We start from the raw sequence: 461,373 nt of genomic DNA on the forward strand, positions 1-461,373 counted from the left end.
CTAGAGCAGGACAATGATACCAACAAGGACACCAACGAGTTAGAAAATTCACCAGCGCCGTTTTTGGAGGCATCTCCGATTTATCGTGCGGGCACCCAGATTCCCTACTCGGTCGAGCAGTTACCTACGACGCAAGCGCTTAGAGGCGTGGCGGCTGCGGCAGATGATTTGGAGATTCGTTGGGGCGATCGCACGATTTTTCTAGAAGTGCAGGCCACGCCTATTTTCGACGCGCAGGGCAACGTCACCTATGCGATTGCTACGCTGCAAGATATCGGCCCCCAAAAGCGGCGCAACATCCACGAGCAGCAAATCATTGAAAACACGCGGCTGCAAAGTGATCGACAAAGTGATCAACGCTATCGCCAGGTGATTCAGGCGCAGACCGATCTGATTCTACGCTCTACGCCAGACACCCGTATTACTTTTGCCAACGACTCCCTCTGTGCAACGCTGGGTCTGCCGCTGGAGGAGGTTATTGGTCAGCGCTGGAGTAGCTTTGTTCCCGCCGAAGATTTGGATGAAATCTATCGAAAAATTGCTGCTCTGACACCTACACATCCAACCTTTGAAAACATTAACCGAGACCAACGACCCAATCATCAGATTGGCTGGACCCAGTGGGTTAACGTTGGCATTTTCGATGAACAGGGCGTGCTAGTCGAAATTCAATCCGTTGGAAGAGACATCACAGAGCTACAGAAGCAAATTCAGCGAGAACAGGCGCTGAACCGCGTCTTCCAAGCAATTCGCAACTCCCTTGACCTCGACACTATCTTTGCAACAGCAACGGCAGAAACTGCTCGCCTGCTTCAGGATTTGGACTGTTACGTCGTGCAGTATCTACCGAAGCAGGGTGTTTGGAAACACGTCGCAGCCTATCGTCACGATGCTGCTCAGCCCTCAACGCTGGGTTTAGAAATTTCTGATGCAGGCAATCCCTTTGCATCCAGACTGAAACAGTTTCAGGTGGTACAGATCAACGATGCCAGCGCTATAGAAGACACGATTAATCGAGATCTGGCCCAAATCGTGCTTGGGGCGTGGCTGCTGATTCCGCTGTCAGTGGACGGTAAGCTGTGGGGTAGCTTTACGATTGTGGCGGATGGGCGATCGCTCGTTTGGTCCGAAGACCAAGTGCAACTGGCCCAAGCCGTTGCCCATCAGCTTGAAATTGCCATTCAGCAAGCCAATCTTTACCAACAGGCGCAAATAGAACTAACAGAACGCCGCCGCATTGAGGCTGCTCTGCGAGAGAGCGAAGCAAGATTTCAAAACATGGCGGCCAATGTGCCGGGCGCTATCTTTCAGTATCTCCTTCGTCCTGACGGGTCTGATGCAGTGGTTTACATGAGTCCGGGCTGTCTCAGGTTGTGGGAGGTGGATGCACAAGCAGTTGTTGAAGATGCCACCGTGCTGTGGCAGATGATTGATCCAGAGGATCTGCCAGCGATGCAGGCTTCGGTGATGGAATCGGCGCGGACGCTGCAACCTTGGTCTTGGGCATGGCGAATCACGACTCCTTCTGGACGTAAAAAGTGGCTCGAAGCAGCAGGCAGACCCACGCGCTATGCCAACGGTGACATTATTTGGGACACGCTGATTTTAGACGTGACAGAGCGGCAGACAGCGCTGGCGCAACTCCAGCAGTCAGAACTGGCCCTGCGAGACAGCGAAGCCCGCTATCGACTTTTGGCCGAAAACACTAGCGACCTTGTTTGTCTGCATCAGCCGTCAGGCCATTACAGCTACGTCAGCCCGTCCTGTGAGGGGCTGCTGGGCTATCGCTATGATCAAATGCTGGGTCGTTTACCGCAGCAGTTTGTGCATCCTGAGGAGGGCGATCGCCTCGCCCAAGCGTTGGAAATCGCTGCCAGCAGCGGCAAGGCTGGACCCGTTACCTATCGGATGCGCCATCGGGCAGGGCACTACGTTTGGTTTGAAACCTTGCTTAAATCAATCGTTGATGGGACGGGCACGGTCGTGCAACTCCAGACCACCTCCCGCGACGTGACCGAGCGCGTGCGGATTCAACGCCAGCTAGAGTATGCGGCGGTTCATGATGCGCTGACGGGGTTGCCCAATCGCAAGCTGCTGATGGAACGGCTAGAAGCGGCGATCGCCCGTGCCAAATCCGCTGGGAACTATCAGTTTGCGGTGATTTTTCTCGACCTTGATCGGTTTAAAGTGATCAACGACAGCCTGGGGCATCTAGCGGGGGATCAACTGCTAGTTGCGATCGCCCAAATCCTGCAATCGACCCTAAAACCGTCAGACTTGGCGGCGCGGCTCGGCGGGGATGAGTTCATTATTTTGCTAGAAGAGATACCCCAAATTCAAGCAGCGATTGATGCCACGGCACGACTTTTCTCGGCGCTGCAAACGCCGCTGCTGTTGGAAGGACGCGAAATCTACACAACTGCTAGTGCGGGCATTGTGCTGGGCACTTCTGTCTATGACCAGGCTTCGCATTTGCTGCGGGATGCTGACATTGCAATGTATCGCGCCAAGCAAAAAGGCAAAGCTTGCTACGAAATTTTTGACATCCAGATGCACGCCCAGGCGCTCCGACGGCTGCATTTGGAAAATGACCTGCGACAGGCGATCGCTGCTGAAGAATTTGTCCTCCACTATCAGCCCACCGTCGATCTCAACACTAGGGCACTGGTCGGGTTCGAGTCCCTTATCCGCTGGCAGCACCCAACCCAAGGCTTGAAGTTTCCTGCCGATTTCATTACTACTGCTGAAGAAATCGGGCTAATTACAGCGATTGATCTGTGGGCGCTGCAAACGGCCTGTCAGCAGTTGGCAAGCTGGCAACAGGTCTTTCCCCAATGCAGCCAGATGAAAGTTGGGGTAAATCTCTCGGCACAGGACTTGAAGTACGGCGGGTTAGTCAATGAAATTGACCAAGCACTGGCGCAAAGTGGTCTCAATCCAACCTGTCTGATGTTGGAAATTACCGAGAGTATGCTGGTCGAAGATGCCGAGGCCGCAATTCGCCTGCTAGAACAAATTAAGGCACGCGGCATTCACATCAGCATTGATGATTTTGGCACAGGCTATTCTTCCCTCAGCTATCTGCATCGGCTACCTGTCGATAGCCTAAAGGTAGACCGATCCTTCGTCAGCCAAATTGAAGCAGATCCGCGCAACTATCAGATTGTTGAAACCATCGCAGCCCTGAGCCAACAGCTTGGGTTGGGGGCGATCGCCGAAGGCATTGAAACGCACACTCAGCTTCAGCGACTCCAGCGCCTTGGCTATCAGTTAGGACAAGGCTATCTCTTCTCTCGTGCGCTCACGTCAGAGGCAGCCGCAGCGCTCCTTGCTCAAGAGGGGAGTCTTCTGGGCAATCAGCCCGGCGATGCTTAGGGCAACAGTCCGTGTGGGCACTGGGTCTGCGCTGGGAGGGATTGCTTCTGAGCCAAGGGCCGACGACTACTCCGGGATGCCGCTTGACCAGGGAATGAGATTTGGGGCGATCGCTCGTCGGGCGATAGAGCCAGGCCATGTCTATTGACAAGCAATATCCGTAAAGCGATGCGAGAGGCAGTGGGTTCGGTAGACTGAGAGAACCAACGCAAATGTTAGTAGGAAGGACGACCCAGCGATGCGCCTGTCTCAGATGCTATTTGTCACCCTGCGCGAAGATCCGGCAGAGGCAGAGATTCCCAGCCACAAGCTGCTGCTGCGGGCGGGCTATATTCGGCGCATCGGCAGCGGGGTCTACGCGTATCTGCCGCTGATGTGGCGAGTGCTGCAAAAGGTGTCGCAGATTGTGCGCGAGGAGATGAATGCGACCGGCGCGCAGGAAGTGCTGCTGCCCGCCATGCAGCCGTCGGAACTGTGGAAAGAGTCGGGCCGCTGGGACACCTACACCCAGGCGGAAGGCATCATGTTCACCCTCACGGATCGGCAAAACCGCGAGGTGGCGCTGGGCCCGACTCATGAAGAAGTGATTACGGCGATCGCCCGCGACATGATCCGCTCCTACCGCCAACTCCCGCTGCACCTGTATCAGATTCAGACGAAATTCCGCGACGAGATTCGTCCCCGCTTTGGGCTAATGCGTGGACGCGAGTTCATCATGAAGGACGGCTATTCCTTCCATACGAGTGAAGAAAGCCTGAAGCAGACCTACGCCGACATGGATCGCGCCTATCGCAATATGTTTACCCGCACGGGGCTGAAGTTCCGCCCGGTGGAGGCAGACTCCGGGGCGATCGGCGGATCGGGATCTCAGGAATTCATGGTGCTGGCAGACGCTGGGGAGGACGAAATCCTTTACACCGAAGATGGCAAATATTCGGCCAATACTGAGAAAGCCGTGTCGCTGCCGCCCGATGCCGTGCCCTCCACCTTTACGAAATTTGAAAAACTGGACACGCCCAACACGCCCACCATTGAAACACTCGCCCAGTTTCTCAAATGCTCTCCCACGCAGATTGTCAAAAACGTGCTGTATCAGGCCGTTTACGACAACGGCGTGACGGTGCTGGTGCTGGCTAGCATTCGCGGTGACCAAGACGTAAACGAGGTAAAGCTGACGAATGAACTGGTGAAACTGGGCGATCGCTTTGGGGGCAAGACGCTGCTGGCACTGACCGTGCCCGATGCCGAGGCACAGGCGAAGTGGGCCGCCAAGCCCCTGCCCTTGGGCTACATTTCCCCCGGCTTGGAAGACAGCTACATCGGCAAGCAGGAAAAGCTGCATCCCAAATTCTTGCGGCTGGTGGACAAAACGGCGGTGGACTTGCAGAACTTCGTCACCGGGTCGAACGAGTCTGGCTATCACGTCGTCGGCGCAAACTGGGGCAAGCAGTATCCGCTGCCTGCGGACGTGGTGGACATTCGCAAGGCCCGGCCGGGCGATCGCGCGATGCATGACCCCAGCCAAATCCTGCAAACCGCCCGTGGCATCGAGGTGGGGCACATTTTCCAGTTGGGCACGAAATATTCCAAAGCAATGGGCGCGACCTACACTAGCGAAACGGGCGAAGAACTGCCGCTGGTGATGGGCTGCTATGGCGTGGGCGTGTCTCGGCTGGCGCAGGCCGCCGTGGAGCAAAACCACGACAAAGACGGCATTATCTGGCCCGTGGCGATCGCCCCCTATCATGCCATCGTCGTCATCCCCAACATCACCGATGCCGCTCAAGTAGAAGCTGCTGAGAAACTCTACGCCGACCTCAACGCCGCTGGCGTAGAAACCCTGCTGGACGACCGCGACGAGCGAGCCGGCGTGAAGTTCAAAGACTCTGAACTAGTGGGCATTCCCTTCCGCGTAGTGACGGGGCGATCGCTCCAGCAGGGCAAGGTCGAAGTCGTGCAACGCGCCACCAAGCAATCGCAGGAAATCGCGCTGGATCAGATCGTGTCCACCCTCAAACAGTGGATACAGGAGGCGATCGCTCCCTAGCTCTCTGTCCTTTCATTCCCAGAAACGCCAATGGTTCAACTCACCCCCGCTCAAGTCACCAATGCCTGGGTTCCGGCATCCTGGGAGGAGTTTGTGCGTCTGACGGATGATCCCGCTTACGCCAAGGCGAAGGGCTACTATTTCAACCAGCAAATGAGGATTGAAACCGTGGGAGTTGGGCCAGATCACGCCGGAGACAACGGCATCATTCACGTTGCGATCACGCTTTTTTGCGCTCTGCGGGGGATTCCAGTTCGCGGATTGATAAACGCCAGCTATCGAAAGGCAGGCGTGCAAGAAGCGCAGCCAGATATCTCCTATTACGTCGGTAGCCGTGCTGCACTGGCTCCTCAGGGGCGGGCGATCGCCAACCTAGACGAGGTTCCTCCCTCAGATTTGGCGATCGAAATTGCCGACTCCTCGCTGGCAGACGACCTGGGCACTAAGCGACTGCTGTATGAAGAACTGGATGTGGCGGAATATTGGGTCGTGGATGTGTCCCAGAGCCAAATCATTGCCTTTCAAATTGCCAACCAAGGCAGCCGCCGCATCCCGGTTTCCCAGGTTTTGCCGGGGCTGGAATTGTCGGTGCTGCAAGCTGCACTGGAGCAGTCCAAACAGGCAGAGAATAGCCAGGTGGTGGCGCAGTTGATGGCCCAATTTCAGCGCTCCCGAGAAGCCTGATTCGCGCAGAAGCACACCGACAGAATCGCAGCACGGCGCAGTTTTCAGCGAATCATCCCGGATCAGAGCAAGATTTCTAGAATAAAAGAGATGGGGTGTTGTGCTGGAGCTATTCCAGGCTGCTCCAGGCTGCTCCAATCTGCCAGCAGCGGAACAAAAATCCAGTCTGTCCGTCTGAAAACCTAGGCCAGAATTGCGTTGCGTTATTAGACTGGGTATTTGCATCAAGGCCGCGATCGCAGCAGATGAGGCAATCGCCCCGCCCTTGGACTGATGTCGATTCTCGATTAGGACTTACGCAGTTGGACAATTTCTCGCGGGCGCAGCCCGCGAGAAATTGTCCAAAACCCAAAGAATATATCGCAAGTGCGTAAGTTCTGTCGATTTTGGATTTGCGATTTTGGGTTGCCCAATCAGCCTTTGCGGGGCTTTCAGCAACTCTGTTCGCAGCGCCTCTGAGGAAGATTGACATTCCCCTCCACTGGTTTTCCAAACTTTTTTCAAACCCAACCCCTTACCCCTATAGCGTGGGGACGCTTCTATGGATAATCACTCGTTTCAAGACCAGCCCCTGCCGTCCAACACGACCGAACAGCCCGGTCTGGCGGAATCGTCTACCTCCTCATCCCGGTTGCCTGTGGGCGTAGTTGCCGCGCTGGCAGGCGTTGTGCTGGCGGCGGGCAGCGCCACGGCCTGGTTCACTTGGCAAACGGTCACCTCCAGAGCGCCCCAGCCGGAGCCAACCGTCGCCGTGTCGCCCTCGCCCCTAGCAGTCCCCATCGAAAATCCACCCATCGCGCAGGAACCCGCAGTGGATGCGCCCTCCAACGCAGAGCCGACGGGTGAGCCGATCGCTGTGGTGCAACAGCGGACGGTGCAGGTTTACTGGCTGAAGGACGACGGTCAAAAGACGACGCTGGTTCCGGCTTCGGTGTCTGTTGAGTCGGGCGATCGCCCTGAAGAAATCCTCAAAGCCACCTTCGAGGCACTGCTGCTCGGCCCCAGCGACAACACAGTAGGATCTACAATTCCCCGCGACACGACCCTCCGCAGTGTCGAGGTAGAAGACGATGGCGTGCATGTCGATTTATCCAACAGCTTTACCCAGGGCGGCGGCAGCACCTCCATGACTGGACGGCTGGCGCAGGTGGTTTACACCGCAACCACCCTAGACCCCAACGCAAAGGTGTGGATCACCATCGAAGGCAAGCCGCTGGAGGTGCTGGGCGGCGAGGGAATTCTGGTCAACCAGCCCACCTCGCGGGCGGACATTGCCGAAGATTTCTCGCTGTAGCACCTTGCTGTAGAACTGGAATGGCCTGATGAGCAGGTGAAGGGCGCTACTGGGAGCCAGTCTGGCCGCTGCGAGGTCCAGAAATTTGCGCTAGGATCGGGGGGCAAGCGGGAATCTGCCCCGGATTTGCCGAGGGCGATCGCCACTAGATTGCTGACTCAGGCTAAAATTCTGCCTAGACTAGAATCCGCAGCGGAGAAACCCATGTTTTTGGATGAGCTAACGCCTGTCGTTCGAGAAATCACCAGCCACCCGGTCGCCTTTTTGGGGGGCTTTTTCTCAGGATTATTCCGGCTAAATCTCAACGACGACCCCGTGAAAAGCTGGCTAGATCAGCAAGCAGGCAGCAGTGTTTCTGCTAGTGATGCGCCGCCCAGCAGCAGCAATGGCAGCGGGCCGCAGTCCATCTCGATTGATTAGCCTTTGATTATGATTAGCCTGATTAGCCTTTGATTAACGCGATGGATTAACGCGATGTGCAACGTTCAGTTTGCCCTCATCCCCCAACCCCCTCTCCCAGATCAGGAGAAGGGGAGCAAGAGAGGCTTGAAGTCTCTCCCGCTCTGGGAGAGGCATTCAGAGTGAGGGAGATCGGTAAAGTTGCATATTGCGTTTTGATTAACTTTTAATTAGCCCTTCAAGTTAATTAGCCCTTTGAGTAGCCGTTAGACTCGGTTGCGGGCGAGCCGCTTGCGTGCATGAGGCGTTTGATCACCTGAGCAACGGTGTAAAGCTGATTGTCTCGTCGAGTCGTTAGGGTGAACTTGTCTGACAAGTCATACTGGCGCGATCGCCCATCTAGCTTGACAAACAGATAGTCTTCGCCTGTGGTGATTAGCCCATAGACGGGGCGATCGCTTTGAGGAGCCGCCGATAGGTAAGCAAGGGTCTGCGGGAGTGCCTGCAAGACGCTAAATCCAAACCGCTTGCTTTCAATCAGCACTAGCCAAAGCTGGTCTTGAACCACCAACACATCAATTAGCCCCTGAAGCCGCCGATCGCCATCTTCAATTTCGATCTGCACATATTTTTCTGCCCGGATTTTGTAGGGCGGATCGCACAGACCCAGCAATTCCAGCAGCGGTGACACTAGAATGACATCGACTGTTCCTTCGGTGATTGAACCATCGGCCGCGTAGTATTGATAGCGCTGCTTCAAGCGGTCTAGAGCCGCTGTTTCCGCATGGGTCAGCCCTGGCAACTCCGTGAACCACTCGATGAAGAAATCTGCACTCTCAGCCAGTTGCAGATTAAAGCGCTCCTGAGCTTCCTTCAGGTTGGTGATGGCTGTTGTGATGGCAGTGGGTTGCGTCATGCTTCCAGTTTACTGCTGCTCTGCTGAGGGTCTACGCAAGCCCACTTAGGCTTACAAGCCGGACGACAGGCGATCGCGGTACAGGCAAATAATCTTTTCCACGACCGCCTCGATCGTCAGGTCATCCGTCACCAGTTCGATAGCATCGTCGGCTTTGCGAAGCGGCGAAATTTTGCGGCTGCTGTCCTTTTGGTCGCGTTCAAAGATGGCTCGTTCCAGGGTTTCCAAAGACACCTCTGGCTGACCCTGCTCCTTCAAGTCAAGCTGGCGGCGGCGGGCCCGCTCCTGCACCGAAGCCGTCAGAAAAATCTTGAGTTCGGCATCGGGAAAGACCTGCGTGCCAATGTCGCGCCCGTCCATCACCACGCCGCCGCGCCGACCGTATTCTTTCTGCTGCTTTACCAGCGCTCTGCGGACTTCGCCCTGGGCGGCGATCGCCGACACCTGCGCCGAGACCTGGGGTGTGCGAATCTCGCGGGTCACATCCTGCCCGTTGATCAAAACCGTCAGCGGAGCGGGCGTACTGGAGTGAAGGCGTGAAGGCATAAGGGCATGAGGCGCTGTTCCTCCAGCATCAACGTCCCCCTGGACTAGCTCAATCTCGCTCTGGCTCACCAGTTCGGCGATCGCCGCTTCGTCCGAAATCTCCACGCCTGACTGCTGCACCAGCCAAGTCACCGCACGATACATGGCTCCCGTGTCGAGATACAGCAGACCCAGTTCGGCCGCGACGCGGCGGGCAACGGTAGATTTTCCGGCTCCGGCAGGGCCGTCGATGGCAATAATCGGCTTGCGGGCGCTCAGCACGATGTTGTCGATCAGGCGCGTGCTGCCCAAATGAGCAGCGATCGCCACTAGCCCGCGCTCCTCCACTTCGGCCAGCGGCACCATCGTTTCTGGATGCACCAGTTCCACATACTGCGGCCGCACCGCCGCGACGGTTGATAACTCTTCCTTCACAATTGAAATTAGCTCCTGACTCTTGCGAATGCCCTGGTGAAACGCCTGCTCAGCCCGATGCAGGCTGCGATAAAGGGCAGCAGCGTGCGATCGCTCCTCTGGCGAAAGGTATTGGTTGCGCGAACTCAGGGCCAGCCCGCTAGCTTCGCGCACCGTAGGACAGGCAACCAGCTCTACGTGCAGGTTCAAATCCGCCACAACCCGCCGCAAAATGGCAAGCTGCTGAGCGTCTTTTTGCCCAAAATAGGCGCGATCGGGCTGCACGATGTTGAGCAACTTTGCCACCACCGTCGCCACGCCTTCAAAGTGCCCCGGCCGATGCGGCCCACACAGCACCGCCATCATCGCCTGCGGCGGAATCACCTGCGTCAGTATATCCTTTCTGGAGCCGCTGCGTCCGCCATACAGTTCCTCGGCGCTGGGGGCAAAAATTACATCTACCCCTGCTGTTTCGCAGAACTGGCTGTCTTGCTCCAGCATTTTGGGATACTTGTGAAAATCTTCTTGCGGGCCAAATTGCAGCGGGTTGACGAAAATGCTGACAGCAACCACGGCGTTTTCCTGGCGGGCGCGGCGAATCAGGCTGAGGTGTCCCTCGTGCAGTGCGCCCATCGTGGGCACTAGACCGAGCGATCGCCCGGCCTGCGTGGTTGCTGCACCGTCTGCCCCCTGACGACACGACGCAAGATAGGAGCGCAGTCCTGCAATGGTCTTAAACAGCCGCACTCCGTCCCCCTGCAAGGCTCTTGCATAGCATGTCTGGTTTCGATGATTCTGTCCTATTCATGGGGAATGTTCCGCAAAATTTAATCCGTGCCTAATAAGTGTTTGGGATAAGTGTTTGGGAGTTTTTGGGGCGATCGCGCCCGATCCCCACACTCAAGATTCTAATCAGAGTTTCCCGATGGGCAAATCTGGAGGCTGCCAAGTCGCGCCTCGATCCAGCCCCGATCGAACGATTTCTCGCGAGTACAGCCTGCGAAAAATTCTGCATCGGCGCTGTTTTCAATCCACAGCACGCCAATCACAGCCCTTCCGGGGCTGAATCTCTGGCTCTAGGGTGCTGAGTCTGCCTCGTATTCGATGAGCGGCTGCGTCAGTTGAGTAATAGACTCGAACTGGAAGTTTGTTGCCCAGTGGGTTAAAGCGCTAGCCAAGCGGGAATAATCTGGCGGAATTTGCCGCACCAGTTGCAAAACGCGATCGTCAAATCCTTCTGTTGCAGCCTGATGCAATTCGGCGATCCATTCCACAGGCATGAACGATAGATCGTTGTCTAAATTTTTGTCTAAATTTTCCGCAGATTCATTCGCTTCCGGTTGCCGCGTTTCAGCCATTTCATAGACATATTGAACGCCCAAATGTTCAGCAATCTTGGTCAGCAGCAGGCTCTCTTGTACGGGCTTGCGAATAAAATCGTCGCAACCGGCCGCCAGCGCTGTGACCTTGGTTTCTTCAAACGCATCCGCCGTCAGCGCAATAATTTTAGCGGTCTTAATTGGGGGATAATCTGTGTTGCTTCGCGTTTGAATTTGAGATCTGAGTGTCTGTTCATCCTGGCGGATTTGTCGAACCGCGTCGAACCCATTCATTCCTGGCATTCGCAAATCCATCAGGATTAGATCGGGTTGCCAGGTAGACCAGCAGGCGATCGCCTCATAGCCATTGGTTGCTTCCTTTAGCTCAAACCCAATGGACGCAAGCATCTCCACCAAAAACTGCCGATTCTGCCATTGGTCTTCGACAATCAGAATCCGGCAGGGGCCCTGATCTTGCGCCAGCGTCAGCACGCGGCGAGTTTCGACAGGCAGCAACACAGCCGCAGCGTCTTTCACCTGCACCTGAATTTCAAAGGCGAAAGTGCTGCCCTGCCCCAAGACGCTTTGAACGCGGATATCGCCACCCATCAAGTTTACAAAGTGACGGCTAATCGTCAGCCCCAACCCTGTGCCCTCACTGGCTTGTTGACTATGCTTCGCCTGGACAAAGGCATTAAACAAGTCTTCAATTTCCTCCGCCGCAATGCCACAGCCCGTGTCGATGACTTCAAACTGGAGTCGCTGGGTTTGGGGGGTGTTCGGCTGCGAAGAGTCATTGGGCAAGTGGTCAGGTGCTTCGGCAACCAAAGCCCGCAAAGTCACGCTACCCGCCTTGGTAAACTTGATGGCATTGCTGAGTAAGTTGAGTAAGATTTGTCGCAGCTTGCCTTCATCCGTCACGATATACTGCGGCAGGTTTGGGGCGCGATCTAGCACCAGTGAAATACTTTTCTCGGATGCCTTGAAGCGCAACAGTTGCATCAGTCCATCCAGCAGTTGATACAAGTCAAAGCTACTAGTGTTGAGCTTAATTCGACCGGCTTCGATCTTCGAGACTTCTAAAATGTCGTTGATCAAACTCAGCAAATGTTCGCCGCTGTGGTTAATAATTTCTAACTGCTCTCGCTGGCTGTCGTTGAGCAGGGGATCGTAGGCTAGAAGCTGGCTAAATCCAAGGATGGCGTTGAGCGGGGTGCGGAGTTCGTGGCTCATGTTGGCCAGGAATGTACTCTTGGCAGAATTGGCAGCCTCAGCGGTTTCTTTGGCCTGCTTTAGCTCTAGCTCGGTGCGTTTGCGATCGCTCACATCCCGACAAATACAAAGCTGCACCGTTTGCCCATCCCAATTGACCGGATTGGCGCTAATTTCAACTTCGTAGATCGAGCCATCTTTGCGGCGATGGCGCGTTTCAAACCGATGGCTCCGGTCTTTAAACTCGGCCTTGATTTGCACCAGTTCCTCTGCGGTCCACTTCGCTTCCCAATCGGCGACCGTCAGGGACTGGACTTCCTCTAGCGAATAGCCCAGCATCCGGGCAAAGCTGGGATTGGCTTCTATCACTCGCCCCTGGGACATCACCACGATGCCATCTACGGATGCCTCAAACAGGGCTTTGCTGCGGGCTAATTCTCTGGCGAGGGCGGCTTCTGCCTGTTTGCGATCGCTGATATCTCTCATAAAACAGTGATGTCCGGTGAACTGCCCTTCCTGGTTGTAGGCAGCCACCATAATGGCCTGCTTATAGAAGATAGAGCCATCCTTGCGGAGTCCCCGCAGTTCTAGCTCGGCCTTGCCATGTTGCAGCATAGACTCATAGCCTGCGATCGCCGTCGCCAGTTCTTCGGGGTGAACGGTTTGCCGCCAATTCATCCCGATCATGTCTGCTGGCTCATAGCCCATGATCCGAGCGTAGGCTCGGTTGACAGACAGATATTGTCCCTGTGGGTCGAGCCGCGCAATGCCCTCGATAGCGTTGCTCATGGCGGCGCTCATTTCCTGAAGCGCCAATTCTGCCTGCCGCCGCTCGGTGATGTCTTCGTGGACGGCGACATAGACCATGCCATAGTCGGGATGGTCGAACCGAACGGTGGTAGCTCGGCACCAAAAGGGTGTGCCGTCTTTTTTGCGGTTGCAGATGGTGTAGGTATATTCGCCGTAGGTATCAAGGTGATAGGTGATGTTGCGATGGACTTCCTGGGCATCCAGTGTGTCGTCTTCGTAGTTCACGACGGAGGCGTGTTTGCCGTTGAGTCCGCCACTTTCGTAGCCAAACATGGCCTCGAATTTGGGGTTGGCGTAGACGATGATGCCGTCGCTCGCCCGCACCAAGCACACGCCTTCGGCCATGTTCTGCACGATCAGGCTGTGCATTTCCAGAGATTTCTCAGTTTTGATGCGGTCGGTGATCTCCCAGCAGAGTCCTTGAATTTCTACGATTTGCCCGTCAGCGTCAAACACCGGGCTTTTCATGCTTTGGAAGTATTGGCGATCGCCCGTGGCTTCCGACATTTCAACACGGCTGACAGGTTCTCCGGTTTGCAGGATTTGCTCATCTGCCGCAAGGCAATGCGTGGCCAAATCATGCGGCACAATGTCGGGGGTGGTCTTGCCTAGGCACTCTTCTAGGGTCATGCCTAAGAAATTAAGATAGGCGGGGTTGGCGAACGTAATGCGATCGTGCCGATCTTTGCGATAGAGATACAGCGGCAGCACATCAGTCAGAGATTTGTATAGCTTCTGGCTGGCGACCAATTCTTCTTCGGCCTGTTTGCGCCCAGTAATATCGACAGTAATCACGGTCGCAATCCAGCAGTCGGCGATCGCATCTCGGCGGGCCGTGAGCGTGGCCAGGTGCCAGCGCAGCGATCCGTCTTTGCAGTAGAACCGATATTCGTAGGTGCAGGTGCCCTCCTGAAAAATCACGTCGTAAAGCGGCAGGATGACGGGTTCTAGGTCATCAGGGTGGACTCGCGACATCCACAGATGCTTGTCGGCCATGAGTTCTTCGGGTTCATAGCCATAGACGGCTCGGCTCCCTGCGGAATAGTAGTCATACACCCAGTCGTGATCACCAAAGACGCGGAAGCTGCACACGGCGGCGATCGCATTGTTTAGCACGTCCTTCAGGCTGGCCTCTGACTCTTGCAACCGCTGGTAGAGGGCGGACTGCTGAATGGCGATCGCCAGTTGATCCACCAGCGCCTGAATTAAGCTAAATTGCTCCTCAGTCCAAACAGTCCTTGGATTCTTGGTTACGGCGAGACAGCCCCAAACCCGGCCGTCTATTGCCATTGGGGCGATCAGCCAAGAGCCTGGAAAAAGCTCTGCAAGTTGGCGATTTACGTCGTCTTCAAGCAGGCTAGCATCATCAATTTTGACAATTTCCATACGCCGGAGCCGGGCCGCGATGAGATTGTCGGCATCCGGAACTTGCAGCCCTTTCACATCCGGCAAATCGGGGTGGGCGCAGTAGCTCGCTACAATCTGCCAATAGCCGCGCTCGGAGAAAAGCTGTATAACGTTGGTCTGATCTGCGCCCAGCAGTTGTGTAATTTCCTGGGTTGCAGTGTTGAAGATCGCATCCAGGTCTAGAGATTGACGAATTGCCTGAATCACTCGGTTAAGTGCCCGTTCCCGCTGTACCTTCCGCTTGAGGGCAAGTTTTGCCGCTTTGCGATCGCTGATGTCTATCATTACGCCCGTCATGCGGAGGGGCTGTCCGCGCTCGTCATAAATCCCCTGGCCCTTGGTCAGCACCCAGTGCTCGGTGCCGTCGGGATGCACCACGCGATACTCGACTTCTAGCAGCGTGTGCTGTTCGAGCGCCTGCTGAAATGCCTGCTCTACCCGCTCTAGATCTTCTGGATGGACGCGATCGCGCCAGGTATAGTAGTTGCTGGGATACTCTCCCGGCCGCAGCCCCATTAGGCGGAAGTGGCTCTCGCTCCAGACTGCCTCGCCCGTGGCCACGTCAAACGCCCAACTGCCCGTCTGGCTTAGCTCTAGCGCCTGCCGTCGGTGTTGCTCGCTGGCTTGCAGCGCGGCTTCGGCTTGCTTGCGGTCAGTAATATCCACACCAACTGTCATCAGATACTCGTAGCCGTCGATTTCATAGCGCTCCGCCGTCATCAAGACCGTGCGAATCTCGCCATCTTTGCGGCGCAGTTGAAACTCAATGTCCGTCGCGCCGCCCTTGGTTTGCACCTGTTGCAGCAGTTGTTCTCGCTGGGGCAGATTTACCCACAGGTCAAGTTCGGCGGCAGTGCGTCCGATGACTTCATCACGGGTATAGCCTGTGTATTGCTCGAAGGCGGGATTGACCTCGATATACTGCCCCGTCGGCAGGCAGGAGACGACGATCGCCGCTGGGCTACAGCGGAAAAAGGACGCATAGCGCTTCTCTGAGTCTCGCAGGGCGGCTTCGGCCAGGTCGCGGGCTAGTTCGGCCCGTTTGCGCTCGGTGAAATCTTCTGCAAAGCCCACGAAGCGAATGATGCTGCCTGCCTCATCCCGAACAGGGAAGACATCTGCCCGCACCCAGCGAATGCTTCCATCGGGGCGAACGATGCGATATTCCCGATGCGCGGCTTCACCCTGATGTTGGTTGGCAATGGAAGCGAGAACCGTGGGGCGATCGCCCGGATGCACTGCCTCTAGCCAAGACTGGGGATTGCGGTACAAGCTTTCGCAACTGCGGCCCCAGATTCGCTCGTAGGCCGGGCTAACGTAAAGGGATTCACCCGTTTTGGCATCGCACACCAGAAAAAGCTGGTTGACATGGTTGGCGATTTGCTGGAATCTCTCTTCGCTCTGGCGCAGCGATTCCTCAGCGGTCCGCCGCTCGGCTTCTAGCTGTTTGCGCTCGGTAATGTCTTCGATAATGCCTGCACAGCGAGTAAATGCGCCCGTTTCGTCTAGGACGGGAAAAAACTCGGCCTGCACCCAGCGGAGCGTGCCGTCGGGTCGGAAGATTCGGTATTCGTGATGGATGCGATCGCCCTGAAACTGGCGCTCTACGACTTCTTCTACCTCTAGACGATCCTCTGGATGCACCGACTCTATCCAAGAGTCACGGTCTTGATACAGGCTTTCGCAACTGCGGCCCCAGATTGCTTCATAGCCCGGACTGGCATACAAACACTGCCTCGACTGGGCATCGCGGATTAGGATAAATTGCTTGATGCTGTTGGCAATTTGGTGAAACCGTTCCTCACTCTGGCGCAGGGCTGTCGCAGTGTTTCGCAGTTCCGCTTCTAGCCGCTTTTGCTCGGTGATGTCTGTATCCACAAAAACAACTCGCCAGCAGTTTTCTGCGGCATCCCAGCGGGGCGACAGGTGGCTGGAAATCCACCGCAGATTGCCATCTTTGTGCAGAAATTGGTACTCTCTCCATTGCGATCGCCCAGCCAAAAGCGTGTCCACTTCCTGAGAAGGCATCGTTTCTCGATCTTCCGGCAGCACCCGCTCCAGCCATGCGCCGTCCATCAGTTCTGCATTTGTAAAGCCAAACACCCGCTCGCAGCCTGCGGAGCAATAGTCATACTGCCAGCGGCGATCGGGATACAGGCGAATCTGCCCGATCGATGCCGCCGCCTGATCGAGAATCTGGCTGGCAAGGTGCGGAGGCGCGGGCTGAGAAGATTCGACGGGTTCAGTGGGCTGGGCGATCGCCGTAATCCAGAGGCTCGGCTCGTCGCCAAACGACATAGCACGGGCCGACAGCAGCACCGGCCGGCGACTGCCAGCGCGGGTGCAAAAAACATCGGCGATCGCGCTCACTTTCCCCTCTGCCTGGATCTGCTGAACAAGCCGTGTGTAGCTGCCCTTCTCTGCCCAGATGCCCGTCTTAGCAATCTGCCGTCCCGCCATTTCGCTGGCGCTCCATCCCACCAGTTCACAAAACGCCTCGTTGATTTCCAGAATCCGCCCTTCGGGAAAAGACAGCAGCAGACTCGCCGCCGGAGTTGCCTGAAAAACCTCGCGGAATACTGACTTACAGCAAGCCTGCATTTCCGCTTGCTGATCCGAAGCGCGATTTTTGAAAAGATGCATAAACATGAACTGTGGAGCGTTTAGCAGCGAGGGCAACAGGAATTTATTAAGAAATGGTTTTTTGCTTCTAGTGTTCCAGAATACCCGACAAATCTACGCAAATCTTCATTTCGCTTTTAGCAAAATGAAATCCTTAAGAATTGAAAGATATTGACCTATTCGCCTGACGTAAAACGACTCAGGCTGATTTGTAATGGAAGGATTTGATGGGGCTGTATCTACGAAAAATCAATGGATGGAGCCGATTCCTATGCGTCCTGAATACAGGGCGATTATTACTTGTTTTATCGTTACGTATTTTGGTGATGCTGTGGCTCGGCAACATTGCGATTAGCCATACTTCATCTCATTAAACTTATCGAATGTTCATTGTCGAGAATTTTCTATGCCGAATGGCAGTCTTGCTTCAGTAGAGTTGCTGGCGCGAATATCGCTGCACTCTTCCGCAAAGGTTTTAAATCCAGCCATTGCGCGTGGCCTGATAAATCGCCTGATAGCGAGTCTGCACCTGAAGCTTGGACAGGACGTTGTTGAGGTGAAACTTGATCGTGCTTTCGCTGAGGATCAGCCGATCGGCAATGTCGCGATCGCGCAATCCCTGCACCAGCAGCCCCAAAATTTCGCGCTCTCGCTCCGATAGCCCCTTCAGTTCTTCGCCCAGCGTCGGCGGCCAGGGCCGGTCTTGCAGCACGGTTTCAACAGCCTGACGCAACTGCGTTGGGGTAATGTCTAGGTCAATCCGTCCCAAAACGGCGGCTGGCAGCGTGGGCAACGGCTGAGCCTGGGTTTGCAGCCACAGCACCCGACGGGCTTGGGCTGCGGCGGCTAGGTCGTCAGTGAGGAGCGGCAGATCTGCGCCATCTGCCAGACTTGTAGATGGAACGACGGAGAGTCCAGCCAGGACAGCCAGTTGCGTCAGGGCAAGCTGCACGATAGCACGGGTGCAAACGACGCGCACGGCGGGCCCTGCTGCTGCCCCTGCGTCGGGCAGTTGCAACACCACTTGCAGCACGTTCTGCGATAGGTTGGGCAAGAGTTGCAGCGTGCCCCGCAAACAGGCCGCCGCCAGCGGAAACTCGCCAAACGCTTCTTCACTCCAGTCTTGCAGGCGATGGGCTGCAAAGCTGGGCGGCGCAATCATCGCTTCTAGAATGACCTGGTGCGGCTCGTAGCTGAGGCGGCAGTAGGTGCAAGACAGCCCGTGCAGCACCTCCGCCAGCCGCAAAAACAGACAGGCGATCGCCGGAGACAGCACCCGCTCTGTCCCCACCAAGCTGAGGCGCGTCGGCGGCAGCCACTGGGCAATTTGTTCCGAAAGCAGCGGCGTGGGAGAGCCAGAACGCAGAGCGGCGATCGCCCTTTCTTCCTGCCGCTGCCGCTGCCCCGCATTGATCATCACGGCCAGCGTGGTGCAGAGGCTTTGCAGCACCTCCAAAAACTCTGGCGACAGTGGGCGATGGCTGAAGACCGCCAGCACGCCAATCACGCGATCGCCAATCGCCAGCGGGTAGCCCGCAAAGCCCGTAATCTGGTTGGCGATCGCCCAGTCGCGATCCTTGACCCAGGCTTCATTGGCGAGATTATTGCTCAAAAACGGAATGCGATTTTGGGCGATTTTACCCACCTTAAACGCCCCCAGGGGCACTCGCGCAAAGGAGCCATCCAGCCGGGTATATAATCCCGACGAAGCCACCAGCCGCAAAAACTGCCCGTCCGGTTCCATCAGCCAGATGCGGGCAAACGCACAATCAAACGCCTCCACCAGTCCGTCTGTGGCCCGGCGCACCATTTCTTCTGGCTCTCGACAGTCCCCAAACTGCTGCACCAGCGAACTGACCTGCTGCAAGCCCATCAGCAGGCGCGTTGCATCGACAAAATTGGCAGACGATTCGGACACCGACGTTTCGCAATCGCTCCAAAAAAGGGGGGTACGACCTGAACAGGCTGCTCACCTTCTTCCTATATCAATTATCTATATCATTAGCAATTCTCTATACCATTGAGCCTGCGATCGCCCCGGATGCTCTGTATCACTGGCTACCGTATCCTACTCCTCACCCAAAGGCTGTCGCGCCCCCGATCGAGCCGCCCTTGAACAAAAAAAGAAGGTGGCGATCGCCCTTACTGACTCACCGGAATCTGAATCACCGGAATCTGAATCATAAACTCAGTGCCCTGGCCCACTTCTGAGCAGCAACGTAGCGTACCCTGATGCCGCTCTGTGATGATTTGGTAGCTAATCGAGAGGCCCATGCCCGTCCCCTTGCCGACGGGTTTGGTGGTAAAGAACGGATCGAATAGGCGCTGTTGGACGGCAGCAGACATGCCGATGCCGTTGTCGACAATGCGAATCGCAATCGAACTGGGGCTAACCTGCTCAGTCTGGATCGTGATCATCGGCCCACTGGGAGAGTCTATGGGGCGATCGCCCAAGCTTGGCAGCATGTTTGGGTTCCAGCGGCCGAGCGCGTAGGATTCCTCTAGCGCATCGATGGCATTCGCCAGAATGTTCATAAACACCTGATTCAGTTGACCGGCGTAGCATTCCACCAAAGGTAAGATGCCATAGTGCTTATTGACCTGAATTTCTGGGCGATCGCCCTTGGCCTTCAGGCAATTTTGCAGAATCATCAGCGTGCTGTCGATGCCTTCGTGAATATCCACCGCCTTGCACTCTGCCTCGTCCATGCGGGAAAACGTCCGCAGCGAAGCCACAATCTTCTGAATCCGCTCGGCCCCCACCCGCATCGACGACAGCAGCTTGGGCAAATCTGCGAGTAAGAAATCTAAATCGACGTGCTGAATCTCTTGCTGAACCGCAGGCACCGGGTTGGGATAGTGTTGCTGATAGAGCCAAACCAAGTTCAGCAAATCCTGTATATAGGCGTTGGCATGGGCCAGGTTGCCGTAGATAAAATTCACGGGGTTATTAATCTCATGGGCCACGCCTGCCACCAGTTGCCCCAGGGAAGACATTTTTTCGCTCTGCACCAGTTGCGATTGGGTCCGCTGTAGCTCTTTCAGCGCTGCTTCTAGCTCCTGGGTTCGCTGTCTCAGTTGGGCTTCCGACTGGCGCAGCGCGGCTTCTGACTTCCGACGCTCCGTGATGTCATGCATCGCCACCACTGCGCCAATTTTTTGCCCTGCCGCGTCAAACAGCGGATCGCCGCTGGCTAGAATGTAGCGGGTTTCCTGACCCTGAGCGGCGATCGCCATGCCCGCCTGCCGCACAGACTCGCCCTGAAACGCCCGCAGCAGCGGAATCCGTTCGGTCGCCAGCGGCGTAATGCCATCTGCTTCGTACAGGTCATACAGCGTCGCCCACAGTTCCGGCGGCACCTCTCGCGGGTCGCAGCCATGCCACTCGCGGGCCGCTCGGTTAAACAACTTCAGCCGTCCCTCCGCATCGCAGGCCACCACGCCATCCGATACATTTTCCACGACTACCTGAGTAAATTCCTGCTCTCGCCGGAGTTGCAGCACCGTCGCCTGAAGTTCCAGTGTGCGTTCCCTGACGACTGATTCCAGCGCAGCTTTTGCCTTCCGCAACTGCACCTCAGACTGTTTGCGATCGCGGATATCCACACTCGTAGAGCGGCTCATCACGTAGTTGCCGTCTGCGTCATAGATTGCAGTGCTATTCAATAGCACAGGTAAGATAGAGCCATCGGCACACACCAGGTCAAACTCCACATCTTTCGCTTCGCCCCGCTGCTTAAACTCCTCAAACCCCGCCTTAAAATGGGCAATCCCCTCTGGCGTTAGCAACTGGGTGACATGCATCTTACCCACAACCTGCTCGCGGCGATAGCCCAGCCACGCCAGTTCTGTGTCGTTGATCTGGATAATCATGCCGTCTGGATCGATCGAGTGATAGCCGCAGGGCACTTGATTGTACAAATCGGCAATTTCATTGGCGTATTGCTGGAGGGACGCTTCGACCTGCCGATGGCGTACTTCCGCCTGCCTGAGTTGCTCAACCTCCTGGATGAGGGCACGATTGGCTTGCGTCAGGTGTTGCAGCTTCTGCTCTAGCTCTTGATTCCGCTGCTGCAAGGTTTCCCACTCCGAGGCTTGATAAATTTGTTCAGGCATATTTACCGGTAGATTCACGATCAACGCTAACCAGAACAGGACTTACGCACTTGCGATGAGTTTTTTGAGTTTTGGACGATTTCTCATGGGCTGCACCCGCGAGAAATCGTCCAACTACGTAAGTCCTACAGAAATTGAAATTGGCTTTTAAGTAGATAGACCAGATTAAAAAACAGATCCTGAACCCTGCGCCGCCCGCGCAGCGGGCGGCGCAGGGTCTTTGGGTTTTATATTTATTAATGTCCACCTACTTATGACTGGTTTAAAAATTCCCTATTCGAGGGAATTCTGAACACTGAGGACAGCCCCGGAGTTGCAATTTATACAATCTAAATTTCTCTATACGCTCTCTATATCTCTATAAGCGTCCTTTACTCAAGTGGCGTTGTCCTTGCGCAGTCAGAGATTCTCATTCGCTGCTGCTGGGTTGGCAGTGAATCCTTCCGTCGCGCTAAGAGAGGCGGCTAACCCAAGTTGCTTTGCTAAAATGACCGTAACGTGACTGTAAGATGCTTAAAATGAACGCAAGTTGCGAAGAACCGTAAATTGCAGAGATAGCCTAACCTCTCCAGCATGACGGCGGAACGACTCATCAAAATTCCTCCTTTAGAGAGCGGCGATCGCCTGACCCGTGATGAGTTCGAGCGGCGCTATCGGGCCATGCCCAACCTCAAAAAAGCTGAACTGATTGAAGGAGTGGTTTACGTGGCATCCCCGTTGCGTGCCGAAGCTCACGGCAAGCCGCACGGCGACATCATGGGCTGGCTGTGGACGTATAAAGCTGCTACTCCGGGCATTGAGCTTTACGATAATCCCACGGTGCGCCTAGATGCAGACAACGAACCTCAGCCTGATGCGATATTGCGGCTCAAGGAAGGGGGAGGCTCCTGGATTAATGAAGAGGACTATATCGAAGGTTCCCCCGAATTAGTTGTTGAAGTTGCCGCCAGTAGCGCATCCTACGACTTACACGACAAGCTTCGAGTCTATCGCCGCAATGGGATTCGAGAGTACATGGTCTGGCGCACCTACAGCCAGCAGATTGATTGGTTCTGCCTGGAGGCTGGAGAATATCGATCGCTCGCCGCGAATGCGTCGGGTATTCTGTGCAGTCAGGAGTTTCCGGGCCTGTGGTTAGCAAGCGAAGCCCTGCTCTCTGGCGATCTCAGCTTGGTGCTGCAGGTTCTTCAAGCTGGCATTAGCAGCCCAGAACACCAGGCGTTTTTGAGTGCGCTTCGTTAACACTCAGAACTGACGCAATTGAACTGACGTGACGCAATTGGCGGATGGTTTGCGGGCTGCGTTTGCAGGCGGGTTTAGCTGCTAGGCAGGTTGACGATCGCCATTGAGACGGCGCGATATTGGCGGGCGATCGCCTCTGGAGTCACGCCCAGCGTCGGCTGGCCGAAGGCGTAGGGGGCGTAGGACCGCGTTTCGTGCAGCAGTATCAGCAAATCGTTTGGGTCGAGGATATACGACAGGCTGCGAACGATGTCGCCGTGCAGCGGATAGACCGAATCCTTCAGTTCGCTTTTGAGGGAATCGAGTTGATTAGTGGCGATCGCCTCATCCGACATCGCCAGTCCCAGCACAAAGGTCGCCTTTAGCCCCGTCGCCAGCCCCTTCACCAGCGCCAGCGCGTCGGCAAACTGGGGCGAGGCAAAGTCTTCCGCCGTCACCACCAGCAGCACCCGCTTTACCGTGTTCATCGGCTGCATCAGCCGCGTCACCAAGACAGGAATGCCCGCCCGCCGCACCACGTTGTCGATCACGCTGCCAAACAGGTGGTCGCGGTAGGTGGAAAAGCCCTTCCAGCCGCAGACGATCAGGTTTGCCTCCCGCTCCTGCGCCGTCCGCAAGATGCCCCGATCGATAGAGTCGTCGATCCGTCCAATCGGTTCCACCTCTGCGGCGGCGGCGTTGGCCAGGGTTTCGGCCGCGCCCAATAGCATGGCTTGCTGGCTGCGATCTGCCGCTGTCAGCCAGTCTTGCGAATCGGGCAGGACGTGCAGTGGCAGCAGCGTCCCCTCCGTCGAGCAGACCAAAATCAGCGCCAGTTGCAGCAGGTTTGCTTCGGTATCGGGATTTGCCACAGGCACTAGCACTCGGAGCGGCACAGTTTTCAGTTCTTTTTGCGAATCGGCAACCAGCGTCGAGGCGGGTTCGGTCGCGGTGTCGGAGGCAAGGGGGATGCGATCGCCCCAGCGCGAGGTAATCCACGGCGACGCGATGCAGGTCACCAAAATCATCATGATCGTGCCATTCACGGTCGGCTGATCCACGAGTTCGATATTGTAGGCAACAGTGATCGCCGCCAGGGTGGAAGCCGCCTGCGCCACCGACAGCCCAAACATGACCATCATGCTGGGGGTGCTGAGGCGAAACCACTTGCTCGTCATCCAGGCGGGCAGATACTTCGCCACAATTGCCACGCCCACCATCACCGCCGCCACCGCAATCGACTTGGGTTCCTGAAGTAGAATCAGCGGGTTCACCAACATCCCCACCGAAATCAGAAAAAACGGCACAAACAGGCTGTTGCCGATGAACTGAATCCGATTCATCAGCGGGCTGAACTGGGGGATCAGGGGGGCGATCGCCACGCCCGCCAAAAACGCGCCAATAATCGGCTCAATCTCGATCAGCCGCGCCACGTAGGACACTAAAAACAGCGCCGCCACCACAAAGGTAAATTCGGCCCCTTCGTCGTGTCCAAACCGCTGAAAAAACCAGCGCCCGATGCGCGGCACTCCCCACAGGGTTGCGAAGGTATAGATTGCCAGCGACGGAATCAGAAACAGCCAAAAGCTCAGCGTCAAATCGCCCTGGTGCGCCTTCACCACCACCGCCAGCACCAGCAGCGCCAGCACGTTGGTAATCAGCGTGCCGCCCAGCGTAATGGTGACCGTCTGCGTCCGCATGATGCCTAGCTTGCTAGCAATGGGCAGAGACAGCAGCGTGTGCGACGCGAAGCACGATGCAACCAGGATCGCCGCCAAAAACGAGTAGCCCAACAGCAGCATAGCCACTGTGCCCATCAGCATGGGAATCAGAAACGTGGCCAGTCCGAAGGAAATTGCGCCCCTGGCATTGGTTTTCAAATCATCCAGGCTGGTTTCCAGCCCCGCCATAAACATGAGAAACAGCAGCCCCACCGTGCCCAGCAGGACAATCGTGCTGTCGCGCTCCAAAATGTTCAGCCCGTAGGGCCCCACAATCAGCCCAGCCAAAATCAGCCCCACAATCCCCGGCAGTCGAATCCGCTCAAACACCAGCGGCGACACCAGCATGATGGCGATGATCACCAAAAACACTGCCACTGGGTCGGTAATCGGCCGGAAAATGAACGCCACGAGGGCAGGTTGAAGAACCACAGGCAACCCTTGGATGTGCAAACGTGTCAGCATCATCCTAATCTGCCTGTTGGAATTCTTCACCCTGCTCTTAGGAGGAAATTCCTCTCGTGAGCCAGAGCGCCAGCACGATGCCCAGTTCTACGCACAGAAACCCCGCCAGCGGGCTGCCCAGCCAAAAGAGCAGCGCTGGGGCGATCGCCTTTCGTCGGAACAGGGAATACACATCCAGCGCATATGTGGAAAAGGTCGTATAGGAGCCGAAAAAACCAACCATAAACAGGTGATCCAGATTGGGCAGCGAAAAGCGAATGCGAAACAGCCCCGCTGCCATGCCCATCAGCAGCGACCCAGACAGGTTCACCAGCAGCGTCCCCACCGGAAAGTCCAGCCCAAACCGCCGGGAGCAAAACCGGGTGACGTAGTAGCGGCTCCATGCGCCCAGCACCGCACCCAGAGAAATGAGCAGCACAGTTAGCGGTAGCGAATCTGATCCAGCAGACATGATGAGGGAGGGGTAGTTTGGATCAATCCAGGGTGACAGGCGGGGCGATCGCCCTAGCAACCCACACCCCCAGCAGCAGGCTGCCAAACCCCAGCAAGGTACTCGCGCCCCAATACAGCCCATCGGCTGCCAGTTCTCGCTGATAAGCCAGCCGTGCCAAGTCTAGCTCGTAGCTGGAAAAGGTAGTGTAGGAGCCGAGAAACCCCGTCGTTAGCATGAGCTGGAGTTCGGGCGCATGACCCAGCACCCGCTGGCCAAACAGCGTCGCCAATAGCCCCATGCCAAAACAGCCCGTCAGGTTTATCAGCAGCGTGCCGATGGGCAAGTCAGAGCCGACCCAGTGGGAAATCCAACTGCTGAGGAAATGGCGGCTGAGGGCACCCAGGATAGCACCCAGGGCGATCGCCATTGGGGTTCGGAAAGCGGGATTTTGCAGCATGGGTTTGCAGAAGGAGAGAGGGGCGATCGCCCTAGCGCGAGTCACTCACGAGTCACTCACAAGCCACTCACAAGCCACTGAGTACCAGTCGCAGTACAAATCGCCTGGCAAAAGCAATCACGAAGCATCATAGATCTTTGCCACTCGTTTGTGCTGTTTGGACTCGCCGCTTACCCTCACGGATGCCTTGCGGCCGAGTTTATCGAGCGCCCTTCGAGGACATTGGCTCTGTAGCTGACTCCGCATCCGGCTCTCCCAGATTAAACAAAAAGGGCACACTCCCAGCATCCTTGCCCATCACCAGCACGCGAGGCATCTGAGCGCCTCCCTCGCGCCACGCCTCGATCGCCTCCTTTTGCAGCACCAGTTGCCCGCCTGCGCTTTTCAGCGTTTCTGCCAATAGCCGCTGGGCCTCTGCCTTGCCCTTGGCGCGGTTGATTTCTGCCTGGGCCTCTTGCTGTGCCTGTTGGGCAATGTAAACCGCCCGCTGGGCCTGCTGTTCGGCAATTTGCTTGTCTTCCACTGCATGGGCAAATTCATCGGAAAACTTCACATCCACCACGCTGGTATCCAGCAGCACAATGCCATATTTCTCTAGCCGCTGGCTGAGGGCGATGTCAAAATCCTGCCTCAACTCCTCTCGCTGGGTAATGGACTCTTCGGCCGTGCGGCGGGCAGCGGCGATTTTGAAGGCTTCCTGGGTTTGGGGCGCAATCACCTTGGACACAATGTTGGCCAGCGTGCCCTGCTTGCGGCGAATCTCTACAATTCGCATGGGGTCAAGCCGGAAGTTAATCGCAAAACTGGCGGAAAGGTACTGCAAATCCTTGGTGGAACTTTGGGCAGGCACCTCAAACTTTTGCACCGTGACATCGTAAATATCCACCTGGGACACGAACGGCGGCTTTAGGTGAATGCCCTCTAGCAGTGTGCCGTCCTGGGCCTTGCCGAGAATGCTTAGCACGCCGGCCTGACCGGGATTAATCACCACAAAGGAATTGAATGCCAAAAAGAGGGCGATCGCCCCCATAATCAGCAGTCCCCGAAACGCATTGTCTGTTATCGATTTCATGAGTCCCTATACGCTCCAAAACGCTCTTATACTCTGCTTTCAATATGCGCCAGACAGATTCCAGATTTTGCAGAGGTCAAAGGCGGCGAGCCAAGACAAGTGACAGAGTGTTCTAATGTCACCCTACTTAAATCGTCTTGCATCCAGAGCAAAGGACAGCTAGCTAGTTTGGGTACTCTGGAAGAGATGCAGCAAACCGTCCGAGACGGCTGATCTTGCATCCCCCATCATTCCCTCGTCCAAAACTCCCATCACTCTCCATGCCCACCCCCGAAGAAGCCCTCAAATTCTACTTCGGTTATGATGCCTTTCGCCCCGGACAGCGGGAGATCGTCGAAGCGGCGATCGCCCAGCGGGATCAGCTTGTAATCATGCCCACAGGCGGCGGCAAGTCGATTTGCTACCAGCTTCCGGCGCTGCTGATGGACGGGGTGACGATCGTCGTGTCGCCGCTGATTGCGCTGATGCAGGATCAGGTGCAGGCATTGCAGGACAACGGCATTGGGGCGGCGTTTTTGAATAGCAGCCTGGGGCCGACGGAGCTGCGATCGACGGAACAGGCCGTGCTGGCGGGCCAGATCAAGCTGCTGTATGTCGCGCCAGAGCGACTGATGGGCGATCGCTTTTTGCCGTTTTTGGAACGCATCGATGCCGAAGTGGGCATTGCCGCCTTTGCCATCGACGAAGCCCACTGCCTGTCGGAATGGGGGCATGACTTTCGTCCTGAATATCGCCAGCTCAAAACCCTGCGCCAGCGCTATCCCGCCGTGCCCATGACAGCGCTGACGGCCACCGCCACCCACCGCGTCCAGGAAGATATCGTTGCTCAGCTTGCCCTGCGCGACCCGCGCATCCACATCGCCAGCTTCAACCGCACGAACCTGTATTACGAAGTGCGTCCCAAGCAGCGCGATGTGTATCGCCACCTGCTGCAACTAATTCGCCAAGCCCCCGGCGCTGGCATTGTCTATTGCCTCAGCCGCAAAAAAGTAGACGAACTCGCCTTCCGACTCCAGCAAGACGGCATTGAGGCGCTGCCCTATCATGCGGGACTGGAGGACGAAACCCGCGCTGTGAATCAAACGCGCTTTATTCGCGACGACGTGCGCGTGATGGTGGCGACGGTCGCCTTTGGCATGGGCATCAACAAGCCCGACGTGCGGTTTGTGATTCACTATGACCTGCCGCGCAGCCTGGAAAACTACTATCAGGAGGCAGGGCGGGCCGGGCGCGATGGCGATCCGGCAAAATGCACGCTGTTCTTCGGCTATGGCGATTTGAACACGGTCGAGTTTCTGATTGCCCAGAAGGTCGATCCAACGACCGGAGCGCCGCTAGAAGACGAGCAGCGCATCGCCCGCCAGCAGTTGCGCCGCGTGGTGGACTATGCCGAAGGGACAGAGTGCCGCCGCAAGATTCAGTTGGCCTACTTTGGCGAAAGCTTTGCAGGGCAGTGCGGCAACTGCGACAACTGCCTGCATCCGCGCCCCGTGGAAGACTGGACCATCGACGCGCAAAAGTTGCTGTCCTGTATTGCCCGCTGCAAAGAGCGTTTTGGCATGAACCACATCATCGACGTGCTGCGCGGCTCTCGCAGCCCAAAAGTGCTACAACATGGGCACGATCAGCTTTCCACCTACGGCATTGGCAAAGACCGCAGCGCCGAAGCCTGGAAACATCTGGGGCGATCGCTCTTGCACCAAGGCTTGATGGACGAAACCACCGATGGCTATTCCATCCCCAAGCTGAATGCCCAAAGTTGGGAGGTGATGCGGGGTCAGCGGACGGTGATGATTGCCCTGCCTGCGCGATCGCTCGATGAACCTGCCCCCGTGGGCGATCGCTTCTTGAAACAAACCGGGCCCAAAGCCGACAGCCTGTTTGAGCGCCTGCGCCAGTTGCGAAAGCGCCTCGCCGACGCGCAAAACGTTCCGCCCTACGTGGTCTTTTCTGATGTCAGCCTGCGGCAAATGGCGGAGAAACAGCCGCACACGCTGCGTGAGTTTGCGCGGATCTCTGGCGTGGGCAGCCGCAAGCTAGAGCAATACGGTGAAACGTTCGTTACCGAAATCCGCGACTTTTGCACAGAGAATGACATTCCCCTGCGATCGCCCAGTCTGGGAACCATCCCCAGCAATTCCGATGATGATTCATTTGATCCTACACTCGCCTATGCCAAACCACCGCGCGATCGTAGTGAATCTCGTTCGGCGCTGCGTCTTAAATCTGTGTCTCGCACTGTGTTCTATACGCTAGAACTGCATCAGCAGGGCTTGTCACCCGCAGAGATTGCCGAAAAGCGCGGCTGCGGCATCCATACGATTTACAACCACCTGGATAAGTTATTAGAAGCGGGGCAGGCGGTGGATCTGGGAAAGCTGGTAGAGGGCGATCGCCAGGCAAAAATTGAACGGGCGATCGAAGCGGTAGGCACTGCGTCGCTCAAGGCGATCTACGAACACATCCAAAACACGCTGGGCGAAACGATTGACTACGACTCTATTCGCCTCGTCCGTGCCAAATGGCGACATACCAATCGCCCAGATAGCTAGAAAACAGCGAACATTTAGCCTCTATTTAACTTTCAGAAAACTCAATATTTTCGTAGAGATCTGCAATTTGAATTTGCAAGTCCAATGTGCGAAGTGAAAGGTTAAATTCTGGATCTTTATATTCAGAAAAAAGCCACTGATTTTCTGCAACTTTTACATGATGCTCAACGTGGATTTCATCCTGATCAATGAGCAGGTATTCCTGAAAGCTAGAGATAGTACGATAAGCCGCAAACTTATCACTCCGGTCATAGCTGCGGGTTGATTTGGACAACACCTCAGCAATAAAACAGGGGTTCATCACCGTGTCTTTTCGCCCAGCTTGCAACTCTAGCGGCTTTGGCAACACCATCACATCAGGATACGTGTAGAGACTTGCACCAGGAATCCAGAGCTGCTGATCAGCATAGAAGATCCGATAGTCTTTTCCTTTGAGGGCAGATTTAAGCAGAATATATAAGTTTCCTGCGATGTCATTGTGGTTTGGGGTGCCGCCCATCATCGGAACAATTTCTCCATCGCGATATTCGTTGCGGGTTTCCGACGCAACTTCAAGCTCCAAATATTCTTCAGCGGTATAGCGTTTTGTCTCAGTTTGAGCCATCATGACAGGCTTACCTCCAAGATTTGAAATGGTTAGTTACCAGAAGCATCTGATAGACAATGCCAAATGGTACGAGACGGTGCGCCAGATGGGCTGAAAATTGGGTGTTGGCTGCCCTAAGTGTAGGTATTGGCTGCCCCAAGTGTAACAGTGAGAGCGTGATCAAATGGAGCAAAGGGCGATCGCCCAGGTGCGGGTGCTTGCAGAAAAGGGCGATCGCCTTAATGGATGGCGATCGCCCGACACTCGTTTCCCAGAAATCACGGCTCACCTGGCCGATCTGCTGGGTCAAGGGCAATTTCGCAGATCGGCAGCAGCAGGGAAGAGACAGGCGGGAGATCGAGAATCGATGCGACCTCCCGCTTCTCTGGATCTACGCCAAGTCAAACAGCAGCACTTCCGCATCGCTGATGGCTTGCACCTCCAGCAGCGTTTCGTCGCTGATGGCCGCGCCGTCGCCCGCTTCCAGCGACACCCCGTTGAGGCTGATCTTGCCCTGCGCCACCTGCACCCAGGCATAGCGGCCAGGACGCAATTCGAGCGATCGCCCTTCACCGGCCTTCAGCACCGTGGCATACAGTTCCACATCCTGATTAATTTGCACCGCGCCATCGGCCCCCGTGCGGCTGGCAATACGTCGCCACTGCCCCTGCTTGGCCTCAGTGGGAAACACCTTCTCTTCGTAATTGGGCGTTAATCCTGCTTCCTCTGGCAAAATCCAGATTTGCAGAAAATGCACGCCCTCCGTTTGCGACGGGTTGAATTCGCTGTGGGCAATGCCCGTACCCGCCGTAATTTTTTGCACTTCGCCCGCGCCAATCGTGGCGGCGTTGCCCATGCTGTCTTTGTGCGCCAGCGACCCCGACAACACGTAGGAAATAATTTCCATGTCGCGGTGCGGATGCGTGCCAAAGCCGCGACCCGGCGCAACCCGGTCTTCATTGATCACGCGCAGGGCGCGAAAGCCCATGTGGTCAGGGTCATAGTAGTTGGCAAAGGAAAACGTATGGTAGCTATCCAGCCAGCCGTGGTTGGCGTGACCGCGCTCTTGAGACGGACGGACAGTAATCATGGAGAGTCTCCTTGAGTGAAAACTAGTGAAAACTTGAGTACAAAATGTGGATAAGCAGTCGAGTAAGAAAGACGAAATGGCGGGGTATCGGCGCGATAGGTTGGTAGCGCGGCTCTGCTCCAAAGCCCCATCACGCCAGCCCTCATCACTTCAACCCGGCGTGCGACCCATCGCAGAAGGGTTCATTACCCGTGCTTGCAGAGGCAGAACGCCACTTTCTGGGTTTCGGTGATTTCAAAGGCAAGGGGCGTAAAGTCCGTGCCCTGGTGGGAACCGTCGCAAAACGGCTGCCCCTGCGATCGCCCACAGCGACACCAGTAGTAGGTGCCCGGTTCTAGCTCCATTACCACGGGTTTCGTATCTGCAATTACGGGTTCGCTCATTGGTGTTCTCCCTATGTACGAGCTATGTACGAGCTATGTACGAGTTGACCTGTGTATGTTGACCTGACCCATGTACGGATCAACTGGCGTGCTAGTCGGCGCTCGTGTGTTCTCAAAGTGCTTGCGAAACGTTCGAGCAGACTTGAATCAAGGTGTTGAGCGGTTTAAACTCAAAGTCGTACTCGGAACTACTTTGAGTTTATAGTAGATACAATAGGTTTGGGAAGTATGCACTTTTTGGTAAGGTACTTCCCAAAAGGAAACTATGAGAGACTGAAGGTATGGCTATAGAAGGTATGGCCATAGAAAATATGGCTATAGAAAATATCCCTGCATTGGAACCTCGTTAGGCAATGTCACTCCAAAACGCCGATCCCAAAACCCTGCAACCTGCCCCTTCGCCCAGCGGACTGGAGCGCCCAAGCTGCGCGGTAGAAACCACCATCGCCATCATCGGCGGTCGTTGGAAGGTGCTGATCTTGCGGGAACTGCTGGGCGGCGTGAAGCGGTTTAATGAACTGCATCGATCGCTCACGGGCATTACCCAAAAGATGCTGACGCAGCAACTCCGCGAAATGGAAGACGACGGCATCGTGCATCGCGAGGTCTATCAGCAGGTGCCGCCCAAGGTGGAATATTCCCTTACGCCGCTGGGACAAAGCCTGGAGCCGATCCTGGCGATCATGCACGAATGGGGAGAGCGATATTTGGCAGAGCAGGGAGAGCGATAGAGTTGGGGATTTTGGATTTTGGATTGGGGAGTTTGGATTTGGAAGGCTACCGTTTGCCTACAAGAATTTGAGTGGCGGTGACGCGAAGCTCTGGAAAGGGAGGCGATTGAATCAAATCATTTCCTTGATATTCCGCCACGTCGTAGAGTTGCTCCAGCGCATCCGCCAACTATTTTGGGTCAAATTTGGGTCAAAAATCGCTGAACCCGGAGCCTCATTAGGGGCGATCGCACTGCTTGCTCAGACACCTACCCAACCCACCCAGCCCCATTGACGCTTCTCCCTCCTCCCTCTTCGTTCTTCCCTCTTCCCTCCTCCCTCTTCGTTCTTCCCTCTTCCCTCTTCGTTCTTCGTTCTTCCCTCTTCCCTCTTCCCCTATCCCTCTCCCCCCGCCTCGTCTTCCAAAATATCGCCCAGATAAAGCTGCACAAAAGCCCGCGCCGCGTCTGGGTTCAACTGCTTCAGCGCTTTGGTAATTTCAACAATCGTCTCGGAGCTAGGTTCTCGCTGGTCACGCACCCACTTAAACACCGCAGAGCGATCGATTTCCAGCATCACAGCAAGCCGATTTTGGCTGATGCGATAGGTTTCTAAAACTTCCTTGAGTGCTTGGTTTGCCCGTCCCATGCCCCAATCCTGTCAGAGGATGGGTGAGCCGTAAATGTTGTCTCTATAGACTACATCTGATAAATTTGATGTTGTCTCTGTAGACCACATTTGGCAAAAAATATGGCAAAAGAATGTTTCTCCAATAGCGCTGAGTCCCAGGTTCCCGCCGCGCCGCCGGAGAATCCTGAGCGGGAACCCGTGAAGATTATGGTGGTGGGTTCGCGCTGGGCGGTGCTGCTGATCATCCACACGCTGCATCGGCTGGGGTTCGCGCCAGCGGGCGAGTGGAGCAAGCTGCAAGTGGAACCCGCCACGCGCCAGTGGATGAGCGTGTTGACCAAGTGGCTACGGCGCTAGCCGAGTTTGGATTTTGGCTTGGCGAGTTTGGATTTTGGCTTGCGGAGCGAAACCCCATTCCTGCTGGGCTAGAAAAGCTGACTCACCAGACAGCGAAAACCGGGCAAGACCGGGCTGGTCAATTCATCCTGCGGATACAGCGTTGCCACCAGCTTCAGCACCGCATTCTCCCGGCGATACACTTCGACCCGTTGGGTCTGAACATTCACAATCCAGTATTCCAGCACCCCCCGCACTGAATACAACTTCAGCTTGGCTTCCCGGTCACGCTGTTCATTCGTCTTCCCCGGCGACAGCACCTCCACCACCAGTTCGGGAGCCGCCGTCAGATGCCCTGCCTCATCCAGCAATTGCGCCAGCCGCTCATGGCTCGCCCATACCACATCGGGAATCACCGCGTCCGATTCCGAAAACACAATCCCAGGGTTAATTGCGGCTTGCCCCAGCCCGCTCTGATCCGACCAGAGCTTTAGTACCGTCCCAATGTTGACACAAACCGCTTGATGTTTCCAATCGGGCGCTTGGGTCACAAACAACTCCCCATCAATGATTTCGTAGCGATTGGCCCGATCGCCCTCAAAGAGTGCCAGATCAGCCGTTGTCCAGCGGACGGAATGGGTGGTGGACTGCATAAAACCCTCGCTATGCGTGTTTTGATTCTACGGTATCCGCCCAAGTCCCTTGAGTCGGCCCAAGCAGCCGGGTCAGCCCGCGTTACGCTCAGCTTGCACCTGAGTCAGTAGCGCCTGGGTGAGGGGATGATCGGACAACTCGCCCGCCCGCCCCGCCTGCACTGCCGCGAGCAAAAACCCTACAAAATTTTGCCAAACCGTTTGCGATCTGGGATGCTCTTGCCCCAACTGGCTGACCAAAATCAACAGCGCCCTCAAATACAAGGGTTCTGCCTCGCTGTAGCGTCCCATTGATTCATACAACGCCGCCAAATTGTTCAAGCTGGTGGCGGTGGCGGGATGGTCTTTGCCCAACTGCGCTTCTCGGATGGCGAGCGATCGCCCATACAACGGTTCCGCCTCACTGTAGCGTCCCATTGATTCATACAACGCCGCCAAATTGTTCAAACTCGTCGCCGTGTCGGGATGGTCTGCGCCGAGCTGCGCTTCGCGGATGGCGAGCGATCGCCCATACAACGGTTCCGCCTCACTGTAGCGTCCCATTGATTCATACAACGCCGCCAAATTGTTCAAACTCGTCGCCGTGTCGGGATGGTCTGCGCCGAGCTGCGCTTCTCGGATTTCGAGCGATCGCCCATACAACGGTTCCGCCTCACTGTAGCGTCCCATTGCACGATACAACCCCGCCAAATTGTTCAAACTCGTCGCCGTGTCGGGATGGTCTGCGCCGAGCTGCGCTTCTCGGATTTCGAGCGATCGCCCATACAACGGTTCCGCCTCACTGTAGCGTCCCATTGATTCATACAACGCCGCCAAATTGTTCAAACTCGTCGCCGTGGAGGGATGGTCTGCGCCCAGGCGCTCTTCCACCTGTTTCTTACATCGCTCCGCCCAGCGAACGCCTTCAGAATACAAGCCCTGTCCGTAGTAGAACGCTGCCAACCCGTTGGCAGGGAAAAGCACCGCCTCATCGCTGACTGCCGCCATCTGGTGATGCACCACTTCCACCAGATGCGGTATTACTGGCGCAAAGCCCAAATAGGTTGCCTGTGAGTCCATCCAGGGAATCTGCTGAGCAACTTGCACCAGCACCGCGCAGTGGGCACGGGTCAGGTCGTCGGCATCGGTCGCCTGCTCTCGCTTTGCCGCAAAAAACTCGCGGATTAGGCTGTGCAGTTGATAGCTGCCGTCGCCCACGCGGTTCAGCAGGTTGCGGTTTATCAGCGTATCGCGGTCGTCTTCCAGGTCTTCAGCATCCGCTTCGGGCTGCCCGGCTTTCACCAGTGCCCAAGGAATCGGGGCCAGCGCAAACAGGCTCAGTCGTTCTCCCAGTTGCCGCTGTGTTTCCGTTAGGTCGTTCCAGCTTAGTTCAAAGGCGGCGGCCACGCTCTCGTGGGTGGCAGTCATCGCCTCTTGGCGAGACAGCGCTCGCGCCGCCAGCTTCTGCTGCTCCAGCCGCCGCAACAGTTCCGCCAGCGTTAGGTCTGGCTTGCTGGCCAAATATCGCCCCACCAGTTCCAGCCCCAGGGGCAAATAGCCCAGCCATTCACAGAGCAGTTTTGCGTCTGCGATCTGGCTGTCGATGCGGCTGGCTCCCGCCAAGTCGCGCAACACCTCCAGCGCCGCCGCTGCCGCCAACACCCCCAGCGGCACGGTGCAAAAGCTGGCTCCCAGGTTTTGGCGCGTCGTCACCAGCACCCGAAAGCGTGGGTCGGTGGGCAGGTAGGGTTTTGGCCTCGTAGTCCTCCACCCGCTGATAGGCCACATCATCCACCACCACCAGCACCTCGCCCTCGCGCCAGTGCCGCCAGCAATAGCCCACCTGTGCGGCCAGGTCGTCTAGACCGTCAGGCAGACTCAGCCCCAGTTGTGCCTGAAAGTATTGCGTAATCTGAATGCCAAGCTCCTGCTCTCGCGCCCCCAGCCAGCACACGCCGCCCGGATACGCGCCCTCCCGCAGCTTCGCCGTGGCATATTGCAGCGCTAGCTCCGTCTTGCCAACGCCGCCCATGCCGTGCAGCGCGGTGATGGCGACTCGCTCTGTCTGCTGCAAGGCGGCGTGCAGCCTGGCCCAGTCGTCTTCCCGGCCCCGAAAGCTTTGGCTGGGATGCTGCGGCAGGTTGCTGGGAATTCCAGTCGGCGAGGGCGGTGGCAGCGGTGGATAGATTTCGATATCACCAATGTAGACCGTGCCGCCCTTGACCTCGACTTGAAAGCCCTTGCCCTGGTCGTGAATGTGCTGGTCGCTCATAGAGACTTGGTTGAGTCGGGGTTGAGTCAGGAGTTTGCGGGCGGTTGGCTTTGGTGAATGGTGATGTCGCCGATGTAGGCCGTGCCGCCTTCGACTTTGGTTTGCCAGCCCTTGGCATGGTCGCCGATGATGTTTTGGGTCATGTGGCTCTGGTCAAGCAGCTTGCCGGCGTTGATTTCCTGGGCCAAAAGCCGAATCTCGTTGGCAAACTGCGGGTCGTCGTCCATCGCCACCTGAAGATAGGCCGCAATTTGATTCACCTGCTCCGCTGTGATGTTGCGGGTCTTTTCAACGGCGGCTTTGATCTCCTCCACGCGGGGTCGTCCGCGCAGTTTGGCCCAAATGCGCTTTAACAGATCATCCATGCGGGCGATCGCCATTTCGGAAAACTTCTCCGCCAGTTTTCCCGCACTCGTTTCCATAAACTTTTGGAAAGCAAGAGAGGCGATCGCACTGGCTGTCAGTGTTGCCGGGTCAACCATTTTTTCTATCCAGACTGAATGCGCTAACTCCGTTCTAACCCAAAAGTTTCGGAGATTCGAGCATTTCTTTTCCGCCGCCCTAAACCTGCGACGGGTCAATCCCCAATTCCCACAGCTTTGCTGCCAGACGCTCTGCCCGCTGGCGTTCCTGCTCCTCTGCCTCTTCTGCCGACAGGATCAGCGCTCCGTCGGGCGTGAAAAAGCGCAGCCGCTGGTGAGCAATGCCCAGGTATAGCCCCAGTTGCTCACTCCAGAGCTTGCCGTCTGTAGGTTCGATGGGCTGGTAGGTTCCGCCGATCAGCCGAAAGCCGGACAGTTCAAGCGTGTTGGGGTCGAGCCAAAAGTATTCGGGCGTGCGGAATGTGTTTTGGTAAAGCTCCTTTTTTGCGCCCTTATCGACGGCGGCGGTGCTTTTGGAGAGGATTTCTACAATCACGTTGGGGTATTTGCCGTCCTCCGCCCACACCACCCAGCTTTTGCGCTCTTTTAGCTCCGTGTCCAGCACCACAAAAAAGTCGGGCCCTCGAAAGTCGCGGGTGATGATCTTGTCCTCGCTGTAGTAGATAGTCAGGTTGCCCGTGACGTAGAAATCGGTGCGGTCGGCCCAATAGCGCTTCAGCAGGCGAATCAGCAGGTCAATCTGGTCGCGATGAAAGTCAGATTCCAAAGGGGGTTCGTCGCTCCATAAATCGGTGGGGGGCAGGCTGATATCTAGCTCTTCTGCCAGGGCTGCCAAGTCTTCTGGAGGAATGGCGGATTGGGGCGAGGCAGAGATAGTCATTGCAAAGTCCACCGAATCGATTGGGTCATCCAACGTCTTGGATTCAAAGTCCTGTATCCAAAGTCCCAAACCTTGAAGCCGCTTGGGGTGTATCCCACTTTTGTAACCCTCACCCTAAATGCCTCTCCCAAAGCGGGAGAGGGACTTCCAATCCGGCTCCCCTTCTCCCTTTTTGGGAGAAGGGGCTGGGGGATGAGGGCAAACTTGCATACTTGCATAATTGAGATGCGCCCAGCCGCTTGTGAATACCTTTATTTATGCTTAGTGTATACCCTCAGCTTTTCGGAGCAGAGGACGACTCCCCTTCTCCTGACTGGTCTTCTCTTGACTGGATAGCAGTTCCATCACCATGAAAGTCCTCCTCCTCGGACTCATCCACTCCTACCGCATCCTGATCTCGCCGCTGTTTCCGCCAAGCTGCCGCTTTCAGCCCACCTGCTCGCAATATGGACTGGAGGCGATCGCCCGCTACGGCTCCATCAAAGGCGGCTGGCTAACGGCAAAGCGCATCGCCCGCTGCCACCCCTGGAGCGAAGGCGGCTATGATCCGGTGCCGACGGAGGAAAAGTGACAAATGGAAAAAAGAAGAACGAAGAACGAAAAACGAAAATTCTTAAGCATCTCTCAAACCTGTCCTAAACCCTCTTCCCTCTTCCTTTTTTCGTTCTTCCCTCTTCCCTCTTCGTTCTTCCCTCTTCCCTCTCCCCCTCACTCTGCTGGCGACGGGCTGGGTGAAGCAGCAGGAGTTGGCTGGAGCCATGCATGGGGCGATCGCCCCACGGCGGTTTCAAAGTCGAGCGAGACGAGGGAAACGGTGAGGTTCTGCGGATTTTCTGGGGCATCGATCAGGGCGTAGATAGCGCTCTGGTTAAAGTTTTTGTTGCCGAGGGCGAGGGTGTGGGGTTTGCCGTTGGCAGTGAATTCGATGGTGGTGGAGGGCTGGTCGAGTCCGTAGGTGGCGAGGTCAGTCGGGGGAATGGAAAAAGTGCGATCGCTCATCCCGGTCGCAAGTAAGTTTGCCAAAAACGCAACGGCGGCATCGTTGGCTACGCCTTGCTGGGGCTGTTTCATTTGCCACACGCCATTTTCGTCTTTTTCAAAGAGCAGCGTTTCATTGGGCTTTTTCACGGTCAGCGACTGGATCTGGCTTTCCTCTATTGCAAACAGCTTTTGCGGAGTGGTTTGTCCTGCCTCTTCGGTGCGTGGAGGCTGCTGCAACGACCACAGGCTGACGCTGCCCAAGATCAGCGCGGCAAAGAGGAGCCAGAAAGTAGCGGGCTTGAGTTTCATAGCGCAGAGTAACGATAGCGAGGGATTGGGGGGCTAGAGGGTGGGGAAATTGGTGCAAAGTCTAGTGCAAGTTTCTGGTGCAAGTTTCCGGTGCAAAGGTCTGATGCAAGTTTCTGGTGCAAGGGTCTGATGCAAGTTTCTCAGGTATCCGCCGAACCCTGATTAGCGTCGTCGCCACCACACGCCCACCGCCAGCGCCAGCCCCGCCAGCGGCAAAAAGACCAGCGAGGCAAGAATCAGCGCAATTTGCTGGGAGGGCGAGAACAGTACGCGGCGATTGGTGGGTTCGGCAGCGCGGACGGAGAAGGTGGGGTCGGCTTCTTGACTGAGCCAGCCAATGGCGTTGAGGAAGAGGTCGCGGTTCAACTGCTGGTCAATCAGTCCGTTGGTGGCAAACGTGGAGTTGCCGATCGCCACCATTCGCGCTTCGTCCTGAACAGGCGGCTCCTCTGCGTCGGGCGAGGGGCTGGGGGTGGGCGCGTTTGACAGGCGACGGCTGAAGGCAGCGCCCAGAACGAGATTGCCCTCCGGCGCTTCGGGGTCAAGCTGGAGCTGGCCGTCTTCGCCGATTTGCTGGGCCTGGGTGCGGGCATTGGTAAACAGCAGCGGAGTCATCTCTACGCCCTCGACTTCGCCTAGTTCGAGCGGCCGCGCCAGGGGAAAGAAGGTGATGCCGTTGTTGAGTCCGTCGGTGATGGGGTGCGGGCCATATTCCGTGATGATGGTGACTGCGCCATCGCGGCCGGCGGCGGGGTCTACCAGGATGCGATCGCTAAAGGCAACGCCCCAGCCTTCTAGCAAATCGTCCAGTTCAGGATTCGCCTGAGGATCGACCAGCAGCAACAGTCCGCCCTTGCGGGTCTGAAAGTCTTTGAGGCGAGTGATTTCTTCTGCCAAAAGCGGCCGCTGGGGGCCAGCCACCACAATTACCGCAGCGTCGGCGGGAATTTCGGCAGTGTTTGCCAGGTTCAGCGGTTCTGCCTGAAAGGTTTCGTCCGTTAGGCTAGTGAGGGCCTGGGCCAGCCCGCCTTGACCGGGGTTCAGTTCTCGTTCGCCGTGCCCTTGCAGGAAGTAGACTTTGGTCTGGCGATCGCTCGTGATCTTCACCAGCGCAGTGGTCAGCCGTCGCTCCGAGAGGCGCTGGGAGGGGCTGATGGTCTGCACCAACTGGCGGCGATTCCCAGAGGAATCGCTTCGCGAATCGCCCTTCTCTACATACACTTCGCCAAAGTTCTGCACGCCAAAGCGCTCGGCAAGTCCGGGCTGCACCTGCGGATCGACATATTCATAGGCGAACCCGTCAGGATTTTGGCGGCGATAGTTTTCCAGCAGATCGCGATCGGCAGGATTCGGTGCCAGGTCAAAGATCCACACTTTGACGGGATCTTCCAGCGACTTCACCACCTCCTGCGACTGGGGCGCAAGGGTGAACAGGCGATTCTCCGTCAGGTCTAGGCGCGTGTTGTAGCGCGTCGCCAAAAAGTTTGTGAGCAGGAAAATAGCCAGCACCGCCAGCGTTGCCAGCACCGCATTCGTGCCCGCCTGGGTCGAGCGTTTGCCCCATAGTCCCTGAAATCCGCTGGCCTGCGACCCCAGCCACACCACCAATAGCCCAATGCCCGCGCTCAGCAGCCCAGCAGGTATGGGGCCCCAGGTTCCTGCCACCAAACCTGCCGTTAGCCCCATGAGAATCAGGAACAGGCCGGGCCAGATTAGGTGTTTGAGTTTGAGGTAGGAACGGAGGGGTTTCATGGGGAAGAGAAAAGAACGAAGAGGAAAAAGGGAAGAACGAAGAGCGAAGAGGGGTGTTTTTAGGAACGCGGGTTAGGAACGCTGGAATCGGAGGGCTTCGATGGATTGGGCGGTGAGGAAGATGCCCAGCAGGATGTAGCTGAGGTAGAGGACGAGGCTGCTGGTGTTGAAGATGCCTCGGCTGAGGTCGTTGTAGTGTTTGATTAGCGAGAGGTGGGCGATCGCCTCTCCGGTGGGGCCGCCGACCCCGTTGGCGATTAGGTCGGTGACCCAGAGCAGCAGCATCAGCCCAAAGGTCAGCACGGCGGCGAGGATGGTGCTGTCGGTGAGGGAGGAGATGAACATGCCCAGGGACAGCACGGCGGCGGCCATCAGAATCAGACCCAGATGCCCCATCAGCAGCACGTTCAGGTTGGCGGCGGGGTTCGATGCGGCAAACAGGGTGCTTTCATACAGCAGGATAGGCAGCAGCATGGTGATGAAGAAAGTCAGCACGCCCAGCAGTTTGCCGACGGCGACGGCCCAGTTGGTAATGGGCGAGGTGGCCAGCAGTTCCAGCGTGCCGCGCTTGCGCTCTTCGGAATAGAGTCCCATCGACAGCATCGGCAGCAAGAACAGCGCCAGGGAACCCAGCAGCCCTAGAAACACGTTCAGGAACTGGTAGGGCACGTCTACGGGTGGGTCGGTGATGCCGGCTTGGTCGCGCTGGGCAACGGCGGCGAACAATCCCTCTGGGACAAACAGAATGACCACGAAGAAGAAGCCGCTCAGCAGCCAAAACACGGCGGCGATCGCATAGGCAAAGGGCGAGGCAAAGTAGCTCTGGAGTTCTCGCCGATAAATTGCCAGAATGTTGCTCAAAATGACGCGCATCTAGGCTGCTTCCTCCTGGGATGGGGACTGGTTTTGGGGTTCATTGGAAAGACTGGGGTCGGGGTCGGCGGGCGCGTCGGCCATGGTGAGTTCCAGAAACACCTGCTCTAGGTCGGCCTGCACCCGCCGCATTTCATACAGCCCTAGCCCTGCACCGATGACCGTGGCGGCAATGTCGCGGCCGGGGTCGGTTCCTGGATTGGAGATGACGCGCAGTTTGTAGCGGTGGGGCGGCAGCCCTTCGACGGTTAGTGCGGTGACGGACTTTACGCCTGCGAGGTATTGCAGCCGCTCCTGAGCCACCAGCAGTTCGCCCTCCACTTCTAGCTCATAGCCCGCACCGCCCGACAGGTCTTCCATCAGGCGATCGGGCGTGTTGGTGGCGACGACGCGGCCGCGGTTGATGATAGCGACGCGGCTACAGGTCATGCTGACTTCCGGCAGAATGTGGGTCGAAAGAATGATGGTGTGGTCGCCGGCCAGACTTTTAATCAGGTTCCGCACGTCGATGATTTGGCGCGGGTCGAGGCCGACAGTCGGTTCGTCCAGCACGATGACGGGCGGGTCGTGGACGATCGCCTGGGCAATGCCGACCCGCTGCCGAAAGCCCTTAGACAGCTTGCGAATCAGGGTGTCTCGCCGTTCCACTAGGTTGCAGCGTTCTAGGGAAGACTGGACGCGCTGGGGGCGATCGCCCGCTGCCACGCCCTTCAGCCGCGCCACAAAATGCAGAAACCCTTCCACCGTCATGTCGGGATAGAGGGGCGGCGTTTCTGGCAAATAGCCAATCCGCTGCCGCACGGCCATCGAGTCCTCATGCACGTCGAACCCGGCTACGGTAGCGGTGCCGCTGGTGGCGGGCAAATACCCGGTCAAAATCCGCATCGTCGTTGTCTTGCCTGCCCCATTTGGCCCCAAAAAGCCCAAAATTTCTCCCGGCTCCACCGAAAACGTCACATCGGTAATCGCAGGGGTGGAACCATAGACTTTGCTGAGGTGTTCGACGGTAATCATGAGGGGCAGGCAGGATGAAGGGTTAGGTCGTGTTGGCGAAAGGGAACAAGCAGGGTTTGAGAAATTCTGAGGTTTAGGGAAGATCTAATTCCTGAGTGACTTCCTGAGTGGTGCTACGAATGCAATTGCTGGAGTCCATGAAAACGCTTGGCGAGCAATCCAAAATCGCAAGTCCAAAATCCAAAATCGAGAATCGACCTTGGAGGATCGAAAGCGATCCGGACCAACATTCCCAATCTTGGCTCTCTCCACTCCCAACAACGGCAAATTGTAGCCAACATTGCGAATTTTCGATCTGACGGAGATGTGTCAAGCGTGTGACAGCACCTCGAATTCTTGTCTTGCGACTGATTCACTGCGGCTGATTCACTGCGGCTGATTCACTACGGCTCATACCTTGCGGCTTATGCTTTGCGACTCATGCTTTGCGACTCAGGTTCCAATATCTGACCCCTAGCTCGGCCCCTAGCTCGACCCTTGGCTCGACCCTCAGCGCCATTCTTGGTTCAGTGTTGACTGACCACGCTCCACCAGACGAGGAGGGCGATCGCCCCTAGACCGACGTGCTGCGGCAGCAGATTTTGCAAGGGCTGGCGGGCAATTTTTTGCGTTAGGAAAATGCTGAGGGCGAGGGTGCTGAGCAGCGTCACGCCCTGTAGAAACGCAATCACGGCGGGATGGGCGACGACGACGGGCATCCCTGCGCCGCTCAGTCCAAAGGTGGCGAGGGTGACGGGCACGATGCGGCCGGCTTCGGTCAGTCCCAGATGCAGATAGTGCGCCAGGTTGCAGCCCAGCACCAGGGGCAGATAGCCGTAGGCCAGTTCGATGAAGGGCTTGGGCTTGGGGGTGATGCGCTCGATCAGGCTGTGGCAGAGGAGGGCGATCGCCCCTGGCAACACCAGCGCGATCGCCGCCAGTCCGGCATGAAGCGCAAAGGGGCCGAGCGGAGCCGCGTCGTATTGCAGCAGCGTGGCCAGCAGATCGCTGTCGCCAAACCCCAGCAGCGTCAAAATTGTCGGCAGCCGATGCAGCACCACCGCCCCCGCCAGCAAAAACAGCAGGCACACCTCCGGTCGCGTGGGCTTGTGGGTGGTCCAAAGTTCAATGCCGGGGGGCCGCAGGTTGAGTTCTACCGAGCGGTGCGGACAGGCCTTCAGGCAGGTCATACACAGCACGCAGTCGCGGTTGTCCTGGAGCTGCGCCGGGTGCGAATAAATTGGACAGCCGCCGGTTTCCTGTCCTTCGCCCTTTTGCGGCCCGCCCTTATAGCACTGGTAGGTCGTGCAGTTGGCGGAACAGATCCCCTGCTGCGCCCGCAGTTCAATCATCGACAGCTTGGCAAACAGGCCGTTCATGCCGCCGATGGGGCAGAGATAGCGACACCAGAAGCGCCGCTCAAACAGGAACGAGAAAATCACGGCTCCGGCGGTAATCAGCAGCAGCAGGCAGGCCGAGAGGTACGCCGTGTTTCCCAAATGCCACAGTTCTTCCCAGAGCAAAATCAGCGCAAATAGCCCAAACAGAAACCAGCCGCCCCATTTTTCTGCCTCTGGGCGCGACCAGGGCAGCAGCTTGCGCCCCAGCACGCGGGTCGAGAGTTTTTGCGAAATTTCGCCGTAGATCATAAACGGGCACACCGCGCACCACAGCCGCCCCACAAACGGGAAGCCAACCAGCACCAGCGGCCACCACCAGGCCCAAAAGAAATTCAGCGCAAAGTTTTGGTCGCGGGTCTGCGGGCCCAGCCAGAGAACTGCAATCACCAGCGGAAAAAACCAGACCGTGAAGCCGTAGTTTATCCGGTCGGGCCACCACGGGCTGCGAAGAAACTGGCGCAGTTTGGGATAGGCGTTGAGCAGGTTGACCCGAAAGCGGCGGGTCTTGCTGCCCGTTGCCCAAAACACCTCTTCCGTTAGCACAGGCGCACCGCTGGACTGGATGATGGCGCGGCCGACCATGCCCTCTAGCTCCGTCAGGTTGCCGGGAAAGTCGTAGCCCTGGAGCCGCCGCAGCGCCTCTGGGGCAAGGGTGGGACGGGCCAGGCCGCGCGAGGAACAGTAGAGGCTGATGTAGTAATTCACCTGGGTTTCGAGGTCGGCCTTTCGCACGCGCAGGGGCGGCACTTTGATGGCGTGGCCAACGTGGCGATCGAGTTCGGGGAGCGATCGCTCTGAGGTGAAGATAATTCGCGCACCCGACTGACGCGGTTCTGGTTCTGGATCACCTTCGCGGGCGACGGGACGGTAGGTTCCCGTTTCCAGCAGTTCCGCCAGCCTGGGCTGGAGCGCCTTGGGCACGTCCTGCACGTTGTTGATTAGCAGCGTGCCGTTGCCCAACCAGCTCAGTAAACCGGGCTTGCCATTCACCCGGCCAAACAGGTCTGCGCCGCTGGGTTGCAGCATATCGCCGTTGAGCTTGATCATGGGCTGCTTGCGATCGCCACTGCCAAAGTGGATCAGCGCGGCCGCGTTGTCCTTGCCTAGCCCCGGCTCGCCAAAGATGAGAACCGGACGGCGATCGCCCGCTGCTTTTTTGATCTCCTGCCGCAGCCGCACCGCATAGCGACTCGCGCCCACAATGCCCCGCCGCACCTTGGGCACCAGGTAGGGACGCAGGGCCGCCTGTCGCTCTTGCTCAAAGACAAGCTGGGAACTGAGTTCCGTCACCTCGTCTGCCAACTGCCGCGACACGGTGCGGTTTAGCTCCGGAAACTGCGCCACTAGGTCGCGGAATGCCCCGCGGGGCACTGTCCAAATTTCGCAATCGCTGAGGGTGATGACGGTATGTTCCGCAGGCGTTTCGAGCAGCAGTTCTTTCAAATACAGCACCGAACCGGGCAGCAGGCTAACGGTGTCTGCCATGCTGTCGGGTCGGGTGCGATAGCGCTCCAGCCGCCCCGATTTCAGAATGTAAAGCGCTTTGGGTTCGGTGTCTTCCAGCGCCAGCCGATGGTTTTCGGGAAGACGGATCTCGCGAACCTGCTGGGCGATCGCCCTCACCGCCGCCTCCGATAGCTCCCCAAACTGGGTCTGCTGCTGTATCCACTGCACCCGCTCGGAAATTTGCATGGGGCAACCTCATCGCGTGGCTATCCAGGGTCAATCATTCTTGCTTTTGGGCGTTCCTGCTTTTGGGCGTGGGGGCAATTTCGGAGAGGCCGGCCTTGTAAATTTTAAAGTTCTGATGTGTAATCTACTACTCTATTTTCAATTCTGAATAGATTGTTAATATTTTGGGATTAAGCCTTTTTGAAACGACCCGCATGAAAACGGTAGATCCGGTCTCAGTTGAGATTATGCAGCAGGTGGCGGAGTATTTCAGCGTCCTCAGTGAGCCGACCCGCCTCCGCATTCTCAGCGTCCTCCGCAACGGCGAACGGTGTGTGCAAGATCTGGTCGAAGCGACCGCCACCAGCCAGGCCAACGTCTCCAAGCACCTGAAAGTGATGCTGCAAGCAGGCATCCTCTCGCGCCGCACCGAGGGCACCTCTGCATACTACAGCGTGCAGGATGACCTGACGTTTGAACTGTGTAATCTGGTGTGCGATCGCCTCGCCAGCCGCATCGAACTCCAGGCACGCCGATTTCGAGCCTTTGGGCTGACCAGTGGGCAAGTCTTGAAGCGGTCGGTATGACGGGATCTTGAGGGGCACAGAAGCCCAGCGAGTCCCTGTTTCTGAAAAGAAAGCCCTTAATACGGGTAAACTCCCGGCGAGAGGAGCAGCCGCCGTTGAGCTTCGGTGAGGCTGGGGAACTCGTCGGGATTGTAGAGCGATCGCGCCCAGGCATTCGACCGCGGCGAGTATTTATAAAACAGGGTGCGCCGCTCTCCCTGGCCGCGCCAAGGCAGCGTGCCGTGGGTCAGCGCTTCAGTAAACAGAATGGCGCTGCCTGCGGACACGGCCACGGGCTGCATACAGGCGGGCGGGTTTTCCACTTTAGTTTGGACTAATGGTGAAGAGGAAGGCAGTCAATGAGAAGCACCGACTGCCGTAAGGTCAATGAAGTACAACCAACATTGACCCCATGATTTTCAACGAACTTCAGCAATTTCGCCAAACGTTGTATGCCAGCTTGGGAAACGCCAGAGATGCCCTGTTTGATCTGATGGATGCCGTGTTAGTGAGTGCGTGCATCGTGTCGTTTGTGAGGCTATCGCAGAGTCCTGTCTTTCGTCGCCAGTGGTCGAGCCCCTATGAAGCGTTGCGCGATAGCCGCCTACCCCGCTCAAAGGTGCTGAAGCTGTTGGTGCAGCAGATACCGACTCAGCAGCAACCGTTGTTGGCAGGTGATGCGAGTCGGTGGAACCGTCCTGCTGCCAGGCGTTTGAAAGACCGCACCTTATCAGGCAGAACAGGACATGCCCCGATAGCCGGACAAAACTACAGTACCTTAGCCTGGATTGCTGAAGACAGGGGCAGTTGGGCATTACCATTGCGGCATGAGCGCATCACCAGCTTTGAAACACCCGCCAGTAAAGCGGCATTCCAACTCAAACAAGTGACTCGGCAGTTAGCGGTGCGTCCGTTGGCGATCTACGACCGAGGGTACGGCAATGCCAGTTTTGTCAACCAAACGGCAGGGATTGAGGCAGACTTGCTGCTGCGGGTTACATCCAATCGATGTGTCTATGGCGCGCCCCCAGCGTATCGAGGGCGAGGCGCACCTGCCAAGCATGGACATAAGATGAAACTCAATGACCCTGACACTTGGAGTGTCCCGGTCGAAACCGTTGAAGTCGATGATCCCAACTGGGGACGAGTGCGGGTCAGTCGTTGGAGTGCATACCATTTCCGCAAATCCCCAAAACGGGCAATGGAAGTGTTGCGCGTGGAGGTGCTGGAGACACAGAGCAGCACGCGACGCTTGGCTCCTTTGTGGTTAGTTTGGCTGGGTGAGCAGATGCCTCCGTTAGAAACCCTGTGGTTGCACTACCTCCGTCGCTTTGCCATTGAACACTGGTATCGCTTTGCCAAGCAGAGGCTATATTGGACACATCCCCAGTTCAGTTCTGTATCGGCAACCGAACAGTGGAGCAGCCTGATGCCGTTGCTCAGTTGGCAGTTGTGGTTAGCGCGAAAGGACTGTACTGACCACCCCTTGCCCTGGCAGGCACCGCAAGAAACGTTGACTCCGGGTCGGGTCGCACAAGCGTTTGCAGGCATTTTGGCAGCGATTGGCACCCCTGCTCCTGCGCCTAAACCTCGTGGTAAATCGCCAGGACGAGGCAAGGGGCACAAGCCAACTCCTCGTCCCTGCTATCCGATGGTCAAAAAACGAGCCTCGAAACGCAAGACATCCGAACAATCCCTGAACAGTCCGGTTGCAACAGCAGCTTAACTGCGAGCAGGATTGTATCCAATTCCTTAAGTTCAACTGTTATGAACGGTTGAGCAGATTCTTTATGGCATCCTGTTGAGCATTATTGTGATGCCAGTTAGTCCAAACTAAAGTTTTGAGCAGGCTTAACCTTGAACCGTCAACGCAGAATCTTCGCTCTCAGATTCCGGTAAACGTTGATCCTCTGGGCGCTGTGGGGTAAGCCGCTACCGTTGAACGGCAGTTTCTCGGACATCAACGCAGGCTGCATCGATCAGGCGCGATCGCCCAGCGCGGACGGCGGTGCAGCGGTCGAGCAAAGGAACAATGGCCGGAGTTTCGCCCTGTTCTAGCGTGGCGATCGCCTCGTCTACCGCAGATTTGAAGGAGCTATGCACCAGCCAATCTTTCTGGCGCAGGTATTCGGGTTGGAAGGCGGCATCTTCAATCCAGATCCAGTCAATGCCGTAGTTTTGAATAACTTGCTGAACGGTTTGTAGATTGGGGCTGTATTGCAACTGCAACAGGGCGATCGCTCTATTTTGAATCTCTTGGTAATAGTCGGGGTGATAGGCCAGCGCAAACTCCCGACCCACCAGCGTAGACCGCAGCGCGAACGCGGGCACATTGTCGGCCTCGTCGGCCAAAGAGGCCACCAGCGCAGACTTGGGCTGCTCTGCCAAAAACTGATGGATGGCGGGCGTTTGGGCGATTTGCCAGTTTTGCAGGATATAGATCAACGGCGGTACGAGCGGCACGAGCGTCACCACGGCGGCAAGACAGCCAAGCAGACCAATCAGCGTGCGATCGCCCTTTGCCAGGGGCACTTTGCCGCGCAGCTTGGGGCCAAATGTTTGCCAAAACTGGCTGATCAGCACGGTGAACACGATCGCCGCACTCAGCGGCAGCACAATCCGAAAGCTGTGGTAGTTATAGCGGCTGGGCAGGTAGAGGCGCGGCAAGAACAGGTGCGCCAGCACAAACCAGCCCATCGAGGCCAGCACCACGTCCACCAGCACCCGCACCTTGGGCGTGAGGTGCTGCATGGCGGCAAAGCGCGATTCGCGAAGCGATCCCCGCGGGAATCGCCCCAGCAGCGGCAGCGCCAGCCCCACCAAGCTGAGGGAGGGAAACAACTGGAGCCGGATGCCGCTGCGCCCGTTAAACCAAAAGTTGAGCGGCGGCACGCCAAAGTATTCGTTGCGTCCCATTAGCCCGTGTTCGGGCATGGAGCGCATCAGGTCATAGGTGAGGGGATTGCCCAGCGAATCCATCGCCCGACTGAAGGGCAAAATGACCAGCAGCGCCACGCCCAGCCCCGCGGCCCAAAACAGGTAATCGCGGCGGTCTTGGGACAGGCGGAACCGGTTGCCGCACCATTTCACCAGCGCCACGGTCAATACACCCACGCCCACCAGCATCAGATGCGGAAAAAAGAGTCCCTGTAACCCTAGCGCCAAAACGCACAGCAGGAGCGATCGCCGCAGCAGGTAATACAAAAACGCGGTGAAAATTGGATATACAAAGGCTCTAGGCGTACCAGAAATGAGGTCGTCGTTGAGCCAGAGCAGTTGGTCGGTGATCAGCGTACTGAGGAATGCGCCGAAGGGTGAGGGAAACAGTTCCAGGAAAATTAAGAACAGATAGATTGTCGTGCCCAAACTGAGCAGCAGCGGCAGGATTTTAACAAAGGTGAGGGCAGGAAGACCGAGCTTGGCGGCTGCGGCAAAGACGGCTTTGAAGCCCAGGGGCGCAACGGATTGGAAGTAGTTGGCGATCCAGTCGTTGGGGAATAGCTCTGGATCGGTGAAGCGCTGCATCCAGACGACATGCTGACGAACGTCATCCTGCACAATGTAGGGATAGCTAAAGGCATGGGCAATTGTCACCAGGCCGTAGTACAGCGTGAACAGCAGGCTGATGCCCAACCAGAATGCAAGGGGCGATCGCACGGACACGCGAGACGCTGACGAGCCGGAGGATGAGTTGGATGCAGGCTGGAATAGAATCATTGCAAGTTTCTGACCTTGGCAGTGATTTTGTCAAAGGATTGATTGAGCATGGGCAGCAACACGCTGTGCAGGCGGTTCAATACGCCCATTTCAAAGCCGGGAGTGATAGCAAAGGCGCGGCGCTGCACACCCGCCAGGATCACCTCGGCAACGCCATCAGCGCTCCAGGTCTTGGCGGTGGCAGTAATTTTTTGAGTGACAAGGGGCTTGGTTTTGTTTTCCTCGGCGAGTTGCGGCGTGTCGGTGTCGGGCGGATAGACAATGGACACGCCGATGCCTTTGGGTTTGAGTTCGCCCCGCAGAGACTCGGCCAGGCCGCGCAGGGCAAACTTGCTAGGACTGTAGGCGGTGTAGCCGTAGAGGCCGATCAGCCCTGCCCCAGAGGACACGCAGACAATCTGCCCGTGCCGCTGTTGCTCCATTGCGGGCAGGGCCGCGCGGATGCAGTACAGCGTGCCAAAGTAATTCACCGCCATGGTTCGCTCAAATACCTCGACGGGAATTTCTAGAAACTCGCCCGGCCGCGCAATTCCGGCGCAGGTGACGAGCCAATCCGGTGGGCCCAAATGGGCGATCGCCCGCTGCACGGCCTGGTCTGCCTGCGCTCGATCGGCCACGTCGGCGGCAACGGTGAAGACCTGCTGGTCGGGCAAGCGCCGCTTGGCTTCAAGCTGCGCCCGCGCCGCCTCTAGCTTTTCGGGGGTGCGGGCAATCAGCGAGAGGGAGGCTCCCTGGGCGGCCAATCGGTGGGCGATCGCCAGCCCAATGCCGCTAGAGCCGCCTGTGATGATGGCGTGTTTGGGTGGGTTCATCGGCTACGGCGCTCAATTTCTCGACGCAGGGAGACTAGAGTCGTCTCCAGTTCGCCGCGATAAACCCGCGAATAGACATCGCGCATCAGGTCAGATCTGGGGGAAATAACCACCTGATGGGTTAACACCAACTGGCGGGCCGAGGCTTGCTGAAGCTGCCAAACGCCCTGCATGATCGGCTCGTTGCCGTCCATCACCACAAACTGAATCTGCGAAGGTCGCTGCTCGGACGAAGCGATAGTGACGCGGTTTCGCACGGGAACTGAGGCCACCCGCAGCACGTTCACCTGCTCGAACGTAACCTGATTACCATTGCGGCTCAGCAGGCGGCTGGATTCAACATTGGGCAAAAACGATGCAAAGTTGTTGTAGTCAGTCAACACGGCCCAGGCGGCCGCAGCGGAGCCGTTGATCACCACCTGCCCTACAAACCGCCCGTTTTCGCCTGAAATCGTGACACCGGGAGCCGTCGCCACCGCACCGGGCAGTCGCAGCAACTCCGTTGGGGCGGTGCTTGAGAATTCCGTCGAGGGCAAGCTTCGTTGGGGGGCAGCGGTTGGTGCAGCGGCCAGCCCTGTCCCCAGCGCTGAGGTCAAGACAGCAGACGCGCTCAGCAGCGCTGTCAACCGAGTCCAACCGAATTGAAGTGAAATTTTCATAGGCAACCAGAGTTCAGAAAAACCAACTCCCCCGCATTGTATAGCAGGTGCCAGTTCCAGGGGAGACGGATTAGGGGGCAGGAATCGGGCCACAGGGCTGGCGCTGGAAGGGGTAGGTGGGCAGGGCGACGGTTTGCTGAAAATAGCGGCGATCGCCATCGTGCCAGGTCAATTCGCTGCCTTGCACAAAGGCGGTGGCAATGTCGGGAAGTTGGCCAGCGGCGGTGTCGGGCGACAGGTAGCGGGTGGATGCCGTGGGCGGCTGGGACGCGGCGGTGTAGTGAATCTGGAGGGCGGGCGCGGTGGGCTGGGCGCGGCCCTGGAGAATGCCCGGTGCAGGTGTGCCTTGTAGGACGGAATGCAGTTTTTGCAGCAGGTCTGGCAGGGAATCGGTGAGGATGGCAAGGCGCTGGGGCAGGGGCGATCGCCCCGTGTTGGCCGTCCAGCAGAGGTCGGCGATGGGGAAATTGGGATGCCGCTGCAAATGCTGCACATAGCGCTCGACCAGTTGGCGCAGGGCAGGTTCGGTGCGGGCAGAGAGGGTCAGCAGGTGCAGCGGATAGGGGAGCAGGGGGGCGGATTCAGGCGCGGGCGCTTCCGTCAGAACCACATGGGCATTGGCTCCGCTAAAGCCGAAGGCATTCACCCCGGCAATGCGGCGCGGCGCGTCCCAGGGGGTGGGGGCAGTGGGCACCTTCAGCGGCAGTTGGGCCCAGTTGATTTTCGGGTTAGGCTGGCGCAGGTGCAGATGGGGCGGCAGGGTTTGATGCTGGAGTGCGAGCACCACTTTGATCAGCCCAGCCATGCCAGAGGCGGCTTCCAGATGCCCGATGTTGGGTTTGACGGAGCCAATCCAGAGCGGTTCAGGGCGATTTACAGCGCGATCTGTCCCAGAAGCACCAAACACCTGCCCCAGGGCCTCTAGCTCGATGGAGTCACCCAGCACTGTGCCCGTGCCGTGGGCTTCCAGATAGCTGACTTGCTGCGGCTCTAGGCGGCTCTGCTTCAGGGCTTGGCGGATCACGGCCTGCTGCGCCAGTCCGTTGGGCACGGTCAGCCCGCTGGAGCGGCCGTCGTGATTGGTGGCGGAACCCAGGATCACCGCTTGCACAAAGTTGCGATCGCCCAAGGCCTCGTCCAGCCGCTTTAGCACCACCACGCCGCAGCCTTCGGAGCGGACAAAGCCGTCGGCGCTGGCATCAAAGCTGTGGCAGCGTCCGGTTGCAGACAGCATCTTCGCCTTGCAAAAGTTCACCATCATCTCCGGCGACAAAATCCGGTTCACCCCGCCGACGATCGCCAGGTCGCATTCCCGCTGGCGCAAGCTTTGGTAGGCCAGATGCACGGCGACGAGGGAAGAGGCACAGGCTGCGTCGATCGCCATGCTCGGTCCGGTGCTGCCCAGCAGATAAGATAAGCGGCCAGCAGCGGTGCTGTGGGTGTTTCCCGTGGTCAAGTAAGCATCGATCGTGCTGGGGTCTTGCTGCAAAAGCTGATGCCAGTAGTCGATGCCGCAGATGCCAACAAACACGCCGACCGATTGCCCCAACAGGCGGTGGGGCGAAATGCCGGCCTGCTCCAGCGCTTCCCAACTCACTTCCAGCAGGAGGCGCTGCTGCGGGTCGAGGCTGGCGGCTTCGCGGGGCGCAATGCGAAAAAAAGCCGCGTCAAAGTCGTGCAGATGGGGCACAAAGCCGCCGTGCCGCGTGTACATCTTACCCGCTGCGCTGGGGTCTGGACTGTAGTATTGGTCAAGGTTCCAGCGATCGCCCGGAATTTCGGTGATCGCGTCTTTGCCCGCGTGCAGCAGCGCCCAAAAGTCGTCCAGCGTCTCCGCACCGGGAAAGCGACAGCCCATGCCCACAATGGCGATCGGCGGGTGCTTTTCTGCCTCCAGCGCCTCTAGCTTTGCCTGGAGTTGCTGAATTGCTAGGAGGGCGCGTTTGGTGGGGGAGGCTTCGGTCATGGGGGATTTTAGATTTTGGATTTTAGATTTTAGATTTCGGATTTTGGATTTTTGGGTTAGGGGTTGAGGTTGAGGCGGTCGAGTTCGCTGAGCAGGAGGGCTTCGGCTTCGGCTTCGGTGAGCTGGGCAATTACTGCTTCGGTGTCGTTCCTGGAGTCGTTCAAGATGTTGTTCTCAGAGTCATTCGCGGCTGTGTCCTGCTCTAGTGAGAAGTGATGGGATTCTGCCGGGTCGGAAGCGGGTTCCAGCAGATGCAGCAGGTATTCCGTAAGGGTGGCGATCGTGGGATAGCTGTAGAGCAGTGCGTTGGGCAACGGCTGGGGCACTTGCTGTTGCAACTGGTGGGTTAGCTCAATGGTGGTGAGGGAGTCGAGGCCGAGGTCGGTGAAGCCCTGATGCGGGTCGAGACTGGAGGCGGGGCGACCCAGCAGGTTGGCGACGGCTTGCTGGAGGCGGGCGGTCAGGGCGGCGGGGCGATCGCCCGTTGGCAATTGGCGAATTTGCTCAAACCAGGAGTTGGCAATAGGTGCAGATGTGGAGGCAGGGGCTTGCGGTTTGGCATAAGGCAGCACGGCGACCTGGGGCACAGTTTCGGCCAGCAGCGCTTTGAGGAGGGTCACGCCCGTTTCAGGGGGGATTGGCTCCATGCTCTGGAGGCCCTGGGGGGCAGCGCGGTCGGCGCGGCGGGCGGCCATGCCCACGGCTGCCCAGGGGCCCCAGTTGATGCTGAGGGCGGGCAGACCGAGCGATCGCCGCAGGTGGGCCAGCGCGTCCAGTCCGGCGTTGGCGGCGGCGTAGTTGGCTTGCCCCGCCGACCCCAAGACCGATGCGGCGGAGGAAAACAGCACAAAGCAGTCCAGCGGCCAGTCCTGACTGAGGCGATGCAGCGTCCATGCGCCCTGGAGTTTGGCGGCCATGACTGACTCGAATCGTTGCGGGGTCTGGTTGGCGATCGCCCCGTCGTCCAGCACGCCGGCCGCGTGAAACACCCCGCGAATTGGCAGATCGACAAAGGGGCGCTGGGATTGGAAAAAGTTCGTCACGGCGGCTTCATCCGCCAAGTCGAGTTGGGCAGTGGCGACGGATGCACCGGATTGCTCCCAGGTTGCCAACTCTGCGGCAATTGCGGGGCTGGGAGCCGTCCGCCCAATCAGCAGCAGGTGCGTTGCGCCCCATTCAACGAGCGATCGCCCCACCTGCACGCCCAGTCCACCCAGCCCGCCCGTGATTACATACACACTCTTGGGACGCGGCGCAAAGGTGGGTTTGGCGAACTCGATCACCACTTTGCCGATGTGCTGCGCCTGCTGCATACAGCGGAATGCGTCGATCACGCCGTCGCGCTGAAACTGGGTGTGGGGGAGCGGCTGAAGCTGGCCCGCCTCAACTTGCGCCATCACCCACCGCAGCATGGTCTGAATCTGGTCAGGCTGCTGCGTGGTCACCTGCATCAGGTCAATGGCGGTGTACTGCACGTCGGGGCGGAGTTGCCGCAGTTGCCAGACCAGCGCCGGGTCGGGTTTGCCGATATCCACAAAGCGCCCGCCGGGAGCCAGCAGCGCCGCACTTTTCAGCATGAAGTCGCCCGTGAGGGAATTTAGCACTAGGTCGATGGGCTGCTCCCCTGCGTCGCGAACCATCTCGGCGGCAAAATTGAGCGATCGCGAATTGTAGAGCCGGGTCACGCCGCACTGTTGCAGCACCGACCACTTGCTGGGGGAAGCAGTGGCGAACATCTCCGCGCTGATTTGTTGCGCCAGTTGCACCGCCGCCAGCCCCACGCCGCCCGCCGCCGCGTGAATCAGCACCCGCTCGCCCGGTTGCAGGCCGCCCACGGTTCGCAGCGCGTACTCAGCCGTAAGCATAGCCGTGGGCAGAGTGGCGGCTGCGACCGGGGTCAACGTGGCGGGTTTAGGGACTGCCAGCATTGCCGAAACCGTGACGAACTGTCCAAAGCAGCCGGGGGCGATTGCTACCATCACGTCACCCGGCGAAACGTCCCGCACTGCCGCACCCACGCGCACCACCTCGCCGACGCACTCCAGCCCCAAGGGGCCTGCCTCGCCGGGATAGCGCCCCAGCGCATTCAGCACATCGCGGAAGTTCAGCCCTGCCACCAGCACCCGCAGTTCGAGTTCGTCTGCTGCGGGCGATCGCCGCTCGACGGTTTCCCAAGCAAGGCGATCGAGGCTGCCCCGTTCTGCAATTTGGAGTTGCACCCCGCGAGAGTTCCCACCAGCCGCATTGCGATCGCCCCCCAGCAGGGCAGCCGCATAGGGTTGAACCTGAGCGACGTAGCGCTGTCCCCGGTGAATCGCCACGCCAGCATCCGCTGCGCCAGACTGCACCTCGGCCCACAGCATCGCCCCTGCGTCGGAGGCTGTACCCGGCTCTAGGTCGAGACAGCGGCACGGGAGGGCGGGATATTCCAGGGCGATCGTGCGACCCAGCCCCCAGAGGGGAGCCTGGGCCACGCCTGTGGACTGGGCTTCAGGCAAGATATTGAAGATATTGAGCGACTGGCTGCCCTGCGTCACTAGCCACAGAGGAGCCTGAACGCCCGTCTGAACCAAGGCTTGCGTCAGGTAGAGCGCTCCGGCATAGGCGGTGCGGGTGTCTGCCAGGGTCGCTGCATCCAGTCCCCAGAGGTAGATGACGCCGCCGAGCGTTGGGGTCTGCTGCAAAACCTGCTGCACCAGCGCGTGGAACTCGTCGGGGCGATCGCCCTTCACCCGCTGTGCTGCTTGTAGCGTGGGGGGGCGATCGCCTGGAACTTTGCCAGCCGGAACTGCTCCCGGAACTGCTCCCGGCACTACACCTGGAACTGCGCCCCTAACTGCGAGTGTATAAGTCTGCTGCGCCGCGTCTAGGCATTCGACCAATTGCTGCGCCACGCCCTGGGCGTCGGCAAAAATCAGCCAGTGGGCTGCGGGCTGCGAAGGCGGCGAGGCAGGGCGGGGTGCAGGCTGCCACGCGAGTTCATGGAGCCAGCGGGAAACGTCGGGCGTGCGGCCCCAAGCATGGGACGACACGGCTTTGGCGGTCAATCCGGCGATCGCCAGCACGGGCTTTCCCTGCTCATCAAACAGCCATACATCCGTCGTTAGCACGCTGGCAGACTGTTCTTTGACCGTCACATAGCTCCAGAGTTGATTGGATCGATGACCGTAATCGTGCAGGCAATCGAGACTAATCGGGACATAGGGTTGAGCAGGATTCTGTACCAAAGCCAAGACAACTTGCAGACAGGAATCGAGCAAAGCGGGATGAATGCCATAGTGTTCTGCCTGAGATTTCAGCGCGTCAGGAAGCTGCACGTATCCCAGAACGCTATTAAAAGGCTCCTGCGCCGGTCGCCAGACCTGCTTTATGCCCTGGAACCGTGGCCCATAGCCCAGTCCAGGGAAGGAAGCTAGCCACGTTGTCCAGTCGATTTCCAGCGGGTGGGTATGCTGAAGCTGGGAAAGATCGGGCGTGGAGATGGGGGCAGCCGCTGTGCTGAGGGTTCCGTGAGCGTGCAGCGTCCACTGGGCCTCGCCCTGTCTACCCTCGCCTTGGGCACTGTGAATCTCGAAGGTGTATCCAGTTTCCTTGGGTACAAGGCTGGTTTGGAGCGATCGCCCTCCACCCAGGGCTTCCTCCAGCACGAGCGCCTGCGCCAGCACCACATTTTCAAGCTGAAGCGGCTTGGACGGCAGCAGCATCGCCCCAGCTGCCAGCGCCATTTCCAGATAGGCCGCGCCAGGAAAGACGATTGCGCCGTGAATCCGGTGATCAGAGAGAAACGGCAGGGATGCCAGCCGAAGCTGCACGTCGAATAGGGTGGCGCGGGGCGTGGCAATTTTTTGGCCCAGCAGTGGATGGACAGCTTGAGGGAGTGGCTGGGCTGTGGCGCGTGCAGGTGAGACATCCAGCCAATAGCGCTGCCGCTGAAAGGGGTAGGTGGGCAGCGAGAGGCGCTGTCGGCCGTAGGGCTGATCGAATCCGCGCCAGTCGATGGTGACTCCGTTGCAGTAAAGCTGCTGGAGGCTGTGAAGTAGGGTAGCCCAGTTGTCTTGCGGCGGATGCAGGCTGGCTAGCCACTGAATTTCTGAATGGTTTTGAGAATGGGTCGGCGACGACCTCAGGATAGCTCCCGGATGATTCTGAGAAAGGGTTGAAGAACTGTTTGGAGACTGTGTTTCGGATGTCCGCTGTTCACGCTCTTGCCAGGCTTTTTGAATCGCTTTGCCCATGCCAGCTAGCACGGGTTTGGGGCCACATTCTAGCGCCACTGTGCAGCCAAACTGACGCAATTGGTCAACGCTGGCGGCAAACTGCACAGGCTGGCGCAACTGCCGACACCAGTAGTCCGGTGTCGTTATTTCCTCACCGCAGACCGTTCCCGTGAGGTTGGAGATCAGCGGCAGGCGGGGGCTGGTGAACTGAACTTGGCTGGCAAGGGCCCGGAATTCGTCCACCATCGGCTCCATCATTGGCGAGTGGAAGGCGTGGGAGACAGGCAGCGGCTTGACGGAAAACTGCGGCTGGAGGTGGGCGATCGCCCGATCGATCTGTGCAGGTTCACCGGAAATCACCGTATGCTGCGGGCCGTTGAGGGCGGCGATCGCCACGGTAATTCCGGCAGAATACAGGGTGGACTGGACGGCTTCGGCGCTGGCAAACACTGCCGCCATTGCGCCGGGGGGTTGCGCCTGCATCAGCCGTCCCCGATGCGCCACCAGCGTCAGCGCGTCCGCCAAGCTAAATACGCCCGCCACGCAGGCCGCTACATACTCGCCGATGCTGTGCCCCAGGACGATATCCGGCTGCACGCCCCAGGATCGCCACAATTCGCACAGGGCATACTCGACGGCAAACAGCGCGGGCTGGGCATAGCGGGTCTGCTGGAGGCGGTCAGCGGGTGCGTTGTCTGCGTTGTCTGCATTGTCATAGAGCAGGTCGGGCAGCGACCATCCCAGCAGCGGCCGCAGAATCTCGTCGCACTGGGCGATCGCCCCCCGAAACACGGGCTGCGCGTCGTAGAGCGATCGCCCCATCTGGGCATATTGCGCCCCCTGCCCCGTAAACAGAAACGCCACGGTGGGGCGGGTGGAGACGGTGTGAATTTCGGGCGCATTCAGCCAGCTTTGCAACTGCGCCTGGGCCTCGGCAGCGTCTGCCGCGACGATTGCCAGCCGGTGAGCAAAGGGCGATCGCCCGACATTGGCCGTAAAGCACACGTCGGCCAGGGGCGCGTCGGGATGCTCTGCGAAGAACTGGACATAACGACGGGCCAGGGCTTGCAGGGCAGCGGGCGTTTTGGCAGAAAGGGTCAGCGGGTGCAGCGGGCGATCGGGCGCAGAAGACCGCGGGGGCGGCAACGGGGGCGCTTCTTCCAGCACCACATGGGCATTCGTGCCGCCAATGCCCAGGGAGTTGACGCTGGCGCGGCGCGGGGAGCCGTCCGTGTTCCAGTCGCGCAGCGTCGTATTCACAAAAAACGGGCTGTTGGAAAAGTCGATCTGCGGGTTGGGCTGCTGGAAATGCAGGCTGGGCGGCAGTTGGCGGTGCTGCAAACAGAGGACGGTTTTGATGAAGCCGACGATGCCAGAGGCGACGTTGAGATGGCCGACGTTGGTTTTGACGGAGCCGAGGGCGCAAAACTGCGGGCGCTGGGAGCCGCTGCGAAAGGCCCGGGTGAGGGCAGCAACTTCGATGGGGTCACCCAGTTCCGTGCCTGTGCCGTGGGCTTCGACGTAGGTAATGCTGTCTGGATCAACGCCTGCCATGGACAGGCACTCGCGGATCACGGCGGCCTGTCCATCGGCACGGGGCGCGAGATAGCCCGCCTTTTGGCTGCCGTCGTTGCCAATGGCGGAACCCTTGACCACGGCGTAGATCTGATCCCCGTCGGCGATCGCCTCTTGCAGCCGCTTCAGCACCACCACGCCCGCGCCGCTACCAAAGATCGTGCCCCGCGCTTGGGCATCAAACGCGCGACAGTGACCGTCTGGCGACAGGATCATGCCGTCTTGATACAGATGCCCCGCCCGCTGCGGCGTTTCCACCGACACGCCCCCTGCCATCGCCAGGTCGCACTCGCCGCGCAGGAGCGATTGACAGGCCAGATGCACGGCGACAAGCGACGTGGAGCAGGCGGTCTGCACGTTGACGCTGGGCCCCGTCAGGTTCAGCTTGTAGGATACGCGGGTGGTGAGGTAGTCCTTGTCGTTGGCGATCGCCATCTGAAAGCCGCCCATCGCGCTCAGCGTCACTACGTCCAGCGAGTCGTTAGCATCCAGCCGATGGCGATTGGGATAGACGTGGTTCAGCAGGTAGCTGTTCATAGATGCGCCTGCATAGAGGGCGATCGCCCCGCCGTCGGCCGCGTAGGCAAAGGGGTCGTAGCCCGCGTCCTCCAAGGCTTCCCAGGCGCACTCCAGCATCAGCCGCTGCTGCGGGTCGAGCAGTTCTGCCTCGCGGGGGCTATAGCCAAAAAAGTCCGCGTCGAACTGCTCCACATCGTCTAGAATCGGGCTGGCTTTTACATAGTTGGGATGGCGCACCAGATTAGGGTCTATGCCTGTTGCCAGGATTTCTTCATCGCTAAAAAAAGTGATAGACTCCACGCCATTTTGCAGGTTTTGCCAAAATTCCGCAGGCGAAGCGGCTCCGGGAAAGCGACAGGCCAGCCCAATTACCGCGATGTCGTTTGACGGTTCTGCATTTGACTGTCCTGCATTTTCTCGGCGACGCTGTGATGCACGAAGCGCTTCCGGCGGGAATCGCCGCTGGTTCTGAGGCATCGCTTCAGCCATCGGGGGCCGCGCCAGAAACTCGGCCAGGCTGCCAATGGTGGAATGCTGAAACAAGTCCACTGCCGAAACAGTATGACCCTGCTGATGAAGCTGGTGCAACACCTGCATCAGTTGCAGCGAACTGCCCCCCAGTTCAAAAAACTGCTCGTCGAGGGCGATCGCCCCCAGCCCCAGCACCGACTGCCAGATTTTCAACAGCGATCGCTCTAGCTGGTTGCGCGGCGGCGGGGCGGGTGGAACCTGCTGAAACGCTTCGGCGATGGACTGGAGGCAATCGCCAAACGCGCCAGCCTGAAAGCGGCGGCTGAGTTCGCTGCGCTGAATTTTGCCGAGGGCGGTTTTGGGAATGTCGTCCTGCGCCACCGGGATAACATAATCGGGACTCACACCCAGCCGCATAGCCACCTGCCGCCGCACGGCTTTCACCAGTTCCCTCAGGGCTGCGGCATCCGTCAGTTCAACGGTGGGATGCAGAAAAATGGCGAGGCGATCGCTCGTTTCCTGATCCCGGCGCACAGCGCAGGCCGCGGTGTAGGACACTTCTACACCGGGCAATTCCTCGACTACGGCTTCGATTTCGTGGCTATACACATTTGCGCCGTTGAGGATAATCAGGTCTTTTTGGCGGCCCGTGATGGTGAGCCGCCCGGTGTGCAGAAAACCCAGATCGCCCGTAATGAACCAGCCGTCGGGCGTAAAGCACTCGGCATTCAGGTCGGGGCGATTGTAGTAGCCGGGAGTGAGGGTCAGCCCGCGCACTTGCAGGCTGCCGACCTGACCTGCGGGCACGACCTGCTGCTGCTCGTCCACAATCCGCAGCGACACGCCGGGAATTGGCTGGCCGACCTTGACAAAGGTATCCGCATCGCTGGTGGAGGCGAGGGAAAATTCGTGGGAATGCACAATGCCAGAGGTGGTTTCCGACATGCCATAGCCGGGGCTGACCACGCCATCCCGCAGACCGCAGGGCACCAGGAGTTGCAAAAAGCTGCGGGTGGTTTTGGCGACGACGGCCTCGGCTCCGTTGCCCATCCACTCCAGGCAGGACAAGTCCCACTGCCGCTGGGCCACCTCCTGCGGGCGATCGCAGATCAGCCCATAGGCAAAGTTGGGGGCCCAGGTGACGGTGACGCGATGGCGATCGCACAGATCCAGCCACCGCAGCGGGTCTTGCAGCACATAGTCGTTGCTGACCTGAATCTGCGGACAGCCGACAAAAACCTGCGTCAGGTGAAACATCACGAGACTGGCGACATGTTCCAGCGGCATCCAGTTGAGGCTGAGGCTGCGCTCGGTAATACGGTTCACGGTCGCCATGCCAAAGGCGCTCACCAGCAGGTTGCGCTCCGTCAGCATCACGCCCTTGGGTTGCCCCGTGCTGCCGGAGGTAAACAGGATCAGCGCCAGTCGGTCGGTCGCCAACGCGGTGTCGAAAGGCGGTTCGAGCGGCGGATCGGACTCAGCAGCGAGCAGCGCTGGCAGGGGCAGCAGACGGCTGGGGTCGCAGCGAAACTCGGCAGAGCCGTCTGTGCAAAAGGCTTGCAGGGCAGGGGCGATCGCCCCGCTAACCAACACCCACGGGTGATCCAACTGTCCCAAAATAGCGCGGAACTGGAGCGCCTTGCTCTGCGACTCGGCATAGGCTGGCGGCACGGCAATGGGCACCACCACCAGTTCCCCCAGCCACCCCGCCCAGATTGCAGCGAGAAACTCATCGGGATCGGAAACTTGCAGGACGAGGCGATCGCCCGCTTTCACGCCTGCGGCCCGCAACCCGGCTAAAATTCTTGCGGCCTGCTGAGCCAGCGCCCGATAGGGCTGATGACATTCGGCTCCGGCTGGAGAAATGTGGAGAATTGCCCCTTCGCCGACGGCTGCGCGATGTAAAACCCTTGAGAGACTAGGCAGGGAGCGGAGATCTGCAACCTCATCACCATGACACACGGACAAAAACGCGGAATGGGCATCCATCATGCTGTTGTCTGTAGACAGCGCTTGAGAAAGCGATGACTCGCCGCTCAGCCCCCTTCAATTCAGAGCTAATTATACAGCACGGGTCTGGTGGGGGATGGCGCTGGGTGTATGTTTATTATGTTGCGCCTCGCGTGTGATTCACGGTGCCCTGCGGTATAACTTGCGTACCTGCGGGTAATACGTTTGGGTTAGGTAGGCTGCTGGCAGGGGTGCATCCTTCCTGGATGCCTAGAAACCCTCTTCAGCAGGCTTTTCAGGGGCGATCGCCCTTGTTGAGGGGTGCAGTTGAGGGGTGCAATAGTCCTCTGGAACCCTGATGCACTTTGTGCGTCATGCGCTGTGTCATCCTGGTCTTGTGCTAAAAAACACTCATGACTAAATAAACACCAAACCGACCTGCATGAACCCCGAATCATAAACGCTAAATGCCACGCTGTTTCGATGAGCCTTTTCAATCAGCCGGTTCGATAAGCCTCTGATGCAGATAGGACTTACGCAGTTGGACGATTTCTCGCGGGCTGCGCCCGCGAGAAATCGTCCAAAACCCAAAGAGCTTATCGCAAGTGCGTAAGTCCTGGCAGATTTTTTGATGCAGATTTTTCTGATGCGGACTTTGTCGCCGTAGCTGTTGTTTCTTGGGACCGAGTCCGACCTGCAATCCTATGGAGACCATTCACCTGATCATCGCCGACGAAACGCTCCGCGACGGAGAGCAGCAGGTCGGAGTCTGTTTTAGCAAAGACATAAAGCGCAGGCTGGCCCACGAAATCGCCAGCACTGGGGTTCACTCGCTCGCCCTGATGCCCGCCGTTCACCCGGTCGAGGAGCAGTTGACGAAAACGCTGGTAGCCGATGGGCTGGGGGGCCAACTGGCGGCCTCCACAATGATGAGCAAAGCCTGCATTTGGCAGTCCCAAACGACGGGGGTGCAGCACATTATTTTGTTTCATGCTGTGTCGGATCGGCTGCTGCTGCTGCGCGACCCAGAGATGCAGGTGGCGGAAGGCGGCCAGGCGCGGGAGGCAGCGCTGCTCAACGGCATCAAGGCGACCCCGGCTCAGGTGCAGATGGTGCGAGCAAATATGTGCCGTCGCGTCCGCCAGCATTTGGAATACGCGGCTCAGCTTGGACTGCGAATTAGCTTTGCAGCGGAGGATGCCAGCCGCGCCGATTTTGATTTTTTGGTGGAATGCATTAACCAGTTTTCGCCCTACCTGGAGCAGTTTTTGCTGTGCGATACGGTGGGCTGCCTTACGCCAGAAAAATCCTACATCTGGATTCACGATTTACTCGCGTCGGCCCGCTGTGCGCCGCTGATTGTGCATTTTCACAACGACATGGGGCTGGCCCTGGAGAACACGATCCAGGCGGTGCGGGCCGGGGCGGCGGGGATCTCTGGCACCTTTGGCGGCATCGGGGAGCGGGCGGGCAATGTGGCCATCGAGCAGGTGCTAAACGGGCTGCGGCTGCGGTTTGGCTGGGAGGTGGCGGGGATAGACTATGAGGCGATCGCCCGCGTCGGCCAGCACCTTGACCAACTGGGCGCACGGGCCTATCCGCCCTATTCGCAGGCGGCCCAGCGTCACGAAGCCGGGATTCATGTGCATTCCCTAATGCGCGATCGCCTCTCCTACGCCATTTTTCCCTACGGGCAGCCCGAAATCTGGTTCGGCAAACACAGCGGCGTAAGCAACATTCGCTACTTGTTTGAACACTGCCTGCAAAAGCCGCTCGACCGAGAAAAGTACGAGCAGATCTGCCAGGATATTAAAAATCTTTCAATCCAGCAAAACCGCTCGTTTTCCACCGATGAAATCCTCCAGTGGCTCCAGGAACAATCCTACGATTCCGCCTAAGCCAAACCAGGGCTGATTTTAGACTGCCGATTTTGGAGCATTAAATTAATTTGTTGTCTATGCGAGATTTTCAGCTATTTTCTGTACAGAATTGAGCCGAGAAATTAACATAAAACCCAAAATCTAAAATCTAAAACCCAAAATTCTCCCTTCTCTATACTCACCTGTCCACTGACCGACTCGCGTATGCCCCCAGAACCCATCGCAATTATTGGAATTGGCTGTCGCTACCCCGGCGCTGATTCTCCCGACGCTTTTTGGCAGTTGCTTAAAAACGGTGTCGATGCCGTCACAGAAGTACCGCCCGCTCGGTGGAACAAAGACCAGTTTCAAGCAGTGGCGAATACAGAATCAGCCAGAGCCAGTCTGCGGTGGGGCGGTTTTTTAGAACAGGTCGATCAGTTCGACCCGCTGTTTTTTGGGATTGCGCCCCGCGAAGTGAACACGATGGACCCGCAGCAGCGGCTCTTGCTGGAGGTGGCGTGGGAGGCGATGGAGGATGCAGGCATTGTGCCGGAGCGCCTGCGGGGAACGGATACGGGCGTGTTTGTGGGCATCGGCACGCACGACTATTCCATCATGCTGTGGCAAGACCCCATTGATGACCCGTATCTCACCACAGGCACGGGCAACTGCATCGCCGCCAACCGGATCTCCTACCTTTTTGACCTGAAGGGGCCGAGTCTGTCGGTGGATACCGCTTGCTCTTCCTCGCTAATTGCCATTCACCTGGCCTGTCAAAGCCTGTGGACGGGTGAATCGACGATGGCGCTGGCGGGCGGCGTGAATGTGCTGCTGCTGCCGACGGTGACGCTGGGCTTTGCGCGGGGCGGGTTCATGTCCACCAGCGGGCGCTGCCGCAGCTTTGATGCCAGGGCCGATGGCTACGTCCGCAGCGAAGGGGCGGGGATGGTGCTGCTGAAGCCCCTGTCGCAGGCGCAGGCGGATGGCGACCCGATTTATGCCGTGATTCGGGGCACGGCAGCAAATCAGGATGGGTTCAGCAACGGCATGGCCGCGCCGAATGTAGACGCGCAGGAGCGGGTGCTGCGGGCGGCCTATCGGCGGGCGGGCATTTCCCCAGGGCAGGTGCAATATATCGAAGCGCACGGCACGGGTACGAAACTGGGTGACCCGATCGAAATCACGGCGCTAGGCCGAGTGCTAACGGAGGAGCGTCCGGCAGGTAACTTATGCGCGGTGGGTTCGGTGAAGTCCAACATCGGGCATACAGAAACGGCAGCGGGCGTAGCAGGGGTGATTAAAGCCGCCCTCAGCCTGAAACAGGGGCAAATTCCGCCTAGCCTCCATTGCCAAACACCCAATCCGCAAATTGGATTTGACTCACTGCCGCTGCGAGTGCAGACGGAGTTAACGCCGTGGAAATCCAGCCCTGCGATCGCCGGAGTGAATTCCTTCGGCTTTGGCGGCACGAACGCGCATATCGTCATGCAGGAAGCACCGCCGCCTGCTGAACAGAATGGGGCTAAGAATGCCCCTAAGAAGATAAATAAGAAGGTAAGCAAGAAGCTAAACAAAAACTCAAAAAAGAAGCAGATCGATGCGCTATTGGAACGTGAATCGGAAGGCGATCGCCCGCCGTATCTGCTGATCCTCTCCGCCAAAAGCGAAACTGCCCTGCGACAGCTCGCGCACCGCTATGGCGAATACCTGACGAATCACCCAGAGACGGATTTGGACAGTTTGTGCTTTACGGCAAACACCGGGCGATCGCGCTTTTCCCATCGGCTGGCGCTGGTGGCAGCGTCTCCTGTGCAGATGCAGCAGCAGCTTCGAGCCTTTGCCCAGCGCCAGGAAACGGCCAATCTCACCTACGGTGTGGCTTCTCAAGCAGCTACAGAGGTGGCGTTTCTGTTTACGGGGCAGGGGTCGCAGGCGGTGGATATGGGGCGATCGCTCTACCAAACACAGCCGCTCTTTCGCCAAACGGTAGACAAAGCCGCGAAACTGCTGGAGCCGCAGCTTAAGCGTCCCCTCCTGTCGGTGCTGTATCCCGCGCCAGACCAGGCTTCCGAAGCCGCCGACTGGATCGATCAGACCGCCTACACCCAGCCAGCCCTGTTTGTGTTGGAATATGCCCTAGCGACGCTGTGGCAGTCGTGGGGCGTACAGCCTGCGGTGGTCATGGGCCACAGCATTGGCGAGTATGTGGCGGCCTGCATTGCCGGAGTGTTTAGCCTGGAGGATGCGCTGCGGCTGGTGGCGGCGCGGGGCCGGCTGATGCAGGCTCTCCCGCAGGGCGGCGGCATGGTGGCGGTGATGGCGGATGCAGAAACAGTGGCGGCGCGGCTGGGGACGGCAGAAACGGTGGCGATCGCCGCTCTCAATGGCCCGCAGTCTACGGTCGTCTCCGGCGAGAAAACGGCCCTGGCAAAGCTCACCGCTCAACTTACTGCTGAAGGCATCAAAACCACGCCGCTGAATGTCTCCCATGCCTTCCACTCGCCGCTGATGTCGCCCATGCTGGCGGAGTTTGCCCAGGTTGCGAATACCGTTGCTTACCACAGTCCGCACATTCCGCTAATTTCCAACGTGACGGGCGATTTTATGACTACGGACATTGCCACGCCCGACTACTGGGTTCAACACATTTGCCAGCCCGTGCGATTTAGGCAGGGCATGGACACCTTGCAGCAGCAGGGCTGTGGCGTGCTGCTGGAGATCGGCGCAAAGCCGATTCTGCTGGGCATGGGACGGCTGTGCGTGCAGGCCGGCGATCCCGATTTGGCGAAAACCATGCTCTGGCTGCCGAGCCTGCGACCAGGGCAAGACGACTGGCAAACGCTGCTCAGCAGCCTGGGAGAACTGTATGTTCGCGGCGTGGATATCGATGGGCAGGCGATCGCCCCTCCCTCTGCCCGACGGATTCCCAACCTGCCGACCTACCCATTCCAGCGACAGCGCTACTGGTGGCAGCCGGATCGCCCGTCTGGATCAGTCAGCCCGCCTGTACCCAGTCGCCCGCTTTCTCTAGGGCTGCATCCCCTGCTGGGCGAACGGCTGCGGCTGGGCGGCACCAGCGACATCCGGTTTGAAGCGCAAGTCAGCGCTGATGCCCCCGCCTATCTTGCGGATCATCGGATAGCCACGCAGCCCGTCTTTCCCGCCGCCGCCTATGCAGAAATGGCGATCGCCGCGGGTCGGGCCGTGGGGCTATCCCCAGTGGAACTGACTCAGGTTCGCATTGAGCAAGCGCTGCGGCTGTCGGCGGCTGCCACCCCGCTGCAACTGGTGCTGTCGCCAGAAGCAGGCGGCTATCGGTTCCAACTCTTAAGCCTGAACGCTGAGTCGGAGGCATGGACGCGCCATGTCACGGGCTTTTTGGCAGCAGGTCAGCCGTTGAGTTCCGGCCCTGCGCTGGCAGAGATCCAGGCGCAATTTCGTCAGCAGGCGATCGCCCCGCTGGACTATTACGCCCAGTTGCGCCAGCAACACCTGAACTATGGCCCTGCGTTTCAGGTGATTCAGCAACTCTGGCAGGGCGAGGGCGCTGCCCTGGCTCGTCTGCACCTGCCGGATACGCTGGGGACTGAGGCGGCGGCGTACCATCTGCATCCCGCACTTCTGGACGGCTGTTTTCAAACGGTGGCGGCTGCCTGCGGGCTGGACAGTGCCGCCGGAACTTACTTACCTACGGGCATCGAATCGCTGCGGCTGGGGGTTCCGGCCCAGTCCACGGTCTGGAGTTGGGTACGACAGGTTCGCGCTATGGCTCCACCGGAAAACGGCGGGCATTGGCATCAGACCAGCGAAGCCGCATTGCCCCTGGCTGCGGATTTACAGATTCTCAATCCGAATAGCGAACTCGTGGCTGAGATCACAGGACTGACCCTGCATCCCGTCGGCGAAATGTCGCTTCTGCGGCTGGCCGGCAGCACAGGATCTTCGCAGGTTGTAGAACGTGATCCGGCCCACTCCACAGAACTGCAAACGGAATGGATCTATACCCTAGACTGGCAGGCGGACGGGAATGATCCTCAGCCTGCACCTGCATCGGCTCAATCCCGCCATTGGATGATTCTGAGCGATCGCCAAAAGATTGGCCAACAGCTTGCAGAACTTCTGACCCAGCAGGGCGATTCGCATAGCAATCCCTTCGGGAATCGCGCATCACTGCTGTTTGCGGATTGGGGGTCGGATGGGACTTCGGCAAACAGCATGAATCCGCTGGATGCCGAAGAGATGCAGCAACGCATTGCAGAACAGGTGGCGATCGCCCCGGTGACCGATGTGGTGTACCTGTGGGGACTGGATGCGGAACCGTCCAGCACGGGCCAAACGCTAACCCAAACCTGCACCCAGCTTTGCGGCGGTGTGCTGCATCTGGTGCAGGCGCTCAATGCCGTTCAAAAATCCCCCACGCCCCGGTTGTGGATCGTCACGGCGGGAACACAGGCAATTGCCCCATCTGACCCGCCCACCCACGTCCCTGCGGCGGCGCTGTGGGGATTGGGGCGATCGCTGCGCCAGGAACAGCCCGACCTGCGCTGCACCTGCATCGACCTGGATGTGGTAGACCCAGACCCCGCCAAGACCCTGCTAGCGGCATTGCACCAGACCGATGCGGAAGACCAAATCGCCTATCGCCAGGGCACTCGCTACGGGGCGCGGCTGAGTCCAGATCTGGCAAAGCCCGCCCTGACGATTCCCGCTGCGCCCTCATTTCGCCTGGGCTTGACGCAATACGGCGTGCTGGATCACCTGACGCTGATGCCCTGCCAGCGGCGATCGCCCGGCCCTGGTGAAGTGGAGATCTTGGTGCGGGCGGCAGGCGTAAACTTCCGCGACGTACTGAACGCCCTGGGAATGCTCCAGCCCTATCTGGAACACATGGGCTTTGCCACGGCAGATGCAGTGCCCTTTGGCGGCGAGTGTGCAGGGACGGTGGTGTCCCTGGGCGAAGGCGTAACGGCATTCCGTGTGGGCGACGAGGTGATGGCCGCGCAGGCAATTGGCAGCCTGGGGCAGCATGTCACCGTGAATGCGAAATGGGTTGCGCCGAAGCCCAGATCCCTCACCTTTGCAGAAGCAGCAACGATTCCGACGGCGTTTCTGACAGCGGTTCACGGACTCTGCCAGTTAGCAAAGCTGCAAAAGGGCGAACGCATCCTGATTCATGCCGCAGCGGGCGGGGTGGGTCTGGCCGCAGTTCAGCTTGCCCTGCGCCTTGGTGCAGAGGTCTACGCCACGGCCAGCGCACCCAAACAGGACTTCCTCAAGTCTCTCGGCGTGCAGCATGTGTTTGATTCGCGCACACTGGCGTTTGCCGACCAGATCGCCAAAGTCACGAACGGACAGGGCGTGGACGTGGTGCTGAATAGCCTCAACGAAGACTACATTCCCCGCAGCCTGGAACTGCTGTCGCCCAAGGGTCGCTTCGTCGAAATCGGCAAGCTCGGCATCTGGACATCGGAGCAGGTTCGCGCCCTGCGCCCCGATGTGGACTATTTTTCGTTTGACTTGCTGGAGGTGTCGCAGGCGCAGCCAGACTACATTGCGGCGCTGCTAAACGAACTGACCGACCAGTTCCAGCGGGAAGCGTTGCAGCCGCTCAAGCACACGGTGTTTGAGATTGCCGAAGCGCCGACTGCCTTTCGCTACATGGCCCAGGCAAAGCACATCGGCAAGGTGGTGATGACGCTGCCGCCCGTGCTGCCCCAGCAGCCTGCGGTTCGCCCCGATGGAACTTATCTGATTACGGGCGGGCTGGGGGCGCTGGGCCAACTCACGGCGCAATGGCTGCTAGAGCAGGGGGCAAAGAGCCTGCTGCTGGTGGGGCGCAAGGCTCCCTCAGCGATCGCCCAAGCCTGGATCGACGACCTGAAAGCCCAGGGAGTGGCTGTCATCCCAGCCCAGGCAGATGTGGCAGAACCGGGGGCGATCGCCCCTCTGCTAGAACGCTGTCCCCTACCGCTGCGGGGCGTGGTTCACGCGGCCGGCGTGCTGGACGACGGCATCCTGCAAAACCAGACATGGGAGCGCTTTCAGGCGGTGCTGGCTCCCAAGGTGCAGGGAGCCTGGAACCTGCATGAACTGACGCGATCGCACGATTTGGATTTCTTCGTCTGCTTCTCGTCAGCGGCGGCGCTGCTGGGTTCGGCGGGTCAGACCAACTACGCCGCTGCCAATGCAGCGCTGGACAGCCTGATGCATCATCGCCGCCAGTTGGGGCTGCCGGGCCTCAGCGTCAACTGGGGAGCCTGGGCCGTGGGCATGTCTACGCAACTGATGGAACGAGAGCGGCAGCGGCTCGAAGCTCAGGGCATGAGGCTGATTTCGTCCGCGCAGGGGATGCCACTTTTGGCTGAGCTATTGCGGCAAAACCCGGTGCAGGCGGGCGTGTTGCCCATCGATTGGGCCAGGTTTCGCGCAGCCCAGGCAGGACAGGAACTATCGCCTTTTTTTGAGCGCGTGCTACCCGCCGCCCCCGTTGCCACCCCTGCGGCCTCTCCGCTCTTGCAAAGCTTGCAGCAGGCGGGCGATTCCGGGATGGATCACGTTGCGAATCGTCTGGAGCGATTGCAGCAGTTTATCCAGCAGCAGTTGGCCAAAGTCCTGGGCTTTAGCGCACCGGAACTGATTGACATTCACGATCAGTTTTCGGACTTGGGGATGGATTCGCTGATGGCGGTGGAATTCACCAACCGACTCCAGGCAGGGCTGGGCTTCTCCATTTCGCAAGCGCTGCTGCTCGACCATTCCAGCGTGGCTGCCCTGGCGGAGCATCTGGCCACAACGCTGTTTCAAGACGATACCGCTGCGGGGAAAGGAGTAGTCACAACACGGCAGGCGATCGCCCAAACCGGGCAGTCTATTGCAATGGACATTGCCACAGCCACAGACCTTGCCATTGCCACAGCCACAGACCTTGCCGCAACGGAAACGACCGCCAGAGAAGGAGAAGACGGGCGATCGCCCTCGTCCTTGCAGCACCCTGAACAGTCAGATTCGCCACCCTCTAGGACAAATCAGGAGAACACCAACCTGAACGGACTGACGAATGCAAGTATTTCCGCCGATCGAGTCGGGAACAGCAGCCTCTATACCCCTCAGCCGGATGCGTCGGGTTCAAATCTAGGTTCAAATCTAATCGCTCATTCTGAATCAGAAAATCTTGAGGTTCCAGAATCCTATTATCACTTTCATCTCACGCCTGAGTATCAGAACCTGCGACAGGAATTGAATCGAGTAGAAGAACTCGGAAACCCCTTTTTCATGCAGCATACTGGGATTTCCCGCGACACCACTGAGATTCATGAAAAAACATTCATTAGCTACGCCAGCTATAACTACCTGGGCATGTCCGGTGATCCGATTGTGACCCAGGCGGCGATTGCTGCGGTGCAGGAATATGGCACGTCGGTTTCCGCCAGTCGCGTTCTGTCAGGCGAACGCCCTTTCCACCGAGAGCTAGAACAGGAAATTGCTCGGTTTTTGGATACTGAGGATTGTCTGCTGTTCGTTGGGGGCCACGCCACAAACGTAACGACCATCGGGCATCTGTTTGGTCGCCAAGACTTGATCCTCTACGATGCCCTCAGCCACAACAGCATCCGCGAGGGCTGCAAATTGGCAGGGGCGACGCTGATGGAATTTCCGCACAACGATTGGCGATCGCTCGAACACCTGTTGTCCCAGCATCGTCTGCGCTATGAAAAAGTGCTGATTGCCATTGAAGGCATCTACAGCGCGGATGGCGACATCGCTCCCTTGCCAGACATTGTGGCGCTGAAAAAGCGTTTCAAAACCTTCCTGCTGGTGGACGAGGCGCACTCCATTGGCGTGTTGGGGCAGAGCGGTCGCGGCATTGGAGAACATTTTGGCATTGCAGCCCGCGACGTGGATCTGTGGATGGGAACGCTGAGCAAGTCGTTTGCAAGCTGCGGCGGCTACATTGCGGGCAGCAATGCGCTGGTGGAGTACCTAAAATATACGGCTCCTGGTTTTGTGTACAGCGTGGGCATGACTCCTGCGAACACGGCAGCCGCCCTCGCCTCGCTGCGACTGCTGCAACGGGAGCCAGAGCGAGTTCAGCGGCTCAGAGCGCGATCGCAGCTATTCCTCCACCTCGCACAAGACCACGCACTGAACACGGGCAGCAGTGCAGACACGCCGATTATTCCGGTCATCATCGGCGACTCCCAGCGAGCGATTCAGCTTTGTCACCGCATAATGCAGCATAGGATTCATGTGCAGCCGATGGTCTATCCCTCGGTGCCCTACGATCGCGCTCGTTTGCGGTTCTTTTTGTCTTGTTTACATACGGAGGAGCAAATTCACCTTACTGTATCGGCGATCGCCAAGGAGATTTCGCGATTGAATTCTTAGTTAGTTAAATTTCTAACCCCACCTAATGTCAGGCTATGACCCGCACTGTTCATGCTCTTGTTCCAAAAACGTGAATTCAGAGCTTACAGCAACTCTCAAAAGCTGAGCGTGAGCAGATCCAAAACCCATCAAAAAAATGACATTTTCTATTCCTAATAACCTTGTAAGAGCCTCCTCTTTGAATCACCAGTCTGTTTCTTCTAGGATTTCCTACACCGCGCTAATTCTGACAACATCGTGGAGCGCTGTCGTGCTTTCTCCGATGTCAGCCCTTTCCCAGGAAGCATTACCCCAAGACGATATTTCCCCAGCTTCTATCCCCGCATTGGTTGAATCTTCTCCATCTGCGTTGCTGCCCGCCGCATCGACGGAATTCTTGCTTCCACCAGATTCAACTGATGCGATTGCGGAGAGTCCGATGCCGCTTACGTCTTACCAGGCGGCGGATTTGCTGAATATGGAAGCGCCGTTGCCATCCGAATTGGCCGCTACTGCCGACTACCCACCGGAGCCAGATGCAGACGGGAGGGCGATCGCCCAGGCTGAGCCAGCCGCACCATCCGCCCCAGAACGCTTTGGAGCCGTTGGGCAAAATTACTGGTACGCGCAGGCAGGGCCGTCCATTTCCTTCGATCCAGATGATGACGGCTTTGCAGCGTTTGGGCTGGCGGGCGCAGGCATTACGGACTTCTTTGCCCATGGGCACAGCATTAACCTGGAATTGAATAAGCTCAAGTTCATTCAGCCAGGAGACGATGCGGTGGGTCTCAATCTTGGGCTGATCCTGCGCTGGCACTTTGTACGAGAAGACACCTGGTCGCTATACGTGGATGGCGGCGCAGGGTTTCTGGTCACCAGTGAAGACGTGCCCGCAGAGGGTGGATCGCAGTTCAACTTCACGCCCCAGGTCGGCGGCGGTGCAACCTTCCGAATGCGAGACCAGGAACACCTCATGGTAGGGCTGCGCTGGCACCACATTTCCAACGCCGAGCTATACCCACCAAACCCCGGACGCGACAGCATTCTACTCTACGTCGGCTATATGTGGCCGCGCTGAGGATTAGGGGCTGGTAGCAACAGGCAGGCGCGAAGCCCAAAGGCTGACCAGGCGATCAACTGCCTGATCCCAACCGTAGGGCTGCACCCAGTCTCGCGCCTGCTGCCCCAGGCGTTGCCGCAGGTCTGGGTCTTCGATAAGCAACTGAAGTTTTTCGACAAAATCGGCCGTGTTGTCTGGCTTATAGAGCAGACCGTTAACTCCGGGCTGAATGCTGTCCAGAACACCGCCTGCCGCTGGAGCAACGGCGGGAATTCCAGCAGCAAAAGCTTCAAACAGCGTCAGCCCTTTGGTTTCCTTCTTGGAGGTTGTGACGTGGATATCACTATTTGCCATAAGCGCAGGAATCTGATTTGGAGACACGCGACCCAGCAGGTGAAAATCGACCACGCCCGTTAGCGATTGACGGATGGTATCCCGCAGTTCGCCATCCCCCGCAATCAGCAGCGAGATGCGATTTGAACCCAGTTTTTGGACTAACTTTAGAACTGCTTTCAGCGTGAATTTCCAGCCCTTGTCTGGGGTTAATCGCCCTAGGAAAAGAAGTTTTGTGCGATCGCCCACCTCGATTCCATAGGTCTTTTCAAAAAATAGTTCCTGCCGGAGAGTCGGGCTAAAGACAGCTAGATCAACGCCCAGCAATTCTTCGTATAGTGCATTCCTAATCCCCAGTTTTTGCAGCTTTTCATAGGTGGTTTTGCTGCCCGTTAGCGTCACATCATAGGCGTTGAATACCCGCTGAGTAATGAACACTTTGCAAAGCCACCTCACTAAGGTTTGCAGCGGGGCTGGCAGCGGAAAAAAGTCGTCAATATATTCCAAGAAATTGGTGTGATAGAAGCTGGTGCAGGGGATCTGGTGCGTCTTCGCATGGGCGATCGCCGGAATTTTGCCAAAGCCAAGAAAGAGGCGATCGGGTTCATCCACATGAATAACATCAGGCTGAAATTGCGCCAATCTTGGCAGCACAAGATCATAGGATGTTGAGGTAACATTGCGCTCAAACTCAACCCCCATAAATGAGGTGCTTGGCAAATTGATAACTTCTACACCAGGCAAAAAATGTCCTGTATAGTCTGCCCAATTTGGATAGATCGATTCCAGCAATTCATAGCTTGGACAAAACACTAAGACCTGATGACCCAACTCGCTCAGTCGCTTCAATCTGTGGAGGAGAGTGACTGTCACCCCATCGATTACGGGCAGAAAGCCAGACGTAAGAATTGCAATTTTCATATATAAATTTAGCTGTTAAGTTAATTATTAAGCCTTGTCACTCTTGTCACTGGTTTGGGTCGATTATTTCTGCCTGGCTTCCCACTCTAAAAGATTTTTGCGACCGCTCTGTACATAGGGCGACCAGGCAATCAGTTGGATCATAAACTGATTGAACCAGGATACGGGCGCACGCATTGGACGGATGAAATCAACAAACAAAATTACGCGCATGTCATCTGTATGATTCCAGGCGGAATGAGGAAACGTATCGTCAAAAATCAGGCTTTTTCCCTCCTGCCAGTGGCTCACTCCGCTGCCCACCCGAATGCCGCACCGCTCTGCCGCTGAGGGTACTTTTAGCCCCAAGTGATAGCGCAACAATCCCTTATAGGGGCCGCGATGTTCTGGGATAGCTTTATGGGGCAGCAGGATAGAAAAGAATGCCGTTTTCATGCCAGGAATCTGTTCAACTAGGCGCGTCGTTTCGGGGCAGCGCAGGCAGTTTTGCTCTGCTTTGTAGCCATAACCATAGAGAAAGTAGGTCTTCCACAGATTGTCCTGAGTGATGCTGATCTGATCCGTGGAGATGTCTTGAAAATTGGGAATGGAATACACGTCTTCCAGCAGATTGTCTAACTCTGCTCGAATCGTTTTCCAGTTTGTTTCTAGAAGTCCAACCCAGGGAAAGTGCTGAACTTCAAAAAAAGCCCCGTCACCAACAGCAGAATATTTCGCAATTAGATCCTCTAAGCTTCTGACTAGCTTTTCCCCTTGATGAACCGCAAAGGCTTTGTGCTGTTTCTGGAATTGATCGATTAAGGATTTCATAATCATGGAGAAGAGCAAGATTGGTTAACTTTCCAGAGAGACAGAGCCAGTTCATTGGGAACTAGTTTTTGGGGACGATAGGTTTCTTGAACGGGTTGGTTTGTTTCAGTTTGAATGCGGGTGATTAACGCTGCTGAAGGATTCAAAAAAAACACAGGCTGGCACGGTTCTAATAATAGGCGATCGCCCCTCCAATTCTCGCCTATCGAGGCAATCACCTGGATCTGCGTTTGGGGCTGCAAGTCGAGACTGAGGGAGACCAGATCCATCGCCTGGGCAGGTTCGGCAATCAGGCGAGGGGGAAGGGTCTGGCCAGTGGTTTGGTTAATCAACGCGGCGATCGCCCGATTGTGCAGATTGCGACTTTTCTGGTACTTGGGCGGCTGCTGAAGTTGGAAGCCGTAGGACAGAAAGCACAGGGCAACCAGGCAAAGCATCAGCCCCCGCCCAAATCGCCGCCGAGAGGGGGATTTGGCGCAGAGTGAGTCAGTGAGGTAAGAAGACAGCACCAAAATCATACCCAGGTGAAACGGCAGCAAATAGCGGGCAGCCGTGGAAAGCTGGCTATTGCGGACAACATCTAGCCCCAGCAGCAGGGCAGGAATCGTCAGGGCAAACAGCACGACAAATCCCCAGACCGGGCGTGGTCTGCGGCGGACGAGATGGCGGAGGGCGATCGCCAGCAGCAGCACCAGCAGCATGGAGGTCAGCAGTTTGGCGACGGTCGGCAGGTCGGGGGACAGCGTGGCGGGTACGTCAAACAGCAAAATGGAGGTGTTGTAGAGCCAGATTGCCAACAGCGGCAAAACGCCCATCGGCTGACGCATCCATTCAGTATTGGCTTGCAGGGTATCCCAGCGACCCAGCACGACAAACACCCACGGGAGAAATAGCCCGACTGCCAGCGTCGCTGCCTGGAGGAACCCACACCGCTGAGCGCGAGTCCGAGACGGGTCGCATCGCGAACTGCCCACTCCCAGCACATACAGCCCATGCCCCAGAAACACCAGCGCCGTCAGCAGCGACGTATACAGCCCCACCGCCATGCTGAATCCATAGGTCAACCAGCGCCGAAGCGAATGCGGCATCTCGTTCCCAACGGTGTTCTGCTTCACGTTCTGTTTCATGTCCTGTTTCATGCTCTCTTTTGCGTACCCCATCGCGTTCCATAACGCCAAACTGCTCCACAGCAGCGTGACGCTCCACAGGCTGTAGGGACGCGCTTCTTGGGCATAGGATACGAAAAAGGGCGATAGAGCGAGCAACATCGTGGCGATCGCCCCGGCAGTGGCAGAATTAAACAACTGGCTAGCCAGTCGCCCGATGAGCGCAAGTGAGATCAGGCTGAATAGAACCGAGAGCGATCGCACGGCGACTATGCTGCTGCCCCAAAGTTTTGTCCAGCCGTGGGCTAGCAAGAAATAAAGCGGGGCGTGTTCGGGGCTTTGAGCCAGGGCACGGAGGACTTGGGTCAAGGGCAAATCGGGGGCGGGATGCAAAAACTGCTGGAGGTCTGCGGGCGTGCGAGGAACGCCGTCGCTGAGTTGGGCGGTGACTTCGGCGCGGGTGTAGCCAGAAATGCGAACCGAGGTGGCGACTTCATCCACCCAATACACGCGATCGCCCAGCCCATACCCCCGAAACAGGATGCCAGCCAGAATCAGGAATACCAGCAATCGTCCCAGGATTTGACCCGGATTTTGCAGGAATTTGAGAGGCGATCGCGCTACATGAAACATCGCAACAGGAACGCAGTGAGGAGCGACATCACTCAGCTAGAAGGACAGGATCGATCGGGATTCTCAACGTGCCAGAGGGATAGATAAATGTCTGAATCTGTCAAGGTTTTTGGGCGAAAAACTTCGGTAATCTGGGGGCGATCGCGCTGCTGAATGTCCTGCTGGAGCGATGCAGATGGGTTAAGCAGAAAGAAGGGTTCACATCGCTGCGGCGGCATGGACGCAGGACTCAGAATTTGAACCCTGGTATCGGGTTTGAGGAACTGGCTGAGGGATACCAGATCGAGGGCATAGCGAGACTCGGCAACGATCTGGGGTAAAGGCTGCCGATTCACCAAGGCGGCGATTTCAGGGTTGTGGCGATTGCGAGATTTTTGATAGTCGGGAATGTGATGCAGGTTGGACAGACCCGATGAAAAGCTGACCGTGAGCAGGAAGGCTAAAACGCCGCGCTGCCAGGAACGCCCCGCAGAGAGCCAGCCTGCTGCCGAAATTAGTACGGCAAGCTGGACAGGGATGAGGTAGCGCGATGTGGCCGAGGCTTGGCCCTGACGGATGAGATCCAGCGCCACCAGAATCACAGGAACAGGCAGCAGCAGGGCGGCGACGAAGCTTCCGACATGCTGCTGCTGAAATGTCCACCGGAGCGCAAGGGCGATCGCCCCCAGGGTGAGCAGTGCAGTGAGAAATTTGACCGCCACCAGCGAAACTGGCCCCAGTTCCACAGGCGCGTCAAAAAACAGCACGACGAGACTATAGAGCCAGACCACCAGCATCGACAGCGCCCCCATTGGCTGGCGCATCCATTCAGTATTGGCTTGCAGGGTATCCCAGCGACCCAGCACGACAAACACCCACGGGAGAAATAGCCCGACTGCCAGCGTCGCTGCCTGGAGGAACCCACACCGCTGAGCGCGAGTCCGAGACGGGTCGCATCGCGAACTGGCCACTCTCAGCACATATAGCCCATGCCCCAGAAACACCAGCACCGTCAGCAGCGACGTATACAGCCCCACCGCCATGCTGAATCCATAGGTCAACCAGCGCCGAAGCGAATGCGGCATCTCGTTCCCAACGGCGTTCTGCTTCACGTTCTGTTTCATGTCCTGTTTCATGCTCTCTTTTGCGTACCCCATCGCGTTCCATAACGCCAAACTGCTCCACAGCAGCGTGACGCTCCACAGGCTGTAGGGACGCGCTTCTTGGGCATAGGATACGAAAAAGGGCGATAGAGCGAGCAACATCGTGGCGATCGCCCCGGCAGTGGCAGAATTAAACAACTGGCTAGCCAGTCGCCCGATGAGCGCAAGTGAGATCAGGCTGAATAGAACCGAGAGCGATCGCACGGCGACTATGCTGCTGCCCCAAAGTTTTGTCCAGCCGTGGGCTAGCAAGAAATAAAGCGGGGCGTGTTCGGGGCTTTGAGCCAGGGCACGGAGGACTTGGGTTAAGGGCAAATCGGGGGCGGGATGCAAAAACTGCTGGAGGTCTGCGGGCGTGCGAGGAACGCCGTCGCTGAGTTGGGCGGTGACTTCGGCGCGGGTGTAGCCAGAAATGCGAACCGAGGTGGCGACTTCATCCACCCAATACACGCGATCGCCCAGCCCATACCCCCGAAACAGGATGCCTAGCACCACCGCTAGCACCACCGCTAGCACCACAAGCCCTTGCCAGATTTGCTGTTTCGAGATCCACATTCTTTGCTTCACAGTGTTCCTTGCTTCACAGTATTCCTTGCTTGGCAGTGTCGATTTCCTGACAACAGACCTGGCAACAGATCGGTTTGGGGTTGGATGCATAGCGGCGCTACATTCCGGCAGCAGCAGGCTCAGCGTAGCGCGTAACGAAGCGCTGGAGCGTATGGAAATACAGCGTCCGGTTGATTCGTCGCAAATTGCTGTGGCCCGCCTGGGGAATCAGCAGCAGTTCCTTGGGCGGCGGCGCGGCCTCGTAGAGCGCTTGCCCCATGTGAACAGGCACGACGCGATCGCCCGTCCCGTGGATCACCAGCAGCGGCATCTGGAGCGATCGCACTTTTGCCAGGGAATCAAACCGCTGATGCAGCAAAAGATCCACAGGCAAAAGCGGCACAGGAACAAAGTAGCGGATCATGTCTCGCATGGAGGTAAACGAGCTTTCGACAACCAGGGCGGCCAGGTCGGGATTGTGGGCTGCTAGGTCGAGGGCGATCGCCCCTCCGATGGATCTTCCCATAACCACGATGCGCTGTGGCGGAATGCGGCGGGTTTGGGTGAGGTAGTCGAGGGCGGCGATCGCATCGGCATAGACCGACTGTTCGCTAGGAAAGCTGCCTTGGCTCTGCCCATAGCCGCGATAGTCGATGAAAAAGGCCGCCCAGCCTAATTCATGAATCTGCGCTGCCAGTCGAGGCAGATCCCCCAAATTGCTGCCTGTGCCGTGGAAATATAGCACCGTCGGTGCGTCGTCCCGATTCGCGCCAATCCACCAGCCGCGCACCCGCCCCGTCCCTACGGGCAAATCGACGGTTTCGTAGCGCAATCCTACCGCATCCGGCGTAGTGCGAATGTCAGCATCGGGACGAAAAATCAGCCGCGTCTGCCCCGCCCACACCAGCCCACAGGCCGCTACGTACAGCGCCGCCATGCTGATCAACAATCGATAGAGCCTCTTAGTCTTCGTAAAACGCATCCGATGTAGGTTTCAGGAGTCAGGGGTCAGGGGTCAAGGGCAGAACGACTTTCAAGTGTCCTAGCTCCCTCTCCGACCGCCGTAAGCACGGCCCGCCATCCCTAATGCTTATGCAGAACAGAGGTCGGAGGGGGTTTGGGGGACGCGCTTCGTCCCCCAAGCGGGGGTTTTGGGGGAAAGCTTCCCCCAAGGCTTGCTGGCTCGGATACTGAAACAAGCTCTTTAAGCACTGCCGCGATCGCCAACCCTAGGAAAGCTTGCTACCTCCAGGGAGCGCAGCCCTACTCACCGCGATCGCCAGCAGTAAACCGGATTTGAGATCATCCTGATCCCTAAAACCTGACCCCTGATTCCTATCTCCTGCCAGACGTATTATCATCCATAGGTTCGCTGTGGGAAGTGGGGATTGTGGGGATTCAAGAATATCGGTTGGTGGCACTGCCAGGGGAAGGGGTGGGCCCAGAGGTCGTAGAAGCGGCGCTGGCGGTGCTGGCGCATTTGGCGACGCTGCATGGCTTTTCGGTGCGGGTGACGCATGGGCTGGTGGGAGAACCCGCCGTACAGCAGTTTGGCACAGGGTTTCCGGAGGCGACGGCGCGGCTCTGCGAGGGGGCAGACGGTATTTTATTCGGGGCGGTGTCAAAGGCGGGCTTGCTGGAGTTGCGAAAGCAGTTTGACCTGTTTGCCAATTTGCGCCCGGTGCGCCCAGTCAAAAGTCTGCGGCATCGCTCGTCGATCAAGCCGGAAAAGCTAGACGGCGTGGACATTTTGTTCGTGCGAGAGCTAGTCAGCGGCATTTACTTTGGCCCGTCGGGGCGCGGGGTGGATGAGACGGCCCCCTACGGCTTTCACACAATGCAGTATGCCGATTCCGAAATTCGGCGGATTGCCCGCGTTGCGCTTCAGCAGGCCCAGCAGCGGCGCAAGAAACTGGCGATCGCCCACAAGGAAAATGCGCTGCCCTGCCTTCCCTGGACGCGGCTCGTGCAGGAAGAAGCGGCGGCGTTTCCCGATGTGGCGCTGGTGCCCATGCTGGTGGACAATCTGGCGATGCAGTTGGTGATGAATCCGCAGCAGTTTGACGTGATTTTGGCGGGCAACCTGTTTGGCGACATCCTCAGCGACATTGGCGGGGCGATCGCCGGGTCGATTGGGCTGCTGGGGTCTGCCAGCTTGAACGCAGACGGCTTTGGCCTGTACGAGGCGATTCACGGCACTGCGCCAGATATTGCAGGCAAGGGCATTGCCAATCCGATGGGGACACTGGCCAGTGTGGAGTTAATGTTGCGGCAGTGGGACGAGGGAACCGCAGCGGCCCATCTGGCGATCGCCCAAGAGCAACTGCTGGAGGCAGGCTATCGCACAGCCGACCTAGTGGACTCGCCAGAAGATCGGTTTGTGAATACGAAAGCCTTCACGGAGCAACTGATTCAACAGCTAACCAATTCAAAATCTAACCAATTCAAAAGCTAAATCATTCAAATCCCTATGAACACACCTGAGAATCATCCTGAGAATCATCCTACGAATCAATCTGAGAAGGTTTTAACTCTGGGAGATGATATCAATACGGATGATATTATTCCCGCAAAGCGAGGAACCAATCTCGACCCAGCGCATCTGAAACGGTATGCGCTGGAACACATTATCGGTATCGATCAACTCATGAATTATGACGTAATCGAAGCAGGCGCAAACTTCGGCTGTGGCTCCAGTCGAGAAATCGCAGCGATCGCCCTAAAAGCGGCGGGTATCCGCGAGGTTCGGGCGCGATCCTTTGCCGATATTTTTTATCGCAACAGCATCAATATCGGTTTGCCCTTAAAGCACTTAGGCGAAGCAGAATCTCACCCGATTGTGGCGGCGATTACGCAGGCAGGCGGACTGTTTGCCTTTAACCAGCAGCGATTGCGCGGAGACATAGCCCTGCCGCCCAGCGACACGCCGCGCCGCCCCATGACGATGGCAGAAAAGCTGCTAGCGCGGGCATCGGGCAATGCGTTTGTACAGCCCGGTGAGGTGGTGTTTGCCAGAGTGGATTTGGCGATGTCCCACGATGCGATCGCCGCTGGGGTAGCACAGCTTTTCTACCAGCATTTCGGTGAGTCGGCAAGGATTTGGGAGCGCGATCGCCTGGTGCTGGTGGCGGATCATTTTATTCAAATCAACGACATTCGGGTTGACCCCAAAGCTGACCTGCTTTATCAGCAAATGGTTCAGTTTGCCGAGGAGCAAGGCTGCCACCTGCTGGATGTGGTGTCGCCCGGAGAGGCGGCGGGCATTTGCCATGTGCTGCTGCCAGAGCGGGGGTTTGTGCGGCCGGGCATGGTGATCGCAGGGACGGATTCCCATAGCTGCACCTATGGCGCGTTTGGCTGCTTTTCCACGGGCATCGGCACGACGGACATGGCAAATTTGCTGGCAACGGGCGACCTGTGGCTGCGCGTGCCGCCGACGCTGCGAATCTGCCTGGAGGGAACGCCTGCACCAGAGATCAGCGCCAAAGATATCATGCTGTTTTTGCTGGGGCAGTTGGGCTGCGACGGGGCGATCGGGCGGGTGCTGGAGTTTTGCGGCGGGGCGATCGCCCGATTGCCGATGGACGAGCGGATGACGCTGGCGAATATGGCAGTGGAGTGTGGGGCGCTGTGCGGACTGATCGCGCCTGATGCAGTGACGTGGGAGTATCTGGCAGAACGCCAGAGGGAACGCACTGGCGAATCTTTGGAAGAACAACTGGAGGATGAGGTGATGGCAGAACTGGGGAGGGCGATCGCCAGTTCTGCGGATGCAGAATACGAACGCACCTACACGTTTGACCTGACCCATCTAGAACCCCAAGTCGCCTGTCCGCCCAAGCCCGATCAGGTCGTGGGCATTAGCCAGTTGGGGCGGGTTCCCATCACCAAGGCGTTTATCGGCTCCTGCACGGGCGGCAAATTGCATGACCTGGCCGAAGCGGCAGCAGTGCTAAACGGGAACCGAGTTGCGCCCCAGGTCAGCCTGTTTGTCGTCCCTGCGTCGCAAGCTGTGCTGCAACAGGCCGAGGTCTTGGGCTATGTGGAGATCTTGGAGGCAGCGGGTGCAACAATTCTCAAGTCGGGCTGCGGAGCCTGCATCAACGCGGGCAGGGGCGTTTTGGAGGCGGGCGAGAACGGCATCTACGCCACCAATCGCAACTTCAAGGGGCGCAGCGGCGATCCCACGGGGAATAACTATCTAGCCTCGCCGCGAGTGGTGGCCGTTTCTGCAATTCGGGGATACATCAGCAGTCAGTTGGACTAGGGGAAATAAGTTGTATCAGATCTTGCACGGCGTAAAGACGGTAGCAATACAGGTTAAAAGCTGGCTTGTTTACTGCAAACGCACTAGAAAAATGATTGCCAAGCGACATAGGTTCAATCTGCCAGTGTGAATCAGACGATGATGCATCAGTGAATACTGGGACACGAATTGAGCCGTTAGGAGCGATCGCCATCTCAGCCTGCTCCAGCCCGCTCAGCCCCAGCCCGATCGCCTTCAGATATGCTTCTTTGCATGTCCAGAGTTGAAAGAACTGAGCAAGTTGTTCGGCGGTTGAAAATTTGCTCAGGAAAGCGCGTTCTCCCTCTGAAAAAAAGGTGCGGGCGAGGGCTGATACCTCTAGCGGGCGGTGCTGCTCTAGGTCTACGCCAATTGGGTGGGTAAGGGTAAAAGCGTACAGCACCAGCCCTCCAGCATGAGATAGGTTGAATTGCAGCGGCGGAGTTTCACTAGACGGCGGGGCAAAGACCGGCTTGCCATAGGAGTCGTAGGAAAAGCGAATAGCAGCCGGAGAAAGACCTGTGTAGCGACTGAGCAGATACCGCAGGGTGCCCCGACAGATGATGAATCGCGTGCGATCGCCCTCTTGCCGAAACTTTGCGGCTCTGGCGTGTTCATCGGGTGAAAGGATTTGCTCAAACAATAACAGGCTTTCTGCACAGCTTTCGACATTCATGAGCCACAGATGAACGTCTTCGGAAGAGAGGATTGCTGACTCTGAAGATGATAGCCAAGTGGGGGCGATTGCCGCAATTTTAGGAACAGTGAAAGACATAAGTGACGGATTCAATCAGGATGCAAAATACTGTCGCAGATGTACGAACTTAAGAAGACATAACGGTACTCAAAATATCCCCCGTTTGACTCGTATCGTAACCGCCCAGCGTTTGTAGCTGCGACAGAACCCGACGATGGCCCAGCGTACTCAAAAGCTGCTGCACGGGCGCTTCTTCGAGATAGGATTGGAGCGTTACCAGATCATAGCGAGAGTGATGCAGCGGGATGAACTCTAGCCCAAACGCTGCGGCAACCGATGCAGTGCTAACGCCTGCGCTTGCCTGCCCAGTGGCGATCGCCCTGGCCACCTCCAGATGCCCCGCTGCCAGGGTGTCGAATCCTCGAACCGCTTGCGGCGGAATGCCTGCTGCCTGGAGCGATCGCTCTAACACCTGCCGACTACCCGCCCCCGCTTCCCGATTCACAATCTTTACGTCCGGTCGAGTCAGATCTTCAATCGTTTTGAGATGCAGCGGGTTTCCAGGCTGAATGAGTAACCCCTCTTCCCAACTGCCCAAATTAATCACCACAGCAGAGACATTTTGCAGGGCAGCTTGCGTTTGCAGAGCAGTTTTCACAAACGGAACGTTGTGATCTTGCGTGGCCGCATCGTAGAGATGCATTCCCGCAAGATGCACCTCTCCGCAACAGAGCCGATCCAGGGCGCACATGCTGTTATCCAGCGTCCAATGTACGCGCAGGTCGGGATGCCAGCGCTCGGCCGCCCGCGCCCACAGCGACAGTGCTGGCGTGCAGCCCGCGATGACAACTGTGCGGTGCAGCTTTTCCAGATCATCGAGCAGGTGGACGCGCAGCATTTGGGTAGTCGAATCGTAGCGACCTTCCCCGTCCGCAGGCACCATTTCTGTCCGAAAGGCGGTGCCCCCCTTCAGCGGGTGTGCAATCCACCGGCCGCCCACTCGGGCCAGGCTGAGTCGGATTGCCTGATCCGTCGGAAAGTCCCGGATCGGGATTGCATCCAACTCCACCGCATCTTGCTCCAGCCAAAACAGGTCTTCGACCTGGCAGCCCAGCGCCCCGGCTAGCCGCAGCGCCACGGTTGTAGATGGTGCGTATTGTCCTGCCTCTACGCCGCCGATGGTCTGGCGCGACACTCCGGCGATCGCCGCTAGGTCTTGCTGGCTCATGCCCAGCCGCAGCCGGATTTGCTTCAGATTATTGCAAAGGTCTGAGTCTTGCTTCACGGCTGTTAAGCTGAACGCAATTTGCTGCTTTTCACTTCAAGATAGTTTTTACTTCAAGATAGGTTTCACTTCGAGATGGTCTTCACTTCGGGATAGCATCCGATCTCAAGCTATCATGCCGGACTAGGAAACTGGCGTGAAGCCGAAGCTCTCGAATACTTCTGCAGCCTTGGGGCTAAGCAAAAATTGGACATATTCTTTCGCCTGATCGGGATGGACGCTGGCACGGATCACGGCCAGGGGATAGAGCGTCGGAGAGTGAAGATTTTCGGGGATCGCCTCCACAATGTTGACCTGATCTGTTGTTTTGGCATCCGTAACCCAAACCAGGGCTGCATCGACGTTGCCAGATTCTACATAGCCTAAAACTTGGCGCACGTTCTTGCCAAATACAAACTTAGGCTTCACCTGATCCAGCAGGTTCAGGTTCTTGAAAACTTCTTCCGAGTACCGCCCAATGGGTACGGTATCGGGGTTTCCAACTGCAATCCGCTTGACGCTTTCTTGGGTTAGATCTTGCAGGCTTTGAATTGCGGTAGAGTTTTTGGGAACCACAAGAACGATTTGATTCTTCACTAAGTCATTGCGCGTTTCTGGAAGCAGCAGACCGTCTTGCTCTAGGTCATTCATGTCTTTTTGAGCGGCTGATATAAAAATATCGACGGGCGCACCGCTCTGAATTTGCTGGCGCAGTTCGCCTGATGCACCAAAGTTGTAGGTAATCGTGATGTTGGGGTGTTCGGCCTGGTAGAGCGGCTTAAGGGCTTCTAGGGGTTCCGTGAGTGCGATCGCAGAGGAAACGGTTAGCTCGACAGGCTCCGCAAGGGGGGGCTGGGTTGCACAACTGACGCTAAGCATCAAACTCAACAATACACAAGTGATGAAAGTCAACCAGTTTGGGCGTTTCATGATCTATCCTCAGAAGTTTTTCAGTAGGAGTAGTTTCTGGGCATCGAGACAAGCGATCCAGGGCTGCGGCCGATGTTTCAGCGCGTCCCACTTTTCTTTCAAAACTTCAGCCTGGAGATGATAATCATCTGCATGGCTGGATGGCTCTCCAAGCTTGAGATATAGGGTCATGTGGTGAGGTGTTTCGCTAGCCCAAGCTAGCCAAGCCGGGAAGGTATTAGGGCGATGGGGCGTTTCTAGAAAGCAGATGTGATGGGCACGGATGCCAATGTGTGTATGTCTGCCATCAATGGGAGCATCCATTTGAAGCGTGCAGTTCCAATCCAGCGCCCGTACCGTTTGTCGATTGATTGGCTGAATGCAGGAGTAGTTTTTACATCCGGTTAGCCGGGCAACGCTCATGGTTTCAGGGCGATCGAAGATATCCTGTTTCTGTCCGCTGGCAATCACTTTTCCGGCGGAGAGAACGAGCAGTTGCTCACAAATGCGGTAGGCTTCGTTCAGATTGTGGCTAACAAACAGCGTGAGTCCCTGGTAGCCCGAGAGAGTTTTAATCAACTGCTTTTCCAGCTCGCTGCGGAGGTGAGTATCCAGGGCGGAAAAGGGTTCATCCAGCAGCAGCAGATCTGGTTCAGTGATTAGGGCGCGGGCTAAGGCAACCCGCTGCTGTTGTCCGCCGGAAAGCTGATGAGGATAGCGGTTTCCAAATCCGGCAAGCTGAACGCGCCCAAGCTGCGCTTCGACGGTTTGGACGAGTTCTCGCTTTTCTTGTTTTGACCCCTGGCGCTTACTCAGTCCGTAGGCGATGTTTTGGGCAACCGTGAGATGCGGAAACAACGCATAGTTTTGAAACAGAAACCCCACGCGGCGATCGCGGCTGGGGAGGTTAATGCCTTTGCGCGAGTCGTAGAGAATGCGATTGTTCAGCACGATGGTGCCGCTGGTAGGGGTTTCAATGCCCGCGATGCAGCGGAGGGTCATGCTTTTGCCCGATCCTGACCCGCCCAAAATGCCGAGTGGCTCTCGTTCAGCGCTGAAGGCCACGTTCAGGGTGTAGCTGGGGAGCCGCTTCTGAATATCCACCAATAGGCTCATCTGGGTTGACCTCTGAGTTGATCTCTAAGTCGATCTCTGAGTCGATCTCTGAGCAAATTGCGATTGGCAACTGCGAAGGAGATTGTTTGGACTCCAAGTGCCGCACCCACCACAACAGAGCAAAGGCGATCGCCGTCATTATCAGCACCATCGTATTTGCCAGCCCATAGCGCTGCATCTGCACGGCATCGTAAATTGCCAGGGGGAGGGTCTGGGTGCGGCCGGGGATACTGCCTGCCACCATCAGCGTTGCGCCAAATTCTCCCAATCCCCGCGCCACGCTCAGCCCAAAGCCCGCCAAAATGCCGCGATGGGCAAGCGGCAGGGTAATCCGCCACAGCACTTCTGGCTCCGTTGAACCCAGCGTGCGGGCGGCGGCCTCTAGCTCTGGGCTGACGTTGGCGATCGCCGCACGGGTCGATTCCACCATCAGCGGCAGCGCTACCACCGCCGAGGCGATCGCCGCCGCCTGCCAAGTGAAGAGCAAATCAATCTTCAGCCATTCCCTAATCGGGCTACCGCGTCCCAGAGCCAGCAGCAAAAAATAGCCCACGACGCTGGGTGGCAGCACCAGCGGCAAATTCAGCAACGTAGACACAAAAATCTGTCCCCGAAACTGCACCCGCGCCAAAAAAATTCCCAACCCTAGCCCAAACACCAGAATCAAAGCGCTGGCGACCAAGGTGACCTGGAGAGAGAGGATCGACGGCTGCAAAATCATAGGACTAGCTCCTCTCCCGGCAAAACGAAACCGTATTTTCTCATGAGGGGCCGACCCTTCTCCCCATTAATAAATGCGGCAAACTGCTGAGCCAGTTCGGGATGCGGCGCGGACTTGGGCACGGCCAGCATCTGCTCCAAGGGCTGGTGCAATTCCGCCGGAATCAGCGTCCATTTTCCGGGTTTGCCGACGCTAATCGAAAGGGCGGCGATCGCCACTTCCACGTTCCCCGTTTCGGCATACTGCTGGGTTTGCTTAATGTTTTCCCCAAAAACCAGCTTGGGCTGAATCGCATCCCAAATCCCGGCAGACTGCATCGCTTCGCGGGCGGCGACCCCGTAGGGCGCGTGGTCTGGATTGGCGATCGCAACCCGTGTCACCTCCGGCTTCGTCAAGTCTTGCAGGGTTTTCAGATCCAGGGGACTATCTGCTCTCTGCCACAGCACAATTCGCCCCACGCCATACAGCGTCTTCGTTTCGGATCGAATCAGCCCTTTCTCGTCCAAATCTTCGATAAATTTCCGGTTGGCTGCGGCAAATAAATCAACGGGTGCGCCCCGCTCAATTTGCTGTGCCAATTGTCCGGTTGAACCCAGGTTAAACGTAACCCGATGTCCGGTTTCCGCCTCCCACTGCTTGCCAATTTCGGGAAACACGTAGTTTAGGTCGGCCGCCGCTGAAACCGTCAGCGTGACTAGCTCCTGTGCAACGGGCAGTGCCGACTCAGGAGCCACATTGGAAGCCACATTGCAAGATCCCAACAATCCTACCAGTAGCCCAACCCACGCCCACCTCAAAAACCAATTCTGTCGTCTGACTCTTTTTCTGACCATTGGCTGACCCCTCTGCTATTCAAAGATAGCAGCAATGCAAGTAAGCTTAACAATATGCCAATATACTTGCTCGGCAGCCAGATGAGATTCTGTCGTCAAAACAGCAGATTTAGAAAAAATTCCATTTTGGCGGCCTCAGGGCGAGGCCAGAGCATCCATTCTGATACAGTAGCCCCGGATGATTGGGCTAAAGCGGTAGCCGCGTCAGTGGCACGAAGCTGGCAGCGGTCAGCTTGTTCGCCTGCACGCCCGACAGTTCCGCAATCACCTCATCCGAACCATTTAGCCAGATGCGGGCCCCCTGGCTCAACTGCTGAATCCGCAGTTCGCGGAAGGTCAACCCCTTCGCCAGCCCGATGACATCAACGCCCACTTTGAAATCTCGGATGACATCAGCGCCACCATGCTTGGCGAGGACAAACGTATCGCGGCCCGCGCCTCCAATCATCAGATCGCTGCGTCCACCGCCCACCAGCAGGTCGTTGCCCTTTCCGCCCTTCAAAACATTTGTGGCGATCGCCCCCCAGATTGCCGTCGCCTCCTGGAATCCGCGCAGAAAATCAGTCGTTTCGCCCGCAATCAGCACATCGTTGCCCGCGCCCCCAACTAGCACGTCCGCCCCGCGCCCGCCGACCAGCGTGTCATTTCCGCCGCCGCCCACGAGCCGATCGATGCCAGCGCCACCCAAGATATAGTCGTCGCCACCCAGACCCTCGATCACGTCGTTGCCGTCAAACCCCTCGATGCGATCGCCCCGTCGTGTTCCACGAATCCGATCCGGCCGGGGCGACCCCTTCATCCGATTCAGTTTCTTCGGGCCCTGCGGCGGCAACCCACTGTCTGACCTGACCAGCAGATCAAATTCGTCAACCGCACTCATGCCCGAACGATCTGTGGCCCGCACAACGATGCGATAGCTACCTGCGTTTCCGCCCGCAGGGGTGCCGCTAAAGGTGCGCGTCACGGGGTCAAACGTTAGCCACGCAGGCAGCGGACGACCGTCGCTCAAACTCGCCGTATAGGTCAGTACATCGCCTGCGTCTATGTCCACAAACGTATCCGACTCCAGCATCAGGCCAAAGCCCTGCCCCGCCACTGCCGTCCGATTCCCGATCGGCTTTTGCAGCACTGGCGCATCGTTAATATTCAGCACCGTCAGCGTGAATGTGCCCGTACCCTGCACCCCACTGGGATCGGTCGCTACAACCCGCAGCGCAATCGTGCCCACATCCCCATTCGCAGGCGTACCCGAAAATGTTCGAGTTGCTGCATTAAAAGTCAACCAAGCGGGCAGCGGCGCACCATTGGCCAGGGTTGCGGTGTAGGTCAAAGAATCCCCGTCTGGATCAACAAAGGCGGTGAGCGGAAGCTGGGCCACAAACGGCAGCCTTTCGGTGGCACCGCGACGCGGCAAGGGTGCAGTCAACACCGGGGCCTGGTTGGCCGCCACCAGCACAGAAATGGTGCCCGTTGCATTGAATACGTCGTCGGTGACTTGAAAAACGAAACTGTCTGGCCCGCTATAGCCAGGATTGGGCGTGTAGGTGTAGGTTCCTGTTGCCGTGTTGGTAATCACCACAGACCCGTAGCTGGGCGCAGTCACAATGCTAAAGCGGATGATGTCGCCATCGGGATCGGTGGCCACAAGCCGCCCCGATCTTTCCGCATTAACGCGGGTATTGAGGCTGCCATTGGTCGCAACGGGGGCGCTGTTGGGCGCAACCGTAATGCTGACCGTTGCGGGGGCGGAGTCATCCGTTCCATCGTTTGCCCGAAAGGTAAAGCTGTCGCTGCCCGAAAATCCGGCGTTGGGGGTGTAGGTATATTCTCCCGTCAGTGCATTGATAATCGTGACCGTGCCATTGGTCGGAGCCGAAACGATGCTGAAGCTCAGCGGATCGCCTTCCACGTCCGTTGCCGTCAGTACCCCCGCCTCGGTTTTACCCGTCCGAGTGTTTAGCGTTGCAGCATTGGCGACGGGCGCATCATTGACCGGGGTGATGGTAATGGTGATGGTTGCGGGTTCTGATTCCTCAAATCCATCGAACACGCGGAATGAGAAGCTGTCCGAGCCGTTGGCATTGGGGTTCGGCGTGTAGGTGAATGCGCCCGTGTTGGGATCAAACGCCGTGATGCTTCCCTGGCTGGGCCCAGTGGCGATCGCATAGATCAGCGGATCATTGTCGCCATCTGTGCCAGAGAGCGTCCCTAGCACTGCCGCATCTTCGTTGGTCACCAAACTGTCGCCATTGGCTACGGGGGCGTTGTTGCCAAAGTTGACCACAATGCTCACAGTCGCCACATTCGAGAGCGCATTGGCTGCCCCGCTGCCGTCATTCGCCTGGAAGGAGAAACTGTCGGGCCCAACGTGTCCCGCATTGGGCAGGTAAGTAAACGCCCCAGTCGCCGCGTCAAAGCTGGTTAGCGTGCCGCTGGCTGGCCCAGTCACAACGCTGTAGGTCAGCATGTCGCCATCCACATCGGCCGCCGCCACGGTTCCATTTTGAGGCTGATTCCTCGTTGTGGTCAGGCTGCCATCGGTGGCGACGGGCGCATCGTTAATGGGGGCGATCGCCACGGTCACCGTCGCCGTGTTGGAATACACCGTTCCGTCAAACACGCGGTAGGTAAAGCTATCTGCCCCGTTCGCATCGGCATTCGGCGTGTAGGTAAAGGCTCCGGTTGCCGCATTCGTAATCGTGACAGATCCTTTTGTTGGAGCCGTGACAATCTCATACGTCAGCATATCCCCATCTACATCTGCGCCAAGCAAAAAGCCCGACACGGCCTCATCCTCATTAGTAGTCACAATCACACCAGCGGCCGTCGGCGCATCGTTCACTGGATTGACAGTAATCGTGACAGTTGCTGTGCCAGAGTCATTCACGCCATCATTCACGCTAAACGTAAATGAGTCACCGCCATTAAAGTTTGCATTTGGTGTAAATATGTACGCTCCAGTTGCCGCATCTGTGAGGGTCACCGTGCCACTAGCGGGCTGATTCACGATGCTATAGGTCAGCGCCGCCCCCTCCGGATCTGACCCAGACAGGGTTCCCGAAAATGCTGTATCTTCATCTGTGGTTAACGTGCCATCATTCGCAACGGGTGGCTGGTTCACCACTGCGCTCGGCGAAAACGCCACCCCCCGAAAAACCTGGTTTGCCCCAGCCGTTGCCAGGACGGTTAATGTTGCATTGATATCAGCGTTAAAAGCAGCCGTGTCTACAATCCGAACCAGCGAGTTATTTGCTCCATTCCCTCGCGTGGCATACAGTTCAACCGTGCTGCCGACAACTTGACCTGTCAAACCGCTGAATTGACCGACGAGCCGCTGGCGCAGTGTCCAGGTTGTGCCATCAAAGGAATACTTCCGGATTCCGCCTCCTGATGCATCCGGACTTCGATCTGCAATATAAAGCGTGTCAACTCCTGCAACCGTTGCATCCCGGTCCAGCAGGACAAATTCAAACGGGGAGTTGCCGCTTGATGTGCCAGGAACCGCTGTAATTGGGATAGATCCGCTTTCGGGTAATCCAGTGCCAATAGTATTTAGTCCGACATGGGTGGGGCTAGTCGAACTGCCCGCTGTGGTATACAAACGCCCATCGAAGATTCCCACACTCCGGACTGCACCATCCACCGTGGTCAGCCGCGTTCCTGTGTCGCCGTAGGGTACATAGTGAATCCCGCCTGTGTTATTGCTAGATACTCCAGCGACCCAAAAGCTGCTGCCATCTACGGAAGCAACACTCCGAACACTATTCCCACTAAAACTACTGGTCAGATGTGTGGAGGTATCTACCGTCCCGTTCATATCAACGCGAGCAATCACTCGGTTGACTGCTGTGCTGGTGGTGCTGGCGATCGCCAGAGTGCCAACACTCGCGTCATAGCCTGCTAAAACCAGGTATCGACCATCTGTTGAGAGACTTAATCCCCCTTCTAAATCTGCTGTGCCACTCAGGGTCAATCGTCGGTTGCTGCCATCAACCGTAGTTGGCATGGCGATGGATTGCAGCAGGCTGCCACTCGTATCGTATACATCCAAAAAAACAGCAGTGGCTGCATTGGTCAGCAGGGCGCTGCCGTCGCCAGTTCGCAGCACGACAATGCTGCCCGTCGGAATCGCAGGCAGAATCCCTTTGTAAGAGTTGAGGGCATCCGCGTTGAAAGGATTGCTTGCTTCGATGCTGCCTGTGGTGTACTCTAGCGCCCAGTCGCCGCCGAGGGCAGCACTGCCTGTGAGGTTCGTTGAGGCTGCGAGATTGGCTCCTGTGAGGGCGGCTAGCTGCTGCACAAACGCGCTGCCCTCGCCACTGGCAATGTTGCAGCCGTAGAGCAGGATATCGGCATCTTCCGTCAGCGCCGCAGACCAGGATTGCAGGAACGTGCTGTAGTGTGCCAGGGTGCTGCGATTTAGCACGGTGGAGCCGAGATGGAGGCTGCCTGTGCTGCCGTGGGAGATAATGTGGACGCTGCTGATGTTGCTGCGCCCTGCTAGATAGTCGGTAATTTGCTGAATTCCATCTTGCCCAGGGTCGAGAATTTGAACGTCAATATCGGGATGGATGCCAGCAATTAGGGTTTGATAATCTGGCGTAGCTGCATCAACAAAAACGACGGTGGCACAGCAGGTGATAGGAGACATAGCTGGACAGAGGTAGATGGATAGATACACGAAATCGGATGTGCGAAAATCGCGGCACAAAAAACAAGGGCGATCGCCCCGAATAACCCCACTCAAATACTTTTGAAGCCTGAATCAATCAGACGCTTTGTGTCTGAATCAGCGATAAGCCTGTAAAATTAAGAAACCAAAAGGAATCCGCGAAAAGTAAGGCTTCATGAATCATTAGAAGAGCGTTAGACGTAACCTCAAACCATTTAATAGTCAAACTAATAGTCGAAGCCTAAAGTTCGTTCTTGGGACTGTCTGGCGTTTTATCCCTAAATTCGCTGCCTTAATGCATATTGCCTCTAACGATGGCTTCGCCGGATTATATGGGTCTTAAGCTTGGATTTCAAACTGGGAGTGAACTCGTTCACAGAGCAGCCTGAAACTGCCAAATTGCATTTGTAAACAAAGTATTCCCCATGTTGCGAAATATTGAACGACTCAAGCCACAAATTTTCAGTAAATTTACGTCCGAAGTCCAGAGGCTCATTGAACGCTAAAAATAGCAAAACTTTTAAGACTAAAGGCACTTCCTGTTGGCTTGGATTCCGAAATATTGCGGAATTTCTAAGCAGTTTAAGCGGCAAATCCGTAAAGTTTCGGAGCCATTTTTGCTGCCACATTCTCGGCAAACTGCCCTTGACAGACTTCCAGGCCCGCTGCCTACACGGAGATCTGAGTAGGATCTGGGAATTTTGAACTTTGGCTGACAAATGCCTGCAATATTTTGATTTGTGCGCTGGTGGGTGCTGCGATCGCCTGCACCTGCTGAACGTAGCGCAGCGCTTCCCACACCTCTAGCTGATGATAGCGGCACAAATAGGCGGCACACACCAAGGGCGATCGCTCTATTCCCCGCCGACAGTAGACGTAGACCGGGCGCTGGCGGCGGAGGTGCTGATGCAGCAGTTCTGTCGCCACCTCAAAGTGTTGAACCTGAAGCGGAACCAAGTAGGATTGATTTGGCAGAATATATCGCTGACAGTGGAATTTTTCTGCAATCGCTTGCGGCAGCGGCCCTTCTGCTTCGGCACAGAATGACAGCACCACCTCTACGTTGGCAGCAGCGAGGATGCCAGCGTAGTCTGGTTTCGGGAGCGCACCAAGGGCCAGACGGTTGGGCAAAATCCAGCAAATCTGGGTTTGGCGGATGAGCGTAGTGGAGGACTGGATAGAGCGGTAGGGCGATCGCCCTGTTTTTAGGACAAGCCCCTGTCGCGATCGCAGTGTTTTCAAGATCCCCTTGCCCATTGCGGATGCCTCTATTGGATGCCTCTATAAAATCAGCGCCGATTCTAGTTCAACCTTCAAGGCTACTGGCTCCGTATCAGGAACCGTTTTCTGCTCCCACTCAAACTCACATGGTTCACGTTTCTCACGTTTTAACCGCTTATCTTGTACTTTCGGCGATCGCCTTCACCGTTTACCTATCCATTTTCCTAAAAGACCCTTCAACCCCCAAAACAGACTCTCTATCTTGGCTAGTGCTAATTGTTGCCACGCTGCTCTCGCCCATTTCGCTGCCCATCTCGCTGCTGAAGTGGCTGAAATCGCTCCGCCGCCCAACTGAATAGACCCTTCAAAAAACGAAAGAAAGCCTATAAAAAATCTTTTCACAAAAAAATCACCTATAAGATACTAGGAGTTTCGCAATTCCAAATAGTCTCCAGCAATTCCATCTAGCTCAAGAGTTCGTCATTATTAACCCATATTTGCCGTGTCTATAGCCATGTCTACACTAAAAACCCCTTTGTCCCAAAACACGTCCTCAGAAATTGCTCAAGCTTCTCCGCTAACTTTTACAACACTGCCTGCTGTCCCAAGTCCATCCCTGCATCGCACAACCGCTCGTGCCTCAAGGCCAGATACACTAAGCCCCCAAAGCACTCGACCAGCGACTAGAAATGTTCGCCTGGTTGGGGCCTTTCTCGGCAGTGCGCCACTCAGAATCCGCAGCATTCAGGGCGTTGGTTCTGCGACTCGACTACGCCAGTCTCAAGTTGGTGGTATTTGGGAATTTTTTAGCAATCGGCTATTTCGTTTTACCCCCAGAGGAATCGGTACTATCGTCCGCGATGACCTCTTTCCTGTGGTCGGCACCTATCGACTATCCCGCAACTCTATTCGCGTCTCTGGACAACGCAGCAGCAGTATTGGACTAGGGGGTGGTGCAGCCGTCTTTATCGATGGCATTTTTGCACGCGCACAAAATGGTCAAGTTTTTGCCCGCATTATCCAATCCACCACAGCCTCCTCAGCCTTTGTAGGCATTGGCGGCCCTATTAGTGGCGGTTCCAGAAATACCTACGACTTTACAATCCGTATGGCGCGGCTTGTAGGCAATTTGTTGCGCTAAAAAATCCTGGATAAGAGCGCTTCTTACTCTTATCCAGGATTCAAAGCTGCATCAAATACTTAGCTAAACATTTAGCTCAATATAAAGTGTCAGCACCTATGCTGCGGGCTGCGTCTTAGAAGCTTTGCTGCGCTTTTTCTTGGCGCTGCGGGCCCAGCGCGTGAGGTGCCAGATATAGATAAACAAGAAGCCCGAAATTAGTGCGCTCAGATTCCACTTGGCAGAGCTTTCCATCAGGCGATTGCGGCGGCTTGCCTTCTCAATTTCAACCTGCTCCTGCATCCGCTCCTTGAATTGAGACAACTGGCTCAGCATTTGCTCCTTCGGCGCTCTGGCCGCATCGCCCTCCAGCGTTACGCCCTGGCTCTCCAAAAAGCCCTTGATTTGCTCTGCGCTGGCATCATTGATTTGCTTCTCGAAAGCAGCCACCTGCTCAAGCTGCTGGCTAAATTGGTTACTGATCAAATCCATGCTCTGGCTATTCAGCCGTAGCGTATTCGTCACGCCCAGCGGAACCAGAAGCAGCAGGAAAATACCAAACAGCATCGATACCCAAGAGAGGAACTTCAAAACGGGACGTTCCCACTTACTGCGAAACTGCATTTCCCCGAAAAAAATTAGCGCTGCTGCTAGCAGTGGAACGGGAACTCGCTCTACGATTGCACCCATTGTTTCAAACTCCCAGATGGGATTGGTGAATCGGGGCGGGAACAGAATCGTGAACAGGTCAAGCGTCGTTAGAACCAACAGTCCATACCCGGCCCAACGCAGCAGCACTGGGGAAAAGGGCTTGCTTGCGGGAGAGGGAGTGGGAGATTCGGGTTGGGCTTGAGTCATGGGATATCCTCCGAGTATGTCAATAACCGAGTGAAATGGGGTGAGAACAAGGGAGCCAAGAAGCGTCTCGCAGGCTTCAGGAAACGGGAAACTTAGGGAGTCGGAAACTTGGGTTGCCACCACGCCTGCCAGTCTGTCCAGGCGGCTTTGAGCTGCGGATAGACCTGATCCGCCGGGGTGTTTTGGAGTGGGGCAGACATCACCGTCCACAGACAGCGCCCATCTCGCAGCGTCTCTCGACCCAGCAGGACGGGCAGGGCCCGCTCTGGGCGCAAGTCGAGGACGTAGCGGTTTTGCATAAACTGCGCCTCGGTGACGGTGCTAGAGCCACGAGGATTGATGCAACTGGTGAGATGGGCGTGGGTTTCGTCGGCGTAGATGCTGTAGAATCCGCCCGATTCGTCTTGCTGAATCGTAGTGGGGAAGGCAACCGTCGGCGTTGACTTGCCGTACTTCAGCAGTAAATTGCGGACGCTGGGATCGGTGTTGACCAGGTATCGGATCTCGACGGCAAGAGCGCGATCGCCCTGCCTATAGCTATAGCGTTTGCCCGACACCATTTCCGCCTGGGCCTTTTCGGGAATTGGCAGCGCTGTTGCCGACTGGGCCTGCCAGCCAGGAAGGGGCACCTGCTCCGGGAAGTCAAATTCGGCCTTCGTCTGCCCATCAGTCGCGGGAAACAGGAGCAAGCGCCCCAGCACCAGCACCACGCCCCCTAGGGTCAGCGCCAGTAGCGGCAGCCGGACATATTTCACAACCGGACTTTCGGTTGAGTTTGCAGATAAATTTGCAGTCATGAACGTGCTATCACAAAAGGGACTATGGCTCTTGCCATTCCAGCGGATCATCAAGCGGATCATCCAGAAACAGTTCCTCTTCCGCCGGATCATCACTGACCTCTGCCAGGGCAATCCAGCGCTCTGCTACCTCCTGCCAGCGCAGCAGCAGCCAGCACACGCCGCCAAAAATCAGCACGGCAATCATGGAAAAGATGAGCGACCCGGTGCCTTCGTGCCAGTATTCAAACGCCTCCGGCTGAGAAGACGCGACCAGATACGCCATCAAAGACACCCGCACCCCGTTGACTACAAAAGCGATCAACACCGCCAGCACAACTGCCAATCCGCGACGCAGCCAGTTCAGAGGGAACATCACCACAAACAAACCCGCTAGCGACAGCAGGTAAGTGATGCCCTCAATGCCAGAACAGCCAGGATAGACCTCAACTGACCCGGTGGGCAGGTGAATATTGACTCCATCGCGAACTACTTCAAACCCGCCATACCAAAGCAATGCCGTCGAAAATTTCGCCGTCCACAGCGTCGGGTCAAACAGCGGCGGAATAAACACCTTGGGCGCACCCAGACAAAACAGCAGCAACAGTTCTTGTCGATATTGCCCCAACCCGCGAAAACCAGAGGATAGGAGGGCTAATCCTAAACCAGCCGTGAGCGGAGCTAGCAGCAAAAACGCCTCACCCGGAGTCGCCAAACTCCGCAACAGCACGAACGCAATCAGCATGGCCCCAAGCACGCTTGCGAGAATGCTGCTATCAAAGCGCAGTGTATGCTGGCGATCGCCCAACAGCGAGGTCAGCGCCGCAAAAAACAGAATGCTGCTGCCCAGCAAATCGACGTTATCAGCCCGCCAAACCAGCGTCAGGTGAATTGCAGCCAGCCCAGCGGCGATCGCCACCAGCCAGAACCGAAATTCAGTGACTGATCTGAAGTTCAAAGACGAAAACGTTTTCATACAAACTGTTAGAAGAGGTTCAAATCTGTTGTGCGAGGGTTCGCATTCAAACTTTGAACCGTACAACGCTAGTGTGCCCAGGTGCGATCGCTTCCTAACAGACGCAATATTTTGCGGCAATGCGCGCAATCCATAGGCGGGAAAAATCTCATTCAATGGGCCTAAATTTCCCTATCGGGCGATCGCAAAAGTGAGGAGGATGAGTACACAAACCGAACGGACTGGTGAAAAATACGGTCACCGGGGGCAATGAGGTCGCAGATCGGATTTGTGCTTTCGCTGCAAAAGATTATCCATTTCTATAGCCTGAAAACCCATCAGGACAGTGCTTTCAGTCCTTTTTGTTGGTTGATGAATCCCTCGCCGTGCGGGTGATTTATTCAGGCAAAGTATTTAACTCATTAAAACCACACAAAACCCATACAATATCAAGGCAAAAGAGCCGCAGTCCACCCCCTCAGAGGGCGGAAACTCGTACGTAATCTCCCTCTGTTTATCCGGGTTTTGCGAATGTTATCACCGAATATAGATGGTCATTGAGTCTGCGAATAAGCCGCCTGGTTTGAATTTCGGATGACTATCGAGCAAAAGACCTCAGGAATGGAGCGTGCTGGATGGACAGCGTTAAGATTCTGAACGTGCAAATTGACAACCTGTCAATGCAGGAACTACTAGAGAGGCTAACCAGCGGCGTTGTTTATACTCCCAATGTGGATCACTTGGTCAAACTGCAAAGAGATTCGTCCTTCTTTAAGGTCTACAATGACGCGGACTACCGGGTTTGCGATAGCAAGATCTTAATGTACGTCTCTCGCTTCCTGGGGTCACCCATTCGCGAAAAAATTTCAGGGTCTGACCTGTTTCCCGCTTTTTACGAGTATCACAAGGACAATCCAGACATTCGCATTTTCCTGCTGGGGGCCAAGGAGGGCGTTGCAGCAGCGGCTCAGCAGCGGATTAACGCAAAAGTTGGGCGGGAAATCGTCGTGGCGACCCATTCGCCGTCCTTCGGGTTTGAAAAGGACGAAGCCGAGTGCGATCGCATCCTGGAAATGATTCGAGAGTCGGGCGCAACGGTTCTGGCTGTAGGGGTTGGCGCACCGAAGCAGGAGCTATTCATTCACAAGTACAAAGACCAACTGCCCAATGTCAAAATCTTCCTGGCTATTGGGGCAACGATCGACTTTGAGGCAGGAAACGTTAAGCGATCGCCCAAGTGGATCAGTGAGGCAGGGCTGGAATGGCTCTATCGCCTCACGGCCGAACCCAAGCGGCTATGGCGGCGCTACCTGGTCGAAGATCCGCTGTTTTTTTGGCTGGTGCTGCTGCAAAAGCTGAATGTTTACACCAACCCGCTCCGGAATAGCTCCAGCGACCTCGACCGCATCGACTACGGCACGCCCCGCGAGGCTCTGGCGGCTGAATAGGTTCCAGGTTTATAGAATTGCTGAATCCAGCGAAAACGAGGAGAGGGAGTGCGGGAGCTAAGCTGCGACACTCCCTTTTTTGTGCTTTTGCGCTTTGTGCCTCTGCTGCGCTCTGCGCTGTGCTGACTTTTGCCTCTATTTCACCGGATGCTGTCCGTAAAAAGGCAGCGCGGACGACCAGTGGGGGCGATCGCCCCTTTGCCAGTCTGCATAGGCCAGGGCGAGCAAGTCAGCGGCGGTGTGGGCGCGATCGCCATTTGCGTCGATGGGCTGCCAGGGAAAGGTCCAAGAGTCGAGGAGCGATCGCCAGTCCGTTTCCGTCAGCACGGCATCAGGACACACGGGGACGAGTTGGCGGGTCTGCGGCTGGCTGCGGTAAATTGCACCAAACACTTCGCCGCGCTGGGCGGATAGCTGCACTGCCAGGTCGATTGTAGAATCTGTAGAATCGTCAGGCATCTGAGCAGCGGCGGCATGGGCGACGGCCGCCAGCGAGGAAATGGCAAATAGCGGAATCTCCAACTGCTGCGCCAGCGTTCGTGCCGTGACCATGCCGATGCGCGTCCCCGTGAAGCCACCCGGCCCCCGCGCCACCGCCAGAAAGTCCAGATCTGCCCAGGTCTGCGGCGGCAAAAACGCCATCAGGCAGTCGTGCAGATGCGTAGACAGGGCCCGCCCCAAATCCCAGGTCTGCTGGCGCTGCACATCGACAAAGTTGCTGAGCGCCAGACCCAGATTCGGACTGCTGGTGTGGAGGGCGAGGGCGGTGGGCATGGGGGTTTATAGACCAGCTAACTTTAGCTGCCAGGGTTCACGACAGTACCCATAAACAGGATGCTGCCTGTCTGATTATCCTGGATAGCGTAGAAGAAGGGGCGATCGACCACCATCTGGAAGGGTGGGTCGATGGGAGCGGAGGTAACCCCGATGCTGATGCCCGTGCTGCCTGCGGCTTCGGTGCCCTGCTCGTTGACCTCGATGAAGGTCTTGTGCTGTACGCGGTTGATGAAGGCCTGCGCGTCGATCATAGCGGAAAAGTCGGCCTGGTCTGGGTCGAAGGCGATCGCCATGCCCAGCGATTTGAGCGCGTCGTTCAGCCCCACGCTAAATTCTGTGTTGAAGCGGGGCAGCTTGACCATGCCCTCGCGGCGGCGAAACTGGGTATTCCAGGTCTGCCAGTTTTCGGCAGTGAGGGTCTGCTGGAACGCCTCCAGGCTGGTGGACTGCTTGGGCAAAAACACGACCATGCTAAAGTGGCGGTTGCCGTAGGGCAGGTTCACCGCTTGGAACTGGTCGGTTTCGGCGTAGACAAACTGCCCCGACTGCGACATCAGCGGATGATTGAGGCGATCGCCATTGGGCAGATAGAAGGGCTGCGTCTGGGTCATCGACGGATTAAAGGGCGCACTCCAAGTGCCCTTGAAGTAGATGGCATTCACCAAAAACAGCACATCCTCCGGATTGAGCCGCTCGACGATGGTGGGAATTTTGCCTTCGGTGCTGCGGCTGACCCAATCATTAATCACGCTGGGCGCATTCGGCTGGGAAAAGTCCAGACTGGTGACCTCGGCATTGTAGAACTCGCGATTCTTTGCCAAAAAGTCGGGCCGAAAATCTACTCCTTCCCGGCTCCAGAGGGAATTGGCGATCGCCAGCTTCACCTTCGGGTCGGCACTTTCCAGCAATGCCTCTAGTGCTGCATTGCCCTGATTCACGTCGTCCAGGCTCAGCCCTTCAAGCTGGAGCGCTTCGGCGATCGCCCGCTGGGTGTCGCCGCTGGCCCCGTTATAAACCATCGACAGGGCGATCGACACGCTTGACGGCGAAATCAGCACATTTTCACCCGGCGACTGGGCCGCTACTTCCGAAAACAGCTTGAAGCCAAAGCGGGTATTGGCCGCCACCAAACGCGCATCCACGGGTTGCTCCGTCACATCAGGGTTTTGGGAAATGGGGGATTCGGGCACCGACGGGATGGACGGCACGGGCGACGAATCGCCAGCGCGAGACTGATTCGCAGCACAACTCAGCAACCCAACAACGAGCAGGCTGCCCGCCAGCGCGGTGCCAATGGTCAACAGTGAGCGACGCATGTCTTGATTCTCCTTTAAATCAGCGGATGGGAACACTCCGCTGCAAAAACTTTCCACTTCTTTAGAATGGCAGCCGCCCCCTCGAAGTTTCCGCTGGTTTCGGTTTTTGCTACGCGATGTCGGGTCGCAGTTGACCAAGCGCGGGCGCAGTAGGCAGCAGTTTGGGCAAAAAAAACTGGCTTGCGAAAACAGCAATTCGCAGCCAGCCCAGTATCCCAAACTTTGCGTGTTGATATGTTCAGGACTTATATCAAATCTCCAAAGATCTGCTACATGTAAGAAGACGTTAGAGCGAGCCGCCATGAGTGGAGTCCTCAAAATCGATATCGCTGAAACAGCAGAAGAACTAAAAGCCGTCTTGGAACAACAGCAACGGTCATCACAGCGCCGTAAAGTACAGGTGTTGTGGTGGTTAAAAACCGGACAAGCGAAGAGCGTTGAGCAGTTAGCCCAACTGAGCGGTTGCCATCGCACGACCGTGTCTCGTTGGCTGAGCCAGTATCGACAGAGTGGACTCGAAGCGTTGGTGAAGGTGGCATCTCGCAGTGGACGACCGCGAGCGATTAGCGGTGAAGTCCTGGCATCTTTGGAACGGGAACTGCAAGATCCAGAAGGCTTTAGCAGTTATGGAGCAGTGCAGCAGTGGCTCGCAGCGGTGCATGGTCAACCCGTCCCCTACAAGACGGTGCATAAGACGGTGCGCTATCGGCTCAAAGCGAAGCTCAAAGTGCCCCGTCCGGTGTCAAAGAAGCAGACTCCTGGGGCGTGCGAGTCCGTTCAGCAAACCTTGCAGCCCAGATAAGCCAGTCGATTCCGCCAGCCTTGAGACAACGCTACGGGGGGCGAATCCGCTATTGGTGCAGCGATGAGAGCCGCGTCGGACTGCTGACGGTTCAACATCGCAAGTTGACGGGCTTTGGGGTGCAGCCGATTGGTTCAGTTCAATGGGACTTTGTGTATCGGTGGCTGTACGGTCTAGTGGAACCGCTGAGCGGTGCATCGTGGATAGTCGAGTTTTCTCATCTCGACAGTTCCTGTTTTGAGGCGTTTTTGCACAGCTTTGCGGCTCAGTTCCCCGATGATTTACATCTGATTCAGGTGGATAATGCCGCAGCCCATACGGCTCAGACCCTGACGATACCGGACAATGTCATCTTGGTGTTTCAGCCGCCTTATTGCCCTGAGGTCAATCCCATTGAGCGGGTCTGGCGGGAACTCAAGCGGGAGCTAGCTTGGGTTCACTTTGATGATGTTTGCCAACTCCAGCACGCCATCAGCCAGTGGGTTTGTCGCCTTTCGGCGGAGTCGCTGCGATCGCTGACTCAGTGGGATTGGATTGTCGATGCTCTATGTGTAGCGGGTATTTAGAGAATTGATATGACGTGGCATCTGGCACCTCGGAGGTAGGGCGACTTTGCAACCAAGCAAATAGCGCTGACCCCATCACCAAGTTGAGGGTGATGATAGAAACCAGTTGCAGCATCAGGATGTAGCGCATAGGGAAATGTGTCGATTCTCGACTTTGGATTTGCGATTTTGGATTTGCGATTTTGGATTTGCGATCTTCGGATTGCCTGCCAAGCTTCTTTAGGGCTTCCAGCAATGTCATGATTCTGTTCATGACTCAAAGCCATTTACACTAGGTTGAAGTGTTCCATGTGGATGTGCGTGGGCGGCACTTGGAGATGGTGGAGTCCGGCTTCGACTGCATCCATCATGCGGGGACTGGCGCAGATAAAGTATTGACGGCTGCCGCGATAGTGGGGAATGTAGCGTTCTAGCAGGGCTTTATCAACGTAGCCCGATTCCCCGGTCCAGCCCTCGTGCGGATGGCGGAGAACGAAGACGATTTGCAAATCCAGCTTGTCCCTCAGGGCTTCCAACTCCTCGCGGAAGATGAGGTCGTTCCAGCGATCGCCCGCGTAGATCAGCAGATGGGGGCGATCGTCGCCGCGTTCGGCGTGGGTGGTCAGAATGCTCATAAACGGCGTGATGCCAATGCCCCCAGCAATGAAAACAAACCCGGCGGTGTCTGGATAGCGATCGCTCGTGAACACGCCATAGGGGCCGTCTAGGTAAGCCCGCGTTCCTGGCGGTACGTGCTTAATTTCGCGGGTAAAGTCGCCCAGCGCCTTGATCGTAAACTCGATACGGTCGGACTGGCTGCCGCTGGAGGACATCGAAAAGGGATGCTCGCGCATGTGGAACGGCGATACGTCCAGCGTGATCCAGGCAAACTGGCCCGGCTGGAAGGTGAAGCCGTTATGGCCGTGGGGTCGCAGCGCCAGCGTCCAGCTATCGCCCCGCTGAGACTCGACCGCTTCCACCAGGTAGGGCTTTTTCAACATCATCCACGGCTTCACCAGACGCACATAGACCAAGAGCCAGAGGGCAGCGAGGGCGATCGCCCCCCACAGCACCGTCTTCCAAAACAGCGATAGGTAATAGCCAACCCCAATCGCGTGCGCCAGCCCCAGCCCCAGCGCCAGCACCGCCAGCAATCCGTGCAGCGTGCGCCACGCCTCGTAGGGAATTTTCAGTCGCGTGCGCCAGATCGAGGTGATAATTAGCGCCACCAGCGCCAGCGTCCCCATGACGGCAAATCGGGCCCGCCACGGCGCTTCTGGAAAATTGAGCAGAGCCACGGTTTCCGGCTGGTTAATAAACAAAATCGCCGGATGCACCAGGATAAACAGCACCGCCACGATGGAGATGTAGCGGTGAAATTGCAGAATAATGTCGATCCCGTAAGAAGCCTCGACCCGGTTGATCCGTGCCGTCAGCGCAAATTGCAGCGCCATCATCGCCAGCCCCACAAATCCCAGCGCCACCGAAAACTCAACCCAGAAGCCCCGCGCTTCAGTGGACATCGGCGGATAGAGCAGCAGCACCAGCAGCGGAACGAGCGTCAGTCCCAGATAGATGGAGATCCAAAAGATGGCGATCGCAATTGGACTATGGGTCAAGATAGTCTTCATGATTAGCGGTTCAAGAATAGAGGCTGAGTAAAGGCTGGAGTAACGGCTGAATAGAGGCCGATGCGTCAGGAGTTACGGCGCAACCATAAGATAATCTGTCTGCAAGCAGGAGTTCCTCTACCTCAGGCGGCGATCGCCCCTCTGCTGCCCTATGCCTCTAGAGAGAAATACTCTGACCCAACAAAAAACCTGTCTGGCGATCGCGCCAAACAGGTCTTTCCAAGTCCTAACTCCAACCCGCTCTCGCCTCAGCGCTGGAGAGCAATTACCCCAGGCTAGGCCTTCTTCAGCCAGCTAAACATGGCCCGCAGATCTTTGCCGACTTCCTCAATGGGATGCTCGGCCTCGCGGCGGCGCATGGCGGTGAAGCCCGGTTTGCCAGCCTGGTTTTCCAGCACAAATTCGCGAGCAAACTGTCCCGTCTGAATCTCCGTCAGGATCTTCTTCATTTCCGCACGGGTTTCGTCGGTGACGATGCGCGGGCCGCGAGTTAGGTCGCCATATTCTGCGGTGTTGGAGATGCTGTCGCGCATCTTTGCCAGACCGCCTTCCACGATCAGATCCACAATCAGCTTCACTTCATGCAGGCACTCGAAATAAGCCAACTCAGGCTGATAGCCCGCCTCCACCAGCGTCTCAAAACCCGCCTTGATCAAGGCGCTGAGACCGCCACACAGCACCACCTGTTCGCCAAACAGGTCGGTTTCGGTTTCTTCACGGAAGGTGGTTTCCAAAATGCCTGCGCGGGTGCCGCCGATGCCTTTGGCGTAGGCCATCGCGCGATCGCGTGCCCGGCCCGTTGCGTCTTGATACACCGCAAACAGCGCCGGAACGCCCTCACCCTGCTCATAGGTGCGCCGCACCAAGTGTCCCGGCCCCTTAGGAGCCACCATCACCACATCCACATCCGCAGGGGGCACAATTTGGGCAAAGTGAATATTGAAGCCGTGGGCAAATGCCAGCACCTTGCCTGCGGTCAGTTGCGCTTCGATCTCGTTCTTGTAGACCGTTTTCATCACCTCATCCGGCAGCAGGATCATGATGAAATCTGCGGCAGCAGCAGCATCGCTCACCGTCTTCACGGTCAGCCCTTCCGCCTCAGCTTTGGCAGCCGACTTGCTACCCGGATACAAGCCAACCACCACATTCAGCCCGCTGTCGCGCAGATTCAGGGCATGGGCATGGCCCTGCGAGCCGTAGCCAATAATGGCAATCGTTTTGCCAGCCAAAACGTCCAAATTCGCGTCTGCATCATAATACATCCGAGCCATAGGGAAGGAATCTCCGTGAAGCGAGGGTTATCTGTCTTGCAAATTGGTCTTTGCAAATCGGTAAATCTTGCAAATGTCAAGCATTTGATTCTACCAAACGGAGGGGAGTGGGTGAAAGGCATGGCCCGAATCAGCGCAAAAAGAAACTGGGTTACCCATCCGGCAACCCAGCCCTCAACACAAGACAGTGCTTAGATAGTGCTTGCAAACAAGTGCTGGCAAACAGCAGTTATTTACAGCTATTTATAGCTACTTACAGCTACAGCTATTAACCGCCACAGCTATTGACCGCTACTCCGCAGACTGAGGCAGCAACTCCCGCTTTTCACCCGGAAGCACCTTTACCTGTCCGTCTTCGCCTACATCCACAACGGCCACATCACCATCCTTGACTCGCCCTGAGAGGATTTCCTCTGCCAGGGAGTCTTCCAACAGGCGCATGATGGCGCGGCGCAGGGGACGAGCGCCGTAGCTGGGGTTATAGCCCTCTTCCACTAGGCGATCTTTGAACTTCTCGGTGACTTCGAGGGTAATGCCCTGCTCCAGCAAGCGACCCGATACTTCCCGCAGGAGAATGTCACCAATCCGCTTCACCTCGTCCTTCGTCAACTGACGGAAGACGATAATCTCATCCAGACGGTTGAGAAATTCAGGGCGGAAGTATTGCTTCAGTTCCTCATTTACCAGAGAACGGATGCGGTTATATTGGGACTCAGCCATGTCTTCCGAAGACAGGTCGAAGCCCAGACCGCCGCCACCCTTCTCGATCACCTTGGAACCGATATTGGAGGTCATGATCAGCAGGGTGTTCTTGAAATCCACCGTGCGACCCTTGGCATCGGTCAGGCGACCGTCCTCCAGGATTTGCAGCAGCATGTTGAACACATCGGGGTGGGCTTTTTCGATTTCGTCGAACAGCACCACGGTGTAGGGGCGACGACGAACCGCTTCGGTAAGCTGGCCCCCTTCGTTGTAGCCGACGTAGCCGGGAGGCGACCCGATTAGCTTGGAAACGGTGTGCCGCTCCATGTATTCCGACATGTCGAGGCGAATCATCGCATCTTCGGAACCGAAGAAGTAGGCCGCCAGAGCCTTGGTTAGCTCCGTCTTGCCGACCCCCGTAGGGCCAGAGAAGATAAAGCTGGCGATCGGGCGGTTGGGGTTCTTCAAGCCCACACGGGCGCGACGAATGGCGCGAGACACGGCCTTCACAGCTTCGTCCTGACCAATCAGGCGATTGTGTAGGGTGTCTTCCATGTGCAGCAGCTTCTCGGATTCGGTTTCCGTGAGCTTATTGACTGGAACGCCTGTCCAGGCTGCAACGATTTGGGCAATGTCTTCCTCCGTCACCACTGGGGAATCTTCGCCGCCCGTTGCCTCGCTCTGCTTGGATTGGACGATGGCGCGAATTTCGGCGCGTAGCTCCATCTCACGATCGCGTAATTCGCCTGCCCGCTCAAAGTCCTGATTGCGAACAGCATCGTCTTTCTCTTTTTGAACCTGGCGCAGTTCCTTATCCAGTTCCTTCGCAGCCGGGGGCATTTGCGAGTGGAACAAGCGGACGCGGGAGCCCGCTTCGTCGATCAGGTCGATGGCCTTGTCGGGCAGGAAGCGGTCTGAAATATAGCGGTCAGACAGCTTAGCAGCAGCCTCCAGTGCCGCATCAGAAATCTTCAGCTTGTGGTGCTGCTCGTAGCGATCGCGCAGACCCCGCAGGATCTCGATCGTGTCCTGCACCGACGGCTCACCCACCATCACGGGCTGGAAGCGGCGCTCCAGAGCCGCATCGCGCTCGATGTGCTTGCGGTATTCATCCAGCGTCGTTGCGCCGATACACTGGAGTTCACCCCGTGCCAGCGCGGGCTTCAGGATATTAGCCGCATCGATCGCCCCTTCTGCTGCGCCTGCGCCGATCAGCGTGTGAACTTCGTCGATCACCAGAATGACGTTCCCCGCTTGGCGGATTTCGTCCATGATCTTTTTGAGGCGTTCCTCAAACTCACCGCGATATTTGGTGCCCGCCACCAGCAAGCCGATGTCAAGAGTCACCACACGCTTCTCTTCGAGAATATCGGGCACGTCGCCGCTGGAGATGCGCTGGGCCAGCCCTTCGGCGATCGCCGTCTTGCCGACTCCCGGCTCTCCAATCAGCACCGGATTGTTCTTCGTGCGGCGACCCAGGATTTGAATCACGCGCTCAATCTCTTTCTGACGGCCGACCACGGGATCAAGCTTGCCTTCGCCCGCCATCTGAGTCAGATTCGAGCCAAACTCGTCCAGCGTGGGGGTCTTGGTGCGTCCCTGGCTGCCGCCCGGCGTGACCTCGGCAGTTTCACCCAGCATCCGAATCACCTGGGTGCGAACCTTAGAGAGATCAACGCCCAGGTTTTCGAGAACCCGGGCGGCCACACCTTCACCTTCGCGAATCAGCCCCAAAAGGAGGTGTTCTGTACCGATGTAATTGTGTCCAAGCTGGCGAGCCTCTTCGAGCGACAGTTCTAGAACTCGCTTGGCTCGTGGGGTAAAGGGAATCTCGACCGCCACAAAGCCCGACCCGCGACCGATGATCTTTTCAACTTCAATCCGAGCGTCCTTGAGGTTGACCCCCATCGACTTCAACACTTTGGCGGCGACACCGGTCCCTTCTCCAATCAGACCCAGGAGGATCTGTTCCGTTCCTACAAAGTTATGACCCAGGCGACGAGCTTCTTCCTGGGCAAGCATGATCACCTTAATGGCTTTCTCTGTGAAGCGTTCAAACATGGCAGTCTCTATCACCTGCTGCGTGCCGGTACTGCTGATTCTAGCATAGGGTAAGTGAATCCACCCGGCTGCTCAACGGAGACAACCGACCCCAGCCAAGACCCTGATCCCGAAACGAGCGCACCAAAGAATGCAAGCGAAGAATGCGATCGCACGCTTGCTGCTCCGAAGGGGATCTTGCTAGGAAAAGATACCTATGTCAAGAGGGATGGCAGAAAATCCCAGATCGCCTGCTTCTTCTTGGGTAGGGGATTGGGCGGGGATCAGGTTCCACCCATGCTGACGATGGCGATCGCCCACCCAGCCCCACCACTGCCGCAGCGTGTCTGAGAAGTCTGGCTCTTGCAGCCCCCTGCGCCAGAGAATCAGCGCGTCCTCTTCGGGGTTTTGGTAGTAGCGGGGCCGCAGGCCGACATCCGTGAAGCCAAATTTTTGATAGAGGGCGATCGCCGCTCTGTTTGATGCCCGCACTTCCAGCGTTGCCCAGTGCATCTGATGTTGCCACGCTGCCTGCATCAACGCCGTCAGCAGCAGTTGCCCCAGCCCCCGCCCCCGCTGTGCCGGATGCACTGCCAGCGTCGTGATGTGCGCCTCGTCCAGAATCATCCACAGACAGCCCAGCCCAGCGAGTGAGGTTTCCCCATCCGCTGCCGCAGCGGTCAGCGCCAGCAGCGTGCTATTTGGGCTGTCAATTTCTCTCAAATAACCGTCTTCCGTCCACAGGCCACCCAAACACTGCCGATCCAGCGCCACGGCGGCATCGACTTGATCCCGTGTCAACAGCGACAGATATAGCGTGTCCATGCCTATCTGCGATCCAGAAAATCCATCTTCAATCCCTCCAAGAAGGGTAGGTGCCAATTGTAAACTAGAAAAATTGGCATTCCCTCTAGCATTCCTCTGCAAACCCTCCTGTAAAGACAAGGACAGTTCCGCCCGATGGTTTCGACTCCTGCACCTGCTCTAGACAACTCTGGTCGTCAATACTTGCCTACGTTAGACCCTGCGACTGCTTCACCGAATCAAGTTCTAATGCCGCTGACTGCCCGCGCCAACGCACAGAACCATCTGGAAATCGGCGGCTGCGACGTGACAACGCTGGTGGAGAGATTTGGTTCGCCGCTGTACATATTAGATGAAGAAACGCTGCGAACAGCCTGTCGTCAATATCGAGAGGCCTTTCGTCAATACTATCCGGGCGAGTCGCTGGTGATCTACGCCTCCAAAGCCTGGAACTGTCTGGCCGTGTGTGCAGTGGTAGATAGCGAAGAGTTGGGGCTGGATGTCGTCTCTGGCGGAGAACTCTACACTGCGCTAAAAGCAGGCGTGTCGCCCGACAAGATTTACCTGCATGGCAACAATAAGTCGGTTGAGGAGTTGTCGCTGGCTGTCAGCGCAGGCTGCACGATTGTCGTGGACAATTGGCAGGAATTGAAAACCCTGGTGTCTCTGGCGGCTGATTCGGAAACTTCGGAAACTGCTGGCGGCCAGCCGATTCGCATTCTGCTGCGCCTGACCCCCGGCATCGAGTGCCACACCCACGAATACATCCGCACCGGACATTTGGACAGCAAGTTTGGCTTCGATCCTGAGCAGTTGGACGAAGTGTTTGCCTACGTTAGCCAGCAGCCTGCGCTGCTGTGTGTTGGACTACACGCGCATATTGGGTCGCAAATTTTTGAGCTACAGGCCCATCAAGATCTGACCAGCGTTATGGTGCAATGGCTGAGCAAAGCGGCGCAGTATGGACTGCCGATTAGTGAACTGGATATTGGCGGTGGACTGGGTATCCGCTATACCGAGTCGGACGATCCGCCCAGCATTGACGAGTGGGTGAAGGTAATTTGCGAGGGCGTTATTCGCGCCTGCCAGCGGCAGGGTGTGGCGATGCCCCGACTGATTGCGGAACCGGGGCGATCGCTCATTGGTTCAGCCTGCGTTACGGCCTATCGCGTGGGGGGACAAAAGACAGTTCCTGGCATTCGCACCTACGTCACGGTCGATGGCGGCATGTCCGACAATCCCCGCCCGATTACCTACCAGTCGGTCTACCGCGCGGTGGTGGCTAATAAGCTGTCGGCCCCGATGACAGAATCGGTGGCGATCGCCGGAAAGCACTGCGAATCGGGCGACATCGTCATCAAAGACGCAAAACTGCCCCCCACTGAGCCAGGGGACGTGCTGGTGGTGATGGGTACGGGCGCATATAACTACAGCATGGCCTCCAACTACAACCGATTGCCTCGTCCAGCGGCGGTGCTGGTCAACCAGGGCGATGCCAGCCTGATCTTGCAGCGCGAAACGGTAGAAGACTTGATCCGCCAGGATCGCCTGCCAGAGCGACTGGTGCGGCGCGAGGGCTGAGGGCTACCGGGGAAGAGAAGTTAAGTTGTGCAATGGCAACTTATAGGACTGATGCAGTTGGACGATTTTTCGTGGGCTGTGCCCGCGAAAATCGTTTAAAGCCCAGAAACCTGAACTTGATGACCCGGAGTGGTGAAGACAAGACTGGTTTTGGCGAGAGCAGCGTGAAGGGCGATCGCCCTTTCCCCGTCCAGCCGTGATCTCGTTTGTGCACTGCAAGATTTTTCCGGCTTGCTGATCTCCGGAGTCATCCGTCAGAGACGTGTATCAGGGAAAGGGCAACCCCCTAGCTTTCCGATCCCATCGGTCACTCACTGGTTCTTCTTGCCTCCCGCTCTTACAATTGGGGGGTGCGTTCTGTCCTCCGTAATACAGCTAGGACTTACGCAGTTGGATGATTTCTGGCGGGCTGCGCCCGCCAGAAATCATCCAAAACCCAGAAAACTTATCGCAAGTGCGTAAGTCCTGACAGCTTTTTAACGGATGGTTAAGACGTATCGCCTGGTTTGAAGTTTTCACGGTATCTCTTGTGGTGAAGAGACGTTTTTGGGCGGTTTGCCACGGATTTCGGGAAATACCTGTCCCTAACCCCATTCTTAAAATCTGTTTTCAGGAAATCTGTTTTCAGGTGCGATCGCGCCTGCCATAGCTGCAATTTACACGGGGCATAATGCCTAGCACCAGTTAACTGATGGGATCTTTGCTAAAGCAATGGCTGACAAACCCTGGCTGGACTCAGTCCTTGCTGCTGCATGGGATTGATGTCGTATTGGTGCTGATGCTGACCTACATGGTGCTAGTGATTATTGGCGATCGCCGCACGCTGTGGATGGTGCGCGGGTTAATCGTGCTGATGCTGGCTTCGGCGCTCAGCAAAGCCTTGAGCCTGCAACTGCTCAGCTTTGTGCTAGAAAAGCTAGTCATTGGATCTGCGGTGGCGATGGCCTTTATGCTGCAAGCAGAGTTTCGGCGGCTGTTGGAGCAGCTTGGGCGCGGCGAAATCTGGCAACTGCTGAAACCCGCCACCGAAGCAGTACCCAAATCTGACAGCGTGATTGATGAAATCGTCGATGCAGTCAAAGAACTGTCCCAAAATCGCACGGGCGCACTGCTGATCTTGGAAACCAACCGCCCCATCGACGAGCGCGATTTTTCGGTTCCCGGGGTCAAACTCAACGCCGAAGTTTCAAAGGAACTCTTGCAAACTATTTTTCAAACCTCAACGCTGCTCCACGATGGAGCCGTGCTGATTCGCGGGTCGCGGCTGGCCGCAGCAGGCGTAATTTTGCCCCTGTCAGAACGCAGCGCCTCGCGGCAACTAGGCACTCGCCACCGGGCTGCAATGGGAATTACTGAGCGAGTGGAGCAATGCCTCTGTATAGTGGTATCGGAAGAAACGGGTTCAATTTCTCTGGCAGAAGGCGGCATTTTGAACCGTCCCCTGACGAGCAGCAAGCTGCGAGAACTGCTCATTGCCCGGTTTTCTCAGTCGGTCGAGCGTGAACCCGTCGCCCCTCAGTTGCGGAGTTTGGGTCGCCAGTTTATCGATCGGCTCAAGCTCTTTTTGCCCCCTCCCTTTCGCATTTCCAAGTCGGCTTCTCGGAGAAAAAATGACAGCAAAGCCAACCGTTCTTAGAGACCTGCCCGCAGATTTGCAGCAGGAGCGCCTGCCCAAACACGTTGCTGTGATTATGGACGGCAACGGTCGCTGGGCCAAACAGCGGGGCTTGCCGCGCATCATGGGTCATCGCCGAGGTGTTGATACCCTCAAGGAACTGCTGCGCTGCTGCCGAGATTGGGGCATCGGAGCCTTGACAGCCTATGCTTTTTCGACGGAAAACTGGGGTCGTCCACTGGAAGAGGTGGACTTTTTAATGACTTTGTTTGAGCGGGTGCTGCGCCAGGAACTCCGCGAAATGATGGAAGAACAGGTGCGGATTCGGTTTGTGGGAGATCTGTCGAGGCTGCCTGCGTCGCTGCGGGCTGAGATTGAGCGGTCGATGGCAGAAACCAGCCAAAATCAAGGCATTCAGTTTTCTGTGGCTACGAACTATGGCGGGCGGCAGGAGATTGTCCAGGCTTGTCGGGCGATCGCCACTCAGGTCGAGCAGGGCAAACTGCACTCGGAAGACATTGACGAGGCGCTGTTTTCTCAGCATTTATATACCCAGGGGACGGTCGATCCTGACCTGCTGATCCGCACCAGCGGCGAAATGCGAATCAGTAACTTCTTGCTGTGGCAGATGGCCTACGCCGAGATTTATATTACCGACACGCTGTGGCCCGACTTTGACCGGGCAGAGTTTCACCGGGCGCTGGTGGACTATCAACAGCGCGATCGCCGCTTTGGTCGTCTCTCTTCGTAAACCTACAATACGCATAGTATTTAGCTGCTTAGTTTTCGATCGGTTGCTGAGTTCACCTGTCCTACTGGCTTCAATTGCGCACTCACTGATGAGACAAATTGCTAACCAAATGCCCACCATCTCTATCTCAGGGCAATTTCTCAGGGCAATTTCTCAGGGCAATTTGTCTGGATCTGCAATGCCGTAATTTTCTGGAGTGAACCATGTCAAACCTGCGCGGAATCCTTGGACGATTTTGGACAAATCTGAACTGGGAACTGGTGGATTTACTCACCAATCCAGCGAAAGTCACGCTCTTATTCGTCATCTTGCTGGCGTTGCTGTGGGTCGTTCCTAGGCTCATCCCCGGTTCAAAAAACTGGCTTCGGCAGCGAAAATCTCTAAAGCGCCTGCTGATGGGCGCGTTGGTGCTGTATTGGCTGATGGTTTCGCCGCTGGGTGCCGCCGCGCTCACCTATCCGCTGGTAACTGCCCTACCCCCTGATTCGGGACAAACTGCTGATGCCATTGTCGTGCTGACGCGCAATTCTCGCGATGAGGGGCGACGCTATGAGACGGCTGTGGATCTTTACAAGCAAGGGCGATCGCCCCGGATCTTTGTAACGATGGAGCACAATATGGAGGAGATCGCGGAACTGCTTGAGCAACAAAACATTCCGCTATCGGTTCTCGCAGCGACGCGGTGTGCCCGCACTACCAAGGACGAAGCCGAGTCAACGGCGACCATTTTGGGGCCCCAAGGCGTAAAGACGATTATCTTGATCACCGATCCGGCTCATCTGAAGCGGGCAACGCTGACCTTTGAGGGCTACGGCTTCTCGGTCATTCCCCATGCTGAAACTGCGCCCATTCCGTCTGCACGGCGATCGCTCCTAGCGCTGCGAGAATATCCCGCCCTGGTCAGCTACCTGTTGCTGGGACGGTTTCACCCAGATTCGCCCGATGCACTGAAAAATCCGCCCCCTGAACTGCTGGAAAAAGTCCGGGAGCGGGGATGTGCGATCGCCCCAAACTAGGCCAGCCATTGCACCAGCAGACCGAAGTCTTCGCCTTGCGCCGCTTATAGCATTGATTAATTGATTGATTAACTGATTAACCGATTAATTAGAGCGCTGATTAATTTAGAGCGCCAAATAACGCGCTAATTCACGCGATGGGTTTGCAGAAGTCCGTCGCGTTTCCGCTTGCGTCGCCTTCGGCATCCTGCCTGCATTTTGCCTGCATCACGGCCCAATGCATCACAGCCCAATGCATCACGGCCCAACAAAAATTGCCTCGTCCAAGTCTCGACGGCTTAGAGAATACTTGAACGATCGCACCAGATCTTGCCCGTTTTCGCCCGCACCAATGTAGCGAACGGCAATGGAGTCTACATCCATCACAATTTCTGCTTCCCACTGAGGCTTTTGTACATACCAGCAATGCAAATTGTCGCGGTCTTGCTGGCAGCCCTGCGAAATGAGCCACTGCTCAATTTCGGGCAGCGGATGATTATAGAGCGGCGTATCGGCAGGGGGGAGGGACATAAGGCGGTGTGAGGTGTGGGGATATGCGGAATAAAAGGGATCAAGCAGCGAGAAAAATGCCTGCGTCACTCCATCACGGCATCACTCGGGGCTTCCGGGTCAAAGTCCACTGGCGCATGACTGGAGACATCGGGGGGAGAAACCGCAGAGTGGGCTGTGGCCTGGTGAATAATTTCGACCAAGCGCTCGGACTTGAGGCTGGCGATGGTAAACTCGCCCCGCGAAACGCCCACCGCCAGCACCAGCAGCAGGCAGGCGACAAAGGTAACTCCCAAGATGAACAGGGCAAATAGCTCACCCGCAGACAGGGGGCGATCGCTCGGATCAAGATAAGCGCTTGATCGATAGCGGCGGGCTTCGGAAACGGGACGATTGAAATTTGCCGGGGTCTGGATGACCGAAACGCGGGAATAGCCGCTTTTCAAGTCATAGGCGGCGCGGCGCTCTGGGCTGCTCAGCGTGGCGTAGGCCTCGTTGAGGGCGTGAAACTTGGCCGTAGCCACGTCGGGCGGCAGTTCCGTCGTATCTGGGTGGTAGAGCTTGCTCAAGTCTCGATAGGCGCGACGAATCTCTTGCACCGATGCCGTATGGCGCAGCCCCAGAATAGTGTAATAGTTGGTGGATGGTGGCGTGGGATAGGTCGCATCGGGTGATTGCCCTGGCACTGTAAATCCTCCGGTTTTGGAGCAGCCCCTAATTTTTAGTTCGTATAGCTCTAGGACTTACGCACTTGCGGTGAGACTTTTTGGGTTTTGGACGATTTCTCGCGGGCTGCGCCCGCCAGAAATCGTCCAATTGCGTAAGTCCTAAGCTCATATTTTTAACCAATTTTAACCAAATGTCTGGGCGATCGCGCTAGGAGAACGCTTTTGAAGCAGGTCACGGAACCACTGCTCCGTGCGATCGCCCATCGCCTGCTTCGAGTAGTGAGCTTCGGCGCGGCGGCGACAGGCCGCCCGGTCGATTTGCCCCAGCTTGTCAACAGCCGCCACCAGTTCAGCAACCTGATCCGGCTCCACCAGCCAGCCCGTTTCCCCATCGGTGACAATTTCCGACGGGCCGCCCCGGCGGTAGGCAATGACGGGTACGCCGCAGGCCAGCGCTTCCACAGCCACATTGCCGAATGCCTCGACCCATTTAGGAGTCATGACCAGCGCCCGACAGCGGCCCAGGTCTTGCTGCAATTCTTCGGTTGAGAGAAACCCCCGGTACTCGACCGGCGCATCAGGATAGCGCTGCTGGATCTGCTGCCAGTAGGCGGGATCGGGCATCGCCCCCCACACCGAGAGGGGAATTTGGGTTTGTGCGGCGAGGGCGATCGCATCTTCCAGACCCTTTTCGGGAGCCAGTCGCCCCACCCAGCCCAGTCGATTCTCTGGCTCGGCACAAAACTCGTAGCGTGACAGATCCAGGCCGTTGCCCAGCACGCGGAATCCGCCTGCATCTGGAAAAGTATCCACCTGGGCGTGGCTGTGGGCGGCAAGCGTGCCCGGAAACATGCGGGCGACCTGCTGAATGGCAGCATCCATCGCCGCTGACAACGATCCCATGCTGATCAGATGGGCCACGGGCCGCTGAAAAAAGGGCGTGAGGTAAAGCGGCAGCCAGTCGTAGGCAAAGTTCACCAGCACATCAACGTCGTGCTGCGCTTGGCGGGCATAGTCCCACATGTTGCCCAGCACCGACTCTGGCGGTAGGGTAATCGGGTCGGTATAGTGCTGGGTCTGGGCACTGGTTTGCAGCTTGCCAGGAATCTGGGCGATCGCCACTGGGGCCGCGTCGGCAGACTGCGGCAGTTGGGAACCCTCCGGCGCGACGATTTGCACCCTGTGTCCCCGCTGGGTCATCTCTATTGCCAGGTTGTACAGCGTCAGTTCCACGCCGCCGCCCAGCCCTGTGCCCAGTGGCGCAACCGGGGTCGAAAGAAACAGCAGCCGCAGAGCGGAACAGTCGGAAAGGATTTGGGAGGTCATGGGGACGTGGTGAGGAGCGATCGCGCTTGGTCGCAGTCTTGCTGAATTTGCGCCTTCAGCGCGTCGAGGGAATCAAACTTTTGCTCAGCGCGGAGAAATGCCTCTAGGCCGACCACCAGCGTTTTGCCGTACAGATCGCCCGCCCAGTCCAGCAGGTGAACTTCCACCTGGCGCTGGCTGCCGTCTACCGTTGGACGATAGCCCAGGTTCATCACGCCGGGCTGCGGCTGCCTTGCTGGGTCTGCGGGCGGGAGGACTAAGGCGTTGGGAAAAGCCTCATTCTGAACCCAAACTCGAACCGCATACACGCCCAGTCGGGGCAAAAACTTTTCTTCGGGCAGGCACAGATTTGCAGTGGGAAAGCCGAGCGATCGCCCCAACTGCTGCCCCTTCACCACGTCGCCGACGAGCATGTAGGGTCGCCCCAGCAGCCGCGCAGCGGGCCGCACAAGTCCTTGCTGCAAATAGTCGCGGATGGTGGAACTGCTGACCCGCTCGCCGTCCAGCGTATACATGGGCACGATGTGAACGGGAATGTCGTACCGAGCGGCGATCGCCCGCAAATCTTCCGCCGTGCCCGCCCGCTTATGCCCAAAGCAAAAATTCTCGCCCACGCTAATTTCCTGTGCCGCCAGCGATCGCACCAAAATCTGCTCTACAAATGCCTCTGGCGACAGGCACGATAGGTCATGGTCGAACGGTAGCCGCACCAGTTGCGCGACCCCAAGGGGTTTGAGTTGAGCCACCTTTTCCGCCAGCGGAGTCAGCAAATCGCGGCGCTTGCCCGTAAAAAACTCGCGGGGGTGGGGGTGGAATGTCACAACGGTCGGAACAGGGGCGATCGCGCCAGAACCCACAGCGCAAGTTGCCCGAAACTGCTGCGCGGCCAGCCAAACAGGTTCAATCACAGTTTGATGCCCTGGGTGAACGCCGTCAAAGTTTCCTAGGGCAACGACTGTCGGGGTTTTTACCGTCTCTAAGCAGGATGTGATCCACACGCTTTACATTCTGACATAAAGCGGCTGAGCGAGGTGGAACCTGGATTGTATCTGCTGCCAAAGGCTGGAGCTAATCTCGGACTCAGGCAGAAATGCTGGCTTGCGAAGCAGCAGGCTTGCCGTCAGTCGTGTCTGCTGATTCTGCGGATGCTGCGGATGCTGCTGCCTCTGCCAGTACGTCAATCTCCAGCCCTTCGTAGGCAACGATGCTGTTGGGAAAATGCTTACGGGTGTCTTCCTGGACGCGATCCATAAACTCGTCGCTGTGCAGCGGGTCGTGGTGGAAAATCACGACTTTCTTCACGTTCGCTGCCTTCGCAACCTTCACCGCTTCCTGCCAGGTCGAATGTCCCCAGCCAACTTTGCTGGATTTTTCCGAGTAGTATTCCTCGTCGGTGTAGGTGGCATCGTAGATCATGACATCCGCGTTGCGACAGAGCCAGAGGACGTTTTCATCCAGCCGATCGGGAAAATGCTCGGTGTCGGTGATATAGGCAACCGCGCGATCGCCCCAGTTGACGCGATACCCCACCGACTCGCCCGGATGGTTTAGCAGGGCGTTTTCTACCAGCACGTCCCCCACCTGCACCGACTCTCCAATCTCTAGGTCGCAGAAGTTCATATCCGCCCCCATGATTTGCAGCGGCACAGGGAAGTTGGGATGCAGCATCTGGTCATTAAGCCGCTGCTCGATGGTGGAGCCGTTGGGGGCGATCGCCCCATAAATATTGAACTTATTGCCTTTGACAAAGGCTGGCACAAAAAACGGAAAGCCCTGGATGTGATCCCAGTGGGAATGGGTAAAGAACATATTGATTCGCAGCGGCATCTCTCGCAGCAAAGACTGCCCCAGCACTCGCAGCCCCGTACCGCCATCAAAAATCAGCCGCTCTCCAGCGACGCGCATTTCCACACAGGAAGTGTTCCCCCCATAGCGCACCGTCTCTGCGCCAGGACAGGCAATACTGCCCCTCACACCCCAGAAATGAATCGTAAACTGGTTTTTCACGCTAGACATTTGTGGTTCTTACTGGACTGACATTGGCCCTGCCAAACAAGACCTTCTCGTTGCATGGCGCTTTCATCCGTGAATGCTTCGGCTCTTGATAGATGGCTTTCAGGCGTTTGGCGGCTTGAGAATGCAGCCCCAGGTAGCATCGGCAGTGTTGACAATATGCAGCAAGCATCCGGCATTACTCCTGTGCTACCTGCGCCAAAGGCCCCAAAAATGTTTCACCCAGTTTGCACCGTACCTCTGATCGAGCCATTTGGAGGTAAACCAGGCTCAACACACCACTCACCAGCCTATGACCCTATTGTAAAGGGGGAAAGACCGCCCGGCTGCATCCTTAATCCTAGAGTTCCCTCTTCATCATGACATTGCTCTAATCTCACAAGAAATTTTGTTTGCTGCAAATTCATAGAACCAAATTCACAAAAAACCAAAAAACTTTCAGCATCGGTGCAGCACTGGGGTTTTGCCCGCGAGGGTGGAAATTTGCGACTGGCTCGTTCATCATGCTTCATTCAGTTGAAGCTGACATCCGCAATTCATAGAAAAAATTCAGATTCTACGAACTTTTGAACTTTGTTTGAAATTTGATTGAAATTTGTCAAGAAACGAGTGCTGTTCTTTGGCTAACCGATTATCCACCTCGATCCCATACTGCATTTGCTGCATTTGCCCCCATCTCTGCCAAACTGGCCGAGTGACTGCTGGCCAACTGACTGTAGCCTGGCTTAGGGCTGAGCTTGACTCATTATTCAACCGATAATGTCCAATCCCGGAGATGATGCAAACCGTGGGCACAGGAAAGGTTATATTGCAGCGGCGTAATGGTGATGTAGTGCTGGCGAATGGCCTGGACATCGGTCATCATTTGATTCAGCCATGTTCCGCTGGCTTCACCGAGCCGGGTCTGCGAAGTCACCACCAGTTCTAGGTCTGGCTGCGGCACGTCTTCCAACAGCTCGCCCGCCAGCCAGTAATAGGTTTTGCCCCTGGGGTCAATTCGCTTTTCAAACTGGTCAATGTAGCGCCGGAGTCCCTGTCGAGTTATGGCTACGCCCGCAATTTTTTCGACAGGCACAGCGGGCACGTTGACATTCAGCAGCATCGGCTGGGGCAGCGGGTTGGCGGCTAAGTAAGCAACGAGCCGCTGGGCAAAGTTGGCAGCAGGCTGAAAATCTTTTGAGGAGAAGCTGGTGAGGCTGAAGGCAATGCCAGTTACATCTTCGATAACGCCTTCCATTGCCGCCGAAACAGTCCCTGAATACAGCACGTCTGTGCCCAGATTAGAGCCGTGGTTGATGCCCGATAGCACCATGTCAGGGGGGGTGTTGAGGAGCGCTCCCAGCGCCAGCTTTACGCAGTCAGAAGGGGTGCCCGAACAGGCCCAGGCCATGACGCTAGGCTGGAAGATACCTTCGACCTGCTCTGCCCGAATCGGTTTGTGGAGGGTTAGCCCATGCCCAGTGGCCGATCGCTCTCGGTCGGGGCAGACGACGGTGATTTGATGCCCTGCTTGGGCAAGGGTGTTTGCCAGGGTGCGAATTCCTAGAGAAAAAATTCCGTCATCGTTGCTGATTAAGAGGTGCATAGTGGGTGGTTTGATTGAGGTGGGCCCATTCAGAATTATGAAAGCGATTGGCTGGCTTATCCATTACTATTCTTCCTCTGCTATTCTCCGCTTGCGCCATGCTTCTGTTGTAGAGGGCGATCCTGTGGGGAGGTGGGTCGTTGAGGGATGAAGCTCGGTAAACTATCGGTAAACTAAGGGAGTAGGGATTGTAGCTCTACGCCGACTGTTGCTCTTGAAGACTGGCTCGAAGAGATTCCTCTTTCCTGGTTCTTCTGGGCGACTTCTCCCCAGTCCTTTTCAGACATTCCTCAGACATTCCTTTCAGAACAACCCGCCAGACAACCTGTATGACCACCCAGTTGGTAGAGCTAGAAACCCAGTTGACGACGTTGCAGCAAGAAGCCGAAGGGGCGATCGCCGCTGCTGCTTCCCTCGAAGATTTAGAACAACTCCGGATCAAGTATTTGGGCAAAAAGGGCAGCCTGTCGCAAGTGCTGGGCGGCATGGGGCGGCTGAGCGCTGAAGAGCGTCCCCGCATTGGGGCCCTGGCCAATGAGGTCAAGGAAGTCGTGCAAACGGGGCTGGATCAGAAAAAGGCGGCGCTGCAAGCGGCCCAAATTGAGGCCCAACTGGCCGCGGAAACCTTGGACGTGACCATGCCCGGAACGTTCCGGCCCCAAGGGCGCAACCATCCCCTAACCAGCACCATTGACCGGGCGCTCGATATTTTTGTGGGTCTGGGCTATACCGTGGCCCAGGGCCCCGAAATGGAAACCGACTACTACAACTTTGAGGCGCTCAATACGCCCGCTGACCACCCGGCACGGGATATGCAGGATACGTTCTATCTGCCTGATGGCAACCTGCTGCGAACCCACACGTCTTCGGTGCAGATTCGCTATATGGAGGCGAACGAACCGCCGATTCGCGTGGCGGCTCCGGGGCGGGTCTATCGACGCGATACGGTAGATGCAACTCATTCGGCGGTGTTTCACCAGATTGAAATTCTGGCGGTGGATGAGGGGCTGACCTTCACCGACCTGCGCGGTACGATCAAGACCTTTTTGGAAGAGATGTTTGGCGAGATCGAGGTGCGGTTTCGGCCTAGTTTCTTCCCATTTACGGAGCCATCGGCGGAGGTAGACGTGCGCTGGCGGGGACGCTGGCTGGAGGTGCTGGGCTGCGGCATGGTCGATCCCAACGTGCTAAAAGCGGTTGGCTATGACCCGGAAATTTACACGGGCTTTGCGGCCGGCTTCGGGGTAGAGCGGTTTGCGATGGTGCTGCACCAGATGACCGACATCCGCGACCTCTACAAGAGCGATCTGCGCTTTTTGCGGCAGTTTTAGTCTGGCAAGTCATGGTCTAAGTTGGCGGTTGAACCGTGCTTGCGCCGTCGAACTTGCGCCGTCGAACTTGCGCCGTCGAGTTTGCGCCGTCGAGTTTGCTGTGCCTGCCATGCTATCCAACCTGCCATGCTATCCAAATTGTGCGGTCAGGTTGTGCTGTTGCAGCGGGCTGTTAAAGTGGGCTGTTGAAGTGGGCTGCCAAAACATGGCGGCAGAATGTTACGTTTATTAACGTTGGGAGCGTGAATTTCTAAAACGACCATGCGTTTACTTCGAGCGTTGCTGGGTCTGGTGTTTGGGCTGTGGGTGGGGCTGATGGGGCTGCCGCAGGGGGCGATCGCCGCGAGTTCTGCTGCCATCCGCGCCTACGACGACGTAGAAGCCACCACCAAAAATTTTGCAGGACAACAGTTGATTCAAGCCGAATTTGCCAATGCTCAGCTTGCTGGAGCAGACTTCAGCGGTGCTGACCTGCGCGGGGCTGTGTTCAACGGTTCCACGCTTACGGGGGCCAACCTGAAAGGAATCGACATGACCGATGGGATTGCCTACCTCAGCAATTTTGCAGGAGCCGACCTGAGCAATGCCGTGCTGACTTCTGCCATGCTGCTGAAAAGTAACTTCAAGGGTGCGAAGGTGGACGGGGCTGATTTTACCTTTGCCATGCTGGATCGAGAGCAAGTGCTTCATCTATGCAAAACGGCATCAGGTATAAACCCGGTGACTGGCGCTGATACACGAGAATCGCTGGGGTGCAAGTAGAGCTTTCCAGCGGATTTCTCAAGCTCCTTGCTGACAGTGCCGCCGTCTAACCAAATTGCTCTTTAGCCTGACCGATCGAACGGCTGACAGAACCGCTGGAGGTTGCTGCGGGGCTGGTTCTTTTGCAAAAATTGGGTGGCAGTCGCTGCATCTAGCGGACGGCTGAAGAGATTGCCCTGCATTTCTTCACACTGGAGCGATCGCAGCTTGGCGAGCTGGTCTATCGTTTCTACGCCTTCAGCGACGACGTTCAAGTTCAGCCCCTGGCCTAGCGCCACAATTGCCGCCACAATTGCCGCATCGTCTGGGTTGGCCGTCACATCTTTAACGAAGGATCGGTCGATTTTCAGTGTATTGAGCGGAAATTGCTTCAGATAGCCCAGCGACGAGTAGCCTGTGCCAAAGTCGTCCATTGCAATCCGCACGCCCATATCCTGTAACTCGTGCAGCAGTGTGGTGGTGAACTCTACATTCTGCATCGCAGCCGTCTCGGTAATCTCTAGCTCCAGGCCGGTTGGCGGCAATCCCGTTTCTTCTAGGATGCTGGCGATCGCACCTACCAGGTTAGGCTGCTGAAACTGTCGTGCGGATAGATTTACCGCCACTCGCAGCGGGCCGAATCCAGCTTCTTGCCACTGTTTGTTTTGCAGACAGGCTGTGCGGAGAACCCAAAACCCGATGGGAACGATCAGCCCATTTTCTTCTGCTAGCCCGATAAAAGTCTGGGGTGAAATTAGCCCAAGTTTGGGATGAGTCCATCGGAGTAGTGCCTCCATCTGAATAATTTCCCCCGTCAGGACATTGATTTGGGGCTGATAGTGGAGGGTAAATTCCTGCCGTTTTAGTGCGTAGTGCAGGCTGCTGTCGAGGGCGAGGCGCTCTGTAGACTGGCTAGTAATTGCGGGCGTGTAAAACTGATGATTATCGCGTCCGTGCCCTTTGGCAAGGTAGAGTGCGGCATCGGCATTTTTCAGCAGGGTTTGGGCATCGGTTCCGTGCTCTGGAAACAGGGCAATGCCCATGCTGCATGTGATGTGTAGCTCGTGGCTATCGACGTAGAAGGGGGGGCGCAGGTTCTCCGAGATGCGTTCAGCAATCCGGCTGGCATCCTGGGGCGATTTTAGATTGGGCAGCAGCAGGGTAAATTCGTCGCCGCCCCAGCGGGCGATGATGTCTTCTTCGCGCAGGCAGTAGGTGAGGCGCTGTGTGGCTTGTTCCAGCAGGCGATCGCCCACCGTATGGCCCAGCGTGTCGTTGATGGTCTTGAACCGATCCAGGTCTAGAAAAACGACGGCAAACGGCTCTTTTCCACGGCGGGAGCGGGCCAACATGAGATACAGATGGCGGTTGAACATCATCCGGTTGGGTAGACCTGTCAGCGCGTCATGAAAGGCCTGGTAGCGCATTTTCTCTTCGGTGCGTTGACGCTTGATCGCGCCCCCCAAACTGGCGGCGATCGCCCGTAGGCTGGATTCGTCGCTTGCAGACCATTGCCGCTCAGCATGACAGTCATCCAGCCCGATATACCCCCAAAACTCATCTTCGATAAAAATCGGCACCATCAGCGAAGACAGCACACGAACCGCTGCTAGTACATCCTGCTCAACCCTAGGCAACTCTCGCGCGATTCCTCCCACAGACTTGCCTAGCAAAAACTGCTCATACCAGCGACCTAGACCGTGGGCGGCGTAGGGCTGATTTTGCCAGTCGGACAGGCAGGGGACTGTGCCTTTGCGAACCCATTCATAGCGGACACTCATGGCCATCTCACCCGTCGTTTCGTGGGGATGATTTTCGGCAATAAACACCCGATCAACCCGGGCCATCGTGCCCAGAATGGCGATCGCCTCGGAAATGGCCGTCGATAAATCCTCATGGGTGAGCAGGCAGTTCGCAGCCTGGGCAACCCCCTGCAACAGATTGTCGCGGTTCAGCAGTTCCAATTCTGCCCGCTTGCGTCGGGTGATATTTTCCACGGTTCCTTCAAACCGGATCAGGTTTCCTGCCGCATCGTAGAGCGCTCGCGCCGATTCCGAAATCCAGATAATACTGCCATCCTTTCGATACACCTCCGACTCGAACCCTTGAACCGTGCCCACGGTCTGCATCAGCCGCACAAACTCTGCCCGACGCTGCGGATCTACATAGAGTTGCTGCCCGATATTGGTCAAATTCGCCACCAGGTCGGCGGGCGACTCGTAGCCATACAGTCGTGCCAGCATCGGGTTGACCATCAGATATTGCCCATCGGGGGTGCTTTGAAAAATCCCCTCCACCGCGTTTTCAAAGATGCCCCGATATTTGGCTTCGGCGGCTTGCAGGGCCGCATCCGCCCGCGCCTGCTCGATGGCAATGCCCGCCAGCGGCGCAGAAATTTCCAGCAGTGACCAGTCGGTGGCGGTTGGGGTACGCGGCGTCCGGCTGTGAATCGCAATGCTGCCCAAGACACTGCCCTGGGAGGAGAGAATGGGCAGCGACCAGCAAGACACCAGCCCAAACTGCCGTGCAAAATCGCGATAGTCTTCCCAGAGGGGGTCTTGGTAGAGGTCAGGGGTAATCACGGGCGATCGCCGATACATTGCTGTGCCGCAGGAACCCACCTTTGGGCCAATTTGCACGCCGATGAGCTGTTCGACATAGGTATCGGGCAGGCTATTGGTGATACCGCCTTCGATCCGCTGCCCTGTTGCATCAAGCAGCAAAATTGAGCCAATCAGCCCGTCTGCTTGAGATTCCATCACCTGGAGCAGCAGTTTCAGCGTTTCTGTCAGGTCGGCACCCGTCGCAATTTTTTCCAGAACCCGCTTTTGCCCTGCCAATAATTGTTCCGCCTGCTTGCGCTCGGTGATGTCGCGGGAAACGGCGATGATTTCTAGAACCTGCTGCGTGGCGGGATCGCAGAGCGCTTTGCTGCGCGTTTCAAACCATATATAGTGACCCTTGGCATGGCGAATGCGATAGACCACGGGCCCACGATTTAGCAAGAGAGACTGCAACGGGGACTGCGGCGGAGACTGCGAGGGAGACTGGGGAAGCGCTGTGTTGAGCAGACTTTCGCAATCTTGGGGGTGCAGAAGATCTGCGAGCGATCGCCCTACCAAATCCTCTGGACGATAGCCCAGCAGCGCTTGGCAAGCCGGGGAGGCATAGCGATAGGTGCCATCGGGCGCATGGACAGAAATCAGGTCAGTGGCGTGTTCGGCCAACAGCCGATAGCGGGACTCGCTCTGACGCAGCGCCTCTGCCGCCTGGGCCCGCTCCAAGGCCAGGGAAACGGCCGCCGCCGCCGCCCGCAGCAAACCCACCTCCGCCGCCGTCCAGGTTCGCACCTCTACGCAGTTTGAAAAGCCGATAAACCCAAAAAACTCGCCATTCACCTGCAGCGGCAACACCAGCAGCGACAGCACGCCCTGCGGCTCTAGCACGGCCCGCTCCGAGGCAGACAGTTCCGCGACAATCCCCGCATAGGGTCGCCCTTCGGAGAGGACCTGTTCAAACTGGGTAGAATAGTCGAGATAGCGCAATCCCTTGAGCAGCGGTCGGTCGATGTTGGGAGAGATTCCCTCGGCGCACCATTCATGCACATAGTGCATCCGCAAATTGCCGTCCGAGTCGCGGCTGTTTTCAAACACGTAGACCCGACTTGTGCCAGAAATCTGTCCTAGGCGCTGGGAGACAAGAGCATAAATTTTTGCTGGATTGTCCAGCGAGAGCAACTGCTGCTGCACGTCCACCAGCGTTGCAAGGTATTGCTCTCGCTGGGCCAGGGCTTCTTCGGCCTGCTTGCGCTCGGTGGTGTCATCGTAGGAGCCAAGAATGCCAATAATCTTGCCGTCGGCATCTCGAATGGGCACCTTGCTGGCATCCTGCCAGATCTCGCGGCCGTCAGCCAGCACCTTTTTGCGAACCATGTGCAGCTTGGCCTGTCCAGTTGCCAGCACTTCGCGATCGCTCGCCACGTAGCGATCCGCCTGGTCAGTAGGCCAGAGGTCGTGGTCAGATTTTCCCACCAGGTCTTCTGGACGCTCGAATCCGGCGGAATGGGCAAAGTTGCGGTTGCCGCCGCGATAGATGAGATTGCAGTCTTTCCAGAAAACGTGCTGGGGAATATTGTCGATAATCAGCCTCAGAAACGCCTCTTGTTCCCGCAGGGCCCGCTCAGTGCGCTTGCGCTGGGTAATATTTCGCACGCTGACAATGAAAATTGGGTCAGAGGCTTGGCAACCCGTCGGGCTGTTTAACGAACAGGCAAACAGATTGCCCAGCCGGTTGTCCAAGATTTGATTGCTGCTCTGAAGCGACTCTGGGCCGCAGTCGGCAATGCGAGCCTCAAAGCAGCGCTCCTCGCCTTGCAGCAGCAGGCTGTATTCCAGGGTTTGCACGGTTCCGGTTTGTGCTGCCTGGGCGATCGCCCGCATCATCGACTGCGCGACCTCAGCAGGCAACAGTTCCTCAATCTGCCGACCCAGTTGGTCACTTAGAGGACACACCAAATCATCGTCTTGCTCCGTTTGAATATGCAGACAAGTGCCCTGTCGATCAACGATAAACAGCATTTCCGGCAGCGCCCTCAGGAGATTGCGGTTAAGAGTTTCGCTCTGGCGCAGCGCATCTTCGGCCTGCTTGCGGTTAGTAATGTCTTCCACAATGGCAAAGGTAAATTGCAGCGCCCCTTGCTCATCGCGCACAGCACAGACCGTCAGGTTTGCCCAAAAGATGCTCCCGTCTTTGCGAATGTAGCGCTTTTCAAGCTGGTAGTGATTGCGCCGCCCTTCGATCATGTCTTGCAACAGGTCTAGGTCGATCTCCAAATCCTCTGGATGGGTATAGTCCTTGAAGTTCATCCGATAGAACTCTTCTCGGCTATAGCCAAAGAGCTGGGTCGAGGCTGCGTTGACATCAATAATGCGACCGTCCAGCGCTGTCATGCCAATACTGATGTTGGCGTGTTCAAAAACGGCGCGAAATCGGGACTCATTTTGCCGCAGGGTTGCTTCCGTTTGGCGAACCTGGATTACTGCACCTAGCTGAGCAGCGATCGCCCTCATCAGTTGCACGACTTGAGAATCTTCGTCCCGTGCATCTCGACTAGCGAACAGCAGCACTGCCAACGGGCGATCGCTCTCCATCACAGGCACCGCCAGCGCCGATCGCCAGTTTGGAACTCCGGTTAGAGCGATGTTTTGAGCCAAGTTTTGAGCCAAGTTTGGAGCCAGGCTTGGGGCTACGGCTGGATTCGGCTGCGTCGCAGGCACAGGCGATTCCTCTCGCGCCTCCGGAGGTCGCTTCGTCAGATCCACGATCCATTCCGCCTGTCGATGGTTCCACGCCCGCTCCAGCAGCGCCACACCTGCACGTCCCAACAGGTCTGTGATTGGTAGATCTACGACTGGTAAATCTGTGATGGGCAGATCTGTAACCGACACACCTTCTGTAACTGGCATATCTAAAGTGGGCACAGCGGGCACCTCTGGCTCTACCGAACCGTCCTGCGCCGTCAGCGGCCTGATCCAACTCGCCGCCCATCCCTGATGTTCTAGAGGATCTTGGGGAAGCCAGCAGACTCCCAGCGCCCACTCGCCCGCTTCACAGACCTGCTGGAGGAAACAGCGCAAATGAGCAGCAAACTCTTCATGTCGAGTTTTCAGAATCCAGCTTTGTGGGTCAAAAGAAGCCGCTAAGCGATGAAGCGCTTCTGTCCCTTGATCCAGTTTTGTAGTCGGCTCTGTAGTCGGCTCTGCAGTCGGCTCTATGGTCGGTTCTATTTCATCAAAGCCTTCAGTGTTATGTCCTTTGCTTACGCTACAGGAAACATCTGTCTCAGGAAGTAAGCGCCGCGACCGATCAGGCATCATCATGACAAACAAATAAGGCTGGGATAAGAGGTTTGTGCAAGGTATCGCCACGTATACGATGCACATACGACGCAAAACCGTACTCCTCACTATTCAAGGATGCGCTCAGTCACCCAGATTGTATCGCTGAGCTAGAAAGGTTAAGGATCTGTTTTTCTTTGTAGCTAGTTTTCTTTGTAGCTGAACTTTGTAGCCAGATTTTGTAGCCAGAAACCTTTGCTTGCCAAAAGCACCAGGATTATTTGCAAGCCTAACGGGACGAGCAATCCTTCCACAACTGAAACATTGCGTAGAGAAACAGTTCGATTTGCAATCCCTTCCGTTTTGTGGGGTTGAGTTCTGCTTGGCGGCCTTCTGATGGCGATCGCGCTTCTTCTAGCCTAAGGGCTGGCTTGGGGACGCATAACAGCAACAGCCTTGCTATGCCGATTCAAAGTTAAATATGGCAGTTAAACATGGCGCACCGGGCCCAGATACTGCCTGAGATAGGGCGAAAACACTTCGTAAATCAGCGTAATCGGGTGTCCGTGATGCCAGAAGAGATAGTGCCGCCCCCAAAACGGCCCCGCTTCGCCAAACGCCAGTTCCAAACTCGACGAATGCCCGTAGTAAATGCCCTGCACATCCCGATATAGCTCGGTGCGGAGCCGCGTCAGGTTGACCCAGATCCCCAGCGAACGATTTTGCAGATATTCATCCACATGCTCAGCGTTCCACCAGGACGTAGCATAGGCGAGGCGCTGCCCCGACGCGGTGCGGAGCCACACCTGTCGCCGCACCCGTGGCCCTGGCACTACGGAAAGTTGCTCCGGCGCATAGTCATGATCCATGCCCACCAGCGACATATCAATCACGTCCACCTCGGTTGGTTCGCCCGTTAGCAATTGCAAGTGGCGGGTGGGGGAACCGTCTCCCAGCAGCAGCATTTGCCACGCCGGAGCCAGTTGGTGATGGGGCAAGCCTTTTTGCACGACATCTTCTCCACCCTGCCAGAGCGGATTTAGGGCGTGCCAGGCAGTGGGCAGGGTTGGGCGTTGGGAAGGCTTGATGGCTGGAGTCAAGGCGCGTTAAGGGTAGGAGTGGGGGGACGGGCTAGTAAAGCGGAGCAACGACCGGCCGGCTAGCTGCCAAATAGTTAGCACTGCTGTCAACCCGTGACGATGGCGCTGGCTCTAGTGCAGTTGCCTCCTGAGACAATCGCGAGTGGCTGCCCAAGCGCAGTCGTTTACAAAACTTTAAGCTTGTACTTGCATAATAACGTGAATTGCAGAGGCGATGGACAGACGGAAATACCCCAACCCTTTTCGTTCTTCGTTCTTCGCTCTTCGTTCTTCGCTCTTCGTTCTTCGTTTTTTCTTCTCCCTTCTTCCTAAAGGGCGATCGCCACGCCATCTGCCCTGGGTTCCGTGGCGGCGATCAGGGTGCTGCTGTGCTTCAAGATAATTTGCCCTTTACCAAACTGGCTGACTTCGGCGCTGACCTGGACTGCATGATGGCGATCGCCCAACGCTCGCACCACAGAAGGCGGCACGGCCTGTTCCAGCAGCACCTGGTTGTCCCGCAGGAAGCGCCAGCGGGGAGCATCCAGCGCAGCTTGGGGGTTCATGCCGTAGTCGGTCAAGTTCACCACTACCTGCACATGGCCCTGGGGCTGCATGGGTGCGCCCATCACGCCGAAGGGGCCGAGCGGCTGTCCGTTGCGGGTCAAAAAGCCGGGGATAATCGTGTGAAACGGGCGCTTGCTGGGGGCATAGTCGTTGGGGTGTCCTGGTTCCAGCGTGAAGCCCGCGCCGCGATTGTGCAGGGCGATGCCCGTATTGGGGATTAAGATGCCGCTGCCAAAGCCTTCGTAGTTGGACTGGATGAAGGACACCATCAGGTCGGGTTCCGCAGCCACGAGGAACACCGTGCCGCCTTTGGGGATGCCGGGTTTTGCCAGGGGCAGGGCGGTGTCGGCAATGAGGGAACGGCGATCGCCCGCGTAGCCCTTGTCCAGCAGCCGCGCCGGGTCAAATTCCAGACTGCGCGAATCGGCAACGTAGCGATAGGCATCGGCAAAGGCCAGCTTCATCGCCTCGATTTGCCAATGGAAACTGTCGGCCGAATCGCGGGGATAGCGCCCCAGGTCAACGCCTTCCAGAATGTTGAGCGCCATCAGTGCGGCGATGCCCTGGCCGTTGGGCGGCAGTTCCCACACCGTCAGGTCGCGGTAGGTCGTCGAAATTGGCGTAACCCAGTCGGCGGTATGACTTTCCAGATCTGCCAGCGTCAAAAATCCGCCCGTGCTGGCAGCAAAGCGGGTGAGGTTCTGGGCCAACTCGCCGGTGTAAAATGCCTCGCCGCCGGATTGGGCGATCGCCCGCAGGGTTCTGGCATGGCCCTCGCTGCGCCAGATTTCGCCCGCTCTAGGAGCGCGATCGCCCGCAAAAAACACCCGCTTGAACGGCTCAAATTCTTTCCCTTGCAGCGGCAAAAACACCCGCTCTGCCCGTTGCCATGCCCGCGCTGTCTCTGGCGACACCGGAAAGCCCTGTTCCGCATAGCGAATCGCAGGTTCAAACAATTGCTCGAAGGGGATCTGGCCCCACCGCTGCCAGAGCAATCGCCAGCCCGACACCGCCCCCGGCACCGTCACCGCCCGCCAGTCACACAGCGGCACTGTAGCCGAGTCGCCAAAGTCTGCCCGCGCCAGCCCTTGGGGACTCCGCCCCGACGCATTCAGCCCGTGCAGTTGCCCGTCCCACACCAGCGCAAACGCATCCGCCCCAATGCCGTTGGAGGTGGGTTCTACGACCGTCAGGGCGATCGCCATCGCCAGCGCCGCATCCACCGCATTCCCCCCTGCCCAGATCATCTCTGCCCCCGCCATCGTGGCTAGTGGCTGACTCGTCGCCATCGCGCATCGCTGCCCCATAATGACGCGACGACCGGAGGGATAGGGATAGTGAGTGAGGGTCATGCGGAAGCCTAGCAGTAGGAAATCTAGTGGGTCAGGGAAATAGAACGAAGCGTCATGCTGGATAGCATGATAGGGAGAGAGTTGCGTTGAGAACAGCAGGCTCTCCTCGTTTCCTCCCCCCATCATCTCACCCCCCTCCCAAACTCCCAATCTCCTTTATGACAGGTACCCTCTACGGCGTGGGCGCTGGCCCCGGCGACCCAGAACTCATTTCTGTGAAAGGGCTGCGGCTGTTGCAGTCGTCGCCCGTGGTGGCGTTTCCGGCGGGGCTAGGGGGCAAGCAGGGCGTAGCGCAGCAGATTGTGGCGCAGTGGCTGCGGCCAGACCAGGTGCAGTTGGCGCTGGACTTTCCCTATGTGCAGGAGGAGGCGACCCTGAGGCAAGCCTGGGAAACGGCTGCGGCACAGGTCTGGAACTATTTGCAGCAGGGCGACGACGTGGTGTTTGTGTCGGAAGGTGATGTCAGCTTCTACAGCACCTTTACCTATTTGGCGCAGACCGTGATGCAGCAACACCCCGAAGCGCAGGTAGAGACGATTCCTGGCATCTGCTCTCCAATGGCGGCGGCGGCGGCGCTGGGTCTACCGCTGACTGTGCGGGCCGAGCGGCTGGTGGTGCTGCCCGCTTTATACACCGTTGCAGATTTGGAAACGGCGCTGGATACGGCGGATGTATTGGTTTTAATGAAAGTGAGTTCAGTGTACGAACAAGTCTGGCCTGTGCTGGAGCGGCGCGGTCTGCTTCAGCACAGTTACGTGGTCGAGCGGGCCAGCCAGCCCACGCAGGTAATCCATGCCGACTTGCGCGATCGCCCTTCGCTAAAGCTGCCCTATTTTTCGCTGTTGTTGGTGAAGTGTGGCACAGATCAGCAATTGCCGACCCCCACTCTGACCTCCCTACGCTAAAATTTCAGAGGCTTTCGACGAAGCGCGTATGACGTATTACTCTGCTGAACCCTATCCCGAAAATTGGCTGCAACGGTGGTCGCAGGAGCCGCTGTTCTGGGCGGCGCTGGCTTCAGTAGGGGCGCATCTATTGCTGTGGGCGTTTTTGCCGTTTTTGCCGGGGCAAAAGCTGCCGACCGAGCGACAGGTGCAGCGGCCTGTGTCGCTGGTGCAACTCACGCCGGAGGAACTGAGCCGCGTTCCCAGTTTTGCCCAGCCAAATTTGGAATTGCCCACCTTCTCGAATCCTTCTACGACGCTGCCGCAGCCCGCGCCGGGGTCGTCCTTTAGCCTGTCGCCGCTGCCGGGGCAAACGGGGCGATCGCCCTCTGCGCTGCCGCCCTTCTTTGTGCCGCCTGCGCCGCCCTTGCCGCCCTTGTCGTCCCTCAGTCCTCGCTTTAGCGCCACTAGCCGCCCCCGGACGACGCTGCCGCCTAGATCTACCTTTACGCTGCCCCCATCGTCCGCGCCCTCGTCGATTCCGTCGCTTGTGCCCTCGCCCTCTCCGTCAATTCCATCGCTAGACCCAGAGTTTTCCATCGATGGGCCCTCGCTGCGGCTGCCCTCTGGCTCCCAAAACAATTCGCCCCTGTTCCCCACGCCGCCGTCGGTGATTGCCAGCCCCTCGCCTGCGCCGTCGATTGCGGCCTCGCCCAGCCCCACAGCCTCGCCCAGTCCGGCGGCTTCTCCGACGGTCGAGGCCTCCCCAGCGCCCAGTCCTGCGGCTTCTCCGGCGGCTCCCAGTTCTCCAGCGGCTTCGCCAACCCCGACCGCACCTGCTCTGTCGCCTGCTCAGCAGCTCGCAGCCCTCCAGCGCGATCGCCCGGAACTGTTTGCCTACAATCCCCAGGGGACGAAGCCCGATGAGGCGAATCTGGCCTACATTGCCTGGTTTGAGCAGCTTGGCGTGGAAATTCCCGATCCCGATGCGGTGCGCCCCCGCGAGATTGCGGTCGAACTGCCGCTGAATGCTTGCCTGCTTCAGCTAGAGCTGGATGAAGATAAAGTGCCGTCGGCAGTGGTTGGTGTGGTGGTAGATGCCGAAGGCAAGCAGGTGCAGCCGCCGACGCTGCTGCGGAGTTCTGGCTACGGCATTTTGAACGCTGATGCGATCGCCGTCGTGCGGACTCGCCCAATTGAAAACACCACAGGCGAAACTCGTCCCTATTTGTTTGAAGTGAAATATTCGCAGAAGAATGAGCGCTGCCCAGACCTGCCTGTGCCCGCTCCGTCGCCTGCCAGCTAGAGAGGAGACAAGCGCATGGTAGAGGCAGCGTTTCTGGAACACCTGCGGGCGATCGCCCCCCGACTGAACGCGCTAATGGATCGGTTTACCGAGGCGCGGGTCATGGTAGCGGGTGACCTGACGCTAGACGAGTTTCTGACGGGGCAGGTGGAGCGGCTGTCGCGGGAGGCTCCGGTGCTGATCCTGCGGCACGAGGAGACGCGGCAAATTCCCGGCGGCGGCGCAAACGCGGTCTATAACCTGGCGAAACTGGGGGCGCAGGTCAAGGCCGTCGGGTTGGTGGGCAAAGACGAGCAGGGGGCAGTGCTGCGGCGCATTTTCGAGGCGGCAGGCATCGACACAGGCGGCATTTTGCTGGACGGCGATCGCCCCACGGTCACCAAAACGCGCATTTCCGGCCATGCTCGTCAGTCTGTGACGCAGCAGATCGTGCGGGTCGATCGCAAGTCCGACGCGCCCGCTGATCCAGACTTGCAGTTGGCGCTGGCGGACTATATTCGGCAGCACCTCAATACCGTAGACGCGGTGGTCTGTTCGGACTATGGCGACGGCGTGCTGAGTGCCCCGGTGATCGAGGCCGCCTTGCAGCATTCTCTCTGTGTCGTGGATACCCAGATCGACCTGCATCGCTTTGCTGGAGCCACGGTTTTCACGCCCAATCTGCCGGAAGCAGAGAAAGCCGTGGGCTATGGAATTACAGGGGGCGATTCGCGAAGCGCTCCTTCCGGGAATCGCCTTGCCCAGGCAGGAGCCGACCTGCTGCGTCTGACCCGCGCCCAGCACATGCTGATTACTCGCGGCGAGGAGGGCATGAGCCTGTTTAGCCAGGACGGTTCCCAGCACCACGTTCCTGCGTTTAACCGGACGGACGTGTTTGACGTGACAGGCGCGGGGGATACCGTGGTGGCGGCGCTGACGCTCGGGCTAATCGTCGGCGCAACACCCGTAGAAGCGGCGATCCTGGGCAACTTGGCCGCCAGCATTGTCGTCCGTCAATTTGGTACAGCTACGACCAGCGTGGCGGAAATGAAAGCTGCCCTCCGGAGCCTGGTGGAAGCCAGCAAGTAACCCGCTAATAATCGAAAGATTTCTATGGCCTGTTGGGATCTGCCCTAAAGTGATGCGATAGAGTGTAAGCACTTGAGTCGCCGTCTGCGGAGTCACCGTCTGCGGAGTCACCGTCTGCGGAGTCACCATCTGCGGAGTCACCGTCTGCGGAGTCACCGTCTGCGGAGTCACCGTCTGCGAAGAGACAATCGCCCAAATCGCACCCATGAAGTGCGGTGAGGCAAGTTCCCATGCCCACTGGGATTGCGGAAAAAGGTTTAGCTGGTTACCTTTTAAGGGTTCTCTCAAGTAAGATTGCTTCGGATTTGGATTACGCTGCGCCATGTCTTCTATCTTTCCTACCACTCGTCGTCGCCAGCGGCAATTTGGGCTTGCCAAACTGCTGGGTTTTGCCCTGGTTTTGGGGCTGGGCTATATTGCGCTCAAGGAGGTCAGGACTTTGCTGCGAGAGCCAGAGGCGGTGCTGGTGTTGGGTGGGTCAACGGCGCGAGAGCAGTTTGCAGCAGAGTTTGCTCGAAAGCATCCCGATCTGCCCGTTTGGATTTCGTCGGGCAGCAATCCAGAATATGCGGAATGGGTGTTTAGGGAGGCAGGAATTGAGCGCGATCGCCTCCGGTTGGACTATCGAGCAGTGGATACCCTCACCAACTTCACAACGCTGGTAGATGAGTTTAAGGCCCAGGGGATCAGCAGCATTTACCTAATTACGTCTGACTACCATATGCGCCGCGCCCGGGTGATTGGCAAAATCGTCTTGGGCAGCCGGGGTATCGAGTTTAAGCCAGTGGAAGTGCCTTCGACGCAGCCTGCCGAAACGACTGATAAGGTGGTGCGAGATGCCGCCAGAGCCGTGCTGTGGGTGACGACGGGGCACACGGGCGCGACGCTAGGCCGCTACTTTCGAGACTAGCCTCAGCCAGAAATCGGTCGCCTTGATCGGGCACATCCCAGTTGTGCAAGGTTGCCCTCATTCCCCAGCCCCTTCTCCCAAAGCGGGAGAAAGGGAGCCGGATTGGAAGTCCCTCTCCCGCCTTGGGAGAGGGATTTAGGGTGAGGGTTGTAAAAGTGGGATATACCCCCTTAATCCCATCATCTCTACGCCAATTCATCCCTACGCCAACACGTCTTGCACCAGTACGTAGGGCTGCAAAATCAGCGCGTTGAATCGCTTGTTGCGACTGCTGTTCCAGGTTTTGATTTGCTCAGGGCTGGGTTTTTGGATCAGTCCTTCGTCAATCCATCGTTGCACCGTTGTGGTGTGATCCGAGGCGATCGCCACGCCCACATCCAGCAAATCCAGACCTGTGGCCACCAGCACTAGCGCATTCCGCTCCGCATGGGGCATGAGCCAGTCCCACTCTGCCTCGCCCATCGTGCCCGCCAGCTCTGCCCGCAAATCCTGCATTCTGACAACCCTCGCTACTCAACATGGTTGGTCTAGTTCTATAGACCGCAGTTCGATGAGATTCCCCTAAAATCGGGCGGTTCCCTTACAAAAACTCTATAGACCTTCTCTGTAGACCTTAAGACCTTAAGACTTTACTGAGATCTGACTCAAAGTACAAATCATGTCATGTTCGTCGCACTGCACGCTGCAATGTAAAGCCCCGCATTCCAAATGTGGCTTGGACTTAGGAGTGCAAACCGCAAGCCCCTAAGCACTTCAGATTCCAACCCTCACCCTTGGACTTTCTCAGCCCAATCCGAGTTTTATTTATAATTCTTAACATAAATTTACCGCCCCAGGTCGTGCATTGCATGAATTGTTTCTACACAGCGCTGCGTGACCTGCTCTAGGGCAGCGCGATCGCCCGCTGGCGGCTGAATGGGCTGTCCTATTCGCACTGTAATGGGTACTGGGCGGGGAAATCGACTGCCCTTGGGGAGAATTGCCTCTGTACCCCAGAGGCTAACGGGTAGCAGGGGAGCTTGCACCTTAGACGCAATCATCGCCGCACCCAGCTTGGCGTCGGGAATGCGGCCGTCGGGGGTGCGCGTGCCAGAGAGGAAAATTCCCACCGCCCAGCCCTGCTCAAGCTGATGCAGGGCCGCTCGAATGGCGCTGCGATCCGCCGAACCCCGCTTTACTGGATAGGCTCCATAGAGGGCGATCGCCTGCTTTAGCACGGGCACGCGAAACAGTTCTTCCTTGGCCATGTAGGACACGGGCCGCCGCACACAGCACGACAGCAGCGGCGGATCAAAGTCGCTGGCATGGTTTGCCACCACAATCAGCGGCCCGCGCTGGGGGACGTTTTCCAGTCCATAGACCCGCCCGCGAAAGTAAAACCGCAGCATCGGTGCCACCACCGACCATTTGAACAGGTGGTAGAGGGCAAGGCTGACCGGGGGTTCGCGATCGCGCATGGTAGGACTGTTGGGTTGACGGGGAGTTCAGCGGCATCACACGGCCACGCGCTCGATGTCGGCGATCGCCCCCACGTTTTCCAGCGCTACGTCCGGGCAGGTGCGCTTGATAATACCCGTCAGCACCTTACCAGGGCCCACTTCGATAACCCGCTCGATGCCTGCCTGGGAAAGCTGGAGGGAGATTTCGCGCCAGCGGACGGAACCCGTCATCTGCCGATCGAGGCGGTCTCTTAGCACAGCAGCATCGGTGGCGGGCGTGGGGTCTACGTTCGACAAGACGGGGACTTGAGCCGTCTGAAACGCCACGCTATCCAGCACCGTGCGAAATTCTGCTGCCGCCTCCGCCATCAGGGGCGAGTGGAATGCGCCGCTGACGTTGAGCTTGACGGCCCGCTTGCACTTGACCCCAGACATGATGGATTCCACGGCGCTCGGCGTTCCCGAAATGACCACCTGACCGTCGTTGTTGTCGTTTGCCAGCACGACATCCGGCGTTTGGGCGATCGCCGCTTCGAGCTGCGCCCGGTCAAACCCCAGCAGCGCCGCCATCATCCCTTCGGACGCGCTATCCATTAGCTCAGCCCGGCGCTTCACCAGCCGCAGGCCCGACTCAAAATCAAACACCTGCGCCGCGTACAGTGCCACATATTCACCCAAGCTATGACCCGCTACCAGCGCAGGTTGTAGCCCCCTTTCCAGCAGCAAATCTGCCAGGATGCTCTCGACGGTGTAGAGGCAGGGCTGGGTGTAGAGCGTTTTGGATACCTTGTCGTCTTCGCTCTGGCAAATCTTTGGCACCGACCAGCCCAAAATCTCCGCCGCCTGCTCAAACCGCTGCTGAGCAGCGGGCAGGTCAAATAGGTCAGCCCCCATGCCAACTGCCTGCGACCCTTGCCCAGGAAAGACCCACGCTGTCTTTGTCATATTTCAACGCCTAGTGATCAAGACCGTGATCCAAACTGTGATCAGAACTCTAATTGTCTAATTCGCGTCTAACTCGCGCCTGACTCGCGCCTGACTCGCGCCTAACTTGCGCCCCAGCGAAACACCGCCGCGCCCCAGGTCAATCCTGCGCCAAAGCCTGCCGTGGCAATGATGTCGTCAGGCTTGATATCGCCCCGCCGCACGGCCTCGTCCAGCGCTAGGGGAATAGACGCAGCAGAAGTGTTGCCGTAGCTGGCCATGTTGCTGATGACCTTTTCGCTGGGAATGCCCAAACGCTCGGCAACGGCATCAAGGATTCGCTGGTTTGCCTGATGCATCACCAGCCAGTCAATCTGATCGACCGTCAGTTCAGCCCGAAATAGCGCCTTCTCGATGACTTCGGGAACCCGCTTGACGGCAAAACGGTACACCTCCTGTCCGTTCATCGTGATGGGCTGAAATGTACCCTGGGCGATCGCCACTCCGTCCACCAGTTCTCTATCCTGCCCCTGATAGGCCAGGTTCAGGCAGTGGTTCAGGGTGCCATCGCTGCGGAGTTCAAACCCCAGCAGGCGATCGCGCTCACTCGCTTCCATCACCACCGCACCCGCCCCGTCGCCAAACAGGACACAGGTGCGGCGATCGCTCCAGTCCACCCAGCGCGACAGCACATCCGCGCCGATGATCAGCGCCTTGCGATACACGCCATTTTGGATAAACTGCGCCGCCGTTACCAGCCCAAACACAAAGCCCGAACAGGCCGCCGTCAGGTCAAAGGCCGTTGCCTGCGTTGCGCCCAGATCATGCTGAATCTGGCTGGCAGAGCCAAACAGATCATCGGGTGTAGAAGTCGCCAGCACGATCAGATCAATCTCTGAGGCCGCTACCCCTGCCATGTCCAGAGCATTCTGGGCCGCCTGAGTGGCGATCGCCCGCAGAGAGCCTGCTGCATCTGCCAATCGCCGCTGCCGAATGCCCGTGCGAGAGGCTATCCATTCATCCGAAGTGTCCACCACTCGGCTCAGGGCTTCGTTATCGAGATAGCGCTCCGGCACTGAAGAGCCGCTGCCCGTAATCGCCACCCCCGCTCCAACTCGTTGCGCCATTATTCAACACTCTCTGGTTGTTCACCGCCGCGCGACAGCGACGACTGCCCATCTGCAACTGCCAGTTCTGGCGATTCATACTGCGCCCGAATCCGGCCCAAAACGCCATGATCGACCGCCTCCTTTGCCATCCGAATCGCATTGAAAATCGAAGGAGCCTGAGAACTGCCGTGGCTAATGATGCAGATGCCCGCTACGCCCAGCAGCAGCGCACCCCCATGCTCAGCGTGATCCATCCGCTGCTTAATGCGGCGCAGGTTCGGCTTGAGCATTGCAGTACCCAGCTTGCCGTTCAAACCCTGAGGCAACTCCTCGCGGACAATTTGCAGCATGACGCTGCCCACCGCCTCGGCAAACTTCAGCAGCACATTGCCCACAAAGCCGTCGCACACTACCACATCAAAGTCGCCCGACAGCACATCGCGGCCTTCTGCGTTGCCAATAAAGGCAATCCGCGAATTTTCTTGCAGCATTTGATGGGCACGAACTGCCAGATCGTTGCCCTTAGAAGACTCTTCGCCAATATTCAGCAGTCCGACCTTGGGTTCTGGAATGCCGAGGACGTACTTGGAATAAACCGACCCCATCACGGCAAACTGTTCCAGAAACTTGGGCCGACAGTCCACATTTGCGCCCACGTCCAGAATCAGCACGGGCTTAGCCGTCATCGTAGGCAGCACCGCCCCAATCGCCGGCCGATCAATCCCCGGCAGCCGCCCTAGCCGCAGCAGCGCTGCCGCCATCGCCGCACCCGAATGCCCCGCAGACACCACCGCGTCGGCCCTGCCCTGGCGCACCAAATCCATCGCCACGTTAATAGAAGCATTGGGCTTGCGACGAATTGCCGTCAGCGGCTCCTCGTGCATTTCCACCATGTCTTCCGTTGGCACAATTTCCAAACCGGGAGGCACGCTATGGTGCTTGAGCGCTTCCTGAATCTGATCGGGCTTGCCGACCAGCAGAATATCTGCATCTAACTCTGCCTGGGCCCGCAGGGAACCCAAAACAATCTCCACCGGGGCAAAGTCCCCGCCCATTGCATCAACGGCAATCCGTGCTCGAGTTGAACCCATCGATCAACGTTATAGAAACCTCACAAATTTTATCAGATGGACTCTACCGGAAACCGGAGCGAGTCAGCGGAGTGCCCTGAATTCTTTGCCCTGAGTCTTTACAGACCGGATCAGCGCATTGGGGTGCATTGATAGAAGGTGCATTAGTTTCAGATGCATTAGCTCAAAGATGCGAGAGACAGGCGCAACGGAGACGCAAGATTACTCCACTTCACCCGGCGGCACAATCCGCTGGAACAGGTAGCCTGTTCCGCGTGCCGTGAGGATGAGTTCGGGGTTGCTGGGGTCGTCTTCGAGCTTAGCCCGCAGTCGAGAAATGTGAACATCGACCACGCGGGTATCGACATGGCGTTCTGGCGTGTAGCCCCACACTTCTTGCAGGATTTCGGAGCGGGAGAAGGGTTCGCCCGATCGCCCAACGAGCAGCTCCAACAGGCTAAACTCCATGCCCGTCAGCCGAATCCGCTCGTCGCCCTTGTAGACCTGGCGCTTGTTGGTATCAATCCGAATCGTGTTGATTTGGATAACACCGGAACTGGGAATACCCGTTGTGCCCGTTTTTTCTACTCGGCGCAGCACCGAGCGGATGCGGGCCTCTAGCTCCTTGGGCGAGAAGGGTTTGACCACGTAGTCGTCTGCACCCAGTTCTAGCCCGGTGATGCGGTCAGCCACGTCGCCCAGGGCCGTCAGCATAATGATCGGTACGTCGGACTCTTTGCGAAGCTCTTGGCAAACCCCATAGCCGTCGAGCTTGGGCATCATGACATCCAGCACAACCAAGTCTGGATCGGAATGGCGGAAGGTTTCTAGCGCTTCTTCGCCGTCGGCAGCGGTGACGACATCGTAACCAATCATGGAGAGACGAGTTTCAAGAATGCGTCGGATGCTGGCTTCGTCGTCAACGACCAGAATTTTTTCTTTGTGATTCTCCAATTTAGTCAACACTCCTTGAAGCGATTATTTTTGATAGTTAATTCTTCCCAGACTATCATTAACAATAGTAGCCTATGGGCCTGTCTTGAGCGCGTGAAATTCCCAATCTCCCTACATTTCAGAGTTTTTTAACATTTCTTGCGAACTCTCAGATAGTAATAAATCTATGAAAGATTTCGCCTCGTTTCACATTAAGAAACATTAATCTCGAAGGGTTTCAAATTGTCTTTGTGGGGTTGGGCTATAAGTTGGGCTTACGTCGAAAATTGCTGCTCTGAGATGGAGCCGTTGGGATAGCCCCTACCAGGACGGAACTTTGATTCTTTGGGACTGGCGATCGCCCCTTTGAGGGAGGTGAACGCAGGCGGAAGCAGGCGGACGATCCGCTTTCTTGGGTGTATTGATTGAGTAAATCCCTGAATTCACTAAACTTCTCACTAAGTTTCTCACTGAACTTTAATTTTTGTGCTGACCAGGTCTGCTGCTATGCCCAAGCCTCGAACAAGCTATGTCTGTAATGAGTGTGGCGCAGACTCGCCGCAATATTTTGGCAAGTGTCCCTTTTGTGGAAGCTGGAATTCGCTGGTGGAGCAGACTGTTGCACCAGCCAGCAGCGCCAAGACCGCGATGGGAGCCGTGAGCCGATCGCCCAAACGGGCCAGCGCCAATTCCAAGGGGGAACCAAGGGCGATCGCCGCGCTCACCCTCCCCGAAATTTCCGACCATCCCCAGACCCGCATTGCCTCCGGCTACGGCGAACTGGATCGGGTGCTGGGCGGCGGCATTGTGCCTGGTTCTCTAGTGCTGGTGGGCGGCGATCCGGGCATCGGCAAATCTACCCTACTGCTGCAAGTGGCCAATCAGCTTGCGGCGCAGCACCGGGTTCTCTATGTCTGTGCCGAAGAGTCGGGGCAGCAGGTGAAGCTGCGGGCGCAGCGGCTAGGCGTGGGGAGCGGGGTGAAAATAGGGGAAGAAAGAAAAGAGAAAACTCAAGACCCTATCACCCTGTTGCTACAGCAGGCCAACGCCTCAACATTCCACTCCCTTTATCTTTTGCCGGAAATTGACCTAGAGACGATTCTTTCTGAACTGGAGTCGCTGCGGCCGACGGTGGCGGTGATTGACAGTATCCAGGCGCTCTATTTTGCCACGCTCAATTCGGCTCCGGGGTCGGTCTCGCAGGTGCGCGAGTGTACGTCGGCGCTGATGCAACTGGCAAAGCGGGAGCATATCACGCTGTTCATCGTGGGGCATGTGACGAAGGAAGGGGCGATCGCCGGGCCGAAGGTGCTGGAGCATCTGGTGGATACGGTGCTGTATTTTGAGGGCGATCGCTTTGCCAGCCACCGCCTGCTGCGCTCGGTGAAAAATCGCTTTGGCGCAACCAATGAACTGGGTGTGTTTGAAATGGTGGATCGCGGGCTGGAGGAGGTGCAAAATCCCTCGGCGCTGTTTTTGAGCGATCGCGATGAGGAAACCCCCGGCACGGCCACCATCGTCGCCTGCGAAGGGACGCGCCCGCTGGTGGTGGAGCTGCAAGCGCTGGCCAGCCCGACGAGCTATCCGTCGCCCCGCCGCACGGCCACGGGCATTGAATACAATCGACTGCTGCAAATTCTCGCAGTGCTAGAAAAGCGCGTGGGCATTCCCCTGTCGAAGCTGGATGCCTACGTGGCGTCGTCGGGCGGCATTAACGTGTCGGAACCCGCCGCCGATTTGGGCGTGGCGATCGCCGTGGCGGCCAGTTTCCGCGATCGCGTCGTCGATCCGGGCACAGTGCTGATTGGCGAAGTGGGGCTGGGCGGCCAGGTGCGCTCGGTGTCGCAGATGGAGCTGCGGCTGAAGGAAGCGGCCAAGCTGGGATTCAAGCGGGCGATCGTGCCGGCCAGTCAGGCGGAGCATCCGGGACTGGGACTCGACATTATTCCCGTGGCGCGGGTGGTGGATGCGATCGCGGTTGCCCTGACCAGCGGTAACCTGTCTACCCAAAAGAGCGGGCAAGAATGAGTCGGGCGTGAGGGAACCTGCAAAACTGCGCTCAGATGCGAAACCGCGCTCAGATAAGTTTGCTCTGGCGTAATCGGCAGTGCCTGCAACTGCTCAACTGCTGATGCTGCAAATCTGGCTCCAGACCCAGCGCCTCCAGCGGAATCATGCCCAGCAGCGCATTCTGTCTGCCGGGTAGTCAATCCGGCTTGTAGATGGGTGGGCGCTCCGGCTTGTAGATGGGTGGGCGATCGCCAAATATTGGAGCTTTTCTGAATTCCAAGCCAAAATCCGCAGTTTTTTGCATTTACGTTGCGATTGCTACTTTTTTCCCCAGGTCATGGCGTTATCTTGGGGCGATGCTTAAAACTTAGCGTATTTTACTCTGATCGCTATCTCTGGGCTGGTCTTATCAGCCCGATCTGTCCCAATCTGTAAAGTTTCTGCGGCTTTGGAGGATGTAGCCATGCACAGCACAAGTCTGGACGCAGGCAAGAGCGCGAGTCAGGATGGGCGGCCTGCGGGACAAGCCCTGCTGATAGGAGAAGCTGCTTCCAAAAAGGGCAAGAAGAAAAAGAAAAAGAAGAGTCTCGCGCCAGAGAAGCGGGCAAATCTCTCCAGTTCAAACGCGCTTTATCGCCCCTCTGAGCAGGAGGGTATTTCTAAACTCTCCAGCAAAAAATACGAAAAGGAACTGGCTCGGTTGCAGCTTGAACTGGTCAAGATGCAGTACTGGGTGAAGCACACAGGCGCTCGGATTGTGATTTTGTTTGAGGGGCGCGACGCAGCGGGCAAGGGCGGCACGATCAAACGCATCACCGAACCGCTCAACCCGCGCGGCTGTCGTGTGGTGGCGTTGAGTACACCGAGCGATCGCGAAAAGACCGAGTGGTATTTTCAGCGCTATGTCGCCCATCTGCCTGCGGCGGGCGAGATCGTCTGCTTTGACCGCAGTTGGTATAACCGGGCGGGTGTAGAGCGGGTGATGGGCTTCTGCACGGATGAGGAATACCAGGAATTCATGCGCTCTTGCCCAGAGTTTGAGCGGATGCTGGTGCGCTCCGGCATTATCTTGCTGAAGTACTGGTTTTCCGTCAGCGATGAAGAGCAGGAGCGGCGGTTTCAGTCGCGGACGCTCGATCCGGCGCGGCGCTGGAAGCTGAGTCCGATGGATCTAGAATCGCGCGATCGCTGGGTGGAATATTCCCAGGCCAAAGATGCAATGTTTGCCAAGACCAATATTCCCGAAGCGCCGTGGTTCACGGTCGAAGCGGACGACAAAAAGCGGGCCCGCCTCAACTGCCTGCACCATGTCCTGTCCAAGATTCCCTATGTAGACATGACACCGGAGCAAATGGAACTGCCGCCCCGCCAGATTGCGCCCCACGACTACGTGCGATCGCCCCGCAACGAGCAGTTCTTCGTGCCCCACGTTTACTAGCAGCGATGATCGACGCACGCGCCTATCGCCTTGAATGCAAGTTCAAATTCAATGCAGGTTCAATGCAGGTTCAATGCAGGTTCAATGCAGGTTCAATGCAGGTTCAATGCCAATGCCTTTCTGATTACCTTCTAATAATCGCCTTTCTGATTTTTCTGCAACTGTTCAGTCCCCAGAAACCAGCAGAGACGCTCTGGGGCTGAAGAGATTTCCAGCCCCGCTGACTGTTCAACTCACCTTCAAACAAACCAAGGTACATTGCTGTATGAGTGCTAACGAGCTACGGTTTCAAACCATCTGTCAAATCACCGAACGCCAGCCCGTCGCCCCCAAGGTGCCCAGCCGCCTAGAAGACCTGTGGGCGGTGGACGTGTTCACCCTCAACAAAATGCAGGCCTGCCTGCCTAAGGAAGTGTTTCGCTCGCTAAAACACACCATCCAGACGGGCGGCAAGCTGGATGTGTCAATTTCAGGTATCGTGGCCGCCGCCATGAAGGACTGGGCTATCTCCAAAGGAGCGCTCTACTACGCCCACGTCTTTTATCCGATGACCAACATCACGGCGGAAAAGCACGATGCCTTTATTTCGTTGCAATCCGACGGCACGGCCATCACTGAATTTACGGGCAAGGTGCTGGTGCAGGGCGAACCCGATGGCTCCTCCTTCCCCAACGGCGGCATCCGCTCCACCTTTGAGGCACGGGGCTACACGGCCTGGGATGTCACCAGTCCTGCCTACATCATGGAAACGGACAACGGCGCGACCCTCTGCATCCCCACGGTGTTCATTTCCTGGACGGGCGAGGCGCTGGACAAGAAAACGCCGCTGCTGCGGTCGAATGCGGCCATGAGCAAGGCGGCCACTCGCCTCTTGAAACTGCTCGGCCATACCGACGTGGCTCCCGTAAACTCTAGCTGCGGTGCAGAGCAGGAATATTTCCTGGTGGATGCCCACTTTGCCCACAGCCGTCCTGACCTGCTGCTGGCGGGGCGTACTCTGTTTGGCCGGCCCGCTGCCAAGGGACAGCAGTTTGATGATCACTACTTTGGCGCGATTCCTGAACGGGTGCAGGTGTTCATGCAGGACGTGGAGGAAAAGATGTATCGGCTGGGCATTCCGGCCAAGACGCGACACAACGAGGTGGCTCCGGGTCAGTTTGAAATTGCGCCCTATTTTGAGGCGGCGAACGTGGCCAGCGACCACCAGCAGTTGACCATGACCCTGCTGCGAAATACGGCGAAGAAGCACGGGTTTGTCTGTTTGCTGCATGAAAAGCCGTTTGCGGGCATCAACGGCTCTGGCAAGCACGTCAACTGGTCGGTGGGCAATGCCACCCAGGGCAACCTGCTCGATCCGGGCGACACGCCCCATGCAAACCTGCAATTTTTGCTGTTTTGCGGCGCGGTGATTCGCGGGGTGCATCAGTATGGGCCGCTGCTGCGGGCTGTCGTGGCGACGGCCAGCAACGACCACCGCCTGGGCGCAAACGAAGCGCCGCCTGCGATTATCTCGGTGTATCTGGGTTCGCAGCTTGAAGACGTGTATGAGCAGATCAAAAATGGCGATGTGCAGGGGTCAATGCGACCTGGCCTGATGAACTTGGGCATCGACACGCTGCCGGAGTTTCCCAAAGATCCGGGCGATCGCAACCGCACCTCTCCCTTTGCCTTCACGGGCAACCGCTTCGAGTTTCGTGCTGTTGGGTCAAACCAGTCCGTGTCGGGCCCGCTGGTGGCCATGAACACCATCCTGACCGACTCCCTCACTTGGGTTGCCGATCGGCTAGAAGCCGAGCTGGGCGAGGGCAAATCCCTCGATGCCGCTGCTTACAACATCCTCAAGGAGGTGATGGAGCAGCACGGTGCGGTGGTGTTTGGCGGCGACGGCTACTCTGCTGAGTGGCACCGGATGGCGGTAGAGGAGCGGGGCTTGCTGAACCTGCCCACGACGGCCGACGCGCTGCCCATGCTGAAAACAGAATCCATCAAGGAACTGTTTGTCAAAACTGGTGTGCTGTCGGAGAAAGAACTGGAAAGCCGGTTTGAAACCTATTCGGAGCAATACATCCGCGTGATCGATATGGAAGCCAAGCTGGTGATTAGCATGACGAAGACGCTAATCTATCCCGCTGTGCTGCGCCATTTGTCGGAGATTGCGGGGGCGATCGCCAGCCTGAAAACCATCGGGCTGCCCTTTGAAACCGCCAACGTCGAGCTAATCTCTGACCTGACTAGCAAAATGATGACCACCGTCGGCGAACTCAGCAGCGCCCTTGCTGTTCATGACTTCGCCACCACCGAGGAGCATATGCAGTATTGCGCTAAAACCCTGCGTCCGCTCATGGATCGGGTGCGCGGCTATGCCGATGCGCTGGAGGACGAGGTGGCAGACGACCTGTGGCCCCTGCCCAAGTATCAGGAAATGCTGTTCATCAAGTAGCGTCATCAAGTAGCGCTTTCTCCTGCCCCTGCTGTGCCCGATTTAGCCAGGGTGCGAGATGGGCAATTCGCGGACAATCCAAGTGCAAGGCGTTTGTCTAGACAGCGCCTTCCACGGGAACCGGGACTTCGACGAGAAGCGCGAGACGACTCTTAACCAAGACTACTCCCGATCGAGACTACTCCTAACGAGACTACTCCTAATAGTGACAAAAGGCGCACTTATCCAAGAAGGTGCGCCTTTTCCCTAAATTTTCCCTGAATCTGGTCAAATTTAGTCGCCTATGGCGAGCTTTGGAGTCTTGAACCGCGATCGCCCGAATCCCTGGCCCTAGAGACTTTGGGGACACCTCCCTGAGGATGCCTCTAGGACTCCTCCTTTGAGACTTCGGCCATGTAGACCATAGCAGGCAGCCCCTCCTGCGACACGGGCTGATTAAATAGCACCATCGTCGTCGTCTGGTTTTCCTCGAAACCGATGCGAGAGTAGAACCGCTGCTCGTTGGTGGTCATCAGATAAACGCGCTCGGCCCGGTTGACATGGGGATGCATCAGCACCGTTTCCACCATCTTGCGGCCCAGCCCTGCGCCCTGATAGTCAGGGTGAATCACCACGTCCCAGATGGTGGCGCGATACACGCCGTCGGATGTGGCGCGAGAGAACCCAATGAGGCGATCGCCATCCCAGGCTGTCACAATTGGGTTGCTGTGGGCGATCGCCGTGGCCAGGTCTTCGATGCGTCGGTTTTGCGCCCAAAATGCCGTCACGTTAAACAAATCCTGAAGCTGGTGCAGGTCGATCTCGCGGGCCGCAGCGGTCTGTGCAGAGGAGTCGTGTATACAAAACTGAACGTGGCTGCAATCCATTTCGGCAAAACTCCTTGATTCCCTTAGGTCAAATTACGTCCAATTAACATTCAATTCCGTCAAGCAATTCCGTCAAGCAATTCCGTCAAACAGGTGAAGACCGTTGGCAGCATCTCCGGCTACCTCAAGGTTCCGATAGAACAGGTTAATCAACAGGCCAGCAAAATCAAATCCCAGACAAGTTTCGCAGCGCTTGCTTGCCGGAGTGACATCGCTGCCAATACATTACGGCATGTAACTCAAAACGTGCCTCACCCAGCCAGACGAATGCTACCCGGTGATCCGGTCGCGTAAATGGGCTGAAACGCTTGATAAAAGGGCGATCGCCCCTCTGTCGCCCGCTCAAAACCACCCCAAAAAAGCATCCATTCGTTGGGAATTCATGACAGAATGACCCGTCAGAGGTTTGGGTTCCAGGCGTTGACTTTGGGGAACTGTAGGGATTTGTTTTCAGGGAGTTCGGTTTCAGGGAGTTCGGTTTCAGGGAGTTCGGTTTCAGGGATCTATTTCCGCATTCCGTCCGTCTATCTATACTCAAGCCACAGGGTGTATCCCACTTTTGTAACCCTCATCCTCTCTCCCAAAGTAGGAGAGGGACTTCCAATCCGGCCCCCCTTCTCCCAAAAAGGGAGAAGGGGCTGGAGGATGAGGGCAAACTTGCATAACGGGGATGCGCCCAAGCCACAGCCCACCTTTGGCTAAAACTCCCAAGCCCAAAACTCCCAAGCCCAAAACTCCCAAGCCCAAAACTCCCAAATTTTAATTTCTTTCAATTTCTAGTGTTCGAGAGACCTCATGGCAATCCAGCAGCTTCTTCAGTCGATCTCATCCCGCTCTCGCCGTTTCCTGAGCCGGGCCAGGCGGACATCGCTTGTGCTGGCGCTGGTCTTGGGTTGGAGCCTCAGCCTGGGCTGGGGATTGTCGCAGGTAGGTGGGGCACAGGAAACGGAGCGGGCGATCGCCGCCACCCCTCCGGCAAACACGGTCGAAATCGGCACCGTCGATGTCGTGCCCACACAACTCCAGCTTGGACAGCGACTCTATTTCCAAAACTGCTCCGGCTGCCATTTTGCCCCGCCGCCGGAGGTGATGCCGCTGCAATCCTGGGCGGCCATTCTGCAAACGCCCCAGCACTACGGCACAGTCATCACCCCACTGCAAGACCCTGCCCGTCGCATCATGTGGAACTATGTGCGTGCCTCTTCGCGCTCCATTGTGCAAAACGAAACCGTTCCCTCTCGGTTTGCCCAATCCCGCTATATGAGAGCGCTCCATCCCGGCGTAGAGCTGCCCGAACCCCTCTCCTTTGGCTCTTGCATCAGTTGCCATCCCGCCGCTATCGATTTCAACTTCCGTCGCCTCAGCCCAGAATGGCAGGCGAGGGAATAGTCCCCTGCTTTATCTGCCCTGATAACCAAGGGTGAACCTCTTACGAGAGCCTCTTATCAAAAGGCCAGTCTCCAAACTACGCGAAGACTGGCCCTTTTGATTGTTTTTGATTAGGATTTAGCAAGAGAGTATAAATACTCAAAGAGGTTACCCGATTCCCTCTTCTTCGGGCTAATCTGTAATTAAAGTTCATAAAACAGAGCAATGGTTCAAAAAAAATTACGAATCATCACAGATTTTGATGGGCCCATCATGGACGTGTCGGAGCGCTATTACCAGGTCTATCAGGTTTGCCTGGAGCAGGTGCGCCGTCCGGGGCAGACGGTCAAGCGATTGTCTAAGGCGGAGTTTTGGCAACTCAAGCGATCGCAGGTGCCAGAGCGCCAAATTGGTCAAATGTCCGGTCTGGACGAGCTACAGGCTCAAGACTTTGCCCGGATGCGGCGAAACACGGTTCACACGCCTCCCTACCTGAGTTACGACACGCCCATTCCAGGCGCAGTAGAAACTCTAGAGCGCATTCAGCAGGCGGGCATTGATCTGGCGGTGATGACCATGCGACGCACCAGCGAGCTAGACGAGGCGTTTCAGCGGTGCAATTTGGGACGATTCTTTGGGGGCGATCGCCGCTACTGTCTCAGCAATGATTACGTCAAAACGACTGACGTGCAGGACAAGCCCCTGCTAATGCAGCGGGCCCTCAGCGAACTGCCCCCCGCAGAAAACTGGATGATCGGCGACACCGAAGCCGACGTCGCCGCAGCAAAGGCCCACGGCATCCCTGTTGTATCCGTACTCAGCGGCATCCGCGATCGCACTCAGCTCAGCAAACACCAGCCCGACTGGATTGTGAATAACTTCGCCGAAGCCCTTGACGTGATCGTGCAACACGCAGGCTGGGAAAGCACAGTTCGGAAAGACATCGCCTGGCAAAATGCAGGCAGCAGCGACACCTACTCTAGCGCTGGGAACCGCTAGCGTAGTGGAATATCGAGAATACAGAGTGAGATTGGGCAAGGCAGCGACACCTACTTTAGCGCTGGGAACCGCTAGCGCAGGAAACTGCTGATCAGCCAGAGGATAAACAGGGCAATCATAGCGGCGGCGCTAGGCCCGCCCAAGTTAATCTGGGCAAGCTGGGGGGCGATCGCCTCCACCAGCGCCATCCCCAGCAGCACGCCCAGCAGCAGCCCTGCCAGCGACAGTAGAAATGCTCGTCCAAACTTATGCTCTTTGCGGTTCAAAAAGAAAATACTAATCCCTACGCCCAGCGCCAGCGCCAGAGACGGTGAGCTAAGGCCAAGCAGCCCTGCCCCTAGCAACAATCCGCCTGGCCAAAGAATATCGGCGCGGCTGGGTGTGTCAATCCACTGCCGAAGCCAATTGGGGGAAGGGCTGGGCACAGCAGGCGCAAAATCTGGCGGTGGCTCGGCAGTCCGTTCAGGAAAGCGAATCCGATCGGGCACCTTGATCTTGCCCTCCTGTCGCTGTCGCAGCCGATCCATCAGGATTGCATCGTAGGATGCTTCAATCGCCTCTAGTGTGCGTGGGTCGCCCTCATGCTCCTGGGTCAAACGCGCCTTCGCCGCCTGAATCTCTTCAAACGTCGCTGTTTCGTCTACACCCAGTCTTTCGTAGTGGCTCATGTCCTCCATTCGTGCCCTCCAGCCGAATCCCCACGATAATTGATTATGAATCGTCGTTTATGATGAATAGTATCAGTCGCGGCCTTAGTGCAAAAAATTGACGGAGCTTAATATTACAATCAATTTCGTTTCAGAAATGATTGGCAGCAAGGTTCAGATAGCAGTCAGCAGCAGACAGCGGAAAAGCATCAGATCGAGAACTTGCCCAGGGCCAGTTCTCCTTTATCCGGGTTGCAAGTCTCAGGCTTAGGCACAGTTCGACCATTATCGTTTGACCTTGAGTACTGAACGCCAGGTTTAGTCAGGCACTCCTGCTGAATCTATGCTGCTGACAAGCACTTGGGTTGCTCCAGCGCTAACAATTCCCAGTTATCTATTTAGTCACCGATTACAGGCTGCCTGTCCCAGAGCCACTCACTGTAGTCAGGCATCTGGGTCAAGTATCCAGCATCCAATAGTCAAACCCATGAGTCAAACACATGATTCAAACACGATGGTCAAACAATTGTGGTCTACCACTTATGGTCTAACACTAGAGTTTCAGGATGTCACTGAACTTCGAGATGCCACTTAAACTACTTAAACTATAGCTCTTGAATCCACTGCTCCTGAGTTCACTGGTGCTAAACCCACACTACCCTCAACTTCTGAGTTGAACACTTCTGAGTTAAACAGCAACGCTCCGACTGGCGATCGCCCCGGTTTTTGTGCTTAAACTGATCAGGTCAGGTTTAAATTCTACCTGCATCTCCCTTCCCTCGTCCCACCCCCATGATTCCTTAGTGTAGCCACCCGGTTCTACCAGGCAAATGCGTCTACAATACAAGCCCCTTCTCTCCGAGGCAATCTCTAGCAAGCCCGCGCCTATCCATAGCGGATCTTTAATGTCCTCACAATAATCCCTCACATAATCAACAAAATTTGTTTTACGCTTAAGTGCAACTATTTGCGACTACTACAGATTTCTATGCGGATACGTTTTTTTGGGGCTGCTTAATGTAAGTAGGGGCATGGCGGAGACTGGCGCTGGGGCTGGCCAGTGGACTACCAGAATCTACCCACCCGCTCTGGCTTGCTTCTTTATTCGCTCTTGATCCAAAAGTTTCAGTTTAGGGTTTACATTTACAATTTCACTCAACGTCCCTCTATTCATCGACCCAAGGTTACAGTCATGGCTTCAGCCAAGATTCTTGTCGTTGACGATGACCGTCACATTCGTACGCTGGTGCATCGTTTTCTCTCCACCCACAGCTATCAGGTCGAATCCGCCGAAGATGGCAAAGGGGCAATGGCGATTTTTGAACAGTTCAATCCCGACCTGGTGATCTTGGATGTCAACCTGCCAGACGCAACAGGCTACACGCTTTGTCAAGAGATGCAGAGCCGGACGGGTGTGTTTGTGTTGATGCTGACCAGTCGCGCTGACGAGGCTGATAAAATCCACGGGTTTTCTAAGGGCGCGGATGACTATCTCACCAAGCCGTTTGGTTTGGCGGAGCTAGAGGTGCGTGTAAAGGCGATTCTGAAACGGCAGCGCCCGGTCACAGCAGCGGAGCAGCAGTGCCTCACGTTCAACGGATTATCCATCGATCCGGTACGGCGTGAGGTGACGCTGAACAGCGAGATGGTGCCGCTAACGGCGCTGGAGTTTGATTTGCTGCATTTTTTGGCGAGTCACCCCGGTCGCGTGTGGCGGCGGGCAGAGTTGATTCAAAAAGTATGGGATTACGAGTATGTGGGCGATCAGCGGGTGGTTGATGTTCATATCGGGCAAATCCGCAAGAAGATTGAAATTGACACCCAGCAGCCCAATCTAATTCAAACTGTACGTGGTGTAGGCTATAAGTTTGAGGCTCCTGACACAGCAGGAGAAGAGGCTGCTTCCTAAGCCTCGTCTGAATCGCTGTTTTCGTGAAGTCGCAGAATTAGAATTGTAGGGCTTGGGGAGAGTGTGGGGCGATCGCTCTGCACTCTTTGCTTCTCTGCACTCTTCTTTATGGACGGCGTTGCTCTGCACTCCTCTTTCCCAAGGGGTTGGGGATTCCTAGCGGCATCTCCTGCCCTAGTGAGGTGTGGAAGACTGCCCTGGAAAAACGCAGCTTTCGGGCCCCCTTGCTGAGTTTACTGACTGGGGAACTGGCTTCGGAAGCGCTGTATGTGCTTTAATTTCAGCTTTCTTTGATGAAGAAGCGATGAGTAAGAGTTAAGGCAAAACAGTTTTGTGGAACTCTAGAGGGGGTTAGATCATCCAAAGATGGTGAGATTCAGGGAAAATTGGCTGTATTTGCACAGGGCCGCTAGTATTTCTTTTAGATACTTTGTTAAAGCCGTTTTTTGAGAACCACTTCTTAAAGCTGTTTTTGCATCCTTCTGATTGAAAGCCTGATTGTGGAAGTCTCTAACGGTAGCAAAGCTAGACATGGCCAAGGCGTTCAATCCCTAGACAGGTTTGAACGGTTGGAAAGTTTTTGCAGGCGTTATGAGAGGGCGATCGCCCAGACCTGCCAAGACCTTATGCGGAGAAATGAGTGGTAAGGAGCCGAATGCCAGACTATCCAGAACCCAGGAAGCTACTACTAGAGGTAAACTCAGGGTCTGCTCAGGCTGAGATGGGGCTGGCATCGCAGCAGCACCTTGCAGACCTGCTGGCAGAAAACGAACGACTGCGCCAAGAGCTGGTTGAGCGGGAGTGCAGCCTCCGTCAGCGTCAGCAGGCCGACGCAACTCAGCAGGAGAATCAGCGGTTCATTCAGCAGATTTTGGAAACCACACCCAATCTGCTCTATCTCTATGCCGTAGACGCGAAGCGAATTCGATTTATCAATCGCCGGGTTTCCGAGATGCTGGGCTACCCTGCCCATCAGGTCTATGAAATGGATTCGGAAGCATTGCGATCGCTCGTCCATCCATCCGACTTGCCCTTGCTCCGCAGCAGCATCCAGGAATTGCAGCAAGATTCTGTTGGACAAGGAGTGGAGGTGACGTTTCGGCTGCGTCATGCCAGTGGCGAGTGGCGCTGGCTGCAGTCTCGTCAGACCGTCTTTAGCCGAGATGACGCGGGCAATTTGGTGCAACTGCTGGGCACGGCGCAAGATATTACCAGCCGCAAACAGACTCAGGAAGCGCTCGCCCAGAGCGAACAGCGGTTTCGCTCCCTGGTTTCGCATTTGCCGGGGGTGGTGTTTCGCTCCCGCTACGGCCCCCAGCGCGAGGCAGAGTTTGGCTGGGTCATTGAGTTTATCAGCGAGGCGATCGCCGACTTGACGGGCTATCCCGCAGAGGATTTTTTGAACAACCAGGGGCGGCACTACGCCAGCATCGTGCATCCTGAAGACCGCGATCGCCTGTTTCAAGTTGTCCTGAGCCGCGCTCGCGCAGGCCAGCCCTACACCCTAGAATATCGGCTGATTCACCGGGATGGCAGCCTGCGCTGGGTCTACGAAAAAACGCAGGTGGTTGAAGAGGCCAAGGATCTAGTCATAGAAGGTGTACTGCTGGACATTACTGAGCGCCACCTGGCCGAAGCTGCGCTGGAGCGGCATCTTCAAAAAACCCTCTTGCTCCAGCAAATCACTGAGGAAATCCGCCAAAGTCTCGATCCGCAGCAGATTTTCCAGACCGCTGCAACGCAGATTGGGCAGACGTTTCGCGTCAGCCGGGTGCTGATTCATACCTACGTTGCAGAGCCGGAGCCAGAAATTCCTATCGTAGCGACCTATCTGAAGCCAGAGTACGAATTTGAGCATGTGATGAAATCTGTACCGATTACAGGCAACCTCCATGCTCAAACCATGATGGCGCAGGATCAGGCGGTGGCTTCTGGAGACGTGTTGTGTGAACCGCTGCTGAGCAATCTGCATCCGCTGCTGCAAGCGCTGAAGATCCGATCCATGCTGGCAGTTCGCACCTCCTACAAAGGTGAACCCAACGGCGCGATTTGCCTGCATCAGTGCGATCGCCTGCGGCGCTGGAGCGAAGACGAAATTGACCTGCTAGAGGCGGTTGCAGCCCAACTGGGCATTGCCCTGGCCCAAGCCCAACTGCTGGAGCAAGAAACCCAGCAGCGCCAGGAACTTATGATCAAAAACAAGGCGCTAGAACAGGCTCGGCGCGATGCCGAAACTGCAAACCGGGCCAAGAGCGAGTTCCTGGCCACCATGAGCCACGAAATTCGCACGCCAATGAATGCGGTCATTGGCATGTCATCTCTGCTGTTGAGTACGCCCCTTACGCCTCAGCAAGAGGAATTTGCCCAGACCATTAGCAGCAGCGGCGAAACGCTTCTGAAAATCATTAACGACATTCTGGATTTCTCCAAGATCGAGTCGGGCAAGCTAGAGCTAGATCTGGAAACCTTTAACCTACGACAGTGCGTGGAGTGTGCCATTGACCTGGTGATGCCAAAGGCGCTGGAAAAAGACCTAGAGGTAGGCTGCCTGTTTGAACCAGAGGTGCCCGACTGGGTGATTGGCGACTCGACCCGTGTGCAGCAAGTGCTGGTCAATCTGCTGAGCAATGCCGTGAAGTTTACATCACAGGGCGAGGTGACGGTGACGGTCAGTGCCCACTGCATCCATTTGAGTGCCGTGCCCGAAGAGGCGGGGGTGCCAACCTGCACAATTCGACTGGCAGTCAAAGATACAGGCATTGGCATTCCCACGGATCGGCTCGATCGCCTGTTTCAGCCTTTTTTGCAGGGCGATTCTTCGATTAACCGCACCTACGGCGGGACAGGGTTGGGATTGGCCATTAGCCAGCGGCTTGCGGAGCTTATGGGAGGGCGGCTGTGGATGGAGAGCGAAGTGGGCGTTGGCTCTACATTCTATTTTTCGTTTGTCACTCGATCCTGTGCTGGAGCCAGCGTGTCGGTTGACTATCGCAGCCCGTTTGAGGGGCGATCGCTCTTATTGGTAGACAGCCAGACCATTCACCGCGAAAATTTAGTTCATCAGGCAGAGTTTTTGGGGCTGCGGGTCGTGGCAGTGGGCAGCAGTGAGGCGGCGCTCCATTATCTCCGGCAGGCTGCACCGCAGGGCGATCGCCCAGATCTGATCGTGCTAGAAGCCCATCTTTCCACTGATTCCGGCAGCGCGTTAGTTGATGAAATCTCCCAACTGCCGGGTTGCAAAACCATTCCGCTTGTATTCCTGACTCGTCTCGATCGTTCTCTTCAGTCGGCTCGCTACGCCCTAACGCATTCTAGTAGGGCGATTGCTATCCCACGGTTGGCCAAGCCCGTTAAACAGTCTCAGTTTTATGCCATGTTAAGCAACTATTTCGGTGCAACTCCGCATTTTCCCTCTGGTATGGTGCATTCTGGCGATTCTCTTGGTGCTGGTTCTGCCCTAGACAACACCCATGAGCTAGGTTTGGATGGCGACGTTCACTCAGAAAAAGACAGTGATCTGCGAATTCTGATTGCCGAAGACAACCTAGTGAACCAGAAAGTGCTGCTGAGAATGCTTCAGCAGTTGGGCTACCATGCGGATGTGGTGTCCAACGGAACGGAAGCAGTCGAAGCCGTTTTGCGCCAAACCTACGATGTTGTCCTGATGGACGTACAGATGCCAGAGGTGGATGGCATCATGGCGACCCGGATGTTGCGCGATCGCCTACCGTCTGAGGAGTTGCCTTACATCGTCGCGGTCACGGCAAACGCTATGATGGGCGATCGCGAAGATTGCCTGATTTCGGGCATGGATGACTACATCAGTAAACCGATTCGGCTCGATCAGCTCTCAGCCCTGCTGAAGAAATGCCCCCGACGGGCGATCGCCCAACCTGTTTCCCAGTCTTCTCCTCTGGATGCCCGGTTCATCAACAGCTTCATCGCGGACATGGGCGACCAGGCTGCCGCGATTTTTACAGAACTGATCGACTGCTACCTCATCGAAGCGCCCAAGATGGTCGCCAGCATCCGCAACGCAGGCGCAATGCTCGACACTAGCGCCATCATGCGGACGGCTCATACCTTCAAGTCCAGCAGCGCCGTGGTGGGAGCCACCCGCCTCTCAAAGCTGTGTCGCTATCTAGAAGACACCGCTCACCAAAGCACCCCCGATGAAATTACCGCTCAGATCGACAAGCTGGTCGCAGAATATGAACAGGTTAGCGCGGCCCTGAGGGCGGAACGTCAACGCCTAACACCGGGCTAAAGCGCGGGCCCACGTACATCCACGCCAGCCCGTCGGGGTCGAGGCTCTGCGTCCATGCGGAGAAATCTTCTTGATACTTGCGGCGGCTGAGGGTGGTGCGGCTGGTGCCGAGTCGCCGGGCCAGCGCTGTCGCTGTCCAGCCCGATTTCTGGCTTGCCGCGTCAGCAGTTAAATCCACATAGAGTTGCCAAATGATCACCGCAATCAAATAGGCAACGAAAATGACTGCTTCCGGCCGCTGCCACAGATCGGATTGGGGCGCTTCCTCTGATAGCACTGCGGATGGCAGTGCAGATGGAACATCTGGCGGCACTGCGGATGGCACTGAAACCGGAGACATTGCATCCGATGAGGCAACCGGGCCCGCTTCAAATGGCCCCTCTTCAAAAAGCGGTTCGCCAGGGGGTGGGAAGACGTTCAAGCTTGCATCCAGATCGATGGAATCAGTTGCAGGGTCGGGATGCCCCTGAGAGTCGGGCGTTTGAGTCGCAGACATGGGGGAAAGTGCTGGGGAAAGAGCGGCAGGCTGGGACGGAAGATCGGTAGTTGGTTCAGAAATGGGCTCAGGAATAGATAGTCCGCCCTCGTCTTGCCTCCATGCTACCGAGTTATGGGGCGCAGGTTGTGTCCAGTTTGTCTGTGTCCGGTTCCTCTGCGGTTCCTGAGACGGCGAGGTTTCTGGCGAAGAATGCCGGGGTGCGTCTGGAGCAAGGGCGATCGCCACCGTTGGAATATAGGGAATATCGAGCTGGCGAATGACCTGATGCACCAACTGAGTCACGGTCGTTTCTTCTACCGGGTGCGATGCTAAAAGCTGAATCTCCAGCCGAATTTCGTGCCGCACCACAGTTGCCGTTACGCCGTAGGGTTTCAGCACATGGTTGAGCAGACTGGTCAACACGGTTGGGTCGCCAGCCTTGGCGAGACGCAAGATTTCCTCAGAAGCCATAGGAGGGATTGGAATCGAGAATAGGAATGAGGGAAAGCAGGCGACAACGGTGGGTATAGATTGTGGGGACAGATGCGGATGTAGCTGAAGAGAGAGCCTGCTGACGACTTCTAGATTTATCACATCAGGGGCAATGCTCACTGTGTCCTGCTCCAGCGCGATGTCTGATCCCGATGGTCGGCGCAGCCGCGCAACAGTCCCCAACCTCTGAACCCCCAACCTCTAAACCCCTAACCTCTAAACTAGGGCATCCTAGAGAGGGAGGTTCGGCGCTCACGCTCTATTCCCCGCCCCCATAACCCTGAGATTTCCAATGTTAATCGTTGCGCTGTTTGTCTTTGTGGTGTGGATTGCGTCGGTGTGCCTGCATGAGTTTGGACATGCGCTGGTGGCCTACTGGGGGGGCGATCGCTCGGTCAAAGACAAAGGCTATCTGACCCTGAATCCGCTAAGGTATACCGACGTGGGCACTAGCTTGGTGATGCCGCTGATTTTTTTGATGCTGGGCGGCATTCCCCTGCCCGGCGCAGCAGTGTATATCGACTCGTCCAAACTGCGGGGGCGGCTTTGGAAAAGTGCTGTATCGCTTGCGGGGCCGCTGATGACGGCGCTGGTGGCGCTGGTGCTGGCGCTTCCATTTTGGCTGGACTGGGCACCCGCCAGCCCGACGGGTGGCTGGAGTCTGCCTGACTTGCTGCGATCGCCCCTCCCCTTCAGTCCGCTCTGGGCTGCGCTGGCGTTTTTGGTCACGCTAGAAGTTGCAGGGGTGCTGATCAACCTGCTGCCCGTACCGCCGCTGGATGGCTACGGAATTTTAGAACCCTGGCTGCCCGAAACCCTGCGCCACCAGGTCAATCGCTGGAGTCGGTATAGCATGATTGCGCTGTTTGGGATCTTGTGGACCGTGCCAGCGGCAAACCGGGCGCTGTGGGATGGAGTAGACGCGATCGCCAGTTGGCTGGGCGTGCCTGCGGAGTTGTCTTGGCTGGGCTATTCGCTCTTTCGGCAGTGGGGCACGATTTTGCTGCTGGGGGCGCTGGCCGTTACTGCTATCGTCATGCGGCGATCGCCCCAGTTTCAAAATTCGGCTCACTATTGGGGCGGCAGCACAGGAAAACGCGACCCCAGCCTGGATCGATTTCACGCCTCAGCCCAGTATTTGAATTATTTGGTCGAGCAGCAGCGCTATGACCGGGCGATCGCCCTCTGCGACCAGGCCATCAAAAGTGCGCCCCACCGCTACGAACCCTGGCAGACCAAGGGCAATATCTTCCTAAAGGCAGAGCGCTACGCCGAAGCCCTCGCTGCCTACGACCAGGCGATCGCCCTAGAGCCAGACTTCTATGGCGGTTACCACGGGCGGGCCCTGGCCCTCAAGCAGTTGCAACAGCCACAGGCCGCGCTGGCATCCTTCGACGACGCTTTGCAGCGATACGAGTCCGACCCCAGCCTGTGGAGCGATCGCGGCTCTCTGCTCTACGAACTTCAGCGCTATGAAGACACGATCGACTGCTATACCCACGCGATCGCCCTAGAGCCAGACAATGCCCTATTCCACTACAACCTGGCCTGCTGTCATGCGCTGCTGGGAGACTCTGAAACAGCGCTGGACTGCTTGAACCGGGCGATCGCGCTGAATGACCTGTATCGGGCGATCGCCAAAACCGATCCCGACTTCAACACCCTGCACCAGACCCCCACCTTCCAGGCTCTCGTGCTTGACGCTTAGGCAAAACACCATAAACATTCGAGAAAATTACGAGAAAGTTATCGCAAGAGCATAAGTACCAAACTTTACCTTACGTCCCCCTTTCAAAGTTCAATAATTTTAACGATATCTTCTGGTAATGATTTGGGCAACCTAGCCATTGTCTAATACTACCCACAGAGACCATGGCGATAGATGCAGGCAATACCCGGAGAACCGCTCGTCGAATTAACGTAGGGCCAAACCCCAGAGTCTTCCGAGATTCACTGAGTAGCAGCGATCGCGATGACTTCTTCCGCTTCGTGGTTCGAGCGCGAAGCAGCTTTGACGGCGAAGTCTTTAACATTCCCCGAAACTCCAACTTCAACTTTCAGCTTCAAAACGCCAATGGCCGAGTCATCGCCCGCTCAACCCGGCCAGGCAACCAACCCGAAAACATCAACCTGAACCTCGATCCAGGAACTTACTTTGCCCGCGTGTTCTGGCGCAGAGGGCAGGGGGCCTATCGGATGCGCCTCAGCCTCAATCCCGATACAGCCGGAGAAACCCTGGACACCGCCCGCGACCTCGGCAACCTCACGAGTTCCACAGGCGTTGATGAATACATTGGACGCTCCGACCCTGCGGACATCTACCGCTTTACAATAGACGAGCGATTGACCGTCGGCGCAACCCTCACGCCCTTCAGCGCTGGGGCCGAAATCTCGCTCCTGGATGCCAGCGGCAACGTGCTTACGGGCACCTCTGGCAGCGGCACAGAAGCCCGCAGTCTCCAGCGCGTGCTTGATCCAGGCACCTACTTTGTTCGAACTACCCCCGTTCCAGGCGGCAATACGCGCTATAACCTGACGCTGAACGCCGGCCCCGCCCCCGACCAAGGCGGCAACGACTTTGGCAGCGCCTCGGCATTTCCTGGGTTTGGCTTTTTTCCAGCGTCGGTTCAGGAGTATGTGGGCAACAGCGACCCGGTTGACTACTACACCTTTACTACAACCATCGGAGGCGATCTGAAGATCGACCTCACCAACATTGCACCAACCGCTGACCTTAACATCACCCTGTTTGACCAGTTCCAGCAGATCCTAGCTTTCCAGGGCGGCGCTGGCCCCGGCGGCAACGAGCAGATTATCTTCAACAACGCTGCTCCCGGTCAGTATTTTGTGTTGGTGCAGACCGCCGGGCCAGGCAATAACTCCACCTACAGGCTGACAGCCGTCCTCACGCCCGAAGACAAATTTGGCGACACCTTTGCAGATGCAACCTCCATTACCGACCCGCTCTCACCGGGCATCCTAACGCCGCTCAGCAATGATCTGGATAATCCCAGCATCTATCAGGATTTTGTGGGGGCAGGCGATGTCGATGTGTTCCGGTTTACCCTGACTGAGCCAAAGAACTTCTTTGCGACCCGCCTCAAGGACTTTACGGGCAACATCACCTTGCAACTCTTCCAGGCAGGAAACCCAACCCCGCTCTCCGGCGGCGGTTCGGCCTTGCGGGGGGCGCTTGGCCCAGGTACCTACTTCCTGCGCGTTTTGGCCGGTGGCCCCACCGATGCCTCAACCTATACCCTGGAGGCTGCCTTCGGCGAGCGTGAGAGCGGTATTATCGTCCGCGACGTGAACCCAGGGGCGCTCGATGCCAACGCTAACTTCCTGACCGACGTGAATGGTGTGCTGTTCTTCGCGGGAACCGACGGGACTCCGGGCGCACCCGTGGGGCTATGGCGCAGTGAAGGCACGCTGAACACAACCGTCAAAGTTGGCTCGTTTACTAACATCACTGGCATCGCGAACGTCAACGGTACAGTCTACATTGCAGGTAGCACGACGCAAACGGGCGTAGAACTGTGGAAGTGGCAGCCGACGGGCGGTTCCTTGGGTACGCTGTCGCTGGTAGGAGACATTGCTCCAGGGCCCGGCCTGTCGTCTTCTCCGACCAACCTGACGGCGGCTGGAAACAACCTATTTTTCTTGGCGACTCCCACGGGTAACCCGGTCGGACGGCAACTCTATTTCAGCAACGGTGGTGCGCCAGTGGCGATCGCCAATGCAGGCGACAGCATCCAAAACTTGGTCTATGTGCAGGCGACCGATACCCTTTACTACGTCGCAAACCGGACGGGCGTTGGCACCCGACTCCTGTTCCGGATCAACAACGCTTCGACTGCCAACCCAAGCGATCCCGTATTGCTGGAAAATATCGGCAGCCCATCCTTCTCGCCTCGCTTTGTCGATAGCCTGAAGGTGGTTGGAGGCGATTTGTTCTTTGTCGCTAGCGAAGCAGTGAACACCGAAAACCGCGAACTGCGGCGGATCGCTGCCAACGGCACTGTGTTTACCTACGACGTAGACGGTGACCTGAATCAAGCCTCGATTGCTTCGGGTAATCTGAGCTTGGCAGTGGTCGAGTCGGGCGGTAATAGATACGTCTATTTCAGCGCTTCTTTTGAAGATCCTGTTGAAGGCCTTGTTCCTTCATTAACCCGTGTCAACCTGACCAATGGAACCGCTGAGCGAGTCTCGACTAACGTTAGCGGTACGTTTACAGCAAATAACTTGACCGTGTTTGAGGGCAAGGTGTACTTTACGGCAACAACCTCCGCTGAAGGGACGGAACTGTGGGTGACTGACCCGGCAGGCGCATTGGAAGTGACCGCCCTCGATAATCTGGTACCTGGAGCAGATAGCTCGTCGCCCGCCAATCTAGTGGTGGCTGGCGGCACGCTGTACTTCACCGCAGAGACGAATGCTACGGGCAGAGAACTCTATCGTCTGGATAGCAATGGTTTGCCAGAGTTGGCGCTGGACATCAACCCTGGGCCGACTTCGTCGAACCTGAATAACCTGATTGCAGCGGGTAATCTGTCGGCGGGTCTGGGGCAACTGTTCTTTGTGGCAGACGATGGCGTGAATGGACGGGAAGTGTGGACGGTGTAGGAGCCTGACTCGACCGTTTGCTTGATTTGCTGGGTCTGCTTGGTAACTAGAGACAAGGGGTTTCGGCCCCTTGTTTTTTTGTCTTTTTTAGCGGAAGTCGAGAAATGAACCAGAATTCAGTCCGCACAAGCACCGAGTCGATTGTGAGCGGCTGATAAAGTTCAACAAAATCACCGAACACTCCAGACTGTGCTGAAGGCAACACTGGTCGTTGGCAGTGCATCAGGAGTCTCGGAGTGAGTAGCTACCCTCAACGAACAGACGGATTTCGCGACGTTGGGCCGGCTCCCTTTCGCAGTCGGGAGTCCGGTAGAACGGTGTATTCCGGGTGGCTGGGCGGCAGGAACCCGCTGGATATCATTCGGCTGCGGGTGGCTCGTCGCAGCCGGGTGACGCTGGATCTGTCTGAACTGAGCGCGGGCGCGATCGCCCAGTGGTTCGATGAGACAGGAAAAGCAGTGGGGCGATCGCACGTCCTATCCACCCCTGACTCGGTTGCGCCCAAGGTCACCTTCAAACCCGGAACCTACTATCTGAAACTGTCGGCAAGATCGGGCGTTTCGTCCTATCGGCTGAGTCTGGCGATCGCCTCTCGTCCCCGTTCTGCCCAAAAGTCCCTGCGATCTTTTTCAGACCATGCGGGCGATCGCTTTGCGCTGAAAGTGCTGACGCTGACCAACGACTATCGCCGCCAATACGGGCTGCCTCCGCTGCGGCTGAATCCGATGCTGAGTGCGATCGCCCAAGCCCACAGCCAGGACATGGCCAGCAACGACTTTTTTGACCATCGCGGATCCAATGGCTCCACCGTTTTTGACCGCTTTTTGCAGGGGGGCTATGCCTATCGCAGCGGCGGCGAAAACATTGCCGCAGGTTTCAGCACACCAAAAAGCGTGGTGAACGCCTGGATCAAGAGTCCGGGCCATCGAGCCAATTTGCTCACGCCGTTCTTCCAGGAGATGGGCGTTGGATTTGTGCATTTGCCCAGCGACCCCGGCACGATCAAGCTGCGCTATTACTGGACGCAGGATTTTGGCGTGCCCGCAACCTGAAGATTAGCGATATGAACACTTCGAGCGCGTTGCGTAGAAACAGCCGACACTACACTGCGCCATCGCCCTGGCTAGTAAAGATAGCAAACAGTCGATAGAACAGGTTCATGCTGACAATCAGCAGAGGAAACGCAACCCCTGCCAGCGCAACCCAGTTGACCAAACGCCCAGACAGCATTCCCGCCCAGCGCTTGGCCTTGCTGGTGCTGGCTCTGGAAGCTCCCACAAGGCGGCTAGCAGAGGCAAGCAAGAACGAGCCACCCATTCCCAGGACGACGCTTGCCCAAAACCAGGGATTGGTCTGGGAGAAGGAGATGTGATCAAACCCAATGGCGGGCATTAGCCTAAAGGCAATGAGTTCCAGCGTCAGCCAGATGCCCAGACAGATGAAAAAGTCGCGCCGTGCGCCTTCGCTTAGGGACAGGTGTTGCATGGGTCAAGGGGAAGAATTGGATCGGGAAGCGGTTGCGATTTTGGATTGGCGATTTTGGATTGCTGAACCAAGGGTTTGTGAGGCTCTTTTTTGACTGTACGCCACGGCGAGAAAATAATCTAGCTGGGCAGTCGCGTTAGCGTTGCAGAGCAATCTCGCGTTAGCGTTGTGGAGACATATTGCCAAAATAGCGCCGATACAGCCCGTAGCTCAGCGCCACCCGGTTGCCGTGAAGATGCACCAGCCCCATGCTGCGGAGCTTAAACGCCTGCATCTGCTCCACCTCGACAGGCGCAGACGACTTCGCCACCTGGTCAAACGTGGCGGCCAGGTCAGGATGTTCCTGCAACTGCCGCAGCAGGCGATGCAGATGATTGGAGTAAATGCCCGAATCGGTCGGAGCCGTTTGCCAAAACTCATCCAGCGTCAGGTCTTGCCGCGCCAGGTGGTAGATGGCACGATGCACCAGGTAGGGATGCCCACCGACGAGTTCTTGCAACTGTTGCAGATCGGCTGCTGCAAGCGATAGCCCGTAGCGCTGGGCCAGATCCATCACCTGGGCTGGGGTAAATTCTTGCAGCTCCACTGCCAGCCCTACGTTAAAGGGCGACTGGTTAATATCGAGCGGCAAATAAACCTCGGTGGAATGCACAATCACCAGCCGCAGGTGTTGCCAGAGGGGATTGCCGCTGTCGCCGTAGGCCGCTTCTTCGTACCATGCCCGCAGCAGCGCAAAAAAGTCGTGGGCAATTTGCGGATGCAGAAACACGTCATCCACTCGATCGAGCGCCAGCACCAGCGGTGCATTCAGATCGGGCAGCAGGCAGTCTTCAAAGTAGGCGGTGCAGTTGCCCTTGCTGCCAAAGGTGGGACTCCAGTATTCTTCAACGCGATGGGGCAGGCGCAGCTTGCGAGTAATCAGCGCACAAAACCAGCGGAGAAAACCGTCTAAATCGTTGAGCGCTTGACTGTCTGCCTGCTGCAAACTGAGGGCGACGGTGTGGATTGGGCGATCGCCCCCTTCCGACAAGCGCCGCGCCTGCTCCAACACGCGCACCATCAGCGAAGTCTTGCCCATCTGGCTGGGGGCTTTGATGCGAATCAGCGCACCCGGTCGCAAAATCTCGTCATAGCAGCGGGTTTCCGACGGGGGGCGCTCGACGTAGACCGGAGAATTGAGCGCTACTAGCCCCACCGGGGGGTCGAGATCCTGCGGACGAACCGTGGAGGCTTGAGTCAGGGCTTGATCGGGAGGGGCGATCGCGCTCCTGTCTGCTGTCGAGGGGATGGGAGTCGCGCCGTTTTGCGAGACAGCCGAGCCGTTCGACTGGGCAGCCCGCTGCGACAACACTGCGACGAGATTCGTCTTGCTCACGCGCTCCCCTAGGCTAGAGGAGAGCAACTGCCATAGCTTTGGCCCGACATCGTGTTTGATATATTCCGGCGTGTAGCCTGTTTCTTCGGCGATCTCATCATACTTAAAGCCGTGCCATGTGCCCTTTAGCACGGCCACTTCAATATTTTTCAAATGGCGGGACGCGGCCGCCAACACTGCTGCATCGGCAGCCTGAAGCGCGGTTTCAAACAGGATGGGTTGGTTGCCGCTGGATGCTCGGTTGGCATCTGGCAATGGCTCATTCATGGGCGTTTTAGATCACGGCTTCCCTGCTCTGAGCCTAGCCTAATGCAAGAATAAAAACTCAGAGGCTCACGATTGAGATCGTCTACACAAGTTCGTTTATTTTACTCCTTCCCTGCGGCGTGGATTTGCCCCTGGTATACCATTCAGACTATGTTGCGCCCCTGCCCGATAGCCATCGCTTTCCGATGGAAAAGTTCCGGCGGCTTTCGGAGCTTTTGGTTGCAGATGGCGTGGCCCATCCCAGCCAGTTTCACACGCCGGAGCTGCCGCCGGTGGACTGGCTGGAGCTAGTGCATACGCCCGATTATGTGCAGCAGTATCGCGCAGGCACGCTGGATGCGCGGGCGCAGCGGCGAATCGGGCTGCCCTGGAGTCCGGCGCTGGCAAACCGCACCTGCATCGCCGTAGGCGGCACGGTGTTAACCGCAAAGCTAGCGCTGGAGCATGGGCTGGCCTGCAATACAGCGGGCGGCACGCACCATGCTTTCCCCAGTTTTGGGTCGGGGTTTTGCATTTTCAACGACATGGCGATCGCCACTCGCGTCTTGCAACACCTGGGATTGGTGAAAAAGGTGCTGATCGTCGATCTAGACGTGCATCAGGGCGACGGCACGGCGGTCATTTTTCAAAACGACCCCAGCGTGTTCACCTTTTCCATGCACTGCGAAGTGAATTTTCCCGGCACTAAGCAGCAGAGCGACCTAGACGTGCCGCTGCCAGAGGGTGTGGAAGACGACGATTATCTGCGGACGCTGGCAGACTATTTGCCCGATTTGCTGTCGCAGGTGCAGCCCGATTTGGTTCTGTTTGACGCAGGCGTGGATACCCATGTGGGCGATCGCCTCGGCAAGCTAGCCCTGACGGATAGCGGCCTCTATCGCCGCGAGATGCAGGTACTCAGCACTTGCGCCGCCCAGGGCTATCCGGTCGCCTGCGTCATCGGCGGCGGCTATGCCAATGATTTCAACGCACTGGTGTATCGCCACTCGCTGGTGCATCGCGCCGCCAGCGAGGTGTTTCGGCAATATCGGCTGTGATCCCCCTCAATTCCCCTTAGCTAAGGGGGACTTCCGGACGGCTCGGTTCCCCCCTTGCTAAGGGGGGCGAGGGGGGATCTCCGATACCTCAAGCTCCGATCCGATCCCCCTCAATTCCCCTTAGCTAAGGGGGACTTCCGGACGGCTCGGTTCCCCCCTTGCTAAGGGGGGCGAGGGGGGATCTCCGATACCTCAAGCTCCGATCCGATCCCCCTAAATCCCCCTTGGTAAGGGGGACTTCCGGAAAGCAGCTCGGTTCCCCCCTTTTTTAGGGGGGCGAGGGGGGATCGACCGCTACGCCTCGCCAAAGGTGGTGAAGTGCCAGCCCTTGCGCTGGTCGCCCGTGATGTCGAAAACGACGTGCTTGACGATGGTGTATTCCTCCAGCGCATAGTGCGACATATCTTTGCCAAAGCCGCTTTGTTTGAAGCCGCCGTGGGGCATTTCGCTGGCGATGGGCAGGTGGTCGTTGATCCATACGGTTCCGGCTTGCAGGGCCTTTGCCATTCGCATGGCCCGCTGCACGTTCAGCGTCCAGCAGCTTGCGGCGAGACCGTAGGGCGTGTCATTCGCCAGGGCGATCGCCTCTTCTTCCGTCGAAAAGCGCTTCACCACCGCCACCGGACCAAAGATTTCCTCACAGACGCAGTTGGCGGTTTGCGGCGGATCTACGATGATTGTCGGCGGGAAGTAGAAACCCTTGTCGGGTACGTCGCCGCAGGTAATCACCTGAAGTCCCTGCTGCTTGGCCTCTTCAACGTAGCCCTTCACCTTGTTCAACTGGGCCTGGCTGGAGAGGGGGCCGATGTCTGTGCCTTCGGCAAAGGGGTCGCCCACTTTCACCTGCTTCGACAGTTCCGTAAACCGCGCCAGGAATGCGTCAAACACCGACTCGTGGACATACATTCGGGTAGCGGCGGTGCAGTCTTGCCCAGAGTTGACGTAGGCTCCGACGACCGCGCCGTGGGCGGCGGCTTCGATGTCGGCATCCTCAAACACCACAAAGGGTGCTTTGCCGCCCAGTTCCAGGGTGACGCGCTTGATCATCGGGCTAGCGAGTTCTGCGATGCGCTTGCCCGTGCGAGTGCTACCCGTAAAGCTGATCATGCCGATATCGAGGTGGGTGCAGATGGCTTCGCCAACTTCCACGCCGCCCGTGACGATGTTGATCAGTCCGGCGGGCAGTCCCGCTTCCAGGGCGATCTTGGCCATCTCGATCGTCGTGGTGGGCGTGTTGGGGGCAGGCTTGAGGACGATGGCATTGCCAGCGGCGATCGCCGGCGCAATTTTCCACACCGCCATCATCAGCGGATAGTTCCACGGGGTAATCGCGCCTACCACGCCGATCGGCTCCCGCCGCAGCAGGCTGGTGTAGCCGCCGACATACTCCCCAGCGGCCGCGCCCTCTTGCCGCCGCACCACCGACGCAAAATAGCGAATATTGTCAACCGAGAAGGGAATATCGCCGTTAATCGTCAGCTTCAGCGCCTTGCCCGCGTTCTTGCTTTCTAGGTGGGAGAGTTCCTCGCTCTTGGCTTCCAGCAGGTCGGCAAATTTCATCATGGCGGCGCAGCGCTCGCCGTAGGACAGCGCAGCCCAACCGGGTTGAGCCGCTTTCGCCGCTGCCACGGCCCGATCTACGTCTGCGGTGGTGCCCATCGCCGCGGTTGCAAAGACTTCGCCCGTGGCAGGGTCGATCAAGTCCTGGCTGCCGCTGCTGACTAGCTCTTCGCCAATTACCATCGGGTAGTGGATTAACTTTTCTGTCGTAGAAACCATAAAAACCTCGGTTCGGGGTAAAAATCCCAAAAAGCTCGTCAATTGCGTTGCGTTGGGCATCTTGCGCTGTCGGGGCAGGGTGCGATCGCCCCATTGATCGAGCGATCGCCCCATTGAATCCTTCCGCCAGCTTCGCCAAGCTGTTCTGCCAATTCGTACAGATAACTTTGTACAGATATAACAATCGCGACTCGCGGCGAAGTCTAGCTGTATACCACCCTAGTATCTGTCGGCAGAAGTGGGGGAGGAACGTCATATTTTTTTGTGGCGCTGGGTGTTGGGCGACATTTCTCCTCATAGGAAGGATACGCTACAATCTCTACCCAAATTACACACACAGATTACCTGTTGCATAGTGACCTTTACAGGAGCAGCGGCATGACATCCCACTCTTCCAACCACTCTTCTAAAGCTGAAGCCCAGCGGCTCGATGCCGCCAACGCGAAAATTTCCGCTTGGAAAAAATGGGGACCTTATCTCAGCGAGCGACAGTGGGGCACGGTGCGCGAAGACTATAGCCAGACGGGGGATGCGTGGGGCTATTTCAGCCACGACCAGGCGCGATCGCGGGCCTATCGCTGGGGCGAAGACGGGCTAGGCGGCATTTCCGACGATCGGCAGCAGGTTTGCTTTGGGCTGGCGCTGTGGAACGGGCAGGACGCGATTTTGAAAGAGCGGCTGTTTGGGCTGACCAACAGCGAAGGGAATCACGGCGAAGACGTGAAGGAGTATTACTTCTATCTCGACAGCACGCCGACGCATTCCTATATGAAGTTTCTCTACAAATATCCGCAGGCAGCCTTTCCCTACGAGGATCTGGTGCAGACCAATTGCCACCGCAGCCGCCTGGAATTGGAATACGAGCTGATTGACACGGGCATATTTGATGAGCAGCGCTATTTTGATGTGTTTGTGGAATACGCCAAGGCGACCCCAGAGGAACTGCTGATCAGAATCACGGTGGAAAATCGCGGGCCTGAAGCGGCGACGCTACATGTTTTGCCGACCCTGTGGTTTCGCAACACCTGGGACTGGTTTCCCGAATCGCCGCCCAAGCCCCGCCTTCATCAACTGAATGGGCAGGCGATCGCCGCTCTGCATCCAGACCTGGGAACGCGCTACCTGTATAGCGATCGCCCCGTTTCCGCCCTCTTTACCGAAAATGAAACTAATCAAGAGCGCGTGTTTGGGTTGCCCAACGCCTCGCCCTACGTGAAAGATGCGTTTCATCGCTACGTGATCAACGGCGACGTGGAGGCGGTCAATCCTGAGAAAACGGGCACTAAGGCGGCATTTCACTATGTCCTGGAGATTCCAGCCGGGGGCGCGGAGGTGATCCAGCTAAAACTGGGCGATCGCCCCCAAGAGCCAGAACTACTCGGATTTGGACTGGCGTTTGACGAACTCGTGCAAACTCGCATCACCGAAGCAGACGAGTTCTATGCCGATATCATTCCTGCAAGCATGTCAGACGACCAGCGGAACATAATGCGGCAGGCGTTCGCCGGAATGCTCTGGACAAAGCAATATTACTATTACCCCGTGCGGGCCTGGCTGCATGACGAAATCTTGCCGCCCGACTGCAAGGTACGGATTCCCTTACGGAATCGTGAGTGGTTTCATCTGGAGAGCGCAGATATCTTATCCATGCCCGACAAGTGGGAATATCCCTGGTTTGCCGCGTGGGATTTGGCGTTCCATACCCTGGTGCTGGCGGCGGTGGATATGGAGTTTGCCAAAGACCAACTGCGGCTGATGACCCATCAGGTTTATCTGCACCCCAATGGGCAAATTCCCGCCTATGAGTGGAACTTTAGCGACGTGAATCCGCCCGTCCACTGCACGGCGACTTGGCAGGTGTATCTGATCGACAAGGCGCGGAACCACGGCAAGGGCGATCGCCCATTTTTGGAAAGTATGTTCCACAAGCTGCTAATGAACTTTACCTGGTGGGTCAACCGCAAAGATTCTACTGGCAACAACCTCTTTGAGGGCGGCTTTTTGGGGCTGGATAATATTGGCGTGTTTGACCGCAGCGCCCCGCTGCCCACAGGCGGTACGCTAGAACAGGCCGATGGCACAGGCTGGATGGCGATGTTTTGTCTGGATATGCTGTCGATCGCCCTGGAACTGTCTGCCGAAAACCAGGTTTACGAAGAACTGGCCTGCAAGTTTTACGAGCATTTCATGTACATCGCCGGGTCGATGGATCGCATCGGGCAAAACGACGATGAGCTATGGGACGAAGAAGACGGCTTCTATTACGACGTGCTGCAGTTTCCCAATGGTTACTCCACGCGCCTCAAAGTGCGATCGATGGTGGGGCTGATTCCGCTGTTTGCCTCGTCTGTTTTTGATGACAGCATTCTCAAAAAGCTGCCTGTGTTTGCGGCTCACGTTGCCCGGTTTACCCAGGAATATGCTAAGCATTTGGACAACCTCAGCGATCCGCGCAAACTCGGCGTTGCGGGTCGTCACCTGCTGTCTCCCGTGAGCGAGGACAAGCTCCGCCGCATTTTGCAGAGAATGCTGGATGAATCGGAGTTTCTTAGCGACTATGGCATTCGCGCCCTGTCTCGCTATCACAAAGACCATCCCTACCTCTTCAATGTAGGCAGCACGTCCTATCGGGTAGACTACGAGCCAGCAGAGTCTTCGACGAACCTGTTTGGCGGCAACTCCAACTGGCGCGGGCCGGTCTGGATGCCCGTTAACTCCCTAGTTACTCAATCGCTTCGCAAGATGTATGCCTACTATGGCGACGATTTTAAGGCCGAGTGCCCCACTGGGTCGGGCAACTGGCTGACGCTGTGGGACATTGCCAACGAAATCGACTTGCGTCTCAGCCGCATTTTTCTCCGCAACGAGCAGGGAGAGCGTCCGGTCTACGGCGAGACTTCGATATTTCAGAATGATCCGCACTGGCGCGACCTGATTTTGTTTTACGAATACTTCCACGGCGACAATGGCGCAGGCATCGGCGCAAGCCACCAGACGGGCTGGACGGGCTTGGTTGCCCGACTGATGACGATGCCCTTGACCAAAAATCCTCAGGAAGTGCTGGAACACGGTTTCTTGACCGTGACACTGGACAAGCAGAGCATTGTCTGATCCCAGCGCCGATCGAGTGAGGATTGTCTTGGGTGTATCCCACTTTTGTAGCCCTCACCCTAAACCCCTCTCCCTAGGCGGGAGAGGGACTTCCAAGCCGACTCCCCTTCTCCCTTTTTGGGAGAAGGGGCTGGGGGATGAGGGCAAACTTGCATAACTGGGATACGCCCGATTGTTTTTTGGGATTTTTGGGACTTTCGGGATTTTGGGGCGGGTCAGGATGAGACGTTGGCCGATGCGCCAGGGTCGCTGTTGGGATGGCGCTGGCTCACCTGCTCCACAAAAAACTCTTCGAGCGATCGCCGCGCTAGGTTCATCCCCACCAACTGCCCGCGCATTAGCTCTAGGCTGGCGATAAAGTCCTGCGGGTGGCCGTGCAAATGCCCCTGCCACAGCCCTTCTTTGAATTCCAGGTCGGGAATCCACTGCTGCAAAACGCTAGGCGTGCTGCCGCTGACTTTGACGAAATAGCGGTCGGCGGTGCCCAGCAGTTCTGTCAGCGTGCCGATGGCAATGAGTTCGCCCTGGCACAGGATGGCAATGCGATCGCACACCTTTTCCACATCGGACAGGACGTGGCTATTGAAGAAGATCGTTTTGCCCTGGTCTTTCAGCAGTTGGATAATTTCGCGGATCTGGTAGCGGCCGAGCGGGTCTAGCCCCGACATCGGTTCGTCTAAAAACACCACTTCGGGATTGTTGATTAGCGCCTGAGCCATGCCAACTCGCTGCAACATGCCCTTGGAGTATTGCCGAAGCTGCTTTTTCTCCGCAGCAGCCCGCGACAGCCCCACCAGGTCAATCAGTTCGGGAATGCGCTTGCGCTGCACGTCGGCAGGAATCTGGAACAGCCCGGCGGCGTATTGCAAAAACTCGCGCCCGGTCAGATAGTCATAGAAATAGGGATTTTCGGGCAGATAGCCGACGCGCTGCTTGACCGCGCGATCGCCCAGGGGTTTGCCCAGCAGCAGCCCGCGCCCCGCCGTGGGTCGAATAATGCCCAGCAAAATTTTCAGCAGCGTCGTTTTGCCTGCGCCGTTTTGCCCCAGCAGCCCGAAGGTTTCCCCTTCGTAGATTTGCAGCGAACAGTCTTTGAGGGTCGAAATTTTTTGGTTGAGCCAGAAGCCCGTGCGATAGACCTTGCGGAGATGAGAGGTCAGCACGACCGCAGGGCGATCGCTAAGACTAGACAGGGCAGCAGGAGGAGACGAATCCATCGGAATAGCTGAGGGGACGGCATCTGTAAGAAGCTGTACTCAATCTTAGACCAGGACAGGGGTGGTGAACCCTCCCGCAGATCTTCCAGAGAACCTCCTAGAAAATGCAGGAAAACGGGGTAGTGCAAATATTTTACGAAAAAGCTTGTAGCTCAAGCAGATTTAAATCCTACCCTGGGGTATTGTGCAAACATCAGCGCTACTGTTAAGGCCATCGTAGCAACGGATGACGATCGCCCAAGTCTTGCTTCAAACTCTGCGGATAATCGGGTGATTAGCCTGCGGCTGGCTGAGTTTGACCACACGCCCCAACGCTTACCTTCTATAAAAATCTGTGACCCTCCCTGCCCGATCGGTGATTTTCCCCCGCCCTCTCCGATTCGCACAGCTCAGCTTCGCCTATGTTTGGAAACAGGGCGCTGTTGCGGTTGCGTACTACGCTGCGGCTCAGTTTTCGATTGCCTACGCCACACTGCCCGATGCTGCCTCTACGCCCGTCTGGTTTGCAGGGGGCATTGCGGTGGGGGCGATGCTCGCCTATGGAGTCGAACTTTGGCTTGGCATCTTTGCCAGCATTCTGGTGCTGGAGTTTATCTTCTTTAAGGGTTGGGAAAGCACCAACAGCCTAATGCTGGCGATCGCCGTCACCTTCATCGCCACGCTGGGCAAAGTTATTGCGGCAGTGTGGAGCGATCGCCTCACCCAGTCCCGCTCTCCCCTAGACTCGCCAGCCGATGTGGTGCGGTTTATCCTGGCGGCGTTCCTCAGCCATCTGCCGATTGGGATGCTCTGCGCGGCGCTGGTTTGCAACTTTGGCAAAGCGCCCTGGACCGCCTATCGCCAGATCTTCATCACCTGGTGGCTGAGCGATGCCTTTGGAATCGTCCTGGTGGCTCCGCTGCTGTTGGCCTGGAGCAGCACGCGATCGCTCGATTTGTTCCAGTTTCGCAACGCCATTCGGCGGCACTGGCTAGAGGCGGTTGCAATGGCGGCGCTGGTCATCGGCATCAGCGAAGTGGCGCTGGTGGACAAATACCCAGTGGAGTATCTGCTGATTCCGGTGATTGTGTGGGCGGCGTTTCGGTTTCGGTCGCCAGGGGCCACGCTGGTGATGGTGCTGCTGTCGCTGCTAGCGGTGATTAGCACGGCAAAGGGTTTGGGTTCCTTTGCCCGCAGTTCGATGAACGAGTCGCTGCTGCTGCTTCAGTCGTGCATCGCGGCGATCGCCCTGACGACGCTGCTCCTGTGCGCCGTGCTGTACCAAAACGACCAGTCCAAACAAGCGCTGCGAGACGCAAATCATAGCCTGGAAGACCGGGTGCAGCAGCGCACAGCAGAACTGGCCCAAGCCAACGCAGCAATTGTGGATTTGAACGAGCGGCTCAAGCAAGAAAACCTGCGAATGGCGGCCGAACTGGACGTGGTGCGCCAGATTCAGGGCCTGATCCTGCCCACGCCAGAGGAACTGAGCGCAATTCAAACGCTGGACGTGTCTGCCTTGACTGATCTGACCGATGAAGACAGCACCGACTATTTCGACGTGGTGGAAACCGACGGCATCGTCACCCTCAGCGTTGGCATCGTGGGCGGGCGCGGTCTGGAAAGCGGCGTGCTGATGCTGATGGTGCAGACGGCCGTGCGGACGCTGGCAGAATTGCGCGATCGCAGCTCGGTGCGCTTTTTGCAAACCCTGAACCGGACGCTGTATAAGAACATCGAGCGCCTCAGCGCCCAGCAGCAGCAGCTGCTGACCCTGGCCGTGCTGAATTATCTCAACGGCAGCCTCAGCGTCAGCGGGCAGCATGAAGATCTTGTGGTGGTGCGGGCTTCGGGGCGCGTCGAGCGGGTCAGCATGACCGATCTGATTCTGCCGCTGGGGCTGGAGTTTGACATCACCGCCTTCACCAAACGCGCCTCCGTTGAACTGCAACCGGGCGACGGCATTGTGCTATATACCAGCAGCCTGCCCAGCGCCCTAGATGAAAATGGCGTGATGTATGGTCTCGATCGCCTATATCGCGTCGTGGGTCAGCATTGGGCCCAGCCAGCCAGCGCTGTTCACCGAGCCGTCATTCAGGACGTGCGCCAGCACATGGGGCAGGAAAACGTGCTGGATAATCTGTCGCTGCTGGTCTTGAAGCGCCGCCTGTAGGTCAACGCAGGGCCGCTGAGCGGTAAAATAGGCGATCGCTGTGCGTCTCCATCCAGCGCCCAGACCGAATCCCTAATCTCTAACCCCAGACTCCCGAACTATGACCCAGACCTACCGCATTACCCTCCTCCCTGGCGACGGCATCGGCCCCGAAATCATTGCGGTGGCGGTCGATTTGCTAAAAAAAGTGGGGCAACAGCATGACCTCCGCTTCGAGTTTCAGGAGGCGCTGCTGGGTGGGGCGGCCATCGACGCAACGGGGAGTCCCCTCCCTGCTGACACGCTGGAACTCTGCAAAAACAGCGATGCCGTGCTGCTGGCGGCGATTGGCGGCTACCAGTGGGACACGCTGCCCAACGACCAGCGGCCGGAACGCGGCCTGCTGGGGCTGCGGGCTGGGTTGGAACTGTTTGCCAACCTGCGCCCCGCTAGCATTTTGCCGCAACTGGTCGATGCCTCCAGCCTCAAGCGCGAGGTGGTGGATGGCGTGGACATTATGGTGGTGCGAGAGCTAACGGGCGGTATTTACTTTGGGCAGCCGCGGGGCATCTTTACTAGCGAAACGGGCGAACGGCGCGGTGTAAACACGATGGTCTACACCGAGTCGGAAGTGGAGCGGATTGGGCGCGTTGCCTTTGAAGCTGCCCGCAAGCGCCGCAAAAAGCTCTGCTCCGTAGATAAATCCAATGTGCTGGAAGTCTCGCAACTGTGGCGCGACACGATCACGAAACTGGCGGCTGACTATCCCGACGTGGAGCTAACCCATATGTACGTGGACAATGCGGCCATGCAGCTTTTGCGAAACCCCAAGCAGTTCGACACGATCGTTACGGGCAACCTGTTTGGCGATATTCTCTCCGACGCGGCGGCCATGCTGACGGGCAGTATCGGCATGTTGCCGTCTGCCAGCCTTGGCTCCTCCGGCCCCGGCCTGTTTGAACCCGTCCACGGCTCTGCCCCGGATATCGCAGGTCAGGACAAGGCCAATCCTCTGGCGCAGGTGCTGAGCGCGGCGATGATGCTGCGCTATGGGCTGAACGAACCGCAGGCGGGCGATCGCCTCGAACAGGCCGTCCTCAAAGTCCTCGACCAGGGCTATCGCACGGGCGATATTATGTCCGACGGCATGACCCTGGTGGGCTGCAAGGCGATGGGCGAGGCGCTGCTGGCGGCGCTGGAAGACTAGCAGGTTGCCCTGATCCTCCAAACCCTTTTCCCAAGTCGCAAGCAGGGGAGCAAGAGAGGCTTGAAGTCTCTCTCCCGCTTTGGGAGAGGGATTAAGGGTGAGGGGAATCAGCAACGTTGCACATCCCGTTGCTTAATCCGGCAGCGTCAGGGCTAACTGGTAGAGGTCGCGACGGGGGAGTTGGGTTTGCTGGGCAAGCTGGCGGCTGGCCTGGGAGCGGGAGAGTCCCTGCTGCATCAGAGCAACGAGTTCGGCTTTAAGGGCGGCTTCCGACAAAACGACGGGGGCGGCTATGCTGCCGGCCAGCAGGACGGTGTATTCGCCCTGGGGGTCGCGGGTTTCGTGGTGGGCGATCGCCTCCTGCACCGTGCCGCGCCAAAATTCTTCATGCAGTTTGGTCAGTTCCCGCGCCAGCACAATGGGGCGATCGCCGCCAAAGGTTTCCGAAAAATCCGTCAGGGTTTGCCGCAGGCGGTGGGGCGACTCGTAAAACACCAGCGTTCGTGATTCGGACTGGAGCGCAGCGAGGCGATCGCGCCGCTCTTTCCCCTTGGCCGGCAAAAATCCCTCAAACACAAACCGATCGGTGGGCAGTCCGGCGGCGCTGAGGGCCGTCACCACGGCGCTGGCTCCCGGAATCGGCACCACGGGAATCCCTGCCTCGACGCAGGCCGCCACCAGTTCATAGCCCGGATCGGAAATTCCCGGCATTCCGGCATCGCTGACCAGCGCAATGGACTGTCCCTGCTTTAGGCGGGCAAGCAGTTCCGGCAGGCGGCTGGTGCGGTTGTGGTCGTGATAGCTGATCTGCGGCGTGGTGATCTGGAAATGCTGGAGCAGTTTGCCTGTGTGGCGGGTGTCTTCGGCGGCGATCGCTTCCACCTCCCGCAAAATCCGCACTGCCCGAAAGGTCATATCTTCCAAATTCCCGATGGGCGTAGCGACAACGTAGAGCATTTTAGAAATTTCAAAGGCAATCTGGGTCAGCGACTCGCACCGAGCTAGCTTCAATCTAAGCCAACCCCGGCGGTAGGGGTTCTCCGCAGCGCTGATGCACAGTGGCGATTTTCTCAAATAGCCAGGGATGGGCCGCCCGATAGTGGGGCAGCAGGGCCAGCGGGCTGAGCAGGGCCGCAGTGGTCAGGTCGGCGGCGGTGATTTGGCTTCCCACCAGAAACTCGCGGTCTTTCCAGTGCTGCTGGAGGTATTGGAGAGCATCGGCCAGGCGATCGCCCGCCAGCCTGACCCGCGCTGCATTCATGCCATACTGGCGGCGCACGATGGCAATCATGGCCTGGCTCATCAGCGACGGGTCGATGGACTTGCCCGCGCCCGCACGATAGTCGTAGTAAACAAAGCGGGTGGCAACGCCGATGCTCTCATCGAGCCAGTCTTCAAGCTGCTTCACCTGGCTGCGCTGAACCGGATCGGCGGGATAGAGGGGCGGGTCGGGCTGGTGCTGGTCGAGAAATTCAAAAATGTGGCTAGAGTCGGCGATCGCTCCTGCCTGCCCCTCTAGCTCTGGCAGCAGCACAGGCACGGTAGTAGTCCCCGTCAGCGGCTTTAGCTTCAGCGCGTGCAGCCCCGGAGTCAGATTTTCCACCGTAAACGGCAGTTGCTTATAGCCCAGCGCCAGCCGAGCTTTGCGGCAATAGTGGGAGGTGCTGAATTGCAGCAGGTGCATGGGTCTTGGGCCAATAAAAATCCACAGCAGATGCCTCTCTCAGCATACGCGCATTGGAATACACGCATTGCCAGAATTTCTAGAGGGGCGATCGCCGTGGATGGCTGATCGAGATGAAAGTCAGGTGAATGAAGCTAGAACACGAGAATGCACTGAGTTAGCCAATACCAGCGACAGACAGCCAAGCGATGAGTCAACAGTGAATGCGAAACGGCAGGCTAACTCCCAACAAACTACGGCGTGGTCGTTGGCGAAGGCGCGGGCGACTCGGTGCCAGCGGGCGACTCGGTGCCAGCAGGCTCACTGCCACCACCACAAGCGCCCAGCATTGCTGCCAAACCCAGCGTGCAGACCAAAGCAACTAGCTTCTTGTACATTCGTAGCTCCTCATTCGTAGGGGTTTAAGTGTGTAGAAAAACATCCGAGAGGCTCGGAAGCAAAGCACTGTCTGCGTTTCAGACAGTCGCACTTTACCGCAGGTGAATGAACAAAAATGAACCAAATCAGTTTTATCAGATCCCGTGAACAATGTGTCTCAGCCAACAATCAGAGGTTTTAATCGGTCGCAGGGCATAGCTTTGAGTTGCCCCGTCACTTGAATATTTCAGGTGAATATTTCAGGCTGTCTTGGCTGGATCTATTCCAGCCCGTTTTGGGAACGCTGAAGGCAGTCGCTGGCAACCGAATGACCCAAAGCGACCCACATTCAAGTTCTGCCTCAAGCTGTTTCGGTCTGGCCAGCCATCCTCCAGCAAACAAGCTTTAGAAAATGGCGAAAACGGTTCCAGACCTTCCCAGCTTGCATAAGATGTAAGGCAGATATCAGGTATCGCTTCCTTCACGAGTTCCCTGGACAGCATGGCACGGACGGGTGGATCATCGCGCACAAACCCAGCAAAGAAATCCCGGCTTCCCTCCGGGCGGACGCTGCTGCAATGGCTCAACCTGCGGCCAGAGGAAAGCGAGCGCACCTTTTTGATGTTTGCCTTCTACACCGCCACGTCGATTGGCGTGCTGTGGCTGGAGGTCAGCATTGCCGCCCTATTTTTGGATGAATATGGCGCAAACTCGCTGCCCTGGATCTACATCGTCAGCGCAGGCATTGGCACGGTTCTGGGCTTCTTTTACTCGCTGCTGCAAAAGTTTCTGCCGCTGCGCCAGGTGATTGTGGTGATCGCGGTGCTGATGGCGCTGCCGCTGCCGCTGTTTCGGCTGGGGCTGGCGATGCCGCTGATGATGGGCTACAGCGTGTTTCTGATGCGGCTGTGGATGGAGGCGATTTACGTACTCAATGAGCTGACGACCTCGATCACTGCCAACCAGTTGTTCAACATTCGCGAAATCAAGCGAGCCTATCCCATGATTAGCAGCGGTGTGCTGCTGGCAGATGTGCTGAGCGGGCTGTCGCTGCCTGTGCTGCGATCGCTCGTAGGGCTAAATAACGTCGTGCTGCTAGCGGGGGCCATGCTGATGATCGGGGCAGGCATTCTCTATCGCCTCAGCCGCTCCTACAGCCAATTCTTCCCCGATTCGCCCCGGAGACTGCTGCAAGAACGCCAGCCCGACTTCACCACGCGCCGACTGCGGCGACCGCTCCAGCGGTATGTGGTTTTGCTGGTGGCGTTTTTTGTGATGGCGCAGGTGCTGTGGCTGCTGCTGGATTTTCAATATCTGGCGCAGCTAGAGCGACGGGTCAGCGGCGAGCAGCTTGCCGACTTTTTGGCCTTTTTCAGCGCAATTTTGGGGACGTTTGAACTGCTGGTGCAGTGGTTTGTCTCCAGTCGGGCGATCGAGCGGCTGGGCGTGTTTGTGGTGACGATGGCCCTGCCTGCACTGATCTTCATCATCAGCCTGGTGTCGATGATGGGCTGGCTCAGCCTGTTTGTCGGCATGGTGATTTTGAAATTTGCCGATGAACTGCTGCGCTATACCGTGCTGGCCAGTACCGGCCCAATTCTGTTTCAGCCTGTGCCGGACAACGTTCGTAGCCGCGTACAGTCCATCGTGCGGGGCATTGCCGAGCCGTTTTCCTCTGGGCTGACGGGCGCGGGTATGTTGACGACGCTGTGGCTGTGCCAACACGTCTTCAGGGGCAGCGACCCGGCCGCGCTGCAAGATGCCGAAAGCCTGGTGTTCATGTTCCAGATTATGCTGTGCGGGGCGCTGTGGTTTGTGACGGTGTGGCTGCTGCGATCGCGCTACGTCGATTTGCTCGTCATCAGTGCTGACCGGGGCGAACTCAGCCTGTCCGATGTGGATCTGCGGACATTTAAGCGGGCGGTAATCGAGGCGCTGGGCAAGGGAACCGATGCCGACAAGCAATCTTGCATTGAACTGCTCAGCCATATCGACCCGAAAGGCGTGGGCGAGGTGCTGGCTCCCATGTTGTATGACTTTTCGCCCGCGCTCCAGCGCCAGAGCCTGCTGGTGATGACGGAAAACCCCAACCCGCTGTTTTTGCCACTGGTGCGATCGCTCATCGAACAACCATTGCCGCCTGATGTGCTTTCCATCGCCCTGCGCTATATCTGGCTGACTGACCCCGACCCCGATATCGAGCGGCTACGCCCCTACCTCAACCCGTCGGCTGATCCCGAAGTGCGGGGCACGGCGGCTTCCCTGATGCTGCGGCGGGGCACACTCGAACAGCGGGCCGAAGCTACCGACACGCTGCGGCGAATGCTGACCCACAAGCGCGAACGAGAGCGGGTGATGGGCTGTCGGGCGTTGGGTGAGGCGCTGTACCTGCAAGCCTTGCGAATCTACATCGAGCCATTGCTGCGGGACGAGTCGCTGCGGGTGCGCTGTGCCCTGCTAGAGGCGATCGCCGCCACCCGCACCGAAGAATACTACCCCTCGCTGCTGCGGGCGCTGCAATTCAAATCGACCCGCGAAGCCGCCATGCAGGCGCTGACTCGCCTGGGCGACGATGCAATTCCGCTGCTGATAGCGCTGGGTAAAGATATCTACAAACCCGAAATCATTCGCGCTTGCGCCTGGAAAACGCTGGGGCGCATTGGCACGCCCGACGCGGTTCGCGCCCTGGTTCGCAACCTGGAAACCGCCTGGGGGCCCAGCCGCCGCACCATTCTACGAACCCTCTTAAAAATTCCTAACGAAATTGGCATTGATGCAGCAGCCGACGAATTGGGGCGGAGTGGCGTAGAGGAATTGATCAACCTGGAGCTAATGCTGATTGGGCAGGTCTATGCCTGTCTACTGGATTTGCCGCCGGAGCGGGTGCCGGGGCAAACCGCCGACCTGCTGCGCCGCGCCCTCAGCGATTTGCAAGACGATGCCCGCCAGCGCCTCTTTTTGCTAATGCGGCTGCTGTATCCCTCCAGCGCAATTCAGGCCGCCGCGTTTAACCTGCAATCCCATTCTTCGGAAAGCGTGGCGCGGGGGCTGGAAATTCTGGATAACACGCTCGATATCCAGAGCAAGCGGGCGCTGCTAAGCATTCTCGATAGCCGCCCCGATTTGGAAAAGCTGGAAAGCCTAGATGAGTTTGTGGACTATCAGCCCCTATCGCCGAGCGATCGCCTGCGATACCTGCTGGATTTGCGCCATTTTCTGTCCGATTGGGCCCTAGCTTGTGGTGTCCACGTTGCCCGTGAAAACCGCTGGAGCCTCACACCCGCTCAGATTATTGCCTGTCTGCAACATCCCACAGGGTTTGTGCGGGAGGCAGCAGTGGCCTATTTAGAAGTCGCTTCGCCGCGCACGCTGCGGGAGTTGCTACCCATGCTCCGCCGCGACCCCAATCGACTCGTCGCTGCCCAGGTCGAGCAACTGTTACACAAGTACAGCGCGGTTTCCACTCACAACGGCAACGGCAAGGTTCTCACCCATCCTGCAAAACTGCCCGACCCACCGCCGCGTTTCAACCCACCCCGCCCGCCAGACCTGCCGATGGGCTGGGAGCCGACTTGACCGTTTCCAGGCAAAACTCGATTCGCAAACTGATTAGGCTCGGTGAGTCTAGCAAGTTTGAGTTCAGCAAATTTAGCGAGTTCAACCTTGGTTCCATGCGGTTCAATAGACGTTCATGGTTCTTTCCTTCCTGGGTTTTTAATGTTCACGGCCCTTCAATGAACGACTCGACTAGCGAGCCATCAAGCTGGCTCCGGCTGTAAATTTTCCTTTCGGTCGTGATTCAGCGAAATTTCTGGACAAAAGATGAATAGAATTCTCTGCATGGGCAACCTACGGATGGAACAGACAACACGCAGGGACTCACGCGCTGAGGACTGGGCATTTGGGAGCGGATGCTACAGGCTTTGGGTCGGGGTAGGGTTCACATTGGTATGCTGACGAGCGTTGATCGCCTTCTATTTGTGCGCGGTGTCCCCATTTTCAAAGAACTGCGGGACGACTTTTTGGTGCGCCTCGCTTCCATCATGGACGAGCAAGAATTTCCGCCGCAGCACACAATTGTCAGCCAGGGACAGGAGGGGCGATCGCTCTATATTTTGGTGAAAGGTAGTGTGCGCGTCCATGCGGACAACCAGGAAATTGCCCGGCTCGACAAGGGCGCGTGCTTCGGGGAAATGTCGGTGTTTGACGCGGAGCCGCGTTCTGCCTCTGTCACGACCATCGACCGCTGCGAGTGCCTGACGTTAACCCAGCAGCAGCTTTATGAGGCAATCGAAGAAACCCCCAGTATTGCTGTCAACATCATTCGTCTGCTGTCGCGCCGCATCCGCGAACAAAACCAGAAAATTAACAAACTCCAAAACGGCAATATCAACCGTCGCCTGTCTGATGGAATCTATCAAAAACTGACTGGTGTTTGAGTTGGGACACGGCACGAGGAGGCTGAGGGACGAGGTTAAGGGCGAGCGGACTGGCTAGATGACCCGGCTAGATTGGGCACTGACATACTTGAGACAGCAACCTTACTGCCCTCATCCCCCAACCCCTTCTCCCAAGCGGGGAGAAGGGGAGTCAGACATAGGTTTGAAGTCCCTCTCCCGCTCTGGGAGAGGGACTTAGGGTGAGGGCTGAAGTTTCTGCGTGAAGTATATTTAGTGCCCTAGATTGTCTAGATGACTTGCCTAGATTACAAAGTTCAGTGTGCTGAAGCTGGCGATCGACGTGTTGTTGATCTGGGCGATCGCCACGAAGTCTTTACCTTCGCCCGCACCATCTGAGTCGATCAGCACCTGAGTTGCAGTGCCCGCCTGCGCCAGCTTGACAAACTCCCGCAGCCGCTGGAACGGCGTGCCGCCTCCGCCAAACGCGGGCTGTTTGAAAATGCCCCGCAGGTCAATCACATCCAGTTGGCTAAGAGCTAATTTGTAAAGGAGCCTGAAAGCCTTGTTAATCAAGGATTTCCGAGAAACCGCTTTTCCTGGGCAAACATGACCTCAAAGCCACACATGCCAAGAGTTTCAGGCTTCTTAAGATTTGCTTCATAAATTAGCTCTAAAGCCCAGAATCGTGTCGATGCCTTCGTTGAGGCTATTGAATACGTACATATTCTTGCCGCCGCCCGCCAGCGTGTCATTTCCCAGCCCACCAATCAGCACGTCGTCGCCGGCCTGCCCAAACAGGCGATCGTCGCCTACGCCCCCTACAAGCTGGTCGCCGCCATTGCCGCCGCGCAGCACATCATTTCCTGCGCCGCCGCTGACTAAATCGTTGCCGCCCAAGGCCTTGACGGTATCGTTGCTGCCGCGAGCCAGAATCCGATCGCTCTTATTGGTTCCCTTGAGGCGATCGGCACGGTTTGTCCCGTTGATCCGCTGCGGCCGCCTGCCCAATTGGAACAGGACGGGCGCGCCCAACTCCCCATTTGGCGCGGGGGGAATATCCTCAGGCTGAGGGAATCTCAAGTCGTCGAAAGCCATTTGCCAGGTGTCGAAGGCGGCCTGTGCCAGCGGGTTGCCCGCCAGATCGCTGATGTCGTTGATATCCAGCGTCAGTTGATAGCGACCTGTTCGACCCGTGGAAAACTGTAGCCCGCGCAGGATAAAGGTCTAGTTGTTGATGGTGGACAGCATTGCGCCCACCAGCGGGGCGATCGCCCCATGAAACTGAGCGGCTCTTAAAAATTAGAATTGGCAGGAGTCATCAACAGGGAAAAACCTTTACACGGTCTGATCTGTGAAGCAGTTCCTTACATCTCGGCATAAGCCAAGGCACTCTACAGATTTACCGAAATCACTGCCAATTCATACTGTCTAGAATGGCAGGGGCGATCGCCCTTTTTCTAGCAAAAACCCTTAGCTTTTACAAAGCCTTTAGATTTTTGAGAAAAAGTATGCGGCTTCTGACTTTTCTCGAAAACTATCCGGATTTTCTGAATGCGATAGGATTCACGCAGTGAGACGGTTTCTCACGGGCTGCACCCGTGAGAAATCATCCAAAATCCAGAAAACTTATCGCAAGTGTGTCAGTCCCGTACTAGAAGTCGAAATAAATGTAAGGCGGGCTTTCGTTGGGGGCCAGCAGCCAGGCCGCGAACAGGCAGAGGGGAACCAGCAGCAGCTTGACGGGCCAGTTGAGCCGCAGCTTTAGCCAGCGGTTGACCGTATACACCAGCGTCATGCCGCCGAAAAGCGCCAGCAGCAGGAGCGAAAGATGGAGGCGATCGCTCTGAAACGTCTCAACATAAATCTTTTGGGCAAACTGCACGTCGGCGGGGTGTCCCCACAGCCGCTGCACCACCAGCAGTGAATCTTGCAGGTTGGGCAACCGGAAAAAGATCCAGGCAAACAAGACGGAAGCCTGTGTCAGCCCCCAGCCCAGCAGCGTTCCCGGTACGCTTTTCCAGCCTGCCCTCAGCCAGCCCCACCGCTCGCTCAGCGCGTCCGTCAGGCGATGCACCACCAAGAACAGTCCGTGCAGCGCTCCCCAGACAATGAAGCCCCAGCCCGCGTCGTGCCAGAGTCCGGCGATAATCATCACCACCATCAGGTTGAGGCAGGTTCGCACCAGGCCTTGGCGGGAACCCCCCAGCGGAAAATACAGATAGTTGCGGAGCCAGTCGCCCAGCGTCATGTGCCAGCGTCGCCAAAAGTCCGCAATGCTAGCGCTGAAGTAGGGAAAGTTGAAGTTTTGCGGCAGGGTGATGCCCAGCAGCGCAGAAAGGCCCCGCGCCACATCGACATAGCCGCTGAAGTCGAAATAAAGCTGGAACCCGTAGGCGGCGATCGCCAGCCACAGGTCGCCGCTGCCCGCCCGCGCTATGTTGTCGAAGCTAAGATTTACCAGCGTAGCCAAATGGTCGGCAATCAGCAGCTTTTTCACTGCGCCACAGGCAATGAGCCACAGACCCTCAGCAATTTGGGGCGTAGTCAGCGACGGCTGGGCCTGAAACTGCGCCGCCAGCGGGTGAAACCGGGTAATTGGGCCCGACAGCAGCTTGGGGAAATATAGCTTGTAGGCTGAAAACTTGAGCCAGTCGAAGGTAGCAGGCGCACCGCGATACACGTCCACCAGGTAAGCAATGCACTCAAAGCAAAAGTAGCTGATGCCCAGCGGCGCGATGAGGGTTTGCCCAAGGGTGGCCGCCCCCGTCGTCAGCGCAGGCAGCTTGAGCCAGTTGCCCAGCACCGCCCCAAAAAACGGAATGTACTTGAACCCCAGCAGCAGCAGCACATTCAGCCCAATGCCAACGATCAGCAGCCGCAGCCGCCGACGGTTCCAGTCGTGCTGGGCAAACTGCCAGTTTTCGTTCTCGATCCGCCAGTCGATGGGCGCACTCAGCCCGATGCCGATGCGATAGGTCATGATCATCATCACTAGCAGCAGCGGCACGTATTGAAATTGCAGCGAGCTATAGAACACCAGGCTGGCAGCCAGCAGCACCCACAGTTTGAGCGATCGCCCTGGCGCTGACCAATACAGCCCCAGCACGCTGAGGAAAAACAGCCCAAAGAGAATCGAGAGCAAAGTCATGGCGGCGGGATTCGTTTCAAGGGGCAGATTGCGAGTTACCAACCGAAACTCGGCGGGAGGGGATGCTTTGATCCCCCCTGACCCTCCTTAAACCAGGGGGGAACTGAACCCAGAATGACCCGAAGCAGGCAGAACTGGATCGAAAGTCCCCCTTCTTAAGGGGGATTTAGGGGGATCGGTTCGGGTGCGAGGCTTCTGGAAATCCCCCTTACCCCACTCAAATAAGGGGGGAGAACTGAATCCAGAATGACCCGAAGCAGGCAGAACTGGATCGAAAGTCCCCCTTCTTAAGGGGGATTTAGGGGGATCGGTTCGGGTGCGAGGCTTCTGGAAATCCCCCTTACCCCACTCAAATAAGGGGGGAGAACTGAACCCAGAATGACCCGAAGCAGGCAGAACTGGATCGAAAGTCCCCCTTCTTAAAGGGGATTTGGGGGGATCGTTCAAAGCCTGACGCAAACAATCGAGATGTGGGTTCACAGTAGCCCCAAGGGAGAGGGACTGCCGATCCGGTTCCCATTCTCCTTTGGGAGGAGGGCTGGGGGATGAGGGCGACTTGGAACACCAAATCACAAAATCAAATGTTGCCAAGCTAATTTAAGACTCTAAGTTAAGACACTTATTTGGAACACTCATTTGGAACACTTAACTGTATCTCAGGTTTGCAAGATCAGACGCAGTTTTTGAACAAGCGCCCCCACATCTAGCGTGTGGGTTCATCTAGGGTGGGGATTTTGCAGCAGCGATTTCCATGAGCGTCACTTCCCACACCAAGCGCGGCTGCACATAGCCCAGCAGGTGACGGCGGGCAGTTTCCAGGCGTTCCAGGTGGATGGCGGGCTGCTGCGATCGCCAGTAGGCTTGCTGCACGTAGTCCACCAGCCAAAGCTGGGCTTCCAGGTCTAGCGCCTGATCGATCTGGCGGGCCAGTTCCAGCGCGGCACGGAGGGACGTGGGCACCTGAAGCGCGGCGTGCAGCAGATCCGGCGGAACCGACTGGCGTTGTTGCCACTGGGCGATCGCCTCACCGGGGCTGCCCTGGGCCAGCGCCAGCAGGTCTGGATGCTGCAAAATCTCATCGTGCCCCAGGTGTCGCAAAACGGTGGCTAAATCGTCGGTGCTGAGGCGGCGAAAGGGAATCCGTTGGCAGCGCGAGACGAGTGTGGGCAGAAGTGACTCCACGCTGGGCGCAATCAGGATCAGCGTGGCGCGGCCGGGTTCTTCCAGGGTTTTTAGCAGGGCATTGGCAGCGGCTTCGGCCATGGTGTGGGCATCGTCCACCACGACGACGGCGCGGGGCGCTTCCAGCGGCGGACGACTGAGAAAAGTGGCGATCTCCCGAATTTGCTCTAGCCGAATCTGCGGGGGCGATCGCCGCTTGATGCCCTGTTCCGCTGCCTCGGCCGCCGACAGCCGCTTGCCCTGGTGTAGATAGGTTGGCTCTATCCAGAGAAAATCGGGATGGTTGTGCTGGGTGATGCGCTGCTGGCGGGCGGCTGAAAATGGCTCCTGAAAATGATGCGCCAGCAGCCGCTCGGCAAAGCCCAGAGCCGCCAGACTGCGCCCCACGCCTGCTGGCCCAGCAAACAGATAGCCCGGCGCAATGCGATCGCGCTGGAGGGCGCTCTGCAATAGCTCGATGGCCTGCGGCTGGCCGACGAGATTTGCAAATGCCCTGGTTGTAGTACCAGTTGGATCAACGGAACCCGTTAGGGGCTGCACCATTGGGCGATCGCCTCTTGCAAAATCTGCTGCACGTCCTGAAACACCTCGTCGGCACTGCGGTTTGCGTCCACCCGCCGAATTCGCTGGGGATACGCCGCTGCCAGTTCACAAAATCCCTGCCGCACCCGCTGATGAAACTCGACCTGGTTTTGTTCCATGCGGTCGGCGCTGCCCCGCCGCTGGGCCCGGCTGAGGCCCGTGGTCACGTCTACATCCAGCCACAGCGTTAAATCCGGCTCCAGCCCGCCCGTGGCAATCTGGTTAAGCTGGTGAATCAGCGCCAAATCTAGCCCGCGCCCATAGCCCTGATAGGCCACGGTAGAATCCGTAAAGCGATCGCACAGCACCAGCGCCCCCCGCCGCAACGCCGGCCGCAAAAATCCCTCCACATGCTGCGCCCGATCGGCCGCAAACAGCAGCAGTTCTGCCCGATCCTGCGTTGGCTCTGCCAGATCGGGATGCAACAGCAGTTTCCGAATCTGCTGCCCCAGTTCTGTGCCTCCTGGCTCTCGCGTTTTTACAACCGTAAAGGAACTGCCATCAAACTGGTTCATGAGCCAATCGTGCGATCGCCCCAGTTGTGTCGTTTTGCCGCTGCCTTCGCCACCTTCAAATACAATGAGCATCCCTTTGTTAGGTAGAGGAGAGGGCTGTGATTTCAGCAAATCTAGTAAATTTTGCATTGATCAAGGAATACTTTTCACCTGATTTCATCTGAAACTGGGCGACGCGGCAGCAGCGCTCAAATCAGAGACAAAAAGTTGCTGAATTCTGTACAGCAAAACCATTTTGTTCAGAAAGGGGCATGGTAGAATGCGCCAATAATTCGTTATGTTAATTTCTTTATCAACAGCCGCCGCACTCGGCACAGTCTGCTGCTCACTGCGTCTAGCGTCAGGGCATTGCGTTCTGGATTGTCCGGTAAAGTGTAACGTTCCGCAAGTCCTGCTAGGCGACTGCCCTTGCTGTCGTTTGACGGTTGACCGAATGAGTTTGCTATCATTTTTTAATTGCACTTGCGTGTCCGAGGTTACTATGGCTCGCTATACCCAGTTGTTCACGATTGCAACGCCGCTCGATCGCTTTCGGCAGTTGCTGGAGGACGTGCTCCAATCCTGCAACTGCGCGGTGATCTACGACGGTGAGGACTACATGGTGGCCCGCGAGAAACCCGGTGGCGTTACCTATGCCCAACTCGTTACGGTGGAGGTGCTGATCGATAAAACGGCGATCGCCACCCCCAAGGACGAAGTCCGCATGAATGTGGTAGTCAAAAACGAAGAACTGCCGCTCAAAAGCGATAATCACTGCTGGCGCATGTTTAGCTTGGTGAACCGTGCCGTTGCCGAGAATAATCACTGGAATCTGCTGAGCAGCACGGCGGGGTAAGGTTTGGCAACGATCCTGCGAGATCTGAGCTATCGCCATCAGTGGCTCTACGACAGCATTTCCCGTCTGGCGGCCGTGGCAGTGGGCGGCGAGGGCCGGTTTCGGCAGCTTGCGCTGGCGGGGCTAACTTTTGACAAAAGCACGCAGGTTCTCGATCTCTGCTGTGGTAGCGGGCAGACGACTCGATTTCTCCTAGAGCGATTTCCGCAGTCCGCTGATGAGCAAGCTCTGCCGGTTACCGGGCTGGATGCGTCTCCACTGTCCATTCGCCGCGCCCAGCAGAATGTTCCCCAGGCAACCTTCGTAGAGGCCTGGGCAGAAGACATGCCCTTTCCCGATGCTCAGTTTGACTTTGTTCACACCAGCGCCGCCCTGCACGAAATGCAGCCCGACCAACTTCGGCAAATCCTCAAAGAATGCTATCGCGTGCTAAAACCCGGTGGCATTTTTGCAGCCATTGATGTGCATAAGCCAACAAATCCGCTCTACATGCCGGGTCTAGCCGTCTTTTTCTGGCTATTTGAAACCGAAACCGCCTGGCAATTCATTCAAACCGATCTGCCCCAACTGCTGTCAGAGGTGGGCTTCCAGACGGTCACTCAGACGCTCCATGCAGGTGGGAGTTTGCAGGTTTTGCGGGGCGTGAAGCGCGGAGGCGGTTCGGAGTAAGAACGAAGAACGAAAAACGAAGAACGAAAAACGAAAAACGAAACTTCTTCTCTCTTCGTTCTTCTGTTTTCGTTCTTCCCTCTTCCCCTTCGCACACCGATCGCTCCCAAACCATGCCCTACGACGATCTGTTTCAGCAAATTTCCGATCTCGTCATGTGCCACTCGCCGAGCGGGGTAGAGGGCGAGGTGGATGCGTATTTGCTGGAGCGGTTTCGGGGGCTGGGCCTGGAGGCGTGGCTGGATGAAGCGGGCAATGCGATCGCCAAGATTCCGGGCCGCAACTCTGGAAAACAACCGGACGATGCGGCGCGTCCGGGGATTGCGATTACTGGCCACAAGGACGAAATTGGCGGCATTGTGAAATCGATCGGCGAGGCGGGGCGCGTGCAGGTGCGAAAGCTGGGCGGGGCGTTTCCCTGGGTCTATGGCGAGGGCGTGGTGGACTTGCTGGGCGATCGCACGACGCTGAGCGGCATCCTGAGCTTTGGGTCGCGCCATGTCTCGCACGAGTCGCCCCAAAAGGCGCAGCAAGAGGATCAGCCCGTGCGCTGGGAAGATGCCTGGGTCGAAACCAAGTGCAGCTTGCAGGAGTTGGAGGCAGCGGGTATTCGTCCGGGTACGCGCATGGTCGTGGGCAAGCACCGCAAGCGCCCTTTTCGGCTGGGCGACTATATCGCCAGCTATACGCTGGATAACAAAGCCTCGGTCGCCATTTTGCTAGAGCTAGCCAGGGTGCTGAAGGAACCCGCCCTGGACACCTATTTGGTCGCCTCTGCCAAAGAAGAAGTGGGCGCGGTCGGGGCGCTCTATTTCAGCCGGAATCGATCGCTGGCAGCGCTGATTGCCCTGGAGATTTGCCCGCTGTCTTCGGAATACCCGATCGCCGATGGAGAAGCGCCAGTGCTACTGTCGCAAGACGGCTACGGTCTCTACGACGAAGGGCTGAACCAGGAATTGCGCCAGTCCGCAGAGCAGGCGGGCGTTCCGCTCCAGCTTGCCGCCATCAGCGGATTTGGCAGCGATGCCTCAATTGCCATGAAAATGGGGCACGCCGCCCGCGCTGCCTGCCTCAGCTTTCCTACCCAAAACACGCACGGCTATGAGATTGCTCACTTGGGGGCGATCGCCAACTGTGTTCCCGTTTTGCAAGCCTACTGCGAGACAGACTGGCCATGAGGTGCTGCAAAAGGCGCTGCAAAGGCAGCCTTGGATTAAAGGAGCTTAAGGGAAGTCAAGAATACTCGGCTTTGGTAGACTCAATCGGGCGCAAACTAACGTAACTTGGACATTACTTGACATCAGCAGGTTTTCCACAGATCTTCCACCGCTTTCCCAAAACCCATGACGCAACCCCCTGCCCCCCAAACTGCAATAGCCCCTCCTTCCCCAGATTCAGATGCACCCCCCTCGCCATCGCCAGGATTTCCGCTTCGGCGCTGGCTCAAAAAGCTGCGCGGCGGGCTGGTGTTTGGGATTGGCTATATGCTGTCGCCACTCTCCTGGTGGAATGATCTGGTGTTTAACCTGCCCGTGGCCTATGGGTTTGGGTATGTGGTCAGCCGCTTTGCGCCAGAGACACTAATCCCCTGCACCATCGCCGGATACTGGCTCTCCAACGTGCTGGGCATTTTGATGATGCAGTGGGGAGTGCTAGACGTGGTGCAAAATCAGCCCCAGCCGCGACATCTCAAACGAGAACTGCTGGCCAGCCTGGCAACTTCCACAGTCTATACCGTGGTGATTTTGGCGCTGGTGCAGTTCAACGTGCTGCAACTGCCGGAGCTAATTGCCGACGATGGCTCGATTAACCTGCGGCCGCTGATGAGCTGGTTGGATTCGGTGTGGAGTTAGCGAACACTTCGGGATTGCGGTCGGGATTGCGGGGACTGTCTTGCTGCGATCGCCGCTCTCGTGTGCGGCCCGCTGATGCAGACAAAGCTTATGCAGGCAAAGCTAGTGCAGGCAAAGTTTGTGCAGCCCGCTAGTGCTGTCCAATTGTGCGGTCAGCGCAGGGTTCTGCCTATTGAGAGAGCAAAACCCCCGATCGCATCATCCACCCGCATGAGGGCAGTTTCGGTTGCCAGTGACATCGTAGAAGTAGGGGTGTATTACTCGACTTTTACGTATTGTCTATCGTCTTGGGAGGTCACTGATGACCCGCAACAAGCGCAACCGTTGGCTGGCGATCGCCCTCGTCTCCACGCCATTGCTAATCGCAACCCCTGCACAGGCCGAAAACCCGGATCACGTCCTCCAACTGCTGTCTACCGGAGCCTGTGCCCGCTGCGACCTACAGGGGGCTGATTTGCAAGGGGCCCATCTCATTGGAGCCGACCTGCGCGGAGCCAATTTGCAGAGCGCAAACCTGCAAAGTGCCAATCTGGAAGGGGCGGATCTAGAAGGCGCAAACCTGACCTCGGCAAACCTGACGGATGCCTATGCCACCAACGCCAGCTTTATCAAGGCCAACCTGACCAACGCCAACCTGACCAACGCAACGGTTTTCCACGCCCAAACAACGGGGGCAACGCTGCGAGGCATTAACCTGGCGGGTGCGGAGACTGCGGGCAGCAATCTGAGCGTCGGCGGTGACTAAACCTCTGTTCTCGCAACAAAACGCAGCCCAGCGCCAAACGCGCTGAATCTAACGCGCTAAATCCAACGCGCTGAGCCAAACACGCTGCATCCTAAAATAACCCGAACCTATCGCCTTAGCACCGACGTAACAATCACCGTCAGCGTTGCTGAGGCGATTAGCGTAAAGGCAAGCTGCACAACCCACTGGGTTGCCCGCTGATAGTCATTGAAGCGATCGTTGAAGCGCTCTTGCTCGTTATCCAGTTTCGTAAAGCCCTTGGACAACTGTTCAACATCCGTTGAGAGCGTATCCACCCGCGTCGAAAGCGTATCCACCCGCGTCGAGAGCGTATCCACCCGCGTCGAGAGCGTATCGACCTGGGTAGACAGCGTATCCACCTGCGTCGAGAGCGTATCCACCCGATTGGTCAGCGAGTTGAACTGGGTTGACATCCCAATGACCCCGGTCGAGAGCTGCTCTAGCTGGGCTAAGACCTGCTGCTCAAAATTGCTGCTGTTTTCGGATTGGTCTGGATGATCTGGATTAGTCGTCATGCCACTATCCTACCAAGCTGTTCTGCCTAGTGAAGGCGCTTCGAGTCGTCTCAAGGTTCCAAAAACTCCCAAAAATATCCTGAAGCGAGAGTGGGTACGACGCTAGATGTGGGATGATCTTGATTTACTTACGCTACGGGTTGTTTTATCAGGAGTTATTCTCCAAAGGACTGGGCAAGTGACAATGATTAAGAACGACACCTGGATTAAAGAACAAGCCGCCGCTGGGATGATTAAACCCTTCGAGCCAAAACTCGTGCGATCGCTCGACGGGTTTCCGGTTATCTCCTACGGCCTCAGCAGCTTTGGCTATGACGTGCGGCTCTCGCCCGTTGAGTTTCGCATTTTCCGCCACGTGCCGGGCACGGTGGTCGATCCCAAGCATTTCAACCCCGCCAATCTAGAAAGTACCGAGCTACACGAAGACGAGTCTGGCCAATATTTCGTGCTGCCGGCCCACAGCTATGGGCTGGGCGTGGCGCTAGAGCGGCTGGAAGTGCCCGACTATATCACCGTTATCTGCATGGGCAAAAGCACCTACGCCCGCTGCGGCATCATCGCCAACATCACGCCTGCCGAAGCCTCCTGGCGCGGACACTTAACCTTAGAATTTTCCAATTCTTCCAGCGCCGACTGCCGCATCTATGCTAATGAAGGCGTGGTGCAGCTTCTCTTTTTGGAAGGGGAACCCTGTGCTGTGAGTTATGAGACGCGACAAGGGAAATATCAAGATCAGTCTGAGGTGGTGACGCTGGCGCGAGTATAGGTTCCTGCTCTGCTCGTCCTGCGTGTTGCTTTTTTAACCCTTTCTGCCAAGATTTGTCAGGAAATCCCACCGCCGGGGCTGAAGTCTATGAGAGTCAATATGCAAAGTCTATTGGCAAATTTGCAAGATCATTAACAAGGTCAGTCAAGAGACACGGCGTTTCAGGAATCAGGGCCATGCCTTTGCCATCGGTGTCTTGTATGTGTCTTGTAGATGCCTTGTACGTGGCTTGTAGATGATCGAGCAGTCAAGTAACCCAGTCGAGGATATTGTGAGAACCATGCTAAAACGATTTGAAAAAGCGAGTGTGGTGTTGGCAACGGTGTTGGTTTTGGGCGGTGGGTCTTGGGTGGCGACGACTCGCCCGGCCGCTGCACAGGTGCTATTTGAGGAGCGGGGCAGCTTGGCCCCAATGCAGAATGAATACACCTTTGCGGGCAAGGCCGGCGACACGGTGACGATCTCTATGACCAGCACCGACTTTGACACATTTTTGGTGTTGCAGTCGCCCTCAGGGCAAGAAATCGCTAGCAACGATGACTACGCCCGCAGCCTGAATTCAACAATTGTGATTACGCTGCCTTCTAACGGCACGTACAAGGTGCTGGCTCGCTCCTTTTCGGGGCAGGGCGGCAATTATCTGGTGACAGTGCGCCCCGCAACGCCCTATGACCGGGCCTATTCTCGCGCGACCGAGGTGTATCGGACAGGGGACATGAACGCAGCGCTAACTGCGTTTAACGAAGCGATTCGTCTGGATTCCAGTCGTCCCGAAGCCTACCTCGATCGTGCTGATGTGCATTATGTCCAAGGCAACCTGAACGGCACGCGGGCAGATTATCAGCGGGCGATCGCCCTCTATGAGCAGCAGGGCAACAGCGATATGGCTCAGATGCTCCGCGAACAGTTGACCTATCTGGACGAGGTTCCCCCGCAGTAGGAACTTGCCCAGTTCGATAGGGTTCCTTTCGATGGGTTTCCTAAGGTTTTGCGATGACTTCTCGTGGGCACAACTCGCGAGAAGTCATTCAACTGAACCAGCCCCGACTCAGTAACCCTGACCCTAATAAAGCGCCTGAATCCACTCCCACTCTCGCGCCAGCCCTTCTTTTAGAGAAACCTGGGGGGCGTAGCCAAGGAGTTGCTTTGCCTTGGACACGTCGGCGGCGGTGTGGCGGGCATCTCCGGCGGCGTTGCCAACGTGCTTGCGGCGCAATGGTTTTCCAGTGATTTGGTCGATGGTGTCTAGCACGTCCGTCAGCACGACTCGGCTCCCGCCGCCGATGTTGAAGGTTTCGCCGATAGCAGCCTCTACGCTGGCAGCAGCTAGATTAGCGGCGATCGCATCGCTGACAAAGGTAAAATCCCGCGTCTGCTGCCCGTCGCCATAGATTGAAATCTCGCGGTCTTCCAGCACCGCCTTAAAAAACTTGTGAAACGCCATATCGCTGCGCTGGCGCGGCCCGTAGACTGTGAAATAGCGCAAAATGCTGACGGGCACATTGAAATTTTGATAATAAAGCTGACACAGATGTTCGCCTGCCAGTTTGGTAATGCCGTAGGGCGAAACAGGCTGTGGACAGAGCGTTTCAGCCGTCGGCAGGGTTTCTGCATTGCCATAGATCGAAGACGACGAAGCAAATACCAGCCGCTTTAAGCTGGGAGCTTGCTTAGCGGCCTCTAGCAAAATCTGCGTGGCGTTGACATTGCGCTCGGTATACAGGCGGAAGCCCTCGCCCCAGCTTGCCCGCACGCCGGCCTGTGCCGCCTGATGAAACACCACATCCACGCCTTCAAGCAGCATGATCCAATTCAGCGTTTGGATGTCGGCTTCGATCAGGTGGAAGTTGGGGTTTTGCTCCGCCGTGGCGATGTTCTTGCGCTTGAGCGCCGGGTCATAGTAGTCGTTAAATTCGTCGATGCCAATCACGCGATCGCCCCGATTGAGCAGCGCCTCCGTCAAATGCGACCCAATGAACCCCGCCGCCCCCGTCACCACACACGTCGCCATACCTGTTGCCCACTCCTCTGGAATCGCCTGCTGTGCTAACCCTGCGCTGCCGTTTCAACGGGCGATGCGCTTTCCGGCAAATCCAGATTCTACACCCCAGCCAGAGGTCTGGAAAGGGCACAGTGTGACGGTTTTGCCGTGACGGTTTTGCCGTGATGGTTTTCCAGCGACGGTTTCACTGCAACGGTTTTCCAGCGGCGGTTTTCCTAGCGCAAATTTCCCAAACTCGCGGTCAGGCTTGTTTCAGCCTTATTTCAGCCTTATTTCAGCCTTATTGGGGCGGACGGTTTAGCAGCGCCTCAAACTCTTGCTGCATCGCCTGCACGTCGGCAACCCTGGCCACCAGGACGTTTTCTCTGCCCGCATCTTCGAGCCGCTGCCGCCAGTGGCGCACCTGTTCGCCATTGTTCAGCCAAAAGTTCACCACGCTGTCTACCACAGCATCCAGGTTCCAGCCTCGCTTTCGGGGCACCGTTTCCACGGATTCCAGAAATGCATCCAGCGTGCAGCGATAGGCTCCCAGATACTCTGCGCCCCGATGGGCAGGGGTGCTGTGCTGATGGCTAAAAAACGACAGAATGGGCGAAATGCCCACCAGTTCAAACGAGTAGTTCATAGCTGACTCTTACCGCTGGTTTAATCTCAGTGCTGATTGGTGAGGCGCGTTGATAGGCGCGTTTTTCAAAAAGGTGACGCAAACCGTAGATTGCTGAAGGGCTAAGTAAATGGAGAAAAAAGTATCAGAGACAACCCCGTGAGCAGCTTCAGCAAGAAGCGCGATCGCCCAGTTGGTATGGGATGTAACTGTTTGAAACCCCCCGTAACAACATCTTAAGCATGGGATTTTAATGGCTCTATCTGAGAATCGGAAGGCCCTAGCCGAGCAAGTTCAAAAAACTTTGAAATTCAGCGCTTCGACCTGAAACGCCATTCGGCTGTGGCCCGCGAAAAAGGCGAACGTCCGGCGTGTTGGGGATATTTTGCGGGCCGCTTTTGGGGAACTGGTTGTGCCTTGGGTGAGATTGGGCAATCTCAGCACAGCGGGGCAAGCGGATTGGGTAACGAATAAGCTAGAATCATTACGGCTTCTTTACACGGAATCTGGTGCTTCGGCAAGAAAGAATTTCTTAAGAGGTAGGGGCTAGAGACTGGAGCTAAGAGGCTAGAGCTTGGAGGCTAGAGCTTGGAGGCTAGAGCTTGGAGGCGATCGCCCCTGGCACCGCGTCCAGAACTTTTCCAGCAGCGTTCACCAGGCTTCTGTACCGACGGTTCCCTATAAAGGATTCCACAAAGATTCCTAAATCCTGCCCGCTGCTCTTTGCTAAACCACCCAGAGAGTGCTGGCACTGCCAGGTTTCAACCCACCCTATTCACGCATTATTCACTTTCAACCGGGACTTCTCCTTATGACACTGCCGATTCGCAATGTTGCCATCATTGCCCACGTTGACCACGGCAAGACCACGCTGGTAGACGCGCTGCTGAAACAGTCCGGCACCTTTCGAGAAGGCGAAGAAGTCCCTGACTGCGTGATGGACTCTAACGCCCTGGAGCGTGAGCGCGGCATCACCATCCTGGCGAAAAACACCGCTGTCCGCTACAAAGACACGCTGATCAACATTGTGGACACGCCTGGCCACGCTGACTTTGGGGGCGAGGTGGAGCGAGTGCTGGGCATGGTCGATGGCTGCGTGCTGATTGTAGACGCGAACGAAGGCCCGATGCCCCAAACCCGCTTTGTGCTGAAAAAGGCGCTAGAAAAGGGGCTACGTCCGGTGGTCGTGGTGAACAAAATCGACCGTCCCCAGGCAGATCCCTTCGGGGCGATCGACAAAGTGCTGGATCTCTTCCTGGAACTGGGCGCAGACGACGACCAGTGCGAGTTTCCCTATCTGTTTGCGTCGGGCCTGAGCGGCTTTGCCAAGAAGGATCTGGACGACGACAGCACTGATATGAAGCCCTTGTTTGAGGCAATTTTGGAGCATGTGCCCGCGCCCGTTGGCGACCCGGCTAAGCCGCTCCAGCTTCAGGTAACGACGCTCGACTACTCCGAGTATCTCGGTCGTATCGTTATTGGCCGCATCCACAACGGCACGATTCAGGCGGGGCAGCAGGCTGCGCTGGTGACGGAAACGGGGGCGGTGGTCAAGGCAAAAATCAGCAAGCTGCTGGGCTTTGAGGGGCTGAAGCGGGTAGAGCTAGAAAGTGCCACGGCGGGCAATATTGTCGCAGTGGCGGGCTTTGCCGATGCCAACATTGGCGAAACCATCACCGACCCCGAAAATCCCCAGGCGCTGCCGCTAATCAAAGTCGATGAACCGACGCTGCAAATGACCTTCTGGGTCAACGATTCTCCCTTTGCGGGCAAGGAAGGCAAGCTGGTTACGTCTCGCCAAGTGCGCGATCGCCTCATGCGCGAGCTAGAAACCAACGTTGCCCTGCGCGTCGAAGAAACCGACTCGCCCGACAAGTTTGCTGTGTCGGGTCGGGGTGAAATGCACTTGGGCATTTTGATCGAAACAATGCGCCGCGAAGGCTACGAGTTTCAGGTGTCGCAGCCGCAGGTCATCTATCGAGAAGTAAACGGGCAACCCTGCGAGCCGTTTGAACTGCTGGTGCTGGACGTGCCGGAAGAGAGCGTCGGCGGCTGCATCGAGCGGCTGGGTCAGCGGCGTGGCGAAATGCAGGATATGCGCGTCGGCGGCAACGGCCGCACGCAGTTGGAGTTCGTGATTCCGGCACGGGGGCTGATCGGCTTCCGGGGCGAGTTTATGCGGCTGACTCGCGGCGAAGGCATCATGAGCCACAGCTTTTTGGACTATCGCCCCCTGTCGGGTGAGGTGGAAACCCGTCGCAACGGCGTGCTGATTTCCTTTGAAGAGGGCGTGGCCACCTTCTACGCCATGAAAAATGCCGAAGATCGGGGTGTGTTCTTTATCACGCCAGGGACAAAGGTTTACAAAGGGATGATCATCGGCGAACACAATCGCCCCCAAGACCTGGAGCTAAACGTCTGCAAGACCAAGCAGTTGACCAACCACCGAGCATCGGGCGGCGACGAACTCGTGCAGCTTCAGGCCCCGGTGGAAATGAGCCTGGAGCGGGCGCTGGAATACATCGGCCCGGATGAACTGTTGGAGGTTACGCCAGAGTCGATTCGCCTGCGTAAGATGGTGAAAAAACTGGCAAAACGTTAGGATTCTCTGGAATTCTCGACCTCTTCCTTCGGAAACATAGCCAAAAGCGGGGTGAATTAGATTTCAACTCACCCCGCTTTTGTTTTTACCTGTCGAGATTACCGCTTGAGTGTCTCGTTGTCCAAAATCCCCGGCCAGTTGGCGTTGGCTTGAATGATCTTCGTCTCGGTGTCTTGCTGCCACTCCCGTTGGGCATCGGCGCTGTAGTTTAGATACAGCTTGCCGCCTCGCACTTCCCATGCTGTTGGAATTGTAGTTGCCAAGACACCACCTGCCGCAGCTTTGGCGCAATAGCCGCCGTATTGCGGGGCATATTGTCTAGGATTTTGAGCAAACAGGTCGCGGTTGGCGGCGCTAGAAAATAGCCACGTTGTGCCGTTCCATTGCAAGGAATAGGCGGTGCTGCCTTCGACTACGGCGCTTTGGGTGAAATAGGCAACAACGTCTTGACCATCCAACGCGACACCATTTTCGGTATAGACGGCGGGATGGCGAGTCGCAGCGACTTGGGCGATCGCCTCAGGTTGCACCACATCAGCCACTACCGACCGATTCAGTTGATGTCCTAGGCTCACAACTGTAAGACCAGCGATCGCGAGAATTGCTAGATGCTTAGATTTCATGAATTCAACTATCCTTGAATAGATTGCAGAGTCGGGAACCAATGTGTTCTGGATGAACGTTAGAGATCTTGAATCAGAAGTGTTGAATCTTGATGGTAAAACTTTACAAAAAGCACTCTCAAGAGGCGGATTATTGAGAATGGAAGCAATAAGTAGGTCATTACAGGCAGAATTATAGATCTTTTGTACTGGATTCAGCTATGAACTTGCCCTGCTAACATTGCGTTCAACACTTCTGATCTTGAATCATTAAGTAATCGGTTTTCAGGGCGCTACATTAAGAGCTAATTTATGAAGCAAATCTTGAGAAGCCTGAAACTCCTGGCATGTGTGGCTTTGAGGTCATGTTTGCCCAGGAAAAGCGGTTTCTCGGAAATCCTTGATTAACAAGGCTTTCAGGCTCCTTTACAAATTAGCTCTAAGTTCATAAACCGTTTCAAACTCAAGGTCAGCGTAGCGGGCTGATTCTGGTATTAAGTGAGAGTTTGCTGAGAACCGTATAAAGAACAAGTAAGAAAGTATTTCCAAATCTGAAAGTGCTTTTAGGACTCCTGAAAATGCTCATCTTTCGAGTGAGGAAATGCGTCCAATCTCATAGCAAACGGCTCGATGGGATAGGCGGACTTCTCGAATAATTAAAAATACTCCTAGAACCAAGGTTCCGGTTCCCAAGAGAAATAATCCTAGCGTTAGAGTGGCGATCGCCGCTGCATTAGACGCAACTGCAAGGGCGATCGCTAACATGCTGATCAGAAATATTAAAACAGCGCTGTAAATAACAATCACCGTTTTTTGCAAAAGACGATGGTGCTGCGTCAGCAGGGGAATTTGGCGATCGATTTCCTGGAGTCGTTCGGCATAGAAATAGTCCTCTTTGGAACGCAGCAAATTGAGGCGCTCTAAGGCGAGCGATCGCATTGACTGACTAATGGCGGAGTAGCGCATCAACACAGCATTTTGAATCAGCGCACAGGCAGTGACTAAAACCACGGGGGCAATGATCAATTGAATGGTTTGGGCAACCTGCTGGGCGTTCATTTCAACCCCTCTAGTCCACTACTTTAAGCGAGAGAAATTATGCAGAATCACTCTCTTTTTGCACATTTCGAGCCGTGTCGCCAAAGCGGCCTTTGATTAACTCAAACCTGGTTGCCTGACACAAGTCCCGAAAGCCCAGAAAATTCGTTGTCTTGGGATCGAAGCGCATAGCTCCTGAGTTGGAGCCGGAGGGCTTGGTCAGAGGAGCTTTTGGGCCAGCGTCCCCTACGAGAAATCAGGGGTTTCCAGAGATGTCTTTAGTTTGGACTAATGGTGAAGAGGAAGGCAGTCAATGAGAAGCACCGACTGCCGTAAGGTCAATGAAGTACAACCAACATTGACCCCATGATTTTCAACGAACTTCAGCAATTTCGCCAAACGTTGTATGCCAGCTTGGGAAACGCCAGAGATGCCCTGTTTGATCTGATGGATGCCGTGTTAGTGAGTGCGTGCATCGTGTCGTTTGTGAGGCTATCGCAGAGTCCTGTCTTTCGTCGCCAGTGGTCGAGCCCCTATGAAGCGTTGCGCGATAGCCGCCTACCCCGATCAAAGGTGCTGAAGCTGTTGGTGCAGCAGATACCGACTCAGCAGCAACCGTTGTTGGCAGGTGATGCGAGTCGGTGGAACCGTCCTGCTGCCAGGCGTTTGAAAGACCGCACCTTATCAGGCAGAACAGGACATGCCCCGATAGCCGGACAAAACTACAGTACCTTAGCCTGGATTGCTGAAGACAGGGGCAGTTGGGCATTACCATTGCGGCATGAGCGCATCACCAGCTTTGAAACACCCGCCAGTAAAGCGGCATTCCAACTCAAACAAGTGACTCGGCAGTTAGCGGTGCGTCCGTTGGCGATCTACGACCGAGGGTACGGCAATGCCAGTTTTGTCAACCAAACGGCAGGGATTGAGGCAGACTTGCTGCTGCGGGTTACATCCAATCGATGTGTCTATGGCGCGCCCCCAGCGTATCGAGGGCGAGGCGCACCTGCCAAGCATGGACATAAGATGAAACTCAATGACCCTGACACTTGGAGTGTCCCGGTCGAAACCGTTGAAGTCGATGATCCCAACTGGGGACGAGTGCGGGTCAGTCGTTGGAGTGCATACCATTTCCGCAAATCCCCAACGGGCAATGGAAGTGTTGCGCGTGGAGGTGCTGGAGACACAGAGCAGCACGCGACGCTTGGCTCCTTTGTGGTTAGTTTGGCTGGGTGAGCAGATGCCTCCGTTAGAAACCCTGTGGTTGCACTACCTCCGTCGCTTTGCCATTGAACACTGGTATCGCTTTGCCAAGCAGAGGCTATATTGGACACATCCCCAGTTCAGTTCTGTATCGGCAACCGAACAGTGGAGCAGCCTGATGCCGTTGCTCAGTTGGCAGTTGTGGTTAGCGCGAAAGGACTGTACTGACCACCCCTTGCCCTGGCAGGCACCGCAAGAAACGTTGACTCCGGGTCGGGTCGCACAAGCGTTTGCAGGCATTTTGGCAGCGATTGGCACCCCTGCTCCTGCGCCTAAACCTCGTGGTAAATCGCCAGGACGAGGCAAGGGGCACAAGCCAACTCCTCGTCCCTGCTATCCGATGGTCAAAAAACGAGCCTCGAAACGCAAGACATCCGAACAATCCCTGAACAGTCCGGTTGCAACAGCAGCTTAACTGCGAGCAGGATTGTATCCAATTCCTTAAGTTCAACTGTTATGAACGGTTGAGCAGATTCTTTATGGCATCCTGTTGAGCATTATTGTGATGCCAGTTAGTCCAAACTAAAGAGATGTGTCAGGCAGTCAGAACTCAAACTGCACCGCTGTTCCTGCCGTCAGGGTGCGATACCCTTCGCCAGGAATGGCTGTGAAGTTAAAAAACACGTCTTGTTCCCCGTCTTCCCTGGCGATCATGCCATTGCCCGATCGCAGGTCAAACCAGCGCACCACGCCACGCAACACGGGCAGCCCACTTTCTCCCAGGGTCGGCGTTCCGTTTGCCCAGGTCTGCTGCGGAATGCGAATCTGCCAGAAGTGTTGAATCTTGATGGTAAAACTTTACAAAAAGCACTCTCAAGAGGCGGATTATTGAGAATGGAAGCAATAAGTAGGTCATTACAGGCAGAATTATAGATCTTTTGTACTGGATTCAGCTATGAACTTGCCCTGCTAACATTGCGTTCAACACTTCTGCGAATCTGCTTTACCTCTGGCGCATCGTAGGCTTCGTAGGCATAGTCTACGCGGGTCTGCATGATGGCGCGGAGATCTTGCCGCAGTTTCTCTAGCGTGGGCCGTCCCACAAAAAACCAGCCATTGTAGAGGCTGTGAATCGTCAGGTCGGGACGCAGCACGAAGGTATAGGGCTGTGGACGGTAGGCATATTCGCCTTCGGTTTCGTCCAAAATATTGATTTGCCGCAAGAGCGATCGCCCTTTGTCGCAGAGAAACGGCCACTGCGCCCCCAGCCCTGCCCGAAACGCCGCCTGCACAATGGGCGGATCAACCGACACTGTGGCTAGCTTGCAATAATTCACTGCCAATTCGCTTTGAAACTGTACCAGTTGCGGAAGCTGCTGGCGATCGCGCGGGCAAAAAAAACCCCGATAGAACACCAAAATCAGCGGATAGCCGTCCGCAAAGCCCAGGTAGTGATCGACCAGCGCAGGCTGCGTCAGGCTAGAGAGGGTAATCGGTTCGCCGTTTTGGTTGGGCAGGGTTACGTCGGGAAAGCGATCGCCCACGGTTAGGGTGGTGGTCATGGCTGCGGCCCACGGCAGAGGGAACCTTCATGCTGACATGCCGCTCCAGCCCTAGAATGAGGAAATCCTGAGCGTTTTTCCTAAAGCTCAAAAGCCTGCCGGGAACAGCGCTATACCGATCGAAAACTGCTTCAGAAATATGCCCAACATTGCGATCGCCACCTCTGAGCTTGACCTGTTGCGCTGTTTTCCTGTGCTGTTAGAACTGCGGCCGCATTTAGTCGAAGCTGAATTTGTAGCGCAGGTACGGCGACAGGCACAGCACGGCTTTCGGATCGGCTATCTGAGCGAAGAGGATGCCGTAAAAGCCGTTGCCGGATTCCGCCTGACGGAATCGCTGTTTGCCGGGCCGTTTCTCTATGTGGATGACCTGATCACCACCGAGTCGGCCCGCTCCAAAGGCTATGGGGAGGCGCTGTTTGGCTGGCTGGTAGACTATGCCCGCGCCCACGGCTGCCGCTCGATAGAGCTAGATTCGGGGGTACAGCGGTTTGCAGCCCATCGGTTTTACTTGCGCCAGCGGATGGCGATCGCCGCTCACCATTTTTCTCTGCCGCTGACCCAGCGTTAACCTAGCGTTAACCCAGCGCTACCAAAGTCAGCCCATTGCCGAAGCAACGGGCGATCGCCCGCCCCAAAACCTGCTAAAACGGCACATCCTCCTCCTCTTCTGCGGCATCTGCGTCTCCAGAATCGGTGTTTGCGTTGGGCAACTCTCCGTCTAGATTGACCAATTGCCCATTAAACATCTGTGCCAGGCTCTTGGCCGCCCGCAGCACCTCGTCCTCGGCTTCCCAAGCTGGAATGGGTGGCGGCAGGGGTGAAATTTCGGGAAAGGGGTGGGATGGGGCGATCGCCGGAGTGGCGCGATCGGGTTCGGCAGCAGCGGGCGGCGGAGCAATTGGAGCAGTTGGGGCAGTTGGCGATTGCGGTGGCGCGGCTGGCACGGGTGGCACACTAGCAGGCGCTCTAGCAGGCGCACTGGCAGACCCACTGGCGGGCGCACCTGCAGAATTGGACGCTGCCATAGCCTCACCACCTGCGGCCACCTCCAGCGTCACGCGGATGGCTTCGTTCTGAAGCTTGGCAAAGGCTGCTTCGATATTGGGCAGCTTGCTCTTGGCCATGTTGAACAAAGGCTGCGAGTTCACGCCGATTCGCGCCGTCTGCCCGTCAAACCCCAGCAGGCGACACTGCTGCCGCAGCAGGATCGCAGTCGAAGGAGGGTGCATCAGGCTGAGAACGTCTTGCCAGATTTGGGCCAGGGCGACGGGTGGAGAAGCAGGAGGATTAGAGGGTTGGGGAGGTGGAGCGGGGAGATCCGCGGGTGAGGACGGGGCGGGCGCGGGGGCAGGCGGGGGAGCAGCGGCCGCGGGCGAAACGGCTGTCGGGGCTGGGCTGGGGGCGATCGCGGCAGGCGCAGGCACGGGTGTGGGAGGAGTCGGCGCGGGGGCAGGTGCGGGGGCAGGCGCAGCGATGACCTTGGGCACTATGCTTCCCGCCGACGGCAGCGACACCGCCGACGGCAGCAGTCCCATCAGCGCGACTTCAAGCCACAGGCGCGGCTGGCTGCTCTGGCGCAGGCGCGGCTCGTTTTCCTGCAAGCGCTGCTGCCCCTGTTGCAGCATCTCGATGGGCAGCGATGCGACAAACTCGCACATTTCTGCCCAGGTGTTGGGCGTGATGGCAACCAGGTCGCTGCGGCTGGGCGCGGTTTTGGCAATCAGCAGGTCGCGGTAGAAACTGGTCAGGTTTTGCAGCACGACAAGCGGTTCCCGTCCCCGATCCATTAGGCGGCGGGCGCTGTCGAGGACGGGGGCGGGCTGGTCAGCGGCGATCGCCCTCACCAGATCCAGCAAATCCCGCTCTGGCACAGCACCGACCAGATCCCACACTTTTTCCGTGGAGATTTCGCCCTCTAGCAGGCTGAGCTGGTCGAGTAAGCTCTCCGCATCGCGCAGCCCGCCCTGGGAGATTTGCGCCACCAGATGCAGCGCCTCTGGCGTGATGGGGATAGACTCGGCGCGGGCGATCGCCCCCAGATGCGTCACCATTGCCTCCAGCGGAATACGGCGAAAGTCAAACCGCTGGCAGCGCGAAATAATCGTCGGCAGCACCCGCTGTGGGTCGGTCGTCGCCAACACAAACACCACATGGGGCGGCGGCTCCTCCAGCGTCTTCAGCAGAGCATTAAACGCCGCATTGCTGAGCATATGACATTCATCGACAACATACACCTTGTAGCGACACTGGACTGGGGCAAACTGGGCCCGCTCAATCAGTTCACGAATGTTGTCTACGCCTGTATTGCTGGCGGCATCGATTTCGATCACGTCTAGCGCAGTGCCCTGAGCCACCATGCGGCAGACCTCACACTGACCGCAGGGCTTTTCGGTGGGCTGCCCGGCTTGCAGGCAGTTCAGCGATTTTGCCAAAATCCGGGCGCTGGAGGTTTTGCCTGTGCCGCGTGCCCCAGTGAACAGGTACGCCGGGGCGATCTTTTGCTGACGCAGGGCGTTGGTCAGCGTGGCGGCGATCGCCTCCTGGCCCACCAGTTCCGAAAAGGTCTGGGGACGATATTTGTGGTGCAGCGGTTCGTAGGTCACGGCGGCAAGGGGTGAACGCTCTTACTATTCTAAGGAGTCTGATCTAAACAGTCTGAGTTCTGAACAGTCTGAGTTCTAAACAGTCTGAGTTCTAGAGCCGCCGCAAGGCGGAGAATCCATGTTGACCTGTACCTCGCATAATGGGTTGCAGGCGCTAGCAAATCCTGAAGTTCCTAATATTTCTTGCCGTAATATTTCTTGCCGTAATATTTCCTGCTGTATTTATAGCCGCTGCGGTTCACCATGTCTGCTCAACTGTTGCCTTTGACCCTCGACCTGCCCGATGCTGCCGCTACCCAGCGCTTGGGAGAGCTTTTGGGGCGATCGCTCCCGGCGGGCAGCATTTTGCTGTTGGAAGGCGACCTCGGCGCAGGCAAAACCACGCTCGTCCAGGGCATTGGGCTTGGTTTAGGCATTTCAGACCCCATCGTCAGCCCCACGTTTACCCTCGTGAACGAATATACCGAGGGGCGCATCCCGCTCTATCACATGGATCTGTATCGACTGGAGCCAGCGGAAACAGAAGCGCTGTATCTAGACCAGTATTGGGCGGGGCAAGATTTGCCACTAGGCATTGTTGCCATTGAATGGGCCGAGCGCCTGATTGCTGTGCCTACGCCAAGTCTCCATCTGGCGCTCCAGACCTCGGCCTCCGCCAAACGGCGGGCCCGCCTCACTTCTGCTGGAGAATTTAACTGGGCGGCCTACCTGGGAAATCTACCAGCGCAATTTGCTTGAGCCATACGTCCAGACTCCATGACAGATGGATAAAGCTTTTATAGAAGGTTCCAGTTTTGTATTGGTTTTGTGACCTTAGCGCTTCATTCAGTCAAAAGGGCTACTAAAATATTACTTTAGATATATCGGAATTTTGCGTAGGGCTTTTCTCAGGGAAAACCCTACGATGCACTTCGCCTGATGATTCCTAGTTTGCCCTTTTGGGGATGACGAGTTCGATATATCCGCCGTTTGGCCGATGTCTATCGGGTTCTCAAAGGGGGAAATGGGGAATGGGTGGAGTGATTCACTAAGCCTGTGCGCCAACGGAGTCTGTGTGGGCATCTGAATGGCGGTCTGAACTGGCGCTATGTGTGAGTTTCAGCCTGTCCATCTTGACGCTGGCATACTTCTAGACCACGGTTTCGGGTGCATCTCTCGGCTCCTAAGAAAACTTACTTATGCTATCTCTGTAAAGTTGACGCTAAGATCGCCGCAAAAGAGCGATTGCAGTGTTCGAGTTTGCCAGGTCAGTAGCGTTGGTTCAGTATGGGGTCAAGCTTTGGCAATAACCTGCCAGGGTTAGCCCTTTGCTGAAGGTGGGTTTGATAGCAGTGCAAGGCATATTGCGCGATCGCCCAGTGTCCAGAAGCAGACTTCGAAGAATTCTCTGAATTCTCTCAAGGCTGTTTCTGTCAACGGAGAGTTGGGTAGCAATGAGCCGCGTCACGCTTTCAGACCAAAAATCTTGAAGCCCTTTACCAATTGCTAGGGCACGTTAAACGCTGTAGAGTTGCTGACTGAGGCAACCGCCTTCAAGCTAAATCGAATGGTCGTTTTTGTAGATCCACTGCGCGGCTACAGAATCGTCCTTTGTTATAGGCTTTTCGGCACTGCTGAAATCTGAGGCCAGCTTCTTTCATGGCGGAACACGTTTTTAGGGGCGCACATTTCTAATGGGGATGTGTTCCTTTTCACAAGGGCGTGCTTCCGTAGGTTTATGTTTTCGTAAGCACGTTTTCCCAAACGTGTTTTCGCAAACATCTAACATTCGCCTGTCGCTCCTGGAAATCTCGTTGCTTTTATAGCGCTCCAAAGCCAAAGGGTTGTTTGTTTACAGTTTACAAGCGCCCCGGCAGCTTGCTGTTTCTGAACTTTTGGATCACCGGGTCTGTCTGCTTGGGACAGGAGTTGGGCGAGATTCGAGTTCGGAGGGTCAGGCAAGACTGCTTTTGCTGAATGCTTTGGGGGCGATCGCCCGGAAATGGGCCACGCCTCACTGCATCTGGCTAGGCACGTCGGGGGATGCTTTTGGTGATCAAATTCCTGTGGAATGGAAAAAGCGCCTCAATCCCCTCAACCCTGCCCACATTTAGAGCCTGTAGAAGAGCCGGTAGAACCTGAGGAACTGAGGTTCAGGGCGCGTCCTCCGCGCTTCCGGGACTGGTCTTGGCTCTGCATCTTTTTCAGTTAACTGGCTAGTTAATGATCTGCATCGTTTACTGAGTTCACCCTTCTAAATCCTTGTTTAAGCCACTTACAGGTTAGGCAATGAAGACTACGACAAATCTTGTAACAGAAGCCTGGCAACTCCTGGAGCGGTCGATTGTGTATTACGGCGATCGCCCCGTCGGCACCGTAGCAGCTTGTGACCCCAGCGTCGAAGCCCTGAACTACGATCAGTGCTTCGTGCGGGATTTTGTGTCCTCAGCGCTAGTGTTTCTCACCCACGGCCGCCCCGAAATTGTCCGAAACTTTTTGGTGGAGACTCTGGCACTCCAGAGCGGCGAGAAGCAGATGGACTACTTCTACGCTGGCCGGGGATTGATGCCCGCCAGTTTCAAAGTTGTCAGTGCCGAAGGCAAGCAATACCTGGTGGCAGATTTCGGTGAACACGCCATTGGCCGCGTCACGCCTGTCGATTCCTGCCTCTGGTGGATTATTCTGCTGCGGGCCTATGTCAAGGCAACGGGCGACCTGGATCTGGCCCACCAGCCAGAGTTTCAGCAGGGCATCCTGTGGATTCTCAAGCTCTGCATGGCCGATCGCTTCGACATGTATCCCACCATGCTTGTCCCCGACGGTGCGTTCATGATCGACCGCCGCATGGGCGTAGATGGGCATCCGCTAGAAATCCAAACCCTGTTCTATGCGGCGCTGATGTCGGCCCGGGAACTGCTGGCTCCGGGCCCGCGCAACGATATCCACATCCAGATCATCAACCAGCGCCTCAGCATTTTGAACTACCATATGCGCCAGTATTACTGGCTGGATGCGCGGCGGTTGAACACGATCTATCGCTACCACGGCGAAGAATTTGGCGAGGGCGCAGTCAACAAGTTCAATATCTATCCCGATTCAATTCCTGAATGGACATTTGACTGGATGCCCGATGAAGGCGGCTACCTGGCGGGCAACCTGGGCCCAGCCCGGCTAGACTTTCGCTTTTTTGCCTTGGGCAACCTGATGGCCGTCGTATCGTCGCTGACCAATGCCGAAGAGTCGCAGCAGGTGATGAACCTGATCGAGCAGCGCTGGGATGACCTGGTGGGGCAGATGCCCATGAAGATTTGCTATCCCGCCGTCGTGGATCAAGAGTGGAAAATTCTAACGGGCTGCGACCCGAAGAATGTGCCCTGGTCGTATCACAATGGCGGCAGTTGGCCGATGCTGCTGTGGCTGATGGCGGCGGCCTGCCAAAAAACGGGACGGACGGATCTGTGTCGCCGAGCCATGGCTATTGCCGAACGCCGCCTCAGTGAAGACGAGTGGCCAGAATACTATGACGGCAAGGCCGGACGCTACGTGGGCAAGGCCTCACGTAAGTATCAGACCTGGACGATTGCAGGCTATCTGCTGGCGCAAGATTTTCTGGACAACCCCAGCCATCTTGATCTAATCTGCTTTGACGAAGATCCGCAGTTTTTCGACTGGATGTATCGTCTGCAAGAGTTCTAGCCGGCCCCAAGGCGGCGGCTTTATGCAGCTACAGACCTGACAAGGGGGCTATACGGTTGAGCCAGGTTTTCCAATTTGAGCAGGATTTTGCCGATTCGCTGCGGTGCGTGCCCATGCGCGTCCGTTATAACCTCGACACTTGTGGGATAAAGCTGAAGCTGACCCATTGGCACGCGCTGCCTTGGGGCGATCGCCAACTGCTGCTCGACTTGCCCTGCCAAAGCGAGGCAGACATCGCCGCCTATCGCCAGCGAGTGTATGACCTGGTGGCTGCCCAAGGGGGCGATCGCCCAGCCGATTTGCCCCTCGATCCGCAGCCCGCCTGGCTCAATGCACACCAAATTCCCGACTCGGTGCAGCAGCAGGGGCAGCGCGTGGGTGTGTGCCTCACTACTGAACAGTGGAGCCGCCTCGATCCGCTCCAGCGATTTGCGTTGATCAAGCTTAGCCAGTCTAGCCATGAACATCAAAATTTTCTGCCTGCGCTGCGAGAATTTGGCGTGCTACAGAGTGCTGGGTCAGAGGCGTAGCGGTTGATTGAGGGCGATCGCTGGGCAAAGACTGGGGCGATCGCTGGGGCAAGTACTGGGACGAGTTTCTTGTAAATCCACTGTTGCATAACTGTCACAAAGGTTCATAGAACCCGATTTTTAGGTTAAGCTTTTGTTTGATTCATTTCTTTGGTTCGATAGATTGAAGTTGTTCTATTGCTGATAGCAAAGCAATAGCCAGTTTTCCAAGCTTGACTGCGCCCTACGGGCTAGTTTTTATCGTTAATCGATAGATCTGGACTTATGGGTCATCTCAGGCGCGATCGCAGACGGTTGGCGCTTATGTAGGTAACAATGTCATAGCAGCGTCATAGCAGTTCGCAATGTTATAGCAGTTCATAGCAGCAGGTTACGGCGTTGGGGTATAGCGGTGGCGGGGGCAACAATCTCAGGATTTGTGGTTTTGCAAATCTTCCGGGTCTGATCCAGCGCCACGATTGCAACTAGAGCAGTTCGATGAGTCCAAATCGGTCTTTTCTAACTTCGCTCTGTCTGTGCGGTTTCAGTGGGGAGAGTTAGCGTGACAGGTTTCTTTGATCGAGTTCAGGGCTGGGTCAAGCCAGAGGGCGACGCGCTACACAGCGGCAAGGACGACCGTCTGGCTCAAACCTCAAGCGGCTTGGGTGTCCCGTTTGCAGACGACACTTCGACGCAGGACACGCCAGCCGATCTGCCTGTAGAAGCTTCCACTCAGGCTCCTGTGGATGTGGCAGTGCCCGTTTCTCCGCCCCAGCCCGACCCGGCACTGGTGGAATGGTCAAAACCCAACCCCGATCTGGAGCCGCCTAAGCGATCGCCCCGTCGGTTCTATCAGGCCTGGTATGCCTGGGTGGTGATGGCTGCCCTGGCGGGTGCGGGCGGTTTTGGCATGGCGGCCATCGATACGGTGCGCCAGATCCAGAGCGAGCTACCCGACCCGGAAGACGCGCTGACCTATACCCGCGATGGCTCGATGACCATCAAGGCGGCAGACGGCACGGTGCTGCAACAGCTTGGGCCCGCAACGCGAGAAGCGCTCTCGCTCGACCAGATCCCAGACACGATGATAAACGCCTTCATCGCTGCTGAGGACAAAAAGTTTTATGAACACAGTGGCGTGGACTATCGGGCGATCGCCCGGGCAGCCTTGGCAAACCTGTCGGCCGGCGAAGTGGTCGAAGGGGCTAGCACCATCACCCAGCAGGTGACGCGGATCGTCTTTCTGGGGCAGGAGCGCACCCTCGACCGCAAGCTGCGGGAGGCGCTGATGGCGCACAAAATGGAAAATGAGCTAACCAAGGATCAAATCCTGGAGCGCTACCTGAACTTGGTCTATCTGGGGTCAGGCGCGTATGGCGTGGGCGATGCCGCCTGGATTTATTTCAGCAAGCCGATTGGCGAGCTTTCTTTGTCTGAAACGGCCATGATTGCTGGGCTGGCCCCCGCCCCTAGCGAATACTCGCCGCTGGTGAACCCAGATCTGGCCCGCAGCCGCCGCGATATTGTTCTGGAGCGAATGTATGAGTCCGGATTCATCACCGCCGCAGAACTGGCGGAGGCAAAAGCAGCAGAAATTGAGCTAGCGCCCAGCCAGCCCCGTAACCTCATCAGCCAAACGCCCCACTTTACCTCCTACATCCTCCAGCAAGAACTGCCTCAGCGCGTTAGCCCGGAGGTGTTGGAAGTGGGCGGATTGACCATCGAGACGACGCTGAATCCCAGGTGGCAAGCTATTGCTCAGGAAACGGTCGCCAAAGCCGTCGAGCGCTATGGACGATGGGAGCGGTTTTCTGAAGCGGCTTTGGTGTCTATCGACCCCCGCACAGGCGAAATCAAGGCGCTGGTGGGCGGAAAGGATTTGATCGCGGGTCAGTTTAACCGGGCAACTCAGGCGCAGCGCCAGCCCGGATCGACCTTCAAGGCTTTTGTGTATACAGCGGCGATCGCCGCTGGATTCTCTCCGTACAAAAACTATCTAGACTCTAAGTTGGTTGTCGATGGTTATGAAGTCAAAAACTACAGCGAGAGACATGCGGGCGACGTATCTATGCGGGATGCGCTAGCCCGCTCAATCAATGTGGTTGCAGTCAAGGTAATGCTGGATGTAGGCTTCAACCCGGTGATAGAAACCGCCAAACGCATGGGCATTCAGTCTAAGCTGATTCCTGCCTACTCGCTGGCACTGGGCACGCTGGAGGTCAACCTGCTGGAACTCACCAGCGCCTACGGCACTCTCGCTGCTCAAGGGAAGCACATCGAGCCACACGGCATCACGCGCATCATCGACCGCTTTGGCAACGTGATTTATGAGGCAAACTTCACGCCAGAGCAGGCTGTAGATACCGACAGCGCCAATATCATGACCTGGATGCTGCGGGGCGTGGTGAATGGTGGCACAGGCGGCAACGCTGCATTGCAGGGTAGGCCCGTCGCTGGCAAAACGGGAACCACCGATGCTAGGCGCGACCTCTGGTTCATCGGCTATATTCCTCAACTGGTGACGGGGGTATGGCTGGGAAATGACAACAACCGCCCGACGGCAGGAGCCAGCAGCACGGCCGCCCTCGTATGGCGCAACTATATGGCGCAGGCAACCGAGGGAATGCCGGTCGAGTCGTTCCCGCAGCCCAACCTGCGCGGCGATCGCAAAGGTTCCATCAAGGCAGAGCGAATTCGCCCCCGGAGAATGTTCGTTGGCCCGACAACTGGAGGCGACGCGGAGGGAGAATCTTCTGGTTCTGGCAGCCGCTCTCGCCGTCGATCCGAGGAAGCAGCACCCGCGCGATCGCCCAGTTCTCCTGCGGCTCGCGAAGCCTCCCCAGATACTCGTTCCGAGCCTCGCAAGATTCGCAATAGTGACCCTGTGCAGGCAGCCCCATCGTCCCCTGAAGAGCCACCTGCTCGTCCACAGCCTCCAGCACCCCCTGTCGAGCCAGAGCCGCGTCCCGCAGAGCCGCGTCCTGAACCCGTGCGGGTCGAGCGTCCCCAACCAGAACCCGTGGAAGCTCGTCCAGCGCCGCCGCCACCGCCGCCACCGCCTGAGCGTCCTGCCCCGCCCCCTCGCCTGGAGCGGCCTCGCTCCGAGCCTGCGGCCCCAGCCCCGGCCCCGGCAGAAGCGCCCCCTCCTGCAACAGAGTAATTCCTGAAGGAACCTACACCTTGCAGCTAGTTGCGGCAAAGCACCCGATGCGGCTGTTCACAGGGCTGTTCCCGATCGGCCCTTGCCCAAAAATATTGGTGTGAGGGGTCGATTCTACGGAATGATGATTTTAGGAATAGGACTGACGCAGTTGGACGATTTCTTGCGGGCTGCGCCTGCGAGAAATCGTCCAAAACCCAGAAGACTTATTGCAAGTGCGTAAGTCCTGAGGAATCTGAAATTCTGAAATATTTGGAGCTTAGGGTTATGGTTCTGTTGATGGATGTAGCCGCAGGCGGCGGTTTTCCAGTTTGGTTTACGGCGGTCTACGTGGTGGGGTTTATTGCGGCCGTCACCATCGGCTCGATCGCCTGGTATAACTCGAAGCGGCCGCCGGGTTGGGAAGCCAAGGAGCGTCCAGACATCGTTCCGAAGATCGACGAAGACCCCAAGTAGACGCGGAAAAAGTAAGGAGTTGCTTAGTAAGGATTGCTTAGAAGGATTGCTGAGTTCAATCGGCAATCCGATAAAAAGTCCGATAAAAAATGGGATACAACGGCATTACCGCTATACCCCACTGCATAGTAGCTGCTCTAGGGAAAGGCTGAAGGGCCAGATCTCAACTCAGGATTGCCCGCTGGAGGGCTTTTCTTTGCTGCGGCGAGAGAGAAGCAACCAGTTCCCGAACCGTAGCCGTGTCTAGTTCCTGATTGTCTCCTCTAAGCAGCGCCAAGAAGGAGTCTGGCAAATGGTCGGCAATTCCTGGGAGCGGCGGCTCTAGGGCTTCGTCGGCCTCTGGGTGGCGGCATACGCCTGTGTCGCAGTTCAGCCCTAGCTCGTGCCAGATCAGGGTTGGCACGGCGTTGCCCCGTCGCCCTGCGTATTCCTGGTTTAGCACATGGGTTTCCAGGTAGGCTTTGGGCGATTCGTAGCACGACTGGGCGCGGGCATGGGGAATCGTGAACCCACCAAACGCCTTGCGATATTCTTCTGAGTCGAGCAGGGTCGAAATTAGCCCTGCTGCGCCCTGTCGGGCCAGAACGTTGCCATAGTGCTGCATTTCTTCATGGTTGAGGAGTGCCCGCCCCAAGAAATGCTTCAGACAGCGCTCTATAAATTTGTAGTTAGACGTATTGAAGTAAAAGGCGTTGAGATATACCTCGGACTGTCCCAGTTCGCGCAGAAACCGCCGTACCCCGATCCGGTTGGCCAGAAAGTCTTTTTCCAACCGTCCTAAAATTCGCCGCTCATAGCTGTAGGGCTGGCGTTCGAGGACTTGCCGATAGATTTGCTGGAGGGCGGCTTCGCGCTCGGTCTGAGAGGAATTGGGATGAATCGAAATGGGTGTGTGTTGCATATCGACCTCTGGAATGACCGCTAGACGTAGGCTAGGCGTGGGATTGTAGCGCTAGAACAACGCTATCCAAATACGGAGAAATGAGTGTGTTGGCGGCGGGCGAGAGGTTGGCGGCGATCGCCTCCTGGAGATAGCGATAGGCCGTGGCGCAGTGGCTATGGCGCTTGTGGGCCATCAGGATGGTGTCGAGCCAAGACATCATCTGCTCTTTGAAAAATGTCTCGTCATCTCGCAGCACCGAGAGGGCAATGTAGCGAACGACTTCGGTCATGTCATATAAACAGCGCTGTCCATGCTGCTGGATTAGCTCTGGATGCACCTGCGCCAGCTTCTTGAGCGCCTGGTGAATCATTGGCGTGCTGCGATCGCGCAATTGCTGATATGCATCTAGCCGGGTCTGATAGGTTTGCACGTAGGCACTCAGGATTTGCAGTCCTTGCTGATCCAGATAAGCGCCATCAGCGTTTCGCAAACTTCGGTCTAGGGTGTGGCTAAGGGTGAGCATAGGACAAAGACCATGCGATGGAGACGAGTGGGAAAAGGCGGATGGCGATCGCCCTGCACCCTCTCAACCGCTGCGGCGCTGAGCAACTTGCCATCCTTAGGATCAGATTGCCCACTCCGCAAAATAGCCCCCCATAAAGATGTATTTCTTAATACATCCTGGGGCGGGTTCAACGGTTTGGGGGCGGGATTGCTCTGGAAATCTGAATGCGGGTCTGGTTTGCCAATGCGCGGCTGGGAGAGCCGGAGAGCGGTTCGATCGTGCCGTATTTCGATCGCGCCGTATGATGAGGGGTGTAAAGCAATTAACCCCAGTCATCGATGTTCAATCAGAGTACACCGGAACTAACGCCGGTGGAGTTTGAAGTGCTAACCCTATTGCCGACGGGCGAAGTGGGCGATCGCCGCATGGGTCGAGCCAAGCTCTGGAAAGAATCTCTGGCTGCGGGCGTAGCGTTGGAGATGGTGATCTTGCCAGGAGGCCCGTTTACGATGGGCGCACCTAGAGAAGAGGAGGGCTGGCATCCCTCGCAAGGACCCCAGCGATCGGTTACGCTGCGGCCTTTTTCCTTGAGCAAATATCCTGTGACACAGGCCCAATGGCGAGCAGTGGCGGCGCTGCCCGTGGTGGGGCGATCGCTCGACCCAGACCCCGCCCATTTCAAAGGCGATCACCATCCGGTGGAGCAGGTGTCGTGGCTGGAGGCGGTGGAATTTTGCGATCGCCTCACCGCGCACACGGGCCGTCCCTACCGCTTGCCCAGCGAGGCCGAGTGGGAATACGCCTGTCGCGGCGGCACAGAGACCCCCTTTCACGTCGGCGAAACCCTGACCACCGACCTGGCAAATTACTCCGGGGTGGACTGGGAGTATCAGGGGCGACTGTGCAACCGGGGCAGCTACGGGCGGGGCCCCCAGGGCGAAGACCGCCGCGAGACCGTGCCTGTGGGCTATTTTGCCCATGCCAATGCCTTTGGACTCTGCGACCTGCATGGCAATGTGCGTGAGTGGTGTCAGGATACCTGGCATGACACCTACGCCGATGCGCCGACAGACGGAACCGCGTGGGAAACAGGCGGCGACCCCAAACGGCGCATACTGCGAGGCGGCTCCTGGAACGTGGGGCCCCGCAGTTGTCGGTCTGCTTTTCGGTCGCGGGCTGAGGGCGATTGCGGCCTGTATGACATTGGCTTTCGGGTCGCCTGCGGCTGGGACGGATTTGCTTGAGGTTTTCCTGAGGTTTTCCTGAGCTTCTACATCCCGGCAAGTCGCAAGCCTACGCGGGATACGGCTGCCGCAAAAAGTTGAGCAGTTCGCGGTTGACTGTCTGGGGCACTTCCTGCTGAATCCAGTGGCCACAGTCGGCGATGCGAGTCAGGCGCAGCGGTGCTTTGACCAGCGCATCCAGGTTTTCCAAAAGAGATTGGCCCAGGAAATGGTCATCTTCGCCCCAGAGGACGAGGGTGGGCACGGTGACGGGCAGGGGCGATCGCCCCCATTCGCGCATCAGCCGTCGGGGCGACAGCAGTTGTCGATAGTAATTGATCGCTGCCGTCAGCACGCCTGGTTTCTCTAGCGCCGCCTGATAAATGTCCATATCTCGACGGCTAAAGGCTCCCTTGCGGATGCAGAATTCCTGCATAGCCGTCGTCACAAAGTTTCGCAGGTTTTGGCGAATTAGCCATTCCGGCAGCCCCGGCACCTGAAACGCCAGCATATACCAACTCCGCCGCAGTTGGTCGAGATTGCTCGACATCTCCTGCATCAAACGGTGGGGATGGGGCGCGTTTAGAATCGCCAGCCGATGCAGCCGCTGGGGAACGGTCTGCGCCAAGTGCCAGGCGATCGCCCCGCCCCAGTCGTGCCCAACGATATGCGCCTTCAGATAGCCCAGGTTCTCAATAATGCCCTGGATGTCGGCGCTGAGGGTATCCAGGTCGTAGCCCGCGCTGGGCTTGTCGGAATCGTTGTAGCCGCGCAGATCCGGCACGACGACTTTGAAATGTTTTGCCAGCGCTGGAATTTGGTGCCGCCAGGAATACCAGAACTCAGGAAACCCGTGCAGCAAGACTACCAGTTCGCCCTCTCCCTGCGTCACGCAGTGCAGACGGATGCGGTTTGTTTCAATAAAGCAGTGCTGCCAGCCATTGGTTTCGGGCGATCGCGGAGAGGAAAAATCGAGGGTCATGGAACGCTGCGTAGCGGAGATTACAAAAAGTACCTATTTTTTTAATTTTATGTCTGGAGGCGGAGGATGGGCCGACCGTGAATTTTCCCAGCCCTTCTTTAAGATTGGCAAACCTCTAAAAAGCGTTCCGTTTTGACGGGTTATTGCTACATTGAATAGCTATTGAATAGTCATTCCGCAGCCATTCCGAGTAGCCATCACGGCGGGGCTTGCTGTGCTATCGCTCAAGGGATTGCTCAGGCTCGGTTCATCAGGTTTCATTGCTCGAATTGCTCCAGTCGTCTTTACGCCAGTCGTCATCAGTCGTCATTTTGATTTCGCCATGTCTCAACCCACGTCTGCCCAGTCCCCTGCGCTAGAATCCCGGAATTCTCAAGAGCTTGCCGATCGAGAATCGAGGGCGATCGCCACGACTCGCGTTTCCGGCGCGTCGAGCGTCGCCACGGAGGCCGACCGCTTTTCCATCGAGCAATATGCCGACCAACTGATGGACGAGCTGTTTAGCGACTTACATGAAGCGCTAGAGCAGGGCAGACCCGTTTCGACGGAACTACCGGAAGAACTAGCCGCCAGCCGCACTCCCACCCCGGTCAGCGTCACGGATGTTACGATTCCGCCTGTGCTGGCCACCGTCTCCCAGGCACAGCGGCAAGACGGCTCAACCAACGTGCCCGATGCTGGCGTGACTCGCGATCCAACCTTTGTGCCAGAGCTAAACCCAGAACCCGCGCTGATTCCTCAGTTTGATCAGAGTTCTGGGCAGAGTTCTGTTCAGAGTTCTGGGCAGGTGGCCGTGGATAGCAGCCCAGAAGATGAGTTGGTCGCCGCAGCGCTCATGCCAAGACCCACTGGCGTAAAGCACAAATCGCTGGATGGGCTGCTGGCGCTGTTGGTCTGCGGATCTTTGGCGGCGGCCGTGGCGCTGTGGTATGCAATGCAGGGGCGCTGGCAGCAGGCGAATGCTCCCGACACGGCCGGCTCATCTGAGGTCGCCACCCAGCCAGCCTCGCCCGAAAACCGCGAATTTTTGGACTACATTCAGCGATCGCTCAGGGTATTGGAACAACGGTCGGCCCGTCGTCAAGCGGAAACCGCTGGCACAGAGGGCAACTTGCCGAGCGTGGCGGTGGCGGGCAATCCAGCCGCGACCAACTCAGCCCCCACCGACCCGCTGATTGTCCCGGTTTACCGGCCGCCCGCAGACATGGCGCTTCCCGGTCGCAGCGGCGGCAACAGTAGTGGCAGCAGCGGTGGCAGCAGTGGTGGCAATGGATTCCCCAGTCTGCCAGGGTTCAACCTGCCGGGGCGATCGCCCGCCGTTTCCACTGTCCCGTTGCCCACTACTGCGCCAGCCGCCCCATCTGCTGCCTCATCGACCGACAGCACGACCGATACACCCGCCGCCGCCCCCAATATCGCCGCCGTCTCGACCCATACCCTCGTTGGTGTTCTAGAACTCAGCGATCCGGCCCGTTCCGCTGCCCTGTTTGAAATCAACGGCACGACCCATCGCGTGCAGGTGGGCGAACCGATTGGAGCTAGCGGCTGGACGCTTGTTTCCGTGAAGGGCAATGAGGTGATGGTGCGACGCAACGGCGACGTGCGATCCATCTACACTGGACAGCAGTTCTGATCCCTTGATAGGGTTTGGGTGCGGTGTTTTGATGCCGAAGGCCTGTTGCTTACAAAATCGCTGCACGCGATCACGGTGTGAAATCGCTGCACGAGATCACGGTGCAAAATCACGGTGCAAAATCACGGTGCGAAGTCGCAGTGCGAAATCACAGTGCAAAATCGCTGCACGAGATCACGGTGCAAAATCACGGTGCGATCGCCCCAACCCTGCCCTATCCGCTCCATAGGAGTGTTCCATGAGCCTTTTTGACGACCTCAGCACGTTTCTAGAAGCCCGCCTGGACGAGTTTTTGCGCGATAACCCGCACCTGGAACTCCAGGCCATCGAGGACAACCTGCGGGATCAGGAAGAAGAAGCGATTCGCTTACTAGGTGACTTGCGGCTCAAGGAAAGTCGGCTCCAGCAGGAAATCTTGAACACGGCACAGGAAGTGCAACTCTGGCACACCCGCGTCGAAAAAGCAAAGGAAAAGGGGCGCATGGATCTGGCCCAGCCCGCCGAAGAACACGAAGCCACGCTGCTGCGCCAGGGAAATCAGCTTTGGGGACAAATGGAAGCCCTGCGCCAGCGGATTCAGGAAACCATCGACCTCCAGCGACAGATTCAGCAAAAGCGCAAGGAAGTATCGGCCCAGGCGGCCCAGGCAAGAGCCACCTGCACCACAACCTCGGTTGACCAGCAGTGGCAAACTGCTGGCTGGCAAAACTACAACGCCTCCCCCCCCGGTTCGTCCTCTCCCCAAGACCTGGAAAAAGCCTTTCGCCAATGGGAGATGGATGAAGAAATCGAAGAGTTGAAACGAAATATGGGCAAGGGCTAAGATGCTGAAATCAGAATCTTAACCTGTAAAAAAGTGAATATTTGGGCTGAGTCGTTCGATTTGCAGCCTAAACTGGAATCTACAGAGCGCTAGATGCCATGCCAGTGAATCTTCCTGCTATTCCTGCCAAGTTCCGCCTCCGCACAGCGCTCGTGGTTCCCTTTGTGTTGGAAATTGCGGCAGCAGTTGGGCTGGTGGGCTACCTGTCGTTTTTGGCGGCACGGCGGGCCGTAAATGACCTGACCTCCCAGCTTCGCACGGGCCTCTCTTCCCAGATTTAGCGCGAGCTAGAGAGCTACTTTACAGCGCCGCACGACATCAATCAGCTCAATGCGGCCGCGTTTACCCAGGGCAGCCTGGATTTCCAAAATCCCCAAAACATTGCCCAAATGCACCAGCAGGTGAGAATTTCGCCCTATATTTTGGCACCTATTGCGGCACAGAGCAGGGGGAATTTCTGGGGGCAGGGCGCTCGGAGGTCGGCAGTAAGGAGATTCGGCTCTGGCTGACCAATATGGCTACGCGGGGTCGTTTTCTCTCCTATGAGCTAGATAGTCGGGGAAATCGTCTGGCTTTCCTCACGGAGGATGGGGAATACGATCCGCGATCGCGCCCGTGGTATCAAGATGCACTTAAGACAAGAGGGGGCTGCTTGGAGCGAGATCTATTTAGACTTTGCAACTTTCTTGCCCGTGTTGACGGCTAGCCTTCCGGTATACAGCGAGGAGGGAACTGTCTTGGGGGTCTGTGCCACCGATGTGCAGCTTCCGGTAGAGTTTCGCCAGTTTCTCTCTAGCCTGAGAACTGGGCACTGGTCTTATGGGGAGATGCATTCAAACCCTCTCATGCAAAGGATTTGCTAGGTTGATAGGGGGCGGGGGCAGAGGCCTATCGCCATCGCCGGAGTCGTCTTTTTCCCTAATCCCCAATGCGGTCTCACCCAATTATGGATGATCCGCTGGATCTCCAAAACACGCTGTAATCCTTCCCGAGTCTTAGCGTAGAGATTCTGACGCCGACGATAGGCACTGCACCGTCGCCTCAAAGCCGCATTCTGAGCCTCATTATGATTGGCATGCACCTCTGCCCTAGGGCTAATGGCCGTAAAGGGATGCTCCGAGTTTACCCAGACCACCCGTCGCTGGCCTTGAGAACCTTTGATTTTCATCGCCACTTCGAGTCCTGCCCGCCAGACTTTTCGCGTGCGATAACTCGGACAATTGCGGAGCGCCAGATAGACGCTGGTCAAATCCTATAACACCTTGGCATAGCGCCGTTCACCGACGGTGAACCACCGAATGTAAGGACACGCTTGTGCCCACTGCCAAGCCTGCTGCGTCCCCCGTTGAAATAGCAGTTCGTCTTTGTGACCAGCCTGGGCCGAGACCCAGTAGCGACTGCTGCATTCGATAAAGTGAATCGTCCAACCCTCCGAGCTAGAGGGGGGGAAGGTTCTCGCCGACGCGAGTGTACACTTCATCCCCTTCTAGCGTCACCTCTCGTTCTGCTGGTGCCGGAGGTGACCAGGCGTCCGCCTGAACGGCCAGGCGGTCTTCCCACCGCAAAATCGTTGAGTGCGACTTGCCAAAACGTCGACCTGCCGCGCGCACACCCAGGCCTTCGGTTCGACTATTCAGGGCTGTGGCCACGATTACACTGGGCGTTCGGAGGCGTGCCATCGGAGTGCCCGTGCGCTCGTTAAATTGCTTGCCGCACTCTCGACACCGATAGCGCTGCATCAGCATCCCGTTAGGGCGGGATTCACGTCCATTTTTCACGGTCTGTTGGCTCTGGCAGTGGGGACAGTCCATAGCGTGGGGGGGTAATTGCACTACAACCAGTTTACCTATCATCGCCTAGCAGACCAGTGCTCTATAGAAGCCCCTTCAACGTCTCCGATGGTGACTCGCCAAACATCTGCCGATAGTCACGAGAAAAATGACCCATGTGCCAAAAGCCATAACGGTTAGCGATTCCCAGCACAGTAGCTTGCGTGGGGTCGCTGGCTTTGAGGGCTCGGCGCACCTCATTTAGCCGCACGCTTTTAAGGTAGGCCATGGGGCTGAGGCCAAAAATTTCTTGAAAGCCGTAGGAGAGAGTACTTTTACTAGTTTTAACGGCTTTGCAAATCGCCTCTAGGGTAATGGGCTCATCAAGGTGGGCCAGCATATAGGCTTCGGCCTCTTGCACTAGGGTGGCTCGGCGAAAGGGGTGAGTGCAGAGGCGGGGGTAACTTTCGGTGCTAAAGCAGTTGACTAACAGGGGCAGCAGATCGCCCAAAAGGAGGGGATACGAACGCGCTAAAAAATCCGGGTTTTTAACTGCCAGGTAAAAGATTTGGTTGAGGTAGTCATGCAGATTGCCGAGCCGTTGGTCTTCAATTTGAATAACGTTTTGCCGAAAAAATTTGGTGTCTACATTGTCACGATCTACATCGTGTAGATACTGTTGCAAATGCAAACGGGCTAGGGCAGAAGTGTTGAATTGAGACATAAAACTTTACATTCAATCCTACGAACCTCCTACGAGTATCTCTGGCAGCAGATCGTAGCTCCAATGGACAATCGAACAACGACGACTCAATTCAAGTTGCAAATAGCGCAACTTATCGAGTAATTGATGACCATAGATAATTGATGACCATAGAACTCTGGAAGTTCTATCAATTGCAGAATCAGATAGGCAATCAACCCTTCAAAGCGTCCGGATTCTAGCTGGGTTAAGGAAAGTCCCTCGGCGTAAAAGGCTTGGCTAAAGGCATCAACATCCCGAAACTGACGATACAGGATAGAACTAGGGTGCTCTAAAGTACTCAACGCGTTGGGCCTATGGACTCAAAAACTGTGGTGTTAAGCATCGACTGATCGATTGCAGAGAGCAAACAGATCTCCCTCGGTTCACTGTGTATTAATCCACTGCATTAATCCACGCTTTGAAAATAACTACTAGGTTGGAATTTTTGAATGGTTGCAGATTTTGAAACCGATTATATTGCCTACATTTCTTCTATTATCAGCCCTGAATCTAAAATTTTCCTTTTGATCAACAGCAGGGGTCAGGTTAAACCTTGTCCAAGTCCAGACATAGAGTTTTGTCGGTTACGGAAACTTCACGTCTGGACTTGGTACAGCAACCCCCACATAGCCTAAGAGCAAAGGCACTGCCATGAGCTACACGATCAATTTTGTCGGCCTGGGGGCTACCGGGACGAGCGCCCCTGACTGCCCTCGCAGGAGTATTGCCTGGCCCCCTGACAGCCACTCTCATCAGCAATGTGCTGGCCCTTGAGGTTCACAGGCGCGATCGCCAAAGACCGTCCCCGAAGGCGATCGCCATTTCATAGGCTGGCGCTTTGTAAACAACTGTCGGGTTGGAATTTTGGGATATTCGCGAAAGGTGGAGAGCCTTATATTGGCACTGACATTGCGTCTCCAATACCAATTCTGCATCTAAAATCGCCGCTATTTCGGCAATGGCAAGTCTTACTTAAAAGCTTGCTTAGAGGCTTGCTTAGATCAGTCCCTGTCTGCTCTTAAAACACTTCATAAAGGGATAAAACCCATGCCCAACGGTAAACCCAACATTCTCATTCTTTGGGGTGACGATATCGGCTGGTGGAACATCAGCTACAACAGCCGGGGCCAGATGGGCTACCGCACCCCCAATATCGATCGCATCGCCAACGAAGGGGTAGCCTTCACCGACTACTACGGTCAACAGATCTGCACCGCTGGTCGGGCCGCCTTTATCTGCGGCCAAAACCCCATTCGCACCGGCCTCACCAAGGTAGGCATGCCGGGGGCCGATGTGGGTCTGCAAAAAGAAGACCCTACGATCGCCGAGCTGCTTAAGCCCTTAGGCTACACCACCGGCCAGTTTGGCAAAAACCACCTAGGCGACAGGGATGAATTTTTGCCCACCCTGCACGGCTTTGACGAGTTCTTTGGCAACCTCTACCACCTCAACGCCGAGGAAGAACCCGAAGACCCTGACTATCCCAAAGACCCGGCCTTTAAGCAGCGGTTTGGCCCGCGTGGGGTGCTGCACTGCCTGGCCGATGGCAAGGGCGGACAGACCATCGAAGACACCGGCCCGCTGACCAAAAGGCGCATGGAAACCATCGATGACGAGGTGACAGAGCGCGCCCTCGGCTTTATCGATAAGGCCCACCAAGACGGCAAGCCTTTCTTTGTGTGGTACAACACCACGGCCATGCACTTTCGCACCCACGTAGCCGATAAGAACAAGGGCAAGAGCGGCCAGGGCGACTATAACGATGCCATGGTGGCTCACGACAAGCACATCGGCGAAATGCTCGACAAGCTCGACGAGCTAGGCATTGCCGACGACACCATCGTCATGTACTCCACCGACAACGGTGTACACTATAACACCTGGCCTGATGCAGGCATCACCCCTTTCCGCAGCGAAAAAAACACCAACTGGGAAGGCGGCTGGCGGGTTCCGACCTTTTTCTGCTGGCCCGGTCACATCCCCGCCGGTTCAGTGGTGAATGGCATTGTCTCGCACCAAGATATTTTGCCGACCCTACTGGCGGCGGCAGGAGAACCTGACATTAAAGAAAAACTGCTGAATGGCCACACCATTGGCGATCGCACCTATAAGGTCCACCTCGACGGCTTCAACATGCTGCCCTACCTGTGTAGAGAGGTGGAGGAAAGCCGCCGCAAATCTTTCTTCTACATCAGCGACGACGGCGACATTCTGGCGATTCGCGTTGGCGACTGGAAGACGGTGCTGATGGAGCAGCGGGCCAAGACTTTGCAATGCTGGTTTGAGCCTTTTGTGAAACTACGGGCACCCAAGATATTCAACCTGCGCCGCGACCCCTTTGAGCGGGCCGACGAGAACTCAAACACCTACTGGGATTGGGTGATCTCCCACACCTATTTAATTTACTGGATGCAGGCAGCAGTGGCGCAGCAGATCGAGGCGTTTACGCAATTTCCGCCCCGGCAAAAGCCCGCCTCGTTCAACCTGGATGCGGTGATGCGACAGCTAGAAGAAGCAGGCAGCAGCCGTTACCACTAGGCTGAAGAGACCCTTAAACTCCCCCCCGTTAAAGCTCCGAGGGGTTTTCAAAACCCCTCGGAGCTAAACCGCCGAGTACCCTACATCTACATATGTTTTCCATGACCGACCCCCTACCCGCTTGGAATGATGGGGCTGCCAAGCAGGCAATTCTCGACTTTGTGGCGCAAGTTACCACGGCCCACAGCCTCACTTTTGTGCCCCCCACCGATCGCATTGCCGTCTTCGACAACGACGGCACCCTTTGGTGCGAGTACCCGATGTACGTGCAGGCGTTTTTTGTCTTTGATCGCATCAAAGCCCTGGCCCCCCAGCACCCCGAGTGGCACACCCAGGAACCCTTTGCCTCGGTGCTGAAGGGTGACCTAGAGGCGGCCCTAGCGGGGGGGGAGCACGCGCTGGTGGAGCTGGTAATGGCCACCCACGCGGGCATGACCACCGACGAGTTTACGGCAATCGTCACTGATTGGCTGGCGACAGCAACGCACCCTACCACGCAAAGGCCGTTTACCGAGATGGTGTATCAGCCGATGGTGGAACTGCTGGACTATTTGCGATCGCACGACTTCAAAATCTTCATCGTCTCTGGCGGCGGCATTGAATTCATGCGTCCGTGGACAGAGCAGGTCTACGGCGTTCCCCCCGAGCAGGTGATTGGCAGCAGCATTAAAACAAAGTTCGAGATACGCGACGGACAGCCTGTGATTGTGCGCCTGCCGGAACTGCTTTTCTTGGACGACAAAGAAGGTAAACCAGCCGCGATTCAGCACTACATCGGGCGGCGACCGATCGCTGCCTTTGGCAACTCCGACGGCGACCTGCAAATGTTGCAGTGGACAAGCGCCGGAGTTGGGGCCAGCCTAGGGCTGATTGTGCGTCATACCGACGGCGATCGCGAGTTTGCCTACGACAAATCTGCTATGTGCAGTTTGGATGTCGCCCTAGCCGAGGCATCCCAACGGGGCTGGGTCGTAGTGGATATGAAGAACGATTGGACGCGGATATTTGCCTTTGAGTCGTAACGGGTACAGTGAAAAGAGCGACAGGAAAGTAGGTAGGTTCATGCAAACCACGACACTCTATGACCAGGATTTCTATGGGAGCATCCCACTTTCGCGAAAACAGTGCGAAGGGTGAGAATGGGAGGGTAGCCCCAGGGATGACTCACCAGGACACCTGAAGACCAAAAGCGATTGGAAGCTTGTACAGCAGAGATCGCCGAGATTTTGTATCGCAATAGCAACCGAGAGGGGCTCGATAGTCTAGAAGGCATCGAGCAGACTGTACGACGGCAAATGCTAGAGGAGGTGAGCCCTCGAGTTGCCCTTTTTTTGTCAACCAGAAAGCCTACCCCGCCCGAGGCCGGGTTCGCCGATTGAAGAGTTTGGTAGGGGTCCTTGAGATTCGTCAAAGTCAGGCAGAACGGTTAGGCGTAAAGGCTTACAGCCGTCTCAGTGGTGGCCTAGAGAAAGCCAACCTACGCTTAAGTGCCAACGAATCGTTTCAAGATGCAGAGGATGACATCGTAGCCCTGACCGGGATGCGGGTCGGGCACTCGACCCAACAACGTCTGGTGGGGCGTCAGTCGTTCGAGTCTGCCGAGGCTAAACAAGGCGTCAGTGAGGTCAGCATTGATGGCGGCAAAGTCCGTCTGCGTGACCTGCTAGAGTCCGATAGCCCGTGGCGAGACTACAAAGCGGTGCGGGTGGAGGGGATTTATTACAACGCCTTCTTCCAAGACAATGACAGCTTGATTGATTATCTCAGCGCTCAACGCTTGCTCTCCCCACTGGTCTGTCTGGGCGATGGTCACGCTGGGGTGTGGAATCTGTTTGCTCAACTCACCACCGTTGAGACCCGTTGGGAAATCCTCGATTGGTACCATCTCAAAGAAAACCTCTACAAAGTCGGTGGGTCGCTCAAGCGCTTAGCAGCGGCGGAAATGCTGTTATGGCAAGGTCAAGTGGAAGCCGCCAGGGCCCTCTTTGCCGACTGTCGGCGCAAGCAAGCCCGCAATTTTGAAGCCTATCTGAGCACCCATCGCTCTCGCATCGTGAATTATGGGTTCTACCAGGCTGAGCAACTCTGTTCTATTGGATCAGGAGCCGTAGAATCGGCTGTCAAACAGATTGGGCGACGCCTCCAAATTTCGGGTGCTCGCTGGAATACGGCCTCCGTTAATGCCATGTTGAGTCTGCGCTGTGCCTACCTCAATGGACAGCTCGCCAGTTGACTGTTTCATCGAAAGTGGGATGCTCCTATTTCTATGCCTGGCCTCAATGCCAAATAGATCTGCTGCAAGCCCAGCAGTGGAACTAGGTGGACATTGAAAACTTAAAAACTTAATCGAGGAGCTGGATGCGTTGGGCAAGCAGCAGCGCCAGGAGTTACGCAACCGTCTAGGGGTGCTGCTGGGGCATCTTCTTAAGAGCTGCCATCAACCTGAGGCTCGTTCCAAAAGTTGGTCTTACATCATCATAGATATGCGGGAGCGTATCCATGACCACCTGGCTGAAAATCCCAGCTTGAAACCTTACTTACCTGAAGCCATCACCAAAGCATACCAGGATGGATTGAACCTAATAGGGCAAGAAACACCACTCAATCCTAGACAACTCTCTCAATAGCTCCCTCAACTCTGTCCTTTCTCACCCGCTAGGGTCTCGTAGGAAACCCGGCAATCGCGAGAGATCGAATAGGGCCTTGGGCCTCTAGGATGCAGGCATAGGTAACAAAATTCTTGAATTTTTCGTCCAGGGAAAAGCTTGACAAGACGACTTGGCAAAGGTAACTTGAACCTCAGCAAAGGCAGCTAACATCAGATCAAAGTGCAGGCGATTGCAGCTCAGTTGCGTCATCTGCACCTTGGCGGAGACCTGTACCTGCTCGGTCAGGTGAGCGATATCGCTGAACTGGCGATGGTAGATGAGGCTACCTTTACCCTTGACTAGGGGCTTCATGTTAGCGATCAGGCTTAAGATAAGTTTTCAAATTAAACAATCTTAAAGCTAAAGCTCTTGACCTCACTGATCAAAAAGCAGTTTTGGAATACTTCTAGGCTTAACCCCTTCAGATAATCATTCTTACTGAGTGACTCCTCTGTTAGTCAGCTGCCATGCGAACTGATTACCAGCGTTAGGAGAACCCCATGCAGAACCTAACAACCCAGGCGCAAATACTACCCACGACTGGCAGCATCGATACCTCCATTGGGCGGTTGGCCTTTGAAGGGGGATATCCAACTTTTGAGAGCGTCGTCAAACTCTATGACGAACTCGACTTTCAGCGGGCGGTGCAGACCTACCTCTGGGCCATTCCCTTGGTCAGCTTCGCGGCTTGGCAGGAGGCTTACGAGACGGTGTTTGGTCAGCAGGATGGAGATCTGGTGCTGACCACTAGCTTCCGCGATAAACTCGGCCTCCTCACTGCCAATGCCACAACGCCCTACGTCATCGGTTTCCTCAACCTGCAACGGACGGGGCCCTTAGTGATCGATTATCCAAAAGGGCAGACCGCAGGCGGCATTCTGGATTTCTGGCAGCGTCCCATTACTGATATGGGGCTGACGGGGCCTGACCGAGGTACAGGCGGCAAGTACCTTGTGATTGCTGCCGGACAGGAGGTTCCCCAGGACGCCGAGGGCTATTGGGTGGTACAGTCACCGACCAACAATCTCTTCCATGCCTTTCGGGTGCTGTCCACCGAACCTCAGGAAGCCGAGGCGCTAACCGCTAGTTATCAGGTGTACTCCTATGCCCAGCGAGAAAACCCTCGCAAAACGCAGATTATCCCAGCAGCGGACAAACCCTGGAGTGGCTGGCCCGCTAGCAATATGGACTATTGGCGACTGCTGGCTAAAATGCTGAACGAAGAGCCGGTGCATGAGCGCGATCGCATGATGGTAGCCATGCTTAAACCCCTGGGCATTGAAAAGGGTCGGCCCTTCCAGCCCGATGCCCGTCAGCAGAAAATTCTGGAACAGGCGGCGATCGTCGGAGAGGCGACAGCCCGTTGCTTGAGCTATGCCAAGCGCCAGCCGGAAGCACACATCTGGCCCGGTACACAGTGGAAGAACGCAGTGCTACTGGAAGCAAATCAGGAAACGGAAAACCATACGGCTCTGGATGAACGCATAGCCTGGTTCTACGAGGCAGTGACTCTGACTGCCGGGATGACAACTAAGACCCCCGGCATGGGTCAGCAGTACATTGGCATCCAGAAAGACAAGGATGGTGATTGGCTCCAGGGCGACAACAACTACAGTCTGCGCGTTCCGCCCCATGTGCCCGTCAAACAATTCTGGTCAATCACGCTCTACGACACTGAAACCCGTTGTTTTATCGACACCCCACACAATATTGCCGGAGTAGATTCGCGCGGAGATTTAATTCAGAATGCCGATGGTTCCATAGATCTCTATTTTGGTCCCACCGCCCCACTGGGCCAGGAAACCAACTGGGCACCCACGGTACCGGGTCGGGGCTGGTTTGCCTACTTCCGGTTTTATGCGCCAACCGAACCCTACTTCGATCGCACCTGGTCACTTTCAGACATCGAAAAAGTAATCTAATCGAGCAAGGCGTTATGCAAGAGATTATTCAAGTCCTTGCCAACCTCAACACTCTGGTGTTTGTGGTGAGTAGTATGTCCTCTTTGGGGCTGAGTCTGGCGATTCAATAAACCTAGACCGTCAATTGCTAGCTCGGTTCGGGCTGGCGACCAACCATGATTTAACAGCAAACTCAACTAACTGCATATCAGGAGAAACATTCATGGCTCTCAAGGAATACAAATCTGGTACTGCTTTCCCCGGTGTGATTGGTCGCACTGCCGATGTGTCTACCCCCGCCTGGCCCCAGCCCAACCGGGCGAGAGATGGTGCGCCTAACGTGCTGTTCATTGTGCTGGATGACGTCGGCTTTGGCCAACTGGGCTGCTACGGTAGCCCAATCGCCACCCCTAATCTAGATGCCCTAGCGAGCGACGGGCTGCGCTACAACAACATGCACACCACGGCCCTGTGCTCGCCCTCCCGCTCCTGCATGTTGACCGGGCGCAACCACCACTCCAACGGCCTAGCCTGTATTACGGAGGGATCGACGGGCTATCCCGGTTCTAATGGCAACATTCCCTTTGAGAACGGGTTTCTGTCCGAAATTTTGCTGCAAAATGGCTACAACACCTATGCCGTTGGTAAGTGGCACCTGACCCCCGTTGAGCAGTGCAGCGCAGCGGGTCCTTACGATCGCTGGCCCCTAGGTCGCGGCTTTGAGCGCTTTTATGGCTTTTTAGGCGGCGACACCAACCAGTACTATCCTGAACTGGTACGCGACAACAGCCAAACTGAGCCCGAAAAAACGCCAGAAGAAGGCTATCACCTAACAGTAGACCTGGTAGAAAAAGCGAAGCGCATGATCGCAGATGCTAAGCAGGTGGCACCTAACAAGCCCTTCTTTATGTATTTCTGCACCGGAGCCATGCATGCACCGCACCACGTTCCTAAGGAGTGGGCTGATAAGTATAAGGGGCAGTTTGACGATGGTTGGGATGCCTACCGGGAAAAGACCTTTGCCAAGCAAAAAGAAATGGGAATTATTCCCCAAAACACGGTACTTTCCCGCCATGACCCCGATGTGCAGGATTGGAACTCCCTTTCGAATGGCGAACGCAAACTCTATGCCCGCATGATGGAGGTGTTTGCCGGATTTCTAGAGCACACGGATCACTACATTGGCGAATTGATCCAGTTTCTCAAGGATCTGGGGGAATACGAGAACACCCTGATTATGGTGATTTCAGATAATGGAGCCAGTGCCGAGGGTGGCCCGACGGGTTCAGTGAACGAAAATAAGTTTTTTAACAATGTGCCAGAGAACCTGGAGCAAAATCTGGCGGCGATCGATGACATCGGTGGCCCCAAGTTTTTCAACCATTACCCCTGGGGCTGGACTCACGCCGGCAATACGCCTTTCCGTCGCTGGAAGCGGGAAACCTACCGGGGTGGCACCAGCGATCCATTTATTGTGTGCTGGCCCAAAGGTATCAAAGCTAAAGGGGAGATTCGTTCTCAATATGCTCACGTGATCGATATGGTGCCCACCGTCCTCGATGCCCTGGGCATTGAGGCTCCCACGGTGATCAAGGGGGTGACCCAGTCGCCCATTGAGGGCTTTAGTCTGGCCTCATCCTTCGACGATGCCAGCGCCCCTTCTAAACACCTCACTCAGTACTTTGAGATGATGGGGCACCGATCGCTCTATCACGAGGGTTGGCGGGCCGTGTGCCCCTGGCCCGGCACCTCATTTGTAGAAGCGGGTATGGGCTTTGGTGCCCCAATCTCCTACGACAAGCTGGTTGAGCTAGATGCCCACGGTTGGGAACTGTACAACCTGACTGAAGACTTTGCGGAAACCAATAACTTGGCGGAGACCGAGCGCGATCGCCTGATTGCCATGATCGGCATGTGGTATGTGGAAGCCGGCAAATACAACGTTCTGCCAATCGATAGTCGCGGCACTCAGCGATTTATGGAAGAGCGTCCCCAAATCGCCGCCGATCGCAAAAAGTACGTTTACTATCCTGGCACTCAAGTTGTTCCCAGTAACGTTGCTCCCAGGGTGTTGAACTGTGCACACTCAATTTCCGTTGACGCAGTGGTACCAGAAGGGGGTGCCGAAGGGGTGCTTTTTAGTATGGGTGGCAATGACGGGGGCTTTTCGTTTTATGTGCAAAACGGCAAGTTGACCTATGGCTACAACTATGTGACTGAGAGTTATTTCAAGGTGGAGTCATCCCAACCGTTGCCTAGTGGTCGCCACATATTTAGTTTCCAATTTACTCCCACAGGCCCTGTCGATATAGCTCGCGGCAAAGGCACTCCAGCCAACATTGAACTGTTTGTGGATGGACAATTGGTGGGCACAGGCGAGCTGCCGGTGACGATTCCCCTATCGCTGGGGCTGGGTGCCGGTGTTGCTGTTGGAGCTGATCCAGGCTCTCCAACAATGCCTGACTATCAGCCACCTTTCAAGTTTACTGGACAGATCAATAAGGCATTGGTAGATGTCACGGGTGAAGCAGTTGAGAACCTGGAGGAGAAGATGCGAATGTATCTGGCTCGGCAGTAAGGAAAATCTCTCCCCGACACGGAGAGGAGAACTTGTTAACGCCTCCTTCCTGAGGGGGAAGGAGGTGAGGTTAGGTCTGAAATGATCTCAGCCAACTACCACCTAGGTAGATTGGCACTTTCTGAATATTGTGTGACTGATTTGAGTATAGATAATAAGGCCGCAGTTGGAAGAACGACTATGAGGCACTGGTACTTGCTGTACTGCTCTTCCAAGCTACTCCATAGGAGAAAGTAGGACAATCATGCAGCTTTTTCATGGCTTGCGGGGCGTCAAGCAAGCCGACCTACCCACCGAGATTTTGGCCGGGGTGACCCTGGCGGCATTGATGGTTCCGCTCAACATTGGCTATGCCCAAGTGGCGGGGCTACCGGCCACGGCGGGGCTATACTCGGCGATTTTGCCGATGGTTGCCTTTGCTATTTTCTGCACCTCCCGCCAGTTGGTCGCCAGCCCCGATGCGGCTCTGTCGGCGTTGCTCGGGGCCACCCTGGCTGGGCTAGCGGCACCCGATGATCCTCGCTACCTACAACTGGCCTTTGCCATCACCCTGCTTTGCGCCCTGGTCTTTTTTCTGTTTTGGTACTTTAGGCTGGGCTTTTTGGCCAACTTTCTCTCGAAGGCGGTGCTGGCGGGTTTTATTACCGGCCTGGGCATTGAGGTGCTGACCAGCCAGGTCAAAAAGATTATGGGCATCTCCGTAGAGGCGGAGGGCTGGTTTCGCGAAGTCGTTGAGATCATTGGCAAGGTGGTGGAGGCCAACCTCTACACCGTGGTGATCGGGGTGGGCAGCATTGTGATCATTCGGCTGCTAAAGCGGTTCGCCCCCCAGATTCCTGGTGCCTTGGTGGCCCTAGTGATCATGACGGCACTGGTGTCCGGGCTCAACCTCGATCGACAGGGGGTAAGCGTGCTGGGGCAAATTCCTGCTGGGCTGCCCAGCCTAACCTTTCCCCAGGTCACGCTGGGTGATTGGGGTAGCCTGTTGCCTGGAGCCTTGGCCATGTGCGCCATTACCCTGGCGGAGGGGTTACTCTTGGGGCGCAGCTATGCCCAACGGCGGGGCTACCCCATTGATGCCGACCAGGAGATGTTTGCTTTTGGGGCGGCCAACCTGGCCTCAGGGCTAACCGGCGGGTTCACTGCTGGAACTAGTGCCTCCCGTACGGCGGCGATGGATAGCAGCGGCTCCCGCAGCCAGGTGCCCAGCTTGGTGGGGGCGAGCGTGGTGGCGCTGGTGCTGCTGTTTTTTACAAACCAGCTGGCGCTGCTGCCCAATGCGGCTCTGGCGGGCATTGTGGCTAATGCGGTGCTGGGGCTGATAGAGGTGGGTGAACTAAAGACGCTATTTAGGGTGCGGCGATCGGAGTTTTGGGTGGCGATCGCCTGTCTGCTAAGCGTTTTGGTACTCGGGCCGCTGAAGGCGGTAGCGATCGCCTTTTTGCTGTCGATGATTGACCTCCTGGGGCGCGCCTCTAAGCCCCCCACTGCCTTGCTGGCCGGGACTCCGGGCAAAGCCCGCTTTGTCGCCGCCGCCCGCTACCCTGCGGCTACGCGCACCCCTGGGCTTCTGATCTACCGCTTTAGCGCTCCCCTGATTTTCGCCAATGCGGAGTTCTTTAAGACGCAGGTCGCTGACCTAGTCGCCACCGCTGAGCCGCCCGTGCAGTGGTTTGTGCTCGATGCCGAGGCCATCACCGATATCGATGTCACCGGGGCCGAGGCGCTGGAACAGGCGATCGCATCCCTAGAGCAGCGCCAGGTTGGCTTTGCCATGACCCGGGTGAGCCAACCCCTTCGGCAACTACTGACGACCTACGATCTGCTGCCCCATCCAATTTCCCCAGGCCGACTCTATGACACCAATCGCCAGGTCACCGAAGCATTTTTGCAACGGCCCCTGGCCCCAGAGGTGGTGTGACTGGCCATGCTCTGCGTCTCCCATGCCGCCGCCCGATGGCTCTCCCGTTGTCGTAACTTTTCTCCTAGTGTGATCTAGCCCCCTATCGTCGATGAAACCTCTTGAACCCCACACCTCTTGCTGCACCCTGGCCGATATTAAGCCCCTTCGACTCCTTATTTTGCTGGCAAGTGTGGCGGCCTTTGCCGCTAGCCTGCCCCAACAACCCGTCGAAGTGGGAGTGATGACTCCGGTGTATCGCATGGCCCCAAGGCATTTACGGCTGGTAAGGAGATGTTTAGTCCAGAAGAACCCTCCCTTGGCCAGTAATGCTGTGCTTTAGCCCGCAGGTGATCTGCTCTGTGCCACCCAATCCACTACCCATGCGTGAGAAACACGATGCAAGACGTGATTCAAGTTTTGGCCAATCTCAGCACCCTGGTGTTTGTGATCAGCAGCATGCTCTCTCTCGGGCTCAGCCTTACAGTGCCGCAAATTCTCGCCCCCCTCAAGGATGTGGGCCTGGTGCTGCGGATGCTGCTGGCCAACTTTGTGCTGGTGCCCCTGGTCGCCTACCTGCTCAAAACGTTGATTCCCCTGGATGACTCCCTGGCGATCGGGCTGATTTTGCTGGCCACTGCTGCTGGTGCGCCCTTTTTGCCTAAGCTGGCCCAGGCATCCAAAGGCAACGTGCCCCTAAGTGTGGGAATGATGGTGCTGCTGATGGTGGTGACGGTGATCTATGTGCCGGTGGTGCTGCCGCTGCTGCTGCCGGGCGTGCAGGTTAACCCGGCAGAAATAGCCCGATCGCTTGTTATCCTCATGCTGATTCCCCTGGCGATTGGACTATTTGTGAATGCTCGCTACGAGGCGATCGCCCACTCGCTGCAACCCCAGATGTCCCAGGCCTCTAGCACCAGTTTGCTGGCTGTTTTTGTGCTGATGCTGGTGCTGAATGTTGACAGCGTGCTGGGGGCCATTGGCAGCGGCGCAATTTTAGCAGCGGTGCTCTTGATTGCTGCTTCTTTAGCGATGGGCTACGCCTTGGGAGGGAAATCCTTCGAGGTCAAATCTGTTGTTGGCCTCGGCACCGCCCAACGCAACATTGCTGCAGCACTGGTGGTCGCCAACGGCAACTTTGCCGACGACCCCAACGTACTGACCACGATTTTGGTCGGTGCCCTGCTGATGCTGGTCATTCTCATGTTCCTAGCCGGAGAAATTGGCAAACGCAGGCCCAATCTCACAGCCTAGCCCCTTGACCTCCCATAGGGGCCCCTTATCTTTAACAAAGAAGCCCACCAAAACCGTCGTGAAGAGCACCAGCAAGACCACAGCTTTGGCAAGCGCAACAGCGGCAATACCGTCTACAAAACGAGGGAAAAAATGATTGCCATCGGCGATGATTTTTTCATCGAAAATTCGGACGGCGATCGCGTGTTTAAAGTCAACGGCAAAGCCCTGCGCGTGCGAGAAACCCTAATCTTTGAAGATTTCCACGGCAACGAACTGTGCAAGCTCCAAGAACGCCTAGTGCGAGTCAAGGACTCTATGGCCATTGAATCTCCAAAGGGCGACAAACTGGCCATGGTGAAAAAGGCGCTGATTGCTCCCCTGCAGGATCGCTGGGTGGTTAAAATTGGCGATGTCCCCGACCTGGAGGTATAGGGTAATATTTGGGGTCACGCGTACGGCATCGCAGCCGGACGCAACAAACTGGCGGAAGTCTCTAACCGCTGGTTTCGTCTGCGCGATACCGACGGTGTTGAAATCGAACCCGGTCAAAATGATGTGCCAATGCTGACGATTGCCGTTGCCATCGACATAATGGCTCACGAGTCCTAAAAACTGGAGAACATACCATGCCCCCGCTGCCCGAAGCTCTCACTAAACCACCCGGTCGCCCCCCCGCCAAAGACATGGTGTGGATACCGGGCGGCACCTTCACCATGGGATCTGACCACCACTACGCCGAAGAAGCCCCGGCCCACTCCGTCACCGTAGACGGCTTTTGGATGGATAAGTACCTGGTCACCAACGCCCAGTTTCAAAAGTTTGTCAAAGCCACGGGCCACGTCACCTTAGCTGAGCGTCCGGCTAATCCCGACCACTACCCCGGTGCTAAAACCGAGCTACTGCAACCCTCCTCCTGTGTGTTCGTCAAGCCCGATCGCCCCGTAGACAAAGGCAGCCACTACAACTGGTGGGCCTATATTGCTGGAGCCAACTGGCGGCACCCCGAAGGCCCCGGCAGCACCATCAAAGGGCGCGAAAATCATCCTGTAGTGCATGTCGCCTACGAAGATGTCGCTGCCTACGCCCAGTGGATTGGCAAAGATATTCCCACCGAGGCCGAGTGGGAGTTTGCCGCCTGGGGCGGGCGCGAAAACGCCGAGTTTGCCTGGGGCGACGAGCTACACCCCAACGGCAAAATGATGGCCAATACCTGGCAGGGCGAGTTTCCCTGGCAAAACCTGAAGACTGATGGCTACGAAGGCACTTCGCCAGTCGGGGTGTTTCCACCCAACGGCTATGGCCTCTACGACATCATCGGCAACACCTGGGAATGGACCGCCGACTGGTATCAGGAGCACAATCAGATCAAACAAGACGCCTGCTGTGGCGAACGGGTCAACCCGCGCGGCGGCAACCTTGAGGCCAGCTACGACCCGCAGACTCCCGAGATCAAAATTCCCCGCAAGGTGATCAAGGGTGGATCGTTTTTGTGTGCCCCCAGCTACTGCCGCCGCTACCGCCCCCCCGCCCGCATGGCCCAGCCAGTGGATACCTCCACCTGCCATTTGAGCTTTCGGCTGATCGTGCGACCGAGCACACCATGACCCTAGATACCCCCTTTCCCCAACGCGCCCGGCTTACCGCGCCGAAGGCCGCCGCCATTGCGGACATTATGTTTTCGGTGTTATTTATCGCCAGTTTGGTGCTCTTTTTGGTGGCCCTCCCCGCCACCATGGATAGCGCAGCGGTGTTTGATGCCTATCGGCAATCGCTGATTGTGGGGCTAAACCTGATACCCTTTGCAGGCATTGCCTTTCTGTGGTTTATGGGGGTGGTGCGCGATCGCCTAGGCAGCAACGAAGACCAGTTCTTTGCCATAGTGTTTCTTAGCAGTGGGCTGTTATTTATTGCCATGCTGTTTAATTTATTGCCATGCTGTTTACCAGTGCAGCGGTGACCGGCAGCCTGCTAACGCTCTACGCCAACGAGCCTAACCCGCAGATTGCGGCTAGCTACTATGCGATTGGTCGCGCCTTTGCCCATGAGATCATGATTAACTACGCCGTTAGGGTGGCCGGGGTGTTTATGATTTCCACCGCGACTCTGTTTTTGCACACCCAGATAGGACCCTGCTGGATGTCGTTTTTGGGCTATGGCCTGGCGCCAGCCATGCTGTTTCGGGTGAGCTACATTGATCGCTTGGGCTGGGTGGTGCTGTTTTTGCCCCTGTGGATACTGCTGATCAGCGTCTACGTGCTGATCGACAACTATCGCCGCCAGGTAAAGGCTACGCTCTGAGCGTGGCCCCAGGCCCCATTCTAGAATGCTAAAGCTGACGGAGAAATAGACTGGAATCTTTAGAACCCGTGATCAACCAAGTAGCGGGGTTGTTAGCGCTGATTTTGGAGGGCATCTCGGTATTCTGCATTTTGGTAGGTTTGCTGTCTACCCTGCAACTGGCGGCCAAGCAGCGCTGGGGGCGATCGCCGCTGATTCAGCGCACCCCCTGTGATCCAGAATTGTCTCTGTCCAAAGTCAGTCTCAATTTTGACCTGTGGCTGTCGTTAACCTTAGAGTTTCAACTGGGGGCCGACATTGCCCATACCACCGTTGCTCCCTCCCTAGAAGCCCTAGGCAAGCTGGCTCTGCTGGCCGCACAGCTATGAAACCTGGCTGGGCAGAGGGGCGATCGCCACCACAGGCTTACTTTATCTTGCCTATTTTGGATATATCTTCGCAGTGTGGATGTAGCACTTTTGGGATGTGACCTGGAATGCGATCGCGCATCAAGCTGGAACGCCTATCTGAATGCAATTTTACTCGATCTTTCCTGCGCTGATTACAACATCTTCATAGAGTGCAGAAATCGTATCGGTAAAGTTGAGACTTTCTAAATGGAACGTCTCGGTGTCTAGCGTGTAGTATTGCAGCACCCATAGCCCAGCTTCATTGCGACGAAAGCACTCGACCCGCTGGTGGCGCGTGTTGATCAGAACATATTCTTCCAGGCTTTCTAACAGTTGATAATCTGCAAACTTATCGCCCCGATCAAACGCTTCGGTAGAGTCTGATAACACCTCCACAATCAGCCTGGGAAACTGCTTAAAGGTCTCATTTTGCTGATCGCGAGGATCGCAGGTCACCATTACATCGGGATAGTAATAACAATTTCGCGCTTCGATGCGAGCCTTCATATCCGAAATGAAAACCCGACAACCCGTCCCGCGCACGTGCCCCCGTAATAGCGCAAAAATATTTCCTGCAATCGTCACATGGGCATCGTTCGCACCCGCCATAGCATAGATTTCACCATCTCGATACTCGTGCTTGATCGCGCTTTGGGCTTCGAGTTGGAGATATTCCTCAGGGCTGATGAACTGGGGTGAAGCAATCATAGGGCTTGTTCTAGAACGCTGCGGAAGGAGTGTTGGGGGCTACTGCAAGGTAAATGGAGGTTGGCTGGAGGGTTGAGCCTGCGGCTTTGGGACTAGAAGTTTTGGATTAACGAATGCTGGCTGCATCGAGTTTCGGCGGAGATGGAGCCGAGCGATCGCCCGCTTTTTTCTTCAGTTTGGCTCAGTTTGGCAAATTTGGACTGAACCCCTGGCTTAATCCTGATGGGCCCAACGCCTAGTAACTAAATTCCACGATGAAACTGGTTGCACCGTCTCGACTGTCAACGCGAATCGTCGCCCCCAACCGCTCCACCAGTTTCTTAACCAGTGCCAGCCCTAGCCCCGTGCCGCCCTGATGCCAAACGTCGTGATCAGGAATGCGGTGAAACTTTTCAAAAATGCGATCGCACTCTGCCGCGGGAATTTCTACTCCTGTGTTGCGAACACAAATCCGCAGCCCATCAGACGTAGACTGTACAGAAAGAGTAATGTACTCTCCAGCGGGGGTGTACTTGCAGGCATTGTTCAGCAATTCGCCGAGAATACGCTCTAAATACGATAAATCGCTGGAAAAAGAGGGAAGCGACTCTTCAATCTGAATCTCTAGCTGCTGCTGCTGATTTCTAGCCCGCTCCACATAGGGTTCTGCAATGTAGGGAATAAAAAACTGGAGCGGAATCATGCTGATATTCAGCGGATCGGTGCCTGCTTCTATGCGGGCCATCTCTAGCAAATTGTTAATTAGCCGAATTTCGCGCTGGCTCTCGTCTTGCAGCACTCGAAAGTAGCGCTTCACGATTCCTGCTTCGTCTGCGAACACACCCAGGGGTTCTAGATGCACCTCCAGCAGTTGGATTGCCATGAGGATATTGGACATGGGCGATCGCATTTCATGAGACACGGTGTTCAGCAGATCGTCCTTGAGCCGATTTAGCTCCTCCAGTTCATGCAGTTGAAGCTGAGCAGCTTGGTAGAGGTGAGACTGGCGGAGGGCGATCGCACAGTGATTGGCCACCTGCTGCACCAGCCGATCCTCCGCCTCGCTGAAGGTTTGCTCAGCCGGACGAAAGAGCCACAAATCGCCAAGAATGCCCTGATCGTCATAAATCGGACGCGCCAAAATCGCCCAATGGCCCGCTCCATATCGAGGGCACTCAGGCAAATAACAGCAAAAGGGGCCAGAGTTCCCCTGCGCGATCGCCGCATACATTGTCGCCGATTCGATGGTTAAATCCTCGACCCTACAACACTGTACAGCCCCATCCTGGTGATACTCATAGTCAATCGTTACCTGCGTTTGCGCCGCATTGTAAAGCCCGGCATTGCACCCCACCAGCGCCAGCCCTGCCCCTAATTCCTGCACTGCCGTTTGCAAAATCTGCGCCTCATCCAGGCTATCACGCACCCGATCCGTAATTCGCTTGAGCAGCGCCTCAAACTCGAGCGCCTGTTCTAGCTGGGCCGTGCGCTGCTGCACCAGATCTTCTAGCCGAGCATTCAGGGCTTCTAGCTCCGTCTGCTTCTGCTCTAGGGCGGCCCGGGTTTGCTCTAGCGCGGCGTTGGCCTGGATTTGAGCTTGCATGGCAGCTTCGGCATCGCGGCGGGCTTGCAGCAGTGCCTCCTCATATTCGCTCCGCTGCTGGATCGGAATCAGAACGCACTCATTTAGCACTTCCCCCTGGCGCTGATGGCGGGTCGCATTCACCAGCATCGGCAGGCTTTCCCCCGTTCTAGAGCGAACTGGAAGATAGATTTCTTCAACCTTGCCTTGCAGCTTGAGCAGCGGAAAAAAATGAGTTTGGTAGAAAATGCGGCTAGCGGTTGGCAGCAAGGCTTCTAGGCGCTGCCCTTTCACCTCGTCCAGACCGCATTGCAGCAGTTCCAGCAGGGTAGCATTCGTCAGGGTGATTGTGCCGTCGTCGGTGAATGCCAGGAAACCGCATGGCGCGGTGTCCAGCAATTCATCTAGATGGCAGGCACACCGTTCGACAGGTGATGCGGTCTGCGGTTCATTCTGCGGTTTATTGTGCGGCTCTGATGACATGAGCGGCGGAAAGATAATCTTGGATTAGCTGGATGGTTTCGTCGGGATGGCTCATGTGGGGACAGTGACCCGTTGCCTGCATGAGCTTGAGGGTGCTGTGGGGGAGATGGCGATGGAGATAGTGGCCGACTTCTGTAGGGGCGATCGCATCTTCGGCACACTGCAAGATCAGCGAAGGTACGGTCATGTCAGCCAGAATCCCCCGATAATCTGATAAAAACGTTGCCTCGGCAAAGCGCCGTGCAATCACTGGGTCTGTTGAGCAAAAGCTCTCTTCCAGTTCCTTTGAGAGTGAGGGACGCTGTTCGTTTTTCATGATAACGGGAGCCAAAAAGCTGGCCCATCCGAGATAATTCTTATCCATCAGATCCATCAATCCCAGAATATCCTCTCGCTCAAAACCGCCACAGTAGTCCGGCGGATCGTTGAGGTAGCAGGGCGACGGCCCCACCAGGATGAGCCGCTCAAACCGCTGGGGGGCTTGCATCGCCGCCAGCATTCCAATCACGCTGCTCACCGAATGCCCTACAAACATGACATTCTGTAGATCCAGCGCTTCACAAATCTCTAAGACATCCTGAGCATAGCCCTCCAAGCGGCTGTAGCGCTCTGGGTCGTAGGCTCGCAAGTCCGACTTGCCCGACCCCACATAGTCAAACAACACAATTTGATAGTCGGCAGCGAAGGCTGGCGTAACGAGTCGCCACATATTTTGGTCGCAGCCAAAGCCGTGGGCAAACAGCATCGGCTGAGTGCCCTGTCCTGAAACAGTGACATTGTTGCGAGTAAGGATGGATTGGGGACGCTGGTGGGAAAGTTGGGGGTCGGCGGGAAAATCGTTTGGTATCAGTTGGTTTGTCTGTTGGTTTGTCATTTTTGAAATGGGTAGCTGAAATGGGTAGTTGAAATTGATAGCTGAAATTGATAGCTGGTGATAGACCGATTCTTTATTCTTTAAGGTCGATTTTCGTAAGCCTAGCAGTGCAGCCTGTATTTATATCAAGTCTTGAGTGATAGAGATTCTAAATCTCTTCGGGCAAATCGCGTCTGAAAAATTTAATAGAGCGAAAGCAATCGGGAACCCTTTCTGCACTCCTCTTCTACACTCCCTAGATTAGGTGCCTATGAGTCCTACTCCGGATCTTCCCCATGCCTCAAATCTCTCTAGCGCCGCCCTCCGGTCTGGTCGGGGGGCGATCGCCCTCCACTCGACAACGCCCCAACAGCAAGCCCTCTACGACCGACTGCAAGCCTTTTCGCTCGACCAGCCCGGCGCAGCGCTCAGCTTTAGCCAGCGCCTTGCTCGCGACAATTGTTGGTCTCTGAACTATACCCAGCGAGTGATTGAGGAATACAAAAAGTTTGCGTTTTTGGCAGTCTGTGCAGGGCATCCCGTCACGCCGTCGGATCAGGTAGACCAGGCATGGCATCAGCATCTCACCTACAGCCGCTCCTACTGGGAGGTGTTTTGTCCACAGGTGCTGCAAATGCCGCTGCACCACGAGCCAACCCAGGGCGGCCAGACCGAACACCACAAATTTAACGACTGGTATCGCAAAACCTTGCAGAGCTACGAAGCCTGGTTTGGGGAAGCACCGCCCCCAGACATCTGGCCCGATCCGAGCCTGCGGTTTGGGCGAGATTTGCAATTCCGCCGGGTCAATGTGCAGCAGCATTGGGTGCTGCCTCGACCAGACTGGGCAGGCCGGTGGGCGGCGATCTGGCAGTCTGGCTGGCGGTCTGGTTGGCAGTTTGTGCAGCAGTCTCCGGTGGTGCTGGGTGGCCTGGTGGTGCTGGCATTGAGTCTAACAAGCTGCGCGGCGATCGCCCCGATTCCCAACCCGCTAGATCTTCGAGGGCCAGAGTTTTTGCAGTTTTATCTCTTCGTGCTGGGCAGCACGCTGCTGGTGGCATGGGCGCTGCGTCGATGGCTCCGACAACCTGGCAACGTGGAGGGACAGTCGCTGCCGACGCTCGATCCCTACGACGTTGCCTATCTGGTGGGTGGGGCAGATCGGGCGATTGATACGGCAATTGTAAGCATGGCGCGATCGCAACTCCCTGCTATCGATGCCCAGGAGGGATTCCTGGTGCCGCTGGTTGCGCCGGAGCCGTCGCAGCACCCGCTAGAGCGGGCGATTCTGGAAAGCATGAATGGCTCAAAAGCCACGGTACAGAGCCTCCGTCGGAATAATGCGCGGGCGACCGAAACCCTGCGATCGCGCCTACAGGCGCTTGGACTGGCTCTGTCGCCCGCCCAGGCTGCCAAAGCGCGACTCTATCCCGTGCTGCTGCTGCTGTTGCCGCTGTTGCTGGGCATTGCCAAGGTGCTGGTCGGCCTTTCGCGGGGGCGGCCCGTTGGGTTTCTGCTGATGATGATTGTGGTGTGGCTGGTTGTTATCGCAATATTCCAACTGCCGCCTCTATCGAGTCGGTATGGCGATCGCGCTTTGCAACAGATCCGAGCGACTCATCAATCCGCCATGACGCTCCGCACCCGCGACCTCAGCGCCGTGCAGCAAACTCAATTTCTGTTCCTCATTGCCCTATCCGGAACCACCGCACTACGCGGCAAAGAGTTTGCCAGCTTACGGGCTGCACTCTCTCCTGTTTCCAGCACCGGAAGTGGCAGTGGATATTTGTCTTCCTGGGGGAGCGATGGCTGGAGTGGTGATGGGGGCGGCGGCGACGGCGGCGGCGGGGGTTGCGGGGGTTGCGGGGGCTGTGGGGGCTGTGGGGGCTGTGGGGGCTAGAAACGAAGAGGAAAGAGAGAAGAGAGAAAAGGGAAGAATCTTTCTTCGGTTTTCGTTCTTTTTTCTTGTTTCTTGGGGAAGAACAGGTTTCCGTTCTTCGTTCTTCCCTCTTCGTTTTTTACATCCGCTCCAAAACTTGAATCCCCAACAGCGATAGCCCCAGCTTGATCGTGCGGGCGGTCAGGTCTGCCAGGAGCAGCCGCGAGGTGCGCTGCGGGTCTTCGGCCTGCAAAATGGGGCAGCGGTCGTAGAACTGATTAAAGGTCTTGCTGAGGTCGAAGAGATATTCGCACAGGCGGTTGGGCAGCAGATCGGCCTCCACTGCGCTCAGCACTTCGTCAAATTGCAGCAGCGACTTGGCCAGGGCAAACTCTGCCTCGTCTTGCAGCACGACCCGGCTATTGTCCCCCAGCGCCTCGAAGTCGATTCCGCCCTTGCGGCTGATGCCCTGCACCCGCACGTAGGCATAGAGCATGTAGGGGGCGGTGTTGCCTTGCAGCGCCAGCATCTTGTCGTAGCTGAAGATGTAGCTGCTGGTGCGGTTCTGGCTGAGGTCGGCGTATTTGATTGCGCCAATGCCGACGACGTTGGCCACATGGACGATGAAGTCCTCGGATTCGGTGCGGTTTTCTTCGGTCAGGCGGGCTTCCAGGTCGGCGCGGGCCCGGGCGATCGCCTCTTCCAGCAAGTCCACCAGCCGCGCCGCTTCGCCAGAGCGACTCTTCAGCTTTTTGCCATCTTCGCCCAAAATATTGCCCAGCGGTGTATGCACAAACTCCGTTTCATCGGTAATCCAGCCCGCCCGCTTGCCCACCTGAAAAATCTGGGCAAAGTGATTGATTTGTTCTGCGCCAACGGGATAGATTACCCGCTGCACCCGGTCTTCTGTCACGCGATAGCGAATCGCCGCTAGATCCGTCGTGGCGTAGTTATAGCCCCCGTCCGACTTTTGCACAATCAGCGGCAGCGGCTTCCCCTCTTTGTTGGTAAAGCCGTCTAAAAACACGCACTTCGCGCCCTGGTCTTCCACCAGCAGCCCCAGCCGATCCAGTTCTGCAATCACATCGGGCAAGAGCGGGTTGTAGAACGATTCGCCCCGCTCCTGAATCTTGGGCGACAGACCCATCAGGTCAAAGATTTTGCGATTCGTGCGATTCGACAAATCGCAGACGACTTTCCAGGCCTGAATCGTTTCTGGATCGCCCGCCTGAAGCTTCACTACCGCCAGCCGCGCGGCTTCCTGAAAGTCCGTGTCTTCGTCAAACCGCTTTTTGGCGGCCCGGTAAAACGTTGCCAGGTCGCCCAGATCGAGTTCGCCGCCCGCCAGCGCGTCGGGATAGGCCTCGCGCAAATAGGCAATCAGCATTCCAAAGGGCGTGCCCCAGTCGCCGATGTGACTTAGCCGCAGCACGTCGTGGCCGAGAAACTCCAGAATTCGCGCCAGGGCATCGCCAATGACGCAGGGACGCAGGTGGCCCACATGCATCTCCTTGGCAATGTTAGGACTGGGGTAATCGACAATCACCCGCTTCGGGTTGGCCACGGGCGCAACGCCCAGGCGCGGGTTTGCCTGAATGGCCTTGAGTTGCGCTTCTAGGTATTCTGGCTTGAGCCGCAGGTTGATGAAGCCGGGCCCGGCTACTTCTGGCGGGTCGCATAGGTCGGATACGTCCAGATGGTCGAGAAGCTGAGAGGCGATCGCCTTCGGAGCCATGCCCAGTCTCTTGGCCAGTCCCATCGCGCCATTCGCCTGATAGTCCCCAAATTTGGGATTGCTGGCAGGCACCAGAACCGGGTCAGCATCAGCCAAGTCCGGCCCAAACGCCGCAACCAGTGCAGCTTCTAATCGGCTTCTCAACAGTGCAAGGGTGGAATTCATGGCGTTTTAGGCAGGCAGAGGAACCGAGCAGCAACCGTACAATAGGAAGAATTCTGGTGAAGCGGCTGACCCCACGTCTCAGAACGTGCTTTATCAGGATGCGCTTCATCCGTAGTGATTATAAACGTCAACTCTCCCAATCATGACGCAGACCCAGCGCGATTCGCGAAGCGATCCCTACGGGAATCGCCCCACCTCTCCTCCCGTCAGCAGACTGCCGCCCCTGGAAAGCGGCGACCACCTCTCGCGGGCCGAGTTTGAGCGGCGCTACGAGGCGATGCCCCATCTCAAAAAAGCCGAACTAATCGAAGGAGTCGTCTACGTGCCCGCTGCTCTCCGCTTTAGGAGTCATGGTAAACCCCATGCTCAGATGATGCTTTGGCTTTCCACCTATTGGCTTGCAACACCTGCCGTAGAAGTAGCAGATGCTCCAACCGTGCGGCTCGACCTAGACAATGAACCCCAGCCAGATATTGTGCTGCTGATTGACCCGGCTGCTGGTGGGCAGTCCCGCCTTAGCGAAGATGACTATATCGAGGGCGCACCAGAACTGATTGTCGAGATTGCCGCCAGCAGCGCCTCCATCGACCTCCACACCAAAAAGCAAGTCTATCGCCGCAGCGGGGTTCAAGAATATATTGTGTGGCGGAGCTTAGAAAACGGGCTGGACTGGTTCTATTTGAACGAAGGCGAATATCTTGTGCTGCCGCCCGATGCCGACGGCTTCCTTCGCAGCCGCATCTTTCCGGGGCTGTGGTTGGATGTGGTGGCGCTCTGTGGGGGAGACATGATGCAGGTGATGCAGGGATTGCAGACCGGCATCCAGTCTTCCGCCCATGCCGAGTTTGTGCAGCAGTTGGCGGCGCGGCGCAGCGGGCAGTTTTAGGAGAGGAGTCTCTGGAGTCTCTACTTTTAGGAAATGCACTTTTAGGAAATACTGCTTCAGGAAACGCTGCTTTAGGAAACGCTGCGCCAGGAAGCCCCACTAGGGAACCACATGGACTGGCGTACCAACCTGCACCATTTCAAACAGGGCAACCACGTCATCGTTGTACATGCGGATGCAGCCGTGGGAGGCAGCGCGTCCGATAGTTTCCTCGTTGGGAGTGCCGTGAAAGCCGATGGTGTTTTTGCCGTCTGTCCAGAAACCGATCCAGCGGACTCCCAGCGGGTTGCCGTGTCCTGGCGGCACGATTTCGCCCGTAAACGGATGCTGCCAGGTGGGGTGTTCCACCATGCTGATGACTTCGTAGCGACCGGTCGGCGTTTCCCAACCCGCTCGACCCACCGCGATGCGAAAGCTAGCTTTAATCTGCTCTTGCTCGTAGACATAGACGCGGCGATCGCTCAGATCGACCACCAGCGACACGGGCGATCGCCCTTCTGGTTCTGGCACAAACGGCTCAGCGGCTCCCAGCGCAGGCACATCAGGCCAGGTGGCGGCGGGCGCGATGGGGACGGCGCTGGGCGGCGGCGAGACAGGTGCTACGACGGGTTCAGTTCGCAGCGACCCCCACTCGACCAAGCTTCCCGGATTGGCGATCGCCGGACGTAGCCCCACCAGACCTACTATGGCCGGAGAAACCAGCCCCGCCGCAAACTGTATTGCTAACCGCCGAACGCCACGCACCAGCACCACCGCCTCCCCACGCAAAAACTGAGCCTAGTATAGCCCAGGGGTTGGGGATGGAAAGTCCTAGAGGGTGGGCGCAGGAGAGACACAACGCCAACCCTCCGTCTCCTTCATCGCCCTACCGCAGGCTCCTTCGCCAGGAACTTTTCCAACTCCGTCAGCGCTTCCGCATCCACCTTGGTCTGCATGGGGCAGAACTTTGGCCCGCACATCGAGCAAAACTCAGCAGTTTTATAGATATCGGCGGGCAGGGTTTCGTCGTGATACTCGCGGGCGCGTTCTGGATCGAGCGACAGGTCAAACTGGCGATTCCAGTCGAAGTGGTAGCGGGCGCGAGATAGCTCATCGTCGCGATCGCGGGCATGGGGGCGATGGCGGGCGACATCGGCAGCATGAGCAGCAATTTTGTAGGCAATCAGCCCGTTTCGCACGTCTTCGGCATTGGGCAGCCCCAGGTGTTCCTTGGGTGTGACGTAGCAGAGCATCGCGGTGCCGTGCCATCCGGCGATCGCCGCCCCAATCGCAGAGGTGATGTGGTCGTATCCGGGTGCAATATCCGTCACGAGCGGCCCCAATACGTAAAATGGTGCTTCGGAGCATTCCTCCATCTGCTTTTTCACGTTAAATTCGATTTGATCCATCGGAACATGGCCCGGGCCTTCAACCATCACCTGCACGTCCGATTCCCATGCTTTGCGCGTGAGATGACCAAGCGTTTTCAGTTCCGCAAGCTGGGCCGCATCGGAGGCATCGTGCAGGCAGCCCGGCCGCAGCGAGTCGCCCAGACTAAATGACACATCGTACTTTTTGAAAATCTCGATAATGTCTTGGAAGTGCGTGTAAAGCGGGTTTTGCTGGTGGTGGGCCAGCATCCAGCGGGCGATGATGCCGCCGCCGCGAGAGACGATTCCCGTGAGGCGATCGCGCACCAGCGGCAAATGCTCAATCAAAATTCCCGCATGAATCGTCATGTAGTCCACACCCTGCTGCGCGTGCTTTTCAATGACGTGCAAAAAGTCGTCGGGGGTCAGCTTTTCGATGTTGCCGTGGACGCTTTCCAATGCTTGATAAATCGGCACTGTGCCGATGGGAACAGGCGATGCAGCAATGATGGCCGAGCGAATCGCGTCCAAATCGCCGCCGCCTGTAGACAAGTCCATCACCGTATCTGCACCATATTTCACCGCCAGTTTCAGCTTATCCACTTCTTCTTGTAGGCTCGAAGAATTGGGCGACGCACCGATGTTTGCATTCACCTTGCAGCGGGTGGCTATGCCAATCCCCATCGGCTCCAGGTTCACATGATTCACATTGGCAGGGATGATCAGCCGTCCCCGCGCCACTTCCGAGCGAATCAGTTCCACAGGCAACTGCTCGCGCTCAGCCACAAACTGCATTTCTTCCGTCACAACGCCTTGTCGAGCAAAGTGCATTTGAGACACGTTGCTCTGTCCGCGTCGCTTGGCGACCCAGGATGCTCTCATATTTAGTTCCTCAGATAAACAGCTTCCCTCCGCTGGTGCTAACCAGTCTCAGGTTCTCAGGGTGTAATCTCAGCCTGAATCGCTCAGGCACCCCTAGCTGCGTTTGTTATACCATTCCTGGCAGGAGAATCCAAGAAACCGATTGCAAAACAGAGGAATTCTTTGCAAAACGTTCGATCGCAGGTGTTCAGTCCTGGTCGCGTCTAGTCCTGGTCGCGTCTAGTTCTGGTCGCCTAGTTCTGGTCGCCTAGTTCTGTTCACCCAACTGGGCTTGCTCCATGCTGTCCAGCAGCGGACTATTCCGCAAAATGGAAGGTTGCGCCAGCCGCTGACCGTCTGCCACAAGGACTGCGCCTTCGCCAGCCTCATCTCCGCCACAGGCAACGGCCCGCAGTTTGGCATAAAACGCCGACGCTTCAATGCGGGGAATAATCGGCACGTACTGATGGATTGGGTTCTGGGCCACGCTGCCCCGCCCCCACCAGCCGAAAGCGTCTTCGTTCTCGGTTGGGCCTGGCTGGTCTTCGGTTGTCGCAGCTACGTTTGTTGCAGCTATATTGCTCGGCTCCGAAGCCTCTTGAGGGTCTAACGGAGGGGCTGATTGGAGGTTTGGTTGAGGGTCTAGTCTAGAGTCTAATTGAGAGTCTGAACCTGAGGAGTCTGCGCTCGGATCAGACTGATCCGCAGGCAGTTCAGCGTCTGCGAGTTCAGATTCGCTGGGTGGGGCGATCGCCCTATCCACAGAACCAGGTTCATCCAGTGCAGACTCCGAAGAAAATACGGAGGTGGATTGGTTTTGGCGAGCAGGCGTTTGAGAAGCGGTTGATTGAGAAACCGATGATTGAGAAATAGTAGCACTGGCTGAGGGAGCCGCCGAAAACCCGCCGAATCGACCGCTCACCACTCGTTCAAAATCTGGCGTGTAGTGGGGAATGGGCTGTCCCCGCCGCCGCCACACGGCCAAGATTTGCCCCACTGATACGGCTCGGTAGCGTCCTTGATACAGCGCTTCGACGATGGCTGCCCGAATCCAGTGTGCCGGGTGGTTGACCGCCCAATAGCTCACCAAATAGTCCGCCGCGAAGCCGTCCATGTCAAACCCGTAGCCGTTGAGCAGTGCCACGGCATCCAGAATGGCGGGGTCGCGGGCTGGATGAGTCATAACGCTTAGTATCGTCGGGAAATCCGCCAGTATCGGGATTTTGGCTTGCTTACACCATATCCCAAGAAATGAAATGCTGCATCTATCTTGCAATAGTCGGCAATGATATCGACTGAGGCCGTTGCCTTTGCGACTGTTTTTGCGATTGTTTTGGCGACTGTTCTAGAGGGACGGGTCTACTGACGGATCTCCGATATCTGCACCTACGATATCTGCACCTACGGCAGTTGCCAGATCTGGCAGCCAGGGCAAATCCGTGACACCCGGATCAAGGCCCAACTGTGATAGCAGCGTAGTGATCTGTCCTCGGTGGTGCGTTTGATGGTTAAACAGATGCACCACTAGTGTCCAAGTCGGCAGCGTATGCGTTTTGCCATCAGCCTTGCTGTGAAATGTGAAGGGTTGTGCCAGCCAGTCGGCTGTAATCCTCTAAACCCAGATCAGAATTTCCTTGTCGCACTGTTCCCGTGCCTGTCGCAGTTCGTCAAAATTCTCATAAAGGTCTTGCCCAATTGCCAAACCCGTCAGAGGTTGATGGGTAAACCGTCCTAGCCAAGCGCGATCGCCATACAGCAAATGATTCAGCGTGCCGTGAATAGACTTGAAAAATGCGCCCCGATCTTGACGGCGATCGCCATCAGACATCTCAGCGCACAGGGCATACAGCCTGAAGTTCATCCACTGGTTGTATTTCGCCATCATCTGGCAATAATCCACATCAATCATAAAGCGCCCTCCCACAAGCCTGAACGCCTTTATGCTAGCGGAACTCAGCGGCTGCCAAGAGTCTGGAGCGATCGCCTTTCTTGCAGAACTCAAGAAAACCGAACCTGAGAGTAGTTTACATTTGTTAACTTTTGCGTTACATTTATTTACATAAGGTTTTAAGGAGGTTTGACATGAGAGGAGTTGTTACCGAAGAGCAGGGCAGACAAAATATTTACGCTGTTGAGCCGCAGATGTATGTAGATAGCGAAGCGCGGACTGGCTTTACGGAATATGCAGAAAAGCTCAACGGTCGGCTGGCGATGATTGGCTTTGTATCGATGCTGCTGCTAGAAGCTCTCACGCACCAGGGATTGGTCAGCCTCCTGCAAAACCTCTAAGGTTCTGGTTGGCAACTGCTTTGAACTGAGAGATGAATTGAAGTGGGCCAGACGAGGCATTTCCGTCTGGCTCATTTTTGCAGATTCTCTTGATTACTACTGGGTCTGCTGATCCTTGAACGTTAAGGTGGACGTTCGGGTCAAGGATTGGGAATTGCCCGGATCACCCTGCCTATCCCTGATCCTTGAACGTTAAGGTGGACGTTCGGGTCAAGAGGTTTCGGCGATCGCCACCAGAGACAGCACTCTCGGCAGCACGTCCTCCGGCTGAATCGGTTTGGTGATGCAAGAATCGGCAGCGGCGATCGCGGGTGCTGCGTAGGGTGAAGCTTCATCACTTGCCAGGGCAATCACTTTCAAATGCTGGGTAATTGGGCTATGGCGCAAGTTGTGAATTAGCTCCGCGCCCGCATTTTCGGGCGACTGCACATCAACGATGACCGCATCTGGCTGGAGTAGCTCGATCTGGCTAAAGGCGGTGGAGCCTTCTAGAACCCACACCACCTGATATCCTGCCGCCGTCAGCATGTCGCAGATGATGTTGGCCGTTAGCTCATCATTTTCCACCAGCACCACCCGTCCCAAAATGGTGCGCCCCAGCCCATCCAAGGCCGGAATGGGCGCAGTTGCCTCCGCTGCATCGTCTTTTGAGCGGGCCGGAAGCTGAACCGTAAACACCGACCCCACGCCCACCGTAGAATCGACCATAATCCGCCCACCGTGCAGATCCACAAGTTGCTTGGTTAGCGCTAGCCCCAAGCCTGTGCCCTGATAGAGCCGCTGGTAGGAGCTATCAAGCTGCTGAAATTTCTGGAAGAGCAAGGGGCGCTGCTGTTCGGGAATGCCGATGCCCGTGTCGATCACCTGGAATATGGCGTATTGAGGATCGGCCATCACTCGCAGCGTCACCTTGCCGCCTGCTGCGGTGAACTTCACGGCGTTGCTGAGCAGATTCAGCAAAATCTGCTTGACCCGATGCGGATCGGCGACGAAGCGATCGCGGCTAGGGTCAATTCGCAGATCCAGCGCCAGCTCTACGCCCTGCTTCAGGGCAGTTTCTTCGACTGTTTTCATGCTCTGCTGAGCCATCATCGTCAGCGAAAATGGACTCAGCTTTAGCACGGCCCGCCCCGACTCCACCTGCGACAGGTCGAGGATGTCGTTGATGAGTTCTAGCAAGTGCTGCCCGCTGTCATGAATCGTCTGCAAAAAGCTGCGCTGACGCGGACTGAGTTCCCCCAGAGACCAGCGCAGCAGCGTGGCAGACATACCAATAATGGTGGTTAGCGGGGTTCGCAATTCATGGCTAACTGCGGCCAGAAACTCACTCTTGGCGCGATTCGCGGTCTGGGCTGCCAGCACCGCCTCCTGCAAGTCGTGGGTGCGGGCGACGACCTGCTGCTCTAGCGACGAGCGCTCTGGTTCTATCGACAGTTCAGGATTCGTGAGCAGAGCTACCAGTCGCCGGGTAAATTCCGTCTGGGCGAGGGGATCGTTGGGCTGGAGGCGATCGCCCGCCGCCTGTAGCGCCGCCATTAGGTCTGCCTCGGTCTGACACAGTTCCATCAGGGATTGCAAAAAGGTGGCGATCGCCCCCGGATCAAAGGTCAAATCCACCCGCTGCGATTCCTCGGCAGCATCCAAATCACCAGCCTGTCCGGGCACATTAGTCCCCTCAGACTGCCAGCCGCTCAGCAGCACGCTAAAGGGGCGCGACACCAGCACCATAAACTGCTTGCCATCCGGCAGTTGCGTCTGTACTGCCAGCGGCAGCGTCGTCGCCCCCAACAGCAGCGCCCCATCGCCAGAAGACTGGACCCACAGCGCCATCTGTTGAAGCAAATCCTGAAGCTGATGCAGTACTGCCAGCGGCAAAATCAGAGAATCAACCGACGGTTCGGGCGTGGGCATATGGGATGAGTGCAGCAGCGACGGAAACCAGTCTCTCTCCGCTGCCTGGAGATGAGATGCAGGGGGCACGATGGAACGCTAGACAGGAGGACTCTGGACTAGGAGTTTAACAACCGTTCATTATGGTATCCTGCGAGTCTACCTGGCGCTGGGAGGCATAAGGATTTTGAAAGATGTTCACCCCAGAGCATAGATTTTCAACAATACGATGCATCGACTAGCCGCCAGCCCTGGAGGCTGGAATCCCGACACCGAGGGCGTGATTTTTCTGGAGCAAACGCCCGCGCCTATCGTTTTCCTGACTGCCGCCGACACGGATATCCAGAGCCTTGCCCACGCCCTGCCCCACCTGCCTGCTGGCGTTCCGGCCCTGCGCGTTGCCAGCCTCCTCCAGCTTCAGCAGCAGCTCAGCATTGACACCTACGCCGAAGAAGTCCTCAGCCAGGCCCAGGTCATTATTCTGCGCCTGCTGGGTGGCCGCGCCTACTGGCCTTACGGGCTAGAAGTGCTAAAGCAAACCGCTGCCCAAACGGGCGCAACCTTGTTTGTGCTGCCCGGAGACGATCGCCCCGATCCTGATCTGCTCAGCCACTCTACCGCCCCCCTCGCTGCCGTCCACCGTCTCTGGCGATACCTCACTGAAGGCGGCCGCGAAAACTGGGTCAATGCCCTGCTATTTCTGGCGGACGAGTGCTTTGGCCAGTCCTTTAGTCCATCGTTTCCCCAGCCTGTTCCTAAGATTGGCGTGTACGCTGCTTCAGGCATTTGCAAACCGCCCAGGCAAGCGTCCAACCCCCAGCCTGCCCCAAACGTCGCCCTCCTGTTCTACCGCGCCCACTACTTGGCAGGAAACACGCAGCCCATCGAGGCGCTGTGCGAACTGCTGGCGGCGCGAGGAATGCAGCCGATTCCGGTATTTGTCTCCTCGCTGCGCGATCCAGACGTGCAGGCGGAACTGCTGACGCTGCTCCAGCCCAAGGACGAAGAAGCCGTGCAGGTGGTGCTGAATACGACGAGCTTTTCGCTGGCACGACTGGAGGACGACGCGCCGGATGTGAGCCTGTGGACCCGGCTGGATGCGCCCGTGCTTCAGGTCATTCTCAGCGGCGGCACGCGGGAGCAGTGGCAGGCTCAAAGCCGGGGGCTGTCGCCGCGCGACGTAGCGATGAATGTGGCGTTGCCGGAGGTGGATGGGCGGATTATCAGCCGGGCCGTGTCGTTCAAAACTTTGCAGACACGACATGACGGGCTGGAAACCGATGTGGTGGAGTATGCAGCGGTGGGCGATCGCCTCCAGTTTGTCGCCGATCTGGCCGCCGCCTGGGTGCGCCTTCGCCAAACGCCCCCCGCAGAGCGCCGCATTGCGCTGATCTTGGCCAACTATCCCACCCGCAACGGCCGCCTTGCCAACGGCGTTGGCCTCGACACCCCCGCCAGCACTGTCGAAATCCTGAAGGCCCTGAAGCAAGCGGGCTACACCCTGAGCGATATTCCCGCCACGGGCGACGACCTGATCCACCGCCTCACCGCCGGCCCCACCAACGACCCCGAAGCCCAGCACCGCCCTATCGCCCAATCCCTCTCCCTGAGCGACTACTGGGCCTATTTTCAAACCCTGCCGCCGACAGTGCAAACGCAACTGGGCGATCGCTGGGGAGATGGGTGGTGTCAGGAGTCTCAGGACGGCGTTCCCATTCCCGGCATCCAGCTTGGCAATGTTTTTATCGGCATCCAGCCCAGTCGCGGTTATGACCTCGACCCCAGCTTGAACTACCACGCGCCAGACCTGGAGCCAACCCATGCGTACCTGGCGTTTTATCACTGGGTGCGATCGCACTTTGGGGCCCATGCCGTCGTTCATGTGGGCAAGCACGGCAACCTGGAGTGGCTACCCGGCAAGAGCGTGGCGCTATCGGCCACCTGCTATCCCGAAATTGCCCTGGGCCCGCTGCCCCATCTCTATCCCTTTATCGTCAATGATCCGGGCGAAGGCTCCCAGGCAAAGCGCCGCGCCCAGGCGGTGATTATTGACCACCTCACGCCGCCCCTCACCCGCGCCGAACTTTACGGCCCGCTCCAGCAGCTTGAGGCGCTGGTGGATGAATACTACGAGGCGCAAAGCCTTGACCCGTCGCGGCTACCTGTTATCCGCGATCGCCTCCTAGCCCTGTTCCAGCAAACCCAGGTTTTGCAGGATTTGGGGCTAACGGCTGACTCTGCCGATTCTAGGGAAATTGAGGCGCTCCTGCCCAACCTCGACACCTATCTGTGCGAACTCAAAGAGGCCCAGATCCGCGACGGGCTGCATATTCTAGGACAATGCCCCAGCGGACGGCAGTTGCGAGATCTGGTTGTGGCGATCGCCCGCCATCCCACACCGGGATACGTCGGGTTGACAAGGGCGATCGCCGTGCGCTGGCATCTCGACCTCGATCCGCTCACTGCCGACCCCGCCCAGCCCCTCACGCCAGACCAAATCCACCGGACGCTCACCGTCCCCAAACTCGCTGCGAACCCCGCCACCCTCCGCAACGCCGCCGACCTGATCGACCTGATCGAGCAAGAAGCCGCCGCCCAGGTTGAACGAGCCATTGGAGACCTTGGAGATCAAGTTGGAAATCAAATCGGGGAGCAACATCCAGGTCATCCAGTCACAGAGCACACAGATCACGAAGCTAGGCATCCCCTCCCCCCAGACCTCTTGCCCGCCCTCCGCGCCACTCCCCAGGAACTCATCCACCTGTTGCGTGGGCTGGACGGGTGCTATGTGCCTAGTGGGGCTTCTGGTGCGCCGACGCGGGGGCGACCTGAAGTGCTGCCGACGGGGCGCAATTTCTACTCGGTGGATATCCGCGCCATTCCGACGGAAAGCGCCTGGGATGTCGGCCGCAGAGCAGCAGAGGCGCTGGTGGAACGCTATACCCAGGAACACGGCGACTATCCACAAACGCTGGGGCTGTCGATGTGGGGCACGGCGACCATGCGGACGGGTGGCGACGACCTGGCGGAAGCGCTGGCGCTGCTGGGCGTGCGGCCCGTGTGGGATGGCGCGTCGCGGCGCGTGGTGGATTTTGAAATTCTGCCTGTGTCTCTGCTAGGTCGGCCGCGGGTGGATGTAACGCTGCGAATTTCCGGCTTTTTTCGCGATGCCTTTCCCAATCTAATCGACCTGTTTCACCAAGCGGTAACGGCGGTGTCCCAACTGGATGAGCCGCCCGCAGACAATCCCCTAGCGGCGCGGGTGCGACAGGAGGCGACCCAGTGGCAGGCGGCGGGGCTGACCCCAGAACAGGCAGAAGGGCGATCGCGCTACCGAATTTTTGGCTCCAAGCCAGGAGCCTACGGCGCGGGGCTACAGGGCCTAATCGACGCGCAAAACTGGACGACCGACGCCGACCTGGCCCGCGCCTATATCAATTGGAGCAGCTATGCCTACACGGGGCAGGGCGAGGGACGCGCCGCGCCGGAAGCCCTTGAGTCGCGCCTGAAATCCCTGCAAATCGTGCTGCACAACCAGGACAACCGCGAACATGACCTGCTCGATTCAGACGACTATTACCAGTTTCAGGGCGGCATGACGGTGGCCACCCGCGCCCTCACGGGGCAAACCCCGCAGATCTATTTTGGCGACCATGCCCTACCCGAAGCGCCCAAAATCCGCACTTTGCAGGAAGAAATCGCCCGCGTCTATCGCTCTCGCGTGATTAACCCCAAGTGGATCGAGGGCGTAATGCGGCACGGCTATAAAGGCGCGTTTGAGATGGCGGCGACGGTGGATTATCTGTTTGCCTACGACGCGACGACCCGCTGCGTGGCGGACTATATGTATGAAGGCGTGGCACAAGCCTACGTGCTGGATGAAACAGTGCAGGCGTTTGTGCAGGACAAAAATCCTTGGGCCCTGCGCGACATGGCCGAGCGGCTGCTGGAGGCGCACCAGCGGGGGCTATGGGCGCAGGCTCCGGGGGATGTGCTAAATCGACTGAGGGCGATCGCCCTCCAGGCCGAGGCCCACATCGAATCTCGCCTGTAAGTCTCCCAACCCATAAGCCCCCCAACCTGCAAGCCTCCCAACCTGCAAATCTCTCGAACACAGAGATCTCGCAAAGGAAAATTCATATACGGTTCTTTGGCGTTGCCATGTGCATTACGCTTTGAGCCGATTTGAAAGCGCTACTATACAGGCAAGATCTCTAATCTTTTGCCAGCCCTCCCTAAACGCATGACTCCCTTCCGCCGGGTTCTCACGGGCGCGGTTTTGTTCCTGATCACCATCATCGTGGCCACGGCCGGATATATGGTTGCGGGCTGGACGTTTCTAGACGCGATTTATCAGGTTGTCATCACGGTCTTTGGCGTTGGCTTTGGCGAAGTGAATCCGATTACAACGCCAACCCTGCGCCTATTTACCATGCTGGTCATTATTGGCGGCACTTCCTCAGCAGTCTACGCCGTGGGAGGAATTGTGCAGATGATTACTGAGGGAGAAATCAATCGGGCGCTGGGAGTCAGACGGATGCTAAAAGCCATTGAAACCCTGGAAAATCACACGATTATTTGCGGCTTTGGGCGCATGGGGCAAATCCTGGCGCGGGAGCTGAAAGACAAGCAAAAGCCCTTCGTCATTGTTGATAACGATGCCGGCCGCGTGGTTGAGGCCCAGGAAATGAGCTATCTGGTGATCAGCGGCAACGCAACGGATGAAGAAGTGCTAGAGCTAGCAGGGATTCGGCGAGCCAGATACTTGGCGACCGTCCTGCCAGACGATGCGGCAAATGTGTTTATCACGCTGACATCGCGGGGCATGAACCCGGCCCTGTCCATTTTGGCGCGGGGGGAATATCCTAGCACCGAGCGCAAACTCCGGCTTGCGGGCGCAAACCATGTCGTGCTGCCCGCCACCATCTGCGCGATGCGAATGTCCCAAATGATTACGCACCCGGCCTCCCTTGACTTGCTGAACCACAACGACGGCAGTAGTACACTGAATGAATTGCTGGGAAATCTGGACATGCAGCTCGACGAGTTGCGGGTGTCTCGTGGTTCGGCTCTAATTGGCAGCTTTGTAAAAGACCTAGAAGTGCGGGGGCGCGGGCAGGTCGGCCGCACCTATCTGATTGTGGCCCTGCGACGAGCAGACGGAACCTTGATTATGAATCCTGGTTCCACCGTTGTGCTGCATGAGGATGACACGGTGATTGTGATGGGGCACAGGGGCGACATGCCCAAGCTGTCCGAAGAACTGTCGCTCAAACGGCAAATTCGCTATCGTGGTGCAAAGCTTTAGTAGACGAATGGTATAGCACTACGTATTTGGGTTAGGACGTTATCATAGAGCCATCAGGAGAGTTTAGGAACACCTATGCCCGCCCCCTTACAGCTACGACTTGCGTTGCAAAGCGATTGAAGCCGTGAAACAAGGTCACCGCAAAGTTGATGTCTGTCGAATGTTCAACATCAGTCGCAATACCTTAGACCTGTGGTTGAAACGGGAAAAAGAAACGGGAGATTGCCGAGCGATGACTGGGTTTCAGCGAGGAAATCGGCATAAGATTACCGACTGGTCGCGCTTTCGTGAGTTTGTCAAGCAGCATGGGGATCAGACCCAAGCGAGACTGGCAACCCTGTGGGGGGATAATGTGACACAGCAGGACATCAGTCGAGCCTTGCGAAAGATTGGGTTTAGTCGAAAAAAAAGACCTATGGCTATCGGGAACGAGACGACCTGAAGCGACAGGAGTTTCAAGAGCGCTTGAGGAGTAAGCTGCCGCATCAGGTTGTCTATGTCGATGAAGCAGGCATTGATCATCGAGACGTGTATCCCTACGGCTACTGCGAGGTTGGAGACCGCTTCTATGGGCTTAAATCAGGAAAACGCACCGAACGAGTCAGTTGGATTGCGGCCTTACGAGAGAACAGCCTCTTTGCGCCAATGACCTTTGCTGGCTCGTGCAACCGGGATTTAGTGGAGAGGGGGTTGGAGGAGTGCTTAGTCCCCCAACTGCGAGCGGGAGATGTGATTGTGATTGACAATGCCAGTTTCCATCATTCTCAAACCATTGAAGAGATCGTGGCTCAAGCAGGGTGTGAGATTTGGTATTTACCCCCTTATTCCCCAGACTTGAACGAGATTGAGCATTGGTGGTTTGTGCTGAAGAATTGGATGCGGCAACGCTGGGATGAGTTTGATAACTTTCGCGATTGTGTGGATGCTGCTTTTAGAGAATGCTCTAACGTGACTGCGTAGGGCTATATCACCTAAAATCTGGAATTAACCCGACGGTTTTCGTATAACACCCCTAGATGGGCAGCTATCTAGAAACTTTCCGTCTAAGTAGGTGGGACATTAATAAATATAAAACCCAAAGAACCTGTGCCGCCCGCGCAGCGGGCGGCACAGGGTTCAGGATCTGTTTTTTAATCTGGTCTATCTACTTAGTAATATTTTTAACCCTCGCATGATTCGCGATCGCCTCATTCCAGCTTTGAAGCGCGAGTTCGCTGGTTGGGAGATTCAGTTCGACTCTCCGCCGCAGCCGATAGCTACTTTCCCTGCGGCCCAGCCCGCTGTCGGCAGAGTTTTCGTCTATGACGACGGCGACGAGGCGACAGTTTTGATCGAGAAGATTACGCACAGTCATTTCAATCCTTATGACAAGAAGCTTTCAGAGCCGCAGAGAGATGAGATTGTGACCGAAGATGTCCTGGATTTTCTCCAGGCTTTGTTCAGTGATCGCGTCCTTTTGCATTGCACCCTGGACGGTCGTATGGGTGGTTGGACGAGATTGGATTTGCAGAATGGATCAGTTGAGTTATCGCCCGCCCGCCGGTATTTTCTGTGGTCGCGCCCCTACACGCTATGACAACCGGACGCAAAGGTTGAGTCGCGACAGACTTGGGTGAGTGTGCAACGTCCCAAAAGGTATCCGGGGGCGATCGCCCAGAGGTGCGGGTGCAGGGAGATGAAGGGCGATCGCCGAAAGATGCTGGTACATCAAAATTGACTAGAAAATGCAGACCTCTGCATAGCCGCTGCGTTGGTCGCCGGGTCCAACGAACACCGGCAGACCACGATTCGGCAGGAATTAGCCACCCATGAATGCCTGGGCAAGACCAATGTAAAGCGGTATGCCAAGGGCGATCGCCACTGGTGTTCCAACGGCTGTAGACGCGCCGATGTAGGCAGAAGGGTTGGCTGAGGGGATACCGGCTCGCAGGGTGGGCGGTCCCGAAATGTCCGAACTGGAGCAGGCAATGACGGCCAGGATCACAACACCGCCGAGGCTAAACCCTGTTACAAAGTGAGCAATCATGCCAAGACCAAAGGCGATCAGCCCATGCACCAGTGGAGCTATTACAGCATAGACAGCGTACCACTGAGCCACCTTACGCAGTTCGCCAAGCCGGGACCAGGCCTCCATTCCCATAACCAGCATCAGAATAGAAAGCAGACCCCGAAAGAGAGGCTCGTAGAAACTTTCAAAGACGCTGTCTGGACGGGTTAGGATGCCCAAAGCGATACCGAGCAACAGCGCCGAGAGCGCCGAACCTTGAAGACTTTCCTTCACGATGGGCCAAATTCTAACTCGCTTGCCTGGGGTAGTGTCCGGATCTTTCGGATACCCGGCTGCGGTAATGCCCGACCCACCAGGATACCTGCTTGCAGGGCCGCTGATTTCGTCGGTATACCCACCGACAGCCACGGACTGCTTGCTAACGTACTCCTCATTGAAATAATACTTATCGCGCTTCCGCTTGCTGAGATAGATGCTGGCTACAACGATTGCCGTCACGAGCGCGGGGATATCCATAAAAGGATAGAGAGCCCCTGCCCAAGCTTCGTACTCAATGCCTTGCTCTTCTAGCAGCGTCAGGGCGGCGGCGAGGGTCGAACCACTCACAGCACCGAATAAGCCTGCAGTAGCAACAGCATCTACAACTTTAACATTTGGCATTCTGGCGAGCGTGTAGCGCCCGATAAATACGATAAGAATGCCCATGACCGCAGCGAACAGTGCAGGTAGCAGCATCTCCGACAGATTGGCATTGCGGATTGCGATGCCGCCGCTCAGACCCACTTTCATGAGCAGCATGAAGACAATGAATTTATAAATTGCATCTGGAATTTGCAGTTGGCTACCGAGGGAAGCAATAACCATGCCGCCAATCAGAAAACCGAGTGTCGGGGACTGCAACTGTCCCATAAAACGCATTAAGAAACCGGATAAGAAATCCACGGGTACCTCCTTCCGTCTCCTCTGGCGAGGAGCGATGATGTATGACAGGTGAGCCTTTATTTAACAGAGTCGAAGAGCTTAAGAGTGAAGCGCTTCACCCCTACTAGCGAAGGCGTTACGCAAGAACCTGCTGATAAGGTGTTGAGAGAGGGGGCGCTCTCTGAAAGATCTGAAAGGCGATCGCGGTTCCGAATAACCTTTCATAGACTTAGATCTATTAAGACTCAAATCTTCATGGACTCAAGTCTATCCTGAGATGAATAAATTTTTGCACCCCTGCGACGTAGATTTGAACTACGATGTCAAATCCATGCGATAAGTTTTCCTTTTGCTTGCTGCTTTCTGATATAGATCTAGTTAATGTGAATCGAGATCATAGATTTTTCCTAATAGTTCTAGGATTTACGAACTTGCGATTAAACTTTCTGGGTCTTGGACGATTTCTCGCGGGCACAGCCCGCGAGAAATTGTCTAACTGCGTAAGTCCTAAGTTCATGGAGTTCCCAAAGTTGTTTGGCTCATCTCGACCGAGACAGCAACTGGGCGCGAAAGCTTGCGCTGTCTGGGGCTGACTCGTGGCGATCGCCCTCCGGAATACCCCAGGAATAAGCGTTGTTTATGAAACGTTTCCGCTAATCTGAGGCAATCCTTCTCAACAAAGTGAGTCTCGCACCATAAACTCAGTGATATGGTACAAGACTAAATCATAGATTTATTCCTTGGATTTTTGCAGCAGGACGTTTTAGGAGGCGACCAAACATGACTCAGAAAGCCAGCAAACTCGTCATTGTTACAGAAAAATTGTTGTTGAAACAAATCACCCAGATCATCGATGAAGCCGGGGCTGCTGGCTATACGGTGATGCCTGCTGGCGGGAAAGGCAGTCGCAACGTGCGCTCGTCAGGGCAGCCGACCGTTAGCGATGTTTACTCGAATATCAAGATCGAAGTACTCACTGCCAGTCGGGATATGGCTCTCAACATCGCAGATACCATTGCAACGAAGTTTTTTGACGATTATTCAGGCATTGCTTATCTCTGTGATGCGGAGGTATTGCACGCGCACAAGTTCTAGTACCGGATCTAGGGACGGCCTCAGTTCTCGCATGGCGAGGGCAGTCAGGGCGATCGCTCTTTCTGGGTCATTCCAGGGGCGATCGCCTCTCCGTAGCAAGCTTGTAAATAGCAGGCTTATTGAAGTCGCAAGCCTACAGGCTTTGGTGAAAATTCTGACGGGTATTGCTCAGAGCATCAATTTGCAGTGCGTCGATTTGCCGCCATTCGGCATTGGTGATGGGCTGTGCAGCGAAGCAAATGCCAAAGCACTGTTCTGCTGCGGTTGCCAGAGTGGTGATGATAGTGGCGAGGTCAGGCGGATCACCGATGGCCGATTGGATCACCCCATCCGTTGCTGGTGCTGTGCCAAAGACCTGATAAGACAGATCGGAGTCGGGGCAAAGGCGCATAGAGCCATGTTGCAAAATGCACTCGCCGCGCCGCAGTTGGGCGCTGCCGATGAGTTTGTGGCCGCTGTCGGTGACTAGATCCGCGCGAGTCGCTGTGCCAAAGCAGTTGGGGTTGTGGATATAGCCGCGGCCGGCTGTGCCGTAGTGGAGCGATACGCCGAGCGATCGCCAGCCTTCGATTAAAAACGTGCAGATCTTCTCATAAGCGGCGTTGCGGCTGGGCCCCAGCCCCGACGTGATGACGGCATAGGTTAGGTCGCCCTGATGCAGCACCGCACGGCCGCCGCTAGGACGACGCACCAGATCGATGGGCTGATTCTGGTAAGTGAGCGATCGCCAGTGTTCAGGAATCTGACGCTGATGATAGCCAAGGGAAAGGGCGACTGGTTCCCAGGTATAAAACCGCAGCGTCGGCGGATGCAAACCCTGGGCGTGTTGCTCGAATAGCCAGCGATCGACGGCCATTTGCGTCGCGCCATCTGCGGTCATCGGCGGAATAAGCCGCCAGACAGAACGAGAATCGTCATCGTTTGCGTTCATGGCGGGGGAACCGCCCAGGTTCAAGCGCCAAACTCGGCCTGAAGGATCTCGTCGTAGCTGTCGGCGACAGAAGCGACCATTGTAATGTTGCGCGACACCTCACCGGGGGACAATTCCGCAACCGTGCGCTGCGCCGCGACGATCACCTTGCCATCCATGATGGCGAAGTGAGACTCGAAGGTACTCGTCCAGTTCAGTTCCAGCAGCTTTCGCATGAGTTCTAGCTCGTTTTTGGCGGGCAAACTCAGCACTGGCGACCAAACGATCAGCATGTCGTCATCCGTTTCGCCCGTTAGCTGCACAAACACTTCCACACTGCCATATTTGAACTTCCACAGATTGCCCTGGTCAGATCGGCTGACCATCGCGCTCTGGTCTTCTTGCAGGCTGGAAATCACAGTTTCAACGACATCCAGATGGCTGGTTGCTTCGATAATTTCTTCTGTCAAAGCTTGGCTGGATTCAGGTTCCATAGGAAGCAGGTCGCTCAGTGAGTGGACAAATGGTTGGGGGATTGGGGATAACCGTAGACGAACACAAATAGCCGAAGAAAATTGCAGAACCAGGAAATACCTTCGGGTGTAACCTAGGTTACAGCCTGATTTGCAAGGCTACTCACAACTTTAGCCGCTCAGGGTGCAATCCTGCATGTTTCTACCAAGTTTCTTTCTAAAGCGGCTAAAGCGGGCGATCGCCCCAGGACTTCATGACGCACTGCCTCGCCCAACGCGCTAGATTAGGCACAACGCCACCTCCCGTCCTCACTCGCTGTACTGCCGATGACCCGCCTGAACGTCCCCCAAAATTCCACATCCCAACGTCCAGACTCTTCTTCAGACTTTTCTTCAGACTCTTCTTCAGAGAATGCCAGATCGTTGGTTGCAGCGCTCAAGGAATGGGCGATCGCCCTCGAAGCCCTGCTCAGCGGCGACACTATTCTGCTGTTGCGAAAAGGCGGCATCCGGGAAACAGGCGGTCGGTTCAGCGTGGCACAGTCCCGCGTGCTGCTCTACCCCACCTACGAACACCAGCAGCCACACCTGCTCAAGCCGCCCTACGCCGACCGAGTGCAGCCCGTCCCCTCCGGCTGGCATCCCAACACCGTAACCCTCTGCGCCTGGGCCGACATCACCCACATCTTTCAAATCACCACCGCAGAAACCGTTGAGGCGCTGCTGCCGTTTCACATTTGGACAAACGCCCTAGCTACAGAACGGCTGAAATGGAAGCCTCAGCAGCCGCTCTACGTCCTGCTGCTGCGCGTGCATCGGTTCCCAGAATCTCTCACGTTGCCTTATCAAGAGTCCTACGGCGGCTGCAAATCCTGGATTGATGTGGAACTTCCTGCGGGGTATGTGGACAATCCCTTTGCAGATGCGCCCGTCCTGACGCAGGAGCAATACGACAGCCGTGTTAAGGAGATTGAGCGGGTGGTTTTGGGTCAGTAGAGAAGGCTCCGGATGCCAAGCCAGTAAGCCTTGGGGGGAGCTTCCCCCCAAACCCCCGCTTGGGGGACGAAGCGCGTCCCCCAAACCCCCTCCGACCTCGGTTTTGGCGATGCAGTCGAGATACTGTCCGTGCCAGATTTGACTGGATTTGTAGTGACACAAACCTGAAAGATTCTCCTCACCCTCCAATTACCCTCCCATTCACCAATTCAGACCAGTTTCCCCATCCAAGCCGCCCAATTCTTACAGAATGCTGCACAGTCCCCACACGCCCCAAGCCCCAGCGATACACTATGGAGTTGGCTACATGGGGTTGGCTACTGCAATAGATTGGGCTGGCGCAGCCGTTCTGTGCCGCGAAACACACCCTGGCGGGTCATTCTTGCCTAGTCTGAACCTTGTGAAACCCCGCTAGAGGCATAACTAAGAGATTACTAACATGCTGCATCGCATCTTCACCGCAGTTTTGATTGGGCTGCTCGGACTCATCCCGTTGTGGACCGCGCCCCAACCTGCCCAAGCCGCAGGCTGCACCCTTACGGCAATCGTCTGGGAAGGCTATACCGATTCTTCCTTTGCCGATATTTTTGAACAAGAAACAGGCTGCACCATCAAAGCCACCTACGCCGGGTCGAGCGACGAGATGTTCGCCAAGTTCCGCGCAGGCGGCGGCAAAAACTATGACCTCGTTTCTGCGTCGGGCGACATCACCGAGCGGCTCTACAAGGCAGGCCTGGTGCGCCCCATCGACACCAGCAAGCTGCAAAATTACAGTGCCGTATTCGAGTCATTTCAGGACGGCAAGTGGAACACCTTCGGCGGCAAGCCCTACGGCGTAACCTTTGCCTGGGGGCCCAACGTGCTGGTTTACAACACTAAGCAAGTAAAACCCGCGCCGAAGTCCTGGGATATCTTATTTGACGATAAATATTCTGGCAAAATTGCCCTGCCCGACAACCCCATGACCATTGCCGACGTGGCGCTGTGGCTGGGCAAATCTGACCCCTATGATCTCACCGACGCAGATCTTGCCGAAGTGAAAGCCAAGCTATTGGAACTGCGTCCACACATCCGCAAATTCTGGACGACAGCAGGCGAACTGGCCAACCTGTTTCAGTCGGGCGAAATCGTAATGGCTCACGCCTGGCCGCTGACCTATACCCAACTCAGCAACGAGGGCTATCCCATCGGCTCCGTCAGTCCCCAGGGCAAGCTGACAGGCTGGACAGATTCCTGGATGATTTCCAAAAATTCCAAGAACCCCGAAGCAGCCTATCAGTGGATTGACTTTATCCTCAGTGGCGACGGGCAAAAGGGCGTGATGGACGTGACGGGCTACTCTGGCGCAACGACGCTGGGCGCGGAGGCCGTGGGCCCCGAAAAGGCGCACGAGCTATTCATGGATGATCTGTCGCTGCATTCGCAGATCAACATGTGGCAGAGCGTAAAGAACTACGACCAGTGGGTTCAGCTTTGGAACGAGATTCGCAGCTAAACTGCATTTCTCGGTCAAACGAAATTGCTGTAAGTCTTGCAAATGCCGACTGGCAATCCAAAATCGCCAATCCAGAATCGTAAAAATCCAGAATCGTAAATGGGTAGCAGCTACGGCTCTTGGTACGTCCACATCAGACCGCCATCGACCAGGAACGTAGAACCCGTAATGTAGTCTGCTTCGGCAGAACAGAGAAACGAAACCAAAGACGCAACCTCCTCCGGATTGCCCATGCGCTGGAGGGGGATTTTTTTTGAGGAATTCTTTGGATTCGTCTGAGTCGTCTTGCAGGCTGGTGTTTTTGTCGGGGGCGATCGCCCCCGGTGCGACATTGTTAATCGTAATCCCCAGCGGCGCAAGTTCCGTTGCCAGCGTGCAGGTCATCATCTTCATGCCGCCCTTGCTGGCGCAATAGGACGCAAAATCGGGAAACGACAGTTCCTCATGCACCGAGCTAATGTTGATAATCTTGCCGGGGTGTTTGGCTGCCATGCAGTGATGACAAAAGCCTGCGCCGAAAAGAAAGCACCCTTCAAGTTCACATCCATCACCTGGTCGTAATCTTCCTCAGTGACTTCCCAAAATGATGCTTTCTTCTGGATGCCTGCATTGTTGACCAGAATATCCAGGCGACCAAAGTGAGCGACGGACTCTGCCACCATCCGGCGCACCTGCTCCACGTCGCTCACGTCAGCCTGCACGATTTTCCCTTCGACCGAGCAGCCATATTGAAAACATCGGCCGCCTGCTGCCTCAACCTTGCCCAGCGTTTCGGCTGCGCCCTCTGGATCGGCGCGATGGTCAATCACCACACTAGCGCCATCAGCCGCCAGACGAAGGGCGATCGCCTGTCCGATGCCTGTGGTGCTGCCCGTCACCAGCGCAACCTTTCCGTCCAATTTCATGGCTGCCTCCCAAGGAGATTATTAAGAAATACTTGTGATTGATGGAGTTTTTGTTGCCTCACAGCAAGATCTTGTTACGCAATGCCTCCCCCTGACCATCCTCGAAAGAGGCATTCTGGTGAGTTTTTTCTACTTCTGTAGACAGACTGTAGACAGAACCTTGAGTTAAACGCAGGGGTATTGCAGGACAGACTAGACCCACGAACTACTGATTCACTGTTACTGACTCACTGTTACTGATTCACTGTTGATGAACTATTGCTGAGCAGTCGAGAAGGAGCGCAACCGAATCTGCCATAATATCTTGAGCTTCAATCCATGACAGTCCAGGGTCAACCGCAAGAACCGTTCATTCCACAGCACGCTGATCATGCAGATCGTCCAAGTCGTCGATCCGCTCACTCAAGCAGATTCATGCAATCCCGCGCTCGGTGGCAACGAGACCAGCAGGTGATTGAGGCGCTGTCGTCTCTGCTGGACTATGTTGGAGATCTGAACCGCTATTTGGAACGAATCGCGTCTAGCGTTTGTCACTTGCTCCGAATGGATGTAACTGTGATTACGCTCTGCGAAGGAAATGGCTTTGATCGCGTCATTGCAAGCTCTGATGGCGAAGAAGATCACACGCTCTATACGCTCCACGGAACAGTAACGGGAACGGTGGTGGACACTGGGCGATCGCTTGTGGTAGAAGACACGCGCCTTAATCCCGAAGCAGGCGAAATTCCCGACGGCTATCTCTGCTATCTCGGCGTTCCTCTCCGCACCCCCCACGGCGACATCCTTGGCACGGTTTGTTCCTTTAGCTATTCGCCGCGCAGGTTTGCAGAAGAAGAAGTGCGGACGGTGGAACTGTTTGCTGAGCGGGCAGCGATGGCGATCGCCCACTATCGCCTCTATCAGGAGCAGCAGCGGTTTAACGAACTGCTGGAGGCAGAGGTGTTCAAGCGCACCCAAGAACTCCGCGCCGCCCAGGCAAAGCTCATCGAGCAAGAGCGGCTAGCCGCCATCGGTGAATTTGCCGCTATGATCGTCCACGAAATTCGCAACCCACTAACCACAGTAAAAATGGGTTTAAAGGCCTTTGGACGACTGGCTCTGGCAGGGCCAGACCAACTGCGGCTGACGCTGGCCAGCGAAGAAGCGAATCGTTTGGAAGACTTGCTAAACGAGATTCTCCAGTTTTCCAAGCCGCAGCGGGCCATGCAGACAGAGTCCGTAAACCTGGCGGCGCTGCTGCAAGACGTGGTGACGCAGGTGCAGGAAACGCCGATTGGGCAGGGACGCATCATCGAACTGGCGATCGCCCCAAACCTGCCGCCCGTGGTGGGCGATCGCAACAAGCTCAAGCAAGTCTGCCTGAATCTGCTGCGAAACGCCTGTGAAGCCGTGATGGAGGGCGATCGCATTCGCTGCACCCTGTTGCCCGATGCCGACACACCCCAGTCGCCCCAGAGACTCTGCCTATCCATCCACAACGGCGGCCCGCCAATTCCCCCCGAAGACCTGCCCAAGCTGACGCGCCCCTTCTACTCCACCAAAGCAGGTGGCACCGGCCTCGGCCTCGCCCTCGTCAAACGCATCATCGATGCCCACGGCGGCAGCCTGTCCATTCAATCCACCGCCACAGAGGGCACCACAGTCACCCTTCACCTGCTAATCTAAGCCTTACGTTTTTCCCTCTTCGTTCTTCATTTTTCGTTCTTCGTTCTTCATTTTTCGTTCTTCCCTCTTCCCCCTTCCCTTTTCCCTCCTTCCTTTTTCGTTCTTCATTTTTCGTTCTTCCCTCTTCCCATGTCCACGCCCCCCATCCAGTGGTATCCCGGTCATATTGCAAAAGCCGAGCGATCGCTTCTGGAACAGCTTAAAAAAGTCGATGTTGTGCTGGAGGTGCGGGATGCGCGAATTCCAATAGCGACGCGCCATCCGCAGATAGGGCAGTGGTTGGGCAACAAAGAGCGGGTGCTGGTGCTGAACCGCATGGACATGATCCCCGCTGGGGTGCAGCAGGACTGGCGTACTTGGTTTCAGAAGCAAGATGACACGGCGTATTTTACCGACGCGAACCACGGCAAGGGCGTGGAGGCAGTGTCTAGGGCGGCGCAGGCTTTGGGCGCAAAAATGAACCAGCGACGGCGTGATCGCGGCATGTTGCCTCGGCCGGTGCGGGCGGTGGTCATCGGCTTTCCCAACGTGGGCAAGTCGGCGTTGATCAACCGACTGCTGAAGCGGCGCGTAGTAGAGAGTGCCCGTCGTCCCGGCGTAACGCGCCAGCTTCGGTGGATTCGCATTTCCGACGAGCTGGAACTGCTGGACGCGCCGGGAATTTTGCCCTCCAAGCTAACGAACCAGCAAGCCGCGCTAAAGCTCGCCATCTGCGACGACATTGGCGAAGCTGCTTACGACAACCAGCGAGTCGCCGCCGCCTTTGTGGACTTATGGAAAGAATTGTCCGAAGCCGCGCCCACTCTTATCGGCAGCGGTCTGGAAACTCGCTATGAGCTGTCGCCGTCTGGAGTCACAGGCGAAACCTACCTGGCGCAACTGGCCGAGCATCGCTATCAGAATGACGTAGAGCGAGCCGCGCGACAATTGCTGAATGATTTTCGCAAGGGGCTGCTGGGAGCCGTGCCGCTGGAGTTGCCGCCAGCAGCGATCGCAGCGGAGGGACAGGGCAATCCTGACGAAAGGGCTGAAGAAAGGGCTGAAGAAAAGAGCGGAGAACACTCTGGAGCACAGTAGCCCCCAGAGATCCTTGTAAGGAAATATAAAGCGAGTTTACTTTTTCCTAAAAATCTGAATCGGTAAAGACACAAACTGAGCGTTTTGCAGCGCAGTCGGGCGATCGCTCTTATTACAAAACATGAACTTAGTTTGAAAACATTGCGTTATCCCATGCAGAGTATAAAAACTCGCGATATATATCGTAAATGTGGAACCCTGCAAGGCAGTCTTAACTGAAAGACTCATAAGGCCTCAAGTGTAGTGTAAGGACTTATATAGGACTCAAGCGCGATCGCCCCTTTGCCGCTTCAGGAATTTTTCAAAGACTGCTGTGACAAGTGCCCTGCAAGTGCCCTGAAAGTGCCCTGAAACTGCCCTGAAAGTGCCCTGAAACTGCCCTGAAACTGCCCTGAAACTGCCCCGAAAAAATTACTTTGAAAGATTGCCCCGACTGTCCACAGGTTTCTTGATGATCCCCGGATTGTGACCAGATTTTAATCACCAGGTTTTAATCAGATGATTTGAGCAATCATCTGATCGACTAAATCTGATAAATCTGATGATCGACTAAATCTGATCTGATAAATCTGATCGACTTAATCAGTTCGTTCGATGCCTGATTTTTGAGCTTTTGCAGACTGGATAATTGGCTAAATGACTGACCAAATTGTTAGCTAGAAGCCGATCCCCAGCCTCACCCCCAAATCAATGTGCGATCGCCCAGCATTGCAGCCCCTTTGCAATATCCCTGAGCAAACCGCGATGTATTTGGGTTCTGTAGATTTTGGACACGTTGCATGACTTTTTCTCGCCACGATTCTCGCTCCGAATGGTCTGCTTTGGCGTTTCAGACCGATAGTTTACGACTCAATGACCTAGCCGATCCCGCGCTCAATCAGCAGTTGCACACCGACCCACCTGCCTGCGATACCCAGGGAGAGCGTTCGGCAACAGGGATTTACGTTACCGTCCACGGGCATTTCTACCAGCCGCCCCGCGAAAATCCCTACCTGAACGCTATCGAGCGGCAGCCCAGCGCCTCCCCTTATCACGACTGGAATGAGCGCATCCACTACGAGTGCTATCGCCCTAACGCCTTTGCCCGCGTCCTAAGCGACCAGGGCGACCTGCTGGGGATCGTCAACAACTACGAGTACCTCAGCTTCAACATTGGCCCGACGCTGATGAGCTGGCTGGAACATGCCGATCCTGAAGTCTACCAGCGCATTCTAGACGCAGACCGCAAAAGCTGCGATCGCCTGGGAGGCCACGGAAATGCGATCGCCCAGGTCTATAACCACATCATCCTGCCCCTGGCCAACGACCGCGACAAGCGCACCCAGATTCGCTGGGGCAAGGCAGACTTCAAAGCCAGATTTGGGCGCGATCCCGAAGGCATGTGGCTGGCAGAAACAGCAGTAGACTACTCGACGCTGCGAATCCTGGCAGGAGAGGGCATTCGCTTCATTATCCTGGCTCCGTCGCAGGCCCAGCGCTGCCGTCCCCTGCCCACGCCCGACGAGCGCGATCCCCACTGGATTGAAGTCGGCGGCAGCCAGATCGACCCCGTGCGCCCCTATCGCTGCTTTTTGAATTCGCCCCATTTCCAGCGCGACGGCACCCTGGGGCAAGATGGGCTGGGTGAAACTGGAGCCGCCCCGAACCGAGCTGCTACGCCCTACATCGACATTTTCTTTTACGATGGCCCCATTTCTCGCGACATGGGCTTCAGCGACGTGCTGAGCAGTTCCGAGCATTTTGTGGGACGCATCGGGCAGGCGGTGCGCGGGGATCATCGTCCTGCTCAGTTGATCTCGGTGGCCACCGACGGCGAAACCTTTGGCCACCACAAAGGCGGCACGGAAAAGGCGCTGGCCTACGCCTTTACCCACGAGTTTCCGCAGCGAGGCTGGCTGGTGACAAATTTTGCCCACTACCTCAGCCTGCACCCGCCCACTTGGGAAGTGGAACTGAAGCCCGTGACGGCGTGGAGTTGTTCCCACGGAGTCGATCGCTGGCAAGACGACTGCGGCTGTGGTGGGGGCGGCGAGTGGCATCAGAAATGGCGGCGGCCGCTGCGGGATGCGCTGGACTGGCTGCGGGATCAGCTAATTGCAATTTACGAACAGTCCGGTGGTTCGTTTTTCCGCGATCCTTGGGCGGCGCGGGATGGCTATGTCGCTGTGTTGGGCGAGCGTTCTGATACCGTTCTCGATGCGTTTTTCGCAGCTTACCAAAGCCACGATCTGACACCGACCGAACGGGTCAAAGCGCTGAAGCTGCTGGAAATGCAGCGCCACGCCCTGCTAATGTACACCAGTTGTGGCTGGTTTTTTGAAGAGGTGTCGCGGCCGGAGGGGACGCAGATTTTGCGCTACGCTGCCCGCGCCCTGGAACTGGCAGAAGACCTTGCCGCAGTTCGCCTGGAACCAGAGTTTGTCCGTCGTCTGGCGGCGATCCCCAGCAATGTGGAACAGTTTGGCAACGGCGCGGAACTCTATCGCCAACTGGTTGCGCCTGCCCGCATCACGCCAGAGCAGGTGGCCGCGCACTATGCCATCAGTTCCCTTTTCCACAGCTATTCCCAGGAGCAGCGTCTCTATTGCTATAGCGTCCAGCGGTTAGACTATCAGCTTCGCCGCATGGGATCGCTGACGCTAGCCTTGGGGCAGGTGCAGTTGACCTCCGAGATCACCCGCGAGGTGGTGAATCTGGAGTTTGCGGTGCTACATCTGGGCGGCTGGGATTTTCACTGCTGCATTCGGCCCGCCAGCGGTCGTCGCGCCTATTTGCAATTGCGGGATGAGTTGTTTGAGGCGCTGTCCCTGGCCAGTGCGGCGCAGGTGATTTTGGCGATGACGCGCACCTTTGGTGACTCGCAAAGCGATCTCTGCGGGAATCGCTCCTTTAGCCTGCAAGATCTGTTTGCTGAGGAGCGTCATCGGCTGATGCACCTGCTCAGTCAGGAAACCCTGACCCGCCTGGATCAGCTGTATACCCAGGTCTATCGGGACAACTACGGCGTGCTGCGGGCGTTTCATCGGGATGCGCTGGAGCCGCCCCGTGAACTGCAAGTGGCCGCCGAAATTGCGATCGCCCATCGGCTGACCCACTCCCTGCAAGCTCTAGAGCGCGAAACCTCTGATTTGCCCCCCACCAATCCCGAATTGTGCGACAGCTATTTGTCGGAACTAGAGGCGATCGCCGCCGAAGCCAACCAACTCCACTGCCATCTGACTGTGACCCCAGCCAAGCAAATCCTGGAGCGGCTGATCCTGCGGCTGCTGTGGCAAGCTCTCAACGAATCGGAACTGGACACCCTGGAGCCAACGCTGGTCTGGATTGAGCAACTGCTGGCCATCGGCGAACAGCTTCATCTGGGACTGGCGCTGGATCGAGTGCAGGAGTTGTACTGGCGATCGCTCCACCGCTACCTCCTGCCCCGCTGGTCTGTCGCACAGCAACACTCTGATGCATCTGCCAAAGCTGAACTGGCGCTGCTTCAACCGCTGCTGTCGCTGGGCAAGGCACTGCGTATTGAAGTTCCGCTGGGGACGTTGGCATAACGCTCCCCAGGCTTCCTTGCTAAACTGTGAGAAACGCCGACTGCTGCGCCCTGAGAGGACCACCTAATGCTATTGACCAGCCTGCCCGATACGCTGCTTACCCCTGCGAAACTGCCCCATCTCAGCTATGCCGCGCCGCGCAATCGCTTTGATGAGTCGTGGGATGCGCCGCTGTCTACGCTGCTGGGGCTGGGTCGGGCGGCCGGAGCCGATTTTGTCGAGTTCTTCCTGGAACGGGTTAACTATATTAACTGCCTGGCCGAAGACGATACCATCACCAGCATTTCGCCCAGCTTGACCACGGGCGCGGGTGTGCGCGTGTTTCGCGGCAAGGCCGACTGCTACGTTAGCACCAATGATCTGACCTTTAGCGGGCTAAAGCTGGCGCTAGAAAAGGCGTTGTCCATCATGGGGCTAGAACTGCCCAGCGGCAATGCGTTCATCCCGGAAGTGGTGCTAGAGCCGCTGCGGGACTATGGTACGCGCAAGGGCAAGGAAGCCTGGCTGGAGCAGTGTAGCTCGATTCGCGAGATGGGCGAAATTTTGCTGGCAGCGAGCGATCGCCTCGGCAAAAAAGCCAGCCATGTCCAGTCGCGCCGCGCCTCCTACTTCCGCGACTGGCAGGAAGTGCTGGTGGCCGCTAGCGACGGCACCTTTGCGCGAGATATTCGCCTGACGCAATCCACCGGGTTTAGCCTGCTCTGCGCCGATGGCGACCACCGTGCCTCCATCGGGCAGCGCATCGGCAGCACCAGCCAGCCCGATTTTCTCCGCACCTGGGATATGGACAGCACCGCCGAAGAAGTGGCGGAGTCTGCCGGAAAAATGCTCTACGCCGATTATGTCGAGTCTGGCACGTACCCGGTGGTGATGGCGAATCACTTTGGCGGCGTGATCTTCCACGAAGCCTGCGGCCACCTGCTAGAGACGACGCAGATCGAGCGCAAGACTACGCCCTTTATCGACAAAAAAGGGGAGAAGATTGCCCATGAAGCGCTGACCGCCTGGGACGAAGGGCGATCGCCCAACGCCTTTGGCACGATTGACATGGACGATGAGGGGATGCCTGCTCAGCGCACATTGCTGATCGAAAACGGCATTCTGAAAAACTTCCTGAGCGATCGCGCTGGGTTTATGCGAACCGGCCACCCGCGCACGGGCAGCGGCCGCCGCCAAAACTACACCTACGCCGCCGCCAGCCGAATGCGGAATACCTACATCGCGCCGGGGCCGTACTCTCTCGACGACCTCTTCGCTTCCATCGACAAAGGGATTTACTGTAAAAAAATGGGCGGCGGCAGCGTTGGTGCAACGGGTCAGTTTAACTTTGCGGTAGACGAAGCCTATCTGATTGAAAACGGCAAAATCACCAAGCCCCTCAAGGGCGCAACTCTGATTGGTGAAGCGGTAGAAATCATGCAGCGCATCTCCATGTGTTCCCAAGATTTGGGGCTGGCGGCGGGCTTCTGCGGCTCCATCAGCGGCGGCATCTACGTCACCGTCGGACAGCCTCACCTAAAGGTCGATGCGATTACGGTCGGAGGACGGTAGCTCAAAGTAGCTTAAATACTCAAAGTAGCTCAAATAAGAGTGCGGGTGCGGGCTGGTGATGGGATGAGGCGATCAGGAGAGTAACTTGAGAGCCACTTGAGAGTAACTTAGAGTAATTTAATTGGATCGCGACTAAGCCTACCCGATCCGACTCATCCCCTTACCACTTCATCCGTACTTTTCTAAGTAGATAGACCAGATTAAAAAACAGATCCTGAACCCTGCGCCGCCCGCGCAGCGGGCGACGCAGGGTCTTTGGGTTTTATATTTATTAATGTCTACCTACTTATCTCTCCATCACTCGCCCCATCAACTGTTGCAATCGTGCGACCAACGGCAACGCCGGAAATTGCTCAGCCCGAATCTGGGGTAACTTATCGCGGATGTCGCGGATATTCCAACCCGTGAGTCGGGCCAGGGTTTGGGCTTCTTGCTCGAAGCGCTGCCGGAGCGATCGCCGATATTGCCGCCCTGCCTCACACGCCATCTCGCCCGTATAGGGATGCCGTAGGATATAGCGCCCCTGAAATAGGCTGCGGTTGTTGGTCTGCTGAAAAATCAGGTCTTCCGGAAACTTATCGCGGGTATAGCGCACATGCAGCCGCGTGATGAATACGTTATTGGGCATCTCCGGGCGCGTCCAAAACACCCCCGCCTGCCGCAGTTCCTCTGGCGACAGCGGCTCCGCCGAGCAGGGGTCGCAGCTTCCCATATCCCAGGCATATTCCAAAAACGCCACATTGCGCCCCTCGCGAGTGTAGCTGGTCTGGAACATGGCTTTGTAAAAGTCGCTAAACTCGTCCTTCACGTATACCGGAATTTCTGCATCCGACGGCACCTTCACCGTGCGATAGTTGCTGACTTCTGCCTGCCCTTCCGGCGACAAAATGTAGACCAGCAAATCCTGAGAACTTTCTGCGTTGACCATGCCCAACCGCAGCGGCAGCATAAATCGGGGCGATTCGTAGGTCATTTGCAGGGGTCGCAACGCCTGATAGCCCGAATTTTCGTATTCCTCCAGATTCACCTTTGCTACAAAGAACTTCATCCGCTGGCGAATGTAGGGACGCAGCAGGTCTCGCGCACCCTGGGGAATGCGGTAGCCATTTTGCACCAACCAGGTTTCCAATCCATCAGACTCGCGGGCGCTGAGAATCAAAATATCGTACTCGCCGACGGTGAACCGTTCTTCTATCGTCACCCCTAGCGCCTGATTGCTGCGTCCAGCCCGACCAGGAGCGGCACTTTCCATCGCCGGCGCGGCCATTGGGCGGTTCCAGAAGATGGGCGGAGCGCACGGATCAGGGTCAAAGTATTCCACCAATCTCGGTGCGCTAAACGAATCGAGCCGCTCGATGATCCGTGAATCGGCTATTTGCACCTGTTCGCGCTGCAAGATCACGGGAACTGGAACAACCATTGCAAAGTTTTTGACATCACCCTGGTAGTCATTGGCCATCGTGAGAACCGTGCGATTTCCACTGCGGGCGATCGCCACCTGAGAAGCCTGGTTATACAGCTTCGCATCGGCTTTTGCCACATAAAACCCGCAAAATGCCAGTGCTTTGGATGAAACTGTGAACGTGAGCAAGAATGCTATGAGGGCGATCGCCCACACTCGAAAAGACCGCAAAGAGTTCAGTGAATGTTTAAGCAGAGATTTCATAGAACCACCTATTCAGGAACGTATTTTTGTCGAGATGCAAGTCGGGGAGAAAACGGGAGCCGCAGCGCCGACTGCGACCACTCGAACCGGGCGGCAGGCAGCAGCCAGTCCAGCAGCAGACTCAGCGGAGCCAGGGCAAACAGGGCCCAAAAGGGAGCCGTGGAGAGAAAGAAGACATTCCGCAATATAAAGGTAAGAAGCGCGATCGCCCCGGCCCAGATCAGCCGTCCGGTGCGGGAATTGGGAATTGTGCGCGGGTCGGTAATCATAAACAGCGCAAAGACCAGCAGCGAGCCGCTCATCAGCCGATGCGCCCATACGTCCCACGTCCAGCCCAGCCACAGGTTCCGCACTGCCTCCAGCACCGCATAGCTGCCGAGAAACGCTGCCGACGTGTCCCAGCGCCCCACCTTTTGCAGCACCAGCCCACCCGCCCCCAAAAACAGCAGTCCATACCAGCCGCTTTCGCCCCACTGCCCCGGCGAAACCCACGCATCACCCGACCACAGCAGCGCCATGACAATGCCAAAATTGCCGGGATTAAACACATGCCCGCCCCGTAGCCGCAGCACAAACTTGCTGGCGATCGCCCCTATCACCGCCAGCGCCATTGTCAGCGGATGATCGACTCGCAGCAGCAGGCTCATTCCCAGCCCCGTCACCAGCGCACTGGGCAGACTGGAGAGAATTTTGGGATTGCGACACCGCAGGGCGATCGCCCCCCAGAAGTCGCCTGTGTGATTTGCGTGATTTGCTGTTTCTGTCGCTGGATCTTCTGTTTCTGGATCTTCTGTCTCTGGATCTAATGAATCTGATGGATAAAATACGGCTCCGCAAAGTGCCTGGGTGATGAGGCAAGTGGCGATCGCCGACAGCACCACAACCGGGTTCAGCGACCAGTCCCGCGTGCCCGCCCCCAACAGCAAAAACAGCGCCAAAAAGCCAATTTGATAAAGCCTCGCGTCCTGTACCATCGTTCGGTTTCGCCGCAACGTTGGCAGCTATTATGTCGCGCTGCTACATCGGCTAATCGTCTGTTTCAGATTTTGTAACCGCAGGTAAGTTACAGCGTTTCCCTACGACAGCAGCTTTTGGTATTCTTGCTCGGTGATCAGGTCACGGGTCGTTTCCACGCGATCGACAAACACCAGACCATTTAAGTGATCGACTTCGTGCTGGACAATGCGGGCGACGAAATCGGTAAAGACCTGACGGCGCAGATTGCCGTGGCGATCGCCATATTCCACCTCGATTTCTCGATAGCGGGGCACGAGGCCGCGAATCCCTGGCACGCTGAGGCAGCCCTCCCAGCCTTTTACCGTTTCGTCGGAATGGCTCAGCAGGCGCGGGTTCAGCATAGGCACAGGCTCCATCTCTGGCGCATCGGGGTAGCGCGGGTTTGGGCGCGACGCGACGATGACCAGACAAATGGGCTGACCGACTTGGGGCGCAGCGATGCCCACGCCGTTTGATGCGTGCATCGTGACCAAGAGCTGATCGATGAGGGCTTGCAGGGCAGGATCACTGGAAGAGGCGATCGCCTGCGCTGTGTCTCTCAACCTGGGATTGCCCAACTGCAAGATTTCTAAGCGGCGGGAGTTTGAGGAGGGGTGAGTTTGGGTCATGTCGGGTGAGGGTTACAAACTTGCAAACTGGGGTGTCGGGGCTGCCTGCTCTAGGCTGAGGCTAGCGATTGGGACGGCGCTCGGCGGTGGGCTTGCGGAGGCGCGTCAGCCCCAGTTCGGTCTGCACCCGCAGGCGCATGGCGGCGTGGCGATCGATGCCCTCGTAGGCGTAGCGGTTATATCCGTTCTGGCGGATTTGTCGCTCGATGTTGCGCTGTCGCTCATGGGTATCGGGGTGGGTAGAAAGCCACTCAAAGGGGGCGACTTGCCGCTCTTGTTTTGCCAGCGTTACCATCAGCCCGTGCAGCCCGTCCGCTGCGTAGCCTGCCGAGGACAGCAGTCGCGTCCCAAAGGCATCGGCCTGGCGCTCCATGTCGCGGCTGTAGTTGAAATAGAGCAGGTTTGCCGCATAGCCGCCATAGGGAATGAGCTGGAAGGCGTTGCCTAGGGTGTTGGCATCGACCGCAAGCTGGAAGCCATGCGAGAGGGAGGTGTGGGCGAGTTCGTGGGCGATCAGTCCGGCTAGCTCTGCTTCTGATCGGGCTTTCAGGATTGCGCCTGCGTTGATGAAGATTTTGCCGCCCGGCAGTGCAAAGGCGTTGAGGCTGCGATCGCGGATAATGAAAAACTCGTACTCAAATTCCGACCGCCCCGTCATCGCGGCGAGGCGCTGCCCAATGTTGTTGACGTAGGCATTCACCGCTTCATCCTGAATGAGCGGCAACTGGCGGGCGGCACGACGGGCGATCGCCTCTCCCACGTTCTCTTCGCCCCGCAGCAGCGCGATTCCGGTCTGAATTGAAGAGATGGGGCCAAACAGGTTGCCCGTCAGCGCAAAGCCCAGCGCCCCAGTCAGCAAGTTGGCGATCGCCCCGGCTCGCAAATCGCGCTCCAGCCGATTGCGGAAGGTTCTGGCGTGCTGAGCCGCCAGCGCTTCAAACGCCGCCGCCGCCGGGTCATCGGGATACATCAGGGCAAACTGCCGCGCCGCGATCGCCGCTTCCACCAGTTGCCCGTTGGTTGCCAGGGCCCCCACCCGTGCCTGCACCAGTTCTGCCGAGTCGGGATATAGCCCCACTGCCCGCTCCAGCACCGCCAGCGCCTCGTTCGAGCGATCGCCTGCCGCCAGCACCTCGGCATAGCGCAGATGCCCCAACATGAACTCTGGATACTGCTGAGTCAAGAGCCGCAGGGCAGACTCCATGCGCGGACGAGAATTCTGCGATCGCCCCGCCTCTGCCTCGCGCCAGTAGACCTGTCCTTCGGGCGGCAACGCCTCTGGCTCGGTGACCAGCGGGGGCACTTCGACGACATCCACTTCATCAAACGGCGCTTTTGCCAGCCGATAGCGGGCTTCCGCCTCGCGCCGCAGGCCCATCTGCCACAGCGCATCCCCCTCTCGCAGCAGTTCCAGCGCTACCGCCGGGTCGATCGGGGCAGCACTGGGTTCCGGTGCGGCGATCGCTGGCGCAATGACTGGCTCGGCGACTGGCCCGGCGACTGGCTCCGTAACGACTGGCTCCGTGACGACTGGCTCCGTGACGACTGGCTCGACTCGCTCCGTCAGCGTATCCAGTTCAGGGTGCGGCTCCGCAGATGGCTCATCGGCTGTGTTCAGGGTTGGCGCAGGGCCTGGGTTCGCCTCTATCGGGTCAACCCGTTCTCCCGCCACAGCAGGCTCATCCACCGCTCCCAGCAGAACTTCAGCAATGGGAGAAATTTCGGCGGTTGCTCCAAATTCTTCTAGCACCCAAGCCGATGAGGCATTGGCGAGGTCTGCTGAGGCCACGGGCAACATCGACGGAGGATCTGCCGAGGCTTCGGTGACGGGCGACCCTAGCCAATCGGGCGCTGAGATACCGTCGGACGCTACAACCTCTGAAACAGGCGCGACTGAAACGGACGCAACTGGCCCCAACGCACCGGGCGCATTGGGCTGGGCGGCGATCGCCCCCTCCACCAGCGCTTCTGCTAGGGACAGCGGGATCGCCAAAAGGCTGCATAACCAAAGACGATGGAGAAGAGAGGACATGGCGATCGCCTCCTCAGCATTCTACAAGTCAGGAACATTGCTGGGTAGCGCCGACGCGGGGGCCAGGGCTGACGCTAGTTGCCTACCAGCCACTTCTGCCCGTTTAGCCGCTGCAACGTGTAGAGCACCATCAAGTCCAGCGTTACCTTGCGTTCGTCAATCATAAACGACTCTAGCAGGCTAGGGCTTGCGCCATTCCCAGCGCAGCTAAAGACCTTTTGCCCTTGGATATCTTCCTTCACAAAGCCCACCAAAAACTGGTGCTGCCCACCTTGAAACTTGCCCTGCACCTGCCAGCAAGCGCCGAGTTCCTCCATGCCCTTAATCGGCAGCGGCAGCTTCTCAAATGTCAGATCCAGGTCGTCAAACCCTGTGGCGGCCATTGCCTTTTTTAGGCTGGGCATATAGTCCTGCGTGATGAAGTCTGCAAAGGGCTTGTCTTCTAGCGCAGGTGGCTTTTCTTTCTTGGGCTTGGCCGCGGGCGCTTCGCCATCCCCAGATTGCGCTTTGGGTGCGCGGGGGGGCTTCTTTTCATCGGGGGTCGCTGCGGGCGCGTCGGAGGCGGGTTGCGCCTCGGTCGGTGTCGATGCGGCTTCAGCCGGAGGATTGGTCGCTTCGTCTGGCATGGCTATCTGCAATCAGTCGTCATAAATTACTCCCATAGTACCGGGTTGTCACCGATTCAGAAACGGTTCGCCCGGCCCAACTGCCGTCAGAAGTAGCCGTAGCCTAACAACCGCGTTGCACCGGAACGCTCCAAGCTGATTGGCTGAGTCGCAAAGGTTGTCTGCGTCCAGTGAGCCGCAGGCCGTTCGCCCTCAGCGCTTTGGTTCTGTCAGCTTCCGCTTTAGTTTGGACTAATGGTGAAGAGGAAGGCAGTCAATGAGAAGCACCGACTGCCGTAAGGTCAATGAAGTACAACCAACATTGACCCCATGATTTTCAACGAACTTCAGCAATTTCGCCAAACGTTGTATGCCAGCTTGGGAAACGCCAGAGATGCCCTGTTTGATCTGATGGATGCCGTGTTAGTGAGTGCGTGCATCGTGTCGTTTGTGAGGCTATCGCAGAGTCCTGTCTTTCGTCGCCAGTGGTCGAGCCCCTATGAAGCGTTGCGCGATAGCCGCCTACCCCGATCAAAGGTGCTGAAGCTGTTGGTGCAGCAGATACCGACTCAGCAGCAACCGTTGTTGGCAGGTGATGCGAGTCGGTGGAACCGTCCTGCTGCCAGGCGTTTGAAAGACCGCACCTTATCAGGCAGAACAGGACATGCCCCGATAGCCGGACAAAACTACAGTACCTTAGCCTGGATTGCTGAAGACAGGGGCAGTTGGGCATTACCATTGCGGCATGAGCGCATCACCAGCTTTGAAACACCCGCCAGTAAAGCGGCATTCCAACTCAAACAAGTGACTCGGCAGTTAGCGGTGCGTCCGTTGGCGATCTACGACCGAGGGTACGGCAATGCCAGTTTTGTCAACCAAACGGCAGGGATTGAGGCAGACTTGCTGCTGCGGGTTACATCCAATCGATGTGTCTATGGCGCGCCCCCAGCGTATCGAGGGCGAGGCGCACCTGCCAAGCATGGACATAAGATGAAACTCAATGACCCTGACACTTGGAGTGTCCCGGTCGAAACCGTTGAAGTCGATGATCCCAACTGGGGACGAGTGCGGGTCAGTCGTTGGAGTGCATACCATTTCCGCAAATCCCCCAAACGGGCAATGGAAGTGTTGCGCGTGGAGGTGCTGGAGACACAGAGCAGCACGCGACGCTTGGCTCCTTTGTGGTTAGTTTGGCTGGGTGAGCAGATGCCTCCGTTAGAAACCCTGTGGTTGCACTACCTCCGTCGCTTTGCCATTGAACACTGGTATCGCTTTGCCAAGCAGAGGCTATATTGGACACATCCCCAGTTCAGTTCTGTATCGGCAACCGAACAGTGGAGCAGCCTGATGCCGTTGCTCAGTTGGCAGTTGTGGTTAGCGCGAAAGGACTGTACTGACCACCCCTTGCCCTGGCAGGCACCGCAAGAAACGTTGACTCCGGGTCGGGTCGCACAAGCGTTTGCAGGCATTTTGGCAGCGATTGGCACCCCTGCTCCTGCGCCTAAACCTCGTGGTAAATCGCCAGGACGAGGCAAGGGGCACAAGCCAACTCCTCGTCCCTGCTATCCGATGGTCAAAAAACGAGCCTCGAAACGCAAGACATCCGAACAATCCCTGAACAGTCCGGTTGCAACAGCAGCTTAACTGCGAGCAGGATTGTATCCAATTCCTTAAGTTCAACTGTTATGAACGGTTGAGCAGATTCTTTATGGCATCCTGTTGAGCATTATTGTGATGCCAGTTAGTCCAAACTAAAGTATACCAAGGGCTTACACCGCTAACGGCTGAGGACATTGCCGATGTAGTGCTGTACTGCGCCACGCGCCCCGCCCATGTCAATATCAACGACGTAATTCTCATGCCTGTAGCTCAGGCGAGTACCACAATGGCCCATCGCCGCCCCTAGGAACCTACGCAAAAGAGAAACCCTGCAACCGCAGAACCGAACAAAAGGCTTGGCAGAAACTTTGCAAAAGGGGACTGACTTCTTTTCGGATTGTGTTCGGATGAGTGAAGTGTTTCAGGAAAGAAGAAGTGGGAGTGATTGCTAGAGCAATTTCTAGAGTTCTAGAGCAATTTCTCTAGAGTTCTAGAGCAGTTTCTAGAATAGTCCCTAAGCAATCTTTCCCGAAGCAATCTTTTTGGGAATCTTGGGAATCGCCACTCACCGTTTCTAAACCCAATTAATCTGGGCACAATTAATCTAGTCAATCACAATTAATCTAGTCAATCTAGACTGCCATGAGCGCCCCCATGTCTGATATCTCTAGATGGCTCGTGCCTGAGTAGAGCATCTTGTAGTGGTCAAGCACCATCAACGCTTCTTTCTCAGAGCTAAACCGCAACTTGATTTTGTAAAGAAACGGCAGATCTCGTGCGCTGTCAACAGGCGCAGGTTCCCAGATTTTCAGCAACCAGTCCGTTCCGGTATGAGTAATCGTGTATTTCATAAATCAACAAAGAACACGCAGCGTCTCAGAGCCGCGACCTGTAAAAGAATAAAAGACCAGTTTCTAAAGAGACCCGTTTCTACATCAGTTCAGCAATTTGTGATTCAGCAACTTGTGATCATCATCTGTGAGCAGCAATTCTCGAACCGGTGAACTGTAGATGCGGTTTTGATCTCCTTGCCACCTTCTGCTTGCTACCTTTTGGCCGAAGACTAGTCTGGACGAAAACCAGACAGAAGGATGGAATTCCTAAAATCCTCCCTACAAAAGGAGTTTCCTCTATCAGGAAAAAGTAGTAAAAATCAACCGTAGAGGCTTGGGTTGAGAGCAAATTGTGCGATCGCCCGTCGATACAGGGGGCTTGTGGCGATCGCTCCGCAAGGCAACATCTACAGGCTACTCAAAATCTCCTCTGCGTCCTGGCAAACTTATGCCCTTGATCAGCAGATAGGACAGTTAAGATTCTGTCCACTTAGAGTTTTATGCCTACAGAATATTGTCAATTCTAGGCCATCTAGCCAGGATTACAAGTATTCCTGCGCCTGCTTCACGAAAACAAGCGCCTACTTAAAATCCTGCTGAACTAAATGCCGAAAATCGGCGCTTAAAGCGCCTATTCAGGCCTAAACGATATCTGAACTAAACTGGCACCCTGGCAAAGCGAAGCACCCCAGCTTTCAAGTCTCCGAAGCAAACGTCGAACCGTAACAGAAGCCGAGCGATGATGCCGAAGAAAACCCGTGCTAGAGCTACCTGGGTAGAGGGCCAGGAAGGTCAGGATTGGGAAGGTGAATGGTTAAAGGGCAGATGCTACGAGCCAGAAGCCAGCCAGCGGGCGGCATCTTTTGCGTGGTAAGTCAGAATCAAGTCTGCCCCAGCACGCTTAAAACTCGTGAGCGTTTCCAAAACGACGCGCTGCTCGTCAATCCAGCCATTGAGAGCGGCTGCCTTGATCATAGCGTACTCGCCTGAAACGTTATACGCCGCGACAGGCAGGTTGGATGCCTGCTTGACCTGCCAGATGATGTCCATATAGGACAGCGCAGGTTTGACCATCAACATGTCTGCCCCTTCGGCAATGTCTAGCTCAATTTCCTTCAGGGCTTCGCGGCGATTGCCAGGGTCCATCTGATAGGTGCGGCGATCGCCAAATTGCGGAGATGACTCGGCCGCATCGCGGAACGGGCCGTAATACGCCGACGCATACTTCGCCGCGTAGGACAGAATCGGAATATCTTGAAACCCGCCTTCGTCTAGCCCCTCGCGGATCGCCTTGACAAAGCCATCCATCATCCCCGACGGCGCGATGATATCCGCTCCTGCCTTTGCCTGCGAGACGGCGGTTTTCTTGAGTAGCTCCAGTGTTGGGTCGTTCAGCACGCGCCCCGTCAGGTCGCCCACCTCCAGATAGCCGCAATGCCCGTGGGAGGTGTATTCACACAGGCAGGTATCGACAATCACAATCAGGTCGGGCACGGCTTCCTTCACCGCCGTTGCCGCCAGTTGCACAATGCCGTGATCGTGCCACGCCCCCGTCGCGTCGGTGTCCTTGTCGGCGGGAATGCCAAACAGAATGATGGCAGGAATGCCCAAGTCGTAGACTTCTTTTGCTTCCTCTACGATTTTGTCGATCGACAGTTGGTACACCCCCGGCATCGACCGCACCTCGGTCGCCATTCCCTCCCCCGGCACCGCAAACAGCGGATAGATCAGGTCGCTGGTGTTCAGCACCGTTTCGCTGACCATGCGGCGCAACTGGGGATGACTGCGGAGACGACGAGGACGCTGAATGGGAAACATAGTTCTTAAAAAAGACCTGTGTATGAAGGATGAAGCTGGAGATAGGGTGCATCCCACTTTTGTACCCCTCACCCTAAATCCCTCTCCCAAAGCGGGAGAGGGACTTCCAATCCGGCTCCCCTTCTCCCGCTTTGGGAGAAGGGGCTGGGGGATGAGGGCAAACTTGCAGAACTGGGGTGCGCCCTGAATATAAGACTAGAAGCAAGCACAGCCAGAAGCCAAGTGCCAAGAAGCCAAGTGCCAAGAAGCCAAGTGCCATGCATTCATCAAGTCTACGGCGTGGGTTGGCCCCCCGGCTCAATGCAAACGTTACAAACTGTAAAAGCTTGCGGTGGCGGAAGTTGAGGATTGTTGCTCTGCAATGCAGGCGCGAGGGGGCTTGGAACTGCGAGAGTTTCGAGTTCTGATATCAATTCTCCTGAGCGACGCTACAGGTGAAACTGCGGAAAGCCCCGCAGCCCCTTGGCTGGCAAGCCAAATCGCAAATCCGAAATCGAGAATCGGTCCCTCCTGAACCCCGGAGCTTCCACGTCTTCTCTCCACATCTTCACAGAAACTTGCCTGTAAAGATTTCAAATCATTTGTAAAAGAGTTCGAGAAGTTGAGCGTCCGCGCCTGGCCGCTGACCCTACTCAACTTCTTCAATGAAAGTCGTTGCTGGATTGATAAACCATGACACAAGTTCAGGCAAGATTTCCACGGTGGGCGATCGCCCTGCTGGCAGCAGCTACAAGCTGCTCATACACGCCGCTTGCAGTTTCTGGTACAGCCAATCTCACTGACGCTGCACCGTCAGCAGAATCCTCCCATCCTACTTTGCTCAGCCGTGCGACGACTCAATCGCGAGTTTTGTGGCGCGGCAACTTTGGACAAGGCTGGGAACAGCGCTGGGGTGTGCAGACGCGCGGCGGCTTTGGCCCGCAAAATCGACAGATCGCAAGCGAACGGGGCGGTACTCATCCCCTGTTCCTGCGCGTCCGCTATCCCCAGGGTTCAATCAGCCCCGGAGCCGTGAGCCGATATAACGTGCCCTTGGGCGGCAGCCAGTTCTTCGCTCGCTTGCCCATTGGCCCCCAGGAAGCAGTGCGGCTCAGCTATGCTGTGCGGTTTTCCAGCAATTTCAGCTTTGTGCGCGGCGGCAAGCTGCCCGGACTCTATGGCGGCAGAGGCAATACGGGTGGCAGCATTCCCAATGGCACCGATGGGTTCTCAACCCGATTTATGTGGCGGCAGAATGGCGCAGGGGAAGTCTATGCCTATTTGCCAACCAGCCGGGGCTATGGCACCTCGATTGGGCGGGGCAACTGGCGCTTTAGCACGGGCGTTTGGCATCGCATCGATCAGGAAGTGACGCTAAATACGCCTGGTCAGGCGAATGGCCGCATCCGTGTCTGGTTCAACGGCCGTCAGGTTTTAGACCAGCAGGGTGTGACATTCCGCACCGTGCCAGAGCTTCAGATCGACGGCATCCTGTTTTCTACCTTCTTTGGCGGAGAAGACCCCTCCTGGGCAACGCCGCGCTCGGTTCATGCTGATTTTGCGGATTTTGTCGTCTACTCAGTTCTTTAGGCGCACCCGATTCAGCTCATGGGTCAGCTTACCTAATCGGCTGATTTAGCTGATTTAGCGACCTGGCTTTCCTGCCGGAGATATTCAAACACGCTCTTGTCGCCGATATCCGGCGGGATTGCCTGGACACACTTTCGCACCGCAAAGATTAGCATCAAGATCGCCCAGACCAATAGCAGCTTGCTCTCGATGCCCGGTGACAATACCCCCGCTAGGTGACCCAGCAGCAGCAGCGGCACCAGGGGCGTGAGCAGTTTCGTTTCCAGACGGTTAAAGCAAAACGCTTCTTTGAAGAAAATGCCCGTCAGCGCAGCAAAAGTAAACCCCACGCCCAGAAGGGTCTGCGGGTGCAGATAGACTGACTGCACGAATGGCTCTGGATACAGGTGGGCAACGGCGATCGCGGCGATCGCCCCCACCAGCCAAAACGCCTGGAGCGCCCGATGCAGCGGCTTCATATAAATGTGAATCAGCAGCAGACTCGCGCCCAGCGCCAGCGAAAACAGCGTATATAGCGGACTCAGCCACCGCAGCACCGTCGGGTCGTCGCCGCGCCCCAGCACCAGCCCCGTGCCCACATCAAAACACAGCGCCGCCACCATCAGCGCCGCCCGATATAGGACGACCCCCAGGCGATCGCCCTTCGTAATCGTGAACTCACCAAACTGTCCCTGATAAACCTCCGGCTCAGCAAGGGTGTGGGTCATGGCTATACCTCGCTCCATAATGCGAATGCGATGGGCTATGCAAACCTACCCCACAATAATCCTACCCCACAATAATATTCCCTGCGCCCAGCGACGGTCGATTGCTCAGCGTGCCAATCAACACCTGACGCTGGCTGCCCGTGCCGTCGGGGTCAAAGAATAGGCGACCCGTAGCGGCATCGTAAATGAAGCGATCGCTCTGGCGACGAGCACTTGTCCCCCGGATAAACTGGGCAGCATCAATTCGTCCGGCCGATAGCCCCGTCCCCCGCACCAGAATCCGATCTTGACGCAGATTGAAGTCCGTTACGATGCTGCGACCCAGCCCCCTGCCCACGCCAAACACAAACGTATCTCGTCCCTGTCCGCCTGTCAGGATGTTCCGGCCACGCCCACCATCCAGCAGGTCGTTACCTTCCTCTCCCAGCAGGGTATCCGCACCGGCTAGCCCCACCAGCGTATCGTTCCCCGCGCCGCCTCGCAGCAGATTTCTCAGCGCGTTACCCGTGATGCGGTTGTTCTGGGTGTTGCCCGTGCCAGTTCTGGCGTTATCAATCAGCACCAAATTCTCAACGTGATCCGGCAGCGTATAGTTCACGGCGGCTTGTACCGTATCGTTGCCTTCGTTGGGGCGTTCAATAATCGTGTCCGCTGGACTCCTGACAATGTAGACATCATTGCCCGGTCCGCCAATGAGCGTATCGTTACCCGTGCCGCCATCCAGCGTGTCGTTGCCAAGGCCGCCCACCAGATAATCATCAAAATTATCTGCGCCAATCATCAGCGCATTGCCCCGGAACCCGCTCAGATCAAAGACTTCAAACTCGGTGACCAGCGTCCCCGGAGAAACGTCAGGAAGCTGGCTATTGAAGTTGCCGACATTGACGGTGATTGTGCCCGTACCATCCGTCAGCACAAAGGTATCCACCCCTGGCCCACCGCGAATCACGTCCTGCTGCCGCAAGTTCGCCAGTGTAGACCGGACGATATCGTTTCCGGCTCGGCCCGAAAGCAGGTCAGTGTTCGGCGTGGTCACCAGCACATCGTCCCCATCTGTGCCATCAACCTGCCGCAGCCCCACAAAATTCAGCGTGGTGCGGGCAATGGGGCTAAAGGTTTGCCCGTCGGAGGCAGCGGCAAAAATTGTCCGAGTCGATGTGTTTGGAACAGCCGCCGAGTTTTCGTAGGTGACGGTGCGTAAAACTTGCTGATAGACCGAGGCAGGAGCGCTGCCCCAGATCGTGAGTACGCCCGTGGGATCATAGTTGGTTCGCAGGTTAGTGCCGCTGACATCGGCGATCAGGCGCTCGCTGGCTCCATTTATTGGATTGGTCAGGTTGACCACGAGCTGGGTCAGGTTAGTGGGGCTGGTTTTGGTAATGGTGGCGTTTGGCGCGGCAACTTTGATCGACGCAACCGTCGGCGCACCAATGCTGAAGTCGATTCCCGCAGCCGTGCCATTTAGGTCAACCACGATTGAGGCTGAAACATTGGGTGGCGTTTCATCCACATCCAGCACGCTGATGATAAATACTTTTTCAAAGCTGCCGCCGCTGGGGTCGGTGGTGCGGACGCGGATGCTGTAGGAGCGTTTTGTTTCAAAGTCGGGCGAAGACCGAATGCGGAGGCGATCGCCCTCAATCAGAAACGCAGCGTTGTCTGTACTGCCTGCGCCGCTGACCAGCGTATAGGTAAACCCGCTGGAATGATCCGGATCGGAACTGTCGAACTGGCCGATGATTGTGTTCGCCGGAACGTTTTCTAGAACGCTGAGGCTGCTGAGGGCAATGTCTGTCGGCGGCTGATTAACAACGGGTGGAAGTTCGGGCAGATCGTTGATGGTGATGGTGAACGACTGCTCGAAGAAGAGGTTGCCGCTGTCAGTCGTGCGAACCCGAATCGTATAGCTGTTCTTGGTTTCAAAGTCGGGGGAAACGTTCAGCCGGAGTTGATTGCCGACAATCGTAAAGCTGGCGTTGTCGGTGTCGCCTGTCCCTGCGACAAGCGTGTAAGTATGCGTATCGCCCGTGTCTGGGTCGGTGGTTGTGAATGTGCCGACGGTGGTTCCGACCGGGACGTTTTCATCGACATTGGTTGGCGTGAGGGCGATCGCCGTGGGTGCTTCATTGACGGGTGGCGGCGGCCCTTCTGGCAGATCGTTGATGGTAATCGTAAAGACTTGCTCGAAGAAGAGGTTGCCGCTGTCAGTCGTGCGAACCCGAATCGTATAGCTGTTCTTGGTTTCAAAGTCGGGGGAAACGTTCAGCCGGAGTTGATTGCCGACAATCGTAAAGCTGGCGTTGTCGGTGTCGCCTGTCCCTGCGACAAGCGTGTAAGTATGCGTATCGCCCGTGTCTGGGTCGGTGGTTGTGAATGTGCCGACGGTGGTTCCGACCGGGACGTTTTCATCGACATTGGTTGGCGTGAGGGCGATCGCCGTGGGTGCTTCATTGACGGGTGGCGGCCCTTCTGGCAGATCGTTGATGGTAATCGTAAAGACTTGCTCGAAGAAGAGGTTGCCGCTGTCAGTCGTGCGAACCCGAATCGTATAGCTGTTCTTGGTTTCAAAGTCGGGGGAAACGTTCAGCCGGAGTTGGTTGCCGACAATCGTAAAGCTGGCGTTGTCGGTGTCGCCTGTCCCTGCGACAAGCGTGTAAGTATGCGTATCGCCTGTGTCTGGGTCGGTGGTCGTGAACGTACCGACGGTGGTTCCGACCGGGACGTTTTCATCGACATTGGTTGGCGTGAGGGCGATCGCCGTTGGGGTCTGGTTGGGCGGCGTTTCGTCGATGTCGTTGATGGTGATGATGAACGACTGCTCGAAGAAGAGGTTGCCGCTGTCAGTCGTGCGAACCCGAATCGTATAGCTGTTCTTGGTTTCAAAGTCGGGGGAAACGTTCAGCCGGAGTTGGTTGCCGACAATCGTAAAGCTGGCGTTGTCGGTGTCGCCTGTCCCTGCGACAAGCGTGTAAGTATGCGTATCGCCCGTGTCTGGGTCGGTGGTTGTGAATGTGCCGACGGTGGTTCCGACCGGGACGTTTTCATCGACATTGGTTGGCGTGAGGGCGATCGCCGTGGGTGCTTCATTGACGGGTGGCGGCCCTTCTGGCAGATCGTTGATGGTAATCGTAAAGACTTGCTCGAAGAAGAGGTTGCCGCTGTCAGTCGTGCGAACCCGAATCGTATAGCTGTTCTTGGTTTCAAAGTCGGGGGAAACGTTCAGCCGGAGTTGGTTGCCGACAATCGTAAAGCTGGCGTTGTCGGTGTCGCCTGTCCCTGCGACAAGCGTGTAAGTATGCGTATCGCCTGTGTCTGGGTCGGTGGTCGTGAACGTACCGACGGTGGTTCCGACCGGGACGTTTTCATCGACATTGGTTGGCGTGAGGGCGATCGCCGTTGGGGTCTGGTTGGGCGGCGTTTCGTCGATGTCGTTGATGGTGATGATGAACGACTGCTCGAAGAAGAGGTTGCCGCTGTCAGTCGTGCGAACCCGAATCGTATAGCTGTTCTTGGTTTCAAAGTCGGGGGAAACGTTCAGCCGGAGTTGGTTGCCGACAATCGTAAAGCTGGCGTTGTCGGTGTCGCCTGTCCCTGCGACAAGCGTGTAAGTATGCGTATCGCCCGTGTCTGGGTCGGTGGTTGTGAATGTGCCGACGGTGGTTCCGACCGGGACGTTTTCATCGACATTGGTTGGCGTGAGGGCGATCGCCGTGGGTGCTTCATTGACGGGTGGCGGCCCTTCTGGCAGATCGTTGATGGTAATCGTAAAGACTTGCTCGAAGAAGAGGTTGCCGCTGTCAGTCGTGCGAACCCGAATCGTATAGCTGTTCTTGGTTTCAAAGTCGGGGGAAACGTTCAGCCGGAGTTGGTTGCCGACAATCGTAAAGCTGGCGTTGTCGGTGTCGCCTGTCCCTGCGACAAGCGTGTAAGTATGCGTATCGCCTGTGTCTGGGTCGGTGGTCGTGAACGTACCGACGGTGGTTCCGACCGGGACGTTTTCATCGACATTGGTTGGCGTGAGGGCGATCGCCGTTGGGGTCTGGTTGGGCGGCGTTTCGTCGATGTCGTTGATGGTGATGATGAACGACTGCTCGAAGAAGAGGTTGCCGCTGTCAGTCGTGCGAACCCGAATCGTATAGCTGTTCTTGGTTTCAAAGTCGGGGGAAACGTTCAGCCGGAGTTGGTTGCCGACAATCGTAAAGCTGGCGTTGTCGGTGTCGCCTGTGCCGGAAACGAGCGTGTAGGTGTGGGTGTCGCCCGTGTCTGGGTCGGTGGTTGTGAATGTGCCGACGGTGGTTCCGACTGGGACGTTTTCATCGACGTTGGTTGGCGTGAGGGCGATCGCCGTTGGGGTCTGGTTGGGCGGCGTTTCGTCGATGTCGTTGATGGTGATGATGAACGACTGCTCGAAGAAGAGGTTGCCGCTGTCAGTCGTGCGAACCCGAATCGTATAGCTGTTCTTGGTTTCAAAGTCGGGGGAAACGTTCAGCCGGAGTTGGTTGCCGACAATCGTAAAGCTGGCGTTGTCGGTGTCGCCTGTGCCGGAAACGAGCGTGTAGGTGTGGGTGTCGCCCGTGTCTGGGTCGGTGGTTGTGAATGTGCCGACGGTGGTTCCGACTGGGACGTTTTCATCGACGTTGGTTGGCGTGAGGGCGATCGCCGTTGGGGTCTGGTTGGGCGGCGTTTCGTCGATGTCGTTGATGGTGATGATGAACGACTGCTCGAAGAAGAGGTTGCCGCTGTCAGTCGTGCGAACCCGAATCGTATAGCTGTTCTTGGTTTCAAAGTCGGGGGAAACGTTCAGCCGGAGTTGGTTGCCGACAATCGTAAAGCTGGCGTTGTCGGTGTCGCCTGTGCCGGAAACAAGCGTGTAGGTGTGGGTGTCGCCCGTGTCTGGGTCGGTGGTTGTGAATGTGCCGACGGTGGTTCCGACCGGGACGTTTTCATCGACATTGGTTGGCGTGAGGGCGATCGCCGTTGGGGTCTGGTTGGGCGGCGTTTCGTCGATGTCGTTGATGGTGATGATGAACGACTGCTCGAAGAAGAGGTTGCCGCTGTCGGTGGTGCGAACCCGAATCGTGTAGCTGTTCTTGGTTTCAAAGTCGGGGGAAACGTTCAGCCGGAGTTGGTTGCCGACAATCGTAAAGCTGGCGTTGTCGGTGTCGCCTGTGCCGGAAACGAGCGTGTAGGTGTGGGTGTCAACAAAATCGGGATCAATGGTTGTGAAGATGCCAACTTCTGTGCCAATGGGCACGTTTTCATCCACAGACTGCGGATCGAGATTAATGGCAGTGGGCGCTTCATTGACGTTCGTAACCGCCACCACCACTTCTTTGTCATAGCTCAATCCGTTTGGATCGGTTGCCCGAATTTTGATGGTGTAGCTGTTCTTTGTCTCAAAATCTGCCGCCGCCCGCAGCACCAAAATCGGCCCGCCAGACCCAGTTTGGATTTCAAAACTGTTGTTGTCCGGGAAATTGACTGAATCGATCAGTTGGAAATTGGTGACGATATCTCCATCCGGGTCGATGGCGGAGAGATTCCCAATGACGGTATCCAGCGGGGAGTTTTCTGGAAAACTAGCAGGCGTTAGCAGGATATCGGTCGGCGCGGTGCTGGTCGGCGGCGAAAACCGCTGTCCATAGACACCGGTGCCGTTAGCGTCGGGCCCCGTCCAAACGACGACAAAATTGCCGCTGGGAGCAACACCAACGGCAGGGAAGCGCTGATCGCCTGGGGTGGTGGTGTTGACCAGAAACTCGTCACCCAGGGGAGTGCCCGTTCTGCTGAAGCGCCGCGCCACAATGCCCGTGGTCGTCACAGTTTCAGAAGGCTGGCTAAAGCTTTGCCAGGTGACGACAAAGTTGCCGTCGCTATCCATTGCCACCGTGGAATAACGCTGCTCGCCTGTGGTGAACTGGTTGACAAGGATTTCGCCCGTCAGCGGGTCGCCGTTGCTGTCAAACAGGCGAGCGTACACGCCCCAGCTAGAGCCGTCCTGGTTTTCGCTCGACCAGGTAATGACAAAGCTGCCATCAGGGGCGATCGCCACATGGGAATTTTGCTGATTGCTGGCAGTGGTGGTATTGACGGGGAATTCCGGGCCGACTCGTGCGCCCGTGCTGCTGAACCTTTGGGCGTATACGCCATAGCCGTCGCCATCCTGCAAAACGCTCGACCAAGTGACGACAAAGCTGCCGTCGGGGGCGATCGCCACGTTAGAAAAACGTTGGTTCCGATCTGTTGTGGTGTTGACCTGGACATCGTTGGTGCTGGCGGGCCCCATCGGCGGATTAATTGGCTGTGCCACACCTGCGCTGTTGAATCGCCGGACGAAAACTCCAGTGCCGTCCCCATCGCCCACATCGCTAGTCCAGGTAACCACGAACTCGCCCGTGGGAGCCATCGCCACGCTGACCTCGGTCTGTTCGCCCAGGACGTTAGTGTGAATCTGGGTTTCGCCACCGATGCGGTTGCCATCTTTGTCAAAGCGCTGAGCATAAACGCCTGAATCACCCGTTACCGGGTCTTGGATGCTTTCCCACACCACGATAAAGTTGCCGTCGGCATCCGCTGCAACGCTGGCAAGTCGCTGGATATTAGCTGTTGTCGTATTGATGCGGGCATCTGTGCTGACTAGGGAACTGGAGTCCGCATCGAACAAACTCTGCGCCACACCCGCACTATCGAACCGTCTGGCGTAAATTCCAGTGTTTGAGCCACCGCCGTCTGGCCCCGTCCACACCACCACAAACCCGCCGCTGCCGTCTACTGCGATCGCCCTCGTCGAGAATGCCTCAGCGGTGAGTAGCGACGTACTCTGACTGCCTGTTGTAATCGTGTTGATGGGAAACTCGGAGCCGACGAAGTTTACAGATGACATGGCAGGTTGCTCGCAATGGGCTGGGTAGACGACCGACTGAGGCTAAATCGAACGCGGCGCTTGGGTTTGGGCGCAGCAGCAAACCGCTGAATTGAGGAAGATCCGCACACATCGTACCCAAATTGGGCTATTTTCCCATCAGGAAGCGATCGCCCTTTCTCCGTATTTTCCGGTCTATTTTTGCGATTTTGCGATCGCCCTCCTACGCTGGCTGGCGGTACAGGAAGAGGCTGAGACGTTCGATTCTCAATCGCTAATGCCCCTCAAGCATCAGTTCTTCAAACGGTATTAGGACTTACGCAGTTGGACAATTTCTCGCGGGCTGCGCCTGCGAGAAATTGTCCAAAATCCAGAAAGCTTATCGCAAGTGCGTAGGTACTAGGTATGATCAAAGTTACAGCAAGGCTTTGTAAATTCAGCTTTGTAAATTCAGCTTTGTAAGTTTAGCTTCGTAAATTTAGCGCAGGTTAGCGTAAGTCAGCGCAGTTTTCTGTTGAAGAATCGGTCAAATGAAGGATCGGTCACGCCTGGATCTGAGATATTCAGAAATATTCAGAGGATTTTAGTTCGTGGATTCACCCGATAGCCCAAAGGCTCCTTCCCCCGACGAATCCCCTCACGAAATTGTGGTGATTGGCAGCGGCATCGGCGGGCTGACGGCGGCGGCGCTGCTGGCGCGATATGGGCGGCGGGTGCTGGTGTGCGAAAGTCACGCGATTCCGGGCGGCGCGGCCCACAGCTTTTCGCAGCGCGGTTTTCATTTTGATTCAGGCCCCTCCTTCTATTGCGGACTGAGTGACGGGCGATCGCTCAATCCGCTCAAGCAAGTGCTGGATGTGCTGGGTGAATCAGTTGCCGCTGTGCCCTACGATCCGCTGGGCCACTACCACTTTCCAGAGGGCACGTTTCCGGTCTATTGCCAGGGCGATCGCTATCGGGCTGCCGTGGCCGACATCACGCCCCAGGGTGCGCGGGAACTGGCCCAGCTAGAACAGCGGTTTCTCCAGATTTACGACGGACTGCGCGACATCCCCACCCTGGCGCTGCGGGCAGACTGGCAACTGGTGCCGTTTTTGCTCAGCCGCTATCCCTGGGCGCTGCTCAAGCTGCTGCCCCAAGTGCGATCGCTCCAGTCCTCGGCGGGCGACCTGCTGGATGAAACCGTGCGCGATCCGTGGGTGCGGCGGCTGGTAGACCTGGAATGCTTCTTGCTGTCGGGGCTGCCTGCGGCGGGCACGGTCGCGCCAGAGATGGCGTTTATGTTTGGCGAACGCACAAATTCTGTGGTGGACTATCCGCTGGGCGGCAGTGGAGCGATCGTGCAAGCCCTCGTGCGCGGGCTGGAGAAATGGGGCGGCACGCTGCGGCTGAATGCCCATGTGGAGCAAATTTTGGTAGAAAACGGGCAGGCGGTGGGTGTGCGGCTGCGGTCGGGTGAGGCGATCGCAGCGAAGACTGTCATTTCCAACGCCACCCTCTGGGACACCTACACGCACCTGCTCAAGCCCGATGATTTGCCTGCGGACCATCGTCAGAGCGCTCTGGAAACCCCCGCTGTAGACAGCTTTATGCACCTGCACCTGGGCATCCGCGCCGACGGGCTAGAGGGACTCACTGGGCATCATGTCGTGGTGCAAGATCCGGTCGAGCGCTACGACCTGGCAGCGCCGGGCCACACCTGCATGATCTCGATTCCCTCGGTGTGGGATGCCAGCCTCGCGCCGTCAGGTCATCACGTCGTCCATGCCTACACGCTGGAACCCTACGACGGCTGGCAGCGCGATGAAACCTACGAAGCCCGCAAGCGAGAACGGGCAGAGCCGCTTTATCGGGCGCTGGAGCGGGTCATTCCCGATGTGCGCGATCGCCTCGTGCTAGAGCGCATTGGCACACCGCTCACCCACGCCCGCTACCTGCGCCGCCATCGGGGTACCTATGGCCCGGCGATCGCCGCCCATCAGGGCCTGTTTCCTAGCACCCACACGCCCATTCGCGGCCTCTACCGCGTCGGCGACAGCACCCTGCCAGGGATCGGGGTTCCGGCGGTCGCTGCGTCGGGGATTCTCTGTGCCAATACGCTGGTAGCGCCTGCCGCTACAGCAGCACTGCTTAGGGAACTGGCCTGATTCCATCATTTGGCTACAGAGAGCAAACGCCAGTTGGCAAAGCGCTTTCGTCAGAAAGTGCAAGAGAAATTGCAAACTCAGCCCGCCGTCTGCAATCGAGGCTCTTTCCCCTCTTCCAGGGCGCGAAAAAAGGCGGTAGGATTACAGGCTTTTTTTCGGTTTTCTCTTGATTTTTAAAATTTTGTGCTTAGAATGAATGCTATCCGCTTCCAGCCCGCTGTATTTATTGAAAACATTTCTAGGACTTACGCAGTTGGACGATTTCTCGCGGGCTGCGCCCGCGAGAAATCGTCCGAAACCTAGAAAATTTCATCGCAGGTGCGTAAGTCCTAATTTCTTGGGAAGTTTCCTAAGAATCGGTTTACTCTAAAGGCAGGGGCAACTGTTAAAGATTCAGGAACGAAAGTTAATTGAGGGCATCAACTTAGGGGCGGATTGATGTTCTAGTACAGTTCTTAAGGTTTATTCGGAAAATACGGTCTTAGAATGATCGAGAATCTGGCAGGCTGATATCCAAAGTCATACCTTATCTTTAAGAGAGCTGAGTTTTGAAGCAGGGTTTTGACTGTTTTGACCGTAGTTAATTGCCATCTTTGGAACTGTTTTTGTATTTCTGTTTTTGTATTTTGCAATGCTCTAGCCCCCATGCTCTAGCTCCCGTCTGAAGTTAGTGCTTTTCGGTCTAGCGTCTCTCTGTGAAAGTCTTTCGAGGCAAGGCTTTGGCTTAGCCTCGCGACCATCTTGAAATTGGAAAAGGTTCCGCAGACTCAGGTGTTTACTTTGCTTGAGTCATATTTTTAGTGTTTTGTTGAATTTGGATCTCCATATCTATGACAGGTGCAGAGTGGATCTTTATTGGGTTTGCATTTGCGTGTTCATTCTTGTTCAACAAGCCTGCTGAGAAGAAAAAGGAAAAAACTAAGGAAGAAGAGTTTGCTGATCTAATTAAGCACTTCATGACCGAGGGAATTCCTGTAAAGATCAAGGGCGCATCCGAATGTGAAAAAGCCGAAAAACCGTCCTGAAATTCGGTTCAGGAAATCTGACTGATCGGCCGGTTGATTGTCCGAAAAATATGAATGGATGGTTTCTCGATAAACGCGAGAATTCTAATTGCTTGACGACCTTTTTCTGTGGGGGCGATCGCCCAAAAATAACCATCCTCTGTTTGGGTTTTGAGTTATTTTCGAGTTGATTTCGAGTTGATGGAATACTCAATTTGCCCCGTTCATTCGCGCCTTTTAGCAGCGTGTGTTGAAGGTGGATTTGGGGCGATCGCCCCCACCCCAAATACCCAAGCTAAATCCCCATTCCTCATTGGCGTATCGGCATTGGCGTATCGGCATCGGCGCATCGGTATCGGCGTATCAGCGCAGAATAGACAGCGCGGCTCATGCGGCTAAAAGTTCTATTGGCCACAAATTCACTTTGGAGTATACTTAAGCCTCGATTCACTTACCCAGACACAGCGCTGAGTTGAACGCCAGCGGGGAGGTTCTTATTCCTGAGACACTTACTTTAACGGTGAGCTTGCGCGGCACTCGGGAGGTGCGAGACAACAGCCAGGTCTTCCGCCTCGCGGGGCTTCTCGATGCGTTTTCTGAACCCACCTTCCGCAAGGTTGTCGATAAATATGTAGAGGAGGGGCCGTCTAGCGTCATCCTCGACATGTCCCAGATTGACTTTATTGATAGCTCCGGCATTGGAGCGCTGGTGCAGGTGGCCAAGAAAGTGCAGCAGGCAAATGGCAAGCTGCAACTGATCGCCAACTCCCGCGTCATGCAGACGATCAAAATGGTGCGTTTGGAGCAGTTTTTCAAGATTCAGCCCAACGTCGAGGCAGCGCTGGAGAATGCCAAGCGGTCTTGATGCGGCCGGGTCGTGCCCCGCTGAGAAGGGATTCCGGGAGCAAGACCTCCAGCGGCTCTCTCCGGCGGCATTGGCCTACGTGGGCGATGCAGTGTACGAACTGCATGTACGGATAGCCTGCCTGCTGCCGCCCAAACGCATTCAAGACTATCATCGGCAAGTCGTGGAGCAGGTGCGGGCCGAAAGCCAGGCCGCCCAAGTGCGATCGCTCTCTAGCCATCTCACCGAACAGGAGCAAGACATTGTGCGGCGAGGGCGCAATGCGGCTCAGCGAGGCCCCCGGCGGGTGGATGCTGAAATTTATCGTCAGGCCACAGGTCTAGAAACGCTGCTGGGATACCTGTATCTCAGCAATCCGGGGCGATTGCAGGAGTTGCTGGCACAGATGCAGCCCCTCGAAAACTTGAAGCCCCCGCCAGAAGAAAGCGGTGAGCGAGCTTGATAGACCTGATAGATCTGTTGCAATCTGCTGCAATCTGCCCTCCGCTCGCTTAAGAAACTGCAACGAAATCGCAAGAAATCTTTGGTCAGGGAATCGTGTTGGTTTTCCCCAATTTAGGGCTGGCTCCGCTATGCTAGAAACCCGGAGATGCTGACGGTTTTACTGCCCGGCGCGTCTTAGACATTTGGACACTATGACTACGTCAGGGAAGGAGACTCATGGCTGCTCAAAACCGCGATTCAAATCGGGGGTCGTCCCCGCGCAAAGGACAGGGTTCATCCCGACCAGGCAAACCGCGTGCAGGCGGGGGCGGGCGAAAGTTTTCGGGCGGAAAGTCGGCAGGCGGAAAGTCGGCGGGCGATCGCTACTTTAGTGAGCGGGCAGCAGGCGACGATCGGGGCGATCGCTATGGTGACGGATCTGCGAGTCGAAAGCCTTCTGGCGATCGCTACGGCAAACCTGCGGGCAGAAAGTTTTCGGGCGATCGCCCTGATCGTCCTGCCAGAGACTCCTACAGCGCCAGACCGTCGGATCAGAGGCAGCCAGAGCAATCAGTGGGCGATCGCCCTGCCCGTCGTCGCAGTGATGCAGACAAGCCCGCCAAAGCCAAATTTAGCCCAGACCGGCCCGTCCGCCTTTCCGGTGACCAGGTTCGACCTATTTCCCGCCGCCCGGCCGCTGCGCCAGGCAGAGACGGGAGCGATCGCCCCGGCCGCAAACCGCCCCGACCAGCCTGGGAGAGCGATCGCGGCACATCCCAACCGAGGAACTTTGGGGACGTTTCGGAAGCCCGCTATAGGGCCACGGAGAGCCTCGGCAATGAACTGCATGAATCCGAAGAAGCCAGCCTCGATTTGATCTATGGTCGTCATACGCTGGTGGCGGCCCTAGAGAGCGATCGCCAGCTTAACCGCATCTGGGTCACGCCGCGCCTGCGCTACGATCCCCGCTTCCATACGCTGCTGCAAAAAGCCAAGAGCAACGGAGCCGTCATCGACGAGGTAGACAATCGACGGCTCGACCATCTGACCCACGGCGCAACGCATCAGGGCATCGTGGCGCAGGTTGCTCCCTATGAATATCTGGAATTGGGCGACCTGATTGCCCAGGCCAAAGCCGCAACCGAACAGCCCGTGCTGGTAGCAGTGGACGGCATCACCGATCCCCACAACCTGGGTGCAATTATTCGCACGGCCGAAGCGCTGGGCGCTCAGGGCATCGTGATCCCGCAACGGCGCTCGGTCGGTGTTACCTCAACGGTGATGAAAGTCGCGGCGGGTGCATTGGAAAACCTGGCGATCGCCCGCGTGGTCAACCTGGGACGAGCGCTCGAAGAGTTGAAAGCCGAAGGGTTCTGGATTTACGGCACCGACGCAGAAGCGGGGCAGTCGATCAACACGGTCACGTTTCACAGGGCGACGGTGCTGGTGGTCGGCTCCGAGGGTGACGGGCTAAACATGCTGACGCAGCGCAGTTGCGATGTGCTGGTGTCGATTCCGCTGCGGGGCAAAACAGCCAGCCTGAATGCCTCGGTGGCCGCGGGTATGGCGCTGTATGAGGTGTATCGCCAGCGCTGGACGAATACGCTCTCGCTCAGTCCGGCGATCGCCAAGTGATTCACTGGCTGGGTATACATCTGCCCCCCGAAACAGAAAATATGCCAAAAAAACGCAGAGGCAAAATAAGTCTGAAATCAGAAGCGATCAGAATTTTTGCCTAAACGTCACACACAATACGATCTGGGGGGCAGATTTCAAGGGATGCTGTAGGCGGGACAAAACTTGAGCGAGGAGTCTTAGGGATTGAAGGGGATGGAAGCTTAGCCCCCTTGAATAGACTGGCTCATAGGATGCCTTATTTTGCTGAAGCTGGTTCATAAAGGATTGTAATAAATATTGAATTTTCCTAAAGAGAACCCTACAGTTTAAGCCAAAGACTTACATCCTAACGCCTTATGAAAGAAACCTGGACATCAATCTTGCAAACGGTAGGTGCGGCCTGGTGGGTGGAAATTGTGACTGACTCGCCCCGCTGCACCTACTACTTCGGCCCGTTCGCCAGTGCAACGGAAGCAGAACAACACAAGGGCGGCTACGTCGAAGATCTGGTGCAAGAAGGCGCACAGGGAATCAAGCTCAGCATCAAGCGCTGCAAGCCCCACAAGCTGACGATCGACGATGAGCAGGAAATGCCTACCCGCAGCGCGGCGGCGTTTGGCTAGGTCGAGCGAAGCCGGGTTTTGTCAGAATTGGGCGATCGCCTCTCTTTTTGAGTTCTCTGTTTGAGCTTGTTTGAACTTGTTTGAACTTTCTAGGGAGGGCGATCGCTTTTAACTTGTACAGACAGCTTGTACAGATAACTTGTACAGAAGCTGCTTAGTACATAAGCTCTGCTTAAGAAAAATTGCGCCTAGTGAGCAATTCTGCTTGCCAGAGGTAGGATCAAGGTGTAAGCCAAAGCCCATAGAAAACGCTTCAAACTCTCTATCTGCAAGGCTTCTACCAGGGAACCTGATCGCTGATCAGGAGGAGGGTGTCTACCATGACGCTGCATACTAATCTCAATCCCAACTCTTGGAGAGATATTCACTTACCCCCTATTTTGCTTGCATCGCTTCTTATTCTCTTTGCCGGTATTCCAACTGCGGTTCAAGAATATCGACTGCGGAATGTTGCTCAAAGCTCAAGCATGGTAGCAGAGCAGCTCAGGCTGACTCAAAAAGCTCTGCTGGCTAGCCAACAAACTGAGCTATCGCTTAGCCAGCAATTAGCGCAAACTAAGGCAGATGCGACGCTAATGAGTGCCTGTCTTGTCGATGTTCAACGCTTCTCTGAAAATGCCCAGACGGCATACAACAGGAGTAAAGCTCCTTCCGTAAACTGGCGAGTGGTGGGTGAACAATTTTGGTTAGCGGCTCTCGATTTGTCCAGCTTTACAGAGTCTTGGCAGACTGGTGCTTGTAGTCAGGCCAAGCCCATTATTCAAAACTACAAATAGATGCTCGAAACAAGGTGACTAGGGCTGCTAGGTAAAACTTAAAATTGCCCTTAGCAATGAGTAATATTTTTGTTAAGGGCAGCTTTTCAAAGTGAGAAGTCATGTTTATGGACAAGTTGGCCATGTTTTGCGGCGGCGACGAGCAGGAGGGCGATCGCTCCACCGAAAATCCTGGGTCGGGTTCACCATTTCAAACACTGCCACGTAGGGATTTCCTGAATCTGGCGTGGCGTAGGTCGAAAACACCTGCCGATGATCCCGCCAAAACAGACATGAATCTGCATAGCCCGCCTGCTTGAACTGTTGCACCAACACCTTTCCATATTGCAGACGATACAGCTCTGCGAGGCGCGAAAATTGCACCCACGGCCTTCCGCTTCTGGCAGACTCCGCCCGCAGCAGCGTGCAAAGCTGACGGCTTAACTCCCCCTCCTCAGCTTCCGAAATGCCCAAACGAACCTGAGATATTGCACTGTGATGATTGATAGCCATGACGATTTTCAGATTTAGCTGAACTATTGCCAAATTGCGATTTGAGGTGCAATTTGTGGATGTTGAAAAACTACATTCTGCAAGGTTTACGTTTCTGGCTAATTTGGGTGTGGATCTCTGCACCCTGACTGCCTGACACATCTCTAGAAACCCCTGATTTCTCGTAGGGGACGCTGGCCCAAAAGCTCCTCTGACCAAGCCCTCCGGCTCCAACTCAGGAGCTATGGGCTTCGATCCCAAGACAACGAATTTTCTGGGCTTTCGGGACTTGTGTCAGGCAACCAGCTCTGCACCGCAAAACTACTGCCCCAATCTCGTTGATAATGAGAGGAGACACGTTACAGTTCTTCATCATGACGCGAGATCTGCGGGGATTTTTGAACCAGCTAGAGCAGCGGGGGCAGTTGCGGCGCATTACGGCGCTGGTTGATCCCGAACTGGAAATTGCCGAAATTGCCAATCGCCTGCTGCAAAGCGGCGGCCCGGCCCTGCTGTTTGAAAACGTGAAGGGGGCTGAGTATCCCGTTGCGGTGAACGTGATGGGTACGGTGCAGCGCGTCTGTTGGGCAATGAACATGGAGCAGCCCGAAGAACTGGAAGCGCTGGGCAAAAAGCTGGCCCTGCTGTATCAACCCCGCCCGCCCAAGAAGATTTCTCAGGCGGTTGACTTGGGCAAGGCCCTGTTTGACGTGGTGAAGGCCAAGCCCATGCGCGAGCTTTTGCCGCCGTGTCAGCAGGTGGTGCTGAAGGGCGACGAGGTAGATCTGACTAAGCTGCCACTGCTGCGGGTGTATCCGGGCGACGCGGGCAAGGTGATCACGCTGGGGCTGATGATTACCAAAGACCCTGAAAACAAAATTGTGAACGTGGGCGTATATCGCCTCCAACTGCAATCCAAAAACACGATGACGGTGCAGTGGCTCTCGGTGCGCGGCGCAACGCGGCATTTGCGGAAGGCGGCCGAGCGGAGCGAAACGCTGGAGGTGGCGATCGCCCTTGGGGTAGACCCGATGCTCGTGATGGCGGCCGCAACTCCCCTGCCCATCGACATGTCGGAGTGGCTCTTTGCTGGCCTCTACGGCGGCGGCGGCGTGCATCTGGCCAAGTGCAAGACGGTGGACTTGGAAGTGCCCGCCGATTCAGAATTTGTGCTGGAGGGTACGATTACTCCCGGCGAGGTGGCGATGGACGGCCCGGCAGGCGACCACATGGGCTACTACGGCCCTGCAAACCCCAACGGCCCGCTGATCCGCTTCCACTGCATGACCCACCGCAAAAATCCGATTTATCTCACCGCCTTCAGCGGTCGCCCGCCCAAGGAAGACGCAATGATGGCACTGGCGCTAAACCGGATTTATACGCCCATTTTGCGCCAACAGGTGCCGGAAATTGTGGACTTTTTCTTGCCGATGGAGGGCTTGAGCTATAAGGTGGCCGTGCTGTCGATTGACAAATCCTATCCGGGGCAGGCGCGGCGGGCGGCGCTGGCGTTTTGGAGTGCGCTGCCGCAGTTTAGCTATACGAAATTTGTGGTGGTGGTGGACAAAGATATCAATGTCCGCGATCCGCGCCAGGTGGTCTGGTCGATTACGTCAAAGGTGGACCCAGCGCGGGATGTGTTCATTCTGCCGGATAACCCCTTCGACTCGCTGGACTTTGCCACCGAGCGCCCGGGTCTGGGCAGCAAAATGGGCATCGACGCGACCACCAAGATCTACCCAGAGAGCGATCGCCCCTGGGGTAAGCAGCTAGACCCCGACCCCGACACGGCGGATTTGGTGTCGCGCCGCTGGGCTGAATATGGCCTCGCTGACCTGAATCTGGAAGAGGTAGACCCCAATCTGTTTGGCTATGATATGCGCTGAGGCGTTTGGCTCGGCTTGCATTCTGAGAAATCGGCACGCTGAGAAATCGGCAATGGGTTTACGATTTTGCTGTTTTCCGTGCGTACTATGCCCTGTTTTACGTCGCTGAGGCGCTCTTGGACAAAAAGGGACTCTCTTTCTCTAGCCATGCTGCTGTGATTAGCGCCTTTGGTCAGTATCTCGCTCGCCCAGGAAAAGTGCCGCTCGATTTACACCGCCAGTTGATTGATGCCCAAGCCCTTCGCACTCGTGCCGATTACGACATTTATCCTAATCTCTCGAAACAAGACGCTCAGATGCTAATTGCCCAAGCAGATGCTTTTTTGGCGATCGCCCGACAGGTGTTTTCCTGAGCGACGAAGCGCGATCGCCCTCCAGTCTGCCACTCTGAACCCAACCGTGCAAAATTTAGCAACACTGAGTCCCCGCTTTATGGTACTTATAGTCAGATATTCGACTGCGGACGAGTGATTGTGGACGAGTACGCATTTTGCCTGCATGGGCTTGTTCGCATGAGCGTGTCTGCATAGAGCAGGGTCAAGTGTTTGAGGAGGGAGGGCAAACTGCATGAAACTTTCGGTTGTGGTGCCCTGCTACAACGAATTGGGAACAATTGGGCAGGTGGTGGAGGCTGTGAGGCGATCGCCCGTCCAAGATCTCGAAATCATCATCGTTGATGACTGCTCGACCGACGGCACCCGCGAACTGCTGCAATCTCAAATCGAGCCGCTAGTAGACCAGGTGATTTATCATCCCAAAAATCGCGGCAAGGGAGCCGCCCTGCGGACGGGCTTTGCGGCGGCAACGGGCGATGTCGTCATTGTGCAAGATGCCGACCTGGAGTATGACCCCCAGGAGTTTCCCCTGTTGATAGAGCCGATTCTCAATGACAAAGCCGATGTGGTGTTTGGCTCTCGCTTTATGGGCGGCCGCCCCCACCGCGTGGTCTACTTTTGGCACATGGTGGGCAACAAGTTCCTAACGCTGCTGTCGAACATGCTGACCAATATCAACCTCAGCGATATGGAAACCTGCTACAAAGCCTTTCGCCGCGAGGTAATCCAGTCTATCCGCATTCAGGAAAACCGCTTTGGCTTTGAGCCAGAAATCACCGCCAAGGTCGCCAAGGCAGGCTGCCGCATCTATGAGGTGGGCATTTCCTATTACGGCCGCACCTACAAAGAAGGCAAGAAAATCGGCTGGAAAGACGGCTTCCGCGCCATTTACTGCATTTTGAAATACAACCTGGTTGGGTAGAGCCACCCAGCTTTGTAAAGTTCGCGTTCTAGAAAATGAAATTTCTTGCACAAAAGCATCCCATGACTTGGTAGCCTGTAAGGCTATAGTATGCATTGCTACGTCATACCAGACAGAATGGCGATCGCGCTGGAGGGATCGCCCTGACTGCCTGACACATCTCTGGAAACCCCTGATTTCTCGTAGGGGACGCTGGCCCAAAAGCTCCTCTGACCAAGCCCTCCGGCTCCAACTCAGGAGCTATGGGCTTCGATCCCAAGACAACGAATTTTCTGGGCTTTCGGGACTTGTGTCAGTCAACCAGGGACAAGACACAGTTGTAGCCGTACCAGATCTGATTAGTTCTGATTAGTACGGTGTTAGAGAGAGGAGTTAAAGCATGAACATTTTTCATTGTTGCACCCATAAAACTGCAAGCCAATGGGTTCGTGCTATCTTTTCAGACTCCAGGGTACAAGAGTTTTCAGGGTTGCAGCCATATTTTTATGAAGATGAATTACTCTTAAAATATGGTGTTCAGAAGCCGACTGAGAAAGTTTTTAATGAGCCATTTCCAGACAATACGGTGATCACACCGCTCTACGTAGACTATGAGAGCTTTTGCAGGGCCAGAGCAATGGCACATTCCCCATCTTTTGCCTTTTTTGTGACGAGAGATCCGAGAGATATGCTCGTTTCTTGGTACTTCTCTATGAAATATTCGCATCAGGCAATTGTAGATGATGTGTCATTGATTAGGGAATTGCTTAACTCAAAGCCTGAAAAAGAAGGACTAAAACAGAGTATTCGATTATTGGATAGTTTTGATTTATTTGAGTCAATTCGCTCGTGGATTAATGCATCCTCAAAGGACAAGAATATTGTTCTCATTAAATATGAAGACTTGACATCAAAGAATAATGTCAAAGTTTTCATGGATCTTTTCAGAGGCTTCGGAATAGATGCGCCCGAAAATACTTTAAGAGAGGTTCTGGAGGAGTATAGATTTGAGAGTCTGACAGGTCGAAAAAAAGGGCTTCAAGATCTTCAGGCGCATCTCAGGAAAGGCATAGAAGGGGACTGGATTAATTTCCTGGATGACGAGATCCTGGAAGAGCTTCAAAATGTTGCAGGAGGATTGCCAGAAAAACTAGGCTACAAGTCGAGGGATGAATTAACTTGGCAAAATTTGTGTTTTTATCAACGGCTTTCATCTGAAGTCTATTCTGATCTGTGTGCCGCCGAGACGAGGATCAGTTCTATTGAAGGTGAACTGTCTTCTACCAAACAAGAACTGTCTTCTACTAAACAAGAACTGTCTCTCAGGAATTCTTGTCTTGCGGAAATCAGTCAAGAACTTTCGCACACTCAGGAGAAACTGGCTACTGCAAAATCAGTTATCAAGAGAAAGTCTTCCGCAGTCAAGAGATTGAAAGCCAGAGTTTCGGAGCAGGAACGTCAATTATGCGAAACTGTTCAAAATTTGAGGATTCTAGAGAACAGAATTAAGCAGATGGAAAGCAGCAAGTTTTGGAAGATTAAGCGATTTTTGTCAAGTTTGACGACCAAACGTTGTGGGATGTATCTATGAAGCTTGCGGTGTTCTACGCTTTTGCCCGCTCCGGTGGAACCTTGATTAATAGATGCATTGGTTGTATTCCCGGAAACTTGGTTCTGTCCGAGGTTAATCCTCATGCTTCTGTTGTTCCTCCTGAGCAACAGGCTCATGAATGGTGGAAGTTAATTTCGGACGAAGAAGTTGATGTTCTAAGGTCACAAACATACATCCAAAAGATTAGATACTTTTCTCAAAAAGCTCATGAACGTCAGTTGAATCTTATTATTCGAGACTGGCCATCTGTCAATTTTCTGGGGGATCTCCTTGTTCAAGATATTCTCACTCCTAGCTATGTTCTGGAGCAGGAGGTCTACTTATCGCATGGCGATTTTGAATGCTGCTCTGCGGTAATTACTAGGAGAGCAGAAGATGTCTATACATCAATTATTAAATCCTTTGCAGAAAAAGTGCCAGAAAGCTTCCGTTTCTTAAGTGCTGAAGATTTTGGCATACGCTATTTACGTTACGCAAAGTCTGTTTGCAAACATCGAATTTTTCACTACGAAGATATTTGTGAGGAGCCAGAGGCTCAGATTAAAGAATTGTGTGAGTGCTTAGAGATTCAGTACAGTGCGAGTTTCTTGGAAAAGTTTAAATACTTCAGGCAGTGTACAGGTGATAGTCAACCTGCTGTTGGGTCTAGGGGATTTAATCTGGATGTTATCACACGACTAAAAAGTTATACTGATTCCGAATACTATGTTGACACCCAGAAAAATGAGTCTTGTGTAGAAGCAAACAGACTATTAGGTTATGGATAACAATCTAGATACAGATTTTTCATATTCATGTATTAGCAATCTCTGGAAAATTATTGAGGCGCGTGACCATTCTGTTACTATGTCGCGTGAGCGCTTCTTGTCTTTAAATTATGAGTATCAAAGCTTATTCCAAAGACAAGATCAATTTCAAAAGTATCAGCAGGAACAAATCCAACACCAGCAGGAACAGATCCAACACCAGCAGGAACAAATCCAACACCAGCAGGAACAGATCCAAGAACTGAACAAACAACTTCAGGAAGTGTATCTCTCCCTAGAACAGGTTCAGTCTTACGCCAAGACTCTAGAGGTGCAAGCCCTACAATTGCGATCGCACGCAGAACAGCTACAATCACAACTAGCTGAGCGGCAATCTCGGATTGAGCAACTCAAAGGGGATAAGCAGAAGTTGCGCGATCGCCTGCAAAAAACAAAGCTCAAGATCAGCAACTTGCAGCAACAGATCGAATCTATGCAAAGCAGCAAGTTTTGGAAGCTCCGCACAGCATGGGTTTCTTTGAAAAACCGGTTGCGTTTGAATCCATAGCGGCTATGAAAACGGCGCTGATTTGCGGCGTTTCGGGACAAGACGGAGCATACCTGGCGAGGTTTTTGCTCGAAAAGGGTTACACAGTTCATGGAACCTCCCGCGATGCCCAGGTTTCGTCGTTTAAAAACTTGGATCGGCTGGACATCCGCGATCGCCTGGTGCTGCACTCAATGGCGCTTAATGACTTCCGCAGCGTCCTGCAAGTGATTCATCGGGTCAAACCCGACGAAATCTACAATCTGGCTGGGCAGACCTCCGTTGGGCTGTCGTTTGAGCAGCCCGTAGAAACGATGGAAAGCATCACCCTAGGCACGCTCAATCTGCTAGAGGCGATTCGCTTTATCAATGCCCCCATCAAGTTCTACAACGCTGGCTCTAGTGAATGCTTTGGCAACACGGGCGATCGCACAGCCGATGAAACCACTGCCTTTTCTCCACGCAGTCCCTACGCCGTTGCCAAGGCCGCTGCCCACTGGCAGGTTGCCAACTACCGAGAGGCCTACAATCTCTTCGCCTGCTCTGGCATTTTGTTCAACCACGAATCTCCGCTCCGTCCCAGGCGCTTTGTCACTCAAAAAGTGGTGACCACTGCGATCGAAATCTCAAAAGGTCGTGCAGAGCGACTGTACCTGGGCGATATCTCAATTCGGCGGGACTGGGGATGGGCAGCAGAGTATGTCGAAGCAATGTATCTAATGTTGCAGGCTCCACAGCCTGAGGATTATGTGATTGCTACAGGTGAAACCCATTGTCTGGAAGATTTTGTGGCCGAAGTCTTTGCCTATGTGGGATTAGATTGGACGGCTTACATTGAAATCGACAAGTCCTTGTTTCGACCGTCTGAAATTGCCGTCAACCGAGGCAGTCCCCAAAAGGCTCATGAAAAGTTAGGCTGGCTGGCCCAGCGAAAGATGAAAGACGTAGTACGGGGTATGGTTGATGCCATTCTGTGCGATACTAGTCTAAGTGCGTAAGCCAGGACGGAGCGAATCAAGGCGAATCTTGGGCGATCGCAGATTTAGGATTCCGCAAGGCGGCAGTTTGAGATGCAGAAGAAGGTTAATTTTCCAGCAAAACAGGCTAAACTTCGCCGACGCTTAGAGACTTTACTAACTGGTTACTCTGCATTTCCTAAGGGCAAAACGCTGACAAAAGCGGATGTTGTTATCACACCAAACGAGATCAATACTCGACACGGTACAGGCCTTCTCGTAAAGCGAATCTTTGGCACAGGGGCGAATACAATCTCAATTCGCTCTGCGGATACCTACCCTGGCGATCATCAGTTTGGGGATCTCAGCTTGTCAATTTCTCATCGAGGCTGTTCTCGACCAGAGTCTTTCAAGAAGCTATTGAAGCAGCTAGAGGACGTAACCATTCGTCGAATTCTCTGCATCCCCTTCTTCAAAGATGACCTGATTACGGCGATCGCCCTTAAGGAAATATTCAATGTCCCACTTTGCACTTACATTCTGGACGATCAGAACATATACGTTAAGAATATTCCAGATGGCTTGATGCGCGAGCTATTAGAAAAGTCCTCACTTCGTTTAGCCGTTTCTCCTGAAATGAGAGATGCTTACGAACAGCGCTATCGCCTAAAGTTTTGGTTCGTTCCACCCGTTGTACCCAGTGATCTAATTCAGAACTACTTCAAGCCCGCCGCCGATGACAAAAGCAATGACAAGACGGGCGTACTAATTGGGAATGTCTGGAATGAGCGATGGTTCAACAACCTGCAAAAGCTGCTGACTGGTTTCCCGCATCACATTGATTGGTTCCGCAGCGGGCAGGTTCAAGATTTTGAATGGCTTGCTGATAAACAAGCTTTTCTGCAACAAGGCATTCTTCGTGAGCAAAACTTCATTGAAGATGAGTTTGAATTCGTGCAAAAGCTGCGGCAATACCCCTACGCCGTAATTCCCTCCAGCACACTCGATCAAGAAGATGAACATCTTCCCGTTGGGTATCTCAGCCTGCCTAGTCGCATTCCTTACCTACTGGCCACCACAAATATTCCGATGATTGTGGTAGGTAGCCCAAAAACCGCAGCCGCTAAGTTCATTGAGCGCTTCGGCATAGGAGTAGTTTCAGATTACGATCCTGCTAGCTTCAATCAAGCTGTGGAGTACGTTACTGCTCCCGACAATCAGCGTGAAATGCGGCAGCGGGCTGCTATGCTAGCTGACGCATTTTCAGATAAGAAATTTGACACCTGGTTATGGAAATCTCTAGAAGCAGGACAGCCAATCGACTTTAGATTTGAGGAACTCTGCCCGCACCGCCCTAGCGACCTGCTTTATTTCATTGAACCGCCGACACCACGCGATTTGTTTCCGGAGTTTGTTCCATCATTCAATTCATTTCGTCGGCTAAAGCGGCGAGGGTATGAACCTGATTTCATCATTGACGTGGGCTGTTCTGTTGGTGTTTGGTCATTCACCATCAGTAAGCTATATCCCAGCGTTCGCTACGTCCTCATTGATCCACTGTTGGCAAAACATGATGCCAACTTATTGCGTCAGTTCGCTGGATCATTAAGACATCATGATTTGGTAGAAGCAGCAATTTCCAATCAGTCTGGAAAAACGCACCTGCAAGTATCTCAAGATCTCTATGGTAGTTCTTTGCTAAAACCTGCTGACTTCCGTTCATACGAATCTGTGGAAGTCGAAGTGAAAACCCTTGATCAAGTCTCTGAGGAACTGTCGATTGAAGGACGGGGTGTTCTAAAAATTGATGTTCAGTGTGCTGAACATTTGGTTCTAGAAGGAGCAGCCCAGTTTTTGTCCAAGGTCGATATTCTGGTTGTAGAGTTATCCCTCGTTCAGTATGATGCTGACGCTAGAACCCTCGCAGAGATGGTAGGCATTATTTCCGACTTAGGATTTCGCTACTATGATGATGCTGGAGAATGGCGATCGCCCGTTGATGGAGCCTTGCTCCAAAAAGATATTGTCTTCGTTCGCGAAGGACTGATCCCCTCAGAAACCAGTGATATTCTTCTAGACGAGAAAGCCTTTATAAAACCCTCAGTTCGCTCTAAGGATGAAGAGTTTCGCCTGGGTGAATCATCTCCTGCTTTACCTTCTTACTACGAAGGCGAGATGATATATAGCAAGATGTTTGGCGAACTAATCAATGAAGTCCAGCGTTTACATCGATACTATGTTGACTATCAGGCAAAGTATACGCTGACTGTCCATGACGAGTTGCTTGCGATGAAGCAAGATTTAGATGACCTAAAGAAACGTTTTATGTATTAATTCCTCCTGTTTGGGGTGTACTTAGTTGAGGCGGCAATAGGATTACAGAAAACCCACAGAGTCAAGGCTTAACATGAAGGTTAGCATTATCACCCCTTCGTATAATCAAGGGAAATTTATTGAGAAGACTCTGCTTAGTGTCCTATGCCAAAATTATCCCGACATAGAGTACATCGTGGTTGATGGAAACTCCAGCGATGAAACCATTAAAATTCTGGAATACTACAGGGATTTTATTGATCACCTAATCATTGAGCCAGATCGGGGTCAGTCCGATGCTCTAAACAAGGGATTTAGATTGGCTACAGGGGATGTCCTAGCCTATCTGAATTCTGATGATGTATACGCAGATGAAAATGTTGTTTCTACAGCCATCAAGCACTTTCAGGAAACCAAAGCAGATGTTGTTTATGGTTGTCGGAAGTTCATTTCAGAAGATGGCTATCAAACAAATTTTCATCCTTACAGGGAGTATTCAAAAGAGTATCTAGTTTGGACAGACTATATCCCTCAAGAGTGTGTCTTTTGGGGGAGAGATATCTTTAGGAAAGCAGGCGAGTGGATAAACGAAGAGTTCGATTTCGCGATGGATTATGAGCTTTGGTTTAGGTTTCTGGAGCATGATGCTCGATTTTACGCCGCACCTGAGACATTTGGCTTCTTTCGATACTATCCCGATCAGAAAACAAAGTCCCGCTGGGAAACTGTAGGACTTCCTGAGATTGCTAAGTTGCATCAGCGTTATAACGGTTCCACAATTCCCCAAGATAAAATGTACGCCTATTTTGCAGAGTACACGTTTGGTTCTAGCAATCAGGCACTCATCTCTAGCTTGTATGAGTCCTGGAGAAACTATGCTGAGTTTGAATCAAGAACTTTTGAACGCTTGCCAATAGATAATTGGGTTTATTATTGCCAAATCAATCCAAGACGGCTTGGAAAGCAGTTCTAGTACAAGTTCCAGATTCAATTGACGGGTTCTTAGAGGTACGGAGGAAGCAATGGTAGTTGGTAGACTAAAAACGATTAAAGACCTAATTCTAAACAAATTAGATCAGATTCAATCGAAGGTTGAGCAGTTTGAGCAGGTTTCTTCTGCCGCCTCTGAAAATGAGACTGCCCTATTAAGGTCTTCAGTGTTTTTAGTAGACGCGATGCAGCGCCAGGAAAAGCTTAATCAAGATTTTCAAACAACGCTTTTACATCAGATCAATACAATTCACCGCCAAGGGATGGCTCAGCATGAGTTGCTGAGCAATGCCATATCTCAAATTCGTGATATGAGAGAGCAAGTTAGCGCCCTCCAAGATAGGATTGATCGGCTTGAGAAGAGTTCGGAAAAAAGTCATGACATGGGTAGGGTTTAAAGCAATTTTGTGACCAAACTTGAGAGCTGATTTATGAAGCAAATCTTAAGAAGCCTGAAACTCTTGGCATGTGTGGCTTTGAGGTCATGTTTGCCCAGGAAAAGCGGTTTCTCGGAAATCCTTGATTAACAAGGCTTTCAGGCTCCTTTACAAATTAGCTCTGATGAACTTGAGTCTGTAGGTTTAGAAAATATGCTCAGAAGCTTAAGATCAATTCTCCGTCGAGCTGAGTCTGTTCAAGAGGTGCTTGCTGACGCTGATTCTGCTCAAAGAGCTTCTGCTCAAGGATCTACAGTGTCTCAAGTAACCTCTCAAACATTTCCTGTTCAGCAGCTAGTCGCTAACAAGAAAGATAGGGTGATTTCGCTGCTTGCGTTAGGCGTTCCTATCAATGCAGTGGTTGATGTGGGTGTTCAAAGAGGTACTCCAGAATTGATGGAGCCACTTCGGGAAAGACATCACCATCTATTTGAGCCTGTTTCCTTGTGGTATGGAGATATAGAGAAGAACTATTCCGCCATCAGCAATACGCTTTACCCTATTGCATTGTCAGATGAAATAGGATCTGCCTGGCTTATTCAGACGGCGCTCTTGAAGGATGGAGTTGCTACTCATGCAAGAATCAGCGAAGTACCAGTAATACCGGATGGGCAAGAAATTGTTTCCTGTGAGGAGATCAAGGTAGACAGACTTGACTCATACTCCGATTTACTTGAAAAGGATTACTTGCTCAAGGTTGATGTTGACGGAAAAGATTTGGAAGTTCTTAAAGGAGCCTCTGGCTGCATCAGTAATGCCTCCGTTGTGATTGTGGAGGCACATTGGGCTGCATTGACGGCTAGGGGAAAGATTCTTGAGGAATACGGGTTTGAGCTGATTGATATTGTGGATCGAGTTATGTATGGACAAGTTTTGTGGCAGTGTGACTTGGTTTATCTAAGGAGCGATCTGATGAATGAAAAACTACGTCCTCCCATGTTTGATCCCGCCCACTGGCATCCTCTTCCATAGCAGAGGCAGATTATAGATTATCTTAGATTGGGAAAGTGGTGCCCGATCTGGTTGACTGACAAATCTTTTTCCCTCATCCCCCAACCCCTTCTCCCAAAAAGGGAGAAGGGGAGCCGGAGTTTAGAACTGGGTTTGAAGCCCCTCTCCCGCTTTGAGAGAGGGGTTGGGGCGAGGGTGATTCGAGTTTTGTCAGTCAACCAGGGTGCCCGATTCAATAGATTAGACAAACCTGACCGCATCGATCGCATCAATCAAAACCTGAAAATCGAAAAGCTTTATTGCTAAAGAAAAATCATTACGGCGGCGGCTAGCGTGATCAGGATGGCGTTGTAGGCGGCGTGGTCGGCGGTGCTGGCTTGCACGCCTGCTTCTTCGGACTGGAAGGCGTTGCCCGTTTGCCGCAAATGGCGATCGCGCACATACTTATAGCGGCAGGCAAACAGGAACCCCGGCAAAATCAGCACGATCCCGCCGATTAGGGGGATTCCCGCCAGCAGGTGCGCCAGCCCAAACCAGGTGGAACGCACGCCGATTTGCCGCCAGGTGTTGGCCCCGCGCCGAAACAGCCGCTCCTCCAGCCGCGCCCAAAAGGGAATGCCCAGCAGCAGCGCCAGCCAAAACAGCAGAATCAGCAGCGTCGCCCAGTTGAAATGGGATACTGCTTCTGGCACAGGCGGCGGCTCCAATCCTGGCATCGGCGGGGTAGGGAGGTCTGGCACAGGGGATGGCGCAGGGGCGGCATCTTTGATCAGGTTAAACGGCTGAAACATGACGTTGCCGGGTCGCCCAAACACCAGATCCGACCAGCCCAGACGCAAAATCGGCGGGGCGATCGCATCGGCAATCGAATAGGTCACCAGCGTTGCCACGACGATGCCCAGCGCCCGCCCATAGGTCAGCCAGTGGGTGCCAAAGTAGGTCTGCCAGACGAAGCCCAGCCGCGACCGATGCCGCCACAGATCGGCCACAATCAGCCCCAGCACGCCCAGCGATAGCAGCACCGACACCCCCTGCCGCAGCAACTCCGCCGCCGGCCCCTGCCCCAGCGCCAGCAGCAGCACCGCCGCCGTCACAATCAGCAGCCGCAGCTTGGCCGCATTCAGCACTGCGCCCACATTGTGCAGCAGGGGCCAGCGCGTTTCCCCCCGCCGCAGGTGCATCCACAACTGCCCCGCCATGCCCAGGCTCAGCAGCCGATTCAGCGCCGCCGGAGCATAGCCCGGTTGCAGCCGCAGTGCCTCTTCGCAACTGGCGATCGCCCGCTCATAGCGCCCCAGCCGCATCAGCGCCCGCCCGTGATGCGCCCAAGCAGCCGCTTTCCACGCCTCCTGCCGATGCGGAGCCAGCGAGAGGGCCTGCTCAAAATTGGCGATCGCCTCCAGCACCCGATCTTGCCGCAGCATCGCAATCCCCCGGTTGCTCCAGGCCCGGTCTAGCCTGCTGTCGAGGGCGATCGCCCGCTCATAGCACTGCTGCGCCTCGGCATATTGCCCCGCCACCGAATGCACCACACCCTTACTGTTCCACGCTTCTGGCAGGTTTGGGTCAAGCTGCAAGGCACGATCGCAAAGCTGCATCGCCGCTTGCTTTTGTCGCCGCAGCACCGCCAGCAAAGACCCCTTCGCGCTCATCGATAGGGCATCCTGGGGCTGTTGTTCCAATGCGTTGCCAAAGCTGGCCAGCGCCTCGCCATAGCGCCCCAGACTGCGGAGCGTACAGCCGCGATCGCGCCACAGCCTTGCCCTCGGTTTGGCCGCCAGCTTGATCGCTTGGTCAAAATTTGCCAGCGCCTCCTTAAATCGCCCCAGCCCATCCAGCGCCCGCCCCCGCCCGTGATAGGCCGCCACCAAGTCTGGCCACAGCAGCAACGCCTGGTCAAACTGGGCGATCGCCGCTTCGATCTGCCCATCTCGCAACTGCCACCAGCCCAGCCGACACAGCAGCCCTGCCCGCTCTGCCTCTGGCAACGCCGCCTCACTCAGCCGCTGCCCACACTCCGCTGGCGTTAACCGAGCCAAATCATTACCAGACCATGAAACATCCGAATCAAACTCAGAATCAAACTCAGAATCAGCGTACATGCAAAATACTCAGCGGCGCGACGGTGTGGCAATGCCTCTATTTTAGGTTGAGCAGGATTGAGGCAGTTGGCAGATTTCTCACGGGCTGCATCCGCGAGAAATCCGCCAAAGTCCAGAACACGGATGGCTAGTGCATAAGTCCTGTTGAGGTTTTGGCGGGTTGAGGGGCGGGAGTGAGATGATTAAATAGCACCGCCCCTACCAACCCACCCATGCTCACCGCCCCCCTGCGCCAGCACAACGGCATTTTTGAAGACCGCGCCTTTACCCGCCCAACGCCAAACAGCGAACTTTCCTGCGCCATTCTCGTGGTGGGGGGATCGACGGCGGCCTATACGGCGGCGCTGGTGGCGGCGCGGGCCAATCTGTCGGTGTGCCTGGTGCAGCCGACGCAAATCTTGGGGGGACAGTTCACCGTGCAGGCGCTGCCCGCGTCGGACGATGGCGATTTGCTCAAAGAGCGGGCGGGCGCATTTCATCGGGCAGGGGAAGAATTTGCGATTTCGCCGTTGCAGCGCTGGTTTCGCGATCGCCAGCGACAGCTCCAACCCGTGCAGGGGGAGGTGCTGCAAAACCCCGGCGGCGGCTGGGTCAGCCCGATTTGCACCAGTCCCGTCGTATCCGCCATAGCCCTAAACGAGGCGATCGCCCCCTGCTTGGAACGGGGTACCCTCCGCTTCATTCCCTTTGCAGAACCCGTCGAGGTGCGGTTTGTCACTCCCCCCGGCGGGCGGCGGCGCGTCACGGGGGTTGTGTTTCAAGACCTCCAGCGGGGGCATCGCTTCACGATTTCGGCGCAGATCACCATTGAGGCAACCGATTTGGGGGATTTGCTGGAAGTCGGCAATATTCCCTCCCGCGTGGGGCAGGAAACCCGCGAAGAAACCGGCGAACAGGCGCTTCCCAAACATCCCCTGCCGGAATGTCAGCAGTCCTTTACCTACGGCGCGGTGATCGAACTGGCGGAACCGGGCAAAGGCAAACCCATTGGCGCACCGCCAGGATACAACGTCGCCCCCTGGCTGCTGGCGGCAGATTTTGAAGCCGATTTTTGGACGAAATCTGGCGGTCAGTGGGAGCCACAGCCGCGCCCCTTTTTGCATCCCTTTGGGATTTTCCGCTATCGCCGCCTGATTCGCGTGTCTACCCAAGAGAAGCTGGTAAAGCCGGGGGACGTGTCGGTGCTGAACTGGGGCCAGCATCAGCACGGCGAGGGCGGGCCCATGCTCTGCGGCAACGACTATCGCGTGGGGGAACTGGTCGGCGTGAGTCGGGAGGAACGCAAGCTGCATCTAAAACAAGGGCGCGATCGCGCTCGGGCCTACGTCCACTATTTGCAGCAGCGGGGCATTCCGCTAAAACCCCGGGGCGACCTCACCTGGACCGCCGACGGCATCGCCCTGGAACCCTACATCCGCGAGGCGCGGCGCGGTATCGCCCTCACCCCCATCCTCCACGAAGACGTGGCCAAGGCCTTTTTCCCCAACCAGGCGCGGGCCCGCTGCTTTGCCGACAGCGTGGGCATTGGGCAATATCACTATCTCGACCTGCACGGCAACGATCGCCAGGGCCACGCCAGCCTGCCCGGAGACAAGGTAATTGCGCTGCCCTTTACGCTGCCCGTGGGGTCGCTTGTTCCCCTGGACACCGACGGGCTGGTGCTGTCCTCCAAAAGCCTCGGCACGACCCACATCACCAACGCCGCCTACCGAATGCATCCGGTGGAATGGGCGATCGGGGAAGCCAGCGGCTATCTGGCGGCGCTGGCCGTGTGGGCGGGAGTGCAGCCGAGGGCGATCGCCCTGCAAGAACCCCTCCTCCGCAAGCTGCAAGGGCTGATCACCCGCAACGGCATTCCTATCTTCTGGTTTGACGATGTATCCCACAGCGACCCCGACTTCGAGCCGATCCAGGTGATGGCGACCGCAGGCATCGTCCGCAGCGAAACCACCACCGATCTGCATTTCCGCCCCGAAAACACCGTCACCCGCGCCGTCGTTTCTACCGCAATGGTGAAGCTGCTCAACCTGTCGCCCACCACGCCCCACCAGCCCACCTTTTCCGACGTGCCCAAAAACCACTGGGCCCATCCCTATATCGAGGCGCTGGCCGCAGCCGGACTGATCGCCGGAGTCGGCCGCGGCCGCTTTGCGCCAGAGTCGCCCATTACCCGCGAGCAGTTGTCCTTCTTGGTGAAAAAAGCCGCACCCGATGCCTATGACCGGGCCTTTGCCCGCACGCCCATCGACCGCCAATCCCTGCGCCGCCGGGAACTGTCGCGGGTGCTGTATGAAGTGATGAAAGTCGTGTTGAAGAATTAGACAATCATGGGGGCGATCGCCCGGATTGATTGCTATGCTGCACAGGGCAGGCAAGCATTTGAACAAAATGAATTAATTCAAGCTTGGTTCACTCAAAACTTGACTCAAAACTTGCAAGTGATTGGGGAGGCTTCCCGCTCGCTCTCTTCAACCCTGCAAGCTCATCAACCAGAAGTCCCTTGGGCCGACTCCATCATCCGCGCTAGCTTCTTTAGTACCTGTAATGCCCCCTGCCACTCTTAAGTGAGCGTATAGAGCGAAAAGACCCGCGACAAACTGTACTGTTTTTCTGGTCGCAGCACTAGCTTGATAAACAGCACATCATCCCCATTGGTCAACATTCCGTACTGGGGCTGGTCTGACTCAGGGGTTGCCATCATGTAGGCTAATGCCTGGGGCAAGGCCGATCGCGTTGAGATTGTCGTTTTCTTCGATTCCAAGACCAGCGCCCAAAACTGCCGCTGCATAATCAAAACATCAATGCGCCCCCGCAAAATTTCTTCGCCATCTATAACCGTCACTTCCACGCCTGTCTCTGCCTGCATCCGAAAGGGCGGGTCGTAGAAGCCGGTCTGCTCCAGAAGAGGCGAAGCCACCAGCAGCATCACCGAGCCTCCCAGCAAATCCCCTTCAGCCCGATGATAAAGTAACCGTTGACGCAAAACTTGCAGCCTTGCCCGTTCAGCATCATTCAACTCCGGCAAATCCTGCTGCCATTCGGTAAAAAATTGCTCATCTTCCACCCGGCGTAATCCAAACCGAGCTTCCACTTCAGATAAGCTTTTAACCGCGTCGGTGACTGCAATGACTTTTGCCATGATGGGTTCCCTTCACCGGAGTCCTAATCATATCAGGGACAAATCAGGGACAAATCTTTGGACAAATCTTTTAAGTAGATAGACCAGATTAAAAAATAGATCCTGAACCCTGCGCCGCCCGCGCAGCGGGCGGCGCAGGGTCTTTGGGTTTTATATCTTATTAATGTCTACCTATTTATCAACGGGATGTGCAACTTTGCCAATCCTCCTCATCCTAAATCCAGAGCGGGAGAGAGACTTCAAGCCTCTGTTGCTCCCCTTCTCCCGACTTGGCAGAAGGGGTTGGGGGATGAGGGAAAATTGAACGTTGCACATTGCGTTTCTAACATTGCGGTTTTAACATCGCGTTTCTAGTTTTTAGCATTGCGTTTTTGTCAGATAGCAAAATCTCGCTTCAAAGTCCATTGCCGATCAGGATAAACGGGGCCCAGAAAAACGGCGGCTGGTTGTCTTGAATGAGACTGATCTGGGCCTGCTGGAGGGCTTCTGCTTTGGAGATGGTTTTCTGATTCAGCAGTCGGTAAAACTGGGTCATCAGCGCCTCGGTGCCTTCGTCGTTGACCCGCCACAGCGAGGCGATCGCCGCTCTGGCCCCGGTGCGCTGCATCTGGAAGCCAAATCCCAGAATTTCTTCGCCATTGCTCTCGCCGCTCACGGCGGTCTGGCAGGCGCTCAGCACGATTAGTTCCACATTGGGCAATGACCAGCGCGACGCATCTTGAAGCGTGACGCGATCGCCATTCCCAAACACAATAAACGTTTCCTCCGGCGAACCCGCCACAAACTGCGCGTGGGTCGCCAGGTGAACTACCGTATAGTCATTCATGCGGGGCACGGTTGCCTGGGGGCTAAACTGGGCATCAATCAGCTTTTGCGTGTTGGGAATCTGGGCTGCAATATTCTCTACCTCGATGCCTGCAAACGGCAGCCCCGGAAACCGCAGTTCTCGCGTCCCCACTCGCACGCTAACTTCACCCTGCACAAACGCCCCTGCCAGCACCCGCAAGTCGCGCTGGGGTCGTCGATCAAACTCTGTGAGGGAGGCGGCGGTAATGTAGTTAACCCGGTAGCGCTGGGCCAGCCATTGCGTGCCGTCGTGCAGCGCCGCCAGCGGAATGTAGCGCAGTTGCCCGTCTGGGGCATAGACAATGGTTTGGGTGTTGGCTTGGGCCAGGTCTGCTTCGAGCGGCCGCACCAGCCAGTTGTAAAGTCGCTGGGCGCTGGGTCTGGGGTTGACCCGAATGTCGGTCAGGGATTGCCGCAGTTCCAAAACTGCCTGATTGAGCTGGGTGCGCGGGACGTTCACCGTGCGGCGGATGGGCGGCGAAAAGGGCGTAACCAAAATTAGCTCTAGCCGATCGTCTAGCACCAGCGGATAGAGCAGGACGGCGTTTTGATTCAGGTTTCGCAGATTGTTTTGCAGCGCGGTGAACTGCACCGGGTCAATGTTTTGGCGGCGCGTGGTGCGGCTGAGCTGATCTAGAGCGGCGGCCACCTCTGGGCGATTGAGGAAATCATCGAAGGTGCGGGCCAGGTTTTGCTCGGCGGCGACCAGCACGGCGAGGCGCTGCTGCTGGGCGGGGGTGCGGCGGTCGGGGGCGATCGCCCGCAGCCTGACCAGTTCCCGTCCCTGGGCGATCGCCCGATCGTAGAGGTTGAGCATGTTTCGCTCTTCCTCAGAGAGGGCAATGCCGCGTCCCGTCTGCTCGTTGCCGCGCACGTCGCGCAGATAGTCGTCTAGTTCCTGCACCTTGAGCAAATCCAAGACCTGCTGCGCCTCCAGCACCCGATCCTGGCGCAGCAGCAGATCTGCGAGCAGGCGATAGGTGCTGGCTACCCGGTCGGTGTAGGTCTGCTGAATGTCGGGGTTGGTCTGTTGCAGCCCGGCCCGCAGCGCTTCCCACAGGTTCACCGCCTGCTTTAGGAACACGATCGCCATCGCGGGCTGGTCTTGCTCCAAAAAGAGCCGCCCCAGGTTTGCCAGGGTGCGGGCTTCGCCCTCGCGATCGCCAATTTCCTGCTTCACCAGCAGCGAGTCTTGCAGCATATCCATCGCCTGGGGATATTGCTGAAGCTCGACATGCACCAGTCCCAGGTTGTTGAGCGCAGTGGCTTCGAGGGAGCGATCGCCAATCTCGCGGGCAATGTCCAACTGGCTTTGCATGGCGGCGATCGCCCGGTCATACTGGCGCTGGTTGAGCCACAGCACTCCGATGGCTCCCTGAATGGCAGCCTCGCCCTGGCGATCGCCCTGTTCCTGGGCAATTCGCAGTTCTCGCTCCAGTCGAGTCATCGTCTCCCCAGCGGGCTGCGAAGCCACCTCTCCCTCGCCGCCAGCCGTCCGAGCTTGTTGCACGCGGCGATCGGCCTCCTCTGGCTGGCCCAGCGCCCGATAGACGACCGCCTGATTAAGCAGCGCTGTGGCGATGCCCTCGCGATCGCCCACGTCCTGAGCAATGGCTTGCGCCTGCTGCAAATTTTCCAGGGCCAGGGTATAGTCGCCCGTGGCATAGTAGGTCACGCCCAAATTGCCCAAAATCAGCCCTTGCCGACGGCGATCGCCCGTTTCCTGGGCAATCGGGAGCGCCTGGGTAAAGGCCGCAATGGCTTCGGCATATTGCCCCAGGCTGCGATGGGCTTCGCCAATGTTGGTTAGCGCAACCGTGCGGCCGGGGCGATCGCCCAACTCCTGATAAATCGCCAGCGCCGCCTGCCATCTGTCTAGCGCAACGGCAAACTGACTGGCGCTATAGGCCTGTACGCCCTCTCGCAGCAGGCGATCGGCCTCATCCTGACGGGTTGCCGCTTCTAGCGTCTGTGGCAGGTTTGGGGCTTGAGCCTGAGCGCTCTGCCCCACCAGCGCAGCTAGCAAACTCAGACCGCCGATTAGACTGGTGAACAGCAGCAGCCAAGATCGAGATCTGGACTGGGAATGGCAGGAATCGATTGACGGAAGCGTCATGGCTGAACCCGTAAAGTTAACCGTTGACCACAGTTGACCGCAGTTGGCCGCAGTTGACCGCAGTTGACCGCAGTCCAGTGGAGACTAGGATTTTGCCTCCAGATCGGCTCCACACAACAGTTCTAACACCTGTTCTGCCGTGATCAGCCGCTTTAGCACGACTTGCCCAATCGATGCACTTGATCCGTCTGCTTGGATCGTAGGCGATGGACAGACTTCTACCATCAGTACCGACTCTTCGACCTGGTGCAGCCAGAGGCGCTCGCCCCGCTCCACGATAGAGAGCTGCATCCGCTGGATATGGGGCGGTCGCCGCCAGGCCCGCTCATCCCACAGCCCGCCAAATTCCCACACGCGCCCCACCGTCCAACCATCCGATAGAAAAAAATACTTCACAGGCTCCCACACCGATTTGTCTATTCAGTCTGTTGGTTCAATCTGTTGGTTCAAGCTGCTGGCTCAAGCTGTTGGCTCAATCTGCTGGTTCAAGCTGCTGGCTCAAGCTGTTGGCTCAATCTGCTGGCTCAAGCTGCTGGCTCAAACTGCTGGCTCAAGCTGCTGGCTCAACGGCTCAAGCTCCTGGCGATCGCCCTCATGTCAACACAGATGTCAATCCAGAAGCATAAAAATCACAGAAGCATAAAAATCACCACTCGAAGGGCGATCGCTCCGAGTGGCATCACTCAAACTGTCATTGGCCCCTTGCTGCTTAGAATACCGGGTTGCCGAGTGGATTTATCGCAATCTGGCTTCAAAGACGTTGGGATCTGCTTCTGGAAACCTGATGAACCCTATTAGGACTTACGCAGTTGGACAATTTCTCGCGGGCACATCCCACCAGAAATTGTCCAAACCCCAAGGAGCTTATCGCAAGTGCGTAAGTCCAGTGCTAAGTCCTGCCTATAATCTGGAACCCTGGCTATGAGGCAACCAGGGTGCTGCCATGCCGCTTTAGGTGCCAGGCCCAGGCGTGGGAAATGATATCGTCAATGCGGCTATACTGCGGCTGCCAGCCTAGAATTTGCCGGGCCCGGTCGGCGCTGCCGATGAGAGCGGGGGGATCTCCAGGGCGGCGATCGCACGCCTTCACCGGAATGTCCCGTCCCGTAATCTGACGCGCCGCCTCGATAACTTCCTTCACCGAGAAGCCGCTGCCATTCCCCAGATTAAAAATGTTGCTGCCGCCGCCGTTGAGCAGGTATTCCAGCCCCAGCACATGGGCCGAAGCCAGATCGGTCACATGGATGTAGTCGCGGATGCAGGTGCCGTCGGGGGTGGGATAGTCCGTGCCGAAGACCTGAATGGCATCGCGCAGCCCCAGCGCCGTTTGCAGCACCAGGGGAATTAGGTGGGTTTCGGGGTTGTGATCTTCGCCGAGCCGTCCGTCTGGATCGGCTCCCGCCGCGTTGAAATAGCGGAAAATCACCGATTGCAGGCCATAGGCTACGCCAAAGTCCTTCAGCACCCGTTCAATCATCAGCTTGGTTGCGCCGTAGGGATTGATGGGGTTCTGGGGATAGTCTTCGGGGATGGGCACGACGCTGGGAATGCCGTAGGTGGCGCAGGTGGAAGAAAACACCAGCTTGTTGATCCCGGCAGCGTGCATTGCTTCTAGCAGCGTCAGCGTGCCGACTACGTTGTTGCGATAATACTTCGCGGGTTCTTTGACTGATTCGCCCACATAGGCATAGGCGGCAAAGTGCATAACTGCGTCGATGGTGCGGCTGGCAAAGATTTGGTCGAGCAGGAGGCGATCGCCAATCTCTCCGACAATTAGTTCCGCTTTCAGAACGTCTTCGACTAGCTCCCGATGCCCATACACCAGATTATCCAGAACCAGAACCTCGTATCCCGCTTGCTGGAGCGATAGCACCGCATGGGAGCCGATATACCCCGCACCCCCCGTCACCAAAATCGTCGGTTGATTGGTTGAACCCATGACCAAACTCCTAAAGCGAAGTGCCATCTGATGCTTACCTATGTCTACTGGGAAAGTAACAGGCAAGTTTAATTTTCTTTATAAAGATTTAGTGAATTTATCGGTTTTTACGGAAAGAATCAAGCCTGGATCGGGAGTCATCCGGGCTTGATTCTTCCAAATCTCAGTCCATCGCTAGGGGAAATCATAAGAGCGGCGAGACTGCTGGGCAGGAGAATCCGATGCGGGAAGCTCGCCCATTTCTGCGTTCATCGACACGGCGTAATGAACCAGTTGCAGCAAGCGCTGTCGGAGGGTGCCCAAACCGAGGCGATCGCCCGCCGAGATAAACAACGCCTGCGGAAACTCCGACTGAGCCAGCGCCAGCGTGTCGCCGTCTACTTGGTCAATCTTGTTAAACACCAGCAGCGCCGGCCCCGGCGTAATCGGCATTTCGCTCAAAATCTTCATCACCGAGCGGATTTGGCTTTGCCAAGCCGGATGCGACAAATCCACCAAGTGCAGCAGTGCGTCTGCTTCAGTCACCTCTTCCAGCGTCGCCCGAAAGGCATCCACCAGCGATGGCGGCAGGTCGTGGATAAAGCCCACGGTGTCTGTCAGCACCAGTTCCACAGGTTCCTGGGTTTCGGCATCCGTCACCACCAGGCGGCGGCTCGTGGGGTCGAGCGTGGCAAAGAGCTGGTCGGCGGTATAGACCTCCGCATTGGTTAGCGCGTTCAGCAGGGTAGATTTGCCCGCGTTGGTATAGCCCACCACCGCCACCGAAGGCACGTCTCGATGCTGTCGGCGCTGTCGCAATCGGGCCCGATGCGCCTGGAGCTGGTTGACTTCCTGTTGCAGTCGGGCAATCCGCCGCTGAATCGCGCGTCGCTCGGTTTCTAGCTTGGTTTCTCCTGGGCCTCGCGTGCCGATGCCGCCCCCCAGTCGAGACATATCGCGCCCTCGCCCAGTTAGCCGGGGCATGGTGTATTCCAACTGCGCCAGTTCCACCTGGAGCTTGCCAGCCCCCGTCTGGGCCCGTTGGGCAAAGATATCGAGGATTACTTCCGTGCGATCTACCACCCGCACGCCGATCTGCGCCTCCAGGTTCCGCACCTGGGCAGGCGACAAATCCCGATCAAACACGATCAGGTTTGCGCCGACGGTCTGGGCGGCTAGGGCAATTTCCTGGACTTTTCCTTCCCCTACGACGGTTTGGGGATGGGGGTGGGCCCGCTTTTGCGAGAGGACTTGCACCACGTCGCCGCCTGCCGTTTCTACCAGCCGCGCCAGTTCCTCCAGCCCTGCCTGAAACTGCTGAGCCGAAAGGTTGTCGGTCATTACGCCTACCAGCAACGCGCGATCGTGATCGACTTCGACCTGCTGCGCCACAAACTCGCGGCGAAATTCTGACTCCAGCCCTTCCGTTAGCTCCAGAAAGTCTTGCTGGCTGACCCGATCGAGGCTGAGAGGCGGCGAAACGGTCCAGTTGGCCTCAGGATGGGGAATCAGGTGGGCCAGATAGGCTTCGCGGATATAGCCCGTTGCGCCGCCGCCGCGTCGCTCGAAGCCTTCGCCCGTCATCACCAGCAGCACCAGTGCATCTAGCCGTTGTAGCGCCATTGCGGTGAGGGCCGCGCTGCTGGGGGGTTCCGGTTTGAATTTGGTGGCCACACAGCGGATGCCGCTGAGACGCTCTGCGCCATATCGCGGGAGCTCTTGTGGCGGAATTTGAGTTTGTCGCAGAGTGCCCACTCCCACGCGAATCACCTGTCCCCGGCGATTAATATAGGCGCAAACGGGCTGACCAATCTCAGTGCTAACGGCCGCGAGGCGTTGGGCAAATTCGGGGGTCGTCAGGCGATCGCCCGGAAGTCGCTGGTGATAGAGCCGCTGCAATTGCTTGATCTGGCTGGGCTTGAGTCCCTGCAAGTTGCCAAAAATCGTTTCGATAGGCACAACGGATCGGCAGTCCGATCCCCTAGCTCGACTCCCTCATTTTACATGGCAGGTCTGGGATGGCTGTGTGGAGGTTAATAAGAGTTGAGATCCGTGCCGATTTGAGTCGAACTTCGGGCAAATGGCGGAGCAAAACGATCCATCGGGCGTGATGTAGGCGCTGTGCAAATCTTTTGTGAAGATTCAAGCTTGACTCATTTCGCCATATTTCACGGATACTACGCAAGTAAATTCAGAGAAAATACGCAGGGCGATCGCCACCGTACTAAATTTCAAAAGGTAAACTCCGGGATAATACATAAGCACATTAAGACTAATCTTACGATCGATAACAATCAATAGAATTGCTTTAAAACCTTCAGCGTCTTGGCGGATTGACGTAAGGTTTTTTGCGCCTTAAAGACCTAATTAATATCGATTAATAAAGGGTTGAAATGCTTTCAAATGAGGGGTTTTGCCCTCTTTTTATTAAAACTTGGTTTTGATTATAGTTGGATTAGTAAAGCCGATTCAGGTTTTTTCAATTCTAATTGATCTTGTTCTTGAGAGTATCGCATCGCTGACAAATGAAACAAAAACAAAACATAAGCGAGGGACATGCGAGGAAAAATTAAGTGGTGAAATCTGAAAACTTTAGGGCATTTTAGCAAACAAGGCTGAAAAATCAGGCTTCGGCAGCAAATGCTTTTCGAGAATCAGTAGTTTCCCGTAGTTGCCAAAGACCATTTTCAAGAAGCCGAGTTGTGAAATTGTCTCTAATGATTTCTCTAGTGATTTGAATTCAGCGTCATGGATTAGTTCGAGTTTGACCAAGTTTGACCCAGTTCGACCAAGTTCGATAACAATGACTAGCTCTACAGGCTCTACTGGCTCTATCGAGCATCTGCATTGACAGACTTTATCAGATTGACCTTTTGGCAGTGCTTTTATAGCTCGTGAGGGTCGTGAGCGATCACGAAACCCTTGCCTCTCATGGCAAACGCGCCTCGCGATGCAAGGAAACTCTATAAGGTTTTGCGATCGCAATTAGGCTACGCAAGTTTATAACCGCCTTCCAGATAACTTTAGAAACTGAGAATATTCAGATGCGGACATCGTGAAGAACGCTTGCCGTCATTTTGTCACGACTTTTTCAGGCGCTTTTTCAATTTTCCAGTCTTAGTTTTTCTGGCTGATTTAAGTGATTTGTTTAAGTAGTTTGTTTAAGTAATTTTCAGTGGGCTTAGCCTGCGATCGCCAACTCGATTAATACATCCAGAATTCTTTCTTCACCTGTCTTAGTCTATTCTTCTCGTCTAAGTTCTTATGTCTATCCATAGCGGTATTAGTCGTCAAATCCACCGTCGAAGTTACTACAGCTAGCCTTGTTTGTTGTGTGTGAGGAGTTGGGTCATGTCTCGGGATGCACTCGTTGTTGGAGTTAATGCTTATCAGTTCTTACAGCCGCTCAAAGCCCCCGCTAGAGATGCAGAAGCGATCGCCCAAATGTTGCAAACCTACGGCGAATTTCGGGTGCAGCGACTGCCCGAAGTTGTGCAGGTAGGGCAGCCCAAAATCGGTCAAGCGACACCCGTTTTTTTGCGAGATCTAGAAACTGCGCTGGTCAATTTATTCAAGCCCAAAGGCAGCAATATTCCCCAGACTGCGCTGTTTTACTTCTCTGGACATGGCATTCAAAAAGAAGCGGGGATTCACGAAGGCTACCTCGCAGTCAGCGATGCCAACCCCGATGCGGGATTTTACGGACTGTCGCTCTACTGGCTGCGGCGGCTGTTGCAAGAAAGCCCAGTGCGGCAGCGAATTGTGATTCTGGACTGCTGCCACAGCGGCGAGTTGCTCAACATGCTGGAGGCAGACCCCGGCGCACGGACGGGAACCGATCGCCTGTTTATTGCGGCCTCGCGGGAATATGAAGCCGCCTACGAATCGCTCAATAGCGACTACAGCGTTTTGACCCAAGCGCTGCTGGAAGGGCTAGACCCGCGCCACGCCAGCACGGGCACTGTGACGGCGCACTACCTGACGGCCTGGGTGAGCGATCGCCTCAAGCACGAACTCCAGCAGCCCTTGTTTGAAAACTCCGGCAGCGAAATCATCCTGACGCGCTGCGGCATGGCTACTTCCCCCCTTCTCCCCAAAACCCCGGAAAAGCCGGAGATTTGCCCCTTTCGCGGGCTGGAGTGCTTTGAGGAAGAACACGCCGACTTCTTCTTTGGGCGCGAAGAACTGACCCATCAACTGGTCGAACGACTCCGCACGAGTCCCTTTGTCACGGTGCTGGGTGCGTCGGGCAGCGGCAAGTCGTCGCTGGCGCGGGCCGGGCTGATGCACGAATTGCGCCGGGGGCAGCGGCTCGCAGGCAGCGATCGCTGGCGACTCAAGCTGATTACGCCGGGCGAAAACCCCCTGCGGAGCCTGGCCAGCGCTTTTGTCGATCCAAACGCACCAGAGATCGAGCGGGCGGAGCAAATCCAGCGGGCAGAGACCTTTTTGCAAAGCGGCGGCACGGGGTTGGCGCGATTGGTTCGGGCTAGCCTGCCCAACAGTCCCACTTCCAGCCCAGTCTCCACGCTTCCCTCTGGGGCCGTCCGTCCGCGCCTAGTGCTGATTATCGACCAGTTCGAGGAGGTGTTCACGCTCTGCTGTGGCTCTCAGGCGGAGACCCTACGGCAGCAGTTTTTCCAGTGCTTGACCAGTGCTCTGGCCCAGTCGGAAGACTGCCTTAGCATAGTTGTCGTGCTGCGGGCAGATTTTTTTGGCAAGTGCCTGCAATATGCGGGGCTAGCGGCTCAGATCAAGCGGCAGATTCTCAAAGTGCTGCCCATGAGCTATGAGCAGATTAAAAATACGATTGTGCGCCCTGCCAAACGGGCCGGGCTGATTTGCGAACCCAATCTTGTCTACACGATGCTGCTGGACGTGATTGGGGCACCGGGAGAATTGCCGCTGCTGCAATATACGCTGCGGGAACTGTGGGAACAGCGCGAGCGATCGCCCCAGGGCGCACCCTCCAAGCTGACCCTCAATGCCTACACAGAACTGGGCGGCGTGCGGGGCACGCTGCAAAAGCGGGCGACGGACATTTACAACAGCCTGGAGCCGGATGAGCAGGCGGCGGCGCGGCGCATTTTCCTGACGCTGACTCGACTGGGTGAAGGCACGGAAGACACGCGCCGCCGCGCCGCCAAGGATGAGTTAGTTAGCCCTGCGTTTCCCAGACCGCTGATCGAGCGCACGCTGGAAAAGCTGGTTGCCAGCAAACTCGTTGTCACCAGTCGGGGCAGCGAGGGCGATCGGACGGAAGGGAAGATGCGGAGTCGCCCATCGGCAGAATTGCTGGATGTGGTGCATGAGGCGCTGATTCGCAACTGGAGCCTGCTGCGGGGCTGGCTGGATGAGAGCCGCGAGATGCTGCGTCGCCAGCGGCGGATCGAACAGGCGGCGCTGGAGTGGGCAAAGCTGGGCAAACCCACCCGGCACGAGTATTTGCTGGGGAGCGATCGCCTCCAGGATGCCATCAGCTTCCAGAAGACCTATCCCCAGGAGCTTTCGACCCTGGCCCGAGAATTTCTCAGCGTCAGCGATGCCGAAAACCGTCGAGTTCGTCGCAAGGCTGTGTGGGTAAAGGTGTCTGTGCCGTCTGCCCTGGCGCTGGCGGTGGCGCTGTCGTTGGGGCAATATCGCACTACCGTAAAAACGCAGGCCGAGAAAGATTACCAGACGATGGTGGCCACCTCGCGGGCGCGAGCGGCGATCGCCCAGTCGATGTTGCAAGAGCCAGACCGAGACGCGATGGCGGCCCTCGTGGTCAGCCGACTGGCAGCGGCCCAGGGCGCAACCTACGAAGCCGAATCGAGCCTGCGGGCTGCGCTCCAGGACTTGCGGCTGCAAATCTGGCTACCGGGGCATCGCGGCGCAATTCGCCAGTTGGTCCATAGCCCCGATCGTCGCTATCTCGCCACAGTCAGTGCCGACGGCAGCATTCGCCTGTGGGCCAGCCCCGATCAGGTCATCTATGCCGACACGACCGCGAAGCCGCTGCGGGTGTTCACCAGGCCCGGCGACGCTAAGGCAGAGATTACGGAAATTGCCTTTAGCCCAGACGGCAAGAAGCTGGCTGCGATTTTGCTCCACAATGCCGACACAACCGCCAAATCTGCGACTCAGCTTTACCTCTGGGACGTGGACACTGGAACTCTGGCGCAAACCCTGCCGATGACCCAGCCTGCGACCCAGCTTCGCTTCAGTCCTGATGGCAACTGGCTGGCAACTGTGGGCGATTCGCAAACCGATCCCGTCGGGAGTCGTACCCTTTCCCTCTGGCATGTTGAAAGCGGTCAGCAGGTGGCTCAACTCACCCAAGAGTGGCCGATCCAGACGCTCCAGTTTAGCCCCCAGGAACTATCCCTGCTCATCGCAGGACAGTCGGGTATGGTGCAAATCTGGAAGATTACGCCCGCTCAGCCGGAGTCCTCAGAAGCAGAAGCGACTGCTGAAGCAAACGACCCAGCGCAACCCACGCCCCCGGCCCCGGCAGCCCTGACGCTCACGGGCAACCTCGATCTCCGACAGCACATTGCGCTGCCCTACACGGGCGGTATCCTGCACGCCACCTATAGCCCCAGCGGCCGGTGGATTGCAACGGCGGGAGCCGATGGCATCGCTCGTCTGTGGGATGCCCAAACGGGTACGCTGGAGATGACACTCACGGGGTTTGCCCAGACTGCTCAGCAGCCGCCCGCCCTTAGCCAGCTTCAGTTCAGCCCCGATGAAACCCTGCTGGCGGCGGTGTCGCCTGGGCAACCTATCCGGGTGTGGGACTTGCGGACTGGACAGGTGCAGCAAGATCTCTCGGTGGGGCGGGGGAAGACTCCGCAGCCCATCGTGCGGGCGATCGCCTTTAGCCCGCGAGGAAATCTGTTGGCCGCCGTCAGCGGGGCCACCACGCAGCTTTGGAACCCGCACACAGGGCAGCTTGTGGCGCTACTGCAAAACCCCAGTGGCCCTGTAACCCGCCTGCAATTCAGCCCTGGGGGAACCCACCTGGCAACCGGAGATGACGCGGGTGATGTTTACCTGTGGTCGGCTGAGGCGGGCGGGGAACTGCCCAGCATTGCTATTCCAGAGGGTGGTGTGTCCTGGCTGGCGTTTCTGCCCGATGGCGGGGTACAGTCGGCAATTCCCGCAGGGATCGCTTCGCGAATCGCGCCAGCGTTGCAAAGTAAAACCGCCTCTTCTGGCGACGAACGGGGCAGCGAGCGACAGATCGGGCTTCCGGCAAATGGGGCGCTGCTGTCGATTCGGCGCGATGCGGCTCCCCAGAGCTTGCGCCAACGCCCCAAGTTCACCCTGGCCGCAAAGCAGGCGGAGGACGCTGCGGAGGCGCTGCTGGCGGAACCCGAAGACCGTTTGCTCGACTCGACGGCTCCGCTGCCCGGAACCCTCAGTCTGGCACTGGTCACCGCTGAGGGCATCTTGCAAAACTGGGCGTTTTACGCCGATCGCTCGACAGATCCCTACGTTGAAACCGTGGTCCAGGAGATGCCCGACGCAATCCACCTGCATCGGCTTAATCCGAGAATGCTCTGGCAGCAGATCAAAACCTGGATGCCGCCCGATCGCCCTGCTGCGGACTCAGACTCCAGCGCTGACGCAACTGCATCTCAGCCTGCGCCTTCTGGAACCGTTGCCGAAGAGGCGCAAGAGCAGCCGAGCATCACTCAGCAGATTCTCTCCCGGTTTCAGCAAACCTCAGCGCGGGCTGCACGGGTGGCGGATGCAGAGGGCACATCGGGGCTGACCAGTTTTGCGCTGAGTGCAGATGGCGAACTGATGGCGATCGCCACTCGCGAAGGGCAGCTCGAGATTCGTCGGGTTCAGTCGGCCGACAAACAACCGCTACCCGGCTCAGCCACCACTACACGGCTGCACCAGCTTTTGTTGAGTTCCTCATCCCCGTCCGGTAATCCATCGGGTAATCCATTAGGTAATCCATCGGGCAATCCCGTTACGATTCAACAGTTGGCGTTTAGTCCTGATAATCGGCTGCTGCTGGGGTTGGGCAGCGACGACCGTGTGCGCCTGTGGCGGGTCGAGTCGGGCGAGTTGGTGGCAGCGCTAGAGGGGCATCAGGGGGCAATTCCCGTAGGGATCGCGTCGCGAATCGCCACGGCCCGCTTTAGCCCAGACAGCACGCGAATTGTTACTGCTGGCGCAGACCACACTGCGATTGTGTGGGATGCCCAGACTGGCCGGCGACAGGGCATCCTCAGCCACACGGCCCCGCTCACCAGCGCCAGCTTTAGCCCCGATGGGTTGAGCCTTGTCACCACCACTCGCGATGGCACGGTGCGAATTTCCGATGCCACCACGGGCGATCCGCGCATGGTGCTGAGTGGCCACCAGGGCCCAGTGCTGGATGCCCAGTTCAGCCCCGACGGGCGATCGCTCGTCACCGCGGGCAGTGATGGCACGGCTCGCCTGTGGAACCCCCACACAGGGACAGAGCAGGCCCAACTCCGGCCTGCCACCGAGTCGCCTGTTACCATTCAGCGGGTGTTCTTTACGCCCGACGGCAGCTACGTCGCCACGCTGGCCAGCAACGGCCGCCTGTATCTGTGGGCGGCAACCTGGGACACCCTGCTAAAGCTGGCCCGCGATCGCACATTGCGCCAGCTCAGCCCGGACGAGTGTCGCCGCTATCTGCGCCTTGCATCCAGCGAGTGCCCCCAGGTGGACTTGGGCAGCGACTATGCGCCTCCCCGTTCCCCCAGCACCCGGATAAACTCCAGCGGCAACCCGTCGGAATCTGCCACAAACGCGACTTCGTAGATGCGATCGCCGATCATCTGCTGCGTCGGCTCCAGCAGCACCTTCAGCGCATCGCCCTCGCCTGCGGCGGCCGCCTGGGCAAAATCTTGCTGCAAATGTTCCAGCCAGTCCGGCAAACTCTCGACTGCTTCCGTCAGGTCAAACGATAGGTGATAGTAACCCGTGTAATGCTCATCCCCAAAGGCATCTGCTGCGGCCCTGGGCTGGGGCACCTGCAATAGCTCGATGCGTCCGCCTAGTCCCTCCATCCAGCAGCCCAGCGTGATGCCCGCCGTGAACCGCTCGCACACCGTGAAGCCCAGCCGCTCATAAAAGGCGATCGCCCGAAAGATATCGGCAGTGCGAATTGAAGCGTGATGCATGGCTCGCGCAAGCTACTCAAACAGCCGAAAGTAGGGATACCGCACAGGCGCACCCGGCTCTTTCTCCAGGTCAAAGTTAATCACATCCCAACATGGCTCCTCCTTCGGGTCGGGGCTGAACTCTACGGGCAGCCCGTAGAGGCGGGGGCGAGTGCTAGCGTCTGCCTGGCCGCGCCAGGGGGCACTGCGGTCAAGGTAGGTGCTGATCAAATCCTGGTAGCGACGGGCAATGATTACGCGGGTAGCGCGATAGCCCTGGGTATAGAGGCGATCGAGCGCTTCATGGATTTCAAATCGGATGCCATCGGGATGCGTGTGCTGGCGATACCATTCGTTATCCCACTGCCGCCAGTGTCTGCCAGACTGGAGGTGGATCAGTTCGCCCGTTTTGGGATTCGCTTCAAAAGCTCCGTGGCGCTGGCATAGATAGGTGTCGGTCAGGGTCAATGCCGGAATTGTCTGACGACAGTGGGGACACTGAATCTCCGGGCCGAAGATTGGGTACTGTAGGGCTGGGTTCATCATGAAATCGCGACCCGCGTAGTCTCCATCTAGCATCAGCAAGGCTCTATTATAACTTTGGGTTTTTCTTAGGCTTTTCTCAGTTAGAAGCTAGAAACAATTCTACGGGTATTCGCTGGAAGCAAGGGCGCGAATCCTGGCAATCTTAAGAAATTTGACTGGAGTTTACAGCTTGTCTACGGGTTTCACGGAAAATTCACAGCAAAATCGCACCAGCGGTTGGTCTGTCCCAGATCTCTCCAGGGCGGCGTTTGTTGCGCCGGGGGCAGCGGTCATCGGTGAGGTGTTGCTGGCGGAGGGCGCAAGCATCTGGTATGGCGCGGTGGTGCGCGGCGATGTGGAACGGATTGAGATCGGGCACTGCACGAATATTCAAGACGGTGCAATTTTGCACGGCGATCCGGGGCAGCCAACGGTGCTGGAAGACTACGTGACGGTGGGGCATCGCGCCGTCATCCACAGCGCGCATATCGAGCGGGGCTGTTTGATCGGCATCGGGGCGATCGTGCTGGATGGGGTGCGCGTGGGGGCGGGCAGCATCGTAGGTGCAGGCGCGGTGGTGACGAAGGACGTGCCAGGGCGATCGCTCGTCGTGGGCATTCCCGCAAAGGTGGTGCGTTCCCTCAGCGATGAAGAGGTGGCCGACCTGATCGACCATGCTAAAAAATACGAAAAGCTAGCCCAGGTTCACGCAGGCACAGGGACAGATTTGGGGTTTAAGCGTTTGCCGCCTGCGTCATCTTGATTTTGGATTGGGGATTTTGGATTAGGGATTTTGGATGATTGGACGACCCATCCCCAAGCCAAAACCTAAAATTGACATAACTAGGACTTACGAAGTTGGACGATTTCTCGCAGGCGCAGCCCGCGAGAAATCGTGCGAAACCCAGCAAGTTTATCGCAAGTGCGTAAGTCCTAATAAGGTTCTTTGCATGGAAAAATAAACACTTTGCCATGGCTAGGTCACTGCTTACGGTGGGCGAACCCGCTCCCTGGTTCACCGCCCCTTCCACCAGCAACCCCCGCTATCATTTCGACTCGGTAGCTGGCCGCTATGTGGTGCTGTGCTTTTTCGCCTCCACCAGCGTCCCCGTCAGTCAGCAAGTGCTGACGCTGCTGTTCCAACATCGGGCGCTGTTCGACGATACCCACTGCTGCTTTTTTGGAGTCAGCATTGACCCGGAAGATCAGGCGCAAGCCAGAGTGCAGGAAGCCATTCCCGGCATTCGCTTTTTTTGGGACTTTGACCAGTTAGTGAGCCGCCAATACGGCGTTTTAGACGAAGCTACCCAGAGCTACACGCCCTGCACGTATATCCTGGATGAGCGGCTGCGGGTGCTGGGGGTGCTGCCCTTTGGCGACCAGCCCGAACAGCACGTCGCCCTGCTGGTGAAGATCCTCGAACAACTGCCGCCGCTCCACCCTGCCGAACCCGCCGCCGTGCAAGCGCCCGTGCTGGTGGTGCCGCGGGTGTTCGAGTCAGATTTGTGCGAAGCCTTGATTGATTACTACAACCAGCACGGTGGCGAGGAATCGGGCTTTATGCGGGAGGTGGGCGGGCGCACCGTTGCCGCACGCGACCACAGCTTCAAGCGGCGAAAAGACCAGGAAATTTTGGACGAACCCCTGCGGAATGCGGCGATGTATCGGATTCACGATCGCCTCGTCCCCGAAATCGCCAAAGCCTTCCAGTTTCGCGCCACGCGCATCGAGCGCCACATCGTCGCCTGCTACGACGGCCACTCCGGCGGCTTTTTCAGGCCTCATCGCGACAACACCACCAAAGGTACGGCCCACCGCCGTTTTGCGGTGTCGCTCAACCTCAACACGGGCGAATATGAAGGGGGTAAACTGCGCTTTCCCGAATTTGGCAGACGAACCTACGAGGCCCCCGCGGGCGGCGCAGTGGTCTTCTCTTGCTCGCTGCTGCATGAGGCCACGCCCGTGACGCAGGGACTCCGCTACGCCTATCTGCCCTTCCTCTACGACGATGCCGCCGCCCAAATCCGCGAGGAGAATCGGCAGTTTTTGGCCGTCGAGTAATCCGTAGTGAGGAGTTCGTGATAGTCCGTAAAACCGTGAGTCCAAATCCTGATGCCCTTTGTGGGATTAGCTGACCTTTGAGTCTACATCCGGGAGTCTACATCCAGGAGTCTCCATCCGGGAGTCCCTATCAGGGGAAGACCTACTCGTACTCATTACGAGTATGATTAAGGAGTGGGGGCTGTTTGGCTTTGGCGATCGCCCCTTTCCAGAGGGCCAGATCAGGTTCATCGCCCATCGCCACAACGCGCCTCACACGACACTCCTTACACACCACACTCCTTACACAATGGCTGGAGGCAGTCATGAACTTCAAACGGATGGAACACGTCAATCTATCTTGTCAAGATTTGGAGGCGAGCCAGCGGTTTTATCAAACGCTGTTTCCCGACTGGTATGTGCGGGCGGAGGGCAGCTATGGGGGCGATCGCTGGGTTCACCTGGGCAATGAGCAGTTCTATATGTCGCTGAACAATGCCCACGAACCTGCGGCGGCTCATCGCCCCTATGCCAGCGCGGGGTTCAACCACGTCGGCTTTGTGATCGAAGATGCCGAAACGATGCGATCGCACCTAGAAAAGCACGGCATTGAGTATTACACCTACACCTCGCCCGAAACGCGGCTGCGGCTCTACGTTAGCGACCCTGACGGCAACGAGGTGGAACTGGTGGAGTATCAGCCTGACTATGCGCTGCGATAGTCACGGCTGCGATACTCACGGTTGCGATACTCACGGCTGCGATAGTCACGGCTGCGATAGTCACGGCTGCGATACTCACGGTTTCGGGTTGGCCTAGCGCCTATGCGATGCCCAGTTCTTGCCGCCATTCAGCCAGCGGACGCTCCCAATGTTCCTCCCACTTTTGCGCCAGAAATGGCTTGGCGGTCATGCCCATGCGGTAGCCCTTCGACAGGTCGTTGAGGATGCCGTCGAGAGACTCTGGCGCATCGGTGAGGGTCTTCAACAGCCCGCCGCAAATCAGCACGATTGACATGGGACGACGGGTCTGCGCCAGTTCAAAGGCCTTTAGCCCTAGTTCGCCAAAGACGCTGGTTTCAAAGCCCGTCACCAGATGCCAGATGTCGTGCGTTTGCCGCAGGCGCAGCAGCATGTAGGTGATGTCGTCGGTGACTTCGACCTTGCGATAAAAGTTGGGGTCGAACCCGGCGGCGGTGAGCGTCGAAGCGTAGATGTAGCCGAGGGAATCGGGCGGCAGCTTTAGCAGGGCATCCAGATCGGGCGGCGGCGCGATGTAGCGTTCTGCAAACAGGCGGGCGATCGCCTCGTCACGCTTGACGTATTCCACCGCCAGCGCCATTGCTTTGGTCGATCGCAGACCGTCTTCAATGTCATACACCGAGTCTGTATTTTCAGCATTCCGCAGCAGGGAAATGGTGCCTTTGCCGACGCTCAGCAAATCAATGTTGAGCTGACGAAGTTTTTGAAACAACACAGCAGCCTCCTGGAGGACTTGGGTGAGGAGAGGGGTTCACAGGGAGAGGAACAGAGAGGACTACAGCAAGCCACAGCCGGATTCCAGAATGTCGGCACTTTCGGCGGATTTCTATTCTCTCCCATCTCTCAAACACACATCTACAACTAGGAACCACCAGGCTTGCGGATGGTAAAAGAAATTGGGCGGGGCGGGGGCGCAGGCGGGGCGGGGTGGAGGTTGGGAAGCTGGGTGGGGGGGCGCTGTGGCGCTGGGCTTGGGTGCGGTGCGGAGGCGGGGTTGGCGGGTTGAGCGGTTTCTGGAGGAGTGGCTTTTGGCGCGGGCTTTGGCGCGAGGCGGGGCGATTCCCGTAGGGATCGCTTCACGAATCGCCCTCTACCGTTGAGGGGAAACCGATTGGAGGCGATCGCCAGTCCCAGCCCGGCCGCCACCATCAGCGGCAGCGGTAAGCTCAGACCCTCGACCCAGGGATATAGCTCTGCCATTACAAAAAACAGCACCACGCCTGCAACCCACACCTGCATTCTGCCAAGCCCTTGAATTTCCAATGCTCACAATACCCGAAGGATAGCTGAAGATTGGCAAAATGCGACAGGATGGAGGCTGATGCGCCTTGCTCCAAATGCTTCCCTTCGTGTCCTTAATTATTCCCACCTACCAGCGCGAGGCGGTGCTGCGGGCCACGCTGCGGGATGCCCTGTGGCAAGATTACCCGACCTACGACGTGGTCGTGGTGGATCAGACGGCGGTGCATGAACCCGAAACCGAGGCAATGCTGGCAGAACTCAGCGCAGCAGGCAAGCTGACCTGGCTGCGGGTGGACTGGGCCAGCCTGCCGCAGGCGCGAAATGTCGGCATTCGGCAGGCAACGGGCGAGATTGTGGTGTTTGTGGACGACGACGTGCAGATGCCGCCGGATTTTTTGGCAAGACACGCGCGGCATTATCAAAACTTAGAGATTGGAGCGATCGCCGGCCGGGTGCTGGATCGGCTGAAGCTGGCGGATGACCCCGATCGCCGCATCGAGCAACTGCCGCCGGAGGCAAACGATCCGGCGATCGCCTGGTATCACCTCGACCTGGTGCATACAGTGCAGCCGCAGCGGGTGCTGTCGGCACGGGGCTGCAATATGTCCTTTCGGCGATCGCTCTTTACCCAGCATCATCTCTGGTTTGACGAGCGGTTTCGGGGCAGCGCGGTGCGGGAAGAGTCGGACGTGTGCTTGCGGCTGCGGGCGACGGGGCTGGTGATCTGGTACGACCCGGAGGCGTGGCTGGTGCATCTGGGGGAGGAAACGGGCGGCTGTCATGACCTCTCGACGCGATCGCCCCGCTATCAGATCAGCTTCTATCACAATCATTTCTGGCTGGGGTTCAAGAACCTGACCCCTGCTCAATGCCTCCGGTTTTTTGCCAAATTATTTGACTGTCATGTGCTGGGAAATCCGCCCTGCAACAAGGGCGGCCACCCGCTGAAGGTGATGACTCGTCTGTTTTTTTACCTGTTGGGGCTGCTGGCAGCAATGGGAACTGCGCTTTTGGCAAAGATGTCAGAACTCAGGAGCGGCCGTTCTTTGCTCTAGCCCCAGACGTGCCCGCCGTCTCCTGCGCCAGCGGCAGCGTAAAGTGAAACTGGCTGCCCTTGTCGCGCCCATCCGACTCGGCCCAGATCTGCCCGCCCAGGGCCAGGATGATCTGTCGGCAAATCGCCAGGCCCAGCCCCGTGCCGCCCGCCGTCCGCCGCAGGGCTCCTTCTTCCTGATAGAAGCGATCAAAGACGACCTCTAGGCGATTTGGCTCGATGCCGCGTCCCGTGTCGGCAATGGTGACTTCCAGCATCTTGCCGCCGTTTGGGTGCGCCTCGATCAGCACTTCTCCGGTGGATTCGGTAAATTTGCAGGCGTTGTCTAGCAGTTTGGCCAGCACCTCGACCAGCCATTCCCCGTCGGCCTTGACCAGCGGCAGTTCCCCCGGCACGTTGGTCTGGATTTTGGGCAATGGCGCGTCGGACTGGCGGGTTCGTAGGCTGCTGAGGGCTAGGTCTACGCACTCTTGCAGCGCCAGCGGTTCCAGATGCCACTCGACGCGGCCGCTCTCCAGCCGCGATAGGGTGAGGAAGTCCTGCACCAGTTTTCGCATTCGTTCTGCATCGGACAGGGCCGTGCTGAGCATGACTTGGCGCAGTTCTGTGGGCATGTCAGGTTCGCTGGCAAGGCTTTCCAGGCAAACCTGAATGGTGGACAGCGGCGTGCGGAGTTCGTGGCCCGTGATGGCGATCAGGTTGCTGCGGGTGCGCTCTAGCGCTTCAAGCTGCTCGTTCAGGTCTTCCAGGTTGGCGTAGGATTCGGATTGGAGGATGGCAACGCCCAACTGGGAGGCGACGGATTCTACGAGCGATCGCGCTTCGTCTGTCCAGGTATGTGGCTCTTTCTGGCAGTGGTGTAGCTCCACCATGCCCAGCAGTCGTCCCTGGTTAATCACAGGCACCATCAGCCAAGAGCGGATGGATGCACGCTTCAAAATTGGCTTGATCGGCGACAGGTCGAGCGGCGGGTCAGTGCTGGTGTTTGCGATTCCCGCAGGGAGCGCCTCGCGAATCGCCACCGAGGTCTGCTGCTGGGCCACGGCTTGAAACAGGGGATTGTCTCGCAGCGGCCAGTCCTGATCCACCAGGGAAGCAATGCGCTTGTCGCGGAGATATTCATAGGTGATTTTGGCGCTGGTGTCGGTGTCTTTGCAGCGATAGATGATGCAGCGACAGACCTGCATCGCTTTGCCCAACTCCTCCACTGCCACACGGAAGATGTCGTCGGTGTTGAGGGACTGGCGCATTGCTGTGGTGATGGAGTTCACCAGGCGTTCTTTGCGCTCCTGTGTAGCGATGGAGCGATAGGCCTTGAGCAGCTTGTATTGCCCTGCCTGCAAATGAGTGACTAGGCGCTGGGCAAAGGGGTCGGGGTCTACTTCCAGCTTGGTGGGCTGCGGCAGCAGAATTTCGGCCTTGGCGGCGGCGATTTTTTCCGCCAGTTCTGGGCGATAGCTCAGGATGCGATCGAGCAAAATTTCGGCGGCATGGTAGCTCACCTGGCGGTCAAACGTCCACACGCCTTCAAAGCGGCGGGTTTGATCCATCGTCGTTTCTGCGGTGTCGGCAGCGCTGGGCAGGCTGGTACGCTCGCGGCAGACCAGACAGGCGGAATACTGCTGCCCAATCACCACCAGATGCCATTCCTGGCTTAATTGGTCAGAGGGGTCAAAGGCGACGGTTTCATATTCTTCTGAACGGTTCATGAAGTCCGTTTCGGGCGCAGCCAGGACGTAGACCTGGGGTGTGAGCGCGGCGATGCGGAGGTAGCGGTGAGATTCCTGTCGATAGAACCGTTCGCGCTGGAAGCTGGCAATGATGAGCGGCTGGCCGGAGGATGCCAGAACCTGATCCTCCATCGCGTGAGAGAGGGCGGTGAGCGACGATTTGAAGTAAAGCTGGGGGCGCAAGTGGGGCGATCGCTTCAATAGCGCATCCAGCACGGACTCAGAAATGCTCATGCAGGGCTTGCTTAATCCAATCCGGACAATCCAGCAGCGGTAATCACCAAAGCAGGGTGAGGTGATCCTATTCTCGGATAAACTTGCGGTCTTAGATCTAGAGAATAGCTAGATTAAAGCAGGATTGGGGGATGGAATGCGGTCGTCTGGCTAGCAGAGGGAAGGGGAAGAGGGAAGAGAGAAGAACGAAGAGGGAAGAACGAAGAAAGACAAACTCTAGCGGGGCAAGGGTGATAGACCGGGAAGAGAGAAGAACGAAGAGAGAAGAACGAAGAGGGTTGGATGGGCGGAGACTGGGCTGACTGTAGTCAGTGGTAGGAATGACAGGCTTGGAGATGGTGGGCCGAAAGTGGGCTGACACAATATTTACGCAATTTACGCATATTTGCGCTTCAGGTATGTTTGCGCTTTAGGCAAGCTGGTGGGCCAGGAAGTAGTAGGCTCCAGCGATCGCAATGGCGGCGATCGCCCCCAAAAATGTGTTCACAATATTCACCATCTCGTTGGTGAGCCAGCGGTATTTGGATTGCAGCGTTGCGCCGATCAGGCTTTCCAGATTCGTGGCGATAAATGCGGCGGCAATGCACATGGGAATTTCAATCGGGGCGATCAGCCGCACGGCCCAGCCCAGCGTGGCAATCAGCGCTGCCCCCAACAGCCCTGCCAGCGTTCCCTCCAGGCTCACTGCGCCCTCAGTTCCCGCTGGAACGGGTTGGAAGTTGGTAATCAAAAACGTGCGGCGGCCGTAGGCTTTGCCAATTTCCGTAGCGGTGGTGTCGGCTAGCTTGGTGGCAATGCTGGCCACATAGCCCAGCGCTAGCAGCACGATGATCACCTTCGTTGTCGCCGTGCCCGCACTCCCCAGGGCGTAAATGCTCAGCGCACAGAGCGTCGCCGTCAGCGCCGACCCCCAGACGTTTTCGGGGCCCCGTGCCCCAGAGCGCTTCTCGGCAATGCCGGCCTCTTCTTTGCGCTGCTTGCCGATGCGAGTGACCGCCGATCCCACCAGGAAGTACACCACCATGACGACATAGCCGCGCCAGCCCAGCGTGCCAAACAGAATCACCCCCAGGGCCCAGGCGTGGAAAATGCCCGCCGGAGTCAGCAGTTTCTTGGGCAAAACCCAGGCGATCGCCGCCAGCAGGCTATTCAGCCCCAACCCCACCAGCCAGGGCATCCATTCGCTAGAGATAGGCATCGCACCTCCTCCCAGACGCGGTTTTGCAAGAGGACTCTGATCTTAGGGTAAGTGATGATTTCGGCAGAGGCATGGGAAAAACGAAAAATGAAGAACGAAAAACAAAAAAGAGCCTCCTTCCCTCTTCGTTTTTCCCTCTTCGTTTTTCCCTCTTCGTTCTTCGTTCTTCCCTCTTTGTTTTTCCCTCTTCGTTCTTCCCCCTTCCCTCTACCGCTTCACCGCCAGCGTCAGCCCGTCCGATACGGGAATCATGCTGAGGGAGACGCGGTTGTCCTGGTGAATTTTTTGGTTGAACTCGCGAATGGCGAGGGTGTTGGGGGATTGGTTATCGGGGTTGATGACCTCGCCGCCCCAGAGGACGTTATCGACGGCGATCAGCCCGCCGGGGCGCAGGAGTTGGAGCGATCGCTCGTAATAGTTCCAGTAGTTGCCCTTGTCTGCGTCGATAAAGGCAAAGTCAAACGTGCCCGCCTGTCCCTCTGCCAGCAGGCGATCTAGCGTTTCCAGCGCAGGTGCAAGATGCAGCGCGATCTTGTGCGCCACGCCGGCCTGCTGCCAATAGCGACGGGCGATCGCCGTGTAGTCTTCGCTCACGTCGCAGGCGATGACTTGCCCCGCTTCCGGCAGCGCCAGCGCCACCGCCAGGGAACTGTAGCCCGTAAACACGCCAATTTCCAGCGTTTTCGTCGCGCCAATCAGTTGCACCAGCAGCGCCAAAAATTGCCCCTGATCGGGCGTGGTCTGCATGATGCGCTCTGGATGGCGGGACGTTTCCTCTCGGAGCGATCGCAGCACCTCCGGCTCTCTCAGCGACACCGACAGCAGGTAATCGTGCAGCGGTTCCGACAGTCCCAAGCTTTTGCCTGTCATGGTTTTCAACGGTAGAAGGGCAATTGGATCATAAGATGTTCTGAGAAGGGAAAGGGGAGAGGGAAGAACGAAAAGAGAAGAACGAAGAGAGAAGAACGAAGAGGGAAGAGGCTTCGTTTTTCATTTTTCGTTTTTCATTTTTCATTTTTCATTCTTCGTTCTTCGTTCTTCGTTCTTTAACTTCCCCTTCCCTCCCTTTGTGCTTTATTCCTTCAATTAACCCGAAAATGCTCCGTCCCCTCCTCGCGCTCCTGCTCACGTTCCTCCTGACTGCCTGTAGCTCTGTCTCTGGGCCGGGTCGAGATATCGTGGAGCGGGCGATCGCCCTCCAGTTCAGCCAGACGCAGGAAGACCTGATCCAACTGCTGAATCCTCAAGACCCGACCTTTCCCCCATTTACCATCAGCAATGTCAAAATCACTGATGAGCAGGGATTGCAAATCGGCAACCTGCGGGGGTTTCGGGTGCGGGGAACCTATGATGTGACGCTGGAGTTTCCGGGGCGAACGGTAACGCAAAAGGCTAACCCGTTTGAGATTTACCTCCAGCGGCAAATTGAGGGCAAAACCTGGCGCTTGGCGCGGCGGCAGGCCAATCCCAAAAATCAGACCGATACGGAAAGCTGGGTGACGCAGTTGGTGTTATGAACAGCCCCGGCGGCTGTCAGTGGCGGCCCTGACGGGTGAAGGATTCGCTTCAGAATACTGCTCCTGTAAACCTTTGCCTTGTGGAGAAGCGCCCGTGGAACAGCCCGCTCTGGAACAGTCCGCTCTGGAACAGTCCGCTCTGGAACAGCCGCCTCTGGGTTCCGCTGCTCCGCTCGGATCGTCTGATCATCTCGTGCTTCGGCGCTATGGAGTGGCTCTGGAAACGCTGGAAGCCCACGCCGAGCAGCCCAGTGAAGATGTGATTTTGCAGGCGTTGACGGCGCGAGACGCGGTGCAGGCTGCACTGGATAAAGCACCTGCTGATCCGACAATTCGGGCTGAAATCTATCGGCTAGATCAGCGGCTGCGGCAGCAGAGCGGGGCGATCGCCCGTCATCTCGATCTGGCGACCTGGCGCGACAGCCTCAATCCGCCCGCAAGCGCCTGGTGGTGGAAGTTTCCTAAGCCGCCCGACCCGCGCGATCGCCTTGACTGGCTCTGGGACGCGCTCACTGTCACCACGCTGGCCGCCAGCTTTAGCCTGGTGATGGATATTTCCAGCAAGTTCTTGACAGGAGGCACCGACCTGCTCGGTTCTTTCATCATCGTGGGACAGAGCGTGTTGACGCTGCTGACTGGGAAAACAGCGCTGACCCAAGCTGGGCAGGAAGCCACCGAACGCAGCCTGGAGCGCTTGGGCGTGCCCTCCCCCTATCACCACGAGGCAAAGCTGGGACTCTCGACCGGGCTACTACTGCTGCTGCTGGGGCTACACGCCAATCTGCCCCGCATTGCCAGCCTCTATGCCGCCTGGGGCAACGACAATCAGGCTCAGGGCGAAATGACCCGCGCTGAGGAGAACCTGCGGCGATCGCTCGCCCTTAATCCCGACAATCCCCAAACGCGCTATGACCTGGGCACGGTGTATGAAGACGGGCAGAATCCCGAAAAGGCGATCGCCCAATATCGCCTCGCGCTCCAGGGTGGATTGCCCCAGGCCAGTATTCCGCTCTCTCGGCTATACATTCTCGATGGGCAATACGACATGGCTGCCAGCGTGTTGATGCAGGGCGAGCAAACTGCATCTGCTGGGGCGACTCCCGAAGGAACAGGGGCGCTACTAAGCTCAGACTTTACCTATAGCTATCACAAGAATTTGGGATGGATTGCGTTCAGACAGAGCCGTCTCGATGAAGCGGCTGCCCATCTGCAAGCGGCGATTCAGCTTGACCCCCAACGGGCCGCTGCTCACTGCCTGCTGGCTCAGGTGTGGACGGCTCAGGGCAAACCTGCGGTGGCAGAATGGCAAGCCTGCGCTAACACCGCAGACCGCACCATTCCCGAAGAAAACACCTGGTATACGCAGGCTCAGTCTGCCCTACAGCGGCGAGGTTCCTAGGAAGCCGGAAAGTTAGTTAGAAAAAGCAGGGTTAGAGCGGTTGCTTCATGGCCTCTAGCAGGGCAGAGAGCGCCTGATCCTCTGAGGCGGTGACCCGACGATCGAGCATCGACAGACTGACGGCCTTGGGCAGGGCGATCGCCGCCAAGTCAGCATCCAGCCCCTCCGTCAGCACCTCCAGCGATTGCGGAATCTTCAGCGCCGAACGAATCCCCAGCAGCATGTCTTCTTCATAGCCCAGCCCGCGCAACTGCGGCAGCACATCCTCCCACACCACCTTGCTATCGGGGCTACCCGCCTGAATCACGTAGGCTAAAAGCCGCTGCAACTTGCTCTGCTGTTGGGGAGTCAGCACGATCGGCTCTGCTGGTTCTGCACCACTGGCCCGCTCGCTCTCCTCCAAATTTTTCAAAATTTGCTCCCAGTCGTGGCTATCGCAGGCCTCAGGCTTGCCAACCACCAGCGACACCTGAATCTTGTCCGATGCGGCATCAATTTCGGTGACCCGTGCCTCCACGCCCAAAAAGCCCAGCCATTGGGCGATCGTATTCACCAGCGTGGCGCGGGTAGACTGGCTGCTTGCCAAAAGCCGCAGTTGCGTGCGAACCATCGGGCGCACAATCTGTGTCAGCATAGCCTCGATCTCTGAGGAATGAAGAATGAGTGTTGTGAGTAGGATAGCGCAGATCCCACCCGGCAAATGGTGGCCAAGATTCCAGTCCGAGGGGAAACCTAATTTTAAAGAACGAAAAACGAAAAATGAAAATTTCCAGGTACCTATCCAACCCTGACCAGATTTTCTTCGTTCTTCGTTCTTCGTTCTTCGTTCTTCGTTCTTCGTTCTTCCCCTCAACATCTCTTTACACCCCCAGTATCCTGTGATAACCTAAACGTAGTCGTTATGAGTTTATCTATTTCCCTATGGCGAACCCAGCGGTAGAAAATGCGGTAGAGAATGTGGTCATCATTGGCTCCGGCCCAGCGGGCTATACGGCTGCGATCTATGCAGCGCGGGCAAATTTGAAGCCGTTTATGTTTGAAGGGTTTCAGGCCGGCGGGCTGCCCGGTGGACAACTCATGACCACCACCGAAGTCGAGAATTTCCCCGGTTTTCCCAACGGCATCACTGGCCCCAACCTGATGGACAACATGAAGGCGCAGGCGGTGCGCTGGGGCGCGGAATTGGTGACTGAAGACGTGACTTCTGTAGATTTTAGCCAGCGTCCTTTTGTGATTCGCTCAGAGGAGCGCGAAGTGCAGGCCCACACGGTCATCATTTGTACTGGCGCAACGGCTAAGCGGTTGAATCTGCCCGGAGAGACGGAGTATTGGACGCGGGGCATTTCGGCCTGCGCGATCTGTGACGGCGCAACGCCGATTTTCCGAAATGCGGAACTAGTGGTGATTGGCGGCGGCGACTCGGCGGCCGAAGAAGCGGTCTACCTGACCAAGTATGGCTCCCACGTTCACCTGCTGGTGCGCGGCGATAAGATGCGGGCTAGCAAGGCCATGCAGGATCGCGTGCTGCGAAATCCCAAGATTACTGTGCATTGGAACACATCGGCGACTGAAGTATTTGGCGATGGTAACCTGATGACGGGGATTAAGACCATCAACAACCACACGGGCGAAACGGGCGAAATTGCCGCGAAGGGTCTGTTTTATGCCATTGGTCACACGCCGAATACGTCGCTGTTTCAGGGGCAGATCGACCTGGATGGCGTGGGCTACATCGTCACCCATGAAGATGTGAAGACGAATGTAGAAGGTGTGTTTGCGGCGGGCGACGTGCAGGATCACGAATATCGTCAGGCGATTACGGCGGCGGGGACGGGCTGTATGGCGGCGCTGCTGGCGGAGCGCTATCTCTCGGCAAACTCGCTGATTCAGGAGTTCCACCAAACGGAAGCCTCGGAACGTCCCCACGAAGCCCCTGCCCACAAGACCGAAGAACAGCAGGCTTCGGAATTTGACCTGGCAAATACCCGGCACGAGGGCGGCTACGCGCTGCGGAAGCTGTATCACGAGAGCGATCGCCTGATTGTGGTCATCTACACTTCGCCCACCTGCGGCCCCTGCCACACGCTGAAGCCGATTCTCAGCAAGGTGATCGACGAGTTTGCAGACCAGGTTCACTACGTCATCATCGACATTGAGCAAGATCCTGAGATCGCGGCCAATGCAGGCGTGACGGGAACCCCGACCGTGCAGTTCTTCAAGGACAAGGCCCTGGTGGGGCAGATGCTTGGCGTGAAGCAGAAGAGCCAGTATCGGGAAATGATTCAGAAGAATCTGGCGGCCGTCCCGGTGGGGTAGAAGAAGAGGGGAAGAACGAAGAGGGAAGAACGAAAAGGGAAGAGGGAAGGTTGGAGTTAACGAATCCCTCTGCGTGGCTACCCATTCCCCCTCCGCTTGGCAAACCACTGCTGCAACTGCGCTCGACACGCTGCTTCTAAAACTCCCGATAGCACTCTGGGGCTGTGGTTTGAGGCGGCGCTGTCGGGCAGGTTGAGGACGGTGCGGATGGCTCCGGCTTTGGGGTCGTCTGCGCCGTAGACCAGCATTCCCAAGCGAGCAAGGGCGATCGCCCCAGCGCACATGGGGCAGGGTTCCAGCGTGACGTAGAGCGTGAAGTCTTCCAGTCGCCAGGTGCCAAGGCGTTGCCCTGCCTGACGCAGCGCCAGAACTTCGGCGTGGGCAGTGGGGTCATGGTCGCGTTCGCGGCGATTTTCGCCCGTGGCGATCAGGGTGTTGTCTGGGGCGACGACGACTGCGCCGACGGGCACTTCTCCGGCCTGTCCGGCGGCGGCGGCTAGGGCGATCGCCTGCTGCATCCAGCGACAGTGGCGATCGTAGATTGACTCAGAGATCGATTCAGAGATCGGCTCAGAGATTGACTCAGAAATTTCAGACGATTCAGAGGCACCCATCATGGCTAAGGGGGCGGGGATAGGGGCGGAATTTTCTCTGGAAGAATAACTGTGAAGCAACTGCCTTTTCCGAGCTCCGACGACACCGTAATCTGGCCGCCGTGCAGCCGGGCCAGCTTGCTCGACAGCACCAGTCCCAACCCAGTGCCTTCGTATTTGCGGTTGAGGCCTCCGTTGAGCTGCTGAAAGGCTTGAAAAAGACGGCTCTGGTCGGACGGGGCAATGCCAATGCCCGTGTCGATTACGGCAAAGTGCAGTGCTTTTGCCTGCTGCCATACCTTCAGCGTCACCGACCCTTCATCGGTAAATTTAACCGCGTTGGCTAGCAGGTTCGACAGGATTTGCTTGAGGCGGCGCTTGTCGGCTGTGCAAACGGTAACATCTTGGGCGATGTCAAGAATCAACCGTAGTCCCCGCTTTTGGGCGGTTTCTTGCACCATGCTCATGCAGGCATCGCAGACTTCCTGAACCAGAACGGGTTCAAAAAACAGTTCCTCGCGTCCGGCTTCGATTTTAGATAAATCGAGCAGGTCGTTGATTAGCTCCAGCAGATGGTCGCCACAGGAGCGAATCCCCTCCACGTATTGCCGCTGGAGGCTGCTGAGGGGGCCGTGGAGTTGGCGGCTCAATACGTCGGCAAAGCCCAAAATGCCCGTGAGCGGGGTTCGCAGTTCGTGGCTCATATGAGTCAGAAATTCACTCTTGGCGCGGTTGGCGGCTTCTGAAATTCGCTTTTCTTGTTCTAGCTCTTGGGTGCGCTCCTGCACCAGTTTTTCCAATCGTTCATAGCTTTGGGCATTGAACAGGGCGATCGCCGTTGCGTCTGCTAGTCGCTGCACAAGCTGGATCTCGTCGGTCGTGAAGGTGCGGCGGGTCTGGGTGCAATCGAGCGACAGTTCGCCATAGTGCTGCCCGCGCACGAGAATTGGCGTGCTAAGCATGGACTGGATGTGCTTGCGTTGGCCCCGCAGGCGGGCGCTGGGGATTTTTTGCACCCACGGGTCTTCGAGAAACGTGGGGGCGTGCCAGACTTTCTGCGTCAGGTAGTCTCCCTCGGGTCGGAAAAAGTCCTGCCATTCGTGCATGGGCAGCGGCAAATCCAGGCTGGGTATCACCGCGTCCGAGGCTCGCCACTCTGTCTGGGGCACAATCCACTCCGCCTCATGCCGCAGCAGCACCACGCGGTCTACCCCGAAGTATTCCCCCGCCAGCCGCACCAGTTCTTGCAAGATAAAATCCAGATCTAGGCTGGAATTGAGGGTTTGCCCAAGCTGGTTGAGAAACTGCTCTCGCTGGGCCTGCTGCTGCACCTGTTCAAACAACTGGGCCTGGTGGATGGCCAGGGCAAACTGGCCGGCGATCGCCTCTACCAAATCCACCTCTTCGCGACTCCAATCCCGCTGATGCTGGCACTGATGCAGCGTGATCGCCCCTAAATAGGTCTTCTGACACAGCATCGGCACAATCAGCGTGGACTGAATATTCTGGGATTGCGAAATAGACAGAATATCGACTGGAGAATCAATCGGAATGGTGGATAAGACGATCGACTGACCCTGCAACAGGCGATCGCCATAGTAGCGCTGAAACCCGCACTCAAATTTTCGACCCAACAGGCGATCGCGCTCTGGTGTTGCATTGCTTACGCAACGAACCATCATCGTTTCGCTCCACGCTGACCGCTGAGCCGTGTTCCCTTGCATTAACAATGCACAGATATCTACACCTAGCACCTGATGCAGCACATCCATTGTGGACTGCATCAAGTCGTCCAATACCAGCGTTTCGCGCATCTTGCGTAACACCTGGTTCATGATGGCGACCTGGCGCGTCTGCTGCCGGAGGCGCTGGTCAGCAGCCAGCTTTTGACGGCGCAGGGCATATTCCTGGAGCGATCGCCTCAGCACCATCGGCAGCCGAAAGAGCCGATCCTTCATCACATAGTCCGTCATGCCCGCCTTAATGCAGTCCACCGCAGCCTCTTCGCCCAGGCTCCCGGTCACCAAGATCAGCGGCACATCCCGTCCGGCAGACTGCAACGCCGCCAGGGCCTCGTAGGCCGTAAATCCAGGCAGGCGATAGTCGGCTAATACAGCGTCATAGTCATGCTCTTTGACGCACTGTTGATAGGTCGATAATGAGTCCACAATGTCACAGGTAAACGACACGCCGTTCTCTTCTAGAGTCAGCGCAACCAGTTCAGCATCCATTGCAGAATCTTCGACCAGCAGCAGTTTGAGCGGCAGTTCGGGGGATGACGGCACTGTAGATGCTCTCTTCGATAGGGTTCAACTTCCAAAATGGCGTGCCCGCCTAGCTTATAAACGGAACAAAACCAAGGATGCTGCTGATAAATCCGGTTCAGCTAAATCTAAATAGATGAAATCTGGGCGATCGCCCTTGCTGAACACAAGCAGCTCCGACTTAATTAAGAGGTTGAATCAAGAGGTTGAAAAGCTTTGGAATTGAATGGAATTGAGTCACTCAATCGCGTCCTTTTACGCAAATTGAGCAGGCTTTTGAAATAAAAAATCTCAGGCTTAACCTTAGACAATCACTTCGAGAGACACATTTCCAGGAGAAAAATGCCCTGATTAAAAAAGCATTGAAGTGACTTCAAAACTGATTTGAATTCCAAATCTGTCTGTTCAGACTACTAGATATGTCATCCAGTAAGAAGCCCTAACAGATAGTCCCTGAATCGCTGCCAAGCCTTTAATCTCAACGGCTTGAACCGTAGGCTACCTCAACAAGGCGCATTGCGTTTGCTACGAATCGCCCGTTTCGGCCACACCTAATACCGCATCAAGCAGTTGATAACTAGCCTAACTTGGTCGGCACTTGTTTGCTAAAGCATTGTATCTGCTAAAGCCGAAGCAGCAGAACACGCCAAGGGTAGACTCTTTAACGGGAGCCATCCCGCTCCGAAAGTTGTGCCCTAATGCTCTGCGATGTTCTCATCTCAATCTGAAACTGACACCCTGATAGCCCACTTTCCAGTAATAAGAAGAGCTACCGTTGAAACGGGAACTCCTGCAAAAAAAGACCGACTCCATTTCGATTGCGATCCGAAATAGCGGTATGAGCAGCACGGCTGAAATTCCACAGCAACTCGCTCATTGCTTGAACCCATTTCAAAACAGAAATCAGATTCAAGCAGAACTTGCTGCTTCGATGGTTTCATCTGGCTGTGCTGGTAAAGTGGATAACTCAGTATATCGGGATTCTAGATTTAATGCATCTCCCTAGACAACTATTAGCGGGATGGGGCGAGATGGTGGGGGGCAGAAGTGTTGAACGCAATGTTAGCAGGGCAAGTTCATAGCTGAATCCAGTACAAAAGATCTATAATTCTGCCTGTAATGACCTACTTATTGCTTCCATTCTCAATAATCCGCCTCTTGAGAGTGCTTTTTGTAAAGTTTTACCATCAAGATTCAACACTTCTGGGTGGGGGGGTGCCCCCCTACTACTGAGAAGTTAAGAGGGCAGAGGAGTGGGTAGTGGCGGACAATTCAACTGCATCCAGTAGTGACTGATTTGCTGAACCGCGTCTGAAAATTGCTGGAAGTCCTGGGGTTTCACAATGTAACTATTGATACCCAGGTCATAGCAGGCGTTGAGATCTGGGTCTTCTTGGGAGGAGGACATGACCACGATGACGAGACGACGAGTGCGGGGGTGCGATCGCAGCCTTTGCAAAAGCTGAATTCCGTTGATGCGGGGGAGTTTCAAATCCAGCAGCACAAAGCGGGGCAGCGGACGCGCCGCCGCGGATTGGGAAGCGTCATCCAATGAATTGTCTAGAGCCTCGCCGAGTAAATAGTTCAAGGCTGCTTCTCCATCGTTGACTACATCCATTGGGGCTGCTAGCCCGCCAGTCTCCAGAGCAAGGCGGATCAGTTCAACATCATTGGGATCATCTTCGACTAAAAGTAAACGTGACGATTCGATTTCAGGAGGATTCATACGCGCAGTGCAACGAAATTGATCAACAGAGAAGAGACGCACCCGCGATCGCAGATAAAGCGAGAACACCGACTAGAGCAGATTGAGTCAGTCACCTGTGCGTTGGATGCAGCGTGAAGGTCTTGACTTTTTCTAAGTGTAAACACTTAAAATAAGGTATTATTATTTACACTGTTTAATTCAATCTAGTTCAGTATTCATTGCAAGGCAAAGACTTTATGGGAACCTTTAATCGCTCCTTTAATAAAAGTTGAAGTTTTAGAAAGCACATGGCTTTGCTGCGATTTTTCCGAAGCAGGCTTTGTCGATCTAGGGCGATTGATCGAGGGGGGGTGGCACACCAAACGAATACTTGGAAAAGAGCGATCGCCCAAAAACTCACCTGCTAACTCATCTGTTATTCACTGTTCAAAAGTAGACAGAAATAGGCCTAAAAAAAGAACCTTTTCGTGAATCTTGCTGAACAAGATCCTCAAAAAGGCCCTTTGTGATACGCACAGATTTTTGTTAGCAGCCGATGCTGCAAACGCTCTGAACGAATTGTTGAACGAGTTGCCTATGTCTGCACTGATGCAGAATGAATGAAACTATCACCTCAACCTGGTTGCCTGACACAAGTCCCGAAAGCCCAGAAAATTCGTTGTCTTGGGATCGAAGCCCATAGCTCCTGAGTTGGAGCCGGAGGGCTTGGTCAGAGGAGCTTTTGGGCCAGCGTCCCCTACGAGAAATCAGGGGTTTCCAGAGATGTGTCAGGCAGTCAGCACCTCAACTCTGAGCCAGACGATTTGCAGGGTGACAATTAGAGCAGTCAACTTGCAAACGGACTAGAAATAGAACGTCGTGCGAAGCACACCCAGGAAGGTGTCGCTATTGTCGTTGTTGTTGCCGGGGTCAGCCGTCCAGATGATGCCTGGAGTCAGCGAGATATTGTCGCTAAAGCTAATGCGGTACGAAAGCTCTGCTGAAAACGCAGCATCGTCAATAAACGCGCCGATGCGAGTGCTGCCGATTTCGTAGTCAGAAATGCGAGGCGGCACCCCTGCTGCCAAAACAAGCTGGTTATTGGGCCCGCCCAAGTCGTTAATCGCCAGATAGCCCGCATAGGCCACCGAGCGATAATCCGCCGTTCCAATCAGGATGCCGTCTTCATAGTTAAACCAGGCTCCGATGTTGAAGGTATCCGACAGCGCGTAGTTGATGGTAATGCCGTACTGGTTGGTCACGGCGGCGGGCAAACCGCTCGACTCCAGGTTGTTATACCCGTTGAGATAGATCAGGCCAATCGACAGGGGCCCCGGCCGGAAGGTGAGTTGCCCAAACAGAGAATAGCCCCCGTTGAACAGCCCAAAGCCAGGAGACGGATTGCCCTGGCCAAAGCCCGTCAGATAACCTACACCAATCTGGAAGGTGTCGCTAAAGTCGTAGGTTAAACCAATACCAGAACTGGGCGCACCCGCATCGTAGATCGGGTTATAGGCCAGAAAACTGATGGAGCCGTAGCCGCCTGCATCGATGGGGCTAATGCTGGAGACGATATCGGTAATGCCTGTGCCCGTAGCCGCCAGCGTGACGCGCAGGTTCCCCACCGGAAAAGCATAGAACAGGCGGGTTACGTCGAAGTTGTTAGTGCCAAAGAAATAGTAGGGCGAAGTTTGCCGCAAGTAGGGGTTGGGAAACGTCGCCATCGGCACAACATTGCCAGCCGTAAAACTGTCGGGCAGTCCGTTGTCTCCCAGGTTAAAAAACTCCAGGTTGGAGAACTGAAGACGGGTATTCAGCAGGTCTTGACCCGTAAAGCTGGTATTGAAGTTGAGGCGGACGCGGGCCTGGAAGACGGTGCTATTGGCATCGTCTACGTTGCTGCCAAAAATGTCGGCAATGGAAAAGATGGTTTCACCAAAGAGGGTGGTGGTAGTGGAGAACTGGTTCGCTTGCAGTTCTTCGACGGCGGCCTCGAGGGCATCGACCCGGCCGCGCAGGGCGGCGAGTTCAGACGCAAACTCTCGCTGGAGCGCTTCGATGCGGGCCAGAGCTTCGGGGTCGAGGCTTTCCAGCCGTCCCACGACTGCATCTAGACAGGACGCTAGACCTGCGGCGAATTCGTAGCGGGTCATGGCTCGTCCGCCCAGGTAGGTGCCGTTGGGGTAGCCCTCCAGACAGTCCAAACCACCCTGGCTCTCGGAATTTGCGAGATAGGCGAGGGCTTCGTAGGCCCAGTCGCCGGGGCTAACGTCAGAAAACTCGGTGACAGACGTGACCTGGGCCATGTTGCCGTCGCCTCGGTTTTCGCCGCCATATTCCGAAAGCTGGTCGAGTGTGGTCAGGCTGACAGCACTTGCCGGAGTATCCAGGCTGTATTCGGACAGATTGCTTCCAGCGAGTTCGCTTGCTGGAATTTCGGAGACTGGAATTTCGGAGACTGGAAGTTCGGAGACTGGAAGTTCGGAGGCGTTGGCGATATCGCTCTGCAAGGCTAGCGCCAACGTCCCCAACCCGGCCCACGCCATGCCCCCAGTCATCAGCGCCATACCCAGCATCAGCGTTTGCCAGAAGGACTTAGCAGGCGACGGCTGGATCTGCGACCGATGTCCTTCGGCTTGTTTAACCCCTGTGGAAAAATGATTCAGCTCAAACTCTTCAAACTTTTCAAACTTTTCAAACTTTTCAAACGTTGACCTCATGTTCTCCTCACAACCAAACGGAACAACCAGACGCAGAAACGCCTAAAGAAACGCCCAAATTGCAAAATCCGAATGCCTTGCGGCTTGCCGTCGCCGAGCATAACTCCAACAGCAATGCCCAAACCCGGAGCCGCGATCGCACAGGACAGACGGATTTTTAATTTCCTAGAATATTTGGGATATTGCAGGATTATTCAGGGTTCTACCGGTGTCCGTCGTAGCGCTCAATACACAGACACGGGCAGTTCAGATAACGATGACATTCTGCACGTCTATCTCCACTGTGATCTCGATGTAGTGGTGCCCCTGTAGATTCACGCTGCTATGTGAACGACTTTCCTTCGAGACGCGACTTTCTATAGAAAAGCTTTGGTTTATACACTCCGGGGCAAGTCAACCTGATACTTTTGGGCGTACTCCTCATGCAGACAGGGCCAGGTTATATGCAGCACGAAGCGTCGTGCGTATGCCGTAGAGATGCTGTGCGGCAGGTACTTGACACCTGATTTTCCGTTTAGTAAAGCTCGTTTTTTGTGTATTTGCGAGAGGTGCCGCCATCGGTTCTCTCAGAAAAGCTTGATAGGGAGTGTCCATGGAACGTGCGATTTCACTGATTGGGATTCTTATATTTTTTGGTTTAGCGTATCTGTTTTCTGTCAATCGTCGGGCTATTAACTGGCGGACGGTGACTATCGGCTTTTTGCTTCAGTTTTTGATGGGTTTGTTTGTGCTGAAGCTGCCAATTGGCTATCAAATTTTCAAGTTTATTGGCGACCTGGTTACGGGATTTCTAAACTTTGCGGATGCGGGTGCAGAGTTCGTTTTTGGAGCCGATTTTCGGGAGCATTTCTTTGCCTTTAAGGTGATGCCCACGGTGATCTTTTTTTCTGGGGTGATCGGGCTTTTGTATTACCTGGGCGTGATGCAGAAAATTGTGGGGGCGATCGCCGGACTGATGCGTCGCACCATGCGAACTTCTGGCCCTGAAACAACGTCTTGCGCTGCCAATATTTTCATCGGGCAGACGGAAGCGCCGCTGATGATTAAGCCCTTTGTGGGGCGCGTCACGCTGTCGGAGCTGCACGCTATTATGACGGGCGGCTTTGCGACGGTGGCGGGCGGTGTGTTGGCTGCTTATATTTCGTTTGGTATTAACCCAGAGCAGTTGATTGCTGCTTCGGTGATGAATGCGCCGGGTGCTTTGGCGATGTCAAAGGTGTTTTTTCCACAGACTGGAAAATTTTCCTATGATTCTGTTTTAGATGAGGAGCTAAAGGAAGACGAAATCGCGCGCAAAGAAGCAGGCGAAGAAGAGGTGCTGATTCCGCCCGAAGCTGCTTCTACAGCAAAAGATCCGATTGGGGCGATCGCCGATGGTGCGATTCAGGGCATCCAGTTGGTATTAGCCATTATGGCGATTTTGATTGCGTTTCTAGCGCTGATTGCTGCCATAAATGCCTTTTTGGGCTGGCTTGGCGGGCTGATTGGTGTGCCCCAGCTTTCGATGGAATTTTTGCTGTCTTATCTGCTGTTTCCGCTGGCGTTCATCATGGGTGTACCGATTGCCGACTGTGCCAACGTTGCCGTATTTTTGGGCAAGAAAATTATCCTGAATGAATTCATTGCTTACACCGATCTGGCAGAAGCTATTAGCAACAGCGCCATCGGGGCCCGTGCAGCAACGATCGCTACCTTTGCCCTCTGCGGCTTTGCCAACTTGGGGTCTATCGGTCAGCAAATCGGCGTGATTGGTGGCATGGTGCCCAGTCGTCGCGACGACGTAGCCCGCCTGGGCGTTCGCGCTATGATCGCAGGCTCGTTTACGAACTTTGTCAGCGCGGCGATCGCCGGCCTGTTGACCTGATCTGGAGTCTTGGCGTAACGGGGGGATGGGGGATGGGAATGGCTGAATCTCTATCCTCCCAAGTCCCCGCATGACCTGCTCCGAAGCACTCCAACCCCTGGTTGCCTGACACAAGTCCCGAAAGCCCAGAAAATTCGTTGTCTTGGGATCGAAGCCCATAGCTCCTAAGTTGGAGCCGGAGGGCTTGGTCAGAGGAGCTTTTGGGCCAGCGTCCCCTACGAGAAATCAGGGGTTTCCAGAGATGTGTCAGGCAGTCAGCTCCAACCCCCCAATCCTCTTTCATGAACATCTACCTCGCCGGGCCCGATGTCTTTTTACCAGAACCACTGGAAGCGGCGCGGGCCAAAAAGGAAATTTGTGCAAAATATGGCTTTGTTGGTCAGTTTCCGTTTGACAATGCGCTGGATCTATCGGGGTTGACCCCTGTTGAAGCGGGGCTGGCAATCTACAAAAGCAACATTCAACTGATGGATCGCTGTGACCTGATCGTGGCCAACATGACCCCGTTTCGGGGCCCCAGCATGGACGTGGGCACGGCGTTTGAAATGGGCTATATGGCGGCGCAGGGCAAGCCTGTGTTTGGCTATAGCAATGATGGTCGGCTGTATGGCGATCGCGTCCCTCAGCCCACGCCCGAGCACGACGAAAACAACCTGTTTGTAGAACAGTTTGGAATGCATGACAACCTGATGTTGGAGGGGGCGATCTACACTAGCAGTGGCGACTTTCAGGGCAAGCAGATTGACACAGCGAGCTATTACACGGATCTGAGCGTGTTTGAAGCCGTGATTCAGCTTGCTGCGGCAAAGCTCTTGAGCTAGCCCTGAAGTGCCGGGTTGCACTGATTCTTTGCGGCACTTATGGCTCTTGAAAATGGCGATCGCCAGCAAGATGATCCTGCGCCCAACCAGGTCGGGCTAACGCCTGAACAGCAGCTTGCTGCCCTAGAAGTCGCGGTCTACGGCATGGCTATTTTCAATGATGACGGATGCATCATCTATGCCAACCCCGCCTGCGCCAATCTCTGGCAATACGACAATCGCGAAGACTTGATCGGCCAATCCTGGCAGCGCCTCTACGCGCCAGAGGAACAACAGCGGTTTGAGCGAGAGATTTTGCCGCAGTGCCTTCAGGCAGGCAGTTGGACGGGAGAGGCGATCGCCCAGCGGCAAGACGGCACAACCTACCCCCAGGCCCTTGCCCTATCGCAGATGACCGATGGCAGCATGGTCTACATTGCCCAAGACATCACTGAGCGACAGCTCGCGGAAGACTCTCTCCGTCGCAGCGAAGCCGACAAGCAGGCAATCCTCCAAGCAATCCCCGATCTGCTGATGCATTTTCGAGGCGATGGCACTCATCTAGATATTGCTAACAGCGACGGCTACTCAGTTTTGGAGTTAGACAAGCTGGTTCAGGGAAATGCCAGCGTGTACGATCTCATGCCCTACGAGCTAGCCAAGCAGCGGATGCACTACATTCAGCGGGCACTCCAGACGGGACAGATTCAATTCTATGAGCAGGATATCGAAGTTAACGGGCAGATCCAGTCCGAAGAGGTGCGCCTAGTAGCAACTGGGCCAGACGAAGTGCTGGTCATTATTCGCAACATCACCGAGCGCAAACGCTCCGAATCCGCCCTCCGCCAAAGCGAAGCAAAAAACCGAGCGCTGATTGAGGCGATTCCCGATTTGCTGATCCGAATGCGGGGGGACGGCACCCATCTGGAACTGGCTAATGGCGATCGCTACCCAGTGCTCAACAAAGACAAAATGGTTCCAGGCAAAAGCACCGTGTATGAACTCATGCCGCCTGATCTGGCAGAGATGCGGATGCGCTACATTCGACAAGCCCTACAAACAGGCAAGTACCAGTTTTATGAACAGCAGATCGAAATCAATGGGCAGCTTGAGCTTGAAGAGGTTCGCGTGGTGGTGACGGGCCCAGACGAAGTGCTGCTGATCATTCGCAACATTACGGAACGCAAACGCCAGGAAGAAGCCCTGCGAATTGCCGAGGAAAATTACCGCAGCATCTTTGAAAACGCGCTAGAAGGTATTTTTCAGTCTACGCCAGAGGGACGGCTGATCACCATCAACCCAGCGATGGCGAGAATTTACGGCTACGATTCGCCCGCTGACATGATCGCTAGCATTACTGACATTGGCGAACAGATGTATGTTGAGCCGTCCCTCCGTCTTCAAGTGAAGGCGGTGCTGGCAACCCAGGGCTTTTTAAAAGGCTTTGAATTTCGTAGCTATTGCAAAGACGGCAGCATCATCTGGACGGCGATGGATGCTCGTGCCGTTTGTGACAGCGGCGGCACCCTGCTCTATTATGAAGGGATCGTGCAAGACGTGACTGAGCGCAAGCGCAAGGAAGAGGATCTGAAACGCCAGCTAGAGCAGCTCGAAATTCAAATCGACCAGTCCAGACGGGCCCAGGAAGTCGCAGAGATCGTCCAAACCGATTATTTTCAAAAGATTTTGGAAGAGGCTGAGTCTTTGCGCTATCTGGATGACTAATATTTGGATGACCAATACCAGATTAATATCACGATTAATCTGGCTGGGAAATTGATGTAGCGGGACGATATAGCGGGACGATATAGCGAGATGTGGCGATCGCCCCAAACTCCAAGCCACCCCAGCATCCCCCTTGTTTTGCTGAACCTTGAGACTTTTTCCATTGGGGGAACCTCCCTGTGCCAAGACGAGTCAACTGCATCTGACGGACTCGTTTCGAGGAATCGCGGGATGCTTAAGCAATATCAATACCGCTCACAAGCTGCGCTGCTGCTGGCAGTTGGCATGACCGCAACTTCGCTGCTGCCTGTGTGGACTTCGCAGCGTGCGGTGGCTCAGTCGATTCAGCTTGCTCAGGTCTTTTCTAATCCGGCGCGGGTGGGGCTACCTGCGGGCACGGTGCTGCCTGTGGCCTACAGCGGTGCAGAGAGAGTGGTGGTGCTACCGACCGAAACTGCGCCCCTGACCCTGACGCTGACCAGCGACGTGCGAACCCCCAGCGGCACGGTGATGCTGCGGGCGGGCAGCGAAATTAAGGGCGAACTGCGCCCGGTGGACGGAGGGACTCAGTTCTTTGCTCGCTCAGTCATTCCGGCCGGAAGCACCCGCGAAATTCCGCTAGACGCGACTTCCAACCGAATTACAAAGCGAGAAACCATTACTCGCCGCAATCGCCCTGACGTGTTGCGGGGTGCAGCCATTGGTGCAGCGGCGGCGGCGGTGCTGGCGGAAGTGTTTGGCAGCGTGCAGGTTGTAGAGGTGCTGGCAGGTGCAGGCATTGGTGCAGCGGCTGAACTGCTGATTCGCCGGAATCGCCGGGTCGAGGTGCTGGTGGTGGAACCCCGCACAGATCTGAGCCTGACGGTGCAATCTCCGTTTTCTCTGCAATAGCCCTGGGATTCGGTTCCTCAGGAGTTGGGCGCTAATAGCGTCAAGTTGCGCTGCGATCGCTCGATTTTGCCTTCTTGCTCTAGCTGGCTCAGCAGGCGAGTTACGGTGACGCGGGTGGTGCTGATGGTTTCTGCGAGTTCTTGATGGGTCAGCAGTACGTCGAGCGATCGCCCACCCGGCACAGGCTGCCCAAAATGGGTCGTCAGCCATTCCAAAAGCTGCAACAGTCGCATTACCACGGAGGGCTGATGCACAATCGTCAGCAACTCTTCACTCTTGCGGGCGCGGCGGATCAGCCCCTCCTGGAGATGCCGACTTTCAAGCGACAGTTTCACGACTTTGACCGGGGTAACACATTCGGCCTGGTAGGGCGAAATCGGCGACAGCGGCAAACCCAACACATCGCCCTGTCCCCAAAAGCCCAGCCCAATCGTGCGCCCTTCCTCATCCCAGGTTAGCGTTCGCACAATTCCTTGCTCGATCGACCAAACGCTATCCGGCTCGAGCGGGAGCAAATCTTTGCGCTGGAACGAGCGAACCGATGAAACAAGCTGGAGTGCGGGTTCCCCCATCAAGGGAGCTTCGTGAGTGGAAACGTTTAAATTCTGCATCATCGCTCACCACAGCTATACACTTATGAATTTAATTTTTGAAAAGCGTTACTATCAGTCTAAACAATACTACGCTTCAACTCTTAATCGGCAAATGCCCCCCACCCCCTTCTGTATGGATCGACCTCTTCGCAATACTTTGACCAGTATGCGCTAGAAAAAGTCTGCAAACTGGCGAAAAAAAGAAGGGACTTTAAAGAACACGGACTATCGAACGAAATAGCCTGACAAAGGTCTAGGATCGGACTTTTTGGGGCGATCGCCCTTTCCTGAGTGTATCCGCAATTTCACGGATCTGCTACTGGAGCCAATTGAGAGTATTCTCAATAACTGGAGGTTGAACTATCTCCCTCTGCCCAGAGAATGGACTCAGGTAATTCTCTTTCAAGGTTTCTCCGTAAATTCTCGGTTTGCAGACGCACCTTGATAATCTAACCAAACTTTCAGCACTGAAATAAAGTGTTGGTCAGTACATCATCAATTCATGCTCTTTGCGGAAGGACGATCGCCGCTATTTTTCGGCTATTTCGACCCCATGCGCCGATAGTATTCCCCTACGCGCCGCTGCCACTGGCCCCAGTATTGGGCGATCGCCCCCGGTTCAAACCAGAACACCTCGGCGGGCTGATGGGGAATGGCCACTACCAGCATGGCTTCGCGGATGTGAATCTTCTCGGCTTCGCAGTAATGGTTCACCGCGCCGCAGTAGGCCGCCAGTTGCAGTGGGCCGTCATACAGCCGCTCGATACTGCCCTTAGGGCGATCGCCCGTTTTCCAGTCCAGCACGCAGGGCACGCCGCGATAGCTGGCTACGCAGTCCACTTTGCCTGCATAGCCCAGGTCATAGTGAAACACGGGCGCTTCTAGCAGCCGCACGTTCTGGATTTCTGCAACAATCGGCTCCAGGCTTTCCCAGTAGGGGCGCACTGCATCAGGACAGGTGGGATGTTCGCCTGCCAGATAGCGGCGGATGTGGGCGTGGGTCTGACTGCCCCGACGGCTGGCAGCGGTGGCGATGCGTCCTGCCTCCTCTGCCCCCAGGCGATCGCGCCATTTTGCCAGCGCCTCTCGTGCCTCTGGCGGCTTGGTAGCGTTGAGAATCGTGCTGACGCTAGGGAGCGATCGCCCCGCCGCATCGACCAGATAGCCCCGCCTCGCCCGCTTCATCACGACAGAATTCTTGTAAACGCCGTTCGTCAAATTGCCCGTCGAACCGATCTTAGCCCGTTTAAACCCTGAAGCTGGGCAGGAGCGCGATCGCCCTTAAACCGGAACCTCAACGATGCAGGAGCGGCAAATAGCGGCAAATATTAGGGACGGCAAATATCCGGGGCGGCAAATATTAGGGACGGCAAATATTAGGGACGGCAAATATCCGGGGCGATCGCACAGTCTTCCTTTCGCTACACAGTTGGCTGCACAGTTGGCTGCACAGTTGGCTGAACCTTTGGCTGCACAGTTGCCTTTAGTCACTCATGCGGTGCGGCCTTTGCAAAAGACTCATCACTTCGCCCGGATTTTGCGTAGGCACTAAACGGCTCCAGTCCCGGACATGGGCAATGCCAGCGCTGTGCGGGCGGGCGATCGTGCCGCTCACCCAGTCCGGTGCGCCAACTAAAATCATCTTGTTGTAATGGGAACAGGCTTTGGCGGCACGGGGCGTGGGTTCATCAGTAGGGAATTCTCCTGCCATAGAGCGATGTATCCAATTGGTGACATCCGCAATCATAGCCTATTTGTCTCCAGTTGGGGACATTTACTCCGTCAAAACCCTCTGACACGATGAGGGCATGGGTAAAGCAGGCAACGCGCTAAGAACTGTTCTAACCACCTATGGCATTAGCCAAAATCGCCTGGCCGTAACGATGGGCATTAGTCGTGGCACGGTCAACAATTGGTTTAACGAAACGCGAGATCCTACCGCAGAATCAATTCCTGCGATTGTGGCGGCGTTGGACACGCTCAATCCGACGGCAGCACGAGACTTTTTGCGGCTGTATCTGGACGAATATTGGGCCAAGCGATTGGATTAACCCGCTGAGGGCATGGGTAAACCGTCGAGTTCTCCTGCGTGGTGAGCAGGAGAACAAGAGTCGCTTAAAGTTCCTCACCGCAAATCCAAAATCGCAATCGATCAAATTCCTAAAATCCCATTGCCTGCGCGACGGCCTCCAACTCCGGCGCAATGCCGCCTTTGAACTGGTTTTCGCAATGCTTGATGGCGGTGTCGGGGTCTTTTAGCCCATTTCCTGTGAGGACGCAGACGACAGTAGCTTCCGCAGGCACGCGATCTTTTACCTTGAGCAGGCCCGCCACAGAAGAGGCGCTGGCGGGTTCGCAGAAAATACCCTCGCGGCTGGCCAGCAGGCGGTAGGCGGCCAAAATTTCTTCGTCGGTGACGGCGTTGAACTCGCCCTGGCTGGCATCTCGGACGGCGATCGCCTTTTCCCAACTTGCGGGGTTGCCAATGCGGATTGCGGTGGCCAGCGTTTCGGGATGGGGAACTGGGGCCCCGCTGACCAGGGGCGATGCGCCCGCCGCCTGAAAGCCCATCATCCGGGGCAGGCGATCGCACTTGCCTTCCTGGTGATATTGGCAAAAGCCCATCCAGTAGGCGGTGATGTTGCCCGCGTTGCCGACGGGAATGCAGAGCCAGTCGGGCGCAGTGCCCAGCACGTCTACAATTTCAAAGGCAGCGGTCTTTTGCCCCTCTAGGCGGTAGGGATTGACCGAGTTCACCAGCGTAATTGGGTAATGCTCTGCCATGTCGCGCACAATTTGCAGCGCCCGGTCAAAGTTGCCCTGAATCGCTAGCACTTCTGCGCCATAGAGGAGCGCCTGGGCCAGCTTGCCCACCGCCACATAGCCATCGGGAATTAGCACAAAGGGACGCAGCCCCCCCCGTCTAGCGTAGGCGGCGGCCGCAGCGGAGGTATTGCCCGTGCTGGCACAGATCACCGCTTCGGCTCCGGCTTCCTTGGCTTTGGAAATGGCCATGGTCATGCCCCGGTCTTTGAAACTGCCCGTCGGGTTCAGCCCGTCGTACTTGACAAACACCTGCACGCCGCGACCAATCTCTTGGGCGATCGCCGGCACGGGGATCAGCGGCGTATTGCCCTCTAGCAGCGTCACCACGGGCGTTTGCGCCGTCACGGGCAGATAGCGGCGATAGGTTTCGATCAGCCCGCCCCAGGCAGCTGCGCTGCTGGCAGAACTTGCAGGTCGATCAACAGGTTGAACCAGATGAGAATCAGAAGTCAGGGTCACGGCAATATCACTGAGCGTAAGTTTGAAAAGCGGTGAAAAGCGGTTTTGCTGAAAAGCAGCGGTTTTGCTGAAAAGCAGTTTTATCGAAAAGTGGCGTTGGTTTCAGGCAACTAATTGGGCAAAACAGGAGTCTTTTAGCTGGAAGGTCAATTTTGAAGATTCAGATTGAGATTCAGACTGAGATTTAGTATTTCAGTCTCAACCCCGCTCCAAAAAGCTCGGACTACTGAATCTAGACGCTGTGTTCAAAAGGCTATCTCTAAAAGGGTGCTACAAAACTCGTTTCAAGATTCCCATTTTCGCCTATAGTGGCTGAGGCTTCATCAGACTCGGACTCGATTCAGACTCAGGCTCGATTTGAAAAAGCAGTTTGAAAAAGCGGTCTGAGGAAGGCATGTTCAGCGAGTGTGCGATCGCACAAGGCAATCGCACAAGGCGATCGCACAATTGGAGTGAAATGAGGAACAGAGCGAAATGGGGGATGGATCTCAAGTCTACCCGCAGAGGGCTTGCTGCGTAACCCGTCAGAACAGGCGCAACTGAGTGCGATCGCGCTGCCGTTTGGTCGGGACGCTGACCAGTGCCCAAACTGCCACATTCTGCGGTGGGTGCATCAATGATTTGACTAGGATCGATCTTTAGCACTAAGTTAAGATTACTTAATGGTGTGAGTGAGTACAAATGACTAGCGCAACTTTGCATCTGTCTTTGGATCAGGTTTCTACTGGTCAAGCAGTGAATGTTTCTGTGGATGCGTCTGTTTCTCCCATTGTTGGTGACGTTGTAGTTGGTGACGTTGTAGTTGGTAACGTTGGTGACCGAGCTATGCTAGATAACCCCGCAGTTGAGAGCGATCGCAGTCTTGTTTCAGCCGCCCCCGCTCCAGAGCTGAACAAGCTTCCCTACGACAAAGCCCATCAGCTTGAGCTGTTGCACCTCCGCGCCGAGGCCGAGGCCCTGCTCCAGCAGCTCCAAATTGAAAAGCAGCGCAAGTTGGTTTCCGCAGGCAGCTAAGTTTTAGCCTCCAGGTTTTAACTGGCTTTCGAGGATTTCAAAGCACCTCAGCCCTGTCAGCGTGTGCGGGTCTGACTTTGCCATATCTCTTTGCATCTCTTTTGAGAAGGGCTGCTTGAGAAGGGCTGCTGAGCTCGTTCCACCCTGGATCGCTCTTGGCTCGATGTCTTGGGCTGATGTCTTGGGCTAAGGATCTTCAGCCAAGCCTTCAGAATTCCAAATACTGGCAATATCTGGCAATATACCGACTCTGGCAATATACCGACCATTTAGGCTTTGCCTGAACCCTCCATGCCTTCATCGCTGCATTGGGTTCAGGCAAAGTCTTTTTCCGGGTGAACCGAGGTCGTCGGGCGCTATCTGGCGACGCTACCCGCCAATTTTATCCGCCGACGTTAATCGTGGACTTGACCTCGATTTGTCCGGCATCATTAACCGTCCAAACGTCGTAGCTGCCCACCACGTCACCCTGCTCGTCAAAGTCCAGGCTGCCGCTTGCCCCCTGAAAGTCTACGTCCTTGCCCTCGCGAACAAGGGCCAGCGCTGTGCAGATGTCGGTCGTTTGTTCACCTGGGGGGTTAGACACGCTGCGAATACTGTCTTTTATGGCGGGGCCACTGCCGCTCTTGGCTGCTTCTGCTGCCAGAACAAGGAGCGCCGCCGCGTCCCAGCTATTGGGGTCATAGACCTGTGGATCGCGGTTGAACTTTTCTCGGTAGCGATCGCGGAAGTCGTTTAGCCCTGGGCCACCTGCGCTGGGGGCCGTGCCCATCATGCCCGTCACGATGAACTTGCCGTCGGCCGTCTTGCCGACCAGTTCCGCCAGGTTGTCGGTCTTCATGCCGTCGGTGAAAAGCACCTTGGTCGTGCCGTCGAGGAAGCCCTGCTCTTGGGCAGCTTTGAGAATGATGCTGCCCGATTCGGGATAGGCAATGATCAGCACGGCATCGGGTTTGCTGCCAAAGGCGCTGCCCACTTCCGAGTCAAAACTGGTGGCGTTGGGGGCGTATTTGGTGGGGTTGGATTCGTTGACGACCGTGCCGCCCAAGGCTTTGAAGGCAGGCACAAAGGACTGGACGAGTCCGTTGCCGTAGTCATTGTTGATGGCGAGGATGGCGATCGTTTTGATGCCTTCCTGATTGGCGAGTTGGGCTAGCGCGTCACCCTGGAAGGTGTCGGGGGGCGCAGTTCGCAGCCAAAAGCCGTTAAATTCTCCCTTCTTCGCCCGCTCGGTAAATACAGGACTGGTGCTGGAGGGGGAGATTTGCACGACCTGATTTCGCACTGCGATATCCACAGCAGCGCTGGAGACGGAACTGGCGGCCGCGCCCACCACTGCGCCGACTCGATCCACCTCGGCCAGCTTGGTCATGCCCGATGCACCTGCGGCTGGATCAGTCTGGTCGTCCTCAGACACCAGTTGCACGGGTTGCCCCATCACGCCTCCACAGGCATTGACGGTTTCCACCAAGAACCCGACGCTATCTTGCATGGGCTGTCCATATTGAGCCAGGTCGCCCGTGACAGGCAACAGCGTCCCCAGTTTCAGCGCACCCGATCCGCCTGTGGCTGGGCTGGCGGCTGGGCTAGACGTGCTACTGGTCGGCGTAGGCGGTTGGCAGGCGGCTGTGGCCAACAGGAGGGCGATCGCCCCGCCTCGTCCCAGCCAGCGCAGCCCCAATGTGCCTGAACCATTGGCTAATGCGCCTGGGTGGGTTAGAGTCTTAAATTTTGGAGTGGTCGTTTCAGTAGGGTTTGCAGAATTAGCAGACCGAGACTTGGCAGACTTGAACGATGTGAAGCGTTTCATCATTGCACCATGTTCTCCTATGGTTCTCCTAAAGTCGTCTATGGATTTTAGCTTGAGTGATGCCGCAGCAAAGTCAGTCGATGGGTTTATTAACCCAATTGGTTGGCATCCCTTAACGCTTAAGACTTATGCAGTTGGACGACTCCTCGCGGGCGCAGCTCACGAGAAACCGTCCAAAACCCAGAAAACGTATCGCAGGTGCGTAAGTCCTGGCGCTTTCAACGATAGGAGAAAAAGCAAGTGGTGTCCTTATGGAAAAGTATGGACTGGACGTATGGTTCTTGCAGGCTGCGTGCTACACGAATGCTACAGATTGCGTCCTACAGGCTGCTTAACACAGCGGAACTATAGGCGGGGCAAGAGTTCGGGTAGCAAGTGGGCAGGTACGGTCGAGAGCGCCTGATTTTGCCCTGCCGTTCCAAACAGTTCGTAAAAGGCTTTCAGGGTTTGCAACACGCTCTGCATCGCCGCTTGCCGCAGTTCCGGCTGGTGCTGCCATCGGGTGGCGGCCTGGAGATGGTGGTGCAGCGCTTTTTCGAGGGGGGCAACCTCTGGCGCAGTGCCCAAGAGCCGGGGAACCTGGGTGGCAATGTGGAAATAGGCAAGGCCGAGGTTGTTGTGTGTGGTGGCGGGGTCAAAGCTGAGCATGGCTGGGCTGGATAGCGCTTCAAGCTTTGCTACGCCCTGCAATGCGGCTTCGTAAGCCTGGATGGCTGCCTGGAGCTTTTGAAGCTGCTCTTGGGGGCGATCGCCCAGACACAGCGCCAGATGCCAGAGGGCCGTGCCCAGGTTGTTTTGCGTGGCGGCAAAGGCGGCTGGAGCCGCATCCAGGGTGCGCTGCTGAAGCGATTGACGATAGGCGGCGATCGCCTTGGGCAGGTAGACCTCTGGCTGCTCGATCTGCGCCAAACTCCACAGCGCCGTGCCCAGGTTGTTTTGGATCATGGCGTAGCTCAGCGGCGGCTGGCTATTGGGATGTTTCAGCGCTTCCTGATAGGCGGCGATCGCCCGCTTCAGGGACTCTTTGGGCTGGTGGTGCTGTGCCAGATTCCAGTAAGTCGTGCCCAGGTTATTCTGCGTCGAGGCGTAGCGGGCAGGATCGCTGCTGGCATCCCGATAGCGCAGCGCCTCTCGGTAGGATTGCGCCGATTTCTGTAAATTCTCAACGGGCTGCTCGTAGCGGGCCAAATCGGCGTAGGCTGCTCCCAGGTTGTTGTGCAGCATGGGATAGCTCTGGGCCTGGGTGTGGGTGTCCAGCTTCTTGAGCGCGAGTTGGTAGGACTGGATCGCCTGCCGCAGGTTTGGCAACACTTGGTCAGGGGCAGACGAGTTGCGCGACAGCAGCCAGCAGAGATTGCCCACGTCATTCAGCAAATCAGTCCACAATGGCGATTTATCCGGCAGGTGCACCATCACCTGCTCGTAGGCTTGCAGCGCAGCCATCAGGGTGGGCAGACTGGTATCGCCCTGCTCAATGCGATCGCGATAGGCATCCCCCAGCGTGCGATAAGCGTCCTGCAATTGAGCCGCTGAGGCCGACTGTCGATGCAGATGGGCAATTTGCTCCAGCAATCGAGTGATCTGCGCGTCGGGATCGGTCGGCGGGGCTAGGTTAGCCAGTGGCGGCTGGGGCGGGGTGGGGGGCGGTGGGCTGGCTGACGAGTCTGCTGGAGGCGTTGGCGGTTTTCCGATGGCCGCCGATGTCGCAGGCGATCGCCCAACGGAAACCGAGGAGGGAGTCGGAGTCTGCGCGGCATCTAGCCGAAACGAGCCAGAAACGAGGCTAGACGACGGTTTGGCAGCAGCAGACGAGGCAGTCGGCGGGGCGGCCACTGGGGATGCAGGCGGTTTGGCGATCGCCGCAGGGCGGGCTGATGAGGCCGCTGGGGACTTTGCAGAGGGGTTCGCAGGCGAGACGGGGCGAACCGTTCCAGTCGGGGCCGCAGGTGGAGCAGACGGGGCGATCGCCCAGGGATTCACAGGAGGACTTGTGCCAGCCTCGGCGGGTTGTTTGGATTCTGGCGCTTTGGCGCTCGGTGTCTCAACTTTTTCAACTTTTTGGGCTACGTCTACCTTGGCAGGTGCCTGTGCAGCGGGCGGGGCTTTTTGGGGCGTGGGTTGTGTCACAGCGCGAGCCGCAGGTGGAGAAGAGGCGGCGCTATTGGACAGTGAATTGGGTGACGGATTGGGCGACGGGCTGGGCGGGCGTTGGGCTGCGGGGGCTGTGCTGACGATGGGGGTCATCGTTCTTGGTGGGCGCGGGGTCGGCTCCCCAACAAACTCAAACACGCCCGTTCGACAGCGCCAAAACTCCAGCGCCGACTGGGGCAACAGCCGAAACCAGGGCTGTGGCATCCAAAATAGCAGGCTAGAATCCAGCACGGGTAGGCTGCGCTCGATGCCCTGTAAACGGGTGATGAACATGCGCTGAGTGGTCGGAGACTGGCGCGTGAGTTGCTCGATCCCCAAAAACTGAAAGGCGGGTACGGGCGATCGCCGTTTGCCATTCATCGGCGGCGGCGAATCTGCTAGCCATTGCGCCACCTGCACAATCGGATTTGGGTCAGACAGGTTGAGATCGAGCGTCACCAGCCGGGGATAGCGGCGTTCTCCCACTTCCCAAAAAGCGCGATCGCCTTGGTGAATCGGCGACGGGTTGGAGAAATCTGCCTGGAGTTGGGACGCGAGGCGATCGCGCAGGGGCAGATCATCGCATACGGCGATAAATACCTGTCGGCGCAGATTCAGGCTCAGCGCCAGCTTGAGCCGCAGGTAGCTCTGCTGATTAAAGGTCAAATTCTGACGAGGGGAACTCTGGCTCACGGGAGGGAACGGCAAGAACGGCAGCGGTAAAATTTGGACGGTTGCAGGACTGTCGCAGGCTTGTTGCAGGCTGGATAGCGAGAACGAGGCGGGTGAGAAACGGGGCGATCGCACTACTCAGTTCTTCGCCTCAGGAAAATTCCTATCGGGACAGGATCGAGACAGGATTGACAATTCAACTCCAAATTCAACCCAATAACGAGCATTTCACCGATTTCAGAAAGTGACCGAGACGCATTCAACCGCCCGTCCGTTCCCAGCAAATTTCACATAGGACTTACAGACACTTCACCAGCAATCCAAAATCCAAAATCGCAATCAGTCACGCTCCACACGGGTCACGTTCCACACTGGATTCATGCCAGAGATTTCACACAAAAAGGCTCCAGTATTGCAGCGATGCCGCCAACTGGAGCCTACGATTCAAGACAAATATTCAAGAGAAATTCTGATCAGAAACCTGCCGCATCAAGGCGTGCTTCAACCGTCAACTTTCGTCAACTTTTCTCAGTCAATTTTTCTAGAGTCGATTTTTCTAGATCGAAGAACCAATGCCTGCGTAGGCACCATAGAAAAACAGACCCACGATTGCAATCACGCCAAGGCCCGCAATCGTCCCGACAACCCACAGCGGAATTCTGCCATTTGACAACATAATGCCTCTCCGAAACTCTCCTAACCTGACCAAAAACACAGCAAAATCGAATCTGAAAGTTGGATACTAGAACAGCTTGTTAGCAGGTATGAAAACTCATTTCGGCTAACAAGCGATCGCCCTAGTTAAAGAAGTAGCTAGAAAAAAGAATACCAACCGTGAACACCAGCAGCAGACCCAGATAGAGGGACGTGCGGTTTAGCTCGACAGGCTGATTGTTGGGATTCGGTGTGCGTTCCATGTTGCTCTCCTATCGCTGGATAAACTGCATTGCGGCGATCGCCCCCAGGAAGAACACTGAGGGAACGGCTAGCGTGTGAACCGCCAGCCAGCGAACGGTAAAAATAGGGTAAGAAACAGGCTGATTGGGATTGTTGCTCGTCATAATAAACTGTCGCTTGCTACTTCAAAAATTCCTGGATTTGCTCTTTTGCCGTGAACCGATCTTGCACAATGGGCACTTCTTGACGCTCTTGCGTGAAGTATTCGTTCGGACGCGGTGTGCCGAACACGTCGTAGGCCAAACCCGTGCTGACAAACAGCCATCCAGCAATAAACAAAGCCGGAATGGTAATGCTGTGAATTACCCAATACCGGATGCTTGTAACAATGTCTGAGAATGGACGTTCTCCAGTGCTGCCAGCCATTCAGATCCCTCCCAAAGAAACTACGAAATCATAACTTTTATCATACGAGAGCAGGGGAAGAGTCACAACCTCGTAAAGCCATCTCTTGCTCATCGCGATAGATTCGATATTAGATTCAGCATTCGATCAAACTGCGTTGGCTAAGCTGCTTTGGCAGCCGCGTCTGCATCGTAGCGCAATAGGTTGCCCTCCTGGCCGAGAATGAAACCACGCTCCGGTGAGTCAAACACAATTTTGTAGAAATTGGAAGGCACGTCTTCGACCGCGCGATCCTTTTGCCAGGTTTGTCCACCATCGCCGCTGTAAAGCAAGTTGCCGCTGCCGCCCGCGACCCAAATCTCGTCAGGGGTTCGATAGGCCAGATCGAGCAAGCCCCAGCTTGTAGCAAACTCCGGCGCGACCTGCTCTCCCCAGGCTTCGTAATCTTCAGAATCGCTGAACTGCACTAGCCCACCCCGCGCCAGCAGCCAGAGCCGACCATCTTTGGCAAAGCCCATATTCTGCAATCGGCGAGAACTGGTTCGATTGTGTGGCTGCCAGGCATCCTGACCCGGTTCCCAGGTGGAGTAGAAGTTTCCACGGGCCGAAACCGCCACATAGCGCCCATCGTCCGACCGAGAGATGTTGCGAACCACGCCGACTGCTTCCTGCACCAATGCCTGCCAAGAGCGTCCGCCGTCTTTGGTTTGGTAGATGGCTCCGATATCAGTGGTCATTTCAGCGGTCTTAGGACCGAGCGCTTTTACCGTGTTTGGCGAACCCGGTAGCTGGGCGCTCAGCGGCACCCGCAGCCAGGACTTGCCGCCGTCGGTCGTGTGCAGCAAGATTGAGGGTTGCCCCGCGATCCAGCCTTCCTCTCCAGCAAAGCTGACGGATGTGAAGCTGTAGGACAGGTCATCGCCCAGATCGAGCGATCGCAGTTCCCAGGTTTTTCCACCGTCCTGCGTTTCCAGCAGCGTTGCCGATTTGCCTACCAGCCAGCCGTGAGGCGAATTGCCAACAAACGCCACGTCTGAGAGCGTCGCAGTAGTTGGCAGCTCGACCACCTGCCAGGGGTTAAAACTCGTGGATGGCAGGTAGCCCCGGGAGCATCCGGTAGACAGAGCCAGAACCGCCAGCAAAATGAGAATGCGTCGGAAGGAGAGGAGAAGTCGATTCATCGAACTGTTGGGCGCTGTGCGCGTTGGCTAACGTTGAATAGGAGTTTCACTGAGGGGTTTGGGACTGGAATACCTCTGAAGCGGACTTGTTGAGTGGAGTCGCCAGAGCAGAGTCGCTATATGTGACTCCAAGCTTCTCCTACTGCAAGCCGTAGAGGCTGAGGAAAAACAGAACGGCGATCGCCAGCCCACCAAAAATCAGCAAATTCTTCTGACCCGGTGTGAGCGTGTTGACGCCAAATCCGTAGCCCAGGTTTTCCTTAAAGCCAGAGGGGCTGCCTGCTGGCCCGATGTTTGTAAACCGAGCGGTGCGGGCCCCGCAAACGGGACAGCGCCAGTCGGTCGGTAGGTCTTCAAACGGGGTTCCGGCTGCAATTTTGCCCAGGCTATCGCCTTTGACTGGCTCATAGATATAGCCGCAAGCGCCGCACTCGTGGCGGTCGAGCGTCCTTGGATCGATTGCCTCTGCACTGCTTTCTGCACCACTCATCGCTCTACGGGCCTCCCCTGGCCAAGATGAGAATTTATGTAAATGATTATGACACAGTGGGGGATCGGCGGAAGGGGGTAGGAAGAACGAAAAAGGAAGAAGGAAGAACGAAGAAGGAAAAATGAATAGGACTTACGCAGTTGGACAATTTCTCGCGGGCTGCGCTCGCGAGAAATTGTCCAAAACCCAAGAGCTTATCGCAAGTGCGAAAGTTTTGACGAAGAAGGAAAACCGAAGAAGGAAGGTGATGCGCTGGGTGTTCAGGATTTTTTGTCGCTGCTGCTGGGGCCGAAGGCGACGAAGAGCAGGCAGAGGATGCCCAGGTTGATGAAGACATCGGCAAAGTTGAAGATGGGGAACCGGATCAGGCGAAAGTCTAGGAAATCGATCACTTCTCCCAGCATGAAGCGGTCGATGCCGTTGCCAACTGCGCCTGCCATGATCAGCCCGTAGCCCAACTGCTCCCAGCGAGGCAGCCGTGCCCCCCAAATTGCCAGCGCTGCCAGGGCCAGGCTGACCCCCAGCGACAGCCAGCGCAGCCAGCTTCCGTCTTCGCTAAACCAGCTAAAGGCCGCGCCTTTGTTGGTGACGTAGGTGATGTGAAACACGCCGGCCCAGAGCGGGATAGTTTGGGGTGGATCGGTGAGCGTCATATTTTGGGCGATCGCCATCTTGGTGATCTGGTCAAAGACGACCCCCAACACGGCTGCTGCCCAAAAGAGAAAGTTTTTAATCGGCATGGTCATTTAGTTAAGTCAAGCGCAGCCAGAGAGAAGCGGAGTGCCGTCAGGCGAGGGGTCAGTTTGCAGAAATTTAGATTTGTATCAGTAGAACAAGAGACGTCGCAGGGCAAAGGAGACGACCGTGACGGCGCACAAAATTGCCAGTTGCCCCAGGAGTGGCTGGAGGGAATGCAGGATGAGAAGCTGGCCCAGTGGCAGCGTGGGAGCCAGGAGCCAGTTGCTGGAATGGGCGATCGCCAAATAGGCCATGCCCACCAGATGCACCGTCACCAGCCCACACAGGCAGCTAAAGGCCAGCGACTCCAGCCGGGGCGGTACGCGAAACGCCAGCGCTCCACAAATCCACGCACCAGGGATGAACCCCAGTAAATAGCCAAAGCTGGGACGATGAATATACTCCAGCCCGCCGCCCTGGGCGAAGATATTGAACCACGTCAGCCCCAGCAGCACGTAGGCAATCTGAGACATGGCTGCTGCGTTGCGCCCCCCCAGACACCCCGCCAGCAGCACCGCCCCAAGCTGAAACGTCACCCCCAGCGAGTGCGTTTGCAGTCCGCTGTGTGCCCACTCCCACGGGGCATTGGTAATCGAAGCCCGAAGAAACGTGCCGCCAATCGTCAACACCAACCCGATCAGGGCCCAAAGCAAATCGGTGGGGGCGATCATGCGACGCACAGGCAGCCTGGGGGTAGGAAATGGCAGCGGACGGAGATGGTTTCGTAGATGTGTCAAGCGGTTGCCCAAAACCTCAGACTCTATAGTAAGCCCGAACGAGAAATAGAATGACAGAACTTACGCACTTGCGATAAGTTGTCTGGGTTTTGGACGATTTCTCGCGGGCTGCGCCCGCGAGAAATCGTCCAACTGCGTAGGTCCTAAATGAATCTGGATTTTTGGGTTTTGGATTTTGGGTTTGAAGGACGAATGGTTGAGAGATTCAGTGGCTGGGTTAGCGTCGGGACGGGGATGGAGGGCGGCGACTGGCCGTGAGGGCAGCGGGGCGGCGGCGCGGAATTTCGTGAGTGTAAAAATCTTGTGCCATAAGGGTGTTTGGGAAAATAGCGCGGGCCTCGGTGAGCAAATCTTCGAGGGCGATCGCATTTCCAGGGGCATAGCGCGGGCTGAAATGGGTCATGATGAGCTGCTGCACGCCCGCATTCAGCGCCACCTGTGCCGCCATTGTGGAGGTGGAATGGAGCCGCTGATAGGCCAGTTCGGCATCTTGATGGGCAAACGTCGCCTCGTGAACCAGCACATCGGCATCCCGCGCCAGTTCCACCGCACTGTCGCAGTAAATGGTATCTGTGCAATAGACAAACTTGCGCCCGATCTGCACCTCGCCGCAGAGGTCTGCGCCATTGATCTGGCGGCCGTCGGGCAGCGTCACCACTTCCCCCCGTTTCAGCCGACCATAGAGCGGGCCAGAGGGAATGCCCAGTGCCTCGGCTTGCTCTATGTTGAAGCGGCCGGGTCGGTCTTTTTCTGATACGCGATAGCCAAAGGCTGGAACGCGGTGCGTCAGCGCCTCGCAGCTCACCACATACTCGGCATCTTCAAACACCACACCCGGTTCGACCGTGTGAACCTTGACAGGATAGGAGAAGTGGGTCTGGGAATAGCGGCCGCAGGCCCGCAAATAGTCATCCAGCTTTGGCGGGCCATAGACATCGATGCGCGTGGGGTTGCCCGCCAGCCCAATGCTCGACAGCAGCCCCATCAGCCCGTAGATGTGGTCGCCGTGCATATGGGTAATAAAAATGCGGCTGATCTGGCTGATGCGGATATCGCTCCGCAAAATCTGATGCTGAGTGCCTTCGCCACAGTCAAACAGCCAGGTTTCTGCCCGCTGCGGCAGTTGCAGCGCGATGCTCGACACATTGCGCGATCGCGTTGGCACCCCCGAACTGGTTCCCAAAAACGTAATTTGCAAAGCCCGACTTTATCCCCCATGCTCAACGTGTTTCCTATCCTCAGGACTTACGCACTTGCGATAATCTTTCTAGGTTCTGAACGATTTCTCGCGGGCTGCGCCCGCGAGAAATCGTTCAACTGCGTAAGTCCTAATCCTACTGGGCAAGTCAGTTGCAGGCTATATGACTGGCCCAAAGCTTACTCTTCCCCTTTCATATTGCACCAATCTCGCAGGCTTCTGGGTCTTGCGCTGATGCTAGATTCCGTTCTTCAAAAAAAACTGAAGATTCGGAGGCATCTAATCAACCCTTCTTCTCAACCCTTCTTCTCCAACTCTGCTACAGCTTGAGGATCAGCCGAGCCACGTTTAAGTAAATCATCACGCCGAGGACATCAACAAACGTGGTGATGAACGGGGCCGACATGAGGGCGGGGTCGAACCCCAGCCGCTGGAACAGGAAGGGCAGGCTAGAACCCGCCACTGAAGCCAAGACGGAAATGCTCACCAGACTCGTACCGACGGCGATCGCCACTACGAGATTTCCCTGCAACAGATACGCCCACAGCAGCACTACCGCGCCTAGCATGATGCCCAGAAACGCCCCGGCGATCGCCTCTCGTCCTATCACCGCCCAGGGTTTAGTAGAGCGCAGTTCGTCAGTATTCAGCCCGCGAATGATGACGGTAGACGACTGTGCGCCCACGTTGCCGCCCGTGCCAATCAGCAGCGGGATAAACGCCGTCAGGGCTACCACCTGCTCCAGTACGTCCTGCTGGCTGCGAATCACGGCACTCGTCCCCGTATTGGTAATCAGCAGCACCAGCAGCCAGACCACCCGCCGCTGTGCCACCGTCAGCAGATTGGTCTGAAAATAGCTGGCATCGCCCGACTGCACGCCGCCCAGTTGGTAGATCTCTTTCGTGGCCTCAGCCTCCAGCACATCCAGCACGTCGTCTACCGTGACAATGCCCACCAGCCGTCGCTCGGCATCCACCACGGGCAGCGCCAAAAAGTCGTACCGCTGGATCAGCCGCGCCACGTCTTCTTGGGCTGTGTCTGTTTGCACGCTGACCACCTCGCGCACCATAATGTCGCCGATGGTCTGCTCTGGCTGGGCTACCACCAGGTCGCGCAGGGAGAGGATGCCCGTCAGCCGCCGGGAGCTGTCCGTGACGTAGAGGTAATAGATCATTTCGCTGGCGCGGGCGAGGCTGCGGATGTGCGCGAGCGCCTGGGTTGCGTCCCACCCTTCCTCTAGGGAAATGTATTCGGGGGTCATGATGCGCCCAGCGGTGCCCGGTTCATAGCCCAGCAGCAGGGCCGTTGCGCCACGCTCCTTGGGGCTAAGCTGCGACAATAGCCGCGTCACGACCTTAGCGGGCAGCTCGTCGAACAGGCGGGCGCGGTCGTCGGGCGACATCTGCTCCACGATATCCAGCACGTCCTGGCCGCGAAACTCTTCGATCAGCGATTGCTGTACCTCTAGGTCGAGGTATTCGTACACCTCAATGGCTTCGTCTTTGGGCAACAGGCGAAAGGCGATCGCCTGTAGAGGGTTGGGCAAATCCTCGATTGCTTCGGCAATGTCGGCCGGCTGTGCGGGCGCGAGCAGGGCTTTGGCTTCTGGCAGGTTGTTGGCTTCTAGCAATAGCTGGAGTTGCGATCGCACGATGGGCCGCAACTCAGTTTGGGAAAGGCTTGGGGAACCCGACGGAGACTCGTTTTTAAGAGCGGTCAAGGGTGTTTGAAAAGGCGAGATGGGGTAGGACTGGCAGATGATCTATGGTGATTTGGGGCGATCGCGCTGGCTCTCGCTTGTTATCTCAGTGTAGAACGAGTAGGTAAAACGAGTGGGTAAAACGAGTGGGGCGATCGCCTTAATCTTGTCCCGAATCTCGTCGGATAGATCAATCGTTACTTGATTTTTCTTCGTAACCACGCGAATAATCCCTGCTTGCCTCTATTCAAGGCTATTTCCTTATGTTTTAATTAGGGTAAGGTACTTATAAGTACATATATTCAAAAGAGGAGGAATAACCCACGACCCACCTCACCGATGATGAAGTAGCGCTGCTAAAATCCCTGCTCATTGCCCTGCGGAGCATCAAAATCCGCGACATCGACAAGGCCCTGGTGATTCTGGCAGGGCAGATCGGGTCCGCAAGTCTTGAGCGGATTGTTGGGGAGCGTTTAGTTGGGCTGGGGCGGCGGCAGCGCCACGGGCAGTTGCAGGCGCACTAGGTCATACTTGCCCGCTTCGGCCAGCAGCGTCATCTGCTCCGGTGGCAGGTTCAGGTCTTCGATTTTGTAGCCCAGCCCCACCAGCAGCATCGACGGCGGATCGCCCTGGCCGCGAGACTGGCGACGAATGTAGGCGATCGCCGTTTCCTGGCGCTGGGCAAAGAAAATCGGTCGATGTCCATAAAACACCAGACTCGGCTTGTGTAAGCCCGCCATCATGATTGGCTCGTCGGGCTGCTGCTGTTCCACAATTTCGGCGGCAAGCTGGCGCAGGGGCAGTTGGCGATGAATGTCCAGAATATCCATCAGCGGAAACACAAACAGCAGCAGCGTCAGCGCCATTGCCGCTAGGTTTACGCCCCACAGCCAGCACCCCTGTCGTCGGATTAACAGGGCGATCGCCCCCAGCAGCGCCAACCCCCAGATCACCGTGCCCATGATGGGCAGCCCCGACCGGGTGATAGCTTCCTCTAGTCCGCGCACGGCGTTGTCGCTGTCTAGCCAGGGGGCGCTGTTGTAGCTGGCGATTGCCAATGCCGCCAGCAGCAGCAAATTCAGCCCGTGGCTCAGCGCCATGCCCCAGCCAGCGCGGGGTCGATGCAGCAGCAGATCACTCCAAAACAGCGCAACCAGAATGGCGATCGCCGGATAGAGCGGCAGCACATAGCTGGGCAGCTTGGTGACGGCGATGGTGAAAAAGCCAAAAATCACCGCTGCCCAGATCAGCGCAAATAGCCCAAGCTGGGTGCGGCGGTCTTCTGCCTGCCAGCGCGACCGTCGCCAAAACCGCAGTCGGGCGATCGCCGCAGGCAAATGCGCGGAATAGGGCGCAAACCCCACCAGCAGCACCACGACGTAGAAATACCAGGGCGCACGGTGCTGGTTCACCACGCGGGTAAAGCGCTCGACGTTGTGATAGCCAAAGAAGGCGTTGATGAACTTGTCGCCATTGGCAAGGGTGACGAGGATATACCAGGGCAGGGCGATCGCCAGAAACACCAGCCCGCCCCGCAACGGGCGCATGTCCCTCAGCACGGTTCGCCCGTTGCCCAGATACAGCAAAAACGCCGCCACCGTCGCCCCCGGCAGCACCACGCCCACGGGCCCCTTCGTCAGCACGCCCAGTCCACACAGCACAAAAAACGCCAGATACCAGCGCTCTTTTGCCCTCAGTGAATCTGGCGACGCGGCATAGCCCCAGAAAAATGCCAGCAGCGCCCCGCCCACGCAGGCACTCAGCAGCATATCCGAAACGCCCGTCCGCGCCCAGGCAATGGTCTGCAAGTTCAGCGCCATCAGCCCAGAGCCAAGGACGGCGGGGAACCAGTGGAATTTGAGGGATGGCGGGGATGGGGCGGATGACGGGGATGGCGGAGATGGGGCGATCGCCTCCTCACCGTCTGGCTCTGCCTTTGCGGACAAGCCGGGTCGGGAATAGCCAAACCGCAGCAGGGTGAAGAAGCCGAAGACCACCAGCGCCGCAGCAGACAGGGCAGAAGGCAGCCGGACGGCCCATTCGTTGACCCCAAGCGTTTTGTAGGCGATCGCCATCAGCCAGTAGATCAGCGGCGGCTTGTCAAATCGAGGCTTTTCGTTAAAGTACGGCGTGATCCAGTCGCCCGTTTCCACCATTTGGCGCGTCGCTTCGGCAAACAGTGGCTCGGTTTCGTCCACCAGCCCAATGCTGCCCAGTTGCCAAAAGAAGCCCAACCCGCAGAGCAGCCCCAGCCACGCCGCCACCAGCCCCCATCTCAGCATCGGGCGCTTGTCGAGGTGCTGGAGCCAGGGGCGGAGGTGGGGAAACGCGAACGAGGTCATGGGTCAGCGCAGGCGGGGAAGAGGGGAAAAATACCGTTCCCATCATCGCATCATCGCCCCTTCTGTACATCCTCAATCCGTCTCAATCCGTTGTACAGGCTGGACCCTACGCTCAAACTTCAAAGGTGGGGCAATCCCTACTCTGGTGTGGATAGAGTGGACAGAAGGGGGGGATGACGCGGGCGCTACACTGGAGGAAGCGAATCTGTAGGCCCGATGACCCATTTTCAACCGCAATCCTCTGACCCGACCACGGCCGACTACGAGGCTCCGGCGCTCGACCCGCAGGCTCCGGCGAGTTTGCCCGATCCGGATCGCAACCTGCCCGTGCCGCGCCAGAGCCATATCATTAGCACGATTCTGACTCCGGCGCTGCGGCTGTGGCTGCGATCGCAGGTGGAACACGTAGACGACCTGAATTTGCTGATTGAGGGGGGCGATCGCCAGTTGCTCACGGGTCTGATTCCCCGCGTCACGATTTCGGCGCGAAACGTGGTCTATCGCGGGCTATACCTGGAGCGCATCACCCTGGTCGGCCGCGGCATCAAGGTCAACTTTCGGCAAATCTTGCGGGGCAAGCCGCTCCAGCTAGAGCGAGCCGTCCCGGTGCAGGCAGAAGTGCGCCTGTCGCAGCAAGACCTGAACGACTCGCTCCAGGGGCCTCTGCTGGCAGGCGTGGTGAACGATCTGCTGCTGAATTTGCTGAAGGCGGGAGCCGCGCCGGATCTGGTCACGCCAGATGGCAAAACGCCGATTTTGCTGGACGACTTTCGCGCCAAAGTTGCCCCAGGGCTGTTGACGCTGGGTGCGGCGCTGGTGTCGAGCAATCAGGGCAGTCCGGTTCCCTTCATCATCCGCACCGGACTCCGCACCACGAACGGGCAGCAGCTTCATCTGGTGAATCCGGAGTGGCTGCCTACGCCCAAGGCAAAGCGCGGGCTGGCGCTGCACGATTTAGACGGATTTGCGCTGGAGTTGGGCAGTGATGTGGAGATTCAAGACCTGGAGTTGGGCGATCGCCACTTGGTCTGTCGCGGCAAGATCAACGTTTTGCCCGAATAGTTTTGCCCGAATAGTTTTGCCCGAATAATGGCCGACTGCACAGCGGCAAGTTAGCCGGAGGGATTCTGCTCGGTCTGCTGGTCTTTCATGTAGCCCAATAGCCAGTTGGCAATCGTGGCGCGGCGCGTTTTGCGGGGCACGAGTTCGCCCACCTTATAGCCACCAAAGCCGAGTTGCTCTTTCAAAAGCTGCTTGTTTTCGGGCGCAATGGAGCGGGTCAGCTTGACGGTGGCCGGGCGGCTGTCGATAAAGTCAGGCGGCTCTGGGTAAGCGTTGCGCCAGTCTTCGGATACGGCGGCAGTGTCCCAGGAGCCGTCTTCGCGCTGGCGATAGCCCAGGCAGTGCCACACCAGTCGATTGGCGGTGGCATCGTCGAGGGTGTCATTGAGGATGGCCCACACGGTTTCGACTGTGAGGGACGGTGGATTTGTAGTACTCATGGCGCTGATGGCGAATTGCGTCTGTCGGTGCAGTCGGTCTGCGAAATATGCAAAAATCATGACACGCAGTGAAGCGCATTGCAGCGTTTCGCAAGTTGGGTTTTGCAAGTTGGGTTTCGCAGGTCGGGATAGAGGGGCGATCGCCCAGCTTCTTTCCCGGCGCTGCGCTTCAGATCTCTTTATCAGATCTCTTCAAAGGTATCCCGTGGAATTGATTAACGGTCCTTACCAGATTCCGCCGCCGAAGGGGTGGTCGCCACCTGTGGAGCCTGTTCCCCCTGCTCAGGCATCTGCACATCAGACCTCTCCGAATCTGCCGCTTTACCCAATCGAATATCGACCCATTTCGCCGCCGATCGGGTCGCGTCCGGTAGGCGCAACTGTGCCGCCGCCGATTGGGTCAACCCCTGCGAACCTACCGATTCAGCCGCCGATTGGATCACGTCCGGTGGGCGAAATGATTCAGCCGCCGATCGGGTCGCGTCCGATAAACTCGCCGATTCAGCCGCCGATTGGATCAACTCCTGTGGGCGCAACTGTGCCGCCGCCGATTGGATCGACTCCTGTAAACTTGCCGATTCAGCCGCCGATCGGGTCAACTCCTGCGAACCTACCGATTCAGCCGCCGATTGGGTCGCATCCGGTGGGCGCAACTGTGCCGCCGCCGATTGGGTCGCATCCGATGGGCGCAACTGTGCCGCCGCCGATCGGGTCAACCCCTGCGAATCTGCCGATTCAGCCGCCAATTGGGTCACCTCCTGTTGGCGCAACGATTCGGCCACCGATCGGGTCGCGTCCGGTTGGCTCAACGCTGCAACCGCCGATTGGGGCTGCACCTGTGGACTATTACCGGCCGCCCTCGGTGGGGGCGTATCCGTCGGATTATGCGATCGCCCCTCCAGTTGGAGCGCACGGGGCCCAGCCTGCTGGAATGCCTGTGCGTCCCCCGGTTGGCGCTACGCCTGCGGAATACGCGGTTGCGCCGCCAATTGGTTCGCGTCCGCAGCAGCAGCCCCTGCCGCCGCCCGTGGGGGCCTACCCGTCGGATTACAGCATTGCGCCGCCCGTGGGTTCCCAGCCCCTACCCCACGCAGTGCCCCCCCCGGTGGGTGGAGGCTCGACCGAGAAGGTGCTGTCGCCGCCGATTAGCTGGGTGCCGCCGACCCATGCTGCGGGCCAGGCCGTGCCGCCGCCCGTAGGGGGCCCGCCCAAAGATGAAACCCTGGGCTATTGGCAGTCTTACGGAGCGAAGCAGGATTGATGAACGCTGTGATTTCGGTGGATCTGCCGCAAAATTCCTACGAGGTGGCGATCGCCCCCGGCAGTCTGTCGCAATTGGGAGCCTGGCTCCAGCCGTTGGGATTGGGGCGCAAGCTGATGCTGGTGTCGAACCCGATGATTTTTCGGCGCTATGGCGAAGGGGCGATCGCCTCGCTGGAGGCGGCCGGCTTCGACGTGTGCCACGCGCTGATTCCGGCGGGTGAGCGCTACAAGACGCTGGGTTCGATTCAGAAACTCTACGATGTGGCGCTGGCCCATCGGCTAGAGCGATCGTCGGCGGTTGTGGCGCTGGGCGGCGGCGTGGTGGGCGACATGGCGGGCTTTGCGGCGGCCACCTGGCTGCGGGGCATCCGGTTTGTGCAAGTGCCGACCTCGCTGCTGGCGATGGTGGATGCCTCCATCGGCGGCAAAACCGGGGTAAACCATCCCCACGGCAAGAACCTGATCGGCGCGTTTCACCAGCCGCGCCTGGTGCTGATCGACCCGGAGGTGCTGGCGACGCTGCCGCCCCGTGAGTTTCGCGCAGGCATGGCAGAGGTGATCAAGTATGGCGTGATTTGGGATGCCGACCTGTTTCAACAGCTAGAGCAGGCAAAGCGACTGGATCAGCAGCGCTATGTCTCGCCAGAACTCATGCAGACGATCTTGACGCGATCCTGTCAGGCAAAGGCGCACGTCGTCAGCAAGGACGAGAAGGAGGCGGGCCTGCGGGCAATTCTCAACTACGGGCACACGATTGGGCACGCAGTGGAAAGCCTGACGGGTTACAAGTTGGTGAATCACGGCGAGGCGGTGGGCATTGGCATGGTGGCGGCAGGGGCGATCGCCCTCCAACTGAACCTATGGGATGCAGACTCTAACCGTCGCCAAACCGCGCTGATTCAGAAAGCGGGCCTGCCTACGCGCCTGCCCGCTGGACTCGACCTAGAGGACATCATTGCTACCCTGCAAACCGATAAGAAGGTGAAGGCGGGCCAGGTGCGGTTTATCCTGCCGACGCAAATCGGCACGGTGATTGAGACTGACCAGGCTACGCCAGCGGTGATTCGCAAGGTGCTGCTGGCAATGGCTGAAGCGGCTTAGAAAAAGCTTAGAAGAAAAAATCTTAGAAGAATTCTAGACAGGCAGCTTCACGTCAACGCCCTGGTATAGAGGCTGGATTGAAAAGACGTAATTGCGGGGCAACTTGCGAGGCAACTTGCAGGGCGATCGCTACACAGGCTCACCCGTGCAGCGACGAAGGATATCTGGAGTATACGAATTGGGGTATAGCAAACTCGCTAGGCGTGCTATGCCGTGTAGCTGTAGCTGCCCAGCAGAGAAGCAAGCACCGCATGGAAAGACTCGGAGGCATTGCGGATGTCGTCTCGACTGGCGAAATGATCAAACCGATGCAGCACCCTGTCCCCTTCCACCAGCAGCAGCGTGGGCAGCGTCGTCAGCCGATAGGTATTTGCCAGCTTAAAGTTTTCGTCGGCGTTGATCGTCACCAGCTTGATCTGTCCGCCCCATTCTGCCTGAAGCTGATTCAGCATCGGGTTCATGAGCCGACATAGCCCACACCAAGGGGCCCAGAAGTTGATCAAAACTGGGGTCGAAGATTCCAAAACTTCTTTCGAGAAATTGCTTTCGTTAACAGAGAGTGGCATAGGAGTTTTTAAGAAGAAAGGTTAAAAACCAGCAGGGGATCAATCGGGGATCACACGATTACCCTAGATTACCTGTTGCTTGGATGAATAGCGGGTGGGCAAACCAGAATAGCAATACAAAAATCGCCACGCCGACATAGGCGGGGCGAAGAAACTCTTTGAATTCGAGCGTTTGACGACCATCGAGAATTGCTAAAAAGGGAATGACCGATGTGCGGGCTTTGACCGCTGCAAACGCTTCGCCGTAGCGCTGGGTCAGGCGGCGATCGCCATGCCACACGCCAAATAGGTGATGCAGAATCAGCCCCGCAGACGTGACCAGCATGAAGGTCGTCCCCAGCCACAGCGTATGGGCAATACACCAGATCACCTGTCCCACCATCTGTGGATGGCGGGTAATCCGAATAATGCCCGTTTCATAGAGATGAACTTGAGGTTTTTGAATAGCCGCAATTTCTAGCAGATTAAACGTAGCCGGATAGAGAAACAGGAACGAAATCGCCGACAGCGCCCACACCAGCGGTTCCACCCCTGGTACACCCTGCACATTCCACAGTCGCAGCCCGTCGTAGCGGTGCTGGATAAAGTAGACAATGAGCAGCGTGGCTAGGGGCAGGCTGACTAGCGCAAAAATCACTCGATAGGGACGTGCCCCGATGCGTTTTTCGGCATAGGGGCGCAAGGCCGCGAGGCCGCTATGGGCGATCGCAAACCCGATCAAAAGCCCAAACATTACAAAGTGGCTGGAGGTAAGCCAGTCGTCACGCATGAGATGAGAAGCCAAGTCGGGAGATCAGGGGGTACAGTGGCAGCGGTTACGGAGGCAAGTCCGTCGAACGGGCAAACCGGGCAGCATAATCCTGGTCTGTAACCTGGTTTATAACCTAGTCTGTAAGATCAGCATCAAAACCAGCCAGATTTTGAGCCAACCACAGCAGGGATCAAAACTCCCTTCGTGTTACAGGATACAGGTTCCTGCATATTCAGCCAATGCTAATTTCGCCAAAATGGGAAGATTCTTGATCCCAAATTGATCCTAAAGTTTCATTCCGACAGAAAACGCAGAATTACGGGTTCCAGTCCGTGGCTCATTTGTGGCTCATTTGTGACTCATTTTTAAGCAAAACGACCTGTTTGCCTTCCAGAAAGCTAGGACTTACGCAGTTGGACGATTTCTCGCGGGCGGCGCCCGCGAGAAATCGTCCAAAACCCAGAAAATTTAATCGCAAGTGCGTAAGTCCTAAAAGCATCCATTGATTGGGCAATTGTGTCGATTCCCTTGCCCCCTGATATTTTAGGGAGAGAGTGAACAGCCGATGCGATGGGTATTGCAGTGAGTCTTACGGTCTATTTAACGGCCTATTTAGCCGTCTATTCAGCAGGGGCGATCGCCACCGCAGCGCCAGAGGCCGCAGGCACCTTTGCCAAAACGAGTCTGGATTGGCAGGTGCAGCGATCGCTCCAGCAGGTGGGCGAGTGGATCGAGTGGGTGCTGTTTGGTGAAAGCCCGAACCGCCCCAATTTCTCAGGCTGGATGCCGCCAGAGTGGGTCTTGCAGGCGCTGTTTTGGGGGATTGTGGGGCTACTGGGAATTTGGGCTGCATGGTGGCTCGTGCAGTGGCTACGGCCTTATTGGGAGGCATTTCAGCGGCAGCAGGGCCGGGCGATCGCCCCCATGCCCCCAGCCCCAGCGCCGGATCTCAGCACTGCCGAATGGCTGGCCCGATCGCAGGCGGCCCAGCGCCAGGGCGACTATCGAGAAGCCTGCCGAGCGCTGTATCATGCCGCGCTGCATCGACTGAGCGATCGCCACCAGATTTCGCCCCTGCCCAGCCGCACAGATGGCGAATATCTCAACTTGCTGAATGCGCTGCCCAATGCTCAGCCCTATGAAGTGCTCATTCGCACCCACGAGCGGCTCTGTTTCAGCCCGACTCCGGTTTCGGCAGCAGCCTTCGAGCAGTGTGAGCGGGCCTACCGGGAAATTTCGACTTCCCAGTAGCAATCTTGCAAATTTTGTCGAAATCTTGCGGAAGTGTTGCTATGAATTTGCTATGAAGCTGCCATGAAGCTGAACCGTCGCGCCTGGATTGTTCTATCAGTTGCACTGGCGACGCTGGTGGTCTTGAGTGCGATCGCCGCTCCCAGCACCCGCCTGCGAGCCGGATCGACCTACGGCCGCGCCCCCGGCGGCTATGGAGCCTGGTTTGCCTACATGCAGGCGCAGGGAACCCCCGTGCAGCGGTGGCAGCGCCCCTTTGAGGACTTATTGGAGCTGCCCGATTCCAGCCTGCCCGAAGCCATGCCCATTTCGGCCCATGCTCAGAGTCCGGGGAGCGGCGCTGGCAATCCTCCGTCCCCTGGCTCTGGGGAAAATCCGGGGGCAGGTTCCTCCCTCGACGATCGCCCGGCGGAGCCGATGACGCTGGTGGGCATTGCGCCGCTCGTGGAGCAATTATTACGCCCCGACGAGGCCTGGCTGCGGCGGGGCAACGTGCTGGTGCTGGTGGGTGTGCGATCGCCCGTCACGGGCGCACCCTTTCGATCGGTCTTGCCCACCCCCCAGGGCGAGGTGACCGTGGAAACCACCCGCCGTCAGGCTCCGTCGCCCGGACTCAATGCCCGCTTGAGCGATTCGTTTGGACTCGTTGCGTGGGAGCAGACGGTGGGCGCAGGCAAAGTTATCCGCGTTGCCACGCCCCACCTGGCCGCCAATGCCTATCAGGACGAGCCGGGAAACTTCTCGTTTCTGGCCAATCTGGTGACAGAACCGGGGTATCCCGTCTGGGTAGACGAATATATCCACGGTTATCGTGACCCCCAGAGAGAGGCTGCGACCGGGCGATCGCCCCAATCCGTTTGGGCATACCTGAGCCGCACGCCGATCGCGCTGCTAGTTGTGCAATCCTTGGTGCTGCTGATGCTAGCGGTGTGGGCTGGCAATCGCCGCATGGGACAGCCGCTGCCTGACCCACCGCCCAAACTGGACAACAGCGAAGCCTACATCCAGGCCCTCGGCACTGTCCTCCGCAAAGCCAAATCGACCGAATTTGTAATCGACATCCTCTGCAAGGCTGAACAGATCAATCTCCAGCGATCGCTCGGCCTGGGCACTATTCCCGCCGACCTGCTCACCCTCTCCCAAGCCTGGGAGCAGCACACCGGCCGCCCCGCCGCCGAACTCCGCCGCCTGCTCAACCCAGAGCGAAAGAAACGGCTGGGCGATCGCGCTTTGCTGGACTGGGTGCGTCGGGTGCAGGCGTTGAGGCGGGAGTGATGGCATGATGGCGGCATGGTGGACTGGTGGGTTGGTTGGCAGATTGGAGTGACGGAGTGACGCAGGCGGCAGATAGCGAGATGATGGAAGGATAAAAGGAGGCTACTGTCGGACAGACCTCTCGATTGTTTGCATAAGGCTCTGTTTGCATAAGGCTCTGAAAAATCCCCCTTAAATCCCCCTTAACTAAGGGGGACTTCCGAGCCAGTCCTCCCTGCTGCGGGTCACTCCGGGTTCGGTTCCCCCCTTAAACAAGGGGGGCTAGGGGGGATCAAAGCATCGCCGCTCAAGCCTAGAAGACTTGTGTATACCCAGTAGATGAAAGCAGGAGAGTAAGATTTCAGATGCCCTGCTCGCCCGGACTCCTATAACTTCTATAAAAAGTCCTCCCAGATCTGTTACTCCAGCACCCCACGCTCTATGCCCAACCCCTTCCAGACCCTCGCCCAAGCGCTCGATCGCGTTGTCGTTGGACAGGCTGCCCTGTCGCAGCAATTGCTGGTGGCGCTGCTGTGTGGCGGGCACGTCATCCTGGAAGGTGTGCCGGGAACGGGCAAAACGCTGATGGTGAAAGTGCTGGCGCGGCTAGTGCAAGGCGATTTTCGGCGGATTCAGCTCACGCCTGATATCCTGCCGTCGGATATTTTGGGCACGAATATTTTCGACCTGAATACGCGCAGCTTCAGCCTCAAAAAAGGGCCGATTTTTACCCAAATCCTGCTGGCAGACGAGATCAACCGCACGCCGCCCAAAACCCAGGCTGCGCTGCTGGAGGCGATGGAAGAACAGCAGGTGACACTGGATGGCGAGAGTTTGCCATTGCCAGACCTGTTTTGGGTCATTGCCACGCAAAACCCGCTGGAGTTTGAAGGAACTTATCCGCTGCCCGAAGCCCAGCTGGATCGTTTTTTGTTCAAGCTGGTGGTGGATTATCCCGACCCCAAGGCAGAGCGACAAATGCTGGTCAACGCGCAGGCGGGACTGCAAAATCGGCGGCTCGACCTGAGCCGAATCAAGCCCGTCATGTCGGTTGAGCAAGTCCTGAAAGCCCGTCAGCAGGTTCGCGCCGTGCAAATGACCGATGCCCTGGTGGATTATCTGCTGGCGCTGGTGCAGCGGAGCCGACAGCATCCGGATCTGGGGCTGGGTGCATCGCCCCGCTCGGCGGTGGCCTGGCTGCAAGCCAGCAAAGCTAGGGCATGGCTAGAGGGGCGCGATTTCGTTACCCCAGACGACGTGAAGGCGATCGCCCGTCCGCTTCTTCGCCATCGTCTCATCCTCCGCCCCGAAGCCCAGCTTGACGGGCAGCAGGTGGATGAGGTGATTACCTCGCTGTTGGGTCAGGTGGCAGTTCCCCGATAGGATGGGAGATAGGAGAAGGATCAGTCATCTAGACTTGTTCAGGCTTGTCAGGACTCATCTAGACTTATCTGTACTTATCCGTCGGCCTTGTGCCACTTTAAGACAGACGGCGTGTGCTGCCAGCCGCCCAGCAGCAGCCACCACGCGCTGACGGCGATCCAGTGCAGGGCAATAATTGTCCATGCCGATTCAGTCAGACGATAGGTCAGAATAGTGGCTATTCCCAGAAGCATACTGAGCACCAGTCGCAGCGGAGCAGTTTTGTCTTGCTGCTTTGTCAGCCGGAGATACAGCCAGCGGTATAGCACGTATAGCCCCAGCGCCAGCAGTGCCCAGCCCCACCAGCGCCATTCGGCGAGCCAGGGCTTGGGATAGGGAATGAGCAAAACGCGAAACAGGTATTCTTCCAGGAACGCGGGTACGAATAGAAACTTGACCAGCGTCAGCAATGTCTGTCCCCAGGACAGGGAAGCCGGTTTCCAGGTGAGGAACTGCTTGACGGCATAGGATGGGGAGGTTCGTTGCATAAAGCGGGTAAGGGCGATCGCCACCACGCCAAACGCCAGCAAGACCGTCAGCATGATGAGCCAATCTACGACGCGAGGAATCGTCGCGCCGCCGAAGGTGCGATGCACCAGGAACGTGAGTAGGGGCAGTTCCGTGAAGGGCAATTTCCAGCCGCCAAAAATCAGCGTCGCCTCCAGGGGCGCAATGCCGGGGTCGTTGCCGCCGACCTGGTTGGGCCGCAGAAACCAGAGCTTTGCGCCGTTGGTGAGAAACAGCATGGCCAGTTCGTCGTGGGCCTGGCGGGGCATGGCGGTGCGCCAGCTAATCAGCCCCGTCAGCAGATTGCGGATTTGGAAATCGTCGATGCTGATGAATTTGCCGGGGTCTTCGTCGGGCGATTCGCGCAGCGCCCCCTCTGGAGATCGCACGCCCATTAGCACGTCGGCATTTTGCGCCCAGTCCCAGCGCAGGATTCCCATCGGCATCAGTTGTTTTTCCAAATCTCGTCCCAGCCGTGCCAGCCGCCGAAACCGCTGCGTGGTGGGGTTGTCGGGGTTTGCCCGTAGCCATTCCATGACTTGGGGATTGTTGGCAACGGTCTGGCGGAAGCGCTGAATCGCCAGAAACATTCCCTGCGCCGAGTCCTGCACACAAGACGCAGCCGAGGTAATGGTCGAATCGCCCGTGCCGTCGCCAATGCGATAGCGGGCCCCGATCAGGCTCAGTTCGCCCAGCAGTTCGTTAAAAAAGGACAGTCGAGTGCCGCCAAAGTCGTAGTCTTCGGTCAGCGTGTCGAGCTTGACTAGCACATCCGACACGGGGCGCGTTCCGGCTTTGCCGCGAATCAGGCTGCCCATATAGTTGTGCCAGGTGTTTGCGCCGGAGAGGGTGCCGTCGGAGCCGTTGCCATAGACCTGGAGGTAGTCCAGGTTAAAGATGAGTTCGTTCGTGAATGGATCGCGCACCACCTGCCCCAAGCCAAAGGAAAAGTGCCCCGCGTAGGTTCCCAGAATCAGCAATTCACGGGCTTTGTGGCTACCGCCGCGTCCGCCATATAGGTGCATGAGCAAAGCGCGATCGCCCTCTTTCCATTCAGCTTTGGCGTTCTCTGACGTATTCGCGCTGGCATCAATCAGGACGCTCTGAATCGTTCCCTTGCGCTGCTCTACGGACTGCCAGTTGCGGAAGTTAATGTAATCCAGCCCTTTGCGAAAATCGAGGATTGTTTGCTGGGGCTGGAGTTGCACCAGCATTCGTGGCTGCATGGATTGCACCGTGAATTTCCCTGTGCGATCGGGCGATCCGGTGATATACCAGCCTGCATCCGCGACAGGCGCTCGCACCAGGTCACGAGTCGTTGCGTTAAACACGCCGTCTTTATCTTGTGGCTGTTGCGGAACGCGAATAATTTCCTCTGCCCCGTCAAACTGGCGTGAGGTGGGGTTGTAGTGGCGCACTCGAAAATCATCACTCTCGCAGGGCAGTTCACCGGGACACTGGGCGGGCAGATCGGCAGGATTTGCAGGCGGCACGGGTTCGAGAAACTTCACTAGCCCGATGTATCGTCCGGTTTCCTGAACGGGTTCGCGCACCACGCGCAGCGTCGGCGATGCACCCGGTTGTCCTTCTGGCGTGACCCGGCCGCGCAGCACCACCGTCACGTCGTCGTAGGGATGGCCCCCCGCCAGCGATTGCAGCGGCCCGATGCGATCGCGCCCATTTAGCCGAATCGGGTGGATGATGCCCTTTTCCAGCGTCTTTTGCACAGCGGGCGGAAACCGTACATCGCGGGAGGCTTTGGCCACGTAGGCCTGGGTGAGGGGAGTTGGCTGCCAGGCCAGGCGCACGGTTTGCCCCACCCAGTCGCGATATTCCGCAGGCGCAAGGTGGACTTCGAGCCAGGCCCAGTCGGTTTCCCGCGTCGCGGCGGCGGTCTGCTGATACGCTCCTGCACTGGGCAAAATCAGCCGACCCACCCAGTCCCCCAGCGGACGATAAGCGTCAGACGGCTGCGCGGCGATGGGGTAATAGTCGGGCTGGTTGAAGGGCGCAATGACCGTGGAGGCGTATTGGGAAGGGAAGAGCGAAAGATGTTGTGGAGGTTCGCTGGCTTGCAGGGGCGTGTCTCGCAGGAGTGTGTATAGAGGCGTGTATGGAGGCGTGTATAGAGGCATGAACGCGAAGGCGATCGCGCTAATCGCCGAAACCCAGAGCCAGCGTTCCCATCGCCGTGCTGTTCTCATTCGTCGCCGCATTCCGAAACCTCATGCTATAGCGTCATCGGTGCAATCGGTTCAATATCTGGATCGTATCCACCGACCTGGTTCGTTCGCAGTACCCATATGGATGCACCATGTTTCAGAAACGCATGGGCGATCGCATCACTAGCTTTGCGCGGCAGGATGGTTCGCCAACTGCCTAGCCCAATCCACAGGTTCCGCAAGGGATAGTCTTCTAGCGTGCTGCCGAGGTTGTACTCGCTGCGTTCCCAGTCGCGTCGCAGTCCGCCAAAAGATTGCAGCTTACCTTCCAGATCCTTGCCCAATTCTCGAAGCTGCTGAAACTGTCGCGCCTGCTCTGGCTCTTGCAGCAAGAGTTCCAGAATGCGGGGATTTTCGCGCAGGGTGCGTTCTGTGTTGCGAATACTGGCAAATAGCGCCTGATTGGAATCCTGGGAACAGTTATAGGCGGCGTTGACATAGGTTCCGCCCGTGCCGTCGCCAATTCGATAGCGGGCCGTCATCACCTGCAACTGTCGCTCTAGCAAGTCCAGCGGCGAAACCAAGACATTGCCGATTTTGTAAGGGTTGGTGTAGGCGGGCAGCTTGATCAGCAGGTCGCAGATTGGGCGCGTGCCCAGCCAGCCAAACTGGCGATCGCCCAAGTAGCGCGACCAGTGCAGCGTGCCTGCCACCAGCCCGTCGGTGTTTTGCGTATAGACCTGGTAATAGCAAATATCGAACTGGCGTTCGTCCGCCAGCGGCTCGTGGATGACGGTCGCCACGCCGTAGGCAAAGTGCCCAAAGAAAATCGGCGTGGCCGCGGCGGGTTCCTTTTTCTCGCCGCCGATGCCGCCGTAGGTATGCAGCACCAGCGCCTCGTCGCCCACGCGCCATTCGTCGATCGCCGCCTGGATTGCCGCATCCGACCCGTTGGACAGGCCGCTGCACAGCACCGACGCAATCTTGCCCTTTTGGGCCGCGATGTCCGCCCAGGTCTGCTTGCGGATGTAGTGGTAGGCTGCTTTGCTGCCAAACAGCACCGATTCGGGTTGCAGGCGGAACAGGGCACGGGGGGCGATCGCCTGCACCACAAACGCACCCGCCGCGTCCTTCGCGCCGTAGACGTACCAGCCTGTCTCGTTGTAGGGCGATTTTTCCAGGTCGCGGGTGGTCGAGGGATAGCTGCCATAGGCCTTGGCCAACACCACCTCTGGCAGCCGCATCGTTTCCAGCTTGCCGCTAAACTGCCGCGTTGCCCGGTCAAAATGCGTCACCACAAACTGGTCGCTACCCGCCACTGGCTGCTCAAATCGCACCAGCGCGTAGAACCGTCCCGTAATTTGCACAGGCGTATCGGCAATCAGCAGCACGTCGCCCTGCACCACCACAGGCGGTTCCAGCCGCACGATCAGATCATCCACCGGATGCCCCGCCGCCAGCGACTCCAGCGCGTTCACCCGCCGCCAGTGGTTGAGCCGATCGGGATGCACCATGCCGCCGTAGCGACTGCTGAATTCTGCCTCGGCGCTAAAGTGGACATCCTTCACGACCGAGTTCATGCTCTTTTGCACATTGGGGTAGTCTACCCAGCGCAGCCGTACTCGCTCTCCCACCAAGTAGCGGTAGCCCTCTGGGGCGTGGTGAACCTCCAGCCAGGTTCCCTGGACGTGCGATCGCTCTTCTGGCTTAGGCAAAATGAGCCGACCCATCCACTCACCGATGGGGCGATACCACTGGGGGTCCACAGTTTGGGCGATTGGATAATAGTCGGGGCGGTTGAACGCGGCTGCCTGGTACAGGGCATAATTGCTGGGCGTTTGGGGAATCATGTCGCCGGCCCGCAGCGCCTCCCCCCGCAAAATTTGCAGAATCGTCTCGATGGTCTGCTGCAAATGGGTGCGACCGTCGGGTAGCGTTGCCTGGGGGTCCATATATCCACCGGGAACTTGGTGACCGACCGGCCCAGCCGAGAGAACGGTGACTTTGCCCTTGCGCTTGCCCCGATTCCAGTAGGACAGCGGAAACAGCTTCCAGCGGCCAGGAAAGATGATGGGGCCGACCCGCTCCACCACATCCTTATCGCCGACGATGTGATAAAGATGCTCCAGCACCAGCACGTTGTTGTTGGCGCTCATTACGCCGCCCAGAGAAATCACGTCGATGGGAGCATTGGTAGACCGCTTTAGGTAGGGCGCAGCCGCCACAGACATTTCGCCACCGCCGCTATAGCCCAGCAGCGTAATCGGCACACGGCTGCCGGGCCGATAGCCCCGGCGCACCAGCCCGTCGAAAATCACCTGGGCAATGCCCTGGTTATAGATGGGGCCATAGCGCTTATCGGACGACACCGCCACGATCAGCACGTTTCGCAGATTCACCAGCATCCCCAGCAGCGCCGCTGGGTTGTTCCACCGCATCTTGTCTGCCAGTCGCCACAAAAACGCCAGCGGCCGGTCTTCATACAGCGGGCGATTCAGCACCGAATACATCATCAGACCCTCAACCAGTTCTACATCTTTGGGCAGAGCGGGCTTGAGAGCATTCAAAAAGTCTTCGATATCGGGGGTGTATTCTTCGCCCGACTGGGCAATGCCGTCCAGATATACCAGATAATGATTGATTTGCGGGATGTAGGGGTCAGGGCGATATTGCTCCGCGGCGCCGGGGCGATCGCCCGCTTGCAACCCCTTCAAGCTGGTTTGAGCAGTTTCATACTCATTTTCATGCCCATACTCATACCCATGTAGAGATGCATTCACCGCTGTTGCATCCAACTCGTCGCCATACCAACCGGCCCACCAGCCCAGCGACTCCAGCGGCGCGATGATTCCCGCAAACACCGTCGCCACCACGCCAATCCAGGCTAAATCAAACGTTAGACGAAACGGGGTCGGCAGGCCGTTATACCAGCCAAACAGCCCATCCCGCACTGGGCGCATCAGCACAAAAACTAGCCAGAAGGCGATCGCCAGCGCCAACAGCCCCAGCACCACCTTCACCACCTGGGGAACGCCGCGTGTTTGATAGTCAAGCTGTAACACGGGGTCATTTGCTTCCGGCACGTCCACCGGACGCAGCGAATAGCCAGAAGACGGCTGCTCCAGCACCGCCTGAGACACGCTGCGAGCCGCCTCCGGATGCGATCGTCCCGCAGCCGCCACCAACTGACGCACCTCCGGCAAAGCCACATCCGACGGGGGAATAATTGGCTCTGCGGGGCGGGTCCCAGACAAAACGCGCTCCCGCAGTTCACGAGAGTCTTTAGCCAGTTCGACCCCCGCCACGCGATCGGCCAGACGGCGACCAAACTCGGCAATCGGCTGGGCGATCGTGCCTTCCAAAAGTTGCTTGACGACCCAGCCCAGCAGCACATAGGCCAGGGCTTCGCTGGCGCTGAGCCGAACCACCACCGCAACCCCTACCAGCATCGACAGCAAGTTCCACACTGACAGCAAATTCTGAATCGGGTAGCCCAGGTAGGGCAGCGCTCCTAGAAACCCAAACAGCAGCGGCGCATAGCCCAGCCCTAGCACCGTCACCAGCGTCGGCAAGGGCACCCGCACAAACCCCGGCAGCAGCCCAATGAGCCAAGTGCTGAGGGCGAGAAACAGAAACCCAAAGGCAAATAGAACAGCATTTAGCAGCAGGCTAAAGACAAAGCGGCTGGGCTTGACGCGGTTGACAAATAGAATGATGCTCTGCCCCACCCCTAGCGATAGCCCCGCCAGCAGCACAATTAGCAGCGCCAGCCAAAAGCCGCCGGGCAGTGTCACAGCCCGCCGAAATGCATCAGATTGTAGCGAAAAAGCTCCGCCGATCAGCTCAGCCGCCTGATTCCACGCTGTATCAGCCATGATTTCACTCCTAAATAACGCAATGGGCGATCTTGCTGACCGCCAGGCCGTTGCTGCGATAATAAACCGCACCGCGCAAATTCAGAAGTTAAATTGCCATAAAAAATTGCCCTAAAGCAAATTCACGCAAGCGCTCAAGTCGAAACTGCTCCTTTGGCAATGCCATTGCAGTAGTGCAGTAGCCGCTATTCCACTAGGGCTATTCCACTGGGGCTATTCCACCAGATGGTGATCCATCACGTAGCGGACGAGTTCGGCGCGGTTGCTGGTGTTGGTCTTGCGGAGGAGGCTGCTGACGTATTTTTCGACCGTGCGGGGGCTGAGGTGGAGGCGATCGCCAATTTGTGAATTCGACAGACCATCCGCCAGCAGCGACAGTACCCCCTGTTCTCGCAGCGTTAGACCCAAATCGCTCTCTGGTTCCGCAGCGGACGGCTCCTCGGCTGATCGATGCGTGCCAGACTCCGCCGCCTGCGACGCGCGGATCTGCCGTCGCCATTCGGTCTGGATCAGCTGCGATCGCTCCAGCAAATTTCGCACCACCGCCCCCAACTCCTTCAGGTCAAATGGCTTCGGCAGATAGGCATCACACCCAAGCTGATAGCCCCGAATGCGTTCCTCTGTGCGGCTCAGCGCCGTCAGAAAAATCACAGGCAAAAGCCGCAGCGCGGGCTGCGATCGCACCTGTCGCACCAGCTCAAACCCATCCATCCGGGGCATGGCCACGTCAGTCACAATCAAATGCGGCTGCACTTGATCGACCAAGGCCAGGGCCTGCTCACCGTTTTCCGCCATCACCACAAGATAGCCAGACAACTCTAAGTAGTCGCCAATCGAAAGCCGGGTGCCCAGATCATCATCCACTACCAGAATCGTCAGAGGCATTGCGGAGAGCCTGAGTTCAGAACCATTGAGTTAGTACAATAAATACAATAATTTCCACCGATTTCCACTAGCCTAAGCCAAGATTGTCAGAATCCGTCAATTTTTCCCAACCGAGCCGACCCAAACGCCAGGAAGGGCGATCGCCTCTCTACTGCGTCCTCAGCTTGCTTGATAACCAAATCTAGATACTTTCGGCCTTGCCAGATGCTAAGCCGGACTAAAGGCGATGCTTGCGATCTTGGGAGAGCGTGTGGGGGCTGTTTGATGGAGCATTTGTGGCGTAGCCCAGTAATACGGAACTTTCAGAGCGGAACTTTCAGAATGGAACAGCAGTCTTTCATGGTCAGATTCAGACAAGCCAACCCGCGACCCGCAGCTCCGGTAAACCAGCCTTATAAAATTAACCTGGAATTGGCTAGGCAGTGTCTTAAAACTTTCTAGGTCGTTCAATGTCCTGAGTCGATCCCTCTAAATCCCCGCGGTTACGCGCCGCTTCGCTAGAAACAAGGGGGACTTCCGGAGCAGTTTTGCCCGTTTCCCCCCTCGTTAAGGGGGGCTAAGGGGGATCAAAAGGCTTTAAGACACGCCCTAGGCAGACCGCAAGACAAGCCATAGTCAGCAGGTTATCGAGAAGTCAGCAGGTCATCGAGAAAAGTGAACCAGCAGAAACCTAGCGCAAGAAAAACCGACACAGGAAAAACTGACACAAGTGAAACTATATCTTGATCATCAGCCATCCAGAATAAAGACGACTACTGATATCATAACTTTGTCAAGATTTGTAAGTTTTCTTCAAACTGTCCCGTTCATATCCAGCGGCCCCAAGCCTTCCTGAGCAATGGATTGGGTCAGCGCTCCAAGAGAACAGCGGCTCCAAATTAGCGATTGTGGTGTAGGAGAGTGCAGGCGTGCAAAACGGATTTGTTGGAACTGCGGATACCTCAGCGCCACGCAGCTCGCATGATCCCATTCGAGTTGGCGTGATCGGCGTTGGCAATATGGGCCAGCACCACACCCGCGTCCTCAGCTTGCTCAAGGACGTAGAACTGGTGGGCATTTCCGATGTCAACGTCGAGCGAGGGCTGGATACGGCAAGCAAGTATCGGGTTCGATTTTTTGAAGACTATCGCGAACTGCTCAAATGCGTAGATGCGGTCTGCGTGGCAGTTCCCACCCGGCTGCACTACTCTGTGGGGCTGACCTGTCTCCAGGCGGGGGTGCATGTGCTAATCGAAAAGCCGATTGCCGCCAGCATTGCCGAGGCAGAGCTGTTGGTCAACGCGGCGGCCGAGTCCAACTGCATCTTGCAAGTGGGGCATATTGAACGGTTTAACCCGGCGTTTCAGGAACTCAGTAAGGTGCTGAAAACAGAGGAACTGCTGGCGCTGGAGGCTCACCGCATGAGTCCCTATTCCCAGCGGGCCAATGATGTGTCGGTGGTGCTGGATCTCATGATCCACGATATCGACCTGCTGCTGGAACTGGCCGCTGCGCCTGTCACGCGATTGACCGCCAGCGGCAGCCGCGCGTCGGATTCTGGCTATCTAGATTATGTGACGGCGACGCTGGGCTTTGCCAACGGCATTGTGGCCACGCTGACTGCTAGCAAGGTCACCCATCGCAAGATTCGTCGCATCGCTGCCCACTGCAAGAATTCCCTGACGGAAGCCGATTTTCTGAACAACGAAATCCTGATCCATCGGCAGACGACGGCCAACTATCGAACCGACTATGGGCAGGTGCTTTACCGTCAGGATGGGCTAATTGAAAAAGTGTATACCAGCAACATCGAGCCGCTACACGCCGAGCTAGAGCATTTTGTGCAGTGTGTGCGCGGTGGCAAACAGCCTTCGGTAGGCGGCGAACAGGCCCTCAAGGCATTGCGGCTGGCCAGTCGCATTGAGCAGATGGCGCTGGATGGGCAGGTGTGGCAGCCGGATGATCTGAGCGGCGTGCAGTCGGAGGTGTCGGCGATCGCCCTCTAGCCTCTTGCCTGTTCTAGCCTTTGGTAGCCTTTGGTAGCCTCTGGTCGTCGCAGGTGGCTTCAGGCGCTATCTTAGACTTTGCAAGTCTTCTGACGAATCTGGCGTTGATTACGAATCAGGCGACAAATGCAGGCAACAAATTCAGGCAACCAAGCAGGGTCGGATCTTTGGGATTTATCGACAGGCTCCCCACTCTTTACTATGGAAAGGTACGTTGTTTTGAGTGCGAGAGGCTATGGGGCTTGCTCAGCAGCGGCTCGTGCAGCAGGTAGCGCGGGCCTTTCCGGACGGACTGTTCTATAAAGAAACCACCGAGCGCGTGGTGACGCTGACCATCGACGACGTGCCCACGCCCGGTGAACCAGAGGATGAGTCTACCCAAAAGATTTTGGAGGCGATCGCTGAACACAATCGCCAGATCGAAGATCCAGACCGCCATGTACGGGCCACGTTTTTCATTATCACCAGCCACCTCAGCCCCGAAAGCACGATTATTCCTCGCATTCGCGCTTACGGGCACGAAGTCGCCAACCACGGCATCGTAGACGACACGACCGCCCTCCAGCACCCCGAACTGTTTGCCCTGCAAATGCGCGAAGCCCACAACCGCATCTGCAAAGATTGCAATCAGCCCATCCGCTGGTATCGCCCAGGTCGCGGGCTATATGCCAAGAGCATGGTTCCCAAATTGCAAGCCATGCCCGGTTACGAACCCCGGTTTGCCCTGGCCTCCATGATTCCTGTAGACACCTTCAAGCCAACAGACAACGCCCTATTTAGCGCCTGGTATGTGTCGCGCTTCGTGTTTCCTGGCGCTATCTTGGTGATGCACGGCGGCTCTGCCGAGCGCTCCGAAAAAACCGCCGCCGCCATTCCCCTGCTGCTCGACTACTTGCAGCGCAAGGACTATCGCGTGGTCACGCTATCCGAACTTTGGGATAACTATTAGGTTGTGGAACGGGTAGGCTGTGAAATGGGTAGGCTGTGGAATTAGGCTTTGGAAATCTAAAATCCAAAATCGCAAATCCAAAATCAAGAATCGACCTAAGTCCTGCGATTGGCTCCCATCCCTCCTGCCCTTTGCATTGCACCCCCAAACCTGTCATGATCAGCCTATGCTGATTTACATTTTTTCATGTTTGCTGGCAGCGCTGTTCTGGCTGGGCGCGTGGCCCTTTGGAATCGCGGCTGAGGCGCTCCCAACAAAATCACCGGAACCGCTTCCGGTCGAGCTTCCGTCGCTGAGCGAGCTGCGCGAAAAAGCGTTTGACGCAACCAACCGGGGCAGTTTCGCAGAGGCAGAAACCTATTGGACGGAAATTTTGGAGCAGTTGCCCGACAACGCGGCCGTATGGAGCAATCGCGGCAACTCGCGCGTCAGCCAGAACAAACTGCAAGCGGCGATCGCCGATTTTGACAAAGCCACCGAACTGGCTCCCGATGCTCCCGATCCCTACCTCAATCGGGGTGCGGCGCTGGAGGGATTGGGCCGCTGGGAAGAGGCGATCGCCAACTACAACAAGGTGCTAGAACTCGACCCCAACGACGCGGCTGCTTATAACAATCGGGGCAACGCCAAGGCTGGCCAGGGCAACTGGGAGGCGGCAATCGCAGACTACCAAAAAGCGGCAGACCTCGCGCCCGATTTTGCCTTTGCCAGAGCCAATTATGCGATCGCCCTCTACGAAACCGGGCAGATCGACGAAGCCATCCGCACCATGAAAAACCTCGTCCGCAAATACCCCCGCTTTGCCGACATGCGGGCCGCCCTCACCGCCGCCCTCTGGGTCGCGGGCAACCAGGGCGAAGCCGAAAGCAACTGGTATGCCGCCGTTGGGCTGGATGCACGATACAAAGATTTGGACTGGGTTGCGAATGTCCGCCGCTGGAGTCCGTCACTCGTCAGCGCCCTGGAGAAGTTTCTGACCTTGAAGTAAATAGGACTGACGCAGTTGGACGATTTCTCACGGCCTGCGCCCGCGAGAAATCGTCCAAAACCCAGAAAGCTTATCGTAAGTGCGTAAGTCCTGGTAAAACTGAATCCAGCCCCACTGGGAGCCTGACGAGTCTGGGAGCCTGACGAGTAATGAGTTTCAATGAGTTTCTCTGACATCCAAAGCCATTGGGCAAAAGCGTTTATCGAGGCGTTGTCCGAGCGTGGCATTGTGCGGGGCTTTGGGGACGGCACATTCCGCCCTGAGCAGACGATTACTCGCGCTGAGTTTGCATCCCTCCTGCGTTCTGCCTTTTCCGTTGCGCCCAAGCGACCTTACGTGCCGTTTCAGGATGTGTCGGAGAGTTTTTGGGCTGCGTCTGCGATTCGTTGGGCCTACGAAACCGGGTTCATGTCCGGTTATCCTGACGGATCGTTTCGTCCCGCAGAGGCGATCGCCCGCGTGCAGGTTTGGGTGGCGCTGGTGAGCGGGCTGGGGTTTGCGGCATCGGGTCAGGCTCTGTTGTTCGACCTATATGCGGATGCGGGCGAGATCCCCGACTGGGCAAGACGGGCGATCGCCACGGCGACGGAAACGGGGTTGGTCGTAAACCATCCCGACCTGAAACGAGTGCGATCGCAGCAAGCGGCTACACGGGCCGAGGCGGCTAGCTTTGTGTATCAAGCACTGGTGCGTTTGGGCCAGGTTCCGGTAATCGAGTCGGCGTGGATTGTGCGCTGGGTGCGGACGGTCGCAGTGTCGCATCGGCGCGAGTTTCGGGCGGCGTGGGTGGCAATCGTGTGGAATATTGACTTTCCCAGCGCCCGCACGCTGACCACCGACCAGCAGCAGGCAGAACTGATTGCCATTTTTGACCGACTGCGATCGCTCCATTTCAACGCTGTGATTTTGCAAATTCGCCCTGAAGGGGATGCGCTGTATGCCTCAACGCTGGAGCCGTGGAGCTTTTGGCTGACGGGCACTCAGGGCAAACCGCCCAGCCCCGCCTACGACCCGCTGCAATGGGCGATCGCCCAGTGTCGCCAGCGCAATCTGGAAATTCACGTCTGGTTCAACCCCTATCGCGCCCGCACGTCTCAGCAAACGGTCAACGTTTCGCCCCACCTAGCGGCGACGAATCCTGATGTGGTCTACCCTTGGGGCAACCAGATTTGGATGGACCCCGGCGCGACCGTCGTGCAGGAACGCACCTATGCCGTGATTCTGGACGTGTTGCGCCGCTACGACGTGGACGGCATTCACCTGGATGATTATTTTTATCCTTACCCAATTGCTGGGCAGAGCTTTCCCGACGACAAAACCTATCAGGCCTATCGCAATAGCGGCGGCACGCTCTCCCTGAAGGACTGGCGGCGGGATAACGTAAATCGCCTAGTGCAGCGCCTTTCCAGCAGCATCAAAGCCACCAAGCCGCACGTAAAATTTGGCATCAGCCCGTTTGGAATTTATCGCCCCGGCCAGCCGCCGCAAATCCAAGGACTCGATGCCTACGACCAACTGTTTGCCGACGCGCTGAAGTGGCTCCAGCAGGGCTGGGTCGATTACCTCGCACCGCAGCTTTATTGGCGCATCGACCCACCCGCCCAGAGCTATCCCGTGCTGCTGGAATGGTGGGCAGATCAGAATATCCAGAAGCGTCATATCTACCCTGGCAATAACTTATCTCAGCTTGATGGCAAAGCCTGGGACGTGACCGAAATCGAACGGCAGGTGGCCATCACGCGCCAGCTAGAGAGTAAACTCGCCCTCGGCAATATTTTCTATAGCATGAAGGCGCTGCTGACGAATCGCGAGGGCATTGGCGATCGCCTCCAGACCAATATCTACCGCACCGCCGCCCTGCCGCCCGTCATGCCCTGGCTCCGCAGCTTGCCCCCCGTGCCGCCGCAAAATGTGCGCGTCTTGGGAAATCGACTCGTCTGGAGCAGCGCCGCCAGTGTCCGTTCCTGGACGCTCTATCGCCAAGCAGGAAGCACCTGGACGCTGCAAAGTATCTTACCTGCCACTACAACACAGCTTACCCTGTCGCCCGGAACCTACGCACTGTGTACGGTCGATCGGCTGGCGAATGAGAGCGCGGGCGTAGTAGCAGTGGTTTAAGCAGCAGTAGTTTAAGCAGAAGCGATACAGGGAAGATACTCCGCCAAAAACCACCTGATGCGGCACTGCGCTAAGCTAGAGCATATTGCGCTGGTGCTGTGCGATGACGACTTCTTCTGCGCCCAAAACGGCTAGCCAATCTACAGATATTGCTACAGATATTGTTTATCCCACTGGGGATGGATCTCCTGTGGCAGAAACCTTCGATCATTTGTATGCGCTGCTGATCACGCTAGAAGTGCTGAAGCAATACCTGAGTGGGCAGCGGGCAACCGTCTTGGGGAACCAGTTCTTGTACTATGCCAAGGGCTATCCCCGTGCCCGCACTGCGCCCGATTTCCTGAAGAAATGGCAGATGCGCTACGGCAGGAAACGCTGAGCCGTCAGGAAGCAGAGGCAAAAGTAGAGGAACTGGAAGAGAAACTGGAACGCTATCGCGAACGCTTTGGTGAATTGCCAGAGGACTAGCCCGCATCTTGAAACAGACGCTCTAGCGTATTGATTTGCTGCCATCGATGGCGATCGCGCTTTTGCTTTATGAACACAGAGATCGCCGCGCTCAGCAGCGGAATTGTGAGCAGCCAGAATCCTGTAGCTAGGGGAAAACTGGGCGGCGTGGATTGGGGCGATCGCTGGTAGGCAACGCTGGTGCAAACGGGTGGCGAAAAGGCTTTCATGGAATTCTGAGACGGGGTGAACTGGTTAGCAAGTTTGCTAAACGCGCTGGCGCTGAATCAGTTGGCTAAACAATCCAGGCTGGGTGGCCAGCGCCTCGAAGTCACCTTTCTGCATGACGCGGCCGTTTTGCAGCACGTAGATGCGATTGGCATTGCGAATCGTGCTGAGACGGTGTGCCACTACAATTCGCGTCACGCGGAGGCGATCCAGACTCTCGCTGACAATGGCTTGTGTGCGGTTATCTAGCGCACTGGTGGCTTCGTCAAACAGCAGAATGCGGGGACGCAGGGCCAGGGCGCGGGCAATCAGCAAGCGCTGGCGCTGTCCGCCCGAAAGGTTTGTGCCGCCCTCGCTGACGACCGTGTGCATTCCCATTGGCATTGCCTGCACGTCATCGGCCAGTCCTGCCATGCGGGCTGCTTCCCAGGCTTCCTCCATGCCAATTAGCGCACCGCTGGCAATGTTTTCAAAAATCGACGCAGACATTAGGCGGCTATTTTGCAGCACTACGCCAAGCTGTCGCCGCACAGCCTGCATGTCTAATCCAGACAAGTCCTGCCCGTCGTAGTAGACCGTACCCGACTCTGGCGTGTCGAAGCCCAGCAGCAGCCGAAACAGCGTCGATTTGCCGCTGCCCGATGGGCCCACCAGCGCAATGAACTCTCCCGGCTCGGCGTGAATGCTGACACTATCCAGCGTTAGCGGTCCATCTTCGCGATAGCGAAACACCGCGCGATCGACGGAAACTTGCCCGGTTAAACGACCCGGATCAGCCTTGTCATCCGCCACTTCTGGTACGGCATGAAGAATGGGTAATGTCCGCTGCCAGATGGGTAGCACTTCCATCACATCGATTACTGTAGTGCCGAGACTGGTCGCCCCGCCGATGAACGTGCCGAACGCGGCATTGAATGCTAGAAACGTGCCGATGGAAAAGCTGCCGTCCTGGGATTGGGATTGCTGAAGTAACTGTACCGTGAATGCAAACAAGACGGCTGGGGTCAAGGCAGATAACAGGTTATTGATTACCGCCAGATTGTCTTCAATGCCCTGGGATGCCAGGGTTAGCTTCAACTGCTGGCTATATTGCCGTCCCCAGTAGGCAAAGGCGCGAGTCTCCGCTCCGGCAACGCGAAATTTTGCCACGCCGTTAATGATTTCTCTCATGATGCCTTGCAGTTTGCCCTGGCGATCGAGCAGGGGACGCGCCTTTCGCAGGGTCAGGATACTGGAGATGACCGTCACGCTGATGTTAATTAGGGCAACGAGGAGGGCGATCGCCGCTAGGGGTGGACTGTAGTAAAACAGCAAAAACAGGTTCAGAAGCGAGAATATACCAGATAAAACGCTTCTGAGAATAGTATTGCCCAATTTTTGCCGAATTTGGCTGACGGCAGACACTCTTGTGCTTAAATCACCGATGGAATATTGCCGAAAGAAGGACAGCCGCAGCGCCAGCAGTCGATCCCACACTGCCGCCTGGGTCGAGGCATCGGCAACGGTTTCTAGCCGCATCAGCGCAATGCTCTGGGTAATCTGAAACAGGGTCGCGCCGATCGCCGTAGCCAGCAGCCCCAGCGCGATTTGCAGCAGCAAACTGCGGTTGGCATCGGGAATGGCCTGATCGATCAGCAGGGCCGTTGCCTGGGGCGTGACCATGCCCAGCAGCGTTGCGCCCAGCCCCGCCAGCAGCACAACCCACAGTTCTTTGAAATGTCCCCGCAGGGCAAATTTCAGCAGCGCTAGGGGCTTGGCGACGGGTGGCAGCGGGCGATAGAAGGTGTAGGCGGTGGGCGCAAGGGTTTCCGCAGTGCGGGCATCGCAGATCGTGCGGGTTTGGCGCAGCGGGTCGAGCAGTTCGTAGCGCGAGGCAGATCGAGGCAGCAGCGCCACAGGACGGCCGTCTTCCAGCGAGTAGGCCAGCAGCGGGCCGCCGTCCTGATGCCACCAGCTCTCTCGCAGCGTGACGCGGCGAATGCGGATATGGGAGGCACGGGCGATCGCCTCGATGGGGTCTTTCAGCCGCCGCAGATCTTCTGACTTGCCAGGGGGTGAAATGGCAATCCCCAGGGCCCGCCCCACAGCCCCGGCCGCTTCCAGTAGCGCCGTTTCCGGGTTCGTGGCGATCGCCTCTTGTGCAGAATTCGCAGAAGATCTCGGTGCAACATCAAACACGGTCGATAGTTCATCCAGCGTCCGCGTTACGGCTTCTGTATTGAGATGCTGCCGTTCGCAATAGCGTGCGAGTTCCTGCTCCTGTTCCTGCGCTTCGAGCCTCTGGATTCCCTGCATCACCATTGCTTGTAGGTGGCTTAGTCCAGTCACCAGGGCGATCGCCGATCGGGCATCACTGGTGCTGGTTTCTAATTCTACAATATCGCTAGCTTGTAGCCAGAGATGTCGTTCCAGCGGCAGCCACACCCCCAGTTTCAGCGGCAAACTCGATACCCCTTGCAGCAGCGCAGTTCCTTGCAGCACGCGCACCCAGGTCACTGCACCCTGGGCAGGCTGAAATACCTCGCCTATGCCCAATACGCCATATCGATCGAGGGGCGTTGGCAAGATAGTTGCGGTCATGCTTGCCAGCGTCGTGCCCAACTGATGCACCCAGCCCTCAAGCTGCTGCTGGGCAGCCTGTGGTTCGTCGTGCAGCCATTGGAGGAATTCAGCGGGCGATCGCCCTTTCAAATCCGTCTCTTCCAGCGCCACTGCCATTAGTTGATACGGCTGTTGACACGGCTGCTGACACGGCTGTTGACAGGGCTGCGATAACCCCGGTTCGCCAGACTCGGCTGCGTCGGCTACAAATACGGCCCGGCCCGCGTTGACGCTGAACAAGTATCGCCGCCGCCCGCGTGGAATTCCATCTTGCATTGGCACAGCAAACAGCGCCAGCGAGCCGGATTGTACCTGCCAAACGGTCTGGTGGTCTAGCAGTAGGGGTTCATTTCCGTGCAGCGATCGGGTAGGATGAATCGGCTCAAGCTTTCTTTCTTCTGCCAGCATTCCTGCATTCCTTTTGTCTCGTTTTTTACATGCAATCTGCAATGCAATCTGTGATTCAATTTGCAATGCAATTTGCAATGCAATTTGCATTGCGATCTGTAATACGGTCAGCAACACGATCTGCAAGTTATTCAATCGAGCCGCCTTCGCTGCGAATGAGCTGGAGATAGGGCCCTTCCTGCGTCTTAAGTTGATCGTGGCTGCCTCGCTGAACCACTTTTCCGCGTTCCAGCACAATGATTTCATCACAGTCTCGAATGGTGCTGAGGCGGTGCGCCACGATGAGACAGGTGCATCCGCGTAGCCGCAGGTTGTAATCAATGATGCGTTCCGTTTCTGTGTCTAGGGCGCTTGTCGCCTCGTCCATAACCAGAATTGAAGGATTGCTAACCAGCGCCCGCGCAATTTCCAAACGCTGCCGCTGTCCGCCGCTGAGGTTCGTTGCGCCTTCCGACAGTTCCGCCCCATAGCCCCCTGGCATGGATAAGATAATGTCGTGTACCGCAGCATCCCGACAGGCTTGAATCAACTGTTGATCGGAAAGCGTTGTGTCCCACAGGGTCAGGTTGTCGCGCACGCTGCCTGCAAACAGCAGCACCTCTTGCTCAATCATTGCCAGGGAATTTGCCAGCACAGAACGCGGAAGTCCCTGGCGCGGCTGTCCGTCAAAGTAAATCTCGCCCGCCCAGGGCTGATAGAGTCCGCACACCAGTTTAGCAATCGTCGATTTGCCGGAACCACTGCCGCCCACTAGCGCAACCCGCTGACCGGGCTGGAGCGACAAACAGAAGTTTTCAATCAGCGGCGGTGCAGTGCGGCTATAGCCAAAGGTGAGGTTGTGAATGTCTAGATAGCCTTCAAGTTTGGTGAGGGCGGGAGAGGCGGCGAGAGAATGGGTCTGTTCCGAAGCAGGAGTGGCGTGAGACATGGCAGGTGAGTTGTAGGTGGGTGTCATGTGCTGTTCTAAAAGCGGATCTTTGGGATTCTGCAAAACATCATCTAGGCGGGTCAGCGTCCCTTCCAAATCTTGAAAATCGCCGCCCAGCCGAATCAGTTGACTGACAGGCTGCATGAACTGCTGAATCAGGGATTGAAACGCCACCAGCATCCCGATGCTGAGGTAGCCCTCCATAACGCGGAAACCACCGACAACGAGCAACAGCATGGTGCTGAGGCTGGTCAGAAACGTGGGCAACACGCCGAGTTTTTGATTGAGGCTATCCATGTCCTGACGCGCATTCAGTAGCTTGGCATAGTAGCCGGCCCAGCGCGTGAAAAAGTCTGATTCTAGACCGGATGCCTTGAGCGTTTCGATACTTTGCAAGCCAGACATTGCCACGCCGTTTACCTTGCCCTGTTCCTGCATCAGCCGGAGATTGGTATCGGTACGGAAGCGAGATACCGCCTGTAATGCCAGCAGGTTAATACAAACGAATGCGACTCCGATTAGCGTGAGGATACTGTCATACTGCCACATGACCAGTCCATAGAAGATGACCATGACCGCAGAGATTACCGTCGTTGCAAGCTGACCCGACAGCAAGCCTGCCAGACGATCGTTTAGCTGAACGCGGCTGCTGATTTCACCCGCAAAGCGCTGATCATAAAAGCTAACCGGAAGGTAAAGCAGATGCCAGAGAAAACGGCTGGACATCCCCATTGCCAGCTTGACTCGCAAACGACGGAGTAGCTGAAGTTGCAAGCGTGTGAGCAGCCCGGTGACCGCCGCAGTGAATAGCATCACGAACACCAGCGGACGCAGCCAGTCCTGTCGTCCTTGCAGCAGCACCTCGTCCACAAACACTTGAGAGAAGGCGGGCATTGCTAGCCCAGGCAACACCAGCAAAAATCCTACGGCAACACAGAACATCAGCGAACCGACGGAACCCCGCAGCCGCTGCTTCAGCGCCCGCAACACGCTTGGTTTTTGTCCACCTTTTTGAAACTCAGCACCCGGCGCAAAGGTCAGCACTACGCCCGTAAACGCTTCGCTGAATTCGTCCAAAGAAACAGTGCGCGGGCCCGTTGCCGGATCGTTCAAATAGACCCGCTGGCGATGGAACCCTTGCACGACCAAAAAATGGTTGAAATTCCAGTAGACGATAAACGGTGGCCTCAACCGTTGCAGTCCGGCAAGATCTAGCTTGAAGCCTTTTGCATCCAGCCCATAGCTGCGGGCGGCGTTGAGTAAGTTCGAGGCTTTGCTGCCGTCGCGAGAGATGCCACAGGCTTGACGTAATTCTGCAAGAGAGGCGATCGCCCCGTGATAGGCCAAAATCATCGCTAGCGATGCGGCTCCGCATTCCACCGCCTCCATTTGCAGCACCGTGGGAACGCGATAGATGCGGCCGTGCCCCCAGAGGGTGGTGGGCAGTTGCCGAAGCGTGTGCGGAAGCTGGCGGAGGTGTTGGGGAAGCTGTTTGCAGTGCTGGGAAGCCTGCTGGAGGGCTTGGGAAACCTTTTGAAATCGCTGGGTCCAGCTTGGGGGGGAAGGTTGTAGAAGTTGTGGAGTCATGCTAGGCAGTGTCTTAAAACTTTCTAGGTCGTTGATTGCCTTGAGTCGATCCCCCTAAATCCCCCTTACTAAGGGGGACTTCCGGAGTGGTTCGGCTCGGTTCCCCCCTTTTTAAGGGGGGCTAGGGGGGATCGAAGGGCTTTAAAGCACGCCCTAGTTCATCCCCGTCAGCGATTTGAAAATGGGCAGCACGTAGGAAATGGGCGATCGCGCTTCGGTGGTGATGCGCCCAGTCGCCGTTGTGCCTGCTGTGATCGCCTGGCGCGGCCCGTTAGAAGACGACCAGACATACTGGAGCGTGTCGTCAGACTGCCGCCCCGATTCGCGGGTTTCCAGCCGCACGAAAACAGCCAGATGGGGCTGCTCATTCATCAAGGCAGGTAAGATATCGGGATTGCCGACCAGACTGGCGGCTCCGGCCCGGGTCAGCGGAAACTTGGAGACTTCAAATACCCGCCCTTGAATGCCGCCATACTCTTCCCGCTTAACGGTGGTAGGCGTAAGCTGTACGGCCATCCCTGGCATAATTTTCTTACCTTCGCTGACGGGTAAGAACATCACCCCAACCAGCGGCGTAGCATCGCCCTGAGCCGACAGCGTGAGGATGCTTGCGCCCGCCTCTATCCGCTCGCCTGGTTTGGCAGAGACTTCTAGCACCTGCCCGTCGTAGGGACTGGTGATTTCGCTGTTTTTCTGAAGCTGTAGCTCTAGCTGGGCGATCGCCCGCTGGGTTTCCTGGATCTCCTTTTGCCGCACCGTATTGGTGATTAAATTCTGCTCTCGTCGCGCTGCCGCTTGGGTTTCCAGGTTCTTGATCTGCGCCTGCAACTCATTACTCTGGTTTTCGCTGCGGAGATACTCACGTTGGGCATCGGCTTCCTTTACGTCAAGCTGCTTGAGTTGGGATTCTGCCTGATTTAGCTGGGCGCGGGCGTTGAGGTATTCCTGCTCTGCTTGCAGCACCATATCGCGAGACAGTGCGCCTTCTTCGTGGGCTGTTTGGCGGGCTTGCCAACGCTGTTCGTAGGTGGGCAACTGGTCGCGCAGGGCTTGGAGCCGCTGTTCTAGCGCAATCCGCTCCTGCTGAATGGCTTCGATGCCCTTTTCGCGGATGACGGGCGTGAGGGATTGCACCGTGCGTAGACTCTGCTGGAGTGCTTGCCGCTGTTGGGCGATCGCCGCCTGTTCAAAGCGATCGCGCTGAAGTTGGGCGGTGCGGGCTTCCTCATCCTGCCGCTGAAGCTGGGCCAGCTTTTCTCGCGAAAGCTGCAACTGCTGCTTGAGTTCCGACTGATCCACCGTTGCCAGTACGTCACCGGGCTGGACGCGATCGCCCATTCGCACAGGCAGCGTCAGCAAGCGCCCAGACGTGGGAACCTGAACGCGAATGATTTGACTCGGATCAACGCGCCATTGATCGGGCCCTAACTGGGCAACGGGAAGGGGCACTAAAACCCCCTGTCCTGGAACAGTAATGGGAATGCGACCCAGCACGCTCCAGACCGCACCGCCGATTACAATCGTACCCAGCGCGAGTAAGGACAGCCAGCGCTTGGGACTGACAACCTGCACCAGTTGATCGAGCTGCTCCGGAGAGGCGCTCCGCTCCAGCGCCTCAGTGCGAAACAGCTTGTTTTTTGCAGAGGACTTTGCATTTGAGGACTTTGCATTTGAGGACTTTGCATTTGAGGTCTTTGCATTTGCTGGAGATGGACTCGCAGATGCATGACCGCCTAATGAACTAGATAAAGAATCTGGCAAACGATTTTCTGGCATTACCATTGCAAGTCCCTCCCGTTTTCTTGTTGCGCCTGGATTCGCTTGAGCAGCCACTCAAACCGCGCTTCGGCAAGAGAAATGCGGGTCAGTAAACGGCTACTCAAATCGTCGCGATCGCCCATCAGTTCTGTCCTTTCGTCTGCGGAACCCAGGGTTGCGGCATAAAGCTGATGCAGCATTGCCTCATATTCCGTAGCAAGTAATGTTGCCAGCACCCGGTAAAACCGCGCAGCAAAGCTAGGATCGTGCAGCAGTTTTGCCGCCAGTCGCCAGCGCGGAATCGACAACACCTGCGAATCGCGCAGAGCGCTGGCACAGAGCGTTAGGTCATGGGCATTGACCAACTGCATCTCGCCCACCAGATCGCCCCGCGACAGCCGTGCAATTTCTTGATGGGGTGCAGAGGGATTTTCAGCAGGTGCAAGCGTTTGGGCAATCAGGCTAGACATTTCGACAGGCTGGCTCAGCAGCAGCGCTCCCTCCAGGACAATATGCAACGCATCGGGCGATCGCCCCGTAGACAGCAGCACCGTCTGCGCTGGCAGGGATTGAACCATTCCCACCGTTGCCAGCCAGTCCAGATCGCTATCCTGCAATTCGGCAAATAAGGTAATGGATTGTCGCAAGGGCGATCGCCGGATGGGAAGGTTTTGATACTCGAACTCGCGCACCAGCCGCCGATTTCGAGCCGACATCAGCAGCGCAACGGTTCGATAAAACCGGGACGCAAAGCTTGCGTCTTCCTGGAGCTTTTGTAGCAGCACGGCACGCGGAATGCAAAGAACCTGGCACGGGGACTCAGAAATGACTGAGTAAGGAAGCGATCTGGAATCTAGAATCGTAGCGAGACTGGCAAAGTCACCCGGCAGGATTTGCGAAAGGGTGGTGATTGTCCATGATATTTCCCCGGATTCGGCAGAGGAGGGCTTCTTGGACGAGTAGGCGATTGCCTCTTGCCGTATCGGTGCGGCGATCGCCACCATGCCTTCGAGAATCAAAAACACATGGTCGGACGGCTGATCAGAATCCACCAAAAGCGTTTCTGCGGGAACGCTGCGATACACTGCGGCTTGCACTAGCCAGTTCAAATCTGAGGAATCCAGTTCCTCAAGCAACAAACAAGTCATTGACAACCTCCCGATCGCCATGAGAGCAAGAAATAAGGAATGGACAAGATCCAGTCTCTAATAGCCAAACAGCCTGCCAATGCTGGACAATGCTTTCATCAGACTATTCGTTGAGTCGAATCCCGTCAGATGAATCTGGAACACGGAGAAGCGCGTCTGCGAAGACTGGCTGGCTTGCGATAGAGCCGCGTAGTCCGACTCAGTAGATACCAAAGACAGTTCATCGCTGCCATCAAATCTGACCAAGGTGAGGGATAAATCGACCCCGCCTGAAATTTGCTCTAGATCTTGCTCTGACAACTCGACGGGAGCAGCGGTGGATGGGGGTGGTTCCGCCGGATAAAACTGAGGCGCATGAGACATGGGACTGTCCGAATTCAACACTTAGGCGCTTTACTGCACGGGGTCATACTGGCGCGTTGACAACATTCAACACTTAGGCGTTTTGCTGCACAGGGTCACACTGGCGCGTTAATCGACTCAAAAGGGCGATCGCACGACACCAGCAGTGACCCCTGTAGACTTATCTATTTACCGAGGGACGTGAATCGATTTGCGCCAGAAATCGTGCGCTCGAAGTCGAGGGTCGAAATCGTGCCGCTACCATTTGGGCCCGCAAAGGTCGCCTGGCCCAGAGACAGCCGTTCTTGCCCAAAGAAACTGGATGACCCGTCCATTAGGCTGCTGAAATCGCCCAGGCTCAGACCGCCCGCGCACTCATCCAGATCAGCCTCAGAAAGTTCGGTCATGGCCATGTCGCTGGGGGGAATCTCCTCGATATAGGTTGCAGTGAACCGTTCGGTTTGCATCGATTCCATGTAGATTTCTCCTTAAATGTAAGGTCGGATAATCGGGAGGCGTGGATGTCTCGCCCTCCCGTACTGCCATATTTTTGGTGGCTGGAAGGGTATACAGGTTTTGGATTTTGGATTTGCAATTTTGGATTGGTCATTTAGCAAGTGGAGTAAGTTCTGTATGTTGAGTAGATAAGTTCAAATAAAAAGCGATCGCCCTCCAAAAAGAGCGATCGCCATTTACTTGTGTGGGAAATTTGGGTAAAAATCTGCTGGAACGTCCGTCAGGCGCTCAAGAAACTGATCTAGAACCGCCTAGTTTAGATAGCCAGAACGTTCTCAGGAACAAAACTGGGCTTTGCTTCGGCACGATATTGTGCGCCGCGATAGGTCAGATTTACAAACACCTGTGCAGGCAGTTTAGAGGGGGAGTGCATCGTCATCTCTGCGCCGCGATAACATCCGTTGAAGCTTTGGCTGGTAGTGGGCAGTTGGTTGCTGGCGATGTATTCGGTGCCACGGTAGGTCAGATTCATGGTTGTGTCTCCTGGAAGTGAGGTAGTGTGAGGTGCGTTTCGTTCGATGCTTTGGTTATAGAGCGATCGCCCCGGTCAGCGCGATACTGAAAAGTTAAGGACTTTTTTCCGGCTCAACTCCTTAACTTTTCTGAATAGAGCGATCGCCCTTTTCGTCCTATAAATAATTTATGGCTCCAAAGCGATAGCTCGTCAGCCAAAGGTACGCCTCGACACCCCTCTATAACTTCCTTTACAACCCCGTCTACAACCCCCTCCAAACGCTCCCATGTTCTACACCACTGATGCTCCCGGATTGTCAATCGATGCAACACCCGACCCGTCCCCATTCTCTGTCGCAGAAAGATCCAGCAACCCCGCAGAAGCAGAGCATGGCGGCTGGATCGGGTTTGCTGTCCTGGCAATGCTGATGGCGCTGGGTTTTGCGGGTTTGACCTTCGGCTCTATCAAACTCGCCGAAGGAGCCATCCTATCCCAGCAGAGCATCGTTGGCCCTGCCCTGATGCGCTAAGATTTGTTGCACTGTGGGCTGGACAGCGAGTTAGACGGCGGGCTAGACAGCAAGTTAGACGGCGGGCTAGAACCTCAGACTGACTCGCTGCGGCAACACAGCGCTGGTTTTCTGAATCGTCCAGTGTGGCAAGACCGATTGCGTTGATCCGTCTGTAAACGCAGACACCAGCGCCTTCACGTTCTGCCGCATGGTGGCGATGTAGTAGTCCGGCTGCAAGGCTTCGGGGCCACCTGTTTCCATAGGGTCAAAGGTGCTGATATTCACGTCCAGGTCTTGGGCGATCGCCGCAAACGCATCTTCTCCACTTTGAGGCTCCGTCAGCAGCGTTTTTAGATTACTGGCTTTTACCGTATCCATGACGCGCTTCACGTCTTGGGGCGATGGGTTGACATCGGGCACATCCACTAGAAACTCAGCCTTTAGCCCATAGCTTTCGGCAAAGTAAGGCGCAAAGTCATGAAAGGCAACAAACGTTTTGTTGGCAAACGGCTGGAGCTGTTGAGCAATCTCCTCATCCAACGCTTGCAATTGCTGAATGTAGGCGGCTGCATTGGCGGTGTAAACAGCTTGCCCATCGGGATCGGCCGCAATCAGCCCATCGCGAATAGTTTCAACCTGTTGAATTGCCCGCTTCGGATCGAGCCAGATGTGCGGGTTAAACTCACCGTGATTGTGGCGATGGGCGGTTGGTTGGCTTGCTGCTTCTTCAGCGTGATCATGAGCATGAGCGTGATCATGACTATGGCTGTGCCCGTAATCGTGCGCCTCTCCTTCAATAGATTCAGTCGTAATTGTGGCAATGCCAGCGCTGGAGTCAATCACTTTCAGATCTGAATTTCCTGCATTTTCAATCAGGCTGTCCAAAAATGACTCCATTTCCAGACCGTTTTTCACCAACACATCGGCCTGGGCAATCCGCTGGGCATCTTCGGGGCGGGCTTGATAGTCGTGCGGGCCAACATTGGTGGGCAGCAGTTGGGTGACCTCAGCGCGATCGCCCGCCACGGCCTTTGTGAACTGGGTCATTGGGATAAACGTAGTGACGACCCGGAGTTCTGGCGTATCGGCGGCTGTCGGCGGCTGAGATTCGGCATTGTTGCTGGTGGAAGCAGTGGTGCAACTGCCCAAACCGAGGGCGATCGCTGACGCAACAACAATGGAAATGCGTTTTGGAGAGACATAGCGAATGGCTGAGCTTGCGTGTTGCCAGGTTGCTTTGGCAGGGGTCATAGTACTCATCCTCAGGTACAGGTCTAGTGGGAAAACGATTAGAAAAGCAGCTAGTAGCTATGAGAGCAGCTATGAGAATGATTATCATTTTCTAACGTTATACCACAGAACCAGAGGTGCAGTTTTCCTACAAGCAGTCATTAAAACTGGCTGAAACCCGCGCCATGAAACCAGCGCTATACCGGGCTCAATAACAAAACTTTCTTCTATATCACTGCATGAGATGGCTAAGAGTCCTGCAAGAGTGCATCTCACTTTTGTACCCCTCACCCTAAATCCTTCTCCTGCTCTGGGAGAGGGACTTCAAGCCTCTCTTGCTCCCCTTCTTCCGACTTGGGAGAAGGGGCTTGGGGATGAGGGCGAATTTGCGTAACTGGGATGCACCCGCTTGCAGAACCCTGAGTTGGCAATCCAAAATCGTCAATCTAAAATCCAAAATCAGAAAGTCCCGTCAGATTGGTACTCAGAAACTCCAGGTTTTGCAAAACGCTTGAGCGATCTGCGCTGCCCAAGGAACTTGGGAAACCGACCCAATCGATTCGACATTTGGTTAATCAGATGTCTAATCAGATTAGCGCCTTGAAGGATTGCAGGCTGTGGCATTGTCTTGAGTTCATAATCCGTGCAGCCGATTGCTAATTCCGACAGCGCCCGACAGGGATGCACCCAGAAGTGTTGAAAGATAGCTCAACATACAAAAAATGGGGGCAGAATATTGTATTCTAGCCCCCAGCAAACAAAAACAATGTTTAAGATGCTAGTGTCATTTCCTGCGCTTGTCAAACCGATACTCAAGCAGTTGTGCCCACATAACTATCCTGTTTTGAACTCTCGCTTATTCTTTGAAATCTGGTTGACCTTCGTTTTAGACCAGGGTTTAACGAGCATGAGAAGCCTGTTTTATCGTCTCAACAAAGCAGGAATCAAGGTTGATATTTCCACCTTTTCTAAAGCCTGCAAGACTCGACAGGATGAACACTTTTGTCGCATCTACGCTGAGCTCATAAGACAGCTAAAACAAAAAAATCCAGCGACAGCACAGATGCTGTTTCCCATTGATTCAACGGTCATCACATTGACAAGCAAGTTGTTCTGGATGCAAGGCTATCATCAAGTCAAATTGCTTAATGGAGTCAACTTAACGCAAGGTAATCCCAGTGAATGCCTGATTCATTTTGGTCAAGGACATGACGCAAAATTTGCTGACAGAGTGACAGGAATGATTCCTGAAGATGCCATCGGCGTCATGGATAGAGGCTTTGCCAGTTGGGATTTCCTTGGCCAATTAAGCCAGGATCAGACTCGCTTTGTTGTCCGCCTTAAGAACACGATGAAGACCGAGTTTGAGCATGAGCGATATCGAGTGGTTTGGTTTTGTGACTTAGAGAGCCAAAGGGTGCATCCCAGTTATGCAATGAGTAGAAGTGCTTAGTGCAGATTAAGGGCAGACGCCGTAGGCTCAGAGCAGTTGCTCTAAGGATAGTTGAAGCGATGGATGCCACCAAGGAAGCCCAAATCAAAGCCCATGCACTGGCGTTAGCGGAGTTGCTTTACGACGAGACAGACCCTGAACAAGTCAAAACATTGGCCGGGATCGAAGTCGCCGTTCGTGACCACCTACTGGAGTATGTGGGGCCTGAGATCGGAAATTTTTTATCTGCACAAGCAGCGGCACAAGCTCTGGGCGAAAGCGGCACATCCAGAGTATCGTCGGACGCTTAAGTCTGAGTCAGCGCCAGAGCCAGCGGCTTAAGGTCAAGGCCCGCACCCAGTGGAGTCCTCAGGTTGAGACGTGCTGCTTGCTGCTGAGTGCCAACGAAGCCTATGCGCGAGCTGCCGACGATATCGCTGTGCTCACCGGGGTGTGCGTGTCAGGGAGTACCCAGCAACGGCTGGTGCATCGTCAAGACCTAGAGCCACCAGCGGTGGACGGCGGGGTTAAGGAAATGAGCTTAGACGGGGGCAAAGTCCGTCTGCGGACTCCTCAGGGGCAGCCCTGCCAGTGGCGCGATTACAAGGGGGTAAACCTGCATCAGTGCAGCATTAGCGCCTTCTACAAAGACAACGACAGCTTGGTCAACTGGCTCAACCAGCAGCCCTTAGCGCATCCCCTCGTTTGTCTTGGGGATGGTCACGACGGCATCTGGAACCTGTTTTCACAGATCGGGCATCGCAGCGAGCGCCTTGAGATCTTGGACTGGTACCACCTGATGGAGAATTTGGGTAACGTGGGTGGGTCTCAACAGCGTCTTGATGCCGTCGAAGCCTGCTTGTGGCAAGGGGATGTGGATGGGGCGGTTAGGCTATTCGACGACTGGTCCCATGAGCGGGTAGACCAGTTTATCGGCTATCTGGCTAAGCATCGGCTCCGTATCGTTAACTACAGCTACTACCAAGCTGAGGGGATTTCAATTGGCTCGGGTGCCGTGGAGTCGACTATCAAGCAAATTGGTAGGCGGGTGAAAATTTCAGGCGCTCAGTGGAAGGAAGACAACGTTCCACAAGTCCTTCGCCATCGCTGCGCTTATCTCAATGGTCAATTCTCATCCTGAGTCTTGTAAGACTGGGATGCACCCGAGCCAAACGGAGTTTCGGCTGGCGACCAATGTAGAACTGATGACGAATGAAGAGATTAGTGAAGTCTATCGCCATCGGTGGCAGATAGAAGTGCTGTGGAAGTTTCTAAAGATGCACTTGAAGCTAGATAAACTAATCTCTAAGAGTGTCAATGGAGTCACCATTCAAATCTACATGGTGTTGATTGCCTATCTGATTCTGCAATTGATAGAAATTCCAGAGTTTTATGGTCATCAATTACTAGATAAGTTGCGCTATTTGCAACTTGAATTGAGTCGTCGTTGTTCGATTGTCCATTGGAGCTACGATCTGCTGCCAGAGACACTCGTAGGAGCTTCGTAGGGTTGAATGTAAAGTTTTATGTCTCAATTCAACACTTCTGGGATGCACCGCACATTTCAAGTGATACTCCCCAGTAAAGTAAGCACAGCGGCTGCACGGAACCTGATGCAGTCGCCTGAGTCGCGCTATCCCGTCCTGAATTGCAAAACAAACGGACAGACAAAAGCAGACCGTGACCAGCCAAATTCCAAGAATACAGAGAGGATTCATTTGAGAACGATGTTGGTAAGCATAGCTGTAAGGAGTGAGGTACTCATGACTGAAGGTTTCACTCTAGCCCGCAGACGCAATCTCGAATGCAGGGTGTTGGACAGGCAGACGCGAGAAGGATTGCCAAAAGTCTAGAATTTGCTCAGCCGTGGACTGGGGAAAGTGATAGTGAAAGAAATAGCGCCCACCCGGACATTGCCACAGGCGATCGCCCGGTGGAGTCCAGCCTGTTTCATCTTTTGGGAAGAAGCCTTCGTCTTTGAGCCAGGGTCGCCAGCCGTCCAGTGCGTTGGGGTCGATGATTGCGTCTTCTGAGCCACCGCAGACCAGCAGCGGCACGGGCACTCCGCCAGGAAACAAGCTTGCCCGCCGATATAGCGTGTGGGGCGACAGTGAGTTGTCCAGGTCTTTTTCCAAAAGCTGAATCAAGTTTTGCGTGACTGGCCAGGACTGTCGCCCAAACAGGGTGGGCACCATTTGCGCCAGCACCGTTTCGCGGCTACAGGGCAGCAGAGCAAAGCGGCTGTAGTAGTGCGCCTGCCAGTCTACCAGCGGGTATACGCCGACGGAGAGCAGGGTGAGCGATCGCACTCGTTCGGGATGCCGCCGCGCATAGAGCAGGGCCAGTGCGCCGCTGATGCCGTGCCCCAGCAGATGCACCGGGCGATCGCCCTGCTTGAGATAGTCGTGCAGTAGCACCAGCGCTGCTGCCATCGACACGGCTTCGTCCTGGGTCTGGCAATATTGCCAGTGGGCGATCGCCCCATGTTGCGCCAGATGCTTTAGCAGCGGGCGATCGAATTTTTGCAGCGCAGGGCTGACGTTGAGCCACAGTGCATCGGGCGATGAAGACATACAGAATTCCTTGCAAGATAAACACGAATGGAGCCGCTAGATGAGAATTTAAGTCAATTAGACTTTTAGCCTCATCTGGCATTCCTCATCTGGCATTTGAGTTGCAAGGCATTGGGCAGAGGGGGAGTCGGGAGGATGCTAAACGCCAAATCCCAATCCCAATCCTAATGCCTGCTACGCTACGAAAAACGGCTTTTAGGAAATCTTGAAAAGCCTTGCACTCTTAGAGGATGTTTGAAAAGTCCTACTGTTTGTAGCAAAGCGTGCAAGATCCCCCTAAATCCCCCTTAAAAAGGGGGACTTTAAGGCGGTTTCCCCCCTTAACAAGGGGGGCTAGGGGGGATCTCTGAGTGCTTAACATTACAGGCGATACCTTTTCAAACACCCTCTTACACCCCAAATTCCCGCTTGAGCTGAGCAACCCAGGTCTTTACACGCTCGTCCGTCAGGTCAGACTGATTATCTTCGTCGATCGCCAGTCCTACAAACTTGCCATTGCGTACCGCTTTCGATTCGTTGAAGTCATAGCCATCGACTGGCCAGTAGCCGACCGTTGTGCCTCCCAGCGACGAAATCTTTTCCTCTAAAATGCCCATCGCATCCTGAAAGTTGTCTGCATAGCCGACCTGATCGCCCGCGCCAAAGTACGCAACCTTCTTGCCAGAAAAGGCGATCGCATCTAGCTCGTCATAGAATCCTTCCCAATCGCTTTGCAGTTCGCCAATGTTCCACGTCGGACAGCCCACAATCACACACTCATACGCTTCAAAATCCTCAGGGCTGGCATCGGCAATGTCGATCAGTTCCACTACGCCATCTCCGCCAAATTCCTTTTGAATTTGTTCTGCAATGGTTTGCGTGTTGCCCGTCTGCGTTCCAAAAAATAGCCCAATCTTCGCCATAGTTTCTCCGACTTCTATCCATTGAACGTTCTAAAGAAAAGTGTTCTCATCTCTCAATGGATCGTTGGAGCCATAGACACTCATGATCACATTCCGCTAAGTGTTTGGCAATCTTGCAAACTGCCTGCATTTTTGCCTGCACTTTAGCTTACAGTTCAAGTCTATAGTCCAAGCCTGTGCTGCAAGCCTACACCTCAATCGTATTCAGCGCCCGTTCCACACGGCGAAAATCGAAGCCCATTGCCCGCAGCGCATGCCACAGGTGACCCTGCAAAAAGAAAAACGCCAGGAAGAAATGAGCATTTGCCAGCCAACAGCGCGAGGTGTGCGCCCCCATTGGAAGCTCAACGGTATCTGCGAAATAGGGCGCAACACCGAGCTTGACCTCTAGCGGCGGCCCGTAGAACTCGACGGAATAGGCCAGCGTATTGACCGCACAGAAGTAGGCAGCGACGAAGCCGGCCAGCGCAATGCCGCCCAGCGAGTAGGATAAGATCGCTTCTCCGGAGAACGTTAGCACCTTCTTGGCCCAGTCCAGTGGCGGCACCAGGATATGCCAGATTCCGCCCCCAATTAGCATCAGACCCACATAGATATGCCCGCCGACCAAATCTTCCAGATTATTGACGCTGGCGAAATGGGTCTGGTAGCCATAAATCACAGCGGGGTCGAGGGTTGGGTTTGTCACCAAGCGCACCGTTTGCGTGGCTGCGTCATACAGTCCGCCCCAATACATCGCCTTGGCAACCAGCAGCAGCGCTCCTGCACCCAAAAACAGCAGGTGATGTCCGAGAATCATCCCAAGTTGTTTGGGATTATCCCAGCTAAAGTCGAAGAGGCGGGCGCGACCCGACGCAGCGGATAAATCTTCGGGGGCGCGGAAGGTATGGAACAGCGCTCCTGCACCCAAAACGGCTGACGAAATGAGATGCACGGCCCCTACTACAAAGTAAGGATAGGTATCAACCACTTCGCCGCCGCTGCCAATGCCCAAACCGAGCGTGGCCAGGTGTGGCAGCAGGATCAGTCCCTGTTCCCCCATTGAGCGCGTTGGGTCAAACCAGGAAATTTCAAACAGGGTGAAAGCACCGGTCCAAAAGGTAATGAGTGCAGCCTGGGCCACATGGGCTGCGATAAACAATCCAGAGAGATTGGCAAAGCGGGCATTGCCGGCCCACCAGTCATATTTCACATCGGGATTATCGTAGGTTTGCATAAAGACAACTGTCCTCACATGTTAGGAACTGCAAGTCATCGAGGATTAATGAGAAATATCCTCAGTAAGAAGCCTACCCCACAAATCGGAATAGTTCTCAATAGCAGTCCATAAAGTTTTGTATCAATCGTCGCAGCAGTCACAAAAAAGAGGGCGATCGCCCTCCCTAACCCAGACTTTGTTTCTGCGTGGCCCAGTGCGTTCTACACGCGCCGCCGCACCAGATAAAAGCAACTGCTGTAGGCTTTGCCCTGCTGCATCGACCAGTTGCCCGTAAACGGCGTAACGCTGCTGTCGTCTGCGGCCCGCACCAGCACGCTGTATTGCCCAGGCTTGAGGGTATAGGTTCCCTCTGCTCCTTTTTCGGGGCAGGATCGGGGAGGCGTGCTGTATACCTGACAGTCGCGGCAGGGCGGCAATTCGGCAAACTGCGGTTCTGGCCCGCTAAAGACAATGCGTAATACATTGGGCGAGTCGTTGCGAATTTTTACCACACTGCTGCTGTTGCCGGAAGACCCCAGGGGTTGCGGCGGCGGAATCTTGCCTGCGCCTGTTTCATTGGCTTGGGCAACCAGCGTGCGGGCGATCGCCGCTTCAGCATCTCGCGCTTCGGCGGCGTTGGGATAGTCGTTCAGCACGCTGCCGTAGTGCTGTATCGCGCCCGCGTAATCTTTTTGCGCCTCATCCTTTTTGCCACAGGCGAAGTGGAGCGCTGGGGCTTGGGTTGCGGGGTCAACTATGAGGTTTTGGTTCATCAGCGCCGTCATGCTGGAACAGACTTTTTCATCGGCCAGCGCGTCGGGACTATGCTGCTGAAACAGCGTCCTGGTCTGCTGTTGGACAGTTTCGAGGAGGGCAGTGTCGGGGTTGAATGTCAAAAACTGGCTGTAGCTGACCAGCGTGGCGCTGGGGCCAGCCGCTGCTTGATCCGTGCCAATTTTCAAAAATTGTTCGCATTCGCCGCGCAGTGGGATGGCGCGAGTCACGTATTTTTTGGCGTTGAGGTCTTGCAGGCGAGTAAATTGGGCGATCGCCGTTGGGCAGTCGCCTGTCTGGTAGGCGGACTCGCCCTTGCGGTAAATTCCAGAGTTTCGCAGTTCTGGATAAACCACGCCGCCCAGCAGCGCTAGCACACCGACCAGACCCACCCAGAGCAGGGGGCGCTGGCGACGCGGAGACGCAGCAGGCGTAGCAGGTGCAGTACGATGGCTCATGGTTGGCTCCCGTTAGACAAGGAAGGGGGTTACGCCAATTCCTATTGCCCACGCTGCTGCACCTATGTATTAACGTGAGAGGACGTTTGAAAAGTCCTACTGTTTGTAGCAAAGCGTGCAAGATCCCCCTAAATCCCCCTTAAAAAGGGGGACTTTAAGGCGGTTTTCCCCCTTTTCAAGGGGGGCTAGGGGGGATCTCTGAGTGCTTGACATTACAGGCGATACCTTTTCAAACACCCTCTGAGGTATTAACGTGAGTTCGAGGGTAGAAACGTTTCAAAGAAATGCTGAGGCTGGACTTGAAGTTGAAACAGCCCAGCCATGACTTTCATCGTATCGCGCCTCGATTCCATCCAAATCTTCTATGACCTTGAGGATTCCTGCCAAGCGTCTGAGTCGAACTCATGTTCTATCTAAGACAAGGGCGCGGTCTTCGCCAAATCGGTCTGCGCCACGTCGGACTGTAGGGCAGTCGAGGGCGTGGGTGTCGTTTGCAACACCAACACCGCACAGGGGGCATGGTGCAACACATAGTTGCTGACGCTGCCCAGGAGGGCTTCCGCCAAGCCGCTGCGGCCGCGCCGACCCAGCAGCACCAAATCCGCATTCCACTCTTTCGCCAAGTCGCAAATGCCGCGTCCCGCATCGGTGCAGCGATAGCTGAATCGGGTAGACACACCCTGGGCGATCGCCCCTTGACACAGATCATTCAGCCAGTCGCGCACCTCTTGGGTTTGCCGATCCAGGTAGTTTTGCTGCGCCTCATAAGCTTGGGTCACCAGTTGCGGAGCTAGCCCCATTTCGCCTGGCAGCAGCATCGGGCCCAAGATCAAATCAGGGTTCAATGCGTGATACAGCATTAGCTCAGCGTTTTGCGTTTTCGCCAGCTCTAGCGCCTGTTCATAAATCGATTGCCCCAGTGGAGATTGATCGAGTGCCGCCAAAATCTTCTTGAATGTCATAACGGTGTCTCCCTACCAAATTGCAGCGAAGAGGGAATTTAACGAGGGTCATCAGCAGAGGACGCGACGGAGTTAATGCGTATTTCTGCTTACCTACAAGCTATCGCATTTTGCGTGGGTCATCTCAGGTTTGCAACAGGACTTTACGAGCTTGGGAGGTGGGAACGCAGGATGCAGGCTAAATTGCAGGCAGGCGGATCGAGACAAAATCGGCTTTGGTGATTTGGGCTTTGGCGATGCCGGGGAGGATGGCGAGGAGGTCGTTGCCGAGGCTGATGCGAGTGCTGACGCTGGAGCCGCTGCCCTGCTGCACGATTTTCAGCCGGGGAAAGCGAAGTCCGGGGGTGAGTCCGAGGCGATCGCCCCCATCCTGAAAATCCAGAACGCGGATCGACCCCGGCCCCCGCTCTAGCGCAAACACATCGCGCCCTTGGTTGCCGCGCAGCGTGTCGTTGCCCGCGCCGCCAAACAGCGTGTCGTTGCCGCGCCCGCCCGTGAGGGTGTCATTTGCGCCCAGTCCCAAAATCGTGTCGTTGCCGTTCAGTCCGGCGATCGCATCTTTCTGCGGCGTGCCAATCAGCAGATCATTTCCATTCGTTGCGCCTGCATCTTGGATGGTAACGGTTGCTAAATTTACATTCCCAATCAGCGTATCCAGTGTTCCTGCAAAGGGGTTATTTACGGGGGAAAGAGATAGCAGAATTGTTTCATCTCCTTCTACAAATGCATCCCTCAGAATGGGAATTTCAATCGTCTTCTGGGATTCGCCAATGCCGAACGTGATCGTCTGCGGAAATGGGGCAGCGCCGAAATCTACATCGGGAGTTGCTGTTCCACCGGCGATCGCCACGCTGACCTGAGACAATCCCGCCAGCGTTCCGGTGCGATTCAGCGTGATAGTCGCAACGCCTGCGGTTTCGTTAATCAGCAGCGTGCTTTGGGCAAACTGCACGCTGGGCGCTAGCGGCAGGGGGTTGCTGGGCGCTGGGCGGCGGCGCGTGTCGTCAAAGGTGACGATGTACGTGTGGTTGAAATTGCTGAGACTTGAGCCATCACCGCTGCTGAGATCGGCTAGCTTAATCTGCTCGGTGGGGCCAGAGCCATCGGGATCGAAAAACAAGGATGCGGAAGAATCACCAAAGCTACTTAAGGTAAGAATGAAGCGATGGTTGGCTGTAGTTGCGTTGCTGCCAATGACAAACTGGCTGGATAAAATAGCGCTGTTGACAGTCAGCCCAACGTTGCGAAAGCTAGACGATTCTGCGGTTCCTATGTAAATACCAACTGTATCGTCTGCCAGGCTGAAGTCACGAATAAAATCGTCATCATTAAATCCAGGACGATAGGTGTAGAAATCGAAGCGATCGCGCCCATCTCCGCCTTCTAAACTGTCTTTTCCAGGGCCACCCGATAAGTAATCATCCCCTGCATCACCAAATAACTTGTCGTTATCAGCTCCGCCAAAAATAACATCGTTGCCGTTACCCCCGCTTAAAACATCTTGTTCGTCTGTAAAAGGGTTTTCAGAATCAGGGTTATCCAAGCCAGGGTCAGGATTGTCGCCGTAGATTAGATCATCGCCCTCCATCCCATCAATTGTGTCCCAGCCTCCCTCGCCATAAAGCGTATCGTTGCCTGTACCACCATTTAGATAGTCACCTGCTGGGCGGGTATAGCTGGAATTTTGAATATCTGTAATTCGGCTATTGCTGCCCCGCAGCAAGTCATTACCAGCTTCACCGTAGAGCATGTCGTCGCCATTGCCACCTACTAGCCAATCGTCACCCTCTTCGCCCCGCACGGTATCATCGCTAGCGCCTGTGTCAATTGTGTCGCTACCTGCACCCGCATAAATCACATTGATGCCGCTAGTGTTGCCAATGCCGCTGCCGGGAACGGTGTTATTTTCTGCTCCAAGCTGAATAGGCAACGGGCTTTGAGCATCTTCGATGATAATGATGATTTCCTTGAAGCGTCCACCAGGAATGAGGCGAGGCGTGTTGAATGGGCGACTAGCACCATCAACTAAAAATGTTTTTGACAGGTAATCTGCCAATTGTTCTGGTTGAGGATAGGAAAATCGATAAGGGTCTGTGAAAACATCACCAGCGATTGCATTCCATGCAGAAGTGTTGAAAGATAGCTCAACATACAAAAAATGGGGGCAGAATATTGTATTCTAGCCCCCAGCAAACAAAAACAATGTTTAAGATGCTAGTGTCATTTCCTGCGCTTGTCAAACCGATACTCAAGCAGTTGTGCCCACATAACTATCCTGTTTTGAACTCTCGCTTATTCTTTGAAATCTGGTTGACCTTCGTTTTAGACCAGGGTTTAACGAGCATGAGAAGCCTGTTTTATCGTCTCAACAAAGCAGGAATCAAGGTTGATATTTCCACCTTTTCTAAAGCCTGCAAGACTCGACAGGATGAACACTTTTGTCGCATCTACGCTGAGCTCATAAGACAGCTAAAACAAAAAAATCCAGCGACAGCACAGATGCTGTTTCCCATTGATTCAACGGTCATCACATTGACAAGCAAGTTGTTCTGGATGCAAGGCTATCATCAAGTCAAATTGCTTAATGGAGTCAACCAGAAGTGTTGAAAGATAGCTCAACATACAAAAAATGGGGGCAGAATATTGTATTCTAGCCCCCAGCAAACAAAAACAATGTTTAAGATGCTAGTGTCATTTCCTGCGCTTGTCAAACCGATACTCAAGCAGTTGTGCCCACATAACTATCCTGTTTTGAACTCTCGCTTATTCTTTGAAATCTGGTTGACCTTCGTTTTAGACCAGGGTTTAACGAGCATGAGAAGCCTGTTTTATCGTCTCAACAAAGCAGGAATCAAGGTTGATATTTCCACCTTTTCTAAAGCCTGCAAGACTCGACAGGATGAACACTTTTGTCGCATCTACGCTGAGCTCATAAGACAGCTAAAACAAAAAAATCCAGCGACAGCACAGATGCTGTTTCCCATTGATTCAACGGTCATCACATTGACAAGCAAGTTGTTCTGGATGCAAGGCTATCATCAAGTCAAATTGCTTAATGGAGTCAACTTAACGCAAGGTAATCCCAGTGAATGCCTGATTCATTTTGGTCAAGGACATGACGCAAAATTTGCTGACAGAGTGACAGGAATGATTCCTGAAGATGCCATCGGCGTCATGGATAGAGGCTTTGCCAGTTGGGATTTCCTTGACCAATTAAGCCAGGATCAGACTCGCTTTGTTGTCCGCCTTAAGAACACGATGAAGACCGAGTTTGAGCATGAGCGATATCGAGTGGTTTGGTTTTGTGACTTAGAGAGCCAAACGGAGTTTCGGCTGGCGACCAATGTAGAACTGATGACGAATGAAGAGATTAGTGAAGTCTATCGCCATCGGTGGCAGATAGAAGTGCTGTGGAAGTTTCTAAAGATGCACTTGAAGCTAGATAAACTAATCTCTAAGAGTGTCAATGGAGTCACCATTCAAATCTACATGGTGTTGATTGCCTATCTGATTCTGCAATTGATAGAAATTCCAGAGTTTTATGGTCATCAATTACTAGATAAGTTGCGCTATTTGCAACTTGAATTGAGTCGTCGTTGTTCGATTGTCCATTGGAGCTACGATCTGCTGCCAGAGACACTCGTAGGAGCTTCGTAGGGTTGAATGTAAAGTTTTATGTCTCAATTCAACACTTCTGTAGATAAACTAATCTCTAAGAGTGTCAATGGAGTCACCATTCAAATCTACATGGTGTTGATTGCCTATCTGATTCTGCAATTGATAGAAATTCCAGAGTTTTATGGTCATCAATTACTAGATAAGTTGCGCTATTTGCAACTTGAATTGAGTCGTCGTTGTTCGATTGTCCATTGGAGCTACGATCTGCTGCCAGAGACACTCGTAGGAGCTTCGTAGGGTTGAATGTAAAGTTTTATGTCTCAATTCAACACTTCTGCATTCCATGATTCTTTCAAGATATAAGTTTCCTGAGTAAAACCGACTGTATCTGCTGGATCGAGCGATAGGGTAATCGTGTTAAATCCGTCTGTATCGTTGCCAATGCCGTCATTGTTGACATACAGCGGCAGAAAAAGCTGAGATCGTCCCTGCAAATCCGCGTTAAAAGATAGCGGCTCGATGGGGCTAAATGTTTCGCCTTCTGGCAGTTCCCAAACGGGTAAATAGTCGTCTACGTCCCAGTCCACGCCGTCACCATAGGGTGAGGAGTAGTTAACACCTTTTCCCTTGCCCTTCTTTTTTGCCATTGCAAGTTGTCTCCAGAAGCAATTCTCGAATATTCTCCAGGAAAAACTTGCATAATTCAGGAATTGATCGAAAAGTCTGAAGATTCTTGCAAGCTCTCGTCAAATTCACGCTTTTAGCGATCTGGAGTGCCGTTATGATCGAAAAAATGACTGGGCTGTGATTTGAATGATTGATTTGGATAGTTAATTCGGATAGTTGATTCGGATGCTTTAGCCATGCCGTCGCCTTTTCCTGGAATGGACCCCTATCTTGAAGGCTATCTCTGGTCAGATGTACACAACGCCCTTGCCAACAAAATTCGGCAAATGCTCGTGCCGCTGCTGCGCCCTCGCTACACAGCGCGACTGGAAGTGTACCTGGTCGAAGATACGTCGCCAGAGAGTGAAATCGGCATTTTGTATCCTGATGTAGAAGTGCTTCAGGTGCAGCCGACTGAGGCGAGTCGCCAAACAGGCCGAGCGTCCCAAGGCGCAACGGCAACCACGCCTGCCCTCCTAACCCTGCCGCTGCTTCTACCCGTCGAAGTTCGCATTCCAACCATCGAGATTCGCGATACGGCTCAGAATCGGTTGATTAGCTGCATTGAAATTCTGTCTCCGGTCAATAAGCGAGAACCTGGATTGAGCGAATATCGCCGCAAGCGGCAACGGCTCTATCAAGCCAATGTGCATTTGATTGAGATCGATTTGCTACGGCGAGGCGCTCGTCCGTATAATCATCCGCGCTTGCCTGCGGTGCCTTATCTGGTAACGCTGACTCGCGCCCATTCTGGATTAGTGGAGGTTTGGGCGATCGCCCTTGCGGATGAGCTACCCACTCTTCCAGTGCCGCTGCAAGCGCCCGATGAGGCGGTGCCACTTGATTTGGGGGCAGCTTTGAGGGCTATCTACGACGAGGCCGCCTATGACTTGTCGATTGACTACCGGCAGCCACCGCCGCCCCCCGCGCTCTCTGAACTGGACATGGAATGGCTACGGTCACAAATTGAAAAGGCTTAGAAAAAATCGGGTGGACATCGCAATGGCACTTGCTGCTTCAACTTCCAATCAGGTCAACGAGTTGCCCGTGTCCTACGCCGATGTGGCAGCGGCGGCAGAACGGCTGGCCGGCGTAGCCCACCGCACGCCCGTCATGACCAGCCGCACGGTGAACGATCGCACGGGCTGCGAGGTGTTTTTCAAATGCGAGAACTTGCAGCGGATGGGCGCGTTCAAGTTTCGCGGGGCGTATAACGCGCTGTCGCAGCTTGCGCCCGAAGAGAAACAGCGGGGCGTGCTGACCTACTCATCGGGAAACCATGCCCAGGCGATCGCCCTCTCTGGCAAGCTGCTGGACATTCCCACCACCATCGTCATGCCCGCCGATGCGCCCCAGGTAAAGCAGGATGCCACGCGGGGCTATGGCGCAAAGGTGGTGCTGTATGACCGCGCCGAAGCCGTGCGCGAACAAGTGGCCCAGCAAATCGCCCAGGAGCGCGGCGCAGTGGTGATTCCGCCCTACAACCATCCGCACGTCATCGCCGGCCAGGGCACGGCGGCAAAGGAACTGATCGAAGAGGTGGGCGAGCTGGATTACCTGCTGGTGTGCTGTGGGGGCGGCGGGCTGCTGTCGGGCTGTGCGATCGCCGCCCACACGCTTTCCCCAAGTTGCCGGGTGATTGGCGTGGAACCCGCAGCCGGAGACGACGCGACCCGCTCGTTTCATACCAAAACGCTGCAAACCGTGCAAAATCCCAACACGATCGCCGACGGCGCACGCACCCCCGCGCTGGGTAGCCTCACCTTTCCCCTGGTGCTGCACTACGTTCACGACATGGTGGCCGTGCCCGACGACGCGCTACTGCGGACGCTGTTTTTCCTGTGGGAGCGGATGAAGCTGGTGATCGAGCCGACGGGAGCGCTGGCTGCCACAGCCCTGCTCGAAGGCTACTTGCCCCAGGTTACCGGGCGCGTCGGTGTGCTGATCAGCGGCGGCAACGTAGACCTTCGGCAAATTGGGGCGCTGATGGCGGAAATCCTCCCTGCTGATAGGTGAGGAAACAGGAAGCCAGATGACAAAATATGAATGGGGTAGCCATCTTGCTGCTTAACCCAACCCCAGATCCAAAACCCCAAAACTCAAAATCCAAAATCCAAAAATCTAGATTCCTATGCCCCTGCGCGATCGCTTTCAACAACTCAGCGGCAAAACGCGGTTTGTCGTGTGTCGTATTTTTCTGCACTTAGCCGGCCGCGAGGTTGCGCCACTGCTGGGCGTGCTGAACCAGGCTGGACAGCGGGCGATCGCCGCCGAGGGTGACCTAGACGTGCTGGGGGAAGAACTCGTCACCCTCTGCGACCACCTGCTAGAGTACGAACCGTACTGGCAGTCTGCCGCAAACGAAGGCGATGTTTTCTGGGACGAGGGCGAAGCGGGCGACTACGTGACGGAACTCTTTACCGACTCGGCCCAGCGCTATGGCAGCGGTGCAGAACTGCTGGACTCGGACACCGAGGATGCAGAAACGCCGCTGATTCTGCCCATTACTCAAAACTTGGTGGTAATGATCACCGTCGCCTATGAAGGCGAAGTGCCTACCCTGGAAACCGACCTAACCAACGCCAGCGCCCTGCGAATGGGTCTAAAGTCTATCATCAACCTGCATCACAACGAAAAGCTGCGGGCGATTCAGGTGCATTTTTCCCCGGCGCAACTGGGCGACGAACTCACCTACGACGAGCTATTGCAGCATTACCCCGAACTTGTTCCCCTGTAGACTTCTAGCCTGTTTACCGAGCCTGTTTGCCGAGCCTGTTTCCTGTGACGCTGTGACGGACTGCGCTTGGTTCAGGTCTTGCGTCTGGTTTAGATTAGAGTCAGGGCCGATTTTTGCCGATTTTTTATTGAGCGTTCAGCCCGGTTCACTTGTTTTATCAAACCCTTGTCAACCCCAACGCCTGATAAGTTCCCTTCTTTGTTTCACCCATTGATTCTCATGATGCAGTTTTCTGTGCTTCGCAAGCTGGTTGCCCTCACGGCAGCCTTTACGCTCGCCTTCACTACGCTGGCCTGCTCGTCCTCTCTGGGAGATTCGGGGGCGATCGCCCCTGCCGATCAGCCCATAGTTGCCGCTGCGCCGTCCCAAGCGACGCTGCCCGATGGCAAGTATCCTGTGCAGCAAGCCAGCTACAACGACCTAGAAGGCGACTATACGCTGATGCTGCTGAATACGCCGCCAGGAACCTCTTCAGTGTTCCAATCTGCCGACCTGCCGATGGCGCGGCTGACGGATGAAGAAATCAGCGCTGGCGAAAAGAGCTACCTTAAGGTCGAAAACGGGCAGCCCTCGCTGCACCTGACGGAAGACTTTCGGATTGAGTATGTCCACAACGTCACCGAAACCCAGGTGAATCCGCAGACTGGGCGGCAGGAAGTGGTCGTGGTGCGCCAGGAGCCGAGCTTCTGGTCGCCCTTTGCTGGAGCGCTGGCAGGTCAAGCCCTGGGTAGCCTGCTGTTTACGCCGCATTACTACTTCCCGCCTGCCTATGTCCCTGGTCGCGTGATGACGGGCTACGGCGGCTATGGTCGCACCTACGGGCAAGCGGTTGAGCGCTATCAGGCGCAAAACAAGACCGTGCCCAATGCGGTGCGTAATCGCCAGCTTCGCACGTCGGGGCAACTGCGAGTGCCCACTACGGCCCGCCCGGCGACCGCTCGACCCAAGACGACGGTGAATCGTCCCAGCGGCTCTGGGTTTGGCTCCACCAACCTGCGCCCGAATACGGCTCCCCGCCCGAAGACTACGGTGCGCCCCGGCGGTGGCTTTGGCAGCGTCCGTCCGCGTCCGTCCTTTGGTGGCGGAATGCGGGGCGGTGGGTTCCGTCGTCGCTAGGCTAAGCAAACAGTTTTGATTGGATATAAAACCAGAGGGGACGATCGCTCCCTCTTTTTTTTGGAATCAATGGGATTTTTTGGAATTACTGGGAGCAGCAAGCTGCTGGCCATTTTCCCGAGGGGCGCGACGAGTAAAATTGCCGGAAGCCCCGAAGACGCTTGACTGGCACTCCAGAATCGCCATTCCAGAACACCATTCCAGAACACTATTCCAGAATCGCCAATCCAAAATCACCAATCCAAAATCGCAAATCGACATTATCCCCATCCTCAGCAGGGGCATCGCAAATTTAACGCAAACTCGGTAGTCTATGCCTTAATTCGACGGGACTACCTGTCGTCCCAAAGATAATCGTCCCAGTGATAGTTGTGAGGAAATGGGTGTTTATGCGATCGCTCGATTTACCAAAACTTTCAGTTGCAATCCTGACGGCCCTGGCTTGTCTGAGTGGGCACAGCGGATTGGCAAACGAACCCGTAGCGGTTGTTTCTCCAAATTCCAGCGTTCCGTTTTTGGGCGTGAATGGCGTGTTCACACTGGATACAGCCGTGCCCTCTTCGCTGAATGACCCTAGAAATCCGGGGCGCATCGTCTTTAACCAGATGGAGCAATTTTCCTTCTATCGGGATCTGGCGGGCGAAAATGCGATCGCCGAGAATTGTCAGTATGCCTATCGCGGCGCCGCGCCTGACCCGTTCTACTATCCCCGCTTTCAGTCGTCGATTTGGGATTTGTTTGAGCTAGTGTCCGAAGATGCGGCTTGTAGTGGCTTCAAGTATGTGGCGCTCCGCGCTCCCCACGGCGACCCAATCCACATGCATGTGCGCTATGGCGGGGTGAATTCCAGTTTTGAAGAGTTGCTGGGACACAGCACGGGCGAAGCAGATACCAATCAGCTTGATCCGTGGTGGAGCTTGTATTGTGCAGAAGGAGTGACCGCATGCGACTAGAAGGCAGGGTCAAGCAGTATCTAGGGCGATCGCTCGGCCTGATCTTGCTGCTGGGCACGTTAGCCGTTCCAGCCCTGGCCCACGAAGTCGGCTTAAGGGCCATCGTGCAGGCGCGGGGTGTGCGGGGGGAGAGCATTACCTACAGCGAATCTACGCTGCCCCAAAATGCTCAGATAGTCTCGGTGGAAATCATCGCCGACTATAGCACCGGGGAACCGATGGCAGGCGCACAGGTGTTGATCTTTGCGCCGGGGAATCCCAGTGTGCCCTGGCAACGGGGGACGAGCGATCGCCAGGGTCGCTACAGGTTCACGCCGGATTTATCCAGACGCGGCCGCTGGACAATCCGAGTAGAAGATGCCGGTCACAGCAGCTTCATAAACCTAATGATTTAGCACCAGATGATTTAGCACAGAGGGCGGCGGGCGATCGCGCAGATCGTCGCCGCCACTGGATTGCAGAGTTCAGCTTTTGAACTTTTCCACAATTCGGCGCATCGCTTTGTTTACGTTCTCGCGGCTATTGAAGGCGGAAATGCGGAAGTAGCCCTCGCCTGCCGCACCAAAGCCGGAACCCGGCGTGCCGACGACGTTGCAGGTGTGCAGCAACTTGTCAAAGAAATCCCAGCTTGACAAACCGTGGGGCGTTTTTACCCAGACGTAGGGCGCGTTTACGCCGCCGTGAACCTGAATTCCAGCATTTGTCAACTGTTCCCGAATAATGCGGGCGTTTTCCATATAAAAGTCGATCAGAGCGCGGGTCTGAGCCTTACCTTCGGGCGAGTAGACCGCCTCTGCGCCGCGCTGTACGATGTAGGACACGCCGTTGAACTTGGTGGACTGGCGACGGTTCCACAGTCCCCATAGCTCTACGTCGGAGCCGTCAGCCGCTTTGCCCTTGAGAGATTTAGGAACGACGGTGAGGGCGCAGCGAGTGCCCGTAAAGCCTGCATTTTTGGAAAAGGAGCGAAACTCAATGGCACACTCCCTCGCCCCTTCGATTTCATAAATGGAATGCGGCAGCGAAGGATCGGTGATAAAGGCTTCGTAGGCCGCGTCAAACAGGATGATCGAGCCGTGGGCGCGGGCGTAGTTTACCCAGTCGGTCAGGTGTTCTTTGGTCGCCGTTGCGCCTGTGGGGTTGTTGGGGAAGCAAAGGTAGATCAGGTCTACTTTTTGGCTGGGGATCTCGGCGGTGAAGTCGTTCTCGGCGCTGATGGGTAAGTACACTAGTCCGTCGTATTCGCCGCGCTCGTTGGCATCGCCCGTGTGCCCTGCCATAACGTTGGTATCGACGTAAACCGGATACACGGGGTCGGTAACGGCGATGGTGTTGTTGTTGCCAAAGATGTCCAAAATATTGCCACAGTCGCACTTGGAGCCATCGGAGACAAAGATTTCGTCGGCGCTGATGTCGCAGCCACGCGATTGAAAATCATGGGTGGCGATCGCCTCTCGCAGCCAGCTATACCCTTGCTCTGGCCCATAGCCCTTGAACGTCGCGCGATCGCCCATGTCTTCTACGGCTTTGATCATTGCCGTGCGGCAGGCTTCGGGCAGCGGTTCGGTCACGTCGCCAATGCCCAGCCGGATGATCGGCGCGTCGGGATTCGCCGCCGCAAAGGCATTCACCCGCCGCCCAATTTCCGGAAACAGGTAGCCTGCCTTAAGCTTCAAATAGTTGTCATTGATGGTCACCATAGTTTCTTGCGCCTAGTCTTGCGTCTGGGTAATCGTCTCAATAATTTAAGCCTCAATCCAGCTTACGGCAAACCTTGGTGCGCTAACCTGTGCTAAGGGAATTTTTGCGGAAGGGAAGTGGGCGGAGAGGCATGATTAAGAGTCCGTTGCGGTATCCAGGTGGCAAGTCGAGGGCGATAGCCCAGATTTTGCCGCTGCTGCCGGAGCGCATTGCCGAATTTCGAGAGCCGTTTGTCGGCGGTGGCTCCGTGTTTCTGGCAGCTCAGCAGCAGTTGCGTGAAGCTCCTCGCCTATTCTGGATCAACGACCTGAATCGCGACCTCGTTTGCTTCTGGAAAACTGCCCGCGATCAGAACGAGGCACTGGTCGAAAAAGTATCCTGGCTGCGTTCCAGTTTTCCAACCGGACGTGAACTGTACGCATTCCTGCTGGATGAACAAAACAGTTCTACGGATTTTGATCGTGCCGTTCGCTTTTTCGTGATGAACCGCATCACGTTTTCGGGCGTGATGGATTCTGGCGGCTATTCGCAGCAAGCCTACGAGCGGCGCTTTACCGAGTCGGCGATCGCCCGCCTTGCCAGACTTCCTGCCTTACTTTCAGGCGTACAGATTACGCATGGCGACTATGCAGAACTGCTGCAAAAGCCTGGCGAAGACGTGTTTATCTTCCTCGATCCGCCCTACTTATCTGCCACGCACTCTAAGCTATACGGAGTGAAAGGCAACTTGCACACGGCCTTTGACCATGCGCGATTTGCCGCCGCGATGCAGCGCTGCCCCCATCGCTGGCTGATTACCTACGACGACTCGCCAGAGGTGCGGCAGTTGTTTCGGTTTGCAACCATTGTGGAATGGGAGTTGCAATACGGCATGAATAACTACAAGCAGGCGATCGCCGCTAGGGGTAAGGAGTTGTTTATCAAAAATTACTGAACTAAACCTAAAAAATCACTCCAAAAATCACTCCACTGAGCGATAGGCAAACTATCCGGACGGAGCATCAGCCTACAGCAATAGATCTATTACCATTACCATAGTCGCAGATTGGCGAAAGGCTGGAGTTCCATGTTCACATCCCTGGTTCGTAAATCCCGGACACGCTTTGCGATAGCATCTACCTTACTTGCCGCAGCGCTGCTGGCGGGATGTGGTTCTGCACCCTGGCTGTCCTCTGCGCCCTTAGAGTCGCCCGCAGAGTCGCCCAGTCCCTCTGAACCCAGTGGCGGGGCGATCGCCCAGTCTCCCGCTGCCACGCTGGACACCACGATCGTTCCTGGCGAACGCTTTGGCCCCGTAACGAAAAACACGACCCGCCAGGATCTGGCTGCACAGTTTGGCGAAGCCAACCTAGAAGATAAAGAAATTGTCATGGGCGAAGGCGAAACCGAACTGGGAACCGTCGTAAACCTTGGCCCAGAACGTTCTTTCACCATCATTTGGGGCAACCCAGAACGCACCGAAGCCGCTGCTGTGATGAACCCTGGCCCGACTTGGCAAACGCCAGAAGGAATTGGGGTGGGAACCTCGTTTGCAGAGCTACAGCAAAAGCTGGGCCCCTTCAAGTTCTACGGATTTGATTGGGACTATGGCGGCACAGTTCTGCTAGAGGGAACCGAACTGCGGGACTACTATGGGCTATTGGTGATGCGCCTACACATGGATGATGCAGCCCGCACCCAGTCCGCTTCCGACTATCAGGCGCTGATTGGCGATGAACTGTTTGAGTCCAGCAATCCCCACGCCCAAAAGCTAAACCTGACAGTCGGCGAATTACTGGTTTCTTTGCGCGAAACGAATAACTAAGTGGGTGGACATTAATAAACATAAAATTCAAAGACCCTGCGCCGCCCGCGCAGCGGGCGGCGCAGGGTTCAGGATCTGTTTTTTAATCTGGTCTATCTACTTAGTGCGCCTGAATCTGATGGAGTGATCGGCGTGGGCGATCGCCCAATCGGGTGATTTCTAGAAAACTCCGCCCAAATCAAGCCAGGAACCCTTGACAGATAAATTCAAAACAGTAACAATAGATACAGAAAATAAATCGTTCATCTCTTCCCGCTGTCAGCTTCAGCCAGCCTAATCGCTCGAAGCCTGATCGCTCAAAAGAGACGGAAGTAGGGAGCAATCCCGAAGGAACGCGCCTCACCCTTACCCTTCAAAAAGAGAGGCGAATCCTATGAAACTCACCTATCGTGGCGTAACCTACAACTACGATCCCCAACCCCTCAACCTGAACAACAGCCACCCAACCACTACTGAACTGAAGTTCCGGGGCAACGAATATCAGACCAATCAACCCGTTGCAACTGACGCGGTGGCAACTGACGCAGCCGCGACCGTTCCTGCTGCTGCTGCACCCGTAGCCCAGCCCGCAGCCTCCGTTTCCATCGAAGAGAGAGCGCGGGAGCTGATGATGAATCACCACAAACTGGTGAAGCGCCGCCAGCAAGCGATGCTGACCCGTTTGGCGGCCAACGTCGGGCTAGATGCCGGAACCACCAGCCAATACTGGGGACACATTCAAGGCAAGGTGCAGCCCGGCTTCTGGGACAGCTACGACCGCAGCCACGCCAGCATCAGCTAGGGTCATAACGGGTTCTCATCTGCTTCCCATCTCCGCTCCACCAGTTTCCCGAACATTTCCTAAAAGTTAGCTGGTTGCAGGCACTCCCATCGGGGGTGTCTTTTCTTATGCCGATTCCTTGGTATCGAATGAAATACGGTAAACACCGTCACAATTTGTAGATTTTTTTGTAGATTTTTGCAAAGTTCCGCAAATCCTCGCCGTGCTTCTGCTGCTAATTTTTTAGAAAAAATTAATCTTTAGCCTTAATAATGTGATCCAAACAACAATGATGGGCATAATGCTAGTTAACATACGGTTAACCCTCCTATATACAGCAGTGCCTTAGCCTAGGAAGACTGCATTTTGAAGGTCGTTCACCTGATAGTCCTGACTTAGCTGTTGCAACGATGAAGTATCAAGACTTTGGTCTGATTACCGTAGGACAACGCCACACCCGATCGCTAGATGCAGAGGGAGCCGAGTTTACCTGGCGTTCCGACTGGTTAGAACTGACCCTAACCTTTCGCAATCCCTCCCTGGCTGAGCAGTGGGTCGTCGAGTCTGGCGTTTTTGAGGTTGCTCTTAACGTCGTCGAACAAGTCCCCTTTCTCTGCTTTCGGATTTTCCAGGTTGACAAGTACGCCGGGCCCGGACGAACAAAGCCCGCAACCCTGGTTCTCCCCTGGCAGGAATGCCCATTTCACCTCTGTCAACTCCATCCAGAGCAACTGCCCAACTTTGACCCTGTCTTACACAATCCCAACTTTCAACTGCCCCTAGCAGTAGTGCTGACTGATTTGGAAACCAAGCGAGTGAGAGCCGTGCGGCAATTTGCCCTCGGTTCTTTTCTGTCTCGCTCCTTCGTGGAGGCTTTGCTAAAAACATTCCCTTACTACACTCACCTTTCCTATCCGAACGCCGTTGACCGCATCCTGGCAAAGCACCCGATAAACACGATTGGTGATAGCGCCCGGATTCGATGTCGTTCAGAGCAGTAGCGTGGCAGAAAGCACGAATCGTTGCACGACAATGCCGCACAACGATTCACTCTAGAGGAGACGTTTTAAGTTCTAGCGAGCGCTACGAACTTTTTCCCAGGCATAGTGAATTACCGCCTTGTTCTGATCCCAAGTGCCGGGGTTCTTCTCTTCCCAAATGCGGCGAGCGTCTTGCTCCACGGCAGACCACGGGCTGCTGCGGAAGGGTTCGCGGGTGGCCAGGCTATAGCCATAGTTAAAGGCCGGACGGAGTTCATCATACTGAACGCCCTTGTTGGACAGCTTCTCGTTGTAGAAAGCGCGGAAATCGGCATCATAGTCAACAAAAGGACGGGCTGCCGGGATTTCCTCGATCTCTACATCCTGACGGCGGAGGGTTTCCTTGATGGTTTCAATCTTCTCGGAAACTTCCTTACCCAGAACAATCTCTTCAACCACCCGAGCAGTTTTGCCAACTAGGGCGATCTCATCCATCTCCACCATCTCGAAGGAGCGCTCCTGGAACAAGTCAGGGCGAATTTCGACCTGGCGGTTCACGGGGCGACGGCTGACGCGCAGGGTCTCATCGCGCAGAGCCACATTCTGGGAGACTTCACGCTCGGTGACAACGGAATAAATCCGCATCCGGCCCCGCTCAACGGCGGTCTTGCCGACTTGCAGATCTTCTTCAATCACCTCCAGAACGTTCTCATCCCGTGCAGGATCGCTGAGGGTCAGGTTCGGGTTTACCTTCCTGAGTTCGGCAACGCGATCAGCAATCACAACCATGTTGAAATTGGACATGATTTCGGCTGCACGAGTAGCAGTACTGTCGGTCACGTTTGCAGTGATGATCGTGCCACCTTGACGGACCCCTTCCAAATACACTTCGGCATCGGAAGCGGGCAGATTTCTGCGAAGATTTTCCAGCTTGGGCACGTCATCTTCGTCGTCGTTGGTCAGAATGTCCAAGTCTGCCAAGGCAAATCCTTCATCGTGCAGAGCAGTATAAGCACGCATCCCTTCTTCGCGATCATCAAACAAACCAATAACAGTTTTCATGAATTCGTCCTTTCGTGACTAACGATATGGGGTCAAAACGTAACCGAATCCCCTGTTCTCGCTACAAGGGCTACCTTAGATAGGCTGGATAACAAGGAGCATCCCACTTTCGATGAAACAGTCAACTGGCGAGCTGTCCATTGAGGTAGGCACAGCGCAGACTCAACATGGCATTAACGGAGGCCGTATTCCAGCGAGCACCCGAAATTTGGAGGCGTCGCCCAATCTGTTTGACAGCCGATTCTACGGCTCCTGATCCAATAGAACAGAGTTGCTCAGCCTGGTAGAACCCATAATTCACGATGCGAGAGCGATGGGTGCTCAGATAGGCTTCAAAATTGCGGGCTTGCTTGCGCCGACAGTCGGCAAAGAGGGCCCTGGCGGCTTCCACTTGACCTTGCCATAACAGCATTTCCGCCGCTGCTAAGCGCTTGAGCGACCCACCGACTTTGTAGAGGTTTTCTTTGAGATGGTACCAATCGAGGATTTCCCAACGGGTCTCAACGGTGGTGAGTTGAGCAAACAGATTCCACACCCCAGCGTGACCATCGCCCAGACAGACCAGTGGGGAGAGCAAGCGTTGAGCGCTGAGATAATCAATCAAGCTGTCATTGTCTTGGAAGAAGGCGTTGTAATCAATCCCCTCCACCCGCACCGCTTTGTAGTCTCGCCACGGGCTATCGGACTCTAGCAGGTCACGCAGACGGACTTTGCCGCCATCAATGCTGACCTCACTGACGCCTTGTTTAGCCTCGGCAGACTCGAACGACTGACGCCCCACCAGACGTTGCTGGGTCGAGTGCCCGACCCGCATCCCGGTCAGGGCTACGATGTCATCCTCTGCATCTTGAAACGATTCGTTGGCACTTAAGCGTAGGTTGGCTTTCTCTAGGCCACCACTGAGACGGCTGTAAGCCTTTACGCCTAACCGTTCTGCCTGACTTTGACGAATCTCAAGGACCCCTACCAAACTCTTCAATCGGCGAACCCGGCCTCGGGCGGGGTAGGCTTTCTGGTTGACAAAAAAAGGGCAACTCGAGGGCTCACCTCCTCTAGCATTTGCCGTCGTACAGTCTGCTCGATGCCTTCTAGACTATCGAGCCCCTCTCGGTTGCTATTGCGATACAAAATCTCGGCGATCTCTGCTGTACAAGCTTCCAATCGCTTTTGGTCTTCAGGTGTCATGGTGAGTCATCCCTGGGGCTACCCTCCCATTCTCACCCTTCGCACTGTTTTCGCGAAAGTGGGATGCTCCCGGATAACACCTATCTCAACCGAGGAGAAAGCTCGTACTATCAATCTTTTGAAAAAACCTTCGCTCTCAAGGAAAAGCGTAGAGAACGAACTATTCGCTACTATCCTCAAAGCTGATCTGCTCAATATCTGCAACCTCATAGCGTAAAGTGATTGCCTGAGGAATATTCTCTGTGACTCGACGCTTTGAAATTCGCACCTCTTCTCGAAGCAAAAGCTGCTTTCTGCTCACCAATACTTCTTCCAAGATGGGGATAATTTGTACGCCGTTTTCTTCGCGGATTTGCGGTAGATCACCCTGAATGGACTGGTTTCGAGGAATATGCTCGATAATCAGTTCCTCACGCATCACAGGTGCTTCGACAATTTGCTCTACTGTGTCAAACCTGGTGCGTACCTGCACCTTGCTACGAGCGATCTGTTGAACCGTTAAAGCAGCCTCTTCGGCCATTATCGGTACGACAATCTCTTCCTCAGCAATCGCCTCACGATTAGAAACTCGATTGGGAGTTTGGGGCTGATTGGCTTGAAGCTGTGCGCTGGAAACAAAGGCTAGAGCTTCTTCAGAGGAATCAACAGGAGGCTCTGTGCGCTTTGATTCTGGCACAGCTACAGTGTTAGCTTCAGCTTCATAAAGGTCAAGTGAGGTAGATCTCAATTCTTTTTGCGCTGTTGCTGGCCCTAACTGAGCTTCTGGATTGATTGAGGCGCTGGTTTGAGAATCTATAGCAGCCTGAGTTTGGTTCGATAGCTCACTCTCAAAAGCGGTACGCTCAATATCAACGACACCACGTTGAACCGCTACGGCTTGCTTTGCATTTGCTGTAACAAGCTTTTTAGAGATATGCACTTCTTCTCGCAAAACGAGATGCTTTTCAGCTACCGCAACTTCCTCAAAAATGGGGATGATATGAACCCCATTTTCATGCCGCTCTGTGGGGATCTCTCCCTCAATTACTTGATTGCATGGAACACGTTCCACGACAACTTGCTCATGCACGATTGGGGCGTTGACTATTTCCTCACGACTTTCTACTCGCTTATTAACTCGAATCTTGCCTCGTTCAACCTGCTGCTTACTAACCGATACCTCTTCTTGAATGACCGAAAGCGCTTCCTGCTGAGCAGTCGAACTCTCTTGCTGGGTGTTAGAGGTGGGTTCAGGCGTTATAGAAGCTGAATCAGGCAAGTTAGCTGAATCAGGCAAGTTAGATGTTTCTTCCATGAGAGAGTTGATCGTAGAATTGCTGGCTTCGGGCTGCTTACTGGAGGGCGGATGAGCAGGATAAGGAGCCTCGGCAGGGGAGATGCTTTGCTGCACAGATTGCCGTTTAGATCAGGAGCATCCCACTTTCGATGAAACAGTCAACTGGCGAGCTGTCCATTGAGGTAGGCACAGCGCAGACTCAACATGGCATTAACGGAGGCCGTATTCCAGCGAGCACCCGAAATTTGGAGGCGTCGCCCAATCTGTTTGACAGCCGATTCTACGGCTCCTGATCCAATAGAACAGAGTTGCTCAGCCTGGTAGAACCCATAATTCACGATGCGAGAGCGATGGGTGCTCAGATAGGCTTCAAAATTGCGGGCTTGCTTGCGCCGACAGTCGGCAAAGAGGGCCCTGGCGGCTTCCACTTGACCTTGCCATAACAGCATTTCCGCCGCTGCTAAGCGCTTGAGCGACCCACCGACTTTGTAGAGGTTTTCTTTGAGATGGTACCAATCGAGGATTTCCCAACGGGTCTCAACGGTAGTGAGTTGAGCAAACAGATTCCACACCCCAGCGTGACCATCGCCCAGACAGACCTGTGGGGAGAGCAAGCGTTGAGCGCTGAGATAATCAATCAAGCTGTCATTGTCTTGGAAGAAGGCGTTGTAATAAATCCCCTCCACCCGCACCGCTTTGTAGTCTCGCCACGGGCTATCGGACTCTAGCAGGTCACGCAGACGGACTTTGCCGCCATCAATGCTGACCTCACTGACGCCTTGTTTAGCCTCGGCAGACTCGAACGACTGACGCCCCACCAGACGTTGCTGGGTCGAGTGCCCGACCCGCATCCCGGTCAGGGCTACGATGTCATCCTCTGCATCTTGAAACGATTCGTTGGCACTTAAGCGTAGGTTGGCTTTCTCTAGGCCACCACTGAGACGGCTGTAAGCCTTTACGCCTAACCGTTCTGCCTGACTTTGACGAATCTCAAGGACCCCTACCAAACTCTTCAATCGGCGAACCCGGCCTCGGGCGGGGTAGGCTTTCTGGTTGACAAAAAAAGGGCAACTCGAGGGCTCACCTCCTCTAGCATTTGCCGTCGTACAGTCTGCTCGATGCCTTCTAGACTATCGAGCCCCTCTCGGTTGCTATTGCGATACAAAATCTCGGCGATCTCTGCTGTACAAGTTTCCAATCGCTTTTGGTCTTCAGGTGTCATGGTGAGTCATCCCTGGGGCTACCCTCCCATTCTCACCCTTCGCACTGTTTTCGCGAAAGTGGGATGCTCCCTTTAGATCGCATCAAAATGAGCAGCAATAGCCCTAGAAAAGGCAACAGTAGCCACAGCCAAAAAGGGAAGCCGATTAGTGCCTGACTACTGGGATCTGTGGGTGAAAATCTGCTCTGTGGACTATTCCTTGGTTCCATAGAAACTGACACATCATCCGTAGCTGCTAGATTTGCGATCGCCCAAGGAGCTATCTGCGCCTTAGAAACTTTCAGTAGGCAAGCCTCCCTGCGAAGGGTAGCTTGAAGGGTAGCTTGACCTTTAGCCTGGTTCCTGGAGGTGAGTAGGTAATCCGTCGTAATCAGACTTTCTAGCTCAGCGTATCCAGGACGCACATTTCCAGATGTAAACATTCCGGATGTAAACATTGAAGCCGCATTGCCTTGTAATGGGCGATCGCAGTAGCAAAGCCATAAATGCTTATCAAAGATGCTTACCAAAGCTGGTAGAAACGCTGGCAGTAGAACGAGATCACTGCTCCGACTGTCCACGCACACTTTTGTCACACAACACAACTCCAAAGAGCATCACTGGTTAACTGTCAACCCGCTGCTCTATGGGATAAGCCTATGGAACATGAAGGCTAATAAACTGGGAAGTATCTCAATACCAGCCCTACACTAAACCGTAATACTAAACCCCTGAGGTTTCTAGAGGGAACCAGGCTTCTGGCTCAAGCATTCTAAACAAAATCAGGCTTTAAGAACCGTTCATGAAATCTGGCGAAACCAGAGTTGCTGAAGCCTTGAATATTAAAACCATACTTATCCTCAAGCGGTATGTTTTCCAGACTACCTAAGAACAATCAAGGATCAGGCTCAACAGCAGAATACCTTGACTGCACTGAATTTCAGCGCTGTAAGTACGCAATACAGAGACACGCTGAGCATGAAGCAAACTATTGCGTTCTCTTAAGGATTCCAAACCCTATACGAGGCTAGCCTATTACGGCAAAAAAGCAAGGTTTGGTGGCGCACAATTTGTGAGTATGCAACTGCACATTTTGAGCAAATTGATGAAGGAGCTAGCATTTCTCGCTCCGTGGCAAACTAAATTCGCCTGAGATCCAAGCCTTTCAGACGGGTGCATAAAGGTGGATAAAAATCAAGTTCAACCAGAAATCGCATACGCATAGTTTGGGGCCGGAGAACCAAGAACAGGATGAGAGGATTGTGATGATTTGAAACCGAATAGCTCTAATAAACCCGCAATAAACAAGGCTCTAATGCATGGTTCGTGACATGCAGCATCTTCTTGCAAGGTGAGATACGTGCTGTTTTGCAAAGACGAAAGTTTCATAGCCTTCTGTGTACCTCACTGGCTTCAAAAACGCTGCATCCTTGTTTCAAAAGCGCTTTTCCTGGAATGTGACGACTGTAGGTGACGAATGTAGGAATGATTGAGAGCTAAGAGCTAATTTGTAAAGGAGCCTGAAAGCCTTGTTAATCAAGGATTTCCGAGAAACCGCTTTTCCTGGGCAAACATGACCTCAAAGCCACACATGCCAAGAGTTTCAGGCTTCTTAAGATTTGCTTCATAAAGCAGCTCTAAGCAAATTCAGTTTGAAACGAACGCGCTAGGGTTCAATGGTTCTCCATCTCTATAATTTTTGTATGGAAATGTGTAGAACTCTTGTGTTGTTGTGTTAGCAACTGAAACAGTCGTGTCAGGCGTTTGTGTGGAAATTCGCGCATGAGGCGAGAGGTTCCTGTTATTAGCAGGATTATGCTCAGGACATTCTATCGGTTCATCGGTGTCTTGGAAGTCGGAGTTTGTTCATGCATCAGGGAGTGCATCAGCATCGCTCCTGCTTGGTAGAATCAGGTATTCAGCGCGTTGCTGGTTGAGTAATATAGGGAGAAGGGGCTGGGGGATGAGGGCAGGTTGAAAGCTTCACATCGCGTGGATTTTGGATTTTGGATAGGCAGACTGAACCGCCAAAATCCAAAACCCAAAACCCAAAATCGCCCTTATCTGTTCTTACTCGTTTGCACCAGGATTGCTGCGGATGTCGCGGTGCAGATAGCGCAGCACTTCGCCGGGGCGACCGTCGAGGACGATGCCGTGGGGCGGGAAATCCAGGGCGTGCATCCACTCGAAGCGTTCGGCGTAGCGGAGCAGGTGGAGCCGGTCAATCGCCATCTGCGCGTCTTCAGGCAGGCCGATGATGCAGTGGCGCAGGCGGCGACGGTGGGGCAGTTCGCAGGTGAGCGGGGGCAGCGAAAACTGGGTCGCCTCCGAGAATGGGGACGACCAGGTGTATTGAATTGTCAGCATTTGGGGTTTCCTCCAGGAAACGAGGGGGTAGGAAACCCCGAAATGTTGGCCGCCCACGGACGTGAAGCGCTGGGACAGGGCGGCCTACAATGGACGCAGCCCTGAGACAGCCACGGACTGTCGAGGGGTCAGGCGTTGGTGGGTGCGGGAACACCTGCCAATGCCGTAGATGACTAAACGACCAAAATTTCGGGGGTAAGGGTAAGCCGCGCTGACTTGGGGTCATTCACAGCTTGATGGTTGATTGTAAGGGATGCGATCGCCCCTGGCAAGAAAAAGTTTCATGGGTTCAACACACGGGTTCAACATTAGACCTCTTGCGTGAATCGTTTGGCAGCACCGCCGCCCAACGATTCACGCTCTCAGAAAAGCATTTATGCAAGAGGTCTGAGGTCTATTGAAGACAAGAATTGGGGACAAAGATTGAGAACAAGGACTGGGGGCAAGAATTGGGGACGACCTTGAGCAAACCTGTGATTAGTTGCCGAAGCGAGAAAATAGCTTGATACTGGGGAGGAACCTTGATGCACTGAGACTCTGCCATGAGTGCCTCTTCTGCCTATGAATATCAGGTCGGCGGCAGGCTGCCCGCAGGCGCACCTAGCTATGTCGTGCGACAGGCAGACGACGAGCTATATCGGGCGCTCAAGGCGGGTGAGTTTTGCTATGTGCTGAACTGTCGGCAGATGGGCAAGTCTAGCCTGCGCGTGCGGACGACCCAGCGCCTCCATGCGGAGGGCTGGAGTTGCGGCGTGGTGGATTTGTCGAGCATCGGCAGCCGCGACATCACGCCTGACCAGTGGTATGCCGACCTGATTATGCGCCTGTTGCGGAGCTTCCAGCTTGCCAAGCAGGTTCCTCTGCGGCAATGGCTGGCAGAGCGTCAGGACTTGTCGCCTGTGAATCGGCTGGGTGAATTTCTAACAGAGACGCTGCCTGCGCTGGTGTCGCCGCCGATTGTGATTTTCGTGGATGAAATCGACAGCATTCTCAGTCTGTCGTTCAATACCGACGATTTTTTTGCGCTGCTGCGGGCCTGTCATGATGCGGGGCAGTTGACCTTTGCGCTGCTGGGGGTGACCACGCCCTCTGACCTGATTGCTGATAAGACACGCACGCCGCTGAATATTGGTCGGGCGATCGCCCTCACTGGGTTCCATCTCGACGAGGCCGAGCCGCTGCTGATGGGGCTGGAGGGCAAGGTCGATCATCCCAGAGCCGTCCTGCGCGAAATCCTTGCCTGGACAGGCGGGCAGCCGTTTCTGACGCAAAAGGTGTGTCAACTGGTGGCCCAGCACAGCCGGCTAAACGCCACGCCCGGACGCGCCCCGTGGGAAACGCCCGATTTGCAAACGCCGTTCTTGCAGCAGCTCGTGCGCGAGATCTTGACCAATCACGGCGCAGAGTCGGTGCAGGTGGCGGCAATTGTGGAATCTAAGGTGATTGAAAACTGGGTCGCCCAGGACGAGCCGCCGCATTTACGCACCATTCGCGATCGCCTCTTGAACGACGAGCGGCGGGCGGGCCGCCTGCTGGGGCTTTATCAGCAGATTCTCCAGCAAGATCCTGCAACCCTGTCGGTATCCCCACACTCTATGTTTTCACACCCAGGCAGCGGGCGATCCACAACCCTCACCGACGACAGCCGCGACTCGGTGGAACTGCTGCTGTCGGGGCTGGTGGTCAAGCAAAACGACCGCTTGCAGGTTTACAACCGGATTTATGAGCGCGTGTTTAATGCAGCCTGGGTTGAAAAGCAACTCTCGGCGCTGCGTCCCTACGCGGACGCGCTGGATGCCTGGTTGCAGTCGGGTGGACTGGACGAGTCGCGGCTGTTGCGCGGGCAGGCGCTGGCCGATGCCCAAACCTGGTCGGCTGGAAAAAACCTGCCCGCCGATGACTACCGATTTTTGGCGGCCAGCCAGGCCCTCGACCAGCGGGATATGCAAACGGCGCTGCGGGCCGCAGAACAGGCTAACGAAATTTTGCAAACTGCCCAGTTGCAGGCGCGGCAGACGCTTCAGCGGGGGATTGTGCTGCTGCTTTTGGCAGGGGTGGGGCTGGCGGCAGCGGCGATCGCCCTTTCGGTTAGTCTGTGCCGGGTTCGGGGATAAACTCCAGCCGATAGCGGTAGAGCGCAACGGGGCGATCGCCCGCCGCAAAGTAATCGGGGTCTTGGGGCGATAGATAAATTGCCGTCACTTGGTCAGCAGTAATGCGGGGCAGTTCGTCGGGGTGCAGTTGATAGGCCGTGCTGGTTTCCACCGTATTGAAGTAGATTTGCGGCGATCCTAAAAACTCCTGCTGAAAGACCTCAGTGGTAATGAACTCTGAGGGACTGGGCGTTTCCACCCCCCGCGCCACCACCGTAGACACCAACTCCTTGGCCCCCAGCACGCTGTCTTCCGACTCGTCGCGCAGCAGCGTAATCTGGCGGTTGGGATTTTTGGGATCAACCTTCACCGCCAGCACCGGACTTTTCTGATGGGGCTTGTCTAGATACGCTTTCGCCAGGTTCAGCCCGTTAAACGCGCGATCGGCGACGACTTGCGGCTTGCCCAACAGCGACGGCGGCAGCGGCAGCCCCCCAAAGCGATTGGGCAGCGTCGCCACAAATCTCGCCTGAAATGGCACTGGCTGGTTGAGATACTGCCGATTGCCCTCAAACCCAGGGGTTGTGATCTCTGGGGCCAGCGGCGCGACCAGATCTACCAGCGTTGTCGTCACGTTCCAGGTGCCCTCAAACCAGTCGGGATAGACCAGATCGCCCCTGGCGCTGGGCAAGAGTGGCTTGCTTTGCCAGTCGGGAAACTGGGCCAGGCGATCGCCCAGCGGCCCTGCCTGTGCGGTTCCAGCCGCTCCCAGCCCAACCCACAGCAGCAGCAACGCCACCACCAGCCCGATTCGTCTCAGGACGCACCAGCCGCCAGTGATCTTTTGGGATACACTCCTCACTGGAGTTTTAGAAAGCTCCAAAGATCGCTCTGGAGTCCAGGCCGCCGCCCCCAGCAATTTTGCGGAGCCGTTGACCAGGTATGGTTTCAGAGTAGACATGAGAACGGAGATGGGCAATTTTGCGGAGACGATTGCCAGACGTTTTGCAACGCTGGGGGCGATCGCTCGTTGCGTTGACACCGCCTTCACCGGGCACCTTCCTGTAGGTCTGATTTTCTGCAAAGCTACCATACAATAGGTTTTTAGGGGATCTTTAGCGAGTTTTTGGAAGATTCGCAAGCTCTTTGGGTGCCTACGCTGGACGAGGGGCGATCGCGACGATTCTGAGAAATTTTGAAATTTGGAGAAACTCAGGATAATTACTGAGATCATCACCCAGTAAATTCAAGCAATTGCCTGAAGTATGGCCGATAAATTACCAAAATGCGTCTAATCTAGGTATTAAAATCAAATTTTCTAAAATTCCGCCCAAATCGACTCTTTGGGAACAATATGAGAAGGCAAGCTTGCTTTATATGAAAAGCTAACTTGCTGGATTCCAGCAAGGCAATCAGATCAGTCAGATCGGTCGTATCAGTCATTTCTAGCGTTGGCACATACCCGCTAAGTGCGGTTTATGAATCACTCCCAATTTGAACAGTGGCTCCGGGCACTCCCGCGCGATCGCCCTCACCATAGCAATCTCACAATTCCACTTCTGCAATCGGTTGATTTTTTGGGCGACCCTTCGCAGGTGTCTGCGTGGCTCGATCGATTGCCGCTAGGCATTGCAATCTATCAAAAAGATGGCTGTGCTGTGTTTCTCAATCAAGTGGCGCGGGACATGATTGGCATTGCCCCATGCACGTTCTCAGATATTTCCTTAGACACTGCCCTAAGCACTGCCCTGGATACCCCAATGTCAGTTTGTCCGATCTTTCAGGCGGGCACGGGGCGGCTGTACGCTACCGAAGCATTGCCCATCTCTCGCGCCCTGCGTGGCGAAAGCTGCACAGCCGACGATTTGGAAATCCGCCGTGCAGAGCGAACCGTTCTGCTGGAAGCGCGGGCCGTGCCATTGTGCAACGGTCAAGGCGAAGTTTTAGGCTGTGTCGCGGTGTTTCAAGACATCACGCTGCGGCGACAGGCCGAGCGATCGCTCGTCACCCAAAACCACGCCCTGCGGTCAGAAATTACCCAAAAAACGGAGGCATTACACCGTCAAAAAATAGAAACGCAGGCCCTGCTCGATGCCATTCCCGACCTGATTTTTCGCGTCAGCGACCAGGGCATTTATCTCAGCTATCTCAAGACGAATCATTTGACTGATCTAATCCCGCCAGATGTCAACCCGGTGGGAATGCGGGTGTCTCAGCTTTTGCCAAAAGAAGTCGCCCAGCGCAAGCTGCATTATTTAAGAGCGGCCTTTGCCACGCAGCAGATTCAGGTCTATGAGCAGCAGGTTTGGTTTGGCGATCGCCTCCAGCATGAAGAAGTCCGCATTGTGCCCTATGGCCCTACCGAAGCGCTGACAATGATTCGCGATGTCACCGACCGCAAATCCGCAGAAGAGGCGCTGCGCCAGAGCGAGGCAAGGTTTCGCGCCGCCTTTGACCACAGCGCCGTGGGCAGTTCCATCAATGCCCTCAACGGTCAGATTCTGGCGGTCAATGCTGCTTGTTGCGATTTGCTGGGCTACACCGAGGCTGAACTGCGATCGCTTACGTTCCAGGCCGTTTCTCACCCCGAAGACTTGGCTGCTGACTTAGCGATGGTGCAGGAATTAATCGACGGTAAGCGAAACTCCTTTCAGATGGAAAAACGCTATATCCGCAAGAGTGGAGAAATTACCTGGGCACTGCTGAGCGTATCGCTGGTACGAGATGCACAACAAAATCCGCTCTATCTGCTGGCGCAAATGCAAAACATCACCCGGCAAAAGCGGGCCGAAGAGATGCTGATTCGAGCCAATCAGGAGTTAGAAGCCCTCGTCAACATTGACGGACTGACGCAAATCGCCAATCGCCGCCGCTTTGACCAGCACCTCAAACAGGAGTGGAATCGGCTCTTGCGAGAACAGCAGTTTCTCTCGCTGATTTTGTTTGATGTAGACGAATTCAAACGCTTTAACGACCACTATGGACATCAGGAAGGCGACGACTGCCTGCAAAAGCTGGCTGAAGTTGCCAAGCGCGTGGCGCAGCGTCCGGCGGATCTGGTGGCTCGCTATGGTGGTGAAGAGTTTGGCGTGATTTTGCCCAACACCGATATGGCAGGGGGGCGGGCGATCGCCGAAAAAATTCGCCTCGGCATCCAGGCGCTGGGCATCCGCCATGAGTATTCTCGTGTGGCCCGGGTCGTGACGGTTAGCCTTGGTGTCACTAGCCAGATTCCCACCTCTACGCAAACTATTGAAGCCCTGATGGCGCAGGCCGACCAAGCCCTCTACAACGCAAAACGTCGGGGCCGAAACCGGACTGTGGTCTACCGGGACTTCGACATGTCCTAATCAGGCTTTGCAGATGTAGCAAACTCTAGCAGGACAAAATAAATGGACCAATTAAGTACCAATCAAGTACCGACGGGAGTATCGGTACAGATTGCTTAATTTAATTAAACTCAAGGCGTTACGAAATTTATTGGTATTCGCAAAACTTATTTACAAATTGAAATATCAAACTTCGTAACAAAAATGAAAGCAAGGTTCCAATTTTTAGGGATTCATTTCTTAAAGAAACGAGCCTATATTGTTACATTTCATCACTTCAGAAAAATCTCTAAAAGTCCTTGCACCAAGACCGTTTCAGGCTGTTTGAACCTCCTTTTTAGGAATTCACGCATTAAATCTTTTTGCAATCCATCGTTTGAGTTTTTGATCTGCGCTTGAATAAAAGTATTGAAAAGAAGCGCAGTTGCGCGATCTCCTCAGGTGTTTCCCTAGAATCTTGCGTTTTACCGAATAGGTAGCTGCAAAAGAGGATGGGCGATCGCTGGGGGGCGGTTGCAGGTGCGTCGCCTTAATAAATCCATCTTTAGGGGTTCGCTGCAATGAACTGGTTTGCCCAACTCACTCGACTCATCCTCGACTTTTATCGGGAGAACCCGGTCGAGCTACGACAGTTGCAAGGGCTAAAGGCATGCCGACTGTCTCGCCGCTGGGGAGTGCTGCGAATTGAGTGTCGCGATCGCCAAGTCGCCGAAACCCTCCTTGCTGCTCAAGACTTGCTCAAGGAGCCGATTTCAGAACTCCGGATTGCTCACCAAATCAATATTCTGGTCAACGGAGTGTTGATTAGCAGCCTGGTTGTGGACCCGACCAAGCTCACCTTTTCGTAGCCTGGTCGGAGATGGGTTATTGATATCTCTGCGCGACATCTCTGCGCTGACATCCGTCCTGCTGGCTGAGCGATCGCTCGGTCTACTTTTGTTTTCAGAGCGCATCGAAATCAGAGCGCATCGCAAAAGGACTGGCAGGGGCGATCGCCCAGCGATTCCCCCCAGCGATTTCCACAGAAGAACACCGCTACACCCCAGTCCTGTCGCACACTAACGTTTTTCGCGTATTTCTCGCGTGTTTCTCGCGCAGGGCTGAACTACACCTTCAGCGCCACCAGCTTTTGCACTGCTTCCACAATTTGGGCAGGTTGCACAATCGTCAAATTCTCTAGCGTGCCGTTGTAGGGCGTGGGAATATCCTGCGAAGCGAGGCGAATCACGGGCGCGTCCAGTTCGTCAAAGAGGCGATCGTTAATCGATGCCGTAATTTCTGCGCCGATGCCGCCAGAGCGCATACATTCTTCCACAATGATCACACGATGGGTCTTGCGAATTGATGCACCAATCGTCTCAAAGTCCAGCGGCTTCAGCGAAATCAGGTCAATCACTTCCGGGTCAAACCCCTCTTTCTCCAGGGTCTTCACCGCCTGCATCACGTGGTGGCGCATCCGCGAATAGGTCAGGATGGTCACGTCATTGCCTTCGCGCACGGTCTCTGCTTTGTCCAGCGGCAGCAGGTATTCTTCCTCTGGCAAATCCTGCTTCAGGTTATAGAGCAGCACATGCTCAAAGAAGATCACAGGGTTGTCATCGCGAATGGCAGACTTTAGCAATCCCTTAGCATTGTAGGGAGTCGAGCAGGCCACCATCTTTAGCCCAGGTACGCCCTGAAAATAAGCTTCTAGCCGCTGGGAATGTTCTGCGCCGAGCTGCCGCCCCACGCCGCCGGGCCCGCGCACCACCAGCGGAATCTTGAAGTTGCCGCCGGAGGTGTAGCGCAACATTCCGGCGTTGTTGGCAATCTGGTTAAACGCCAGCAGCAAAAAACCCATGTTCATCCCTTCGATGATGGGACGTAGCCCCGTCATCGCCGCCCCGACGGCCATCCCCGTAAAGGCATTTTCGGCAATTGGCGTATCCAGAACGCGCAAATCGCCGTATTTCTTATACAGGTCTTTGGTGACTTTGTAGGAGCCGCCATAGTGCCCCACGTCTTCGCCCAACACGAACACGGACGGGTCACGCGCCATCTCTTCGTCGATTGCTTCACGCAGGGCGTTGAACAGGAGGGTTTCTGCCATTGGAATTGCTAATTTTGGTAAATCACTCAATCTAGAATCATACCCTGGTTGTCTCTCATCTGTTTGAAAGAGATGCACTTTTAGACGAGAGAAGCGACCGAGGCTTGACAGAAGCGACCGAGGCTTGACTGGCTAGCCAAAATCGCCAATCCAAAATCGCCAATCGGTGCAAGATAGATTCCTGCCAGCGTTGCTGCCTGCGCCGCGCTCTAGGCCAGCACCGACGGCAGCACAAACGCCAGCCCAATCAGCAGCGCCCCAAACAGCAGATTCCAGAAGCGGTGATAGCTGCGAACCGTCCACTTGGCGGGGCAGTCTAGCCGAATCAGGTCCACCCAGGGCATCATGCCGCGTCGGAACCAGCCCACCGCACTGACGGACTGGTGGATGAAGCTTTCGGCCTGACTTGCGCCAAACAAGAAGTTGCCCAGGGGCCCAAAGCGGGACGAATAGCGCAGCAAAATCATCCCTGTTGGGTCTTGCAGCTTGATTTCTGAGCCATAGGCATAGCCAGAGTCGCCTTTGCCAATAATTTCGCCGCTTAGCTTGACCGGACGACCCCGCAGCGGGCTGGCGTAGGGGTCAGACATGAGGGTGAGTATGTCCATCGCCGGGGCGCGGTTGAAGTCGGGATACATGACGAAGGTTTTGAACAGTAGCCCGATGCCGCCACCCAGCAGTGCAGGAGCGGCGATCGCCCCCAGGTTGCTTGCACCGCTTTGGTAGAGGGCGATCGCCACGAGCAGCCCCAGCCCAAAGCCGATCCAGTCTGCCCAATACAGCAGCACATCCAGCACAAAGTTGCCATAGAGCCGCGTTTTGTTTAGCCCGCGCCCTTCACGCACCACCTGCGCCATGTCGAACTCTGCACCCAGCCCAAGCTGTTCGGCATAGGTGCTGAGGGCGCGGACACGCTTGCCCGTTAGCGGGTGAGTGGAATTTAGCTCCATCCAGGCCGCCCAGGGGTTAAACATATCCCAGAGAAAGACGCGCCCCACCTGCACCGGGCTTGCTGCCACGCGGTAGGCTGTGCCTGTAAATCCGGCGCTGTTGCTGTCGGCAATGCCCAGCGTGCGTGTACCTTGCAGCACCTTGCTGGGCTGGGGGTTGTGCTGTCCCTCTTCCACAATCCCGTAGGCGATTTTCACCAGCGCCCGCGACAGCCCGTTGGGGTTGCCCGTCACCTCGGCGGCAAAATGGTCTGCATAATATTCCCGCGTGCGCGACAGATACAGCACCAGATATTCGCCTAGAACATAGAACACGTAGGCGGCGATCGCCACACTCCGCGTCCCCAGCTTGAGCCGTCGCGCCATTTCGCTGTCGCCCAGCCAGTCCTGGGCCTCTCGCAGATACACATACAGAAGATACGTAATCTGGACCAGCGTTGCCGCCAGCGTCATCACGGCAAAGTCCCAATGCACGACATGGCCCAGTTCGTGGGCGTAGACCGTGGCCACTTCGTCATCGTCCAGGTACTTAAACAAGCCCTGGCTCACCACCACCCGCGCCGTGTTGGGCAGCGAGCCGTAGGTAAAGGCGGTGGGGTTGTCGTCGGGAATTAGCCCCAGGCGAGGCTGAGCAAGCTTCTTTTGCTGGCAAACGGTGCGGATGACGCGGCCCGCCTCCGGACTGCGCCGCTCAATATCCGACAGCGAGACCCAGCGCGTGCCATAGAGCCAGCCCTGCACCACATCCATGATCAGCGGCGACAGGAAAAAGACAATGGCATTGAACAACAGGGTTGCCACCAGCGCCAGGCCCAGCCCCGCCGTGGGGTTGTCGCTGCCATGCAAAAACAGCAGCGCCATGCAGAGCGCAAACACCATGCCAAACAGCAGCGTGATCGTCATGCCCGATGCCAGGGCCAGGCTGCTGGCTACGCCTTTCATCACCAGCGAGACTCCGCCGCGAGGGGCGCGGGTTTTGGTGGGACTAAGGGCGGAAGGTTGGGTGTTTGAGATTTTAGATTTTAAATTTTGGATTTTGGGATGCAGGCTGGCTGCGTTGGCGAGGGGGGCTTCGAGTTGGGTTGCTTCGGCTTCGGGTTCGGGAGCCAGCGTGTTGAGGTATTGGCGGGCCCAGAGCTGCACGAATTCTTTTTCGTGATGCAGCAATCGACGACAGAGGGCGATCGCCGTCTCGGTTTGCCCATTGCCGTTGTAGGCTTTCACCAGCCACATCTGGGCTTGGGCGAAATCTTTGTGATGGGGATTGGCGGATCGGCAGTACGTTTCCAAATGCTCGACGGCTTCGGCAAAGCGCTTGGTTTTCAGCGCATGATTACCCCGATTGAACAGGTCGAGGGCTTCTTCGGCGCTGAGCTGGGGCAGGTCGGCGGTGGGTGCGTCGGTGGCGGCCGATCCGGCGGTGTCCAGGCCGATTGCAGGCGCAGCGGATAGCGTGGGCAGCAGGTTCATAGCCCAGGTTTGCACTTGGGGCGGCGCGTCGGTGCTGAGCTGCTGACAAAGGGCGATCGCCCGCTCTGCCTGCCCACTGTCATAGTAAGCCCGCACCAGCCACATCTGCGCCTGGAAATAGAGCTTGGACTGGCGATCGGCGGTCTGGCAGCAAGCCATCAGCGCTTGAATCGCCGCTTTATACTGCTGCTGTTTAACTGCTTGAATGCCCGATTTCAGGAGGTTCTCGGCCGTCATGACTCGTACTCCCCAAGAGACAATGAGGTATCAAATTGAACACGACACCTCTAGGGTTCCCATCTGAGAATCTTCCTTATTCTTCATCGCCAAAACTTGCGTTCCCGGAGTCTGCCCCAATCCCGCAGCCTGATGGGAGTAACCCAGTTGGAGGATGCTGCAGCAGGGCGATCCCGCTACATTAGTTGACTATTCGTGCAATATCATGAATAAATACTTAGATGCGCAAGAAAAAATTATAAAAATTGCCGTAAAAACACCGACATTGAATAGTTAAGGGCATAAAATCAAGGTGAGCCTGACGGAATGTCTTGAATATGGTTCAACTGGTATCAGTCAGAATAGCGGGCGAAGAGGTAAGCAAAATCACCTCTCTAAGACCTGTCAGTGGTAACCTGTTGAAGCCTATGGCTTTCCTTTTGCCTATTCTGATGAATTTAAGCGCGAGTATCTCAGAATGTTATTTCAATGACATGGGTTTTCGCAGCATCGAACGAGTCAGAGGGAGTTCACCATGACACGGTCATTATTTATTTGGGTCAAGCAAGTTGGTGAATTATTACCTAATGCCTATGATTCAGATGTTTCGTCAAAGGTGGGTGAGTTGGATGCATTGATGCATTGAAGATCTTTGTTGGGGCAAAAAGCAAAATCTGGCTCTAGGCTGCTGTTGACCGCTGCCGATAAGGGATCTTAGGTCGGGTTCTGGGCAACCAGAGTGCGGAAACATTCCGGCCATTGTGGGCAATGGTTGCAACTTGGAAGCGCTATTTTATGTCGCCGATAGCTCTGTACAACTTGGTAGCTCCATAGGAATGGTTTGAGGATAGGGCAACACGTCAGGTAGCGCCACTTTGTATGTCGCCGGTTGAAGTTATGAGATTGCTTGGTGGCTTGTGGCTTCTTGACTGTTATGGTTTGGTGCTAGCAATGCAGTTCCGGCAGTATTTTATGACTAGAGTATTCACATCTTTGTTTCGGGTTTATTTCGCTAACTCCAGGTTTCAACGTGAGCGTAGGGTGTCGCGTCGGGGTTCGCTACTTAGCGCCATGCTGCTGTCAATGGTTGCTGGGGCCTGCCAGAGCGGCCCGCCAGAAGTACAGGGCGGCCCGCCTCCTGTGCCTGTGGAGTTGCAAACTGTGCAATCTAGTACGGTGCTAGAAACTTCAGAGTTTGTGGGCGCACTGGAGGCAGAAGATCGGGTTGTGCTGCGTCCCGAAGCCGATGGGCGAGTGGTAGAAATTTTTGTGCGTCCGGGGGATGTAGTGCAAGCACGAACCCCGATTTTGCAACTGCGGGCTGACCGCAGCCGTGCAGAGGTCAGTGGGGCGATCGCCAACCTAGAGGCTGCACAGTCATCCCGAAACACAGCAGTAGCTCGGCTCCGAGCCGCAGAGGCTGATGCCGACCGCGCAGCAGCCGATGTCAGCTTAGCAGAGTCAGATTATCGCCGCATCGAGTTGTTGGTGTCGGCCGGCGCGCTATCGCGGCAAGAGCTAGACCGAGCGCGAAATAGACGGGATACGGCGATCGCCAGCCGTCGAGCAGCAGAAGAGAACGTGCGAGCGGCCGAAGCCTCACTGCGCGAAACCGAGTCCCAAATTGCCCGCGCCCAGGCAAATCGCAACATTGCTGTTGAAGACCTACAAGATCGGCAGGTGATTTCGCCGATTGCGGGCGTGGTGGGCAATATCCCGGTGAAGGTGGGTGACTTGGTCACGCTTAGCACTACGCTTACCAGCATTATTCAAAACAGCACGCTGGATTTGAACATTGCTGTGCCCATTGAACGATCGCGCCAACTCCGGGTCGGGCTGCCAGTCGAGCTATTAGACGAACAGGGAAAACCTGCTCTGCGCGGTCGCATCAGCTTTGTTGCGCCGGAGGTCAGCAGCGGTGAGCAGTCGGTTCTTGCCAAGGCCAGCTTTACGAACGACGGCAGCCTGCGCGATGGTCAACTAGTTCGCACTCGTGTTGTTTGGAGCAGCCAGCCGGGGCTGCTAGTGCCCACTGCCGCCATCACCCGCATCGCTGGACAAACCTTCGTTTACATAGCCGAACAGCCCGAAGTCAATCCGGATCAGCCCACACCGCCCAACGGCCAATCCGGACAGCCGCCCATGCAGGTGGCCCGCCAGCGGCTTGTGCAACTAGGCGACATCCAGGGTAATAGTTATCGGGTCATCTCTGGTCTACAGCCAGGTGAGCAGGTGGTCGTGTCGGGCGTGCTAAACCTTACTGAAGGCACGCCGATTATGTCCGCTCAGGCAATGGCGCAGTAGGAGTTTGGGATTTGGGGTTTGGCTTCGCGTAAACACCAGCATTCCAAACAATCCAAGCCCTTCTCTTGTTGCAACTTAGTGTGCTAGACCCTTAATCGCTGAACCCTCAATCCAACTCCACATGTTTGCCAACTTTTTCATCAAACAACCTGTTTTCACACTAGTTTGCGCCATTATCACGGTGTTTTTGGGATTGGTGGTTCTGCCAACGCTGCCGATCGCCCAGTTTCCTGATATCGCACCGACGCAGGTGGTGGTAACAGCAAATTATCCAGGGGCAGACGCAGAGACTGTAGAGAATACCGTGACAAATATTCTAGAGCGGGAAATTAATGGTATAGATGGGCTGCGCTACATGAGTTCTAGCAGCGGCAGCGATGGCACCAGCCAGATCACTGTTACCTTTACAGCAGGGCAAGATTCGGACATTGCAGCGGTGAATGTGCAGAACCGAGTAGCTCGGGCCGAGTCTCGTTTGCCAGAAGTGGTAACCCGTACGGGGATTAAGGTAGAGCAGTCGTCTAGCGACTTCCTGATGGCGATCGCCCTCTACCCCACCAACGGCGAATACGATAGCTCTTTCCTCAGCAACTACGCCGACCTGTACATGGTGGAAGAATTGCGGCGGATTCCGGGGGTCGGGTCGATCCAGATTTTTGGAGAACGGAAGTTTGCCATGCGCCTCTGGCTCGATCCAGCGCGGTTAGCAGCACGGGGTCTGACGGTGCAGGATGTTACGAAGGCTATTCGCGAACAAAACATCCAGGTAGGCGCAGGGCAACTGGGGCAACAACCTGCCGATCCGAACCAGGAATACCAAATCAACCTGCGGGCTGATAGCCAGCTCAAGTCCGTCGAAGAATTTGAAAACCTAGTGCTGAAGACGGGAGAAGGCGGCAACTTGGTGCGCCTGAAAGATGTGGGACGGGCGGAACTCGGTGCAGAGAACTATGCGACTTTCTTGACTTATAACGACATAGAATCTGTTGGTTTAGGGATTACGCAACGTTCCGGTTCCAATGCGCTAGAGACGGCGGCTGCCGTTCGCCGAGAGTTAGAAAACTTGAAACGTTCCTTTCCGCCTGGCGTTGACTATGCCATTGCGTTTGATGTCACAAGCTTTGTGCAGGTTTCGTTACGAGATGTGGTGTATACGCTAATCACCGCTATTCTGTTGGTGATATTAGTGCTGTTTTTTTTCCTGCAAGATTGGCGAACCACGCTGGTTCCAGCGGTCGCCATTCCTGTTGCGCTGATTGGGACTTTCGTATTTATCAAGATATTCGGCTTCTCAATCAACACACTGACCTTGTTTGGTTTGACGCTGGCGACAGGTATGGTGGTGGATGACGCGATTGTGGTAGTGGAGGCGATCGCTGCCAAGGTGCAAGATCGCGGCATGAACCCGTTTCGCGCAGCAGCAGAAGCTATGAAAGAGCTGTCTGGCGCGGTGATTGCAACTTCGCTGGTGCTGATGGCGGTGTTCGTCCCGGTGGCGTTTTTTCCCGGCACAACGGGCGCAATCTATCGCCAGTTTGCGCTGACGATTGCTTTTTCTATCGTCGTGTCTACATTCAATGCGCTGACCTTTTCGCCTACGATGTCGGCACTGCTGCTGCGGCCCCGTTCCGACCACCAGGGCTGGCTGGGGCAACAGTTTGAGCGATTTAACGGATTTCTGGAGAGTGTGCGGCAGCGCTATCGCCGATCGCTCACAGTGCTGTCTCGGTTGAAGTATTGGGTGCTAGCTGGGTTTGTACTAGCGCTGATAGCCACGATCTGGGTCTATCGAGTTGTTCCCGGAGCCTTTTTGCCAGAAGAAGATCAAGGCTATTTTATTACGCTGGTGCAGGCTCCCGAAGGCGTGTCACTTAACTACACCAAGAAAATCCTGGATGAAGCCTCAGCCGAGGTACGCAAAATTCCAGAGGTAGAGTCTAACTTTGCTGTGACGGGCTTTAGTTTCGGGGGTGTTGCACCCAACCAAGGCATCATGTTCACCCTGCTGAAGCCGTGGGAAGAGCGTAAGGATCGGGGACAATCCGTCCAAGAAATCATCGGGCAAATCCAGATGAAGTTCTTGGGAATGCCCAAAGCCCGAATTTTCTCGCTAAACCCGCCCTCGATTCAGGGCTTGGGCAGCTTCGGCGGCTTCCAGATGGAAATGCAGGATCGCAGAGGAAACATGCCCCTGGACGAGTTTGTAGGCTACCTCAACGCCCTAATAGGAGTTGCCAACCAGAATCCCAATTTGCAGGCAGTGTTCTCGACCTATTCTGCCAGCACACCACAACTGGTTGTGAATGTTAATCGAGAGCGGGCAAAAGCGCTGCGTGTGAATATTGATGATATTTTCTCCACCCTCCAAAGCTTGTTAGGCTCGAACTATGTCAATGACTTTACGTTAGATCGGCGCAGCTACCGCGTTTATGTGCAGGCCGACCAGCAGTTCCGCGCCCGGCCGGAAGACGTGAACCAACTCTACGTCCGCTCTGCTGCCGGAGATATGGTTCCCCTGGGCAACTTGGTAACGCTGACCCCAACCACCAGCGCCCAGTCGATTACGCACTACAACCTGCTGCGGTCGATTTCGGTGCAGGGCAGTGCAGCGCCGGGAAGAAGTTCTGGTCAGGCGATCGCCACGATGGAGCAGGTTGCCCAGCAGGTGCTTCCACCTAGTCTCGGGTTTGAGTGGACTGGCACTGCTCTAGAGGAAATCGAGTCGGGCGGGCAAGCACCGCTGCTGTTTGCCCTGGGGCTGCTGATGGTGTATCTGGTTCTGTCGGCGCAGTACGGCAGCTTCGTAGATCCGGCGATTGTTTTGTTTGCGGTTCCGCTAGCGGTGTTAGGGGCGATGGGAGCGCAGCTTCTGCGGGGGCAGGCCAACGACGTGTATTCTCAGGTAGGTCTGGTGATGCTGATTGGTCTGGCGAGTAAAAACTCGATTTTGATTGTGGAATACGCCAACCAGTTGCGCGAGAAAGGCTTGCCCATTACCAAAGCAGCCATCGAGGCAGCACAAGAACGACTGCGACCCATTTTGATGACGGGCTTTTCTAGCTTGGTAGGCTTTTTCCCGCTGGTAATTGCTACTGGAGCCGGGGCCGCTAGCCGCCGTTCGATCGGGACAGCTATTTTCGGCGGCTACCTGCTGTCTACGTTTCTCAGCCTGTTCATGGTTCCCGTGCTATACATCATCGTGAAAAAGCTGACGGATCGCTTTATGCCTGAATTGCCCACGCCGCCTGCCGATTTTGAAGATTTGGAGGAACCGCTGTCGACAACGCAGAAATAGGGCAACGCAGAGATAGGAGGGCAGTAAACTTAGTAAGTTGTGTTAGTAAGTCGTATTAGCAAGTCATGCAACTCGCTTGTCTAGGTTGCACGACTATTTGGCGATCGCCCCTCCAGTTCCTCCACAAAGGCCTGATGCGCCGGGTCAGCCAGCCCCGCTTGCAGCACATTTAGCATCTCGATCATCCGCCCCTCTAGCAGCGCGGGCGCGTCCAGCCACAGCCCCGGAAACACGCTGATGCGAATGATGCCCTCCGCATCGGGTTCCACCAGGACGTATTCTTCTGCCTGCAAGCGAAACCAGCTCAGGCGGTTCTCGAAGGTCTGCCAGACCAGATATTCCTGCACCCCGTTGCGGCGATAGGCGTTTTGTTTGGCTCCCAGGTCGATTGCAGCGCTGCTAGTGGCAATTTCTGCAATCAGTTCTGGCGCTCCTTCGATATAGCCGTCATCACTAATTGTGGAGGTTCCGCCCACCTCAATCCGCAGCAGCGCATCCGGCTGGGGTTTGTTGTCCATGTCCAGCCGAGTCGTCGTATTGTCTGAGCCGCTGACACCCGGCGTTGCCACGCTATAGACCCCTAGCCAGGTGATGAGATTGAAATGCGGGTTGCCATGAAACGTTCGGACGGGAGATGCCACGTAAACCACTCCTTCGATGAGTTCTGCTTTGAAATGCTCTGGGGTTGCCTGGTAGCGGCGCTCAAACTCGGCGCGGGTGAGGCGATCGCCACTTTCCAGCGGCGGCATCGGCACAGAGCGGGCAGGCTGTTGAGGATGTTGCAACACCATTGGCGACTCTCTGGGGCAATCTTGGGACAATCTTGGGGCAATCTTGGGGCAATCTTGAAGCGGCACGCTTAAAGCATCGAAGGAGATGGCGCTATTTTAACGAACGGCTACCTCCGCATAAAGCGTCTGCAAAAGCCCCGTTTGACCAGGGCTGAGTCTGCAACGCATTCATCGCTGACTAGGCATCGCGGGCTAGGCGTTGTGCTGGCTCGACTCCTGCGGTGAGCCATCGGGTTGCAAATTGCAGTCGCCCAGTCCGCACATCGGATAGGCAGACTGGTAGAGGCGATCGCGCTTGCCAAACAACGCATAGCGGTTGTCGCGGACTTGTTCATAGAGGCGATCGCCCGCCCACTTCACCCCCGGCAGCGCCCGATAGGCTGCGACAAACCCGTTGCCCAGCGGCAGCAGTCGCCCAATCTCTTCGGCTGCATCACTGCCCTGCCAGCGCACCTCCGGCGCATCTGCCCGCAGCAAAATCATTCCCATTTCGCAGTCCTGCGGCGTAATGCCAAACTGCGCCAGCGTCGGTTCATCCTGCATTGGCGCATATTGAAACATCTGGCCGCGATCCAGCGATTCCAGCAGTTTCACCAGATTGACGCAGAGATTGCAGTTGCCGTCGTAAATCACGAAATAGGGTGCGCTGGCTGACGAACTCATAGCATCTGGGAAGGAAGGATTGCGAACGTCAGTCATAGCGCTCCGATAAGCTCCGATAACTTGATGAATTCGTCCAGAACCTACGCACTTGCGATAGGCTCTTTGGGGTTTGGACGATTTCTCGCGGGCGTAGCCCGCGAGAAATCGTCCAACTGCGTAAGTCCTATCGTCTTTGTCTCTATTCTAGAAACTGAATGGGGGTGAATTCGGTTGCAAACTGAATTCTCGATTTCCTCATTTCTTTATCTTTCCGCTATCGCCTGCAACCCTGTAGGCTAAGGATAAACGCATTCATTCCCCAAAGCTTTTGGCAACTCAACCTATGGTGACTCATCCCTCGCCCCAACCCGAACCGACTTGGCTGAAGGTGGTGCGCCTCTTGCGCTGGGACAAGCCCGCCGGACGGCTCATTTTGATGATTCCGGCGCTGTGGGCGGTGGTGCTGGCGGCGCGGGGCAATCCGCCGCCGATTTTAATTGGGGTGATCGTGCTGGGGACGCTGGCCACCAGCGCGGCGGGCTGCGTGATTAATGACCTGTGGGATCGCAACATTGATCCGCAGGTGCAGCGCACCAAAACCCGGCCCCTGGCCTCGCGGGCGCTGTCGGTGCGGACGGGCATTGCGGTGGCGCTGGTGTCGATGCTCTGCGCCTACGGATTGTCGCTGTATCTAAACCCGCTCAGCTTTTGGCTCTGCGTGGCGGCGGTTCCGGTGATCGTGCTGTATCCGCTGGCAAAGCGGGTGTTTCCGGTGCCGCAGTTGGTGCTGTCGTTGGCATGGGGCTTTGCGGTGCTGATTAGCTGGAGCGCGGTAACGGGCACGCTGGAGCCGGAAACCTGGCTGCTGTGGGGCGCGACGGTGCTGTGGACCCTGGGGTTTGACACCGTTTACGCCATGGCCGACCGGGAAGACGATTTGCGCGTCGGGGTCAATTCCAGCGCAATTTTCTTTGGGCGATACGCGGCGCAGGCGGTGGGCGCATTTTTTACGGCGACGGCGGTGCTGCTGGGGAAACTGGGTAGCTTGATGGCGCTGGGCTGGGTCTATTGGATGGCGCTACTAGGGGCGATCGCCCTATGGATCTGGCAATACCTCCGCCTCCGTCGCACCCCCACCGCCGCCCCAAATCCCGCCCTCTATGGACAGATCTTTCGGCAAAACGTCTGGGTCGGCTTTGTTTTGCTTGCGGGGATGGCCCTTGGCTTTTTCTGAGATTCGCGATTTTGGATTTGCGATTTTGGATTTGCAATTTTGGATTTGCGATTGGGCTTTCTAGCAAGTTTGTTCGGGGTGCCGCTGAGGGGTCTTGAGATAGAGCCAGATCACGTTTAGTCCAAGACACGTCAAAAAGAGGGCAGGAGCAAGACCCCCACCCCCTTTCTGCTAACGTTGCCCAGCAGTGTCCTAAAATCAGCGCCCCAAATTCTGCACTAGGGCTTGGGTTCTTCGACCTTTTTGAAGGGCGATCGCTTCATTTTGCGCTTCATCGCCTTCTCTTTCGCCTTTTCTTTTTCGTACTCTGCTTCCTTCAGCTTTTTCATGATCAGGCTGAAGTATTCCTGCATATAGCCTTCCAGCGTCGTCAGTTCCTTGGGGTCGATGCCGAAGACCTGATAGGTTTCATCCATCGGCGCGGTCAGCGGCTTACCCGTTGCCAGCACTTCGGTAAAGGCGAGGCGATCGGCCTGGTTCCAGCCCCACTGAAAGAACCGGGCAATCTTGCGGGCGGCTCGCAACAGTTCCAGCGGCATCCGCGACACCTTAGATTCCTGCCCCGACAGACGCTCACACAGGCGGATGATTTCATACGCGCCCCAAGGCCGCGACCCCACGACCGGGAAAGTGCGGTTAGCGGTTTCCGGCACCTTCAGCGCCCGCACAGCAAACTTGGCCAAATCCTGCGTGTCGATGTAGGCGATCGGCGACGTTTCCCCCGTCACCCAAACAGCCTGCTTTTCGAGAATAGGAATGGCATACTGCCCGATTAGCCCCTGCATAAAGCCAGCCGTCCGCAGAACCGTGTAGCTCAGCCCTGATTCTGCCAAAAACTGCTCTGTGCAGTGCTTGATTTCCATCAGCGGCACGTCGGGATATTTCTCTGCATCCAGGATGGAGAAGAAAATGAAGCGCTCGACTCCGGCCAGCTTGGCCGCCTGAATCA

At 56.4% G+C, this 461,373-nt stretch carries 348 protein-coding genes, 9 pseudogenes and 2 riboswitches (2 of these 359 only partly in view); of the genes and pseudogenes, 167 read left to right on the forward strand and 190 right to left on the reverse strand.

The window, feature by feature from the left end:
- The 6 genes from JTM80_RS18500 to JTM80_RS18525 form a co-directional block, all read left to right on the forward strand.
- Positions 1 to 3,375 carry the 3' portion of an EAL domain-containing protein gene (locus JTM80_RS18500; protein ID WP_205370034.1) on the forward strand. Its footprint begins 225 nt before the window's first position, so 3,375 of the gene's 3,600 nt are visible here — the last part of the coding sequence; its start codon lies off the left edge, out of view; it ends in the stop codon at positions 3,373 to 3,375.
- Positions 3,368 to 3,523, forward strand: coding sequence for a hypothetical protein (locus JTM80_RS18505; RefSeq protein WP_205370035.1), 156 nt, complete (start codon positions 3,368 to 3,370; stop codon positions 3,521 to 3,523). The genes JTM80_RS18500 and JTM80_RS18505 overlap by 8 nt, the downstream gene beginning before the upstream one ends.
- Before the next feature lie 90 nt (positions 3,524 to 3,613).
- On the forward strand, positions 3,614 to 5,422 hold the full coding sequence (locus tag JTM80_RS18510) for a proline--tRNA ligase (protein WP_205370037.1): 1,809 nt from the start codon (positions 3,614 to 3,616) through the stop codon (positions 5,420 to 5,422).
- A 30-nt stretch (positions 5,423 to 5,452) separates the two neighbouring features.
- Positions 5,453 to 6,106: a Uma2 family endonuclease gene (locus JTM80_RS18515; RefSeq protein ID WP_205370039.1), complete on the forward strand. Its 654-nt coding sequence runs from the start codon at positions 5,453 to 5,455 to the stop codon at positions 6,104 to 6,106.
- A gap of 541 nt (positions 6,107 to 6,647) precedes the next feature.
- Positions 6,648 to 7,400 carry a GerMN domain-containing protein gene (locus JTM80_RS18520; RefSeq protein ID WP_205370041.1) on the forward strand — a complete coding sequence of 251 codons (753 nt, stop codon included), beginning with the start codon at positions 6,648 to 6,650 and terminating at the stop codon, positions 7,398 to 7,400.
- 204 nt (positions 7,401 to 7,604) lie between these two features.
- Positions 7,605 to 7,820 carry a hypothetical protein gene (locus JTM80_RS18525; RefSeq protein ID WP_172357243.1) on the forward strand — a complete coding sequence of 72 codons (216 nt, stop codon included), beginning with the start codon at positions 7,605 to 7,607 and terminating at the stop codon, positions 7,818 to 7,820.
- Between the two features lie 226 nt (positions 7,821 to 8,046).
- On the opposite strand, the gene JTM80_RS18530 is transcribed toward JTM80_RS18525, so the two are convergent.
- The 5 genes from JTM80_RS18530 to JTM80_RS18550 form a co-directional block, all read right to left on the reverse strand.
- Complete coding sequence (locus JTM80_RS18530) at positions 8,047 to 8,715, reverse strand: type I restriction endonuclease subunit R (protein WP_172357245.1); 669 nt, start codon at positions 8,713 to 8,715, stop codon at positions 8,047 to 8,049.
- Between the two features lie 51 nt (positions 8,716 to 8,766).
- Positions 8,767 to 10,401 carry a bifunctional pantoate--beta-alanine ligase/(d)CMP kinase gene (locus tag JTM80_RS18535; protein WP_172357247.1) on the reverse strand — a complete coding sequence of 545 codons (1,635 nt, stop codon included), beginning with the start codon at positions 10,399 to 10,401 and terminating at the stop codon, positions 8,767 to 8,769.
- A gap of 329 nt (positions 10,402 to 10,730) precedes the next feature.
- Positions 10,731 to 17,003, reverse strand: coding sequence for a PAS domain S-box protein (locus JTM80_RS18540; RefSeq protein WP_205370043.1), 6,273 nt, complete (start codon positions 17,001 to 17,003; stop codon positions 10,731 to 10,733).
- Positions 17,004 to 17,499: 496 nt separating this feature from the next.
- Complete coding sequence (locus JTM80_RS18545; RefSeq protein ID WP_225906679.1) at positions 17,500 to 18,942, reverse strand: GAF domain-containing protein; 1,443 nt, start codon at positions 18,940 to 18,942, stop codon at positions 17,500 to 17,502.
- 224 nt (positions 18,943 to 19,166) lie between these two features.
- Positions 19,167 to 21,140: a PAS domain S-box protein gene (locus JTM80_RS18550; protein WP_225906680.1), complete on the reverse strand. Its 1,974-nt coding sequence runs from the start codon at positions 21,138 to 21,140 to the stop codon at positions 19,167 to 19,169.
- Positions 21,141 to 21,713: 573 nt separating this feature from the next.
- Here JTM80_RS18550 and JTM80_RS18555 point away from each other — a divergent pair.
- A complete protein-coding gene (locus JTM80_RS18555) occupies positions 21,714 to 22,382 on the forward strand; it encodes a Uma2 family endonuclease (RefSeq protein WP_172357251.1) in 669 nt (222 codons plus the stop codon).
- Between the two features lie 74 nt (positions 22,383 to 22,456).
- Here JTM80_RS18555 and JTM80_RS18560 read toward each other — a convergent pair whose 3' ends face one another.
- The 4 genes from JTM80_RS18560 to JTM80_RS18575 all read right to left on the reverse strand — a co-directional run bounded on the left by JTM80_RS18560 (position 22,457) and on the right by JTM80_RS18575 (position 26,467).
- On the reverse strand, positions 22,457 to 24,550 hold the full coding sequence (locus tag JTM80_RS18560; RefSeq protein ID WP_172357253.1) for a cation:proton antiporter: 2,094 nt from the start codon (positions 24,548 to 24,550) through the stop codon (positions 22,457 to 22,459).
- Between the two features lie 34 nt (positions 24,551 to 24,584).
- Positions 24,585 to 24,965, reverse strand: a complete 381-nt coding sequence (crcB, locus tag JTM80_RS18565) for a fluoride efflux transporter CrcB (RefSeq protein ID WP_225906681.1) — start codon at positions 24,963 to 24,965, stop codon at positions 24,585 to 24,587.
- Between the two features lie 55 nt (positions 24,966 to 25,020).
- Entirely contained in the window at positions 25,021 to 25,482 is a 462-nt protein-coding gene (gene crcB, locus JTM80_RS18570) for a fluoride efflux transporter CrcB (protein ID WP_255548812.1), read from the reverse strand.
- A 154-nt stretch (positions 25,483 to 25,636) separates the two neighbouring features.
- Entirely contained in the window at positions 25,637 to 26,467 is an 831-nt protein-coding gene (locus JTM80_RS18575; RefSeq protein WP_228721764.1) for a prohibitin family protein, read from the reverse strand.
- Positions 26,468 to 26,769: 302 nt separating this feature from the next.
- Between JTM80_RS18575 and recQ the strand changes: the two genes are divergently transcribed.
- Positions 26,770 to 29,061 (forward strand): DNA helicase RecQ, encoded by a 2,292-nt coding sequence (gene recQ / locus JTM80_RS18580; protein ID WP_205370047.1) that lies wholly within the window; start codon positions 26,770 to 26,772, stop codon positions 29,059 to 29,061.
- A gap of 25 nt (positions 29,062 to 29,086) precedes the next feature.
- Here the strand turns inward: recQ and JTM80_RS18585 are convergent, their stop codons facing one another.
- The 3 genes and pseudogenes from JTM80_RS18585 to JTM80_RS18595 form a co-directional block, all read right to left on the reverse strand.
- Positions 29,087 to 29,668, reverse strand: a complete 582-nt coding sequence (locus JTM80_RS18585; protein ID WP_205370049.1) for a Uma2 family endonuclease — start codon at positions 29,666 to 29,668, stop codon at positions 29,087 to 29,089.
- Between the two features lie 370 nt (positions 29,669 to 30,038).
- Positions 30,039 to 30,737, reverse strand: a complete 699-nt coding sequence (locus JTM80_RS18590) for a pirin family protein (RefSeq protein WP_172357265.1) — start codon at positions 30,735 to 30,737, stop codon at positions 30,039 to 30,041.
- Positions 30,738 to 30,882: 145 nt separating this feature from the next.
- Positions 30,883 to 31,120, reverse strand: a pseudogene (locus JTM80_RS18595) (CDGSH iron-sulfur domain-containing protein).
- Between the two features lie 353 nt (positions 31,121 to 31,473).
- Here JTM80_RS18595 and JTM80_RS18600 point away from each other — a divergent pair.
- A complete protein-coding gene (locus JTM80_RS18600; protein ID WP_172357267.1) occupies positions 31,474 to 31,851 on the forward strand; it encodes a helix-turn-helix domain-containing protein in 378 nt (125 codons plus the stop codon).
- Between the two features lie 375 nt (positions 31,852 to 32,226).
- Here JTM80_RS18600 and JTM80_RS18605 read toward each other — a convergent pair whose 3' ends face one another.
- The gene (locus tag JTM80_RS18605) at positions 32,227 to 32,478 is read right to left on the reverse strand and encodes a helix-turn-helix transcriptional regulator (protein ID WP_172357269.1); all 252 of its coding nucleotides are present in this window, start codon (positions 32,476 to 32,478) and stop codon (positions 32,227 to 32,229) included.
- 102 nt (positions 32,479 to 32,580) lie between these two features.
- Here JTM80_RS18605 and JTM80_RS18610 point away from each other — a divergent pair, with 102 nt between their 5' ends.
- Positions 32,581 to 32,817 carry a hypothetical protein gene (locus JTM80_RS18610; protein WP_172357271.1) on the forward strand — a complete coding sequence of 79 codons (237 nt, stop codon included), beginning with the start codon at positions 32,581 to 32,583 and terminating at the stop codon, positions 32,815 to 32,817.
- 68 nt (positions 32,818 to 32,885) lie between these two features.
- Here JTM80_RS18610 and JTM80_RS18615 read toward each other — a convergent pair whose 3' ends face one another.
- From JTM80_RS18615 to JTM80_RS18635, 5 genes are all read right to left on the reverse strand, one after another.
- A complete protein-coding gene (locus tag JTM80_RS18615) occupies positions 32,886 to 33,449 on the reverse strand; it encodes a Uma2 family endonuclease (RefSeq protein WP_172357273.1) in 564 nt (187 codons plus the stop codon).
- Between the two features lie 72 nt (positions 33,450 to 33,521).
- Positions 33,522 to 35,102: a tetratricopeptide repeat protein gene (locus tag JTM80_RS18620; protein ID WP_399367959.1), complete on the reverse strand. Its 1,581-nt coding sequence runs from the start codon at positions 35,100 to 35,102 to the stop codon at positions 33,522 to 33,524.
- Positions 34,996 to 35,700: an NB-ARC domain-containing protein gene (locus JTM80_RS18625; protein WP_172357275.1), complete on the reverse strand. Its 705-nt coding sequence runs from the start codon at positions 35,698 to 35,700 to the stop codon at positions 34,996 to 34,998. The genes JTM80_RS18620 and JTM80_RS18625 overlap by 107 nt, the downstream gene beginning before the upstream one ends.
- A gap of 26 nt (positions 35,701 to 35,726) precedes the next feature.
- Positions 35,727 to 36,182, reverse strand: coding sequence for a hypothetical protein (locus JTM80_RS18630; RefSeq protein WP_172357277.1), 456 nt, complete (start codon positions 36,180 to 36,182; stop codon positions 35,727 to 35,729).
- A gap of 79 nt (positions 36,183 to 36,261) precedes the next feature.
- The gene (locus JTM80_RS18635; protein WP_205370051.1) at positions 36,262 to 36,963 is read right to left on the reverse strand and encodes a Uma2 family endonuclease; all 702 of its coding nucleotides are present in this window, start codon (positions 36,961 to 36,963) and stop codon (positions 36,262 to 36,264) included.
- 349 nt (positions 36,964 to 37,312) lie between these two features.
- On the opposite strand from JTM80_RS18635, the gene yidD reads away from it, so the two are divergent.
- Positions 37,313 to 37,534: a membrane protein insertion efficiency factor YidD gene (gene yidD, locus JTM80_RS18640; protein ID WP_205370053.1), complete on the forward strand. Its 222-nt coding sequence runs from the start codon at positions 37,313 to 37,315 to the stop codon at positions 37,532 to 37,534.
- Between the two features lie 137 nt (positions 37,535 to 37,671).
- On the opposite strand, the gene JTM80_RS18645 is transcribed toward yidD, so the two are convergent.
- The 5 genes from JTM80_RS18645 to JTM80_RS18665 all read right to left on the reverse strand — a co-directional run bounded on the left by JTM80_RS18645 (position 37,672) and on the right by JTM80_RS18665 (position 44,963).
- The gene (locus tag JTM80_RS18645; RefSeq protein WP_172357283.1) at positions 37,672 to 38,253 is read right to left on the reverse strand and encodes a DUF4340 domain-containing protein; all 582 of its coding nucleotides are present in this window, start codon (positions 38,251 to 38,253) and stop codon (positions 37,672 to 37,674) included.
- Positions 38,254 to 38,415: 162 nt separating this feature from the next.
- On the reverse strand, positions 38,416 to 40,005 hold the full coding sequence (locus JTM80_RS18650; RefSeq protein WP_205370055.1) for a Gldg family protein: 1,590 nt from the start codon (positions 40,003 to 40,005) through the stop codon (positions 38,416 to 38,418).
- A gap of 72 nt (positions 40,006 to 40,077) precedes the next feature.
- The gene (locus JTM80_RS18655; RefSeq protein ID WP_205370056.1) at positions 40,078 to 40,878 is read right to left on the reverse strand and encodes an ABC transporter permease; all 801 of its coding nucleotides are present in this window, start codon (positions 40,876 to 40,878) and stop codon (positions 40,078 to 40,080) included.
- Positions 40,879 to 41,892 (reverse strand): ABC transporter ATP-binding protein, encoded by a 1,014-nt coding sequence (locus tag JTM80_RS18660; RefSeq protein ID WP_172357289.1) that lies wholly within the window; start codon positions 41,890 to 41,892, stop codon positions 40,879 to 40,881.
- A 506-nt stretch (positions 41,893 to 42,398) separates the two neighbouring features.
- Positions 42,399 to 44,963 (reverse strand): sigma 54-interacting transcriptional regulator, encoded by a 2,565-nt coding sequence (locus tag JTM80_RS18665; RefSeq protein ID WP_172357291.1) that lies wholly within the window; start codon positions 44,961 to 44,963, stop codon positions 42,399 to 42,401.
- Positions 44,964 to 45,157: 194 nt separating this feature from the next.
- On the opposite strand from JTM80_RS18665, the gene JTM80_RS18670 reads away from it, so the two are divergent.
- Positions 45,158 to 45,529 carry a helix-turn-helix transcriptional regulator gene (locus JTM80_RS18670; RefSeq protein ID WP_172357293.1) on the forward strand — a complete coding sequence of 124 codons (372 nt, stop codon included), beginning with the start codon at positions 45,158 to 45,160 and terminating at the stop codon, positions 45,527 to 45,529.
- Positions 45,530 to 45,585: 56 nt separating this feature from the next.
- Here JTM80_RS18670 and JTM80_RS18675 read toward each other — a convergent pair whose 3' ends face one another.
- Complete coding sequence (locus JTM80_RS18675) at positions 45,586 to 45,831, reverse strand: hypothetical protein (protein WP_172357295.1); 246 nt, start codon at positions 45,829 to 45,831, stop codon at positions 45,586 to 45,588.
- Positions 45,832 to 45,920: 89 nt separating this feature from the next.
- On the opposite strand from JTM80_RS18675, the gene JTM80_RS18680 reads away from it, so the two are divergent.
- Positions 45,921 to 47,234 (forward strand): NF041680 family putative transposase, encoded by a 1,314-nt coding sequence (locus tag JTM80_RS18680; protein WP_205369514.1) that lies wholly within the window; start codon positions 45,921 to 45,923, stop codon positions 47,232 to 47,234.
- Positions 47,235 to 47,440: 206 nt separating this feature from the next.
- On the opposite strand, the gene JTM80_RS18685 is transcribed toward JTM80_RS18680, so the two are convergent.
- The 5 genes from JTM80_RS18685 to JTM80_RS18705 form a co-directional block, all read right to left on the reverse strand.
- Complete coding sequence (locus JTM80_RS18685) at positions 47,441 to 49,225, reverse strand: hypothetical protein (protein WP_172355499.1); 1,785 nt, start codon at positions 49,223 to 49,225, stop codon at positions 47,441 to 47,443.
- Positions 49,222 to 50,037, reverse strand: a complete 816-nt coding sequence (locus JTM80_RS18690; RefSeq protein WP_172355497.1) for an SDR family oxidoreductase — start codon at positions 50,035 to 50,037, stop codon at positions 49,222 to 49,224. Before JTM80_RS18690 ends, JTM80_RS18685 begins: the two co-directional genes overlap by 4 nt.
- Entirely contained in the window at positions 50,034 to 50,696 is a 663-nt protein-coding gene (locus JTM80_RS18695) for an SRPBCC family protein (RefSeq protein ID WP_172355495.1), read from the reverse strand. The genes JTM80_RS18690 and JTM80_RS18695 overlap by 4 nt, the downstream gene beginning before the upstream one ends.
- 70 nt (positions 50,697 to 50,766) lie before the next feature.
- Entirely contained in the window at positions 50,767 to 52,662 is a 1,896-nt protein-coding gene (locus JTM80_RS18700; protein ID WP_172355493.1) for a type I polyketide synthase, read from the reverse strand.
- A 56-nt stretch (positions 52,663 to 52,718) separates the two neighbouring features.
- Entirely contained in the window at positions 52,719 to 61,436 is an 8,718-nt protein-coding gene (locus JTM80_RS18705) for a type I polyketide synthase (protein ID WP_205370058.1), read from the reverse strand.
- 662 nt (positions 61,437 to 62,098) lie between these two features.
- Between JTM80_RS18705 and JTM80_RS18710 the strand changes: the two genes are divergently transcribed.
- The 3 genes from JTM80_RS18710 to JTM80_RS18720 all read left to right on the forward strand — a co-directional run bounded on the left by JTM80_RS18710 (position 62,099) and on the right by JTM80_RS18720 (position 72,698).
- Positions 62,099 to 63,292: a 2-isopropylmalate synthase gene (locus JTM80_RS18710; protein WP_172355491.1), complete on the forward strand. Its 1,194-nt coding sequence runs from the start codon at positions 62,099 to 62,101 to the stop codon at positions 63,290 to 63,292.
- 186 nt (positions 63,293 to 63,478) lie between these two features.
- Positions 63,479 to 71,641 carry a type I polyketide synthase gene (locus JTM80_RS18715; RefSeq protein ID WP_205370060.1) on the forward strand — a complete coding sequence of 2,721 codons (8,163 nt, stop codon included), beginning with the start codon at positions 63,479 to 63,481 and terminating at the stop codon, positions 71,639 to 71,641.
- Positions 71,642 to 72,059: 418 nt separating this feature from the next.
- Positions 72,060 to 72,698, forward strand: coding sequence for an acyloxyacyl hydrolase (locus JTM80_RS18720; RefSeq protein ID WP_205370062.1), 639 nt, complete (start codon positions 72,060 to 72,062; stop codon positions 72,696 to 72,698).
- 3 nt (positions 72,699 to 72,701) lie between these two features.
- Here JTM80_RS18720 and JTM80_RS18725 read toward each other — a convergent pair whose 3' ends face one another.
- The 5 genes from JTM80_RS18725 to JTM80_RS18745 form a co-directional block, all read right to left on the reverse strand.
- Positions 72,702 to 73,934, reverse strand: coding sequence for a glycosyltransferase (locus JTM80_RS18725; RefSeq protein ID WP_205370064.1), 1,233 nt, complete (start codon positions 73,932 to 73,934; stop codon positions 72,702 to 72,704).
- A 63-nt stretch (positions 73,935 to 73,997) separates the two neighbouring features.
- A complete protein-coding gene (locus tag JTM80_RS18730; protein WP_205370066.1) occupies positions 73,998 to 74,762 on the reverse strand; it encodes an aspartyl/asparaginyl beta-hydroxylase domain-containing protein in 765 nt (254 codons plus the stop codon).
- Positions 74,747 to 76,483, reverse strand: a complete 1,737-nt coding sequence (locus JTM80_RS18735; protein WP_205370068.1) for a glycosyltransferase family 39 protein — start codon at positions 76,481 to 76,483, stop codon at positions 74,747 to 74,749. Before JTM80_RS18735 ends, JTM80_RS18730 begins: the two co-directional genes overlap by 16 nt.
- Before the next feature lie 32 nt (positions 76,484 to 76,515).
- The gene (locus JTM80_RS18740) at positions 76,516 to 78,180 is read right to left on the reverse strand and encodes a glycosyltransferase family 39 protein (protein WP_205370070.1); all 1,665 of its coding nucleotides are present in this window, start codon (positions 78,178 to 78,180) and stop codon (positions 76,516 to 76,518) included.
- Positions 78,181 to 78,289: 109 nt separating this feature from the next.
- Entirely contained in the window at positions 78,290 to 79,153 is an 864-nt protein-coding gene (locus JTM80_RS18745; protein WP_205370071.1) for an alpha/beta hydrolase, read from the reverse strand.
- A 414-nt stretch (positions 79,154 to 79,567) separates the two neighbouring features.
- On the opposite strand from JTM80_RS18745, the gene leuB (JTM80_RS18750) reads away from it, so the two are divergent.
- A complete protein-coding gene (leuB, locus tag JTM80_RS18750) occupies positions 79,568 to 80,626 on the forward strand; it encodes a 3-isopropylmalate dehydrogenase (RefSeq protein ID WP_205371473.1) in 1,059 nt (352 codons plus the stop codon).
- A 15-nt stretch (positions 80,627 to 80,641) separates the two neighbouring features.
- On the forward strand, positions 80,642 to 82,438 hold the full coding sequence (locus tag JTM80_RS18755) for an aconitase/3-isopropylmalate dehydratase large subunit family protein (protein WP_205370072.1): 1,797 nt from the start codon (positions 80,642 to 80,644) through the stop codon (positions 82,436 to 82,438).
- Here the strand turns inward: JTM80_RS18755 and JTM80_RS18760 are convergent.
- The 8 genes from JTM80_RS18760 to JTM80_RS18795 form a co-directional block, all read right to left on the reverse strand.
- Complete coding sequence (locus JTM80_RS18760) at positions 82,419 to 83,231, reverse strand: 4'-phosphopantetheinyl transferase superfamily protein (protein WP_205370073.1); 813 nt, start codon at positions 83,229 to 83,231, stop codon at positions 82,419 to 82,421. The two genes, JTM80_RS18755 and JTM80_RS18760, sit on opposite strands and share 20 nt — an antisense overlap.
- A 49-nt stretch (positions 83,232 to 83,280) precedes the next feature.
- Complete coding sequence (locus tag JTM80_RS18765; protein WP_205370074.1) at positions 83,281 to 84,438, reverse strand: substrate-binding domain-containing protein; 1,158 nt, start codon at positions 84,436 to 84,438, stop codon at positions 83,281 to 83,283.
- 123 nt (positions 84,439 to 84,561) lie between these two features.
- Positions 84,562 to 85,296 carry a molybdate ABC transporter substrate-binding protein gene (gene modA / locus JTM80_RS18770; protein WP_205370075.1) on the reverse strand — a complete coding sequence of 245 codons (735 nt, stop codon included), beginning with the start codon at positions 85,294 to 85,296 and terminating at the stop codon, positions 84,562 to 84,564.
- A gap of 60 nt (positions 85,297 to 85,356) precedes the next feature.
- Positions 85,357 to 86,442 (reverse strand): sulfate/molybdate ABC transporter ATP-binding protein, encoded by a 1,086-nt coding sequence (locus tag JTM80_RS18775; RefSeq protein WP_205370076.1) that lies wholly within the window; start codon positions 86,440 to 86,442, stop codon positions 85,357 to 85,359.
- Positions 86,375 to 87,163 (reverse strand): molybdate ABC transporter permease subunit, encoded by a 789-nt coding sequence (modB, locus tag JTM80_RS18780; RefSeq protein WP_172355469.1) that lies wholly within the window; start codon positions 87,161 to 87,163, stop codon positions 86,375 to 86,377. The genes JTM80_RS18775 and modB overlap by 68 nt, the downstream gene beginning before the upstream one ends.
- Positions 87,160 to 87,996, reverse strand: a complete 837-nt coding sequence (modA, locus tag JTM80_RS18785) for a molybdate ABC transporter substrate-binding protein (protein WP_205370077.1) — start codon at positions 87,994 to 87,996, stop codon at positions 87,160 to 87,162. Before modA (JTM80_RS18785) ends, modB begins: the two co-directional genes overlap by 4 nt.
- Positions 87,997 to 88,183: 187 nt before the next feature.
- Positions 88,184 to 92,647, reverse strand: a complete 4,464-nt coding sequence (locus JTM80_RS18790; protein ID WP_205370080.1) for an Ig-like domain-containing protein — start codon at positions 92,645 to 92,647, stop codon at positions 88,184 to 88,186.
- 690 nt (positions 92,648 to 93,337) lie between these two features.
- Positions 93,338 to 93,925 carry a dual specificity protein phosphatase family protein gene (locus JTM80_RS18795; protein ID WP_172355463.1) on the reverse strand — a complete coding sequence of 196 codons (588 nt, stop codon included), beginning with the start codon at positions 93,923 to 93,925 and terminating at the stop codon, positions 93,338 to 93,340.
- Positions 93,926 to 94,035: 110 nt separating this feature from the next.
- Here JTM80_RS18795 and JTM80_RS18800 point away from each other — a divergent pair, with 110 nt between their 5' ends.
- Positions 94,036 to 94,248 carry a hypothetical protein gene (locus JTM80_RS18800; protein ID WP_172355461.1) on the forward strand — a complete coding sequence of 71 codons (213 nt, stop codon included), beginning with the start codon at positions 94,036 to 94,038 and terminating at the stop codon, positions 94,246 to 94,248.
- An 878-nt stretch (positions 94,249 to 95,126) separates the two neighbouring features.
- Here JTM80_RS18800 and JTM80_RS18805 read toward each other — a convergent pair.
- From JTM80_RS18805 to crtA, 3 genes are all read right to left on the reverse strand, one after another.
- Positions 95,127 to 95,867 carry an HpsJ family protein gene (locus JTM80_RS18805; RefSeq protein ID WP_172355457.1) on the reverse strand — a complete coding sequence of 247 codons (741 nt, stop codon included), beginning with the start codon at positions 95,865 to 95,867 and terminating at the stop codon, positions 95,127 to 95,129.
- A 92-nt stretch (positions 95,868 to 95,959) separates the two neighbouring features.
- The gene (locus tag JTM80_RS18810) at positions 95,960 to 96,664 is read right to left on the reverse strand and encodes a cyanoexosortase A system-associated protein (protein WP_172355455.1); all 705 of its coding nucleotides are present in this window, start codon (positions 96,662 to 96,664) and stop codon (positions 95,960 to 95,962) included.
- Between the two features lie 22 nt (positions 96,665 to 96,686).
- Positions 96,687 to 97,619: a cyanoexosortase A gene (crtA, locus tag JTM80_RS18815; protein ID WP_172355453.1), complete on the reverse strand. Its 933-nt coding sequence runs from the start codon at positions 97,617 to 97,619 to the stop codon at positions 96,687 to 96,689.
- A 614-nt stretch (positions 97,620 to 98,233) separates the two neighbouring features.
- Here crtA and JTM80_RS18820 point away from each other — a divergent pair.
- Positions 98,234 to 99,046 carry a WecB/TagA/CpsF family glycosyltransferase gene (locus JTM80_RS18820; RefSeq protein ID WP_172355451.1) on the forward strand — a complete coding sequence of 271 codons (813 nt, stop codon included), beginning with the start codon at positions 98,234 to 98,236 and terminating at the stop codon, positions 99,044 to 99,046.
- Between the two features lie 135 nt (positions 99,047 to 99,181).
- Here JTM80_RS18820 and tsaB read toward each other — a convergent pair whose 3' ends face one another.
- Together tsaB and JTM80_RS18830 are read right to left on the reverse strand one after the other, a co-directional pair.
- Positions 99,182 to 99,820 carry a tRNA (adenosine(37)-N6)-threonylcarbamoyltransferase complex dimerization subunit type 1 TsaB gene (gene tsaB, locus JTM80_RS18825; protein ID WP_172355449.1) on the reverse strand — a complete coding sequence of 213 codons (639 nt, stop codon included), beginning with the start codon at positions 99,818 to 99,820 and terminating at the stop codon, positions 99,182 to 99,184.
- A 23-nt stretch (positions 99,821 to 99,843) separates the two neighbouring features.
- Positions 99,844 to 101,139, reverse strand: a complete 1,296-nt coding sequence (locus JTM80_RS18830; RefSeq protein WP_172355447.1) for a serpin family protein — start codon at positions 101,137 to 101,139, stop codon at positions 99,844 to 99,846.
- A 301-nt stretch (positions 101,140 to 101,440) separates the two neighbouring features.
- On the opposite strand from JTM80_RS18830, the gene JTM80_RS18835 reads away from it, so the two are divergent.
- Positions 101,441 to 101,941: a helix-turn-helix domain-containing protein gene (locus tag JTM80_RS18835; protein WP_172354232.1), complete on the forward strand. Its 501-nt coding sequence runs from the start codon at positions 101,441 to 101,443 to the stop codon at positions 101,939 to 101,941.
- Positions 101,942 to 101,961: 20 nt separating this feature from the next.
- Positions 101,962 to 102,507 carry an IS630 family transposase gene (locus JTM80_RS18840; RefSeq protein ID WP_172354233.1) on the forward strand — a complete coding sequence of 182 codons (546 nt, stop codon included), beginning with the start codon at positions 101,962 to 101,964 and terminating at the stop codon, positions 102,505 to 102,507.
- A 266-nt stretch (positions 102,508 to 102,773) separates the two neighbouring features.
- Here JTM80_RS18840 and JTM80_RS18845 read toward each other — a convergent pair whose 3' ends face one another.
- The 4 genes from JTM80_RS18845 to rimI form a co-directional block, all read right to left on the reverse strand.
- On the reverse strand, positions 102,774 to 104,117 hold the full coding sequence (locus JTM80_RS18845) for a ferric reductase-like transmembrane domain-containing protein (protein WP_205370082.1): 1,344 nt from the start codon (positions 104,115 to 104,117) through the stop codon (positions 102,774 to 102,776).
- A gap of 275 nt (positions 104,118 to 104,392) precedes the next feature.
- Entirely contained in the window at positions 104,393 to 105,388 is a 996-nt protein-coding gene (ilvC, locus tag JTM80_RS18850) for a ketol-acid reductoisomerase (protein WP_172355441.1), read from the reverse strand.
- A 291-nt stretch (positions 105,389 to 105,679) separates the two neighbouring features.
- Positions 105,680 to 108,151 carry an ATP-dependent Clp protease ATP-binding subunit gene (locus tag JTM80_RS18855; RefSeq protein WP_172355439.1) on the reverse strand — a complete coding sequence of 824 codons (2,472 nt, stop codon included), beginning with the start codon at positions 108,149 to 108,151 and terminating at the stop codon, positions 105,680 to 105,682.
- Between the two features lie 180 nt (positions 108,152 to 108,331).
- On the reverse strand, positions 108,332 to 108,955 hold the full coding sequence (rimI, locus tag JTM80_RS18860) for a ribosomal protein S18-alanine N-acetyltransferase (protein ID WP_172355437.1): 624 nt from the start codon (positions 108,953 to 108,955) through the stop codon (positions 108,332 to 108,334).
- 135 nt (positions 108,956 to 109,090) lie between these two features.
- Between rimI and lysA the strand changes: the two genes are divergently transcribed.
- The 4 genes from lysA to JTM80_RS18880 all read left to right on the forward strand — a co-directional run bounded on the left by lysA (position 109,091) and on the right by JTM80_RS18880 (position 113,897).
- Entirely contained in the window at positions 109,091 to 110,515 is a 1,425-nt protein-coding gene (gene lysA / locus JTM80_RS18865) for a diaminopimelate decarboxylase (RefSeq protein ID WP_205370084.1), read from the forward strand.
- Between the two features lie 691 nt (positions 110,516 to 111,206).
- Entirely contained in the window at positions 111,207 to 112,151 is a 945-nt protein-coding gene (gene cdaA / locus JTM80_RS18870) for a diadenylate cyclase CdaA (RefSeq protein WP_172355433.1), read from the forward strand.
- On the forward strand, positions 112,126 to 112,881 hold the full coding sequence (locus JTM80_RS18875; protein ID WP_172355431.1) for an isoprenyl transferase: 756 nt from the start codon (positions 112,126 to 112,128) through the stop codon (positions 112,879 to 112,881). The genes cdaA and JTM80_RS18875 overlap by 26 nt, the downstream gene beginning before the upstream one ends.
- Before the next feature lie 203 nt (positions 112,882 to 113,084).
- The gene (locus JTM80_RS18880) at positions 113,085 to 113,897 is read left to right on the forward strand and encodes a YdcF family protein (protein ID WP_205370086.1); all 813 of its coding nucleotides are present in this window, start codon (positions 113,085 to 113,087) and stop codon (positions 113,895 to 113,897) included.
- Between the two features lie 237 nt (positions 113,898 to 114,134).
- Here JTM80_RS18880 and JTM80_RS18885 read toward each other — a convergent pair whose 3' ends face one another.
- From JTM80_RS18885 to surE, 6 genes are all read right to left on the reverse strand, one after another.
- Positions 114,135 to 114,407 carry a DUF3143 domain-containing protein gene (locus tag JTM80_RS18885; protein WP_172355427.1) on the reverse strand — a complete coding sequence of 91 codons (273 nt, stop codon included), beginning with the start codon at positions 114,405 to 114,407 and terminating at the stop codon, positions 114,135 to 114,137.
- Between the two features lie 65 nt (positions 114,408 to 114,472).
- A complete protein-coding gene (locus JTM80_RS18890) occupies positions 114,473 to 115,072 on the reverse strand; it encodes a J domain-containing protein (RefSeq protein WP_172355425.1) in 600 nt (199 codons plus the stop codon).
- A gap of 165 nt (positions 115,073 to 115,237) precedes the next feature.
- Positions 115,238 to 116,380: a glycosyltransferase family 4 protein gene (locus tag JTM80_RS18895; protein ID WP_172355423.1), complete on the reverse strand. Its 1,143-nt coding sequence runs from the start codon at positions 116,378 to 116,380 to the stop codon at positions 115,238 to 115,240.
- Positions 116,377 to 117,378, reverse strand: a complete 1,002-nt coding sequence (locus tag JTM80_RS18900) for a bifunctional riboflavin kinase/FAD synthetase (protein WP_172355421.1) — start codon at positions 117,376 to 117,378, stop codon at positions 116,377 to 116,379. Before JTM80_RS18900 ends, JTM80_RS18895 begins: the two co-directional genes overlap by 4 nt.
- Before the next feature lie 82 nt (positions 117,379 to 117,460).
- Positions 117,461 to 118,396 (reverse strand): MBL fold metallo-hydrolase, encoded by a 936-nt coding sequence (locus JTM80_RS18905; RefSeq protein ID WP_172355419.1) that lies wholly within the window; start codon positions 118,394 to 118,396, stop codon positions 117,461 to 117,463.
- Between the two features lie 742 nt (positions 118,397 to 119,138).
- The gene (gene surE / locus JTM80_RS18910; protein WP_172355417.1) at positions 119,139 to 119,978 is read right to left on the reverse strand and encodes a 5'/3'-nucleotidase SurE; all 840 of its coding nucleotides are present in this window, start codon (positions 119,976 to 119,978) and stop codon (positions 119,139 to 119,141) included.
- Between the two features lie 329 nt (positions 119,979 to 120,307).
- On the opposite strand from surE, the gene pheS reads away from it, so the two are divergent.
- Positions 120,308 to 121,309 (forward strand): phenylalanine--tRNA ligase subunit alpha, encoded by a 1,002-nt coding sequence (gene pheS / locus JTM80_RS18915; RefSeq protein WP_172355415.1) that lies wholly within the window; start codon positions 120,308 to 120,310, stop codon positions 121,307 to 121,309.
- Here the strand turns inward: pheS and JTM80_RS23215 are convergent.
- Positions 121,306 to 121,437, reverse strand: a complete 132-nt coding sequence (locus tag JTM80_RS23215) for a hypothetical protein (protein ID WP_255548815.1) — start codon at positions 121,435 to 121,437, stop codon at positions 121,306 to 121,308. The two genes, pheS and JTM80_RS23215, sit on opposite strands and share 4 nt — an antisense overlap.
- 133 nt (positions 121,438 to 121,570) lie before the next feature.
- Here JTM80_RS23215 and JTM80_RS18920 point away from each other — a divergent pair, with 133 nt between their 5' ends.
- On the forward strand, positions 121,571 to 122,071 hold the full coding sequence (locus JTM80_RS18920; RefSeq protein WP_205370089.1) for a pentapeptide repeat-containing protein: 501 nt from the start codon (positions 121,571 to 121,573) through the stop codon (positions 122,069 to 122,071).
- 62 nt (positions 122,072 to 122,133) lie between these two features.
- Here JTM80_RS18920 and JTM80_RS18925 read toward each other — a convergent pair whose 3' ends face one another.
- The 3 genes from JTM80_RS18925 to JTM80_RS18935 all read right to left on the reverse strand — a co-directional run bounded on the left by JTM80_RS18925 (position 122,134) and on the right by JTM80_RS18935 (position 130,885).
- Positions 122,134 to 127,686 carry a PAS domain S-box protein gene (locus JTM80_RS18925; RefSeq protein WP_205370091.1) on the reverse strand — a complete coding sequence of 1,851 codons (5,553 nt, stop codon included), beginning with the start codon at positions 127,684 to 127,686 and terminating at the stop codon, positions 122,134 to 122,136.
- Between the two features lie 689 nt (positions 127,687 to 128,375).
- Positions 128,376 to 128,987 carry a chorismate lyase gene (locus JTM80_RS18930; protein ID WP_205370093.1) on the reverse strand — a complete coding sequence of 204 codons (612 nt, stop codon included), beginning with the start codon at positions 128,985 to 128,987 and terminating at the stop codon, positions 128,376 to 128,378.
- A gap of 308 nt (positions 128,988 to 129,295) precedes the next feature.
- Positions 129,296 to 130,885, reverse strand: coding sequence for a gamma-glutamyltransferase family protein (locus JTM80_RS18935; protein WP_205370094.1), 1,590 nt, complete (start codon positions 130,883 to 130,885; stop codon positions 129,296 to 129,298).
- A 158-nt stretch (positions 130,886 to 131,043) separates the two neighbouring features.
- On the opposite strand from JTM80_RS18935, the gene JTM80_RS18940 reads away from it, so the two are divergent.
- The 4 genes from JTM80_RS18940 to JTM80_RS18955 all read left to right on the forward strand — a co-directional run bounded on the left by JTM80_RS18940 (position 131,044) and on the right by JTM80_RS18955 (position 135,053).
- Positions 131,044 to 131,790 (forward strand): precorrin-2 C(20)-methyltransferase, encoded by a 747-nt coding sequence (locus JTM80_RS18940; protein ID WP_172355405.1) that lies wholly within the window; start codon positions 131,044 to 131,046, stop codon positions 131,788 to 131,790.
- Positions 131,791 to 131,818: 28 nt separating this feature from the next.
- The gene (locus JTM80_RS18945; RefSeq protein WP_172355403.1) at positions 131,819 to 133,075 is read left to right on the forward strand and encodes a hypothetical protein; all 1,257 of its coding nucleotides are present in this window, start codon (positions 131,819 to 131,821) and stop codon (positions 133,073 to 133,075) included.
- Between the two features lie 15 nt (positions 133,076 to 133,090).
- Entirely contained in the window at positions 133,091 to 134,143 is a 1,053-nt protein-coding gene (locus JTM80_RS18950; RefSeq protein WP_172355401.1) for a bifunctional heptose 7-phosphate kinase/heptose 1-phosphate adenyltransferase, read from the forward strand.
- 322 nt (positions 134,144 to 134,465) lie between these two features.
- Positions 134,466 to 135,053, forward strand: coding sequence for a YdcF family protein (locus tag JTM80_RS18955; RefSeq protein ID WP_172355399.1), 588 nt, complete (start codon positions 134,466 to 134,468; stop codon positions 135,051 to 135,053).
- Between the two features lie 201 nt (positions 135,054 to 135,254).
- On the opposite strand, the gene JTM80_RS18960 is transcribed toward JTM80_RS18955, so the two are convergent.
- The 6 genes from JTM80_RS18960 to rpaB all read right to left on the reverse strand — a co-directional run bounded on the left by JTM80_RS18960 (position 135,255) and on the right by rpaB (position 140,549).
- Positions 135,255 to 135,548 carry a DUF2288 domain-containing protein gene (locus JTM80_RS18960; RefSeq protein ID WP_172355397.1) on the reverse strand — a complete coding sequence of 98 codons (294 nt, stop codon included), beginning with the start codon at positions 135,546 to 135,548 and terminating at the stop codon, positions 135,255 to 135,257.
- A gap of 329 nt (positions 135,549 to 135,877) precedes the next feature.
- Positions 135,878 to 136,510 (reverse strand): 1-acyl-sn-glycerol-3-phosphate acyltransferase, encoded by a 633-nt coding sequence (locus JTM80_RS18965; protein ID WP_172355395.1) that lies wholly within the window; start codon positions 136,508 to 136,510, stop codon positions 135,878 to 135,880.
- Between the two features lie 36 nt (positions 136,511 to 136,546).
- On the reverse strand, positions 136,547 to 137,437 hold the full coding sequence (gene fabD, locus JTM80_RS18970; protein ID WP_172355393.1) for an ACP S-malonyltransferase: 891 nt from the start codon (positions 137,435 to 137,437) through the stop codon (positions 136,547 to 136,549).
- 101 nt (positions 137,438 to 137,538) lie between these two features.
- Positions 137,539 to 138,543 (reverse strand): beta-ketoacyl-ACP synthase III, encoded by a 1,005-nt coding sequence (locus JTM80_RS18975; RefSeq protein ID WP_172355391.1) that lies wholly within the window; start codon positions 138,541 to 138,543, stop codon positions 137,539 to 137,541.
- On the reverse strand, positions 138,543 to 139,616 hold the full coding sequence (gene plsX / locus JTM80_RS18980; protein WP_172355389.1) for a phosphate acyltransferase PlsX: 1,074 nt from the start codon (positions 139,614 to 139,616) through the stop codon (positions 138,543 to 138,545). The genes JTM80_RS18975 and plsX overlap by 1 nt, the downstream gene beginning before the upstream one ends.
- Before the next feature lie 201 nt (positions 139,617 to 139,817).
- Entirely contained in the window at positions 139,818 to 140,549 is a 732-nt protein-coding gene (gene rpaB / locus JTM80_RS18985) for a response regulator transcription factor RpaB (protein WP_197673308.1), read from the reverse strand.
- A 486-nt stretch (positions 140,550 to 141,035) separates the two neighbouring features.
- Here rpaB and radA point away from each other — a divergent pair, with 486 nt between their 5' ends.
- Complete coding sequence (gene radA, locus JTM80_RS18990) at positions 141,036 to 142,556, forward strand: DNA repair protein RadA (protein WP_172355387.1); 1,521 nt, start codon at positions 141,036 to 141,038, stop codon at positions 142,554 to 142,556.
- Positions 142,557 to 142,650: 94 nt separating this feature from the next.
- On the opposite strand, the pseudogene JTM80_RS23615 reads toward radA, so the two are convergent.
- Positions 142,651 to 142,734, reverse strand: a pseudogene (locus tag JTM80_RS23615) (aspartyl protease); the annotation flags it as partial.
- A gap of 267 nt (positions 142,735 to 143,001) precedes the next feature.
- On the opposite strand from JTM80_RS23615, the gene ppk2 reads away from it, so the two are divergent.
- Both ppk2 and JTM80_RS19000 read left to right on the forward strand, forming a co-directional pair.
- Positions 143,002 to 143,976, forward strand: coding sequence for a polyphosphate kinase 2 (gene ppk2 / locus JTM80_RS18995; RefSeq protein ID WP_172355385.1), 975 nt, complete (start codon positions 143,002 to 143,004; stop codon positions 143,974 to 143,976).
- Positions 143,977 to 144,241: 265 nt separating this feature from the next.
- Positions 144,242 to 146,416 (forward strand): glutamine synthetase III, encoded by a 2,175-nt coding sequence (locus JTM80_RS19000; RefSeq protein WP_205370095.1) that lies wholly within the window; start codon positions 144,242 to 144,244, stop codon positions 146,414 to 146,416.
- Positions 146,417 to 146,781: 365 nt separating this feature from the next.
- Here JTM80_RS19000 and JTM80_RS19005 read toward each other — a convergent pair whose 3' ends face one another.
- A complete protein-coding gene (locus tag JTM80_RS19005; RefSeq protein WP_172355381.1) occupies positions 146,782 to 147,282 on the reverse strand; it encodes a GNAT family N-acetyltransferase in 501 nt (166 codons plus the stop codon).
- Positions 147,283 to 148,077: 795 nt separating this feature from the next.
- Between JTM80_RS19005 and JTM80_RS19010 the strand changes: the two genes are divergently transcribed.
- Complete coding sequence (locus JTM80_RS19010; RefSeq protein WP_205370096.1) at positions 148,078 to 148,671, forward strand: diheme cytochrome C; 594 nt, start codon at positions 148,078 to 148,080, stop codon at positions 148,669 to 148,671.
- 204 nt (positions 148,672 to 148,875) lie between these two features.
- Entirely contained in the window at positions 148,876 to 149,649 is a 774-nt protein-coding gene (locus JTM80_RS19015; protein ID WP_172355377.1) for an HAD family hydrolase, read from the forward strand.
- A 71-nt stretch (positions 149,650 to 149,720) separates the two neighbouring features.
- On the opposite strand, the gene JTM80_RS19020 is transcribed toward JTM80_RS19015, so the two are convergent.
- Entirely contained in the window at positions 149,721 to 150,317 is a 597-nt protein-coding gene (locus tag JTM80_RS19020) for a CPP1-like family protein (RefSeq protein WP_228721745.1), read from the reverse strand.
- A gap of 1,171 nt (positions 150,318 to 151,488) precedes the next feature.
- Here JTM80_RS19020 and JTM80_RS19025 point away from each other — a divergent pair.
- Both JTM80_RS19025 and JTM80_RS19030 read left to right on the forward strand, forming a co-directional pair.
- Positions 151,489 to 152,205, forward strand: a complete 717-nt coding sequence (locus JTM80_RS19025; protein WP_172355373.1) for a response regulator transcription factor — start codon at positions 151,489 to 151,491, stop codon at positions 152,203 to 152,205.
- A 721-nt stretch (positions 152,206 to 152,926) separates the two neighbouring features.
- Entirely contained in the window at positions 152,927 to 156,472 is a 3,546-nt protein-coding gene (locus JTM80_RS19030) for a PAS domain-containing protein (RefSeq protein WP_172355371.1), read from the forward strand.
- On the opposite strand, the gene JTM80_RS19035 is transcribed toward JTM80_RS19030, so the two are convergent.
- Complete coding sequence (locus JTM80_RS19035; RefSeq protein ID WP_172355369.1) at positions 156,426 to 157,421, reverse strand: hypothetical protein; 996 nt, start codon at positions 157,419 to 157,421, stop codon at positions 156,426 to 156,428. The genes JTM80_RS19030 and JTM80_RS19035 overlap by 47 nt on opposite strands.
- A 313-nt stretch (positions 157,422 to 157,734) precedes the next feature.
- Here JTM80_RS19035 and JTM80_RS19040 point away from each other — a divergent pair, with 313 nt between their 5' ends.
- The 3 genes from JTM80_RS19040 to JTM80_RS22810 all read left to right on the forward strand — a co-directional run bounded on the left by JTM80_RS19040 (position 157,735) and on the right by JTM80_RS22810 (position 163,120).
- On the forward strand, positions 157,735 to 159,150 hold the full coding sequence (locus tag JTM80_RS19040; protein ID WP_172355367.1) for a tetratricopeptide repeat protein: 1,416 nt from the start codon (positions 157,735 to 157,737) through the stop codon (positions 159,148 to 159,150).
- 164 nt (positions 159,151 to 159,314) lie between these two features.
- On the forward strand, positions 159,315 to 162,068 hold the full coding sequence (locus JTM80_RS19045) for a pre-peptidase C-terminal domain-containing protein (RefSeq protein ID WP_205370097.1): 2,754 nt from the start codon (positions 159,315 to 159,317) through the stop codon (positions 162,066 to 162,068).
- 236 nt (positions 162,069 to 162,304) lie between these two features.
- Positions 162,305 to 163,120 (forward strand): CAP domain-containing protein, encoded by an 816-nt coding sequence (locus tag JTM80_RS22810; RefSeq protein ID WP_225906683.1) that lies wholly within the window; start codon positions 162,305 to 162,307, stop codon positions 163,118 to 163,120.
- 49 nt (positions 163,121 to 163,169) lie between these two features.
- Here JTM80_RS22810 and JTM80_RS19055 read toward each other — a convergent pair whose 3' ends face one another.
- The gene (locus JTM80_RS19055; protein ID WP_205370098.1) at positions 163,170 to 163,553 is read right to left on the reverse strand and encodes a hypothetical protein; all 384 of its coding nucleotides are present in this window, start codon (positions 163,551 to 163,553) and stop codon (positions 163,170 to 163,172) included.
- Between the two features lie 160 nt (positions 163,554 to 163,713).
- A complete protein-coding gene (locus JTM80_RS19060; RefSeq protein ID WP_172355361.1) occupies positions 163,714 to 165,195 on the reverse strand; it encodes an AAA-like domain-containing protein in 1,482 nt (493 codons plus the stop codon).
- 119 nt (positions 165,196 to 165,314) lie between these two features.
- Between JTM80_RS19060 and JTM80_RS19065 the strand changes: the two genes are divergently transcribed.
- Complete coding sequence (locus JTM80_RS19065) at positions 165,315 to 166,232, forward strand: histone deacetylase (RefSeq protein WP_205370099.1); 918 nt, start codon at positions 165,315 to 165,317, stop codon at positions 166,230 to 166,232.
- A gap of 294 nt (positions 166,233 to 166,526) precedes the next feature.
- Here the strand turns inward: JTM80_RS19065 and JTM80_RS19070 are convergent, their stop codons facing one another.
- Entirely contained in the window at positions 166,527 to 168,125 is a 1,599-nt protein-coding gene (locus JTM80_RS19070) for an aminobutyraldehyde dehydrogenase (RefSeq protein ID WP_225906684.1), read from the reverse strand.
- A 264-nt stretch (positions 168,126 to 168,389) separates the two neighbouring features.
- Between JTM80_RS19070 and JTM80_RS19075 the strand changes: the two genes are divergently transcribed.
- On the forward strand, positions 168,390 to 171,122 hold the full coding sequence (locus JTM80_RS19075; protein WP_172355357.1) for an MGH1-like glycoside hydrolase domain-containing protein: 2,733 nt from the start codon (positions 168,390 to 168,392) through the stop codon (positions 171,120 to 171,122).
- A 215-nt stretch (positions 171,123 to 171,337) separates the two neighbouring features.
- On the opposite strand, the gene JTM80_RS19080 is transcribed toward JTM80_RS19075, so the two are convergent.
- Complete coding sequence (locus JTM80_RS19080) at positions 171,338 to 172,339, reverse strand: ABC transporter ATP-binding protein (RefSeq protein WP_172355356.1); 1,002 nt, start codon at positions 172,337 to 172,339, stop codon at positions 171,338 to 171,340.
- A gap of 334 nt (positions 172,340 to 172,673) precedes the next feature.
- On the opposite strand from JTM80_RS19080, the gene JTM80_RS19085 reads away from it, so the two are divergent.
- On the forward strand, positions 172,674 to 174,491 hold the full coding sequence (locus JTM80_RS19085) for an MASE1 domain-containing protein (protein ID WP_172355355.1): 1,818 nt from the start codon (positions 172,674 to 172,676) through the stop codon (positions 174,489 to 174,491).
- A gap of 100 nt (positions 174,492 to 174,591) precedes the next feature.
- Positions 174,592 to 175,677, forward strand: coding sequence for a 3-isopropylmalate dehydrogenase (gene leuB / locus JTM80_RS19090; protein WP_172355354.1), 1,086 nt, complete (start codon positions 174,592 to 174,594; stop codon positions 175,675 to 175,677).
- A 132-nt stretch (positions 175,678 to 175,809) separates the two neighbouring features.
- Here the strand turns inward: leuB (JTM80_RS19090) and rsmI are convergent, their stop codons facing one another.
- From rsmI to JTM80_RS19105, 3 genes are all read right to left on the reverse strand, one after another.
- Positions 175,810 to 176,634: a 16S rRNA (cytidine(1402)-2'-O)-methyltransferase gene (rsmI, locus tag JTM80_RS19095; protein ID WP_172355353.1), complete on the reverse strand. Its 825-nt coding sequence runs from the start codon at positions 176,632 to 176,634 to the stop codon at positions 175,810 to 175,812.
- Between the two features lie 55 nt (positions 176,635 to 176,689).
- Entirely contained in the window at positions 176,690 to 177,361 is a 672-nt protein-coding gene (locus JTM80_RS19100; RefSeq protein ID WP_172355352.1) for a glutathione S-transferase family protein, read from the reverse strand.
- Positions 177,362 to 177,594: 233 nt separating this feature from the next.
- On the reverse strand, positions 177,595 to 177,738 hold the full coding sequence (locus JTM80_RS19105; protein WP_172355351.1) for a hypothetical protein: 144 nt from the start codon (positions 177,736 to 177,738) through the stop codon (positions 177,595 to 177,597).
- Positions 177,739 to 178,219: 481 nt separating this feature from the next.
- Here JTM80_RS19105 and JTM80_RS19110 point away from each other — a divergent pair, with 481 nt between their 5' ends.
- Both JTM80_RS19110 and JTM80_RS19115 read left to right on the forward strand, forming a co-directional pair.
- Complete coding sequence (locus JTM80_RS19110; RefSeq protein ID WP_205370100.1) at positions 178,220 to 181,294, forward strand: HEAT repeat domain-containing protein; 3,075 nt, start codon at positions 178,220 to 178,222, stop codon at positions 181,292 to 181,294.
- 374 nt (positions 181,295 to 181,668) lie between these two features.
- Entirely contained in the window at positions 181,669 to 182,157 is a 489-nt protein-coding gene (locus JTM80_RS19115) for a Crp/Fnr family transcriptional regulator (RefSeq protein ID WP_172355350.1), read from the forward strand.
- Positions 182,158 to 182,418: 261 nt separating this feature from the next.
- Here the strand turns inward: JTM80_RS19115 and JTM80_RS19120 are convergent, their stop codons facing one another.
- The 5 genes from JTM80_RS19120 to tmk all read right to left on the reverse strand — a co-directional run bounded on the left by JTM80_RS19120 (position 182,419) and on the right by tmk (position 187,617).
- A complete protein-coding gene (locus JTM80_RS19120; RefSeq protein ID WP_172355348.1) occupies positions 182,419 to 182,637 on the reverse strand; it encodes a hypothetical protein in 219 nt (72 codons plus the stop codon).
- A 138-nt stretch (positions 182,638 to 182,775) separates the two neighbouring features.
- A complete protein-coding gene (locus JTM80_RS19125; RefSeq protein WP_172355346.1) occupies positions 182,776 to 183,213 on the reverse strand; it encodes a calcium-binding protein in 438 nt (145 codons plus the stop codon).
- 556 nt (positions 183,214 to 183,769) lie between these two features.
- Positions 183,770 to 185,266 carry an MBOAT family protein gene (locus tag JTM80_RS19130; RefSeq protein ID WP_172355344.1) on the reverse strand — a complete coding sequence of 499 codons (1,497 nt, stop codon included), beginning with the start codon at positions 185,264 to 185,266 and terminating at the stop codon, positions 183,770 to 183,772.
- A 720-nt stretch (positions 185,267 to 185,986) separates the two neighbouring features.
- Positions 185,987 to 186,991: a DNA polymerase III subunit delta' gene (holB, locus tag JTM80_RS19135; protein ID WP_172355342.1), complete on the reverse strand. Its 1,005-nt coding sequence runs from the start codon at positions 186,989 to 186,991 to the stop codon at positions 185,987 to 185,989.
- Complete coding sequence (gene tmk / locus JTM80_RS19140; protein WP_172355340.1) at positions 186,976 to 187,617, reverse strand: dTMP kinase; 642 nt, start codon at positions 187,615 to 187,617, stop codon at positions 186,976 to 186,978. The genes holB and tmk overlap by 16 nt, the downstream gene beginning before the upstream one ends.
- Before the next feature lie 394 nt (positions 187,618 to 188,011).
- Here tmk and JTM80_RS19145 point away from each other — a divergent pair, with 394 nt between their 5' ends.
- From JTM80_RS19145 to JTM80_RS19165, 5 genes are all read left to right on the forward strand, one after another.
- Positions 188,012 to 188,380 (forward strand): hypothetical protein, encoded by a 369-nt coding sequence (locus JTM80_RS19145; protein ID WP_255548816.1) that lies wholly within the window; start codon positions 188,012 to 188,014, stop codon positions 188,378 to 188,380.
- A 3-nt stretch (positions 188,381 to 188,383) separates the two neighbouring features.
- Complete coding sequence (locus JTM80_RS19150; RefSeq protein WP_172355336.1) at positions 188,384 to 189,049, forward strand: class I SAM-dependent methyltransferase; 666 nt, start codon at positions 188,384 to 188,386, stop codon at positions 189,047 to 189,049.
- Positions 189,050 to 189,162: 113 nt separating this feature from the next.
- Positions 189,163 to 190,227, forward strand: coding sequence for a M42 family metallopeptidase (locus tag JTM80_RS19155; protein WP_172355334.1), 1,065 nt, complete (start codon positions 189,163 to 189,165; stop codon positions 190,225 to 190,227).
- Between the two features lie 165 nt (positions 190,228 to 190,392).
- The gene (locus JTM80_RS19160; protein ID WP_225906685.1) at positions 190,393 to 190,902 is read left to right on the forward strand and encodes a hypothetical protein; all 510 of its coding nucleotides are present in this window, start codon (positions 190,393 to 190,395) and stop codon (positions 190,900 to 190,902) included.
- A gap of 301 nt (positions 190,903 to 191,203) precedes the next feature.
- Complete coding sequence (locus JTM80_RS19165) at positions 191,204 to 191,647, forward strand: pentapeptide repeat-containing protein (protein WP_172355332.1); 444 nt, start codon at positions 191,204 to 191,206, stop codon at positions 191,645 to 191,647.
- Positions 191,648 to 191,754: 107 nt separating this feature from the next.
- Here JTM80_RS19165 and JTM80_RS23220 read toward each other — a convergent pair whose 3' ends face one another.
- Positions 191,755 to 192,183 (reverse strand): hypothetical protein, encoded by a 429-nt coding sequence (locus tag JTM80_RS23220; protein ID WP_228721744.1) that lies wholly within the window; start codon positions 192,181 to 192,183, stop codon positions 191,755 to 191,757.
- A gap of 184 nt (positions 192,184 to 192,367) precedes the next feature.
- Here JTM80_RS23220 and dcd point away from each other — a divergent pair, with 184 nt between their 5' ends.
- Entirely contained in the window at positions 192,368 to 192,949 is a 582-nt protein-coding gene (gene dcd / locus JTM80_RS19175; protein ID WP_068508153.1) for a dCTP deaminase, read from the forward strand.
- 280 nt (positions 192,950 to 193,229) lie between these two features.
- Entirely contained in the window at positions 193,230 to 193,889 is a 660-nt protein-coding gene (locus tag JTM80_RS19180) for a PPC domain-containing protein (RefSeq protein WP_172355330.1), read from the forward strand.
- A 123-nt stretch (positions 193,890 to 194,012) separates the two neighbouring features.
- Here the strand turns inward: JTM80_RS19180 and JTM80_RS19185 are convergent, their stop codons facing one another.
- Both JTM80_RS19185 and JTM80_RS19190 read right to left on the reverse strand, forming a co-directional pair.
- Positions 194,013 to 194,960: an NAD-dependent epimerase/dehydratase family protein gene (locus JTM80_RS19185; RefSeq protein ID WP_172355328.1), complete on the reverse strand. Its 948-nt coding sequence runs from the start codon at positions 194,958 to 194,960 to the stop codon at positions 194,013 to 194,015.
- 271 nt (positions 194,961 to 195,231) lie between these two features.
- Complete coding sequence (locus tag JTM80_RS19190; protein ID WP_172355326.1) at positions 195,232 to 195,576, reverse strand: hypothetical protein; 345 nt, start codon at positions 195,574 to 195,576, stop codon at positions 195,232 to 195,234.
- 790 nt (positions 195,577 to 196,366) lie between these two features.
- Here JTM80_RS19190 and typA point away from each other — a divergent pair.
- The gene (gene typA / locus JTM80_RS19195) at positions 196,367 to 198,157 is read left to right on the forward strand and encodes a translational GTPase TypA (RefSeq protein WP_172355324.1); all 1,791 of its coding nucleotides are present in this window, start codon (positions 196,367 to 196,369) and stop codon (positions 198,155 to 198,157) included.
- A gap of 98 nt (positions 198,158 to 198,255) precedes the next feature.
- On the opposite strand, the gene JTM80_RS19200 is transcribed toward typA, so the two are convergent.
- Together JTM80_RS19200 and JTM80_RS19205 are read right to left on the reverse strand one after the other, a co-directional pair.
- Positions 198,256 to 198,780, reverse strand: coding sequence for a YHS domain-containing (seleno)protein (locus tag JTM80_RS19200; protein ID WP_172355322.1), 525 nt, complete (start codon positions 198,778 to 198,780; stop codon positions 198,256 to 198,258).
- Between the two features lie 561 nt (positions 198,781 to 199,341).
- Positions 199,342 to 199,818 (reverse strand): DUF2721 domain-containing protein, encoded by a 477-nt coding sequence (locus JTM80_RS19205; protein ID WP_172355320.1) that lies wholly within the window; start codon positions 199,816 to 199,818, stop codon positions 199,342 to 199,344.
- Between the two features lie 345 nt (positions 199,819 to 200,163).
- Here JTM80_RS19205 and JTM80_RS19210 point away from each other — a divergent pair.
- Positions 200,164 to 201,475 (forward strand): annotated as a pseudogene (locus tag JTM80_RS19210) (NF041680 family putative transposase).
- Positions 201,476 to 201,603: 128 nt separating this feature from the next.
- Here JTM80_RS19210 and JTM80_RS19215 read toward each other — a convergent pair.
- Positions 201,604 to 201,762, reverse strand: coding sequence for a cold shock domain-containing protein (locus JTM80_RS19215; protein ID WP_205370102.1), 159 nt, complete (start codon positions 201,760 to 201,762; stop codon positions 201,604 to 201,606).
- Between the two features lie 191 nt (positions 201,763 to 201,953).
- A complete protein-coding gene (locus JTM80_RS19220; protein WP_205370103.1) occupies positions 201,954 to 202,562 on the reverse strand; it encodes a peroxiredoxin family protein in 609 nt (202 codons plus the stop codon).
- 139 nt (positions 202,563 to 202,701) lie between these two features.
- On the opposite strand from JTM80_RS19220, the gene JTM80_RS19225 reads away from it, so the two are divergent.
- Positions 202,702 to 203,133: a GNAT family N-acetyltransferase gene (locus tag JTM80_RS19225; protein WP_172355316.1), complete on the forward strand. Its 432-nt coding sequence runs from the start codon at positions 202,702 to 202,704 to the stop codon at positions 203,131 to 203,133.
- A 73-nt stretch (positions 203,134 to 203,206) separates the two neighbouring features.
- On the opposite strand, the gene JTM80_RS19230 is transcribed toward JTM80_RS19225, so the two are convergent.
- Positions 203,207 to 205,168 carry a DNA polymerase III subunit gamma/tau gene (locus JTM80_RS19230; RefSeq protein WP_205370104.1) on the reverse strand — a complete coding sequence of 654 codons (1,962 nt, stop codon included), beginning with the start codon at positions 205,166 to 205,168 and terminating at the stop codon, positions 203,207 to 203,209.
- 264 nt (positions 205,169 to 205,432) lie between these two features.
- On the opposite strand from JTM80_RS19230, the gene tsaE reads away from it, so the two are divergent.
- The 6 genes from tsaE (at position 205,433) to psb35 (ending at position 212,968) form a co-directional block, all read left to right on the forward strand.
- Complete coding sequence (gene tsaE / locus JTM80_RS19235; RefSeq protein WP_172358884.1) at positions 205,433 to 205,906, forward strand: tRNA (adenosine(37)-N6)-threonylcarbamoyltransferase complex ATPase subunit type 1 TsaE; 474 nt, start codon at positions 205,433 to 205,435, stop codon at positions 205,904 to 205,906.
- A gap of 1,211 nt (positions 205,907 to 207,117) precedes the next feature.
- The gene (locus JTM80_RS19240; protein ID WP_172355312.1) at positions 207,118 to 207,261 is read left to right on the forward strand and encodes a hypothetical protein; all 144 of its coding nucleotides are present in this window, start codon (positions 207,118 to 207,120) and stop codon (positions 207,259 to 207,261) included.
- Between the two features lie 175 nt (positions 207,262 to 207,436).
- On the forward strand, positions 207,437 to 208,843 hold the full coding sequence (locus tag JTM80_RS19245; RefSeq protein ID WP_172355310.1) for a glycoside hydrolase 100 family protein: 1,407 nt from the start codon (positions 207,437 to 207,439) through the stop codon (positions 208,841 to 208,843).
- Positions 208,844 to 208,899: 56 nt separating this feature from the next.
- Positions 208,900 to 209,373, forward strand: a complete 474-nt coding sequence (locus JTM80_RS19250) for a nitrate reductase associated protein (protein ID WP_172355308.1) — start codon at positions 208,900 to 208,902, stop codon at positions 209,371 to 209,373.
- A gap of 541 nt (positions 209,374 to 209,914) precedes the next feature.
- Positions 209,915 to 212,512, forward strand: a complete 2,598-nt coding sequence (locus tag JTM80_RS19255; RefSeq protein WP_205370106.1) for a transglycosylase domain-containing protein — start codon at positions 209,915 to 209,917, stop codon at positions 212,510 to 212,512.
- A 267-nt stretch (positions 212,513 to 212,779) separates the two neighbouring features.
- On the forward strand, positions 212,780 to 212,968 hold the full coding sequence (psb35, locus tag JTM80_RS19260) for a photosystem II assembly protein Psb35 (protein ID WP_172355306.1): 189 nt from the start codon (positions 212,780 to 212,782) through the stop codon (positions 212,966 to 212,968).
- 163 nt (positions 212,969 to 213,131) lie between these two features.
- Here the strand turns inward: psb35 and JTM80_RS19265 are convergent, their stop codons facing one another.
- Positions 213,132 to 213,869 (reverse strand): phycobilisome rod-core linker polypeptide, encoded by a 738-nt coding sequence (locus JTM80_RS19265; protein ID WP_172355304.1) that lies wholly within the window; start codon positions 213,867 to 213,869, stop codon positions 213,132 to 213,134.
- Between the two features lie 31 nt (positions 213,870 to 213,900).
- A complete protein-coding gene (locus JTM80_RS19270; RefSeq protein WP_172355302.1) occupies positions 213,901 to 214,374 on the reverse strand; it encodes a phycobilisome protein in 474 nt (157 codons plus the stop codon).
- Between the two features lie 320 nt (positions 214,375 to 214,694).
- Between JTM80_RS19270 and JTM80_RS19275 the strand changes: the two genes are divergently transcribed.
- Positions 214,695 to 215,600, forward strand: coding sequence for a formylglycine-generating enzyme family protein (locus tag JTM80_RS19275; RefSeq protein ID WP_205370107.1), 906 nt, complete (start codon positions 214,695 to 214,697; stop codon positions 215,598 to 215,600).
- Between the two features lie 49 nt (positions 215,601 to 215,649).
- Here the strand turns inward: JTM80_RS19275 and JTM80_RS19280 are convergent, their stop codons facing one another.
- Entirely contained in the window at positions 215,650 to 216,561 is a 912-nt protein-coding gene (locus JTM80_RS19280; RefSeq protein WP_172355300.1) for an alpha/beta fold hydrolase, read from the reverse strand.
- A 322-nt stretch (positions 216,562 to 216,883) separates the two neighbouring features.
- Between JTM80_RS19280 and JTM80_RS19285 the strand changes: the two genes are divergently transcribed.
- The 3 genes from JTM80_RS19285 (at position 216,884) to JTM80_RS19295 (ending at position 219,298) form a co-directional block, all read left to right on the forward strand.
- Complete coding sequence (locus JTM80_RS19285) at positions 216,884 to 218,194, forward strand: hypothetical protein (protein ID WP_172355298.1); 1,311 nt, start codon at positions 216,884 to 216,886, stop codon at positions 218,192 to 218,194.
- 238 nt (positions 218,195 to 218,432) lie between these two features.
- Positions 218,433 to 219,017, forward strand: coding sequence for a TIGR04376 family protein (locus tag JTM80_RS19290; RefSeq protein WP_205370108.1), 585 nt, complete (start codon positions 218,433 to 218,435; stop codon positions 219,015 to 219,017).
- A gap of 98 nt (positions 219,018 to 219,115) precedes the next feature.
- On the forward strand, positions 219,116 to 219,298 hold the full coding sequence (locus JTM80_RS19295) for a hypothetical protein (protein ID WP_172355294.1): 183 nt from the start codon (positions 219,116 to 219,118) through the stop codon (positions 219,296 to 219,298).
- A 578-nt stretch (positions 219,299 to 219,876) separates the two neighbouring features.
- Here the strand turns inward: JTM80_RS19295 and JTM80_RS19300 are convergent.
- Together JTM80_RS19300 and JTM80_RS19305 are read right to left on the reverse strand one after the other, a co-directional pair.
- Positions 219,877 to 220,828, reverse strand: a pseudogene (locus JTM80_RS19300) (IS1 family transposase).
- A 61-nt stretch (positions 220,829 to 220,889) separates the two neighbouring features.
- The gene (locus JTM80_RS19305) at positions 220,890 to 221,510 is read right to left on the reverse strand and encodes a helix-turn-helix domain-containing protein (RefSeq protein ID WP_172355292.1); all 621 of its coding nucleotides are present in this window, start codon (positions 221,508 to 221,510) and stop codon (positions 220,890 to 220,892) included.
- Between the two features lie 1,068 nt (positions 221,511 to 222,578).
- Between JTM80_RS19305 and JTM80_RS19310 the strand changes: the two genes are divergently transcribed.
- The 4 genes from JTM80_RS19310 (at position 222,579) to JTM80_RS19325 (ending at position 226,696) form a co-directional block, all read left to right on the forward strand.
- A complete protein-coding gene (locus tag JTM80_RS19310; protein ID WP_205370110.1) occupies positions 222,579 to 224,069 on the forward strand; it encodes an arylsulfatase in 1,491 nt (496 codons plus the stop codon).
- A 101-nt stretch (positions 224,070 to 224,170) separates the two neighbouring features.
- Entirely contained in the window at positions 224,171 to 225,091 is a 921-nt protein-coding gene (locus JTM80_RS19315) for an HAD family phosphatase (RefSeq protein ID WP_172355288.1), read from the forward strand.
- Between the two features lie 171 nt (positions 225,092 to 225,262).
- A protein-coding gene (locus JTM80_RS19320; RefSeq protein WP_172355286.1) for an ISKra4 family transposase occupies positions 225,263 to 226,302 on the forward strand; the annotation gives its coding sequence in 2 pieces (ribosomal slippage) (positions 225,263 to 225,395 and positions 225,395 to 226,302; 1,041 coding nt in all).
- Between the two features lie 130 nt (positions 226,303 to 226,432).
- Positions 226,433 to 226,696, forward strand: a complete 264-nt coding sequence (locus tag JTM80_RS19325; protein WP_255548818.1) for a DUF29 domain-containing protein — start codon at positions 226,433 to 226,435, stop codon at positions 226,694 to 226,696.
- An 84-nt stretch (positions 226,697 to 226,780) separates the two neighbouring features.
- On the opposite strand, the gene JTM80_RS19330 is transcribed toward JTM80_RS19325, so the two are convergent.
- On the reverse strand, positions 226,781 to 227,029 hold the full coding sequence (locus JTM80_RS19330; RefSeq protein ID WP_172355284.1) for a hypothetical protein: 249 nt from the start codon (positions 227,027 to 227,029) through the stop codon (positions 226,781 to 226,783).
- A 188-nt stretch (positions 227,030 to 227,217) separates the two neighbouring features.
- Here JTM80_RS19330 and JTM80_RS19335 point away from each other — a divergent pair, with 188 nt between their 5' ends.
- From JTM80_RS19335 to JTM80_RS19375, 9 genes are all read left to right on the forward strand, one after another.
- Positions 227,218 to 228,639, forward strand: a complete 1,422-nt coding sequence (locus JTM80_RS19335; RefSeq protein WP_172355282.1) for a DUF1254 domain-containing protein — start codon at positions 227,218 to 227,220, stop codon at positions 228,637 to 228,639.
- 202 nt (positions 228,640 to 228,841) lie between these two features.
- Positions 228,842 to 231,196, forward strand: coding sequence for an arylsulfatase (locus tag JTM80_RS19340; protein WP_172355280.1), 2,355 nt, complete (start codon positions 228,842 to 228,844; stop codon positions 231,194 to 231,196).
- Positions 231,197 to 231,440: 244 nt separating this feature from the next.
- A complete protein-coding gene (locus JTM80_RS19345; RefSeq protein WP_172355278.1) occupies positions 231,441 to 233,117 on the forward strand; it encodes a SulP family inorganic anion transporter in 1,677 nt (558 codons plus the stop codon).
- Positions 233,118 to 233,555: 438 nt separating this feature from the next.
- A complete protein-coding gene (locus JTM80_RS19350; RefSeq protein WP_205370112.1) occupies positions 233,556 to 234,350 on the forward strand; it encodes a bile acid:sodium symporter family protein in 795 nt (264 codons plus the stop codon).
- A 132-nt stretch (positions 234,351 to 234,482) separates the two neighbouring features.
- Positions 234,483 to 234,764, forward strand: coding sequence for an LURP-one-related family protein (locus tag JTM80_RS19355; RefSeq protein ID WP_205370114.1), 282 nt, complete (start codon positions 234,483 to 234,485; stop codon positions 234,762 to 234,764).
- A gap of 194 nt (positions 234,765 to 234,958) precedes the next feature.
- Positions 234,959 to 235,936 (forward strand): formylglycine-generating enzyme family protein, encoded by a 978-nt coding sequence (locus tag JTM80_RS19360; protein WP_172355274.1) that lies wholly within the window; start codon positions 234,959 to 234,961, stop codon positions 235,934 to 235,936.
- The gene (locus JTM80_RS19365) at positions 235,933 to 236,289 is read left to right on the forward strand and encodes a hypothetical protein (RefSeq protein WP_205370116.1); all 357 of its coding nucleotides are present in this window, start codon (positions 235,933 to 235,935) and stop codon (positions 236,287 to 236,289) included. The genes JTM80_RS19360 and JTM80_RS19365 overlap by 4 nt, the downstream gene beginning before the upstream one ends.
- Positions 236,265 to 236,630, forward strand: coding sequence for a hypothetical protein (locus tag JTM80_RS19370; protein WP_205370118.1), 366 nt, complete (start codon positions 236,265 to 236,267; stop codon positions 236,628 to 236,630). Before JTM80_RS19365 ends, JTM80_RS19370 begins: the two co-directional genes overlap by 25 nt.
- 68 nt (positions 236,631 to 236,698) lie before the next feature.
- Entirely contained in the window at positions 236,699 to 236,998 is a 300-nt protein-coding gene (locus tag JTM80_RS19375) for a DUF1622 domain-containing protein (protein ID WP_205370120.1), read from the forward strand.
- Between the two features lie 150 nt (positions 236,999 to 237,148).
- On the opposite strand, the gene JTM80_RS19380 is transcribed toward JTM80_RS19375, so the two are convergent.
- A complete protein-coding gene (locus tag JTM80_RS19380; RefSeq protein WP_205370122.1) occupies positions 237,149 to 237,727 on the reverse strand; it encodes a Uma2 family endonuclease in 579 nt (192 codons plus the stop codon).
- Between the two features lie 113 nt (positions 237,728 to 237,840).
- Here JTM80_RS19380 and JTM80_RS23230 point away from each other — a divergent pair, with 113 nt between their 5' ends.
- A complete protein-coding gene (locus JTM80_RS23230) occupies positions 237,841 to 237,966 on the forward strand; it encodes a hypothetical protein (protein ID WP_255548819.1) in 126 nt (41 codons plus the stop codon).
- Here the strand turns inward: JTM80_RS23230 and JTM80_RS19385 are convergent.
- Together JTM80_RS19385 and JTM80_RS19390 are read right to left on the reverse strand one after the other, a co-directional pair.
- The gene (locus JTM80_RS19385) at positions 237,963 to 239,771 is read right to left on the reverse strand and encodes an ATP-binding protein (protein WP_205370124.1); all 1,809 of its coding nucleotides are present in this window, start codon (positions 239,769 to 239,771) and stop codon (positions 237,963 to 237,965) included. The genes JTM80_RS23230 and JTM80_RS19385 overlap by 4 nt on opposite strands.
- On the reverse strand, positions 239,749 to 240,516 hold the full coding sequence (locus tag JTM80_RS19390; RefSeq protein ID WP_225906885.1) for an alpha/beta fold hydrolase: 768 nt from the start codon (positions 240,514 to 240,516) through the stop codon (positions 239,749 to 239,751). Before JTM80_RS19390 ends, JTM80_RS19385 begins: the two co-directional genes overlap by 23 nt.
- A gap of 379 nt (positions 240,517 to 240,895) precedes the next feature.
- On the opposite strand from JTM80_RS19390, the gene JTM80_RS19395 reads away from it, so the two are divergent.
- The gene (locus JTM80_RS19395) at positions 240,896 to 242,524 is read left to right on the forward strand and encodes a TIGR04222 domain-containing membrane protein (protein WP_205370125.1); all 1,629 of its coding nucleotides are present in this window, start codon (positions 240,896 to 240,898) and stop codon (positions 242,522 to 242,524) included.
- Positions 242,525 to 242,642: 118 nt separating this feature from the next.
- Here JTM80_RS19395 and argS read toward each other — a convergent pair whose 3' ends face one another.
- Positions 242,643 to 244,403, reverse strand: coding sequence for an arginine--tRNA ligase (gene argS, locus JTM80_RS19400; RefSeq protein WP_172355226.1), 1,761 nt, complete (start codon positions 244,401 to 244,403; stop codon positions 242,643 to 242,645).
- A 142-nt stretch (positions 244,404 to 244,545) separates the two neighbouring features.
- Between argS and JTM80_RS19405 the strand changes: the two genes are divergently transcribed.
- Entirely contained in the window at positions 244,546 to 245,289 is a 744-nt protein-coding gene (locus tag JTM80_RS19405) for a Uma2 family endonuclease (RefSeq protein WP_172355228.1), read from the forward strand.
- Positions 245,290 to 245,388: 99 nt separating this feature from the next.
- Here the strand turns inward: JTM80_RS19405 and JTM80_RS19410 are convergent, their stop codons facing one another.
- The 4 genes and pseudogenes from JTM80_RS19410 to JTM80_RS19425 form a co-directional block, all read right to left on the reverse strand.
- Complete coding sequence (locus JTM80_RS19410; RefSeq protein ID WP_225906686.1) at positions 245,389 to 246,042, reverse strand: L,D-transpeptidase; 654 nt, start codon at positions 246,040 to 246,042, stop codon at positions 245,389 to 245,391.
- Between the two features lie 104 nt (positions 246,043 to 246,146).
- Entirely contained in the window at positions 246,147 to 247,520 is a 1,374-nt protein-coding gene (gene thiC, locus JTM80_RS19415) for a phosphomethylpyrimidine synthase (RefSeq protein WP_172355230.1), read from the reverse strand.
- Between the two features lie 7 nt (positions 247,521 to 247,527).
- Positions 247,528 to 247,625: riboswitch (TPP riboswitch) on the reverse strand.
- A gap of 142 nt (positions 247,626 to 247,767) precedes the next feature.
- On the reverse strand, positions 247,768 to 248,682 hold the full coding sequence (locus JTM80_RS19420; protein ID WP_172355232.1) for a hypothetical protein: 915 nt from the start codon (positions 248,680 to 248,682) through the stop codon (positions 247,768 to 247,770).
- A 162-nt stretch (positions 248,683 to 248,844) separates the two neighbouring features.
- Positions 248,845 to 249,408: pseudogene (locus JTM80_RS19425) on the reverse strand (DinB family protein).
- Between the two features lie 173 nt (positions 249,409 to 249,581).
- Here JTM80_RS19425 and JTM80_RS19430 point away from each other — a divergent pair.
- The gene (locus JTM80_RS19430; RefSeq protein ID WP_172355234.1) at positions 249,582 to 249,788 is read left to right on the forward strand and encodes a chlorophyll a/b-binding protein; all 207 of its coding nucleotides are present in this window, start codon (positions 249,582 to 249,584) and stop codon (positions 249,786 to 249,788) included.
- A gap of 210 nt (positions 249,789 to 249,998) precedes the next feature.
- Here the strand turns inward: JTM80_RS19430 and JTM80_RS19435 are convergent, their stop codons facing one another.
- Positions 249,999 to 251,768 carry an ATP-binding protein gene (locus tag JTM80_RS19435; protein ID WP_172355236.1) on the reverse strand — a complete coding sequence of 590 codons (1,770 nt, stop codon included), beginning with the start codon at positions 251,766 to 251,768 and terminating at the stop codon, positions 249,999 to 250,001.
- Between the two features lie 139 nt (positions 251,769 to 251,907).
- Between JTM80_RS19435 and cobN the strand changes: the two genes are divergently transcribed.
- The 4 genes from cobN to JTM80_RS19455 all read left to right on the forward strand — a co-directional run bounded on the left by cobN (position 251,908) and on the right by JTM80_RS19455 (position 258,562).
- Positions 251,908 to 255,732, forward strand: a complete 3,825-nt coding sequence (cobN, locus tag JTM80_RS19440) for a cobaltochelatase subunit CobN (protein ID WP_205370126.1) — start codon at positions 251,908 to 251,910, stop codon at positions 255,730 to 255,732.
- Between the two features lie 189 nt (positions 255,733 to 255,921).
- On the forward strand, positions 255,922 to 256,986 hold the full coding sequence (locus tag JTM80_RS19445; protein ID WP_205370127.1) for a TrkA family potassium uptake protein: 1,065 nt from the start codon (positions 255,922 to 255,924) through the stop codon (positions 256,984 to 256,986).
- Positions 256,987 to 257,086: 100 nt separating this feature from the next.
- Positions 257,087 to 257,946 (forward strand): IS630 family transposase gene (locus JTM80_RS19450; RefSeq protein WP_205369727.1). Its coding sequence is split into 2 segments (ribosomal slippage): positions 257,087 to 257,389 and positions 257,392 to 257,946, totalling 858 coding nucleotides; the frame shifts between segments, so codons are not numbered across the junction.
- Positions 257,947 to 258,157: 211 nt separating this feature from the next.
- Entirely contained in the window at positions 258,158 to 258,562 is a 405-nt protein-coding gene (locus tag JTM80_RS19455; RefSeq protein ID WP_172355242.1) for a hypothetical protein, read from the forward strand.
- A gap of 222 nt (positions 258,563 to 258,784) precedes the next feature.
- Here the strand turns inward: JTM80_RS19455 and JTM80_RS19460 are convergent, their stop codons facing one another.
- Entirely contained in the window at positions 258,785 to 259,936 is a 1,152-nt protein-coding gene (locus tag JTM80_RS19460) for a sodium-dependent bicarbonate transport family permease (protein ID WP_172355244.1), read from the reverse strand.
- Positions 259,937 to 260,695: 759 nt separating this feature from the next.
- On the opposite strand from JTM80_RS19460, the gene JTM80_RS19465 reads away from it, so the two are divergent.
- Entirely contained in the window at positions 260,696 to 261,010 is a 315-nt protein-coding gene (locus tag JTM80_RS19465) for a P-II family nitrogen regulator (protein WP_172355246.1), read from the forward strand.
- A gap of 133 nt (positions 261,011 to 261,143) precedes the next feature.
- On the opposite strand, the gene JTM80_RS19470 is transcribed toward JTM80_RS19465, so the two are convergent.
- On the reverse strand, positions 261,144 to 261,941 hold the full coding sequence (locus JTM80_RS19470; protein ID WP_172355248.1) for a biotin/lipoate A/B protein ligase family protein: 798 nt from the start codon (positions 261,939 to 261,941) through the stop codon (positions 261,144 to 261,146).
- Between the two features lie 20 nt (positions 261,942 to 261,961).
- The gene (locus JTM80_RS19475) at positions 261,962 to 262,414 is read right to left on the reverse strand and encodes a YbjN domain-containing protein (protein ID WP_172355250.1); all 453 of its coding nucleotides are present in this window, start codon (positions 262,412 to 262,414) and stop codon (positions 261,962 to 261,964) included.
- Between the two features lie 402 nt (positions 262,415 to 262,816).
- On the opposite strand from JTM80_RS19475, the gene JTM80_RS19480 reads away from it, so the two are divergent.
- Together JTM80_RS19480 and JTM80_RS19485 are read left to right on the forward strand one after the other, a co-directional pair.
- Positions 262,817 to 263,389, forward strand: coding sequence for a DUF1802 family protein (locus JTM80_RS19480; protein ID WP_225906687.1), 573 nt, complete (start codon positions 262,817 to 262,819; stop codon positions 263,387 to 263,389).
- A 439-nt stretch (positions 263,390 to 263,828) separates the two neighbouring features.
- The gene (locus JTM80_RS19485) at positions 263,829 to 264,884 is read left to right on the forward strand and encodes an ABC transporter substrate-binding protein (RefSeq protein ID WP_172355252.1); all 1,056 of its coding nucleotides are present in this window, start codon (positions 263,829 to 263,831) and stop codon (positions 264,882 to 264,884) included.
- 110 nt (positions 264,885 to 264,994) lie between these two features.
- Here JTM80_RS19485 and JTM80_RS23540 read toward each other — a convergent pair.
- A pseudogene (locus tag JTM80_RS23540) lies at positions 264,995 to 265,789 on the reverse strand (SDR family NAD(P)-dependent oxidoreductase).
- 414 nt (positions 265,790 to 266,203) lie between these two features.
- Here JTM80_RS23540 and JTM80_RS19495 point away from each other — a divergent pair.
- From JTM80_RS19495 to JTM80_RS19510, 4 genes are all read left to right on the forward strand, one after another.
- Positions 266,204 to 267,454 (forward strand): GAF domain-containing sensor histidine kinase, encoded by a 1,251-nt coding sequence (locus tag JTM80_RS19495; RefSeq protein WP_172355254.1) that lies wholly within the window; start codon positions 266,204 to 266,206, stop codon positions 267,452 to 267,454.
- Between the two features lie 129 nt (positions 267,455 to 267,583).
- A complete protein-coding gene (gene ylqF / locus JTM80_RS19500) occupies positions 267,584 to 268,531 on the forward strand; it encodes a ribosome biogenesis GTPase YlqF (protein WP_205370128.1) in 948 nt (315 codons plus the stop codon).
- Between the two features lie 779 nt (positions 268,532 to 269,310).
- A complete protein-coding gene (locus tag JTM80_RS19505; RefSeq protein WP_205370129.1) occupies positions 269,311 to 272,079 on the forward strand; it encodes a DUF3536 domain-containing protein in 2,769 nt (922 codons plus the stop codon).
- 66 nt (positions 272,080 to 272,145) lie between these two features.
- Complete coding sequence (locus JTM80_RS19510; RefSeq protein ID WP_205370130.1) at positions 272,146 to 273,630, forward strand: TldD/PmbA family protein; 1,485 nt, start codon at positions 272,146 to 272,148, stop codon at positions 273,628 to 273,630.
- A gap of 286 nt (positions 273,631 to 273,916) precedes the next feature.
- Here JTM80_RS19510 and JTM80_RS19515 read toward each other — a convergent pair whose 3' ends face one another.
- From JTM80_RS19515 to JTM80_RS19535, 5 genes are all read right to left on the reverse strand, one after another.
- The gene (locus JTM80_RS19515; RefSeq protein ID WP_399366324.1) at positions 273,917 to 275,263 is read right to left on the reverse strand and encodes a DUF2330 domain-containing protein; all 1,347 of its coding nucleotides are present in this window, start codon (positions 275,261 to 275,263) and stop codon (positions 273,917 to 273,919) included.
- A gap of 41 nt (positions 275,264 to 275,304) precedes the next feature.
- Positions 275,305 to 276,270 carry an RnfABCDGE type electron transport complex subunit D gene (locus tag JTM80_RS19520; protein ID WP_172355264.1) on the reverse strand — a complete coding sequence of 322 codons (966 nt, stop codon included), beginning with the start codon at positions 276,268 to 276,270 and terminating at the stop codon, positions 275,305 to 275,307.
- 102 nt (positions 276,271 to 276,372) lie between these two features.
- Positions 276,373 to 276,921, reverse strand: a complete 549-nt coding sequence (gene def, locus JTM80_RS19525; protein WP_172355266.1) for a peptide deformylase — start codon at positions 276,919 to 276,921, stop codon at positions 276,373 to 276,375.
- Positions 276,922 to 276,982: 61 nt separating this feature from the next.
- Positions 276,983 to 278,953 carry a M48 family metalloprotease gene (locus tag JTM80_RS19530; RefSeq protein ID WP_172355268.1) on the reverse strand — a complete coding sequence of 657 codons (1,971 nt, stop codon included), beginning with the start codon at positions 278,951 to 278,953 and terminating at the stop codon, positions 276,983 to 276,985.
- A 74-nt stretch (positions 278,954 to 279,027) separates the two neighbouring features.
- Entirely contained in the window at positions 279,028 to 279,579 is a 552-nt protein-coding gene (locus JTM80_RS19535; RefSeq protein WP_172355270.1) for a DUF2996 domain-containing protein, read from the reverse strand.
- A gap of 309 nt (positions 279,580 to 279,888) precedes the next feature.
- Here JTM80_RS19535 and JTM80_RS19540 point away from each other — a divergent pair, with 309 nt between their 5' ends.
- Complete coding sequence (locus JTM80_RS19540) at positions 279,889 to 281,202, forward strand: NF041680 family putative transposase (protein WP_205369514.1); 1,314 nt, start codon at positions 279,889 to 279,891, stop codon at positions 281,200 to 281,202.
- 109 nt (positions 281,203 to 281,311) lie between these two features.
- Positions 281,312 to 281,464, forward strand: a pseudogene (locus JTM80_RS23620) (NAD(P)-dependent oxidoreductase); the annotation flags it as partial.
- A 325-nt stretch (positions 281,465 to 281,789) separates the two neighbouring features.
- Here the strand turns inward: JTM80_RS23620 and JTM80_RS19545 are convergent.
- Positions 281,790 to 282,008, reverse strand: a complete 219-nt coding sequence (locus JTM80_RS19545; protein ID WP_172356806.1) for a hypothetical protein — start codon at positions 282,006 to 282,008, stop codon at positions 281,790 to 281,792.
- Positions 282,009 to 282,818: 810 nt separating this feature from the next.
- On the reverse strand, positions 282,819 to 283,808 hold the full coding sequence (gene hemB, locus JTM80_RS19550) for a porphobilinogen synthase (RefSeq protein WP_172356804.1): 990 nt from the start codon (positions 283,806 to 283,808) through the stop codon (positions 282,819 to 282,821).
- Between the two features lie 672 nt (positions 283,809 to 284,480).
- On the opposite strand from hemB, the gene JTM80_RS19555 reads away from it, so the two are divergent.
- Positions 284,481 to 285,377 carry a polysaccharide lyase gene (locus JTM80_RS19555; protein ID WP_205370133.1) on the forward strand — a complete coding sequence of 299 codons (897 nt, stop codon included), beginning with the start codon at positions 284,481 to 284,483 and terminating at the stop codon, positions 285,375 to 285,377.
- A gap of 32 nt (positions 285,378 to 285,409) precedes the next feature.
- Here JTM80_RS19555 and JTM80_RS19560 read toward each other — a convergent pair whose 3' ends face one another.
- Both JTM80_RS19560 and JTM80_RS19565 read right to left on the reverse strand, forming a co-directional pair.
- Positions 285,410 to 286,084, reverse strand: coding sequence for a DUF2301 domain-containing membrane protein (locus JTM80_RS19560; protein ID WP_172356800.1), 675 nt, complete (start codon positions 286,082 to 286,084; stop codon positions 285,410 to 285,412).
- Positions 286,085 to 286,145: 61 nt separating this feature from the next.
- The gene (locus JTM80_RS19565; protein WP_205370135.1) at positions 286,146 to 292,967 is read right to left on the reverse strand and encodes a cadherin domain-containing protein; all 6,822 of its coding nucleotides are present in this window, start codon (positions 292,965 to 292,967) and stop codon (positions 286,146 to 286,148) included.
- Between the two features lie 91 nt (positions 292,968 to 293,058).
- On the opposite strand from JTM80_RS19565, the gene JTM80_RS19570 reads away from it, so the two are divergent.
- From JTM80_RS19570 to JTM80_RS19605, 8 genes are all read left to right on the forward strand, one after another.
- Positions 293,059 to 293,259: a hypothetical protein gene (locus tag JTM80_RS19570; protein WP_172356797.1), complete on the forward strand. Its 201-nt coding sequence runs from the start codon at positions 293,059 to 293,061 to the stop codon at positions 293,257 to 293,259.
- A 277-nt stretch (positions 293,260 to 293,536) separates the two neighbouring features.
- Positions 293,537 to 295,093 (forward strand): NAD(P)/FAD-dependent oxidoreductase, encoded by a 1,557-nt coding sequence (locus JTM80_RS19575; protein ID WP_172356796.1) that lies wholly within the window; start codon positions 293,537 to 293,539, stop codon positions 295,091 to 295,093.
- Between the two features lie 830 nt (positions 295,094 to 295,923).
- Positions 295,924 to 296,118 (forward strand): hypothetical protein, encoded by a 195-nt coding sequence (locus tag JTM80_RS19580; RefSeq protein ID WP_172356795.1) that lies wholly within the window; start codon positions 295,924 to 295,926, stop codon positions 296,116 to 296,118.
- A gap of 499 nt (positions 296,119 to 296,617) precedes the next feature.
- Entirely contained in the window at positions 296,618 to 296,962 is a 345-nt protein-coding gene (locus JTM80_RS19585) for an STAS domain-containing protein (protein WP_172356794.1), read from the forward strand.
- Entirely contained in the window at positions 296,946 to 297,404 is a 459-nt protein-coding gene (locus tag JTM80_RS19590; RefSeq protein WP_205370137.1) for a Mini-ribonuclease 3, read from the forward strand. The genes JTM80_RS19585 and JTM80_RS19590 overlap by 17 nt, the downstream gene beginning before the upstream one ends.
- 554 nt (positions 297,405 to 297,958) lie before the next feature.
- A complete protein-coding gene (gene rlmB / locus JTM80_RS19595) occupies positions 297,959 to 299,020 on the forward strand; it encodes a 23S rRNA (guanosine(2251)-2'-O)-methyltransferase RlmB (protein WP_225906887.1) in 1,062 nt (353 codons plus the stop codon).
- A 362-nt stretch (positions 299,021 to 299,382) separates the two neighbouring features.
- Positions 299,383 to 299,625, forward strand: coding sequence for a DUF1816 domain-containing protein (locus JTM80_RS19600; RefSeq protein ID WP_315874815.1), 243 nt, complete (start codon positions 299,383 to 299,385; stop codon positions 299,623 to 299,625).
- A 320-nt stretch (positions 299,626 to 299,945) separates the two neighbouring features.
- Complete coding sequence (locus tag JTM80_RS19605; protein ID WP_172356789.1) at positions 299,946 to 300,401, forward strand: hypothetical protein; 456 nt, start codon at positions 299,946 to 299,948, stop codon at positions 300,399 to 300,401.
- A gap of 105 nt (positions 300,402 to 300,506) precedes the next feature.
- On the opposite strand, the gene JTM80_RS19610 is transcribed toward JTM80_RS19605, so the two are convergent.
- Positions 300,507 to 300,893 (reverse strand): hypothetical protein, encoded by a 387-nt coding sequence (locus tag JTM80_RS19610; protein ID WP_172356788.1) that lies wholly within the window; start codon positions 300,891 to 300,893, stop codon positions 300,507 to 300,509.
- A 353-nt stretch (positions 300,894 to 301,246) separates the two neighbouring features.
- Here JTM80_RS19610 and JTM80_RS19615 point away from each other — a divergent pair, with 353 nt between their 5' ends.
- The 11 genes from JTM80_RS19615 (at position 301,247) to JTM80_RS19665 (ending at position 312,567) form a co-directional block, all read left to right on the forward strand.
- Complete coding sequence (locus JTM80_RS19615) at positions 301,247 to 302,758, forward strand: UbiD family decarboxylase (RefSeq protein ID WP_205370139.1); 1,512 nt, start codon at positions 301,247 to 301,249, stop codon at positions 302,756 to 302,758.
- Positions 302,759 to 302,874: 116 nt separating this feature from the next.
- Complete coding sequence (locus JTM80_RS19620; protein WP_255548822.1) at positions 302,875 to 303,111, forward strand: HEPN domain-containing protein; 237 nt, start codon at positions 302,875 to 302,877, stop codon at positions 303,109 to 303,111.
- Positions 303,112 to 303,325: 214 nt separating this feature from the next.
- Positions 303,326 to 304,015, forward strand: coding sequence for a glycosyltransferase family 2 protein (locus JTM80_RS19625; RefSeq protein WP_172356784.1), 690 nt, complete (start codon positions 303,326 to 303,328; stop codon positions 304,013 to 304,015).
- Positions 304,016 to 304,394: 379 nt separating this feature from the next.
- Positions 304,395 to 305,585: a sulfotransferase domain-containing protein gene (locus JTM80_RS19630; protein WP_172356782.1), complete on the forward strand. Its 1,191-nt coding sequence runs from the start codon at positions 304,395 to 304,397 to the stop codon at positions 305,583 to 305,585.
- On the forward strand, positions 305,582 to 306,373 hold the full coding sequence (locus tag JTM80_RS19635) for a sulfotransferase family protein (protein WP_172356780.1): 792 nt from the start codon (positions 305,582 to 305,584) through the stop codon (positions 306,371 to 306,373). Before JTM80_RS19630 ends, JTM80_RS19635 begins: the two co-directional genes overlap by 4 nt.
- A complete protein-coding gene (locus JTM80_RS19640) occupies positions 306,366 to 306,920 on the forward strand; it encodes a hypothetical protein (protein ID WP_172356778.1) in 555 nt (184 codons plus the stop codon). The genes JTM80_RS19635 and JTM80_RS19640 overlap by 8 nt, the downstream gene beginning before the upstream one ends.
- A 5-nt stretch (positions 306,921 to 306,925) precedes the next feature.
- A complete protein-coding gene (locus tag JTM80_RS19645; protein WP_172356776.1) occupies positions 306,926 to 307,897 on the forward strand; it encodes a GDP-mannose 4,6-dehydratase in 972 nt (323 codons plus the stop codon).
- Between the two features lie 72 nt (positions 307,898 to 307,969).
- Positions 307,970 to 310,189 carry an FkbM family methyltransferase gene (locus JTM80_RS19650; RefSeq protein ID WP_172356774.1) on the forward strand — a complete coding sequence of 740 codons (2,220 nt, stop codon included), beginning with the start codon at positions 307,970 to 307,972 and terminating at the stop codon, positions 310,187 to 310,189.
- Between the two features lie 73 nt (positions 310,190 to 310,262).
- Positions 310,263 to 311,141: a glycosyltransferase family 2 protein gene (locus JTM80_RS19655; protein WP_172356772.1), complete on the forward strand. Its 879-nt coding sequence runs from the start codon at positions 310,263 to 310,265 to the stop codon at positions 311,139 to 311,141.
- 49 nt (positions 311,142 to 311,190) lie between these two features.
- Positions 311,191 to 311,556 carry a hypothetical protein gene (locus tag JTM80_RS19660; RefSeq protein ID WP_172356770.1) on the forward strand — a complete coding sequence of 122 codons (366 nt, stop codon included), beginning with the start codon at positions 311,191 to 311,193 and terminating at the stop codon, positions 311,554 to 311,556.
- A 243-nt stretch (positions 311,557 to 311,799) separates the two neighbouring features.
- Entirely contained in the window at positions 311,800 to 312,567 is a 768-nt protein-coding gene (locus JTM80_RS19665) for an FkbM family methyltransferase (RefSeq protein ID WP_205370141.1), read from the forward strand.
- A gap of 281 nt (positions 312,568 to 312,848) precedes the next feature.
- Here JTM80_RS19665 and JTM80_RS19670 read toward each other — a convergent pair whose 3' ends face one another.
- Positions 312,849 to 314,648 (reverse strand): tetratricopeptide repeat protein, encoded by a 1,800-nt coding sequence (locus tag JTM80_RS19670; protein WP_205370143.1) that lies wholly within the window; start codon positions 314,646 to 314,648, stop codon positions 312,849 to 312,851.
- A gap of 212 nt (positions 314,649 to 314,860) precedes the next feature.
- Between JTM80_RS19670 and JTM80_RS19675 the strand changes: the two genes are divergently transcribed.
- The gene (locus JTM80_RS19675; protein ID WP_172356764.1) at positions 314,861 to 316,969 is read left to right on the forward strand and encodes an FAD-dependent oxidoreductase; all 2,109 of its coding nucleotides are present in this window, start codon (positions 314,861 to 314,863) and stop codon (positions 316,967 to 316,969) included.
- A gap of 239 nt (positions 316,970 to 317,208) precedes the next feature.
- Here the strand turns inward: JTM80_RS19675 and JTM80_RS19680 are convergent, their stop codons facing one another.
- The 3 genes from JTM80_RS19680 to JTM80_RS19690 form a co-directional block, all read right to left on the reverse strand.
- Positions 317,209 to 317,787 (reverse strand): type I restriction enzyme HsdR N-terminal domain-containing protein, encoded by a 579-nt coding sequence (locus JTM80_RS19680; RefSeq protein WP_172356762.1) that lies wholly within the window; start codon positions 317,785 to 317,787, stop codon positions 317,209 to 317,211.
- A gap of 394 nt (positions 317,788 to 318,181) precedes the next feature.
- Positions 318,182 to 320,749, reverse strand: a complete 2,568-nt coding sequence (locus JTM80_RS19685; RefSeq protein ID WP_172356760.1) for a CHAT domain-containing protein — start codon at positions 320,747 to 320,749, stop codon at positions 318,182 to 318,184.
- A gap of 84 nt (positions 320,750 to 320,833) precedes the next feature.
- On the reverse strand, positions 320,834 to 321,145 hold the full coding sequence (locus JTM80_RS19690) for a hypothetical protein (protein WP_068515815.1): 312 nt from the start codon (positions 321,143 to 321,145) through the stop codon (positions 320,834 to 320,836).
- 71 nt (positions 321,146 to 321,216) lie between these two features.
- On the opposite strand from JTM80_RS19690, the gene JTM80_RS19695 reads away from it, so the two are divergent.
- Positions 321,217 to 321,375 (forward strand): hypothetical protein, encoded by a 159-nt coding sequence (locus JTM80_RS19695; protein ID WP_172356758.1) that lies wholly within the window; start codon positions 321,217 to 321,219, stop codon positions 321,373 to 321,375.
- Positions 321,376 to 321,668: 293 nt separating this feature from the next.
- Here JTM80_RS19695 and galE read toward each other — a convergent pair whose 3' ends face one another.
- On the reverse strand, positions 321,669 to 322,688 hold the full coding sequence (gene galE / locus JTM80_RS19700) for a UDP-glucose 4-epimerase GalE (RefSeq protein WP_205370146.1): 1,020 nt from the start codon (positions 322,686 to 322,688) through the stop codon (positions 321,669 to 321,671).
- Positions 322,689 to 322,862: 174 nt separating this feature from the next.
- A complete protein-coding gene (hflX, locus tag JTM80_RS19705; RefSeq protein WP_205371480.1) occupies positions 322,863 to 324,620 on the reverse strand; it encodes a GTPase HflX in 1,758 nt (585 codons plus the stop codon).
- Between the two features lie 1,398 nt (positions 324,621 to 326,018).
- Between hflX and JTM80_RS19710 the strand changes: the two genes are divergently transcribed.
- Positions 326,019 to 331,457, forward strand: coding sequence for a caspase family protein (locus JTM80_RS19710; RefSeq protein ID WP_172356754.1), 5,439 nt, complete (start codon positions 326,019 to 326,021; stop codon positions 331,455 to 331,457).
- Here the strand turns inward: JTM80_RS19710 and JTM80_RS19715 are convergent.
- Positions 331,376 to 331,819 carry a VOC family protein gene (locus JTM80_RS19715; RefSeq protein WP_172356752.1) on the reverse strand — a complete coding sequence of 148 codons (444 nt, stop codon included), beginning with the start codon at positions 331,817 to 331,819 and terminating at the stop codon, positions 331,376 to 331,378. The genes JTM80_RS19710 and JTM80_RS19715 overlap by 82 nt on opposite strands.
- 12 nt (positions 331,820 to 331,831) lie before the next feature.
- Entirely contained in the window at positions 331,832 to 332,344 is a 513-nt protein-coding gene (locus JTM80_RS19720) for a TIGR02652 family protein (RefSeq protein ID WP_068515812.1), read from the reverse strand.
- Positions 332,345 to 332,513: 169 nt separating this feature from the next.
- On the opposite strand from JTM80_RS19720, the gene JTM80_RS19725 reads away from it, so the two are divergent.
- The 3 genes from JTM80_RS19725 to JTM80_RS19735 all read left to right on the forward strand — a co-directional run bounded on the left by JTM80_RS19725 (position 332,514) and on the right by JTM80_RS19735 (position 335,085).
- Positions 332,514 to 333,086 carry a gamma carbonic anhydrase family protein gene (locus JTM80_RS19725; protein WP_172356750.1) on the forward strand — a complete coding sequence of 191 codons (573 nt, stop codon included), beginning with the start codon at positions 332,514 to 332,516 and terminating at the stop codon, positions 333,084 to 333,086.
- A gap of 209 nt (positions 333,087 to 333,295) precedes the next feature.
- Entirely contained in the window at positions 333,296 to 334,384 is a 1,089-nt protein-coding gene (locus JTM80_RS19730; protein WP_172356748.1) for a redoxin domain-containing protein, read from the forward strand.
- Between the two features lie 305 nt (positions 334,385 to 334,689).
- Complete coding sequence (locus tag JTM80_RS19735) at positions 334,690 to 335,085, forward strand: VOC family protein (RefSeq protein WP_172356746.1); 396 nt, start codon at positions 334,690 to 334,692, stop codon at positions 335,083 to 335,085.
- A 100-nt stretch (positions 335,086 to 335,185) separates the two neighbouring features.
- Here JTM80_RS19735 and JTM80_RS19740 read toward each other — a convergent pair whose 3' ends face one another.
- Together JTM80_RS19740 and JTM80_RS19745 are read right to left on the reverse strand one after the other, a co-directional pair.
- Complete coding sequence (locus tag JTM80_RS19740; protein WP_172356744.1) at positions 335,186 to 335,839, reverse strand: Coq4 family protein; 654 nt, start codon at positions 335,837 to 335,839, stop codon at positions 335,186 to 335,188.
- A gap of 146 nt (positions 335,840 to 335,985) precedes the next feature.
- Positions 335,986 to 336,363, reverse strand: coding sequence for a hypothetical protein (locus JTM80_RS19745; protein ID WP_172356742.1), 378 nt, complete (start codon positions 336,361 to 336,363; stop codon positions 335,986 to 335,988).
- Positions 336,364 to 336,461: 98 nt separating this feature from the next.
- Between JTM80_RS19745 and hpsN the strand changes: the two genes are divergently transcribed.
- Positions 336,462 to 337,421: a hormogonium polysaccharide biosynthesis glycosyltransferase HpsN gene (hpsN, locus tag JTM80_RS19750; protein ID WP_172358964.1), complete on the forward strand. Its 960-nt coding sequence runs from the start codon at positions 336,462 to 336,464 to the stop codon at positions 337,419 to 337,421.
- Here hpsN and JTM80_RS19755 read toward each other — a convergent pair.
- From JTM80_RS19755 to JTM80_RS19765, 3 genes are all read right to left on the reverse strand, one after another.
- Complete coding sequence (locus tag JTM80_RS19755) at positions 337,396 to 339,384, reverse strand: DICT sensory domain-containing protein (RefSeq protein ID WP_172356740.1); 1,989 nt, start codon at positions 339,382 to 339,384, stop codon at positions 337,396 to 337,398. The two genes, hpsN and JTM80_RS19755, sit on opposite strands and share 26 nt — an antisense overlap.
- 409 nt (positions 339,385 to 339,793) lie before the next feature.
- The gene (locus JTM80_RS19760) at positions 339,794 to 340,582 is read right to left on the reverse strand and encodes a TIGR00297 family protein (protein ID WP_172356738.1); all 789 of its coding nucleotides are present in this window, start codon (positions 340,580 to 340,582) and stop codon (positions 339,794 to 339,796) included.
- A 207-nt stretch (positions 340,583 to 340,789) separates the two neighbouring features.
- The gene (locus tag JTM80_RS19765) at positions 340,790 to 341,452 is read right to left on the reverse strand and encodes a class I SAM-dependent methyltransferase (RefSeq protein ID WP_172356736.1); all 663 of its coding nucleotides are present in this window, start codon (positions 341,450 to 341,452) and stop codon (positions 340,790 to 340,792) included.
- 227 nt (positions 341,453 to 341,679) lie between these two features.
- On the opposite strand from JTM80_RS19765, the gene JTM80_RS19770 reads away from it, so the two are divergent.
- Entirely contained in the window at positions 341,680 to 342,099 is a 420-nt protein-coding gene (locus JTM80_RS19770; RefSeq protein WP_172356734.1) for a hypothetical protein, read from the forward strand.
- A 94-nt stretch (positions 342,100 to 342,193) separates the two neighbouring features.
- Positions 342,194 to 343,498, forward strand: a complete 1,305-nt coding sequence (locus tag JTM80_RS19775; protein WP_205370148.1) for a tetratricopeptide repeat protein — start codon at positions 342,194 to 342,196, stop codon at positions 343,496 to 343,498.
- A 31-nt stretch (positions 343,499 to 343,529) separates the two neighbouring features.
- On the opposite strand, the gene JTM80_RS19780 is transcribed toward JTM80_RS19775, so the two are convergent.
- Complete coding sequence (locus JTM80_RS19780) at positions 343,530 to 344,132, reverse strand: hypothetical protein (RefSeq protein WP_172356728.1); 603 nt, start codon at positions 344,130 to 344,132, stop codon at positions 343,530 to 343,532.
- A 287-nt stretch (positions 344,133 to 344,419) separates the two neighbouring features.
- Between JTM80_RS19780 and trxB the strand changes: the two genes are divergently transcribed.
- Positions 344,420 to 345,814 (forward strand): thioredoxin-disulfide reductase, encoded by a 1,395-nt coding sequence (gene trxB, locus JTM80_RS19785; RefSeq protein WP_172356726.1) that lies wholly within the window; start codon positions 344,420 to 344,422, stop codon positions 345,812 to 345,814.
- Positions 345,815 to 345,891: 77 nt separating this feature from the next.
- On the opposite strand, the gene tadA is transcribed toward trxB, so the two are convergent.
- From tadA to JTM80_RS19805, 4 genes are all read right to left on the reverse strand, one after another.
- Positions 345,892 to 346,332 carry a tRNA adenosine(34) deaminase TadA gene (gene tadA, locus JTM80_RS19790; RefSeq protein ID WP_205371481.1) on the reverse strand — a complete coding sequence of 147 codons (441 nt, stop codon included), beginning with the start codon at positions 346,330 to 346,332 and terminating at the stop codon, positions 345,892 to 345,894.
- A 101-nt stretch (positions 346,333 to 346,433) separates the two neighbouring features.
- A complete protein-coding gene (locus JTM80_RS19795) occupies positions 346,434 to 348,692 on the reverse strand; it encodes a GAF domain-containing protein (RefSeq protein WP_225906689.1) in 2,259 nt (752 codons plus the stop codon).
- 1,216 nt (positions 348,693 to 349,908) lie between these two features.
- A complete protein-coding gene (locus JTM80_RS19800) occupies positions 349,909 to 350,397 on the reverse strand; it encodes a response regulator (protein ID WP_172356724.1) in 489 nt (162 codons plus the stop codon).
- Between the two features lie 824 nt (positions 350,398 to 351,221).
- Entirely contained in the window at positions 351,222 to 353,078 is a 1,857-nt protein-coding gene (locus JTM80_RS19805) for an iron uptake porin (RefSeq protein WP_172356722.1), read from the reverse strand.
- A 592-nt stretch (positions 353,079 to 353,670) separates the two neighbouring features.
- On the opposite strand from JTM80_RS19805, the gene JTM80_RS19810 reads away from it, so the two are divergent.
- The 4 genes from JTM80_RS19810 (at position 353,671) to JTM80_RS19825 (ending at position 358,358) form a co-directional block, all read left to right on the forward strand.
- A complete protein-coding gene (locus JTM80_RS19810; protein ID WP_172356720.1) occupies positions 353,671 to 354,942 on the forward strand; it encodes a NupC/NupG family nucleoside CNT transporter in 1,272 nt (423 codons plus the stop codon).
- Positions 354,943 to 355,223: 281 nt separating this feature from the next.
- Entirely contained in the window at positions 355,224 to 355,763 is a 540-nt protein-coding gene (locus JTM80_RS19815) for a nucleoside 2-deoxyribosyltransferase (protein ID WP_172356718.1), read from the forward strand.
- A gap of 39 nt (positions 355,764 to 355,802) precedes the next feature.
- On the forward strand, positions 355,803 to 357,467 hold the full coding sequence (locus JTM80_RS19820) for a PAS domain S-box protein (protein WP_225906690.1): 1,665 nt from the start codon (positions 355,803 to 355,805) through the stop codon (positions 357,465 to 357,467).
- A gap of 231 nt (positions 357,468 to 357,698) precedes the next feature.
- Positions 357,699 to 358,358: a hypothetical protein gene (locus JTM80_RS19825; protein ID WP_205370150.1), complete on the forward strand. Its 660-nt coding sequence runs from the start codon at positions 357,699 to 357,701 to the stop codon at positions 358,356 to 358,358.
- A gap of 17 nt (positions 358,359 to 358,375) precedes the next feature.
- Here the strand turns inward: JTM80_RS19825 and JTM80_RS19830 are convergent, their stop codons facing one another.
- From JTM80_RS19830 to JTM80_RS19845, 4 genes are all read right to left on the reverse strand, one after another.
- Positions 358,376 to 358,930, reverse strand: a complete 555-nt coding sequence (locus JTM80_RS19830) for a Crp/Fnr family transcriptional regulator (RefSeq protein ID WP_172356716.1) — start codon at positions 358,928 to 358,930, stop codon at positions 358,376 to 358,378.
- Positions 358,931 to 359,491: 561 nt separating this feature from the next.
- The gene (locus JTM80_RS19835; RefSeq protein WP_205370152.1) at positions 359,492 to 360,169 is read right to left on the reverse strand and encodes a PD-(D/E)XK nuclease family protein; all 678 of its coding nucleotides are present in this window, start codon (positions 360,167 to 360,169) and stop codon (positions 359,492 to 359,494) included.
- A 203-nt stretch (positions 360,170 to 360,372) separates the two neighbouring features.
- Complete coding sequence (locus tag JTM80_RS23625; protein WP_172358959.1) at positions 360,373 to 360,426, reverse strand: hypothetical protein; 54 nt, start codon at positions 360,424 to 360,426, stop codon at positions 360,373 to 360,375.
- Between the two features lie 8 nt (positions 360,427 to 360,434).
- Positions 360,435 to 360,662 carry a hypothetical protein gene (locus JTM80_RS19845; protein WP_172356712.1) on the reverse strand — a complete coding sequence of 76 codons (228 nt, stop codon included), beginning with the start codon at positions 360,660 to 360,662 and terminating at the stop codon, positions 360,435 to 360,437.
- A gap of 97 nt (positions 360,663 to 360,759) precedes the next feature.
- Here JTM80_RS19845 and JTM80_RS19850 point away from each other — a divergent pair, with 97 nt between their 5' ends.
- The gene (locus tag JTM80_RS19850; protein ID WP_172356710.1) at positions 360,760 to 361,002 is read left to right on the forward strand and encodes a helix-turn-helix transcriptional regulator; all 243 of its coding nucleotides are present in this window, start codon (positions 360,760 to 360,762) and stop codon (positions 361,000 to 361,002) included.
- 109 nt (positions 361,003 to 361,111) lie between these two features.
- On the opposite strand, the gene thrC is transcribed toward JTM80_RS19850, so the two are convergent.
- Entirely contained in the window at positions 361,112 to 362,212 is a 1,101-nt protein-coding gene (thrC, locus tag JTM80_RS19855) for a threonine synthase (protein WP_225906889.1), read from the reverse strand.
- An 849-nt stretch (positions 362,213 to 363,061) separates the two neighbouring features.
- On the opposite strand from thrC, the gene JTM80_RS19860 reads away from it, so the two are divergent.
- Complete coding sequence (locus JTM80_RS19860) at positions 363,062 to 363,250, forward strand: hypothetical protein (protein ID WP_068507289.1); 189 nt, start codon at positions 363,062 to 363,064, stop codon at positions 363,248 to 363,250.
- A gap of 382 nt (positions 363,251 to 363,632) precedes the next feature.
- Here JTM80_RS19860 and JTM80_RS19865 read toward each other — a convergent pair whose 3' ends face one another.
- The 13 genes from JTM80_RS19865 to JTM80_RS19925 all read right to left on the reverse strand — a co-directional run bounded on the left by JTM80_RS19865 (position 363,633) and on the right by JTM80_RS19925 (position 377,549).
- A complete protein-coding gene (locus tag JTM80_RS19865) occupies positions 363,633 to 365,063 on the reverse strand; it encodes an ABC transporter substrate-binding protein (protein WP_225906691.1) in 1,431 nt (476 codons plus the stop codon).
- 342 nt (positions 365,064 to 365,405) lie between these two features.
- Complete coding sequence (locus tag JTM80_RS19870) at positions 365,406 to 367,997, reverse strand: tetratricopeptide repeat protein (protein ID WP_205370153.1); 2,592 nt, start codon at positions 367,995 to 367,997, stop codon at positions 365,406 to 365,408.
- Between the two features lie 421 nt (positions 367,998 to 368,418).
- A complete protein-coding gene (locus JTM80_RS19875; RefSeq protein WP_068507269.1) occupies positions 368,419 to 368,538 on the reverse strand; it encodes a photosystem II reaction center protein J in 120 nt (39 codons plus the stop codon).
- Positions 368,539 to 368,659: 121 nt separating this feature from the next.
- On the reverse strand, positions 368,660 to 368,779 hold the full coding sequence (locus tag JTM80_RS19880) for a photosystem II reaction center protein L (protein ID WP_172356706.1): 120 nt from the start codon (positions 368,777 to 368,779) through the stop codon (positions 368,660 to 368,662).
- Positions 368,780 to 368,788: 9 nt separating this feature from the next.
- Positions 368,789 to 368,923 (reverse strand): cytochrome b559 subunit beta, encoded by a 135-nt coding sequence (gene psbF, locus JTM80_RS19885; protein ID WP_068507271.1) that lies wholly within the window; start codon positions 368,921 to 368,923, stop codon positions 368,789 to 368,791.
- 16 nt (positions 368,924 to 368,939) lie between these two features.
- Positions 368,940 to 369,185 carry a cytochrome b559 subunit alpha gene (psbE, locus tag JTM80_RS19890; protein ID WP_172356704.1) on the reverse strand — a complete coding sequence of 82 codons (246 nt, stop codon included), beginning with the start codon at positions 369,183 to 369,185 and terminating at the stop codon, positions 368,940 to 368,942.
- Between the two features lie 140 nt (positions 369,186 to 369,325).
- Complete coding sequence (locus JTM80_RS19895) at positions 369,326 to 370,345, reverse strand: photosynthesis system II assembly factor Ycf48 (RefSeq protein WP_205370154.1); 1,020 nt, start codon at positions 370,343 to 370,345, stop codon at positions 369,326 to 369,328.
- Positions 370,346 to 370,484: 139 nt separating this feature from the next.
- The gene (locus tag JTM80_RS19900) at positions 370,485 to 370,835 is read right to left on the reverse strand and encodes a rubredoxin (RefSeq protein ID WP_205370155.1); all 351 of its coding nucleotides are present in this window, start codon (positions 370,833 to 370,835) and stop codon (positions 370,485 to 370,487) included.
- Between the two features lie 260 nt (positions 370,836 to 371,095).
- Positions 371,096 to 371,575, reverse strand: a complete 480-nt coding sequence (lspA, locus tag JTM80_RS19905) for a signal peptidase II (protein ID WP_068515795.1) — start codon at positions 371,573 to 371,575, stop codon at positions 371,096 to 371,098.
- 84 nt (positions 371,576 to 371,659) lie between these two features.
- Positions 371,660 to 372,244: a biotin transporter BioY gene (locus JTM80_RS19910; protein ID WP_172358956.1), complete on the reverse strand. Its 585-nt coding sequence runs from the start codon at positions 372,242 to 372,244 to the stop codon at positions 371,660 to 371,662.
- A gap of 283 nt (positions 372,245 to 372,527) precedes the next feature.
- Positions 372,528 to 373,508, reverse strand: coding sequence for a ribonuclease Z (locus JTM80_RS19915; RefSeq protein WP_205370156.1), 981 nt, complete (start codon positions 373,506 to 373,508; stop codon positions 372,528 to 372,530).
- Between the two features lie 319 nt (positions 373,509 to 373,827).
- On the reverse strand, positions 373,828 to 375,228 hold the full coding sequence (gene mgtE, locus JTM80_RS19920; protein WP_225906692.1) for a magnesium transporter: 1,401 nt from the start codon (positions 375,226 to 375,228) through the stop codon (positions 373,828 to 373,830).
- Positions 375,229 to 375,680: 452 nt separating this feature from the next.
- On the reverse strand, positions 375,681 to 377,549 hold the full coding sequence (locus JTM80_RS19925) for a glycosyltransferase family 39 protein (RefSeq protein WP_172356696.1): 1,869 nt from the start codon (positions 377,547 to 377,549) through the stop codon (positions 375,681 to 375,683).
- Positions 377,550 to 377,765: 216 nt separating this feature from the next.
- On the opposite strand from JTM80_RS19925, the gene JTM80_RS19930 reads away from it, so the two are divergent.
- Complete coding sequence (locus JTM80_RS19930; protein ID WP_205370157.1) at positions 377,766 to 378,611, forward strand: DUF2993 domain-containing protein; 846 nt, start codon at positions 377,766 to 377,768, stop codon at positions 378,609 to 378,611.
- A 50-nt stretch (positions 378,612 to 378,661) separates the two neighbouring features.
- On the opposite strand, the gene JTM80_RS19935 is transcribed toward JTM80_RS19930, so the two are convergent.
- Positions 378,662 to 379,051, reverse strand: coding sequence for a DUF1823 family protein (locus JTM80_RS19935; protein WP_172356692.1), 390 nt, complete (start codon positions 379,049 to 379,051; stop codon positions 378,662 to 378,664).
- A gap of 211 nt (positions 379,052 to 379,262) precedes the next feature.
- On the opposite strand from JTM80_RS19935, the gene JTM80_RS19940 reads away from it, so the two are divergent.
- Together JTM80_RS19940 and aroB are read left to right on the forward strand one after the other, a co-directional pair.
- Complete coding sequence (locus tag JTM80_RS19940) at positions 379,263 to 380,312, forward strand: hypothetical protein (protein ID WP_205370158.1); 1,050 nt, start codon at positions 379,263 to 379,265, stop codon at positions 380,310 to 380,312.
- Entirely contained in the window at positions 380,312 to 381,415 is a 1,104-nt protein-coding gene (gene aroB, locus JTM80_RS19945; RefSeq protein ID WP_172356687.1) for a 3-dehydroquinate synthase, read from the forward strand. The genes JTM80_RS19940 and aroB overlap by 1 nt, the downstream gene beginning before the upstream one ends.
- Before the next feature lie 206 nt (positions 381,416 to 381,621).
- Here aroB and JTM80_RS19950 read toward each other — a convergent pair whose 3' ends face one another.
- Positions 381,622 to 381,981 (reverse strand): co-chaperone YbbN, encoded by a 360-nt coding sequence (locus tag JTM80_RS19950; RefSeq protein WP_172356685.1) that lies wholly within the window; start codon positions 381,979 to 381,981, stop codon positions 381,622 to 381,624.
- A gap of 58 nt (positions 381,982 to 382,039) precedes the next feature.
- Entirely contained in the window at positions 382,040 to 382,750 is a 711-nt protein-coding gene (locus JTM80_RS19955) for an NnrU family protein (RefSeq protein WP_172358954.1), read from the reverse strand.
- Between the two features lie 552 nt (positions 382,751 to 383,302).
- On the opposite strand from JTM80_RS19955, the gene JTM80_RS19960 reads away from it, so the two are divergent.
- The 3 genes from JTM80_RS19960 (at position 383,303) to JTM80_RS19970 (ending at position 386,620) form a co-directional block, all read left to right on the forward strand.
- Positions 383,303 to 383,983, forward strand: coding sequence for a DUF4129 domain-containing protein (locus JTM80_RS19960; RefSeq protein ID WP_172356683.1), 681 nt, complete (start codon positions 383,303 to 383,305; stop codon positions 383,981 to 383,983).
- Between the two features lie 63 nt (positions 383,984 to 384,046).
- On the forward strand, positions 384,047 to 385,258 hold the full coding sequence (locus JTM80_RS19965) for a DUF4350 domain-containing protein (protein ID WP_172356681.1): 1,212 nt from the start codon (positions 384,047 to 384,049) through the stop codon (positions 385,256 to 385,258).
- A gap of 420 nt (positions 385,259 to 385,678) precedes the next feature.
- Complete coding sequence (locus tag JTM80_RS19970; RefSeq protein WP_172356679.1) at positions 385,679 to 386,620, forward strand: MoxR family ATPase; 942 nt, start codon at positions 385,679 to 385,681, stop codon at positions 386,618 to 386,620.
- A gap of 74 nt (positions 386,621 to 386,694) precedes the next feature.
- On the opposite strand, the gene JTM80_RS19975 is transcribed toward JTM80_RS19970, so the two are convergent.
- From JTM80_RS19975 to JTM80_RS19985, 3 genes are all read right to left on the reverse strand, one after another.
- Positions 386,695 to 389,382: a CPBP family intramembrane glutamic endopeptidase gene (locus JTM80_RS19975; RefSeq protein ID WP_205370159.1), complete on the reverse strand. Its 2,688-nt coding sequence runs from the start codon at positions 389,380 to 389,382 to the stop codon at positions 386,695 to 386,697.
- 14 nt (positions 389,383 to 389,396) lie between these two features.
- Positions 389,397 to 393,203, reverse strand: coding sequence for a CAAX protease (locus JTM80_RS19980; protein WP_172356675.1), 3,807 nt, complete (start codon positions 393,201 to 393,203; stop codon positions 389,397 to 389,399).
- A 213-nt stretch (positions 393,204 to 393,416) separates the two neighbouring features.
- On the reverse strand, positions 393,417 to 394,088 hold the full coding sequence (locus JTM80_RS19985; protein WP_172356673.1) for a response regulator transcription factor: 672 nt from the start codon (positions 394,086 to 394,088) through the stop codon (positions 393,417 to 393,419).
- A 908-nt stretch (positions 394,089 to 394,996) separates the two neighbouring features.
- Between JTM80_RS19985 and JTM80_RS19990 the strand changes: the two genes are divergently transcribed.
- The 5 genes and pseudogenes from JTM80_RS19990 to JTM80_RS20010 all read left to right on the forward strand — a co-directional run.
- Positions 394,997 to 396,073 (forward strand): Gfo/Idh/MocA family protein, encoded by a 1,077-nt coding sequence (locus JTM80_RS19990; protein WP_172356671.1) that lies wholly within the window; start codon positions 394,997 to 394,999, stop codon positions 396,071 to 396,073.
- A gap of 235 nt (positions 396,074 to 396,308) precedes the next feature.
- Positions 396,309 to 397,022, forward strand: coding sequence for a polysaccharide deacetylase family protein (locus JTM80_RS19995; RefSeq protein WP_205370160.1), 714 nt, complete (start codon positions 396,309 to 396,311; stop codon positions 397,020 to 397,022).
- A 166-nt stretch (positions 397,023 to 397,188) separates the two neighbouring features.
- On the forward strand, positions 397,189 to 398,010 hold the full coding sequence (locus tag JTM80_RS20000) for a tetratricopeptide repeat protein (protein ID WP_172356667.1): 822 nt from the start codon (positions 397,189 to 397,191) through the stop codon (positions 398,008 to 398,010).
- Positions 398,011 to 398,169: 159 nt separating this feature from the next.
- The gene (locus tag JTM80_RS20005) at positions 398,170 to 400,128 is read left to right on the forward strand and encodes a family 10 glycosylhydrolase (RefSeq protein WP_172356665.1); all 1,959 of its coding nucleotides are present in this window, start codon (positions 398,170 to 398,172) and stop codon (positions 400,126 to 400,128) included.
- Positions 400,129 to 400,231: 103 nt separating this feature from the next.
- Positions 400,232 to 400,471: pseudogene (locus JTM80_RS20010) on the forward strand (Uma2 family endonuclease); the annotation flags it as partial.
- Between the two features lie 121 nt (positions 400,472 to 400,592).
- Here JTM80_RS20010 and JTM80_RS20015 read toward each other — a convergent pair.
- The 8 genes from JTM80_RS20015 to JTM80_RS20050 form a co-directional block, all read right to left on the reverse strand.
- Positions 400,593 to 400,805 carry a hypothetical protein gene (locus JTM80_RS20015; RefSeq protein WP_172356663.1) on the reverse strand — a complete coding sequence of 71 codons (213 nt, stop codon included), beginning with the start codon at positions 400,803 to 400,805 and terminating at the stop codon, positions 400,593 to 400,595.
- Positions 400,806 to 400,842: 37 nt separating this feature from the next.
- Positions 400,843 to 403,812, reverse strand: a complete 2,970-nt coding sequence (locus JTM80_RS20020) for an NHLP bacteriocin export ABC transporter permease/ATPase subunit (protein WP_205370162.1) — start codon at positions 403,810 to 403,812, stop codon at positions 400,843 to 400,845.
- A gap of 127 nt (positions 403,813 to 403,939) precedes the next feature.
- Positions 403,940 to 406,129 carry an NHLP family bacteriocin export ABC transporter peptidase/permease/ATPase subunit gene (locus JTM80_RS20025; protein ID WP_315874822.1) on the reverse strand — a complete coding sequence of 730 codons (2,190 nt, stop codon included), beginning with the start codon at positions 406,127 to 406,129 and terminating at the stop codon, positions 403,940 to 403,942.
- 351 nt (positions 406,130 to 406,480) lie between these two features.
- Entirely contained in the window at positions 406,481 to 407,899 is a 1,419-nt protein-coding gene (locus JTM80_RS20030; protein ID WP_205370164.1) for an NHLP bacteriocin system secretion protein, read from the reverse strand.
- A 203-nt stretch (positions 407,900 to 408,102) separates the two neighbouring features.
- Entirely contained in the window at positions 408,103 to 409,233 is a 1,131-nt protein-coding gene (locus tag JTM80_RS20035; protein WP_205370165.1) for a cyclic nucleotide-binding domain-containing protein, read from the reverse strand.
- Positions 409,234 to 409,290: 57 nt separating this feature from the next.
- Positions 409,291 to 409,596, reverse strand: a complete 306-nt coding sequence (locus JTM80_RS20040; RefSeq protein ID WP_172356653.1) for a hypothetical protein — start codon at positions 409,594 to 409,596, stop codon at positions 409,291 to 409,293.
- Positions 409,597 to 409,760: 164 nt separating this feature from the next.
- Positions 409,761 to 410,051, reverse strand: a complete 291-nt coding sequence (locus tag JTM80_RS20045) for a CTB family bacteriocin (RefSeq protein ID WP_205370167.1) — start codon at positions 410,049 to 410,051, stop codon at positions 409,761 to 409,763.
- A 296-nt stretch (positions 410,052 to 410,347) separates the two neighbouring features.
- Positions 410,348 to 410,563: a DUF4278 domain-containing protein gene (locus JTM80_RS20050; protein WP_172356649.1), complete on the reverse strand. Its 216-nt coding sequence runs from the start codon at positions 410,561 to 410,563 to the stop codon at positions 410,348 to 410,350.
- Between the two features lie 268 nt (positions 410,564 to 410,831).
- Between JTM80_RS20050 and JTM80_RS20055 the strand changes: the two genes are divergently transcribed.
- Complete coding sequence (locus JTM80_RS20055; RefSeq protein ID WP_172356647.1) at positions 410,832 to 411,074, forward strand: hypothetical protein; 243 nt, start codon at positions 410,832 to 410,834, stop codon at positions 411,072 to 411,074.
- A 66-nt stretch (positions 411,075 to 411,140) separates the two neighbouring features.
- On the opposite strand, the gene JTM80_RS20060 is transcribed toward JTM80_RS20055, so the two are convergent.
- Positions 411,141 to 412,307, reverse strand: a complete 1,167-nt coding sequence (locus tag JTM80_RS20060) for a metal ABC transporter solute-binding protein, Zn/Mn family (RefSeq protein WP_172356645.1) — start codon at positions 412,305 to 412,307, stop codon at positions 411,141 to 411,143.
- Positions 412,308 to 413,052: 745 nt separating this feature from the next.
- Here JTM80_RS20060 and JTM80_RS20065 point away from each other — a divergent pair.
- From JTM80_RS20065 to JTM80_RS20075, 3 genes are all read left to right on the forward strand, one after another.
- The gene (locus tag JTM80_RS20065; RefSeq protein WP_205370169.1) at positions 413,053 to 413,739 is read left to right on the forward strand and encodes a transposase; all 687 of its coding nucleotides are present in this window, start codon (positions 413,053 to 413,055) and stop codon (positions 413,737 to 413,739) included.
- A 59-nt stretch (positions 413,740 to 413,798) separates the two neighbouring features.
- Positions 413,799 to 414,859 (forward strand): ISKra4 family transposase gene (locus tag JTM80_RS20070; RefSeq protein WP_205370170.1). Its coding sequence is split into 2 segments (ribosomal slippage): positions 413,799 to 413,955 and positions 413,955 to 414,859, totalling 1,062 coding nucleotides; the frame shifts between segments, so codons are not numbered across the junction.
- Between the two features lie 16 nt (positions 414,860 to 414,875).
- A complete protein-coding gene (locus tag JTM80_RS20075; RefSeq protein ID WP_205370171.1) occupies positions 414,876 to 415,226 on the forward strand; it encodes a transposase in 351 nt (116 codons plus the stop codon).
- A gap of 273 nt (positions 415,227 to 415,499) precedes the next feature.
- Here JTM80_RS20075 and JTM80_RS20080 read toward each other — a convergent pair whose 3' ends face one another.
- The 6 genes from JTM80_RS20080 to JTM80_RS20105 form a co-directional block, all read right to left on the reverse strand.
- Positions 415,500 to 416,291: an alpha/beta fold hydrolase gene (locus JTM80_RS20080; RefSeq protein WP_172356643.1), complete on the reverse strand. Its 792-nt coding sequence runs from the start codon at positions 416,289 to 416,291 to the stop codon at positions 415,500 to 415,502.
- Between the two features lie 389 nt (positions 416,292 to 416,680).
- Positions 416,681 to 417,193 (reverse strand): flavodoxin FldA, encoded by a 513-nt coding sequence (gene fldA, locus JTM80_RS20085; protein WP_172356641.1) that lies wholly within the window; start codon positions 417,191 to 417,193, stop codon positions 416,681 to 416,683.
- A 187-nt stretch (positions 417,194 to 417,380) separates the two neighbouring features.
- Positions 417,381 to 418,409 carry a chlorophyll a/b binding light-harvesting protein gene (locus JTM80_RS20090; RefSeq protein WP_205370172.1) on the reverse strand — a complete coding sequence of 343 codons (1,029 nt, stop codon included), beginning with the start codon at positions 418,407 to 418,409 and terminating at the stop codon, positions 417,381 to 417,383.
- 203 nt (positions 418,410 to 418,612) lie between these two features.
- Positions 418,613 to 419,623 (reverse strand): hypothetical protein, encoded by a 1,011-nt coding sequence (locus JTM80_RS20095; protein WP_172356637.1) that lies wholly within the window; start codon positions 419,621 to 419,623, stop codon positions 418,613 to 418,615.
- A 413-nt stretch (positions 419,624 to 420,036) separates the two neighbouring features.
- Entirely contained in the window at positions 420,037 to 420,585 is a 549-nt protein-coding gene (locus JTM80_RS20100) for a universal stress protein (protein ID WP_172356635.1), read from the reverse strand.
- Positions 420,586 to 420,763: 178 nt separating this feature from the next.
- A complete protein-coding gene (locus JTM80_RS20105) occupies positions 420,764 to 422,641 on the reverse strand; it encodes a Calx-beta domain-containing protein (RefSeq protein WP_205370173.1) in 1,878 nt (625 codons plus the stop codon).
- Between the two features lie 626 nt (positions 422,642 to 423,267).
- Here JTM80_RS20105 and JTM80_RS20110 point away from each other — a divergent pair.
- The gene (locus tag JTM80_RS20110) at positions 423,268 to 424,242 is read left to right on the forward strand and encodes a transposase (protein ID WP_205371237.1); all 975 of its coding nucleotides are present in this window, start codon (positions 423,268 to 423,270) and stop codon (positions 424,240 to 424,242) included.
- Positions 424,243 to 424,284: 42 nt separating this feature from the next.
- A pseudogene (locus tag JTM80_RS20115) lies at positions 424,285 to 424,500 on the forward strand (hypothetical protein); the annotation flags it as partial.
- 23 nt (positions 424,501 to 424,523) lie between these two features.
- Here the strand turns inward: JTM80_RS20115 and JTM80_RS20120 are convergent.
- On the reverse strand, positions 424,524 to 424,850 hold the full coding sequence (locus JTM80_RS20120) for a hypothetical protein (protein ID WP_205370175.1): 327 nt from the start codon (positions 424,848 to 424,850) through the stop codon (positions 424,524 to 424,526).
- A 237-nt stretch (positions 424,851 to 425,087) separates the two neighbouring features.
- Here JTM80_RS20120 and JTM80_RS20125 point away from each other — a divergent pair, with 237 nt between their 5' ends.
- From JTM80_RS20125 to JTM80_RS20150, 6 genes are all read left to right on the forward strand, one after another.
- Complete coding sequence (locus tag JTM80_RS20125) at positions 425,088 to 425,849, forward strand: DUF4058 family protein (RefSeq protein WP_205370176.1); 762 nt, start codon at positions 425,088 to 425,090, stop codon at positions 425,847 to 425,849.
- A gap of 22 nt (positions 425,850 to 425,871) precedes the next feature.
- Positions 425,872 to 426,885: a threo-3-hydroxy-L-aspartate ammonia-lyase gene (locus tag JTM80_RS20130; RefSeq protein ID WP_172356629.1), complete on the forward strand. Its 1,014-nt coding sequence runs from the start codon at positions 425,872 to 425,874 to the stop codon at positions 426,883 to 426,885.
- A gap of 121 nt (positions 426,886 to 427,006) precedes the next feature.
- Positions 427,007 to 427,606, forward strand: coding sequence for a DUF1517 domain-containing protein (locus JTM80_RS20135; RefSeq protein WP_172358953.1), 600 nt, complete (start codon positions 427,007 to 427,009; stop codon positions 427,604 to 427,606).
- A gap of 219 nt (positions 427,607 to 427,825) precedes the next feature.
- Positions 427,826 to 428,722: a hypothetical protein gene (locus JTM80_RS20140; RefSeq protein WP_205370179.1), complete on the forward strand. Its 897-nt coding sequence runs from the start codon at positions 427,826 to 427,828 to the stop codon at positions 428,720 to 428,722.
- A gap of 389 nt (positions 428,723 to 429,111) precedes the next feature.
- On the forward strand, positions 429,112 to 429,675 hold the full coding sequence (locus tag JTM80_RS20145; protein WP_172356627.1) for a hypothetical protein: 564 nt from the start codon (positions 429,112 to 429,114) through the stop codon (positions 429,673 to 429,675).
- Positions 429,666 to 430,070 (forward strand): carboxypeptidase-like regulatory domain-containing protein, encoded by a 405-nt coding sequence (locus JTM80_RS20150; RefSeq protein WP_172356625.1) that lies wholly within the window; start codon positions 429,666 to 429,668, stop codon positions 430,068 to 430,070. The genes JTM80_RS20145 and JTM80_RS20150 overlap by 10 nt, the downstream gene beginning before the upstream one ends.
- Before the next feature lie 69 nt (positions 430,071 to 430,139).
- Here JTM80_RS20150 and JTM80_RS20155 read toward each other — a convergent pair whose 3' ends face one another.
- On the reverse strand, positions 430,140 to 431,375 hold the full coding sequence (locus JTM80_RS20155; RefSeq protein WP_172356623.1) for an LL-diaminopimelate aminotransferase: 1,236 nt from the start codon (positions 431,373 to 431,375) through the stop codon (positions 430,140 to 430,142).
- Between the two features lie 131 nt (positions 431,376 to 431,506).
- Between JTM80_RS20155 and JTM80_RS20160 the strand changes: the two genes are divergently transcribed.
- From JTM80_RS20160 to JTM80_RS20175, 4 genes are all read left to right on the forward strand, one after another.
- Positions 431,507 to 432,310, forward strand: coding sequence for a DNA adenine methylase (locus tag JTM80_RS20160; protein WP_172356621.1), 804 nt, complete (start codon positions 431,507 to 431,509; stop codon positions 432,308 to 432,310).
- 132 nt (positions 432,311 to 432,442) lie between these two features.
- Positions 432,443 to 433,180 (forward strand): hypothetical protein, encoded by a 738-nt coding sequence (locus JTM80_RS20165; RefSeq protein WP_172356619.1) that lies wholly within the window; start codon positions 432,443 to 432,445, stop codon positions 433,178 to 433,180.
- 237 nt (positions 433,181 to 433,417) lie between these two features.
- Positions 433,418 to 433,519, forward strand: a riboswitch (Glutamine riboswitch).
- Between the two features lie 34 nt (positions 433,520 to 433,553).
- Positions 433,554 to 433,961 carry a DUF4278 domain-containing protein gene (locus JTM80_RS20170; RefSeq protein ID WP_172356617.1) on the forward strand — a complete coding sequence of 136 codons (408 nt, stop codon included), beginning with the start codon at positions 433,554 to 433,556 and terminating at the stop codon, positions 433,959 to 433,961.
- Positions 433,962 to 434,350: 389 nt separating this feature from the next.
- The gene (locus JTM80_RS20175; RefSeq protein ID WP_172356615.1) at positions 434,351 to 434,941 is read left to right on the forward strand and encodes a hypothetical protein; all 591 of its coding nucleotides are present in this window, start codon (positions 434,351 to 434,353) and stop codon (positions 434,939 to 434,941) included.
- A gap of 72 nt (positions 434,942 to 435,013) precedes the next feature.
- Here the strand turns inward: JTM80_RS20175 and JTM80_RS20180 are convergent, their stop codons facing one another.
- From JTM80_RS20180 to JTM80_RS20200, 5 genes are all read right to left on the reverse strand, one after another.
- Entirely contained in the window at positions 435,014 to 435,982 is a 969-nt protein-coding gene (locus JTM80_RS20180) for a YsnF/AvaK domain-containing protein (protein WP_172356613.1), read from the reverse strand.
- Positions 435,983 to 436,103: 121 nt separating this feature from the next.
- A protein-coding gene (locus tag JTM80_RS20185) for an ISKra4 family transposase (RefSeq protein ID WP_205370027.1) occupies positions 436,104 to 437,167 on the reverse strand; the annotation gives its coding sequence in 2 pieces (ribosomal slippage) (positions 436,104 to 437,011 and positions 437,011 to 437,167; 1,065 coding nt in all).
- A gap of 160 nt (positions 437,168 to 437,327) precedes the next feature.
- Positions 437,328 to 438,461, reverse strand: coding sequence for a YsnF/AvaK domain-containing protein (locus JTM80_RS20190; protein WP_205370180.1), 1,134 nt, complete (start codon positions 438,459 to 438,461; stop codon positions 437,328 to 437,330).
- 140 nt (positions 438,462 to 438,601) lie between these two features.
- A protein-coding gene (locus JTM80_RS20195) for an ISKra4 family transposase (protein ID WP_205369519.1) occupies positions 438,602 to 439,665 on the reverse strand; the annotation gives its coding sequence in 2 pieces (ribosomal slippage) (positions 438,602 to 439,509 and positions 439,509 to 439,665; 1,065 coding nt in all).
- Positions 439,666 to 441,714: 2,049 nt separating this feature from the next.
- A complete protein-coding gene (locus JTM80_RS20200; protein ID WP_205370181.1) occupies positions 441,715 to 442,011 on the reverse strand; it encodes a hypothetical protein in 297 nt (98 codons plus the stop codon).
- Positions 442,012 to 442,553: 542 nt separating this feature from the next.
- Here JTM80_RS20200 and JTM80_RS20205 point away from each other — a divergent pair.
- The gene (locus JTM80_RS20205; protein ID WP_172356607.1) at positions 442,554 to 444,125 is read left to right on the forward strand and encodes an AAA-like domain-containing protein; all 1,572 of its coding nucleotides are present in this window, start codon (positions 442,554 to 442,556) and stop codon (positions 444,123 to 444,125) included.
- Here the strand turns inward: JTM80_RS20205 and JTM80_RS20210 are convergent.
- On the reverse strand, positions 444,100 to 445,146 hold the full coding sequence (locus JTM80_RS20210; RefSeq protein ID WP_228721625.1) for a DUF6816 family protein: 1,047 nt from the start codon (positions 445,144 to 445,146) through the stop codon (positions 444,100 to 444,102). The genes JTM80_RS20205 and JTM80_RS20210 overlap by 26 nt on opposite strands.
- 436 nt (positions 445,147 to 445,582) lie before the next feature.
- On the opposite strand from JTM80_RS20210, the gene JTM80_RS20215 reads away from it, so the two are divergent.
- Entirely contained in the window at positions 445,583 to 447,454 is a 1,872-nt protein-coding gene (locus tag JTM80_RS20215) for a GGDEF domain-containing protein (protein WP_205370182.1), read from the forward strand.
- Between the two features lie 539 nt (positions 447,455 to 447,993).
- On the forward strand, positions 447,994 to 448,281 hold the full coding sequence (locus JTM80_RS20220) for a hypothetical protein (protein WP_172356596.1): 288 nt from the start codon (positions 447,994 to 447,996) through the stop codon (positions 448,279 to 448,281).
- Between the two features lie 257 nt (positions 448,282 to 448,538).
- Here the strand turns inward: JTM80_RS20220 and JTM80_RS20225 are convergent, their stop codons facing one another.
- Both JTM80_RS20225 and JTM80_RS20230 read right to left on the reverse strand, forming a co-directional pair.
- Positions 448,539 to 449,522, reverse strand: a complete 984-nt coding sequence (locus tag JTM80_RS20225) for an alpha-ketoacid dehydrogenase subunit beta (protein ID WP_172356594.1) — start codon at positions 449,520 to 449,522, stop codon at positions 448,539 to 448,541.
- Between the two features lie 209 nt (positions 449,523 to 449,731).
- Positions 449,732 to 452,179, reverse strand: coding sequence for a M48 family metalloprotease (locus JTM80_RS20230; protein WP_225906693.1), 2,448 nt, complete (start codon positions 452,177 to 452,179; stop codon positions 449,732 to 449,734).
- A 1,050-nt stretch (positions 452,180 to 453,229) separates the two neighbouring features.
- Between JTM80_RS20230 and JTM80_RS20235 the strand changes: the two genes are divergently transcribed.
- Complete coding sequence (locus JTM80_RS20235) at positions 453,230 to 454,462, forward strand: efflux RND transporter periplasmic adaptor subunit (protein ID WP_172356592.1); 1,233 nt, start codon at positions 453,230 to 453,232, stop codon at positions 454,460 to 454,462.
- A gap of 121 nt (positions 454,463 to 454,583) precedes the next feature.
- Positions 454,584 to 457,757: an efflux RND transporter permease subunit gene (locus tag JTM80_RS20240; RefSeq protein ID WP_172356590.1), complete on the forward strand. Its 3,174-nt coding sequence runs from the start codon at positions 454,584 to 454,586 to the stop codon at positions 457,755 to 457,757.
- Positions 457,758 to 457,837: 80 nt separating this feature from the next.
- Here the strand turns inward: JTM80_RS20240 and JTM80_RS20245 are convergent, their stop codons facing one another.
- Both JTM80_RS20245 and JTM80_RS20250 read right to left on the reverse strand, forming a co-directional pair.
- The gene (locus JTM80_RS20245) at positions 457,838 to 458,548 is read right to left on the reverse strand and encodes a Uma2 family endonuclease (RefSeq protein WP_172356588.1); all 711 of its coding nucleotides are present in this window, start codon (positions 458,546 to 458,548) and stop codon (positions 457,838 to 457,840) included.
- Between the two features lie 192 nt (positions 458,549 to 458,740).
- A complete protein-coding gene (locus JTM80_RS20250; protein ID WP_172356586.1) occupies positions 458,741 to 459,211 on the reverse strand; it encodes a thiol-disulfide oxidoreductase DCC family protein in 471 nt (156 codons plus the stop codon).
- A gap of 322 nt (positions 459,212 to 459,533) precedes the next feature.
- Between JTM80_RS20250 and JTM80_RS20255 the strand changes: the two genes are divergently transcribed.
- Positions 459,534 to 460,424 carry a 4-hydroxybenzoate solanesyltransferase gene (locus JTM80_RS20255; RefSeq protein WP_172356584.1) on the forward strand — a complete coding sequence of 297 codons (891 nt, stop codon included), beginning with the start codon at positions 459,534 to 459,536 and terminating at the stop codon, positions 460,422 to 460,424.
- Between the two features lie 218 nt (positions 460,425 to 460,642).
- On the opposite strand, the gene JTM80_RS20260 is transcribed toward JTM80_RS20255, so the two are convergent.
- Positions 460,643 to 461,373, reverse strand: the 3' portion of a protein-coding gene (locus tag JTM80_RS20260) for an SDR family oxidoreductase (RefSeq protein ID WP_205370183.1). The gene runs 277 nt beyond the window's last position; only the last 731 of its 1,008 coding nucleotides appear in the window; the start codon falls outside the window, past its right edge; it ends in the stop codon at positions 460,643 to 460,645.

The sequence above is a fragment of the Thermoleptolyngbya sp. PKUAC-SCTB121 genome (genome assembly GCF_016919485.1).
Lineage (GTDB): Bacteria > Cyanobacteriota > Cyanobacteriia > Elainellales > Elainellaceae > Thermoleptolyngbya > Thermoleptolyngbya sichuanensis.

Excerpts from the sequence above, each read along its gene's own strand:
- modA (WP_205370075.1), bottom strand. The coding sequence starts at position 85,296 with ATGCTTAGCGTCAGTTGTGCAACCCAGCCCCCCCTTGCGGAGCCTGTC.
- JTM80_RS20100 (WP_172356635.1), bottom strand. The coding sequence starts at position 420,585 with ATGACATTCAAGAAGATTTTGGCGGCACTCGATCAATCTCCACTGGGG.
- JTM80_RS18520 (WP_205370041.1), top strand. The coding sequence starts at position 6,648 with ATGGATAATCACTCGTTTCAAGACCAGCCCCTGCCGTCCAACACGACC.
- JTM80_RS19670 (WP_205370143.1), bottom strand. The coding sequence starts at position 314,648 with ATGTACGCTGATTCTGAGTTTGATTCTGAGTTTGATTCGGATGTTTCA.
- JTM80_RS20230 (WP_225906693.1), bottom strand. The coding sequence starts at position 452,179 with ATGACGGCCGAGAACCTCCTGAAATCGGGCATTCAAGCAGTTAAACAG.
- JTM80_RS20090 (WP_205370172.1), bottom strand. The coding sequence starts at position 418,409 with ATGCAAACCTACGATAATCCCGATGTGAAATATGACTGGTGGGCCGGC.
- JTM80_RS18885 (WP_172355427.1), bottom strand. The coding sequence starts at position 114,407 with ATGTCCCTCCCCCCTGCCGATACGCCGCTCTATAATCATCCGCTGCCC.
- JTM80_RS18805 (WP_172355457.1), bottom strand. The coding sequence starts at position 95,867 with ATGACTCAAGCCCAACCCGAATCTCCCACTCCCTCTCCCGCAAGCAAG.
- JTM80_RS19510 (WP_205370130.1), top strand. The coding sequence starts at position 272,146 with ATGCTATTGACCAGCCTGCCCGATACGCTGCTTACCCCTGCGAAACTG.
- JTM80_RS18505 (WP_205370035.1), top strand. The coding sequence starts at position 3,368 with ATGCTTAGGGCAACAGTCCGTGTGGGCACTGGGTCTGCGCTGGGAGGG.
- ylqF (WP_205370128.1), top strand. The coding sequence starts at position 267,584 with ATGTCCACGCCCCCCATCCAGTGGTATCCCGGTCATATTGCAAAAGCC.
- JTM80_RS20045 (WP_205370167.1), bottom strand. The coding sequence starts at position 410,051 with ATGGAATCGATGCAAACCGAACGGTTCACTGCAACCTATATCGAGGAG.
- JTM80_RS19660 (WP_172356770.1), top strand. The coding sequence starts at position 311,191 with ATGGTAGTTGGTAGACTAAAAACGATTAAAGACCTAATTCTAAACAAA.
- JTM80_RS19165 (WP_172355332.1), top strand. The coding sequence starts at position 191,204 with ATGACCCGCAACAAGCGCAACCGTTGGCTGGCGATCGCCCTCGTCTCC.
- JTM80_RS18965 (WP_172355395.1), bottom strand. The coding sequence starts at position 136,510 with ATGCGCGATCGCGAACCCCCGGTCAGCCTTGCCCTCTACCACCTGTTC.
- JTM80_RS20200 (WP_205370181.1), bottom strand. The coding sequence starts at position 442,011 with ATGCTGACAATTCAATACACCTGGTCGTCCCCATTCTCGGAGGCGACC.
- JTM80_RS18540 (WP_205370043.1), bottom strand. The coding sequence starts at position 17,003 with ATGCAGGCTTGCTGTAAGTCAGTATTCCGCGAGGTTTTTCAGGCAACT.
- JTM80_RS19205 (WP_172355320.1), bottom strand. The coding sequence starts at position 199,818 with ATGAACGCCCAGCAGGTTGCCCAAACCATTCAATTGATCATTGCCCCC.
- JTM80_RS20005 (WP_172356665.1), top strand. The coding sequence starts at position 398,170 with ATGAGTTTCTCTGACATCCAAAGCCATTGGGCAAAAGCGTTTATCGAG.
- JTM80_RS19555 (WP_205370133.1), top strand. The coding sequence starts at position 284,481 with ATGACACAAGTTCAGGCAAGATTTCCACGGTGGGCGATCGCCCTGCTG.
- JTM80_RS18975 (WP_172355391.1), bottom strand. The coding sequence starts at position 138,543 with ATGGCGCAACGAGTTGGAGCGGGGGTGGCGATTACGGGCAGCGGCTCT.
- JTM80_RS19815 (WP_172356718.1), top strand. The coding sequence starts at position 355,224 with ATGAACATCTACCTCGCCGGGCCCGATGTCTTTTTACCAGAACCACTG.
- JTM80_RS19935 (WP_172356692.1), bottom strand. The coding sequence starts at position 379,051 with ATGAGTACTACAAATCCACCGTCCCTCACAGTCGAAACCGTGTGGGCC.
- JTM80_RS20255 (WP_172356584.1), top strand. The coding sequence starts at position 459,534 with ATGGTGACTCATCCCTCGCCCCAACCCGAACCGACTTGGCTGAAGGTG.
- JTM80_RS19015 (WP_172355377.1), top strand. The coding sequence starts at position 148,876 with ATGGTTCAAAAAAAATTACGAATCATCACAGATTTTGATGGGCCCATC.
- def (WP_172355266.1), bottom strand. The coding sequence starts at position 276,921 with ATGACCCAAACTCACCCCTCCTCAAACTCCCGCCGCTTAGAAATCTTG.
- JTM80_RS18510 (WP_205370037.1), top strand. The coding sequence starts at position 3,614 with ATGCGCCTGTCTCAGATGCTATTTGTCACCCTGCGCGAAGATCCGGCA.
- JTM80_RS20065 (WP_205370169.1), top strand. The coding sequence starts at position 413,053 with ATGTTTAAGATGCTAGTGTCATTTCCTGCGCTTGTCAAACCGATACTC.
- JTM80_RS20050 (WP_172356649.1), bottom strand. The coding sequence starts at position 410,563 with ATGAATCTGACCTACCGTGGCACCGAATACATCGCCAGCAACCAACTG.
- JTM80_RS19820 (WP_225906690.1), top strand. The coding sequence starts at position 355,803 with ATGGCTCTTGAAAATGGCGATCGCCAGCAAGATGATCCTGCGCCCAAC.
- JTM80_RS19520 (WP_172355264.1), bottom strand. The coding sequence starts at position 276,270 with ATGGTACAGGACGCGAGGCTTTATCAAATTGGCTTTTTGGCGCTGTTT.
- JTM80_RS19160 (WP_225906685.1), top strand. The coding sequence starts at position 190,393 with ATGACGCAACCCCCTGCCCCCCAAACTGCAATAGCCCCTCCTTCCCCA.
- JTM80_RS19470 (WP_172355248.1), bottom strand. The coding sequence starts at position 261,941 with ATGAACGCAAACGATGACGATTCTCGTTCTGTCTGGCGGCTTATTCCG.
- JTM80_RS19115 (WP_172355350.1), top strand. The coding sequence starts at position 181,669 with ATGCTGACGAGCGTTGATCGCCTTCTATTTGTGCGCGGTGTCCCCATT.
- JTM80_RS19630 (WP_172356782.1), top strand. The coding sequence starts at position 304,395 with ATGAACATTTTTCATTGTTGCACCCATAAAACTGCAAGCCAATGGGTT.
- hpsN (WP_172358964.1), top strand. The coding sequence starts at position 336,462 with ATGCTTCCCTTCGTGTCCTTAATTATTCCCACCTACCAGCGCGAGGCG.
- JTM80_RS19605 (WP_172356789.1), top strand. The coding sequence starts at position 299,946 with ATGACGCTGCATACTAATCTCAATCCCAACTCTTGGAGAGATATTCAC.
- JTM80_RS19035 (WP_172355369.1), bottom strand. The coding sequence starts at position 157,421 with ATGGCTTCTGAGGAAATCTTGCGTCTCGCCAAGGCTGGCGACCCAACC.
- JTM80_RS20125 (WP_205370176.1), top strand. The coding sequence starts at position 425,088 with ATGGACCCCTATCTTGAAGGCTATCTCTGGTCAGATGTACACAACGCC.
- JTM80_RS20170 (WP_172356617.1), top strand. The coding sequence starts at position 433,554 with ATGAAACTCACCTATCGTGGCGTAACCTACAACTACGATCCCCAACCC.
- JTM80_RS18550 (WP_225906680.1), bottom strand. The coding sequence starts at position 21,140 with ATGCCTGAACAAATTTATCAAGCCTCGGAGTGGGAAACCTTGCAGCAG.
- JTM80_RS19335 (WP_172355282.1), top strand. The coding sequence starts at position 227,218 with ATGCAGAACCTAACAACCCAGGCGCAAATACTACCCACGACTGGCAGC.
- JTM80_RS19275 (WP_205370107.1), top strand. The coding sequence starts at position 214,695 with ATGTTCAATCAGAGTACACCGGAACTAACGCCGGTGGAGTTTGAAGTG.
- lysA (WP_205370084.1), top strand. The coding sequence starts at position 109,091 with ATGGTTTCGACTCCTGCACCTGCTCTAGACAACTCTGGTCGTCAATAC.
- dcd (WP_068508153.1), top strand. The coding sequence starts at position 192,368 with ATGATTAAGAACGACACCTGGATTAAAGAACAAGCCGCCGCTGGGATG.
- JTM80_RS18685 (WP_172355499.1), bottom strand. The coding sequence starts at position 49,225 with ATGATTCTATTCCAGCCTGCATCCAACTCATCCTCCGGCTCGTCAGCG.
- JTM80_RS18665 (WP_172357291.1), bottom strand. The coding sequence starts at position 44,963 with ATGCAAATTTCCGAGCGGGTGCAGTGGATACAGCAGCAGACCCAGTTT.
- JTM80_RS19395 (WP_205370125.1), top strand. The coding sequence starts at position 240,896 with ATGAGTCCTACTCCGGATCTTCCCCATGCCTCAAATCTCTCTAGCGCC.
- JTM80_RS19185 (WP_172355328.1), bottom strand. The coding sequence starts at position 194,960 with ATGGCGACGTGTGTGGTGACGGGGGCGGCGGGGTTCATTGGGTCGCAT.
- JTM80_RS19505 (WP_205370129.1), top strand. The coding sequence starts at position 269,311 with ATGACTTTTTCTCGCCACGATTCTCGCTCCGAATGGTCTGCTTTGGCG.
- JTM80_RS18715 (WP_205370060.1), top strand. The coding sequence starts at position 63,479 with ATGCCCCCAGAACCCATCGCAATTATTGGAATTGGCTGTCGCTACCCC.
- JTM80_RS19330 (WP_172355284.1), bottom strand. The coding sequence starts at position 227,029 with ATGAAGCCCCTAGTCAAGGGTAAAGGTAGCCTCATCTACCATCGCCAG.
- JTM80_RS18695 (WP_172355495.1), bottom strand. The coding sequence starts at position 50,696 with ATGAAAATTTCACTTCAATTCGGTTGGACTCGGTTGACAGCGCTGCTG.
- JTM80_RS18555 (WP_172357251.1), top strand. The coding sequence starts at position 21,714 with ATGACGGCGGAACGACTCATCAAAATTCCTCCTTTAGAGAGCGGCGAT.
- JTM80_RS19355 (WP_205370114.1), top strand. The coding sequence starts at position 234,483 with ATGATTGCCATCGGCGATGATTTTTTCATCGAAAATTCGGACGGCGAT.
- plsX (WP_172355389.1), bottom strand. The coding sequence starts at position 139,616 with ATGGGTTCAACTCGAGCACGGATTGCCGTTGATGCAATGGGCGGGGAC.
- JTM80_RS20160 (WP_172356621.1), top strand. The coding sequence starts at position 431,507 with ATGATTAAGAGTCCGTTGCGGTATCCAGGTGGCAAGTCGAGGGCGATA.
- JTM80_RS20225 (WP_172356594.1), bottom strand. The coding sequence starts at position 449,522 with ATGGCAGAAACCCTCCTGTTCAACGCCCTGCGTGAAGCAATCGACGAA.
- JTM80_RS19715 (WP_172356752.1), bottom strand. The coding sequence starts at position 331,819 with ATGCATCACGCTTCAATTCGCACTGCCGATATCTTTCGGGCGATCGCC.
- psb35 (WP_172355306.1), top strand. The coding sequence starts at position 212,780 with ATGGTTCTGTTGATGGATGTAGCCGCAGGCGGCGGTTTTCCAGTTTGG.
- JTM80_RS19475 (WP_172355250.1), bottom strand. The coding sequence starts at position 262,414 with ATGGAACCTGAATCCAGCCAAGCTTTGACAGAAGAAATTATCGAAGCA.
- JTM80_RS20190 (WP_205370180.1), bottom strand. The coding sequence starts at position 438,461 with ATGGAAGAAACATCTAACTTGCCTGATTCAGCTAACTTGCCTGATTCA.
- JTM80_RS19080 (WP_172355356.1), bottom strand. The coding sequence starts at position 172,339 with ATGGATTCGTCTCCTCCTGCTGCCCTGTCTAGTCTTAGCGATCGCCCT.
- JTM80_RS19810 (WP_172356720.1), top strand. The coding sequence starts at position 353,671 with ATGGAACGTGCGATTTCACTGATTGGGATTCTTATATTTTTTGGTTTA.
- JTM80_RS19910 (WP_172358956.1), bottom strand. The coding sequence starts at position 372,244 with ATGATCGCCCCCACCGATTTGCTTTGGGCCCTGATCGGGTTGGTGTTG.
- JTM80_RS20025 (WP_315874822.1), bottom strand. The coding sequence starts at position 406,129 with ATGGAGGCGGTGGAATGCGGAGCCGCATCGCTAGCGATGATTTTGGCC.
- JTM80_RS19070 (WP_225906684.1), bottom strand. The coding sequence starts at position 168,125 with ATGGGGCGATCGCTCGATCAATGGGGCGATCGCACCCTGCCCCGACAG.
- JTM80_RS18670 (WP_172357293.1), top strand. The coding sequence starts at position 45,158 with ATGAAAACGGTAGATCCGGTCTCAGTTGAGATTATGCAGCAGGTGGCG.
- JTM80_RS19760 (WP_172356738.1), bottom strand. The coding sequence starts at position 340,582 with ATGCCTATCTCTAGCGAATGGATGCCCTGGCTGGTGGGGTTGGGGCTG.
- JTM80_RS20145 (WP_172356627.1), top strand. The coding sequence starts at position 429,112 with ATGCGATCGCTCGATTTACCAAAACTTTCAGTTGCAATCCTGACGGCC.
- yidD (WP_205370053.1), top strand. The coding sequence starts at position 37,313 with ATGAAAGTCCTCCTCCTCGGACTCATCCACTCCTACCGCATCCTGATC.
- JTM80_RS18690 (WP_172355497.1), bottom strand. The coding sequence starts at position 50,037 with ATGAACCCACCCAAACACGCCATCATCACAGGCGGCTCTAGCGGCATT.
- JTM80_RS18610 (WP_172357271.1), top strand. The coding sequence starts at position 32,581 with ATGGCAAAAGAATGTTTCTCCAATAGCGCTGAGTCCCAGGTTCCCGCC.
- JTM80_RS20035 (WP_205370165.1), bottom strand. The coding sequence starts at position 409,233 with ATGACTTGTTTGTTGCTTGAGGAACTGGATTCCTCAGATTTGAACTGG.
- JTM80_RS19710 (WP_172356754.1), top strand. The coding sequence starts at position 326,019 with ATGTCTCGGGATGCACTCGTTGTTGGAGTTAATGCTTATCAGTTCTTA.
- JTM80_RS19980 (WP_172356675.1), bottom strand. The coding sequence starts at position 393,203 with ATGGCTGATACAGCGTGGAATCAGGCGGCTGAGCTGATCGGCGGAGCT.
- rimI (WP_172355437.1), bottom strand. The coding sequence starts at position 108,955 with ATGGACACGCTATATCTGTCGCTGTTGACACGGGATCAAGTCGATGCC.
- JTM80_RS18845 (WP_205370082.1), bottom strand. The coding sequence starts at position 104,117 with ATGAAGACTATCTTGACCCATAGTCCAATTGCGATCGCCATCTTTTGG.
- JTM80_RS19970 (WP_172356679.1), top strand. The coding sequence starts at position 385,679 with ATGCCCAACCCCTTCCAGACCCTCGCCCAAGCGCTCGATCGCGTTGTC.
- lspA (WP_068515795.1), bottom strand. The coding sequence starts at position 371,575 with ATGCCGATTAAAAACTTTCTCTTTTGGGCAGCAGCCGTGTTGGGGGTC.
- JTM80_RS18760 (WP_205370073.1), bottom strand. The coding sequence starts at position 83,231 with ATGTCTTTCACTGTTCCTAAAATTGCGGCAATCGCCCCCACTTGGCTA.
- JTM80_RS20180 (WP_172356613.1), bottom strand. The coding sequence starts at position 435,982 with ATGAAAACTGTTATTGGTTTGTTTGATGATCGCGAAGAAGGGATGCGT.
- JTM80_RS18720 (WP_205370062.1), top strand. The coding sequence starts at position 72,060 with ATGCCGCTTACGTCTTACCAGGCGGCGGATTTGCTGAATATGGAAGCG.
- JTM80_RS19985 (WP_172356673.1), bottom strand. The coding sequence starts at position 394,088 with ATGCCTCTGACGATTCTGGTAGTGGATGATGATCTGGGCACCCGGCTT.
- JTM80_RS19540 (WP_205369514.1), top strand. The coding sequence starts at position 279,889 with ATGATTTTCAACGAACTTCAGCAATTTCGCCAAACGTTGTATGCCAGC.
- JTM80_RS20155 (WP_172356623.1), bottom strand. The coding sequence starts at position 431,375 with ATGGTGACCATCAATGACAACTATTTGAAGCTTAAGGCAGGCTACCTG.
- JTM80_RS19770 (WP_172356734.1), top strand. The coding sequence starts at position 341,680 with ATGCTCCGTCCCCTCCTCGCGCTCCTGCTCACGTTCCTCCTGACTGCC.
- JTM80_RS23220 (WP_228721744.1), bottom strand. The coding sequence starts at position 192,183 with ATGACGACTAATCCAGATCATCCAGACCAATCCGAAAACAGCAGCAAT.
- JTM80_RS19805 (WP_172356722.1), bottom strand. The coding sequence starts at position 353,078 with ATGAGGTCAACGTTTGAAAAGTTTGAAAAGTTTGAAAAGTTTGAAGAG.
- thiC (WP_172355230.1), bottom strand. The coding sequence starts at position 247,520 with ATGAGAGCATCCTGGGTCGCCAAGCGACGCGGACAGAGCAACGTGTCT.
- JTM80_RS19765 (WP_172356736.1), bottom strand. The coding sequence starts at position 341,452 with ATGACAGGCAAAAGCTTGGGACTGTCGGAACCGCTGCACGATTACCTG.
- JTM80_RS19495 (WP_172355254.1), top strand. The coding sequence starts at position 266,204 with ATGCAATCCCGCGCTCGGTGGCAACGAGACCAGCAGGTGATTGAGGCG.
- JTM80_RS19875 (WP_068507269.1), bottom strand. The coding sequence starts at position 368,538 with ATGTTGTCAAATGGCAGAATTCCGCTGTGGGTTGTCGGGACGATTGCG.
- JTM80_RS20165 (WP_172356619.1), top strand. The coding sequence starts at position 432,443 with ATGTTCACATCCCTGGTTCGTAAATCCCGGACACGCTTTGCGATAGCA.
- JTM80_RS20110 (WP_205371237.1), top strand. The coding sequence starts at position 423,268 with ATGCTAGTGTCATTTCCTGCGCTTGTCAAACCGATACTCAAGCAGTTG.
- JTM80_RS19305 (WP_172355292.1), bottom strand. The coding sequence starts at position 221,510 with ATGTCTCAATTCAACACTTCTGCCCTAGCCCGTTTGCATTTGCAACAG.
- JTM80_RS19290 (WP_205370108.1), top strand. The coding sequence starts at position 218,433 with ATGAGCCTTTTTGACGACCTCAGCACGTTTCTAGAAGCCCGCCTGGAC.
- JTM80_RS18895 (WP_172355423.1), bottom strand. The coding sequence starts at position 116,380 with ATGACCTCCCAAATCCTTTCCGACTGTTCCGCTCTGCGGCTGCTGTTT.
- JTM80_RS18710 (WP_172355491.1), top strand. The coding sequence starts at position 62,099 with ATGGAGACCATTCACCTGATCATCGCCGACGAAACGCTCCGCGACGGA.
- JTM80_RS19220 (WP_205370103.1), bottom strand. The coding sequence starts at position 202,562 with ATGACCACCACCCTAACCGTGGGCGATCGCTTTCCCGACGTAACCCTG.
- JTM80_RS19030 (WP_172355371.1), top strand. The coding sequence starts at position 152,927 with ATGGGGCTGGCATCGCAGCAGCACCTTGCAGACCTGCTGGCAGAAAAC.
- JTM80_RS19635 (WP_172356780.1), top strand. The coding sequence starts at position 305,582 with ATGAAGCTTGCGGTGTTCTACGCTTTTGCCCGCTCCGGTGGAACCTTG.
- JTM80_RS19590 (WP_205370137.1), top strand. The coding sequence starts at position 296,946 with ATGCCAAGCGGTCTTGATGCGGCCGGGTCGTGCCCCGCTGAGAAGGGA.
- JTM80_RS19610 (WP_172356788.1), bottom strand. The coding sequence starts at position 300,893 with ATGGCTATCAATCATCACAGTGCAATATCTCAGGTTCGTTTGGGCATT.
- JTM80_RS18590 (WP_172357265.1), bottom strand. The coding sequence starts at position 30,737 with ATGATTACTGTCCGTCCGTCTCAAGAGCGCGGTCACGCCAACCACGGC.
- typA (WP_172355324.1), top strand. The coding sequence starts at position 196,367 with ATGACACTGCCGATTCGCAATGTTGCCATCATTGCCCACGTTGACCAC.
- JTM80_RS19755 (WP_172356740.1), bottom strand. The coding sequence starts at position 339,384 with ATGAGCATTTCTGAGTCCGTGCTGGATGCGCTATTGAAGCGATCGCCC.
- JTM80_RS18875 (WP_172355431.1), top strand. The coding sequence starts at position 112,126 with ATGACAGCAAAGCCAACCGTTCTTAGAGACCTGCCCGCAGATTTGCAG.
- JTM80_RS19385 (WP_205370124.1), bottom strand. The coding sequence starts at position 239,771 with ATGTCATCAGAGCCGCACAATAAACCGCAGAATGAACCGCAGACCGCA.
- JTM80_RS19285 (WP_172355298.1), top strand. The coding sequence starts at position 216,884 with ATGTCTCAACCCACGTCTGCCCAGTCCCCTGCGCTAGAATCCCGGAAT.
- cdaA (WP_172355433.1), top strand. The coding sequence starts at position 111,207 with ATGGGATCTTTGCTAAAGCAATGGCTGACAAACCCTGGCTGGACTCAG.
- cobN (WP_205370126.1), top strand. The coding sequence starts at position 251,908 with ATGCATCGACTAGCCGCCAGCCCTGGAGGCTGGAATCCCGACACCGAG.
- JTM80_RS19045 (WP_205370097.1), top strand. The coding sequence starts at position 159,315 with ATGGCGATAGATGCAGGCAATACCCGGAGAACCGCTCGTCGAATTAAC.
- JTM80_RS18525 (WP_172357243.1), top strand. The coding sequence starts at position 7,605 with ATGTTTTTGGATGAGCTAACGCCTGTCGTTCGAGAAATCACCAGCCAC.
- JTM80_RS18795 (WP_172355463.1), bottom strand. The coding sequence starts at position 93,925 with ATGGGCAAGGGGATCTTGAAAACACTGCGATCGCGACAGGGGCTTGTC.
- radA (WP_172355387.1), top strand. The coding sequence starts at position 141,036 with ATGCCCAAGCCTCGAACAAGCTATGTCTGTAATGAGTGTGGCGCAGAC.
- JTM80_RS20215 (WP_205370182.1), top strand. The coding sequence starts at position 445,583 with ATGAATCACTCCCAATTTGAACAGTGGCTCCGGGCACTCCCGCGCGAT.
- JTM80_RS18660 (WP_172357289.1), bottom strand. The coding sequence starts at position 41,892 with ATGATTACCGTCGAACACCTCAGCAAAGTCTATGGTTCCACCCCTGCG.
- rsmI (WP_172355353.1), bottom strand. The coding sequence starts at position 176,634 with ATGCTCTACGTTGTCGCTACGCCCATCGGGAATTTGGAAGATATGACC.
- JTM80_RS19845 (WP_172356712.1), bottom strand. The coding sequence starts at position 360,662 with ATGGCAGGAGAATTCCCTACTGATGAACCCACGCCCCGTGCCGCCAAA.
- JTM80_RS19930 (WP_205370157.1), top strand. The coding sequence starts at position 377,766 with ATGACCCATTTTCAACCGCAATCCTCTGACCCGACCACGGCCGACTAC.
- JTM80_RS19350 (WP_205370112.1), top strand. The coding sequence starts at position 233,556 with ATGCTCTCTCTCGGGCTCAGCCTTACAGTGCCGCAAATTCTCGCCCCC.
- JTM80_RS19100 (WP_172355352.1), bottom strand. The coding sequence starts at position 177,361 with ATGCACCTGCTGCAATTCAGCACCTCCCACTATTGCCGCAAAGCTCGG.
- JTM80_RS20220 (WP_172356596.1), top strand. The coding sequence starts at position 447,994 with ATGAACTGGTTTGCCCAACTCACTCGACTCATCCTCGACTTTTATCGG.
- JTM80_RS18830 (WP_172355447.1), bottom strand. The coding sequence starts at position 101,139 with ATGCGTCGCTCACTGTTGACCATTGGCACCGCGCTGGCGGGCAGCCTG.
- surE (WP_172355417.1), bottom strand. The coding sequence starts at position 119,978 with ATGCACCTCTTAATCAGCAACGATGACGGAATTTTTTCTCTAGGAATT.
- JTM80_RS20080 (WP_172356643.1), bottom strand. The coding sequence starts at position 416,291 with ATGTCTTCATCGCCCGATGCACTGTGGCTCAACGTCAGCCCTGCGCTG.
- JTM80_RS19155 (WP_172355334.1), top strand. The coding sequence starts at position 189,163 with ATGCCCTACGACGATCTGTTTCAGCAAATTTCCGATCTCGTCATGTGC.
- JTM80_RS20150 (WP_172356625.1), top strand. The coding sequence starts at position 429,666 with ATGCGACTAGAAGGCAGGGTCAAGCAGTATCTAGGGCGATCGCTCGGC.
- JTM80_RS18625 (WP_172357275.1), bottom strand. The coding sequence starts at position 35,700 with ATGAGCGACCAGCACATTCACGACCAGGGCAAGGGCTTTCAAGTCGAG.
- psbF (WP_068507271.1), bottom strand. The coding sequence starts at position 368,923 with ATGACGAGCAACAATCCCAATCAGCCTGTTTCTTACCCTATTTTTACC.
- JTM80_RS18800 (WP_172355461.1), top strand. The coding sequence starts at position 94,036 with ATGGTTCACGTTTCTCACGTTTTAACCGCTTATCTTGTACTTTCGGCG.
- pheS (WP_172355415.1), top strand. The coding sequence starts at position 120,308 with ATGACCACCCAGTTGGTAGAGCTAGAAACCCAGTTGACGACGTTGCAG.
- JTM80_RS19370 (WP_205370118.1), top strand. The coding sequence starts at position 236,265 with ATGCTGTTTACCAGTGCAGCGGTGACCGGCAGCCTGCTAACGCTCTAC.
- JTM80_RS18600 (WP_172357267.1), top strand. The coding sequence starts at position 31,474 with ATGTCACTCCAAAACGCCGATCCCAAAACCCTGCAACCTGCCCCTTCG.
- JTM80_RS19720 (WP_068515812.1), bottom strand. The coding sequence starts at position 332,344 with ATGATGAACCCAGCCCTACAGTACCCAATCTTCGGCCCGGAGATTCAG.
- JTM80_RS19405 (WP_172355228.1), top strand. The coding sequence starts at position 244,546 with ATGACGCAGACCCAGCGCGATTCGCGAAGCGATCCCTACGGGAATCGC.
- JTM80_RS19360 (WP_172355274.1), top strand. The coding sequence starts at position 234,959 with ATGCCCCCGCTGCCCGAAGCTCTCACTAAACCACCCGGTCGCCCCCCC.
- JTM80_RS20240 (WP_172356590.1), top strand. The coding sequence starts at position 454,584 with ATGTTTGCCAACTTTTTCATCAAACAACCTGTTTTCACACTAGTTTGC.
- JTM80_RS19110 (WP_205370100.1), top strand. The coding sequence starts at position 178,220 with ATGGCACGGACGGGTGGATCATCGCGCACAAACCCAGCAAAGAAATCC.
- JTM80_RS18585 (WP_205370049.1), bottom strand. The coding sequence starts at position 29,668 with ATGATGGCTCAAACTGAGACAAAACGCTATACCGCTGAAGAATATTTG.
- recQ (WP_205370047.1), top strand. The coding sequence starts at position 26,770 with ATGCCCACCCCCGAAGAAGCCCTCAAATTCTACTTCGGTTATGATGCC.
- JTM80_RS18680 (WP_205369514.1), top strand. The coding sequence starts at position 45,921 with ATGATTTTCAACGAACTTCAGCAATTTCGCCAAACGTTGTATGCCAGC.
- psbE (WP_172356704.1), bottom strand. The coding sequence starts at position 369,185 with ATGGCTGGCAGCACTGGAGAACGTCCATTCTCAGACATTGTTACAAGC.
- JTM80_RS19245 (WP_172355310.1), top strand. The coding sequence starts at position 207,437 with ATGAAGACTACGACAAATCTTGTAACAGAAGCCTGGCAACTCCTGGAG.
- JTM80_RS20075 (WP_205370171.1), top strand. The coding sequence starts at position 414,876 with ATGCACCCGAGCCAAACGGAGTTTCGGCTGGCGACCAATGTAGAACTG.
- leuB (WP_172355354.1), top strand. The coding sequence starts at position 174,592 with ATGACCCAGACCTACCGCATTACCCTCCTCCCTGGCGACGGCATCGGC.
- JTM80_RS20120 (WP_205370175.1), bottom strand. The coding sequence starts at position 424,850 with ATGGCAAAAAAGAAGGGCAAGGGAAAAGGTGTTAACTACTCCTCACCC.
- JTM80_RS18855 (WP_172355439.1), bottom strand. The coding sequence starts at position 108,151 with ATGTTTGAACGCTTCACAGAGAAAGCCATTAAGGTGATCATGCTTGCC.
- JTM80_RS19075 (WP_172355357.1), top strand. The coding sequence starts at position 168,390 with ATGACATCCCACTCTTCCAACCACTCTTCTAAAGCTGAAGCCCAGCGG.
- JTM80_RS19955 (WP_172358954.1), bottom strand. The coding sequence starts at position 382,750 with ATGCGTGACGACTGGCTTACCTCCAGCCACTTTGTAATGTTTGGGCTT.
- ilvC (WP_172355441.1), bottom strand. The coding sequence starts at position 105,388 with ATGGCTCGGATGTATTATGATGCAGACGCGAATTTGGACGTTTTGGCT.
- JTM80_RS19655 (WP_172356772.1), top strand. The coding sequence starts at position 310,263 with ATGAAGGTTAGCATTATCACCCCTTCGTATAATCAAGGGAAATTTATT.
- JTM80_RS19680 (WP_172356762.1), bottom strand. The coding sequence starts at position 317,787 with ATGGCAAAAGTCATTGCAGTCACCGACGCGGTTAAAAGCTTATCTGAA.
- JTM80_RS20020 (WP_205370162.1), bottom strand. The coding sequence starts at position 403,812 with ATGCTGGCAGAAGAAAGAAAGCTTGAGCCGATTCATCCTACCCGATCG.
- JTM80_RS18560 (WP_172357253.1), bottom strand. The coding sequence starts at position 24,550 with ATGATGCTGACACGTTTGCACATCCAAGGGTTGCCTGTGGTTCTTCAA.
- JTM80_RS19780 (WP_172356728.1), bottom strand. The coding sequence starts at position 344,132 with ATGCTGACACAGATTGTGCGCCCGATGGTTCGCACGCAACTGCGGCTT.
- JTM80_RS19830 (WP_172356716.1), bottom strand. The coding sequence starts at position 358,930 with ATGGGGGAACCCGCACTCCAGCTTGTTTCATCGGTTCGCTCGTTCCAG.
- JTM80_RS20095 (WP_172356637.1), bottom strand. The coding sequence starts at position 419,623 with ATGAGCCATCGTACTGCACCTGCTACGCCTGCTGCGTCTCCGCGTCGC.
- JTM80_RS20175 (WP_172356615.1), top strand. The coding sequence starts at position 434,351 with ATGAAGTATCAAGACTTTGGTCTGATTACCGTAGGACAACGCCACACC.
- JTM80_RS19125 (WP_172355346.1), bottom strand. The coding sequence starts at position 183,213 with ATGGCTTTCGACGACTTGAGATTCCCTCAGCCTGAGGATATTCCCCCC.
- JTM80_RS20040 (WP_172356653.1), bottom strand. The coding sequence starts at position 409,596 with ATGTCTCATGCGCCTCAGTTTTATCCGGCGGAACCACCCCCATCCACC.
- JTM80_RS20060 (WP_172356645.1), bottom strand. The coding sequence starts at position 412,307 with ATGACCCCTGCCAAAGCAACCTGGCAACACGCAAGCTCAGCCATTCGC.
- JTM80_RS18650 (WP_205370055.1), bottom strand. The coding sequence starts at position 40,005 with ATGAAACCCCTCCGTTCCTACCTCAAACTCAAACACCTAATCTGGCCC.
- fldA (WP_172356641.1), bottom strand. The coding sequence starts at position 417,193 with ATGGCGAAGATTGGGCTATTTTTTGGAACGCAGACGGGCAACACGCAA.
- JTM80_RS18605 (WP_172357269.1), bottom strand. The coding sequence starts at position 32,478 with ATGGGACGGGCAAACCAAGCACTCAAGGAAGTTTTAGAAACCTATCGC.
- JTM80_RS19180 (WP_172355330.1), top strand. The coding sequence starts at position 193,230 with ATGCTAAAACGATTTGAAAAAGCGAGTGTGGTGTTGGCAACGGTGTTG.
- JTM80_RS19060 (WP_172355361.1), bottom strand. The coding sequence starts at position 165,195 with ATGAATGAGCCATTGCCAGATGCCAACCGAGCATCCAGCGGCAACCAA.
- JTM80_RS19280 (WP_172355300.1), bottom strand. The coding sequence starts at position 216,561 with ATGACCCTCGATTTTTCCTCTCCGCGATCGCCCGAAACCAATGGCTGG.
- JTM80_RS19975 (WP_205370159.1), bottom strand. The coding sequence starts at position 389,382 with ATGCGGCGACGAATGAGAACAGCACGGCGATGGGAACGCTGGCTCTGG.
- JTM80_RS19825 (WP_205370150.1), top strand. The coding sequence starts at position 357,699 with ATGCTTAAGCAATATCAATACCGCTCACAAGCTGCGCTGCTGCTGGCA.
- JTM80_RS18700 (WP_172355493.1), bottom strand. The coding sequence starts at position 52,662 with ATGACCGAAGCCTCCCCCACCAAACGCGCCCTCCTAGCAATTCAGCAA.
- JTM80_RS19580 (WP_172356795.1), top strand. The coding sequence starts at position 295,924 with ATGACAGGTGCAGAGTGGATCTTTATTGGGTTTGCATTTGCGTGTTCA.
- JTM80_RS19345 (WP_172355278.1), top strand. The coding sequence starts at position 231,441 with ATGCAGCTTTTTCATGGCTTGCGGGGCGTCAAGCAAGCCGACCTACCC.
- JTM80_RS19880 (WP_172356706.1), bottom strand. The coding sequence starts at position 368,779 with ATGGAACGCACACCGAATCCCAACAATCAGCCTGTCGAGCTAAACCGC.
- JTM80_RS18740 (WP_205370070.1), bottom strand. The coding sequence starts at position 78,180 with ATGTGGATCTCGAAACAGCAAATCTGGCAAGGGCTTGTGGTGCTAGCG.
- JTM80_RS19445 (WP_205370127.1), top strand. The coding sequence starts at position 255,922 with ATGACTCCCTTCCGCCGGGTTCTCACGGGCGCGGTTTTGTTCCTGATC.
- JTM80_RS19010 (WP_205370096.1), top strand. The coding sequence starts at position 148,078 with ATGGCAATCCAGCAGCTTCTTCAGTCGATCTCATCCCGCTCTCGCCGT.
- JTM80_RS18735 (WP_205370068.1), bottom strand. The coding sequence starts at position 76,483 with ATGTTTCATGTAGCGCGATCGCCTCTCAAATTCCTGCAAAATCCGGGT.
- JTM80_RS19190 (WP_172355326.1), bottom strand. The coding sequence starts at position 195,576 with ATGAACTACTCGTTTGAACTGGTGGGCATTTCGCCCATTCTGTCGTTT.
- JTM80_RS19265 (WP_172355304.1), bottom strand. The coding sequence starts at position 213,869 with ATGCAACACACACCCATTTCGATTCATCCCAATTCCTCTCAGACCGAG.
- JTM80_RS20250 (WP_172356586.1), bottom strand. The coding sequence starts at position 459,211 with ATGAGTTCGTCAGCCAGCGCACCCTATTTCGTGATTTACGACGGCAAC.
- JTM80_RS19995 (WP_205370160.1), top strand. The coding sequence starts at position 396,309 with ATGGGGCTTGCTCAGCAGCGGCTCGTGCAGCAGGTAGCGCGGGCCTTT.
- JTM80_RS19685 (WP_172356760.1), bottom strand. The coding sequence starts at position 320,749 with ATGACGCTTCCGTCAATCGATTCCTGCCATTCCCAGTCCAGATCTCGA.
- JTM80_RS19025 (WP_172355373.1), top strand. The coding sequence starts at position 151,489 with ATGGCTTCAGCCAAGATTCTTGTCGTTGACGATGACCGTCACATTCGT.
- JTM80_RS19310 (WP_205370110.1), top strand. The coding sequence starts at position 222,579 with ATGCCCAACGGTAAACCCAACATTCTCATTCTTTGGGGTGACGATATC.
- JTM80_RS19055 (WP_205370098.1), bottom strand. The coding sequence starts at position 163,553 with ATGCAACACCTGTCCCTAAGCGAAGGCGCACGGCGCGACTTTTTCATC.
- JTM80_RS18530 (WP_172357245.1), bottom strand. The coding sequence starts at position 8,715 with ATGACGCAACCCACTGCCATCACAACAGCCATCACCAACCTGAAGGAA.
- JTM80_RS20130 (WP_172356629.1), top strand. The coding sequence starts at position 425,872 with ATGGCACTTGCTGCTTCAACTTCCAATCAGGTCAACGAGTTGCCCGTG.
- tsaB (WP_172355449.1), bottom strand. The coding sequence starts at position 99,820 with ATGCCCACCGCCCTCGCCCTCCACACCAGCAGTCCGAATCTGGGTCTG.
- JTM80_RS18705 (WP_205370058.1), bottom strand. The coding sequence starts at position 61,436 with ATGATGGATGCCCATTCCGCGTTTTTGTCCGTGTGTCATGGTGATGAG.
- JTM80_RS19005 (WP_172355381.1), bottom strand. The coding sequence starts at position 147,282 with ATGGATTGCAGCCACGTTCAGTTTTGTATACACGACTCCTCTGCACAG.
- JTM80_RS19960 (WP_172356683.1), top strand. The coding sequence starts at position 383,303 with ATGGGTATTGCAGTGAGTCTTACGGTCTATTTAACGGCCTATTTAGCC.
- tmk (WP_172355340.1), bottom strand. The coding sequence starts at position 187,617 with ATGCTCATTGTATTTGAAGGTGGCGAAGGCAGCGGCAAAACGACACAA.
- JTM80_RS19270 (WP_172355302.1), bottom strand. The coding sequence starts at position 214,374 with ATGCTCACCCTTAGCCACACCCTAGACCGAAGTTTGCGAAACGCTGAT.
- JTM80_RS23230 (WP_255548819.1), top strand. The coding sequence starts at position 237,841 with ATGCTGGCTGCATCGAGTTTCGGCGGAGATGGAGCCGAGCGATCGCCC.
- JTM80_RS18515 (WP_205370039.1), top strand. The coding sequence starts at position 5,453 with ATGGTTCAACTCACCCCCGCTCAAGTCACCAATGCCTGGGTTCCGGCA.
- JTM80_RS19860 (WP_068507289.1), top strand. The coding sequence starts at position 363,062 with ATGCTAGATAACCCCGCAGTTGAGAGCGATCGCAGTCTTGTTTCAGCC.
- JTM80_RS18810 (WP_172355455.1), bottom strand. The coding sequence starts at position 96,664 with ATGACTGCAAATTTATCTGCAAACTCAACCGAAAGTCCGGTTGTGAAA.
- JTM80_RS18835 (WP_172354232.1), top strand. The coding sequence starts at position 101,441 with ATGAGTGGAGTCCTCAAAATCGATATCGCTGAAACAGCAGAAGAACTA.
- JTM80_RS18945 (WP_172355403.1), top strand. The coding sequence starts at position 131,819 with ATGACGTATTACTCTGCTGAACCCTATCCCGAAAATTGGCTGCAACGG.
- JTM80_RS19380 (WP_205370122.1), bottom strand. The coding sequence starts at position 237,727 with ATGATTGCTTCACCCCAGTTCATCAGCCCTGAGGAATATCTCCAACTC.
- JTM80_RS19745 (WP_172356742.1), bottom strand. The coding sequence starts at position 336,363 with ATGCAGGTGTGGGTTGCAGGCGTGGTGCTGTTTTTTGTAATGGCAGAG.
- JTM80_RS20055 (WP_172356647.1), top strand. The coding sequence starts at position 410,832 with ATGTTCTACACCACTGATGCTCCCGGATTGTCAATCGATGCAACACCC.
- JTM80_RS19455 (WP_172355242.1), top strand. The coding sequence starts at position 258,158 with ATGATTCGCGATCGCCTCATTCCAGCTTTGAAGCGCGAGTTCGCTGGT.
- JTM80_RS20235 (WP_172356592.1), top strand. The coding sequence starts at position 453,230 with ATGCTGCTGTCAATGGTTGCTGGGGCCTGCCAGAGCGGCCCGCCAGAA.
- JTM80_RS18960 (WP_172355397.1), bottom strand. The coding sequence starts at position 135,548 with ATGCAGGATTTGCGGGCAGAGCTGGCGGGCACGATGGGCGAGGCAGAG.
- JTM80_RS18820 (WP_172355451.1), top strand. The coding sequence starts at position 98,234 with ATGGACAGCGTTAAGATTCTGAACGTGCAAATTGACAACCTGTCAATG.
- JTM80_RS19465 (WP_172355246.1), top strand. The coding sequence starts at position 260,696 with ATGACTCAGAAAGCCAGCAAACTCGTCATTGTTACAGAAAAATTGTTG.
- JTM80_RS19365 (WP_205370116.1), top strand. The coding sequence starts at position 235,933 with ATGACCCTAGATACCCCCTTTCCCCAACGCGCCCGGCTTACCGCGCCG.
- JTM80_RS19485 (WP_172355252.1), top strand. The coding sequence starts at position 263,829 with ATGCTGCATCGCATCTTCACCGCAGTTTTGATTGGGCTGCTCGGACTC.
- JTM80_RS18775 (WP_205370076.1), bottom strand. The coding sequence starts at position 86,442 with ATGAGCCTATTGGTGGATATTCAGAAGCGGCTCCCCAGCTACACCCTG.
- JTM80_RS18905 (WP_172355419.1), bottom strand. The coding sequence starts at position 118,396 with ATGTCTAGCGTGAAAAACCAGTTTACGATTCATTTCTGGGGTGTGAGG.
- JTM80_RS19020 (WP_228721745.1), bottom strand. The coding sequence starts at position 150,317 with ATGAGCCACTACGAAAGACTGGGTGTAGACGAAACAGCGACGTTTGAA.
- JTM80_RS19000 (WP_205370095.1), top strand. The coding sequence starts at position 144,242 with ATGAGTGCTAACGAGCTACGGTTTCAAACCATCTGTCAAATCACCGAA.
- JTM80_RS19040 (WP_172355367.1), top strand. The coding sequence starts at position 157,735 with ATGTTAATCGTTGCGCTGTTTGTCTTTGTGGTGTGGATTGCGTCGGTG.
- JTM80_RS18630 (WP_172357277.1), bottom strand. The coding sequence starts at position 36,182 with ATGGTTGACCCGGCAACACTGACAGCCAGTGCGATCGCCTCTCTTGCT.
- JTM80_RS18955 (WP_172355399.1), top strand. The coding sequence starts at position 134,466 with ATGTCTTCTATCTTTCCTACCACTCGTCGTCGCCAGCGGCAATTTGGG.
- JTM80_RS19105 (WP_172355351.1), bottom strand. The coding sequence starts at position 177,738 with ATGTACAAGAAGCTAGTTGCTTTGGTCTGCACGCTGGGTTTGGCAGCA.
- crtA (WP_172355453.1), bottom strand. The coding sequence starts at position 97,619 with ATGAAAACGTTTTCGTCTTTGAACTTCAGATCAGTCACTGAATTTCGG.
- JTM80_RS19565 (WP_205370135.1), bottom strand. The coding sequence starts at position 292,967 with ATGTCATCTGTAAACTTCGTCGGCTCCGAGTTTCCCATCAACACGATT.
- JTM80_RS18645 (WP_172357283.1), bottom strand. The coding sequence starts at position 38,253 with ATGAAACTCAAGCCCGCTACTTTCTGGCTCCTCTTTGCCGCGCTGATC.
- modB (WP_172355469.1), bottom strand. The coding sequence starts at position 87,163 with ATGATTTTGCAGCCGTCGATCCTCTCTCTCCAGGTCACCTTGGTCGCC.
- JTM80_RS19340 (WP_172355280.1), top strand. The coding sequence starts at position 228,842 with ATGGCTCTCAAGGAATACAAATCTGGTACTGCTTTCCCCGGTGTGATT.
- JTM80_RS19390 (WP_225906885.1), bottom strand. The coding sequence starts at position 240,516 with ATGCTGTTTGCCCACGGCTTTGGCTGCGACCAAAATATGTGGCGACTC.
- JTM80_RS19650 (WP_172356774.1), top strand. The coding sequence starts at position 307,970 with ATGCAGAAGAAGGTTAATTTTCCAGCAAAACAGGCTAAACTTCGCCGA.
- JTM80_RS19560 (WP_172356800.1), bottom strand. The coding sequence starts at position 286,084 with ATGACCCACACCCTTGCTGAGCCGGAGGTTTATCAGGGACAGTTTGGT.
- JTM80_RS19420 (WP_172355232.1), bottom strand. The coding sequence starts at position 248,682 with ATGACTCATCCAGCCCGCGACCCCGCCATTCTGGATGCCGTGGCACTG.
- JTM80_RS20015 (WP_172356663.1), bottom strand. The coding sequence starts at position 400,805 with ATGAAAGCCTTTTCGCCACCCGTTTGCACCAGCGTTGCCTACCAGCGA.
- JTM80_RS19735 (WP_172356746.1), top strand. The coding sequence starts at position 334,690 with ATGAACTTCAAACGGATGGAACACGTCAATCTATCTTGTCAAGATTTG.
- JTM80_RS18935 (WP_205370094.1), bottom strand. The coding sequence starts at position 130,885 with ATGACCCTCACTCACTATCCCTATCCCTCCGGTCGTCGCGTCATTATG.
- fabD (WP_172355393.1), bottom strand. The coding sequence starts at position 137,437 with ATGACAAAGACAGCGTGGGTCTTTCCTGGGCAAGGGTCGCAGGCAGTT.
- ppk2 (WP_172355385.1), top strand. The coding sequence starts at position 143,002 with ATGCACAGCACAAGTCTGGACGCAGGCAAGAGCGCGAGTCAGGATGGG.
- JTM80_RS19675 (WP_172356764.1), top strand. The coding sequence starts at position 314,861 with ATGCTCACCGCCCCCCTGCGCCAGCACAACGGCATTTTTGAAGACCGC.
- JTM80_RS19225 (WP_172355316.1), top strand. The coding sequence starts at position 202,702 with ATGCCCAACATTGCGATCGCCACCTCTGAGCTTGACCTGTTGCGCTGT.
- JTM80_RS19535 (WP_172355270.1), bottom strand. The coding sequence starts at position 279,579 with ATGCCAGACGAAGCGACCAATCCTCCGGCTGAAGCCGCATCGACACCG.
- JTM80_RS18950 (WP_172355401.1), top strand. The coding sequence starts at position 133,091 with ATGGTAGAGGCAGCGTTTCTGGAACACCTGCGGGCGATCGCCCCCCGA.
- JTM80_RS23215 (WP_255548815.1), bottom strand. The coding sequence starts at position 121,437 with ATGGCAGGTTGGATAGCATGGCAGGCACAGCAAACTCGACGGCGCAAA.
- JTM80_RS18635 (WP_205370051.1), bottom strand. The coding sequence starts at position 36,963 with ATGACTATCTCTGCCTCGCCCCAATCCGCCATTCCTCCAGAAGACTTG.
- JTM80_RS19130 (WP_172355344.1), bottom strand. The coding sequence starts at position 185,266 with ATGACTTTGCTCTCGATTCTCTTTGGGCTGTTTTTCCTCAGCGTGCTG.
- JTM80_RS19530 (WP_172355268.1), bottom strand. The coding sequence starts at position 278,953 with ATGTCCTCTCTTCTCCATCGTCTTTGGTTATGCAGCCTTTTGGCGATC.
- hemB (WP_172356804.1), bottom strand. The coding sequence starts at position 283,808 with ATGTTTCCCATTCAGCGTCCTCGTCGTCTCCGCAGTCATCCCCAGTTG.
- JTM80_RS19200 (WP_172355322.1), bottom strand. The coding sequence starts at position 198,780 with ATGAAATCTAAGCATCTAGCAATTCTCGCGATCGCTGGTCTTACAGTT.
- modA (WP_205370077.1), bottom strand. The coding sequence starts at position 87,996 with ATGGTCAGAAAAAGAGTCAGACGACAGAATTGGTTTTTGAGGTGGGCG.
- JTM80_RS19645 (WP_172356776.1), top strand. The coding sequence starts at position 306,926 with ATGAAAACGGCGCTGATTTGCGGCGTTTCGGGACAAGACGGAGCATAC.
- JTM80_RS19615 (WP_205370139.1), top strand. The coding sequence starts at position 301,247 with ATGACGCGAGATCTGCGGGGATTTTTGAACCAGCTAGAGCAGCGGGGG.
- JTM80_RS18725 (WP_205370064.1), bottom strand. The coding sequence starts at position 73,934 with ATGAAAATTGCAATTCTTACGTCTGGCTTTCTGCCCGTAATCGATGGG.
- argS (WP_172355226.1), bottom strand. The coding sequence starts at position 244,403 with ATGAATTCCACCCTTGCACTGTTGAGAAGCCGATTAGAAGCTGCACTG.
- JTM80_RS19965 (WP_172356681.1), top strand. The coding sequence starts at position 384,047 with ATGAAGCTGAACCGTCGCGCCTGGATTGTTCTATCAGTTGCACTGGCG.
- JTM80_RS18790 (WP_205370080.1), bottom strand. The coding sequence starts at position 92,647 with ATGTCTCCTATCACCTGCTGTGCCACCGTCGTTTTTGTTGATGCAGCT.
- holB (WP_172355342.1), bottom strand. The coding sequence starts at position 186,991 with ATGGTGCAGCCCCTAACGGGTTCCGTTGATCCAACTGGTACTACAACC.
- JTM80_RS20245 (WP_172356588.1), bottom strand. The coding sequence starts at position 458,548 with ATGGTGTTGCAACATCCTCAACAGCCTGCCCGCTCTGTGCCGATGCCG.
- JTM80_RS18615 (WP_172357273.1), bottom strand. The coding sequence starts at position 33,449 with ATGCAGTCCACCACCCATTCCGTCCGCTGGACAACGGCTGATCTGGCA.
- tadA (WP_205371481.1), bottom strand. The coding sequence starts at position 346,332 with ATGCAGCAGGCGATCGCCCTAGCCGCCGCCGCCGGACAGGCCGGAGAA.
- JTM80_RS19900 (WP_205370155.1), bottom strand. The coding sequence starts at position 370,835 with ATGAGTGGTGCAGAAAGCAGTGCAGAGGCAATCGATCCAAGGACGCTC.
- JTM80_RS18940 (WP_172355405.1), top strand. The coding sequence starts at position 131,044 with ATGACAGGTACCCTCTACGGCGTGGGCGCTGGCCCCGGCGACCCAGAA.
- JTM80_RS19800 (WP_172356724.1), bottom strand. The coding sequence starts at position 350,397 with ATGAATCCTCCTGAAATCGAATCGTCACGTTTACTTTTAGTCGAAGAT.
- JTM80_RS19850 (WP_172356710.1), top strand. The coding sequence starts at position 360,760 with ATGGGTAAAGCAGGCAACGCGCTAAGAACTGTTCTAACCACCTATGGC.
- JTM80_RS19625 (WP_172356784.1), top strand. The coding sequence starts at position 303,326 with ATGAAACTTTCGGTTGTGGTGCCCTGCTACAACGAATTGGGAACAATT.
- JTM80_RS18655 (WP_205370056.1), bottom strand. The coding sequence starts at position 40,878 with ATGCGCGTCATTTTGAGCAACATTCTGGCAATTTATCGGCGAGAACTC.
- galE (WP_205370146.1), bottom strand. The coding sequence starts at position 322,688 with ATGGGTTCAACCAATCAACCGACGATTTTGGTGACGGGGGGTGCGGGG.
- JTM80_RS19730 (WP_172356748.1), top strand. The coding sequence starts at position 333,296 with ATGGCTAGGTCACTGCTTACGGTGGGCGAACCCGCTCCCTGGTTCACC.
- JTM80_RS18755 (WP_205370072.1), top strand. The coding sequence starts at position 80,642 with ATGAACACACCTGAGAATCATCCTGAGAATCATCCTACGAATCAATCT.
- JTM80_RS19295 (WP_172355294.1), top strand. The coding sequence starts at position 219,116 with ATGCCAGTGAATCTTCCTGCTATTCCTGCCAAGTTCCGCCTCCGCACA.
- JTM80_RS20000 (WP_172356667.1), top strand. The coding sequence starts at position 397,189 with ATGCTGATTTACATTTTTTCATGTTTGCTGGCAGCGCTGTTCTGGCTG.
- JTM80_RS19545 (WP_172356806.1), bottom strand. The coding sequence starts at position 282,008 with ATGAAATACACGATTACTCATACCGGAACGGACTGGTTGCTGAAAATC.
- JTM80_RS19640 (WP_172356778.1), top strand. The coding sequence starts at position 306,366 with ATGGATAACAATCTAGATACAGATTTTTCATATTCATGTATTAGCAAT.
- JTM80_RS19315 (WP_172355288.1), top strand. The coding sequence starts at position 224,171 with ATGACCGACCCCCTACCCGCTTGGAATGATGGGGCTGCCAAGCAGGCA.
- JTM80_RS20140 (WP_205370179.1), top strand. The coding sequence starts at position 427,826 with ATGATGCAGTTTTCTGTGCTTCGCAAGCTGGTTGCCCTCACGGCAGCC.
- JTM80_RS19430 (WP_172355234.1), top strand. The coding sequence starts at position 249,582 with ATGAGAGGAGTTGTTACCGAAGAGCAGGGCAGACAAAATATTTACGCT.
- JTM80_RS19865 (WP_225906691.1), bottom strand. The coding sequence starts at position 365,063 with ATGATGAAACGCTTCACATCGTTCAAGTCTGCCAAGTCTCGGTCTGCT.
- JTM80_RS19895 (WP_205370154.1), bottom strand. The coding sequence starts at position 370,345 with ATGAATCGACTTCTCCTCTCCTTCCGACGCATTCTCATTTTGCTGGCG.
- aroB (WP_172356687.1), top strand. The coding sequence starts at position 380,312 with ATGAACGCTGTGATTTCGGTGGATCTGCCGCAAAATTCCTACGAGGTG.
- JTM80_RS18745 (WP_205370071.1), bottom strand. The coding sequence starts at position 79,153 with ATGCGTTTTACGAAGACTAAGAGGCTCTATCGATTGTTGATCAGCATG.
- JTM80_RS19925 (WP_172356696.1), bottom strand. The coding sequence starts at position 377,549 with ATGACCTCGTTCGCGTTTCCCCACCTCCGCCCCTGGCTCCAGCACCTC.
- trxB (WP_172356726.1), top strand. The coding sequence starts at position 344,420 with ATGGCGAACCCAGCGGTAGAAAATGCGGTAGAGAATGTGGTCATCATT.
- JTM80_RS19950 (WP_172356685.1), bottom strand. The coding sequence starts at position 381,981 with ATGCCACTCTCTGTTAACGAAAGCAATTTCTCGAAAGAAGTTTTGGAA.
- JTM80_RS18880 (WP_205370086.1), top strand. The coding sequence starts at position 113,085 with ATGTCAAACCTGCGCGGAATCCTTGGACGATTTTGGACAAATCTGAAC.
- JTM80_RS18575 (WP_228721764.1), bottom strand. The coding sequence starts at position 26,467 with ATGGGGGCGATCGCCCTCTTTTTGGCATTCAATTCCTTTGTGGTGATT.
- JTM80_RS18920 (WP_205370089.1), top strand. The coding sequence starts at position 121,571 with ATGCGTTTACTTCGAGCGTTGCTGGGTCTGGTGTTTGGGCTGTGGGTG.
- JTM80_RS20205 (WP_172356607.1), top strand. The coding sequence starts at position 442,554 with ATGAGTGCCTCTTCTGCCTATGAATATCAGGTCGGCGGCAGGCTGCCC.